This is a genomic window from Arthrobacter sp. 8AJ (genome assembly GCF_902506025.1).
Classification (GTDB): Bacteria; Actinomycetota; Actinomycetes; order Actinomycetales; family Micrococcaceae; genus Arthrobacter.
This window is the reverse complement of record NZ_LR733289.1, coordinates 531,436-869,921: the sequence shown is the minus strand read 5'-3', so window position 1 is coordinate 869,921 and position 338,486 is coordinate 531,436. Positions and strand designations below refer to the sequence as shown.

At 66.7% G+C, this 338,486-nt stretch carries 320 protein-coding genes, 2 tRNA genes, 6 pseudogenes and 5 riboswitches; of the genes and pseudogenes, 161 read left to right on the top strand and 167 right to left on the bottom strand.

Translation table 11 applies throughout. The features are described 5' to 3' along the window. Window positions 1–118 precede the first annotated feature (118 nt). The 4 genes from BACI349Y_RS04030 (at window position 119) to BACI349Y_RS04015 (ending at window position 4,986) form a co-directional block, all read left to right on the top strand. Entirely contained in the window at window positions 119–1,063 is a 945-nt protein-coding gene (locus tag BACI349Y_RS04030) for a metallophosphoesterase (protein WP_159630688.1), read from the top strand. A gap of 132 nt (window positions 1,064–1,195) precedes the next feature. Further along, a complete protein-coding gene (locus BACI349Y_RS04025; protein ID WP_159630686.1) occupies window positions 1,196–3,004 on the top strand; it encodes an ABC transporter ATP-binding protein in 1,809 nt (602 codons plus the stop codon). Next, a complete protein-coding gene (locus BACI349Y_RS04020) occupies window positions 3,001–4,827 on the top strand; it encodes an ABC transporter ATP-binding protein (protein WP_159630684.1) in 1,827 nt (608 codons plus the stop codon). The genes BACI349Y_RS04025 and BACI349Y_RS04020 overlap by 4 nt, the downstream gene beginning before the upstream one ends. 82 nt (window positions 4,828–4,909) lie before the next feature. After that, a tRNA-Pro gene (locus BACI349Y_RS04015) sits at window positions 4,910–4,986 on the top strand. A gap of 153 nt (window positions 4,987–5,139) precedes the next feature. Here the strand turns inward: BACI349Y_RS04015 and BACI349Y_RS04010 are convergent. Next, window positions 5,140–5,370 (bottom strand): hypothetical protein, encoded by a 231-nt coding sequence (locus BACI349Y_RS04010; RefSeq protein WP_159630682.1) that lies wholly within the window; start codon window positions 5,368–5,370, stop codon window positions 5,140–5,142. Window positions 5,371–5,497: 127 nt separating this feature from the next. Here BACI349Y_RS04010 and BACI349Y_RS04005 point away from each other — a divergent pair, with 127 nt between their 5' ends. Continuing rightward, a complete protein-coding gene (locus BACI349Y_RS04005) occupies window positions 5,498–6,763 on the top strand; it encodes a helix-turn-helix domain-containing protein (protein ID WP_159630680.1) in 1,266 nt (421 codons plus the stop codon). A gap of 103 nt (window positions 6,764–6,866) precedes the next feature. On the opposite strand, the gene BACI349Y_RS04000 is transcribed toward BACI349Y_RS04005, so the two are convergent. Beyond that, window positions 6,867–7,802 carry a phosphoribosylaminoimidazolesuccinocarboxamide synthase gene (locus BACI349Y_RS04000; protein WP_159630678.1) on the bottom strand — a complete coding sequence of 312 codons (936 nt, stop codon included), beginning with the start codon at window positions 7,800–7,802 and terminating at the stop codon, window positions 6,867–6,869. 1 nt (window position 7,803) lies between these two features. Next, a complete protein-coding gene (gene purD, locus BACI349Y_RS03995; RefSeq protein WP_159635163.1) occupies window positions 7,804–9,120 on the bottom strand; it encodes a phosphoribosylamine--glycine ligase in 1,317 nt (438 codons plus the stop codon). A gap of 95 nt (window positions 9,121–9,215) precedes the next feature. On the opposite strand from purD, the gene BACI349Y_RS03990 reads away from it, so the two are divergent. The 3 genes from BACI349Y_RS03990 to BACI349Y_RS03980 all read left to right on the top strand — a co-directional run bounded on the left by BACI349Y_RS03990 (window position 9,216) and on the right by BACI349Y_RS03980 (window position 12,326). Beyond that, window positions 9,216–10,802: a molybdopterin-dependent oxidoreductase gene (locus BACI349Y_RS03990; RefSeq protein WP_159630676.1), complete on the top strand. Its 1,587-nt coding sequence runs from the start codon at window positions 9,216–9,218 to the stop codon at window positions 10,800–10,802. Between the two features lie 91 nt (window positions 10,803–10,893). Next, window positions 10,894–11,910 (top strand): asparaginase, encoded by a 1,017-nt coding sequence (locus tag BACI349Y_RS03985; RefSeq protein WP_159630674.1) that lies wholly within the window; start codon window positions 10,894–10,896, stop codon window positions 11,908–11,910. Between the two features lie 38 nt (window positions 11,911–11,948). Further along, entirely contained in the window at window positions 11,949–12,326 is a 378-nt protein-coding gene (locus tag BACI349Y_RS03980) for a sterol carrier family protein (RefSeq protein WP_159630672.1), read from the top strand. An 18-nt stretch (window positions 12,327–12,344) separates the two neighbouring features. On the opposite strand, the gene BACI349Y_RS03975 is transcribed toward BACI349Y_RS03980, so the two are convergent. The 4 genes from BACI349Y_RS03975 to BACI349Y_RS03960 are packed head-to-tail and all read right to left on the bottom strand — an operon-like array spanning window position 12,345 to window position 16,176. Continuing rightward, entirely contained in the window at window positions 12,345–13,010 is a 666-nt protein-coding gene (locus BACI349Y_RS03975) for a Pr6Pr family membrane protein (protein WP_159630670.1), read from the bottom strand. 54 nt (window positions 13,011–13,064) lie between these two features. Beyond that, window positions 13,065–13,826 carry an SDR family oxidoreductase gene (locus tag BACI349Y_RS03970; protein ID WP_159630668.1) on the bottom strand — a complete coding sequence of 254 codons (762 nt, stop codon included), beginning with the start codon at window positions 13,824–13,826 and terminating at the stop codon, window positions 13,065–13,067. Window positions 13,827–13,840: 14 nt separating this feature from the next. Continuing rightward, window positions 13,841–14,584, bottom strand: coding sequence for an aspartate/glutamate racemase family protein (locus BACI349Y_RS03965; RefSeq protein ID WP_159630666.1), 744 nt, complete (start codon window positions 14,582–14,584; stop codon window positions 13,841–13,843). Window positions 14,585–14,607: 23 nt separating this feature from the next. Then, window positions 14,608–16,176, bottom strand: a complete 1,569-nt coding sequence (locus tag BACI349Y_RS03960; RefSeq protein ID WP_159630664.1) for an NCS1 family nucleobase:cation symporter-1 — start codon at window positions 16,174–16,176, stop codon at window positions 14,608–14,610. A gap of 437 nt (window positions 16,177–16,613) precedes the next feature. Here BACI349Y_RS03960 and aceE point away from each other — a divergent pair. The 3 genes and pseudogenes from aceE to nboR form a co-directional block, all read left to right on the top strand. Next, a pseudogene (aceE, locus tag BACI349Y_RS03955) lies at window positions 16,614–19,223 on the top strand (pyruvate dehydrogenase (acetyl-transferring), homodimeric type); the annotation flags it as partial. Next, window positions 19,222–19,494: pseudogene (locus tag BACI349Y_RS20510) on the top strand (hypothetical protein); the annotation flags it as partial. The pseudogenes aceE and BACI349Y_RS20510, both read left to right, overlap by 2 nt. Window positions 19,495–19,518: 24 nt before the next feature. Beyond that, window positions 19,519–20,160: a nicotine blue oxidoreductase gene (nboR, locus tag BACI349Y_RS03950; protein ID WP_236560715.1), complete on the top strand. Its 642-nt coding sequence runs from the start codon at window positions 19,519–19,521 to the stop codon at window positions 20,158–20,160. Window positions 20,161–20,179: 19 nt separating this feature from the next. Here nboR and BACI349Y_RS03945 read toward each other — a convergent pair whose 3' ends face one another. From BACI349Y_RS03945 to BACI349Y_RS03910, 8 genes are all read right to left on the bottom strand, one after another. Further along, window positions 20,180–21,670 (bottom strand): HNH endonuclease signature motif containing protein, encoded by a 1,491-nt coding sequence (locus BACI349Y_RS03945; RefSeq protein WP_159630662.1) that lies wholly within the window; start codon window positions 21,668–21,670, stop codon window positions 20,180–20,182. A 54-nt stretch (window positions 21,671–21,724) separates the two neighbouring features. Then, window positions 21,725–22,378: a uracil-DNA glycosylase gene (locus BACI349Y_RS03940; RefSeq protein ID WP_159630660.1), complete on the bottom strand. Its 654-nt coding sequence runs from the start codon at window positions 22,376–22,378 to the stop codon at window positions 21,725–21,727. A 23-nt stretch (window positions 22,379–22,401) separates the two neighbouring features. Continuing rightward, window positions 22,402–23,382 carry an aldo/keto reductase gene (locus BACI349Y_RS03935; RefSeq protein WP_159630658.1) on the bottom strand — a complete coding sequence of 327 codons (981 nt, stop codon included), beginning with the start codon at window positions 23,380–23,382 and terminating at the stop codon, window positions 22,402–22,404. A 90-nt stretch (window positions 23,383–23,472) separates the two neighbouring features. Then, on the bottom strand, window positions 23,473–26,304 hold the full coding sequence (locus tag BACI349Y_RS03930) for a molybdopterin-dependent oxidoreductase (protein WP_159630656.1): 2,832 nt from the start codon (window positions 26,302–26,304) through the stop codon (window positions 23,473–23,475). Between the two features lie 2 nt (window positions 26,305–26,306). Continuing rightward, complete coding sequence (locus BACI349Y_RS03925) at window positions 26,307–27,242, bottom strand: FAD binding domain-containing protein (protein WP_159630654.1); 936 nt, start codon at window positions 27,240–27,242, stop codon at window positions 26,307–26,309. Continuing rightward, window positions 27,233–28,456, bottom strand: a complete 1,224-nt coding sequence (locus BACI349Y_RS03920) for an XdhC family protein (RefSeq protein ID WP_159630652.1) — start codon at window positions 28,454–28,456, stop codon at window positions 27,233–27,235. Before BACI349Y_RS03920 ends, BACI349Y_RS03925 begins: the two co-directional genes overlap by 10 nt. Window positions 28,457–28,553: 97 nt before the next feature. Further along, entirely contained in the window at window positions 28,554–30,128 is a 1,575-nt protein-coding gene (locus BACI349Y_RS03915) for an NCS2 family permease (RefSeq protein WP_159630650.1), read from the bottom strand. Between the two features lie 6 nt (window positions 30,129–30,134). Continuing rightward, on the bottom strand, window positions 30,135–30,629 hold the full coding sequence (locus BACI349Y_RS03910; RefSeq protein ID WP_159630648.1) for a nucleoside deaminase: 495 nt from the start codon (window positions 30,627–30,629) through the stop codon (window positions 30,135–30,137). A 404-nt stretch (window positions 30,630–31,033) separates the two neighbouring features. On the opposite strand from BACI349Y_RS03910, the gene BACI349Y_RS03905 reads away from it, so the two are divergent. After that, complete coding sequence (locus BACI349Y_RS03905) at window positions 31,034–32,410, top strand: 8-oxoguanine deaminase (RefSeq protein WP_201302386.1); 1,377 nt, start codon at window positions 31,034–31,036, stop codon at window positions 32,408–32,410. A 39-nt stretch (window positions 32,411–32,449) separates the two neighbouring features. Beyond that, a complete protein-coding gene (gene ligD / locus BACI349Y_RS03900) occupies window positions 32,450–33,694 on the top strand; it encodes a non-homologous end-joining DNA ligase (RefSeq protein ID WP_159630646.1) in 1,245 nt (414 codons plus the stop codon). A 60-nt stretch (window positions 33,695–33,754) separates the two neighbouring features. On the opposite strand, the gene BACI349Y_RS03895 is transcribed toward ligD, so the two are convergent. Then, a complete protein-coding gene (locus BACI349Y_RS03895) occupies window positions 33,755–34,720 on the bottom strand; it encodes a glycoside hydrolase family 16 protein (RefSeq protein WP_159630644.1) in 966 nt (321 codons plus the stop codon). Window positions 34,721–34,892: 172 nt separating this feature from the next. After that, the gene (locus BACI349Y_RS03890) at window positions 34,893–35,093 is read right to left on the bottom strand and encodes a hypothetical protein (RefSeq protein WP_159630642.1); all 201 of its coding nucleotides are present in this window, start codon (window positions 35,091–35,093) and stop codon (window positions 34,893–34,895) included. Between the two features lie 348 nt (window positions 35,094–35,441). On the opposite strand from BACI349Y_RS03890, the gene pucL reads away from it, so the two are divergent. Then, window positions 35,442–36,350 carry a factor-independent urate hydroxylase gene (gene pucL, locus BACI349Y_RS03885; protein ID WP_159630640.1) on the top strand — a complete coding sequence of 303 codons (909 nt, stop codon included), beginning with the start codon at window positions 35,442–35,444 and terminating at the stop codon, window positions 36,348–36,350. Window positions 36,351–36,498: 148 nt separating this feature from the next. Further along, on the top strand, window positions 36,499–38,004 hold the full coding sequence (locus BACI349Y_RS03880) for a nucleobase:cation symporter-2 family protein (protein ID WP_159630638.1): 1,506 nt from the start codon (window positions 36,499–36,501) through the stop codon (window positions 38,002–38,004). Window positions 38,005–38,080: 76 nt separating this feature from the next. Here the strand turns inward: BACI349Y_RS03880 and BACI349Y_RS03875 are convergent, their stop codons facing one another. Then, window positions 38,081–38,836, bottom strand: a complete 756-nt coding sequence (locus BACI349Y_RS03875; RefSeq protein WP_159630636.1) for an IclR family transcriptional regulator — start codon at window positions 38,834–38,836, stop codon at window positions 38,081–38,083. Between the two features lie 221 nt (window positions 38,837–39,057). On the opposite strand from BACI349Y_RS03875, the gene BACI349Y_RS03870 reads away from it, so the two are divergent. From BACI349Y_RS03870 to BACI349Y_RS03855, 4 genes are read left to right on the top strand one after another with little or no spacing between them, the layout of a single operon-like run. Beyond that, window positions 39,058–40,503, top strand: a complete 1,446-nt coding sequence (locus BACI349Y_RS03870; RefSeq protein WP_159630634.1) for an NAD-dependent malic enzyme — start codon at window positions 39,058–39,060, stop codon at window positions 40,501–40,503. A gap of 34 nt (window positions 40,504–40,537) precedes the next feature. Continuing rightward, complete coding sequence (aceB, locus tag BACI349Y_RS03865) at window positions 40,538–42,136, top strand: malate synthase A (protein ID WP_159630632.1); 1,599 nt, start codon at window positions 40,538–40,540, stop codon at window positions 42,134–42,136. A 1-nt stretch (window position 42,137) separates the two neighbouring features. Beyond that, window positions 42,138–43,412, top strand: a complete 1,275-nt coding sequence (locus BACI349Y_RS03860) for a DUF6986 family protein (protein ID WP_159630630.1) — start codon at window positions 42,138–42,140, stop codon at window positions 43,410–43,412. Between the two features lie 16 nt (window positions 43,413–43,428). After that, complete coding sequence (locus BACI349Y_RS03855) at window positions 43,429–44,241, top strand: bifunctional allantoicase/(S)-ureidoglycine aminohydrolase (protein ID WP_159630628.1); 813 nt, start codon at window positions 43,429–43,431, stop codon at window positions 44,239–44,241. 80 nt (window positions 44,242–44,321) lie between these two features. On the opposite strand, the gene BACI349Y_RS03850 is transcribed toward BACI349Y_RS03855, so the two are convergent. Next, complete coding sequence (locus BACI349Y_RS03850) at window positions 44,322–45,503, bottom strand: zinc-dependent alcohol dehydrogenase (RefSeq protein ID WP_159630627.1); 1,182 nt, start codon at window positions 45,501–45,503, stop codon at window positions 44,322–44,324. 190 nt (window positions 45,504–45,693) lie between these two features. Between BACI349Y_RS03850 and BACI349Y_RS03845 the strand changes: the two genes are divergently transcribed. Next, window positions 45,694–45,942, top strand: a complete 249-nt coding sequence (locus tag BACI349Y_RS03845; RefSeq protein ID WP_159630625.1) for a hypothetical protein — start codon at window positions 45,694–45,696, stop codon at window positions 45,940–45,942. Window positions 45,943–45,956: 14 nt separating this feature from the next. Here BACI349Y_RS03845 and BACI349Y_RS03840 read toward each other — a convergent pair whose 3' ends face one another. The 3 genes from BACI349Y_RS03840 to BACI349Y_RS03830 all read right to left on the bottom strand — a co-directional run bounded on the left by BACI349Y_RS03840 (window position 45,957) and on the right by BACI349Y_RS03830 (window position 48,882). Then, entirely contained in the window at window positions 45,957–46,670 is a 714-nt protein-coding gene (locus tag BACI349Y_RS03840; protein WP_159630623.1) for an HAD family hydrolase, read from the bottom strand. Next, window positions 46,670–46,960, bottom strand: coding sequence for a ribosomal protein L7/L12 (locus BACI349Y_RS03835; RefSeq protein WP_141159327.1), 291 nt, complete (start codon window positions 46,958–46,960; stop codon window positions 46,670–46,672). The genes BACI349Y_RS03840 and BACI349Y_RS03835 overlap by 1 nt, the downstream gene beginning before the upstream one ends. Window positions 46,961–47,073: 113 nt before the next feature. After that, complete coding sequence (locus BACI349Y_RS03830; RefSeq protein WP_159630621.1) at window positions 47,074–48,882, bottom strand: glycoside hydrolase family 15 protein; 1,809 nt, start codon at window positions 48,880–48,882, stop codon at window positions 47,074–47,076. Between the two features lie 63 nt (window positions 48,883–48,945). Here BACI349Y_RS03830 and BACI349Y_RS03825 point away from each other — a divergent pair, with 63 nt between their 5' ends. Together BACI349Y_RS03825 and BACI349Y_RS03820 are read left to right on the top strand one after the other, a co-directional pair. Beyond that, on the top strand, window positions 48,946–49,677 hold the full coding sequence (locus BACI349Y_RS03825) for a DUF72 domain-containing protein (protein ID WP_159630619.1): 732 nt from the start codon (window positions 48,946–48,948) through the stop codon (window positions 49,675–49,677). Window positions 49,678–49,709: 32 nt separating this feature from the next. Next, window positions 49,710–50,822 carry an App1 family protein gene (locus tag BACI349Y_RS03820; RefSeq protein WP_236560714.1) on the top strand — a complete coding sequence of 371 codons (1,113 nt, stop codon included), beginning with the start codon at window positions 49,710–49,712 and terminating at the stop codon, window positions 50,820–50,822. Window positions 50,823–50,849: 27 nt separating this feature from the next. Here the strand turns inward: BACI349Y_RS03820 and BACI349Y_RS03815 are convergent, their stop codons facing one another. The 4 genes from BACI349Y_RS03815 to BACI349Y_RS03800 form a co-directional block, all read right to left on the bottom strand. Further along, window positions 50,850–52,484, bottom strand: coding sequence for a glycoside hydrolase family 1 protein (locus BACI349Y_RS03815; protein WP_159630617.1), 1,635 nt, complete (start codon window positions 52,482–52,484; stop codon window positions 50,850–50,852). 98 nt (window positions 52,485–52,582) lie between these two features. Beyond that, window positions 52,583–52,960 (bottom strand): hypothetical protein, encoded by a 378-nt coding sequence (locus BACI349Y_RS03810; protein ID WP_159630615.1) that lies wholly within the window; start codon window positions 52,958–52,960, stop codon window positions 52,583–52,585. 108 nt (window positions 52,961–53,068) lie between these two features. Further along, entirely contained in the window at window positions 53,069–53,446 is a 378-nt protein-coding gene (locus tag BACI349Y_RS03805; protein WP_159630613.1) for a J domain-containing protein, read from the bottom strand. Window positions 53,447–53,506: 60 nt separating this feature from the next. Then, entirely contained in the window at window positions 53,507–53,932 is a 426-nt protein-coding gene (locus BACI349Y_RS03800; protein WP_159635154.1) for an Hsp20/alpha crystallin family protein, read from the bottom strand. Window positions 53,933–54,074: 142 nt separating this feature from the next. Here BACI349Y_RS03800 and BACI349Y_RS03795 point away from each other — a divergent pair, with 142 nt between their 5' ends. Beyond that, window positions 54,075–54,392 carry a MerR family transcriptional regulator gene (locus BACI349Y_RS03795; protein WP_159630611.1) on the top strand — a complete coding sequence of 106 codons (318 nt, stop codon included), beginning with the start codon at window positions 54,075–54,077 and terminating at the stop codon, window positions 54,390–54,392. Window positions 54,393–54,493: 101 nt separating this feature from the next. Here BACI349Y_RS03795 and BACI349Y_RS03790 read toward each other — a convergent pair whose 3' ends face one another. The 4 genes from BACI349Y_RS03790 to BACI349Y_RS03775 form a co-directional block, all read right to left on the bottom strand. Beyond that, the gene (locus BACI349Y_RS03790; RefSeq protein WP_159630609.1) at window positions 54,494–55,291 is read right to left on the bottom strand and encodes a phosphatase PAP2 family protein; all 798 of its coding nucleotides are present in this window, start codon (window positions 55,289–55,291) and stop codon (window positions 54,494–54,496) included. 187 nt (window positions 55,292–55,478) lie between these two features. After that, window positions 55,479–57,323 (bottom strand): S8 family serine peptidase, encoded by a 1,845-nt coding sequence (locus BACI349Y_RS03785; RefSeq protein ID WP_236560713.1) that lies wholly within the window; start codon window positions 57,321–57,323, stop codon window positions 55,479–55,481. Between the two features lie 131 nt (window positions 57,324–57,454). Continuing rightward, window positions 57,455–58,333 carry an NAD-dependent epimerase/dehydratase family protein gene (locus tag BACI349Y_RS03780; RefSeq protein ID WP_159630607.1) on the bottom strand — a complete coding sequence of 293 codons (879 nt, stop codon included), beginning with the start codon at window positions 58,331–58,333 and terminating at the stop codon, window positions 57,455–57,457. Window positions 58,334–58,378: 45 nt separating this feature from the next. Beyond that, complete coding sequence (locus BACI349Y_RS03775; protein ID WP_159630605.1) at window positions 58,379–58,972, bottom strand: adenylate kinase; 594 nt, start codon at window positions 58,970–58,972, stop codon at window positions 58,379–58,381. 288 nt (window positions 58,973–59,260) lie between these two features. Here BACI349Y_RS03775 and BACI349Y_RS03770 point away from each other — a divergent pair, with 288 nt between their 5' ends. Both BACI349Y_RS03770 and BACI349Y_RS03765 read left to right on the top strand, forming a co-directional pair. After that, entirely contained in the window at window positions 59,261–60,004 is a 744-nt protein-coding gene (locus BACI349Y_RS03770) for a GAF and ANTAR domain-containing protein (protein ID WP_159630603.1), read from the top strand. 68 nt (window positions 60,005–60,072) lie between these two features. Then, window positions 60,073–60,483, top strand: coding sequence for a response regulator transcription factor (locus tag BACI349Y_RS03765; RefSeq protein WP_159630601.1), 411 nt, complete (start codon window positions 60,073–60,075; stop codon window positions 60,481–60,483). Between the two features lie 96 nt (window positions 60,484–60,579). Here BACI349Y_RS03765 and BACI349Y_RS03760 read toward each other — a convergent pair whose 3' ends face one another. Then, window positions 60,580–61,416: an alpha/beta fold hydrolase gene (locus BACI349Y_RS03760; RefSeq protein ID WP_159630599.1), complete on the bottom strand. Its 837-nt coding sequence runs from the start codon at window positions 61,414–61,416 to the stop codon at window positions 60,580–60,582. 158 nt (window positions 61,417–61,574) lie between these two features. On the opposite strand from BACI349Y_RS03760, the gene BACI349Y_RS03755 reads away from it, so the two are divergent. Then, the gene (locus BACI349Y_RS03755) at window positions 61,575–61,952 is read left to right on the top strand and encodes an ArsR/SmtB family transcription factor (RefSeq protein ID WP_159630597.1); all 378 of its coding nucleotides are present in this window, start codon (window positions 61,575–61,577) and stop codon (window positions 61,950–61,952) included. Then, window positions 61,949–63,058: a cation diffusion facilitator family transporter gene (locus BACI349Y_RS03750; RefSeq protein WP_236560712.1), complete on the top strand. Its 1,110-nt coding sequence runs from the start codon at window positions 61,949–61,951 to the stop codon at window positions 63,056–63,058. The genes BACI349Y_RS03755 and BACI349Y_RS03750 overlap by 4 nt, the downstream gene beginning before the upstream one ends. Before the next feature lie 65 nt (window positions 63,059–63,123). On the opposite strand, the gene BACI349Y_RS03745 is transcribed toward BACI349Y_RS03750, so the two are convergent. The 3 genes from BACI349Y_RS03745 to BACI349Y_RS03735 form a co-directional block, all read right to left on the bottom strand. Continuing rightward, window positions 63,124–64,293: a fatty acid desaturase family protein gene (locus BACI349Y_RS03745; protein WP_159630595.1), complete on the bottom strand. Its 1,170-nt coding sequence runs from the start codon at window positions 64,291–64,293 to the stop codon at window positions 63,124–63,126. 13 nt (window positions 64,294–64,306) lie between these two features. Further along, window positions 64,307–65,401: a ferredoxin reductase gene (locus tag BACI349Y_RS03740; RefSeq protein WP_159630593.1), complete on the bottom strand. Its 1,095-nt coding sequence runs from the start codon at window positions 65,399–65,401 to the stop codon at window positions 64,307–64,309. 125 nt (window positions 65,402–65,526) lie between these two features. Further along, on the bottom strand, window positions 65,527–66,573 hold the full coding sequence (locus BACI349Y_RS03735) for an LLM class flavin-dependent oxidoreductase (protein WP_159630591.1): 1,047 nt from the start codon (window positions 66,571–66,573) through the stop codon (window positions 65,527–65,529). Between the two features lie 53 nt (window positions 66,574–66,626). On the opposite strand from BACI349Y_RS03735, the gene BACI349Y_RS03730 reads away from it, so the two are divergent. The 4 genes from BACI349Y_RS03730 (at window position 66,627) to BACI349Y_RS03715 (ending at window position 69,016) form a co-directional block, all read left to right on the top strand. After that, complete coding sequence (locus tag BACI349Y_RS03730; protein WP_159630589.1) at window positions 66,627–66,986, top strand: YnfA family protein; 360 nt, start codon at window positions 66,627–66,629, stop codon at window positions 66,984–66,986. A 48-nt stretch (window positions 66,987–67,034) separates the two neighbouring features. After that, window positions 67,035–68,237: an L-2-hydroxyglutarate oxidase gene (lhgO, locus tag BACI349Y_RS03725; protein ID WP_159630587.1), complete on the top strand. Its 1,203-nt coding sequence runs from the start codon at window positions 67,035–67,037 to the stop codon at window positions 68,235–68,237. A 91-nt stretch (window positions 68,238–68,328) separates the two neighbouring features. Continuing rightward, window positions 68,329–68,679 carry a YidH family protein gene (locus BACI349Y_RS03720; protein WP_159635145.1) on the top strand — a complete coding sequence of 117 codons (351 nt, stop codon included), beginning with the start codon at window positions 68,329–68,331 and terminating at the stop codon, window positions 68,677–68,679. Window positions 68,680–68,683: 4 nt separating this feature from the next. Then, window positions 68,684–69,016 carry a DUF202 domain-containing protein gene (locus tag BACI349Y_RS03715; protein WP_159630585.1) on the top strand — a complete coding sequence of 111 codons (333 nt, stop codon included), beginning with the start codon at window positions 68,684–68,686 and terminating at the stop codon, window positions 69,014–69,016. Between the two features lie 34 nt (window positions 69,017–69,050). On the opposite strand, the gene BACI349Y_RS03710 is transcribed toward BACI349Y_RS03715, so the two are convergent. Next, window positions 69,051–69,449 carry a hypothetical protein gene (locus tag BACI349Y_RS03710; RefSeq protein WP_159630583.1) on the bottom strand — a complete coding sequence of 133 codons (399 nt, stop codon included), beginning with the start codon at window positions 69,447–69,449 and terminating at the stop codon, window positions 69,051–69,053. A gap of 85 nt (window positions 69,450–69,534) precedes the next feature. On the opposite strand from BACI349Y_RS03710, the gene BACI349Y_RS03705 reads away from it, so the two are divergent. From BACI349Y_RS03705 to BACI349Y_RS03695, 3 genes are all read left to right on the top strand, one after another. Next, window positions 69,535–69,771: a DUF2630 family protein gene (locus BACI349Y_RS03705; RefSeq protein ID WP_159630581.1), complete on the top strand. Its 237-nt coding sequence runs from the start codon at window positions 69,535–69,537 to the stop codon at window positions 69,769–69,771. A gap of 80 nt (window positions 69,772–69,851) precedes the next feature. Continuing rightward, window positions 69,852–70,646: a carbon-nitrogen hydrolase family protein gene (locus BACI349Y_RS03700; protein WP_159630579.1), complete on the top strand. Its 795-nt coding sequence runs from the start codon at window positions 69,852–69,854 to the stop codon at window positions 70,644–70,646. Window positions 70,647–70,971: 325 nt separating this feature from the next. Next, window positions 70,972–72,291, top strand: coding sequence for an ammonium transporter (locus BACI349Y_RS03695; RefSeq protein ID WP_201302385.1), 1,320 nt, complete (start codon window positions 70,972–70,974; stop codon window positions 72,289–72,291). A 9-nt stretch (window positions 72,292–72,300) separates the two neighbouring features. On the opposite strand, the gene BACI349Y_RS03690 is transcribed toward BACI349Y_RS03695, so the two are convergent. Then, entirely contained in the window at window positions 72,301–72,927 is a 627-nt protein-coding gene (locus tag BACI349Y_RS03690) for a PadR family transcriptional regulator (RefSeq protein WP_159630575.1), read from the bottom strand. A 175-nt stretch (window positions 72,928–73,102) separates the two neighbouring features. Here BACI349Y_RS03690 and BACI349Y_RS03685 point away from each other — a divergent pair, with 175 nt between their 5' ends. Continuing rightward, window positions 73,103–75,274, top strand: coding sequence for a transglycosylase domain-containing protein (locus tag BACI349Y_RS03685; RefSeq protein WP_159630573.1), 2,172 nt, complete (start codon window positions 73,103–73,105; stop codon window positions 75,272–75,274). A 135-nt stretch (window positions 75,275–75,409) separates the two neighbouring features. Here BACI349Y_RS03685 and BACI349Y_RS03680 read toward each other — a convergent pair whose 3' ends face one another. The 3 genes from BACI349Y_RS03680 to BACI349Y_RS03670 all read right to left on the bottom strand — a co-directional run bounded on the left by BACI349Y_RS03680 (window position 75,410) and on the right by BACI349Y_RS03670 (window position 76,999). After that, on the bottom strand, window positions 75,410–76,036 hold the full coding sequence (locus tag BACI349Y_RS03680; RefSeq protein WP_159630571.1) for a J-domain-containing protein: 627 nt from the start codon (window positions 76,034–76,036) through the stop codon (window positions 75,410–75,412). Between the two features lie 120 nt (window positions 76,037–76,156). Further along, window positions 76,157–76,654 carry an SRPBCC family protein gene (locus BACI349Y_RS03675; protein ID WP_159630569.1) on the bottom strand — a complete coding sequence of 166 codons (498 nt, stop codon included), beginning with the start codon at window positions 76,652–76,654 and terminating at the stop codon, window positions 76,157–76,159. Between the two features lie 12 nt (window positions 76,655–76,666). Further along, window positions 76,667–76,999 carry an ArsR/SmtB family transcription factor gene (locus BACI349Y_RS03670; protein WP_159630567.1) on the bottom strand — a complete coding sequence of 111 codons (333 nt, stop codon included), beginning with the start codon at window positions 76,997–76,999 and terminating at the stop codon, window positions 76,667–76,669. A gap of 90 nt (window positions 77,000–77,089) precedes the next feature. Here BACI349Y_RS03670 and BACI349Y_RS03665 point away from each other — a divergent pair, with 90 nt between their 5' ends. Further along, the gene (locus BACI349Y_RS03665) at window positions 77,090–77,818 is read left to right on the top strand and encodes a Type 1 glutamine amidotransferase-like domain-containing protein (RefSeq protein WP_159630565.1); all 729 of its coding nucleotides are present in this window, start codon (window positions 77,090–77,092) and stop codon (window positions 77,816–77,818) included. Between the two features lie 46 nt (window positions 77,819–77,864). Here the strand turns inward: BACI349Y_RS03665 and BACI349Y_RS03660 are convergent, their stop codons facing one another. Beyond that, window positions 77,865–78,599 (bottom strand): GAF and ANTAR domain-containing protein, encoded by a 735-nt coding sequence (locus tag BACI349Y_RS03660; RefSeq protein ID WP_159630563.1) that lies wholly within the window; start codon window positions 78,597–78,599, stop codon window positions 77,865–77,867. 214 nt (window positions 78,600–78,813) lie between these two features. Between BACI349Y_RS03660 and BACI349Y_RS20505 the strand changes: the two genes are divergently transcribed. The 14 genes from BACI349Y_RS20505 to BACI349Y_RS03590 all read left to right on the top strand — a co-directional run bounded on the left by BACI349Y_RS20505 (window position 78,814) and on the right by BACI349Y_RS03590 (window position 86,377). Next, the gene (locus BACI349Y_RS20505; protein ID WP_442858394.1) at window positions 78,814–79,278 is read left to right on the top strand and encodes a hypothetical protein; all 465 of its coding nucleotides are present in this window, start codon (window positions 78,814–78,816) and stop codon (window positions 79,276–79,278) included. A 237-nt stretch (window positions 79,279–79,515) separates the two neighbouring features. Continuing rightward, complete coding sequence (locus BACI349Y_RS03650; protein ID WP_159630561.1) at window positions 79,516–79,767, top strand: hypothetical protein; 252 nt, start codon at window positions 79,516–79,518, stop codon at window positions 79,765–79,767. Continuing rightward, window positions 79,764–80,531: a GAF and ANTAR domain-containing protein gene (locus BACI349Y_RS03645; RefSeq protein WP_159630559.1), complete on the top strand. Its 768-nt coding sequence runs from the start codon at window positions 79,764–79,766 to the stop codon at window positions 80,529–80,531. Before BACI349Y_RS03650 ends, BACI349Y_RS03645 begins: the two co-directional genes overlap by 4 nt. A gap of 226 nt (window positions 80,532–80,757) precedes the next feature. Further along, window positions 80,758–80,952 carry a hypothetical protein gene (locus BACI349Y_RS03640; RefSeq protein ID WP_159630557.1) on the top strand — a complete coding sequence of 65 codons (195 nt, stop codon included), beginning with the start codon at window positions 80,758–80,760 and terminating at the stop codon, window positions 80,950–80,952. A gap of 195 nt (window positions 80,953–81,147) precedes the next feature. Continuing rightward, window positions 81,148–81,627, top strand: a complete 480-nt coding sequence (locus BACI349Y_RS03635) for an Asp23/Gls24 family envelope stress response protein (RefSeq protein ID WP_159630555.1) — start codon at window positions 81,148–81,150, stop codon at window positions 81,625–81,627. After that, window positions 81,624–81,815 (top strand): DUF2273 domain-containing protein, encoded by a 192-nt coding sequence (locus BACI349Y_RS03630; RefSeq protein WP_159630553.1) that lies wholly within the window; start codon window positions 81,624–81,626, stop codon window positions 81,813–81,815. Before BACI349Y_RS03635 ends, BACI349Y_RS03630 begins: the two co-directional genes overlap by 4 nt. Then, window positions 81,812–82,234, top strand: coding sequence for a hypothetical protein (locus BACI349Y_RS03625; RefSeq protein WP_159630551.1), 423 nt, complete (start codon window positions 81,812–81,814; stop codon window positions 82,232–82,234). The genes BACI349Y_RS03630 and BACI349Y_RS03625 overlap by 4 nt, the downstream gene beginning before the upstream one ends. Then, complete coding sequence (locus BACI349Y_RS03620) at window positions 82,231–82,812, top strand: hypothetical protein (protein ID WP_159630549.1); 582 nt, start codon at window positions 82,231–82,233, stop codon at window positions 82,810–82,812. Before BACI349Y_RS03625 ends, BACI349Y_RS03620 begins: the two co-directional genes overlap by 4 nt. Then, entirely contained in the window at window positions 82,809–83,426 is a 618-nt protein-coding gene (locus BACI349Y_RS03615) for a hypothetical protein (RefSeq protein ID WP_159630547.1), read from the top strand. The genes BACI349Y_RS03620 and BACI349Y_RS03615 overlap by 4 nt, the downstream gene beginning before the upstream one ends. 27 nt (window positions 83,427–83,453) lie before the next feature. Beyond that, window positions 83,454–83,690: a CsbD family protein gene (locus BACI349Y_RS03610; protein WP_328699873.1), complete on the top strand. Its 237-nt coding sequence runs from the start codon at window positions 83,454–83,456 to the stop codon at window positions 83,688–83,690. Between the two features lie 113 nt (window positions 83,691–83,803). Further along, window positions 83,804–84,370: an RNA polymerase sigma factor gene (locus BACI349Y_RS03605; RefSeq protein WP_159635139.1), complete on the top strand. Its 567-nt coding sequence runs from the start codon at window positions 83,804–83,806 to the stop codon at window positions 84,368–84,370. After that, the gene (locus BACI349Y_RS03600; RefSeq protein ID WP_159630545.1) at window positions 84,367–84,948 is read left to right on the top strand and encodes an Asp23/Gls24 family envelope stress response protein; all 582 of its coding nucleotides are present in this window, start codon (window positions 84,367–84,369) and stop codon (window positions 84,946–84,948) included. The genes BACI349Y_RS03605 and BACI349Y_RS03600 overlap by 4 nt, the downstream gene beginning before the upstream one ends. Then, window positions 84,945–85,277, top strand: a complete 333-nt coding sequence (locus BACI349Y_RS03595) for a hypothetical protein (protein WP_159630543.1) — start codon at window positions 84,945–84,947, stop codon at window positions 85,275–85,277. The genes BACI349Y_RS03600 and BACI349Y_RS03595 overlap by 4 nt, the downstream gene beginning before the upstream one ends. A gap of 62 nt (window positions 85,278–85,339) precedes the next feature. Then, complete coding sequence (locus BACI349Y_RS03590) at window positions 85,340–86,377, top strand: nitronate monooxygenase (RefSeq protein WP_159630541.1); 1,038 nt, start codon at window positions 85,340–85,342, stop codon at window positions 86,375–86,377. 99 nt (window positions 86,378–86,476) lie between these two features. Here BACI349Y_RS03590 and BACI349Y_RS03585 read toward each other — a convergent pair whose 3' ends face one another. Next, window positions 86,477–87,517 (bottom strand): NAD(P)-dependent alcohol dehydrogenase, encoded by a 1,041-nt coding sequence (locus tag BACI349Y_RS03585; protein WP_159630539.1) that lies wholly within the window; start codon window positions 87,515–87,517, stop codon window positions 86,477–86,479. 111 nt (window positions 87,518–87,628) lie between these two features. Further along, on the bottom strand, window positions 87,629–88,687 hold the full coding sequence (locus tag BACI349Y_RS03580; RefSeq protein ID WP_159630537.1) for a zinc-dependent alcohol dehydrogenase family protein: 1,059 nt from the start codon (window positions 88,685–88,687) through the stop codon (window positions 87,629–87,631). 140 nt (window positions 88,688–88,827) lie between these two features. Between BACI349Y_RS03580 and BACI349Y_RS03575 the strand changes: the two genes are divergently transcribed. The 5 genes from BACI349Y_RS03575 (at window position 88,828) to BACI349Y_RS03555 (ending at window position 94,218) form a co-directional block, all read left to right on the top strand. After that, entirely contained in the window at window positions 88,828–89,721 is an 894-nt protein-coding gene (locus BACI349Y_RS03575; protein WP_159630535.1) for a helix-turn-helix transcriptional regulator, read from the top strand. A 388-nt stretch (window positions 89,722–90,109) separates the two neighbouring features. Continuing rightward, window positions 90,110–91,228: an ABC transporter substrate-binding protein gene (locus BACI349Y_RS03570; protein ID WP_159630533.1), complete on the top strand. Its 1,119-nt coding sequence runs from the start codon at window positions 90,110–90,112 to the stop codon at window positions 91,226–91,228. Next, a complete protein-coding gene (locus tag BACI349Y_RS03565) occupies window positions 91,225–92,079 on the top strand; it encodes an ABC transporter permease (protein ID WP_159630530.1) in 855 nt (284 codons plus the stop codon). Before BACI349Y_RS03570 ends, BACI349Y_RS03565 begins: the two co-directional genes overlap by 4 nt. Further along, the gene (locus BACI349Y_RS03560; RefSeq protein ID WP_159630528.1) at window positions 92,055–92,837 is read left to right on the top strand and encodes an ABC transporter ATP-binding protein; all 783 of its coding nucleotides are present in this window, start codon (window positions 92,055–92,057) and stop codon (window positions 92,835–92,837) included. Before BACI349Y_RS03565 ends, BACI349Y_RS03560 begins: the two co-directional genes overlap by 25 nt. 22 nt (window positions 92,838–92,859) lie before the next feature. Beyond that, on the top strand, window positions 92,860–94,218 hold the full coding sequence (locus BACI349Y_RS03555; RefSeq protein WP_159630526.1) for an LLM class flavin-dependent oxidoreductase: 1,359 nt from the start codon (window positions 92,860–92,862) through the stop codon (window positions 94,216–94,218). A 16-nt stretch (window positions 94,219–94,234) separates the two neighbouring features. Here BACI349Y_RS03555 and BACI349Y_RS03550 read toward each other — a convergent pair whose 3' ends face one another. After that, entirely contained in the window at window positions 94,235–94,897 is a 663-nt protein-coding gene (locus BACI349Y_RS03550; protein ID WP_159630524.1) for a hypothetical protein, read from the bottom strand. Window positions 94,898–95,100: 203 nt separating this feature from the next. On the opposite strand from BACI349Y_RS03550, the gene BACI349Y_RS03545 reads away from it, so the two are divergent. Further along, window positions 95,101–95,523, top strand: a complete 423-nt coding sequence (locus BACI349Y_RS03545) for a universal stress protein (RefSeq protein ID WP_159630522.1) — start codon at window positions 95,101–95,103, stop codon at window positions 95,521–95,523. Window positions 95,524–95,596: 73 nt separating this feature from the next. Here BACI349Y_RS03545 and BACI349Y_RS03540 read toward each other — a convergent pair whose 3' ends face one another. The 4 genes from BACI349Y_RS03540 to ilvD all read right to left on the bottom strand — a co-directional run bounded on the left by BACI349Y_RS03540 (window position 95,597) and on the right by ilvD (window position 100,139). Beyond that, complete coding sequence (locus BACI349Y_RS03540) at window positions 95,597–95,992, bottom strand: (R)-mandelonitrile lyase (protein WP_159630520.1); 396 nt, start codon at window positions 95,990–95,992, stop codon at window positions 95,597–95,599. 45 nt (window positions 95,993–96,037) lie between these two features. Continuing rightward, window positions 96,038–97,255, bottom strand: a complete 1,218-nt coding sequence (locus tag BACI349Y_RS03535) for an MFS transporter (protein WP_159630518.1) — start codon at window positions 97,253–97,255, stop codon at window positions 96,038–96,040. Between the two features lie 92 nt (window positions 97,256–97,347). Beyond that, a complete protein-coding gene (locus BACI349Y_RS03530; protein ID WP_159630516.1) occupies window positions 97,348–98,166 on the bottom strand; it encodes an oxygenase MpaB family protein in 819 nt (272 codons plus the stop codon). A 113-nt stretch (window positions 98,167–98,279) separates the two neighbouring features. Further along, on the bottom strand, window positions 98,280–100,139 hold the full coding sequence (gene ilvD / locus BACI349Y_RS03525) for a dihydroxy-acid dehydratase (protein WP_159630514.1): 1,860 nt from the start codon (window positions 100,137–100,139) through the stop codon (window positions 98,280–98,282). Between the two features lie 85 nt (window positions 100,140–100,224). Here ilvD and BACI349Y_RS03520 point away from each other — a divergent pair, with 85 nt between their 5' ends. After that, a complete protein-coding gene (locus BACI349Y_RS03520) occupies window positions 100,225–101,058 on the top strand; it encodes a helix-turn-helix transcriptional regulator (RefSeq protein ID WP_159630512.1) in 834 nt (277 codons plus the stop codon). On the opposite strand, the gene BACI349Y_RS03515 is transcribed toward BACI349Y_RS03520, so the two are convergent. From BACI349Y_RS03515 to BACI349Y_RS03505, 3 genes are all read right to left on the bottom strand, one after another. Further along, window positions 101,055–102,290: an amidohydrolase gene (locus tag BACI349Y_RS03515; RefSeq protein ID WP_159630510.1), complete on the bottom strand. Its 1,236-nt coding sequence runs from the start codon at window positions 102,288–102,290 to the stop codon at window positions 101,055–101,057. The genes BACI349Y_RS03520 and BACI349Y_RS03515 overlap by 4 nt on opposite strands. Before the next feature lie 135 nt (window positions 102,291–102,425). Continuing rightward, the gene (locus BACI349Y_RS03510; protein ID WP_159630508.1) at window positions 102,426–103,373 is read right to left on the bottom strand and encodes a polysaccharide deacetylase family protein; all 948 of its coding nucleotides are present in this window, start codon (window positions 103,371–103,373) and stop codon (window positions 102,426–102,428) included. Between the two features lie 57 nt (window positions 103,374–103,430). Continuing rightward, window positions 103,431–104,990 carry a purine-cytosine permease family protein gene (locus BACI349Y_RS03505; RefSeq protein ID WP_159630506.1) on the bottom strand — a complete coding sequence of 520 codons (1,560 nt, stop codon included), beginning with the start codon at window positions 104,988–104,990 and terminating at the stop codon, window positions 103,431–103,433. Between the two features lie 107 nt (window positions 104,991–105,097). Between BACI349Y_RS03505 and BACI349Y_RS03500 the strand changes: the two genes are divergently transcribed. Next, on the top strand, window positions 105,098–106,699 hold the full coding sequence (locus BACI349Y_RS03500) for a PucR family transcriptional regulator (RefSeq protein ID WP_159630504.1): 1,602 nt from the start codon (window positions 105,098–105,100) through the stop codon (window positions 106,697–106,699). A 123-nt stretch (window positions 106,700–106,822) separates the two neighbouring features. Next, window positions 106,823–107,575, top strand: coding sequence for a VOC family protein (locus tag BACI349Y_RS03495; RefSeq protein WP_236560710.1), 753 nt, complete (start codon window positions 106,823–106,825; stop codon window positions 107,573–107,575). 10 nt (window positions 107,576–107,585) lie between these two features. Here the strand turns inward: BACI349Y_RS03495 and BACI349Y_RS03490 are convergent, their stop codons facing one another. From BACI349Y_RS03490 to BACI349Y_RS03435, 12 genes are all read right to left on the bottom strand, one after another. Next, on the bottom strand, window positions 107,586–108,422 hold the full coding sequence (locus BACI349Y_RS03490) for an IclR family transcriptional regulator (RefSeq protein WP_159630500.1): 837 nt from the start codon (window positions 108,420–108,422) through the stop codon (window positions 107,586–107,588). Between the two features lie 73 nt (window positions 108,423–108,495). Then, window positions 108,496–109,752, bottom strand: a complete 1,257-nt coding sequence (locus BACI349Y_RS03485) for an aminopeptidase P family protein (RefSeq protein ID WP_159630498.1) — start codon at window positions 109,750–109,752, stop codon at window positions 108,496–108,498. 105 nt (window positions 109,753–109,857) lie between these two features. Continuing rightward, window positions 109,858–111,228 carry an MFS transporter gene (locus BACI349Y_RS03480; RefSeq protein WP_159630496.1) on the bottom strand — a complete coding sequence of 457 codons (1,371 nt, stop codon included), beginning with the start codon at window positions 111,226–111,228 and terminating at the stop codon, window positions 109,858–109,860. Window positions 111,229–111,509: 281 nt separating this feature from the next. Beyond that, entirely contained in the window at window positions 111,510–111,830 is a 321-nt protein-coding gene (fdxA, locus tag BACI349Y_RS03475) for a ferredoxin (RefSeq protein ID WP_159630494.1), read from the bottom strand. Window positions 111,831–111,835: 5 nt separating this feature from the next. After that, a complete protein-coding gene (locus tag BACI349Y_RS03470) occupies window positions 111,836–113,308 on the bottom strand; it encodes an aldehyde dehydrogenase family protein (RefSeq protein WP_159630492.1) in 1,473 nt (490 codons plus the stop codon). 27 nt (window positions 113,309–113,335) lie between these two features. Continuing rightward, entirely contained in the window at window positions 113,336–114,136 is an 801-nt protein-coding gene (locus BACI349Y_RS03465) for an SDR family oxidoreductase (protein WP_159630490.1), read from the bottom strand. After that, window positions 114,136–115,086 (bottom strand): dihydrodipicolinate synthase family protein, encoded by a 951-nt coding sequence (locus BACI349Y_RS03460; RefSeq protein WP_159630488.1) that lies wholly within the window; start codon window positions 115,084–115,086, stop codon window positions 114,136–114,138. The genes BACI349Y_RS03465 and BACI349Y_RS03460 overlap by 1 nt, the downstream gene beginning before the upstream one ends. A 44-nt stretch (window positions 115,087–115,130) precedes the next feature. After that, window positions 115,131–115,934, bottom strand: coding sequence for an enoyl-CoA hydratase-related protein (locus tag BACI349Y_RS03455; protein WP_159630486.1), 804 nt, complete (start codon window positions 115,932–115,934; stop codon window positions 115,131–115,133). Then, entirely contained in the window at window positions 115,931–117,184 is a 1,254-nt protein-coding gene (locus tag BACI349Y_RS03450; RefSeq protein ID WP_159630484.1) for a CaiB/BaiF CoA transferase family protein, read from the bottom strand. The genes BACI349Y_RS03455 and BACI349Y_RS03450 overlap by 4 nt, the downstream gene beginning before the upstream one ends. After that, window positions 117,181–118,578 carry an FAD-dependent oxidoreductase gene (locus BACI349Y_RS03445; RefSeq protein WP_159630482.1) on the bottom strand — a complete coding sequence of 466 codons (1,398 nt, stop codon included), beginning with the start codon at window positions 118,576–118,578 and terminating at the stop codon, window positions 117,181–117,183. The genes BACI349Y_RS03450 and BACI349Y_RS03445 overlap by 4 nt, the downstream gene beginning before the upstream one ends. 11 nt (window positions 118,579–118,589) lie before the next feature. Beyond that, window positions 118,590–119,921: an MFS transporter gene (locus tag BACI349Y_RS03440; protein ID WP_159630480.1), complete on the bottom strand. Its 1,332-nt coding sequence runs from the start codon at window positions 119,919–119,921 to the stop codon at window positions 118,590–118,592. A 163-nt stretch (window positions 119,922–120,084) separates the two neighbouring features. After that, window positions 120,085–120,690 (bottom strand): helix-turn-helix domain-containing protein, encoded by a 606-nt coding sequence (locus BACI349Y_RS03435; RefSeq protein WP_159630478.1) that lies wholly within the window; start codon window positions 120,688–120,690, stop codon window positions 120,085–120,087. Window positions 120,691–120,849: 159 nt separating this feature from the next. Between BACI349Y_RS03435 and BACI349Y_RS03430 the strand changes: the two genes are divergently transcribed. From BACI349Y_RS03430 to BACI349Y_RS03420, 3 genes are all read left to right on the top strand, one after another. Beyond that, window positions 120,850–121,332: a hypothetical protein gene (locus BACI349Y_RS03430; protein WP_159630476.1), complete on the top strand. Its 483-nt coding sequence runs from the start codon at window positions 120,850–120,852 to the stop codon at window positions 121,330–121,332. Continuing rightward, the gene (locus BACI349Y_RS03425) at window positions 121,329–123,095 is read left to right on the top strand and encodes a DUF5671 domain-containing protein (RefSeq protein WP_236560964.1); all 1,767 of its coding nucleotides are present in this window, start codon (window positions 121,329–121,331) and stop codon (window positions 123,093–123,095) included. The genes BACI349Y_RS03430 and BACI349Y_RS03425 overlap by 4 nt, the downstream gene beginning before the upstream one ends. Before the next feature lie 238 nt (window positions 123,096–123,333). Then, complete coding sequence (locus BACI349Y_RS03420) at window positions 123,334–124,599, top strand: hypothetical protein (RefSeq protein ID WP_236560706.1); 1,266 nt, start codon at window positions 123,334–123,336, stop codon at window positions 124,597–124,599. A gap of 427 nt (window positions 124,600–125,026) precedes the next feature. Here BACI349Y_RS03420 and BACI349Y_RS03415 read toward each other — a convergent pair whose 3' ends face one another. The 3 genes from BACI349Y_RS03415 to BACI349Y_RS03405 form a co-directional block, all read right to left on the bottom strand. Further along, complete coding sequence (locus BACI349Y_RS03415; RefSeq protein WP_159630474.1) at window positions 125,027–125,275, bottom strand: hypothetical protein; 249 nt, start codon at window positions 125,273–125,275, stop codon at window positions 125,027–125,029. A gap of 103 nt (window positions 125,276–125,378) precedes the next feature. Next, entirely contained in the window at window positions 125,379–125,786 is a 408-nt protein-coding gene (locus tag BACI349Y_RS03410) for an SRPBCC family protein (RefSeq protein ID WP_159630472.1), read from the bottom strand. After that, window positions 125,783–126,097 carry an ArsR/SmtB family transcription factor gene (locus tag BACI349Y_RS03405; protein ID WP_159630470.1) on the bottom strand — a complete coding sequence of 105 codons (315 nt, stop codon included), beginning with the start codon at window positions 126,095–126,097 and terminating at the stop codon, window positions 125,783–125,785. Before BACI349Y_RS03405 ends, BACI349Y_RS03410 begins: the two co-directional genes overlap by 4 nt. Before the next feature lie 159 nt (window positions 126,098–126,256). Here BACI349Y_RS03405 and BACI349Y_RS03400 point away from each other — a divergent pair, with 159 nt between their 5' ends. From BACI349Y_RS03400 to BACI349Y_RS03390, 3 genes are all read left to right on the top strand, one after another. Further along, entirely contained in the window at window positions 126,257–127,213 is a 957-nt protein-coding gene (locus tag BACI349Y_RS03400) for a zinc-binding dehydrogenase (RefSeq protein ID WP_159630468.1), read from the top strand. Between the two features lie 166 nt (window positions 127,214–127,379). Further along, window positions 127,380–128,426 (top strand): muramidase family protein, encoded by a 1,047-nt coding sequence (locus tag BACI349Y_RS03395; RefSeq protein ID WP_159630466.1) that lies wholly within the window; start codon window positions 127,380–127,382, stop codon window positions 128,424–128,426. 137 nt (window positions 128,427–128,563) lie between these two features. Further along, window positions 128,564–129,268: an EAL domain-containing protein gene (locus BACI349Y_RS03390; protein ID WP_159630464.1), complete on the top strand. Its 705-nt coding sequence runs from the start codon at window positions 128,564–128,566 to the stop codon at window positions 129,266–129,268. Window positions 129,269–129,278: 10 nt separating this feature from the next. On the opposite strand, the gene BACI349Y_RS03385 is transcribed toward BACI349Y_RS03390, so the two are convergent. Next, complete coding sequence (locus BACI349Y_RS03385; protein ID WP_159630462.1) at window positions 129,279–129,584, bottom strand: hypothetical protein; 306 nt, start codon at window positions 129,582–129,584, stop codon at window positions 129,279–129,281. A gap of 71 nt (window positions 129,585–129,655) precedes the next feature. Here BACI349Y_RS03385 and BACI349Y_RS03380 point away from each other — a divergent pair, with 71 nt between their 5' ends. Next, the gene (locus BACI349Y_RS03380) at window positions 129,656–130,015 is read left to right on the top strand and encodes a VOC family protein (RefSeq protein ID WP_159630460.1); all 360 of its coding nucleotides are present in this window, start codon (window positions 129,656–129,658) and stop codon (window positions 130,013–130,015) included. Between the two features lie 100 nt (window positions 130,016–130,115). Then, entirely contained in the window at window positions 130,116–130,400 is a 285-nt protein-coding gene (locus BACI349Y_RS03375) for a DUF427 domain-containing protein (protein ID WP_159630458.1), read from the top strand. A 94-nt stretch (window positions 130,401–130,494) separates the two neighbouring features. On the opposite strand, the gene BACI349Y_RS03370 is transcribed toward BACI349Y_RS03375, so the two are convergent. The 3 genes from BACI349Y_RS03370 to BACI349Y_RS03360 form a co-directional block, all read right to left on the bottom strand. Then, the gene (locus BACI349Y_RS03370; protein ID WP_159630456.1) at window positions 130,495–130,836 is read right to left on the bottom strand and encodes a hypothetical protein; all 342 of its coding nucleotides are present in this window, start codon (window positions 130,834–130,836) and stop codon (window positions 130,495–130,497) included. A 109-nt stretch (window positions 130,837–130,945) separates the two neighbouring features. Next, the gene (locus tag BACI349Y_RS03365; protein WP_159630455.1) at window positions 130,946–131,089 is read right to left on the bottom strand and encodes a hypothetical protein; all 144 of its coding nucleotides are present in this window, start codon (window positions 131,087–131,089) and stop codon (window positions 130,946–130,948) included. Between the two features lie 243 nt (window positions 131,090–131,332). Continuing rightward, complete coding sequence (locus BACI349Y_RS03360) at window positions 131,333–132,241, bottom strand: patatin-like phospholipase family protein (RefSeq protein ID WP_159630453.1); 909 nt, start codon at window positions 132,239–132,241, stop codon at window positions 131,333–131,335. A gap of 190 nt (window positions 132,242–132,431) precedes the next feature. On the opposite strand from BACI349Y_RS03360, the gene BACI349Y_RS03355 reads away from it, so the two are divergent. Continuing rightward, window positions 132,432–132,905, top strand: coding sequence for a GNAT family N-acetyltransferase (locus BACI349Y_RS03355; protein ID WP_159630451.1), 474 nt, complete (start codon window positions 132,432–132,434; stop codon window positions 132,903–132,905). 87 nt (window positions 132,906–132,992) lie between these two features. On the opposite strand, the gene eat is transcribed toward BACI349Y_RS03355, so the two are convergent. Together eat and BACI349Y_RS03345 are read right to left on the bottom strand one after the other, a co-directional pair. Next, a complete protein-coding gene (gene eat / locus BACI349Y_RS03350) occupies window positions 132,993–134,426 on the bottom strand; it encodes an ethanolamine permease (protein WP_159630449.1) in 1,434 nt (477 codons plus the stop codon). A 73-nt stretch (window positions 134,427–134,499) separates the two neighbouring features. Continuing rightward, the gene (locus tag BACI349Y_RS03345) at window positions 134,500–135,540 is read right to left on the bottom strand and encodes a phosphotransferase enzyme family protein (RefSeq protein WP_159630447.1); all 1,041 of its coding nucleotides are present in this window, start codon (window positions 135,538–135,540) and stop codon (window positions 134,500–134,502) included. A 278-nt stretch (window positions 135,541–135,818) separates the two neighbouring features. Here BACI349Y_RS03345 and BACI349Y_RS03340 point away from each other — a divergent pair, with 278 nt between their 5' ends. Together BACI349Y_RS03340 and BACI349Y_RS03335 are read left to right on the top strand one after the other, a co-directional pair. After that, on the top strand, window positions 135,819–137,177 hold the full coding sequence (locus BACI349Y_RS03340; RefSeq protein ID WP_159630445.1) for an aspartate aminotransferase family protein: 1,359 nt from the start codon (window positions 135,819–135,821) through the stop codon (window positions 137,175–137,177). Between the two features lie 16 nt (window positions 137,178–137,193). After that, complete coding sequence (locus tag BACI349Y_RS03335; RefSeq protein WP_159630443.1) at window positions 137,194–137,988, top strand: GntR family transcriptional regulator; 795 nt, start codon at window positions 137,194–137,196, stop codon at window positions 137,986–137,988. A gap of 112 nt (window positions 137,989–138,100) precedes the next feature. On the opposite strand, the gene BACI349Y_RS03330 is transcribed toward BACI349Y_RS03335, so the two are convergent. From BACI349Y_RS03330 to BACI349Y_RS03315, 4 genes are all read right to left on the bottom strand, one after another. Then, the gene (locus BACI349Y_RS03330; protein WP_159630441.1) at window positions 138,101–138,556 is read right to left on the bottom strand and encodes an SRPBCC family protein; all 456 of its coding nucleotides are present in this window, start codon (window positions 138,554–138,556) and stop codon (window positions 138,101–138,103) included. 175 nt (window positions 138,557–138,731) lie between these two features. Beyond that, entirely contained in the window at window positions 138,732–139,787 is a 1,056-nt protein-coding gene (locus BACI349Y_RS03325) for a hypothetical protein (RefSeq protein ID WP_159630439.1), read from the bottom strand. 36 nt (window positions 139,788–139,823) lie between these two features. Further along, window positions 139,824–140,690, bottom strand: a complete 867-nt coding sequence (locus tag BACI349Y_RS03320) for a phosphatidylinositol-specific phospholipase C/glycerophosphodiester phosphodiesterase family protein (RefSeq protein ID WP_159630437.1) — start codon at window positions 140,688–140,690, stop codon at window positions 139,824–139,826. A 217-nt stretch (window positions 140,691–140,907) separates the two neighbouring features. Continuing rightward, window positions 140,908–142,356 (bottom strand): HNH endonuclease signature motif containing protein, encoded by a 1,449-nt coding sequence (locus BACI349Y_RS03315; protein ID WP_159630435.1) that lies wholly within the window; start codon window positions 142,354–142,356, stop codon window positions 140,908–140,910. A gap of 322 nt (window positions 142,357–142,678) precedes the next feature. On the opposite strand from BACI349Y_RS03315, the gene BACI349Y_RS03310 reads away from it, so the two are divergent. After that, a complete protein-coding gene (locus BACI349Y_RS03310; RefSeq protein ID WP_159630433.1) occupies window positions 142,679–143,770 on the top strand; it encodes a type I restriction endonuclease in 1,092 nt (363 codons plus the stop codon). Window positions 143,771–143,987: 217 nt separating this feature from the next. Here the strand turns inward: BACI349Y_RS03310 and BACI349Y_RS03305 are convergent, their stop codons facing one another. Both BACI349Y_RS03305 and BACI349Y_RS03300 read right to left on the bottom strand, forming a co-directional pair. Next, on the bottom strand, window positions 143,988–146,015 hold the full coding sequence (locus BACI349Y_RS03305; RefSeq protein WP_159630432.1) for an ABC transporter ATP-binding protein: 2,028 nt from the start codon (window positions 146,013–146,015) through the stop codon (window positions 143,988–143,990). Continuing rightward, window positions 146,012–147,745 carry an ABC transporter ATP-binding protein gene (locus tag BACI349Y_RS03300; RefSeq protein ID WP_159630430.1) on the bottom strand — a complete coding sequence of 578 codons (1,734 nt, stop codon included), beginning with the start codon at window positions 147,743–147,745 and terminating at the stop codon, window positions 146,012–146,014. Before BACI349Y_RS03300 ends, BACI349Y_RS03305 begins: the two co-directional genes overlap by 4 nt. A gap of 225 nt (window positions 147,746–147,970) precedes the next feature. On the opposite strand from BACI349Y_RS03300, the gene BACI349Y_RS03295 reads away from it, so the two are divergent. After that, a complete protein-coding gene (locus BACI349Y_RS03295; RefSeq protein ID WP_159630428.1) occupies window positions 147,971–149,206 on the top strand; it encodes an MFS transporter in 1,236 nt (411 codons plus the stop codon). Here the strand turns inward: BACI349Y_RS03295 and BACI349Y_RS03290 are convergent. Beyond that, on the bottom strand, window positions 149,160–150,257 hold the full coding sequence (locus BACI349Y_RS03290; RefSeq protein ID WP_159630426.1) for an SDR family oxidoreductase: 1,098 nt from the start codon (window positions 150,255–150,257) through the stop codon (window positions 149,160–149,162). The genes BACI349Y_RS03295 and BACI349Y_RS03290 overlap by 47 nt on opposite strands. A gap of 327 nt (window positions 150,258–150,584) precedes the next feature. Here BACI349Y_RS03290 and katG point away from each other — a divergent pair, with 327 nt between their 5' ends. After that, complete coding sequence (gene katG / locus BACI349Y_RS03285) at window positions 150,585–152,879, top strand: catalase/peroxidase HPI (RefSeq protein WP_159630424.1); 2,295 nt, start codon at window positions 150,585–150,587, stop codon at window positions 152,877–152,879. A 64-nt stretch (window positions 152,880–152,943) separates the two neighbouring features. On the opposite strand, the gene BACI349Y_RS03280 is transcribed toward katG, so the two are convergent. After that, window positions 152,944–154,185 carry a GAF domain-containing sensor histidine kinase gene (locus BACI349Y_RS03280; protein ID WP_159630422.1) on the bottom strand — a complete coding sequence of 414 codons (1,242 nt, stop codon included), beginning with the start codon at window positions 154,183–154,185 and terminating at the stop codon, window positions 152,944–152,946. Between the two features lie 143 nt (window positions 154,186–154,328). Between BACI349Y_RS03280 and BACI349Y_RS03275 the strand changes: the two genes are divergently transcribed. Beyond that, complete coding sequence (locus BACI349Y_RS03275) at window positions 154,329–154,847, top strand: GNAT family N-acetyltransferase (RefSeq protein WP_159630420.1); 519 nt, start codon at window positions 154,329–154,331, stop codon at window positions 154,845–154,847. Window positions 154,848–154,874: 27 nt separating this feature from the next. Then, window positions 154,875–155,186, top strand: coding sequence for an antibiotic biosynthesis monooxygenase family protein (locus tag BACI349Y_RS03270; RefSeq protein WP_159630418.1), 312 nt, complete (start codon window positions 154,875–154,877; stop codon window positions 155,184–155,186). A 220-nt stretch (window positions 155,187–155,406) separates the two neighbouring features. Here BACI349Y_RS03270 and BACI349Y_RS03265 read toward each other — a convergent pair whose 3' ends face one another. The 4 genes from BACI349Y_RS03265 to BACI349Y_RS03250 form a co-directional block, all read right to left on the bottom strand. Further along, window positions 155,407–155,592, bottom strand: coding sequence for a hypothetical protein (locus BACI349Y_RS03265; RefSeq protein WP_141159249.1), 186 nt, complete (start codon window positions 155,590–155,592; stop codon window positions 155,407–155,409). Window positions 155,593–155,699: 107 nt separating this feature from the next. Then, window positions 155,700–157,313: an AMP-binding protein gene (locus tag BACI349Y_RS03260; RefSeq protein ID WP_159630416.1), complete on the bottom strand. Its 1,614-nt coding sequence runs from the start codon at window positions 157,311–157,313 to the stop codon at window positions 155,700–155,702. 116 nt (window positions 157,314–157,429) lie between these two features. Beyond that, on the bottom strand, window positions 157,430–158,089 hold the full coding sequence (locus BACI349Y_RS03255) for a response regulator (protein ID WP_159630414.1): 660 nt from the start codon (window positions 158,087–158,089) through the stop codon (window positions 157,430–157,432). Then, complete coding sequence (locus tag BACI349Y_RS03250) at window positions 158,086–159,396, bottom strand: sensor histidine kinase (RefSeq protein ID WP_159630412.1); 1,311 nt, start codon at window positions 159,394–159,396, stop codon at window positions 158,086–158,088. Before BACI349Y_RS03250 ends, BACI349Y_RS03255 begins: the two co-directional genes overlap by 4 nt. 166 nt (window positions 159,397–159,562) lie before the next feature. Here BACI349Y_RS03250 and BACI349Y_RS03245 point away from each other — a divergent pair, with 166 nt between their 5' ends. Further along, window positions 159,563–160,666, top strand: coding sequence for an FtsX-like permease family protein (locus BACI349Y_RS03245; protein ID WP_159630410.1), 1,104 nt, complete (start codon window positions 159,563–159,565; stop codon window positions 160,664–160,666). A gap of 31 nt (window positions 160,667–160,697) precedes the next feature. After that, window positions 160,698–161,411: an ABC transporter ATP-binding protein gene (locus BACI349Y_RS03240; protein ID WP_159630408.1), complete on the top strand. Its 714-nt coding sequence runs from the start codon at window positions 160,698–160,700 to the stop codon at window positions 161,409–161,411. Here the strand turns inward: BACI349Y_RS03240 and BACI349Y_RS03235 are convergent. Further along, entirely contained in the window at window positions 161,389–162,141 is a 753-nt protein-coding gene (locus BACI349Y_RS03235) for a ZIP family metal transporter (RefSeq protein WP_159630406.1), read from the bottom strand. The two genes, BACI349Y_RS03240 and BACI349Y_RS03235, sit on opposite strands and share 23 nt — an antisense overlap. 200 nt (window positions 162,142–162,341) lie before the next feature. Here BACI349Y_RS03235 and BACI349Y_RS03230 point away from each other — a divergent pair, with 200 nt between their 5' ends. Further along, the gene (locus BACI349Y_RS03230) at window positions 162,342–162,818 is read left to right on the top strand and encodes a sensor histidine kinase (RefSeq protein WP_159630404.1); all 477 of its coding nucleotides are present in this window, start codon (window positions 162,342–162,344) and stop codon (window positions 162,816–162,818) included. A 130-nt stretch (window positions 162,819–162,948) separates the two neighbouring features. On the opposite strand, the gene BACI349Y_RS03225 is transcribed toward BACI349Y_RS03230, so the two are convergent. Continuing rightward, on the bottom strand, window positions 162,949–163,560 hold the full coding sequence (locus BACI349Y_RS03225; RefSeq protein WP_159630402.1) for an NADPH-dependent FMN reductase: 612 nt from the start codon (window positions 163,558–163,560) through the stop codon (window positions 162,949–162,951). A 317-nt stretch (window positions 163,561–163,877) separates the two neighbouring features. On the opposite strand from BACI349Y_RS03225, the gene BACI349Y_RS03220 reads away from it, so the two are divergent. The 3 genes from BACI349Y_RS03220 (at window position 163,878) to BACI349Y_RS03210 (ending at window position 168,570) form a co-directional block, all read left to right on the top strand. Further along, complete coding sequence (locus tag BACI349Y_RS03220) at window positions 163,878–166,517, top strand: exo-rhamnogalacturonan lyase family protein (RefSeq protein ID WP_159630400.1); 2,640 nt, start codon at window positions 163,878–163,880, stop codon at window positions 166,515–166,517. A 227-nt stretch (window positions 166,518–166,744) separates the two neighbouring features. Next, window positions 166,745–167,473, top strand: coding sequence for a polysaccharide deacetylase family protein (locus BACI349Y_RS03215; protein ID WP_159630398.1), 729 nt, complete (start codon window positions 166,745–166,747; stop codon window positions 167,471–167,473). A gap of 137 nt (window positions 167,474–167,610) precedes the next feature. After that, complete coding sequence (locus tag BACI349Y_RS03210; RefSeq protein ID WP_159630396.1) at window positions 167,611–168,570, top strand: SRPBCC family protein; 960 nt, start codon at window positions 167,611–167,613, stop codon at window positions 168,568–168,570. Window positions 168,571–168,643: 73 nt separating this feature from the next. On the opposite strand, the gene BACI349Y_RS03205 is transcribed toward BACI349Y_RS03210, so the two are convergent. Together BACI349Y_RS03205 and BACI349Y_RS03200 are read right to left on the bottom strand one after the other, a co-directional pair. Further along, on the bottom strand, window positions 168,644–170,638 hold the full coding sequence (locus BACI349Y_RS03205) for a rhamnogalacturonan lyase (protein WP_159635133.1): 1,995 nt from the start codon (window positions 170,636–170,638) through the stop codon (window positions 168,644–168,646). Between the two features lie 215 nt (window positions 170,639–170,853). After that, window positions 170,854–171,366 carry an Lrp/AsnC family transcriptional regulator gene (locus BACI349Y_RS03200; RefSeq protein WP_201302383.1) on the bottom strand — a complete coding sequence of 171 codons (513 nt, stop codon included), beginning with the start codon at window positions 171,364–171,366 and terminating at the stop codon, window positions 170,854–170,856. Between the two features lie 83 nt (window positions 171,367–171,449). Here BACI349Y_RS03200 and hisC point away from each other — a divergent pair, with 83 nt between their 5' ends. The 3 genes from hisC (at window position 171,450) to BACI349Y_RS03185 (ending at window position 173,981) form a co-directional block, all read left to right on the top strand. Continuing rightward, complete coding sequence (gene hisC / locus BACI349Y_RS03195) at window positions 171,450–172,568, top strand: histidinol-phosphate transaminase (RefSeq protein WP_159630392.1); 1,119 nt, start codon at window positions 171,450–171,452, stop codon at window positions 172,566–172,568. After that, the gene (locus tag BACI349Y_RS03190; protein WP_442858393.1) at window positions 172,565–173,254 is read left to right on the top strand and encodes a YitT family protein; all 690 of its coding nucleotides are present in this window, start codon (window positions 172,565–172,567) and stop codon (window positions 173,252–173,254) included. Before hisC ends, BACI349Y_RS03190 begins: the two co-directional genes overlap by 4 nt. 85 nt (window positions 173,255–173,339) lie before the next feature. Then, on the top strand, window positions 173,340–173,981 hold the full coding sequence (locus BACI349Y_RS03185; RefSeq protein WP_159630390.1) for an NADPH-dependent F420 reductase: 642 nt from the start codon (window positions 173,340–173,342) through the stop codon (window positions 173,979–173,981). Window positions 173,982–174,075: 94 nt separating this feature from the next. On the opposite strand, the gene BACI349Y_RS03180 is transcribed toward BACI349Y_RS03185, so the two are convergent. After that, window positions 174,076–174,990: an SMP-30/gluconolactonase/LRE family protein gene (locus tag BACI349Y_RS03180; protein WP_159630388.1), complete on the bottom strand. Its 915-nt coding sequence runs from the start codon at window positions 174,988–174,990 to the stop codon at window positions 174,076–174,078. Between the two features lie 156 nt (window positions 174,991–175,146). Between BACI349Y_RS03180 and BACI349Y_RS03175 the strand changes: the two genes are divergently transcribed. Further along, window positions 175,147–175,497: a hypothetical protein gene (locus BACI349Y_RS03175; RefSeq protein ID WP_159630386.1), complete on the top strand. Its 351-nt coding sequence runs from the start codon at window positions 175,147–175,149 to the stop codon at window positions 175,495–175,497. 41 nt (window positions 175,498–175,538) lie between these two features. Here BACI349Y_RS03175 and BACI349Y_RS03170 read toward each other — a convergent pair whose 3' ends face one another. Then, complete coding sequence (locus BACI349Y_RS03170; RefSeq protein WP_159630384.1) at window positions 175,539–176,471, bottom strand: threonine/serine dehydratase; 933 nt, start codon at window positions 176,469–176,471, stop codon at window positions 175,539–175,541. Between the two features lie 2 nt (window positions 176,472–176,473). Further along, the gene (locus BACI349Y_RS03165) at window positions 176,474–176,752 is read right to left on the bottom strand and encodes a hypothetical protein (RefSeq protein ID WP_159630382.1); all 279 of its coding nucleotides are present in this window, start codon (window positions 176,750–176,752) and stop codon (window positions 176,474–176,476) included. 270 nt (window positions 176,753–177,022) lie between these two features. On the opposite strand from BACI349Y_RS03165, the gene BACI349Y_RS03160 reads away from it, so the two are divergent. Both BACI349Y_RS03160 and BACI349Y_RS03155 read left to right on the top strand, forming a co-directional pair. After that, window positions 177,023–178,279, top strand: a complete 1,257-nt coding sequence (locus tag BACI349Y_RS03160) for an SLC13 family permease (protein ID WP_159630380.1) — start codon at window positions 177,023–177,025, stop codon at window positions 178,277–178,279. Between the two features lie 98 nt (window positions 178,280–178,377). Next, window positions 178,378–178,926, top strand: a pseudogene (locus tag BACI349Y_RS03155) (AAA family ATPase); the annotation flags it as partial. Window positions 178,927–179,013: 87 nt separating this feature from the next. Here BACI349Y_RS03155 and BACI349Y_RS03150 read toward each other — a convergent pair. Then, window positions 179,014–179,889, bottom strand: coding sequence for a hypothetical protein (locus BACI349Y_RS03150; RefSeq protein ID WP_236560704.1), 876 nt, complete (start codon window positions 179,887–179,889; stop codon window positions 179,014–179,016). 174 nt (window positions 179,890–180,063) lie between these two features. Between BACI349Y_RS03150 and BACI349Y_RS03145 the strand changes: the two genes are divergently transcribed. Together BACI349Y_RS03145 and BACI349Y_RS03140 are read left to right on the top strand one after the other, a co-directional pair. Then, on the top strand, window positions 180,064–181,263 hold the full coding sequence (locus tag BACI349Y_RS03145; protein WP_159630376.1) for an N-acetylglucosamine-6-phosphate deacetylase: 1,200 nt from the start codon (window positions 180,064–180,066) through the stop codon (window positions 181,261–181,263). Window positions 181,264–181,525: 262 nt separating this feature from the next. Then, complete coding sequence (locus tag BACI349Y_RS03140) at window positions 181,526–182,818, top strand: HNH endonuclease signature motif containing protein (protein ID WP_159630374.1); 1,293 nt, start codon at window positions 181,526–181,528, stop codon at window positions 182,816–182,818. 70 nt (window positions 182,819–182,888) lie between these two features. On the opposite strand, the gene BACI349Y_RS03135 is transcribed toward BACI349Y_RS03140, so the two are convergent. The 4 genes from BACI349Y_RS03135 to BACI349Y_RS03120 all read right to left on the bottom strand — a co-directional run bounded on the left by BACI349Y_RS03135 (window position 182,889) and on the right by BACI349Y_RS03120 (window position 185,720). Next, window positions 182,889–183,650, bottom strand: a complete 762-nt coding sequence (locus BACI349Y_RS03135; RefSeq protein WP_442858423.1) for an MBL fold metallo-hydrolase — start codon at window positions 183,648–183,650, stop codon at window positions 182,889–182,891. Window positions 183,651–183,726: 76 nt separating this feature from the next. After that, on the bottom strand, window positions 183,727–184,362 hold the full coding sequence (locus tag BACI349Y_RS03130; protein WP_236560701.1) for a GyrI-like domain-containing protein: 636 nt from the start codon (window positions 184,360–184,362) through the stop codon (window positions 183,727–183,729). Window positions 184,363–184,457: 95 nt separating this feature from the next. After that, window positions 184,458–185,336, bottom strand: a complete 879-nt coding sequence (locus BACI349Y_RS03125) for a Rieske 2Fe-2S domain-containing protein (protein ID WP_159630368.1) — start codon at window positions 185,334–185,336, stop codon at window positions 184,458–184,460. An 84-nt stretch (window positions 185,337–185,420) separates the two neighbouring features. After that, window positions 185,421–185,720 carry a putative quinol monooxygenase gene (locus BACI349Y_RS03120; protein WP_159630366.1) on the bottom strand — a complete coding sequence of 100 codons (300 nt, stop codon included), beginning with the start codon at window positions 185,718–185,720 and terminating at the stop codon, window positions 185,421–185,423. A gap of 309 nt (window positions 185,721–186,029) precedes the next feature. Here BACI349Y_RS03120 and BACI349Y_RS03115 point away from each other — a divergent pair, with 309 nt between their 5' ends. Beyond that, on the top strand, window positions 186,030–186,518 hold the full coding sequence (locus tag BACI349Y_RS03115; protein ID WP_159630364.1) for a hypothetical protein: 489 nt from the start codon (window positions 186,030–186,032) through the stop codon (window positions 186,516–186,518). Between the two features lie 70 nt (window positions 186,519–186,588). Here the strand turns inward: BACI349Y_RS03115 and BACI349Y_RS03110 are convergent, their stop codons facing one another. Next, complete coding sequence (locus tag BACI349Y_RS03110; protein ID WP_159630362.1) at window positions 186,589–187,611, bottom strand: Lrp/AsnC family transcriptional regulator; 1,023 nt, start codon at window positions 187,609–187,611, stop codon at window positions 186,589–186,591. A gap of 135 nt (window positions 187,612–187,746) precedes the next feature. Here BACI349Y_RS03110 and BACI349Y_RS03105 point away from each other — a divergent pair, with 135 nt between their 5' ends. Further along, the gene (locus BACI349Y_RS03105; protein ID WP_159630360.1) at window positions 187,747–188,967 is read left to right on the top strand and encodes a M20 metallopeptidase family protein; all 1,221 of its coding nucleotides are present in this window, start codon (window positions 187,747–187,749) and stop codon (window positions 188,965–188,967) included. A gap of 106 nt (window positions 188,968–189,073) precedes the next feature. Then, the gene (locus tag BACI349Y_RS03100) at window positions 189,074–190,327 is read left to right on the top strand and encodes an MFS transporter (protein ID WP_370871798.1); all 1,254 of its coding nucleotides are present in this window, start codon (window positions 189,074–189,076) and stop codon (window positions 190,325–190,327) included. Window positions 190,328–190,470: 143 nt separating this feature from the next. Here the strand turns inward: BACI349Y_RS03100 and BACI349Y_RS03095 are convergent. The 6 genes and pseudogenes from BACI349Y_RS03095 to gcvP form a co-directional block, all read right to left on the bottom strand. Beyond that, window positions 190,471–191,101, bottom strand: a pseudogene (locus tag BACI349Y_RS03095) (hypothetical protein); the annotation flags it as partial. A gap of 1 nt (window position 191,102) precedes the next feature. Continuing rightward, window positions 191,103–191,843: serine dehydratase beta chain (locus tag BACI349Y_RS03090; protein WP_236560700.1), on the bottom strand; the 741-nt coding region annotated here is incomplete at its 3' end. A gap of 309 nt (window positions 191,844–192,152) precedes the next feature. Continuing rightward, entirely contained in the window at window positions 192,153–193,484 is a 1,332-nt protein-coding gene (gene glyA / locus BACI349Y_RS03085; protein ID WP_328699836.1) for a serine hydroxymethyltransferase, read from the bottom strand. Next, on the bottom strand, window positions 193,481–193,864 hold the full coding sequence (gcvH, locus tag BACI349Y_RS03080; RefSeq protein ID WP_159630354.1) for a glycine cleavage system protein GcvH: 384 nt from the start codon (window positions 193,862–193,864) through the stop codon (window positions 193,481–193,483). Before gcvH ends, glyA (BACI349Y_RS03085) begins: the two co-directional genes overlap by 4 nt. A gap of 47 nt (window positions 193,865–193,911) precedes the next feature. Then, the gene (gcvT, locus tag BACI349Y_RS03075; protein ID WP_159630352.1) at window positions 193,912–195,024 is read right to left on the bottom strand and encodes a glycine cleavage system aminomethyltransferase GcvT; all 1,113 of its coding nucleotides are present in this window, start codon (window positions 195,022–195,024) and stop codon (window positions 193,912–193,914) included. Between the two features lie 9 nt (window positions 195,025–195,033). After that, the gene (gene gcvP / locus BACI349Y_RS03070; protein ID WP_159630350.1) at window positions 195,034–197,886 is read right to left on the bottom strand and encodes an aminomethyl-transferring glycine dehydrogenase; all 2,853 of its coding nucleotides are present in this window, start codon (window positions 197,884–197,886) and stop codon (window positions 195,034–195,036) included. Window positions 197,887–198,038: 152 nt separating this feature from the next. Beyond that, window positions 198,039–198,138, bottom strand: a riboswitch (glycine riboswitch). Between the two features lie 313 nt (window positions 198,139–198,451). After that, window positions 198,452–198,549: riboswitch (glycine riboswitch) on the top strand. A gap of 154 nt (window positions 198,550–198,703) precedes the next feature. Here gcvP and cycA point away from each other — a divergent pair. The 5 genes from cycA (at window position 198,704) to BACI349Y_RS03045 (ending at window position 203,998) form a co-directional block, all read left to right on the top strand. After that, window positions 198,704–200,215: a D-serine/D-alanine/glycine transporter gene (gene cycA, locus BACI349Y_RS03065; RefSeq protein WP_159630348.1), complete on the top strand. Its 1,512-nt coding sequence runs from the start codon at window positions 198,704–198,706 to the stop codon at window positions 200,213–200,215. 65 nt (window positions 200,216–200,280) lie between these two features. After that, a complete protein-coding gene (gene purU / locus BACI349Y_RS03060) occupies window positions 200,281–201,156 on the top strand; it encodes a formyltetrahydrofolate deformylase (protein WP_159635121.1) in 876 nt (291 codons plus the stop codon). A gap of 94 nt (window positions 201,157–201,250) precedes the next feature. Continuing rightward, a riboswitch (glycine riboswitch) is annotated at window positions 201,251–201,350 on the top strand. A 152-nt stretch (window positions 201,351–201,502) separates the two neighbouring features. Beyond that, complete coding sequence (locus BACI349Y_RS03055) at window positions 201,503–202,339, top strand: methylenetetrahydrofolate reductase (RefSeq protein ID WP_159630346.1); 837 nt, start codon at window positions 201,503–201,505, stop codon at window positions 202,337–202,339. A gap of 122 nt (window positions 202,340–202,461) precedes the next feature. Next, a complete protein-coding gene (locus BACI349Y_RS03050) occupies window positions 202,462–203,265 on the top strand; it encodes a hypothetical protein (protein WP_159630344.1) in 804 nt (267 codons plus the stop codon). Beyond that, window positions 203,249–203,998, top strand: a complete 750-nt coding sequence (locus tag BACI349Y_RS03045) for a LamB/YcsF family protein (RefSeq protein WP_159630342.1) — start codon at window positions 203,249–203,251, stop codon at window positions 203,996–203,998. The genes BACI349Y_RS03050 and BACI349Y_RS03045 overlap by 17 nt, the downstream gene beginning before the upstream one ends. Before the next feature lie 59 nt (window positions 203,999–204,057). Here BACI349Y_RS03045 and BACI349Y_RS03040 read toward each other — a convergent pair whose 3' ends face one another. Then, window positions 204,058–205,674, bottom strand: a complete 1,617-nt coding sequence (locus BACI349Y_RS03040; protein WP_159630340.1) for an HNH endonuclease signature motif containing protein — start codon at window positions 205,672–205,674, stop codon at window positions 204,058–204,060. Window positions 205,675–205,746: 72 nt separating this feature from the next. Then, the gene (locus BACI349Y_RS03035) at window positions 205,747–207,108 is read right to left on the bottom strand and encodes a DUF445 domain-containing protein (protein WP_159630338.1); all 1,362 of its coding nucleotides are present in this window, start codon (window positions 207,106–207,108) and stop codon (window positions 205,747–205,749) included. A gap of 49 nt (window positions 207,109–207,157) precedes the next feature. Between BACI349Y_RS03035 and BACI349Y_RS03030 the strand changes: the two genes are divergently transcribed. The 7 genes from BACI349Y_RS03030 (at window position 207,158) to BACI349Y_RS03000 (ending at window position 212,222) form a co-directional block, all read left to right on the top strand. Beyond that, entirely contained in the window at window positions 207,158–208,057 is a 900-nt protein-coding gene (locus tag BACI349Y_RS03030; RefSeq protein ID WP_159630336.1) for a glycerophosphodiester phosphodiesterase, read from the top strand. Window positions 208,058–208,064: 7 nt separating this feature from the next. Beyond that, window positions 208,065–209,498: a CoA transferase gene (locus tag BACI349Y_RS03025; RefSeq protein ID WP_159630334.1), complete on the top strand. Its 1,434-nt coding sequence runs from the start codon at window positions 208,065–208,067 to the stop codon at window positions 209,496–209,498. 189 nt (window positions 209,499–209,687) lie between these two features. Beyond that, entirely contained in the window at window positions 209,688–210,242 is a 555-nt protein-coding gene (locus tag BACI349Y_RS20500; protein ID WP_442858422.1) for a DoxX family protein, read from the top strand. Continuing rightward, complete coding sequence (locus BACI349Y_RS03015) at window positions 210,239–211,042, top strand: AzlC family ABC transporter permease (RefSeq protein WP_236560699.1); 804 nt, start codon at window positions 210,239–210,241, stop codon at window positions 211,040–211,042. Before BACI349Y_RS20500 ends, BACI349Y_RS03015 begins: the two co-directional genes overlap by 4 nt. Further along, entirely contained in the window at window positions 211,039–211,350 is a 312-nt protein-coding gene (locus tag BACI349Y_RS03010) for an AzlD domain-containing protein (protein WP_159630330.1), read from the top strand. The genes BACI349Y_RS03015 and BACI349Y_RS03010 overlap by 4 nt, the downstream gene beginning before the upstream one ends. Before the next feature lie 114 nt (window positions 211,351–211,464). Beyond that, window positions 211,465–211,722 (top strand): hypothetical protein, encoded by a 258-nt coding sequence (locus tag BACI349Y_RS03005; RefSeq protein WP_159630328.1) that lies wholly within the window; start codon window positions 211,465–211,467, stop codon window positions 211,720–211,722. Window positions 211,723–211,805: 83 nt separating this feature from the next. Further along, window positions 211,806–212,222, top strand: coding sequence for a hypothetical protein (locus tag BACI349Y_RS03000; protein ID WP_159630326.1), 417 nt, complete (start codon window positions 211,806–211,808; stop codon window positions 212,220–212,222). 124 nt (window positions 212,223–212,346) lie between these two features. Here the strand turns inward: BACI349Y_RS03000 and BACI349Y_RS02995 are convergent, their stop codons facing one another. Beyond that, window positions 212,347–212,571, bottom strand: a complete 225-nt coding sequence (locus BACI349Y_RS02995) for a hypothetical protein (RefSeq protein WP_159630324.1) — start codon at window positions 212,569–212,571, stop codon at window positions 212,347–212,349. Window positions 212,572–212,781: 210 nt separating this feature from the next. Next, window positions 212,782–213,438: a TetR/AcrR family transcriptional regulator gene (locus tag BACI349Y_RS02990; RefSeq protein ID WP_159630322.1), complete on the bottom strand. Its 657-nt coding sequence runs from the start codon at window positions 213,436–213,438 to the stop codon at window positions 212,782–212,784. Window positions 213,439–213,561: 123 nt separating this feature from the next. Here BACI349Y_RS02990 and BACI349Y_RS02985 point away from each other — a divergent pair, with 123 nt between their 5' ends. From BACI349Y_RS02985 to BACI349Y_RS02965, 5 genes are all read left to right on the top strand, one after another. After that, window positions 213,562–213,885 (top strand): thiamine-binding protein, encoded by a 324-nt coding sequence (locus BACI349Y_RS02985; RefSeq protein ID WP_159630320.1) that lies wholly within the window; start codon window positions 213,562–213,564, stop codon window positions 213,883–213,885. A gap of 61 nt (window positions 213,886–213,946) precedes the next feature. Continuing rightward, on the top strand, window positions 213,947–214,639 hold the full coding sequence (locus BACI349Y_RS02980; protein ID WP_159630318.1) for an O-methyltransferase: 693 nt from the start codon (window positions 213,947–213,949) through the stop codon (window positions 214,637–214,639). Between the two features lie 9 nt (window positions 214,640–214,648). Beyond that, window positions 214,649–215,779 (top strand): hypothetical protein, encoded by a 1,131-nt coding sequence (locus tag BACI349Y_RS02975; RefSeq protein WP_159630316.1) that lies wholly within the window; start codon window positions 214,649–214,651, stop codon window positions 215,777–215,779. Then, window positions 215,773–217,149 carry a bifunctional PIG-L family deacetylase/class I SAM-dependent methyltransferase gene (locus BACI349Y_RS02970; protein WP_159630314.1) on the top strand — a complete coding sequence of 459 codons (1,377 nt, stop codon included), beginning with the start codon at window positions 215,773–215,775 and terminating at the stop codon, window positions 217,147–217,149. The genes BACI349Y_RS02975 and BACI349Y_RS02970 overlap by 7 nt, the downstream gene beginning before the upstream one ends. Next, window positions 217,146–217,937, top strand: coding sequence for a glycosyltransferase (locus BACI349Y_RS02965; RefSeq protein WP_236560698.1), 792 nt, complete (start codon window positions 217,146–217,148; stop codon window positions 217,935–217,937). The genes BACI349Y_RS02970 and BACI349Y_RS02965 overlap by 4 nt, the downstream gene beginning before the upstream one ends. 217 nt (window positions 217,938–218,154) lie before the next feature. On the opposite strand, the gene BACI349Y_RS02960 is transcribed toward BACI349Y_RS02965, so the two are convergent. The 3 genes and pseudogenes from BACI349Y_RS02960 to BACI349Y_RS20390 form a co-directional block, all read right to left on the bottom strand. Then, on the bottom strand, window positions 218,155–218,412 hold the full coding sequence (locus BACI349Y_RS02960; protein ID WP_159630312.1) for a hypothetical protein: 258 nt from the start codon (window positions 218,410–218,412) through the stop codon (window positions 218,155–218,157). A gap of 384 nt (window positions 218,413–218,796) precedes the next feature. Then, window positions 218,797–220,026, bottom strand: coding sequence for a YihY/virulence factor BrkB family protein (locus BACI349Y_RS02955; protein ID WP_159630310.1), 1,230 nt, complete (start codon window positions 220,024–220,026; stop codon window positions 218,797–218,799). A gap of 103 nt (window positions 220,027–220,129) precedes the next feature. After that, window positions 220,130–220,273: pseudogene (locus BACI349Y_RS20390) on the bottom strand (DUF3618 domain-containing protein); the annotation flags it as partial. Window positions 220,274–220,281: 8 nt separating this feature from the next. Here BACI349Y_RS20390 and BACI349Y_RS02950 point away from each other — a divergent pair. Continuing rightward, window positions 220,282–220,497, top strand: a pseudogene (locus BACI349Y_RS02950) (integrase core domain-containing protein); the annotation flags it as partial. 6 nt (window positions 220,498–220,503) lie between these two features. On the opposite strand, the gene BACI349Y_RS02945 reads toward BACI349Y_RS02950, so the two are convergent. Both BACI349Y_RS02945 and BACI349Y_RS02940 read right to left on the bottom strand, forming a co-directional pair. Further along, complete coding sequence (locus BACI349Y_RS02945; RefSeq protein WP_159630308.1) at window positions 220,504–221,178, bottom strand: anti-sigma factor family protein; 675 nt, start codon at window positions 221,176–221,178, stop codon at window positions 220,504–220,506. Continuing rightward, window positions 221,175–221,675 carry a sigma-70 family RNA polymerase sigma factor gene (locus tag BACI349Y_RS02940; protein ID WP_159630306.1) on the bottom strand — a complete coding sequence of 167 codons (501 nt, stop codon included), beginning with the start codon at window positions 221,673–221,675 and terminating at the stop codon, window positions 221,175–221,177. Before BACI349Y_RS02940 ends, BACI349Y_RS02945 begins: the two co-directional genes overlap by 4 nt. Window positions 221,676–221,912: 237 nt before the next feature. Here BACI349Y_RS02940 and BACI349Y_RS02935 point away from each other — a divergent pair, with 237 nt between their 5' ends. Further along, window positions 221,913–222,467 (top strand): COG4315 family predicted lipoprotein, encoded by a 555-nt coding sequence (locus tag BACI349Y_RS02935; protein ID WP_159630304.1) that lies wholly within the window; start codon window positions 221,913–221,915, stop codon window positions 222,465–222,467. A gap of 36 nt (window positions 222,468–222,503) precedes the next feature. On the opposite strand, the gene BACI349Y_RS02930 is transcribed toward BACI349Y_RS02935, so the two are convergent. From BACI349Y_RS02930 to BACI349Y_RS02915, 4 genes are all read right to left on the bottom strand, one after another. After that, the gene (locus BACI349Y_RS02930; protein WP_159630302.1) at window positions 222,504–223,361 is read right to left on the bottom strand and encodes a hypothetical protein; all 858 of its coding nucleotides are present in this window, start codon (window positions 223,359–223,361) and stop codon (window positions 222,504–222,506) included. Continuing rightward, on the bottom strand, window positions 223,354–223,932 hold the full coding sequence (locus tag BACI349Y_RS02925) for an RNA polymerase sigma factor (RefSeq protein ID WP_159630300.1): 579 nt from the start codon (window positions 223,930–223,932) through the stop codon (window positions 223,354–223,356). The genes BACI349Y_RS02930 and BACI349Y_RS02925 overlap by 8 nt, the downstream gene beginning before the upstream one ends. 171 nt (window positions 223,933–224,103) lie before the next feature. Further along, window positions 224,104–224,814: a protein tyrosine phosphatase gene (locus BACI349Y_RS02920; protein WP_159630298.1), complete on the bottom strand. Its 711-nt coding sequence runs from the start codon at window positions 224,812–224,814 to the stop codon at window positions 224,104–224,106. Window positions 224,815–224,981: 167 nt separating this feature from the next. Next, entirely contained in the window at window positions 224,982–225,593 is a 612-nt protein-coding gene (locus BACI349Y_RS02915; protein ID WP_159630296.1) for a DMP19 family protein, read from the bottom strand. A gap of 220 nt (window positions 225,594–225,813) precedes the next feature. Between BACI349Y_RS02915 and BACI349Y_RS02910 the strand changes: the two genes are divergently transcribed. After that, window positions 225,814–229,290 (top strand): DEAD/DEAH box helicase, encoded by a 3,477-nt coding sequence (locus BACI349Y_RS02910; protein ID WP_159630294.1) that lies wholly within the window; start codon window positions 225,814–225,816, stop codon window positions 229,288–229,290. A gap of 63 nt (window positions 229,291–229,353) precedes the next feature. Beyond that, on the top strand, window positions 229,354–230,385 hold the full coding sequence (locus BACI349Y_RS02905) for a family 43 glycosylhydrolase (protein WP_236560697.1): 1,032 nt from the start codon (window positions 229,354–229,356) through the stop codon (window positions 230,383–230,385). A 145-nt stretch (window positions 230,386–230,530) separates the two neighbouring features. Here the strand turns inward: BACI349Y_RS02905 and BACI349Y_RS02900 are convergent, their stop codons facing one another. The 8 genes from BACI349Y_RS02900 to glnT all read right to left on the bottom strand — a co-directional run bounded on the left by BACI349Y_RS02900 (window position 230,531) and on the right by glnT (window position 239,615). Then, window positions 230,531–231,823, bottom strand: a complete 1,293-nt coding sequence (locus BACI349Y_RS02900) for an ammonium transporter (RefSeq protein ID WP_159630292.1) — start codon at window positions 231,821–231,823, stop codon at window positions 230,531–230,533. A 229-nt stretch (window positions 231,824–232,052) separates the two neighbouring features. Continuing rightward, window positions 232,053–232,664 carry a helix-turn-helix domain-containing protein gene (locus BACI349Y_RS02895; protein WP_159630290.1) on the bottom strand — a complete coding sequence of 204 codons (612 nt, stop codon included), beginning with the start codon at window positions 232,662–232,664 and terminating at the stop codon, window positions 232,053–232,055. A 49-nt stretch (window positions 232,665–232,713) separates the two neighbouring features. Next, a complete protein-coding gene (locus BACI349Y_RS02890; RefSeq protein WP_159630288.1) occupies window positions 232,714–234,000 on the bottom strand; it encodes an allantoate amidohydrolase in 1,287 nt (428 codons plus the stop codon). Between the two features lie 11 nt (window positions 234,001–234,011). Next, entirely contained in the window at window positions 234,012–235,175 is a 1,164-nt protein-coding gene (locus tag BACI349Y_RS02885; protein WP_159630286.1) for an FAD-dependent oxidoreductase, read from the bottom strand. Further along, a complete protein-coding gene (locus BACI349Y_RS02880; protein WP_159630284.1) occupies window positions 235,175–236,551 on the bottom strand; it encodes an FMN-binding glutamate synthase family protein in 1,377 nt (458 codons plus the stop codon). The genes BACI349Y_RS02885 and BACI349Y_RS02880 overlap by 1 nt, the downstream gene beginning before the upstream one ends. Before the next feature lie 9 nt (window positions 236,552–236,560). Further along, window positions 236,561–237,289, bottom strand: coding sequence for a protein glxC (locus tag BACI349Y_RS02875; RefSeq protein ID WP_159630282.1), 729 nt, complete (start codon window positions 237,287–237,289; stop codon window positions 236,561–236,563). Continuing rightward, complete coding sequence (locus BACI349Y_RS02870; protein WP_159630280.1) at window positions 237,277–238,185, bottom strand: glutamine amidotransferase; 909 nt, start codon at window positions 238,183–238,185, stop codon at window positions 237,277–237,279. Before BACI349Y_RS02870 ends, BACI349Y_RS02875 begins: the two co-directional genes overlap by 13 nt. Before the next feature lie 26 nt (window positions 238,186–238,211). Then, window positions 238,212–239,615, bottom strand: a complete 1,404-nt coding sequence (gene glnT / locus BACI349Y_RS02865; protein ID WP_201302382.1) for a type III glutamate--ammonia ligase — start codon at window positions 239,613–239,615, stop codon at window positions 238,212–238,214. Window positions 239,616–239,993: 378 nt separating this feature from the next. On the opposite strand from glnT, the gene BACI349Y_RS02860 reads away from it, so the two are divergent. The 4 genes from BACI349Y_RS02860 to BACI349Y_RS02845 all read left to right on the top strand — a co-directional run bounded on the left by BACI349Y_RS02860 (window position 239,994) and on the right by BACI349Y_RS02845 (window position 243,449). Further along, entirely contained in the window at window positions 239,994–241,079 is a 1,086-nt protein-coding gene (locus BACI349Y_RS02860; RefSeq protein ID WP_159635109.1) for a Gfo/Idh/MocA family protein, read from the top strand. Next, window positions 241,079–241,837 (top strand): ThuA domain-containing protein, encoded by a 759-nt coding sequence (locus tag BACI349Y_RS02855; protein ID WP_201302381.1) that lies wholly within the window; start codon window positions 241,079–241,081, stop codon window positions 241,835–241,837. The genes BACI349Y_RS02860 and BACI349Y_RS02855 overlap by 1 nt, the downstream gene beginning before the upstream one ends. Before the next feature lie 148 nt (window positions 241,838–241,985). Further along, window positions 241,986–242,360: a cupin domain-containing protein gene (locus tag BACI349Y_RS02850; RefSeq protein ID WP_159630278.1), complete on the top strand. Its 375-nt coding sequence runs from the start codon at window positions 241,986–241,988 to the stop codon at window positions 242,358–242,360. Between the two features lie 102 nt (window positions 242,361–242,462). Further along, window positions 242,463–243,449: an NAD-dependent epimerase/dehydratase family protein gene (locus BACI349Y_RS02845; protein WP_159630276.1), complete on the top strand. Its 987-nt coding sequence runs from the start codon at window positions 242,463–242,465 to the stop codon at window positions 243,447–243,449. A gap of 11 nt (window positions 243,450–243,460) precedes the next feature. Here the strand turns inward: BACI349Y_RS02845 and BACI349Y_RS02840 are convergent, their stop codons facing one another. Then, the gene (locus BACI349Y_RS02840; RefSeq protein WP_159630274.1) at window positions 243,461–243,925 is read right to left on the bottom strand and encodes a hypothetical protein; all 465 of its coding nucleotides are present in this window, start codon (window positions 243,923–243,925) and stop codon (window positions 243,461–243,463) included. Further along, window positions 243,912–245,849, bottom strand: a complete 1,938-nt coding sequence (locus BACI349Y_RS02835) for a primary-amine oxidase (RefSeq protein ID WP_159630272.1) — start codon at window positions 245,847–245,849, stop codon at window positions 243,912–243,914. Before BACI349Y_RS02835 ends, BACI349Y_RS02840 begins: the two co-directional genes overlap by 14 nt. Before the next feature lie 121 nt (window positions 245,850–245,970). Here BACI349Y_RS02835 and BACI349Y_RS02830 point away from each other — a divergent pair, with 121 nt between their 5' ends. Together BACI349Y_RS02830 and BACI349Y_RS02825 are read left to right on the top strand one after the other, a co-directional pair. Continuing rightward, window positions 245,971–246,576, top strand: a complete 606-nt coding sequence (locus BACI349Y_RS02830) for a TetR/AcrR family transcriptional regulator (RefSeq protein ID WP_159630270.1) — start codon at window positions 245,971–245,973, stop codon at window positions 246,574–246,576. A gap of 85 nt (window positions 246,577–246,661) precedes the next feature. Beyond that, window positions 246,662–246,838 (top strand): CsbD family protein, encoded by a 177-nt coding sequence (locus tag BACI349Y_RS02825; protein ID WP_018770044.1) that lies wholly within the window; start codon window positions 246,662–246,664, stop codon window positions 246,836–246,838. Window positions 246,839–246,892: 54 nt separating this feature from the next. Here BACI349Y_RS02825 and BACI349Y_RS02820 read toward each other — a convergent pair whose 3' ends face one another. Both BACI349Y_RS02820 and BACI349Y_RS02815 read right to left on the bottom strand, forming a co-directional pair. Then, a complete protein-coding gene (locus BACI349Y_RS02820; RefSeq protein WP_159630266.1) occupies window positions 246,893–247,300 on the bottom strand; it encodes a DUF1003 domain-containing protein in 408 nt (135 codons plus the stop codon). A 19-nt stretch (window positions 247,301–247,319) separates the two neighbouring features. Next, on the bottom strand, window positions 247,320–247,994 hold the full coding sequence (locus BACI349Y_RS02815; protein ID WP_159630264.1) for a DUF1345 domain-containing protein: 675 nt from the start codon (window positions 247,992–247,994) through the stop codon (window positions 247,320–247,322). 162 nt (window positions 247,995–248,156) lie between these two features. Here BACI349Y_RS02815 and BACI349Y_RS02810 point away from each other — a divergent pair, with 162 nt between their 5' ends. Then, window positions 248,157–249,125 (top strand): helix-turn-helix domain-containing protein, encoded by a 969-nt coding sequence (locus tag BACI349Y_RS02810; RefSeq protein WP_159630262.1) that lies wholly within the window; start codon window positions 248,157–248,159, stop codon window positions 249,123–249,125. A 15-nt stretch (window positions 249,126–249,140) separates the two neighbouring features. Here the strand turns inward: BACI349Y_RS02810 and gdhA are convergent, their stop codons facing one another. Beyond that, a complete protein-coding gene (gene gdhA / locus BACI349Y_RS02805) occupies window positions 249,141–250,478 on the bottom strand; it encodes an NADP-specific glutamate dehydrogenase (protein WP_159630260.1) in 1,338 nt (445 codons plus the stop codon). 201 nt (window positions 250,479–250,679) lie between these two features. Here gdhA and BACI349Y_RS02800 point away from each other — a divergent pair, with 201 nt between their 5' ends. Next, on the top strand, window positions 250,680–251,309 hold the full coding sequence (locus BACI349Y_RS02800; RefSeq protein WP_159630258.1) for an AmiS/UreI family transporter: 630 nt from the start codon (window positions 250,680–250,682) through the stop codon (window positions 251,307–251,309). On the opposite strand, the gene BACI349Y_RS02795 is transcribed toward BACI349Y_RS02800, so the two are convergent. The 3 genes from BACI349Y_RS02795 to BACI349Y_RS02785 form a co-directional block, all read right to left on the bottom strand. After that, window positions 251,302–252,777, bottom strand: a complete 1,476-nt coding sequence (locus tag BACI349Y_RS02795) for an APC family permease (RefSeq protein WP_159630256.1) — start codon at window positions 252,775–252,777, stop codon at window positions 251,302–251,304. The genes BACI349Y_RS02800 and BACI349Y_RS02795 overlap by 8 nt on opposite strands. Before the next feature lie 103 nt (window positions 252,778–252,880). Beyond that, window positions 252,881–254,254: a flavin monoamine oxidase family protein gene (locus BACI349Y_RS02790; RefSeq protein ID WP_236560696.1), complete on the bottom strand. Its 1,374-nt coding sequence runs from the start codon at window positions 254,252–254,254 to the stop codon at window positions 252,881–252,883. 10 nt (window positions 254,255–254,264) lie between these two features. Continuing rightward, window positions 254,265–254,609 (bottom strand): cupin domain-containing protein, encoded by a 345-nt coding sequence (locus BACI349Y_RS02785; RefSeq protein WP_159630254.1) that lies wholly within the window; start codon window positions 254,607–254,609, stop codon window positions 254,265–254,267. A gap of 167 nt (window positions 254,610–254,776) precedes the next feature. On the opposite strand from BACI349Y_RS02785, the gene BACI349Y_RS02780 reads away from it, so the two are divergent. After that, complete coding sequence (locus BACI349Y_RS02780; protein ID WP_159630252.1) at window positions 254,777–255,367, top strand: TetR/AcrR family transcriptional regulator; 591 nt, start codon at window positions 254,777–254,779, stop codon at window positions 255,365–255,367. A 78-nt stretch (window positions 255,368–255,445) separates the two neighbouring features. On the opposite strand, the gene purU (BACI349Y_RS02775) is transcribed toward BACI349Y_RS02780, so the two are convergent. Genes purU (BACI349Y_RS02775) through glyA (BACI349Y_RS02745) form a run of 7 tightly spaced genes read right to left on the bottom strand, consistent with a single transcriptional unit; the run spans window position 255,446 to window position 264,334 of the window. Beyond that, on the bottom strand, window positions 255,446–256,342 hold the full coding sequence (gene purU / locus BACI349Y_RS02775; RefSeq protein WP_159630251.1) for a formyltetrahydrofolate deformylase: 897 nt from the start codon (window positions 256,340–256,342) through the stop codon (window positions 255,446–255,448). A 3-nt stretch (window positions 256,343–256,345) separates the two neighbouring features. Further along, the gene (locus BACI349Y_RS02770) at window positions 256,346–257,761 is read right to left on the bottom strand and encodes an L-serine ammonia-lyase (RefSeq protein WP_159630249.1); all 1,416 of its coding nucleotides are present in this window, start codon (window positions 257,759–257,761) and stop codon (window positions 256,346–256,348) included. Beyond that, entirely contained in the window at window positions 257,761–258,411 is a 651-nt protein-coding gene (locus tag BACI349Y_RS02765) for a sarcosine oxidase subunit gamma (protein WP_159630247.1), read from the bottom strand. The genes BACI349Y_RS02770 and BACI349Y_RS02765 overlap by 1 nt, the downstream gene beginning before the upstream one ends. Beyond that, window positions 258,404–261,346: a 2Fe-2S iron-sulfur cluster-binding protein gene (locus tag BACI349Y_RS02760; protein WP_159630245.1), complete on the bottom strand. Its 2,943-nt coding sequence runs from the start codon at window positions 261,344–261,346 to the stop codon at window positions 258,404–258,406. Before BACI349Y_RS02760 ends, BACI349Y_RS02765 begins: the two co-directional genes overlap by 8 nt. Beyond that, window positions 261,343–261,747 carry a sarcosine oxidase subunit delta gene (locus tag BACI349Y_RS02755; protein WP_159630243.1) on the bottom strand — a complete coding sequence of 135 codons (405 nt, stop codon included), beginning with the start codon at window positions 261,745–261,747 and terminating at the stop codon, window positions 261,343–261,345. The genes BACI349Y_RS02760 and BACI349Y_RS02755 overlap by 4 nt, the downstream gene beginning before the upstream one ends. A gap of 29 nt (window positions 261,748–261,776) precedes the next feature. After that, complete coding sequence (locus BACI349Y_RS02750; protein ID WP_159630241.1) at window positions 261,777–262,997, bottom strand: sarcosine oxidase subunit beta family protein; 1,221 nt, start codon at window positions 262,995–262,997, stop codon at window positions 261,777–261,779. Next, a complete protein-coding gene (glyA, locus tag BACI349Y_RS02745) occupies window positions 262,994–264,334 on the bottom strand; it encodes a serine hydroxymethyltransferase (RefSeq protein ID WP_159630239.1) in 1,341 nt (446 codons plus the stop codon). The genes BACI349Y_RS02750 and glyA (BACI349Y_RS02745) overlap by 4 nt, the downstream gene beginning before the upstream one ends. A gap of 125 nt (window positions 264,335–264,459) precedes the next feature. Between glyA (BACI349Y_RS02745) and BACI349Y_RS02740 the strand changes: the two genes are divergently transcribed. Next, window positions 264,460–265,128 carry a GntR family transcriptional regulator gene (locus BACI349Y_RS02740; RefSeq protein ID WP_159630237.1) on the top strand — a complete coding sequence of 223 codons (669 nt, stop codon included), beginning with the start codon at window positions 264,460–264,462 and terminating at the stop codon, window positions 265,126–265,128. Between the two features lie 19 nt (window positions 265,129–265,147). Here BACI349Y_RS02740 and BACI349Y_RS02735 read toward each other — a convergent pair whose 3' ends face one another. Beyond that, on the bottom strand, window positions 265,148–266,200 hold the full coding sequence (locus tag BACI349Y_RS02735) for a tartrate dehydrogenase (protein WP_159630236.1): 1,053 nt from the start codon (window positions 266,198–266,200) through the stop codon (window positions 265,148–265,150). Between the two features lie 209 nt (window positions 266,201–266,409). Here BACI349Y_RS02735 and BACI349Y_RS02730 point away from each other — a divergent pair, with 209 nt between their 5' ends. Then, window positions 266,410–268,323, top strand: a complete 1,914-nt coding sequence (locus BACI349Y_RS02730; protein ID WP_159630234.1) for an amylosucrase — start codon at window positions 266,410–266,412, stop codon at window positions 268,321–268,323. A gap of 100 nt (window positions 268,324–268,423) precedes the next feature. Further along, window positions 268,424–269,278 (top strand): prephenate dehydratase, encoded by an 855-nt coding sequence (locus tag BACI349Y_RS02725; protein WP_159630232.1) that lies wholly within the window; start codon window positions 268,424–268,426, stop codon window positions 269,276–269,278. On the opposite strand, the gene BACI349Y_RS02720 is transcribed toward BACI349Y_RS02725, so the two are convergent. Further along, window positions 269,251–271,173 carry an FAD-binding monooxygenase gene (locus BACI349Y_RS02720; RefSeq protein WP_159630230.1) on the bottom strand — a complete coding sequence of 641 codons (1,923 nt, stop codon included), beginning with the start codon at window positions 271,171–271,173 and terminating at the stop codon, window positions 269,251–269,253. The genes BACI349Y_RS02725 and BACI349Y_RS02720 overlap by 28 nt on opposite strands. Before the next feature lie 234 nt (window positions 271,174–271,407). Between BACI349Y_RS02720 and BACI349Y_RS02715 the strand changes: the two genes are divergently transcribed. The 8 genes from BACI349Y_RS02715 (at window position 271,408) to BACI349Y_RS02680 (ending at window position 280,948) form a co-directional block, all read left to right on the top strand. Continuing rightward, entirely contained in the window at window positions 271,408–272,868 is a 1,461-nt protein-coding gene (locus BACI349Y_RS02715) for a fumarylacetoacetate hydrolase family protein (RefSeq protein ID WP_159635100.1), read from the top strand. Continuing rightward, window positions 272,861–273,526: a GntR family transcriptional regulator gene (locus tag BACI349Y_RS02710; RefSeq protein ID WP_159630228.1), complete on the top strand. Its 666-nt coding sequence runs from the start codon at window positions 272,861–272,863 to the stop codon at window positions 273,524–273,526. The genes BACI349Y_RS02715 and BACI349Y_RS02710 overlap by 8 nt, the downstream gene beginning before the upstream one ends. Window positions 273,527–273,537: 11 nt before the next feature. Further along, the gene (gene hpaE, locus BACI349Y_RS02705; protein WP_159630226.1) at window positions 273,538–275,049 is read left to right on the top strand and encodes a 5-carboxymethyl-2-hydroxymuconate semialdehyde dehydrogenase; all 1,512 of its coding nucleotides are present in this window, start codon (window positions 273,538–273,540) and stop codon (window positions 275,047–275,049) included. A gap of 54 nt (window positions 275,050–275,103) precedes the next feature. Further along, on the top strand, window positions 275,104–276,189 hold the full coding sequence (gene hpaD / locus BACI349Y_RS02700; protein WP_159630224.1) for a 3,4-dihydroxyphenylacetate 2,3-dioxygenase: 1,086 nt from the start codon (window positions 275,104–275,106) through the stop codon (window positions 276,187–276,189). Between the two features lie 3 nt (window positions 276,190–276,192). Beyond that, on the top strand, window positions 276,193–276,978 hold the full coding sequence (gene hpaH, locus BACI349Y_RS02695; protein WP_159630222.1) for a 2-oxo-hept-4-ene-1,7-dioate hydratase: 786 nt from the start codon (window positions 276,193–276,195) through the stop codon (window positions 276,976–276,978). Beyond that, window positions 276,963–277,778 carry an HpcH/HpaI aldolase family protein gene (locus BACI349Y_RS02690; RefSeq protein WP_201302380.1) on the top strand — a complete coding sequence of 272 codons (816 nt, stop codon included), beginning with the start codon at window positions 276,963–276,965 and terminating at the stop codon, window positions 277,776–277,778. The genes hpaH and BACI349Y_RS02690 overlap by 16 nt, the downstream gene beginning before the upstream one ends. Before the next feature lie 23 nt (window positions 277,779–277,801). After that, window positions 277,802–279,310, top strand: a complete 1,509-nt coding sequence (locus tag BACI349Y_RS02685) for an NAD-dependent succinate-semialdehyde dehydrogenase (RefSeq protein ID WP_159630220.1) — start codon at window positions 277,802–277,804, stop codon at window positions 279,308–279,310. A gap of 228 nt (window positions 279,311–279,538) precedes the next feature. Beyond that, entirely contained in the window at window positions 279,539–280,948 is a 1,410-nt protein-coding gene (locus BACI349Y_RS02680) for an aldehyde dehydrogenase family protein (protein WP_159630218.1), read from the top strand. 72 nt (window positions 280,949–281,020) lie between these two features. On the opposite strand, the gene BACI349Y_RS02675 is transcribed toward BACI349Y_RS02680, so the two are convergent. The 6 genes from BACI349Y_RS02675 to BACI349Y_RS02650 form a co-directional block, all read right to left on the bottom strand. Further along, a complete protein-coding gene (locus tag BACI349Y_RS02675) occupies window positions 281,021–281,407 on the bottom strand; it encodes a hypothetical protein (protein ID WP_159635094.1) in 387 nt (128 codons plus the stop codon). 205 nt (window positions 281,408–281,612) lie between these two features. Further along, a complete protein-coding gene (locus BACI349Y_RS02670) occupies window positions 281,613–282,038 on the bottom strand; it encodes a heat shock protein transcriptional repressor HspR (protein ID WP_141159097.1) in 426 nt (141 codons plus the stop codon). 15 nt (window positions 282,039–282,053) lie between these two features. Next, window positions 282,054–283,025 carry a DnaJ C-terminal domain-containing protein gene (locus tag BACI349Y_RS02665; RefSeq protein ID WP_201302379.1) on the bottom strand — a complete coding sequence of 324 codons (972 nt, stop codon included), beginning with the start codon at window positions 283,023–283,025 and terminating at the stop codon, window positions 282,054–282,056. A gap of 82 nt (window positions 283,026–283,107) precedes the next feature. Continuing rightward, window positions 283,108–283,809 carry a nucleotide exchange factor GrpE gene (locus tag BACI349Y_RS02660; protein ID WP_159630216.1) on the bottom strand — a complete coding sequence of 234 codons (702 nt, stop codon included), beginning with the start codon at window positions 283,807–283,809 and terminating at the stop codon, window positions 283,108–283,110. Window positions 283,810–283,812: 3 nt separating this feature from the next. Then, window positions 283,813–285,681 (bottom strand): molecular chaperone DnaK, encoded by a 1,869-nt coding sequence (gene dnaK, locus BACI349Y_RS02655; RefSeq protein ID WP_159630214.1) that lies wholly within the window; start codon window positions 285,679–285,681, stop codon window positions 283,813–283,815. Between the two features lie 174 nt (window positions 285,682–285,855). Then, window positions 285,856–286,179, bottom strand: a complete 324-nt coding sequence (locus BACI349Y_RS02650; protein ID WP_043453649.1) for an ArsR/SmtB family transcription factor — start codon at window positions 286,177–286,179, stop codon at window positions 285,856–285,858. A gap of 97 nt (window positions 286,180–286,276) precedes the next feature. Between BACI349Y_RS02650 and BACI349Y_RS02645 the strand changes: the two genes are divergently transcribed. Beyond that, window positions 286,277–287,524, top strand: coding sequence for an MFS transporter (locus BACI349Y_RS02645; RefSeq protein ID WP_159630212.1), 1,248 nt, complete (start codon window positions 286,277–286,279; stop codon window positions 287,522–287,524). A gap of 18 nt (window positions 287,525–287,542) precedes the next feature. On the opposite strand, the gene BACI349Y_RS02640 is transcribed toward BACI349Y_RS02645, so the two are convergent. Together BACI349Y_RS02640 and BACI349Y_RS02635 are read right to left on the bottom strand one after the other, a co-directional pair. After that, a complete protein-coding gene (locus BACI349Y_RS02640; protein WP_159630210.1) occupies window positions 287,543–287,839 on the bottom strand; it encodes a hypothetical protein in 297 nt (98 codons plus the stop codon). Window positions 287,840–287,932: 93 nt separating this feature from the next. Beyond that, entirely contained in the window at window positions 287,933–288,679 is a 747-nt protein-coding gene (locus BACI349Y_RS02635; RefSeq protein WP_159630208.1) for a TetR/AcrR family transcriptional regulator, read from the bottom strand. Between the two features lie 134 nt (window positions 288,680–288,813). On the opposite strand from BACI349Y_RS02635, the gene BACI349Y_RS02630 reads away from it, so the two are divergent. After that, the gene (locus BACI349Y_RS02630; RefSeq protein ID WP_159635089.1) at window positions 288,814–289,734 is read left to right on the top strand and encodes an NAD-dependent epimerase/dehydratase family protein; all 921 of its coding nucleotides are present in this window, start codon (window positions 288,814–288,816) and stop codon (window positions 289,732–289,734) included. A gap of 18 nt (window positions 289,735–289,752) precedes the next feature. On the opposite strand, the gene BACI349Y_RS02625 is transcribed toward BACI349Y_RS02630, so the two are convergent. Continuing rightward, on the bottom strand, window positions 289,753–291,954 hold the full coding sequence (locus tag BACI349Y_RS02625; protein WP_159630206.1) for an MMPL family transporter: 2,202 nt from the start codon (window positions 291,952–291,954) through the stop codon (window positions 289,753–289,755). Between the two features lie 202 nt (window positions 291,955–292,156). On the opposite strand from BACI349Y_RS02625, the gene BACI349Y_RS02620 reads away from it, so the two are divergent. The 7 genes from BACI349Y_RS02620 (at window position 292,157) to BACI349Y_RS02590 (ending at window position 299,055) form a co-directional block, all read left to right on the top strand. Next, complete coding sequence (locus BACI349Y_RS02620) at window positions 292,157–292,657, top strand: MarR family winged helix-turn-helix transcriptional regulator (protein ID WP_159630204.1); 501 nt, start codon at window positions 292,157–292,159, stop codon at window positions 292,655–292,657. Between the two features lie 29 nt (window positions 292,658–292,686). Continuing rightward, entirely contained in the window at window positions 292,687–293,505 is an 819-nt protein-coding gene (locus BACI349Y_RS02615) for a methyltransferase domain-containing protein (protein WP_159630202.1), read from the top strand. Between the two features lie 81 nt (window positions 293,506–293,586). Then, window positions 293,587–294,210, top strand: a complete 624-nt coding sequence (locus BACI349Y_RS02610; protein ID WP_159630200.1) for a LysE family transporter — start codon at window positions 293,587–293,589, stop codon at window positions 294,208–294,210. A 138-nt stretch (window positions 294,211–294,348) separates the two neighbouring features. Further along, on the top strand, window positions 294,349–294,882 hold the full coding sequence (locus BACI349Y_RS02605) for a low molecular weight protein-tyrosine-phosphatase (protein WP_159630198.1): 534 nt from the start codon (window positions 294,349–294,351) through the stop codon (window positions 294,880–294,882). A 72-nt stretch (window positions 294,883–294,954) separates the two neighbouring features. Then, entirely contained in the window at window positions 294,955–295,506 is a 552-nt protein-coding gene (locus BACI349Y_RS02600) for a DUF2231 domain-containing protein (RefSeq protein ID WP_159630196.1), read from the top strand. Between the two features lie 34 nt (window positions 295,507–295,540). Beyond that, window positions 295,541–297,646, top strand: coding sequence for an aminodeoxychorismate synthase component I (pabB, locus tag BACI349Y_RS02595; RefSeq protein WP_159630194.1), 2,106 nt, complete (start codon window positions 295,541–295,543; stop codon window positions 297,644–297,646). 143 nt (window positions 297,647–297,789) lie between these two features. Further along, complete coding sequence (locus BACI349Y_RS02590) at window positions 297,790–299,055, top strand: multidrug effflux MFS transporter (RefSeq protein WP_159630192.1); 1,266 nt, start codon at window positions 297,790–297,792, stop codon at window positions 299,053–299,055. A 52-nt stretch (window positions 299,056–299,107) separates the two neighbouring features. Here BACI349Y_RS02590 and cls read toward each other — a convergent pair whose 3' ends face one another. Then, window positions 299,108–300,583, bottom strand: a complete 1,476-nt coding sequence (cls, locus tag BACI349Y_RS02585; protein ID WP_442858392.1) for a cardiolipin synthase — start codon at window positions 300,581–300,583, stop codon at window positions 299,108–299,110. Between the two features lie 94 nt (window positions 300,584–300,677). Here cls and BACI349Y_RS02580 point away from each other — a divergent pair, with 94 nt between their 5' ends. Together BACI349Y_RS02580 and BACI349Y_RS02575 are read left to right on the top strand one after the other, a co-directional pair. Continuing rightward, window positions 300,678–301,604 carry an aminodeoxychorismate lyase gene (locus BACI349Y_RS02580; RefSeq protein ID WP_159630190.1) on the top strand — a complete coding sequence of 309 codons (927 nt, stop codon included), beginning with the start codon at window positions 300,678–300,680 and terminating at the stop codon, window positions 301,602–301,604. A gap of 59 nt (window positions 301,605–301,663) precedes the next feature. Then, window positions 301,664–302,128 carry a pyridoxamine 5'-phosphate oxidase family protein gene (locus tag BACI349Y_RS02575; RefSeq protein ID WP_159630188.1) on the top strand — a complete coding sequence of 155 codons (465 nt, stop codon included), beginning with the start codon at window positions 301,664–301,666 and terminating at the stop codon, window positions 302,126–302,128. Window positions 302,129–302,166: 38 nt separating this feature from the next. Here the strand turns inward: BACI349Y_RS02575 and BACI349Y_RS02570 are convergent, their stop codons facing one another. Continuing rightward, window positions 302,167–302,871: a TetR/AcrR family transcriptional regulator C-terminal domain-containing protein gene (locus BACI349Y_RS02570; protein ID WP_159630186.1), complete on the bottom strand. Its 705-nt coding sequence runs from the start codon at window positions 302,869–302,871 to the stop codon at window positions 302,167–302,169. Between the two features lie 222 nt (window positions 302,872–303,093). Here BACI349Y_RS02570 and BACI349Y_RS02565 point away from each other — a divergent pair, with 222 nt between their 5' ends. Further along, window positions 303,094–303,348, top strand: a complete 255-nt coding sequence (locus tag BACI349Y_RS02565) for a hypothetical protein (RefSeq protein ID WP_159630184.1) — start codon at window positions 303,094–303,096, stop codon at window positions 303,346–303,348. Window positions 303,349–303,486: 138 nt separating this feature from the next. Here the strand turns inward: BACI349Y_RS02565 and opgC are convergent, their stop codons facing one another. Next, on the bottom strand, window positions 303,487–305,955 hold the full coding sequence (opgC, locus tag BACI349Y_RS02560; protein WP_159630182.1) for an OpgC domain-containing protein: 2,469 nt from the start codon (window positions 305,953–305,955) through the stop codon (window positions 303,487–303,489). A 168-nt stretch (window positions 305,956–306,123) separates the two neighbouring features. Beyond that, a riboswitch (SAM riboswitch) is annotated at window positions 306,124–306,239 on the top strand. Window positions 306,240–306,252: 13 nt separating this feature from the next. Here opgC and BACI349Y_RS02555 point away from each other — a divergent pair. From BACI349Y_RS02555 to BACI349Y_RS02540, 4 genes are all read left to right on the top strand, one after another. Continuing rightward, entirely contained in the window at window positions 306,253–306,528 is a 276-nt protein-coding gene (locus tag BACI349Y_RS02555; protein ID WP_159630180.1) for a DUF1737 domain-containing protein, read from the top strand. Beyond that, on the top strand, window positions 306,525–306,935 hold the full coding sequence (locus BACI349Y_RS02550) for a rhodanese-like domain-containing protein (RefSeq protein ID WP_159630178.1): 411 nt from the start codon (window positions 306,525–306,527) through the stop codon (window positions 306,933–306,935). The genes BACI349Y_RS02555 and BACI349Y_RS02550 overlap by 4 nt, the downstream gene beginning before the upstream one ends. Then, entirely contained in the window at window positions 306,936–308,144 is a 1,209-nt protein-coding gene (locus BACI349Y_RS02545; protein ID WP_159630176.1) for an O-succinylhomoserine sulfhydrylase, read from the top strand. It abuts the gene before it with no gap. A gap of 64 nt (window positions 308,145–308,208) precedes the next feature. Further along, window positions 308,209–309,648, top strand: a complete 1,440-nt coding sequence (locus BACI349Y_RS02540; RefSeq protein WP_201302377.1) for an HNH endonuclease signature motif containing protein — start codon at window positions 308,209–308,211, stop codon at window positions 309,646–309,648. A gap of 88 nt (window positions 309,649–309,736) precedes the next feature. On the opposite strand, the gene BACI349Y_RS02535 is transcribed toward BACI349Y_RS02540, so the two are convergent. From BACI349Y_RS02535 to BACI349Y_RS02515, 5 genes are all read right to left on the bottom strand, one after another. Beyond that, a complete protein-coding gene (locus BACI349Y_RS02535; protein ID WP_159630174.1) occupies window positions 309,737–310,963 on the bottom strand; it encodes a glutamate--cysteine ligase 2 in 1,227 nt (408 codons plus the stop codon). A gap of 69 nt (window positions 310,964–311,032) precedes the next feature. Beyond that, complete coding sequence (locus BACI349Y_RS02530; protein ID WP_159630172.1) at window positions 311,033–312,556, bottom strand: UDP-N-acetylglucosamine 1-carboxyvinyltransferase; 1,524 nt, start codon at window positions 312,554–312,556, stop codon at window positions 311,033–311,035. A 129-nt stretch (window positions 312,557–312,685) separates the two neighbouring features. Beyond that, window positions 312,686–313,486: an energy-coupling factor transporter transmembrane component T family protein gene (locus BACI349Y_RS02525; protein WP_159630170.1), complete on the bottom strand. Its 801-nt coding sequence runs from the start codon at window positions 313,484–313,486 to the stop codon at window positions 312,686–312,688. Next, on the bottom strand, window positions 313,483–315,030 hold the full coding sequence (locus BACI349Y_RS02520; protein ID WP_159630168.1) for an ABC transporter ATP-binding protein: 1,548 nt from the start codon (window positions 315,028–315,030) through the stop codon (window positions 313,483–313,485). The genes BACI349Y_RS02525 and BACI349Y_RS02520 overlap by 4 nt, the downstream gene beginning before the upstream one ends. Next, window positions 315,030–315,653, bottom strand: a complete 624-nt coding sequence (locus BACI349Y_RS02515; protein ID WP_018769981.1) for an ECF transporter S component — start codon at window positions 315,651–315,653, stop codon at window positions 315,030–315,032. Before BACI349Y_RS02515 ends, BACI349Y_RS02520 begins: the two co-directional genes overlap by 1 nt. A gap of 67 nt (window positions 315,654–315,720) precedes the next feature. Continuing rightward, a riboswitch (TPP riboswitch) is annotated at window positions 315,721–315,861 on the bottom strand. Window positions 315,862–315,946: 85 nt separating this feature from the next. Here BACI349Y_RS02515 and BACI349Y_RS02510 point away from each other — a divergent pair. The 4 genes from BACI349Y_RS02510 to BACI349Y_RS02495 all read left to right on the top strand — a co-directional run bounded on the left by BACI349Y_RS02510 (window position 315,947) and on the right by BACI349Y_RS02495 (window position 318,420). Then, on the top strand, window positions 315,947–316,489 hold the full coding sequence (locus BACI349Y_RS02510) for a heme-degrading domain-containing protein (protein ID WP_159630166.1): 543 nt from the start codon (window positions 315,947–315,949) through the stop codon (window positions 316,487–316,489). 189 nt (window positions 316,490–316,678) lie between these two features. Next, the gene (locus BACI349Y_RS02505; RefSeq protein ID WP_159630164.1) at window positions 316,679–317,734 is read left to right on the top strand and encodes an iron-containing redox enzyme family protein; all 1,056 of its coding nucleotides are present in this window, start codon (window positions 316,679–316,681) and stop codon (window positions 317,732–317,734) included. A 64-nt stretch (window positions 317,735–317,798) separates the two neighbouring features. Next, the gene (locus tag BACI349Y_RS02500) at window positions 317,799–318,059 is read left to right on the top strand and encodes a CDGSH iron-sulfur domain-containing protein (RefSeq protein WP_236560695.1); all 261 of its coding nucleotides are present in this window, start codon (window positions 317,799–317,801) and stop codon (window positions 318,057–318,059) included. A gap of 97 nt (window positions 318,060–318,156) precedes the next feature. Next, on the top strand, window positions 318,157–318,420 hold the full coding sequence (locus BACI349Y_RS02495; RefSeq protein ID WP_159630162.1) for a DUF4235 domain-containing protein: 264 nt from the start codon (window positions 318,157–318,159) through the stop codon (window positions 318,418–318,420). Between the two features lie 16 nt (window positions 318,421–318,436). Here the strand turns inward: BACI349Y_RS02495 and mnhG are convergent, their stop codons facing one another. From mnhG to BACI349Y_RS02465, 6 genes are read right to left on the bottom strand one after another with little or no spacing between them, the layout of a single operon-like run. Beyond that, on the bottom strand, window positions 318,437–318,847 hold the full coding sequence (mnhG, locus tag BACI349Y_RS02490) for a monovalent cation/H(+) antiporter subunit G (RefSeq protein WP_159630160.1): 411 nt from the start codon (window positions 318,845–318,847) through the stop codon (window positions 318,437–318,439). Continuing rightward, window positions 318,837–319,115, bottom strand: coding sequence for a monovalent cation/H+ antiporter complex subunit F (locus tag BACI349Y_RS02485; protein ID WP_159630158.1), 279 nt, complete (start codon window positions 319,113–319,115; stop codon window positions 318,837–318,839). Before BACI349Y_RS02485 ends, mnhG begins: the two co-directional genes overlap by 11 nt. Then, window positions 319,112–319,657, bottom strand: coding sequence for a Na+/H+ antiporter subunit E (locus BACI349Y_RS02480; RefSeq protein WP_159630156.1), 546 nt, complete (start codon window positions 319,655–319,657; stop codon window positions 319,112–319,114). The genes BACI349Y_RS02485 and BACI349Y_RS02480 overlap by 4 nt, the downstream gene beginning before the upstream one ends. Further along, window positions 319,654–321,261, bottom strand: coding sequence for a Na+/H+ antiporter subunit D (locus BACI349Y_RS02475; RefSeq protein WP_159630154.1), 1,608 nt, complete (start codon window positions 321,259–321,261; stop codon window positions 319,654–319,656). The genes BACI349Y_RS02480 and BACI349Y_RS02475 overlap by 4 nt, the downstream gene beginning before the upstream one ends. Then, entirely contained in the window at window positions 321,258–321,863 is a 606-nt protein-coding gene (locus BACI349Y_RS02470) for a Na(+)/H(+) antiporter subunit C (protein ID WP_159630152.1), read from the bottom strand. Before BACI349Y_RS02470 ends, BACI349Y_RS02475 begins: the two co-directional genes overlap by 4 nt. Continuing rightward, window positions 321,860–324,976 (bottom strand): Na+/H+ antiporter subunit A, encoded by a 3,117-nt coding sequence (locus tag BACI349Y_RS02465; protein WP_159630150.1) that lies wholly within the window; start codon window positions 324,974–324,976, stop codon window positions 321,860–321,862. Before BACI349Y_RS02465 ends, BACI349Y_RS02470 begins: the two co-directional genes overlap by 4 nt. Window positions 324,977–325,171: 195 nt before the next feature. Between BACI349Y_RS02465 and BACI349Y_RS02460 the strand changes: the two genes are divergently transcribed. The 3 genes from BACI349Y_RS02460 to BACI349Y_RS02450 all read left to right on the top strand — a co-directional run bounded on the left by BACI349Y_RS02460 (window position 325,172) and on the right by BACI349Y_RS02450 (window position 328,307). Beyond that, window positions 325,172–326,575, top strand: coding sequence for an MFS transporter (locus tag BACI349Y_RS02460; RefSeq protein WP_159630148.1), 1,404 nt, complete (start codon window positions 325,172–325,174; stop codon window positions 326,573–326,575). Window positions 326,576–326,637: 62 nt separating this feature from the next. Further along, entirely contained in the window at window positions 326,638–327,120 is a 483-nt protein-coding gene (locus BACI349Y_RS02455; RefSeq protein WP_159630146.1) for a cation:proton antiporter regulatory subunit, read from the top strand. 5 nt (window positions 327,121–327,125) lie between these two features. Next, window positions 327,126–328,307 (top strand): cation:proton antiporter, encoded by a 1,182-nt coding sequence (locus BACI349Y_RS02450; protein WP_159630144.1) that lies wholly within the window; start codon window positions 327,126–327,128, stop codon window positions 328,305–328,307. A 46-nt stretch (window positions 328,308–328,353) separates the two neighbouring features. Here the strand turns inward: BACI349Y_RS02450 and dcd are convergent, their stop codons facing one another. Continuing rightward, the gene (gene dcd / locus BACI349Y_RS02445; RefSeq protein ID WP_159630142.1) at window positions 328,354–328,929 is read right to left on the bottom strand and encodes a dCTP deaminase; all 576 of its coding nucleotides are present in this window, start codon (window positions 328,927–328,929) and stop codon (window positions 328,354–328,356) included. Between the two features lie 283 nt (window positions 328,930–329,212). On the opposite strand from dcd, the gene BACI349Y_RS02440 reads away from it, so the two are divergent. After that, the gene (locus BACI349Y_RS02440; protein ID WP_442858421.1) at window positions 329,213–330,781 is read left to right on the top strand and encodes a CAP domain-containing protein; all 1,569 of its coding nucleotides are present in this window, start codon (window positions 329,213–329,215) and stop codon (window positions 330,779–330,781) included. A gap of 12 nt (window positions 330,782–330,793) precedes the next feature. Here BACI349Y_RS02440 and BACI349Y_RS02435 read toward each other — a convergent pair whose 3' ends face one another. Beyond that, window positions 330,794–331,255: an SRPBCC family protein gene (locus BACI349Y_RS02435; protein ID WP_159635075.1), complete on the bottom strand. Its 462-nt coding sequence runs from the start codon at window positions 331,253–331,255 to the stop codon at window positions 330,794–330,796. A gap of 239 nt (window positions 331,256–331,494) precedes the next feature. On the opposite strand from BACI349Y_RS02435, the gene BACI349Y_RS02430 reads away from it, so the two are divergent. Both BACI349Y_RS02430 and BACI349Y_RS02425 read left to right on the top strand, forming a co-directional pair. Further along, a tRNA-Gly gene (locus BACI349Y_RS02430) sits at window positions 331,495–331,568 on the top strand. 92 nt (window positions 331,569–331,660) lie between these two features. Continuing rightward, complete coding sequence (locus BACI349Y_RS02425; RefSeq protein ID WP_201302376.1) at window positions 331,661–331,801, top strand: hypothetical protein; 141 nt, start codon at window positions 331,661–331,663, stop codon at window positions 331,799–331,801. A 99-nt stretch (window positions 331,802–331,900) separates the two neighbouring features. Here BACI349Y_RS02425 and BACI349Y_RS02420 read toward each other — a convergent pair whose 3' ends face one another. Further along, window positions 331,901–333,280: an MFS transporter gene (locus tag BACI349Y_RS02420; protein ID WP_159630140.1), complete on the bottom strand. Its 1,380-nt coding sequence runs from the start codon at window positions 333,278–333,280 to the stop codon at window positions 331,901–331,903. A 141-nt stretch (window positions 333,281–333,421) separates the two neighbouring features. On the opposite strand from BACI349Y_RS02420, the gene BACI349Y_RS02415 reads away from it, so the two are divergent. Both BACI349Y_RS02415 and BACI349Y_RS02410 read left to right on the top strand, forming a co-directional pair. Then, window positions 333,422–334,276, top strand: a complete 855-nt coding sequence (locus BACI349Y_RS02415) for a LysR substrate-binding domain-containing protein (protein WP_159630138.1) — start codon at window positions 333,422–333,424, stop codon at window positions 334,274–334,276. Between the two features lie 168 nt (window positions 334,277–334,444). Continuing rightward, window positions 334,445–334,759: a hypothetical protein gene (locus BACI349Y_RS02410; protein WP_159630136.1), complete on the top strand. Its 315-nt coding sequence runs from the start codon at window positions 334,445–334,447 to the stop codon at window positions 334,757–334,759. Window positions 334,760–334,835: 76 nt separating this feature from the next. Here the strand turns inward: BACI349Y_RS02410 and BACI349Y_RS02405 are convergent, their stop codons facing one another. Beyond that, window positions 334,836–338,342 (bottom strand): bifunctional proline dehydrogenase/L-glutamate gamma-semialdehyde dehydrogenase, encoded by a 3,507-nt coding sequence (locus tag BACI349Y_RS02405; protein ID WP_159630134.1) that lies wholly within the window; start codon window positions 338,340–338,342, stop codon window positions 334,836–334,838. Window positions 338,343–338,486: the final 144 nt, after the last annotated feature.

The window sequence follows — 338,486 nt, the reverse complement described above, 5'->3', positions numbered from 1 at the left end:
GGCCACCCAGGCCCCGGCCCCCTCAACGCAGGCACCCCAGGCTCCCGCCACCCAGGCGCCGGTACCTGCCCCCAGCAACAACGGCAACGGCAACGGCAAGGGAAACGGCTAAACACGCATGAATATCGATAGCCTGGCAAGCCGCGCCCGTTCAATCGGGCGCGGCTTTGCCGTCACTGCCGGAGCCGGGGCAGCGGCTGGAATGGCCGCTTTCGGGTATGGCCTGTGGGAGAAGAACCAGTTCGTCCTCCGCGAGGAAACCCTGGCCATCCTCCCGCCCGGCAGGGCTCCTTTCCGGATCCTGCACCTGAGCGACATCCACTTCGTGCCCGGGCAGAAGAAGAAGGCTGACTGGCTTGGTTCCCTGGCCGACCTCCGGCCGGACCTGGTGGTGAATACAGGCGACAACCTCAGCCACGTCAAGGCTGTGGACCCGCTGCTGGATGCCCTGAAGCCGCTGCTGCGGTTCCCCGGCGTCTTCGTCCCGGGTTCCAACGACTACTTCGCACCCAGCCCGAAGAATCCCGCGTCCTACCTGCTGGGACCGTCCAAGGTGAAGCCCAAGCCGGTTGCCCTGGACTGGCCGCGCCTGCGTTCGGGGTTCGGCATGAGTGGCTGGGTGGACCTGACCAACCGCCACCAGTCGGTTGTCCTCAACGGCATGCGCTTCGATTTCTCCGGCGTCGATGATCCGCACCTGAAGCGGGAAAGGTATGCCGGCTGGCCTCGGGGAACGGTCAACCAGGATTCGAATGACCACCTCCGGATTGCGGTCATCCATGCGCCGTACCAGCGGGTGCTGGACCACTTTACGGAAGACGGCGCAGACCTGCTGCTGGCCGGCCACACGCACGGCGGCCAGCTGTGCATCCCCGGTTACGGCGCCATCATCGCCAACTGCGACATTCCCACCTGGCGCGCCAAGGGCCTCAACGACTGGTCAAGCAACGGAAGCACGACGCCGGTCAACGTCTCGGGCGGGATCGGCACCTCACGTTTCGCCCCCGTCAGGATTGCCTGCAAGCCGGAAGCCGTCCTGCTGACCCTGACCTCCCCCAGCTGACCTTCGCATTACAGAGTGCAATAACTGGGGAAGCCGCCAGCGGGCCGCGGCATCCCTGTGAATCGTCTCACTCCATGGCTTAGGGTTGTTGCTAGAGGAAACTACATTCGTTTTAGAGCTTGAGAAGCGGGCATGGCCAAGCAGACTCCCTTTTTCCGATCCATCAGCCGTCTTTATCCGCACGTCCGGCCGATTATCCCCAGGCTTTTGCTCGGCCTCCTCTGCGCACTCCTGGCCAGCGTGGTGGCCTTGACCATCCCCCAGGTGCTGCGGGTCCTGGTCAACACTGCCCTGCAGCCCGGGGGTTCGGCGGAGGCAGTCTGGACCTCTGCAGGCGTCATCCTGGTGCTGGGCGTCGCCGAGGCGGGACTGGTGGCCCTGCGCCGGCAGTTCGTGATCAACCCCGCCACCACCGTGGAAACGCGGATGCGGGTGTCGCTCTATGACCATCTCCAGGAACTGACCGTCTCCTTCCACGACCGCTGGGGCTCCGGGCAGCTGCTGTCCCGGGCCATGACCGACCTGAACTTCCTCCGGCGGTGGATGGCCTTCGGTGCCATCATGCTGGTGGTCACCACCCTTACCGTGGTCATCGGCATCGTGGCCATGTTCGCAATGAGCTGGCAGCTGGCCCTGATCTTCCTTGCCGCCGCCGTTCCCATCATCATCAACAGCTTCCGGTTCCGCACCCGGTTCAGCAAGGTTGCCAGGCGCAGCCAGGACCAGGCCGGCGACCTTGCCACCACGGTGGAGGAATCCGTCCACGGCATCCGCGTGCTCAAGGCGTTTGGGCGGAGCCGCGAAGCCCTGGAAAACTTTAACGAGCAGGCTGAGGAACTGCGGCAGACAGAGATTGAGAAGGCACGCCACCAGGCAACGTTCACCCTGGTGGTCACCTTGCTTCCCGAGCTGGCGCTGGGTGCCGGCCTGGTGGTAGGTGTCATGCTGTGCGCCAGCGGCGAATTGAGCATCGGCTCCCTGGTGGCGTTCTTCGCCACTGCGGCAGTCATCGCCTCCCCCGTGGAGTTCTCCGGCATGCTGCTGGCCATGGCACTTACCGCCAAGACCGCCGTCGACCGACACTACGAAGTGATGGACACCCGGAACACCATCACCAGCCCCGCGGAGCCCCGGCGGCCAGGGGAACTGGCCGGTGCGCTTCAGTTCACCAACGCCACCTTCGCTTTCGAGGATGCCCCGGACAAGCCGATCCTCAAGGACATCAACCTCGACGTCAGGCCCGGGGAAACCATGGCCCTGGTTGGCATCACGGGCAGTGGCAAAAGTGCGCTGATCCAGCTGGTGCCGCGCCTGTACGACGTCACCAGCGGGGCCATCAGCATCGACGGCGTGGACATCAGGGACTTCGAGGTGGAGGAACTGCGCAGGATTGTGGGCGTGGCGTTCGAGGACACCACGCTCTTCTCCAACTCGGTGCGGGACAACGTCCTGCTCGGTGCGCCCGTCCGCTCCGAGGAGGTCCTGGACGAGGCCCTCGACGTGGCGCAGGCCCACTTCGCCTACTCCCTGCCCCAGGGCGTGGACACCCTGATCGGCGAGGAGGGCCTGAGCCTGTCCGGCGGCCAGCGGCAGCGCATCGCCCTGGCCCGGGCCATCGCCGCCCGTCCGCGCGTCCTGGTGCTGGATGATCCCCTGTCCGCCCTGGATGTCCACACTGAGGAACTGGTCGAGGCACGCCTCCGGGAGGTTTTGGCGGACACCACCACCCTCATCGTGGCCCACCGGCCGTCCACGGTGGCCCTCGCTGACCGTGTGGCGCTGCTGGAAAACGGGCGCATCGCCGCGGTGGGAACGCACACCGAACTGCTGGGCCGCAACCAGCACTACCGCTACGTCATCGCCAGCCTGGACCGGGAGCCGCGGGACCTGGACACCGAACTGTCGGCACTTGAGGACCAGGCTGAGGAAGTGACCCGATGACAACCGCATCGTTCGGCACAGCCAACGAAGACAACGCCCACCTCACCAAGGCGGAGAGCCGGGCAGTACGACGCCGGTCGCTCGCCTTGCTGGGGTCGCTCATCCGTCCCGTGCGGGTACGGTTCTGGCTGACGATTGCCATGGTGGTGCTTTCCCAGGCCGCGCGGGTGGCGGGTCCTGCCCTGATCGCCTTCGGCATCGACCATGCCCTCCCCGCCCTCCAGGCCGGCAACAACCTTCCCCTGGTGTTCACCGGAGTCGCTTACCTGCTGGCAGCGGTCGCGACGGCGGGACTCACCGCCCTGTACGTCACCTCCACCGCGCGGCTCAGCCAGGCCATGCTGCTGGACCTCCGGGTCCGCGTGTTCCGCCACACCCAGCGGCTCAGCCTGGAGTTCCACGAAAAGTACACCTCCGGCCGCATCATCGCACGCCAGACCTCTGACCTGGAGGCGCTGCGGGAGCTCCTTGACTCGGGCGTCAGCTCGCTGGCCTCCGGAATATTGTTCATGGCCTTCACCGCCGCCACCATCTTTGCGCTGGACTGGCGGAGCGGGCTGCTGGTGCTGGCCGCCGGCGTGCCCATGTTCTTCCTGTCGCGCTGGTACCAGAAGCACTCGCAGATCGCCTTCCGCGAATCACGCGTGGTCTCCGCCCGGCTGATCGTGCATTTCGTGGAAACCATGACCGGCATCCGCGCCGTGAAGGCCTTCCGCAAGGAGAAGGAGAACTCGGAGCGCTACGGGAAACTGGCAGAGGACTACCGGCTGGTGACCGTCCGCTCCATCAACCTCAACGGCATCTTCCAGCCCGGCCTGGTGCTGATCGGCAACGTCTGCGTCGCCGTCGTCCTGCTCTTCGGCGGGTTCCGCGTGCTGGACGGCGGCCTTGCCGTGGGCGTGCTCCTGGCCCTCATCCTGTCCACCAAGCGGTTCTTCCAGCCCGTAGACCAGATGGCCATGTTCTACAACTCGTTCCAGAGCGCGCAGGCAGCCCTGGAGAAGGTCTCCGGACTCCTCGAAGAGGTGCCAACGGTCCGGCCGCCCAAAAACCCGGTTGCCCTGCCCAGCGCCACCGGGCGTATCGACTTCAACGACGTCGAGTTCCGCTACGGCGACGGCCCCGTGGTGGTGCCCACCCTGGACCTGCACATCCCCGCCGGGCAGACCGTGGCGCTGGTGGGCCAGACGGGTGCCGGGAAATCGACCCTCGCCAAACTCATCGCCCGGTTCTATGACGTCACCTCCGGCACGCTCACCCTGGATGGTGTGGATCTCCGGGACCTGGCCACGTCCGACCTCCGCCGGAACATCGTCATGGTCACCCAGGAAGCGTTCCTCTTCAGCGGCTCCGTGGCGGACAACATCGCTTTGGGCAGGCCGGAGGCGTCACGCGGTGAAATCGAAGAGGCTGCCAAGGCAGTGGGAGCACACGAGTTCATCCTGGAACTTCCGGAAGGCTACGACACGGACGTCAACAAGCGCGGCGGCAGGGTCTCCTCCGGCCAGCGCCAGCTGATCAGCTTTGCCAGGGCCTTCCTGGCGCGGCCGGCGGTGCTGATCCTGGATGAAGCCACCTCCTCGCTGGACATCCCCTCCGAACGCCTGGTGCAGGCCGGACTGGCCAGGCTGCTTGCCGGCACGGAAGCAGCGCGGAGGACTGCGCTCATCATCGCCCACCGCCTTTCCACAGTTGAGACGGCGGACCGGGTCCTGGTGGTCCACGACGGCAGGATCGTGGAGGACGGTACGCCCGAAGAACTCATTGGCGGGGGCGGCCGGTTCGCTGACCTGCACGGGGCGTGGAAGGATTCGCTGGTTTAGGGTTCCCGCGGGTGCCCGGCGTCCGGATTTCGCATCGGGACCCTCGATCGGCTATCCTTGTAAAGTTGCTTTTGCAGCGGATCGGGATGTAGCGCAGCTTGGTAGCGCGCTTCGTTCGGGACGAAGAGGTCGCAGGTTCAAATCCTGTCATCCCGACCATAACGAAAAGAGGGTCTCCTTGCGGAGGCCCTCTTTTTTGTATCTCGATGTGGTTACGGCAAATCCCCCAGCGAGTGTCACCGGCAGTTAAAAGGAACGGCCCCGGAGCTGTCGCTCCGGGGCCGCCTTCGCCTCCTTTTGTGAGGAAGCTATTTAGACGGGGTCAGGCCAGTTGCCGGTGTAGGTGACGTAGCTTGTGTCGGTGGTGGTGGTGCTCTTCTTGTCTTTCTTCACCTTGCCGGAAACAGGATCAGGCCAGTTGCCGGTGGCTACAGCTACATGCTCGGAGTCGGCAAGGGAACCTGCCGCCAGAACGGCCGGGGCGGCCGCCGAAAATGCCAAGGCACCAGCCAGAACGGCTGCCGCTGCAATCTTCTTCAACATATAAGTTCCTCAATACGAGTCGGATTCGTTACAAAGCCAGCACTGTCCTTGTTGACACACATTGTAAAATGTTTTCCACAGGGGCTGTCAAGCCCCCGTGCACGAAGTCCGGAAGAGGAGGAGTCCCGTGGGCAATGGATTCGGGGAAAAGCTCAGGGCGGAGCGGCTCGAGCGGGGCATGACCCAGGCTGAGCTGGGCAAAGACCTTTATTCACCCAGCTACATCTCCCTACTCGAAACCGGGCGTCGTGAGCCAACGGCCGAGGTCATTGAGGAATTAGCCCGAAGGCTCGAATTGGCGCCGAAGGCCCTGGAAGCGTGGAGCCAACCCATCTCCGTCAGCGACGCTGAATATGTTCTCGCGGGCCTGTATGCCCGCCAGGCCTGGGACCTCAGGGACTACCCCTTGGCGGCCAGTCATGCTGCCTCCGCCGCCCAAATAGCACTCGAAGGCAGGAACACGAGCGCCTGGTGGAACATGAGCTACATGCAGGCGGAGTGCCTGCTGAAACATGGAGATCTGCTCGAGTGCCGGCAGTTGACCGAGAGGCTTCTGGAACACCCGATGGCACGGGAGTCCGCGGGGCTGGGGGCGCGTGCCCGCCAAATGCTGGCTGTGGTGTACCAGCGCCAGGGCCAGCTGACAACAGCCGTCGATCTCGCCACTGATGCCGTAGCGGTCGCGCAGCAATTGTCCAAGGGCTCAATAATCACTGTCGGCGCATACAGGGCACTGATTGGTGCCTTGGCCGAAAGTGGCCGCCTCGACGATGCCTGGAAGTACTGTCAGGATCTGCTTGGACAAGTCGATGAAGACGCGATGACGCAACTGGCCGGAGAAGTCGCTTGGGTGGTCGGCAATGTGGCGTTCATGCGCCACGACTACACCGAGGGCGTGAAGCACCACGAGCGGGCGGCCCGCCTGCTCTCCCCCGCCAATGACATCGAGTTGTGGGCGCGGTTCAACAAGGCGTCTGCGGCAGTCAGGCTTTCCTCAGGCATCGTCGAGCCGGAAACGCTGGCTGCGATCGAGCGCGCCGAGCTGGCGTTCTCCATTGTCAGCGGCACCAAGAGCGACGAGCTCGAAGTCGCCTTCATCCGCGCACGATGGCTCTATTTGACGGGGGACATTGTCGCCGCCGTCGAAAAACTCCGCGAAATCCACGCGGAGCGTGCAGAGCTCGCCAAACACACCGCGGGTGAAGTTTCGCTCCTCCTGGGCAAGTCACTCAAAGCATCCGGAGAACTCGATGAGGCACTCGTGCATCTGGAAGAAGCCCGGAAGGCCTTCGCTACAGCCGGTGCGCAGGACCGGGTGCAGCAGGCGCTGGACGCCATCCTTGAAATCAAGCTGGCGCAGAAACGCGCGGCCGCGTCCTCAAAAGCCAGCTGACCACAGGGCCCGCAAGCCAGAAAGCCAGTCAACCGAAACACTGACTAACCCAAAAGCCAGGCAAGCCCGCGGACGGCGGGCTCACCTGGCTTTTGGTTACGTCCTAGGAAAAGGTCTTTCCGGTGATCTTCTCGTACGCTTCGACGTACCGGCTGCGGGTACGGTCAACCACGTCTGCCGGAAGGGCCGGTGGCGGGGTGTCGGATGACTTGTCCCAGCCGGATTCGGCCGAGGTCAGCCAGTCACGCACGTACTGCTTGTCGTAGGACGGCTGGGCCTGTCCCGGCTTGTAGGTAGCTGCGTCCCAGAAGCGCGAGGAATCTGGGGTCAGCACCTCGTCACCCAGGGTGATCGAGCCCGAGACGGCGTCATACCCGAATTCCGCCTTGGTGTCCGCCAGGATGATGCCGCGCTCCCGGGCGATCTTTTCCGCCGTCGTGTAGATCTTCAGGGTCAGCTCGCTGAGGCGGCCGGCGATGTCGTCCCCCACCAGGGCCACCACGGCGTCGTAGGTGATGTTCTCGTCGTGCTCGCCGATCAGTGCCTTGGCCGACGGGGTGAAGATCGCATGCTCCAGCCGGGATCCGTCCACCAGCCCCTCCGGCAACGGGATGTTGCACACCGTTCCGGACGCCTTGTATTCCACAAGACCGGAACCGGTGAGGTAGCCGCGGGCGATGCACTCCACCGGGAACATGTCCAGCTTCTTGCAAATCATGGCCCGGCCTTCGACCTCGGCCGGAACACCGTCCTCAACGGTGGAGCCGAGCACGTGGTGTTCAACGCCCAGCTGGTCGAACCACCAGAGGCTGAGCTGGGTGAGGATGCGTCCCTTGTCGGGGATTTCGCTGGACAGCACGTGGTCGTAGGCGCTGATGCGGTCGCTGGCCACCACCAGCACGCAGTCCTGCCCAAACCGCTGAAGGACGGCTTCGTCGGCGGGCTCGTAGAGGTCGCGGACCTTGCCGGAATAGATGTGCTTCCAGCCGGGCAGGTCCAGGGTGTCAGTGGCGTAGCCGCGGTTCTCGGGAGTAGTCATGTCAGGCCTTTGCTTTCACGATGGGCATGGAGCCCGTGGCGCCGTAGGGCACCTTGATTTCGCCGCGGGCGGCCTTGCGGGCGATGTCGCTGCGGAACTGCGAGCCTTCCAGCTGAACCAGCTCCACGCCGTCGTACGCCCGTTCGCGCGCCTCCACCAGGTCGCTGCCCAGGGCGACGACCGCCAGGACGCGGCCGCCGGCCGAAACCACCTTGCCGTCCCCGTCCAGGGCGGTTCCGGCGTGGATGACATGCACGCCGTCCAGGGCCTCCACCTTCTTGAGCCCGCGGATGCGGTCGCCCGTGCGGGGCTTGTCCGGGTAGTTCTCGGAGGCAATGACGACGGCGACGGCGGTTTCCTTGGCCCACCGCAGCTCTTCTGCCTTGTCCAGTTCGCCCTTGGCCGCCGCCATCAGCAGCGCACCGAGGGGGGTCTTGAGCCGGGCGAGGACCGCCTGCGTCTCGGGGTCGCCGAAGCGGACGTTGAATTCGATGACGCGGGTACCACGGGAGGTGAGGGCCAGGCCGACGAACAGGACGCCAACGAAGGGGGTTCCGCGGCGGGCCATTTCGTTGACCGTGGGCTGGGCTACCCGTTCGAGGACTTCCTGCACCAGGCCCTCGGGCGCCCACTCGAGCGGGGTATAGGCACCCATGCCGCCGGTGTTGGGCCCTTCATCGTTGTCGAAGATTCGCTTGAAATCCTGGGCGGGCGAGAGCGCCACGGTGTTCTGGCCGTCGCAGAGGACAAAGAGGGAAACCTCGGGGCCGTCCAGGAATTCCTCGATGACCACGGAGCCGCCGGCGTCGAAGCAGGACTGGGCGTGGGCCAGGGCTTCGTCACGGTTCCTGGTGACCACTACGCCCTTGCCGGCAGCCAGGCCGTCGTCCTTCACCACGTACGGGGCCCCAAAGGTGTCCAGGGCGGACGCTGCTTCCTCGGCGTTGGTTGCTACAAGGGCCATGGCAGTGGGGACGCCGGCCTCCGCCATGACCTCTTTGGCGAAGGCCTTGGAGGCCTCCAGCTGGGCGGCGGCCTTGCTGGGTCCGAAGACGGGGATACCGGCTTCACGAACGGCGTCGGAGACACCCGCGGCCAGTGGAGCCTCGGGGCCCACCACCACCAGGTCCACGGCGAGCCGGGTGGCCAGTTCCGCAACCGCATCGGGATCGTTGCCGTTGATGTTGTATGTGGGGACCAGCTTGCTGATCCCGGCATTGCCGGGCGCCGCGTGGACTTCGGACACGTTGGGGTCGGCAAGCAGGGAGCGGACAATGGCGTGTTCGCGGCCTCCGGGGCCAATGACGAGTACCTTCACAGTGTCCAAGGGTACTTTGTGCACCCTTTCCGCTCCTAAGCTGTGTCCTTGCCCGCCCGGTCAATCCGTGCCGCCCGCCGCTCCGAACCATACACATGACAAAGCTTCGAAACCGGATTACGGGCCCCGCCCCCCTGGCCGCACTGGCAGGCGTGGTGGCGGCCGCCGTCGTACTTGCCGTTGCGGAGCTGATCGGCGCGTTCTTCACCGCCCGGGCAACGCCCCTGTTTGCCTTGGGCTCGACGTTCATCGACTTCACCCCGCCGTGGATGAAGGACTTTGCGATCGCCACCTTTGGGACGAATGACAAGGCCGCCCTGTTCGTGGGCATGGGCCTGACCATCGCTGTGCTGGCCTGCATCCTGGGCGTGGTGGCCTACCGGAAGTGGGCGCTGGGAGTCCTGGGGGTCCTGTTCATGGGGGCCGTGATCGTGGCCTGCGTGGTGACCCGCTCCGGCGTCAGCGGCGCGGACGCCATCCCGTCCATTCTGGGAACTGTTGCCGGCCTGGCGGTCCTGCGCCGGCTCATGGTGCCGCTGTGGGGGCTGAAGACGTGGCCTGAAGCGCCGGCGGACCAGGCGGACGACGACGACGCCCCGCAGCAGGGTGCGGGCACCAACCGCCGGCGCTTCTTTGCCACTGCCGGGGTTACCGCGGTGGCCGCCGGCATTGCCGCCACCGGCGGGAGGCTCCTGGGTGCGGCCCGCAGCAACGTCGCCAAGGCACGCGAAGCGCTCACGCTGCCGGCGCCGGCAAAGGCGGCGTCCCCCGTACCGGCCGGCGTCCAGTCCCCGGTCCCGGGCGTCACCCCGTGGCTGACACCCAACAACGACTTTTACCGCATCGATACGGCCCTGAGCGTCCCGGAAATCAACATTGATGACTGGCAACTGCGCGTGCACGGCCTCGTGGAGCAGGAGATCACGCTCACCTTTAAGGACCTGCTGGACGCACAGCTGATCGAATCCCATGTGACCCTCACCTGCGTGTCCAACCCGGTGGGCGGCAACCTCGCCGGCAACGCCAAATGGCTGGGACTTCCCATCCGCGAGGTCCTTGCCCGCGCCAAGCCCAAGGACGGTGCGGACATGGTGCTGTCAAAATCCATCGACGGTTTCAGCGCCTCCACTCCCCTGGAGGTCCTGCAGGATGACAGGGACGCCATGCTGGCTATCGGCATGAACGGCGAACCGCTGCCGCTGGAGCACGGCTACCCGGTGCGGATGGTGGTTCCCGGGCTCTACGGCTTCGTCTCCGCCACCAAGTGGGTGGTGGACCTGGAGGTCACCCGTTTCGCGGACAACAAGGCCTACTGGACCGAGCGTGGCTGGTCCGAGCGGGGTCCCATCAAGACCATGGCCCGCGTGGATGTGCCCAAGTCCTTCGCCAAAGTGCCTGCCGGGAAGGTGGCCGTGGGTGGTACCGCCTGGGCCCAGACGCGCGGCATCGCCAAGGTGGAAATCCAGATCGACAACGGTGACTGGGCGGAAGCCACGCTTTCCACCGAGGCTTCCACCGTCACCTGGCGCCAGTGGTCCTACGAGTGGGATGCCACGCCGGGCCCGCACTACATCAAGGTCCGCGCCACCGACGGCACCGGGGAGGTCCAGACGGACAAGCGTGCCGATCCGGTTCCCGATGGCGCCTCCGGCTGGCAGTCGGTAATGGTCACGGTTCAGTAGCCACGGTTCAGCAGAAGGTCACGGTTCAGTAGATGGCCACTCCCGCGTAGATGACCACGGCTCAGCAGGGGCTGGCCCATAGACTGGCCGTATGCCGCACAATCCGCACGCAACCTTTACCGTGGACTCCGCCGTCGAACTGGCTGTGATTGAACGCAGCGGCTTCGTGGAGTCGCGGCACATCGGCTCCGCCGTCCTCCTGTCCGCCGACGGCGCGGTGGTGACCGAGCTGGGCGACATCAATACGCCCATCTACGCCCGGTCCGCCCTGAAACCGTTCCAGGCGCTGGCATCCATGCAGTCCGGCGTTCCGCTGCGTGGCGCCCAGGTTGCCATCGCATGCGGAAGCCACACAGGATCCTTGGACCACATGGACGTCGTGGCTGGAATGCTCAAGGCGGCCGGTGTCCGCGAAGACCAGCTTCAATGCCCGGAAGCGTGGCCTCAGGACGAAACGGCCCGGAACTGGCTGGTGCGCTCCGAGAAGGGGAAGTCGCGGCTGGCCTACAACTGTTCCGGAAAGCACGCCGCTTTCCTTTGGGCCTGCACGGAGAACGGGTGGGATACCCACAGCTACCTGGAGCCCAACCACCCCCTGCAGCAGCGGGTCCGCAGCGTCATCGAGGAGTACACCGGCGGGAAGATCGCCCATCTTGGGATTGACGGCTGCGGCGCCCCCGTGGCGGCCGTTTCCCTCAAGGGCCTGGCCCAGGCATACTCACAGCTCGCCAAGGCCCCGGGCGACCACAGCTACAGCGCCAGGGCCGCAACGATCGCCACGTCGATGCTCGATTATCCGTGGGCCGTCCAGGGCCGCGGCGAAGCCAACACCGTGGTCATGGACGAGCTGGAGATCATCGCCAAGATCGGGGCCGAGGGTGTGCTCGCAATGGCCACGCCCCAGGGGGTCTCGGTCGCCGTGAAAATCCTGGACGGGAACATCCGGGCAACCTCGCTGGTGGCCCTGACCTTGCTTGCCGCTGCCGGCGCGGTCGAGATCCCGGGGGTTGCCAGCGCCTTGGAGAAGGTGGTGGAACCCGTGCTGGGCGGCGGCCGGCCGGTCGGCAAGATCCGGTTGGGGCCGGCGGTTTCGGCACTCCTGGATTGACACCCGTCTCCACCCGACGCGAAAGGAAGACTGAGAGCATGGCCGTAGCCCGCCGTCGTATTGACGTCCAGGAAGGCAAGGCAGCGCTGAAGGCATGGCTGGAAGCTGCGCAGCCGCCGTCGGGCACTCCCCTGCCTCGGACCGTCCTGGCCACTGCCGTGCGGTACTCCCTGGAGGAGTTGACGGCGCGGGCGCCGGGCAATTCGGTCGAAGTGCGGGTGCCACCGTTTGGCGTCACCCAGTGCGTGGAAGGCCCACGGCATACGCGCGGGACCCCGCCCAACGTCATTGAGTGCGACGCCGCCACCTGGCTTGCCATGGTCACCGGCCGGATGGCGTGGGCGGACGCGGTCGCTGCCCACAAAGTGGCGGCGTCCGGCCTGCGCGCGGACCTCTCGGCCCTGCTCCCCCTCTAACCTGGCCCCACCCGCGGGTCAGATGGAACGGGCAGCCGGATCCACCTCGGCCGGGCGCGCCGCTGCATGCGGGACCCGGTTCTGCAGCCGGGTGGACAGCGCCGCCACCACGGCAAAGGCAAAAGCGCCGAGCGCGATCAGGACCGACATCACGGCCACCGTGCCGTAGCCGGCAGCCCTCGGATCAAGGAATGGGTACGGGTACCAGTCCACGATGGGGCCCCTGACCAGGCTGTAGGCAAGGTAGAGGACCGGAAACGAGAGCCACACCAGGGAGGTCCGGACCGGGATCCGGGTCCGGGGCAGGTCCACCAGCCAGTCGATGACCATAACGGTGGGGATGGTGTAGTGCAGCACTACGTTGATCCACGGGATCGGTGTGTTCACGTCCACGTCACTGAGCAGCAGGCTGTACGTGATCCCGGTAATGGTCATGTAGACGGTGGCGGCGCCGCGGAGCAGTTCGAGCCACCGCGGGCTGCTGCCTTTCCAGGCGTACCAGCCCGCGGTCGCCAGGGTCACGAAGGCGATGATGTTGGACTCGATGGTGAAGTAGCTGAAGTAGTTTCCGGCTTTGGCCCCGGGCACGTTCTGGACCAGGTGCAGGAACTGGAACAGCACCGCCACGAAGCCCAGCAGTGCGAACCAGAAGCGGAAAAGGGCCAGTCCCCTGTTTGCGGTCATGGCCTGGTCCTAGGGCCTTCTTTATGGCCGGCCCCGCAGCACTGCCCGGGGTGGCTACCCGCGTCCGATAAAGGGCATGCCCGCGGCGGTGACCACTAGCGAGCCCACGCTGGCCGAGGCGGGCATGTTGGCCATCATCAGCACCGCGCGCGCCGCGTCCGCCACCGGGAACATGGGTTCCACCTTGCGGCTGCCGTCCGCCTGCAGCGCCCCGGAGCCGACGCCGATGGTGTCCATGATCTCCGTGGCCGTGTTGCCGATGTCGATCTGCCCGCAGGTGATGCCGTAGCCGCGGCCGTCCAGTTCAATGCTCTTGGTCAGGCCGGTCATGGCGTGCTTGGTGACGGTGTAGGCCACAGTCCTGGGGCGCGGCGAATGCGCGGAGATGGAGCCGTTATTGATGATCCGCCCGCCCTGCGGCTCCTGCGCCTTCATGGCCCGGACGGCTGCGGCGGCACACAGCAGGGATCCGGTGAGGTTCACGGCCAGCGTTGCGTTCCAGTCCGCCAGGCTGATTTCGTCCACACCGGCCGCCGGGCCAAAGACGCCGGCGTTGTTGAACAGCACGTCCACCCGTCCCCACTGTTGCCTGGCCGCCTCGAAAAGCCGTTCGACGTCGTCGGGCCGGGTGACGTCGCACGGCACCACCAGCGCGTCCGGGCTGCCATCCGCGGTTTCCTTCAGCTGCGCCTCCCTGCGGCCGGCAAGTGCCACGCGGTAGCCGTCGGCCAGCATTTGCCGGGCAACCTCCCTGCCGATGCCGGATCCGGCCCCGGTGACGACGGCTACTCTTCGGACCTGCTGGGGGGTGCTCACGGTGTTCTCCTGGCTCAGAGCTGTGCCGGCACGGCCGGCGTGTTCAGTGGCCAGCCTATGACGGTCTTGGGCCTTGGGGCAGCAAAGGTCCGCACCTTGGAGGTGGACAGGCGCATCCTGACCAGCGATTCAGCGATGGTCACCGCGGCGGCCACACCGTCCACCACGGGAACGCCGGCCCGCTGCCTGATCTGTTCGTCCAACCCGGCCATGCCGCCGCAGCCCAGGACAATGACCTCGGCCTTGTCCTGGGTGACCGCCAGCATGGCCTGGTTGATGATGGCTTCCACGGCGCGGTCCGGCTCCTCCTCAAGCTCCAGCACGGCCATGCCGCTGGCCCGGACTGAGGCGCACCTGGCGTCCAGCCCGGCCAGCTTCAGCCGGTCCTCAATGAGGGGAACCGTGCGGTCCAGGGTGGTGACCACGGAGTATTTGTGGCCCAGGAACATGGCCGTGCTGGCGGCGGCCTCCGTGATGTCCACCACCGGCACGTCCAGGAGCTCCTGCAGCCCTTCGCGGCCGTGTTCGCCATAGCCGGCCTGGATAACGGCGTCGAACGGTTCCGGGTAGGACGTGACGGCATCCATGACAGCGATGGCAGCCAGGTAGCTTTCGAAGTTTCCCTCGCAGGAGTCCGCGCCAAACCTCGGGGTGATGCCGACGATTTCCGTCCCGGCTGCGGCCACGCTGCGTGCAGAGGACGCAATCGAGTCGGTCATCGACGAGGTGGTGTTGACGTTTGCGACGAGTATGCGCATGGGAAGGTCCTTTGTCCTGCGGCTCAGTGGGTGCTGGCGACGGCGATGGCCTCGCCGTCGTGGTCCACGAGTCTTTGGTTGCGGTCGGCGATAAAGAGGTAGAGCGCCGCGGCGATACCGGCGGCAAAGAACCAGGCGAACGGCGCCGCGGCGGCCAGCCCCGGAACGAAGGCGATGAGGAGGGCCAGGACGGCAGCGGGAACCATGGCGATGATCGCCCTGGGGTTGACGCCCTTTTTGTAGAAGTACGCCCCGTCCGGGGACGCCGTATACAGTTCCGGCACATTGACCATGCCACGCCGGATCAGCCAGTAGTCAGCCATGACGACGCCGAACAGCGGGCCGAGCAGCGCACCGAGGCCGCCGAGGAAGTACACAATGACCAGTGGGTTGTTGTAGAGGTTCCAGGGCAGGATGAGAAGGCCGATCGTGGCCGAGACCATCGCCGCCTTGCGGAAGTTGAGCCGCTTGGGGAACAGGTTGGTCAGCGCATAGACGGGGGCTACGAAGTTGGCCATCAGGTTCACAGCGATGGTCAGGATCAGCAGGGCAAGGCAGGCCAGGACCAGGAACAGCGTGTTGGGGATGGTCTGGACGATGTCCGACGGGCTCTTGATGATGGTGCCGTTGATCTTGAACTGGCCGCCGGCCATCACCACCACAATGGCTCCGAAGAGCAGCATGTTGATGGGGATGCCCCAAAAATTGCCGCGCACTACAGCCTTCTTGGATACCGCGGAGCGGGTGAAGTCGCAGAAGTTCAGGACGAAGGTGCCGTAGATGGACACCCACAGGGCGCCGCCGGCGAAAATAGTGAGCCACATTTCCGGCCCTTCCAAGGCCTTGTCCGAGGACCAGGCAATGCTTCCTCCTGCTTCCACGAAGATCCAGACGGCCATCGCGGCCATGGTGGCAAGGATGACGGGGCCGGCGAAGGCCTCGTACTTGCGGATCATTTCCATCCCGAAGCTGACGATCACCAACTGGACCACCCAGAGGGTCACGAATGCCATCCAGCCCAGCGTGGACAGGCCCAGGATGGAGTCTTTGTCCAAGTCTGCCAACGCAGGAAACATGGCTACGAGCATCACGCGGAACACCACGGAAGCGAGGTACGTCTGGATGCCGAACCAGGCCACAGCCACGGCACCGCGGAGGAGGCTGGCAATCTGCGCTCCCCTGATACCAAAGCTGATGCGGCTCATGACCGGAAAGGGAACACCGGTTTTGACGCCCATGAATCCGGAAAGCGTCAGGAGTCCGAACAGCAGCGCCGCGCCAATGCCGAGCGCCATGAGGATCTGCCACCCACCCAGGCCCAAGGCAAACAGTCCAATGGCAAAGGCGTAGTTGCCCAGGCTGTGCACGTCATTCGCCCAAAGGGTGAAGATGCTGTAGCTGGTCCAGCTGCGGCCGGCGCGCTTGGTGGGGGCAAGATCGGAGTTGTACAGGGAAGGGCTGATGGCCGTGCCCGAGGCGGCGCTGGCTGATTCGCAGAGGGCTTCAACGCTGCCGGCGGGATGTGCTGCAGGAGCTGACGGCACTGTCACGCCCTGCTCAGCATCAACGCCCGCCGTGGGAGGGGTTTGCATAGGGGTCTCAATTCTTTGGAGTATTCCGTGTGGTGAGGCCGACCTGCGTCGTTTCTGTTATTCCACATTGCGGAAACGAGATATTGAATAGTGAAATAAGAGTATGACCCGGGTCACTGCGGGTCAAGTGCCGCAGGGTGCCCAGCCTGGTCACAATGCGTTCCTTCGGGGCCGCGCGCGGCAATCCCCGCGCTGGTGGCACCCATCACGTTGACCGGCCGACAGGCTGGCAGTAATCTCATCTAGCAATAATATTTTCTCGCAATACGAAAATATTGCCTACCGCATTCAATGACGAAAAGAGGCTGCCGTGGCTGCAGGAGAAGATACCTCCCATATCCTCAGCGGGTTGACTAACCAGCTGCCTGATCGTGATCCGGAAGAGACTGCCGAGTGGGTTGAGTCCCTGGACGCGTTGATCAGGGAACAGGGCACCCGTGGCTGCAGGAGAAGATACCTCCCATATCCTCAGCGGGTTGACTAACCAGCTGCCTGATCGTGATCCGGAAGAGACTGCCGAGTGGGTTGAGTCCCTGGACGCGTTGATCAGGGAACAGGGCACCGAGCGTGCCCAATACATCATGCGGAGCCTGCTGCAGCGCGCCGGCGCGCAGAGCGTGGGTGTGCCGATGGTGACCACCACCGATTACGTGAACACGATCCCGGTGGACCAGGAAGCTGCGTTCCCGGGCAACGAGGAGTTCGAGCGCCGGTACCGGGCGTACATGCGGTGGAACGCCGCGGTCATGGTGCACCGGGCGCAGCGGCCCGATATCGGGGTCGGCGGACACATCTCCACCTACGCCGGGGCCGCGACCCTGTACGAGGTCGGCTTCAACCACTTCTTCCGCGGCAAGGACCACCCCGGCGGCGGGGACCAGGTCTTCTTCCAGGGCCACGCCTCCCCCGGCATGTACGCCCGGGCATTCATGGAAGGACGCCTGTCCGAGGAAGACCTGGACGGGTTCCGGCAGGAAAAGTCCCGCGAGGGCCACGCCCTGTCCTCCTACCCGCACCCGCGCCTGATGCCACAGTTCTGGGAATTCCCCACCGTGTCCATGGGCATCGGGCCGATGAACGCGATCTACCAGGCCCAGAACAACCGCTACCTGCACAACCGGGGCCTGAAAGACACCTCGGACCAGCAGGTCTGGGCGTTCCTGGGCGACGGTGAAATGGACGAGCCCGAGTCCCGGGGCCTGCTGCAGCTGGCAGCGAACGAGAATCTGGACAACCTGAACTTCGTGATCAACTGCAACCTCCAGCGCCTGGACGGCCCGGTGCGCGGCAACGGCAAGATCATGCAGGAACTCGAAGCGTTCTTCCGCGGCGCGGGCTGGAACGTGATCAAGGTTGTCTGGGGCCGGGAGTGGGATGACCTGCTCACCCGCGACACCGACGGGTCCCTGGTAAAGATCATGAACGAAACCGTCGACGGCGACTACCAGACCTACAAGGCAGAGTCCGGCGGGTTCGTCCGCGAACACTTCTTCGGCAAGACCCCGCAGACCAAGGACCTCGTCGCGGACCTCACCGATGACCAGATCTGGAACCTCAAACGCGGCGGCCACGACTACCGCAAGGTCTACGCCGCATACAAGGCCGCCACCGAATTCAAGGGCAAACCCACCGTCATCCTCGCCCACACCGTCAAGGGCTACGGCCTGGGCCCCAGGTTTGAAGGCAGGAATGCCACACACCAAATGAAGAAACTGACGGTTGAGGATCTTAAGGACTTCAGGGATTACCTGCGCATTCCGATTTCGGATGAACAACTCGACGCCGACCCGTACCGGCCTCCCTACTACCACCCGGGATTCGATGCACCCGAGATTGCCTACCTCCTTGAACGGCGGAGCGCATTGGGCGGGCCGGTTCCCGAACGCCGCGGCGGACACCAGGCGGTTGATCTTCCGGACGCGAAGTCCTATGAGGTGGCAAAGCGCGGTTCAGGCAAGCAGATGGCCGCAACCACCATGTCGTTCGTGCGCCTGCTCAAGGATTTGCTCCGCGACAAGAAGTTCGGGAACCGGATTGTGCCCATCGTGCCGGACGAGTCCCGCACGTTTGGGATGGACGCGTTCTTCCCGACGGCGAAGATCTATAGCCCCGCCGGGCAGAACTACCTGTCGGTGGACCGGGACCTGGTCCTGGCCTACAAGGAATCCCCCGCCGGTCAGCTGATCCACCCCGGCATCAACGAAGCAGGCGCCGTGGCAGCCTTCACCGCCGCCGGAACCTCCTACGCCACCCACGGCGTACCCCTGGTCCCGGTCTACGTGTTCTACTCCATGTTCGGCTTCCAGCGCACCGGCGACGCCTTCTGGGCCGCCGGAGACCAGATGACCCGCGGCTTCATCATCGGCGCCACCGCAGGACGGACCACCCTCACCGGCGAAGGCCTCCAGCACGCCGACGGACACTCCCCCCTGCTGGCCTCCACCAACCCCGCCGTCCTCACCTACGACCCCGCCTACGGCTACGAAATCGGACACATCGTCCGCTCCGGCCTGGAACGGATGTACGGGGAAGAGTCCGAGGGACACAACGGCGACAAGAACGTCATGTACTACCTCACCGTCTACAACGAACCGATCGTGCAGCCGGCCGAGCCTCAGGACCTCGATGTGCAGGGTGTGCTGGGCGGCATCTACCGGGTGTCGGCGTCGAGTAGTGAAGGACCGAAGGCACAGATCCTTGCCTCCGGCGTCTCCGTGCCCTGGGCCATCGAAGCCCAGCGCGTGCTGGCCGATGACTGGAACGTCTCCGCCGACGTCTGGTCCGTGACCTCCTGGAACGAACTGCGCCGCGACGGCCTCGCCGCCGAAGAGGAAGCCTTCCTCAACCCCGGCCAACCCGCCCGCGTCCCGTTCGTCACCCAGCAACTCGAAGGAGCCACCGGCCCCATCGTCGCCGTCTCGGACTACATGAAAGCCGTCCCCGACCAGATCCGGCAATTCGTCCCCAACGAATACGCCACCCTCGGCGCCGACGGCTTCGGCTTCTCCGACACCCGCGCAGCAGCCCGCCGCTTCTTCAAGAACGACAGACTACATGAAAGCCGTCCCCGACCAGATCCGGCAATTCGTCCCCAACGAATACGCCACCCTCGGCGCCGACGGCTTCGGCTTCTCCGACACCCGCGCAGCAGCCCGCCGCTTCTTCAAGAACGACACCCACTCCATCGTGGTGAAAGTCCTGCAGATGCTCGCGGCGAGGGGCGACGTGGAGGAGGGCGCGCCGTCGTACGCCATGGACCGCTACAAACTCCTGGACGTCAACGCCGGCACCACCGGTGGGGCGGGTGGCGACGCCTGAGCGTTGCTCCCGTAGGGTGCAGCTATGGGTGACGGAAGCGGGACCGGTTCAGCGGGAATGATGACCACCGGGGTGGTGCTCGCCGCAGGGGCGGGCACACGCCTGGGGCTGGGCCCGAAGGCCCTGCTTCCGTACCGGGGACGCCCCTTGGTGGAGGCCATCGCCGGAACACTGCTCGACGGTGGCTGCCGGGAGGTGGTGGTGGTCCTCGGTGCAGGTGCGGCCCAGGTTGAGGCTGCCACCAGGCTGGACGGCTGCCGCGTGCAGACCAACCCGGAATGGGAATCAGGAATGGGCAGTTCCTTCCTGCTCGGCAACCAGGCCGCGGACCCGGCAGACCATCTCTTGGTCGCGCTGGTGGACCAGCCGGGCCTGACACTGGAAACAGTGCACCGCCTGTTGTCCTGCCACCGCCCTGGGCGGATCACCGCGGCCGCGTACGGCCGTCGTGATTCCAACGACGGCGGTGCGGCGGGGCTCCGCCGCGGGCATCCCCTGGTCATCGACGCCTCCCTGCGCGACGCCGTGTGTGCAACGGTGACGGGTGACGCCGGGGCCCGTGGCTTCCTGCGGAGCCACCCGGACCTTGTGGATGAGGTTGACTGCAGCGACCAGGACACGGGCGAGGACGTGGATACACCGGACCAGCTTGGCCTTCTCCAGTAGCACCAGCACCCGGAGACCGTCAGGCGTGAGCCCGCAGGAACCGCTCAAGGGCATCCTCCCAGGGGGACGCGCCATGGCGAACGAGGTCGACGCTGCCCGGCCACTTTCCGTCCGGCCACTTCCGATCCGGCCAGCGTGGTGGTTCCCAGTCCTGGTGTTCGCTTTGGTAGTGGCGGCCGGTGGGTGAGGTCCAGCCGGGTGGTTCGTTCTTGGTGGCGGGGGTGGGTTTCCATGCGGTGGTGTGGCGGAGTTTGTGGTGTTTTGGGCAGGGCTGTCCCAGGTTGCTGATTCCGGTGGTGCCGCCGTTGGCCCAGGCGAGGATGTGGTCGGCGTCGTTGTCCAGGGAGTTGTTGCTGCAGCCCGGGAACGGGCATTTGCCGTCCCGCAGCCGCAGCCAGGCCCGCATGGCTTTGGTGACCCGGTAGCTTGTCCGGCCGATTTCCAGTGGTGCCCCGTCCCGAGGGTCCACCAGCACCCGGTAGAACGAGCCAGCACCGCCAGCGACGAGCCGCCGGGCCATTGACGGCGGGATGGGACCGTACCCGTCCAGCATGGCCGGTTCGTCGGTCTGGCCCAGCAGGGAGAACGCCGGGACCGTGACCAGCACCTGCGCCCGGATCGGTGATTGCCCATGGTCCCGGGCGGCACCCGCGCCCTCGGTGACGCTACTGCTGCCGCGGGTTTCGGCGTCGTTCGTGGTGCCATTGGTGAGGATCGCCTCGGTGAAAGTGTCGGCCCGGAGCTGGGTCAGGGTCCTGCCCTCGCCGGGTCCCTGCCTGCCCCGGGCGGCCACGGTGAGCCGGTTCCACCCGGCCAGGGCCTGGTCCGCGGGCAGGTACGCGGACAGCCAGGCCATCCCGTCCTGGTCCGGCCGGAACTCCACCCGCCGCTCAGCCACGCCTTTGGCGTGGCGTTTTTCGATGGACCCGGCCTGGTGGCGTTCCCGCCAGGTACGGGCCTTGGCCTTGAACCGGTGCGCCGGCAACTGCCCCACCGGGCACCCCCGCGCTCGGTCCGGGGCGTCCGGGTCCAGGAAATGGGCTTCCAACGCCGCAGCCCCATCAGGATCGAGGCACGCTGTCTCATCGGCCATCACCACCGCGTGGCTCCAGGAGATCGCCCCGGCCTGCAACGCCTCCAACGTTCGCGGCAACGTCGCCGTGACCGCGTGCGAGGTGACCAGGAACGACGACGCCGCCCGCGGACCGAGAGCCAGCACACACCCGATCTCCGCCGCGACCGCCGTCTCCTGCGCCTGCACCGGAACATCCGGCCCCGCAACAGCAGCGGCGCTCTCCACATACCCAACGGCAGCTCTCGCCTTCAACCCAGCGATCCCGGCCTCCACCTCACGGGTCCCGGCCAGAATCTCCAGGCAACCATCCGCCAAACCAGCCAACGGGTCAGCCGCAGAAAAAGGCACCGCACCGGCCCCGTCCACCTCAGCATTCAGCACAGCAAGGGCAGCCTTGATCTCCTCGAACGCCCTCGCCACCGCCGCCTTCCCCATAAACCCATCATGACAAAGGGGTACGACATTCAAGACCGGACGCGGAGAATCAGCTCAGGCCGGCATCCCACGCTCCAGCAATTGCTCCAGCCCCAGTTTGAAACCGGACCTGCCACCGTGGGCGGGATGCCGGATCTTCGGTACGTCCAGGCCGCTGCGTTGCAGGCTGTGCTGGGCCACGTTGCCTACGGCCACGATGGTACTGATGCCGAACAGTTCCGCGAGCTCCTGCCAGAAAGGCGTGCCGAGCTTGGTCTCGGAGGGCCGGGGCGTGCGGTTGGACAAGGGATTTCCCGGTTGGTGCGGGTGCCAGGGAAAGGCACTCCACAGCAGTGGAAGGAACCCCACTTCTTCCAGGACCTGCCAGAGCACGGTGGCGGTGGGCTCCGCGGCAACTCCCGCAGCTTCGGGCGGCAGCACGTAGCCCTTGCCAGGGCCGAAAAGCCCAAAGCTGTTGGCGGCCCCTCCGAGGATGACCCTGTTGGTGAAGGGCACCCCGGTGATCCGCATGCCCCTGAAGCCGGGCGCCTCCCCCACCAGCAGTACCTTGGGCCGGCGTTCCAGCATCTCCTGCAGGTAGAGCTGCAGGTTGTGCCGCCGGAGCGCATTCTCCGGAACTGCGTGGTTGAAGAAATTGTTGGCCGCAGCACCCGTGTCGACCACTGCAAGCTGCTCAACGAATGCCGCGATGCCGGAAGCAGGCTCCACTCCAGCCACCTTGGACGCTGTAGTTACCAGCGCGGGTGGATGGCCTCGCGGAAGTAGTGGTCGTAGATCCAGCGGACGCCGTCGTCGAACTCTTTGCCGATGCTGACGCCAGCCGCGGCCGCGTTGGCACGGGCCTGTTCCACGTTGCGGGCGCCCGGAATCACGGTGCTGACCCCGTCCTGCGCAGCAATCCAGGCGATGGCAGCCTGGGCGGTGGTGGCGCCCTCCGGCACCAGCTGCTCGAACTCCTTCACAGCTTTCAGGCCCAGCTCGTAGTCCACGCCGGAGAAGGTTTCCCCGACGTCGAAGGCCTCACCCTTGCGGTTGTAGTTCCGGTGGTCGTTCTCCGCGAACGTGGTGTCCTTGGAATATTTGCCGGACAGCAGGCCCGATGCCAGCGGAACACGGGCAATGATGCCCACGCCTGCGGCTTTGGCGGCCGGCAGGACTTCGTCCAGCGGCTTGAGCCGGAAGGCGTTCAGGATGATCTGGACGGAAGCGGTTCCCTCGTGGCGGATCGCTTCCAGGGCCTCGTCCGTGCGTTCCACGGAGACGCCGTAGTTGCAGATGGCGCCCTCGGACACCAGGGTGTCCAGTGCGTCGTAGACCTCGTTGTTGCTGTAGACGGGAGTGGGCGGGCAGTGCAGCTGGACCAGGTCCAGCGTGTCCGTCCCCAGGTTCTTCCTGGAACGGTCCACCCACTGGCGGAAGTTGGCCAGGGTGTAGTTTTCGGGCTGTTGTTCCATCCGGCGGCCCATCTTGGTGGCCACGGTAATGCCGAGGCCCGGGTTCTCCTTCAGGAACTTCCCGATGGCCTGCTCGCTGCGTCCATCACCGTAGACGTCGGCGGTGTCAAAGAAGGTGACTCCCGCTTCCATGGAAGCCGCGAGGATCGCCTGTGCCTGCGCCGGGTCCACGTTGCCCCAGTCCGCGCCGAGCTGCCAGGTGCCGAGCCCCACAATGGACACATTCCGTCCGGTCTTGCCTAAAATCCGCTGTTCCATCCCCCGACTATATGCAACGATGCAAGCCGGGGTCAGATCCGCCCCGCCCGGGGCCCACCCCGGGAGCCGCATGTGGCCCCCGGCGTGGTCCTATGCAGGAACCTGTTCCAGCCCGGGCACCAGTCCCGCTTCCTTGAGCCCCAGGTAGATCCGGTCACGGGCAATGGGCAGGGACGTAAACCGCACTCCCGTCGCGTTCCGGATGGCGTTGGCAAGCGCCGGAGCCACCGGATTAAACGGGCTTTCGCTCATGGATTTCGCCCCCAGCGGACCCATCTTGTCGTTCGTGTCGGCGAAGTACACCTCGCTGCGCGGCACGTCCGCAAACGTAGGGATGTGGTACTGCCGCAGGATGTCCGTGGTGACCTTTCCGGCGTCGTCCACCACCACTTCCTCATACAGCGTGGCACCCAGGGCCTGGGCGATCCCGCCCTCGATCTGTCCGCGGCATTGGCGCGGGTTGACCACCACCCCGGCGTCCGCTGCCTGCACGCTTTGCAGGATCTTCAGTTCGCCGGTGCCGCGGTTTACCGCCACCCGGAAGCCGTGCACGTTAAAGGCGACCGAGCGCGGTGTACCGCCCCAGCGCCCCTCCGCGGCCAGTTCGACGCCGGCATCCGCGGCGGCCTGCGCCAGTTCAGCCAGTGCCACGGGGGTTCCGTCGACCACCACGGCGTCACCGTCGAGGACACACGCGGACGCCTGGGTCTGCCGGATCCCGGCGGCAAAGGCGCGGATCCGGACAGCCAGCTCTTCCGCGGCTGCCAGGGTCGCCTTGCCGGCCACCACGGTGCCGGCGGAGCCGAACGCACCCGTATCGTGCTCCACCAGGTCGGTGTCCGACTGCCGCACCGCCACCCTGGAGGCCTCCGTGGACAAGGCTGTAGCCGCCAGCTGGGCGTGCACGGTGGTGGTGCCGTTGCCGAACTCGGCGGTCCCGACGTCGGCCTGGTACGTCCCGTCCGGCAGCAGCCGGAGCCGGGAATGGGCAAAGTGGCCGCGCGGGGGCACGGTGTCGATCATGGACAGGGCGGCCCCTTCACCCACCATCCAGTCGGGTCCAAGGTCATCCAGGCCTGCGTCCCGGTACCTGGCCTTGCCGCGGTCCAGGGCATCCCGGACCAGGTCCAGGCACTGGTCCAGTCCGTAGCTGCCGTAGTGGACGTCTTCCTCCGGGTCCGGCTGGGTGGACAGCATGTGGTCGCCCTCGCGGACCATGTTGCGCCGGCGGAACTCCAGCGGGTCCATACCGATTCCGGCGGCGAGCTCGTCCATGGCGGACTCAATGGCGAAGATCATCTGGCTCAGCCCGTACCCGCGGAACGCACCGGACGGCACGGTGTTGGTGTAGACCGAATGCGCGTCCACTTTCTTGTTGGCGCAGTTGTACACGGCCAGGGATTCGCCGCAGCCGTGGAACATGACGCCGGGGCCGTGGTTGCCGTAGGCGCCGGTGTTGGTCACGACGTCCAGTTCGAGCGCGGTCAGCCGACCTTCCCTGCTGGCCCCGGCCTTCAGCTTGATGGTGAACGGGTGCCGGGTGGTTGTGGCGGTGAACTGCTCGGTGCGGGTCAGTTCCAGCTGGACCGGCCGCTGCAGCTTCAGGGCCGCGAGCGCCACGAGGTCCTCGGTAAGGACCTCCTGCTTGCCGCCAAATCCACCGCCGACGCGTCCGGCCACCACATGCACTTTGTCTTCCGGCAAACCGAATACCCGGCACAGGGTGCGGCGGACCAGGAACGGGACCTGGCTGGACGTGCGGACCTGGAGCCGCCCTTCGGCGTCCACCGACGCGATGGCAGCGTGGGTTTCCAGTGCCACGTGCTGCACCCGCTGGGTCTGGTAGGTCTGTTCGTGGATAAAATCGGCGGCGGCGAAGCCGTCAGCCACGCTCCCCAACTCCGAGTGCAGTTCCGCCACCACGTTGCCGTCCGGCCGCGAGATGCGGGAGCGGGCGGCATCCTTGTCCCCGTGGACCAACGGCGCGCCGGGACGCAGGGCGTCCTGCGGCGAGAAGACGGCGGGCAGTTCCTGGTATTCCACCTGGAGCGCCCGCACCCCGTCCTCCGCGGCGCCCACCGACTCGGCGACGACGGCGGCCACCCGCTGGCCAATGAAGCGCACCACGTCGTCCAACACCCGCGTATCGTCCGGGTCGTCGGTGAAGAGCTCGTGCTGGGCGGTGGAGAACAGCTGCTCCGGCGCGTCCTCGTGCGTGAAGACCGCCACCACCCCCGGAATCTTCAAGGCTGCTTCCGTATCAATGGACACCACCCGGGCGTGTGCGTGCGACGAACGCAGGATCTTGAGGTGCAGCAGTGCCCGTTGCTGGTCACCCGGGAGATCCAGGGTGTAACGGGCGGTCCCGGTGACCACCGCCCGGCTGGCAGGCGCGGGAACGTCGTCGCCCAAACGGCCCGGCTCCGGGTCAGGCTGCCCCTCCCCTGCGATCCCGGACCCCGGTCCCTGGGGATCGGGGTGGCCGGCGTTCCCGCAGACCGCGTCGGCGATGGCGCGGTAGCCGGTGCAGCGGCAAAGGTTGCCTTTGAGGTTCCGGGGCAGGTTCTCCTTTTGGTCGTCGTCGAACGTGGCGGCCGTCATCACCATGCCCGCCGTGCAGAAGCCGCATTGGAAGCCTTGGCGTTCCATGAACTGCTGCTGCACCGGGTGCAGCTCCCCCTCGGGACCACCGGCGGCGGCCAGCCCCTCGATCGTGGTGACCGCATGGCCCTCCGCGCGTACTGCCGGGTAGATGCAGCTGTGGACCGGCGTCCCGTCCACGTGCACGGTGCAGGCACCGCAGTCTCCGCCGTCGCACCCCTTCTTCACGCCGGTGTTGCCCTGCTCGCGCAGGAACGTCCGCAGGCATTGCCCCGGGCGCGGGTCCGCGTCGGCGGGGGTTCCGTTGATCTCGATGGCCATGCTCAGGCCCCTTTCGGCAATGTGGTAGTCCCGGCGGCCGGCCTGTCGCCGGCCCGGGGCGGCCAGAAGTCGCCGGAGACAGGAACATCGTGGGCACCGGCGGGTGCGGCGAGTTCTGCGCGGATTTCCTCGGCCAGCCGGGAGGTCATGTCCCGGCGCCAGGCAGGCAGGCCGTGGATGTCATCGTGGTAGAGCCCGGCAGGGATGTGGTCATCCAGCGCGGCGGCCAGCCGGCCTGCGTCCGGGAGCGTGTCGAAGCGCAGCTGCACCGGCCGCTTGGTGGCGGCGGTGACCGTCAGGGTTAGGGAGGAGTCGCCGTCGAGTCGTCCGATGAGCAGCGCCCCGGACCGGCCCAGGTTGCTGAGGGACAGGCGCCGGAAGGCCACGCGGGCGGAAAGGGCCGACGCCGGCAGGTGGACGCTGCGAAGCAGCTCGCCGGGTGCCAGGCAGTTTTTCGCATCCCCGGTGACGAACTCCGCCACGGGGACGGTACGGCTGGAACCGCCTGGCGCGAGGACGGTGGCCACGCCATCCAGTCCGGCGCACAGCGAGATGATGGGGCCTGCGGGCAGCGAGGTGCAGAGGTTGCCGCCCACCGTGGACATGTTCCACACCTTGAAGGACGCCACGAATGAATCGCAGCACGCACGGACCAGGTCCAGCCCTGGCCACGTGCGGCCGGTCACCTCCGGGGTACCGGGCACGGCGTACAGCTGCGCGATGGTGCAGGTGGCTGCCAGCTCAATCCCGTCTTCGTTGACGGTGATGGGCGTCCAGCCGGCGTCGCCGAGGTCCAGCAGCCGCTTGAGCGGCTGCGGGCCAAACGCATAGCTGCCGTAGGAGAAAAGGACCGTGCCGCCGGCAAGCCAGGCGTCGCCGTCGCGCCATTGTGCGGGGTCGGTGGTGCGGACCACCGCCTCGATGGTGTTCATGTCCATGCGATCTCCTGCGTATTAAGGTCTGTGGGCGCCGGGGCAGCCGGGTGGTGATGGATGGTGCCGGAGGTTTCCCGCAGCGGCTGGCAGCTGGCTGCGCGGGTGCGCGCGGCGATCAGTTCCGCGGTCACGGATACCGCCACTTCGGCGGGAGTGACCGCGCCGAGGTCAAGGCCGATGGGTGAGTGGAGCTGGGCGATCCGCTCCGGTGGAACTCCCGCGTCAAGGAGCTGCTCAACCCGTTGGAGGTGGCTCCGCCGGGACCCCATGGCGCCAACGTAGGCAAGGTCCATGGCCAACGCCGTTTCCAGCAGGGGGAGGTCGAATTTGGGGTCATGGGTGAGGACGGCGGCCACGGTGCGGCTGTCCGTCCGGCCCGCCGCCGCTTCCGCTGCCAGGTAGCGGTGCGGCCAGTCGGTGACCACCTGGTCGGCGGCCGCGAACCGGGGCTGGGACGCGAAGGCTGGCCGGGCATCAACGAGGGTCACGTGGTAGCCCAGCAGCTTGGCTGCAGGGACCAGTGCGGCACCGAAGTCGTTGGCGCCGAATACCAGCATCCGCGGCGGGGCCAGCCTGGACTCCACCAGGATGGCGGGTTCCGCGGCAGGTTGAGCGTCGCCGGACTTGGCCGGACCGCATTCGCCCGGCTGCGGGAGCCGGACCAGCCCGGCACCGCCGCTGCGCACCAGGGATTCCACCTGCAGGGCCGGTTCCCCGTGCAGCAGCGCTGCCAGCTCCGAAGATGCTGCCAGGCGGAAGGCGCCCGGATCGGAGAGGACGACGGCGGCACCTCCTGGAGTACCGAGCAGCCGTACCAGCGCCACGGGGTGGGCCGGACCCAGGCCGGCGAGCTGCAACAGGGCGGCCCGAAGCGGGTGCGGGATTTCGCCAGGCACGGCCGCGGGCACGGGCTGGATCTGGATGCCCAGTTCTCCCCCGCAGGTGAGTCCGGCCGCGAAGGCGTCTGCGGAACTGAAGCCAAAGGTCCCGTGGCGCGGGACGGCGTCGTCCATTGCCTCCTGGGCGAGCGCCACCACGGCGCCTTCCACGCAGCCGCCGGACAAGCTGCCCAGCACGTCACCGGAACCGGCGACCAGCATGGACGTTCCCACGGGCCGCGGCACAGACCCGGAGGCCGCCACGATGGTGGCCACGGCGAACTCCCGGGCTGCGAGCCGGGGCACCCAGGGGCCGAGCGAAGGGATCAGGTCAAGCATGGCGTCGCTCCTTCTTCCGCAGCGGTGGTGTCAATTGTCGGTCCTTCCGGGGGCCGGGCCAAGGGCTGGCACGGCCCCCGGAAGGAAAGGGCACTGCTTAGCCGCCCAGCAGGGCGTTGATCGGCCCGCGGGCGAAGTACACCAGGAACCCGGCGCTCACCACCCACATCAGCGGATGGATCTTCTTGGCCTTGCCGGATGCCGCCCCGATCACGGCCCAGCTCACAAAGCCCACGCCGATGCCGTTGGCGATCGAGTAGCTCAATGGCATGGTCACGATGGTGAGGAAAGCCGGCAGGGCCACGGTGAACTTGGTGAACTTGATCTCCCGGATCTGCGCCATCATCATGGCGCCCACCACCACCAGGGCGGCGGCGGCAACCTCGAGCGGCACCACGCTGGTGAGCGGGGTGAGGAACATCGAGCCGAGGAACAGGACGCCGGTGACCACAGACGCCAGGCCGGTGCGGGCACCTTCGCCGATGCCGGCTGCCGAGTCGATGTAGACGGTATTGGAGGAACCGGAGGTGGCCCCGCCCGCCACGGCGCCGAAGCCTTCCACGATGAAGGCGGACTTCAGCCGTGGGAAGGTGCCGTCCTTGTGGGCGACGCCGGCGCTCTTGGCCAGGCCGGTCATGGTGCCCATGGCGTCGAAGAAGTTGGTGAACACGAGCGTGAACACCAGCATGGTGGCTGCGAGTCCGCCGATCCTGGCGAAGGAGCCGAAGAGGTCGAAGTGGCCTACGAGGCCCAGGTCCGGGGCGGACACCAGCTGGCCGGACAGGACCGGGGTGTTCAGGTGCCAGCCGCCGGGGTTGGTGGCGCTGGCGGGGCCCAGTTTCATGACTGCTTCCACGACGGCGGCCAGCACGGTGGTGCCGACGATCCCGATCAGGAGTCCGCCCTGGACCTTGCGCGCCACGAGGATGCCCATGGCAAGGAGGCCGACGACGAACACCAGCGTGGGCACGGAGGTGATGGAGCCGCCGTCGCCCAGCTGGACGGGCGGGCCGCCCGCGGTGGGCCGGACGAAGCCGGAGTCCACGAAGCCGATGAAGGCGATGAACAGGCCGATGCCGACGGTGATGGCGGCCTTCAGTTCCTTGGGGACGGCCCGGAAGATGGCGGTCCGGGCGCCGGTGACGCCGAACAGGACGATCAGGATGCCGTTGATCACCACCAGGCCCATGGCCTCGGGCCAGGTGACTTCCTGGATCACCGAGACGGCAAGGAAGGAGTTGATGCCCAGTCCGGCGGCGAGCCCGAACGGCAGGTTGGCGATGAGGCCGAAGAGGATGGTCATGACGCCGGCGGTGAGGCCGGTGACGGCGCCCACCTGCGCGGCGGAGAGCCAGCCCCCGGCGACGTCGGTGGGGGCGTTGTCCGCGCTGAACCCGCCCAGGATGAGGGGGTTGAGGATGACGATGTACGCCATGGTGAAGAAGGTGACCAGGCCGCCACGGAATTCGCGGGCAAGGGTTGAGCCGCGCTGCGTGATGTGGAAGAACCGGTCCAGGAGGGAGTCCGGCGCCGGCGGGGTGCTTCCCAGCCGCGTCCGTCCGGTTGCCTTTTGCGTTTCGCGTGCCGCTGCGGGCTCTGCGCTGTTGTTCCCGTTGGGGAGCAGCGCAGCCTGCTTTTCAGCGGAATTGTCCAGGATTGTCATGTCAGCCACCGGGCCCTAGTAGTCAATCCTGGTTTCGAGCGTGTTCCAGGTGGTGAACGGTTCCAGCGGGGCCGGGGCCTGGGGATCGCCCAGCTCCAGCTTGGAAACCGGCATCAGGGAATCCCTGTCCTGGTTGTCGAAGTATTCGTAGAACACTGCGTCGTCGAAGCCGACCGAGGCGGCGTCGTGGCGGTCCGCCGCGTAGACAACGCGGCTGACCCGTGCCCAGAGTGCGGAGGCCAGGCACATGGGGCACGGCTCGCAGCTGGTGTAGAGGGTGGCGCCGCTGAGGTCGAAGGTCCCCAGCTCGCGGCAAGCGGTGCGGATGGCGGTGACTTCAGCGTGGGCGGTGGGATCGTTGTCCGCAGTGACGCGGTTGACGCCGTCGAACGTCTTGCCGTCCGCCGTGACGATCATGGCGCCGAACGGGCCTCCGCTGTTGAGGACGTTGGCCGTTGCCAGCCGGATGGAGCGGGCCAAAAACTGTTCGGCCGTGACGGTGGTACTCATGATGCGACTTCCTTTTGCCGGGAAGCCTGTTGCCGCGCAGGACCAGTAGAACCAGGTGCGAACGGTTACCAGGCTTCAGCATGTGCTGTGAAGGTTAAGTTGCGCCTGGTAGATAGCTTCCCGGGTTCGGGCGCCCGCCTTTGGCAGAATCGAGATTAGCACCGCTTTGTGGGCCGCGCCATAGTTTTCTGGAAATTTAATTTCGCGATGTGAAATCTATGTTTCGCGCTCTTCACCGGCCCGTCCGTCTCCGCGGTCACAAACAGAGGCATTGACGCAGGCCAGGCCGTTTCCCTACTCTGGTCGCACCCGCGCCGCCCGACGGCACGAGAACCTGGATCAGCAGACAGGGCCTCACTGAGCTGGATTTACTGCACCGCATCCCGCTCAGACAAGGACAGCCCATGACCACTTCCTCCCCTGCCCCCATCAGCCGGCTCTGGATCAGGAATCCGTTGGCCGCGTTTACCGCCAACTCCCTCGACGCTTCCGGCGGTATCGCGGTCAGCGGCGGCGTCATCACCGAAGTCCTCGCCGCGGGGCAGCAGCCGTCCGCCCCCTGTTCCGAAGTGTTCGACGCCGGCAACCACGTACTGCTGCCCGGCCTGGTCAACACGCACCACCACTTCTACCAGACCCTCACCCGCGCCTGGGGCCCGGTGGCCAACGCCCCACTGTTCCCCTGGCTGCAGAACCTCTATCCAGTGTGGGCGCGGCTCACTCCCAAGGACCTGGAACTGGCCGCAACGGCTGCCCTCGCCGAACTGCTGCTGTCCGGCTGCACCACCGCAGCGGACCACCACTACCTCTTCCCGGCAGGGCTCGAGGATGCCATTGACATCGAGGTGGAAGCAGTGCGCCGGCTGGGCATGCGGGCCACACTGACCCGCGGCTCCATGACCCTTGGAACCGACGACGGCGGCCTGCCGCCACAGTCCACGGTGCAGGATCCGGAGGTGGTGCTGGCGGACAGCGAGCGCCTGGTTTCCACGTACCACGAGCGCGGCGACGACGCCGTGATCCAGGTCGCCCTGGCCCCGTGCTCCCCGTTCTCGGTCACGAAGGACATCATGGCCGAAAGCGCTGCCCTCGCTGAACGGCTGGACGTCCGGCTGCACACGCACCTGGCAGAGACCCTTGACGAGGAGGACTTCTGCCGGGAGATGTTCGGGTTGCGCACGGTGGACTACCTGGACAGCGTGGGCTGGCTGACGGACCGCACCTGGCTGGGCCACGGCATCCACTTCAGCGACGCCGAGATCACCCGCCTCGGTGCGGCGGGGACCGGCGTCGCGCATTGCCCCACCTCCAACATGAGGCTTGCCTCCGGTACAGCCCGGGTCTTGGAACTGGAGGATGCCGGGGTACCGGTGGGGCTCGGCGTGGACGGTTCGGCGTCGAACGATGCCTCCAACATGATCCTGGAAGCACGCCAGGCGCTCTACCTGCAGCGGCTGCGCTACGGGGCCGACGTTCCGGTGGAGCGGGCGCTGGGCTGGGCCACCCGCGGCTCGGCTGCCGTGCTGGGCCGGCGGGGACTGGGTCAGCTGGCACCCGGGATGCAGGCCGACCTGGCGCTGTTCACCCTGGATGAGCTGCGCTTCTCCGGCAGCCACGACCCCGTCGCCGCCCTCCTCCTCTGCGCCGCCGACAGGGCCGACCGGGTGATGGTCGGCGGGAAGTGGCGGGTGGTGGACGGCCAGATCCCGGGGCTGGACATACCGGGGCTTATCGCGGAGCACTCAGCCGCGGCACGGCGCCTGGTCAACGGCGGCCGGTGAACGGCTGACAGCGGTCCGGGCCGCTGCTACCGTGGCGGCATGACCCCGTCAAAGACGCCGCCCGAGGTTCTCGACATCGATGGAATCGAAGTCCGCATCTCCAGCCCGGACAAGGTGGTATTCCCGGAGCCGGGGCTGACCAAGCTCGACCTGGTGCGCTATTACCTTGCAGTGGCGGAGGGCGCACTGCGGGGCGCGGGCGGCCGGCCCATGGTGCTCAAGCGGTTCCCGAAAGGCATTGACGCCGAGCCGTTCTTCCAAAAACGCGTGCCGGAAAACCACCCGCCCTTTATTGGTACCGCCACACTGCATTACGCGTCCGGGACCTCGGCCGAGGAAGCCGTGATCCGGGATGCCGCCGGCCTGGCCTGGGTCATCAACCTTGGCTGCCTGGACCTGAACCCGCATCCCGTGCGGGCAGAGGACCTGGAACACCCGGACGAACTGCGGGTGGACCTTGACCCCATGCCGGGCGTGGACTGGTCGCAGATCGTGGATACGGCGTACGTGGCCCAGGAGGTGCTCGATGACGTGGGTTTGGTGGGATGGCCCAAGACCAGCGGGTCGCGCGGACTTCACATCCTGGTCCGCATTGCCCCGGAGTGGTCCTACTCCGATGTCCGGCTGGCTGCCGAAACCCTGGCACGGGAAGTGGAAAACCGGGCTCCCGGCCTTGCGACGGCACGGTGGTGGAAGGAGGAGCGCGGCGAGAGCGTCTTCGTGGACTTCAACCAGAATGCCAAGGACCGTACGGTCGCGTCCGCCTACTCAGTCAGGCCACTGCCGGATGCCCGCGTTTCAGCGCCGCTGACGTGGGAGGAGATGCGCACGGCCCGGCCTGGACAGTTCACTGTTCCCACGATGCTGAAGCGGTTTGCAGAAACCGGCGATCCGCACGCAGGCATTGACGGGGCGGCCGGATCGTTGGATGGATTGCTGGCCCTGGCGAAGGAACTGGGTCCGGCGGAGAAGGCTCCGCGCAGCGGCAACGGCTCCGGCCGCCGCCAGTCGCTGATGCCGCTCATCGAAGTGGCCCGGACCAGGACCAAGCCGGAAGCGCTGGCTGCGCTCGACGAATGGAAGTCCCGGCACGCCGCCGTCGTGGATTCCCTGCAGCCTGCCGACATCCTGGTCGACGGGATGCGCGGGTCCAGCTCGCTCTGGTACCGGGTACGGGTCAACCTGCAGCACGTCCCCGACGGCGAGCGGCCGCCGCAGGAGGAGCTCATCGCCGACTACGACCCCTGGGCCGGCAAGCAGTGGCCGGGGCGGCCCGGCCACTGAGGAACGAGCACGCGGGGAACCGGCAACTGGGGTACTGGCAGCCGGAGGGCAAGTTCCGGGCTACTGCCAGGCCCGCACCCAGTCCACCTTGATGGCTCCGGTTTTGCCCAGGACCAGTTTGTCTGGGTTGATGCCGACATTCAGGAGTAGGTAGTGCGGGGCATTGCCGTCGCTGGTGGGGTAGGAAAACTCAAGCTTCCCGTCGAAGTAGACGTCGTTGACGCCGGCCTTCCGGTGCACCCCGTAGGTGTGGTAGCCGCCCGCCCAGCATCCAATGAACCATTTTGCGGGATCCCTGTCCGCAGAGTGATAGACCGTGGTCATGGTCCCGGCGAGGGGTTCTGCAATGTCGATCTCGCCGGTGGCGGGGAACTTTTGGCCGGTGGTCCACCAGGCCGGCCAGTTGTAGATACCGCCCGAGCAGGTTCCCGGGAAGTAGATCCGGGCCTCAACGTAGCCGGTGGTGTACTGGAACCCCACATGGCCCGGAACGCCGTCCTTGGGATTGGTGGACAGCAGCGCGCCCGATTCTGCGTCGGACAGCTGCAGGACCGCGTTTCCGTTCTCCACTTTGACATTGCTGGAACAGGTCTTGACCCCGTTCTTTGTCGATCCGGGATGGCAGTCACGGAACCAGTAGGGAGTCCAAAGACTGGTGTTGAGGGTGTCGAATTCCTCATCGAGCACCAGCTTCCACGCTCCCGGAGGGCCGAGCGGACCGCCCTCCTTGCTGGCCACAACGGGGGTGCCCTTGACCAGGGCTTCACTTACCGGGCCATCGGCGGGGGCTTCCTGGGCTTTGGCCGGTTCTTCCGCGCTGGGCTGCTCCGCCGCCGGCGGCTGGGCAGCGGACGCGTCAGGCCCGCCCGGAGCGGCCGGCTGTTCCGCACCAGTGCCACCGGTGGAATCCGAAAGCGCGGGCCCGGGGTCGGTACCGGCCACCGACGCCTCCTGTCCGGGCGGTGAGGCATCAGGCTGCCCCGCCTGCAGCATGGCACTGCCCGAGAGCCCTGCAACGACCAGCACACAGCACAGGACCTGCAGTAAGCGGGCTGTGGCTTGTGGCATCGCTGTCCTTCCCTCGCACGTAATGGCGATGGCCAGACCAAGGACGAAGCCTCCAAGCCCACGGTCGGCTGTCTATCGTGCAAGGCTAGAAGAATTTCCCACGCCAGTCCCGAGTAGCGGCTACTCAGCTTTAGGGACGGCTTTTACGCGCTTTCACGGCCGGGGTACGCAGCGACTGGATCCACCGGGACAGGCGCCCGGTGGAGTGGAGGCGCTCCTCCGGCACGTACAGATCAGGGTCGACTCCTCCGCCGAGGGGGAGGTAGAACTCCTGCGCACCGGGCCCTGCGGACGGTGCTGCCGGAACAGGATGGTTGTCTTGCTGGTACATCGGAACCTCCTTTTTCATATTATGGAAAGCAATTTCTGCTATGTGAAAAGAATAGGCGGGCACTGGGAGGCGGTCAAGAGGTCAGCCCTACACTCCCGGCGCCCGGACGGTCACAAACGGAATTTTCAGTCTGTGATGTACACCACCGGATTGCAGGGGTACGCTGGTATGCAACTCGTGGCGCAGGTCACGTAACCTGGGAGCAGCAGGCAGGGTCGTAATGAGCTGGCATCAACGGATGCCGGCTCTTTTTTTGTTGGGTCGGCTCCATCGGAAACGCGCATGAAACGCGCGCTTAATTTCAGTGATGGAACCTAGGTTCCACTTACCGGAAGTTGGGAAAAGACCATGAGCAGCAAGATCATCCTCGGCGAAAACCAGTACGGCAAGGCAGAAGTGCGGGTCGTCAAGATCACCCGCGACACGAACCGCCACGAGATTGAGGACCTGAATGTCACCTCGCAGCTGCGCGGCGACTTTGCAGCGGCCCACCTGGAGGGCGACAACGCCCACGTGGTGGCCACCGACACCCAGAAGAACACCATCTACGCCTTTGCCCGGGAAGGCATCGGCTCGCCGGAAGAGTTCCTCCTGCGCCTCGGGGAGCACTTCACCTCCAGCTTCGACTGGGTCACCGGCGGACGCTGGGAAGCCGAGTCCTACGCCTGGGACCGGATCCAGGCCCACGGCAGCGAACACGACCACTCGTTCGTCCGCAACGGCCAGGAAGTCCGGACCGCGGTCCTGGTCCGGGACGGCGCCACCAGCCACCTCATCTCCGGACTGAAGGACCTGACCGTCCTCAAGTCCACCCAGTCGGGCTTTGTTGGCTACCCCCGGGACCGCTACACCACCCTGCCCGAGACCACCGACCGCATCCTGGCAACGGACGTTTCAGCCCGCTGGCGCTTCAAGACCGGCACCGATTTCAGCGCGCTGGACTTCAACAAGAGCTACGACGACGTCAAGGGCCTCCTGCTCGAAGGCTTCACGGAGAAGTACTCCCACGCCCTGCAGCAGACATTGTTCGACATGGGGACCAAAGTGCTTGAGGCGCACAGCGAAATCGACGAGATCAAGTTCTCCATGCCCAACAAGCACCACTTCCTGGTTGACCTCTCGCCGTTCGGCCTGGACAACCCCAACGAGGTCTTCTTCGCGGCCGACCGTCCGTACGGCCTGATCGAGGCCACCGTCCAGCGGGACGACGCCACCGCGGCGCCCGCAGCCTGGTCTGGAATCGCCGGCTTCTGCTAAAGCACTCCACCAGGTGGTTGAGCCTGCCGGGTTTTCGCGACCCGCAGGCTCAACCGCCAAACCCTGAAGCACCTCCCACAGCCTTACCTGTTAGCCAGACACCAGTTAGCCAGACGATGACGTCTGCCATGAACCAAGAAAGTCTGCCATGAACATCAAGAAGAAACTGGCCCCTTCCGCCGCCCAGCGAGGCGCCCGGCCGGCCCGTCCGGAAGACCAGCGGCTCCCGATCGGAAGCATGTTTGCCTACGGCTTCCAGCACGTCCTCACCATGTACGGCGGCATCATCGCCCCGCCCCTGATCATCGGTGCCGCCGCGGGGATGAATTCCCAGGACATCGGACTGCTCATTGCTGCCTGCCTTTTCGTTGGCGGCCTGGCCACCATCCTGCAGACCGTCGGCGTCCCCTTCTTCGGTTCCCAGCTGCCCCTGGTGCAGGGCGTGTCCTTCGCAGGCGTTTCCACCATGGTGGCCATCGTCCACGGCGGCGGCGGAATCCAGGCTGTCTTCGGCTCTGTCATCGCAGCGTCCCTGATCGGGCTGCTGATCACACCGCTGTTCTCGAAGATCATCCGGTTCTTCCCACCGGTCGTCACCGGCACAGTGATCACCACCATCGGCCTGACGCTGATGCCGGTCGCAGCCAACTGGGCAATGGGCGGAAACAACAAGGCACCCAACTACGGCAGCGTGGCAAACATCGGCCTGGCCGCAGCCACCATGGGCATCGTCCTGCTCCTGAGCAAGGTGGGCAGCGCCGCCATTTCGCGGTTGTCGATCCTGCTGGCCATGGTGCTTGGCACGCTGATCGCCGTCGTTTTCGGCATGGCCGATTTTTCCAAGGTGGGCCAGGGCGAAATCGTCGCCTTCCCCACCCCCTTCGCCTTCGGCCCGCCCACGTTTGAGGTCGCCGCCATCATCTCCATGCTGATCGTCATCCTGGTCACCCTCACGGAGACCTCCGCGGACATCATCGCGGTGGGAGAGATCGTGGGCACCAAGGTGGACTCCAAGCGGATCGGCAACGGCCTGCGCGCGGACATGCTCTCCAGCGCCGTCTCCCCGCTCTTCAACTCCTTCACCCAGAGCGCCTTCGCCCAAAACGTGGGGCTGGTGGCCATCACGGGCGTCAAGAGCCGCTTCGTGGTCAGCGCCGGCGGCGTGATCCTGGTGGTCCTTGGCCTGCTTCCCGTCCTGGGCCGTGTGGTCGCAGCGGTGCCCACCCCCGTCCTGGGCGGCGCCGGCGTCGTTCTCTTCGGGACGGTCGCGGCCAGCGGCATCCGGACCCTGTCCAAGGTGGACTACAAGAACAACATGAACCTGATCGTGGTGGCGGCCTCCATCGGCTTCGGGATGATCCCCATCGCCGCCCCGACCTTCTACGACCAGTTCCCCACGTGGTTCGGCACCATCTTCCACTCCGGCATCAGCTCCGCCGCCGTGATGGCCATCCTGCTGAACCTGCTGTTCAACCACCTCCGGGCCGGCAATTCGGACAACCAGTCCGTGTTCGTGGCCGGCACCGAGCGCCTGGTGCGCGCCGAAGACCTCCACTGTCTGGCAGAAGGTGACCGGTTCGAGAACGGCAAGCTGATCGACTGCGACGGCAAGGAAGTCCCCGTCCAGTCAGCCGAAAAGGCACCAGAACATTAGCAAGGACCCCGCGAACGACGGCGGCCCGCACCTTCCAGCGAAGGTGCGGGCCGCCGTCGTCCGCTGTTGTGACGTGTCAGGTGCGGTTGAGCTCGCGGGAGATGGCCTCGGCCGCTTCCCGAAGGATCGGCACGGCCTTGTCAGCGAAGTCTTCATCCACCCGGGACACCGGGCCGGAGACCGAGATCGCGGTGGGTGTGGGGGCGTTGGGCACTGCCATGGCGAAGCAGCGGACGCCGAGCTCCTGCTCCTCCTCGTCGATCGAGTAGCCCCGCTCGCGGATGAGCTTGAGGTCGGCCAGGAGTTCCTCCACGTCGCCGATGCTCTTGGGGGTGGGGGTGGGCATTCCGGCGCGGGCAACGATGCCGCGGACGGTGTCGTCGTCGAGCTGGGCCAGGATGGCCTTCCCGACGCCGGTGGCGTGGGTGTGGGCACGCCGGCCCACTTCGGTGAACATGCGCATGGAGTGCAGCGAAGGCACCTGCGCCACGTAGATCACCATGTCGGAATCCAGCACGGCCATATTGGAGGTCTCCCCCAACCGGTCCACCAGGATCTTCAGCTGGGGCTGCGCCAGCGCACCGAGCTGCTTGTTGGCCCCCTCACCCAAACGGATGAGCCGGGGGCCCAGCGCGTAGCGCCGGTTGGGCAGCTGGCGGATGTAGCCCAGCGACACCAGGGTGCGGAGCAGGCGGTGGATTGTGGGCAGCGGCAGGTCGGTGGAGGACGAGAGCTCGCTGAGGGTGACGTCGCCGCCGGCATCAGTGATGAGCTCCAGCAGTTCGAAGACGCGCTCCACCGACTGCACCCCACCGGACGCTTTTTCTGCCATTCCGTTGTCTCCTGTGGCTCGGAATCCGACAACTCTTATCCGCATCGTGAAAAGAGTTGCTTAGAACACCCAAGATACAGCACGGCTGTCCTCACGGCGATGCGGGCGTACAGTCGCATTCGGAGGGGTTGTGTTTCCATAAAGTAGATAATAATATCCATAATACGAAAACATTCGGATCAGAGCAGAAGCCGGACCCGGCCCAATCAGGAGGACATTCAATGGCGAACCCCAGCCCCGGAAATTCGATCACCCTGCGCGTGGAAGCACCGTCAAGCTTCAGCGCCACCAGCGAGCTCGCCGCAGCCGTGGGAGCTGCCGGCGCCGCGATCACCGCCCTTGACGTCACCGAGTCCCACCACGAGACCCTGGTGGTTGACGTCACCTGCAATACCACCGATGACGCGCACGCCGCCCGCGTCAAGGACGCCCTCACCGCGCTCGACGGCGTCACGGTCCAGCACGTCTCGGACCGCACCTTCCTGATGCACCTGGGCGGCAAGCTCGAGGTGGTCCCCAAGGTCCCCCTGCGCAACCGTGACGACCTCTCCCGGGCCTACACCCCCGGCGTCGCCCGCGTCTGCCTGGCCATCGCCGAGGACCCCGCCGCCGCGCGGAACCTGACCGTCAAGCGCAACACGGTGGCCGTGGTCACCGACGGATCGGCGGTGCTGGGCCTGGGCAACATCGGCCCCGCCGCGGCCCTTCCGGTCATGGAGGGCAAAGCCGCCCTGTTCAAGCAGTTCGCCAACGTCGACGCCTGGCCCGTCTGCCTGGACACCCAGGACACGGAGGAAATCATCCGCACCGTCAAGCTCCTGGCACCGGTCTTCGGCGGCGTAAACCTGGAGGACATCGCCGCACCCCGCTGCTTCGAGATCGAGGCCCGCCTGCGCGAGGAACTGGACATCCCGGTGTTCCACGACGACCAGCACGGCACGGCAATCGTGACCCTCGCTGCCCTGGTCAACGCCCTGCGCGTGGTGGACAAGAAGATCGCGGACGTCAAGATCGTGGTCTCCGGGGTGGGCGCCGCCGGCTCTGCCATCATCCAGCTGCTGAAGGCCCAGGGTGCCCGGCACATTGTGGCCGCGGGCCGCTCCGGTGCCATCCACAAGAGTGAGGCGTACAACGATCCGCACCGCACCTGGATCGCGGAAAACACCAACCAGGAAGGCTTCTCCGGCAGCCTGCACGAGGCCCTGGTGGGCGCTGATGTCTTCATCGGCGTCTCCGCCCCGAACATCCTGGAGGAGGAGCACATCGCGTCCATGGCGAAAGACGCCATTGTGTTTGCCATGGCCAACCCCACTCCGGAGGTGGACCCGGCCATCGCCTCCCGGCACGCCGCCGTGGTGGCCACGGGCCGGAGCGACTTCCCCAACCAGATCAACAACGTCCTGGCCTTCCCCGGCCTGTTCCGCGGGCTCCTCGACGTGGGGGCGAGCGACATCACCCCGGACATGCTGGTGGCCGCTGCCGAGGCAATCGCCAACCGGGTGAATGATAATGAGCTCAATGCGAGCTACATCATCCCCAGCATCTTCGATCCGCACGTGACCGCCGACGTCGCGGCAGCAGTGGCCGCCGCGGCACACGCCTCAAACGTGGCAACGGATGCCGAACCGGCCGATTCCGCCGCGGAGCCTGCACTGGCCTCCGCCTGACCGCCCGACTTCCAGCCAAAGGAAAGGACCAGAAATGGCCATCACCGTCACCGATCCCCGTCCGATCAACCGCGCAGAGGAGATCCTCACGCCCAAGGCGCTGGCCTTCGTTGAGGAGCTCCACAACCGGTTCGCCGGCACCCGCAACGAGCTCCTGGCGGCCCGCGCCGTCAAGCGGCAGCGCGTGGCGGAAACGGGCAAGCTGGACTTCCTGCCGGAGACCAAGGACGTGCGCGACGGCGACTGGAAGGTTGCGCCCGCACCGGCAGCTTTGCAGGACCGCCGGGTGGAGATGACCGGACCCGCCTCGCCGGCGAAGATGGCCATCAATGCCCTGAACTCCGGCGCCAAGGTGTGGCTGGCGGACCTCGAGGACGCCAGCACCCCCACCTGGGCCAACGTCATTGACGCCATCCTGAACCTCCGCGACGCCGCCCAGGGCACGCTCAGCTACACCTCGGAGGAAGGCAAGGAATACCGGCTCCGCACCGACGCGCCGCTCGCCGTCGTGGTGGCCCGCCCGCGCGGCTGGCACATGCAGGAGAAGCACCTCCTGGTCAACGGCGAACCCGCCGTGGGCGCATTGGTGGACTTCGGCCTGCACTTCTTCCACATCGCCAAACAACTGGTCCTCAACGGGCAGGGCCCGTACTACTACCTGCCGAAGATGGAAAGCCACCTCGAAGCGCGGCTGTGGAACGACGTGTTCGTTTTCGCCCAGGACTTCCTGGGCCTGAACCAGGGCACCATCCGCGCCACGGTACTGATCGAGACCATCCCGGCGGCGTTCGAGATGGACGAGATCCTCTATGAACTGCGGGACCACGCCTCCGGCCTCAATGCCGGGCGCTGGGACTACCTGTTCAGCATCATCAAGTACTTCCGGGACGCCGGCGAGGAATTCGTCCTGCCGGACCGCGCGTCCGTGGCGATGACCGCCCCGTTCATGCGCGCCTACACCGAACTCCTGGTCAAGACCTGCCACCGGCGCGGCGCCTTCGCCATGGGCGGCATGGCCGCGGTCATCCCCAACCGGCGCCACCCCGAAGTCACCGAGGCCGCCTTCGAGAAGGTCCGCGCGGACAAGACCCGCGAGGCCAACGACGGCTTCGACGGCTCCTGGGTTGCCCACCCGGACCTGGTGCCCACCTGCCGCGAAGTCTTCGACTCCGTGCTCGGCGACAAGCCCAACCAGGTGGACAAGCAGCGGCCCGAGGTGTCGGTCACCGCGGAGCAGCTGCTGGACGTCCAGTCCGCCGGCGGCCAGGTCACCGAGGCCGGCCTGCGCCTGAACCTCTACGTGGCCGTTGCCTACACGGCCGTGTGGCTGTCCGGGAACGGCGCCGTGGCCATCCACAACCTCATGGAGGACGCCGCCACGGCCGAGATTTCCCGCTCGCAGGTGTGGCAGCAAATCCGCAACAAGTCCATCCTCGCGGACACCGGCAACACGGTCACCAGGGAGCTGGTGGAAAAGATCCTGGCGGAGGAAACCGAGCGGCTGCGCACCGAATTCGGGGACGAGGCGTTCCGCCGCTACTACCAGCCGGCCAGCGAACTGATCGCAGACATCTGCCTGTCGGATGATTACACCGACTTCCTCACCACGCCCGCCTACGAGCTGGTGGGCTGAAATGGCAGCACCCAAGTCCTCGCTCTCCGCGGGGGACCTCGCGCACATCGACGGGCAGCTTGCTGCCACGGACCGGCTGCTGGAACAGAACTACCCGGGCGACGACGGCTCCCGCCAGCCCGTGCACACGGTGTACGTCCCCGCGGACCGTTTCACGGCGTCGTTCGCGGCCGACTGGGGCGCCCAGGCAACCGCGACGGCCGAAGCACACGGCGGGTTCGGAAAACTCTGCGAACTGCTGGGCCAGGACGCCGCGCTGGCACAGGCTGTAGCCCCGCGGGTCGAAGCGAAGCTTTCCAGCGAGCCGATCGAAGACCTGCGCCTGGACTTCGAGGACGGGTTCGGGGACCGGGGCGACGACGCCGAGGACGCCGCAGCGGTTGCGGCAGCGTCCGTGGTGGCCCAGGCCGTGGCGGCGGGGTCCGCTCCCCCGTTCATCGGCATCCGCTTCAAGTGCTTTGAGGCTCCCACCCGGTCCCGTGGCCTGCGGACGCTCGACCTGTTCGTGTCCGGCCTGGCCGCAGCCGGCGAACTGCCGGACGGCCTGGTCCTCACCCTGCCCAAGGTCACCACGGTGGCCCAGGTCCAGGCCATGGACTATGCGGTCTCCCGGCTCGAGGAGATCCACGGGCTGGCCGCCGGCCAACTCCGGTTCGAGGTGCAGGTGGAAACGCCGCAGCTGATCCTGGGCCCGGACGGCACGTCACCGGTGGCGCAGCTCCCGCACGCCGTCCCCGGCAGGATCAGCGGCCTGCACTACGGCACCTACGACTACTCGGCGTCGCTGCAGATCTCCGCCGAATACCAGTCCATGGAGCACCCGGTTGCCGACTTCGCCAAGGAAGTCATGCAGCTCGCCGTGGCAGGCACCGGCATCCGGCTCTCCGACGGGTCCACCAACATCATCCCGGTGGGCGACAACGTGGAGAACGCCTGGCAGCTGCACGGGCGCCTGGTCCGAAGGTCGCTGGAACGGGGCTACTACCAGGGCTGGGACCTGCACCCGGCCCAGCTGCCCAGCCGCTTCGCAGCCACCTATGCCTTCTACCGCGAGGGCCTGCCGGCCGCCGCCGCCCGCCTGCGCAACTACGTGGAGCGGACCGAAGGCGGCGTGATGGACGAGCCCGCCACCGCCCGCGCCCTGGCCGCGTTCGTCCTGCGCGGCGTCCAGTGCGGCGCAGTGGGTGCGGAGGAAGTCCAGGCGCTTGCCGGCGTCGGACTTCCGCAGCTCACGGCGCTGGCCCATCCGCGGCTTGCCACTACTTCCAACTCCTAAGCAAAGGATTCCTTTCATGGGCAAGTACTACTCCCCCAGCGGCGGACTCCCGCCGCAGACCCACCTCACCACCGAACGGGCCATCGTCACCGAGGCCTACACGGTGATCCCCAAGGGCGTCATGACGGACATCGTCACGTCCAACCTGCCGGGTTTTTCGAACACCCGGTCGTGGATCATCGCCCGTCCCATCTCGGGTTTCGCCACCACCTTCTCCCAGCTGATCGTCGAGATCGGCCCGGGCGGCGGGGCCCCGAAGGCCGAATTCGAGGCCGGAGTGGAGGGCGTCATTTTCGTGACGCGGGGCAAGGTCAACCTCACCCTGGACGGCGAACTGCACCCGCTGGAGGAGGGCGGCTACGCCTACCTGGCTGCAGGTTCGGAATGGGGCCTGGAAAACGTCTCGGACGAGGTCGTGTCCTTCCACTGGATCCGCAAGGCCTACGAGCGGCTGGAAGGGTACGAGGCCAAGTCCTTCGTCACCAACGAAAAGGACGTGGAGCCCACGTCCATGCCGGACACCAATGACGTCTGGAAGACCACGCGGTTCACGGACTCGAACGACCTCGCCCATGACATGCAGGTGAACATCGTGACGTTCCAGCCAGGCGGGGTCATCCCGTTCCCCGAAACGCATGTGATGGAACACGGCCTGTACGTCCTGGAAGGCAAGGCCATGTACCTGCTGAACAACGACTGGGTGGAGGTGGAGGCGGGCGACTTCATGTGGCTGCGCGCCTTCTGCCCGCAGGCCTGCTATGCAGGTGGCCCCGGTGAATTCCGCTACCTGCTCTACAAGGACATGAACCGCCAGGTGAAGCTCACCTAAGCGCTCCTGACCCATCCGGGCCCAGACAGCAGAGGCCGTTATGGTGTGTCCATAACGGCCTCTGCTGTTGGTGCTGTTGGTCAGGCGCCGGGGTTCAGGACCACCTTGATGCAGCCGTCTTCCTTCTTCTGGAACTTCTCGTACAGGGCAGGCGCCCCGTCCAGGCCCGAACGGTGGGTGACCAGGTCCATGACACCGAGCGGATCGCCGTCGTCCTCCACGAGCGGAAGGATGTCATCGGTCCAGCGACGCACATTGCACTGGCCCATGCGCACCTGGAGCTGCTTGTCGAACATAGTGAGCATCGGCATGGGGCTGGCCTGTCCGCCGTACACGCCGCTCAGGGACAGCGTGCCGCCGCGGCGTACCGCGTCGATGGAGGCGTGCAGGGCCGCGAGTCGGTCCACGCCGCCGGTCTCCATCGCCTTCTGGGCCAGCTTGTCGGGCAGGAGGCCCAGCGCCTGGTGGGCGAATCCTGCCACCGGGGATCCATGGGCTTCCATGCCGACGGCGTCAACCACCGCGTCCGGGCCGCGCCCGGCGGTCATGTCCCGGAGTTCGTCTCCAATGGTCTTGCTGTAATCGAGCGTTTCCACGCCGTGCCGTGCCGCCATTTCCCGCCGTTCAGCGACGGGGTCGATGCCAATAACCCGGAAACCGCGGTGCACCCCGATGCGGCTGGCGAACTGGCCAACCGGCCCCAGGCCGAACACTGCGAGCGTGCCGCCCGCCGGGACGTCCGCGTATTCCACGGCCTGCCAGGCGGTGGGGAGGATGTCGGAAAGGAACAGGTAGCGTTCGTCCGGAAGCTCGCTGCCCACCTTCACGGGCCCGTAATCGGCGTGCGGCACGCGCAGGTACTCGGCCTGGCCGCCGGGGACTGACCCGTACAGCTCGGAGTAGCCGAAGAGGGCGGCACCGGATCCCTTTTCCTTGACCTGGGTGGTCTCACACTGGGACTGCAGGCCCTGCTTGCACATGTAACAGGAGCCGCAGGAAATATTGAACGGAACCACCACGCGGTCGCCCTTGTGGAGATTCGAAACGCCACTGCCTACTTCCTCCACGATGCCCATCGGCTCGTGGCCAATGACGTCGCCCTTGTGCATGTAGGGGCCCAGGACCTCGTAGAGGTGCAGGTCGGAGCCGCAGATCGCGGTGGAGGTGATCCGGACGATCGCGTCCGTGGGTTCCTGGATGACGGGATCGGGCACTTCTTCAACGCTTACCGACCGCTTTCCTTGCCACGTCAGTGCTTTCACAGTCTCCCTTTCGTCTGCTATGCCCCTGGGGTTCTCCCGGGGCGGGGCAGGGCACCCGCGGGCACCCTTTCTTCGACGCTATCTGTTTTGGGCGAAAAAAGTAAGCATGCTGATTAAAAGCTTGTGGCCGCCGTCGGCTGCTCATAGCGTAGGAAGGGACCAAGGGAAGACCACGCGAAAGAGGAACGCCATGTCGTTGTACCAGCCGGAACCGGTCGAGATCTCCACCCGCATGCGTCCGGGTGAATGGACGGAAGAAAGCCTGGCGGAACTGGTCAGCACCTACCGCACGCGCGTCGGGGAAATGGGGGCGCCGGCCACAGAGGTGGCCACCGACATCGAGCGGAACGACGACGGCTCGGTGAAGGTGGTGGTGTCGTGGACAAAGCCCGCCATCGCCGGCGACGAGGATTCCGTGCCGGGCGGGCAGCCACTGTAGGCCGGTCAGCCTTCCTAGCGGTGCGGCTGCAGCGCAAGCAGCCGGCCGATGGCGCTTGAGCCCAGGTTCTGCAGCAACTGGCGCGGCCCGTCGAAGACCTCAACGGCACCCGCTTCGCGGAGTTGTGCCGCCTGGATTCCACCGCAGGTAAGTCCGATGGCAGGAATGCCCAGCGCGCCCGCCGCCTTCATGTCCCATACAGCGTCGCCCACGTAAACGGCATTGGCAGCCTCGACACCCACGGCCTCCAGGGCGGCTTCCAGGATGTCCGGTGCAGGCTTGCTCTCATCCGCGTCGTTGGCGCTGGTGGCGGCATCAATGAAGGAGTCGGCGTCCAGCACGGAGCGCATGACCTGCAGGTCCCTTTCCCGCGCCGAGGACGCCAGGGCCACGGCCAGGCCTCCGGCATGGCACTGGCCCAGCAGGTCCTTGGCGCCATCAAGGGTGCGGAGCGAGGGCCAGTGCGAGGCATACAGCGCGCCATGGCTGGCCATGATGTCCTCATCCTCATCCCGGTTCCGGCCATCCGGAAGGAGGGTGTCCACCAGCCGGGCGCCGCCCATGCCCACGAGCTGGTGGATGGCTGCCATGGGGACGTCGTGGCCATACTGGCGGAAGGCATTCCACCAGGCGATGGTATGGATGTACGACGAGTCGATCAGCGTACCGTCGACGTCAAACAGGACCCCCCGGCGGGGGCCGCCAGGGGGTGTGGTGGATTCGGCCATCAGCCCACCGCTGCCCGTCGGGCGCCGGGGGCCTTTTTCAGCTTGGCCGCTTCCTCCTTGGGAGAACTGACCGGCCGGACGCGTTCCCGGATGACGGATCCGGCGCCGTCCAGGCTCTTGTCCCGGATCAGGCCCGTGCCGGCAATTTCCCGGGCCATCGCAACGCCCGCCACAGCGGCCCGCTTGGTGGGGAAGGTAACCGAGATGGCCATCAGGTTCCCGCTTCCGTCCATCATCCTGATCCGGTAACCGCCGTCAGGGGCATCCACGAGTTCAAAAAATCCGGCCATAACTATCACTCCTCCGTCAATCACGGCACTGTGCTTGGGAGCACTCCATGAGGTGTTAGTAAGTATACTTATCTATCCTGCGAAGGAGAAGTTCCAGCCCCGTCCGCGCCGCCTCAGCGCGTATCCGCCTGTGCAGACGGAAGGGGGGTGTCACTGCGCCGAACCGTATCCTGATGAAGCTCCAGGGCGCTAGTCACAAGGGCGAAGTGGCTGAATGCCTGCGGTGTGTTACCCAGTTGGCGCCCGGCTTTCACCGCCCACTCCTCGCTCAGGAGCCCCACGTCGTTGCGCAGTTCCAGCAGGCGTTCGAAGAGCTCGCGCGATTCCTCGTGGCGCCCCGCCCCCAGGAGCGCCTCCACCATCCAGAATGAGCACGCCAGGAAGACGCCCTCGTCACCCGGCAGGCCGTCGTCGCTCTCTTCCGGCTTGTACCGCAGCACGAAACCGTCCTGGGTCAGCTCCCGCTGAATGGCGTCGATGGTTCCTATGATCTTGGGGTCGTCGTTCGGCAGGAAACCCACCCTGGGAATCAGCAGCAGGCTGGCATCGAGCTCCGGCCGGCCGTAGGACTGCACAAACGTATTGCGCCTGGCATCGAACCCGTTGGCCATGATGTCCCCGCGGATCTGCTCCCGCAGCGCCTCCCAGCGCTCCACCGGGCCCGGCAGCCCGGACTCCCGCACGCCCTTCACCATCCGGTCCGCGGCCACCCACGCCATGACCTTGGAGTGGGTGAAGTGCCGGCGCGGCCCCCGCATCTCCCAGAGCCCGTTGTCCGGCTGGTCCCAGATGGTTTCCAGGTGCTCCATCAGGGCGATCTGCACGTCCCAGGCCTCATCCGTGTGCTTCAGCAGCGAGTTCCGGGTCAGCGCGAGGCAGTCAAGGACCTCGCCCCACACATCCAGCTGGAACTGTTCCGCAGCCGCGTTTCCGATCCGCACAGGTGACGAGTTTTCGTAGCCCTTCAGCCAGGGCAGCTCCATCTCGGGCAGCCGCCGCTCGCCATGGATTCCGTACATGATCTGCAGGTCGGCGGGGTCGCCGGCCACGGCCCGGAGCAGCCAGTCCCGCCAGGCGGCCGCCTCGGCGGTGTATCCGGCGGCCAGCAGGGCCTGCAGGGTCATGGCGGCATCCCGCAGCCAGCAGTAGCGGTAGTCCCAGTTCCGCTGGCCGCCCGGCTGCTCCGGAAGGGATGTGGTGACGGCGGCGACGATGCCCCCGGTGGGGGCATAGGTGAGCGCCTTGAGCGTCACCAGGGATCGGACCACCGCGTCCTGGTATTTTCCCTTGACGGTGCACTGCGAGGACCAGCCCCGCCAGAATGCGTAGGTGCTGTCAAGGACGTCCTCGGCATCAACACTGACCGGCCGGCCCACATGGCTTGGTGCCCAGGTGAGCACGAACGGCACCTTGTCGCCGGCGCTCACGGTGAAGTCGCTGATGGTGTGCATGTTCTCGCCGTGCAGGGGCGCAGGGGTGACCAGGTAGACGGCGTCCGGGCCGGCAATGGCGTGCAGCCCGCGCTTGTCCTTGCGGACCCATGGCACGATGTGGCCGTAGTCGAACCTCAGGACCAGCTCCCCGTGCATCTTGACTGTGCCGCTGATGCCCTCCACGATGCGGACAATGTCAGCAACGGAATCCCTGGGCGGCATGAAGTCCGTGACCCGCACCGTTCCGTCCGGCGTCTCCCACTCCGTATCCAGCACCAGGCTTCCGTCGCGGTAGCTCCGCCGGGTGCACTGTCCGCCGCCCTCCGGCGCCAGCAGCCAGCGCCCCGAGTCAGGGGTGTCCAGCAGCGCGTTGAAGCACGCCGGGGAATCGAACCGCGGGAGGCAGAGCCAGTCAATGGAGCCTTCCTTACTGACCAGCGCCCCTGTTTGAAGGTCGCCAACTACCGCATAGTCTTCGATTCGCGCCATGACATTACCCTGCCACACAGGGCTCCGAAGGGAAGGGGAATGTGCAGGTGTAGCCTGAGGCAAATGGCTATCCGCATCGGCACCTCCGGCTGGAGCTACGACCACTGGGAGAACGTCCTGTACCCGCCCGGGCTGCCCGTCCGGGACAGGCTCCAGTGCTACGTCGCCAGGTTCAGCACGGTTGAACTGAACGCCAGCTTCTACCGGTGGCCCAGGGACACCACCTTCGCAGGCTGGAACAGGCGCCTCCCGCCCGGATTCAGCATGTCCGTCAAGGCACCCCGCGGGCTGACCCACGCACGCAAGCTCTATTCACCGGAGGTGTGGATTGAGCGCATCACCAGGTGCTGGCATGAGCTGGGGGACAAACGGGCCGTGCTCTTGGTCCAGCTGCCGCCGCAGCTGGAGCGCGACGACGCCCGGCTGGATTATTTCCTGGCCGCGCTCCCCTCCTGGATCAGGGTGGCCGTGGAGTTCAGGCACCCCAGCTGGGATTGCCCCGAAGTGTTCGCCCTGCTGGAGCGGCACCAGGCGGCCTACTGCATCATGAGCGGCGCCAACCTCCCCTGCATCCTGCGCACCACCGCGCCGTTCGCCTACGTCCGGCTTCACGGGCCGGATCACGAGCACCTGTACGGCGGCTCCTACTCGGACGCCGACATGCACTGGTGGGCAGACCGGATCCGCGAGTGGGACGGCGCGGGCATCGACGTGTACGCCTACTTCAACAACGACGGCGGCGGGAACGCTGTGCGGAACGCCGAGACCCTGCGGGCTTTCCTGGGCGTCAGCTGATGCCTGCTGCCGCCCTGTGGCAGAGTTAGGGCATGGACACGGCTCCGCAGAACCCAGCCCCGGACACGGCACACACACCGCGGCAGAACAAAAAAGGCCAGTACGCACTGTCGGGAAGCCAGTTCTTCCGGCTGGCGCACAGGCTCTCTGATGCGGTCAACGATGTCCGGATCACCCTCGCCAAACGGTGGGACTTCGTGCCCCAAACCATCGCCTACCAGGGCTACGGTTCCACCACCCGGGTACGGGTGCTGGGGCGGGTGCTGCTGACCCAGAAGCCGTTGCCGGGGAGCAAAGCCGAGCACGAAGCGAAAAACGGGAACCAGAACATCCGGGGCTGGCGCGCCTTCACCGGGGTGCCGCTGCAGTTTACCGACGTCGAAATCACCGTCGGCGACGTGGTCACCCACGTCACGGCGGACCGGGGCGGACTCATCGACACCGAGGTGGATGTCCAGCTGTCCCCCGGCTGGCATACGGCAGTCCTGCGCGCCGAGGGAACCGAGCCGGCGGAAGCACTGATCCAGGTCATCGCGCCCGGGGTGCAATTCGGCATCGTCTCCGACATTGACGACACCGTCATGGTGACCGCCCTGCCCCGGCCGTTCCTGGCGCTGTGGAACACCTTCGTGCTCAGCGAACGGGCGCGCATGGCCACGCCGGGAATGGCCGTGCTGCTGGACCGGCTGACCATTGAGCACCCCGAGGCTCCGGTCATCTACCTGTCCACCGGCCCCTGGAACGCCGCCCCCACGCTGGGGCGCTTCCTGACCCGCAACATGTACCCCAAGGGCGCGCTGCTGTTGACGGACTGGGGCCTCACCCAGGACCGCTGGTTCCGCAGCGGCCAGGACCACAAGCACCGCAACCTGGAGCGGCTTGCCGAGGAATTCCCGGACATGCGGTGGCTCCTGATCGGCGACAACGGCCAGCATGATGAGGCCATCTACTCCGCCTTCGCCGCCGGGAACCCGGAAAAGGTTGCGGCCATCGCCATCCGGCAGCTGTCCGTCAGCGAATCGGTCTTCGCCGGCGGCCACTCCGAGGACGGCGACCACACCACCTCCCGGGTGCCGTGGATCTACTCCCCGGACGGCGCCGGCATCGCCAAGCAGCTCGCCATGCTGGACCTGCTCCGGGGCTGACCATTCCGGGGCCGGCCCCGTTGCGTCCTACGCCCCGGCACCCAGGGGTGCGCCGTCGTCGGGCGCTTCATTGCCCAACAGCTCCCCGTTGTCGAGCAAATCCCCACTGTCCAGCAAATCCCCGCTGTCCAGTAAATCCTCACGGTCCAGCACATCCCCACTGCCGAGCAGATCCGGAACCACGGCCTGGGCGATGGTGGCGTCAGCAGCGGCAGCCAGGTCACGTTCCTCGATGAGCTCCTGGTACCAGAAGTAGGATGCCTTGGGCGTGCGGTCCAGTGTTTCAAAGTCGACGTGCAGCAGGCCAAAGGGCTGCTTGTAGCCGGCGGACCACTCGAAGTTGTCCAGGAAGGACCACACGTAGTAGCCACGCAGGTCAACGGACTCTGCCACGCCGCCGGGGGCCGTGGCCCGCAGTGCGGTTTCAAGGTGGTCGGAGATGTACTTCAGCCGCCGCTCGTCCGGGATGAACCGGGTGTTGGTGGACTTGTCCCGGACGATGATGTCCTCGAAGCTGGCGCCGCCTTCGGTGATGATCACCGGCGGCAGGTTGGGATACCGATCCGCCATCTCCTTCAGGGCCACGGCCATGTACTCCGGCTTGACCGGCCACCCGTAGGCGGTGATGTCCGCTTCCGGCCAGGCTTCCACGTGGAATGGCGTGGCACCGCTGCCCGTGGCGTTGAGGTCGCTGCCCATAGCTTCCGCCATGCTTGACGGCACTGTACCGCTGCCTGGCCCCGCCGCCACCTTGGTGGGCATGTAGTAGTTGAGCCCGTAGAAGTCCAGGGGCTGGGAAATGATCTCCATGTCCTCGTCGGGGTGTTCAAAGGAGCTGAAGAACTTTGCGGCGCGGATCAGGTCGGGGTATTTGCCCGTCAGGACCGGGTCCGCGTAGAGCCGGTTCTGGCCCAGGTCCATAACCCCGGCGCTGATCTTGTCCAGCGGGTTGATCGAGTTCGGCACCATGGGCGAGTAGACGTTGGTCATCCCGATTTCGCCCGGCACCTTGGCAGCGCGCAGGGCCTGGACGGCGAGCCCGTGGCCCAGCAGCTGGTGGTGGACGGTGGGGAAGGCGCCCAGGGCCAGCTCCTTGCCGGGTGAGTGCAGGCCGAATGCATAGCCATTCGCGCTCACGGTGGCCGGTTCGTTGATGGTGACCCAGCGTGCCACCCGGTCCCCGAACGACTCAGCCACGATCGCGGCGTACTCCCCCAGCCGGTAGGCGGTGTCCCGGTTCATCCAGCCGCCTGCTTCATCCAGTTCCAGGGGCGTGTCCCAGTGGTAGATGGTGGCCATGGGCGAGATGCCGTTGGCCAGGAGATCGTCCAGGAGCCGGTCATAGAACGCCAGCCCTGCGCGGTTGGCCGGCCCGGTCCCGCCGGGCTGGATGCGCGGCCAGGAGAAGGAGAACCGGTAGGAATCGACGCCCAGCTGCTTCAGGAGGGCCACGTCCTGCGGCATCCGGTGGTAATGGTCCGTGGCCACGACGGGGCTGTGGTCCTCCACGATGGCGCCGGGCCTGGCCGCGAACCTGTCCCACCCCGAGGGCCCGCGGCCATCCTCATCCAGCGCCCCTTCAATCTGGAATGCTGCGGTTGCGACGCCAAGCGTGAACCCCGGGGGGATGAGCGCTGCGAGGTCCTTGGCGGTGATGTGCATTGGGGTCCAGCCTTTTGGTCACGGTGGTTTGGGTACGTCCCAGAATGTCACAGCGCAGGACGGCTGACGAGCAGCAACTCCGCGGCGGGCACCGGCGGCTACTGTGAACCGAAAAGGAACTCCTTGGCGTGCGCCACTGCCTTGCGGAAGGCGTCGTTGCGCAGGGTCACCAGGTGCTCGGAATCGCCGTCGGACGGTTCCAGGTAGCCGGTGTACCCGGGCCGCAGGACCCAGATGTCCCCCGCCGGGGGCAGGTAGAACACGCCGAAGGAACGCTGCTGCCTCTCTTCGGCCGTCCAGACCGGGACCACCGCCAAGGCCGCACCGGTGGCAGGGTTGATCCACTGCGCGCGCGGCAGCGGCTGTTCGTGCGCCTCGGGGTCCAGGAAGGGCGCGGTTCCCGGACCCCAGCGCTGCTCAAAGCGCTCATGGAATGCGGGAATGAGGTGTGAATCGTAGCGCCGCCAGTCGCTCATGCAGCTTTCCGCCTCCTTGGATGAATGGCACTGCGTTGGTTGGTTTTCCGGGGTTCAGGGCCCGCTTCAGGGCCGGATTCAGGACCAGCTTTAGGGCCGGGGCCGTTTTCAGGCCCAGGGCCCGCTCTCCCACCGCACGGGGGTGACACGGATGGGAGGCCCGGACGGGCCGCCGGTGCTGCGGACTTTGCGGACCGGAACGATGGTGGGCACCGCCGCCGTCAGCCTCCGGTCGTACTCGGCCCGGCGCCCGGGGTCACGCAGCACGTTGAACGCCTGCATGATCCTCAGGAGTTCGTCACGCTGCCCGGGGTTGCGCGCCACCGCCGGCTGGCTCCCCCCTGGCTGATTGTTCCCGTCCGCCTGCGCGCCGTCCATGTCCGGATGGTGGCTGCGCATGAGGGCCCGGTACGCATGGGATATTTCCTGCCGGGTGGCATCCCGGCCCACGCCGAGGATGGTGTAGTAATCGGGGACGTCATTCATGCCAGCCTCCTGCTCCGCCGGTGCCCCTGCCGGGCCGGCAGGGGCACGCGAAGGAAAGCCCTACGTGTTGATCTGCTGCATCCCGCCCTGCTGGGTCTGGATTTCGATCCTGCGCGGCTTGGCCTGTTCTGCAACCGGTATCCGCAGGGTCAGGACGCCCTGGTCGTAGCTGGCCTTGATCTTGTCGGTGTCCAGGGTGTCACCCAGGATCAGCTGGCGGCTGAACACGCCGCGGGGACGCTCAGAGGCCACCAGTTCCACATTGGGCTGCGTGGGGTCCTGGCGCTCGGCCCGCACAGTCAGGACGTTTCGCTCGACGTTCAGGTCCAGCGAATCCACCTTCACTCCGGGAAGGTCGAACGCCACCACGAACTCGCCGTCCTCCTGCCAGGCGTCCATGGGCATGGCGGCCGGACGGGCGGCAGTCCCAAAGACCTGCTGCGTGAGCCGGTCCAGCTCACGGAACGGGTCCGTACGCATCAACATCATTTCCCACTCCTTCAGCTTCCAAGTGTTGATCTGCGTCTGCTCCACCATCACCTAATCTATGGTGGTGGATATAGATTTTTTATAGCACTCGTGGGAAACTGAAGCAAGACACGGGCCGCAGCGATTTTTGGGAGTACACATGGCAGAACCTGATGCGGGACGGCCTGCGCGCTCCGCCGGCTCACGGGCCCTGTACGCCATCTCGGTGGCCGCGGAGCTCACGGGAACCGGGCAGCAGAACATCAGGCTGTACGAAACCAAGGGGCTGCTGACGCCATCGAGGACGGCAGGCGGCACCCGCCAATACAGCGATGACGACATTGCCGTACTGCAGCGGATCGGCGAGCTCCTCGAGGAGGGGCTGAACCTGGCAGGCGTTGCCAAGGTCCTGGAGCTGGAGGCGGCGAATGTGAAATTGCACAGGGCCCTGAAGCGCGCCAGGTCCCGGCCGCAGTGATGCAGCCGGGACCTGGCTGCAGCGAATCAGCCGAGCGACGCAACCGGAATCAAGCAGCCGCGGTGACGCAACTGCAGTGAATTAGCCTGCCGGGGAGGGCGTTACTCCCGGGCGGATTCTTCCTTCGACAGCTCTCCCGTGACCGGCTCCCCGGGGATTCGCGCTGTCCGCCAGGTGTCCAGCGCGATGACTCCGCCCAGGATGAGCAGCGAGAGGGAAAACGATGCAAGGGTGTCGGTGGGCCAGTGGTAGCCCAGGTAGAGCCGGCTGGCGATGGCGAGGATGATTCCGATTCCGGCCCCGATGAAACCGAACACCGCTGAGCGCGGGTTCCGGCGCCGGGAGAAGATCAGGTAGGCGCCCACCAGCAGGAAGTCGCAGGCTCCCAGGACGTGCCCGGACGGGTACGAGAAGGTCTGGTCCGCACCGAACAGCATCTGGTCAACGGGAGGCCGCGAGCGCTGGACGATGTGCAGGATGATCTGGGAGATGATCACCCCGGTCAGCATCGCGGACGCCAGCAGGATGGGGCGCCAGGCGTGTTTGGCCGCGAAGCCCCAGACGAGGATCACCACCAGCACGATGATGGGCAGGGCGATGGGGCCGAAGAACACGGCCAGGAAGATCATGAACGCGGTAAGTGCCCCTGAACGGGTTGTCAGCAGCCAGTCGTGCACCGGCTGGTCTGCAACGGTAAGGCCGACGCCCTGCACCACGCTGATCAGCGTGGCGATAAAGAGTGCCAGCCCCACCACCGCCAGGATGACCGATGCACGGTAAAGGCGGCGCCGGTCGGCAGGATCGATGTAGCGCTCCTCCACCACGAACTTCTCATGGAAGGTGTGCCACCTGCCCGAGTTTCTCTGCGTGACTGCGGAACCTGCTGATTTTTGTGCCAATGTGCTGCCCGTCCCTGCGCCCTGTTGAATGCACGCCATGTATACGTGTTGTTGAATGCCTAGGCTGAAGATTATCCCCATGATTGGCCATTCACTCCATCACCGGGTCACCGGCCATGGCGCCGGCCCCGGCCAGGTAAGGCGCCAGGGCAGTCGCCATGGCCGGCGGCAGGGCCGGTCCGGGCGACTAGTACGACCCGGTGGTGAACTGCCAGCTCCGGCCGGCCAGCGGATTGCCGGCGAGATCGCGGATCCCGGCGGCCCCTCCAATCAGGGTCACCGTATACCGGGCCTTGGCGGCCAGGGGTTCCTGGGGATCGAGGATCCACTGGTTGGTGGTGCCGTTCCGGTAGACGGCGGCTGCCACCAAGGCACCGGTGGAAGCGTTCTTCAAAGTGAAGGTGGTGGTGCCAGCGCCCTGGACGGCTTCGCTGAAGGTGGCGCTGACGTTGCTGTTCCTGCGGACCAGGAGCGCGTTGCTGCCCGGGGTGTAGCTGGTGAGGGTGGGCGCGGGGCCGGTGGTGAAACTCCAGCTGGTGGTGGCCAGTGGCGTGCCTGCCGTGTCGCGGATGGCAGAGGTTCCGCCGGCCAGGGTGGCCGTGTAGGTGGTGTCCGCGGCGAGGCTTGCGGCCGGGTCAAGGGTGGCGGTCCTGGTGGTGGCGTTGTACGTGACGGTGGCAGCAATGCTGGCCCCTGCGGCGTTTTTGAGCACGAAGGTCGTAGCGGACACGCCCTGGACGGCGGCGCTGAAGGTGGCCGCCACGTTCGTGCCCGCGGCCACGGCGGTGGCCTTGGCGGCCGGCGAAACCGAGGTGACGGTCGGGGCAGGAGCAGGGGCAGGAGCCGTGGCGTCCGCACCGGTAAACAGCAGGCGGTTCGGGGTACCCGCGGTGGCGCCGGTGACCATCCCGGAGGTGGCATTGGCTGCCAGTGCCGCGGCCACGTCCGCCGGTGCCAGGGCGGGGTTCTGCGAGAGCAGCAGGGCTGCGGCGCCGGCGGTGTGCGGAGCCGCCATGGACGTTCCGGACATGGACGCCGTGGCCGTGGTGGAGGTGTAGTAGTCGGAGGTGATGCCGACGCCGGGAGCATACAGGTCAACACAGGACCCAAAGTTGGAGAACGATGCCTGCTTGTCGGTTGCATCGCTGGCCGCCACGGTGACGGCGCCGGGCACGCGGGCAGGTGAGCCCGTGCAGGCGTCCACAGCGGAGTTGCCCGCGGCCACCACGGTGGTGACGCCGTCAGCCAGGACGGCCTGGACGGCGCTGTCCACCGTGCTGCTGGCCGCTCCACCCAGGCTGAGGTTGGCCACGGCCGGTGTTCCGGCTGCATGGTTTGCGGTGATCCAGTCCAGGCCGGCCACCACGTCCGAGTTGTAGCCCGACCCGCTGCAGTCCAGCACCCTGACCGGCACCAGGGTGGCGCTCTTGGCGACGCCGTACGTGGACCCTGCCACCGTTCCGGCTACGTGGGTGCCGTGGCCGTTGCAGTCAGTGGTGCCGTTGCCATCCGCCACGGCGGTCCAGCCCGCCGCCACCCGGCCGCCAAAGTCGCTGTGCGAGGCCAGGATGCCGGTGTCCACCACGTAGGCCGTCACACCGGCGCCGGACCCGGTCCACGAGTAGCTGCCGGAGAGCGGCAACGCCCGTTGGTCGGCACGGTCCAGGCCCCAGGGGGCCGGCTGCTCGTTCCCGGAAACCGTGAGGGGGGCGTCCGGTTCCACCGACAGCACCTTCCCCGACCTGGCAAGGGCTGCCGCCTGGGCGGGGGTTGCGGTGACAACGGCGCCATGGATTGCGTGCTCAAACGTGCGGCCGACGGCGAGGCCCTGGCCGCGCAGTCCGGCCGTCTCTGAGGCGACGTCCGCAGTGGGGGCGTACTGGACGATGTAGCGTCCGGTTGCGGCGGCGGTGGGTTGGACAGTGACAGCAGCCGCGACGGGAACGGCGGCGGCGGGCAGGGCTGCCGTGGAAAGGACGACGGCGGAGAGCATCGCCGTGAGCGCAGGCAGCACGAAGAAACGGGTACGCATGTGGGGGTCCTTGCGGTGGCGGTTGGCGGTACCAAAAGGATAGGAGCCGGAAGCGCACGGCTCCCGGCTCCTTGGATGATCCTGTGCCAACCTTCGGCGTTTCCTGCGGCCCGGTTACTGCAGGCCCGGCTTTAGCCCTGGGCTCCTCCAGCACCGGAGCCGGCTGCTGCATGGTTCCGCCAGCTGTGCTCGGGCTCGAAGCCCAGCAGCCGCCGTGCCTTGTCGATGGAAAGCATCGTTTCGTGTTCGCCCAGTTCCTTGGTGACCTTGACGCCGGGGAACACCTCAGCTGCGAGGCCGGCGCTTGACCGGCTCATGACGGTATCGGCATTGGCAATGATGAAGGCCTCGAATCCTGGCTTGGCGTTCTCCAGCGCCCGCGCCACGGCCTGCGCGCCGTCCCTGCCGTCGATGTAGCCCCACAGGTTCCACTTCCGCAGCATCGCGTCCCCATCGAAGGAGGGGAACTTTTCGTAGTCGGCCTCGTCCATCACGTTGGAGAACCGCAGCCCCGTAATGCTCAGCTCCGGGTCCCACCGCGTCATCTCCACGGCCATCTGCTCCTCCAGCGTCTTCACCAGGGAGTAGGTGCTTTCCGGCCGCGGCGGGTATTCCTCGTCCACCGGGATGTAGGGCGGGTCGATGTCGAACGGCAGCCCCAGCACGGTCTCGCTGGACGCGTACACCACCTTCTTGATGCCGGCGCGCCGCGCGGCCTGGAAGACGTTGTAGGTGGACAGCATGTTGTTCTCGAACGTGGCGGCGTCCGGAAGGATGCCCGGGGCGGGAATGGCTCCCAGGTGCACCACGGCGTCGAACCCGTCATGCCGGTCATCAACCCCCAGCAGCGCGTCCACCACCTGCCCGTAATTGCGCAGGTCCACTACCAGGAGCCCCGGGCTGCGCTCGCCAGCGCGGTCCAGGGTGAGGACCTGGTGGCCATCGTCGGTGAGCCGGCGCACCACGTGCCGCCCCAGTTTTCCGTTTCCGCCTGTAACGGCAATTCTCATCAGTGTTTCCTTCTGTTGGAGTGCGTTCACCGTGCGGTGTTTCGGTCAGGACGGGGGCCGCGGGGCTGCGAGGAACTGTTCGACGGCGGCGATTGCCACTGCGGTGATCCCGCCTTGATCGCCGCTGCCGTTGACGGACACCAGGATGCCCCGGCCCGCGTACACCGAGACTACTTCATGGGTCTGGCGGTGGTAGAGGTCCAGGCGGCGCCGGAAGACATCGATGGTGTCGTCCGTGCGGCCCTGTTCCGCAGCGCGGCGCTGCATCCGCTCCTCCAGTTCGGCGTCCGGCGCCTGCAGTTCGATGACGGCGTCCAGCGCATGGCCCTGGGCCGCGAGCATGGCATCCAGTTCGGCGGCCTGCGGCGCCGTGCGGGGGTAGCCGTCCAGCAGGAACCCGTGCCTCGCGTCGCCTTCAAGGAGCCGGTCCTTGACCAGTGCGTTGGTTAGGTGGTCAGGTACGAAGTGGCCGCCGTCCAAATACTGCGCAGCCTGGTTCCCCAGGTCTGTCTTCCGGCTTACGTTGCTCCGGAAGATGTCGCCGGTGGACACGGCAGGGACCTGGAAATGGCGCGCCAGGTGTTCGGCCTGGGTTCCCTTGCCGGAGCCCGGTGGGCCGATGATGAGAAGCCTGGTCATGTTCCTGTCCTTCCGCGGCGGGACCACAGTCAACGGGCCGGCAGAGGCAGCACCGGCTCCCGCTTCATTGTGCCGGTTGGTCCTTGCCCGGCGCCAGCAAGCGCTGTCGCGGCCCGGAAGCATATGGGCTTCGCCCCGGCCGGGGATGTATATACTCTGGTTATCGGTTTAGCAGCAGGCCGTTGGAAAGTTCGTCGATCCAGCGACCATCACCGGTTCCCCGCCCTGTTGCGGGGTGCTTGTGTGTTGCAGGCTCGTTTTGACCTGAACGAATGGCACCAGAAAACCGTGGCCAGCGAGTCAACAGCAAAAACCGATACATCCATCACAGAGCACCTGCATGAACTGGTCCTCAACAGCTCCGATGTTGAGGACTTCCTCAATGAACTGGCACAGGTGTCCGCGCGTAACCTCTCGGAGCCAGGCGATGAGATGCTATGCGCCATCACCCTGCTCCGGCAGCGGAAAACCGCCACCGTAGCCAGCAGCAGCCGGGAAGCAAAGTCCATCGGACGCCTTGAGCACAGCTTCGCCGAGACCCCCAGCCTGACGGCATTCACCGTCCAGGAGACAGTCCACGCTCCGGACCTCGAAGGGGACGGCCGCTGGCCGGAATACTCCACGGCAGTTGTGGCACGGGGAGTCAGGTCGGTCGCGGCTCTTCCCTTCCGGCTTGAAGGCGAAACCAAGGCAGCGCTGCTGCTGTACTCCGGCCGGGCCCACCGCTTTGAAGGCCGTGTGCTCAAGTTCGCCGAAGATTTCGTCAGCCAGACCTCGCTGGCACTCCGCCTTGCAGTGCGCTTTGCGCATTACAGCGAGACGGCGGCGAACCTCCGTGCCACGCTGGAGTCCCGCACGGTCATCGATATGGCGGTGGGCATCATCATGGCCCAGAACCGATGCAGCCAGCAGGACGCTTTTGCCATCCTGAAGACCGCGTCGAGCACCCGCAACACCAAGCTGCACGATGTTGCTGCTGCCGTGGTGAATGCCCTGGGCCAGGGCCCGGCGCGCACCCATTACGACGGCTAGGGCGCCGGTCTGCGCCAACGTGTCCTGCCACCAGTAGACTGGTGCCAACTTTTCGCCGGGGGGCTCAAATGGAACAGCAGCGTGTTTGCCTTGTCGTGGAGGATGACGACGACATCCGGGGCCTGATCTCGGTGGTCCTGTCCCGCGCGGGGTTCAAGGTCACCGCGGTGGGAACAGGGGCGGAGGGCATCGCCGCGGCGTCTGATCCCGCCATCGCCCTGGTCACCCTGGACCTTGGGCTTCCCGACATGGACGGGCACGTGGTGGCCCGCGCCATCCGCGTCCTCACCACCGCACCCTTGCTCTTCCTGACGGCCCGCTCCGAGGAAGACGACGTGCTGGCCGGCATGGCGTCAGGGGCTGCCGGCTACCTCACCAAACCTTTCCATCCGAAGGAACTGAAGGCCCTTGCCGGGCAGCTGTGCCCGGCGGCGGCTGTTTCACAGGAGCCCCAGATACCGGGCAAATCCCACTGCTGAGCCGGCCGCCGGGAATCGAGCCGTAACTCCCGGCAGCCCCCGGCAGCGGTGACGCGTCCGGCGGCGGCCCGTGCCGCCGTCGGACGCGCACTGGCGCTACTTCGACAGGAAGTCCAGCAGGGCCTCGTTGACCTCCGCGGCGTGCGTCCACAGCAGGCCGTGCGGGGCACCCTCGATCTCCACGTACTCAGCGCTGGGCAGCGCCTTGGCGAACAGGCGGCCGGTGGAGTCGATGGGCAGGATGTTGTCCGCGGTGCCGTGCACGATCAGGGCCGGGACATCGATCTTGGGGATGTCCTGGCGGAAGTCCGTGAGCCACGTGGGTTGGGCGGCAACGGAAGCCGTTGCACCCGAGCCGGCGGCAAGGTTCCAGCCCGCATTCATGACTTCCTGGCTCAGGCGGGGCGTGCCCAGGAAGGTGTCGGAGTTGTAGAAATTCTTGAAGAATTCGGTGAAGAAGGCGTAGCGGTCGGCCGTGACTGCTTCCAGAAGGCCGTCGAACACCTCCTGGGGGACGCCGTCGGGATTGTCGTCGGCCTTGAGCAGGTAGGGCTCCAGGGATCCGAGGAACGCTGCCCGGGCCACGCGTGCGGAGCCGTAGGTGCCCAGGTAGCGGCCGACTTCGCCGGTGCCCATGGAGAAGCCCACCAGCACCACGTCGTTCAGGTCCAGGGTAGTCAGCAGGGTGTTGAGGTCCGCCGCGAAGGTGTCGTAGTCGTAGCCCCCGGCGGGCTTGCTGGATTTGCCGAAACCGCGGCGGTCATAGGTGATGACCCGGTAGCCGGCACCCAGCAGGGCAGCGGTCTGCTTTTCCCAGGATGACCCGTCCAGGGGGTAGCCATGGATCAGCACCACGGGCTGTCCCGAGCCGTGGTCCTCGTAGTAGAGCTCGATATCAGTGCTGTTCTCAGTGCCAACGGTGATTAAAGCCATCGGGGATGAATTCCTTTCGAGACTGGCCAGACGGCAGGCAGAGCGCCGTGCCACGCATCTCCTACTCTAGGGCGGCCGGCTCCGGGCGGGGAGCGCTTTGCGGCGACGGCGGACGTTGCCAAAGTGCGTTGCGGCGGCAGCTGTGACAATATATGCGCATGAATGCAGATAAGAATGCTTGCTCGCTGGGCGCGGACAGCCAATACGTGGAGTTGGCGGTGGAGGTCTTCGCCATGCTGGCCGACGCTACCAGGGTGCGGATTATTTTGGCGCTCCGGGACGGCGAGATGGCGGTGGGCGCCCTGGCGGACGTCGTGGGCAAGTCCCCTGCCGCGGTTTCGCAGCACCTGGCGAAAATGCGCTTGGCCCGGATGGTGTCCACGCGGCAGGACGGGACGCGTGTGCTCTACCGGCTGGAAAACGAGCATGCACGGCAACTGGTGGCGGATGCGATCTTCCAGGCCGAACACGCCCTTGGCGGAGATCCGGCACACCACCGCATCACCAACCATTCTGCGCAAAGGAGTGCCTCATGAGCGGGCCCCACCAGGAGTCGACACACACGCACAGCCACCCCCATGAGGAGGGGCAAGGCGGACACGACCACGGTCATGACCACCCGCACGACCACGGTCATGAGCACCACCACGACCACGGTCACGACCACCCGCACGATCATGACCACGACGGGCACGGCCACCACCACCACTCCGGCTTCAAGGGCTGGCTGTTCGAACTGTTCGTTCCGCACACGCACGATGCCGCCGATTCCATTGACGACGCCATGGAGGCCAGCAGCGAGGGCATCCGGGCGCTGAAGATCAGCATGTTCGTCCTGCTGGCCACGACCGTGCTGCAATTCCTGGTGGTCCTGTTCAGCAGCTCAGTGGCCCTGCTGGCGGACACCATCCACAACTTTTCCGACGCCCTGACCGCGGTACCCCTGTGGGTTGCCTTCATCCTGGGGCGCAGGGCCGCCAACCGCCGGTACACGTACGGCTACGGAAGGGCGGAGGACCTGGCAGGCCTGTTCATCGTGGCCGTGGTGGCCCTTTCCGCCGTCGTTGCCGGCTGGCAGTCAGTGGACCGGCTGATCCATCCCCAGCCGCTGCAGAACCTGGGCTGGGTCATGGCCGCGGGCCTGATCGGCTTTGCAGGAAACGAAGCCGTGGCCATCTACCGCATCCGGGTGGGCCGCAGGATCGGTTCCGCCGCGCTGGTGGCAGACGGTGTGCACGCCCGGACGGACGGCTTCACCTCGCTGGCCGTGGTGATCGGCGCCGTCGGCGTCATGCTCGGTTTTCCGCTGGCGGACCCGATCGTTGGGCTGATCATCTCCGCAGCCATCATGGTGCTGCTGTGGGGCACCATTCGGAGTATCGGACGGCGGCTTATGGATGGCATCGAACCGGAGCTGGTGTCGCGTGCCCAGTCCGCGCTGGAGGGGACGACGGGCGTCCTCGGCGTCCAGCACCTGCAGCTGCGGTGGTCGGGCCACCGGCTGCAGGGCTCGGCACGCATCGAACTGGCAGACACGGAGCTGTCGCAGGCTGAGGAGGTCCTTGACCGCGCCGACCACAGGCTTCGGCAGGCACTGCCCAAGCTGGACCACATGCTCCTGGCTCCCGGCACCCGGCGGTAGCGGGCGCTTAACGCAGAAGTGACCCGGCCTGGCCGGGTCACTTCTGCGTTGCGGGGATTCCGGACCTAGGCCCGGGCAGTCTTTCCAGGCAATGCCAGCTTGAAGACCTTTGCCCAGGAGGAGCCGACCTGCTTCAGCAGCGGCCCGGTGGTGTACTTCAGGCCGTACCGCTGGCAGATCTCGCGGACCCTGGGCGCCACCTCGGCGTACCGGTTCGAGGGCAGGTCCGGGAAGAGGTGGTGCTCGATCTGGTGTGAGAGGTTGCCCGTCATGAGGTGCATGAACTTCGAGCCCGAAATGTTGGCTGAGCCGATCATCTGGCGGACGTACCAGTCACCGCGGGTTTCGCCGTCCACCATCTCTTCCGTGAAGGTGTCGGTCCCCTCCGGGAAGTGGCCGCAGAAGATCACCGCGTGGGCCCAGACGTTGCGGATGGCGTTGGCTGCGATCGTGCCGAAGAGGGCCTGCTTCGCGGACCCGGTGAGCATGGCGACCGCCGGGGTTGCTGCATAGTCCTTGGTGAACTGGGTGACAACCTTCTTGCCGAGCGCCTTGAGGTCCTTGTGCAGGGCCTCCTTGGACTTGGTGCCTTCCTTATACTCGGTCAGCTCAAGGTCGTAGATGGCAATGCCCCACTCGAAGACCGGGGCCAGGATGGCGTTGAACAGCGGGTTGGCCAGGTTAATGGGCTTCCACGGCTGCTGCTCATCCATGCGCAGGAGGTTGTATCCGACGTCGTTGTCCTTGCCCACCACGTTGGTCCAGCGGTGGTGCAGGTCGTTGTGGGTGTGCTGCCAGGACCGCGACGGCGTGACGAAGTCCCATTCCCAGGTGGTGGAGTGGATGTCCGGGTCCCGCATCCAGTCCCACTGGCCGTGCAGGATGTTGTGGCCCAGTTCCATGTTTTCCAGGATCTTGGCCAGGCTCAGCAAGGTGGTACCGGTGACCCAGGCAGCCTTGTTCTTACTGACCAGGAGGGCGGCCCGGCCGGAGATCTCGAGCCCGCGCTGGATCTTGATCATCCGGCGGATGTAGGCAGCATCCTCGGCGCCCCGCTTGGCCAGGACTTCATCCCGGATGGCGTCGAGCTCGCGGCCCAGCTCCGCTACCTGCTCGTCGCTGAGGTGCGCGGCCGCCGGCGGCCGGACGGTGGGGCTGCCCGATTCGGCGAGCTTCCCGGGGCGCGTTCTCGAGCTTCCCGCGGGGGTGACCTTGGTAGGTGTGATTACAGACATTCCGTGGTGCTCCTCAGATTTCGAGGTTTACGGGTCCGGCGGCTGCCGAGACACACGTTTGGATCAGTTGGCCGGGTTCGCCATGGATTTCCCCGGTACGCAGGTCCCGGACCTGCCCGGCAAGCAGCGGTGTGAGGCAGCTGTGGCAGATGCCCATCCGGCAGCCGCTGGGCATCAGCACCCCGGCGTCCTCGCCGACGTCCAGGATGGGGGTGTCGCCGTCGGCCTGCACCTCGCGGTCGGAGGCTTCGAAGGTGACCAGGCCGCCGTCGTGCCCTACGCCGGCGTTGAACGTGGTGTTGAAGCGCTCGATCATCAGGTTGCCGGGGTCGCCCGCCACGGCGACGTCGGAGCCGGGAGCCTTGGCGGTCAGTGCCCGCTTCCAGAGCGCCTCGGCGTCGTCCAGGAAGCTGTCCGGGCCGCAGGCGTAGGCTGCCCGTTCCTTCCAGTCGGGGCAGATCTCGTCCAGCTCCTTGGTGCTGGAGAAGTCCATGCGGCCCTGCTCGCCGGTGTACCAGTGCGCCAGCCGGAAGTTGGGGAACTGGTCCGCGAGCTCGGCCAGCTCCTCGCGGAACAGGCTGTCATCCGGCGTGCGGGCCGAGTGGACCAGGACGACGTCGGCATCCGGGCGGCGGGGAACGAGGGTACGGATCATGGACATCACCGGGGTGATGCCGCTGCCCGCTGTGACCATGAGCAGGGGGCGCGGGTGCTCAGGGAGCACGAAGTCGCCCTGGGGCGGGGCCAGGAACAGCACGTCCCCGGGCTTCGTGGTGCGCACCAGGGTGCCGGACACGGCACCGACATCGGTGACGGTGATGGCCGGGTCCTTGCCGGCGGGAGCGCTGAGGGAGTATGAGCGCCAGTGGCGAACGCCGTCGAGTTCGACGCCGATGCGGGCCCACTGGCCTGCCAGGTGCGCCTTCCAGCCACGGCCCGGGCGGAAGAAGATCGTGGCCGACTGGGCGGTCTCCTGGACCACCCGGGTGACCACGCCGCGCAATTGCCGGGCGGAGTAGACAGGGTTGAACAGCGCCAGGATATCTTCGGGCGCCAAAGGGGTAGTGAGCACTGAGGCCGCCTGGGCCAGCTGTCGTAGCCGGATCATACGGGTAAGCCTAGAGCGGTGCGAGCCATATTTCTCTCTCTCCGTCATATGACCGTTCCGCAGTCACACGCTAGTTGGTGGGCGCGAAGCCCCCACGCCGCACTCTTAAGAGTAACGGTTCGGTCTCACAAAAGGTTCCCGGCGTCCTTTCGGCTCCATCCCAGGGCAGGGGCCACGTATTTTGCGATGTTGCCCAAAAGCTTGGCGTTGAACTCCACGCCCAGCTGGTTGGGAACGGTCAGGAGGAGGGTGTCCGCAGCCTGCACCGCGGTATCGGCCGCGAGCTGCTCCGCCAGGAGGTCCGGCGCTCCCACGTAGCTCTTGCCGAACCTGGCCGTGAGGCCGTCGATGACTCCTACCTGGTCGCGGCCGTCCCGGAGCGCACTTCCGGCGAAGTAGTAGTTGTCCTCATCATCCACGATGGGCAGGACACTGCGGCTCACCGAAACCCGCGGCTGATGGGGGTGGCCTGCGGCCGCCCATGCGTCCCTGAACAGCTGGATCTGCTCGGCCTGGAGTTCATGGAACGGGACCCCGGTGTCCTCCGTGAGCAGGGTGGAGCTCATCAGGTTCATCCCGAGTTCCGCGGCCCATACGGCGGTCTTCCGGCTGCCGGCACCCCACCAGATCCGTTCCGCCAGCCCCGGGGACTGGGGCTGGACCGGGAGGAGGCCGGTGGCCCCGCCGGCGTAGCGTGGATCGGCCTGGGCAACCCCGGCGCCGGTAATGGCTTTGCGGAAGGCGTCGGTGTGGCGGCGGGCCATGTCGGCATCGGTCTCCCCCGGCTGGGGCCGGTAGCCGAACGCGGACGCGCCCTGCAGGGCGGACTCGGGTGAACCACGGCTGATGCCAAGCTGCAGCCTGCCGCCGCTGATCAGGTCTGCCGCGGCCGCTTCCTCTGCCATGTACAGCGGGTTTTCGTAGCGCATGTCGATCACACCCGTGCCAATTTCGATGCGGCTGGTGCGGGCCGCGATGGCTGACAGGAGGGGGAAGGGCGATGCCTGCTGCCGGGCGAAGTGGTGGACACGGAAGAACGCCCCGTCCACTCCGAGTTCTTCGGCGGCGACCGCCAGTTCGATGCCCTGGAGAAGGGCATCCGCCGCCGTCCTGGTTTGGGAACCCTGGCCGGGGCCCCAGTGGCCGAATGAAAGGAATCCGATGCGCTCCATACCTCCCCAACGGTGCTGCCGGCAGCTGCATTCCCGGCTGGGATGATGGCTGGGTGGGTACTCCGGGTGAAACTGTCGCTGTCTTCAAGACCATCGTGCTGTTCGTGCTGGCCGCGGCCGCTGAAATCGGGGGCGCCTGGCTGGTGTGGCAGGCCGTGCGCGAGGGCAGGGGCTGGTGGTGGGCGGGGCTCGGCGTGATCGCGCTGGGCGTCTATGGCTTCGTGGCCACGCTCCAGCCGGACGCCCATTTTGGGCGGATCCTGGCGGCCTACGGCGGAGTGTTCGTTGCCGGCTCCCTGGTGTGGGGCATGGCATTTGACGGCTTCCGCCCGGACCGGTGGGACGTCGCCGGATCCCTGGTCTGCCTGCTGGGCGTAGCCGTGATCATGTTTGCACCCCGCAGCGGCGGATAAAGCAGCGGGAGCGTGGCTAAAATCTAGCCACGACGAAAGGCGGGTCCTGTGGAGCGGGTGGACTACTGCGTTATTGGTGGCGGCATCGTAGGCCTTGCAACTGCCTACCAGTTGCTGCAGAGGCAACCGGGAGCCTCCCTGGTCCTGCTCGAGGCCGCGGGTTCCCTGGCTTCGCACCAGACGGGGCACAACAGCGGCGTCATCCATTCCGGGATCTACTACGCCCCGGACAGCCTCAAGGCCCGGTTCAGCAAGGCCGGAGCGCAACAAACCAAGGAGTTCTGCCGGGATCACGGGATCAGGTTCGCCGAGCCGGGGAAGCTGCTCGTGGCCACCTCGGCCGTGGAGTTGGACCGGCTAAACCGGCTGGAGGAACGCGCTGCCGTCCATGGGCTGGACTGCGAGCGCCTCGACCAGGCGGAACTCAATAGGCGTGAGCCCAACGTTTCGGGACTGGGCGCGCTGTTCATTCCGAGCACCGGCATCGTGGACTACGGGGAAGTGGCGCGGAAGCTGGCCGACCTCATCTCCGCTGCCGGCGGGCGGGTCATTACCGGAGCCACCGTGGGCTCGATCGTGGAGCATTCGGACCGCGTGGAGGTTGCCACGGGCCAGGCCGCCTACTCGTGCCGCCGCCTGGTGGCGTGTGCGGGCCTGCAGTCGGACCGCGTGGCGGAAATGGCCGGCATGAAGATTGATGTCCAGATCATTCCTTTCCGCGGGGAGTACTTCGAGCTCCCGGAATCCAAGTGGGACTATGTGACCCACCTGATCTACCCCGTACCGGATCCGGACCTGCCCTTCCTGGGGGTGCACCTCACTCCCACCATCAACGGCAGCATCACTGTGGGACCCAATGCGGTCCTGGGCCTGGCCCGGGAGGGCTACCCCAAATTCTCCGTGGACCTCAAGGACGTGGGCCGCTATCTGCGCTTTCCCGGGCTGTGGCACGTGGCAAGGTCCAACGCCGCCACCGCAGTGCGCGAAGTCCGGAACTCGCTGTTCAAGGGCAGCTACCTCCAGGAATGCCGCAAATACGCCCCCGGCCTGTCCAAGTCGGACCTGCTGCCGTACGAGGCAGGCATCCGGGCACAGGCGGTGCGCCGGGACGGAACGCTCCTGCACGATTTCCTGCTGGCGGAGACGGACAGGATGATCCACGTCCTGAACGCCCCCTCCCCGGCCGCAACCGCCGCCCTGCCCATCGGGGAACACCTGGCCGGCAAAGCCGTGCTGCACCCCGCGTCCTGACCGGCAGGGCGGCACCGGCCACGGCTAAACTGGCCCGGTGATCAACAGTGAGCAGCCGCCCCGGCCAAAGGTCCCGCCGTCGCGCGGGAGGATGGCGGAACGGCTGCTGCCCGGCGGCGAGGAACCGGACCCGCGCTTCACGCTGGCGAACGAACGCACCTTCCTGGCCTGGATCCGGACGTCGCTTGCGCTGCTGGCGGGTGGCATTGCCATCGAGGCCTTCACTTCGGGCCTTTTCATTGAGCCTGTCCGGAAAGGCCTGGCCGTCCTGCTGCTTCTGCTGGGCATGATGCTCAGTGGCGGCGCCGCCATGCGGTGGCTTCGGGTGGAGCGCAGCATGCGGAACAAGGCGCCGTTGCCGCTGCCGCTCTTTGTGCCCCTGCTGGCCGGGGCAGGCGCGCTGGCTGCCGCCGTCGTACTGGTCTTCATTCTCTGGCGCTGATTCCGTGGCATCCAGCGGCCCCAGCCCCCACGGCGATCCCGGCCTCCAGCCGGAGCGGACGGCCCTCGCCTGGGGCCGGACCATGCTGGCGCTGGTGACGGCGAGCGCCTTCTTCCTGCGCTGGCTTCCCACCTATGGGCCGCCCATCCTGATGCTGCCGGTGATTTCCGGCGGCGCCGCCCTGGCCATTTACCTCACGCAGCGCCGCCGCTACCAGGCGAGGTCGCACGGGCTGGCTGGCGAAAGCATCGAGGCCGACCTGCCCGCTGTGCTCTGGACCGCCTTCGCCGGGCTCGCCCTGGGGTGCCTGGGCATTGTGGTGGTGCTGGTCAGCTAGAACGGTTCCGGCCAGCTGGACCCGTACCGGCCAGCTAGAACATGGGCAGGACGAAGCCGGCCAGCAGGGCCACGGCGCCGATCGCGGTCAGGCACCGGCCCAGGACCGAGGCCGTTCTCCCGGCTTCCTCCGGCCTGGTGGTCTGCCACTGCGTTGGACGCTTGGGGTGGTAATAGATGGGCAGGGTGTCTCCCGCGGCCATGTCCTTGATGTCGTACGGGGACATCGGGGCGTTGTGCACCTGGTGCTTCCGGTCAAACCAGCGGAAGCCAACACCGGTGGAATCGGAGTACACCACGGCCTCGGCCATGTCCCACGGGTGCACGAAGCGGCGGAGGAATCCGGTGTAGAAGAGCAGTCCCAGCCCGGCGGGCAGGCACAACCAGGTGAGCACTTCCAGGATGGGACCTGCCATATCGAGCGCAGTGGGCATGAAGTTGATGGTACAGCTCAGGGGCTGGCTCCTTCAGCACCTGATACGTACGCTGAAGGAGACCGGACCGGAGTAAGGGGAAGCCATGAATGATCAGGACATTTTGACGCACATCCAGGCCCTCGTGGAGGAGGAGCACTCACTGCGTGAGGGCTCGGGGGGCGGGCAGGCCCCGGACCAGGCACGGCTCAAGTATGTGGAAGAAAGCCTGGACCAGTGCTGGGACCTGCTGCGCCAACGGCGGGCCAAGAAGGATTCGGGCGAGAACCCGAACGACGCCGAAGCCCGCCCCATCAGCGAGGTTGAAGGTTACAGGCAGTAGCCGTCGCCGGACCGCCTTGGGTGCCCGGGTCAACCTACCCGGGCACCCCTTTTCCGTTACCCACAGATTGAGTTTCTTCCATGCGTATCGCCGTAGCCCAGATCATCAGCAGTGCCGACACAGCAGCCAACCTTGAGCTGGTGTGGGAGTACGCTGCCCAGGCCAGCAACGCCGGCGCCCAGCTGGTGGTTTTCCCCGAAGCGACGATGCGCGCCTTCGGCCACTCCCTGAAGGACATTGCCGAGCCCGTTGACGGCCCGTGGGCCAGCGAAGTCCGCAGGATGGCGAAGGAGCTGGACCTTACGATCGTGGCCGGCATGTTCACTCCGGGAAAGGACGGCCGGGTCCGTAACACACTGCTGGTCACCGGGCCCGGGGTGGAGGCGTCCTATGACAAAGTCCACCTCTTTGACGCCTTTGGCTTTACGGAGTCCAAGACAGTGGACGCCGGGGAAGCGCCGGTGACGTTCGAGCTGGACGGGACGGTGTTCGGCCTGGCGACCTGCTACGACGTCCGTTTCCCGGGCCTGTTCACCGCCAACGCCAACGCGGGCGCCCAGGTGAACATCGTGTGTGCCTCCTGGGGTGCCGGTGAGGGCAAGGCGGAGCAGTGGGACCTGCTGGTGCGCGCCCGGGCGCTGGACAGCACCACTTTTGTGGTCGCCTGCGGCCAGGGCGACCCCGAAACAGTGGGCGCCGGCCCGGCGGGCACAGCACCCACCGGCATCGGGCACAGCGCCGTGATCACCCCCCTGGGCAAAACGGTGGTGGCGCTGGGCGGCAAGCCGGAACTCGCCGTCGTCGACATTGATCCCTCAACGGTGGACGACGTCCGGACCAAGCTGCCCGTCCTGGCCAACGCCCGCACGTTCTGATCGCGTGAGGCGCCGTTCATAGCTTCGAAACAGACGGCAAAAGAGCGGACGACGCCGGGTCTCACCTGGGGCGCCCCGCGGGCGCCCGTGGTGGCAGGCATCGGGTGGGTCCGGGGCGCCCGGAGGCCGGCGCCGGAAGAGGCGCCGTTTACATGCCCGAAACATAGCCGATACGTGAACTTCACGCACGGGCTATTTGTGTAACGTGGCCGCAACTTTAAGCGGCATTGGCTGAAACACACACCGCCAAAAATGGATCCCGGGGGAAATGCCACGGGGCCAATCGGGCCCCTGCACCACGTTCACGTTGCGAAGGGACCCACCGGTGGAAATCACTGCCCAACACGTCTGGCTGATGATCTCGGCAGCCATGGTCCTGCTGATGACCCCGGGCCTTGGCCTCTTCTACGGCGGCATGACCCGCGCCAAGGCCGCCCTCAACATGATCATGATGAGCTTCATCTCGGCAGGGATTGTTGGCGTTGTCTGGGTTCTGTGGGGCTACTCGATGACCACCGGCGACGGCGTGCTGGGCCTCTTCGGCAATCCCTTCACCAGCTTTGGCCTGCAGAACCTCATGGGTTCACCGGACCTCCTCAAGGCCGGGTACAGCGCAACATTCGCCATCATCACCGTTGCCCTGATCAGCGGCGCCATCGCCGACCGCGCCAAGTTCGGGGCCTGGGCCCTGTTCGTGCCGGTGTGGATCACGGTGATCTACTGCCCGCTCGCGTACATGATCTGGGGCGGCGGGCTGATGAGCGCAGGGGGTGCCGTCACGGAAATCTTCGGCCAGGTCATCGATTTCGCCGGCGGTGCCGTGGTGGAAATCAGTTCGGGAACGGCTGCCCTGGTGCTGGCCGTGATCGTTGGCCAGCGCCACGGGTTCGCGAAGGACCCCAACCACCGCCCCCACAACCTGCCTTTCATCATGCTCGGCGCCGCGATCCTGTGGTTCGGCTGGTTTGGCTTCAATGGGGGGGCCGCCACCAGCGTCGAACAGGCCGGCCTCATTTGGATCAACACCCTGGTGGCACCCGCGGCCGCCATGCTCAGCTGGCTGGTCACGGAGAAGGTCCGCCACGGACACCCCACATCCCTGGGCGCCGCCTCCGGCGTGGTTGCCGGCCTGGTGGCCATCACCCCTTCCTGCGCCAACATCAGCCCCGTGGCCGCTATCGGCCTGGGCCTGGTGGCCGGCGCGGCCTGCTGCGTATTCGTGGACCTCAAATACCGCTTTGGCCTCGACGACTCCCTGGACGTGGTGGGTGTCCACCTGGGCGCCGGCCTCATCGGCACCCTGTCCCTGGGCTTGATCGCCCTTCCCGTGAACGGCCAGGGCGGCGGCCTCTTCTACGGCGGCGGAGTCCAGCAGCTCATTGCCCAGACAGCCGCCGTCATCATCACCCTCCTGTTGTCCGGTGTTGGAACCGCGGTCATTGCCCGGATCATCAACAAGACGGTGGGCTTCCGGGTCAGCCACGAGGCCGAGACCGCCGGCGTGGACCTGTCCGAGCACGCAGAGACTGCCTACGCATTCGGTGAGATCGGAGCAGGATTCAATCCCCTGCGCCACGCCGCGGCCCACATCCCGACCGCAGCTGCCCCGGCTGAACGGCACGCCAAGGAAGACTCCTTCGCGTAGGTCTGCGTTCTAGTCCGCAAGGATCTTGTAGAGCGCGCGGCGCAATTCGTCCATCTTTTCGACGGCGGCAGCCCGCTGTTCCCCGGTCACTCCGGCGCGGAACTGGTGGATGGCACCCATGAGCTTGGCGATGCTCTGATGGAAGTCCCGGTCCGCGCTGTCCGGTTCAGCGTTCCACGCGTTCTCCATTTCCTCCGCGTGCTCCGCCACGTAGGCGCGGCCTGCATCGGTGAGGGCAAACTCAGTCCCGCGGCCTTCGCTGAGCGCCTCAATCAGGCCCTCGTCCACCAGCTGCTGGAGCGTGGGATAGATGGATCCCGGGCTGGGCCGCCACACGCCACCGGTCTTGGCGGCAATGGTCTTGATCAGTCCGTAACCATTGGACGGCGCCTCTGCCAGGAGTGACAGGATGGCCGCGCGCACATCACCGCGGCTGGCCCGCCGTCCGCCGCGTCCAAAGCCGGGGCCGAACCCCGGACCAAAACCCGGCCCGAATCCAGGGCCAAAACCAGGCCCGAACCCCGGACCAAAGCCTGGACCGCGGTGCCCATGGGGGCCGCGGTGGCCCCTCCCCCGCTCGAAGCGGCCCCTGCCGAACTCAGGGCCTGGTTGTTTGTCGTCGAATATGCCTTTCATGGTGGCATCGTCCTTTCATACTGTCGTTCGCTGTGGATTCAGCGATAGTTAACGATATGTCGGTAACTATCGCTGGTCAATGGTCTGGCGTGATCAAATCCTGACCTTTCCGGCTCTGGTTCGCTCCCCGGCGGGAGCGTATCCTGATCCCACCTTCGAGCGCGGGGGCTGAGGAATGGCAAGGAAGCGGAAGCGCAGGCCCGGTTTTGGGACAGTTCTGGGACGGATCCTGGGGTTCCTCGCAGCGAGTGTCATGTGCGGCGTGCTGGCGGCCAGCCTGGTGGTGCCGGCCGTGGCAGCCGCGGGCATGGGGGTCAGTTCCTCGATCGGATTCTTCGACAGCCTGCCCGCTGAACTGACCGTGCAGCCGCCATCGCAGGCCACCAAAGTCCTCACTTCCGACGGGCAGCAAATCGCCACCTTTTACGCGGAAAACCGCGTGAAGGTGCCGCTGGACCAGATGTCGCCCTTCATCAAGGAAGGCATTGTCGCCATCGAGGACAGCAGGTTCTACGAGCACGCCGGTGTGGACCCGCAGGGGATACTGCGGGCAGTGGTGTCCAACCTGACCAAGGGCGGCGAGCAGGGCGCGTCCACCATCACGCAGCAGTACGTCACCAACGTCCTGAACGAGGCGCAGCTTTCGCAGGACAGGCCGGACGCGGTGGTGCTGAACGGGCAGAAGAACCTGGGCGACAAACTGCGCGAAATGAAGCTGGCCGTCACGCTGGAGAAGAAGTACACCAAGGACCAAATCCTTGAGGGGTACCTCAATATTGTGTTCTTCAGCAGCAACGCGTACGGGATTGAAGCGGCGGCACGCTACTTCTTCAGCACCACCGCGAAGGACCTTACCCTCCCCCAGGCCGCCTTGCTGGCCGGGGTGGTCAACAGCCCCACCCTCTACAACCCGGCCACCAATCCTGATAAGTCGATCGTGCGCAGGAACCAGGTCCTGTCCGAGATGCTGCGCCTGCGCAAGATCACGCAGGCCCAGTACGATGCCGCCGTAGCCACCCCGATCCAGCTGAAGATCACGCCGCAGCAGCAGGGCTGCGCCAACGCTGCCATGGCGCCGTACTTCTGCGACTACATCTCCCATCTGATCCTGAACAATCCCGCCTACGGGCCCACCGAGGCTGACCGCGAACGGAAGCTTTACCGCGGCGGCCTCACCATCACCACCACCCTGGACAGCAGGCTCCAGGCAGCCGCCCAGGCCCAGGTGGACGAAACGGCGGGCGCGAACCCGGACCGGTGGGCGGCCTCGCTGCTGACCCTGCAACCGGGCAGCGGCAAGATCCTGGCCATGGCCCAGAACACGTTCTTCCTCCCGCAACCAGGCAAGTTCGACACCAACCTGAATTTCAACGTGGATGCCAAGGACGCCCAGGGCAACGACCTGAACGGCGCCGGCGGGTTCCAGCCCGGGTCCACCATGAAGCCCTTTACCTTTGCGGAGTGGCTGAACGAGGGAAAGTCGCTCACCGCCGAAGTGGACGCCTCACGGCGGGTCTATCCGCTGGGGTTCCCGTGGAAGGACAGCTGCGGGAAGGTGCTGGGAGCGTACAGCACGGCCCAGGCCAACCCTGCCCTCGGCGCTGCCGATGACCTGCAGAATGCGGAGGACGGCTATTACCGCCCAATGCCCGTCAATTACGGCCTGTACAACTCGATCAACACGGCCACCTTCGCTTCGGCATCCCAGCTCGACTTTTGCGGCATCCAGAAGATGGTGGACGCCGTAGGGCTGCACAGCGGCCTGGACAGCACCCCGGTCAACATGCATCAGCTGGGCAACCTCCTCGGCGGCACCGGCGTGGCACCCCTCACCCTGGCAAATGCCTTTGCCACCTTCGCCACGGAGGGCCGCTATTGTGCTCCCATCGCCCTGGTTGATGTCACTGATCCCGCCGGGGCAAAACTGCCCGCCCAGGCACCCGACTGCCACGACGCCGTCAAACCCGATGTGGCCCGCGGCGTCAACTCGGTACTGCAGGACGTGCTGAAGAAGGGTTCCGGCGTCTGGATCAACCCGAAGGTGCAGGACAAGGTTCCGACCGCCGCCAAGACCGGAACCTCGAACAACAACGGGTCCACCTGGGTGGTTGGCTACACCACCGGCCTGGTCACGGCGTCCTTCTTCGGCGATGCACTGGAAGGCCAAAAGCGGGCGGGGCAGAACGTCACCATCAACGGCACGTTCTACCCCCGCCTTGACGGGTACATGATTGCCGGGCCGCAGTGGGCCAATTACATGCTCAAGGTGGCACCCCTCTACCCGGCGGGTCCGTTCGCGCCGCCGCCCGCTTCGATGATTGGGCCCAATCCCAACTACAGGCCGTAGCCCGGCTGGCACTTCCATCCCGGCCAACGCCGCGTCGCAGCAGGTGTGCAGAAGGATTGGCCTGGCCCACCGGGGCCAGAGCGGCAAGTACTACAACGCCTTGTGCGAGCTGTTCGGGAGGGCAAACCCTTCCGCCTAGCCCGTGCCCTTCCAGAGGCGCTTCCACCAGGACCGCTCCGGCTCCGGCTCAGCAGGCGCCTCCACCGCGCGCGCGGTCCGGCGGCTGCGCCAGCGCTCCACTTCGTCCTCCACGTCCCGGGTCCTGGTGACCACCGGCGGGCCGCCCTGGAGCTGGCGGCGGGCGTCGATCACGCGCCGGTTGAAATCCTGCAGGATGTCGCGGACCTGCTGCTCGGTGTACTGGGCGTCCAGCCTGGCGTCGAGTTCGGCGTCCTCAGTGCGGAGCAGGATGGCCGCCGGGCCCAGGCCGCTGATGTTCTCCCGCTGGATCAGCCCCTTCACCCACCAGTCGGGATCGTACGATTCGCCCAGGCCCGGGATCGGCTTGCCCGCGTACTTCAGGTTGTCGAACTTGCCTTGCGCCATGGCGTCGCGGACCAGGTATTCCGCCCGGGCAGCATCGCTGACTTTTTTGCGCTTCTCCCGCTCCTGCGCGTCGAGGGCGTCCAGCGCGGCTTCCTCCTCGGCACTGATGCCGGCACCACGATATGACCGGACTTCGGCCGCACGCTCCAAGCGCTTGCGGAAATCCCCTGCGCCGCCGCTCGTTGCCACCACCGCCTCTCCTCGCTTGGCCCCCATCTTCCAGTATTCAACGGTGGGCTTGGGCGTTCAACGCCCAAGGTGGGCGGACGACGGCGGCCCGTCCCGCCGTCGTCCGCCCACCCGGCGCTGTGGCAAAGGGTGGTGATAGGTGCGTTGTCAGGCGTTGGCGTGCTCGGCGAGGATGCCGTCCATCTGGCCGACCGCCTCCTTGAGTCCTTCCTCCATCCCCATCTGCATCATCTGCTCCAGCTGTTCCTCGGACTCGAAGGTGGACAGCATGGTCATCCGGGTCCGCTCCCCCAGCGGCTCCAGGGTCACCGTGGCGTGGCTGATGCCGAACTCCCCCGTGGGGTTGCCGTCGCTGTCCGCGAACCCGTCGTCGAACTGCAGCTCCCGCGGGGACTCGATACTGGTGAACTCCCACCAGCCGTGCGCCTTGTCCCCGCCAGGTCCTGTCATGTAGTAGCTGGCCCGGCCGCCGGGAACAAAGTCATGCTTGTAGAAAGTGGCGGGATAGGTGGGCGGTCCCCACCAGCGCTCCAGCCGGCGCGGATCCTCGAAGAGCTGCCAGACCCGCTCCACGCCGGCGTCGAACTCGGCGACGAGGGTGAGGCTCAGGGCCTCCGGGTTCTTATCCGTACTGATGACTGTCATGGCAATGCCTTCCTAACCTTCAGCGAGAATGTCGGCCATCCGGGCGGCCCGCTGCCGCCAGATCTGTTCATAGTCATCGAGCAGCCGCCGGGCGTTGTGCAGTCCTTCATGGTTGCCCCGCACGATCTGCTCCCTTCCGCGCCTTTCCTTGGTGACCAGTGATGCGCGTTCCAGCACCGCCACATGTTTTTGGACGGCGGCGAAACTCATGGCGTAGAGGGCTGCCAGGCCGGACACGGAGTACTCGCCCACGGTGACCCGGCGGACGATGTCCCGCCGGGTGGAGTCGGCGAACGCCTGGAAGAGGCGGTCCAATTCGGCCTCGCTCAGTTTTTCTACAACCATTTGGTTGTACGTTAGTCCCGCCGTGACGGCAGGTCAAGCGTTTTTCCTTCCTCCGGCAGCACGGCAGCGCCGGCCGGTACCTTGGAGCCCATGAGCATTTTCCTTGCCGGGGCCGGCCCGGATCCGCTCGGCTTTCCGGACGTCTTTGACCGGTTCGTGGAGGATATCCGGCGGCATGCCGCGCCGGGCCGGCCTGCCCGGGTCGCCGTTGCCGTGCATCATCACGGCGGAAGCCTGCAGGATCTGGTGGAGGCCTGCGCAGGCCCGCTCCGGCCCAGGCTTGACTGCGAGGTGGTGGCGGTGCCGCTGGCAGAAGGCAGGACGGCGGATCCGGCCGGGTTCAGCAGTGTGGACGGCGTGGTGGTGGGCGGCGGATTGACGCCGGCGTACTGGAGTGGCCTCTTCCCGGCGGCCACGGCCATCTCCGGGCTGGTGGCAGGGGGCGCCCCCTATCTGGGGTTCTCCGCCGGAGCCATGGTGGCACCAGCCCGCGCGCTGATGGGTGGCTGCCGGATCAACGGGGTGGATGTGTGCGGGGAGGAGTGCTCGGAGGGCCTGGACGCAGTGGACGTTCGGGAGGGCCTGGGGCTGGTCCCGTTCGCGGTGGACGTCCACGCCGCCCAGGCCGGGACATTGAGCCGCGCGGCGGGCGCCGTGGCAGCAGGCCTGGTGGAATGGGCGGTTGCCATCGATGAGGGCACGGCAGTGGTGCTGGAATCAGTCGGAGCCAGGGACTACGAGGTCATTGGCAGCGGCAACTGCTGGGACATCCGCACGGCAGAAGGCGGGGCGGCGGTGTCCGTGCGGACCGCCCGTTGACCGGACGGGGACCGCTGGTGGACGGCAGGGAGCCAGGGGCGCCGGCCTAGGCCTCGAAGTGCGTCTGGATGCTGCTTCCGGACAGCTGTTCAATCAGTTCCTTGGCCACGTCCCGCAGCTTCCGGTTGCGGTTGCTGGAGACCTTGGTGAGGATCTCCATCGCTTCTTCCTGGGAACACCGGTTCTGCGCCATGATGACGCCGCAGGCCAGGTTGATGGCGGTCCTGCTCTCCAAGGCAGCTTCGAGGTCGTCTGCCCGGTTCTGCGCGGTGTGGATGCGGACCGAGAGGTGCAATGTGTTGTGGGCGGCGGCGGCGAATCCCGCCGCTTTGTCGTAGACGTCTGCCGTGAACACGCCCGGCTTGGTGGCGAAGAAGTTCAGGGCAGCACTGGCTTCGCTGCTGATTTCCAGTGGCACGCCCAGGGTGCTCTGTACGCCCCGGCCTGCCAGTTCCTGGTTGTACTTGGTCCACCGGGGGTCCCGCGCGACGTCGTCGATCAGCACAGGTGCCATCTCACGCAACGCACGGATACACGGACCGTCCCCCAGCGCCTGCTCGATGAGGTCCAGTTCCAGGGCCCGGGCACTGCTGCCGGCCGCAGTGGTGGGCCGGCGCCGGAGCTTCAGGGTCACCGCGCACTCAATGTCGTCACCGGCAGCCGCGGATACTGCCGCTGCCGCCATTCCCGAGAGTCCGGACAGGAACTCCACGGCATTTTCAGCACCCACCAGGACCTCCTGGAGGTTCTGGACGGTCACATCGTCGGCAGGATTCAGCATGGGGTTCATCTTACGGTCGCCCGGCCCCCGCGCGGCAGCGGAGCGGGCATTTACGGGGGCTTAAGCTGAAGTCTCAGGGATCCGCTTGGACTTACGCACGACGAAAGGCTTCAGCAACTTATGGGGAAGGCACGCCAAACGGGCAGCCCGCTGCAGTCCGCCAGCGCCTCGACGCCTGCCGGGTCGCCGGCAGGCCCGAACTAGGAACCAGCCTGTGGGCTTCGATCCAAACGAGCCGGAACAACGGCGCCGGCTCCGGGCGGCCATGAAAGCCGCCGACATCTCCATTTCGGCGTTGTGGCTGAAGTACTATGGCTTGTCCGGGGACGCGGGCGAATATGAAGTGGAGGCCTATCTGCAGGGGCTCCTCTCGTTGCCGGCAAGCCAGCGCGACCTCCTGGCACTGGCAGCGAACGAACTCATAGAGGACTTGCCGCGCCCCCGCGCCCCGTATTCCGATGACTTCTCCCGACAACCAGGTGGTTCCCCTGCCGGGCGGTCAGATACGGGCCTGCCAGCAAACACTGGCCAGTCATCAGACACAGGGCAGTCATCGGACACAGGCCAGTCAAAGGATGCCTCCGGCCGGGGAGATGGGGACGGCCGCAGCTTCCTGCCGGACGCAGAACACGACAGCGACGGCGGCGCGGGGCCTGGGACGACGACACCCGGCCCATAGGCGGCCGGGTCGCGCGAAGGCAACCGGCCGCTATACCAGAAGGACCCCCAAGGGCGTAGTGTCAAACGTAGGAGATTTCGGGATGGCACCAGGATCCGGAGGTTGAATGCACGGGCCGAACGCGCCAAGAGCGGGCGGCCGCCAGCCAGGAAAAGCAATATCTGGCGCAACTATGGATCGAGGCCAGATGGCCGGGAACAATGCGCTGACCACCACCGGGCCAATGGGACCGCAAGGATGAACGCCGACTGGACCGGGGACCCTGACCAACTGCTGGAAGCCGACGAGCAGCGAAGGGACGTGGCCCGGCGTTTCCGCGAGACGCAGCTACCGATGCTGAAACTGTGGACGTACTACTACGGCCTCGGCGGCGACGCTGACGAAATGTCATTCGACGCCTACCTCAACGAAGCGCTCCACCTTCCGGCCTCCCAGGTGGGATTGATTGCCACGGCCATGAGGGAACTGTCAGCGGGCGAGGACCAATGACCGGCAGTGACGGGCAGCCCTTCCCGGGCCCCGACGAACTGCCGCTGGAGGCAGCAGAGCTGTCCTTGCAGCAACTGGTGCTGGAAAGCCCGGACATCAAGGCGTTCCTGACTGAACTGGCAATCCTGGCAAGTACGCGGCTGTCCGGCCCCGGGAACACGATCCACAGCGGCGTCACGGTGCTGCGGCACAAGCGGCCCCAGGCCGTAGCGGCAAGTGACGCTGCGGCGCGGGCCCTTGACGAGCTGCAGAACGGATTCGGCCAGGGCCCCTGCCTTACCGCGCTCCGGCCGGGAACCACCCTCCTTGTGCCGGACCTGTCCGCCGAGGACCGCTGGGGACCCTATATCCGGACGGCTGCAGCGCACGGCGTGTCCTCCATCCTCGCCGTCCCGCTGGACCTGGCGGGGGAAGCAGAAGCGGTGCTGAACCTCTACTCGGGCCGCAGCAACCGGTTCTCCGGCGAGGACGTCGCCACCGTGGAGTCGTTCGCGGCCCAGGCGGCCAGTTCCCTGCGGCTGATCCTGCGGATTTCGCAGCTCAGGGAAGCCAGGAATGACCTCACCGCCGCAATGCAGTCACGCACCGTGATCGACATGGCCGTGGGCGCGATCATGGCCCAGAACCGCTGCGACCGGGATACAGCCTTCAGCATCCTCACGCGGGCCTCGAGCACCAGGAACATCAAGCTGCGGGAAGTGGCCGCCACGGTCATTACGTCGATTTCAGGGGAAGAGAGGATCACCGCCTACTTCGACGACTAGCTGTGGCGCCAGTCACACGTGATGAGATTCACTCGCAACAAATGCGTGATTTGGTTGAGCAGGCCCGTCCGCCATGGGCACTATGGATAGGCAGGGCCGGAATATCCGCCCTTGACATCCTGGTGACGCAACGAGGCCCACCGGTGAGCGCAGGCCACCGACCCTCCGAGCGCGGACAGGCCACTGCCGGGGACACAACCGGCTTGACACAGGAAAGTACTGAACAATGACGTTTAACACTGCCGAATCCGTGACGCTGAAGATCTGGGACCGGACCTCCCTCCACGAGACCCTCGATTCCGCGGTCTCCGACCTCTCCGCGCGCCACAACACCACCACCTGCCGCATCGCCGTCACCTGCAGCGGACCTAACACCTTCACCTTGAGCGTCCGCGGGAACGAGCCGGCACTGGCCCTCTAAGCGGCCCACCCGCACAGGGCGTTGACGACGGCGGGCCCCACCCGCCGTCGTCAACGCCCTTTTTGCTGCCCGGATCCTAAAGTGATGACGATCACACGAAAACCTGCGTGAAGTTTTCCGCTCCCGCTGCGTCTTACTTGTGAGGGCGCACGACGCGCCCTGGAATCCAGTTCCAGAACAAGAAGGAGCGACGCAATGACCACGCAGACGCAAACCCCCGCAACGGTCCAGCAGAAGAAGACGGCTGCCGCCCCTGCCCATGGACTTTCCTCCGCCGCCGGCCACGACGGCCGCGGACGCACCACGGTGGCGGACGGCGTGGTGGCCAAGATCGCCGGCATCGCCATCCAGGAGATTGACGGTGTGCACGCCCTGGGCGGCGGCGCAGCCCGGGCCCTGGGCAACCTTCGCGAAAAGGTTGGCCAGAAGGACCTGACCCAGGGCGTCAATGTCGAGGTGGGCCAGACCCAGGTTGCCGTTGATGTGACCCTCGTGGTGGAGTACCCGCACCCCCTCCAGCAGGTGGCGGACAACGCCCGCGACGCCGTCTACTCCGCCGTGGAGGACCTGGTGGGCATGGAGGTCACCGAAGTCAACATCACCATCACGGACATCCATGTTCCGTCCGATGGTGAGGACTCGGACGACGTCGACCGCGAACCGAGGGTTGCATGACCCCGGTGGTTGCCGGGACGGCCGCCGGAGCCGTCCTGGCGCTGGCCGCCCTGGCCTTCGGATTCTGGGGCTTCCTGCTGACGGCGCTCTTCATGGGAACGGGAGCCGTGCTGGGAAGGGCCGCTGAAGGCCGGCTGGACCTCGGCGCCGTGTTGGATGCCCTGCGCGGCCCCCGCTCGTCAACGTGACTACGCAGGCGCACACCCGCCAGGGCCACACCCGGATTGAGCAGGCAGCGCTGCGCCACGCCCTGGAAGCGGTGGGGGCCGGTGCCTTCAGGGTCCGGCCGGAGGACGTGTCAGCCACGCTGCAGGACGATGCGGGAAAGCTGGGTGTGGACCTCCTGGTGCGGCTCCCGCCGCCCCCGTTGCCCGGACCGTCCGCCCTGCAGGGACCGCCGGGACAGGGACAGCTCCCAGTGCTGGAGCGCGCAAGCATCGCCCGGCTGAGGATTTCCTCCCTGGGCCAGCAGATCACCGGCCTGCAGTGCGGCCGCATCAACATCCGCCTCGGAGCGGGAGGCCGGGCCGTCCGCGAGGACCGGGTGGACCAGCGGGAGGACCAGGCAGACCGTTCAGACCTCAGATTGGACAGGAGGAAACCGTGAACCAGGGACGCATCACCAACCGGATCATTCGCCGGGAAACGCATTCATCGCGCGCCGGATTATCCGTCCTTACCGCAGTCCTGCTGCTGGTGGCCTGCCTGTGGGTGGGAACCGAAAGCGTCCTGTCGCTGCTGGGGCAACCTGCGCTGCTGGCCTCCCCGGGCCATCTCGCATCGCTCGTGGCAGCTGTTCCAGGGGCCGTCCTGCCCGCGGGCCTGGTGGCCGGCGGAACCGTCGTTGCCCTGGCCGGTGCCGGCCTGCTGCTCGCGGCGGTCAAGGGCGGGCGCCGCGGCCGGCGTGCCATGCTCAGCGGCCGCAGCGCCCTGGTGGTGGACGACGAAACAATCGCTGCCGCCATCTCACGCAAGGTGCGGCTGGCCGCCAACCTGGCCCCCGGGCAGGTGGCCACCGCCGTGACCCGCAACCGCGCTCTGGTCCACGTCCACCCGACGTCGGGCATGACCCTGGACCCGGCCGTCCTCACGGCGGCGGCAGCCGAGGAAGTGGCATCCCTGCGCCTTCGCAAAACCATCCCGGCGCAGATCCGGGTTGCCACGAAAGGAGCGGTGGGACGATGAACAGCACCAACAGGGCCATGAACAGGCTCCTCCTGGCCACCGCCGGGCTGGTGCTGCTGGCGGCGGGCCTGCTGTCCGCTGGAGCGGGACTGGTTCCCGCGGTCCGGGAACAGTGGAATGCCGTTGCCACTGGCCTGCTGGAACGGTGGCAGGCCTTGCTTCCCACCGCACCGGCACCGGAGCCCCTGGGCAGTTGGTGGTCCCTCGCCCTGCCCGCGCTGTTGCTCCTGGGTGCGGCGGCAAGCATCTTCTGGTTGACGCGGCAGGGCGGCGGCCGCACCGGCACTGCCGCCAGCGAACAGGATCCGGAGTCCGGGGACACGGCAGTGGACGTCTCCTACCTGGCCACAGCGGTGGACGAGGCCCTGAAAGGCAACCGGGCCGTCGTCGGAAGCTCCCTGACGGCCTGGCGCCACCGCACCAAACGGAACACAGCCCCTGCCCTGCGGCTCACGCTGCAGGCCCGCAAGGGCGCCTCCCCCCGGGAGGTCGCGGACCTGGCGGAGGACCTGGTCGGCGCGATTGATGCGCTCCTGGGTCATCACCCCACTGTTCTGGTCCGAATAGGAAGTGGAGCCAGGACAAAGCTGGCCCGCGCACACCGCGCCGGCTGAGCAGCAACAGGAAACACAACGGAAGGAATCACCATCCGACTCGACGACAAGCTCAACAATGCAGCCACCAACCACCTCGGCGCAGCCAAGGAAGGTGCAGGGAAACTGACCGGCAACGAGGAACTGCAGCGGGAGGGCCAGCGGGACCAGGCCCAGGCCAAGCTGCCGGAGGCCGGCGAAAAGGTCAAGGACGCCGCCAAGGGCATCGGCAGCAACCTCAAGGACGCGGCGGCCAAGGTCAAAGAGGGCTTCAGCAAAGAGTAGGCAGTCCCCCTGCGGCAGGCCCGCTCCACCTCCGAGGTGGGCGGGCCGTCCTGCCGCCCGCCAGGCGCTCGCGCCGATAGTGAAAGCAGAAACCGGTGACAGGTTTACCCTTGGTGCGGGACCAGTTGGACGTGGTCCCCGATGCCATCCTGGCAGGCAGGGCAGCCGACGGCGACACGGCGGCTTTCGAGTCCCTGGCCCGCCGCTATGGTCCACACATGCGGGCAGCCGCCCGGCGCCTGACGGGTTCGTATGCGGACGCGGATGACGTGGTGCAGGAAGTGCTGGTCCAGGCGTGGCAGCAGCTGGACACACTGCGCGAACCCGCTGCGGTAAAGGGCTGGCTGCTGCGGCTCACCGGCAGCCGCAGCATCGACCTGCTGCGGAGGCGCCGGAACCACGCCAGCCTCACCACGGCGGACGGGGAGGCGCCGGCGGATACTGTGTCCCCGGGCGCAGGGCCGGAGACAGCGGCCGTGGCCAGTGCCGGCATTGACTCCCTGAAGGCTGCCCTGTCTGCGTTGCCCGAAGAGCAGCGGCGCTGCTGGATCCTGAAGGAAATCAACGGCCAAAGCTACGAAGAGATTGCCCGGACCCTGAACATCAGCCCAGCCAGTGTCCGGGGGCGGCTCGCCCGGGCCCGGATTACACTGGTCCGCGAAATGGAAGATTGGCGATGAGCATGCCCAACGACACGTTCGAGTGCGGCCACACGCTCGAGGAACTCAGCCTCTACCTGGACACCGGTGAATTCCCCGACCCACCCCACCTGGAATCCTGCCCGGAGTGCCGCAACGGCCTCGACTCCCTCCGGCGGCTCTCCGCGGCCGGCGACGAACTCTTCGCCAGTGACCTGGCAGCTGCCGGCAGCGGCACCGACGACTGGCTGAAGGACATCCTGGCAAACCTGGCGCTGGAACTGCGGCCGGGACGGAGCATCCCGCTGAGCTCCGACGATCCCGCGGACACCCTGTCCGAAACCGAGGGTTCCATCGTTGCCCTGGTCCGGTCCGTGGCGGACAGCCAGCCGGGAGCAGTGGCCGGCAAGGTCCGGCTGGAGGGAGACGTCACCGTTCCGGGCAGCCCTGTGGCGGTCCGGCTGGACCTTGCGGTCCTGTTCGGCCATGCGCTCATGGCCAGTGCGGCGTCGCTCCGGCAGGATCTGGCCGAGGCGCTGGCCCGCCACACCGAGCTGAACATTTCGGCCATCGACATCACCATTACCGACGTCATCGACGCACCACGGGAGGAATCGTGACCACCGCTCTGCAGCAGGCCATCATGGCGGTCGACGGCGTCACGGAAGTCTTTCCCGCCCGGACCCTGTGGCAGCGGCTTCCCGGCCGGGCGGCATCCCTGCTGCAGCGGAACAACGCCGACGCCCCTCCGCTGGTCGAGGTCCGGGAAGACGGCGGCCGCACCGAGGCAACTGTCCGGATCGGCGTCAGCCCGGATGCCCGGACGCCGGAGGTGGTCCGCGCCGTGGCTGCCGCCGTTCGGAGCCATTTGGCGCCGGGCAACGTCGCCGTCCAGGTCACGGTGGTACGCATCGCGGCCGGTCCGCCGCCCGTAGGCCGGGAGGGCTGAGCGCGTCCAGTCACCAACCGGCGTAGCATTCGTCAGGTACACCCAAACGACGGGAAGGGCATATGGCTGCGCACCGGAAAAGCACCAGGTTCAGGCTCGAGTCGCTGGCACTGCCCGTCATCCAGGCGCCCATGGCCGGGGGACCGTCCACCCCGCGGCTGGCAGCGGCCGTCAGCGGGGCGGGCGGCCTGGGCTTCGTTGCGGCTGGCTACAAGACTGCCGCGGCCATGCGCGCCGAGATCGAGTCCGTCAGGAGCCAAACGGACAAGCCGTTCGGCGTGAACCTCTTCGTACCCCAGGCGTCCGTCATCAGCCCGGCGTCCCTGCAGCAATACGCCGATTCGCTGGCCCCGGATGCTGAGCGCTTCGGCGTGAGCCTCGGCGAGCCCCGGCATGACGATGACGACTGGGACCAAAAGCTCGAGGCCTTGCTGGACCTGGCACCGGCGGTGGTTTCATTCACCTTCGATATTCCGGAAACCAGCGTGGTGGAAGCACTGCAGCACCGCGGGATGTACGTCATCGCTACGGTCACGGACCGTGAAGAAGCGCTGCAGGCGCTCGCGGCAGGCGCCGACGCCCTGTGCGTCCAAGGCCCCGAAGCCGGAGGCCACCGCGGAACGTTCAAACCTGACGCGCCTGCTCCCCTGGTTCCCCTCCACGGGATCCTGGGCGGGCTGTCTGATCTGGAGGTGCCCCTCATCGCGGCGGGTGGCATTGCCTCGTCGGAGCACACCCGGGCTGCGCTGGCCGTCGGAGGGGTTGCGGTCCAGGCCGGCACCGCGTTCCTCCGCGCTGATGAAGCGGGGACCAAGCCCACGCACCGGGCTGCCCTCTCGGCGTCGGACCATTTCACCACCACTGCCGTCACCCGTGCCTTTTCCGGCCGCAACGCGCGCGGCCTCTACAACGGGTTCATGCGCCGCCACGACGGCGACGCCCCGTACGGCTACCCCGAGATCCACCACCTCACCACTCCCCTGCGCGCCGCAGCCGCGGCAGCAGGGGAGCCGGAGTGGCTGAACCTGTGGGCCGGCATCAATTACCGGGACACGAGGGAAGGCTCCGCGGTTTCCATCCTGGAAAGCCTCGCGCCGTAAGGCTTGGGCCGCCGTCGTCCGCTGTTTAAAGCCCGACGGCGGCCCGGCCCCTTGTGGGAGCCGGCCCGCCGCGCGCGCCGTGAAAGCGGGGGTGGTGCTTTAGAAGGTGGCGGTGTCGATCACGAAGCGGTACCGGACATCCGATGCCAGCACGCGCTCGTAGGCGTCGTTGATCTTCTCAGCCGGGATGACTTCGATCTCGGCACCAAGCCCGTGCTCGGCGCAGAAGTTCAGCATCTCCTGGGTCTCGCGGATGCCGCCGATCATGGAACCGGCGAAGGAACGGCGTCCGCCGATCAGCGCGAAGGCGTTGACGGGAAGCGGTTCCGCGGGGGCGCCCACGTTGACCAGGGCGCCGTCGAGCTTCAGCAGGCCCAGGTAGGAGCTGATGTCGATCGAGGCGCTGACCGTGTTGATGATCAGGTCGAAGGAGCCGCCGAGTTCGGAGAAGGTGTTCTCGTCGCTCGTGGCGAAGTAGTGGTCGGCGCCCAGCTTCAGGCCGTCCTCCTGCTTCTTCAGCGACTGTGACAGGACGGTCACCTCGGCTCCCATGGCGTGGGCCAGCTTGACGGCCATGTGGCCCAGGCCGCCGAGGCCGACGACGGCAACGTTCTTGCCGGGACCGGCACCCCAGTGCCGCAGCGGCGAGTAGGTGGTGATGCCGGCGCACAGCAGCGGTGCGGCGACGTCGAGGTCGATGCCCTCGGGAATGGTGACGACGAAGTCTTCGGTGACCACAACGTGGGTGGAGTAGCCACCCTGCGTGATGGTGCCATCGCGGTCAACCACGCCGTAGGTGCCGGTGTTGCCCTTGAGACAGTACTGCTCCTCGCCCTTCTGGCAGTTGACGCATTCCCGGCAGGAGTTGACCATGCAGCCAACGCCAACGCGGTCGCCCACTTTGTGCTTGGTCACCTCGGCCCCCACCTCGGTGACGATGCCGGCAATCTCGTGGCCGGGCACCAGCGGGTACTGCTGCGGGCCCCAGTCACCGCGGACGGTGTGGATGTCCGAGTGGCAGATGCCGGCGAACTTAATGTCGATCAGGACGTCGTGAGGGCCTACTTCGCGGCGCTCAATGGTGGTAGCCACCAGGTCCTCCGTGGCGGACGGGGATGCATAAGCCTTGACGGTAGTCATGGTTCTCCTGTGATCTGTTGGGGGGACATATAAATGCTACCGGGGTTGTTCGGAGCAAACCCGGGAAAAGGGGGCACCAAGGTGGCCCTGTTGTGACTGGTCTTGAGAGTCCTACCCTTTGAGCCTGTGTGGCCCATCGGGGCAAGGATGCGCTAGGGGCCGCAGCAGCACCTTGATGGCGCGGCGTTGGTCCATGGCCTTGTACGCGTCGGCGGCTTGCTCGAGCGGGAGTTCCAGGTCAAACACTTTTCCGGGATTGATCGTGCCGCCGAGGATCAGGTCGATCAGCTCCGGCAGGTATTGCCGGACCGGAGCAGGGCCGCCGTGCAGGTGCACATGCGAGTAGAACAGGTCCCGCCCGGGCAGCGCCACATCGTGGGAGACTCCCACAAAGCCCACGTGGCCGCCTGCCCTGGTGGCGTGGATGGCCTGCAGCATCGATTCCTGCGTGCCCACGGCTTCGAGGACGGAGTGCGCGCCAAGGCCGCCGGTGAGTTCCTTGATCTTCTTCACGCCCTCGTCCCCGCGCTCCTCCACGATGTCCGTGGCGCCAAACTCGCGTGCCAGCGCCTGCCGGTCCGCGTGGCGGGACATGGCGATGATCCGTTCAGCGCCCATCTGCTGCGCTGCGAGGACCCCCAAAAGTCCCACGGCGCCGTCGCCCACTACTGCCACTGTCTTGCCCGGGCCCACCTCGGCCGCCTTCGCGGCGAACCATCCTGTCCCCAGGACGTCGGAGGCTGCAAGCAGCGACGGAACCTTGGCGGCGTCGGGCATGCCGGGTGTTGCCACCAGGGTGCCGTCTGCGAGCGGGACGCGCATGTATTCCGCCTGTGCACCGCCCACGCCCTGGCGGTGGACACACGCGCTCTGGTAGCCGGAGCGGCAGATGTCGCAGGTGTTGTCCGAGGCGAAAAATGACCCGACGACGAACTGTCCAGGGCGGACATTCCTGACCCCGGCACCGACTTCCTCGACGATTCCCACGTACTCGTGGCCCATCGGCGCGGGCTTGGAAATTTTGTCGGCGCCGCGGTAAGGCCACAGGTCCGACCCGCAGACGCAGGCGGCAACGAGTTTGATGACCGCATCCGTGGGCTGCCGGACGGCTGGTTTGTCACGATCCTCGACCCGGACGTCTCCGGGCGCGTGCATGATGGTTGCGCGCATGCTGGGTCCTCCACATGGTGAAACGGCTGAAAGGGACAGTCCCATCAAACCCGGCCCCGGCACCGTTGGCGAGGGCCCTGCTGTAACTGGTTCTGGCAGAACCTCCTTAGGGTCCTGCCATCCGTCGTAACGTGTTCCCTATGGATAACCGAGCCGAGGTACGGCAGTTCCTGTCTTCACGCCGTGGGCGGATTACCCCCGAGCAGGCCGGCATCGAACCCTATGGCGGCCGCCGCCGTGTACCGGGGCTCCGGCGCGAGGAAGTGGCGCGGCTGGCCGGAGTCAGCGTGGACTACTACACGCGGCTGGAACGGGGAAACCTGCACGGCGTTTCTGACAGCGTCCTTGATGCCATCGCCGGTGCCCTGGAACTGGACCGCGCCGAGCATGACCACCTCTATGACCTGGCCCGGGCAGCCAACACCTCGGGCCGCAAGCGGGCTGCGGGTACCGGCGGCTCCGCCCCGTCCAAGGTCCGGCCGGAGCTGCAGTACCTGCTGGATGCCATCACGGAGGCGCCGGCTTTCATCGGCAACAACCGCCTGGACATCGTGGCCGCCAACACCCTGGGCTATGCCCTGTATTCGGACATGTACCGCACTCCGTCACGGCCGGCCAACCACTCCCGGTTCATCTTCCTGGACCCCCGCGCGCACAACTTCTACACGGACTGGGACCGGGCGGCCAACACCAACGTGGCCATCCTGCGACGGGAGGCCGGCCGCAATCCCCATGACAAGGGCATTGCCGAACTCATTGGTGAACTCTCGATGCGCAGCGACGAATTCCGCACGCTGTGGGCAGCGCACAACGTCCGCCGCCACTACGCGGGCACCAAGTTCTTCCAGCATCCCGTGGTGGGGCTCCTCGAGCTGAACTACCAGGTGCTGGGCCTGGAAGAGGACCCGGGGCATACCCTCACCGTTTATCCCGCCACCCCCGGCAGCCCGTCCGAGGAAGCCCTCAAGCTCCTGGCCTCCTGGGCCGTCACCGAGAACATCGTGGAAACGGTGCAGGCGAAGGTGGGCGGCTAGAAGCCTGCCTGGGGCGGCACCCGCCGCACCATCCGGCGGCCCGGAATCCACGTCCAGTCACATGAACTGCCGTTGCGGTTCCCTTAACGCAGGTTTCGGTTCGTGGCGCAGCATTGCCTGTTTTGTCTCAAGGATGGCGCCATAAGTAGCGCCGTTTCGCCGCGTTTAGCCTGCGTTGCTTGACGCTGGCCAACACCCTCCGGGCCATGTTTAGGTGTTTGCACGGCACCGGCCAGGCCGAACGCAGCATTCAGGAACATCACCCAAACGCAGCTCTTCAAGCACCCTCATCCCGCCGCACGGGCGGACCCATCCACCCCTTTACGCCCGCCCGGGCACCCACCCCGGGCGCCGTCGTCGTACCCGGAAACTTCCCGAAAGGAACACCATGTCCTTCCCAGCATCACCACCCAATCCCGCCCTGGGCATCCCCGCCTTTTCCCGCCGCCGTGCCTTGGGCGCGCTCCTGGCGGTGCCCGCCGTCGGGCTGCTCTCAGCCTGCGGCGGAGCGGCAACGGCCGGCAGTGAGCGGATCAGCCAGGGCGCCCTGGAGCCACTGGCAGCCAGCGTCCCTGCCGGCACCACCATCAAGGTGGGCGACCCCAGCATCAAGGTGGCGCTGGAATTGTCCGGCCTGATCAAGGAACTGGACGGCTTCACCGTTGAGTTCGCCAACATCTCCGGCGGTCCGCAAACCACCGAGGCCTTCCGGGCCAATGCGCTGGACACCGGTTCCGTGGCGGACATCCCGCCCATCCACGCCACCTGGACCGGACTGGACGTCCGCATCATCGCCGCCGGGTACCGGCAGGACGCCGTGGGCCATCCCATCTATGAACTCGGCGTGGCCCCGGGAGCAGGCATCACCCGGCTCGAGGACCTCCGCGGCAGGAAGATTGCCTACAGCCCCGGCCAGGCCCAGGGCGCGTTGGTCCTGCGGATCCTGGACAAGGCCGGGCTCAAGCAGGAGGACGTCAAGCTCGTGGAACTGCCCAGCACCGGGGATGCCTATGCCACGGCGCTGGCCAGCAGGCAGGTGGACGCGGCTCCCCTGGGCGGTCTCCAGATCAAGCGGTACCTGGCCAAGTACAAGGCCGACGGCGGGACCACCATCCGCCACGGGCTGCGGGACGATCCCAGCCTCCTCTACTCCCCCGCCAAAGTCCTGGCGGATCCCGCGAAGGCCGCCGCACTGGCCACCTACGTGAAGGTCTGGGGCAAGGCCCAGCGCTGGATCGAAGACCACCCGGCCGAGTGGCTGGAGGGCTACTACGTCAAGGACCAGGGCCTGTCCCGCGAGGACGGCCAGTACCTTATCGACGCCACCGGCAAGCGGGACATCCCAACGTCCTGGACGGAAGCCATTGCCCGGCACCAGGAAACCATCGATCTCCTGGCCCGTGAACAGAAGAAGCCGCAGCTGACGGCGGCCGACCTCTACGACACCCCCTTCGAAGCCATCGCAGGCACTGCCTTCGCTTCCGCCGGAAAGGCGCGTGCCGCATGAGCGCCGTGCTGGAACGTCCCCTGGCGGCGGCACGCCAGAACCCGGCACTGGCTGAACAGCCCGACGTGCGGCCCACAGGGAAGAGGCTTGGGCCCGGACGACGCCGGCGGCTCGCCTGGGTGGGCCCGCTGGCTCTGCTCCTGCTCTGGACCGCCTCTTCCGCCACAGGGCTGCTTGACCCGCGGATCCTGTCCGAGCCGTGGACCGTGGTGGCCACGGCCGGTGAGCTCATCACGGACGGCCGCCTCCAGGAGAACCTCGCCATCTCGGCCCAGCGCGCAGGCCTGGGGCTGTTCTTCGGAATCGTGGTGGGCGCCGTGCTGGCGCTCCTGTCCGGACTGAGCCGGGTGGGCGAGGCGCTGATCGACGGCCCGGTGCAGATCAAGCGCGCCATACCGGGCCTGGCGTTGATCCCGCTGCTGATCCTCTGGTTCGGCATCGACGAGACCATGAAGGTCCTCACCATCACCCTTGGCGTCTTCGTTCCCGTCTACCTGCAGACACACGCAGGGCTGCGCGGCATCGACCTGCGCTTCGTGGAACTCGCCCAGACCGTAGGGCTAAGCCGGGCCGGCTTCATCCGCAAGGTGGTCCTCCCCGGCGCACTGCCCGGGTTCTTCCTGGGCCTGCGCTTCGCGGTCACCGGCGCCTGGGTGTCCCTGGTGGTGGTGGAGCAGATCAACGCCACCAGCGGCATCGGCTACATGATGGAGCTCGCGCGCACCTACGGCCAGACCAACATCATCGTCCTGGGCCTGGCCGTCTACGGCATCCTGGGCCTCCTCTCCGACGGGATTGTCCGCTTCATCGAACGAAAGGCCCTGTCATGGCAGCGCACCCTGGCGGCCTGACCGCCGCCGCATCTGCACCAGCAGCACCGTCCGCCGTTTCCGTGCGAAAGCTGGTCCGCAGCTTCGGCACCAAGAGTGTCCTGGACGGTGTGGACCTGGACATCGCGCCCGGCGAATTCGTGGCGCTGCTTGGCCCCAGCGGCTGCGGCAAAAGCACCCTGCTGCGGGCTTTGGCCGGCCTGGACCACGAGGTCCGCGGCGGCGGCGTGATCAGCGTTCCGGACCGCGTGTCCGTGGTCTTCCAGGATTCCCGGCTGCTGCCGTGGGACACGGTCCTGGGCAACGTTACCCTGGGCGTCCGGGAGCACGACGCCGATGCCCGGGCCCGCAAGGCCCTCGCCGAAGTGGGACTCGCCGGACGTGAAAAGGCGTGGCCGCACCAGCTTTCCGGCGGTGAGCAGCAACGCGTGGCGCTGGCCCGGTCGCTGGTCCGGGAACCGCAGCTGCTGCTGGCCGACGAGCCGTTCGGCGCGCTGGACGCCCTGACCCGGATCAGGATGCACGGGCTGCTCCAGGACCTGGTGGCGGCCCACCGGCCGGCCGTCCTGCTGGTCACCCACGACGTGGACGAGGCCATCGCGCTGGCGGACCGGATCGTGGTCCTGGACCGCGGGCGCATCGCCACCGTCCGCCCGGTGCCACCCGCAATCCGCTCTTCCGCCGATGCCGCGGGGCACGAATCCCTGCGCCGCGACCTCCTCACGGCGCTGGGCGTCGAGGCCGCGCGCACTACTGAACCGGCCGCCGTCGGCCGCTAACCCAACCTGCAAGGAGCACGTCATGACATCGAAGTACCCATCCCAGCGCCAACTCCACCTCAACGCCTTCCTCATGAGCACCGGCCACCACGAGGCGTCGTGGCGACTGCCGGAAAGCGATCCCCATGCGGGAACCAAGGTGGAGCATTACCAGCAGCTCGCCCGCAGCGCGGAGCGCGGCAAGCTGGACTCCATCTTCTTCGCCGACTCCCCTGTCCTGTTCGGCGAGGTGGGCCGCCGCCCCGCCGGCAAGCTGGAGCCCACGGTGCTGCTCACCGCCATCGCGGGCGCCACCGAGCGCATCGGGTTGATCGCCACGGCCTCCACAACCTACAACGAACCGTTCAACCTCGCCCGCCGCTTCGCCTCGGTGGACTGGGCCAGCGGCGGGCGCGCCGGTTGGAACGTGGTGACCACGGCAGGCCCGGACGCCGCGCGGAACTTCGGCGTCGACGACCAGCCCGCCCACGCCGTCCGCTACGAGCGCGCCGCGGAATTCATCGACGTGGCCCAGAAGCTGTGGGACAGCTGGCAGGACGACGCCGTCCTCGCGGACAAGGCCGGAGGCGTGTGGGGTGATGCGGACAGGATCCGGACCATTGACCACCAGGGCAGGCACTTCAAGGTCCGCGGCCCCCTCAATGTCCCCCGCTCCCCGCAGGGGCACCCGCTGATCGTCCAGGCAGGTTCTTCGGAGGACGGGAAGGACCTCGCCGCCCGGTACGCGGATGCCGTCTTCACCGCGCACCAGACCCTGGCCGACGCGCAGGAGTTCTACCGCGACCTGAAAGCCCGCACCGCGGCTGCCGGCCGGGATCCGGATACCATCAAGATCCTCCCGGGCATCGTCCCCGTGATCGGTGCCACCGAGGAAGAGGCGCTGGAGCTGGAGCGCGAACTGGACCGGCTGATCAAGCCCGAATACGCCCGGATCCAGCTGGCCCGGACCCTCCGCGTGGACCCCGTGGACCTGCCGCTGGACCGCCAACTGCCGGACAACCTGCCCAGCGAGGACGAAATCGAAGGCGCCAAGAGCCGCTACACCCTGATCGTGCAACTGGCCCGGCGCGAACAGCTCACCGTTCGCCAGCTGATCGGCAGGCTTGGCGGCGGCCGCGGGCACCGCACCTTCACCGGCACGCCCGTGCAGGTGGCGGATGCCATCCAGGAATGGTTCGACGGCGGGGCCGCGGACGGCTTCAACATCATGCCGCCGGTGCTCCCCTCCGGGCTGGAGGCGTTCGTGGACCAGGTGGTGCCCATCCTGCAGGAACGCGGACTGTTCCGCACCGAGTACACCGGACGGACCCTGCGGGAGCACTATGGGTTGGCGCGGCCCGAAACCCGGAACAGCAGGCAACTGGACGCCGCCTCGGTTTGACCGGCAGCGGTGATTGTCAGGGAAGGTTCGACGGCGGTGCGGGCGGCACGGCGTCCGCACGCCGTCGGCCTGCCAGTTCGCCGAACCGGTCGACGGCATCCTGGGCCGCACGGTACAGGGCCGGGTCGGACCAAGGTGCCCGCGCCCAGGCGTCCAGGGCCGCGAGTGCCTCGGCCAACAGCCTGGCGGGACGGTCCCCCGGGGACCCTTGGCGCAGGATGGTGTCCCGGCCTGCTTCCAAAGTGTCCGCCATGGTCCGGGTGCTGACCCGCTGCCAGACATCGGCGATGGCATCCACATCGGTCAGCCGCTCCCGGAGCGGCCAGTTACCAATGAAACGGGCCACCCATGCCTGGTGCCGCTGCTTATAGTCCTTGAGGAACTTCCGTCTCTTCCACGTCGGGTAGGCGCCCAGCACGAGGAGGCACGGGACGAGGACGGCCAGCGCTGTCAACACCCAGCCAGCTTGTCCGGCATCCCGGTCCTGGACCGCATCCTTGTAGAGTCCCAGCATCACTCCCGCGGTGATGCACCCCAGGATCCAGGTGGCGCGCACGACAGTGGTCCGGCGTTCTTGTTTCCTGGAAGGGTGGAGGGCCGGTGCCGGTTCCGCGGCCACGGTTGCCTCAGCCTCGGTCAGGCCGGTGTTCAGGAGTCTGCTGGTACTTGCACCGGGCATTCCTGATTTATCCGGCACGTCCACATAGACGGGTGGCAGGCCCGTCCGATCCTGTGCAGCCTGCTTGGAAAGCTCGTCCATGTTCCCCCATCAACCCAGTCATGACCCCCCCTGCAGAGTCTACGGTTAGGCGGGCTCCGGGCGGGTAGTCCTTAGACTGGCCAATGGACGTTGTATGCCGGGACTGACGAAGGAGCGAAACGATGAGTGGAGTAGTTGTAGTAGGTGTGGATGCCAGCCCGTCCGCACGGAAGGCCGCAGAAGTGGCGCTGGACCTGGCGGAGTCACTGGGAGCGTCCCTCCACGTAGTGACCGCCTTTGAGATCGAGAACGCCGAAACCTTTGGCGTGGGCTCGGACAAGGTGAGGATCTCCAACGCGGACAGCTCGGAGACGGTGGCAAAATCCTTGGGCGCATCGCGGCCGGGAGTGCAGATCACCCACTTCGCCGCCCGCGGCAAGCCGGCGGATTCGCTGATCAAGGAAGCCATCCGGCTGGATGCCCGGGTGATCGTGGTGGGCAACCGGAGGATGCGCGGCATCGGCCGGCTCCTGGGGAGCGTCGCCAACAGCGTGGCGCACAACGCCCCGTGCGACGTCTACATCGCGAACACCTACGAGGACTAAGCTGCCCCGCAAGGTAGTGGGCGGACGACGGCGGGACTTCCCGCCGTCGTCCGCCCACCGTCGTTAAGGGTTCTTAGGCCCCGTATTCCTCATCGGTGACATGCTGGAGCCAGGTGACCACCTGCCCGTCTTCGTCCGCTTCCTGCATGGCGACGTGGGCCATGAAGCGCTCCGGGGTCGCACCGTGCCAGTGCTCCTCCCCCGGCTCGATGAAGACCACGTCGCCGGGACGGATTTCCTGGACCTGCCCGCCGCGCCGCGCCACCAGCCCGATGCCGTCCGTGACATAGAGGGTCTGGCCCTTGGGGTGGTGGTGCCAGGCGGTGCGGGCCCCGGGGGCGAAACGGACATGGGCGCACCCGACCGCTGACTGTTCATCGGGGTTGCGGATGCCGTCAATCTGCACGGTGCCGGTGAACCATTCCTTCGGTCCGGCTCCTGTCTGGCCGCCGCTCTTGGTGTACTTCATGTTCTCCTCCTGTGAGTTCGGTTGACTGGAAAGTTTGTTGGCGGGTCAGGCGCTCCGGCGTGTGATCCGTGCCGTCACGAACGCCAGGACCGACGAGACCGCGAGGACAGCGGCGGCCACCAGGAAGGCGCCGCCGTGGCCGGCGGAGTCGAACAGGACGCCACCCAGCGTTGATCCGACGGCGATCGAGGTCTGGACGACGGCCACCATCAGGCCCCCACCGCCCTCGGCGTCGTGGGGCATGGCCTCTGCGATCCAGCTCCACCAGCCCACCGGGGCGGCCGTGGACAGCAGCCCCCAAACGCCCAGGAGGACCATGACGACGGCGAGCCAGCCGCCGGTGGGGACCAGGGCGGCGGCGATGAGCGCCATAAGGGCCGGGATGGTGACCAGTGTCCGGTACAGGCCCTTCCCCAGGAACCGGCCAATCAGCATGGTGCCGGCAAACCCTGCCACACCCATCACCAGCAGTACGAGCGAAACAGTGGCCACCTCCACGCCGGTCACCCGCTCCAGGAACGGACGGACGTAGGTGAACAGGACGAACTGGCCCATGAAGAAGGTGCCGCAGGCGGCCATCCCCCAGGCGACAGCCGGGCTCTTGAAGGCGGCGAAAATTCCGAGGATGTTTCCGGACGCCCGCTTTTCCACCGGCATGGAAGGAAGGCTGATCCACTGCCAGACCAGGGCGAGCACCGCCACGGGAACCAGGCAGAAGAACGCTCCACGCCACCCGATGAATGAGCCCAGGTAGCTGCCCAGCGGCGCAGCCAGCACGGTGGCCAGGGCGTTGCCGCCATTGAAGACCGCCAGGGCGCGCGGCACCTGGTGGGCCGGCACCAGCCGCATGGCGGTGGCTGCGGACATGGACCAGAAACCGCCGATGACCACGCCAATGAGGGCACGGCCCACCATGAAGAGCAGGTAGCCCGGGGCCATGGCGACCAGGGCACCGGAGACAGCCATCACCGTGGTCAGGCCCAGCAGCAGGGTCTTGCGGTTCATGCTGCCGGCCAGCGTGGACACCGACAGGCTGGTGGCGACGGCGAACAGGCCGGAGATCGCGATGCCCTGCCCCACCATCCCCTCGGAAACCCGGAGTTCGGCGGCCATTGGGGTGAGCAGGCTGACCGGCATGAATTCGGAGGCGATCAGGGCGAAGACGCACAGGGACATCGCGAAGACGCCTCCCCAGTGCGCGTGGTGCTGCACGCCTGGTTCTTGGGGCGCACGGGTGCTGGTGACAGTTGTTTCGGGGGCCATGCCTTCCATCAAACCGTGCTCCCGGAGCCCTAGCGAGGGCCCTGCTGAAACCGGTTTTGGCAGACCCCCTTTAGGGCAAGGCTGCCGTGGAACTATGCAGAGGTTCCTTGCCGCTGCATGTTGTGCGGGCTCTTCCGCAGGTCTTTTTCCAGTTCTGCCAGGCAGTAGTCCTTGAACCAGTGCCTGATGCGCAGCGGCAGCATGGGGTAGGCCACCGCAAGGACGCGCCATGTCCGGTCGAAGCGGTGCTGGTGGCGGTCGCTCCATGCGAGGCCGTAGTCCTTCCGCAGTTGCTCCGGGAGGAGCCCGGCGGTGAGGAACCTCGCGGACGGCATGATGGCGCGGTACCAGAGTGCGGTGTGCTTGGGGAACAGCAGGCCGCGCCCCACGCGCACGCCTTCCTCCTCGGCACGGAGGGTTGAAAGCTGCTCATCCCAGTAGCGTCTGAACGCCGCCCGGTCCTTCGGCCACATGTCCGGTGGAAGCTGCAGGGCGGTCCCAATCCGTGCGTAGTCACGGTACATTGCGTCGGCCGCCTCGTCGCCGAGCGGGCCGCGGATCTTCTCGACGATGGTCAACGCGGTGTCATAGAGCGTTGCTGCCACCCAGAGCTGCAGTGCCGGATCGAAGGCGTTGTAACCGGCGGACGGTTCGGCCGCCGTGCGGCGTACCGGAACGTGCGCGTGGTTCACCCTGCGCCGGACTTCCTTGGCCTGCTCCTCCGTTCCGTACACGATGCCGTAGACGTAGGTGAGAGTTCCCTTGAGACGGTTTACCGGGCGTTGGGTGAACGTGCTGTGCGCCGCCACGCCGCGGCCGATCGCGGGGTTGGCAAGCTGCAGCAGAATGGCCCGTCCTGCCCCGGCGAGCAGGATGCCTTCAGCCCGGAAATCGGCCTCTCCCTGCACCATGTGAACAGGGTACCGGAGGGGCAGGACATCAGGACGGGCCCTTTGGCCCGTTGTGCCTGGGCAGAGGAGGGCCGCAGGACCTGTCCTGCCTCCTCCCCTGCCCGGTGTGGGCGTTAGCGCTCCAGGAGGGACACGTCCCGGACGGCGCCCTTGTCCGCGGAGGTGGCCATGGCGGCGTAGGCGCGCAGGGCAGCAGATACCTGGCGGTCCCGGTCCTTGGGCTTGTACCCGCCGTTGACTTCCAGTTTCTCGCGGCGTTCGGCCAGGATTTCGTCAGAGACCTCCAGCTCCATGGAGCGCTGGGAGATGTTGATGCTGACGATGTCGCCGTCCTCCACCAGCGCGATGGTTCCCCCTGACGCAGCCTCCGGGGAGATGTGGCCGATCGACAGGCCGGAGGTACCGCCGGAGAAGCGGCCGTCCGTGATGAGCGCGCACTTCTTGCCCAGGCCGCGGCCCTTGAGGAAGGACGTGGGGTAGAGCATCTCCTGCATGCCCGGACCACCCTTGGGGCCTTCGTAGCGGATCACCACCACGTCGCCTTCCTTGATCTGCTTGTTCAGGATCTTCTCCACGGCTTCGTCCTGGGATTCGCAGACCACAGCCGGCCCGGAAAAGGTCCAGATGGATTCGTCCACGCCGGCGGTCTTCACCACGGCGCCGTCCACGGCAATGTTGCCGCGCAGCACGGCCAGGCCGCCGTCCTTGGAGTAGGCGTGCTCCACCGAGCGGATGCAGCCACCTTCAGCGTCGGTGTCCAGGGAGGTCCACTCGTTCGACTGCGAGAACGCGGTGGAGGACCGGACGCCGCCGGGAGCCGCGTGCCACAGGGCCTGCGCCTCGTCGGTGGCCTTGCCGCCGCGGATGTCCCAGTCGTCCAGCCAGCCGTCCAGGTCGGCGGAGTGCACGGAGTGGACGTCCTTGTGCAGGAGGCCGCCGCGGTTCAGCTCGCCCAGCAGGGCGGGGATGCCGCCGGCACGGTGCACGTCCTCCATGTAGTAGGTCTTGTCCTTGGCCACGTTCGGGGCCACCTTGGCCAGGCAGGGCACCTGGCGGGACTTGGCGTCCATCTCGGCCAGGCCGTAGTCCACGCCGGCCTCCTGGGCCGCGGCCAGCAGGTGCAGGATGGTGTTGGTGGAGCCGCCCATGGAGATGTCCAGCGCCATGGCGTTGTCGAAGGCCTTGGCGGTGGCGATGGAGCGGGGCAGGACGGAGTCGTCGTCGCCGTCGTAATAGCGCTTCACCAGCTCGACGACGGTGGCGCCGGCCTTTTCGTACAGCGCCTTGCGGGCGGTGTGGGTGGCCAGCACGGAGCCGTTGCCCGGCAGGGAGAGGCCGATGGCCTCGGTGAGGCAGTTCATGGAGTTGGCGGTGAACATGCCGGAGCAGGAACCGCAGGTGGGGCAGGCGTTCTCCTCGATGAGGTTGATGTCCGCGTCGGAGATGGACTCATCCACGGCGTCGGCGATCGCGTTGACCAGGTCCAGGGAGCGGACGGAGCCATCGGTCAGGGTCACGCGGCCGGCTTCCATGGGGCCGCCGGAGACGAAGACTACGGGGATGTTCAGGCGCAGGGCTGCCATGAGCATGCCCGGGGTGATCTTGTCGCAGTTGGAGATGCACACCAGGGCGTCGGCGCAGTGGGCGTTGACCATGTACTCCACAGAGTCGGCGATCAGGTCGCGGGACGGCAGCGAGTAGAGCATGCCGGAGTGGCCCATGGCGATGCCGTCATCCACGGCGATGGTGTTGAACTCCCGCGGCACGGCGCCGGCGGCGAGGATCGCATCGGAGACGATCCGGCCCACCGGAGCCAGGTGGGTGTGGCCGGGGACGAACTCGGTGAAGGAGTTGGCCACGGCAATGATGGGCTTGCCGATGTCCGAGTTGGCAACGCCGGAGGCGCGCAGCAGTGCGCGGGCTCCGGCCATGTTGCGGCCGTGGGTGACTGTTTTAGAGCGGAGTGCAGGCATGCTTACCATCCTCTTGCCTTGCAGGGCTGGGTGGAAGACAGCGCTGCTACTAGTAGTAGGAGTACCAGAGTAATAGTATTTTGAGGTGAACAATCCCGGCCGCCGCAAAGAACTGGGGCTCTTCCTCCGGGCCCGGCGCGACCAGGCGCTGCGGGCCGACTACGGCCTGCCGCCCGTGGGCCGCACCCGTGAGCGGGGGCTCCGCCGCGAGGAGGTGGCGTTCCTTTCCGGCGTCAGCGTCACCTGGTACACGTGGCTGGAGCAGGGCCGGGACATCAGCCCGTCCCGGCAGGTCCTGGAGGCCATCAGCCGCGCACTGCATCTGTCCAGTACCGGCCTGGGCTACGTCCTGTCGCTGGGCGGCTACGCCTCGGCAGCTCCCGCCGGGCCGGCAGCCGATACCGCCCCGCCCCACATCCAGCGCCTCTTGGATGCCCTGGACCCCAATCCGTCCTTCGCCCTGTTTCCGGACTGGGGCGTGGCCGGGTGGAACAGGGCCTACGCGGCGCTGTACCCCAACATCGCCACGGTGCCGGCGGCGGACCGGAACCTGCTGTGGCTGGTGTTCACGGACCCCTACGTCCGGAACCTGCTGCCGGACTGGGACACCACCAGCAAGCGGTTCCTTGCGGAGTTCCGGGCCGAAACCGGGCAGCGGCTGGGCGATCCGGACATCCAGTACCAGGTAGAACGGCTCAAGGAAGCAAGCCCGGAGTTCCGGCAGGGCTGGGACCTGTACGACATCCTGGGTTTCGAGTCCCGCGAGCGCCTCTTCCACCATCCGGCCGTGGGGGTGCTGCAACTGGAACACCACCAGGTGTCCCCGTCGGACCGGCCGGACCTGCACCTCGTGGTGTACACACCGGCCCCGGGCAGCGATGCCGCGGCGCAGATGAAGTCCCTGCTGGCGGGGGCCTAACCCGGCTGCGCCGCGAGGTAGGCGAGCGCGGCGGCCGCCTGGGCCCGGGTGGCCATGCGGAGGGTGGGGTCGACGGCGGGCAGGAACGACGGCGAGTGGTTGGCAGGGATGTCGGCGTCCACCGTGCCATTCGCCACGGCCCGCCGGTAGGTTTCCGGGGGCACGGAGCCGACGATCCAGTAGACGTACGGGATGCCGAAAGCGTCAGGGATGCGGCTGAAGTCCTCTGACGCCGTCTGCGGGGCGGTGCGGTACACAGCGTCCGCGCCGAAGGTCCTGGTGAAGGCTGCAGTGACCCGGGCGTTGGCCTCCGCATCGTTGCTGGTCAGCGGGTACTGGTCGTAATACTCAAACTCCGGTTCCTGCGGCGAGCCGGCGGCTGCGCACTCGCCCCGAACGATCCGCTCGATGGCGGCCACCATGGCGGCCCGGACGGCAAGGTCGTACGTGCGGAGGTTGAGCAGCAGCTCCGCCCGGTCCGGGATGATGTTGGCCGTGGCTCCGGCGCTCACCGAGCCAACGGTCAGCACTGCGAACTCCCCTGGAATCGTTTCGCGGGAAACCACAGTCTGCAGGCGGAGGACGATCGAGGCGGCGAGCACCACCGGGTCCACGGACTTGTGCGGCATGGAGCCGTGGGCGCCGCGGCCGTGGACGGTAATCCGTACAGAGTCGCCGGCCGAGAGGACCGGGCCCGGCGTGGTGCCGATGGTTCCCGCCTCGGTGGGCATGACGTGCTGGGCCAGCGCGATGTCCGGCCGCGGGATTCCGGCGGCCAGGCCGTCGTCGAGCATTGCCTGCGAGCCTGCGGCCGTCTCCTCTGCCGGCTGGAACAGGGCGGTGTAGGTTCCCCGCCAGGCATCCCGGCGGTCTGCCAGGTACTTTGCCGCGCCGAGCAGCGCCACGACGTGTATGTCGTGCGCGCACGCGTGCATCACCCCCGGGACGGCGGAGGCGTAGCGTGCCCCGGTTGCCTCGGTGACCGGGAGGGCGTCCATGTCGGCCCGGGCCAGGACACCCGGGCCGGGTCCGTTGGCCAGGACGCCCACCACGCCGGTGCCGCCAAAGTGCCGGACGTCGAACCCCCAGGCCGCCAGCTTCGCGGCAACAGCAGCGGAGGTCTGGTGTTCGGCGAGGCCGAGCTCCGGATTCCGGTGGAGCTGTTCGTAGAGCGGGACCTGCCAGTCCAGTTCCTGCTCGATCCCGTCCGCAGCGCTGTTCGCAAAATCCATCGAAGGCTCCTCCCGGCCGGTGGCGCCGGCCTTTCCGGCCACCATAGGCAGCACCAACGGATGGTGTCCATGGGCAACCAAAAAAGCGGCCGGCGGCGGGAAATCCCGCCGCTGGCCGCTTCTTGCCCACGGACGCTAGGCCAGCACCCCCTGCCGCACCACGGCCGGCTTGAACTGTGCACCCGCGCCCGGGAATACCGGCACCTCGATCCGCGCGTGGGTGTGGACCTCGGTGACCGTGGCCTTGGTGTGCCGGGCAATGTTCTCCATGGTGGTCACCCACATGCCGTCCATTGCCTTCACCCGCTCCATGAGCTGCTCCAGCGCCACGGCTTTGGATGGCCGGCCGGAGATGAACGGGTGGTTGGTGAGGACGAAGCAGCTGCCCTGGGAATGGTGGGCCTCGGCTTCAAGCGTCCACATTTCCAGGACCTTGGCCGGGCTCTCGATCACGCCACTGCCCGTAACGCCCGGGTAGAAGGCGTACTGCTCCCAGTCGTCCAGGGTCCAGTCCACCGGGATCTCAACGATGTCCCGGGGATCATCGGCGGCGACGGCGAAGCGGTAGGGGGCATCGCCGTCGAGCAGGCTGGAATCGTAGAGGAAGCCGCGGTCCGCCAGCAGGCCCGGGGAGTGCCAGTTCAGTTCCCACCACGGTGCGCGGTAGCCCACGGGTCGGACACCTGCGACTTTGGCCAGCGCCTCCAGGCCGCGGTCAATGTAGCTGGCCTCGGTGGCGGCGTCGATGCCCTGCATGGGTTCGTGCAGGTAGCCGTGGTGCGCCACTTCGTGGCCGCCGTCAACAATCTGCCGGACCACATCCGGGTAGGACTCGGCCGTGAAACCCGGGATGAAGAAGGTGGCCTGGATGTCCTGGCGGGCCAGGATGGCCAGGAGCCGGGGCACCGCGATCTTGGGGCCGTAGGACTGGTGGCTCATCAGCGACATGCGCCGGGTGCTGGTGGGATCGTGGGCGATGGTGCAGGATTCGGCGTCCACGTCGAAAGTGAAGGAAGCTGCAGCTTTGAAGCCTTCGGGCCAGGTGATGGGGTGCAGGGGGTCCGCGATGGCGGCGTTGTTCACGGGAAATCCTTTCGGTGGGCGCTGTGGGCGCCCGCCAGGTTCTACGGGATGGTGAGCTTAGAGGGCGGGAAGGGCGGGCGTGCTCTCCGCGCTGCCTGCTTCGGGGGCGGTCGCTCCAGGGGTGGCGTCCACCTTCTGTGCGGCGCGTGGCTCGAGGGCCAGGTAGCGGATGTGCTGGCGCGGGCCGAGGATGGCGTACACCCCGGCGCTGGTCAGTCCACCGGCCAGCCAGGACAGGTCCCAGCCGCCCAGGGCCACGGCGATGGGGCCCTGCATGATGGGGATCAGGCCGTACATGAACAGCCAGGTGGCGAAGATCCCGGCCAGGAGGGAGATGACGCCGGCGAAGTTGACCACCGGCAGCCGCTTGGTGCCCACGCCGTCGAACAGACGGTCGGTGCCGCCCGGCCAGCGCTTTTCCAGCCAGAAGTAGTGCACCAGCATGATTCCGCCCCAGGCGGCCACCCAGGCCACCAGGCCGATCAGCCAGGCGTCGAGTACCGCTGCGAAGTCCTCCTGGAAGATGAAGAAGACGACGGCGCCGAGCGAGAAGACGCCGACGAACAGGTTGAGTTTGCGGCGGCTGATGGAGATGTCCAGGGCCTGGGTGGCCACGGAGAAGGTGTAGATGTTCAGGATGTTGGTGGCGATGGGGCCGTGGAGCACCATGAGCAGTACGGGCAGCGCCATGGCGCCGAAGTTCAAGACGATGAGCTTGCCGGGATCGATCTCACCGCTGTTGGTGGCCAGGCTGGCGCCCAGGACGCCGAGCCACACCACGGGGATGAACTGGCCCAGTACCGAAGCGAGGTAGACCTTTTTCTTGGGGACGCTGGTGCTGACGAACCGGGAGTAGTCCGCGGCGTAGGTGAACCAGGTGATGCCCCAGCCGATGCCGATGGCGGTCATGACGGCGCTCATGGCTGCGATCCGCTCTGAGCCTTCCAGGACGGCGCCGGCGGGACCGGCGTAGCTCCAGTCGATGTCCATGCCAAACCAGGCCACCGCGGACATGACGGCCAGGATGAGGATGGTGGGCGGCACGGTCCATTTCTCGAAGGCGGCGATGGCCTTGTAGCCGAACCAGGCGATGGCAACCTGAAGGGCCATGATGAAGGTGGCGACGCCGATCTTCCAGCCGTAGTTGGGGGCTTCCGGGTCAACCCAGCCAAGGGTTCCGAAGAGCGCCATGACCAGGTCCAGGATGATCCAGGTGTTCACCGCGCACCAGCCGATGACCAGCAGGGCCTGGATGGCGGCCGGCAGGTAGTTGCCGCGCCGCCCGAATGCCGCCCGGGCCAGGACCATGCCGGTGGCTCCGGTCTTCTGGCCCAGGAGGACGAAGCAGCCAAAGAGCAGCATGCCGATCAGGTTGCCCAGCACCAGGACGGTGATGGTGTCCGCGAGTCCGAGTCCCAGCTGGATACCGAGTGCCCCCAGCACCCAGTTGATGGGTGCCAGGTTGGCGCCCGCCCAGATCCAGAACTGGCCGGATACCTTGCGTGTTCGTGCTGATTCGGGGATGGGCTGCAGCCAGGCTTCGTGGTCCACGGCGCTGTGGTCCTGCGTGGCCTGGTCAGGTTGGCCGTGCGTGGCTGTAGAAAGCTTTTCTTGCATGGGGGCCTCCGTGAGGTGGATAAGTACCAACTAGGCTATGTGGCCCCCATCACAAGCAACAAGATACAATGTGTCGAATAAATCCTCCTACTACGTTACGGACTGTCGTGTCAGTGTTTCTTGGCGAAATACTCGCCCACCCCGCGCTCGCCGCCGCCGATCCTGTGGTCCACCCCCAGGGCGTGGTGGCTGATGCGCAGCCGGTCCGCTGGGTCCACTCCAGTGAGGTGCTGGACATCGCTCCCCTGCTCCGTGGCGGTGAACTGCTGCTCTGCGGTGGGATCACGCTGGCCACCGCCACCCCGGCCAGACGCGGGGACTACGTCCGTGAGCTGGCGCAGCGCGGCGTCGCTGCGCTGGCCATCGAGACCGGCGGTGCACTGCCGGAAATTCCTGCGGACATGCTGCAGAAGGCTGAGGAATACGGCCTTCCCGTGGTGGAACTGCGCAAGGTGGTCCCGTTCGTCGGCGTCATGCAGGCCATCAACTCCATGCTGGTCAGCGAGTCGGTGGGGCACCTGCAGCAGGCGGATGCCGCCACGCGCGCCATGGCTGCCGAGCTGGCGCATGGCGCTTCACTGGACAAGATCCTGGGCGTGCTGGCAGGCATCACCGGCTCGGCCGTGAAGCTCACCTCCCCGTGGGGAGTGACCATGGGCAGCGCGGCGCCGGAGGGTTGGAGCAACGGGGTGGACGCGGAAGCCGGAGAAGGAACAGCGGACGACGACGGCACCGGGCCAGGCGGGCACGGCGGCTTTTACCCGGTGGCCGGCGGAACGGTCATCACCGTGGACATCCCCGTGCGCGGGGTCCTCATGGGGCGGCTCGAGGTGCACGTGCCGGATGTCGCGGACACGGCGCTGGCCCAGGTGGCGGGCGAGCGCGCAGTGGACATCCTGGGCCTTGCGCTGCTGCAGCACACGCCTCCGGGACTGCACGCCCTGGCCGGCGCTGAACTGATGCGCGCCGTGCTGAATTCCGCACCGGAGTGGCGCCTCGAGCAGCTGGCCCCCGGCGCCGGCTTCCCCACGGACTCCCCCGCCGTGGTGGCCGCGATCCACGCGGCGGCACCGCAGGAGCTGCGCGGCGCCGTCGAAAACTTCCTGAGCTCGCAGCGGATTCCCTGTGCCGCGTACCTGGATGACACCGAGCTGGTGGTGATGATCGGCCTGCCGTGCACCGAGACGGCCGGCGAGCGGCGGCAGCTCCTGGAATCCCTGCAGGGACTGGAGGGGGACCACGATGCCGTGATCGCCGTGGGGCCGCTGGCAGACGGGGTGGCGGAGGCAGCCTGGTCACTGGCGGAAGCCCGGCGCGCCCTGGAGGTACGGCAGATCCGCCGCCGGAATGCGTCCGCGCGCAGGCGGCCCCCGTCCCGGGGCCTGGTTGTGGTTGACGCCCAGGACACCGCCGTGGAAAGCCTCGCCCTGACCTGCCTGGATGCCTCGTCCAGGGAGGCGTTCGTGAGCCGGCAGTTGCGGGCGGTCCTGGAGCATGATGCGCAGCGGCAGTCCCAGCTGCTGGAGACGCTGCAGGTATGGCTGGACTCCGGCTGCAATACCGCGCAGTCGGCGCGCGAACTGCACCTGGAGCGGCAGTCGATGCACCACCGGCTGCAGCGGATTTTCGAGCTCTGCGGAGGGGATCCGCGCGGGACGGGGCGGCTCGCGGCGCTGCACCTGGCGGCGAGGATGGCCGGGCTGCCCTGACCTCCTGCGGGGCCCCTGCTTCCGGACGTATGCTTGCCTGGCATTGCCCCGTGGCCGGGCCCCCAGGTCCGGGCAGCTCGGATGGAAAGGGCGCGGCGGATGGCAAAGCGGAATACTTCCTTAGTGGGTGCGCCGTGCTGGGTCGACACCTGGCAACCGGACCCCCAGGGTGCCAAAGAGTTCTATGGCGGACTGTTCGGCTGGACGTTCGACGAGCCGATACAGGTGCCGGGATTCGAGGACGGGTACTGTCTGGCGCGCCTTGACGGCCGCTCCGTAGGCGGCGTGGGGCAGGCCCCGCCGGGGTCACCAGCGGGATGGCTGACCCATATCAGGGTGGGCGATGCCGGGAAGGCTTCAGCGCTGGCGGAACAGGCGGGCGGCCGGCAGCTCGGGGCCATCGGCGCCGGGACCCGTTCGCAACTGGTTGCCGATTCCTCCGGCGTGCTGTTCTGCCTGCGGCAGGCGGGCGTCAATGACGGCGTTGAGCTGGCAGACCAGCCCAATAGCTGGGCCATGAGTTCGCTGCACACCCCGGATCTTGGAAAGGCCCAGGAGTTCTACAGGGCGTTGTTCAACTGGGAACTGGCGTCGCCGCCGGACGCCCCGTTTTCACTGTGGCTCCTCGAAGACCAACTGGTGGCCGTGGCTACCCCCACCGACGGCGTGACTGTTCCTCCACATTGGAGTGTGAACTTCGGGGTCACCGATGCAGACAGGACCGCCGACCGGGCCGTTGCCCTGGGCGGCGGCATTGTCATGGCACCCATGGATACCCCCGGGTTCAGGAGTGCCGTGATCAGCGACCCCTGGGGCGGTGTGGTCGCGGTCAGCGCGGTCACGGAGCAAGCCGGCACCCCGCCGGCACGGGCCTGACCAGGCAGCGTCAGCTTCCCGGGCGGCCACCCAGCCGGGTGGTCACCTTGGCGGCGGCGGCGACGCAGGCCTCCCCCAGACTCTCGAACTGTTCCTTGGACACCCGGAACCGCGGCGCCGGAATCAGGACGGCCGCCACAACGTCGCCGCGGTGGTCGCGGACGGGCGCGGCCACGCCCACCTCGTCCATGGACGATTCGCCGTAGTTCCCCGCCCATCCCCGCTGCGCAACATCCTGGAGCCGGGCTTCGTACGCTGCCAGTCCGTCGTCGTCCAGTCCCGGAAAGGTGATGGTTCCGCTGCGCAACAGTTCACGCACCCGTTCGGCCGGCAGCGTGGACAGGAACACCTGGACCGAGGCGCTCATCGCATCACGGTAGCGGGCGCCCAGGGGCGTGGTGTGCTTGATCTGGTGGTGGCTCGCGATCTGCTCCACGCAGATGGCCTCGTCACCGTTCCACAGCATGAGGGCACTGGTTTCGCCGGTCTGCTCGGTCAGCTGCCGCAGGACGGGGTAGGCAACGCGCCGTTCCTCCATCTCGGCCAGCAGCGGTCCGGCGACGGCGATGAGCCCCAGGCCCAGCCGGAACCGCTTGGTCTCCGGGTCGCGTTCCACCAGGTTTTCCTGCTCGAAGGTAGCCAGGATCCGGGACACGCTGGATTTGTGCATGCCCACACGGTTGGCGATTTCCGTGACGCCCAGCAGGGGTTCGTCCGCGGTGAAGGTGCGCAGGACGGCGATCGCGTTGACGACGACGGAGGCTCCTTTGGCATCCGTCCCGCCGTTGGTGCCGGTTCCGCTGCCGTTGCTGTCTGGGGTTTTCGCAGGAGTCATGGTGGACACCATCTTTCCCTATGGTCGGGGCTGGACACCGAAAGCGGCGCCGTGGTGCACGGCGCCGCTTCGGCTGTTCAGATGGTTATCCCTGGACGATGTTGTGTTCCGGGCCGAACGGGAACTTGGTGATGTTTTCCACCGTGTTGTCCTCGCCGATCACCAGGATGTCGTGCTCGCGGTAGCCGCCGGCGCCCGGGAGGCCGTCCGCCACCGTGATCATGGGCTCCATGGAAACCACCATGCCGGGCTCCAGGACGGTGTCGATGTCCTCGCGCAGCTCCAGCCCGGCTTCCCGGCCGTAGTAGTGGCTCAGGACGCCGAAGGAGTGGCCATAACCGAAGGTGCGGTTGGCAAGCAGGCCGTGGCTGATGTAGATCTCGTTGAGCTCGGCGGCGATGTCCTTGCAGACGGCGCCGGGCTTGATCAGTTCCAGGCCGCGCTCGTGCACCTCGACGTTGATGTTCCACAGCTCCAGCGAGCGCTCGTCCGGCTGGCCCAGGAAGAGGGTCCGCTCCAGGGCGGTGTAGTAACCGGAGGTCATGGGGAAGCAGTTGAGCGAGAGGATGTCGCCCTGCTGCAGCTTGCGGGTGGTGGCCCAGTTGTGGGCGCCGTCGGTGTTGATGCCGGACTGGAACCACACCCAGGTGTCGCGGACCTCGCGGTCCGGGAAGGTCCTGGCGATCTCGTGCACCATGGCCTCGGTGCCAATGAGGGCCACCTCGTACTCGGAGATGCCTTCGCGGATGGCGTTGCGGATGGCTTCGCCGCCCAGGTCGCCGATGCGGGCGCCGTGCTTGATGACTTCGATTTCCTCGGCGGACTTGATCATGCGCTGGCGCATGGCGTCCTGGGAGACGTCCAGGAGCTGGGCGCCGGGGAACGCGGCGGCGATCTTTTCGCGGGTCAGACCCGGGAGGAAGTCGTCCTCGACGCCCAGCCGGGTGGCCTTGACGCCTCGCTGGCGCAGGGCTTCCTGGAGGCCGAAGTAGAAGTTGTCGCGGCGCCAGTCGGTGTAGACGATGTTCTCGCCGTAGGAGGTGCGCCACGGCATGCCGGCGTCGATGTTGGCGGTGACGGTGACGGAGTCGTTGGCGGTGACCACCAGGGCGTAGTTGCGGCCGAACGTGGTGTACAGGAAGTCGGAGTAGTACTTGATGCCGTGGTAGCTGGTGAGGATGACCGCGTCCAGCTCCTTGGCGGCCATGATCTTGCGGAGGCCGCCAAGGCGGCGCTCGAACTCTGCGTCGGAGAACGTGAGCTTGCCCTTGGTGCCGTTGTGCAGGACCTTGAGGCGCTCGAGTTCGGCGATGGAGGAGGCGTTGTCGGCAGTGATAGTCACGGGTGTTGCCTTTCTAGTGGGTGCCAGCTGCTGTTGGTGCAGTTGGTGTTGTTTGCGTAGTGAGGTTGGTCTGTGTACCCGGATGGGTCAGGGGCCTCTGGTTGGTCAGAGGTGCTTGAGGGGCTTCCGCGAGGTTTCGGTGGCGAACAGCACGGCCATGAGGGACACGGCGGATGCGGCCACGAGGTACCAGCCCGGCGCCAGCTTGCTTTGCGTCATGCCGATGAGCAGGGTGGCCATGAACGGGGCGGTGCCGCCGAACAGGGCATTGGAGAGGTTGAAGCTGACGGCGAAGCCGCTGTAGCGGACCTTGGTGGGGAACAGTTCGGCCAGGAAACTGGGGAGCGTTCCGTCGTTCAGCGTGAGCATGCCGCCCAGCAGGATCTGGACCAGGACGATCACCAGGAAGTTGCCGGTATCCAGCAGCATGAACGCGGGGACGGTCAGGAGCATGAACAGGACCGACGCGGTGATCAGCATGCGCTTGCGGCCGAACCGGTCCGAGGCGAGTCCTGTCAGGAAAATGAAGCCGATGTAGCTGGCCAGGGCGATGGTGGTGGCCAGGAAGGACTCGGTGGGGCCGAAGCCCAGTTCCTCGGACAGGTAGGTGGGCATGTAGCTGAGGATGACGTAGAAGCCGACGGCGTTGAGCAGCACTGCCCCGCAGGCGATGATGAGCTGCTTGCGGTAGGTGCGGAACATGTCCAGGGCCGGGGCTTTGGGGGCGGATTCCTCCTGGTCGGCCAGTGCGCGGAAGGCCGGGGTGTCCTCCAGCCTGGTGCGGATGTAGCGGCCGATCAGTCCCATGGGGGCGGCCAGCAGGAACGGCAGCCGCCATCCCCATTCGTGCAGCTGGTCAGTGCTGAGTACCGAGCTGAGGAGCGCCGCGATCAGTGACCCCAGGAGCAGGCCGGCGGCGGTACTGGCGGGAACGACGGCGGCATAGAGTCCGCGGCGGTTGGCCGGCGCGTATTCCACCAGGAAGGCTGATGCTCCGGCGTATTCGCCGGCCGCCGAGAAGCCCTGGACCACGCGGACCAGGAGCAGCAGGACCGGGGCCAGCATGCCGATGGTTCCGTAACCAGGGATGAGGGCGATGCAGAAGGTTGAGACGGACATGATGACGATGGACAGGGACAGCGCCTTGCGCCGGCCGAGCTTGTCGCCGATGTGACCCCAGAAGAAGCCACCCAGGGGACGGACGAAGAACGAGATGGCAAAGACGGCGAAGGTTGCCAGCAGGGCAGTCTGCCGATCGGCCTCAGGGAAGAACACTGAGGAAATTACTGCGGCCAGATAGCCGTACACCGCGTAGTCGAACCATTCGACAAAGTTGCCGATGAAGCTCGCAGTGACCACCCGGCGTCGAACGTCCTTGCTGGCAACGGCGTTGTCCATGCCGCCACCAGCCCCGGCAGGAGCGTTGGCGTCAGCGGCAACCATCCCTGCCTCGGGTGAGTTTTGTTGGGTACTCATGAAACCACCAATGAAAGTTAGAGTTGCATTGCTTGCAACGTGGTTGTTTCAAGATAGGCCGTGACGCGCAACACAGTCAAGAGGTTTCGCAATGATTAATCCCCGGGATCCGCACATCAATACGACAAGGCCGACGGCGCGGTATCCAATCAGGAACAAAAGCCTCTGTTGCAGCAAAAACAACAGAGTTGTAACACACGCGAATTCTGGCCGTTAACGCAATAGTGGCCGCCAAGCGGGAAGGCTTGGCGGCCACTATTGGGCAAAGGCATGAACGGCTGTTACCGCAACGGAACGGCTTCCCCTGCTATCACCGGATGGTCCCGGTGCAGGTTCCCAACGGCTGATGCACCCTGCGGTGACCCCAGCTCCGAGAAGAACTCCACGTTCGCCAGGACGTAGTCCGCCCATTCATCGGGGACGTCGTCGGAAAAGTAGATCGCCTCCACCGGGCACACGGGATCACAGGCACCGCAGTCCACGCATTCCGATGGGTGAATGTAGAGCGAACGTTCGCCCTCGTAGATGCAGTCCACCGGGCACTCCTGGATACAGGCCTTGTCCTTCACATCCACGCAGGGCTGGGCGATCACATAGGTCATGGCAGCTACACACCCGTGTACACGGTCTTGGCCCACGTGAAGAACTCCAGGGCGGACCTGCCCTGTTCGCGGAACGTGTTGGTTGAGGAGTCCTTGACGCCGCCGAACGGCACGTTCAGGTCCAGCCCGGCGGTGGGCCGGTTGACTTTGATCACGCCGGCCTGGGCCCTTGCGGAGAAGTCGGTGGCCAAGGCCAGCGAATCCGTGCAGATGCCGGCGGTCAGGCCGTAGCGGGAGTCATTGATGGCGGCCAGGCCTGCCTCGTAGTCAGCCACCTCCAGGACCGCCACCACGGGACCGAATATCTCCTCGGTCACGGCCTGATCGTCGAAGGCCAGGTCGGTGAGCACGGCGGCGGGGAAGAACAACGCTTCGGAGGAGTCGCCATCGTGCTTTCCGTGCAGGAGGGTTGCACCGCGTTCGACGGCACCGCGCACCGCTGCTTGGTCCTGCTCGAACTGCTGCGGGCTCACCACCGCACCCATGGCCGACTCCAGGCCGTCGCCCGGCGTGTACTTGGCGGCTTCCGCCACGAGGGCGTCGAGGAAGGCGGCGCGGATACCGGGGGTAACGTACACCCGGGACGTGGCGGTGCAGGCCTGCCCGGTGAGGCCGAAGGCCCCGGCAGCCACCACCTGGGCTGCCTTGCGCGGGTCCGCGTCATCCAGGACCAGGACGCCGTTCTTGCCGCCCATCTCCAGCTGCACGCGGGCGCGCCGGCCGTTGAGGATCTCCTGGAGGCCCAGGCCCACGTTGGTGGAACCGGTGAAGGAAATACCGGCAATACGGGGATCCCGGGCCAAAGCATCGCCCACCACGCGGCCCTTGCCGTGCACCACGTTGAATACGCCCGCCGGCAGTCCTGCGTCCTGGAGGGCGCGGGCCAGGTGCGTGGCGGACAACGGAGTGAGCTCCGCGGGCTTGATCACAACGGCATTGCCGCTGATCAGTGCCGGCGCGGCCTTCCAGGCCGGGATGGCGATGGGGAAGTTCCAGGGCGTGATCAAGCCGACGACGCCCAGCGGCTCGCGCCGCGTCGTGATGGTGGTGTCCGGCAGCCCGCTCGGCAGCACTTCGCCGCTGGCGGCCCAGCCGAGTGAACCGAAAAAGCGCAGCACGTCGGAGGCGCGTTTCACTTCGCCCTTGGCTTCGGCCAGGGTTTTGCCTTCCTCCCGGACAAGGTCCTCGGCGATGGTGCCCTGCCGTTCGACCAGCAGGTTTCCGGCGGTGATGAGGATGGCTCCGCGGGAGGGGGCGGGCAGTGCGGCCCAGGCCGGCTGCGCCGCTGCGGCGGCGGTAATGGCGGCGTCAACGTCCGCGGCGGTTCCGCTGGGTGACAGTGCCGCCAGCTCATCCGGCCGGGCGGGGTTCATGCGCCGGGTGTCCGCCTCACCAAGCCATTGGCCGTTGATGAGGTGCTGGGCGGTGAGGTGCGCGTGGGCGGTGGAAGTTTCGGCGGCAAGTGCGGTGGAGGTCATGGTGTTCCTTCAGGATGTTGGGTGTGGCTAGAGGCTGCGGATGAGGCCGCCGTCGCACCGCAGTGCCACGCCGGTGATGTACGACGCCGGGGCGCTGCACAGGAAGGCGGCAGCGGCGCCGAATTCGGCGGGTTCCCCATACCGCCGCGCGGGGATGGTTTTCCGGGACTCGAGCCGGATCTCTTCCAGCGTGGTGCCGCGGCGCTTGGCGGCGGCCTGGTCCAGCTCTGTGACGCGGTCCGTGGCGATCCTTCCCGGCAGGAGGAGGTTCACTGTCACCCCGTCCAGCGCCACCTCGGCGGCGAGCGTCTTGAGGTAGGCAGCAAGCGCGGCGCGCCCGGTGTTGGAGATGGCCAAATTGGGCAGCGGCGCTGCCACGCCGCTTGACCCGACGGCCAGGATCCTCCCCCAGCGCCGCTCGCGCATGCCGGGAAGTGTCAGGGCCACCAGTGCCTGGTGTGGCTTGACCAGGGTGTCGAATGCCGCGGCGATGTCCTCGGAGCCCAGGGTGGCAGCGGCGCCGGGCTTGGGGCCGGGCCCGTTGAGGACCAGGATGTCGATGGGACCCAGGCCGGATTCGGTCTGGGCTACTGCCGCCTCCACTCCGCCCTGAACGGTGAGGTCGGCTTCGACGGCGATGGCCGCGAAACCGGGAATGCCGCCGTATGCTGCCTGCAGCTCGCCCACGATCTCATCGGCCCGGTCCCGCCGCCGGCCCACGATGGCAACCTTGGCCCCTTCCGCAGCCAGCGCCCGAGCCACGGCGAGTCCCAGCCCTCCGGTGGAGGCGGCCACCAGCACTGTCCGTCCGACGATGCCCATGTCCATCAGAGGCTCCCGGCCGTAATGGGGGCACTGGTGAGCTTCAGTGCCGTGGCGGCTTCGCGGAGGTGAGCGGTCATGGCGTGGCGCAGGTTCTCGGGGAAGGCAGCCGCCGGGGCGCGGACGCCTGAGTCCTTGATCCAGCCCCGTTCCCGCAGGCATTCCTTGCGGATGGCCAGTGCCACCTTGGCCTGCTGCTCGAAGTTGATGAGCGGCAGGTAGGGCACCAGTTGGGCCGCGGCAGCCGCGTACCCTTCCCGCCGCCAGGCCCGGACGCAGGCGATGAGCGCCTCGGGGTAGGAGAATCCCGTCATGGCGCCCGCCGCCCCGGCCAGGAGCTCGTCCAGCAGTCCCTGGCCGCCGAGGCCACCGAACACTGAGATTCCTGTAGCAGCACCGAGCGTGCCGATGGCCACGCTGGTGGGCGGCGCCTCGGCCTTGATGGCAACAACGGACGGGCTTGCTTTGACCACTGTAATGAGCGCGTCGGTGGAGATGGTGACGCCGCTGGCGAGGGGATAATCCTGCAGCACCACCTTGACGCCGGTGGCACGGTGGATGGCGTCCAGATGGGCGGCCACCACCTCCGGTTTTGGCGAGTTGGCCTGCACCATGACAGCAGTAAGGCGGTGGCCGGCCACCTGTTGGGCTGCACGGATTTCCTCGATAGCCGGCCGGGTGGCCAGTGCCGTCACTCCCACCACCAGGGGCAGGCTGGTGCATTCGACGGCGATTTCCAGCACCTGCCGCCGCTCCTCCGCAATGAGGGCGGCAGCCTCGCCGAAAACGCCCAGGACGGTCAGGCCGGTGGCGCCGATGGTTTCGTAGCGTTCCACGAGGTCCGAGAGGCTGTCCAGGTCCAGGTCCAGGGTGCTGCCCTGGAACGGGGTGGCAACAACGCCCCACACGCCCGGGGCCAGGGATTCACGGTTTTCAGGCGCAGCGGATTGCGGCATGAGTGGTCCTTCTTTTGTTGGAACTCTTAGTGGGAAACGTGTATTCAGCGGCCCGGCCACACCGGCGGACGTTTTTCCTGGAACGCGCGGACGCCCTCGGCGGAGTCTTCGCTGTCCAGGGCGGCCATGAGGGCGGGCAGCCGGAGACCGCGTGCTTCGGCGGCCGTCAGGTGCGAAGTCCGGGCAGCCATCTGCTTGACCGCCCGGACGGAGGTGGGGGCGCAGGCGAGGATCTGGTCCACCCAGCGCTGCACTGCGTCGTCGAGTTCGTCAGCAGGAACCACTTCGTTGACCAGGCCCATGGCCTGCATTTCGGCGGCGTCGGCTTTCCGGCCGGTGAGCAGCATGCCCATGGCCTGGGTGTAGGGGACGCGGCGCAGCAACTGGTGGATGCCGCCGTCGAGCGCCAAGCGCCCCACCCGGGGCTCCGTCAGCCCGAACTTCGCGCTGTCCACGGCCACCACGATGTCCGCGCCCAGGACGATCTCCATCCCGCCGCCCAGCGCGTAGCCGTTGACCTTGGCGATCACGGGGACGTCCAGTGTGGTGCGCAGGCTCAATCCGCCGAAGCCGTTGGGGTCCAGGCCGGCCCAATACTCCAGGCCGGTCTTATCCACCGCGGACGCGGACATGTCCGCTCCGACGCAGAAGGCACGGGACCCGGCACCGGTGATGACCACGGTCCGCACTGACGGGTCCTGTTCCAGCTGGTCCCAAATCCGGTTGAGCCGGGCCTGCGCGGTACCGTCGACGGCGTTCAGGACATGCTGGCGGTCGATAGTGACGGTTGCGACGCCGTCATTGATCAAGAGGGTGACCTCATCAACCCGCTCTGCCACTGCCGTCACCGCAGGACTCCCAGCTGCTGAAGCCGGGCAATCGCCTCGGCGTCGAAGCCGTTCTCCAGCAGGACCTCCACGTTGTGCTCCCCCAGGCGGGGGGCGGCGCGGCGGATACTGGGCGGAGTGGCGGAGAGCCGGATGGGCGCGTTGAGCATCTTCACGGTCCCCACCCGCGGGTGTTCAGCCTCCACGATCATGCCGTTCGCCTCGGTCTGGGCATCAGCGAGCGCCTGTTCCAACGTGTGGACGGGAGCGTTGAGCAGTCCCTGTTCCTCCAGTTTCCCGGTCCAGTACTCGGTGGTGTTGGCGGCGAAGTGCTCCCGGAAGATGGCCTGCAGGGCGGGCTTGTTCTTGAACTGCTGCTCCAGGGTAGCGAACCCGGGGCGTTCGGTGAGGTCCTCGTCCAGGCCCAGGGCGTCGGAGATCCTCGCCAGCGGGTCAGGGGTAAAGCCGCCCACCATGCACACGGCACCGTCGGTGGTTTCGAAGACGCCGCTCAGTGGCATGGCGCCCCAGTTGACCTCATAGCCGCGGTTGAGCTGCATGCAGGCCTCCTGCATCTGCAGGTGCAGCATGGAGTCGTACATGGTCACCTCAACTTTCTGCCCCACGCCTGATGCCTGGCGCGTCCGCAGCGCCAGCAGGATGCCCTGCATGAGGTGCATGCCGGTGATGTAGTCGCAGAGCGTGGTGGGGTAGATCGCGGGCTTCTGGTCATCCGATTCGCGCCGCCACATCACACCGGAGTAGGCCTGGGCAATCGCATCCTGGCCGCCCTTGTGCGAGTACGGTCCCACCGGGCCGAAACCGGTGCCTGAGGCCCAGATGATGCCGGGGTTATTCGTCTTGAGCTCCTCGTAGCCGAAGCCCATCCGCTCCATGACGCCGGAGCGGAAGTTGCTGACCACCACGTCGGCGTCGGCCAGGAGCCGGTGCAGCACCTCGCGGCCTTCGTCGGTCCGCGTGTCCACGGAGACGCTGCGCTTGTTGCGGTTGATGGACAGGAAGATCGGGTTGTCCTGGCCGTCCTGGTCCGGGAACGAGTTACGGGAGATGTCACCCGCGCCGGGCCGCTCCACCTTGATGATGTCCGCGCCGTAGTCGCCCAGCAGCTGGGTGCAGGACGGGCCCATGAACACCTGGGTGAAGTCGACGATCCGGATGCCCTCCAGCGGAAGGGGCACCGGTGACGCAGCGGCCTTGGCGCCCGCCGCCGTCGTGCGTTCCTCCACCCGCTCTACCGTTGCCGCGCTCACGCCAGGACCGCCACTTCGGCGTCCAGGGTGGCGTTCGACGACGGGACGTCGCCGGGGTCCGCGCCGTGCCGGCGCATCCCCTGCTGGATGTCCGCTGCCGCCACGTCGCGGACCAGCACGCCGGATTCGACGGCGAGAGCGGCGGCGACGCCGACGGCCTGTCCCATGGCCATGCAGGGCGGGATCTCGCGGGACATCTTCTGCGCCTCCGGGGTGGCGGAGTAGTGGCGGCCGGCCACCAGCAACTGGTCCACTTCCTTGGGCAGCAGCGAGCGGTACGGGTAGTAGTAGTCCCGGCCGCGGGCCACGCTGTCCTGGAAGTGGCGGCGGGACGTGACGTCATCCTTGGTCATAACGTACTCGCCCTGCAGCAGGCGGGTCTGGCGGACGCCCATCTGGGAGGCGACGTCCAGCATGTAGCACTTTTCGAATCCGGGGAGGTTGGCCCGGACGTAGTCCACGGCCTCGGAGATCTTGTCCCGGGCGGAGAACTCGGCGGCGGTCATGCCTGCCGGATCCACACCATCAAAACCGGTCATGTGCGGCGCGTTGCACCACACGACGCCGTCGATGGGGGTCTTGAGCCACCACAGCTCCCAGGCCCCGCCCAAGAGGCGCTTGATCTTGCGGTTGATGGCGCGCGCTTCCTTGGGGTTGGCCTGCTCGAAGGCTTCTGCAGCGGCGGTGTCCACGTTGCCCAGCCGGAACACGAGGGTGGTGAGGTAGTTGTCCTTGGCGTAGCTGGCGCCGGCGCGGGAGGCCACGTCGATGTCGCCGGTGGTGTCGATGACCACGTCCGCCATGAAGGCCTGCGGGCCGAGCTTGGTTTCGCAGATGACGCCCTTGATGACGCCGTTGTCCACGATGGGGCGGGAGAACCAGGAGTGCAGCCGCAGGTCCACGCCGGCCTCGCGGACCAGGTCGTTCGAGACGCGCTTCCAGCCGTCAGGGTCGAACGCGGCGGCGTAGCAGATGGGCTTGGGATTGGTGTGGGAGTGGAAGTCGAAGGTGCCGTAGCGGCCCCACTTGTTCCAGAGTTCCTCGGAGGTGCGGCGGTCCTCGGCGGGCGGGACGATGGCCAGGCCCAGTTTCTGCAGGCGTTCCACGTATTCGGACACGATGCCGGTGACGGTGATGTCCTGGCCGTTAATCATGTCATCCAGGACCAGCACCATGCCGCCGGAGGCCAGGCCACCCAGGGAGGAGTAGCGCTCCAGGAGGGTCACCTTGGCGCCGGAGCGGGCGGCGGTGACGGCAGCGGCCACGCCTGCGGGGCCACCACCAACCACAAGGACGTTGGACCGGGAAATCACCGGGGCGGTGAGGTCCTCCGTGGTGGTGGAGAGCTCCAGGGAACCGGTTTTGGGCGCGGCGAAGCTGGGTGTGTTGTTCATGAGGGAAGTCCTTACTTTCCGACGAAGATGCCGTTGGTACGGCGTGCGGCGAGGTAGAAAACGATGCTGAGACTGGAGAGGACGGCTACGTAGACCGGGAAGACCCAGGTGAGGTCAAGGGACTGCAGCCAGACCAGGAGGTAGGAGGCCGTGCCGCCGAAGACGGCCACGCCGATGCCGTAACCCAGGGCCACGCCGGTGCCACGGATGTTCTTGGGCATCAGGGAGGAGCTGACCACGTTGTAGAGGGTCATGTTCAGGACCAGGACGATCGAGCCGCCCAACAGGACTGCTGCGAATCCGCCGATGCCGGGCTGGACGTACAGGAGCATGAGGAACACGGACGGGATGGCCAGGACGCGGGTCACCAGGAACCAGCGGGACATTGACCGGCCGTCGGCCAGCTTGCCGATGATCCAGCTGCCCACCACGAGGATGACGCCCAGGATGGTGGTTAGGGCGAAGACGGCGGTGGGGTCTTCCTTGAAGCCACTGCGGGCGGCGCTGGGCAAGCCCACGTTCCAGGCGTAGTTGTAGGCCTGGGCGGCGCCCACCACGAAGATGATGGCCAGGACGGAGAGCCAGTGCTTGCCCACACCGGACCACACGGTCTTGGCGGTGTTGGCGGCGCGCTCTTCTTCCTTGAGTGTTTCGGGCAGCGAGCGCCGCAGGTAGAGCACCACGAAGCCGAACAAGGCGCCGATGATGAACGGGATGCGCCAGCCCCACTCCCCCATGGCGGCGCCACCGATGGTAAGGCTGCAGACGAAGCTGACGAGGGAGGCCAGCAGGATGCCGATGTTGACGTAGAAAGACATGATGCCGGCCACGTAGCCTTCGCGGCCTTCTGGAGCCAGTTCAACGGCGTGGGAGGTGGAGAGCGGGGCTTCGATGCCGGTGGAGATGCCCTGCAGGACGCGGCATGCCACCAGGATGATGCCGGACCAGGCGCCGATGGTGGCGTAGCTGGGGGTTACGGCGATGACCAGGGTGGTGCCGGCCATCAGCATGATGGACAAAAGCATCACACGGCGGCGGCCGATGCGGTCCGCCAGCGTCCCGAGCAGGATGCCGCCCAGTGGCCTGAAAGCGAATCCGACGGCGAACACGGCCAGCGCGTTCAAGGTGGCGGAGAGAGGCTCGGTATTGGGAAAGAAATTCGGGCCGATGAAGGCGGACAGGAGGCCGAAGACCATCCAGTCATACCATTCCAGGGCGTTTCCCAGGCCGAGGCCCAGGAGTCCTTTACGCACTTCGGGGGAGAATTTGTCGCGGTTGCGGGGGGATGGAGTGGTCGAACGGGATGACGGTACGGCATTGTCCGTCGCTTGGATATCGAGCATGGAAGTGTCCTTACGCTGGCGCCGGGGAGGGCGCAGGAGGGTATGACGCAGCGGCGCCTGTTGGAGGAGGCGCAGGATGCGAAGGTGGCAAGGATTGTCCGGGGCCACGGGTTGGGTCCGGACAGCTAGGGGAAAACGCAGGGGCCGGCGGGGACCGGCTGGCCTACCACTTGTGTGGTGCGTTCACCCAGATGGCTACGCATACCTCTTCGTAGCTGTTCTTGTACCAGTGCGGGGTTTCTGCCGGATAGGTGATGGAGTCGCCTTCTTCCAGGCTGTAGCAGACGCCGTCCAAGTAGACGTCCTTGCGGCCCGAGATGATGTAGCAGAACTCTTCCCCGCTGTGGGTAAAGGGTGTTGCGCTGGTGTCGTGCCCGGGGGGCGTCATGATCCATTGCGCTTCGATGGTGCCGTCACGGTCCGGAGTGAGCAGTTCGTGAACTGCCTCGCCCACGGATTCGCGGGTGACGTTTTTCAGGTTCCGCCGTGCGGATCTGCGAACGACGGGTGACTTGGTTTGGTCCTGGCCGATGAAGAACCTTCCCACGGGAATGTCCAGTCCATGGGCCAGCTGGGCAAGGGTTGTGAAGGACGGGTTGGCCATTCCGCGTTCGATCTGGCTGACGATCGCCTGACTGAGCCCGGTGACATCCGAGAGCTTGGCCAGGGTCATGCCCTTTTCCTTGCGCATGGACCGCACCTTGTTACCAACCGTGGCCAGCAGTTCGCTGGTGGCTGGTGGTGCGGTGGTGCTACTCTCGGTGGTCATCGGTTGTCTTTCACTGGGTGAGCTTACTCACATAACTATAGTGAAGATTTTCACTCAAACAACCCTTTTTCCTAATTATCCTGAAGATTCGACGCGGGCACGGCAAAGACGGGCCAAAAGACACGCGTGGATCGCACGCCCCTGCCCCATACTGGCGCCATGGACGAGACTGCCGCCAGGGAGCACACTGCGCGAAGACCGGACCGGATCCTGCTCGCGCTGGTGGGGGTGGTGGTTCTGCTGGTGGTGGTTGCCCTCGCGGTGGTCTTCACCCGCGGCGAGCCGGCTCCCCTCGATGAGGCGAGCCCGGCCGGGGTGGTCCAGCGGTACAGCAAGGCAGTGATCGACGGCGACAGCACCACCGCCCAGTCGTACCTCACCGAGGGTGCCAAGAGCCGGTGCCGGGGCGCCTACGTCAGCGAGCCGGCCCCCGCCCGGGTTGTCTTGGTTTCGACGACGGAACGCACCAATTCAGCCACGGTGAAAGTTTCGATCGTCCGATCGTCCCAAGGTGGACCGTTTGGCCCGTCGGAGTACGAAATGGAGGACGCCTTCTCGCTCCTGAAGGTGAACGGCAAATGGCTGATCGACCAGCCGCCGTACCCACTGGTGGACTGCACCGTTGTGCCGGTGAAGCCATGACGGCGCCGGCAGCAACCACAGTCCCTGCCCCGGCGGGCGGGCTGGCAACCCTGCGCCGGCTGATCCTGTACGTCCTGCTGTTTGCCCTGGTGGTGATCTCGGCCTCAGGGCTCCAGGGACTGCTGGAGCGGCTTTTCCGGACGGCATCCACTCTGGTCTCCGGTGATGTGGCCGGCCTGGCGCTGTCCCTGGCCTTCACCCTGATCGGCGGGCCGCTGGCGCTGCTGCTGTGGTGGTTCGTGTGGAGGCGTCTTGACGACGAGTCGGAACGCCGGGCGCCCGGGTGGGGCCTCTACCTGACCGGGATGTACGCGGTTTCGCTGATCATCGCCACCACCTCACTGTTGAATCTGGCCACCTCCTTCATGGATACGCAGGAAAGCCAATGGCCGTCCCCGCTGGCCAACGGGATGGTGTGGTCGGCTATCTGGTGGTGGCACAGGTGGATGTGGAAGCACCCCCGCAAACCGTCGTCACACCTTGAGGACGTGCGGGCCGTCGTAGGCTCTGTTTTTGGGCTGCTGCTGGGCGCCGGCGCCGCCATTGCCGCGCTGGGCACCCTGCTGGACGTGGCGATCCGCGGTTTCACGGCAGCGGCCGCCTTTGAGCCATGGTGGTTCCCTGTCCTGCGGTCCCTGGTATGGGCTGCCGGCGGGGCTGTGGTCTGGTGGTGGCACTGGTTCCGGGAGGGCGGCCGGCGGTTCCAGACAGGGCTGGTGGACGTCACCATCATCGCCGTGGGTATCTTCGTCGCCGGCATCACCGCCCTGGGTGGCCTCGGGGTCATCCTGTTCGTCCTCCTGCGGCTGGCGTTCGACCGGAGCGACCCCCTCGGCGACCTGCTCGAGCCACTCGCCCCAGCCATCGCGTCCGCTGTCATCGGGGCCCTGGTCTGGCGCTACCACCGCACCACGTCCGTCACCCGTTCCATCAGGACCCGCCGCGCCAGCCTCCTGGTGACGTCCGCTGTAGCCCTCGCTGCGGCAGCTTCCGGCATCGGCGTTGTGGTCAATGCCCTGCTGACCGCCGCCGTCTCACCCTTGGCCGGCGGCGCCACCCGCACGCTGCTTCTGGGCGGCATCAGTTCGCTGGTGGTGGGGGCACCGGTCTGGTGGCTGGCCTGGAAGCCGAGGCACCAGCCGCGCACCGCTGGGGACATTCCGCCCGGGCGGCGCGTCTACCTGGTGGCATTCTTCGGCGTCAGTGCCGTGGTGGCCCTCATTACGCTGCTGGTCATCGGCTACCGGCTCTTCGAATTCCTGCTGGGCGATGTCACCGGCGGAAGCCTCCTGGACCGCATCCGCGCACCCCTCGGCCTCCTCGTGGCGGCAGGCCTCGTTGCGGGCTACCACTTCGCGCTCTGGCGGCATGACCGGGCACTGCTTGCCGCCGCGGCGCCCGCGCACAAGCGCGTCGTTGAGCGGGTCACCCTGGTCAGCGGATACCCAGCAGGTTCCGTGGATCCCGAGGCATTGGCCCGCGGCATCGCTGACGGCACCGGCGCCAAGGTGACCACCTGGCTGCGGGCGGACGACGGCGGCCCCGGACTTCCGCCGTCGACTGAGCCTTCACCCGCGGCCGACGATCTCATCCGGCAGGTGACGGCGGCACTGGAGGGCGCCACAACGCAGCAGATCCTGGTCGTTGCAGGCCCGGGGAACCGGCTGGAGGTCATCCCGTTGGTCGGCGTTGGTGGCGCTGCAGTCCTTGATGGCCCTGCCGCCCTTGGTGGCCACGCGCCTGGCCGGGTCCTACGGCCCTAGCTGGCGCGGAAGCCGGAGCCTAGCGTGATGGCAAAGGAGGCCGGCGATGGCTGTTCGTAGACCCGTGAAGCATGGTGGTGCCACCTCGGGACGGAACAGCAGGCGCGGCCTCGGATGCCTGGCGGCCGTCCTCCTCGCCTTGGCCGCGTGCACACCCGGCGGTACACCCCCGCCAAGCGGCCCATCCGGCAGTTCGGCCTCTCCCGCCTCCGCCTCCCCTTCCATCCCAGGGCCGGCAGTGTCACCGTCCAAGCCCTTCTCGGACGCGGAACTTGCAGCCATCATCAACGGCGTGGGACGGTCGCGCAACCTGCCGTATCCTACGGCCCAGGACTCAACCCGCCTGCGCTCGGGTGCGGCAAGCGGGTCCCTCCCGCAAACCCGGACGGAAACCACCCCGGGTGACTGCGCTGCCCTGGTTCCCCAGGACCCGTTTACCCGGTGGGCGGACAAGGACATCAATTTTGCCGAGGGCGCGATGCCGCCGGCCGGCGGTCAGTCCGGCCCCACCAGCACCATCATGATCGTGTTGCGGTCTGCGGACCAGGACGTCCTCGCCAAGGCCGATTTCGGTTACGGGGATGACCTTGCGGTCCGCTGCAGCCAGTTCGATCTGGCATACACCGAGTCGGGCCGGACCTCCACCTACGCTCTCCAGTTGCTGGCCGCTCCACGCATCGGCGACAAGCAGCATGCGTTCACGCAGGTCACCAAGCCGAAGGGGCAGGGAGACTTCGGCATGGCCGGATTGCGTGTCCTGGACGGCGCCCTGTCCATCACGCTTACGCTCTCTGTTGCCACCCTGAACTCTGAAGCCGACGCCAAACCGGCCGTGGATTCGATGGCGGAACTGGCGAAGGAGCTCATCAGCGAAGCGGGCAGGCCCCAAGCACCAGCGGAACCAAGCGCTCCAAACTCAATGACGCCTGAGCAGATGGTGGCGCTGTTCAAGGGCATGACCGCCCCCGGCGGGGAAACGGTGAGCCTGCCGCAGGCGGGGATCATTGGGCCTCCCCAAGGCTCCACGCCCACAGTCCTGACGCCGCCGGCCGACTCCCCCTGCACCTTCGATGACCAGGCGTACACCGCGTCGCTGGCTGGTTCCGTCTCCGGGCAGGGGCAGATCCAGGGTGCGACCAAGATGGACTACACCGACTTCACCGCCGTCAATATGCCGTCGACTGCGCAGCCGCCCTACCCGTTCGACGCCAGAGCGGAACGGCTCCGCAGCTGTACCTCTGTGCAGGAAATCCTGTTCGAGGGCACGGGCCGGACGTGGTCTCCTGTTGCCGCATTGGTCACCGCCATCACCGCTGATTCGAGCTACGCCGTGGCCTATCAGCTCAGCGACGGCACAGGCCAATGGCACGTGCGGTGCGGGGCGCGCCGGGGAACACTGTCCATCGAGGCGGCCAGCGGCACGGCTTCCCAGGCCGAGGCACAGTCCAGGGCCGACGCACTGGCATCTTTCTTCGACGCTGTTTTCTCCCGTGCAGGAAAGTGAATGTGCCGCCGGTCCATCTCCGCTGGCAGCCTTCCTCAAGATTTGCGCAGTTTATCCGGCTGGTGGATTAACCCTCTTCCCTTGGCATTCGGGGGTGCCTAGTGTGGGCACACACGCTTGCAAGGGGGATAAGTGAAAAGCTCAGTCGAAGGTCTTCAGGACGCCACGGACCAGGATGCGCAGCAGGTCGCTGTGGCGGATTCACTGGACGTACAGCAGAAGCTGGCGGAATGGACGTCTGACTGTCTCCTGACATTGCACAGCCCCGTCAGGTTCACCCGGGCAGACTGGCCCTAGCGTCCGCTTGCCGGGCTGACGGGACGGGCCACCTGGACCACCGGTATGACTCCTCAGAGCCATGCGCCCAACACGGCCAGCGCACTGGCCCAGGTCGTTACCCGCCGTTTCAGGCCCGCCCGGCTGATGTTCAGCTGGACGCGTCCCGCTCGATTTCCTCGGCGAGGTCATCCACTTCTTCGGGGCGTGCATCAATGCCCGCTTCCTCGAACCGTTCTTCAAGGACGTGGGCTACGTCGTCCTGGACCTGGCCCAGTTGGATGTCGTGGCGGACATCCTCGGCAATGCTCTCAGGCGTCTCGACGTGTCCGCTGCCGCCCACAATCCCGTCGTTGCCGTCAAAGGGATCGTTGGCTCCGCCCGCTCCGGAATCAGTCATACTCCATCGTTACCCTTCTCCGTCCGGCAGTAAACGGGCGGAAGGATCCCAGGGGAAGGGACGACGGCGGCCGCGTCCCGCCGTCGTCCCTTCCCCTGCAACGTCAGGCTGCTTCGGCGAGAAGCCCGTCGATGCGGGTCAGCAGCCCCGGCCAGCCGTTGCCCATGCCTTCGATGGCGTGGCGGCCCATGGGTGTGTCGAGCTGGAAGCCGGCGTGTTCAAAGTGGAGGACGGTGCCGTCCTCGACGGGCTCAAGGCGCCAGGTGATGGTGGTGTCCAGCTGGCCTTCGGAGAACAGGAAGCTGATGGACTTTCCGGGGTCTACGGCAAGGACCTCGCACTGCTGCTGGCCCCAGGCGTCCATGTCCATGGTGAAGCGGTGCCCTGCAACGGGTGCGATGTTGCCTGGCGCCCACCAGCGGGCCAGCAGTTCCGGGGTTGTCAGGGCGGCCCAGACGGCGGCGGCGGGGTGCGGGTAGCGGCGTTCCAGCCTGATCGCGTTGTCGGTCATGTCGGTTTCTCCTCGTCCAGAAGGTCTGCCAGCGCATCCAGCCGCTGGTTCCAGTAGTGCTCGAAGTGCTTCACCCAGGTGCCAACCTCGGCGAGGGGCGCCGGCTGGAGGTGGTACACCCTGTTCCGCCCCTGCCGTTCCTCCCGCACCAGCCCTGCATCCCGGAGCACGGCGAGGTGCTCCGACGCTGCCGGACGGCTGAGGTCCAGCAGGCCGGTGAGTTCACCAGCGGTCCTGGGTCCCTGGCGCAGCTCGTCCAGGATTTTCCGCCGCGCCGGGTTGGATACGGCGGCGAAGATATCGGGAAGCACATTTTCATTATACGTCGGAAATTTCCGACCTATCCGAAAAGGGCAGAAGGCGGCCATGTTCCCCGTATCGCATCAGGGCTACGCTGGGCCGAAACAGGCGTACGCTGTAATTACATGCAAATGCATGAACTTACCTAACGGACCGAAGGAGAATGCCCCATGAAGGCATGGCAGTTCACCGGCACTAACAACCCCCTCACCCTCAACGAAGTGGCTGAACCCAGTGCCGGTCCGGGCCAGGTAGTAGTCAGCGTCAGAGCCGCCGGGGTGTGCCACTCGGACGTGACCGCCCTCGACGACGCCGGCTGGATGCCGCTGTTCCCGGAACTCCCCCGCACCATGGGCCACGAAAATGCCGGCGTCATCACCGAAGTAGGCCCCGGCATGGAGCACTGGAAGGTGGGCGACCGGGTTGGCCTCTCCCCCGTCATGAAGGACGGCGACGCGTTGGGTTACGGCAAATGGGACGGCGGTTTCGGCCCCAAACTGCTCGCCACCGACGACAACCTGGTGAAACTGCCCGATGAGGTCTCCTTCGAGCTGGGTGCAATGGCCACCGATGCCGGACTTACCGCCTACCACGCCATCATGGCCGTGGGCGGGGCCAAGGCGGGCATGAAGGTAGGCGTGATCGGCCTGGGCGGGCTGGGCTACATCGGCGCCCGCGTCGCAGCACTGTCAGGCGCAGAAGTCTATGGGGCCGAGGTGAACCCCGAGACACAGAAGCTCGCAGACGAGATCGGCCTGGCCGGAGTGGCTGACTCCATCACCGAATTCAAGGACAAGAACCTGGACCTGATCGTTGATTACGCCGGGTTCGGCACCACCACCTCCGCGGCACTTGAGACCCTCGCCGAGTTCGGCACGCTGGTCCAGGTAGGCATGGGACGCCTCGAAGCGACCATCAACACCTACCCGCTGATCATCAACCAACTGTCCATCAAGGGATCCAAGTCGGGCACCAAGGAGGACCTCGAGAACCTCTACGACCTCATGAAGTCGGGCGAACTGAACCCGCCGATGAACCTCATCAAGCAGGAGGATATCCCCGGCGCCATCGACAAGCTGCGCAAGGGCGGCGTGGTGGGCCGCTTTATCGCGGTCTACGAGGACTAAATCAGCCACGCACTATGCTGAGCGGACGACGGCGGCCGGGTCGCGCCGTCGTCCGCTTGCTTTTTTGACGGCTGCTGCGGCACGCCCACGGTTCATCCACTAGGCTCACTTTTGGTCCGTTGTGGACCTTGACCCGGCTGCGCCGGACGTATTGGGGGACATATCCATGGTGGAAACTGGCACTACATCAAAGACGCCGTCCAAGCGCGTGGCCTGGCCGCATACCGCGGCAATTGTCCTGCTGCTGGCCGGGTTGGCGGGATGTACCTACTCTGATCACGCGGCAGAGCCGGCGGCCGCCGTCCAGTCCACACCCGCCCCCACCACGTCCTCCGCCGCGAAGCCCGCGTTGAGTGGAGAAACCGTGCGGGACTCGTTTGGCAACGTGGACTTTTACACCACGGCGGCGGGCGACACGCTCGCAGCAGTAGCGAAGGCATACAAGCTTTCCGAGGCAAAGGTCGCAGAGTTTAACGGACTCCAGCCCGGAACTCCCCTCACTCCGGGCACGAAGCTCCGGCTGCTGCCGTCCGGTCCAACGCGGGGCGCCATGGGCGCTGCCACGGGCGACGAAAACGGCATTCCAATGGATTACACAGTGGAACCCGACGACAGCCTGGCCGGCATCACCTACCGGTTCAACCTGACCGAGGAGCAGTTGGCGGAAGCGAATAAGGTTCCGTTCGCCTACGAAAAGGGGAACGTCTTCTTCATCCAGGCCGGAAGGGCCATCCGCCTGCAAAAAAACCCGGTGGACAGCCGCTCGGGGTCCGGCACAGAGGTCAACAACTCGTTCGGCCAGACGGTCTTCTACACCACGGTGGACGGCGACTCGTTCGACAGCCTTGGCTACAAGTTCCGCTCAACCACCGCACAGATCCTGCTGTACAACCCTTCCTTGGCGGCGGACCAGCCCATCCCTCCAGGCACGAAGGTTCGCCTGATTCCGGGCGCACTGAAGATTGAGGGCGCACAGGGAAGCTTCACCGCAGACGCCAACGGGATTCCGCTGACCTACACCACGGCGCCCGGGGACACGGAGCGTCAGATCGTCTTCCGCTTCGGCGCGACTGACCTGCGCGCGGCCAATCGCCCCAGCAAAGGAACAGGCGGGGCGTGGTACGAATTTACCGACCTGCCGGCCGGGGAACTGGCACCCGGGCAGACCATCAGTGTGGCGCTGGACAAGCCCATCAATAATCCCGAACGCTAACGTCAACACTCAGTGACCCGGCCCATTCACTGCGGGCAGAGACCTGGGGTGCCCTACTCTGGAGTAACCCGAGAGAGGACCCGACATTGGCGTGTGACGGCTGCACCACATCTTCGCGGCTGGACTTTGACTTCAGCATGGCCTTCCAGCCGATTTTCGACGCTGGGGCGCACCGCGTCTGGGGCTATGAGGCCCTGGTCAGGGGCTTGTCCGGCGACGGCGCCTACGAGGTCCTGGGAAAAGTGCTGCCGGAGCAGCGGTACCGTTTCGACCAGGACTGCCGGGTTAAGGCCATCGAGCTGGCATCACGGCTGTTCCCGTCGGATGAGGAGCTGATGCTGTCCATCAACTTCATGCCCAATGCGGTCTATGAGCCGGCGGCCTGCCTCCGCGCCACCCTCCATGCCGCGAAGCGCTGTGGCTTTCCGACATCGTCCATCATGTTTGAGTTCACGGAGAACGAAGAAGTCACCGACACCGCCCACCTGACCAGCATCATCACCGAGTACCGTAAACAGGGCTTCACCACAGCCATCGATGATTTCGGTGCCGGCCATGCGGGGCTGGGCCTGTTGGTGGACTTCCAGCCGGACTTGTTGAAGATCGACATGAAGCTGATCCGTGGCATTGACACCAGCCCGGCACGGCAGGCAGTGGTGGCCGGCATCGGCGGCATCGCAAAGGAGCTGGGAATCACGGTGCTTGCAGAGGGCGTGGAAACCGAGGAGGAGTTCCGGGTCCTGAAAGCCGGTGGAGTCCGCTTGTTCCAGGGCTACTGGTTCGCCAAACCGGAATTCGAGGCCCTGCCGGGAATCCGGGCGCTGGGCATCCCCGCCGCCTAGCCCCGACCCCTCACTCCTGGGCGGATCCTCCCTTGCGGCCCAGCCTGTACCCCGCCCAGAACGCGAGCACCAGCAGGCCGGCCACCATGACAGCCAAGCCGATCTGAGTGCCTTGCGTGACGAAGGCGGCCCCGTTGGCAACGAACGGCTTATTGCTGAGCGGCGCGTAGGCGAACCAGCCAGTGAAATCGCGGTTCAGGTATGCGATCAGGACGCCCGCCAGCACTGCCGCAATTCCCAGCACAGGCACCGCGGCGGCAGGAACTTTGGCGTGCTTTGACGGTCGGTGTTCTTCAGGTGTGTTGTCTTCCCCCATGCCCGCGAGTCTAGCCGTGCCCCGCTTCCCGGTACCTACCGGGCCAGGCGGATCGGGTCTAGGCTGGCCGGATGTTGACTATAGGAACCATTGTCCTCGGCGTCAACGACGTCGCCGCCGCCACCAAGTTCTGGAACGACGCCATCAGCTATGTCCCCCGGGAGGCCGGCGACGAGACGTGGGTGACCCTTGTACCGTCGTCGGGCCCGGGCACGGAACTGTCCCTCATGCTCAGCGAAACCCCGGTCCAGGACCACCCGCGGATCCACCTGGACCTGTATGCGGACGACCAGTCCGCGGAGGTGGAGCGCCTGGTCGCGCTCGGCGCACGGCGCGTGGACTGGGACTCGTACCCGGAGGACCCCGACTTCGTGGTCCTGGAGGATCCGGACGGGAACCGGTTCTGCGTCATCGACAAGAGTCCACGGTAGGACCGGGCCCCGGCATCCCGGGAACAAGCCCGGTGCGCGGCCCGTTGGCATCCGTACACGTACCGCATCCCGATGCGGTGGAACCGACGGAAGGGATCTCATGGTCAGGGCTGTCTGGAACGGAAAAGTCATCGCCGAATCCGCGGACACGGTGGTGGTGGAGGGAAACCACTATTTCCCGCGCGACGCCGTCAATCCCGCGTATTTGCGGGACAGCGACAAGAACACCTTCTGCCCGTGGAAGGGCACGGCCAGCTACCACACGCTGGACGTTGACGGCGAGCTGAACGAGGCCGCGGCCTGGTACTACCCGGAGCCCAGGCCGCGTGCGAAGCATATTGAGGATCGGGTTGCGTTCTGGCGAGGCGTCACCATCGAGGCCTGACAGGCCGCGTGAAGCGGACGACGGCGGATACTTGTCCGCCGTCGTCCGCCCCCCAACAATGTGGCCCGGCACGCATCATCGAGTGCCGGGCCGGCTAAGCGGCGAGCGGCAGGTCGAACAACTGCACAGCAAGCCTGATGAGGTGGCGGGGAGCGTCGCACTCTCCGTCCGACGGGCCGCGGCCCAGGAACAGGGCCGTCCCCTGGATGGTTCCGTCGAGATCGATTCCGGCCTCGCGGATGAGCACCTCAGCGCGGGGATTCGTGGCCAGCGTATGGGTGGGGCTGTCCAGATAGACGCGCCAATCCATGCCGGCGATGTGGCCGATGCCGCCGGAGGCGATCTTCTGGAAGGCCGTCTCATCAAAGTCGATCGGCCGGAGGTGGACTGGCTGGGTGAGTCGGGTGGGGACGACTAAAGCGTTGTGGGAGGTCATCACGGTGGTGTCCTTCGGCTGATCGCCCGGCTGTGGGCGCGGTGGAGCTTGCCGCTGTGGCGCGGGCGGCCGCGGGCTAGGAGTCCCGGGCGGCCGCCCGCTGGCATGGTCAGCGCTGGTTTTTGCGCGGTTTTATAAAATTCAGTTCGTTATTTTCGTTTTTCGCTCTTTTGTCGGCCCGTTTTTCCAGGATGGACTTGCCGGCTTTTTTCGCGGCGCCGCTTTTGGGGGATTTTCCGGACATCGGAATCACGCCTTTCTTTGCTTTGCGTTACCCGATACCATACCTACTTTTATTTTTTTATCCAGTCCTGCGAATGCCCGTCAGCAAGCGGCATGATGGCACACACTGCCGGGCGTGCAGGATGGGTTCGGAGCCGGGTGGGTTTTTTAAAATTTTGCCGGCCCGCAGGGATTTGCGTTTCTTTTGCTTTGCCTCAAGAAAGCAGCCGGAAACTCTGCGCGCACCAGGAAAACAACCTCAAATTCGCTTATTTCATTTCCTCCAGAATTCTGTGAGCATCGCGGCGCGGGCTTTTCCTTCGTTGTATCCGGACTGGGCTGCTGCGGGACGGAGTGACACATCCATTGCGTTGGCTCCGAACATGTGCCCGGCCCCGCTGTCCGGGAAGATGACTTCGACCCTGCTGCCCCCTGCCCGCAGCTCTTCCACCTGCGCCGCCAGCTGCATGCCCCATTCCAGTGGCATCCGCGTTCTGCCACCGAAAGGCGACAGAACCAGGACACACCCGCACCCGGCCGCCAGGTCGGCGTTCTCGTTGCGACGGTAGCCGCCGTCGATATAGCTCCTGTCCCCAATCCGGTACGCCGAGCCGCTGGAGCAACTGGCGGCGACGGCGTCAACCAGGTCGATGCCGCTGGTGCGGTCGAACACTGCCGGGTCCCCGGTAGCCGCACCGACGGCTGTGATCAGCAGTTCATGCTCCGGCCATTCCTCCGTGGGCAGCCGGGCCGCGACCGTGGCGCGCCACCGCTCCGAGGCGTCGTAGGCCGCCGCCAGGTCCAGTGCCGTTGCGCCCATCCTGCGGCGCATGTCCGGCGCATCCACGGAGGCGGCGATGATCCTGCCGGTCCGCTCCAGATAGTCGGGCACCGGGCCGCCGGACGTTCCCGCGGGACGCGTCCGCTGCGGAAGCGGAGCGTCAAGGACGGCGGCATAGAGTTCGGCGGCCCGGGCGCCGGCAATCTGCGCGGCTGCCGTGGACCCCGCCGATGTTCCTATGACCCGGTCGGCGCCGGTCACGTCCAGCCCGGCGTCTGCCAGCCCGGCGAGGACGCCGATCAGCCACGCGTTGCCGGTGGAGCCACCGCCTCCAAGGACCAGGGCGCGTTTGGATCTTCCCGTCGGAGCGGCGTGCGGGACGGAGGAAGGTGTTGTGTTCATGGGAGTCGCCTTTCGCGAATGTGCCTGTGCGGCGCTCCCGGTGGTGGCTGGGTCAGCCGCTGATCGTCGACTGCGGGGGAGCGCCCATTACGGATACAGCATTCATGGGTCTCACCTCCTGGAGCCGGGTCACGATCAGGGGAATCCTGCCACACGGGCGCTGATATTCGCAACGGGTAAATTTGAAGCGATGATTTCGATTGACCGGGACAGCCCCACGCGCGATGACGTCCACATGCTCCTGAGCGAACACCTGGCCGACATGTTCGCCACCTCGCCCGCCGAAAGCGTGCACGCCCTGGACCACTCCGCCCTGTCCACCCCGTCCATTACGTTCTGGACGGCCCGCGAGGACGGAGCCCTTTTGGGGTGCGGCGCGCTTAAGCTGCTGGACTCCCCCGCCGGCCCGGCGAGGCATGGCGAGATCAAGTCCATGCGCACTACAGCAACCGCCCGGGGACGCGGCGTGGCCACCCTCCTGCTCGGGCACATCCTTGATGCCGCCCGGACGCGGAACCTCGAGCGCGTCTGCCTGGAAACCGGAACGGAGGACTACTTTGCGCCCGCGCGGCGGCTCTACGCCCGGCACGGGTTCACGGAGTGCCCGCCGTTCGCCGACTACGTGCTGGACCCCCACAGCGTGTTTATGGAACTCCGCCTGTAGTCCCACACAAGGAAAGCGGACGACGGCGGGTGGGCCCCCGCCGTCGTCCGCTCCTGAAGCAGCGCTCGATTCAGCTTCCGCCTCCGGTCACCGAAGCTCTGCCTCCGACGCCCGAAGCCGGGCGAATTCCTCCTCCGGGGCACCGGCCACCAGGCGGTGGCGGCTGTAGAAGGCGAAGTAGAGCAGGCCGATGACGAATATTGCCGCAGTGATCGCGGCGGCCTGGACGTCCACGACGAAGGTGGCCACGACCGCGATGACTGCGAGGACGAGTCCGACGGCGGTGGTCAGTGTGCCGCCAGGGGTCCGGTAGTGGCGGTGCAGCTCCGGTTCACGCCTGCGGAGCACGATGTGGGAGAGGTTGAGCAGCACGTAGGACACGGCTGCGCCGAACACTGCGATGTTGATGAGTTTGTCTCCGTCGGCGACGGCGGCCGCGAGGATGAAGCCGATGGCGCCGGGGACGATCAGCGCCCAGGTGGGTGTTTTTCGTGAGCTGGTGCGGCTGAGCCAGGTGGGAAGGTAGCCTGCGCGGGACAGTGCGAAGAGCTGGCGGGAGTAGGCGTAGACGATGGAGAAGAAGCTGGCCACGAGTCCGGCGAGGCCTGCGTAGTTGACGAACACGGCCAGGCCGTCATTGCCGACAGCGCGCAGGGCGTCAGGGAGCGGGCTCGAGGACGTGCTCATCGCCGCCGCCCCGGCTCCGCCCGGAGCAAGAACCAGGACGGACAGCCCGGTGAACGCCAGCACGGCCATGGCGACGATGATGGCCCGGGGCATGTCCCGCTGCGGGTTTTCGGCCTCCTCGGCCGCCAGGGGCACGCCCTCAACAGCCAGGAAGAACCAGATGGCGAAGACCAGCGCGCCGAGGATGCCGCCGGCACCATTGGGCAGGAACGCGCTGGCACCGGCGGCGTCAGTGACCGGAATATCGAACAGCTTTGCGGGATCAAAGTGCGGCACCATGCCGATGACGAAGGCAATCAGGGCCACCACGGCGATTCCAGTAATGGCGAACATTGCCTTAAGCGCCTCGCCGACGCCAACCAGGTGGATACCGATGAACAGCGCGAAGCACACGAGGTACACGGGCCAGCCGTCCGTGATGCCGAACAGTCCCAGGCTTTCCACATAGCCGCCGATGAAGACAGCGATCGCCGCAGGCGCTATCGAATACTCGATGAGGATGGCGAGCCCGGTGGCGAATCCGCCCAAACGGCCGAGCGCGCGGCGGGCAAAGCCGTACCCGGCACCGGCCACGGGCAGCGCAGAGGACATTTCTGCAAGACCGAAGACCATGCAGGCGTACATGACGCCCATCAGGACGAAGGCGATCAGCAGGCCGCCCCATCCCCCGGCCTCCAGGCCGAAGTTCCAGCCCGAAAAATCGCCGGAAATCACGTACGAAATGCCAAGGCCGGCAAGGAGCAGCCAGCCTGCGGCGCCCCGCCTGAGGGACCGCAGTTCAAAATAGGCCTTGTCCACGGCCCGCTGGTCCGCGGCCGGAAGGGTTTGAGTCATGGGAGTCTCCAGGAAAGTAGAGGAAGAGGGTGGCTGCAGCCGGAAATGGCGCGAAACGGACGGCTTGGGCAGGTCAGTCGAACAGCCAGGTGGGCGACGCGAGGTAGCGCTCGGCGACAGCCACCGTGCCGGGGATCTGGGCGGCCCACAGGTCAGCAGGCAATGCATCGGAGCGGTGGGTAGTGGTCCAGCCGAGCATCGTCAGGCGGCGGATCATGCTGAGCGCCGCGGCGTGCTTCAGGTCGGACTCAGATAGGCTGCGGACGGTGCGATACCCCTCAACCCAGCTCTTGGCGATGTCCGGCGCATAGGCCTCGTGTTCGATGAAGGACAGTGCCGAGGCGAAGTCGTAGAGCAGCCAGGAGAAGCCGCAATCGTCGAAGTCGATCACGGTGAGCGCGCCGCCGTGGATCATAATGTTGGAGGGCCTCAGGTCGGCGTGCACCAGGCCCCAGGCGTCACCGGACACCGGAAGACCGTCGAGCGCCGCAACTGCGGCGAATTCTGCCTGCGCCAGAAGTGAGGCTTGTTCAGGGGTGAGGTTCGCACCCCGCCAGTCACCCCATCTGCTGGACGCGCCCAGCATGTCTGTCAGCTGCCAGGAAAAGCGGGTGAATCCATCCGGCAACTGCCAGCGCTTCACCTGCTGGTGCAGACGGGCTGTGGTGGCGCCGATTTCCGCGTAATAGGGCCTCGGGTCGGAGAAATCCTCCAGGATGTCCCCCGAAACGAAGGCAAACGCGACACAGTGCCATTGGGAGCCGCCCCCGTCCGTGAAGGTATGCAGGAGCTGGCCGTCGGCGGTAGGAACGACGTCGGGCACCCGCACTTCCGCTTCTTCGGCAAGGCGCCGGACCCAGGTCAGCTCACCGGCGATCTGGCGGGCATCCCCCACATGCCCGGGGCGGTGCACCCGCAGAACGGAGACGGGGACGCCGTCGACTGTTATCCGGAAGGTGGCGTTCTCGGATACGGCAATCAGGGTAATGACGGTGCGCTGGAGATCCAGGCCCCAGGCTGAAGTAACTTCACCGGCAATCCACTCAGGTGCCGGCTCCCCGCGTCGAAGATTATTGAAGACGGCGAGCGGGGAAGTATCTGTCATGGTGTTCATGGATGCTCCTCGGAGGGCGAGGAGGGTTGGGCTCCGGTAGCGAGTATGGCATGGGCGTCCGCCGCAGGCCGCCTCCGTCCGGAGGAATTTACGGTCCCGAAACAAACCCGCGACACGGAAACAAACCGTTCAAATTTGGCGGGCTTTTCGTAACGCCGGATTCACGTCCGGGCCGATCAGGCCAAGCGCGCCCAAACATACTTGAAGTACCGAAATTGATCCGAGGGTTGGGCCCGTCCGGACATCGTCGAAACGCCACAAACAGCAAGGAACCCACCATGGTCATCCGTTCCACCATCATGGACACCAACAGCTTTCGCGCAGAGCATGCCGATGGATTGGACCCTGAAACCCGCCGGCTGACCGAGCGCCGCGACACCGTGCTGGGAGCCTCCTACCGGCTCTTCTACCGGAACCCCGTCCACCTGGTCCGGGGCGAAGGACAGTACCTGTGGGACGCTGCCGGGCGGAAATACCTGGACGCGTACAACAATGTGGCCAGCCTGGGTCATTGCCATCCTGCTGTTACCGCGGCGGTGACGGCCCAGATGCAGCAGCTGAATACGCACACCCGGTACCTGCACGAGAACATCCTGAACTACACGGACGACCTCCTGTCCACCATGCCGGACGGGCTGAACAAGGCCATGTACATGTGCACGGGCTCCGAGGCGAACGACCTCGCCATCCGGGTGGCCAAGGCATACAGCGGAGGCGAAGGCATCATTGCCACCAGGGAGGCGTACCACGGCACCAGTGAACTGACCTCCGGGGTATCGCCGGCATTGGGCACCGGACAGCCGCTGGCACCCACCGCACGCCTGGTGGAGGCGCCCGACGCCTACAGGCTCGGCCCCGAAGCCGGCCCCGACGGCGCCGGCCTGGGCACCTGGTTCGCCAACCGGATCCGCGCGGCCATCGCGGACATGGAGGCGAACGGCATACGCTTCGCCGGCTTCATCGCGGACTCGATCTTCTCCTCCGACGGCGTCCTCCCGGGCCCCGCAGGGTACCTGCGCGAGGCTGCGGACGTCATCCACCGCGCCGGCGGCATCATCATTGCCGACGAGGTCCAGCCCGGTTTCGGCCGTACCGGCGAGGCGTTTTGGGGATTCCAGCGCCACGGGATCGTCCCCGACGTTGTCACCCTGGGCAAGCCGATGGGCAACGGAATTCCGGTGTCCGGGCTGGTGGCCAAGGCCGACGTCCTGGCCACCTTCAGTGACACCATCCCCTACTTCAACACCTTCGGCGGCAATCCCGTCTCCATGGCAGCGGCGCAGGCAGTGCTTTCCACCATCCGCGCGGAAGGCCTGCAGGAGCATAGCCGGCGTGTTGGGGCGGCGCTGCTTTCCGCCCTGTCCGGTCTTAGTGCCACGCACGGGTCGGTGGGCGATGTCCGCGGTGCAGGACTGTTCATCGGCTTCGAGCTCGTGAAGGACCGCGGCACCCGGGAACCGGATCGTGACCTCGCGCTCGCCGTGCTGGAGCAGCTGCGCGAACGCGGCGTGCTGACCTCGGTGGCGGGCCCGCACGGGAATGTCCTGAAACTGCGCCCGCCGCTGGCCTTCCAGGCGTCCGATATCGATTGGCTCGTGGGTGCCCTGGATGACTCACTGACAGCATTGGGCGCGTAATCCGTACATTTGATCCATGGCAACAGGAACAGACGGGGCAAAAGGAACGGACGGGCAGCCCTCGGCATCGACTCCGGCAGACGCCGCCCATGCCGCTCTCACCCGGTACGCCAGGATGGAGAGGTTCAACCCGGGCGAGCTGATGGGGAGCGAACGGGCGTTGGCCGAACGGCTGGGGATTGGCCGGGCGGTGCTGCGGCAGGCGATTGAGCGGATGGAGGCGGAGGGCACGGTCCGCCGTGTGCTGGGCCGTTCCGGGGGCGTGTTCTTCAATGACGGACGCATCCAGCGCCACCTGAACACGGTGGAGGGGGTTCCCCAAATGGTCCTCCACCAGGGGCGGGCCATCGCCACCCACGTCCTGCGCGCAGAGATGGGGCTCCCGCAGCCGGACGAGCGGCGCAACCTGCGCCTGGACGGCGGAGACGCGGTGCTGCGCATCCAAAGATTACGGCTTGTGGACGGCCTGTCTTGGTCCCTGGATTTGTCCGTGCTGCCTGCCGCCCGGTTCTCCGGCCTGCTGAACCATCCGCTGGAGGGTTCGCTGTACCACCTCCTGACCTCGGAGTACGGGCTCGAGCTGGACCGCGCCGACGAAACAGTGGAAGCCGTTCCCGCCTCCGCCGAGCAGGCGGACGTCCTCGGCGTTCCAGCCGCGGCGGCCCTCCTGGAGATCCGGCGGCTCGCTTGGGACGTGCAGGGCGCGCCCGTGGAGTATGCCCGTGACTTCTTCCGCGCCGACCGCACCCGGGTGCACATGCAAAAGTACGGGACCAACTGGAAGAGGACGGTCCGGCTGGGACGGGAGTGAAACGTCCGGGCAGCAGCACCGCCCGTAGCCCCACACAAGGAGAGCGGACGACGGCGGGTGGGCCCCCGCCGTCGTCCGCTCCTGTTTGTTCGTGAAGGACCGTGCCGCTGTCCTAAACCTCGCCGCGCCAGCCGCCGGTCTCGCTGCCGCGCGATTCGATGAAGTCCTTGAACTTCCGCATGTCGGCCTTGACCTGCATGTTGTCGATCTTCAGCGCGGCGCCGGCCTTTTCAGTTGCGGTTTCCGGTGCCCATTCGAAATGGACTTTGACCTTGGTGTGGGTGGCATCCAGGGGCGTGAACCTGATGATGCCGGCATGCGACTTGCCGTCGGTGCTGCGCCAGGCGATCCGGTCATCAGGCGCCTGGTCAACGATTTCGGTGTCGAACTCCCTTTGGACGCCCCCCACCTTGGTAACCCAGTGGTTGGTGGTGTCGGTCAGCTGCGTCACCGACTCGACGCCGGACATGAACTGCGGAAACGATTCGAACTGGGTCCACTGGTTGTACGCGGTCCGCACCGGAACAGCGACTTCCACCGTCTCTTCAACCTCTTCAACGTGTGCCATCTGCTTCCTCCTCATGACGGACGGCCGCAATGGCGGACTGGCAGCATGGGCCATCCTGCCAGTCGGGCAGCCGCCACCTTTGCACGATAAATCCGGCGACTACCCGTGTCCAGACCTAAAAAGAAAGCGGACGACGATGGGTGGGCGCCCGCCGTCGTCCGCTTCTTCTGCGCTGCTACTGGCTGAAGGGGACCTTTTCCCAGCTCAGCACGTCGGCGCCTTTGGCGCTGTTGCCGGCCACCGTGAAGCGGACGTAATCCACTGCGTTGTTGGCGCCGTCCACCGTGACCCGCTGCAGGTTGTCCGCGGCGGGTGAGCCGTAGATGTCCAGCCAGGGTGAGCCCGCGGCGAGGGGCTGGTTTGCGGCGAAGACGTGGCTGTCGCCGTTGACCAGGTAGACCGGGGCGTCGAAGTTGTTGGTTTCCTCGACGATGGCCTGGACGATCCCGCGGAAGCCGGAGACGGTCGCCGGGTTTGCGGTGGCGTCGGCCAGGAGCGACGGATCGAACATGTCGGCCTGCTGCATGAGCACCACGGCGCGGTCGTTACTGCGCCTGGCCTCGGCGAAGGTCTGGTGGATCTGGGCGATGACCGCGTCCGTGCGGTGTTCCACCTCGGCGAGCTGCTCGGGCGTGGCGGCCGTCTTGCCCAGTCCGGTCCACGGCAGGAGGGAGTTGTTGCTGCCCTGGACGTTCAGCACGGAGAAGGCCACCCGGTTCTTCTCGAAGCGGACGTCCTCCGGGAGGCCCAGGTTCTCCTGCGACTTCACCGGCATGGTGGCGCCCAGGGTCTTGCCGGGCTGGTTGAAGAAGACCTCCCGGATCTTGTCCAGGCGCTCCAGCGGGTTGTAGGCCCCGTTGTTGGTGCGGTGGCAGTCCACCCATTCGTTGTCGCCGGGCGTGTAGACCAGCGGGTGGGCGAAGGTGTCGAACTGGGTGCGGATGTAGGAGAAATACTCGTCCGAGCAGACGGACGAACCGTTCTTTATATCGCCCACGTGTGCTACAAACTTCAGTTCCTTGTCCGCGTTGAGATCCTGGATGTGGGACGGAAACTTGGCGATCTCGGCGGCGCCGTAGGGGATGTCGCCGATGGCGGCGAAGATGAAGGCCTGGTTGCCGTCGCTGGTGCTGTCCGCCTGGGCTGTTTCGGCGAAGGCGGGCTGGGACGCTAGGAGGCCGAATGCCAAGGTGAGCGCCGCCGTCGTGATTGTCAAAGTCTTTGAAGGCATGGGGGTCCTGCTTCTGTTGTGGGCTGGAGTGGGGGCTCAGGCGCCGCGGGCGGTGAGGAACTGCTGGAGGCCGGCGAGGTCGTCGGTGTTGATGTGGTCCACGCCGGCGTCGGCGAGTTCGGTCCAGACGGCGTCGCGGGCGGTACCGGGCTGGTCCGGGGTGGCCCAGAAGCGGACGCGGTAGCCGTTGGCGTGTGCGGTGGCGACGAAGGCGCGCAGCTTGGCGCGCTCGGCCTCCGGCATGGGGCCGACGCCCTGCCAGGTGAAGAGCTTGGTCCAGTTGTCGCTGACCAGCGGCATCAGGGCTGCGGGCAGGCCGGAGGCGAGGTCGGTGGAGCGGCCGTCGTAGAAGCTGAAGCGCTTGTCCTGGGCCAGCATGGTGGCCAGCGGGCGGTTGCCGCTGATGACGGCTGTGACCGGGCCGGTCTTGACGTTGCCGTTGGTGTAGCGGCTCATGATGTCGCGGTGTTCGGCCAATTCCTGCTCGATGGCGGCGTAGGTGGCCTCGCCCTCGCTCTTGATGTCGATCAGGAGCTGCAGGCTGCCGCCCCACTTGGGGTAGACGCTGTGGCCGGGCTGGCTGCGGACCAGGTCCTGGAGTGGGTCGAGGTAGAGGCTCTCGAGCGTGACGCCCTGTTTGGCGTCAGCGAGGTCGTGGGCCACGCGCAGTTCACCGTCGACCAGCCATACGTCCGCCTCGACGCTGGTGAAACCGTGCTCCAGTGCGTCGAACAGGGGGCGGTCATGCTCGTAGTCGTTGTGGGCATGGGTGCCGGCGAGGGGTTGGCCGACGACGACGGGCGCCGGATTGGGTGCCTCGGCCCCGGCTTGGGCGGGGGCAACGGCTGTCCCGGCCAGGGAGGCGAAGACAGCGACGGCGGCGAGGGTGCTTTTCACGAACACGGGAGTACTCCTGGTACCTCGGGGATGTCCGCCCGGTGATGGGGTGTTCCGGGCGTGAGGGTGCGTGAAAAGACTGCTTGGCCTGGCGAAACGGTTCAGGGCGTCTTGGTTGCATCGTGGTGAACGGCGGGGAACATCAACATCGGGGCTGGCGTGAGTTCCGCAGCCGTGGTGGAGCTGGGGCGTGTGTCCTGCGGGCAGCCCAACTAACCGCTGGTTAGGAGACCGCGAGATAATCCACAACCAATGCCTCCAGCACGCTGGCCTCTTCCGGAAGGCAGCCCGGCGGCCAGAGTGTGGGTGCCCGGTCCGGCTGCTCTGCGTTGTACTGACGACCACTTGGAGAAGTCCAGCCCGGCGGCTCATTCCTGGAAGCCGGACCAGGCCTCCAGCCGGTTCGGTGCTTGAGCCGGTGATGTTTGGGGCACAACTGTCCCAAGTTGCTGATTCCGGTGCTGCCTCCGCGCTCCCAGGCCGTGAGGTGGTCCGCCTCATTGTCCTGGCTGTGGTTGCTGCAGCCGGGAAAGGTACACTTTCCATCCCGCATCCGCAACCACCGCTTTAGCGATTCCGGGAGCCGGTAGCTGGTCCGGCCAAGTTCAAGCGGGGCTCCGTCGCGTGGGTCCACCAAAACCCGGTAGAACGAGTTGGCACCTTCCGCGACGAGTTTTCGCGCCATCGATGCGGGGATGGGTCCGTAATTGTCCAGGTCTGCGGGCTCGTCTGTGGCACCGAGGAGGGAACAGACCGGTACCGTGACCAGCACGTCAGCTTTGAGGGACGGCCCAGGCCCGGCAAGGTCCCCGGTGTCACCGAGCAGCAACTTTGCGGCCAGGTCTGCCCTGAGCTGGGTAAGGGTTCTCGGCTCCTCAGGTCCCTGCAACCCGCGGGCCAGGGCAGACGTCCTGTTCCAGACAGCACAGGCCTTGTCCGCAGCCATGTAAAGCGAAACCCAGGCCATACCGTCCCGGCCCGGCGAGTACTCCATCCGCCGATCCGCAACGGACTTCACATGCCTGATTGTCAGGGACTCGGGGTGATGGCGTTCCCGCCAGGCACGGACTTTCCGACGGAAACGGCCCGGGACCAGCTCTCCGGCAGATGCGCCCCGGGCCGCGTTAGGCGCCTCCGGGTCCAGGAAGTGAGCTTCCAAGGCTGTTGCAGCTGCAGCGTCCAGGCTGCTGGTTTCGTCGACCATGATTTGGGCATGCCGCCAGGAGACGGCGCCGGCCTCCATGGCGTTGAGCGTCGCCGGAAGAGAGGTGGTGAGCGCATGGGCGTCCTGCAGCAGCGCGGATGCGGCTCCTTCGCCGATGGTGAGCGCGCAGGCGACTTCGGCGACGACACTCATGTCCCGCGCCGATGATTCAGAGGCGCTTTCCGCCGGCGCTTCCATGGCAGCTGCGGTCCCCGAATACTCTGCGAGCAGCCGCACTTTCACGGCTGCAGTAGCAGCTTCGATTCGGGCCACGATGCCCAGGCCGTCCAGACAGGACGCGGTAACGTCCCGAAGCGGATCATGACTGTCGACGCCGTGAGCATTATCCGCAGCATCCGAAGAACCGCTCAGGACTCCTGTTAGTTCGTCCACCAGCCCGGTCAGGGATGCGACGGCACCGGCGAGTCCGGCCGTGCCTTTCGCATCCACAACCGCTCCGGTTTCCATAACCAAAGACTGTCACGGGGGTCTGACATTTTGAGCAGGGCGCCTTCGGTGGCCCGGGCTCAAGAACTGACGAACTCCCTGGCTGTGCCACCTGCAAACGACGGCGCGAGGCTAACAGCCACGCACCATATGCCCGTTTCGGTATGGGGAACTTCAATGCCCCCATGGTCAGTTAGTCGTTGAGGAAAAATGCAACATGACGGCAGCATCAGTCGGTTGCGTGTAAATGTCGCCGATCGGATGTAGGTTTTTGCTTCATCAGCTTGAAATTGCCACCGGACACGAGGCTGTATCCGGGTAGAGGCCTTACTGGGGGTAGGACATGGAATTTGCGGAAAAGCTTTCAGCGCTTGCAGCAAAGGTGCGCCAGCAGCGCGACGTGATTCAAACGGAAGAGGCAACGAAGAACGCGTTCGTGATGCCGTTCATTTCGACGATTCTGGGCTATGACGTATTCAATCCGCTGGAGGTTGTCCCAGAGTTCATTGCCGATGTGGGGCTGAAGAAGGGCGAGAAGATCGACTACGCCATCGTGAAGGACGGCGAAGTCCAAATTCTGATCGAGTGCAAGAAGTCTACTGAGCCCGTAAAAATTGAGCATGCCTCACAGCTTTTTCGGTACTTCGCAGTGACAAACGCGCGCATCGCAATCCTGACTAATGGCGAGGTCTACCAGTTCTTCACCGATCTGGACGCACCAAATCGTATGGATGCTAAGCCGTTTCTCGTGTTGGATCTGAACGATATCGATCAGTCACTGATCCCCGAACTGCAAAAACTGTCCAAGGATGTCTTCGACCTGGATTCGATCATCAGTGCCGCCGGTGAACTGAAGTACATCGGCGAACTGAAGCGAACACTCGCTGCACAGTTCAAAGAGCCTGAAGATGACTGGGTCAAGTTCCTGACAGCAAGGGTCTATTCCGGACCGTACACGCAGAAGGTCCGGGAGCAGTTCACCACACTGGTGGGGAAGGCCACGAAGCAATTCCTCAATGACCAAGTCAACGAACGGTTGAAGAAGGCCCTTGGCAACCCGGGTTTCCCGCAGACCGAGGACACCACCGTGCCGACAGCCGTCACCAGCGCACCAGTCGCGGAGGCGGATCTTGCCGAGGCTGACGGCCTGGAAACGACGCTTGAGGAAATCGAGGGCTACCAGATCGTGCGCGCAATTGTCTGCAGCGACGTCAAACCTGCACGCGTGGCCCAGCGCGATGCGAAGTCCTACTTTGCCGTTCTGCTCGACGACAACAACCGCAAGCCTATTGCGCGGCTGCACTTCAACCGCACGCAGAAGTACATCGGCATCTTTGACGACAACAAAGAAGAGACTCGGGTCCCTATCAACTCACTCGAGGAGATTTATGAGCACACGGAAGCACTGCGTGCAACGGTAAAAAGCTACTTATGAGCATATTGGCACTGGGTACGCATTCCCTTGCGACGACGATTCAATGGTGCCAGATATAGCGTCGAATAACGTCCATCAAAGTGGCACCCGCTTCAAGAGCTGGTCTAGCCGCAACGTTTGGGAAGCGCTCAGTGCATGTGCCATATGGAGGACCTGCTTGATACGCACGTGTCCGTGTTCGCAAGGCAGAAAAACGTCCGCTACGACGCCGCTGCCCTTAGACCTCCGCCACAGGCGCCGCGAACTGCGCCTCGTACAACCGTGCATAAGCCCCGCCGGCAGCGAGGAGTGACGCGTGTGTCCCCTGCTCCACGATCTGCCCGTTCTCCATCACCAGGATGAGGTCGGCATCGCGGATGGTGGACAGGCGGTGCGCAATCACAAAGGACGTCCGGTCGGACCGCAGCGCGCTCATCGCCTTCTGAACCAGCACCTCGGTCCGGGTGTCCACGGAGGACGTCGCCTCATCCAGGATCAGCACAGAAGGCGAAGCCAGGAACGCCCGCGCAATCGTCAGCAGCTGCTTCTCACCCGCGGAGACGTTGGACCCTTCGTCGTCCAGCATGGTGTCGTACCCCTCGGGCAAGGACTTTACGAACCGGTCCACGTACGTCGCCCGCGCCGCCTCAAGCACCTCCGAGGAAGACGCAGCAGGCCGCCCGTACGCAATGTTGTCCCGAATGGTCCCGCCGAACAACCACGTATCCTGCAGCACCATCCCCATCCGCGAGCGCAGGTCGTGCCGGCTCATGGTGGTGATGTCCACACCGTCCAAAGTGATCCGGCCGCCGTCGAGTTCGTAGAACCGCATCATCAGGTTCACCAGCGTGGTCTTGCCCGCCCCGGTCGGCCCCACAATCGCCACCGTCTGCCCCGGCTCTGCCACCAAGGACAGCCCACTGATCAGCGGCTTGTCCGGCGAATACGAGAAGGACACATCCTCAAACACCAGCCGCCCCCGGGCAGCACCGTCAGGGCTCTGCAGCGAAGCCCCAACAGGATCAGCCGACTGTTCCTCCGTATCCAGCAACTCGAACACACGCTCGGCAGAGGCCACCCCGGACTGCAGCAGGTTCGCCATGGACCCCAGCTGCGCCAGCGGCTGGGTGAACTGCCGCGAGTACTGGATGAACGCCTGCACATCGCCCAGCTGCATCGCACCGGAGGCCACCTGCAGGCCACCCACCACGGCGATGCCCACGTACACCAGGTTCCCGATGAACGTCATGGCCGGCATGATCAGCCCGGAAATGAATTGCGCCCCGAAGCTCGCCTCATACAGCTCCGCGTTCTTCTGCCGGAACCGCTCCCCCACCTCGCGCTGCCGGCCGAACACCTTCACGAGTGCGTGCCCGGTGTAGGTCTCCTCGATCTGCCCGTTCAGCTCGCCGGTGTTCTTCCACTGCTGCACGAACAGCTTCTGCGAGCGCTTGGCGATCAGTGTGGTGATCCCCAGCGTCAGCGGAATGGTCACCAGCGCGATCAGCGCCAGCGTGGGCGACAGGATGAACATCATCATCAGTACGCCCAGCACGGTCAGCACGGACGTCACGGCCTGGCTGATGGACTGCTGCAGGCTCTGCGAAATGTTGTCCACATCGTTGGTCACCCGGCTGAGCAGCTCACCGCGCTGGATTGAATCGAAGTACCGCAGCGGCAGCCGGTTGATCTTCGCCTCAATCTGGTCGCGCAGCCCGAACACGGTCCGCTGCACCACGCCGTTGAGCACATACGCCTGCCCCCACATGAATGCCGAGCCCAGCACGTACAGCACCAGCGCCCACGTCAGCACACTGGCCAGCGCAGAAAAGTCGATCCCCGCGCCCGGCGTCAGCGTCATGGCGCTGAGCATGTCCGCCTTCTGGTTCTCCCCCGATGCCCGCAGCATCGCAATCAACTGCGCCTGCGTCATCCCCGGCGGCAGCTGTTTGGACACCACGCCGGAAAAAATCAGGTTGGTGCCCTCGCCCAGCAGCCGCGGCCCAATCACCTGCAGCACCACGCCCGCCACAGCCATGGCCAGCACCAGCATCAGCCAGAACCGCTCCGGCCGCAGCGTGCCCAGCAGGCGTTTGGCGGAGCCGCCGAAGTTCATGGCCTTCTCCGCCGGGACGTTCATTCCGGCAAAGGGGCCGCCATGCCCGGGGCCGCCGCGCGGCCTTGGGATGCGTACGACGTCGGCGTGGCCGCCTGCGGAGGCGGGCGCGGCTTTGGTGCCGCGTGCGGGAGTGGGACCGTGGCTCATACCGTCTCCTCCGCTGCCAGCTGGGACGACACAATCTCGCGGTACGCCTCCGATGTCTCCAGCAACTCGTGGTGCGTGCCCTGCGCAACGATCCTGCCGTCGTCGAGCACCAGGATCTGGTCCGCATCCACGATGCTGGACACCCGCTGGGCGATGATCACCATGGTGGCGCCGGCGATGTTGCGCTTGAGTGCCTGGCGCAGCCGGGCATCGGTGCCGGTATCAAGGGAGGAGAACGAATCGTCAAAAATGTAGAGCTCGGGCCGCTTCACCAGAGCCCGGGCGATGGCCAGCCGCTGCCGCTGCCCGCCGGAGACGTTGGTGCCGCCCTGGGAGATGGTCGCATCCAGCCCCTCCTCCATCTGCTCCACGAAATCCCGGGCCTGCGCAATCTCCAGCGCGCTCCACAGCTCATCCTCGGTGGCATCCGGGTTGCCGTACAGCAGGTTGCTGCGAACGGTGCCGGAGAACAGGTAGGGCCGCTGGGGCACCAGGCCGATGTGCCCCCACAGCAGGTCCGGGTCCAGGTCGCGGATGTCCACGCCGTCCATCAGTACCGCCCCCGAGGTGACGTCGAAGAGCCGCGGCATCAGGTTCACCAGGGTGGTCTTGCCGGAGCCGGTGCTGCCGATGATCGCCGTGGTCTGCCCCGCGCGGGCGGTGAAGCTGATCCCGGACAGGACGGGCTGGTCGGCACCAGGGTAAGCGAATCCGACGTCGCGCATTTCCAGCTCACCGCGCCGGACCGCGCTGGTGACCGGCTGCTTCGGCGGCAGGACGCTGGAACTGGTGCCCAGCACCTCGCCGATCCGGTCCGCGGACACCGACGCCCGCGGGATCATCACCGCCATGAACGTGGCCATCATGACGGACATCAGGATCTGCATCAGGTAGCTCAGGAACGCGATCAGGGTTCCCACCTGCATGGACCCGTCCTCGATCCGGAACGCGCCGAACCAGATCACGGCCACGCTGGAGACGTTCAGGATCAGCATGACGGTGGGGAACATCAGGGCCATCAGCCGGCCTGCCCGGAGCGCAACATCGGTAACGTCCGTGTTGGCGCCCGCGAACCGTTCCGTCTCCATGTCCTCCCGCACGAAGGCCCGCACCACCCGGATGCCGGTGAGCTGCTCGCGCAGCACCCGATTGACGGTGTCGATCCGGGCCTGCATCTTGCGGAACAGTGGCACCATGCGCGTGACAATAAGGCCGACGGCGATCAGCAGCACCGGGACGCACACGGCAATGAGCCAGGACAGCTGGGCGTCCTGCCGGATAGCCATGATCACCCCGCCGATGCTGAGCATGGGCGCGGCCACCATGAGCGTGGCGGACATCAGCACCAGCTGCTGGACCTGCTGGACGTCATTGGTGGAGCGGGTGATCAGGCTGGGCGCGCCGAACCTGGTGACCTCCTGCTCGGAAAACTGCCCCACCCGCTCGAAAATGGCCCCGCGCAGGGCCCGGCCCAGGCCCATGGCGGCCTTGGCTCCGAAGTAGACGGCCACCACGGCACACGCGATCTGCGCCAGGGTGATGAGCAGCATGATGCTGCCGGTGGACAGGATGTAGCCGGTATCGCCCCGGGCCACGCCCTGGTCGATGATGTCCGCGTTCAGCGTGGGCAGGTACAGCGACGCAATGGACTGCGCCAGCTGGAAAACCACGACGGCGACCAGCAGCGGCCGGTGCGGCCGCAGGTATTCGACAAGCAACTTCCAGAGCAAGGCGGCTCCAAACCTGACGGAATGTCCACAAACGTGGTGCGAGCGTCAGTTTACGTCCAGCAGCTGGGACTTGACCGGGCCATCAAGCCAGAACTTTGCAGGTTCTCCCACGGCGTACTCGGGGGACTCGCCGGGGATCCAGCCGGGCCGGTGGGTACATGGGTGTGAGAGAACTGGATGGGCGCCAAGAACGCGCCGCCCCACCGAAGGATGGAAGAAGCAACGATGTTTGCCGGCACACGGAACCCCTCCCAGCATACGGCCAGGTTCGGAGTCGCCTTCATCGGCGTCCTGCTCATCGCAGTCAACCTTCGGGTGTCTTTTGTCAGCGTCGGACCGGTCCTGGTCAACGTCAGCACCGACCTGGGATTGTCCAGTGCCGCAGCGGGATTCCTCACCGGACTCCCGCTCATCGCGTTCGCTGCCTTCTCACCCCTTGCGCCCGGCTTTGCTGCCCGGTTGGGCCTGGACCGGGCACTGTGGATGTCACTGCTGATCCTTGCCTCGGGCATCGTGCTCCGCTCCCTGCCTGTGCCCGGCTTCATCTGGGCCGGGACGGTCCTTATCGGCGTGGCCATAGCGTTCCTCAACGTCCTGGTCCCCTCCCTCGTCAAGCGGGACTTTCCGTTGCGGGTCAGCCAGGTTACCGGCAGCTATACCGCTGCCCAGGCCGCGTTCGCAGCGGTGGGGGCCGCCGTCGTCGTTCCCGTGGCCCAAACGTCGCCGGCAGGATGGCGGCTCGCCCTCGGCGCCTGGGTGGGGCTTGCCCTCATCGCCATGGCCGTGCTGCTCCCCTGGCTGCGCCGGCACGGAACAAGCGCCGTGCACACCGCACCACAGGAACGGGCACACCGATCGCCCTGGGGCTCGGCGCTGGGCTGGCAGGTGACGGCGTTCATGGGGCTGCAATCGATCGCCTTCTACGTCCTGATGGCCTGGCTGCCCACCATCGAGCAAAGCCGCGGGATCCCCGCCACCACTGCCGGCGTACACCTGTCCGTCTTCCTGCTGATCAGCGTGTTCGCCAGCCTGGGGACGGGCGCGGTCCTGCACCGGGGACCCGACCAGCGGTTGGTGTCCTTCGCCAGCGGGGCGTTGGTGTTCGTGACCTTCCTGGGCCTGGCACTCGCGCCGGACCTCATGCTCCTGTGGGTCCTGCTGGGCGCCGTCGGATGCGGAAGCCTCATTGTCATTGCCCTGTCGCTGTTCAGCCTCCGGACGGTGAACCACCCACAGGCAGCATCCCTGTCCGGCATGGCACAGTCCGTGGGCTACGGGCTGGCCGCGGTGGGCCCGGTGGCCTTCGGTGCCCTCAAGGATGCCAGCGGGGACTGGACGCTTCCACTGCTCGGCACCGCCGGTGCCATGGCCATCCTGGCAGTGACCGGGTTGTTCGCCGGCCGCGACCGTGTCATCAGGGAATCAGCTTCTCGGCGCGGTAGCGGTCAAACAGCGACGTAAAGGCGTCCAGCGTCCGCCGGTACCCGGTAAAGCCGGCGTCACGGCTCTTCCCCATGTCCGTCACCACCTCGATGCCGCGCCCCAGGTCTCCGTCCGTATGCCACCAGCTCGCCACCCGGTCCAGGTCCGGTTCGCTGAGGTTGTGTTCCGCGGCGATCCGCCGCCACTGCTCCTCCCGGCCCGCCATGGACTGCTCAAGGGGACGGGGCTTTGCCTGGTATCCCTCCCACTCCAGGCCGAAGTAGGCGGCGAGTTTCGGCCACATCCAGCGCCAGCGGAACACGTCGCCGTTGACGATGTTGAAGGCCTCGTCAGCGGCCGCGGGGGTGGTTGAAGCCCAGAGCATGTGCTCGGCGAGCAGGCCGGCATCCGTCATGTCCGTGAGCCCGTTCCACTGCGTTTCCGACCCCGGGAAGATGAACGGCTGCCCGCTGTCCCGGCACAGGGTGGCCTGCGCGGCGAGTGTGAGTCCCATGTTCATGGCGTTGCCCACCGCATGCCCGATTACCGTGTGGGCGCGGTGGACGGACCAGGTGAACCCCTGCCGGGCCGCGGCCGCCCAGAGCTCGTCCTCCTGGGCGTAATAGAAGTTCGGCACCGGAAGGCGCGGTTCCTCCTCGTGGAAGGGGGTGTCCGGCATTTCTCCGGCGGCGTATGCCTCGAACGGTCCCAGGTAATGCTTGAGTCCGGTCATCAGGGCAACGTGGGCCACGTCCTTGCCCTGCAGTGCTGAGAGGAGATCACGAACCATGCCCGCATTGACGGCGATGTTCTCTTCCTCGGTGGCGCGGCGCGACCATGCGGTGAAGAAGACATGTGACGGGTTCTCCGGACCCAGCACAGCGGCAAGGGATTCGGCCGAGGTCAGGTCCGCGGAGAGCCACCTGACGCCGGCGCGTCCGGGACCTGGCCGGCGGGACAAGGCCAGGACTGTCCAGCCTTCGCCCACCAGGGTATCCACCAGTGCGGACCCTGCGATGCCGGTGGCCCCTGCCACCAGCGCTGTCCGTCCGGTGCCCGCTGCTGTTCCTGATCCTGATCCGATGGTCATAGTGCTCCTCTTCGTAGGTGCTTGGTTGCATCCGCGCGTCAGCGCCGCCTCATGCCTGGGCGGAGGCCCGCGCGCTGCGTTACGCCGGGACAGTGGGCCACCATGGACCCTCTGGCGACAAGTCGGAGCGTCAGCCAGATATTCCAGCGCCGGCAAGTGGCGGACAGGAGGTTCCGGACAAATTGCAGGGTGCGGGGCGGTGACAGGCCGGGTTTCACCCATGGCGTAGGAGGGTCTCTCCCTGTCACCCGTCCATGGTCAAATAGGAGGGTTGCACCGGCTGCCCGAGTCCAACCGCGGCCTCGGCCCAACGGAAGGAATAAGCACATGACCGATCCCCAAGACCATCCCCCGGTCCCCACTCCTGGGAGCGCACAGGGCCTGGACCAGAAGGTTGAGGGCGGGTGCCCGGTGGCCCATGGCAGTGCCACCGCCCAGGGCAGTGAAAGCGAAAACCCTGCGATCGATTCGCCGACACCCAAGGGGCACCGGCCACGGACCAACCAGGACTGGTGGCCCAACCAGCTGGACCTCTCCGTGCTGCACACGCACGGCCAGGCGAGCAACCCGCTTGGCCCGTCCTTCAGCTACCGCGAGGAATTCCAGAAGCTCGACGTCGAAGCCCTCAAGCAGGACATCAGCCAGGTGCTGACCACTTCCCAGGACTGGTGGCCGGCGGACTTCGGCCACTACGGCGGACTGATGATCCGCCTGAGCTGGCACGCCGCCGGAACCTACCGCGTCCACGACGGCCGCGGCGGAGCGGGCGACGGCAGCCAGCGGTTCGCGCCGCTGAACAGCTGGCCGGACAACGCCAACCTGGACAAGGCCCGCCGCCTGCTGTGGCCCGTCAAGCAGAAGTACGGCCAGAAGCTTTCCTGGGCGGACCTGCTGGTCCTCGCCGGCAACGTTGCCCTCGAGTCCATGGGCTTCAAGACGTTCGGTTTCGCCTTTGGCCGCGAGGACGTGTGGGAGCCCGAGCAAATCTTCTGGGGCCCCGAGGACGCCTGGCTCGGTGACGAGCGGTACACCGGTGAGGGCACCATGGCGGACAACGTCGGTTCCACCGAAATGGGCCTCATCTACGTCAACCCCGAAGGCCCCATGGGCAACCCGGATCCCGTGGCTGCTGCTGCGTTCATCCGTGAGACGTTCAAGCGCATGGCGATGAACGACGAAGAGACCTTCGCGCTGATCGCCGGCGGCCACACGTTCGGCAAGACCCACGGCGCCGGCCCCGCAGACGCACACGTCGGCCCCGAACCGGAGGGGGCGGACCTTGAGGCGCAGGGCCTGGGCTGGCTCAGCACCTACGGCAGCGGCAAGGGCGGCGACACCATCACCTCCGGGCTGGAGGTCACGTGGACGGACAAGCCCACGCAGTGGAGCAACCGCTTCCTGGAGATCCTCTTCGAATACGAATGGGAACTGGTCAAGAGCCCCGGCGGCGCCCACCAGTGGGTCGCCAAGGACTCCCCCGAGATCATCCCGGACGCGCACGACCCCAACAAGAAGCACCGGCCCACCATGCTGACCACGGACCTGTCGCTGCGTTTCGACCCGGAGTACGAGAAGATCGGCCGGCGTTTCCTGGAGAACCCGGACCAGTTCGCCCTGGCCTTCGCCAAGGCCTGGTACAAGCTGCTGCACCGCGACCTGGGACCGGTGGGCCCGCACATGCTGGGGCCCTGGGTTCCGGAGGCACAGCTGTGGCAGGATCCGGTCCCCGCCGTCGACCACGAACTGATCGGCGAACAGGACATTGCCGAGCTCAAGGCCAAGCTCCTTGACTCCGGACTGACCATCCCGCAGCTGGCCAGCACAGCCTGGGCATCGGCTGCAACCTACCGCAAGACGGACCGCCGCGGCGGGGCCAACGGCGCCCGGATCAGGCTGGAGCCGCAGCGCAGCTGGGAGGCCCACGAACCGGAGCAGCTGGCTGCCGTGCTTCCCGTACTTGAGCGCGTGCAGGAGGAGTTCAACTCGGCACAGTCCGGCGGCAAGAAGGTCTCACTCGCGGACCTTATCGTCCTGGGCGGCGCTGCTGCCGTGGAAAAGGCAGCAGCCGACGCCGGGTTCCCCGTCACGGTGCCGTTCCGTCCGGGCCGCACGGACGCCACGCAGGAACAGACCGACGTCGAATCCTTCCAGTACCTGGAGCCGCGGGCCGACGGGTTCCGCAACTATCTGCGCCCCGGTGCGAAGGTCCAGCCGGAGACCCTCCTGCTGGACAAGGCGTACATGCTGGACCTCTCCGCGCCCGAGATGACGGCGCTGGTGGGCGGCATGCGTGCCCTGGGCACCAACGTGGCCGGCTCCAGCCACGGTGTGCTGACGGACAAGCCGCAGGTCCTGACGAACGACTTCTTCGTCAACCTGCTCTCGCCCGGCACCAAATGGAAGGCGTCGGAGTCGGAGGAGAACTCCTACGAGATCACCGATGTTGCCACCGGTGAACTCAAGTGGACGGCCACCCCGGTGGACCTGGTCTTCGGTTCCAACTCCCAGCTGCGGGCACTGGCCGAGGTCTACGCCAGCGATGACGCCAAGGAGAAGTTCGTGAACGACTTCGTGGCCGCCTGGGCAAAGGTCATGGAACTGGACCGGTTCGACCTGAACTAGCCTCCACAATCCAGGCTCCGGGCCGGCTGCATTCCGCAGCCGGCCCGGACCTGCTGAGGCGGCTTTATTGGTCGGCCGGGAAGCTGATGACCGCCGTGGTCCCGCCGCCGGGTGATTCCTTCAAGCTCAATTCCCCACCGTGCGCCTCAACAATGCGGCGGCAGATGGCCAACCCAAGGCCGGAGCCGTGCCCGTCCCCGTCGCGGTGCAGCCGGACCAGTGGTTCCAACACGCGCTGCCGGTCCACCGGCGCAATGCCCTTGCCGTTGTCCGCCACCAGCACAGTGGTTCCGTGGTAATTCGAAATGCCGCTGATGCGCACGCTGAGGTCCCGGTCCGGGCTCCGGTAGTTCATGGCGTTGGCCACCAGGTTCTGCAGCAGGGTGCGCAACTGCCCGGGGTCCACGTGGAGCTTCATCTCCCCGCTGTCCAGGACGGCGCCGGGCCCGAAGGACAGGCCCAAATCCCTGGCCACTTCGGCCGCCACGTCCTGAAGGGATACGTGCTGCCGCTGGAGGACACCGCCCATCCGTGAGTAGGTCAGGACGTCCTCAAGCATGGTCAGCATGCGGTGGCCGCTGGCGCCGATGATCTGCAGATACTCGGCCGCCGGGTGGTCCCCGTCCACTTCATCCTCTGCCATCTCCACGTAGCCCAGCATGGTGGTGAGTGGTCCGCGCAGGTCATGGCTGACGCGTCCTGCAAACTCCGCCAGCTTGGCGTTGCTTTCCCGCACCTCGTCGAGGGCACTGTTCAACTGCAGCGTGCGCCGCTGGAGCTCAAGCAGCTGCACTGCCTGGCGGGCCAGGATCTCCAGCATGTCCAGCTGGTCCTTATCGGGTGTGCCCGCAGAATTGGAAAAGACGCACAGCGACCCCAGCACGAACCCGGACGACGTCTCCAACGGAACCGAAGCATAGAACCGGACGGCGGCAATTTCCCCTGTCACAAACGGATTCGATGCGAGGCGGGGGTCCAGGGATGCGTCCGGGACAACTGTTGTCTTCCCCGAGAGGAAGACTTGTGCGCACATGGAGTCCTCCCGGGCGCAGACGGCGGCCTCAACGCCGACGGCGGCCACCTGCTGTTGCTCATCGGACGTGACAACGTTAATCACGCCGTAGGGGACGCCGCAGAGCTTTGCGGCAAGCTGGACAAGGTTTTCGAGGGGTTCCGTTGAAAGCGCCTGATCAACGCTCCGCTGGCGTCCCCCGCCGTTGGCGAAGGTGAATCCGTACTCCTGCAGTAATTCGTCCCGTCCGAGTGGATCGCTGAGCGCTGCTGTCATCGAGTGCGTGCCAACCATGAACGTCCCTTCCCAGACCGCAAAGGGGTCCCCGGGGAGATAGTACAGGCCACCACCCGTGTCCCGGGAATACGTTTCCCCGCTCCTCTGCCGCGGGCCGGGATTCAGAGGCATTGCTCCGGCAGGCGGCATAGGATCCAGTTATGGCCCAACTCATCGTCCCGGACCCAGCCCTCCACTCTCCCTGGCTGGAAGGAACTGCGGAGTTCCAAGGTGCCCACCTGGACGGCGCAGGCGCCGAGGGCTGGTCCCCGGACGATCTCCAGGACCCCGCCGTCTTTGGCCGCTTCGTCGATGCCCTTATCAAAGACGCGCAGCCGGAAACCGTGCGGAAGCCGGGCTACGTGCCCTGCACCTATCTATGGATTGCCGACGGCGGCACCTTCCTTGGGTCCCTGGCCATCAGGCACGGGCTGAACGACCACCTCCTCAACGAAGGGGGGCACATCGGCTACAGCGTCCGGCCCTCCGCCAGGCGCCGCGGCCATGCCGCGAAAGCACTTGCCGATGCGCTGCCCCTGGCACGGGCATTGGGAATCACGCAGGTTCTTCTGACGTGCGACGAGGACAACGCCGGCTCGCGGGCAACCATCGAAAAGAACGGCGGCCAATACGAGGACACGCGCAACGGCAAGCGCCGCTACTGGATCGACACCGAATAGCCGGCGAACGCGTGCCAGACTTGGCGGGTGATCACAGAACACGCGCTGCTTCCGGTCATACCCGGCCGGGAAGAGGACTTCGAGGCAGCTTTCGCCCAGGCCCGGCACATCATCGCTTCAATGCCGGGCTTCCTCGCCATGTCTTTGTCGCGCTCGATTGAATCTCCCCAAACGTACCTGCTGCTCGTTGAATGGGAGTCGCTGGAAGACCATACAGTGGGCTTCAGGGGATCCCCGGGGTACCAGCAGTGGCGTTCTACGCTGCACCGCTTCTATGAGCCGTTTCCGGTGGTGGAGCACTTCGAAACCGTTAGCGCCGCGCCGAAAGCCGCGTCATAAGCCGCGCCGCGGACGTTGGGGGAAGCCCCCGCGCGAGTCTCGCTCCAGCGCGGGGGCTCCTTGCTTCCTGCCGGGGAACTGGCGTTGGAAACAGTTATAAATTACCGGCCGGTAGCTTGCGGAAATCACAGATTGCAGCGGCTTTGGCCAATCTTGATGGAACTTTGAGGGTAGCCCCGGGTCCCTTCAATCTGCGGGGCCCTCTAGTCCGCGAGGCCCTTTAGTCTGCCGGGCCCGCCGAGGCGTCGGGGTCCTCCTCCGGCTCAAAAGTGTTGGGCTCGGCCCCATCGGAGATCCCGACGCCGTCTTTCCCGCCGGGGATCCCGCCGTCGGGGTTGCCTTTCCTGGCGGCCGTGTCCTCCTGCGGCTCGTCCTCAGGCAGTGAATCAGGTGAATTGATGGACATCGCTCCTCCTTCTGTGGCTGGGCCTCAACGCTAACAGCCGGTGCCGGAAAAGGCTCCGGAACAGCTTGAGGTTTTCTGCCCGTCCCCCAAAAACCGCGCCCGCTAGCCTAGCTGTCGGGGGCCGCTGCCCGCTGCTGCCTCAGGATGTAGCGCTGGAGCTTTCCCGACGGCGTCTTGGGCAGGTCCGCAACGAAGTGGATGCGGCGCGGATAGGCATGGGCGGCGAACTGCGTCTTGACCATGGTCTGGAGTTCAACCACCAGGGCATCACTGGCGGCGGTGCCGTCCGCCAGGACCACGTAGGCCTCCAGGACTTCACCGCGCAGTTCGTCGGGAGCGCCCACCACGGCACTTTCCAGGACCGCCGGATGCGTGGCCAGGACGCTTTCCACGTCGAACGGGCCAATCCGGTATCCGGCCATGATGATCACGTCATCATCGCGGGAGGAGAAGTAGTAGTAACCGTCCTCGTCCACCATGCCCGCGTCGCCGGTCAGGTACCACTTGCCGTCCGCGCTGAACCTTTCGGCAGTCTTCTTCGGCGCATCCTGGTAGCCCTTGAACCACATCATGGGACTTTCCGCCACGTTGACGGCGACGCGGCCCAGCTCGCCGGGCGCGGCCGGCTCGTCGGCATTGTCCTTGAGGACCGCGCAGCTCCACCCCGGCAGGGGCCGGCCCATGGAACCCGGCCTCAGTTCCGTCCTCACATCGTCATGCCAGGCGTTGATGATCATCATTCCGTGTTCGGTCTGCCCGTAGTGGTCCCGCACCGGAACGCCCAGCACCTCCCGGGCCCAGCTGATCACTTCAGGGGTCAGCGGTTCGCCGGCGGATGAAGCGCGCCGAAGCTGGAACGGCCCGGTTCCGGCGCCGGCCTTGGCCCGCATGGTGCGGTACACGGTAGGCGCGGCGGCGAAGTTGGTCACCGAGAACGCCTCCAGCACCTTGAAGCTGAGTTCCGGGGAGAACCCGGGGCGCAGCAGGATGTTCCGCCGTCCCGCCGCCATGGGACCGAGGATCCCGTAGTACAGGCCGTACGCCCAGCCGGGGTCTGCGGCATTCCAGAAGACATCCCCTTCACTGACGTCCAGGCCCAGTTCGATGTACTGGCGGAACGCTGCCAACGCCCGGACCGGCACCGGCACGCCCTTGGGGGCGCCCGTGGTGCCGGACGTAAAGATGAGGACCAGGCCGCCGTCCCCTCCCACAGCTTCGGAGGCGATCCCCGGCCGCTGCCTGGCCAGGAGCGGCGTGAGCGCCAGGTCCGGCGCGGAGGCTTCTTCGCCGGCAACCACCACGGCGGCGCCGGTTTCCTGGATCTTCGCCCGCTGGTCGGGGTCGGTGATCACCACCTTGGCACGGGAAGCGGTAAGGCGGAGTTCGATGGCGGGCCACGCGAAGGCCGTGAACAAGGGCACATGGACGGCCCCGCGCCGCCAAATGGCCAGGAGCATAACCGCCAGGTCTGCCGACTTTCCCATCAGGGTGGCCACCGCGTCCCCGGGGCCGACCCCCAGTTCCGCCAGGGCGGCGGCTCCCCGTTCCGACCGCTCCCGCAGCTGGCCGTAGGTAATGTCCTCCGCCGAAAAGTCAGCTGCGACCACTGTGAAGGCAACGGCATCGGGATCGTGGCTGTCACACAGGAGCTCGGCCGCGCAGGCGTCCGGCGCACCGTAGGTGGCGAGAAGGGCATCGACGGCTGGAACCGGACGGGACATTCATTCTCCTTTGAACAACAGCACCTTGAAGCACCGGCATGTGTAACACGGTGGAATCAACCTACTGCACTGAGATCGCCGTCACATGCCGCGCCCTGCTGTCATGCGCCGACAGGTCACCCCTTGGCGCCGGGCGGCCGGATGATCCGCCGCTGCGTGGCGGCAGCGATGGCGGCCGTGCGGTTGTCCACGCCGAGCTTGCCGTAGATGTGCACCAGGTGGGTCTTCACGGTCGCCTCCGAAATGAAGACCTGCCTGGCAATGGCGCGGTTGGACAGGCCCGTGGCCAGCAGTTCCAGCAGCTGCACTTCCCGCGGGGTCAGCGACGTGCCGGGGTTGCTGATCCGGTTCATCAGCAGCGCGGCCGCCCGCGGTGCCAGGACCGTGCCGCCGGCGGCAGCCTGCAGCACCGCTTGCCGCAGCTGCTCCGGCGGGGCGTCCTTCAACATGTAGCCACTGGCCCCTGCCTCCACGGCGGCGAGGATGTCCGCGTCGGTGTCATAGGTGGTGAGGATGAGCACCGGCGGCGGAGCATCGAGCTTCCGGATCTCGGCCGTGGCCGTGACGCCGTCCATGTCGTCCCCCATCTGCAGGTCCATGAGGACCACATCCGGCGCTTCACCCAGGGCGGTCAACCGGGCCAGTTCCTTCAGCGCTGCCCTGCCGTCAGGGGCCTCCGCGGCGATCGAAATGCCTTCAAAGCCGGTGAGCATGGCACGCAGCCCGGCGCGGACCACAGGGTGGTCGTCCACCAGCAATACCCGTATGTCGCTCACGGTTCCTCCACCGGGAGCCTGATGGCCACCACTGTGCCCTCGCCCGGCGCCGACTCCACCGCCAGCGTGCCGTTCAAGGCGGCGACCCGTTCCCGCAGCGAGCGCAGCCCAAAGCCGCTGCCGTCCGCTGCGCCCGCGGCACTTTCCCGATCTGGCGGGTCAAAGCCCGTGCCGTCGTCGTACACGTCCATGGTCACTTCACTGCCCAGGAAGGCAAGGCTGACGACGGCGGTGCTTGCCCGGGCGTGTTCGCGGACGTTTGCGAGACTCGCCTGCGCCGCCCGCAGCAGGGCAACGCGGACAGGCTGGGGCAGGTCCTGTGGCTCCCCGTCCACCTCCAGGCGGCAGCGCAGGGGCACCCCCGCGGCCTCGGAGTCTGTCCCGGTCCTCTCGCACAGCCGTCCCAGGGCCTCCACCAGGGTGGTGCCCTCCAGCTGGGGTGAGGACAGGCCGCGGACAAAACTGCGGGCCTCGGCCAAGTTGTCCGCCGCGGTCTGCTGCACCAGCGCCAGCCGCCCTGAAGCCGTGGCGGCATCTCCGTCGGCGAGGGACTGCCCGGCGGCCCGGCCCAGCAGCACGATGCTGGACAGGCCCTGCGCCAGCGTGTCGTGGATTTCCCGGGCCAGCCGCTCCCGCTCGGACAGTACGCCCGCCTGGTGCTGGGACCGGGCCAGCTCCTCCCGTGTCCGCCGCAGCTCGTCCGCCGCGCGCCGTTGGTTGTCCGCCTCGCGGTACAGGGCCGCGTAGGCCAGGCCGGTGATGACGGAAAAGATCGCGCCCAGGACAGGCCCGACGACGGCCGCAGCGTGCGGGACAGGAGCGCCGCTGGCCGCCCATTGGGAAGCGATGACCGCCAGCGTCATCAGCGCGATGGTCAGGAGCGCGGGCCGCCGTGGCAGCAGATGAAGGTGCAGGAAAAAGATGGGGAACGCCAGCCAGGCGAAATCGGCGCTGCCGGCCAGCAGGAAAACCCACAGGGCCGTGACCAGGCCCAGCCAGAGCAAACCGTAGCGGCGGGGATCCACGCCGGTCCGGCCCTCGGCATGGCGCTTTTCCAGGACCGTGCCGGCCAGGTAGACAGCAGCGAGGACCACGGCGGCGCCGGCCCACACCCAGCGCAGGGAACCTTCCGCCATCAGCATCCGGACCAGGCCGACGGCCAGCAGCAGCGCGAACCCGGTGTGCAGCGTGACGCGCAGGACGCGGAGGATGGCTCCGGATGATGCGTTTTCCAGGGCGTTCAGCCGCCCCCGCGCGGAAACACCTGCGGCCTTCTCCGGTGGGGGCGGCAGGGGCGTGGCAGGCATTTCATCAGCTTATGCCGGGACCACGGGGAGGGGATCAACAGAAAGGTTGACTCCGGGCTCAACCGTTCCATGCCCGCGGATCAACCCTCCCCGCGATGTCCGTGGAGGCTCCGGCCGGGATGGTGGAACTACAGAACAATCCACCCCTGCTGAGAGAAGAAACAACGTGTTCCTGGCAATCCGCGATATCCGCTTCGCCAAAGGCCGGTTCGCCATGATGGGCGGCGTCGTAGCCCTGATCACCCTGCTGCTGGTCATGCTGTCCGGCCTGACCGCGGGCCTTGCCGAGCAATCCACGTCCGCCATCGCCAGGCTCGGGGCAGCCGCGGCCACGCCCGTGGACACCATCGTCTTCGGCGCCCCCGGCTCCGGCTCCCCCAAGGCGTCCTTCACCGAAAGCTCGGTGACCGCCGCCCAGGTGGACAGTTGGAAGGACCGGCCCGGGGTCCGGTCCGCCGAACCGCTGGGCATCATCCAGACCCGGGCGCAGACGGCGGAGGGTTCGGGGACAGCGAATGTTGCCCTGTTCGGCGTCGCGCAGGGCAGTCCGCTGCCACCTGTGGAGGTCTCCACCGGCACGGCCGTGGTGGGCTCCTCGGTGGCGGAAGCCCTGTCCGTGGGCCAGGGCGGAAAGGTGTCTTTGGGCGGCGTGGAACTTTCGGTCGCGGCCGTGGTGCCGGACCAGTGGTACGCGCACACCAGCGTGGTGTGGACCGCGCTGCCCGCATGGGCCAAGGCGGCACACGTGTCCGACGGCGGACAGCTGGCCACGGTCGTCGCCGTCACCTATGCGGACGGGGCAACAGTGGATGAGGCGGCGGCGAACGCTGCAGCCCACACCGTCAGCGCGTCGCGCACCGGATCCTTCCAGGCCCTGGGCTCCTTCAAAAGCGAAAACGGGTCGCTGGCCCTGATGCAGGCGTTCCTGTACGGAATTTCGGCACTGGTGATCGTGGCCTTCCTGAGCGTCTGGACCATCCAGCGCACCAGGGACATCGCCGTCCTCAAAGCCATGGGCGCGCCCAGTACCTACATCCTGCGCGACGCCATGACCCAGGCCGCCATTGTGCTGCTGGCGGGCGCCGGAGCGGGCGGGTCCGTGGGTGTTGCTGCGGGGGCGTTGGCGGCCCAGGCCGCCCCCTTCCAGCTGAGCCTGGGCACCACGGTGGTTCCCGTCGTCGGGATCGTTGCCCTGGGCCTGGCCGGTGCCGCGCTGGCTGTCCGCCGCGTCACCAAAGTCGATGCGCTCCTCGCGCTCGGCGGCAACTAACCCCTCTTCCCTCCCCCGAAAGGAACCCACCATGGCCACAACCGCTCCCTTGAGCCTGGTCAACGTCACCCTCGAATACCCGGACGGCGGCGGGACCACCACCGCCCTGGACCAGGTCAGCCTCACCGCAAGCGCGGGCCAGCTGGTCTCCCTCGTGGGCCCCTCAGGATCCGGCAAATCCAGCCTCCTGGCCACCGCCGCCACCCTGGTCCGGCCGACCCGCGGGCAGGTCCTCATTGATGGCACCGATACGGCGGGCCTCAAGGACAAGGAGCTCACCGCGCTGCGGCGCGAAAAAGTGGGCATCATCTTCCAGCAGCCCAACCTGCTGCCGTCACTCACCGCCGTCGAACAGCTCGTCATCAGCGCCCACCTGCGGGGAAAAACCGCCAAAGCAGCCCGTGCGAGGGCAGCGGGGCTGCTGGACGTGGTGGGTCTTTCCGCGAGCGCGGACAAGCTGCCCCACCAGCTCTCCGGCGGCCAGCGCCAGCGCGTGAACATTGCCCGGGCGCTCATGGGAAGTCCCAAGGTACTGCTGGTGGATGAGCCGACGGCGGCGCTGGACCATGAACGGAGCGCGGCCATCGTGGGACTGCTGCGGCAAGTGGCCACCGAGTTTGGCGTGGCCACGGTAATGGTCACGCATGACACCGAGTTCGTGCCCCTGACGGACGCGGTGGCCACCATGCGGGACGGCAGGCTCACGGCGCCGGTCCTGGCCCTCAGCCCAAGTGGTGCACCGTAAACGCTGTCAGGAACCCCACGGATGCTGTCAGCCCGGTGAGGTTGTGATGCTCCTCGAAGGCCTCCGGGATCATGGTGTCCGCCAGCATGGCCAGGATGCCGCCGGCCGCCACGGACGTAATGAACGCGACCAACTCGTCCGGCGCATCCTCCAGCGCCACGTACCCCAGCAGCGCGGCCACCCCGCTCAGGATCGCGATCCCGCCCCACAGTCCGAACACGTAGCCCCTGCTCCGGCCGGCCTTCTTCATGCCGGCTGTCCCGGAAAGCCCTTCGGGCACGTTGGAGATGAAGACGGCCGCAAGCATGGCAGGACTCACCGCTCCCCCGGCCAGCAGGCCGACGCCAAGGACCACGGATTCCGGGACGCCGTCCAGCAGCGCCCCGACGGCGATTGCCGTGCCGCTGCCGGGATCGTCTTTTTCGGAGGGCTGCTGGTCTCCGGACCGCTTGCGGTGCTTGGCGCCGGCCTTGGCCAGGAGCATATTGGCGCCGACGTACACCACCGCACCGGCCAGGAACCCTGCAACGGTGGGCCACAGGCCGCCACCCTTGACGGCTTCGTCCACCAGCTCAAAGGCCAGGGCAGAGATCAGTACGCCCGCGCCGAACGACATGATGGTGGACACCACCTTGGAGGGTATGGACCACCGCCAGGACACGGCTGCTCCCAGGACCAGCGCGGCACCGGCACCGGTGCCCCATACAAGTGACATCAACCAAGTAGGCATACGTGTCCCGTCCCCAGCTGCGCAGAACTGAAACAGAGGGATATCCAGGGAGGCTCGCTGGGCGGCCAGCCGGCCCTACCCGGCCCGTGGGGCGCCGCGCGCAGAATTGATGGGATCTTGAGCCAAACCTTACGATCCCCATACCTTGCGGGTCCACGCTGGAGAGATCAGACCAACCAGCTTGTGGGGAGCAGGAAGTCATGGGAAGCAGAACAGCGTTGGACAGCGACGTCACAACAGTGGGCGGTGTGCTGACAGACCGGCAGCCGCTGGATTTCCACACGTTGGGGCTCGCCGGCTGCATCGACCGGCTCACGGCGCCCTTGCGGCAGCGCGGGACCGTGGTCCACTGGGATACACCACACTGGGGCATCGAGATCCCGGCGGACTCCGCGTCCCTCCTGTACCAGTCCGCCCGCGAGGCACTCAGCAACGCCTTCAAGTACTCCGCTGCGCACACGCTCACCATCCAGCTGGCAGCCGTTGACCACGGCATCCGCCTGGTGGTGGCCGACGACGGCACGGGCTTTGACAGCGACCTCGCCACGTGCGGGCGGCACCACGGCTATGGCCTGCGGCTCATGGCTGTCGCTGTGCAGGAAGCGGGCGGGGCCGTGGATATCAACGCCACCCCGGGGATGGGCACCAGCGTGACGGTGACGCTTCCGCTGGACTGACCCGCACACCCGGATCGCAGGCGCCAGACGCGCCTGCCCATAAACTCGGATGCCCGCCGTTGCTGGGACGGCGGGCATCCGTATGCTTGGTTGAACCGCCTGATGGAAAACTGCCTGGTGGAGAACCGAACTACCGGGAAAGCTTGGCGGCATCCGGTTCCAGGTCGCCAATGTGGCCCGGTGCGTTGGCAGCCAGGACCCTCGCCACGAAGGCCGCATACTCGTCCATGTAATGCCCCAGGAACTTGGCGGTGGACGCATCCTTGACCTCGCCGTCGTTCCCAAAGGCTTCTGCCTTGTAGGTGATGTAGGCCTCCGGCGCGTTCAGCTGCGGCGCGTCGAGGAAGCTCAGGACGCTGCGCATGGAGGACTGCATCACCGCCGTGCCGATGCTGCCCGGCGAGGCGCCAATGATGCCGGTGGGCTTGCGGGCAAAAGAGTTGGTTCCCCACGGGCGGGAACCCCAGTCGATGGCGTTTTTTAGGGCGCCGGGGATGGAGCGGTTGTATTCGGGCGAGACGAACAGGATCCCGTCGGCGGCCTCGATGGCTTCCTTGAGGGCACGGCCCTCGGGCGGGAAGTCGGCGTCATAGTCGTAGCTGTACAGCGGGAGGTCCTTGATGGGGATCTCGGTGAATTCCAATTCCTCCGGAGCGAGCTTGATCAAGGCCTTGGCCAGGACCCTGTTGATGGAGCCGCTTGCCAGGCTGCCCACGAAATATCCGATCTTGTACGTTGCCATGAGGGATCCTTTCCAACAGCCGGTCCGCGCCGGCTGGCTGAGTGTGGCTGGAAATGGTGCCGTCCCCGGCACGGGCCGGAAGCGGCGGTTGGTGCCCAGTGCTTCATCAGTCCAGCACACCAGGGCGGCTGCGGCCAGAGGGTGAACGGTCCCGGCCTCCGGCGGAGCGGAAACGCCCATGGCATTGCGGCCGTCCCGCCTAGCAATAACCCCTTGCATGCACGCCCCCCGGTCTACTACGTTGTAGTCCAATCAAGAAAGCGCTTTCCCATCTGGGTTGGGTCTTCTGCGCGCGGCAACCAGCGGAATTGGATGACATGGCGGACAGCACCCTCATCAGGTGGATCGACGGACAAGCTCCTGCGGAAATCAGTGGCGGAAGCACGTGGGGCATGCCGTTCCCACGCGGCACAGTGCCTGGGGTGGAGGCCCTGGCAGTTGCGGACGCCACCGGCGCCCGCGTCCCCAGCCAGGCGTGGCCCCTGGCCACCTGGCCGGACGGATCCCTGAAGTGGGCGGGGGTCGCGCTCCCGGCGACCTGCTCGCCGTCGGACACCTACCACGTGACGTCCGACGCCGGCACACCCGCCGGGGCCAGCCAGCCGTCGTCGGGCTCCGCCTCAGTCACTGTCACCGAAAGTGCCGACACCTTCACCGTGGATACCGGCGTCCTGCAGATGGTCATCAACCGCGGCGGTTCCACCCTGTTCAGCAGCCTTTCCCGGAACGGCAGGACCGTTGCCCGGGACGCCCGGCTGGTCAGCCTGGTGCAGGATGGCATCCCCGAAGGGGCAGGGACGGCCCGGCGGGAGGCCTTCACCGGAGAGGTCACCGCAGCGGCCGTCGAACAAAACGGCCCGGTCCGCGCGGTGGTGCGGCTGGAAGGGCGGCACCGCCAGGACGGCCCCGGCAACGGGCCGTCCTGGCTGCCCTTTGTGGTGCGCTTCTACTTCCACGCCAACGCCCGCAGCGTGCGGATGGTGCACTCCTTCATCTGGGACGGCGACCCGGATCGCGACTTCCTGGCCGGACTCGGCGCACGGTTCACCGTGCCGCTGGAGGCGGAACTGCACAACCGGCATATCCGCATTGCAGGAGCCGACGGCGGTTTCCTCGCCGAGGCAGTCCGCGGCCTGACCGGGCTCCGCCGGGATCCGGGGGCGGAGGTGCGGGAGGCGCAGATCGCTGGACGGGCCACTCCCCCGGAACAGACCTGGAACCCGGAGGTCTCAGGCCGGCTGCACCTGATCCCCACGTGGAGTGACTACACGCTCAGCCAGATCAACGCGGACGGGTTCGAACTGCGCAAGCGCACGGCTGCCGGCCACGGCTGGGTGGGCATCTCCGGTGGAACCCGTGCCGCCGGTTTCTGTTCCCTGAGCGATACCCGCGGCGGCCTGGGAATCGGCATCAAGGACTTCTGGCAATCCCACCCGGGACAACTGGAGATCCGCGGCGCGGCCGCCAGCGAAGCCGACCTGACAGCATGGTTGTACTCCCCCGAAGCGCAGCCCATGGACCTGCGGTTCTACCACGACGGCCTGGGGCAGGACACGTTCGAAGAACAGCTCGAAGGCCTGGAAATCACTTATGAGGACTACGAGCCGGGGTTCGGCAACCCCACGGGCATTGCCCGCACACATGAGATAACTCTGTTCGCCTACGAGGCCACCCCGCCAACCGAAAGCCTGGCCGCCGACGCCTCCGCCGCCTCCACGCCCGCCCTGCTGCAGGCCACACCGGAGTACTTGCATTCCGCGGGCGTTTTCGGCGACTGGGCCCCGGTGGACCGGAGCACGCCGGCACGGGCACGGCTGGAAGACCGACTGGACTTCCTCTTCGATTTCTATGCCGGCCAGGTGGAGCAGCGCCGCTGGTACGGCTTCTGGAACTACGGCGACGTCATGCACACGTACGATTTCGACCGGCACGTGTGGCGGTACGACGTGGGCGGCTATGCGTGGGACAACTCCGAACTCTCCCCCGACCTCTGGCTCTGGTACTCCTACCTGCGCTCCGGCCGGGCGGACATCTTCCGCTTCGCCGAGGCCATGACCCGCCACACCGGCGAGGTGGACGTCTACCACCTGGGCCCATGGAAAGGCCTCGGCTCCCGGCACAACGTCCAGCACTGGGGCTGCAGCGCCAAGCAGCTGCGGATCAGCACCCCCGCCTACCGCCGCTTCTACTACTACCTGACGGCGGACGAGCGCACCGGCGACCTCCTGACCGAACTGGTGGACAGCGACCAAAACTTCCTGGGCCTGGACCCCGTCCGCAAAGTCCGCGCGGATGCCGCCACCTACCGCCCCAACCGCGGTGCCCTGGGCGTGGGTCTCGGGACAGACTGGGGCTCGCTCGCCGCCACCTGGCTCACCGACTGGGAGCGCACCGGCAATCCCCGCTCCCGCGACCGGCTGCTGGGCACCATGGCCGACATCGGCGCGCTCAAGTACGGCTTCCTCACCGGCGAGGCGCTGTATGACCTGGACAAGGGACGGTTCGACACCGGCCGGGAGCAGATCTCGGTGTCGCACCTCAGCGCCGTGTTCGGGCTGGTGGAGATCTGCAGTGAGCTGGTGGACCTGGCCCCTGATCCGCAGTTCGAGCAGGCCTGGCTGCAGTACTGCCGGCTGTTCCTGGCCACGAAGGAGGAGCAGGTGGAGGCGGTAGGACAGGCGCTGGAGGGCATCCATCTGACCCAGGCACACAGCCGCCTGACGGCCTACGCGGCGGCAAGGTTGCAGGATCTTGACCTGGCAGCCCGGGCCTGGGAGAGTTTTGCCGAGGGCGGGGAACACCTGAACCATGGATCAGCGTTCTCGCTGCGGCGGATCAGGCCCCCATTCGTGCTGCAGCCGGTGGATGAGGCGCCCACCGTCTCCACAAATGACACCGCGCAGTTTGGGCTTGCTGTCATCCAGAACCTTGCATTGGTAGGCCAGTACCTGGACTGACTCAACCGGCCCGGCCAAAACCGCAGCGGCGGCACCCGGCCTGGCGCCGCCGTCGTCCGCTTTTCCCTTCCAGGCAACGCTTAGGTAACGCCCGGAATTGCACCAGTTTCGGAGGCAGGAGAAGTTACGCAGTCGACGCCTGCCACCTGTTTACACCCCCTTTAAGGCGGTCATAGGGTGCTCACCTAAACAAGGTTGAAAGCAGCCTTGGGAAGGGAAAGAGCACCATGAAAAGCAAGATTGCGGTCATGGCCCTGGCTGCCCTGAGCTTGATTCTGGCCTTAGTCGCCGGGGCCCCCGCATCAGCCCATGCCGCCGACAAGCCGCTGATCGGCCTGACCTTTGACGACGGGCCATCCGCCGAGCGCACCGCCTTTGTCCTCGACGTCCTCAAGGAAAAGAACGTCAAGGCAACATTCTTCATTCAGGGCTCCCACGCCCAGCAGTACCCGGACCTTGTCCGCCGGATCAGGGACGAGGGGCACGTGATTGGCAACCACTCCTGGGACCACGCTAACTTCCCCGAGCTCTCCCAGGCGAACCAGAAGCAGGAAGTTGACCGCACCAACGCCACGCTCAAAACCATCACCGGCACAACACCCGTGCTGATGCGCTTCCCGTTCGGCAACAGCACCCCGTACGCGCTCAAATACATCAGGAGCCTCGGCATGAGCGGCGGCATCCAGTGGCACTGGGAGGTCGGCGAGCCCGGCGACTTCGAGTGCCCCGGCGCAGCTGGAGTCCAGAAGTACGTGCTGGATGAGGTGGCCCCAGGTGCAATCATCCTGCTCCACGACGGCAACGACGTCCTGTCCTGCCCCGCCTCCCAGTGGGACTACCTGTCCAGGACCATCGACGCCATCCGGGCCAAGGGCTACGAGTTCGGCGTGGTGGCTCCTTCGAACAAACCAAGCGCGCTCAACGAAGGGTCCTATGGCGTTGTGGTGGGGCCCTGAGTAAGGCCGCCTTTCGGACGTTTCACCTTTTCGTTGCCCACCGCTCTGGAATCCGAAGCACCTAATAGGTATGTTGGTAAGCATGCTGATGATTTTTCCTGGTCGTCAGCCCCCGGTAACAAAGCGAAGGAGACGTTATGAGCACGAAGGTGGAAAAACGCATTCTGGTGAACGTACCGGTGAGCACCGCATACAACCAGTGGACCCAGTTCGAGGAGTTCCCGCACTTCATGGGCGGCGTCAAGAGCGTCACGCAGCTCAGTGACGACCGGCTGGAATGGGTGGCCGAGATCGGCGGCGTCCGCAGGCAATGGGAAGCCAAAATCCTGGAGCAGGTCCCGGACCGGCGCGTTGCCTGGGCCGCCACCGAAGGCGCCACGAACGCCGGCGCCGTGGACTTCGAGGACGTTGGTGGCGGCCAGACCTCCCTCCGGCTGACCCTCGAATACGAGCCCGAAGGCCTGGTGGAGAAGGTGGGCGACAAACTGAACGTCGTTGACCGGCAGGCGGAATCGGACCTGCAAAAGTTCAAGGAATTCATCGAGGATGAAGGCTACGCCAGCGGCGCCTGGCGCGGATCGGTCAACGCCGGCTCCGCGGTTGGCACGCCCGGTGTTGAACACGCGGGCGCATCCCGCGGCGATTCCGGCAAGGCCGGGGTTTCGGGCAAGGTTGCCGCCGGCGTCGGCATTGCCGCAGCCGCCGGTGCAGCAGCGGCGATGGCAGCCAGTGGCAACAAGGACAAGACGGAAACGCATGACGTGACGGTCGCGGAGACCACCCCGGTGGTTCCGGCAGAGCCGGTTGTTCCCGCCGAGCCCCTGACCACCGGATCCACCACAGGCTCGGCCGACGCAGGCGTCGGGATTCCGGCAGCGGGCACGACGGCGGCGGCCGGCTCCACCGGTTCAGTCGCCGATCTGGGCGATGACAGGATCGGGCACGCTTTCGACCAGACCAACGGCCTGGTGGACACCACCGGGGAGTCCGACGAGACGCTCGAAGGCGAGAACCTCAGCGCCGGCGAACGGCGCGGGGACGACCGCGGTACCGAGGGCGGCCTTCCGCCGGTGGGTGGCAACCTCGGCGGCCACTGACCCGCGCTGACCCGCAAGCAAGCGCCGCCCGCCTTCCCCCAAGGCGGACGGCGCTTTCGCGTCTTCGGCCGGCCTATTTGGCCTTTCCGGCGTAGAAGACGGCCGGCATGGCCGGTGCCTGCATACCCTCGCCGATGAAGAAGCTCGGGTGCGGCGGCTGGTTGTAGCCCACCGTTTCGCGGGCCACGCCGGTCCGGTACATCGGGTCATGCATCAGGGTGCGCAGCCGGACGTCGGTGGGCGAGGTGCTGGTGTAGATGCGCAGCTCGGTGCTGTCCGCTGAAGGGAACACCAGCTCTTCCCGCCAGTCGCCCAGCAGGTCCGCCTGCAGCGACGGGTTGCCCTTGGTGTAGTTGTTGGTGCGGGCGCCGGTGGCCGTCAACAAACGGTCGCTGGATTCGGTTTCCCAGTTCCACTTGGAGATGGTGGGCACGCCGTACCCGGCCACGGCATCGAAGTCGTGGTCCACGATCTCCCGCAGCAGGTCGCCGTCCCACCAGGCCATGAAGTTGGCTGCAGGGATCTTGTCCGAGATCCGCTCGCCCTTGGCGGACATGAGGAACCCCACCGGGGAGTTCCACGCGGCGTCGCCGCCTACGGCCCAGCTTTCAGAACCCGGGAATCGGGGGTCGATGTCGCCGGTGGCGCCGCGGCCGGTGTCCTTGACGGCGGGGATGCTCCACAACACTTCGCCGGTGGCGGCATCGCGGAACGTGGCGCCGCGGTTGCCGCTCTGGCTCATGCTTTCGTGCACTGCGAAGGTTTCGAGCCCCGGCCGGGAAGGATCAAGATCGCCCGTGTGGATGGCGTCGCCGTGGCCCAGCCTGGTGTTGTAGAGCGGGGTGCCGTCGTCGTCGATGGTCATGGAACCAAAGACGAATTCGTCCTTGCCGTCGGAGTCCACGTCCGCCACCGACAGGTTGTGGTTGCCCTGGCCCTTGTACTCGGCTCCGGCCACATCGGAATCGAACTTCCAGCGCTTCACCAGCTTGCCGTTCACAAGGTCGTAGGTGACCAGCACCGTGCGGGTGTAGTAGCCGCGGCTGAACATCATGGACGGGTGTTCACCGTCCAAATAGGCAACTCCGGCGAGGAACCTGTCCACGCGGTTGCCGTAGTTGTCGCCCCACGCGGATACGGCGCCGCGCGGCGGATCGTAGGGAACGGTGTCCATGATGGTGCCGCTGGCGCCGTTGAACACCGTGAGGAATTCCGGTCCGGACAGGACATAGCCGGCACTGGTGCGGTAATCGGCCGCGGCATCACCGATGACGGTTCCCGCCGCATCGGTGGTTCCGTCCGCCGTCTTGAACGCCACCTCGGCCTTGCCGTCACCGTCAAAGTCGTAGGCCAGCATCTGCGTATAGTGGGCGCCCGCCCGGATGTTGCGGCCCAGGTCGATGCGCCACAGCTTGGTGCCGTCCATCCTGTAGGCGTCCACGTAGACGTTGCCGGTGTACCCGGACTTGGAGTTGTCCTGCGCGTTGGATGGGTTCCACAGCTGGATGATCTCGTAGGCGCCGTCACCATCAAGGTCGGCGACGCTGGAATCGTTGGCGCTGTAGGAGTATGGCTTTCCGTCCTTACTGACGCCGTCAGCCGGCTTGTCCAGCTTGATGGGGAGATAGTTCTGTGCCAGCGGGCTGAACTCGGCGCTGAGTTTGTCCTGCCCGTTGCCGTTGCCCACGGTCTTGATGACGTACTTGGAGTCCTTCGTGCCATCCGGGTCCAGATACGTGGTGGTGTCCCGGATGGGTTCGTCGGTGATAATGGCGCCGTCGCGAATGACCTGGAATCCAATGCTGTCCTTGTCCAGGCCCAGCATGCGCCAGCCCAGGCTGACCCCCTGGTCCGTCAGGACGGCAACCGGGGCGCGGTCCAGGTTCTCCACCTGGCGCGTCAGGCCGGAGTGTGCGCGGGCCGCCGGAGCGGCAGGACCTCCCGGGCCGGGATCAGCGGCAGCAAACGGGACACCGGCCAAGGCCATGGCTGCTGCAGCGAGCGTGGCCGCCGCGGCAGCCGGCACAGCCTTCCGCGCCCTGCCCGCCGGGAATTTCGGGGAACACATTGAGGGGTTTGCCAAAAGAACATCTCCTTTGATGCGGCGGCAGCTGAGTCTGCCGCACAACAGTTTGGAACGTTTCATTCGATGCGGCGCATCCTTCTCACGAGTGATTTTGAGGAGGTGCAAGCACCGAGGAAAGCGCTTTCTGCCTTTTAGGTTTATCAGTGCCTTACAAGAATGGTCAAGAGTTTGACCGTGAGGAAATGGGAGAATTTGTTCTAGGTCGATTGCTTCTGTGCCTCTAACGCCTGTTGCTTCTTTGCGGCCGCCTGCAGCAGGGGCACCGTGCGGGTGGGCATCACTTCCACCAGGGACATGGCGGTGCTGGTCCGGACGACGCCGTCAATCGCCAGCATCGCGTTGGTGATCCGGTGCAGGTCGGCCGGGTCCCTCGCGGCCACCTTGGCCAGTAGGTCGGCATCGCCGGTGGTGGCATGCATTTCGATGATCTCCGGGATGGTCTGCAGCGCTGCCACGGCAATGTCGCTGGAGGACTGGCTGATGGAAATCGAGATGAAGGCGATGAGCGGCAGGCCAAGAGCCTCGGTCCGCACCCGCTGGCTGAAGGGTGCCAGGCTGCCGTCATTTGCGAGGCGGCGGAGCCGGGCATGCACCGTATTGCGGGCCACGCCCAGCGTGCGGGAGAGGGACAGGACAGTAGCCTGCGGGTCCCGGTCGAGTGTGAGGAGGATCTCTGCGTCAAGGGCATCAATGAGGTGCATAGTGAGCATTTTGCCACTTCTGGAGATAACATCTGCTGGATCTGTCCTGCTCGATCCTCCTCTGTTGCGCAGACGTCCTGATTTCACCCATCATGCCTTCCATGACCAGCACCCTTCCAGAAGCCGCGGCACCAGAGGTCCGCGCCGCCGTCGCCCAGCTTCCCGCCTACGTGGCCGGCAAGAGCGCCCAGTCAGCCCTGACCGCGGCCCTTGCCTCGAACGAAAGCCACTTCACTCCCCTGCCGTCCGTCGTCGACGCGATTGCCGCAGAGGGCGGCAGGATCCACCGGTACCCGAGCATGGGCGCGGTGGAAGCACGGGAGGCTATTGCCGGGCACTTCGGTGTCAGCGCCGATGAGGTTGCCGCCGGACCGGGAAGCTCCGGAGTGCTGCAGCAGATCATCTCCGCCGTCTGCTCGCACGGGGACGAGGTGGTGTACGCCTGGCGGTCCTTTGAGGCATATCCCATCCTTGTGGCGGTGGCGGGCGCGGTTTCGGTCCCCGTGCCGCTGCTGGCGGATGAGCACCACGATCTCACGGCCATGGCTGCGGCCATTACGGAGCGCACCCGGCTGGTGATCCTGTGCTCGCCGAACAACCCCACCGGGGTGTCCATCAGCGCGGAGGCGCTGGAGGAGTTTCTCCGGTCCGTTCCCCCGCGGGTGCTGGTGGTCTTGGACGAGGCGTATGTCGAGTTCCAGCGCGGCCCGGGCGTCGACTCCCTGGACTTCTACCGCCGCTACCCCAACCTCTGCATCCTGCGGACCTTCTCCAAGGCGTACGGACTGGCTGGGCTGAGGATCGGTTACGCCATTGCCCGGCCGGAGATCGCCGAAGGCCTTCGGCGCACGGCCGTTCCGTTTGGCGTCAACAGGATGGCGCAGGCTGCCGCGGTCGCTTCGCTTGCTGCGGAGGACGAGATCCTTGAGCGCACCGAGGCGGTGGCGCAGGAACGGACCCGCGTGATCGGGGCACTTCGGGGCCTGGGCTGGGACGTCCCGGACAGCCAGGCGAACTTCTACTGGCTGCGGGCTTCGGACGAGCTGCGCGTGCAACTTCTTGACGCGCTGGCCCAGGCCGACATCCTGGCACGCGGCTACGCGGTGGACGGCGTGCGCATCACCCTGGCCGATGCCGCCACTAATGACCGCGTGTTGGCAGTCCTGGCAGACCGCGGGCGGTTCCTGCCTGGGGCGGGCGCCGCCCAGTGAGCACCTCCACGGAAACACGCACTGACGCAACCACTGCTGCCCCGGCCACGCACCCTGAAGAGCCGACGGCGGGACGTCCCGTGCCGCCGTCGGCCGTCCGCCATTCGGTGGTAGAGGACGTCCTGGGCATCCTCACTGGCACCTTTGCGGCGTCACTGGGCCTGTTCCTCCTCAAGTCCAGCGGCGCGGTCACCGGCGGCACCGCGGGCCTGGCGCTGCTGCTCAGCTACTCCGTTGCACTGCCGTTTGGTGTCATCTTCTTCGCCGTAAACCTGCCGTTCTTCGCGCTGGCGGTCTGGAAGAAGGGCTGGAATTTCGCCCTCCGCACCGGGGCGGCCATCGCCCTCGTGTCAGTGATGGCAAGCCTGCACCCTGCCGCGATGGGGTCACTGCACCTCGACCCGGTGTACGGCGTGGTGGGCGGAAACCTGCTCGCCGGCGTCGGCCTCCTGATCCTGTTCCGGCACCAGTCCAGCCTGGGCGGCTTCAACATCCTTGCCCTGCTGTTGCAGGAGAAGCTGAACTGGCGCGCCGGGTATGTGCAGATGGTGCTGGACGTTGCCATCGTGCTGGCATCGCTTGTTTTGGTGCCTCCGCTGCTGGTGCTGCTGTCCGCCGCCGGTGCCACGCTGCTGAACCTCATCCTTGCGCTGAACCACCGCCCGGGCCGCTACCTGGGCAAATAGGTGGCCGGAAAGTAGCCAGAGCCCAGCCCTTTTATTCCCGGGCACCGGCTGAAATATCTGCAGGGGGACCGCTGTTGCCGCCACTATGACAACAATCGGAATCATCGGTGCAGGACATATTGGCAGCCAGGTCGCACGGAAGGCCGTGGAACTGGGCTACGACGTAGTCATCAGCAACTCGCGCGGGCCGGAGACGCTCCAGGACCTGGTGGCTGAGCTTGGCCCGAAGGCCCGGGCGGCCACCGCAGCCGAAGCGGCAGCCGCGGGCGACTTCGCAGTGGTGACAGTGCCCCTCAAGAACTACAAGGACGTCCCGTCGGAGCCCCTGGCCGGCAAGGTTGTGATCGATACGAACAACTACTACTGGGAGCGGGACGGCAGGATCCCCGCCCTGGACAACGGCGAGGCCACCACCTCCGGGCTGCTGCAGGAACACCTCCCACAGTCGAAGGTGGCCAAGGGCTTCAACCACATCATGGCCAAGGACATCACCACCGACGGATCGCCCGCCGGCACCGCCGACCGGCGGGCCCTGGCCACCGCCAGCGACTATCCGGAAGCAGCCGAACTGGTGACCCGCCTCTACGACGAGTTCGGTTTCGACACCGTCAATGTCGGCCCGCTCTCAGAGAGCTGGCGTGTGGAGCGGGACCGTCCGGCCTACGTGAAGCGGCAGACCGCCACCCAGCTGAAGGACAACCTGGCCAAGGCTCCGCGCACCATCTGATCCGTCCTTCCGGATCCCGCAGGTCCGTCCTTCCGGATCCCGCAGGCCAAACTGGCCGGCAGCCCCTGCTGCCGGCCAGTTTCTTGTCACGGCACTACTTCCGGGCCGGAACCAACACCACTTCGAACGGGCTGGGCGGCTGGTTGAACTGCGCGTTCACGGCGGCCAGCGTATTTCCGAACAGGGCCACGGTGGTGGGGACATTGAACGAGCCGCTCTTGATGGTGCCTTCCACGACGCCGGAGGACAGGTCCCCGGACAGATCAATGCGGGCTATCTGGTTCAGCTGGTTCTGGACCGCCCACAGGGTGCCGCCGCGCACCAGGATGCCGTCCACGAAGGGGACGCTGACGCCCTCAATGGCTGCACTCTCCCCCGTTTCAGGGTTGACCGTGTACACCGCACTGTCGGCTGTATGCGCCACCAGCAGGACCCTGCCGTCGTCAGCCGAGGCGATGCCGTTGAGGTTGAAGTCCGGCGTGAGGTCCGCGGCCGGCCCGCTCAGCTTAAGGGTCTTCACCGTTCCCAGTTCACCGTCTTCTCCCACCGGCAGGAAGTAGAGTTCCGCCGCGGCCGAATTGGTGAACCAGGCGCCCTCGCTGGTCAGGGTGACGTCGTTGATGAACCCCTTGGCCAGGTCAAAATCGGCCACAGGTTTTCCGGTGACGGTGTCGTAGACGAAAGCCTTGCCGGTGGTGGCGCCCGCCACGAACAACAGGTTGTGGCAGGGATCGGCCTTCATTCCGGCGGCTGCGCGCCCCTCGGGGGCGTGGATGAAGCGGGTGGCGGTGCTTTGGCGGAGGTTACCGCGGAAAATGTCACCCGTGGTGAGTTCCCCTGCGTAAAAAGTCCTCCCCTCCCCCGCCGCAATGCCCTCCGCGGAGGTGGCGCCGTCGAGCACGATCTCCCCTGATCGGGGCGCGGCCGACGCCGGAATGGCTGTGGGGAGGAGCAGTGAAAGCAGGGCGACAAGTCCCGCGGCGGCACGGCGGCGTACTGTTCGGCGCATGCTGGTTCCTTAGTCTGGTCTGATGCGCGCGGGGCCCATCTGCGGAAGCTCCGCACGATTGGTACTGCCAGTTTAAGCGCCGGTATTGGGCTTGCGAAGGCATGGGGGTACCCAATCTGCTTACAATCGAAACCTCTGACCACTACCGAGGGACCCATGAAGAAATTCGCCACAGCCCTGTTTGCCGCCGGCCTCGTTGCTTCTGCTACGGCCTGCACCGCCACACACCAACTGACCACCGCTGAGACCTGCGAGCGGATCCAGGCCGTTGTGTCGAACCCCGCCAACAACGCCGGCAAGACGGGCATGAACAACCTCGCCAACCAGATCCGTCCCATCCACGCCGTGGCCTCGGACGACCTCAAGCCTGCCCTGGCACAGATCCTGGCGTACACGGACGAACAGGCCAAGGAGAACCCGGACAAGGACAAGCTTGCCGATTTGCAGTCCGGCTACCAGGAGGCCGGCAGCACCTACAGCAAGTTCTGCGGCCAGGGCGCCCAGTAGTCAGCTGATCCAGCCCGGGCGTCCAATTCGCCCGGGCTGCGTCACAGCGTGGCCGGATCCGTGTTGGCACCGCAGAGGATGACGGCAACGCGCTCGTTCGTCCCCGGTACATACGCGCCGGAGGTCAACGCAGCGTAGGCTGCTGCAGCGCCGTGTTCCACCACGATCCGGTAGTCGTTCCAGAGTGCCGAGCGTGCGGCAATGATGTCAGCGTCGCTGACAAGGACGCTTTCGACGCCGCAGCGGACCGCCACTGAGAAGCCGATGTCGCCTGCGCGGCGGGCACCCAGGGAGTCGGCCGCGATACCCGATACGGCGACGTCCACCGGCTCACCGGCTGCCAGGGCGGCGTGCAGGGTCGGCGCTGTTTCCGGTTCGACGGCCACCACTTTGGCTGAGCCCTCGACGGCGGCGGCTACCCCAGCCATCAGCCCGCCTCCGCCCACTGCCACCAGGACGGTGTCCACGTCCGGTACCTGCTCCAGCAGCTCGGAGCCCACTGTTCCGGCACCGGCAGCGATTTCGGGCTGGTCATAGGCGTGGCAGTAAACCGCGCCGGTTTCCTCGGCGTGGGCCACGGCGGCCTGGTAGGCGGCCGCGTACTCCGCACCACCCTGCACCACGGTGGCACCGATGGCCTTCAGCTTGGCGACCTTGACGGCGGGCGCGGCTTCCGGGACGAAGACGGTGGCCGGAACCCCCAGCTGCTTGGCGGCATAGGCATTGGCCAGCCCCGCGTTTCCGCCGGACGCCACCACGACGCCGACGCCGCCCCTGAGTTCCCCGCGCTCCTTGGCTGCCAGGATGCGGTTGAGCGCGCCGCGGGCCTTGAATGTGCCCGTGTGCTGCATGAACTCGCATTTGAGCCATACCTGGCCGTCGGGCAGGTCGCGGTCCGCCTCCATCACGGGCGTCCTGCGGATAAGGCCGGCGGTCCGGCGCGCGGCCTGGTCAATGTCGGTGCGGGAGATCATGCCTAGACTTCGCCGTCCCAGGTACCCGGCTCCTCCAGCGCCTCTTCCGGCTTGCTTTCCTCCGGCTTGTCGCCGCCGGCCGCGTCCCCGCCCCCAACATAGGACGCGGGAACGGTTCCGGCGGCGTGGACCTGCTGTTCCTCACGGATGTTCGACGCGCCCGGCTGTTCGGGGTGCTGCCCGGACTGGGGTTCCTTTTTGGCGGCCTCCCTGGCTTCGTCCGGATCGCCCGGGCCCCGGAGGTCTGCGGTGTTCTGGGGATCGTCGCTGGAAACGGTCATGGTCCTGCCTTTCACCTGGGAACTGCTTTGCCCGGCCGGGGATACCCCCTTCCGGGCCTCCAGCCTACGGTCTCGAGGCAGCCGTCGGCCCCTTCCGGCGCGCAATTTCCGGCAACCCGGCGCACAATTCCCGCCAGCCCGGCGCGCGACTCCCGGCAGCGGCAAATGGAATGTCATGATGCTTTCCATGGGCAAGCCGCACCCCGAGTGCTTGCCCCCGTGACCGGTGGCATGTTCAACCAGGCAGCCGCCATGAGACCGGAGCCTGCCATGACCGCTGTCCAGATCATCCCGCTGGTGATCCTCGTGGCGATGTTCGTCATCGCCACCAAATGGCCGCTGAACATCGGGGTGATGGGGCTGGTAGCCTCCTTCGGCGTCGGCTATTTCATGCTGGGAATGTCCGACCGGGAGATCCTGGCGGAGTTCCCCGCCAGCATCGTCTTGACCATCATTGGCGTCACTTACTTCTTCAGCATGGCCCAGCGGAACGGCACCATCGACATCATCGTCAAGGGCTGCGTGCGGATGGTCCGCGGAAAGACCCTGCTGCTGCCGTGGGTGTTCTTCCTGATCGCCGCCGCGCTGACCTCGCTCGGCACGTTCTCGCCCGCCGCCGTCGCGCTGCTCGCTCCCGCGGCCATCGGATTCGCCTACGAATCGAGGATCCACCCCGTCCTCATGGGCGCGTTCATCATCAACGGCGCCCACGCCGGCGGCTTCTCCCCGCTGTCCGTTGCTGGTGTGCTGGTGCATGACATCGCCCTGAAGAACAACTTCCCCATCTCCCAGGGCGGCCTGTTCACTGCCAGTTTCGCCCTGAACCTGATCCTCTCCGTGCTCACCATCGTCCTGTTCGCCCTGATCGGCAGGCTGCGTGACGGCACCGCGGGCCAGCACGCGGACATCGACACCTCTGCCACCGGACGCCCGCACGGCCAGCAGGTCCTGACCCTCGTCCTGATCGCCGTGATGCTGGCAGCCACGCTCGGTTTCCACCTGCCCATCGGCTTTGTGGCCCTCTCCGCAGGCCTGCTCCTGGCATTCATCAACATTAAGGAGCACAGGACCTTCATCGGCGGCATTTCCTGGTCCACGGTCCTGCTGGTTGCCGGGATGATCACGTATGTCTCCCTACTGGAGCACGTGGGCGTCATCGATACCCTGGCCGGGCAGGCCCTGGCCCTGGGTACGCCACTGCTCATCGCACTGGTCCTGTGCTACGTGATCGGTGTCGGCTCGGCCTTCGCTTCCTCCACCGCTCTCCTCACCGCGTTCATACCCCTGGCCGGACCCCTCCTGGCCACGAGCTCCCTCAGCGCCTCCGGAACTGTTGCCGCGCTGGCCATCGCGGCCACCGTCGTCGACGTCTCCCCCTTCTCAACTGATGGCGCACTGGTGGTGGCCAATGCCCGGGATCACGACCGGCAACGGGTCTACAAGCAGCTGACGTTCTATGCCGGCGGCGTGGTGATGGTGGCTCCGGCCCTGGCCTGGGCGCTGCTGGTACCCACCAACATCATGTAGCACTGCACTTCACCCCGCCGCTGGCGCCTGTGAATTCCAGCTCATTCGGGACATTGCGCCCGTCCCCGGCGTTAAACGGAGCGGCGGGAGGAGGCCGGATGATCATTGTGCTGACGGGCATCGACGGATCGGGAAAGTCGACGGCGGCCCGCGCCTTGGTGTCGATGGTGCGGGCCCGCGGCGGACGGGCCTTGCTGGTGAGCAACCATGCGGGCCGGCGGGTCATGTCCCTGGCCGCGGCCAGGCTGGGAGTGCGGCTGCCGGACAGGGTGGCAGACGGCGTCGAAACCCTTCTGCGGGTGGGCAACGTGCTGGTATCGCACCTGCGCGCCAGCCGGTTCGACGGCCTGGTGGTGATGGACCGCCACCTTCACTGCCAACTGGCACTGCGGCACGCAAAAGGGCTGCCCCGCGGACGCTTCCTCCCCTGGCTGCTGGCCCGGCTGCCGCAACCGGACGCCATCTTCCACCTGGACATCGACCACACCGAAGCCCACCGCCGCATCATTGCCCGTGGGACGGATTCGGAGAGCCTCGCTGACCTCGCCGCGTTCCACCACGGGTACCGGGAGCTACCGGAGTACGCGGGCTTTTTGCGGATAGACGCGTCCGCACCGGCGGGCGAGGTCGCGGCAGAGCTCAATTCCCGGCTGGAGTTCGCGCAGGCCTGCGGGGCGCGCAGGACGGGCCAGGACTTTGCAATCCTGGCCCGCCTCCGCGCTGTAGGGTTGCGGCTACCGCGACGCAGTCGGGGAGGCCGACGACGAGGCGCCACTGCCCGATGACATCGTCGCCGAAGAGGTGGACGAGGCGGTCGACGAAGCCGAGCCACTCGGCGAGGACGTGCCCATGGAACCCGACGAACTGGTGGAGGACGGGCTGGAAGTGGCGCCCGCGCCGTCGGCCTTCTTCAACACGTCATTGATGAGGCCTTCAAGTTCCTTCTGGTCCTTGTCGCCCAGGTCGGTGCCGCTCTTCGTGGCTACCACCAGCAGGCGCCCCTGCGCGGCGGAAACCTGCATCAGCTTCTGCTGGTTGTCACCGCTGCGGGTGCTGACGGTGGCGAAGGTCTTGTCCGCGTCGGTGTCCGCCTTCAGTTCCTTGCTGGACACGTCGTATTTCTGCCCCAGTGCGGAGACCGAGAACTTGGCGCACTGGTCCATCTTGCCGCTGATGTCGTTCAGGGTCTTTACGGCGTCGGGGCCGTCGCTGCCGGACTGGGCCGACAGGCTGCGCGGCTGGTTACCGTCCGAAAGTGCTACGGCAACGTCACCGTTTTCCACCTTGTCCAACAGGCCGGCCGTGGCAATGTCCTTGCAGTCCTTGGGGTCGATGGTTGCCGTGCTCATGAGCAGGTTGGCGATATTTCCGCCCTGGTCAACCTGCTCCTTGGAGTACAGCTTGAGCTCATTGCCGTCGGCGTCCTTCATGCCCGAGATCAGGTCACGGAGCTGATCCTCCGAGTACACCTTGGCGTCCGCGGTCGGGCTGGCGGACGGCGACGCGGTCGCCGAACTGGACGGGGTGGCCGTACCGCCGCCCCCGCCCGAGCAGCCGGCCAATGCCAGCATCGCCGCAGCCATTACTCCAAGCGCAGAAACTTTTCGCATCAGGTTCACCCTCCAAAATAGACAGCATGCTTATCACTTTCACTGTAGAGGTTCCCATTGGCACGGGGAAATAACGGCACGGGGGAAGTTTGCCGGATAGTGCCGCTCGCAGGATTTGTGCCGGATGCCCGCGGGGCCGTTGTGGAATAATCCGTGGCGGGAGGCGAGTGGACCGTGAACAGTGAGCTCATCCTCCGCGGGCACATTGTTTCGGCGACCCTGGATGTGCCGGACGGCGTTGTAGCGGTCGACGGCGGCGTGGTCACCTTTGCTGGGCCGGCGGCGGAATTTCCCGGGGTTCTTCCGGATCAGGCCGCGGCACCGGGGTTTCTCCTGCCGGGCCTGGTCGACCTGCACTGTCACGGGGCACATGGCTCTGACTTCTCGGAGGGCAACGCTGACGGTGCCCGCCACGCCGCCCGCTATCTTCACAGCCGCGGCACAACTACGCTTCTGGCCAGCATCGTCACGGGGCAGCCCGGACAGCTTGTCCGCAACCTTTCCGCTCTTCGGGGGCTGGCTGGTGAGGGCCTCATTGCCGGTTCGCATCTCGAGGGTCCATTCCTTTCAACGGAGCAGTGCGGCGCCCATGACACTGCGCTGCTGTTGGATCCCGATCCGGGCCTGGTGTCCGGATTCCTTGGTGCTGCCGGGGAATCAATGGTTTCCATGACCCTGGCGGCCGAGCTTTCCGGAGCGTTCGAACTTGTGGATCTCCTCGCGGCGCGCGGCATCATCCCGTCCTTGGGACACACGGCTGCGGATCATCCGACGGCGGCGGCTTTCCTTAAGCGCGCAGCGGGCGGTTTAGTCGCTGGCGGGCATTCCATGGGGCGGCGGCGGCCGACGGTTACCCACCTGTTCAACGCCATGCCTCCACTGCACCATCGCTCCCCCGGACCCGTCGCGGCATGCCTCAGCGCGGCACGGGCAGGAGAAGCGGTGGTGGAACTGATAGCCGACGGTGTACATGTGGCGCCCGAAACGGTGCAGTTGGTCTTTGCTCTTGTTGGTGCGGACAATATCGCCCTCGTTACCGACTCGATGGCTGCAACCGGCTTGGACGACGGCCAGTACCGGCTGGGGTCCCTTTCCGTCACGGTGGACCAAGGCGTGGCACGGGTGGATGCCACTGGTGCCATTGCGGGTGGCACCAGCACGCTGCTGGAGGTCCTCCGGACTACTGTGGCCGCGGGTGTTTCCCTGCGCGACGCCGTAACCTCGGCGTCGGCTGTTCCGGCGTCCGTGCTGGGGCTCTCGGCGCAGGCCGGGGATCTCCGACCCGGGATGCCTGCGGACGTGTTGGTGCTTGACCAGGATTTGAAGCTGGCCCGCGTGCTGCGGAAAGGCGCGTGGGTAACCTCCTCGGGTTGACCGCTACCGCCTGCAGTGCCGGCCTGACTTCGGGTGCCCTTTGAATGTCGGACCCCCGTTGAATGATGTCCTTATGGGAATCGGCGGTGGTGCTGGGTTGGCTTTGAAGGGTGTTCATGCCTCCGTGGCCGCCCTTGATGCGCTGAACCGTGAGGACTCTTTCCTTGCTGCCGGGGCTCATGCTGGTGCCGGTGTGGATATTGGTGCCGGTACGGATGTTTTGCGGCGGCGGTATGAGATCCGGTTGGAGCGGCCGGAGCTTATGGCTCGGCTGGAGGCGCAGATCGCTGCGACGAAAGCACGCGACGCCGCTGAGGCAGTGGAGTTCCAGCACGCGATGACCCCGCCGGACGCCTCGATCCAGGACCGCACTTACGCTGACATGTCGGTGGTGGAGGAGATCGCCGGAGTCCTGACCATCAGCTCCACAGCCGCGGGCGCTTTGGTGGAGCAGTCACGCCGGATCTGCTCCCTGCCGCACGCCATGAACGCCCTGGCCGCGGGCGCGATGTCCTGGCAGCACGCCCGGATTGTCGCCGACGAAACCGAGGGCCTCACCACTGACGGCGCGGCGTCGCTGGTGGCGCATTTCTTCGACCCTGACGCACCCCGCCCCGCCCGCGGCGCCACCCCCGGAGACCTCGTACCGTCACGGTTCCGGGCCAAGGTCCGTGGCTGGCGGGAACGCCACCATCCGGAATCGATCGAGAAACGCCATGTAAAAGGGGTAGCCGACCGGCGGATGGAATACACCCCCGACAAGGACGGCATGGCCTGGGTCTCCCTCTACCTCCCCGGGGACACCGCCTGCGCCATCTGGAACCGCACCACGGCCACCGCGCGCGGACTCCAGGGACCAGACGAACCCCGCACCCTCACCCAACTCCGCCCCGACATCGCCGCATCGCTGCTGCTGGGGGCTGGGAACACCACACAGACCGGGAAATCCACGAAGGTCGGGAAGGTCCCCACCCCGCGGGCCGACGTCCTGGTCACCGTGCCCGTGTTCGCCCTCCTCGGAGCGACCGACGAACCCGCCGTACTGGATGGTTTCGGCCCGATCCCGGCGTCCATGGCCCGCAAACTCGTCGCCGACGGGGCGGACTCGTTCTACCGGGTCCTGATCGACCCCCGCGACGGGGCACCACTGGAGATCGGCCGGAAAAACTACCGGCTCACCGAAACCATCAAACGCTGGATAAGGCTGCGCGATGCCAAATGCACCTTCCCCGGCTGCACCAACCGCACCCCCGACAACGAAACCGACCACCTACAAGCGTGGCAACACGGCGGCACCACCAACGTCAGCAACCTGGCCCAACTCTGCCCCAAACACCACCGGCTCAAACACCACACCAGATGGACACCAGACCCGGCCACGAGCAAGGAACCACCCGGCTGGACCTCACCCACAGGCAGGCACTACAACCCAGAACACCCCGACCCCGAACCAACCCACTGGCCACCAGGAAACTGGCCGCAAGGGCGGCAAAGGCTCATGCCAACGGAGCGAAGCCTCTTGGAGGAAGCCCTGTTGGAGCGCCTTGCCGTGTAGGAACCGGGTGAGGAACCGCAGGGCGCGCCTGATGCCTCCCTTGGCACATCCCGGACAGCCAGCGAACCGGCTAGGCAGCCTCGGGGGATCCCGCAGCGCGGCCACGGAGCCTCATCCGTTGCGTGCGCTCCTTCATAGTGAGGGCCCGCAGCCGCGGAACGGCCCCAAGAGCAAGCGGCTGCCCATGGCCCGGCGCCAGCAACCGGGGACCCAGACCTGCGAGGCGTGTGATGGAGTCCATGGATTGCTCCCAGTTCCAGGTGGTGTACCTGGGTGGCCCGGACAGGTCCGGTACGCCTGAGAGGATGCCGCGGATGGAATTCAAACCCACCGTCACCACCGCATCCCCGGTGAGCAGGACGCCGTCGCCGGCGCGCCAATAGGCAACATGTCCCGGGGTATGGCCGGGCGTGGGGATGGCCGCCCACCCTGGCAGCCCTGGTATTCCTCCATCGCGGGGCAGGCTGCGGGCGACGTCAGTGATGTCACCGGACGCTTCGATCCTGCGGCGGGTGCGGGCGGGCAACGACCACAGGAGCGGGGCGATGATCCAGCGGTCCAGCGGCATTGAAAACTCGGGGATGTATTTCCCGGCGGCCATGGGCAGCTCTGCTTGGTGAACGTACACCGGCACCTCCCACGTCCGGGCCAGGGCACCGGCAGCGCCGGAGTGGTCCGGATGGATGTGGGTCAGCAGGATGGCATCGGGCGTGATGCTATTCCCCAACTCTTGCTCCACAGCGCGCCGGACCGGCTCCGCGCTGCCGGCCCAGCCACAGTCCACCATCGCCCAGGTGGTACCCGAGCGCACAAGGTAGAGGTTTGCGGCCATTGGACCTGCACCGGAGGTCATCAACAGCACGCCGGAAGCAATCTCCCGCGGTTCGGTTACACGCGTCATCAGTCTTTTACACCACCGGGTGGCGAATCAGCGTTCGCAGCTTGTCAGGTGCGCTGCGGCGGGGATCGCCGAGGTAGATTTCGTGGTGCCTGCCGCGGACCTTCAGCCCGGCCTCCACCACCGCTGCGTCGAGGCGGGCGATTGTGGCGCCTTCGTCGGCGTAAGGACCGACATGGAGGGTCTGGGCGCAGCGGCCCTCTTCCCAACGCTCGAACTGGAGCAGGTCCAGTGCCGGAAGTTCCTTGGCCCGGGACTCCTCCCTGGCCCGCTCCAGCAGGGCTTCGTCGATTGGTTCGGGCTGAACCATCATGGCCTGCCATCGCCATGATTCCCGGTCGACTCCTGAAAGGCCGCCGAAGCCTGCTGTTACGGGCTCGTCGGGGTCAGCGTGCCCAGGCTCGTCGAACCACCACAGTGCTTCCAGCGGCATTACTTTCGTGATCAAACCAGCCCGCTTCTTGAGCCCGAAGTGCGCGGCGTAGCTGATGGTAAAGAGCGCCTGGACTGCTTCCGCGAATGCAGGTCCGTCGGGGTCCCCCTGGCCCCGGACCATGGCGAAGAGCAGCGGAGGAACGTCAACGAAATCGACGGATCCCTTCCGCCCCTTGTAGAGGACTGCGATGTCCTCGCGAAGATCGCTCACCGCCCCTGGACTCACCTCGCCTGGATTCTCCTTGACGTCGCCATGCACCCAGTTTTTCGCCGCCCTTGCCAACCCAACAGGGCCTAACGGCCTTTCTAGCCGTCAGCCCCGGGCAGGCGCACCTCCACGAGTTCCCCGGTCACCCGCGTTTCGAAAAGTGGCTGCCGCGAAGTTGCCGGGCCGGCTTTCACTTCACCGGTGCGCAATGAGAATGTGCTCCGGTGCCAGGGGCAGACGACGCACGGGTCGCCGTCGTGGTCTTTGATCTTGCCCTCGTGAAGCGGACCGGAGAGGTGGCTGCAGACGTCGGAGAGTACGTTGACCGTTCCGCCCTCACGGTGTACCAGCAACGGGATGCCGGCCACTTCGCGCTTGTGCAGGCCGCCCTCGGGCAGCTCCGCCAACGGCGCCAACGGCTGCCAGCCGGACGGGAAGCGGTGCGGGATTTCCTCGCTGTGGTTCACGCCCGCAGCCTGGCGGTACGAAAGGTGGCCGCCCAGGAAGCCGCCGGCGCTGACGGTGGCCAGTCCAAGATATGCAAGCACCTTGCCGCTTCCCTGGCTGCCAGTTGACCGCTGCACCAGCGACGCGATGTAGAGGCCTGTGGCGGTGACGTTGGCCGCGGCGTGCACCAGGCCCACCCTCTGCTGCTGCGGATGAAGCTGGGACCAATCGGTGAATCCGGCCAGCGCAGACGGAATCACGCTGGCAGTGCCCACCCCTATAAGCAGCCGGGCAGCTTTTTCTCCGCCCGGGACCGCGTCGAGTACTCCTGCGGAGAGCCAGGCACCGATGGGCACCTGGACAGCAAGGGGATGCACCGGGTGGCCGATGGGAACGCCGTGGAGGACATCACGGGCCCAGCGCGGTTTGATGACCTTCAGGACGATTTTCCGGACGCTCTTGGCCAGTGGGTCAAGGCACTCGGCATCCTCGAAACGGGTGACAAGCTCAAGTGCGGGCAACGGTTTCATGTGTCCTCCCTTACCCCGATTACCGCAATCCACTCGCCGCTGAATACCCGTCCTGGGAAGGAGGTATTTCGCTTTTGGCGGCAGCTACCGAAGCGGGGACCCCAGCACCGTGAACCGGTGGCCTCCCATTTCACCGGACAGCAGCGGCTTCGCCTCGGCGATCGCGGCCTGCGTGCTGTCCAACTGCAGCGATGCCTGGTGCGCTTCGGCAGACTCCCACAGTTCCGAGACGAACACGGTGTCCGGCATATCGGCATTAATTCCCACCTCATACAGCAGGCACCCGGCTTCCTTCATCCCGGGTTTCGGCCGGAGCAGGATGGCCACCAGGGCATCGCGCTGGCCGGGCTTGGTTCCCAGCATTCCCACATTCGCAAAAGTCATAGGGACAGTCTGCCGCCTGCGGCGAACGCCGGGAAGGAGCACAAAGGCCAGCCCCGGCACAAGCGGCGCCCAGCTCCAAGCAGGGTGCGGTTGCCCCTAGCGCAGCTGCGCAGAGGGGAGGATATTTTTAAACACCGGATCAGCGAACAGAAGGATCCGGAGTCGAAGCCACCCGCACTGCGGGGCGCGCTGTTTGAAACGGGACGGGCAGGCTCCTGCCACCACAACGGTTTATTGAAAATGTGCTCAATTCCGGCGGCTTAAGGCTGCCCGCAAAGGTGAATCGCATCCTTTGAGGAGCAACAAGATATGTCCAACACTCGAATTAAGAGGCCAACCCGGGCAAGGCTGGCCATGGTTCCGGTCCTCTCACTGGGCCTGTTCGGAGGTTTCCTCGCGTTGGCCGCACCCGCCAACGCGGAAACAAGCCGCAACGGCTGTACCGTCGACCCAAAGGATCCCAAGGATCTCCGGGGCAACAAGGTCGATTTCAGGATCAAAGTGGACTGCAACGGCGAAAAGACCGTCGAGATCCGCCAGTTGCGCTACGAAGACGACCCCGGTCCGCGCAGCAGTGACGACTTCCTCGGCCGCACAGTCTTCACCGAGCAGTTTGATCGCCACGACGGCGCGAGGATCCTTTCCAGCATTGACCGTGTGCCTAACCTCGACCGCAGGGGCGCAGAAGAGGTCTACCAGCTGGTCTCGTTCCGCGTGCAGAACCACGGCGGACACTGGTCCGACTGGACCCCATGGGAGAAGAGCGCCGTAGTGGAAGTCCACCGCGACGGGAAGTAGAACTCTTCTTCCCCTTAGCGGGGAGCCAGGGGCAGCGTCCCTGGCTCCTCCCCGTTACGATCTGTCCGTTTCAGTCTGCGGCGCCCAGGTTTCCGGCATGGACGACGGCGCCACTCGCCGTCGTATCTTCCTTCAGCATCCAGCCCACCCGCTTGACCGTCCGCAGCATCACCGCGCTCTCCACAATGTCGATGCCGGGCACCTTCTGCTGCAGCGCCAGTTCAGCGGACATGACGTCTGCCAGCGTGTGCAGCCACATGATGATCACGAAGTTGGTGGGTCCGGTGGTGGAGGCGCTCAGCCGCACGTTGCTGATGGTGCGGATCTCTGCTGCGGCTGCCTCGTGCTGGCCGGCCGGTACGTTCACGAACCATTGGCAGGTCACCGGGAACGATGAGTAGCGCTGCGCGATTTCGCAGCGGAACGACAGGATGCCGCTGGCCAGCACACGGTTCAGCTGGCGCTGCACGGTGGCGGGATGGCGGCCAAGGGCGCGGGCAATCTGGGCAGCTGTGGCACGGCCATCCCGGGCCAGGAACGGCAGCAGGTCAAGGTGGCTTTGCGGAAGCTGCCCGGCCACCTGCGCCGGCTCCGGGCTTGCCTGCGGTGCGAGGGTCCGCAGGGTGGCCAGCTGGGAACGGCTCAGGACATTCAACCGCCAGTCGTCGCCGCTGCTGTGCAGCCGTGTGCACAGGGCCACCTGGTACTTGGTCAGCCCGTCGATGGTTTTCAGGTGCGAGACCACCCGGTCGCTGAATTCCTCCAGCGAGCGGGTAATGACAGTCAGCATCAGGTCCCGGTTGCTGGCCGCTTCCTCCACCGTCACGATCTCCGGCACAGCGGCCAGCTGCGCCGTGACGCTGTCCCGCCGGTTCATTTCGCAGTCAACGGCCACATACGCCAGGAGCATCTGCTTGGGGTCACCCGCCAGGTGCGCCGTCGTCCACGCAGCGCCCTGCGAAGCCAGCCTGTCCCAGCGGGCCGCGAGGGTAGTCGCATGGACGTCCAGCACCTTGGCGGCGTCAGCCCAGCCAAGCCTCGGCGCAGCCTGCAGCACTTGGATCAGGGCAAGGTCATCCTCGCTGAGCTCCACCCACGCCTCCTTCACCTTGCATGAATCCTGACGCCATCAGGCACTTGCAGAATAATTCCAGCGCTTTCCTTGATTGTGAACCACGCCACTTCAGAATAGTCCCCAAGCCCTGATGCCCATGCCAAGGAGTAACACGTGACCATAACCGCCGACGCCAAGGACCTGCAGGATGACCTGGTCCGCCTGCGCCACGACCTGCACCGGCAGCCGGAAATCGGGCTCCACCTTCCGCGCACCCAGGAGAAGGTTTTGGAGGCGCTGGACGGCCTCCCCTTCGAGATCACCCTGGGCAAGGAGACGACGTCGGTCACCGCAGTCCTGCGTGGCGGCAACTCTGATCCCGCCGGGCAGCGTCCCGCGGTCCTCCTCCGTGCAGACATGGACGGGCTGCCCGTCCAGGAGAAGACCGGGGTCCACTTCACATCCCAGGCTGACGGCGCCATGCACGCCTGCGGCCACGACCTGCACACCTCCATGCTCGCCGGAGCCGCCACCCTCCTGGCCGAGAAGAGGCACCAACTCCAGGGCGACGTCGTCCTCATGTTCCAGCCTGGCGAGGAAGGCTGCGACGGGGCCAGCTACATGATCCGGGAGGGCGTCCTGGACGCCGCTGGTCCACGCGTCCAGGCAGCGTACGGCATGCACGTGTTTTCCTCGCTGGAGCCGCACGGCACCTTTTGCACCAAGCCCGGCGTCATGCTCAGCGCGTCGGACGGCCTGGAAGTCACGGTGCTCGGCGCCGGCGGCCATGGTTCGGCACCGCATTCCGCGAAGGATCCGGTCACCGTGGCAGCAGAAATGGTGACAGCCCTGCAGGTCATGGTCACCCGCCAGTTCAACATGTTCGATCCCGTAGTCCTGTCCGTGGGCGTGCTGCACGCGGGGACCAAGCGGAACATCATCCCGGAATCTGCGCGCATCGAAGCAACCATCCGGACCTTCTCGGAAGCATCCCGCCTGAAGATGATGGACGCCGTGCCACGCCTGCTCAAGGGGATCGCCGCCGCACACGGGGTGGCGGTCGCTGTCGACTACCTGCAGGAATACCCGCTCACCATCACCAACGAAGACGAAACACACACCGCCGAAAAAGTGATCACCGAGCTTTTCGGCGAGCGCCGCCTCTCGCGCTGGGCCACCCCGCTCAGCGGCTCGGAGGACTTCTCCCGCGTACTGGCCGAGGTACCCGGCACGTTTGTGGGCCTCAGCGCCGTGTCCCCGGGGGGCGACCCCGACGCGTCGCCGTTCAACCACTCCCCGTATGCCACGTTCGATGATGCCGTGCTGGCGGACGGGGCCGCACTCTACGCGGAACTCGCCATTTCGCGGCTGGCCACGCTCTCGCGGACCGCCTAAGTTTCCCCTCCCGTACCCGGCAGCAGCGCCGCTGCCCTTTCCCGCAGACCAACCGACCAGGAAGAAGACCATGTCCGTTGCAGTAACCAAGCCCCAGACTGGACGCATGTCCACCGCCAAGACCATCGTCGGCACCGGCATCGGCAATGCCGTTGAGTGGTACGACTGGGCCATCTACGCCACGTTTACTCCCTTCATCGCCAGCCAGCTGTTCAGCAAGGAGGACCCGGCGTCGGCGGTGCTGTCCACCCTGGCGATCTTTGCGGTCGGCTTCGTAGCCCGGCCCTTCGGCGGCTTCCTCTTCGGCTGGATCGGCGACCGGGTGGGCCGGAAGACCTCGATGACGTTCGCCGTCGGCCTCGCCTCGCTGGGCAGCCTGCTGATCGGCATCGCCCCCACGTTCGCCAGCGTCGGTGCTTTCGCTTCGCTCATGCTGCTGGTGGCCCGCCTGGTGCAGGGCCTGGCACACGGCGGCGAGCTGCCGTCCTCGCAGACGTACCTGTCCGAGATGGCACCCAAGGAACACCGCGGCTTCTGGGCCACCCTCATCTACACCTCAGGTACTGTGGGCATCCTCTTCGGAACGCTGCTGGGCGCCGTCCTGAACATGGCGCTGAGCACCGAGGCGATGAATGCCTGGGGCTGGCGGATCCCTTTCCTGATCGGTGCCGCCATGGGCCTGTACGCGTTGATCATGCGGTCACGCCTGCACGAGACCGAGGCATTCCAGGACGAGGCCGTCACCGCCAAGCGCGCTCCCATCTGGCCGCAGATTGTCCGCTACCGCAAGCAGGCCATGCAGGTCATCGGCCTGACCGTGGGCCTGACGGTGATCTACTACATCTGGGGCGTGGTGGCGCCCAGCTACGCCACCACCGCACTGAAGATCGACCGCGGCGAGGCGCTGTGGGCGGGCGTGATCGCCAACATCGTCTTCATCGCCGCCCTGCCCGTGTGGGGAAAGCTCTCGGACCGCATCGGCCGCAAGAAGGTCCTGTGGGCCGGCGCAATCGGCTCCGCGGTGCTGCACTTCCCCATGACCTGGCTGCTGAAAGACTCCGCCTGGCAGCTGGCCGTGAGCATGTCCGTGATGCTGGTCTTCGTGGCTGCGAGCGCCGCCATTGTTCCGGCCGTGTACGCCGAGCTGTTCCCCACCTCCATCCGCACGGTGGGCGTGGGCGTGCCCTACTCCATCTGCGTGGCGGTGTTCGGCGGCACCGCCCCCTACCTGCAGCAGTGGCTGGGCTCCTCGCTCGGGGCGCCACAGGTGTTCAACATCTACGCAGTGCTGCTCCTGGCGGTCAGCGCAGCGTTCGTGTTCACGATTCCCGAAACCAAGGGCAAGGACCTGACCCACTAGTCCCCGGCTTTACTGCAAACATCCCCGGCGCGGTTTTCCGTGCCGGGGATGTTTTGGCGTTTCCAGGGTTTCGCGGCAGCCGGGTTGGATGGCGGCCGGGGTGGATGGCAGCCGGGCTGGATGGCAGGTTGGATGCGGCCCGGCTACGCGGCAGTGGGAAGCACCAGGAGGTAGCCGGCGGCCAGGCCGCTGCTCCAGCGCCTCGGCTCGCGGACTACGAACTGCGTGGCCAACTGCTCCGGCGTCAGCAGGGCATTGGGCGCCGGCGACGGGCCCCACTGGCCACTGCCGTAGGGGTAGAGCGGATCGAGGACGCGGATGCCGGTCACTGAAAAATCGGGGAACTGGCGCGGATCGCCCACCGATTCGAATCCGCTCATCACCCAGGCATGGCGGCCACTCCACATCACCAGGCCCACCGGCCTGCCCGTCTCCGTGATGGCACGCGCCGCCGTCCGCACCGCTTCTTCATAGCCCGGAACGCTCACGACGGCGTACGGCCCCATCCCCGCCTCCGTCAGCACCTGCGCCCAGCCAAAGGGATTGGCACCGTTGAACGAGTCCGAAGAGTGGGCGCGGGCCCTCTCCCACAGTTCGTTCTGCTGCGCGCGGTCAGCCCAGGTGCCGCCGCCGGTGTCGTCAATCAGGTTGTGCGCCATCTGGATGCTCGCGGCCACGCACCAATCGAAGGTGTACTGCGGAACGAAGTCCCCCTCCCGGTACAGGTTGAGGGCAAACGGCTGGGGCACCGGGGCGGGAGCGGGAGCACTGGCGNGTCCGGGGCGCGGCGGCGGACCTTCAACCCGCCCGGCAGCACCCCTTCACGCTTGAGCGAGGTGGCCACGCAGTTCTCCATCACCGACCAGATATGCCCCAGCCCGGCCCGGATCTCCTCCTCGGACCGGGAGGCCTTCTCGTTCACGAACATCACGTCCGCGATGCCCAGCCCGGTCACCGCGCAGTGCTCCAGCAGCTCCGCCGCGGTCCGGAACGGCAGCGGCAGCACCTCCTTGGACGCGTCCAGTTCCTGCTGCGCGGCGTCCTCTTCACCCTCGCGGACGATGAACCCGCCACCGACCGAGAAGAACGTCGCCGCGTGCACCACATCCCCGGCCGCGTCGGTGACGGTGAACGTCATCCCGTTCGTGTGCCGCGGCAGCACCGTCAACGGCCGCAACACCATGTCGCCCACCCCGTAGGGCAGCGCCACCGCACCGGCCAGGTTCAGGATCCCGGTCTCCGCGATCGAAGCCAGCCGCTCCTCCACCTCCTCGGGCAGGATCAGTTCCGGATGGAACCCCTCCAACCCCAACAGGATCGCGGTCATCGTCCCATGCCCATGCCCCGTCGCGGCCAGCGACCCATACAAATCCACCCGCAGCGAGGAGACGTCCGCCAGCTTCCCCGAGGCCTTCAACTCCTCAGCAAACACGGCAGCAGCCCGCATCGGCCCCACAGTATGAGAAGACGAAGGGCCAATACCGATCGAAAAAAGGTCAAAGACACCAACAGCCATGTGCGTGGTTCCTAACTAATACAAGTGGTCGGGATGGAGCGGGCAGGACATCCTCTGCGGGCTCGGTCGCGAAGACGCCCGCTGAGCGGACGTGACGCTCCCTTAGACGCACGCTGCCGGATGCCCCACCCACTCCGCGGGCACGTCACCAGGAGACATGCGCACGAGGGGCCGGCGGAGCCGGACTTTTCGAAAGCCTGCTCCCCACCGTCTCCCTAGCCTCGCAAGGTCGGCCAGGGAACCCTGACGGCGTGGGCCCAACGCAGGCGTGAAAATGTCCGGTCCGCCGGTCCCGGTAGCAACCGGAGATCAGGACAGTGGTGCCACGCCCGGGTAGAGCGGGTGGGCTGCGGCGAGTGCCTCGACGCGGTGACGCAGCCCGGAAAGGTCCGCGCCGGCGTCGGCAATCAATGCCTCGGCGATGATGTCCGCAACCTCGCGGAAGGCGTCCTCGCCGAAGCCACGGGTGGCCAGGGCCGGGGTGCCGATGCGCAGGCCGGACGTGACCATTGGCGGACGCGGGTCGAAGGGGACCGCGTTGCGGTTGACGGTGATGTCGATTGCAGCCAGTCGGTCTTCTCCCTGCTGGCCATCGAGTTCGCAGTTGCGCAGGTCCACCAGGACCAGGTGCACGTCGGTGCCGCCGGACACCACGCTGATGCCCCTGGCGGTGACGTCCGGCTGGACCAGGCGCTCGGCCAGGATACGGGCGCCGGCCAGGACGCGCTCCTGCCGCTCCCTAAATTCCTCGGACGCCGCGATCTTGAAAGCCACGGCCTTGCCGGCGATGACGTGCTCCAGCGGCCCGCCCTGCTGGCCCGGGAAGACGGCGGAGTTGATCTTTTTCGCGACGTCGGGGTCGTTGGAGAGGATGATGCCGCCGCGCGGGCCGGCGAGGGTCTTGTGCGTGGTGGAGGTGACCACGTGGGCGTGCGGGACCGGCGAGGGGTGCAGGCCGGCGGCCACCAGCCCGGCGAAGTGTGCCATGTCCACCATGAGGTAGGCGCCCACGGAATCGGCGATGCGGCGGAACTCGGCGAAGTCCAGCTGGCGCGCGTAGGCTGACCAGCCGGCCACGATGAGCTGCGGCTTGTGCTCCTGGGCCAGCCGCTCCACCTCTGCCATGTCGATGGTGTGGGTGTCTTCGCGGACCTGGTACGGGACCACGTTGTAGAGCTTGCCGGAGAAGTTGATCCGCATGCCGTGGGTCAGGTGGCCGCCGTGGGCCAGGTTCAGTCCCATGATGGTGTCGCCGGGCTTGATGAGCGCGTGCATCACCGAGGCGTTGGCCTGGGCGCCGGAGTGCGGCTGGACGTTGGCGAACCCGGCGCCGAACAGGGCCTTGACCCGGTCGATGGCCAGCTGCTCGATGACGTCCACGTGCTCGCAGCCACCGTAGTACCGCTTGCCCGGGTAGCCCTCGGCGTACTTATTGGTCAGCACCGAGCCCTGCGCCTGCATGACCGCTGCGGCTGTGTGGTTCTCGGAAGCGATCATTTCCAGGCCGTCGCGCTGGCGGCCCAGTTCGTCGTCGATCTTTGCTGCAATCTCGGGGTCCAGGGCAGCGAGGTCTGCGTTCAGGCTGGGGGAGACCACCTGTTCAAAGGCCACGGTGCCCGCGGCGGATGAAGCGCCGCTCACAGTTCGCCGCCGTTTGCTTCGGCGTATTCCTGTGCGGACAGCAGCGGGCCCTCTTCGGTGACGGTGACCTTGAAGAGCCAGCCGGCGCCGTAGGGGTCGTTGTTGATCACGGCGGGGTCGCTGACGACTTCGTCGTTGACTTCCGTGACCTGGCCCGTCACGGGGGAGTACAGGTCGGAGACGGACTTGGTGGACTCGATCTCGCCACAGGTCTCGCCTGCGGTCACCGTGGCGCCAACCTCGGGCAGGTCCACGTAGACGATGTCGCCCAGTGCCTCGGCGGCAACGGCGGACACGCCCACCACGGACGGGCCGGAGCCGTCGGCGGCGATCCATTCGTGTTCGGCGGAGTACTTCAGTTCAGCGGCAACTTTAGCCATGGTGTGTTTCCTTAAGTTTGGGGTTCAAAAATCCGGGAGCGCCGGTGCTATTTCTGACGCTTGTAAAAGGGCAGTGCGACGACTTCGAAGGGCTCGGCCTTGCCGCGCAGGTCCACGTCCAGTGCGGTGCCCAGCTCAGCGTGCTCGACGTCGACGTAGGCCAGTGCCACGGGGTAGCCAAGGGTGGGGCTCGGCTGGCCCGAGGTCACCTCGCCCACCACGTTTCCGTCTTTCAGGACGGGGTAGCCGCCACGGCCGGCACGGCGGCCGTGCCCTTTCAGGCCAACGAGTTTGCGCTTGGGGCCGGCTTCCTTGGCTGCCTCGAGTGCGGCCCGTCCCACGAAGTCGCCTTCCTTGGACTTGAGGGCAACTACGGGGCCAAGGCCGGCGTCGAACGGCGAACGCTCCAGCGAGAGCTCGTTGCCGTACAGCGGCATGCCCGCTTCAAGGCGAAGCGAATCGCGGGATGCGAGGCCGCAGGGGACAATGCCGAACTCTTCTCCGGCCTGGGCCACGGACTCCCACAGGGAAGCGGCGCCTTCGTTCGGGAGGAAGAGTTCAAAGCCGTCTTCACCGGTGTAGCCGGTGCGGGCCAGGATGACATCGTGGCCGGCCACGGTGACTTCGTTGAACGCGTAGTACTTCAGGTCGGTGACCAAGGCGTGCTGGGACTCGTCCGAGAGCTTGAGCAGGATGGCCTCGGCCTTGGGTCCCTGGACTGCGACGAGCGAGGTTGCCGCCGAAGCGTCCTCCACCGTCACGTCGAAGGCGGCAGCGCGTTCGGCGAGTGCGGCCGCCACGGTGGGGGCGTTGCCGGCGTTGGGAACCACCAGGTACTTCTCATCGCCGAAACGGTACGTGATGAGGTCGTCGATGATGCCGCCGTCTTCATTGCAGATCAGCGAGTACTTGGCCTTGCCGTCCGCGATGGCGGACAGTTTGCCCACCAGGGCGTAGTCCAGGAAGGCGCCGGCCTGCGGTCCGGTGACCCACACTTCGCCCATGTGGGAGAGGTCGAACAGGCCGGCAGCGTTGCGGACGGCGTGGTGCTCGGCCAGTTCGGAGCTGTATTTGAGCGGCATCTGCCAGCCACCAAAGTCGGTGAAGGAGGCGCCAAGCTTCTTGTGCTCTTCGTAAAGAGCCGTGTAGTTCTCAGTCATGGGGGATCCTTAGTTTTCGAACTCGGACAGCGGCGGGCAGGAGCAGATCAGGTTCCGGTCTCCACCGGCGCCGTCGATCCGGCCCACCGGCGGGAAGTACTTGTCCTGCTTGAGGTGGTGGACGGGGAAGACGGCCTGCTCGCGGCTGTACTGGCGGGTCCATTCGGAGTTCGCGACGGCGGACGCTGTGTGGGGTGCGTTGCGCAGCGGGGAGTCCTGGACAGAGAAGTCCCCGTTGGCCACCTGGTCGATTTCCTTGCGGATGGTGATCATGGCTTCGATGAAGCGGTCGATCTCGGCCAGGTCCTCGGACTCGGTGGGCTCCACCATCAGGGTGCCTGCCACCGGGAACGCCAGGGTCGGGGCGTGGAAGCCGAAGTCGATGAGGCGCTTGGCCACATCCTCGGCCGTGACGCCGGTCCTGGCGGTCAGGTCGCGCAGGTCCAGGATGCATTCGTGCGCCACGAGCCCGCCTTCACCGGTGTACAGCACCGGGAAGTACTCGTTCAGGCGCACGGCAACATAGTTCGCTGCGAGCAGGGCTGCCTTGGTGGCCTCGGTCAGGCCCTCGCCACCCATGAGCTTCACGTACGCCCAGGAGATCGGCAGGACACCGGCGGAACCGAAGTTCGAGGCGCTGATGGCCACGCCGTGGCCTTCCTCATGCGCTGCCTTGTTGGCGTCGCCGGGCATGAACGGCGCCAGATGGGCCTTGGCCGCAACAGGTCCGACGCCGGGTCCGCCGCCGCCGTGCGGGATGCAGAAGGTCTTGTGCAGGTTCAGGTGGGAGACGTCGCCGCCGAACTTGCCGGGCTGGGCCAGTCCCACCAGGGCGTTCAGGTTGGCACCGTCAACGTAGACCTGGCCACCGGCAGCGTGCACAGCCTCGCAGATCTCGGTCACGTCCGCGTCGTACACGCCGTGGGTGGACGGGTAGGTGATCATGATCGCCGAGAGGACGTCCTTGTTCGCCTCGATTTTCGCGTACAGGTCCTCGTGGTCGATCGTGCCGTCCGCGGCCGTGGCAACGACGACGACCTTCATGCCGGCCAGGACAGCAGAGGCGGCGTTGGTGCCGTGGGCGGAAGCGGGGATCAGGCACACGTTGCGCTGGGTATCGCCGTTGGCGCGGTGGTAGCCGCGGATGGCCAGCAGGCCGGCGAGCTCGCCCTGGGAACCGGCGTTCGGCTGCAGCGACACCTGGTCGTAGCCGGTGATTTCCGCAAGGTCGGCTTCCAGGCCGCTGATCAGTTCACGCCAGCCTTCGGTCTGGGAGTCCGGGGCGAAGGGGTGGATGGAGGCGAACTCCGGCCAGGAGATGGCCTCCATCTCGGCGGTGGCGTTCAGCTTCATGGTGCACGAGCCCAGCGGGATCATGGTGCGGTCCAGCGCCAGGTCCCGGTCCGACAGCCTGCGGATGTAGCGCAGCAGCTGGGTTTCGGACCGGTGGGTGTTGAACACCGGGTGCTGCATGTACTCGGAGGTGCGGAGCACCTCTGCGGGCAGGTCGAAGCCCTCAGCGTCCACTACCGGGCCGGCTCCAAAGGCGACGGCGATCGCGGACAGGATTTCCGGCGTCGTGGTTTCATCCACGGACACGCCGATGGTGTCGGCGTCGATGTGGCGCAGGTTGATGCCGCGTGCTTCAGCAGCGGTGATGACCTTGGCGGCCTTGCCCGGGACGGAGACCGTGACCGTATCGAAGAACGCCTCGGCGGCCAGTTCCCGGCCTGCGATCTGGAGCGTGGTGGCGAGGGCGCGGGCGTTGTTGTGGACGCGCTCGGCGATGGCCTTCAGCCCGTCGGGGCCGTGGTAAACGGCGTAGAAGGAGGAGACGATGGCCAGCAGGGCCTGCGCGGTGCAGATGTTGGATGTCGCCTTTTCGCGGCGGATGTGCTGCTCGCGGGTCTGCAGCGCCAGGCGGTACGCCGGGAGGCCGGCGTCGTCCTTGGATACGCCCACCAGGCGGCCCGGCATGGAACGCTCCAGGCCCTTGGCCACGGCCATGTAGGCGGCGTGCGGGCCGCCGAAGAACAGCGGGACACCGAAGCGCTGGGTGGAGCCGACGGCGATGTCGGCACCCTGTTCGCCCGGAGGGGTGATCAGGGTCAATGCCAGCAGGTCAGCGGCGACCGTGACCAGCGCGCCGCGCTCCTTGGCCTCGGCAATGACGCCGGCGTGGTTGAAGACGCGGCCGGAGACGCCGGGCTGCTGGAGCACGATCCCGTTGATCGCGCCTTCAGGGAGTCCCTGGGACAGGTCGGCGACCTCAACCTCGAAGCCGAGCGCCTCGGCGCGGCCCTTGACGATGGCGATGGTCTGCGGCAGGACGTCTGCGTCCAGGACGGTCTTGCCGTCGCGGGCGTCCTTGCTCTTGTTGGCGCGGCGCATCATCAGCACGGCCTCGGCCACGGCCGTGGCTTCATCCAGCAGCGAGGCGTTGGCGATCGGCAGGCCCACCAGGTCCTGGACCATGGTCTGGAAATTCAGCAGTGCCTCGAGCCGGCCCTGGGAAATCTCGGGCTGGTACGGGGTGTAGGCGGTGTACCAGGCCGGGGCCTCCAGGACATTCCGGCGGATGACGGCGGGCGTAATGGTGTCGTAGTAGCCCTGGCCGATCATCTGCACGGCGGTCTTGTTCTTGGCGGCGAGCCTGCGCAGCTCCGCAAGGACCTCAACCTCGCTCAGCGCGTCTTTGAGCGCAAGGGGCTTGGACTGGCGGATTGAGTTGGGAACGGCGATGTCCACCAGTCCATCAACGCTGTCGTAGCCAACGGCCTTGAGCATTGTGTCCACGTCAGCCTGGCGGCGTGCACCGATATGCCGGTCTGCAAAGGCAGACGGAAGGGATTGAATCGTCATGAGGAACTCCAGGTTTGGCCGGCCACGGGTGGCGCGGCATGGATCGGGTCCCTCCCCGCTCTGTATTGGACCTGAGAGATTCCGCAAACCCATCAGGGCCTGCTTGCACCGTCGGTGAGTGCTGCCGGAGCAGCACTGCTTTCCAGAGTCGCCTCGCCGTGACGGTACATGGGCCTGAGAGATTCCTGGGGAGGATTTGCTCCTACGGCGCCTGCCCGGTGATGGCCGGGAGAACTCTCCCGCCACAGCTCGAAAGGCTTATTGAAATGTGGGTGATTCGGCTCACAGGTTACAGGCAAAGCGAAGCGGGGAGCAAATCGGTCCGTCATGACTTGGAGCTCAAGAGCGTTACGTGGATGGCGTAACGCCGGGCTTGACTTTTGTTCGTGACGAACGCCACACTGAACCCCGTGATCCGGCCGGACAGCGGAACTGGCCCAAAGACGCTGGGCGCTCCGTTCGCCGGCCGGGATCACCGGAGGCCCCACTGTCCATTCTGCGCATTACCGCGCCTGGGATGGATGCCCTCTGACAACTGAACACTGATTTACCAAGCAAACGCTTTTGACCTGCGGCGGGAGAGCCCTGCCGGTACGTTCAGCAGGCGCCGTAGGAGCAAACCCTCCCCAGGAAACTCTCAGGCCCACGTACCGCCGCGGTGAGGCAACTCTGGAAAGCAGCCGGGCCCTGTCCTGGCTCACCGACGGTGCAAGCACGCCCATGCCGGCATGTGGAAACTCTCAGGTCCCAGACAGAGCGGGGAGGAAATCCAATCTTTGCGACACCCCGGGTGCCGCTCGAACGATGGAGTTCCTCAATGACGACCCATTCCCCGACGTCCCCCGGCGGCGGAGCCCCGCACTTGGAGCGGCAGCTCAGCAACCGCCACATCCAACTGATCGCCATCGGCGGCGCAATCGGCACCGGCCTGTTCATGGGCTCCGGCAAGACCATATCGGCGGCCGGCCCCTCAGTGATCTTCGTGTACATGATCATCGGCTTCATGCTGTTCTTCGTCATGCGTGCCATGGGTGAACTGCTGCTCAGCAACCTCAACTACAAGTCCTTCAGCGACTTTGCCGCCGACCTGCTGGGTCCGTGGGCCGGCTTCTTTACGGGCTGGACCTACTGGTTCTGCTGGGTCATCACCGGCATCGCGGATGTCATCGCCATCGCCGGCTACTCCCGTGAACTGTGGCCCGGGGTGCCCCTGTGGATTCCCGGCCTGGCCACCGTGGCCATCCTGCTTTTTCTGAACCTCACCACGGTGAAGGCGTTCGGCGAGACGGAGTTCTGGTTCGCACTCATCAAGATCGTTGCCATTGCCGCACTGATCATCGTTGGCCTGTTCATGATCTTCACCGGTTTCCAGTCCGACGCCGGCCCTGCCACCTTCACCAACCTGTGGAGCCATGGCGGATTCTTCCCGAACGAGTTCATGGGCTTCGTGGCCGGCTTCCAGATCGCCGTCTTCGCCTTCGTTGGCATCGAGCTGGTGGGCACCACGGCGGCCGAGGCCAAGAACCCGGAGCGGAACCTGCCCAAGGCCATCAACTCCATTCCCATCCGCGTGCTCCTCTTCTACGTAGGGGCCCTCATCATCCTGATGGCCGTCACCCCCTGGACCGAGTTCAGGGCCGGCCACAGCCCCTTCATCGCCATGTTCTCCCTGGCAGGCCTGGGCGCCGCGGCCACCGTGGTCAACCTCGTGGTGCTGAGCTCCGCGATGTCCTCCGCGAACTCCGGCATCTACTCGACCTCCCGCATGGTCTTCGGCCTTGCCCAGGAAGGCGACGCCCCCGACGTCTTTGGCAAACTGTCCCGGCGCAAGGTGCCCCAGAACGCACTGTTCCTCTCCTGCGTGCTGCTGCTGTCCGGCGTCGTCCTCATGTACGCGGGCCAGGACGTGGGCAAGGCCTTTGATATGGTCACCACCGTCTCCGCCGTCTGCTTCGTCTTTGTCTGGTCCATCATCCTGGCCAGCTACATCGCCTTCCGCCGCCGCCGGCCGCACCTGCATGAAGCATCGAAGTTCAAGATGCCCGGCGGTGTTGCCATGGTCTGGGTGGTCTTCGCCTTCTTCGCCTTCGTGATCTGGACCCTCACCACCCAGCCGGACACCCTGGTGGCCCTGCTGGTCACCCCGGTGTGGTTCATCCTGCTGGGCGCAGCATGGTTCGTCCTCCGCCGCCGCCCCGCACACCAGGCCCGTTTCGCTACGTTCCAGGCTGAACTGCAGGCGGACCAGGACTTCACCGACGCCGCAGCCGGCAAGGCTGTCCGTACGGGTGCCGCCGCAGAAGCGGGGGAAGAGCGGGTCAACCGGTGATCGCTGAGGAGCTCCGCGCTTCCGGGCTGCGCGCATCCGAACCTGGGACTTCTGAAGCCGGGCAGCTGCAGGCAGTGGCAGATCCGGAAACGGGCCGGGAATTCGTGCTGACGTTCCACTGCCCGGATGCCCTTGGCATTGTCCAGGCGGTGGCGGCATACCTGCTGGAACAGGAATGCTACATCGTGGACATCAAGCAGTTCGGCGACAGGGCGAGCGGGCGGTTCTTCATGCGCATCCACGTCACCTCGCAGGTTGAGCTGGACCTTGGCCGCCTCCGGGCCGGTTTCGGTCAGGTGGCCCAGGAGTGGCAGATGGACTGGCGGCTGGAACGCCACGGACGCAAGCAGCCCATCCTGGTGATGGTCTCCAAGTATGAGCATTGCCTCAACGACCTCCTGTTCCGCGCCCGCAATGGTGAATTGCCCGTGGAGATCGCCGCCGTGGTGTCCAACCATCCGGACCTGGAACCGCTTGCGGCGTGGCACGGTGTTCCGTTCCACCACATCCCCGTGACGCCGGAAACCAAGGCCGATGCCGAGGAGCGGCTGCTGGCCCTGGTGGACGACTACGCCGTGGAGTTGGTGGTGCTGGCCCGCTACATGCAGGTGCTCAGCGACGAGGCCACCACCCGCCTGAGCGGGAAGGCCATCAACATCCACCACTCGTTCCTGCCCAGCTTCAAGGGGGCAAAGCCCTACCACCAGGCCTACGAGCGCGGCGTCAAAACGGTGGGTGCCACCGCCCACTACGTCAACTCGGAGCTGGACGAAGGGCCCATCATCTCGCAGCAGGTCATCGAGGTGGACCACACGTACTCCGCCTCGGACCTGGTCACGGTTGGCCGCGACGCCGAATGCAAGGCGCTCACGAATGCCGTCCGCTGGCACGCTGAAGGGCGGATAGTCCTCTCCGGCAACCGGACGGTCATCCTCCGCTAGTTTGCGGGCCCGTCCACGCGGCCGGTGCCCGCACTCCCTCCAAACGGAGGGGCAGGCGCCGGCCGCCGTGGCACCACTACTGAATACAGCCTTTCGAGCTGTGGCGGGAGAGTTCTCCCGGCCATCACCGGGCAGGCGCCGTAGGAGCAAATCCTCCCCAGGAATCTCTCAGGCCCATGTACCGTCACGGCGAGGCGACTCTGGAAAGCAGTGCTGCTCCGGCAGCACTCACCGACGGTGCAAGCAGGCCCTGATGGGTTTGCGGAATCTCTCAGGTCCAATACAGAGCGGGGAGGGACCCGATCCATGCCGTGCCACCCGTGGCCGGCCAAACCTGGAGTTCCTCATGACGATTCAATCCCTCCTGGCACCAGCCGCAGCACCGACTCCCGCGGAAGGACAGGCCGGCAAGTACGGTACGGTACTGCCTGTCCGGATGCAGATCATTCCCTCGGAGGGTATTGCCGCCCGCATCCAGGCCGCCGTGCCCCCTGGGGCGCAGCTGACGGTGACGTGCCTGCCCCGCCAGGGTGTGGGACCCACCATCCGGACGGCCATTGAGCTTGCCTACCTTGGCTTCGAGGTTGTTCCGCACCTGGCAGCACGAAGCATCGAAAGCCGTGAGCAACTGGCCGGCGTGGTCCGGAACTGCCACGACGCCGGCATCACCGAAGTGTTCGCCGTCGGCGGTGACGCGGGGGAGCCGGCCGGTCCCTATGACAGCAGCCTTCCGTTGCTGGAGGACCTCGCGGAGGTCTCTGGCGGCACCATCCGGGCCGGCGTGGCGGGCTACCCCGAAGGGCACCCGGGCCACAGCGAACTGCACATGCTTGATGCCCTGCTGGAAAAGCAGCACCTGGCATCGTCAGTGGTGACGCAACTGTGCCTTTCGGCCCCCCGGATCCAGTGGTACGCCCAAACCCTGCGCCGGGAAGGGGTGCGCCTGCCTGTCTGGGCCGGAGTGCCCGGCGCCGTTCCGCGGGCGCAGCTCATTCGCGCCGCGCTGAAAATCGGTGTAGGCCCATCCCTCACACTGCTGAACCGCAGGGGACCCCTTGGCCGGCGCCTGCTCCAAGATGGCCGCTACTCCTCCGAGGCCATCGTCGCGGAACTGCAGCGCGGCGAAGCAGTGGAAGGTATCCACCTTTACACGTTCAACAACCTGGCCGGCCCCGCCAACTAGAGGCCGGCGGCGGGGGTAGCCGTGACGCGGAGCGGAAAGTTCAGCATGCTTAGTGTTTGTCCACATAGGATGGATAAGCACGGCAGCCTACCCGCTGCAGGTCGATTTGAATGAAGGTGACCATGGCCAGGCGCAGCAATCCCGCAGTACGAATCGCACAGGAAACCGCCCACAACGCAATGTTCGATGCCGACGGCAAACCCAAGCCCGGTGTCCACAACATGCTCCTGAAGGCAGTGCAGATCCAGCGGCCCCTGGTGGTGGCCTACATCCGCCGGCTCCAGAAGAAGCATCCACGGGCCACCGCCGCCCAGTTGGCGGCCATCGCAGAGCGTGACTACCTGCGCGCAGTGACCGGTGGGGGTGCCCTGGTGGGTGCCACCGCCGTCGTCCCTGGTGTTGGAACCGTGGCGTCGCTGGGACTTTCCGCAGCCGCAACCGTCGGCTTCCTGGAGGCGACGGCCCTCTACGCGACGTCGCTGGCAGAGCTCCACGGCATCCGCCTCACCAATCCCGAGAAGGCCGGCACCATGGTTATGGCCATCATGCTTGGTGAGGAAGGGACCGCCCTGCTGGGAACGCTCAGCGGCCAGGCAGCCGGCGGCGCCAAGCCCGCCGACGTCTGGGGGAACATGCTGTCCAAGTCCTCGATCCCAGGATTCGGGAGTGTGCGGAAGAAGATCCAGCACGCCTTCCTGAAGAACCTGCTCAAACGGCAGGGCACTGCGCTGTTCGGCCGGGCCCTCCCCTTCGGCATAGGGGCAGTTGTGGGCGGAGCCGGTAACCTCGTGATGGGCCGTGCCGTGGCGCAGAACGCCAGGGAGGCGTTCGGACCCATGCCGGACACCATTCCCGGGGAGCTGACCGCAGCTGCCGGGCCGGACAACCTGACCCTGGAAGGCAACACCCTTGGATCTAAACGCTGATGTAGGCCAATCATTCGGCTCCTGGACCGCGGGAGGCGATCCGGCGATGTTCCAGCTGGCCACCAGTGTCAACGTAGCGTGCGGCCTCCACGCAGGCGATCCCGTCACCATGCTGGACAGCTGCCGGGCGGCTTACGAACTTGACGTCACCGTGGGTGCGCACCTTGGGTACCGCGATATGGCCGGTTTTGGCCAGCGCTCGCTGGACATGAGCTTTGATGAGCTATTTGGCGACGTGCTGTACCAGCTGGGCGCGCTCGACGGCGTCGCACATGCCGTGGGTGCCTCGGTGGACTTCGTGAAGCCACACGGTGCGCTGTATGACACCCTGATCCATGATGCTGAGCAGGCCTCCGCACTCGTGGCGGCCGTGAACGCCTACGATCCTGGACTTCCCATCCTGGGCTTCCCGGGGTCGGAGCTGCTGAAGCAGGCCAAGGAGGCCGGCCACCCCGTGTTCACCGAGGCCTTCCCCGACCGCGCCTACTACGCCGACGGCACCCTGGTGCCGCTGTCCAGGGAAGACGCCGTGCTGCACGACGTCGACACGATCGTTGAGCGCGCCGTTCGCCTGGCCACAAAAGGCGAAGTGATGGCCATCGACGGGTCCATCGTCACCGTCCAGCCGGACTCCCTGCGACTGCAGGGCGGTAGCCCCGGCGCCGTGGAGACGGCGGCAAAAATTCGGGCAGGACTTGAGGCCGCGGGCGTGGAACTGGAGGCCTTCGCCTAGAAAGCGGCGGCGTGCTCCGGACTCAAGGACTACTGAACCTTGGACTGTCCAAGGCACCGTCATCCCGACGGTACTAATGGCGTGGCGAGGAGTTCGGCCCAGAGGGGATCGTCAGCCGGCAGGTCGTCGAGGTCCACATATCTGTCGTCGTCTGGTTCCCACTGCGGAAGGTTTTCGAGGCTGGCCTCCAGGCAGTGGCAGACGGCGGGCGCGTCCCATTGGAGCAATGGTGACCAGGTTCCTGGTGGCCAGTGGGTTGGTTCGGGGTCGGGGTGTTCTGGGTTGTAGTGCCTGCCTGTGGGTGAGGTCCAGCCGGGTGGTTCATTCTTGTTGGCCGGGTCCGGTGTCCATCTGGTGTGGTGTTTGAGCCGGTGGTGTTTGGGGCAGAGTTGGGCCAGGTTGCTGACGTTGGTGGTGCCGCCGTGTTGCCACGCTTGTAGGTGGTCGGTTTCGTTGTCGGGGGTGCGGTTGGTGCAGCCGGGGAAGGTGCATTTGGTGTCGCGCATCCTGATCCAGCGTTTGATGGCCCCGCTAAGCCGGTAGTTTTTGCGGCCGATTTCCAGTGGTGCCCCGTCGCGTGGGTCGACCAGGACCCGGTAGAACGAGTCCGCCCCGTCGGTGACGAGCCTCCGCGCCATGGACGCCGGGATTGGTCCGAAGCCGTCCAGTACGGCGGGTTCGTCGGTGGCTCCGAGGAGGGCGAACACGGGCACGGTGACCAGGACGTCGGCCCGCGGCGCAGGGACCTTCCCGATCCCGGTGACACCCTGCGTGCCCTGAACGCCGGGGCCGGGACCGTCTTCCTCGGCGTGGACGGCGGTGTTCCGGGCTCCGTGGTTCACACCAGCCCCCAGCAGCAGCGATGCGGCGATGTCGGGGCGGAGTTGGGTGAGGGTGCGGGGTTCGGCGGGTCCCTGGAGTCCGCGGGCGATGGCGGTGGTCCGGTTCCAGATCGCGCACGCGGTATCGCCGGGCAGGTAGAGCGAGACCCAGGCCATGCCGTCCCGGTCGGGGGTGTATTCCAACCGCCGGTCAGCGGCACTTTTGGCGTGGCGCTTCTCGATCGATTCCGGGTGGTGGCGTTCCCGCCAACTACGCACCTTCGCCCGGAACCGGGACGGGACAAGCTCGCCGGGGGCCGCGCCGCGGGCGGGCTGGGGTGCGTCAGGGTCGAAGAAATGCGCCACCAAGGCCAGGGCGCCCTCGGTGGTGAGGCCTTCAGTCTCATCGGCGACAATCCGGGCGTGCTGCCAGGACATGTCCCCGGCGGACAGTGCATCGAACACCAGCGGCAGGGAGCAGATCCGGCGTGAGTGCTCCACCAACGCCCCCGCAGCCGCGGAGCTGATGGTCAGCACCCCGGCGATCTCCTCCACGACAGACATGTCACCATAAGTGCGGTCCTCGACCGAGGCGTCCGGCGGCGTCATCGCCTGCTGCAGTTCAACGGCTCGGCCGGCCTGCCGGGACTTTAGCGCCGCGAGTTGAGCTTCCAGCCGGGCCGTCAGCTCCAACCCTTCCAGGCACAACTCGTACCGGCGCTGGAACACATCCATACCGACGCCAGCATGAGCTCCGGAAGCCAGGAAAGCGTCCTCTTTCTCCAGCGCATCAAGGGCGGCAATGGAGGCATGGACCCCCTCCAAAGCCACCCCAGCACCACCGCCGATTCCCATACCGACATCATCCATCGAGGCACTGACATTTGAAGCCGCCCCGTGGCTAACCGCCAGGCCGCCGCGAGCGCGTCACCCAAAAATCAGCTGCGCCACCGTGAAGATCGCCAGCCCGGCGAGGGACCCCACCACGGTGCCGTTGATGCGGATGAACTGCAGGTCCTTGCCTACCTGAAGCTCAATCTTTTGCGAAGTTTCCTCGGCATCCCAGCGCGCAACCGTGTCCGTGATGACTCCGGCGATGTCCGAACGGTAGGTCCGGACCAGATACCCGGCGGCGTCGCCGATCCAGGCGTTGACCTTGCCGGCCAGTTCCGGATCCTGCACCAGGCGCGAGCCAAAATCGCGCACCGCGGCCTTGAACTTGATGGTGAGCTCGCTGTCCGGATCGTCAACGGCACCCAGCAGCGCGTTCTTGACCGTGCCCCAGGTCCGGGATGCGAGCTCGCGCACCTCGGGATCGCCCAGCACCTGCGCCTTGATGTCCTCCGCGCGGGCAATCATCGCCGGATCATGCTGCAGGTCCTGCGCGAGGTCGTTGAGGTACTTGTCGATTGACTGGCGCACCTGGTGGCGGGGGTCGGCCTGGACCGCGCGCACGAACTTGAGGATTTCGAGGTAGACCTTGTCGCCCACCAGGCCATCCACGAACTGCGGAACCCAGGTGGGGGAGCGGTCGGACACCAGGCGGGTGACGGTCTCGTGGTTGTCATCCACCCAGTCCGCAGCACGGTCCACCAGCAGGTCCACCAGCGTGTGGTGGTGCCCGTCGTGGAAGACCCGCTCCGCCAGCCTGCCCACCGGGGGTCCCCACGGCGGAGCAAGCAGGTGCTTGCGGACCATGCCCTCGATGACGGCCTGGACGTCGTCGTCATTCAAAACCTTAAAAGCGCCGCGGATCACCGCAGCACCTTCCTTGGCCACACGGTCGGCACCACCGGGGGCTGCCAGCCATTCACCGGCCCGGCGGGCGATGTTGACGCTGGCCAGCTTGTCCTGCACCACCTGTTCGGAGAGGAAATTGGTCTCCACGAACTCACCGAGGGAGGCGCCGATCTGGTCCTTGCGCCGCGGAATGATGGCTGTGTGCGGAATCTTGATGCCCATGGGGTACTTGAACAGCGCCGTCACGGCGAACCAGTCGGCCAGCGCGCCCACCATGCCACCCTCAGCGGCCGCGCGTACGTACTGCAGCCATGGATAGTCCTTCTGCAGCGCGAACGCGAAGACAAAGACCACGGCCATGGCGATCAGCAGGCTCAGCGCCAGCAGCTTCATTTTCCGCAGCGCTGCCGCCTTTTCGGCGTCGCCGGCACCAAGCTGGCGGCTTACGACGGCGGCAGCCGCCTTGGTGCCCGGCGGCACCTCCCGCGCGGCCTCCGCGGGCGCTTCCTGCGTGGTTGGCCCAGTAGTTGCCTCAGAGTTCACCTGCATGTGCCAAGCCTAGCCCCGAAGGCGGGGGCGGGTCGGCTACCGTGTGTCCATGACAATTGACGAGTCAGTGCCGCAGCGGCCGCTGGTCTTTGCCCACCGCGGGTCCAGCGGAGCGTATGCCGAACACACCCGCGCCGCCTACCTGCAGGCCCTGGCTGACGGGGCCGACGGGGTGGAGTGCGATGTCCACCTGACCCGGGACCAGCACGTGGTCCTGCTCCACGACGCCAACCTGGACCGCACGTCCGACGGAACGGGCCCGGTGGCTGAGCGGACGCTGGAGGAGTTGCGCCAGCTGGACTTCTCGTCCTGGAAAGGCGTCCGGATTCCCGAAACCTACGGGGCGCGCTCCGAGCAGCTCCTGACCCTCCCGGAGCTGCTGGACGTCCTGCGCGGGGCGGGCCGTCCGGTGAAACTCGCCATTGAGCTCAAGCATCCCAGCCCCTACCAGCTCAAGCTGGAGGACCGGGTCCTGGAAGTACTCCGCAGCGAGGGCTGGGACCCGCAAAGCTCCACAGTGGACAACATCGCCGTGACATTCATGAGTTTCAGCCCCGATTCCGTCCGGCACCTGCTCCTGTCCATCCCGCCTCAGTACATCTGCCAACTCGTGGACGACGTCACCATCCATGAGATCCGTGGCGGGCTGGGGGTGGGGCCGATTACGGGCGGCGCCATCGCAAACCTGATGAAGGCCACCCAGCTGGAGGGCGAACGGATCCTGGATGACCGGGAGGTGGGGATGGCCGGGCCGGGTATTGATTACGTCCGTGAGCGCCCCGGCACCGTCCGGCGCTGGCTGGACTCCGGCCGCCGCTTCAGGGTGTGGACTGTGGACTCACCGGAGGACGTGGCCCTTTGCCAGGAGTTGGGCATCCAGGAGATCACCACCAACGTGCCGGCCCGCGTCCTGGAACAGCTGCACATGGCCGCGCCGCAGGGAAAGTAGCGCTGACATGGCCGCCCCCGGCACACCGCCCGTGCCGCGCTGGTGGGCCGGGCCGCTCGACGTCGAAGGCCTGGCGCTGCAGTCCGTGGAAGCAGCCGCGGAAGCCCTGAACCTGTACACGGGGAGCCCTGGCCGGTACAGCACAACTGCTGTGCTCACGGCAGCTGCCTTCGATTCCTTCGGGCACCTGCGGATTGCGGGGCGCAAGCCGCAGGGTTTCGCGCCCCTGTCCGGCTTCCGGAAGACCGCCGACGGCTGGATCCGGCTGCACGCAAACTACCCGCACCATGAGCAACGGCTTTTGCAGGCGCTGGGTGCCACCTCCGCGGAAGGGGTGGAAAGGGAACTCCAGTCCATGGCCGCTCTGGAGGCTGAGGCCGCCATCCAGCGGCACGGCGGAATTGGCGCGGCTGTCCGGACTCGCGGTGAATGGCTTGCGACCGACATGGGCCGAGGGGCCGGTTCAGGACCTTGGGTCGCTGTGGAGCAGGCCGACGGCACAACCAGTGGCTTCGGACTGCAGGATATCGGGGCGGCCACAGAGGCCAGCACCAGCCCCAGCACCGTGTCCGGTACCGGCGCCGGGCACGGTGCGGACGGCCTGCCCCTGGCCGGGGTGCGGGTCCTGGACCTGACGCGGGTCATCGCAGGGCCGGTCGCCACCCGGCTGCTGGCCGCGCTCGGAGCAGACGTCCTGCGGATCGACCCGCCCGCCTTTCCCGAGATCGAAGACCAGTTCGTGGACACGGCCTTTGGCAAGCGCAGCGCAGTACTCGACCTGGGACCCGCGGCAAACCGGCAGGACTTCCAGCAGCTCCTGGCCGGCGCAGATGCCGTGGTCACCGGTTACCGGCACGGCGCGTTGGACCGCTTTGGGCTCAATCCGCGGGAACTGCTGGCGGCACACCCGGGACTGGTGGTGGTCACGTTGGACAGCTGGGGCGGCAGTGGGCCGTGGAGCGGGCTGCGCGGCTTCGACAGCATTGTCCAGGCCGCCAGTGGAATCGCACACCTCTACGGCAGAGAGGACGACGACGGCAGGTGGCGCCCGGGTGCCCTTCCGGTGCAGGCGCTGGACCATGCCACCGGCTACGGGGTGGCTGCGGCTGCAGTCGGTCTTCTGGCCGCGCGGCGCCGGACGGGTTTGGGCGGCGCGGCACACCTGTCTCTGGCCCGCACCGCAGAGGAACTGTTTTCCTTGACCGGCATGGAAAACCAGGCCGGCAGGGAACACGGGGCTGGCACCGAAAGCCAGGCTGGCACCGAAAACCAGGCCACCACAGCAAGCCCTGCGGAACTCCCATCGCCCGAATCCCGGTCCGTGGACAGCAGCTTTGGCGATTTGCGGTACGTCGGGCCGCCACTGCTCGACGCAGGCCGGCCGCTGGACTATCGGTCCCCGCCACCAGCATATGGAAGCTCGCCGGCCGCCTGGCTGTGACGCTTGCAGCCCCGGGCTGAGTAGCTGTGCAGCCCTGCTGTCCTGCCGGATGCCGGGTTTCTGGGGGTGCTTAGGCTGTGATTGAGTGGTTCCATGTCTTCTCCCAGGTCCGGCCCCGCTGCTAAGGGCCTGTCCGCTCTGTCCCCATCCATTCCCGGCGCGGCCGTGCAGCACCTGTCCGCGGCTGCCATGGGGGCGCTTCTGCTGGCCAGTGCCGGCAAGCATTTCAGGGATCCCGGCTTCTACCGTGACGTCGTTCCGGGATACCTCTGCCGGCAGGATCCCTCGCCTGGGGCGACCCCAAGCGATACCACCCAGGGCAGTTCAACCCAAGACAGTCCAACCCAAGGCAGTCCAACCCAAGGCATTTCAACCGAGGGCAGTCCAACCCAAAGCAGCCTGCCCCCGAGAAGCACGGGCACAGCCGCCGCAGCCCAGCATCCATGGGCCGTCCTGTCCCGGGACGAGTGGATCGCCGTGAGCGGCCTGCTGGAACTCGCAGCCGCCGTCGGAATTCTCCTGCCACCCACCCGGAAGCTGACAGCCACTGCCATCACCGCGATGTTCACGGCGTTCCTGGGCGGGCACGTCGATGCCCTCGTGAGGGCGTACGGACCGCAGGGCACACCCCGCCGACGGAAGATCCACGCCGTGCGGCTTCCGCTCCAGGCGCCCCTGATCCTGTGGGCCTGGAGCCTGCGGACACGTGCACTGCCTGCCCGTAAACCCGGAGGCCGCGGGTGAAGCTGCTGGCATCGCCGGCAGTCAGGGTGGGTATCTCCATCAGTATTGCCACCGGGCTGTACGGCGTGTCCTTCGGGGCGCTCGCGGTGACGTCCGGGCTCAACTTCTGGCAGACCATGGTGTTGAGCCTGCTCCTCTTCAGCGGCGGCTCGCAGTTCGCGTTCATCGGGGTGGTGGCAGGCGGCGGCTCAGGCCTGGCGGCCATGAGCGCAGCCACCCTCCTGGGCATGCGCAACGGCATCTACGGCATGCAGCTGAACGCGCTGCTCCGCCCCACGGGCTGGCGCAAGTACGTCGGGGCGCAGCTCACCATCGACGAATCCACTGCCACGAGCACGGGCCAGACAGACCCGGCCGAACAGCAGCGCGGATTCTGGACCGCCGGAATCGGCGTCTACGTGCTCTGGAACCTCTTCACCGCTGTGGGGGCGCTGGCCGGAAGCGGGCTGGGCGATCCCAAGCAATGGGGGCTGGACGGGGCTGCCGTCGCCGCCTTCCTGGCGCTGCTCTGGCCCCGGCTCAAGGGCCGGGAGCCAATCGCCATCGCGGTGGTGTGTGCCGTGGCGACCGTAGTTGCTGTTCCCTTCGTTCCGCCAGGCGTCCCCATCCTGGTGGCCGCGGTAGTTGCCGCGCTGGTGGGTTGGTTCAGCCATGGCCGCCGCGACGAAGGCCTCGAACCCGACGTCGAGCCCTACGGCACGCACGGCCACGGCGATCACCAGGACCGCCACGGCGATCACCAGGACCGTCTTGGCGGACCGGAGCGCAGAAGCGGCACCGACCCGGAGGCACGCGCATGACTCTGTGGATCTGGCTGCTTATTGCCTGCGTCCTTGCCTACGCATGGAAGCTGGTGGGCTACTTTGTTCCCGCCAAGTTCCTCGAGGACCCCCGCACCTCACGCGTCGCGGGAACCATGACCATCGGCCTGCTGGCCTCGCTCACAGTGGTGAATGCGGTGGTGTCGGGCCAGGCGCTCGCCGCAGACGCCAGGCTGGGAGCGCTGGCCGCCGCCGCGGTCGCCCTTGTACTCCGGGCGCCGTTCCTTGTGGTGGTAATCGCCGGAGCCGGCACGGCGGCACTGTTGCGGATCCTGGGCTGGAACTGATCCCCTAATTCGTGCCCAAAGTGGTGATCCAGGTCACTTTGCTGGGCCTGTGGCGGTTGTACTATGAGATCGGCTTATGCAGTTGGCCATGGAATTTCCTATTGAACGGCACCCATGGAAAATCAGCTGCACCCTGCGGGCGGCTTAGCAGGCAGGCTTCGCCATAAGAACGCCCGACGCCGGGCGGGCCTTCCTGCCAAACGCTTCTTCAAGCGCTTTTCCGGACTTTCGGACGTCCCGGAAGAGGACCTGGAACTTCTCTCCCAAAGACTTCGGGAGGCACTCGACCTGGATCCGTCGTCGTCCGTGCCTGCCCTTCAGGCCCTGGTACGAGGGGAGATCCGCAAGCGGGCGGACACAGGCAGCGCGTAGCGGCCCACCATTCCGGGTGCCATCTGTGATGGACTGGAAGAGAGGCAGCCCACACCCAGGCGGCCACCAAAGGAGGAATCGAGATGGACGACGAGTCACGGCCTGTTGAGCCGCAGGACGGCCACGGCACCGATGAGACCGGCAAGGACGCCAGGGGAGAACACGGCACCGGGGTGCCGGCCGCGGAACAGTCTGCAAAGCCGCGGGCCGCCTATCTTGACCCGCGAGGTTCGGAGTCGACCCGCGAGCTGCGCGACACCGCCAGAAGGCGCCGGGACGCGGAAGAAAAACTCCAACAGCACCTGATGGAAGCGAAGGACCACGTTCCCAACGAATTCCATGAACATCCCGGACATGGCTACGTGGGACACGCCGGACATGAGCACCTGGCCCATGAGCCGTCCGGTCATGAGACGCCAGACCAGGAAAAGCCCGGCCAGGAACAGCCCGGCCAGGAGCAGGACAGCCGCACCGGCGAAAAGGGCGCGGACAAGCCCTGATCAGCAGTGGAGTCCCTGGCCGGCTGGCCCCCTGCCTGCGGCGGCCGCCACAGACTTTCGGCCGCCGGACCCCTGGCTGCCGGTCGGCGTTGACCGGCAGCCAGGAGCTGGAACAAGCGGTGGTTTAAGCTACGCCGTGGGCAGCGCCGTCAGGTGACACGGACCTGCGGCACGTTTCCTCCACGCCCATCTCGTACCAGGCCTGCGCGCCAAACTCGGGTTCGGGGGTATCCAGGTTCTGGTACAGGGCATCAAGCAGTTCGACCAGCTCGCCGGCGGTCAGTGCAGGCAGGACTTCCTCCGGCCCGCGGGGATCGGTCAGGTAGTGGAGAAGCTTTGAGTGGTTCATTGCAGTGCGGCCGTTGTGTGGGGGACAGGCGCGAAGTGCATGGGGTTGCTCCAACGTGGAAGTGCCGAGGCTGACTGCCTAACCCCAATTCAGAGTGTATTGCACGTACTTACTGGTAACAATGGAGTTGGCCCACAACGCATCTGCCATCAGGAAATTGCCGTCATCGAACAGCCGTCAACGAATTACGGCAGCCGGCGGCGGCACGGCTTACTCCGGCAGCGGTCCGGGCTGGCCGGGCACTGTGGTGATGCCCGGGGCCGGCGGCACGGGCACGAACACGGGGAGCGGGCGCGACGGCCGGACCGTGCGGATGGCGTCCTCCACCAGCGCCAGCGGGCGGCGCCATGCATCAGAACCGGGTTCCATGGTGTCCACCACGCCGATCAGCATGGCCAGGAGCCGGAACATGTCCGTCATGGAAATGTCAGTGCGCAGGCTTCCCTGGCCTTGGCCGCGCGCCAGCAGGATGCTCATGGATTCCATCAGGGAACCGGTGATTCCGGTGAGGAGTTCCCGCCGGCCGGCCACCGCACACAGCAGGTTGGCGTCGTCGCTCGCGGCCCCCATCAGGGCTTCAAGGACGCGCAACAGGCCTGCGGCGGCGTCGATATCGGCAAGGGCGCCGTCCATGACGGGGTCAACCGTGAGCCGGAGCTGCCGGTTGAGTGCGGCAAGCACCAGTTCTTCCTTGTCCGCGAAGTTGCGGAAGAGGGTTGCCGGGCCCACGCCGGCGGTGGTTGCGATGGTCTGGAGCGGTACTTCCGGGCCGAACTCCCGGAAGCATTGGCGTGCAGCCGTGATGATCTTGTCCACGTTCCGCGCTGCGTCGGCACGGAGGGGCTTTCGGGCGACTGCGAGGCTCATGCCCAAAAGGGTAGCAACGGAGCCTCCGGCCAACACGGTTACTGCGGGGTAGGCGCTTATGTGACGGCGGTCCGCTGTTGTCACCCCCGCCGGTGTCCGGAGACGCATGGGAGACTGGGGAGCATGTTGCTTGCATTTTCTGTTGCTCCGTCAGGCGTTCCCAGCGAAGGTTCCAGGCCCAACGATGCGTCGGTGCACGACGCCGTTGCAGCCGCAGTGAAGATCGTCCGGGAGTCCGGGCTGCCCAACCAGACGGATTCCATGTTCACCACCATTGAAGGTGAGTGGGACGAAGTGTTCGACGTCGTAAAACGCGCCACCGAGGCCGTGGGGCGGTACGGCAGCCGTGTTTCGCTGGTGATCAAAGCAGACATCAGGCCCGGCTACAGCGGCGAGCTGACGGCGAAGGTTGACCGCCTGGAGAATGCCCTGGTGCAGGAGCCCTAAGCGTCTTACAAGGGGGCCGCATTGTCTGGACCCCCGGCACGCCGCGTGCCAAACTGTGGCAATGTTCGAGCACAAACCCCGGCCGGAATGGATTGCCACCGAGGAGTTCCTGTCGGAAACCGTGGTGCATCCGGACAGTGCCGTCCAACAGGCCATCCACGCCGCGGCGGAGGCCGGGATGCCCGCGATCGAGGTGGCGCCGAACGCGGGGAAGCTCCTGAAGCTCCTGGTCCAGCTGTCCGGTGCCCGGCGCATCCTGGAGATAGGGACGCTCGCTGGCTACAGCACCATCTGGATGGGCCGCGGCCTGCCCCCTAACGGCACCCTGGTCACCTGCGAGTACCTGCCCCAGCATGCGGAAGTGGCGTGGGCCAATATTGATGCGGCCGGCCTGGGGGAACGGGTGGAGATCCGGCTGGGCCCTGCGCTGGAGACCTTGGCGGCCCTCGAGGAAGAGGAACGGGAGCCGTTCGACTTCATCTTCATTGACGCCGACAAGCAGAACAACAGCCGCTACCTGGACTGGGCCGTCAGGCTTGGCAGGCCCGGTGCCGCGGTGGTCCTGGACAACACCATCTGGGAAGGCGCGGTGCTGGACCCGGACATGGACCCCGTCAACGCGCCGGGGATCATCGATGCACTCAAGCTGCTGGGCGACCACCCCCGGCTGGACGCCACCGTGATCCAGACCGTCGGCTCCAAAGGCTGGGACGGGTTCGCCCTGGCGCGCATCCTCCCGCAAAACAGTAAGTAAGCTGTGGAGATGCGTCCGGTGCCCGCCGGACATCTCTCCTGGAGGACGTATTTGCAAGCGCCACTTACTCCTGTGCTCCTCAGTTCCGCCCCCGCTGAGCTCTCTCCGTGGGGTTCCCTTCTTGAGTCGTTCGCTGGAGCTGCGGGCGATGTGCCGGCCCTGCTGGCCTTCGCGGTCGAGGCCGGACGGACGTGGCCGCGGCCCGGTGAAGGACGCACCGCGGTGTTGTGGGAGCTCCTGGCCTCCGTGGCTGCCACCGACGTTGCCGCTGCCCGGGTGCTTGAGCCCCACCTCGACGCCGTCGCTATCCTTGCCCAGGCCGGCCAGGCGTTTCCGGCCTTTCATCCTGCGCCGGATGGTGCCGCGGAAGCTGCGTGGGGCGTGTTCGCCGCAGAGGCACCCAACGCCAGGCTTGAGGCGCGCTCCGGAAGTACCGGCATTGTGCTCACCGGAACCAAGCCTTGGTGTTCACTTGCCGGCCGGCTGGACTGCGCCGTCATCACCGCGCATACGGACGACGGCGGCAGGGCGGCTTTTGCCGTCAGCCTTCGCCACCCGGGCGTGGCATGTGAGGAACCGGAGTGGATTGCGCGCGGGCTCCGGGAGATTCCCAGCGGAAGCGTGCGCTTCGACCACGTGCCGGCGACGCCGGTTGGCGATACCGGCTGGTACCACAGCCGGCCCGGCTTTGCATGGGGCGGGATGGGCGTCGCCGCCTGCTGGCTGGGTGGAGCAGTGGGGGTGGCACGGGATTTCCGTGCCGGCCTGCTGGCGGGTGCGGATAACGGGCGGGAGCCGGACCAGCTGGCGCTAGCGGCATTGGGCGAGGTGGACCGGACCATCGCCGCCGTCCTGCAGTACCTTGCCCGGACGGCAGCCCGCATCGACGACGGCACCCTCGGTGCCGACGGGAACCAAAGCACCTGGAGCGAGGCCCAGCGCGTGCGCGGAACCGTTGCGGCCGCCGTCGAACGTGTCCTTCACCTGGTGGGCTCCCACCGGGGGCCCGGGCCACTCGCCTTCGATGAACCGTATGCCAAAAGGATGGCGGACCTGGCGCTGTATGTCCGGCAGCATCATGGGGCACGTGATGATGCCCAACTGGGCCGGCTGGCGCTCAAGGGGGACTGCCCGTGGTGACCTTTTCGCATACTGACCAGGGGACCGCCGAGGAAGCCTGGGCCCGGAGCGGACTGGCTGCTGTGCCGGAGCTGCCGCTCGACGCGGCCGAACTGGCGGCCATGCGCTTCGTGGTCCTGGCGGCCCATCCTGACGATGAAACACTTGGCGCCGGGGGGCTCATGGCTTCGCTGGCGGCGCTGGGAGCCGAGGTCGAAGTCCTGCTGTGCACCGCGGGGGAGGGGTCGCACCCAAATTCGCCCACCACTACTGCCGGGCAGCTGGCCGCCGTCCGGCTGGCCGAGTTTTCCGCGGCCCTGGCCGCCCTGGGCCTGGCGGACCGGTGGACGTTCCTCGGATTGCCGGACCGTGGACTGGGCGGCCATGCGGAAGCGATCGCCACTGCTGTCCGGGACGCTGTACAGCGGCTGGCCGGCACCCCGGACCGGCTGGTCCTGGTGGCGCCGTACCGGGCCGACGGTCACGGTGACCATGACGCCCTCGGTGCGGCAGCGGCAGAAGTGGCCCGGCGCGACGGCCACGCCCTCCTGGAGTACCCCATCTGGTTTTGGCACTGGGCCACCCCCCAGGACCAGGACTGGCAGCAATGGGTCCGCTTCCATCTGGACGACGCCGCGCGCAAGGCCAAGAAGCACGCCATGGAGGAGCACGCAACCCAGGTGCAGCCGCTGTCGCCTCTTCCCGGTGATGAAACGTTGCTCAGCGGGGCATTTCTGGAGCACTTCTCGCGTGGCTACGAGGTTTTCGCCTGGACGCCCGCCCCCACTTCGTCCGGACGGCCGCATTCCAGCAGTGACGCCGAACTGGTCTTCGACGGCGTCCATGGCGGTTCGGAGGATCCCTGGAACTACGGCACAAGCTGGTACGAGCGGCGCAAACGCGCGCTCACCCTTGCAGCTCTGCCGGCTGAATCGTACGAGCGCGGCCTGGAAGTGGGCTGTTCCATCGGGACGCTGACGGCGGAACTGGCAACGCGTTGCCGCACCCTGCTGGCGGTGGACGCCAGCGGGACCGCAGTGCGCAGGGCCGGCCAACGGCTGGAAGGCATACCCGGGGTGCAGGTGGAGCAGCGGGTCCTGCCCGGATCCTGGCCCGTAGGAACATTCGACCTGGTAGTGGTTTCCGAAGTGGGTTACTACCTTGCCCCTGAAGAGCTGGCCCAGCTGTGGGACCGCGTGGAGGCCACCCTGGAACCGGGCGGAACCCTTCTCGTGTGCCACTGGCGGCATCCCATCACCGGCTGGGAGCTCGATGGGGACACCGTCCACACGCTGGCCCGGCAAAGGCTGGGATGGCGGACGGCCGGGCTTTACCAGGAACGCGACTTCCTGCTGGAAGTCCTGGTCGCTCCGGGCGGGGCGACGGAATGATGCCGGCCGGTCCGGGGGACGATGCTTCAAGCCCGCCTGTCCAAAGCGCCAACGGCATCCAGCACGTTGCGGTGGTCATTCCGGCCCACAACGAGGAGCAGCACCTGGAACGGGCGCTCACTGCGGTCAGTTGCGCGGCCGACCGGGTCGAAGCGGAACTGCCGGACGTTGCTGTGCGGGTTGTGGTTGTCCTGGACGGCTGCACCGACCGGTCGCCAGCGGTTGCCGCGCGGGTGGCGGCCGGGGATCCGCGGTTCCTGCTCCTTCCCGTGAGCTTCGGAAGCGTGGGAAGAAGCCGGCAGGCCGGCGTCAGGGCCGCACTGGAGAACTCAAGCAGTCGCACCCAGGATGGCCGGGCGGCGGGGCGTTCCCCGCGGGGGACCTGGCTGGCCAACACGGATGCCGATTCCTGCGTGCCGCCACACTGGCTGGTGCGGCAACTGGAACTGGCTGCACTCGGTTTCGATGTTGTCCTTGGCACCGTGCAGCCGGACCCCCACGACATGCACCACGACCTGTTGGCCCGCTGGCATGCGCGGCACGCCGGCACCGAGGACCACACCCATGTGTACGGTGCCAACCTTGGAGTCCGTGCCTCTTCCTACCTTGCTGCAGGGGGCTTCCCCGGCGTCGATTTCGATGAAGACCAGGCGCTGGTCCGAAGGCTTCGAAGCAGCGACGCGGGCATCGTTGCCACCGACACCACGAGGGTCCTCACGTCAGGACGGACGGCGGGACGGGCGCCGCACGGGTTCGCCGCGTACCTCATGGCCCTGGCGCAGCCATAGGGCACTGCGCAGCCGTAGGGCGGGGCGGAGCCATGGGGCACTGCGCAGCCATAGGGTGGGGCGGAGTCTTAGCAGCGGCATCTGACCCAAGAGCTGCCCCGGCATGGAAAAGGGCTGCTGCCGTACGGCAACAGCCCTTCGTTCCGGGACTTAATCTCGCGTGACTGCGTCAGTGACCTTCCCGGGCGCAGGCTTCAGCCGGTGCTTCCGCTTCGTGTCAGACCAGGTCCGGAGCGCTGGCAACGATGTAGTCCGCCGCAGCTGGTCCGGTCATGGAGAGGTTATTGCTGTCCGGGTTGATTCCGGCATCGTGCAGGGCCTCCCAAAGAGCTTCCGGCGGCTGGAGTTCTGCCTTGTGCAGGAGGCACCAACTTGTGTAAAGGCCGTAGAGCTCGTCGCGCCTGAGGCCCAGCCCGGGCTCCCTGTCCGCGACAACTGCTTCGGCAAGAAACTGTTCAAAATGGGTAGCAGGCATGTCCGCTCATTAAGGGTCGACACTGATTCCGCCGTCTGCTTCAGCGGCCTTGCCCGGTTTCCAGGGGATCCCGGCGAGGTAATCAAGAAACTATTGCAGTTCTGTGTGCTTGTCCAGTTGGACCCGGCCGGGTTGCACCCTGGCGGGGCACACCCTGTACAGTTGCGCGGCGAACAGCGGTGGGAGGGTTCCGGACGGGTTTGAGGGGGCCGACGGCGACTGGGGGGACTGGCCTCGGTCTCAGAAGAGGCCATCTCACCGCCGACCCCGTATTACCCCGGAGTTACTTCATCCCGGGAAAACCAAACAGGACCTTCAAGATGAATTTTCCTCCATCTCGAAGGTCCTGCCTAGTCCCCCTGGGCAGCGGCTGGGCCTGCCTGCCTAAGCGCTGCCGCCTGGCCGGCCGCCGCCGTCGGGCTCCCCGTTGCCGGCCCGGTGCTGCACCTTTTCGCGGACCCTGTCGCGGTGCCGCTCGCCTGGCCTCACTTCGTTCTGTTCATTCCCGGCAGGCTGCCCGTCGGGGGTATCGCCGGAATCATCCTGCCCGTTTTCCGAGGCATACTGCTCCCGAAGTTCACGGCCGTGCTTGATGTCCTCTTCGATCTGCTTCTGCAGCTTCTCGCTCTTCTTGGTGTCCCGCGGCGGCAGCTGGATGGTTTCCTCTGCCTTGATACCGGCCTGGAGTTCACGGCCGCGCTCCACCTCGGCGTCGAACTCAGCGCCGAAAAGAAGGGACATGTTCAGGATCCACAGCCACAGCAGCATGATGATCACGCTGCCCAGTGCACCATAGGTCTTGTTGTAGTTGCCGAAGTTGCCGACGTAGAAGCCAAAGCCCAGCGAAGCGATCAGGAAGACAAACAGGGCAATCCCGGAACCCATGCTCATCCAGCGGAATTTGGGCTGCTTGACGTTGGGGGTGGCGTAGTACAGCACGGCAATGATGGCGATGATCAACGCGATCATGACCGGCCACTTGGCAATGTTCCAGACCATGAGGAAGGGCCCGCTGAGGCCGATAAGCCCGCCCACTGCCTCGGAAACCGGGCCGCTGAGGACCAGCATGCCGGCCAGCAGAGCCACGATAACCACGGCCAGGAGCGTAACGCCAAGCATGGTGCCGCGGAGCTTCACGAACGCGCGCCCCTCGTCCACCTCATAAACCCGGTTCATGGCCCGGCCGAAGGCTCCGACGTATCCGGACGCCGACCACAGGGCGGTTACAAGCCCGATCACCAGGGTGAACCCGGCCGCCGGGGCGCTGGTCAGTTCAGCTACCGGTCCGCTGATGGTGTTGACGGTCTCCGCCGGGGCGAAGCCGCGCACGATTTCCAGCAAGGCGTTGGTGGTCTTCTGCGGATCCCCAAAAAGGCCAAGGAGCGAAACCAGTGCCAGCAACGCTGGGAACAGCGAGAGGACGGCGTAATAGGTCAGGGCCGCCGCCAGGTCAGGGCATTGGTCCTTGGTGAACTCCCGGAGCGTCTTCTTGGTGATGTATTTCCAGGAAGGCTTATCCAGGTCCCTCGGGCTGGAGGGTTTCCTTGAGTCGTTTGGATCCGGAGCCTGGCCCGCCTTGGCGGTGCTGGTCTCGGAATCGTCGTGAGTGGCCATGGGGAAGTCCTCTCAATCAGGGGCCAAGCGGACAGGCCGGCCCGCGGATGGCGGTGCCGGCCTGCCGATCAAACTCATGCCTTACGGTGCCGCGATGGGCTGATCAGGTGTTTTGGATGTTGTCTTTGGCGTCGGTTGCGCGGTCTTTGACGTCGGTGGCTGCGTATTGGCCTTCGGTTTTGACGTTTTGGGCGGCGTCGGTGGCGGTGGCCTTGACGTTTTCCATGGCTTCCTGGGCGGGTTCCTTCCAAACACATCCTGATCAAACCCCGCCACCCCTGGCAAAACGGCAAAGCAGAACGCTTCAACCGCACCCTCCAAGAAGGCTGGGCCTACCGCCAACCCTTCACATCCAACCAAGCCCGCGTCGACGCCCTGCAGTCCTGGCTAAACTTCTACAACAACCACCGGCCACACGGCAGCCTCGGAGGCAAACCACCTATCAGCAGGTGCAACCAACCTACTGGCTGAGTACACCTAGGGAACGGTGATGACCGCCACGGCCCGCTGGGCGCCGTCGCGCAGTTCGACGCTCGAGATGCTGCCCAGCTGGATGGGCGTCGCCCCGGTGACCTTGACCTTTCCGCTGGGGGTAGCGGTCCAGGCGCAGGCCCGGTCCTCCGTGCCCGCCCGGTCCCGCACCCACAGCGAAAGGGTCCCTTCCGCCGGCAGGCTGCTGCCGCTGACTGCAAGTTCGGTCCCCCAGGTCTTCCGGGCCATGTCGATGTTCACCTGGAGCCCTCCGCCGGACGCCACGGAATAAGTGGCATCCGGCTGCGGCGGCCTGACAAGCAGGGGCCCCACGGCCAGGCCCACAGCCAGGCACGCGGCGGCAACAGCCCCCGCTATAGCCACCCACCGCCGTCGTATGGTCCGACGCCGGCGCGCCAGTTCGTTGAACAGGCGCGCCGGGGCGTTGGCATCAGTTCCCTCGCTGCCGCCGGGCACGGCGCTGCTGCCCGGAACGCCGCTGAGCGCCACGGCGTCAGGAACGGGAAGGGAATCCAGGAGAATGGGCACTTTTTCCAGTACGGCCAGTTCCTTGCGGCAGGCGGCGCAGTCCTGGAGATGCGCCTCGAACAGGGTGAGGTCGGCGGCGTCAAGGCCGCCCAGGACGTAGGCGCCCAGCAGGTGGTGCGGGTTGGTGTTCACCGTTCCACTCCCATCTCGTCCAGGATGGTGCGCAGGGCCCGCAGGGCGTAATAGGCCCGGGACTTGACGGTGCCGCTGGGGATGTTGAGCTGGACCGCCGCCTCGTTGACGGTAAACCGGCGGTAATGCAGGGCCACCAGGACGTCCCGGTGTTCCTTGCTCAGCCGCAGCAGCGCTTCCTCCATCAGGACCCGGTTGAGCAGCTCGTCAACGCGGCCCATCACCTCGGCGGGGTCGGTAAGGCTGCTTTCCAGCGCCTCGTGCGGGCGGCGCTGGCTCCGGCGGTAGTTGTCGATCATGATGTTCCTGGCTGTGCGGTACAAGTAACTGCGGAAGCTGCCGTTGATGTCCGGGGCATGCTGCCAGACGCGGAGCACTGTTTCCTGGACCACGTCCTCCGCGAGCTGCGGATCCCGGGTAGCGCTGAGCACGAACCGGCGCAGGGCGCTGCCATGTTCACGGTAGATGGCCTCCACCACGTTGTCGTCGAGCGGCATCCCGCTCCTCCCGTCACTGTCCTGGACACATCACTGCCCGCGGGGAACGCCACGGCATCTGCGCTCCCGGCTGTTACCACGACAAGGAGCAGGAATCGGTTCAATCGGACAGCGCCACAGCGTACCTGTGAACCATTCTTTACCCGGAGGCGTCGTAGGGGTTAGCGCCCCATGATCCAGAGCCGGGCGCGGCCGAAGAGGCACCAGCCACGAAAGCACACAGCCAAGGAGCACACCATGAAACAGCATCTCGGGGCAGGACTTGCCATCCTGGCCCTGGCGGCAGCCCTCACCGGTTGCGGCAGCAACGCCGGCACCACCCCGTCGGCCACGGCCCCGGCCACCACTGGCGCGTCATCTTCCGGTGCCGTATCCACCGCACCGTCATCGGGCTCTGCGCAGTCATCGAAGGCGAGTGCCGCCGTCGAGCTTAAGACAGGCTCCTCTCCGGAAGGCAGCATCGTGGTGGACGCGAAGGGCATGAGCCTCTACTTCTTCACCAAGGACACCAAGGACTCCGGCAGCAGCGCCTGCACCGGCTCCTGCCTGGTCCAGTGGCCGCCGCTGACCACCACGTCGGGAGCCCCCACCGCAGAGGGAGTGACCGGGAAGCTGGGCACCATCACCACGCCTGACGGCAAGAAACAGGTTACCTTGAACGGCATGCCCCTCTACTACTTCGCAAAGGACACCAAGCCGGGCGACGTCCTGGGCCAGGGCGTGGGCGGAGTCTGGTACCTGTCCGACCCGTCGGGCGCCATGGTCAAGGCAGCGCCGGCCCAGGGCTACTAACAACGCTGGCCTGGCAGGGACTGCCAGGCGCCTGTCCTACTTCAGGGAAACGTCCGGGGTTTTGCCCGGGAGCGGGATCTCAGTGGGCAACGGAACGGGCAGCTTGGGGCCCTGTTCCAGGCCCTTCCTGACGTCCCCTGACACGTCGGTGGGCAGGGCAGGCTCCGCGGGAACCTGGGCAGGCTTCTGCGTAGCCGTCCCGTGAGTGGGGATGTTTCCCTGCCGCGCCGGAACGCCCGACGGCGCCGCGGCGGCAGGGGCAGAAGCGGGCGCGGGTGCCGGTGGGACGGCATCCGCGCTGCTGGTTGCCGACGGCCGGGGTCCTGCCGGAACGGGCACCGGAGCCTGTTTGGTGTCGTTGCCGGCAGGTGCCGCCGCGGAACCAGTCACGAACGAGGTGACGGCCTGGTTCAGCTGGGAGATGGAGTCGCGGAAGCCCTGATCGGAGGCGGCAGCCACTGCACCTCCGGCAGCGAGCGAGGCAGCCACCGAGAGCGTGGTGAGGGTGATGCGGCGCTTGGCCCTGCGGCGGGCCGCGAGTTCATCAGCCGGTTTCACTGGCCTGAATTGAGCTGCGCTGGGTTGGGCTGTGCCGGGTTGAGCTGCCCCACCCTCAGCGGTGGCCCCGGTGGTGGGAAGCACTGTGGTGGCGACCGGCACACCAACGGGAAGCACTGTGGTGGCGACCGGCACACCAACGGGAAGCACTGTGGTGGCGGCAGTTGGCGTGCCTGCCATCAGCGCTGCGATTTCGGCGGAGGGTGCCGGGGCCTCTGCCGCCAGGGCACGCAGGTTGAGCAGGGCGTCACGGAGCTGGCCGTCGTCGTCCACGCCTGCCTCCAGCAGAAGCTGGTCAACAGCCCTCTGGTTGCGGGATCCTGCGGTGTCACTCATGATGTGCCTGGTTTCTCTTGAGCGTTTGTGCCTTGAGGTTTTGCAGGGCCCGGCGCTGGAGCTGCTTGATGGCTCCGGCGCTCTTGCCCATGATGGCGGCCACCTGGTCGATGGACAGGTCCGCCACGACGCGAAGGGCCAGGACCTCCTGGTGTTCTTCGCTGAGCCCGTCCAGCATGGCTTCGGCTCCGGCCGTCAGTTCCACGGCGTGGTCTTCCGCGGACGGCGTGGTCCGGCCGTCGTGCTGGGGGTCGTACGGTGTCAGCTGCGGCCTGCGCTCCACCCGCCGGTAGTGGTCCACCATGCGCGCGTGGGCAATTGAGAAGATCAGCGATTTTGCGCCCTGCAGGCCGCCCGTGAGCGTGCCGATCCTGGAGTAGAAGGCCAGGAAGACGTCCTGGGTAACGGCCTCGGGGTCATCGAGTCCGCGCGCTTTGAGGTACCCGTGGACCGGGCCCGCGAAGGTTCGATAGGCAGCAGCGAACAACACGGCCGGATCAGTTCCGGCTGCGTTGTCGAATATGTCGATCTCTTCTTGGGCCAAAGTGTCCAGCACCAGCGGCTCCTCCATCCCGGGGCCCGGGCTTGCGCCTGGTCCCGGTTTCCGGTTCGGACTGCCAGTCCCCGTGGTATTCCGGCTGCCTTTTTGCGGGTTTGCCAGGGGCGCTTTTCCAAAGGTGCGCGCCCCCGCCCGGCTTCCCGGACTGCGGCCGCAGCCGCAGTCCAGACTAGCCAATGAGCCTTAGCGGGCCGAAACTGACGGGGCGTGGACGGTGTTGCCGCCCACGGCGGGAACAGCAGGAACAGCGGGAACGGTGTCCGCGCCGTCGACACCCGGCACGGCCGGGACGGCGGGTACTGCGGGAGCGGACGGAACGGCGCGGACCTCAGGCTTGGTGGCGTCAACGGACGCGGAAACCTTGCCCTCGGCACCGGCCTTGGCTGCGGCGTCGGCCTTGGCCACGACGTCGGTGCAGTAGCTCTTGATGTTGGCGTCGCCCTTGGCAGCGATGGACAGCGAGGAGAATGCCTTGGAGGAAGCGTCCAGGCCGCCGTGGGTGAAGGCGGTGCAGAGACCCAGGGCTGCAGGGCCGGCCGCGTCAACGGCGGTGTTGGCCGTGGCGGAACCGCTTACGTCAGCGCCTGCCTTTTCGTCAGATGCCTCAGCGGACGCGGAAGCCTTGGCAGTGGCCTCTGCGGTGGCGTCGGCGCTCTTCAGGGCGTCGGAGACGGCCGCGGTGGCGGTAGGGGCCGGGGTGGCCTGGGCGTCAGCTGCTGCTTCGGCTGCAAGCTTGGGGGCCGGTGCACCGAAAAGTTCGTGGGCGGTCTGCTGGGCCTGGGTGGGGAGGGCACCGGAGACGGCGGCGGCGCCGGTTCCTCCTACTGCCAGGGTTCCGGCGGCCAGGACTCCGGCGGCGACTTTGCTGGTGGCGAGAACGGTGAATACAGACATTTACTTCTCCAAAACCTAGACAACACATCGGACTGGGCCCGCCGGGCGGACCCATCACTGACTACATCGCCTGCGGTTGCGGAAAGGTTACGGGTGTTTGGAAATTTCTTTTTCGGCCTCCCCATCGCTGGAAGCGCGTTTCGGAGCGCCGGTCCGCTCCGGCTGTTTCACGGCGCTCCCGCGATCCGCAGAGCTGAGGCACCGGCTGCTTTACGTTCGGCCAAGTCAGGAACCATGGCAGCGAGCCGCTGGATGTAAGGGCCCACTTCCTCATCGTCCAGCACCAGCAGGTCCGGCTGGCCGCGCAGCCACCGGGCATTCAGGGCAGTGATGTTCTCGCGCTCCAGCAGTTCCTCGAACTCGCCGTCAAGCTCCCCGACCCGGAGGAGGGCGCCGGCAACGGCCCCGCTGTCACCGGCACCACCGGCCAGGTAGGACGCTTCGGTTCCGGCGGTCAGCACGCGGTAAGCCTCCGCGGCCCGGTTGAACAGGTCCAGGTGCGCGGTGGCGCCCATCCCTGCCATGCCTTCGCGGACCAGCGGGTCGGTGGAGATCCGGCCACCCGCCATGACGGCGTACTGCGCGAAGCCGCCCTCCAGCGCCTGCGACAGGTAGAAGTCCACCAGGCAGCTTCGGACGGCCACCGGAGACATGTCCTCCAGCCGCAGCGTGGCCTTGCGCATCGCATCGATGATGGCCGCGTTGGCCTCCACCACCTCCTCGTCCCTGCCTCCGATACTGCTGCTGGTCAGGACGACGGGCTGGGGCGTGATGGTCATGGCAATCCTTGCTGGGCGGTGGTGGTGCTCCGGACGCTTTCACGCTACGACGGCCGGTTCACGGCAGCATCGGGAAGGAAATGAACGTCAAGCGAAGTTTTCGGGACCACCAGGGCAGGCACCCGTCGGGCATGGGGGTGCCGCCCGGCGAACTAAGATGGATCAGATAACCACCCACCGGACCCGGCTCCGCCGTGGCCTGCCGAAAGTAGCGCTCACCATGCCATCCCAACCGGACGAAAGTGCGGACCTGGCAATACAGACACCCGCCATCAACGACCGCTCGCTCGCGGCCGGGCTGGCGTATGCCATGGCAAGCAGGGTCTCCGGCATATCGTTCGACGGCGGCACGGGGCTCATGCTGGGAAAGGTCCGGGGCGGCGCGGAAGTTCCCTACTCCACCACGGCCAAGCTGGTCCGGAAGTCCGGCGGCTGGAGCTGCACTGTGGGCGTCTGCAGCTGCCCCGTCCGCAAGGACTGCAAGCACGTCGCGGCCCTGCTGTTCGCGGCCGAGGACAACCCCTCCATCCGGATGCAGCTGCTGGCGCCGTCCACCTCCACGCAGGTGTCCCGCGCACCGTCAGCGGCCCTCCCGGACTGGGAGCAGGCCCTCAGTCCGCTGATCTCCCAGCCAGGTTCTGCCCCCTCCACAGCCGGGGTTCCCCTGGCCCTGCAGTTCGAGGTGGAGGAACCACCGCCGCACTTTTCCTACACGGGCCGCCGGGACCCGGTCCGCGGCGTCCGGCAGCTCAAGGTCCGCCCCGTCATCATGGGCGCCAAAGGCAAGTGGATCCGCGGTGACGTTTCCTGGAACACCCTGAGCTACCTGAACTTCCGGCGCGAATCGAACCAGGCGCACGTGGAATGGCTGCAGGAGTTCCTGGCCGGCCATTCCTCCTCCGCCAGCCGGATGCACAACTCCGCCGGCCTGTGGCTGGGCCTGAACTCCTACGCCGGCAAGAACCTGTGGAGCCTGCTGTCCGATGCCCGGAAGATCGGGCTCGCCCTGGTCCACTCGCGCGGCACCGAGCCGGTACGGGTGGCAGAGTCCCCTGCCGCCGTCGGACTTTCCCTCAGCCGGTACGGGACCCCCGTGGCTGAGCCGGCCGCGGAAGCAGGCGGGGCAAAAGCGGACACGTCCGACGGCGGCCTGGAGCTTTCGCCCACCATCACCGTTGACGGGGCCGAGGTTGATCCGGCGGCGGTGGGCACCATCGGCAGGCCCGCGCACGGCCTCTTCTTCACGGCCGGGGAAGCCGCCCTGCCCGGCGTCCCCGACCCCGACGGCGTCATTACGCTGGCGCCGCTGGAAAACGGGCTGAGCGAGGAGCTGCTGGCGTTCGTCACCGCGGGGAGCATGCTGCACATCCCGGCCCGGGACGAGTCGCGGTTCCTGACCGGCTTCTACCCCAAGCTCAAGCAGACCGCCCGGGTGACAACCCGCGACGAGTCCGTGGAACTGCCCGAACTGGCCGTCCCCACCCTCTCTCTGCTGGCAAACTACGGCGCGGACCACCGGGTGCGGCTGCACTGGGAGTGGCACTACAAAACCGGCAAGCTGGTCACCGCGCAGCCCCTGTGGCGGCACCCCGGCGACCACGGCTACCGCGACGACACCGCCGAGGCCCGCGTCCTGGAAGGGATCGGCCACCCCTGGGATGTGGTGGCCGCCCTGGGCGAATCGGCGACGGGCGGCTGGGGCACTCCCCGGCTGGCGGCGTCCGCCGAGCTGACCGGCCTGGACACGCTGGCCTTCACCGAGGAAGTGCTGCCGCGGCTGCGGGAGGCCCCGGACGTGGACGTGGAGACAGTGGGCGACATCGCCGACTACCGCGAGGCCGAGGAAGCGCCGGTGGTGTCCATCTCCACCAAGGCCACCGAACAGCGTGACTGGTTCGACCTGGGCATCCAGATATCCCTCGAAGGCCAGCCCGTGTCCTTCGCGGCTGTCTTCTCCGCGCTGGCGGCCGGCCAGACCAAGATGCTACTGCCCAGCGGCGCCTACTTCTCCCTGGACCTGCCGGAGCTGCACCAGCTGCGGGCTTTGATCGAGGAAGCCAGGTCGCTGCAGGACAACAAGGATGCGCCGCTCCAGATCAGCAGGTTCCAGGCCGGGCTGTGGGATGAACTGGCGCAACTGGGGATTGTTGACGAACAGGCCGCGGCCTGGCGGTCCGCGGTGGGCGGGCTCCTGGAGGGCGGCACGGACGGGCTGCCGCTGCCGTCGTCCCTGAACGCCGAGCTGCGCCCGTACCAGCTGGAGGGCTACAACTGGCTCAGCTTCCTGTACAAGCACGGACTGGGCGGCATCCTGGCCGACGACATGGGCCTGGGCAAGACCGTGCAGGCGCTGGCCCTGATGTGCGCGGCGAAGGAGCTGGCCGTCGCGGTTGCTGCGTCCCTGGAGACGCCCGACGCCGGTGCTGCCGCGGACCCTGGAAACAGGCCCGCCGCCGACGCGCCCTTCCTGGTGGTGGCCCCCACCAGCGTGGTGGGCAACTGGGCCCTCGAAGCCGCCCGCTTTGCGCCCGGGCTGACCGTGCGGACGGTCGGCGAGACCTTTGCCAAGAGCGGCCAGGACGTGGCGGCGGCCCTGGGCGGGGCAGATATCGTGATCACGTCCTACGCCCTGTTCCGGATCGACTACGACGCCTACGCCTCGCGTACCTGGAACGGGCTGGTGCTGGATGAGGCGCAGTTCGTGAAGAACCACCAGTCCAAGGCCTACCAGTGCGCGCGCAAGCTGCCGGCCGCGTTCAAGCTGGCCATCACGGGCACCCCGCTGGAGAACAACCTGATGGAGTTCTGGGCGCTGACGTCCATTGTGGCGCCGGGCCTGTTCTCCAGTCCCAAGCGCTTCGCCGAGTACTACCAGAAGCCTGTGGAGAAGAACGGCGACAAGGGGCAGCTGGAGAAGCTCCGGCGCCGCGTCCGGCCGCTGATGATGCGCCGCACCAAGGACCAGGTGATCAAGGACCTCCCGCCCAAACAGGAGCAGATCCTCGAGGTAGTGCTGAATCCGCGGCACCAGAAGGTGTACCAGACGCACCTGCAGCGCGAACGGCAGAAGATCCTCGGGCTGATCGAGGACGTCAACAAAAACCGGTTCACCATTTTCCAGTCGCTGACCCTGCTGCGGCAGCTCAGCCTGGACGTGTCGCTGGTGGACCCTTCCCTGTCCGCGGTTCGGTCCTCCAAACTGGATGTTTTGTTCGAGCAGCTCGAAGACCTGGTGGCCGAGGGGCACCGGGCGCTGATCTTCAGCCAGTTCACCGGGTTCCTGGGCAAGGTGCGGGAGCGGCTGGACGAGGAAGAGACCGAGTACTGCTACCTCGACGGCGGCACCAGGAACCGCGCCGACGTTGTCAGCGAGTTCAAGAACGGCAGCGCGCCCGTGTTCCTGATTTCACTCAAGGCCGGCGGGTTCGGCCTGAACCTCACCGAGGCCGACTATGTCTTCCTGCTGGATCCCTGGTGGAACCCGGCGTCCGAAGCCCAGGCCGTGGACCGGACACACCGCATTGGGCAGGCGCGGAACGTGATGGTGTACCGGCTCGTGGCCAAGGACACCATCGAGGAAAAGGTCATGGCGCTGAAGACCCGGAAGTCGCAGCTGTTCGCCGACGTCATGGAAGGCGACGCCCTGGCCGGCGGGGCCATTACGGCGGAGGACCTGGCGGGGCTTTTCAAGGAGTAGGGCCCCCGGGGACTCCAACGTCTAAGCTGGTGCCCAACGCAAAACTACAACGTTGGAGAAACTTTGCCGCACCAGCTGCCTGTCACGGAAAACCCTGCAGCACCGCCCCTGGTGCCGCTGCGTCCGGACGCATTCGCCACCCCGTTCCGGGACCCCGTATGGGACGGGCCCACCGACCCCATCCTGGTGGCTGACCACCTCACAGGGGGGTGGGTGCTCTTCTACACCCAGCGCCGCGCCACTGCTCCGGGGCTGACGGGGGTGGAATGGGTGCACGGGACCGGTATCGGCGTCGCAAAATCGTCCGACGGCGGCACCACCTGGCGCTACCACGGCACCGTGGAGGGACTTGTCCCGCCCGGAACGGAACTCCCGGCAACCCTCTGGGCGCCCGACGTCGTCCGCATTGGCGACCGTTGGATTATGTATGTGACTGTCCTCGGCGGCAGGCGCACGGACTGGACCGGGACGGCGGAAATCGTCCAGTTTGCCAGCACGGACCTGGAAAAGTGGGAGTACCTGGGCCGGATCGACCTGGGCTCCCCCCGGGTGATCGACGCCGCTGTGGCCCGGTGCGGTGACGGCCGGTACCGCCTCTGGTACAAGGACGAGGCCCGCGGCTCCACCACCTACAGCGCGGTGAGCGCCACTCCGGAAGACCCGTCGTCATGGAAGCGCGAAGGTGTGGCAATCCCCGGGCGCCCGCACGAAGGACCCAAGGTCTTCCGGCTGGGCGGCAGCTACTGGATGATCGTGGACGAGTGGCGGGGCCAGGCGGTCTACCGTTCCGAAGACGCAACGGGCCATTGGGTCCGGCAGGAGCACCGTGGCGGCCTGATCCTCACGGCGCCGGAATCGGTGGACGGAAGGCCCGTCGTCGGACGCCATGCCGACGTGGTGCCCCTGGCGGAACGGGCACCCGGGGAAACGTCCGACGGCGGCGCGCAGCGTGCGCTGCTGGTGTACTTCACGCACCCTTACTGGGGCGGCGAGGACATCGACACGATGGCACCAGACCCGCGCAGCCGCCTCAGCCACGTCCGGGCGGCAGTTCTGGAAGTGCGGGACGGCGTCCTGGTGTGCACGGAAAACTGATTACAGAAGCTGCCGCACCACGAAGGGCCAAACCCTGGAACTATAAGCCGGCGGCTGCCGGCACCGGTCCAAGGTTTGGCCCTGACTCGTGCATTCGGGGCGGACCCGGCGTGTGCCGGGGCCGCGGGAAGTGGACCTGCCGGAGCTAGACCCGCTGCGGCGACCCCAGCTCCACGGGATCTTCATCCATCAGGTAGGCCAGCTCCGAGTGGGCCGCGAGGTCGATGCCGCGCAGTTCGTCCTCGGGCTTGATGCGCAGGCCGCCCATGGTCTTGTCCAGGATCTTCGCCAGGATCCAGGTGACGCCGAAGGAGTAGGCCAGCACCGTGACGGTGGCGAGGGCCTGGACGCCCAGCAGTTCGAAGCCGCCGCCGTAGAAGAGGCCGCTGACGCCGTTCGGGGCCTTGTCCGTGGCGAAGAGACCGATCAGCAGCGTGCCCAGGATGCCGCCCACCAGGTGGACGCCGACGACGTCGAGGGAATCGTCGAAGCCCAGGCGGAACTTCCATTCGATGGCCAGCGAGCAGACGGCCCCGGCGATGGCGCCGATGGCCAGTGCGCCGAGCGGGCTGACGGCGCCACAGGCGGGAGTGATGGCTACCAGCGCGGCGATGAGGCCTGAGGCGGCGCCCATGCTGGTGGCCGCACCGTGCCGGACCCGCTCAACGAGGGCCCAGGCAAGCAGCCCGGTGGAGGCGGCTACGGCGGTGTTCAGGAAAACCACCGACGCCGACTGGCCGGCGGAGAGGGCGGAGCCGGCGTTGAAGCCGAACCAGCCAACCCACAGCAGGCCCGCGCCCACCAGCACCAGTGGCCGGCTGTGCGGCTTGGCGTGTTCCACCTTGGGCCAGCCGGAGCTCTTGCCCAGGACCAGTGCCAGTGCCAGTGCTGCGGCGCCGGCGTTCATGTGGACCGCGGTGCCGCCGGCGAAGTCGATGGCCTTGATGCCGTTGGCGATCCAGCCGCCAACGGTGCTGCCGTCAGCGGAGTCGAACGCGAACACCCAGTGCGCGATGGGGAAGTAGACCACCGTGGCCCAGATGCCGGCGAACAGCATCCAGGCGCCAAACTTCATCCGGCCTGCGGCGGCACCGGCAACGAGTGCGGTGGTGACGCAGGCGAAGAACAGCTGGAACGCTGCGAACAGGATGACCGGGATGGACGCGGAATCGTCCTTGGCCAGCAGCTGCCCCATGCCCGGGAACTCGGTGACGTCACCGATGAGTCCCAGTCCGCCCACGGAGTTTCCGAAGGCCATCGAGTAACCGAACAGTGCCCAGAGCACGGCCACCAGGCTGGCGCCGCCGAAGCACATCATCATCATGTTCAGGATCCGGCGGGACCCCACCATGCCCCCGTAAAATAGGGCCAGGGCGGGAATCATCATGCATACCAGCGCCGAGCTGGCCAAAATCCAAGCGACATTTCCCGAGTCCATGGGAAAACCCCTTTCAAGATGCGAAAAGAACGGTAAGTTGCCGTCAGAGCCGTTCCGACAAGTGGGACGCGGGTGGAGAAACCGCGGCCGGCGGAGGGGCGGCTTTTGCCGTCTGATACCAATGTATGGCGGCTATTTTTGGGTAGGTTTCGGCTGTGTTAAATGGTGGTTTCAGCCAATTGCACGTGAGTTTCAGCTGTCACCCGGCGCGCAGCAGTACCGGGGGCAACTACTTGGCGGAAATGGCCAGGAACCTGATGGGCAGGTCCAGCAGTTCCAGGGGGCCGTGCGGGCCTTCGCCGTCGAGCAGCAGGGAGTCCCCCGGCTCCATGGCGTACTCGTAGGAGCCATGCCCGTACACCATTTTCCCGGAGAGCATGTAGATGAACTCCGTGCCCGGGTGCTGGAACAGTGGGAAAACGTCACTGGCGTCCGTGAGGGTCACCAGGGTGGGTTCCAACGCATCGGTACGGCCTTTGAGGGTGCCCAGCACGCGGTATTCGTGGCCGTGCTGGGTGCCGCTGCGGACTGTCAGGCTCCCCTGGCCGCTCTTGGTGAAGGTGGCGTCCCGGTCCGTGTCCGCGCCGCGGAACAGTGCGGTGACGGGAACGTTCAGTCCGTCGGCCAGCCGCTGCAGGGTGGTGAGTGAGCAGGAGGTGGTAGCGGTTTCCACCCGCGAGATCATGGCTTTGGACATGCCGGTCCGGGCTGCCAGTTCGGCGGAGGACAGGCCCTGCGTGGTGCGGTAGTGCCGCACCTGGGCCGCGATGACCTGCTCCAGCCGGCCGGCCACCTGGTCGCCGTCATGGTCTGCTCCGCGGTCCCCGGCCTGTTCGGTCATGGTTGCCATCTTAGGCGGGCCGCGGGACAGCCGGCGTACGGCGGCGGCCCTAGCCAAGGACGCGGGCCCCGCCCAGGAGCCCGGCCAGGGAGTCCGCCAGGGCCTGTGCGCCGGCTTCGGCGTCGGTGTCCTCCACGAGTTCGTCGGGCGAATGCGAGATGCCGGTGGGGTTCCGGACGAACAGCATGGCGGTGGGCAGGTGTGCGGCCAGCACGCCGGCGTCGTGGCCTGCCCCGGTGTCCAGCACCGGCGCACCGGGCAGCAGTTCCTGCAGCCAGTCCCGCAGGCCGCCGTCGAAATGCACGGTGGGGCTCAGCGATTCCGTGGTGAGGGTCGCCGAGCAGCCTTCCTCCGCGGCCAGGACCTGGGCGTTCAGCCCGATGGCCTCCACCAGCGCCGCAGTCACTGAGTCTTCGGGGTGGCGGACGTCGATCCACAGGTCCACCCGAGAGGCGATCACGTTGGTACCGCCGGGGACGGGCTGGACCCGGCCCACCGTGGCGCGGGCATCCTTGTACTTCCGGGCGGTGTTCCGGATGGACACCACCACCTTGGCCGCCGCGACCATGGGGTCATGCCGGTCCTTCATGAGCGTGGTGCCGGCGTGGTTTCCTTCGCCCGTGATGCTGAGTTTCCAGCGGCCGTGGCCCAGGATCGATGAGCCGACCGCCACCGGCCGGTCCAGGTCGATGAGCCCCCGCCCCTGCTCCACGTGCAGCTCCACGAACATCCCCAGCTGCTGCAGGGCCTTGTAGTCGGGGCCGATGAACCGCGGGTCCTGTCTGTTCGCGGCGGCGACGTCGGCGTAGGTGTTGCCGTCCGGGTCGCGGAGGTTGCGGGCCTTGTCCGGGTCCAGGCCGCCGGTGAGGAGCCGCGAGCCAAGGCAGGCCACGCCGAACCGGGAGCCTTCCTCCTCCGGAAAGACGGCGAGCGCCAGGGGCCGCCGCGGCCGGAAGTTCCGGGCTTTGAGGAGGTCGATGGCGACCAGCGCCGAGGCGACCCCCAGCGGGCCGTCGTACTCGCCGCCGCCGGGGACGGAATCGAGGTGGCTGCCGGTGGCCACGGCGTCCTTCCGCACGCCCGTCGCAGTGTCCCACCAGGCCCACATGATCCCGTTGGCGTCGGTATGGACATCCAGTCCGCGCCGGCCGGCCTGCTCAATGAACCAGGCGCGGAGGTCCGATTCGGCGGTGGAGAACACCGGGCGTGAGTAGCCGCCGCGGGCACTGTCACGTCCGACGTCGGAGATTTCCTTGAGGAGGCCTGCGACAGTAGGTGCGCCGGCAGTTTCGGCGGGTACCGCGTGCGGCGCGGGTGCTGTCTGGGGAAGGGTCACGGTAATCCGTTCTACGTGGTCAGTGCCGATGAGGCGGTGCTGCGGAACCTGTCAGGCACGGCACCGGTTCCGGTTGCCAGGTCCGCGGCCCACTGTCCGATCAGCGGCGCGAATTTGGCCCCGTGGCCTGAGCAGGGCGAGACGACGGTGAGGTTGTCCGCCCTGTCGATCAGGAAGTCCTCGGTGGGCGTGTTCGTGAAGAGGCAAGTGGTTTCGGCGTAGGGTTCCGGGTCCAGTCCGGGCAGGTAGCGGCGGACGTACTCCACCACGCGGGCGCGGTTGGCTGGGTCCACTACTCCGGTCTGTTCGGCGGCCGACGGGATGCCCGGGCCGCCGTTGTATTCGGCCACCTTCTGGCCCGCGAAGCCGGCGTCCCGGCCGCCGGGGAGCCCGTAGGTTTGGATGTCGCCGGCCTTGTGGATGAAGGTGGGCCAGTTGGTGCCGGAAAAGCCGGAATCTTCCCGGTACCGGAAGTGGAAGGCCTGTTCCTGCCGGACGGTGAAGTCGGGCAGGCCGGCCAGGAAGCCCGCCGGCAGCGGGAGGGACTCCAGCAGCCGTGGCAGCCAGCCGCCCGCGCTGATGACGACGTTGCCGGCGTCGAGCGTTTCCCCTGTGGAGGAGTGCAGCCGGTAGCCGCCGCCCAGCCGTTCCACCCGGTCCAGGCTCCAGCCGGTCAGGACTTTTGCACCGTACCGGACCGCGAGCGCCACCATGGCGTTGACTGACGTTTCAGCGTCGATCACGCCGGCGCCGGGGTGCCAGAGGACCTCGGTGTCGAACGCGATCTGCGGCCAGCGGCCCCGGGCTTCGGCGGCGGACACCAGCTCGTGGTCGATGCCGGCGGCCGCAAGCACCTCAGCGAGGAGGGCCGGATTGCGCTTTGGACCGTAGTCCACCGCGCCGAACGGCGTGATCAGCTCAGCGCCGGCTTCCGTTGCGAGCCCGTCCCAGAGCGCTTTGGAGTCGAGCACCGCCCGCGTGTAGAACGGGTCCGGGTAGGCGTAGCGGAAGATCCGGGCGGAGCCGTGGGAGCTGCCGTCGTGGGCGGCGGGCACGTCGCGTTCCAGCAGGGTGACCTGGTGGCCGCGGGCTGCGAGCTGCCACGCGGTGGCGGCGCCGGCCAGGCCGGCGCCCACCACCACATAATCCGACGCGTCGGAAGAAGGTCCAGCCATCAGAAGCTTCCCTGCACGCCGGGGATCCAGCTGGTGCCGGCCAGCGGCACGCGGGCCATGGCGGAGGCCTCGATAGTCAGCGCCACGAGGTCCTCAGGTTCCAGGTTGTGCAGGTGCGATTTTCCGCAGGCCCGGGCGATGGTCTGGGCTTCCATGGTGAGGACGCGGAGGTAGTTGGCCAGGCGGCGGCCGGCGGCCACCGGGTCCAGGCGGGAGGAGAGCTCCGGGTCCTGGGTGGTGATGCCGGCGGGGTCGCGGCCGTCCTGGAAGTCGTCGTAGAACCCGGCGGCCGAGCCCAGGGCGGAGTATTCGGCGGCGTAGCGGGGGTCGTTGTCGCCCAGTGCGATCAGCGCCGCGGTGCCGATGGCGACGGCGTCGGCCCCCAGGGCCATGGCCTTGGCGACGTCGGCGCCGGTGCGGATGCCGCCGGAAACGATGAGCTGGACCTTGCGGTGCATGCCGAGTTCCTGCAGTGCCTGGACGGCCTGCGGGATGGCGGCGAGGGTGGGGATGCCGACGTTTTCAATGAACACCTGCTGCGTGGCAGCGGTGCCGCCCTGCATGCCGTCCAGCACCACCACGTCGGCACCGGACTTCACGGCGAGCGCGGTGTCGTAGTAGGGCCGGGAGGCGCCCACCTTGATGTAAATGGGCGTCTTCCAGTCGGTGATTTCGCGGAGTTCGCCGATCTTGATTTCAAGGTCGTCCGGGCCGGTCCAGTCGGGGTGGCGGCTGGCGGAGCGCTGGTCGATGCCCACCGGCAGGGTGCGCATCCCGGCGACGCGTTCGGTGATTTTCTGGCCCAGCAACATGCCGCCGCCGCCGGGCTTGGCGCCCTGGCCCAGGACGATCTCGATGGCGTCGGCCTTGCGGAGGTCGTCCGGGTTCATGCCGTAGCGGGACGGCAGGTACTGGTACACCAGGTGCTTGGACTGGCCGCGCTCCTCAGGCGTCATGCCGCCGTCGCCCGTGGTGGTGGAGGTGCCCACCTCGGACGCGCCGCGGCCCAGCGCTTCCTTGGCGTTGGCGGAGAGTGCACCGAAGCTCATGCCGGCGATGGTCACCGGGGTGGCCAGGTGCAGCGGCCGGGAGGCGTGGCGGTCGCCGAGGACGACGTCGGTATCGCACTTTTCGCGGTAGCCCTCCAGCGGGTAGCGGGACATGGAGGCGCCGAGGAAGAGCAGGTCGTCGAAGTGCGGGACCTTGCGCTTGGCGCCCCAGCCGCGGATGTCGTAGACGCCGGTGGCGGCGGCGCGCTGGATGTCGGCGATGGTGGCGCGGTCGAACGTGGCGGACTCGCGGAGGCCCAGTTCGTCAATGTTTGCTGGTGCTGCGGCGGGTGCCTGGGCGGGAACCGGAAGGGAGGTGATGGTCATGGGGGCCTCCTAGTAGGCAGTCGAGTTGTCGACGTGGAAGTGGTAGAGGTTCCGGGCGGAGCCGTAGCGCTTGAAGTCAGCGGGGTTGTCGGTGCGGCCGGCGGCGGAGAGCAGTTCGGCGAGTTCGGCCAGGTGCTCGGCCTTCAGCGGCTTTTCGATGCAGTCAGCGCCCAGGGAGGCCACGGTGCCCTTGACGTAGATGCGAGCCTCGTAGATGGAGTCACCCAGGGCGTCACCGGCGTCACCGCAGACCACCAGCCGGCCGGCCTGCGCCATGAACCCGGACATGTGGCCGATGTTGCCGCCCACCACGATGTCCACGCCCTTCATGGAGATCCCGCAGCGGGCGCCGGCGTTGCCGTCGATGACCACAAGGCCGCCGTGGCCGGTGGCGGCCGCGGACTGCGAGGCGTCGCCCTTGACATGCACGGTGCCGGACATGATGTTCTCGGCCACTCCGACGCCGGCGTTGCCGGTGACGGTCACGGTTCCCTTTTGGTGCATCCCGGCGGCGTAGTAGCCGGCGTGGCCTTCGATGGTTACGGTGACGTCGGCGTTAATGCCGACGGCGAGGCTGTGCTTGCCGCCGGGGTTGGTCACAGTCCAGGACTGGCCGTCGGCCGCGTTGTGGAGTGCCTGGTTCAGGTCGCGGACCGGGGCGCCGGACAGGTCGACGACGGCGTGTGCCTCAGCAGTAGCTGCAGGTTCCAGGGTTTCGGGGGCTGTCAGAGTGACCATGTGTAGACCTTTCCGGGTTCCGGTTCAAAGATGCGGGCGTTCTCGATGCCGGGCAGGGACGCCAGGGCGCGGTATTCGGAGGCCATGGCCACGTAGTCGTCCGTTTCGGCGATGATGGCGGGCTTGCAGGCGATGGGGTCGCGGACCACGGCCATGCTGTCCGCGGTGGTGACCACCAGGGTGTAGAAGCCGTCCAGGACTTTGCCCAGGTTCACCAGGGCTTCCTCGAGGGTGTCCCCCTGCTGCAGCCGGGAGGCGACGTAGCGTGCGCCCACCTCGGTGTCGTTCTCGGAATCGAACACCACGCCTTCGCGCTTGAGATCGCGCCGTACGGTGGCGTGGTTGGAGAAGGACCCGTTGTGCACCAGGCAGAGGTCGTCGGCCACGGAGAAGGGGTGCGAGCCGCCGGCGGTGACGGCCGATTCGGTGGCCATCCGGGTGTGGGACAGGCCCTGGCTGCCCGCCATGGCTTCCAGCCCGTGGTCGGCGGCGATCTCCATGGGGTGGCCCACGCTCTTCATCACGGCCACGTGTTCGCCGCGGCCGATGATGGTGGAGCCGGGCACGGTTTCGGTGACGGCCTTGGCCAGCAGGTCGGTCCCGACGGCGGCGCTCACCAGGGTCGTGTCACCCACCACCTGCACGGCGGGTACTGCGTCAGACGAGAGGAGAGCCTCCAAGCCCGAGGTGAGTGCCGCCGTCGTGATTCCCTGGTCCCTGCCGAGCAGGCTCAGGGTGGACGTGCCCGGGGAGACCAGGCCGGGGGTGTTGTAGACGGCGAGGCCGGCGGAGTCAGGGCCGCGGTCCACGATCTGGCAGAGCATGGAGGACAGCAGGCTGCCCATCCGGGGGTGCAGCGAGGGATTGCGCAGCTGCAGCGCGGCGATTCCGCACATGGTGGGATTCCTTTACTTCGTAGGGATTAGATCGAGGTGAGGTAGGTCCGGATTTCCCAGTCGCTGACTTGGTTGTGCCAGCTGAGGAACTCCTCTTCCTTGGCGTTTGCGTAGTAAGTTCCGATCTCCGGATCTCCGCTCAGGCCGGCGAGGATCACGGGGTCCCTCCGGAGCGCTTCCACGGCGTGGAGCAGGGTGGCGGGCAGCAAATGGGCGTCCGCCTTGGACTCCCCCGGCCCGGATGGCGTGCCCGGGTCGAGGGACTTCTCCACGCCGTCCAGCCCTGCGGCGATGGCGGTGGCGACGGCGAGGTACGGGTTGGCGGAACCGTCCCCGGAGCGGAGTTCGATCCTTTTGTTGTCCGGCACGCGGATCATGTGGGTCCGGTCGTTGCCGCCGTAGGAGGCCTTCCGCGGGGACCAGGTGGCGCCGGAGGAACTGGTGGTGGCGCCGGTGCGCTTGTAGGAGTTGACCGTGGGGGCGAGGAAGGCCTGCAGCGCGGGGGCGTGGTCCAGGATGCCGGCGATGAAGGAATACGCGAGGCCGGACAGCCCAAGGCCGCGTCCGCCGTCGTCCGCGTTTCCGTCGTCCCCCGGGAACAGCGCCTCCGCACCCGACCACAGCGAGAGGTGGAAGTGCAGGCCGGTCCCGGTGCGGTCCGTGAACGGCTTGGGCATGAACGTGGCGGTCATGCCGCGCTGCTCCGCCAGGATGTTCAGGATGTAGCGGAGGGAGACCACCCGGTCGGCGGTGGTGAGGGCATCGGCGTAGGTGAAGTTCTGCTCGAACTGCCCGGCGGCATCCTCGTGGTCGTTGGCGTAGTTACCCCAGCCGAGCGAGTTCATCGCGTCGCTGATGGACGTGAGGTGCTCGTACATCCGGGTCACGCCGCGGGCGTCGTAGCAGGGGCGGGGCGAATCGTCGCGGGCGTCGGCGGTGCTCAGCGTCCCGTCGTCGTTCCTGTTCACCAGGAAGTACTCCACCTCGGCGCCCACCTTGGCCTGCATGCCCCGGTCAGCCAGGCGGGCCAGGGCGTTCTTGAGGATGACGCGCGGGGCGTAGGGCCAGGGCTTGCCGTCGACATGCGGGTCGCAGTGGATGATGGCCAGCCCTTCCTTGATGAAGGGGACGGGGGTGAAGGAGGCAAGGTCCGGGACGGCGATGAGGTCCCCGTCCTGGGGTTTCTGGCCGATGAGGCCGGCCGCGTAGCCGGCGAAACCCATAGCACCCGCTTCGAGTTCGTCAGCGGCTTCCACCGGGACGAGCTTGGCGCAGGGCTTGCCGGTCATGTCCACGAACGTGGCCAGGAGGAAGCGGACGTCATGGGCGCGGGCAATGTCCGCCAGGGAAATGCGTTCCGCCAGGGCTGGCGGAACCTGGCCGGGGAGGCCGGCAGCGGGGGTTACAGCAGGGGTTGCGACACTGGTCATCGAAACATTCCTGTCAGGGTTGGCGTTAGCTATCAGTAAACCTGGTTGCACCAGAGTATCCAAACCCGTATTTCGGGCGTCGGACCGGAAGGTTAAATGCATGTTTCGATGGGCCAGCCCGTCGGCGCCCGTCACGCAGGGCACGCTTTTGGCCAGGGCACGACGGCGGCGGCCCGGGTTTGCGGGGAACACGGCACCCGGGCGCGCCAAAAGCGGGCGCTGCGTGACGCCGTCGTATACCTCCGGGGCGAAAGCGGCCGGGGCCAGACGGGGCCCCGGCACCAGCTCCGGGGCAGGCTGCGGTACTAGGCTGAGGGGAACCGGGCAGCAAGCCACCCCCGAAGGAGCCAGCCCTTGAACAGCACGCATCCCTCCCCCATGCCGCCGACGGATTTACGAGTGGGGGTGGTGGGCATTGGCTGGGCCGGCCAGCAGCACCTCAAGGCCTACTCGGCGCTGGACGGAGTAAGGATCGTCTCGGTGGCAGGGATGGAGCAGGACCTCCGGGACTCCCTGCAGGCCGAATACGCCATTCCGAACGCCTTCGCCGACTGGCAGGACATGCTGGACCACGGCGGCCTGGACGCAGTCAGCGTGGCAGTACCCACCTTCCTGCACGCCCCGATCTCCATCGCCGCCCTGGAACGGGGTATCCACGTCCTGAGCGAAAAGCCCATCGCCCGCAACGCCGCGGAAGGCCAGGCCATGGTGGACGCCGCCCGCAAGGCCGGCCGCGTCCTGGACGTCGCCTTCAACCACCGCCGGCGCGGCGACATCAAGGCGCTCAAGGAGGTCATCGACCACGGCGGCCTGGGCAGGCCCTACTACGCGAAGGCGTCATGGCTGCGGCGCGCGGGCATTCCCACGCTGGGCAGCTGGTTCACCAACCCGGAGCTCGCCGGCGGCGGGCCCTTGGCGGACATCGGCGTCCATGTGCTCGACTTCGCCCTGTACCTCCTCGGCGAGCCCAAGGTGGTGGCGGTCTCCGCGGCCACCCATGCCGAACTGGGGCCGCAGGGCCGGGGCGGCGGCAGCCGGTTCTCCGCCCACGCCACCAGCCACGCCTTCGAAGTGGAGGACTTCGCGACGGCGTTCCTCCGGCTGGAGGGCGGCGCGACCCTGCTGGTCGAGGCCAGCTGGGCAGCCTACCGGGAAACCGATGACCAGCTGGACTTCACGGTGTACGGGACCGACGGCGGCGCCGAGCTCAGGGTGCACGGGGCGCCGTTCCCGCCGGTGGGCCGGCTGCGGGTGTTCACGGACAAGGACGGCGGGTCCGCGGACTACCTGCCCCCGGTCCTGCCGGGCCGCGCGCACGATGCTGTGGTGGAGGATTTCGTCACCGCCGTGCGGGGCGGCGGGCACGTATGGGCCAACCATGACGGATCCCTGGCGCTGTACCGCGCCCAGGTCATCGACGCGTGCTACCAGTCCGCACGCGAGCAGAGGGAGGTTCGGCTCTGATGGACGGCAAACTCCGGATCCTGGTGTGGAACGAAGGCGTCCACGAAGCCAACAACGAGCCGTCCCACATCGGGGAGATCTACCCGGACGGCATCCACGGAGCCATCGCCGCGGGCCTGCGCTCCCACCTTCCGGAGGCGGACATCACGACGGCGGTCCTGGCCACGGATCCCGACCACGGCCTTGCCGAGGAGGTGCTCGCGGAGACGGACGTCCTGTTGTGGTGGGGCCACATCGCGCACGCCGGGGTGGGGGACGCCGTCGTCGAACGCGTCCACCGGCATGTGCTGGGCGGTATGGGGCTGATCGTGCTCCACTCGGGGCACTTCGCGAAGATCTTCACCAAACTGCTCGGCACCAGCTGTTCGCTGGCCTGGCGGAATGACGGCCAGCGGGAGCTGGTGTGGACCGTCAAGCCCTCCCATCCCATCGCGGAGGGCGTGGAGAGTCCCATCGTCATTCCGGAGCAGGAGATGTACGGCGAATTGTTCGACATCCCGGACCCGGACGACCTGATCTTCATCAGCTCCTTTGCCGGCGGCGAGGTGTTCCGCTCCGGCGTGACCTTCACCCGCGGCAAGGGCCGCATCTTCTACTTCAGCCCCGGCGACCAGGAGTACCCGGTGTACCACCATCCGCAGGTCCAGCGGGTCCTGGCCAACGGGGTGCGGTGGGCTGCACAGCCCGGGATTGACCGTTCCGCCCCCTCGGTGACCAACCCCGGGCGGGAGTGGTTCCAGGCGGAAAACCGTCATTGACACGGGCTGCGCGCAGGAGCAGATTGAGAGCGTTGATCCATGGGACCGGCAGGCTCTGGACGGGGCACATCCCGCCCTGCCGGCCCCGATCCCGGCCGCGCACAGCCCCGGACGAACTCAATAACCACTCCTTACGAAGGAGCCAGCAATGCCCGCAGTAACGGTGAAGGACCTGGAGTCCAAATCATTTGACCAACCGGACGAAAAGCGCCGTCCGCCCAAGACGCAAGTAGACGTGGTGAACATTGGTGGCGCCACCCTGGGCCGGTTCACGTTTGAGCCCGGCTGGCGCTGGTCAGAAACCGTCAAGACGGTTGTCCATACGGACAGCTGCCAGAACAATCACCTTGGTTTTTGCACCTCCGGCACCCTGACCGTCCAGCTGGACAACGGAACCGGCATGACCATCCAGTCCGGTGACGCCTACTCCATCCCGGCCGGCCACGACGCCTGGGTGGAGGGCGATGAGACGTTTGTTGGCTACGAGGTCATGAGCGCGGCAGAGTACGCCAAGCCTGCCTGACCCTTGGGTCCACCCCTATCGCCAGGAAAGGGAGGTCCGGCAGGGCCTCCCTTTCCTGGTGCCGCGGCCCTACCGTGGAGGGAACGCAACGATCGGAGAGCAATGAAAGTCACCGTCATCGGCGGCAGCGGCCACATCGGTTCGTTCCTGGTCCCCCGGCTGGTCCAAGCCGGCCACGAGGTCACCAACATCAGCCGCGGCACCAGCAAGCCGTACACAGAGGCACCGGAGTGGCAGCAGGTGCAGCACGTCACCGCGGACCGGCAGGCAGAGGACCAGGACGGAACCTTCCCTGACCGGGTGGCCGCCCTCAAGCCGGACGTCGTGGTGGACCTGGTCTGCTTCACCCTCGAATCGGCGGCTGCGCTGGTGCAGCGGCTGCGGGGCGAGGTGGGGCACCTGCTGCACTGCGGCTCCGTCTGGCGGTACGGGCAGAGCCTGAAGCTGCCCATCAGGGAGGGATCGGATTCAGCCGCACCGCCTTTTGGCGAATACGGCGTCCAGAAAAACAGGATTGCCCTGATGCTGCAGGAGGAAACCGCCAGCGGCGGGCTGGCCACCACGTCACTGCACCCCGGCCACATTGTCGGGCCGGGGTGGCAGCCGGTTGGTCCGCTGGGAAACCTTGATCCCGCCGTCTGGCAGACGATCTCTGCAGGCCAGCCCCTCCGGATTCCCGGCAGCGGCACGGAGCTGATGCACCATGTGCACGCCGATGACGTGGCTCAGGCGTTCGAGAAGGCGATGGCCCGGCGGGAGGCAGCCACCGGTGAGGACTTCAATATCGTTGCCCCCACGGCGCTGACGGTCCGCGGTTATGCGGACATCGCCGCCGCCTGGTTCGGGCACGCGGCTGTACTGGAGACGGTTCCCTGGGACCGCTTCCGGGAGAACACCTCCCGCGAGCACGCGGATGCGAGCTGGAACCACCTTTACCGCAGCCAGTGCTTCAGCATCGAAAAAGCGGCCTCCGTGCTCGGCTACGCGCCGCGGTACGAACCGGAGCAGGCCATCTTCGAATCCATCCAGTGGCTCGTTGACCACGAACAGCTGCACGTCGCCCGCCCGCTCGGCGTCCCGGCCGGCTGAGCCCCGAAACCCTACCGGCGCAGGCGCCGCAGCCGGGCCACCAGGGTTGCAGCGAGGAGCGCCGTCCCCAGTTCCAGGGCAACAACCAGCAGCAGGTCCGTGCTGCCCGAACCACCAACAGCGGACGACGACGGCTGGCGGCCATGGGCGTGCCCGGCACCACCGGCGGCCAGCAGCAGGACGGCGTGCAGGGCGGCCATCGCCACGGCCGCAGCGGTGACCTGGTGCAGTGCGGCCACCCGGCTGTGCCGCCAGATATGGACCGTGCAGGGAACGCAGACGGCGGCGAGTGCCAGCATCAGGACGCTGAGCCATGCGCCGTGGTGTCCCGACGCCGCCAGTCCCACGTGGGCAACGCAGGAACCGGCGGTGGCCACGGCGACGACGCGGGGATGCAGGACGGGACCGTTGGCACGCAGCCGCCCCGCCGCCGTCGGACGCCCTGCCGTGGCGGGGACGAGGCTAGTGGCAGCCACCGCTGCCGCCCTCGGTGTGGCAGGAGGACGCCTGCTGGTTCGGGTTGGCGGGAACGTCCAGAACGGGGCTGCGGTCGAAAAAGCCCTCGGGACGCAGCTTGAAGCCGACGGTGTCCACGGGCATGATGGGCCAGTCCTCCACCCGGGGGAAGTGGGTCAGGCCGAAGGTGTGCCAGACGACGATGTCCTGGCCGTCGATGTCCCGGTCCTGCGCAACGTAGGCCGGCAGGCCCGCGCCGCCGGCGTGCTGGTTCACGAAGTCGCCCGTGGGGTACTTCTCGTCCTCGGCGTACCGGGTGACCCACAGGTCCTTGGTGGCAAAGGCGGCGCGGCGGGCGATGGAGGAGTCCGGGTCCGCGAGCAGCGTGGGCTGGTTGTGGGAGTGCAGTTTGTAGCCCACGGGCTCCCCCAGCCGGTTGCGGGATTCCGGGTTGGAGATGATCCAGGTCCGGCCGGCGCGGGCGTCGGCCTCCCGGACGCCTTCGGATTCGCGGGCCAGGAGGGTGCGCTTGCGGGAGAAGGCGTTGCCGCGTTCGTTGCCCGGCCCCATCGCCTGGCGGACCACGTCCTCTTCCTCCACCCGGTTGGTGAAACCGTCGATGGCCATGTCCAGCCGGGCGCTGAAGAGGTGCTGGTGGAAGGGTGCGCCCAGGCCGGGCGCCAGCTGGGAGATGTTGTCCGAGCCGCCTTCCGGGAATGCGGAGGTGAAGACGATGCCGGTGGCTTTGGCCTCGAATTCGATGGTGCCGTCCAGGTAGAGGTACCAGTAGAAGCCGTAGTCGTAGTTGCCGATGGTGGTGAAGAAGGAGATGACCAGGCGGCGGTTGCGGCGGGTGTAGGTGACGCCGCTCCAGAGGTCGGAGTGCTTGGAGAGGATGCTCCAGTCCTCCTCGTGCATGCAGATGCCGTTGCGGATTTCCCGCGGGTTGCCGAACGCGTCGCTGATGACCGGGCTGAGGTAGGTGATCTCGCCCAGGCAGTCGCAGCCAAGTTCCAGCGAGTTGGCGTACTGGCCCACCAGGTATTCGCCGGTGTCGAAATAGTTCTGCCAGGACCGGATGGGCGAGGGGTCGCCGTAGGGCACCACCATTTCGGCAATGGACGCACGGTTGATGATCTGCCGCTTCCGGCCGCCGTCCTGGAAGGCCAGGTTGTGCAGGACCACCCCTTCCCGGACATCGAAGCCGACGTCAACGCTCCACTTCTCCCATTCCACATGGTTGCCGCCGGTGACGGTGAAGCTGGGCCCTTCCGGCTGGGTGATGCTGATGGGCTTCTGGGTGGCGCGGACAGGCCCGGTCAGTTCCGGATCGGTGTAGTTGCCGTGCTCTGCCGGGATGGGCATCACGCCGAGGTCGATGACCTGGGTGACTTCCTTGCTGACCACGTCCACATAGGCCACCAGCCCGTCCACCGGGTGCGCCCAGGCGGTGTCCTCCGGGAATTCCTGCACGAACGCCAGGCCGCGGAGGATGCGGCGGCCTTTCTCCTCGCCGTATTCGAAGACGCCGGCCGAGAGCGGCGCAACGCGGACCTTTTCGACCTCGAGGCCCCTGTCGGCGAGCGCCTTCAGCCAGCGGTCATCGGCGGCCAGGAGCGCTTCCACCACGTCGAATTCCTCCTCCAGGACCGGCAGTTCGCCGGTCACCGCGGTGTCGAGTTCGACGGCGGAGAGCACCTTTTGCTGGGTAATGGAGACCACGACGTCCCGCGGCGCAGCCCCTGAGACGTCGTGGATGAAGACCCGGAAGCGCCGGTCCGCCTGTGGTTCCGTTCCCCGGGCCGGATCCAGCAGGCCAAGGTAGGCGATGCGGTGCCGCGGGTCCAGGTGGCCTTCAGACTGCAGGATGGCGCGGACATCGAGGATTTCCTCCGCCGTTGCCAGGCGGAAGGCCGATGCGGTTTCGGTTGGTGCAAGAGTCATGGGAAGAGCCTTTGTCCGGGCCGTCGCCGGCCACTGGTTTATTTTCTATAGTTGTAGAGAATAAACGTCCGTAACATGGCTCACAAGAGTCTTAGCGAAATATTTCCGGGGAGTGGCCGCGGTGCCGAAGATAGTTGACCATGATGAGCGCCGCCTGGAACTCGTGGATGCCACCTGGCGGATCATTGCCCGTCAGGGCCTGGAGAGCGCCACCATGCGGGAGATCGCCACGGAGGCAGGCTTCGCCAACGGCGCCCTGAAACCCTACTTCCCCACCAAGGACACCCTGCTCGAATTCGCCTTCAGCCATGTGTTCAACAGGACCAACCTGCGCATCGCGGAGGTCACGGCCGGGCGGACGGGCCTGGACGCGCTGAGGGCCTTTTGCCTTGAGGTCCTCCCCCTCGATGAAGAGCGCGTCAATGAGGCGCGCATCGTGGTCCCGTTCTGGCAAAGGGCCATCAATGACCCCCGGAAGGCGGTGATCCACCAGCAGTCGATGAATGAGTGGCTGGTGGCAATCCGCCGTTTCCTGTCAGAGGCGAGGGACAGCGGCGACGTCCGTGCCGCCGTCGACGATCCCATCCTTGCCGGGCAGCTGCTGAACATGCTGCTGGGGGCCCAGATCGAGGCAGCCCTTGCACCGGACGGCCAAACAGACTTTGGCCACGCGGCCCAACTCGAGGGGTACCTTTCCCTCCTGGGCAAAATTCCCGACCGGAAATGAGCGCCAAACTCGAAAGTATGCTTACTATTGAGGGGTCAGGTTCTGGCGGATGCCGGAGCGAGCACGAACTGTAAGGAGCATCTCCATGGGTTTGGATGACAAGATCGGCAACGCTGCAGAGAAGCTCGGCGGCAAGGGCAAGGAAGCTGCCGGAAACGCCACGGGCGACGAGAGCCTGAAGGCTGAAGGCCAGACGGACCAGGCAAAGTCGGACCTCAAGCAGGCCGGCGAGCACGTCAAGGATGCCTTCAAGAAGGACTAGCGGACACTCGCATAATGGGTGCAACTCCAGCCGGAGTTGCACCCATTGGCGTTTTCAGGGCCGGTCCCGCATGTCCCGCAGTTCCTGCAGCAGCTTCAACTGCTCGGCGTTCATGTTCATGAGCATCTCGATCTGCGCCGCGGCCCGGACGTCAGTTTCGTAATCATGCTGCGCCATGGCCGAGGCAATAGCGTCCTGGCGCTTGGCTGCAATGAGCAGGATGGCGCCCTGCAGTCCGGCCAGCATGGACAGGAAAAGGTTCAGCAGGATGTAGGGGTAAGGGTCCCAAGCGTCGGTGGCGAGGACATAGGAATTCACCAGGGCCCACAGCCCCATGAAACCCAGGAACATCCCCACAAAAGGCCAGCTGCCCATGCCGTTCCGAAGGGCGTCAGCAGCTTTGTCGCCCGTACTGAGGCCTTCTTTGTGCCGCCGGTGCCAGTTAACTCTTATCTCAGCCATGGGCCCAGAATAGGCCCGCTTAGTGGATCAGCCCCGACACCAGGTTGATGGTGGTGGCCAGGACGATGGCACCCAGCAGGTAGGACAGCAGCGCCTGGCGCAGGACCGTGGAACGGATGGCCGTGGTCTTCAGGTCGGTGTCCGATACCTGGAATGTCATGCCCACAGTGAAGGCCAGGTAGGCAAAATCCGAGTATTTGGGCTGGCTTTCCTCATTGAAATCCACTCCCGTTCCGTCGCGGTAGTAGATGGCTGCATAGCGGAGGGTGAACAGGGTGTGGACCAGGAACCATGACAGGGCAATGCTGCCCAGCGCCATGGCCACGGTGGCGTCCTTGGCTCCGCCCTGCTCACTGGAGGCATCGAGCAAAATCAGGGCGACGCCCGCAAAGCTGGCCACGGTGGCGCCCAGGACCAGCGCGTCCGAGAAGACCCTGCCCGGATCCTCCCGCCGCGCATGCGCAGCGGTGGCTGCAGGGCCCAGGCGTCCGATCACGCTCCAGACCCAGACGAGGTAGGTGGCCGAGGCGGCGGCCCAGCCGAGGGCCGGGGCATACGTCCAGGTGCCAAACGTGCCAACCGCAAGCGCCGCCACCAGGCCGACGGCGAGCATCACCAGCAGGCGGAGCCGGGAATGGTGGGCACGGGAATTGAAGTTGCGGTGGTGGTCGCCGGTAGCCGTCATGGACTTCATGGCCCGATCATGGCACGCGAGGCTGGGCTGCGGCTGGAAAGGCAATTCTTCTTATTTTCGCCAACCGTTGAAAAAAGACCGGTGCGCCGCTAACCTGAAGGGACTGTGTCGCAGGACACAACCCGGGGGAACGTGAAGTGGCCATCCGTCGCGAGGAACATCATGCCAGCAGCTGCAGCAACCGGGGCAACTGCCCGGACCCCACGCCAGGACCTCAACTCCAGCGTTGCCACGTCGTTCGACCACTGGAAACACCTGGTGGCCGAATCCTTCGTGCCCCTCACCGCGCGGACGGCGGACGTGGAGGGCTTCCAGGGCCGCATGCGCTCCCGGGTGTTGGACCGGATGTCCATCGTGGAAGTGACCGCCACCTCCCACGAGGTCCACCGCACCCCCGCGCTGATCGCCCAGGCCCATGAGCGCTATTTCAAGCTGAACCTGCAGCTGGAAGGCACGGGCCTGCTGATCCAGGACAACCGCGAAGCCGTCCTGCAGCCCGGCGACCTGGCAATCTATGACACCAACCGGCCCTACACCCTTGCCTTCGAGGACAGCACCAGGATCATGGTCCTGATGTTTCCCTGCGACGCCCTCTCCCTGCCCGTGGACTACGTGGGGCAGCTCGCCGCGGTGCGCATGGGCAGCGGTGGCCTCAGCGGAATCGTGGGCCAGTTCATTCGCGAACTGTCGGCGAACCTGGACGTCCTGAACGGCCCCAGCGGAGCGCGGCTCGCCACCAACGCTTTGGACCTGGTGTCCACCATGCTGCACGCGGAAATGGACATCACGCCGGACCGCATGAAGCCGCAGGCACTGCTGGCGGTCTCGGTCCGCGAGTACATCGAGGCCAACCTGGCCGATCCCCTGATGTCACCGGCAAGCATCGCCGCCGCGCACTTCATCTCCACCCGGCACCTGCACAACGTCTTCCACGAGTCGGGGACCACCGTAGCCAGCTGGATCCGGACGCAGCGGCTCGAAGGCGCACGCCGCGACCTCCGCGACCCGCTGCACGCCGGGCAATCCGTTGGCACGGTGGCTGCCCGCTGGGGCTTCCTGGATGCCGCCCATTTCAGCCGCACGTTCCGGGATGCCTTTGGTGTTTCACCCACCGAATGGCGCCGGGGCTGAACCCGGCTGCGTTTCCTAGATCAGCCCCTGGGCCAGCATGGCATCGGCCACCTTGACGAACCCGCCGATGTTGGCGCCGAGCACGTAGTTGCCGGGTTCGCCGTACTCCTCGGCGGTGGCGGCGCAGCGGTCGTGGATGCCAACCATGATCTCCGTGAGCCGCTCCTCCGTGTGCTCGAAGGACCACGAATCACGACTGGCGTTCTGCTGCATTTCCAGGGCCGAGGTTGCCACGCCGCCGGCGTTGGCGGCCTTGCCCGGCCCGAAGAGGACGCCCGCCTCCTGGAACACCGCAACAGCGTCACGCGTGGAGGGCATGTTGGCGCCCTCTCCGACGGCAACCAGGCCGTTGCGGATCAGGCGGGCGGCAGCGGCGCCGTCGAGCTCGTTCTGCGTGGCGCAGGGAAGTGCCACCGTGGCGTCGACGTCCCACACCGAACCGCCGTCCACGTAGGTAACGCCGCCCCGGCGTTCGGCGTAATCCTTCAGGCGGCCGCGCTGCACTTCCTTCACCTCACGGAGGAGCGCGACGTCGATGCCTGCCTCGTCCACCACGTAGCCTGACGAGTCGGAACAGGCCACCACCGCTGCACCGAGGGCCTGGGCTTTGGCGATGGCGTTGATGGCCACGTTGCCGGAGCCCGACACCACCACGCGCTGGCCGTCAAAGGACGTGCCCCTGGTTTTCAGCATTTCCTGGGTGAAGATGACGGTGCCGAATCCGGTAGCCTCGGGCCGGACGAGGGAGCCGCCCCAGGAGATGCCCTTGCCGGTGAGCACGCCGGATTCGTAGCGGTTGGTGATGCGCTTGTACTGGCCGAAGAGGTAGCCGATCTCGCGGCCGCCCACGCCGATGTCGCCGGCCGGGACGTCCGTGTATTCGCCGATGTGGCGGTAGAGCTCGGTCATGAAGGACTGGCAGAACCGCATGACTTCGGCATCGCTGCGGCCGCGGGGATCGAAGTCGGAACCGCCCTTGCCGCCGCCGATGGGCATGCCGGTCAGGGCATTCTTGAAGATCTGCTCGAAGCCGAGGAATTTGACGATGCCCAGGTAGACGGACGGGTGGAAGCGCAGTCCGCCCTTGTACGGGCCCAGCGCGGAGTTGAACTCCACCCGGAAGCCGCGGTTGATTTGGACGCGTCCGGAGTCGTCCGTCCACGGCACACGGAAGATGATCTGGCGTTCGGGCTCGCAAAGGCGTTCCAGGATGGCAGCCTCGAGGAATTCCGGGTGCCTGTCGTGGACCGGGCCAAGGCTTTCGAAAACCTCCACCACTGCCTGGTGGAACTCCGCTTCACCGGGATTCCGCGCGAGGACGGTGTCCTTGATGGCTTCGAGCCGTGCGTCCATGAACTGTTCCTTACCTCTGAGCCGAAACGAGGGACAGCGCAAAAGCAACGTCGCCCCATAGGTTTACTCTTCAACTTATCGGATTACGACCGGGGAGCAGTAGGCGGGTGGGTCAGGTTCGGCTAATCTCCGTAATGTGACACAGATATTCCACATTGCGATAGTTTTGGCGCATCCCTCCTGCACACCGGAGACGCGCTGATGCCCTTCATTTGCCTGCTTCTCTCCGGTGCCGCGCTGCTGGTCAATGGGCTGGCGACGCTGGGGCGTCTCCCCCGCCGCGACGCCGCCACCTTCAGCCTGCTGCTCGGCGGCACCCAGCTGGTGCTCGGCGTCGTCCATCTTTCCACCGGCAATACCGGCACTGAACACCTCTTGACGGCCGCCGGCATGTTCCTGTTCGGGCTGACGTACGCCTATGCCGGACTGGATGTTTTGTTGGCCCTGGGTTCGAAGGGCCTGGGCTGGTTCTGCGGCATGGTGGCGTTTTTCGGCTTGCTGCTGGCGGGCGCGTGGATCGGGACGGATCCGCTGCTCGCGGTGCTCTGGGTGTGCTGGTCAGTTCTGTGGGGGCTGTTGTTCGCCTCGGCCGCATTCGGCGCGGTGCGGTTGGAGCCGTTCACCGGCTGGGCCCTGGTCCTGGCCAGCCAGGTCACGGCAACCTTTCCGGCGTTCCTGGGCCTGTCCGGCGTGTGGCCCCGCAGCGACTGGGCGGCATGGCTGGCAGCCGCCTTCCTGGCCGGGGTTTTCGTTGCAGCACGCGTCCTGGCCCGGCGCGGACATTGCGGTCCGCGCCGGGCCAGTATGGGGGAAGCCGTCAGCCCTAGGTAAGCGCGTGTCCCAGGGTGGCGGCGTGGTGGCGGCGCTCGATGGCGGATTCCACCAGCACCCCGGCCAGGAAGACCACGGGGACCGCGGCGAGCAGGGCGGTTGCTGTTTCCGCGCTGCCGCCAATGAGGGCCGTGAAATTGCTGACCACAAGGAACAGGACCCAGGCGAGCAGCACCGTTGCCAGGACGGGGGCGATCCGGGTCTGCCACAGCTGCGCCCCCGCACGTTCGCGGCGGAAGAAGCTGACCACCGCCACCGAGCACAGCATGTAGAGCACCAGCAGTGCCGCCACGGCCAGGCCGCTGAACCAGGAGAAGAGGGTCAGGACCGGGTCCAGGGCCAGGATGGCGAAGGGAAGCACCAGGACGACGGCGGTGGCGGTCTGGATCCAGGCGGCAAAGGCAGGGGCGCGGTGGCGGTTGGTCCGGGCCAGCACGGCGGGCATGGAACCGCGCAGGGCCAGGGAGTGCAGGTAGCGGTTGATGCCGTTATGGAAGGCGATGATGCCGGCGAGCAACGAGGTGACCAGCAGGATGCCTGCCACCACGCCCGCCCATGGGCCGAACAGCTCCACCATGGGACCGAGCACGAAGGACGTGGCGTCGCCGGATTCGAGGGCTGCCCCGGCCGCGTCCATGACCCGGGACGGGCCGTAGTAACTGACCAGCATCCAGGAGATGAAGGAGAAGAAGACTGAGATGACGCCCACGGACAGGTAGGTGGCCCGGGCCACCGTGCGGTGCGGGTCCTTGGCCTCGGCCGAATAGATGGCCGTGGATTCGAAACCGAACATGGAAGCCACGGCGAACATGATGGCCACGCCCGGCGCTCCGGCCCCTATGGCCTCGGGCGAGAAGGACGCGGCTACGCTGATGCCTTCCGGGCCGCCGCCGTGGAGCAGGACGGTGAAGCCGAACAGCAGCAGGATGGCCACCTCGAGTCCCACCAGCAGGGCCAGCACGCGGGCACCGAGTTCGATGTTCAGGGAGCCCAGCACCTGGACGCCGGCCATGGTGGCCAGGGCAAGCAGCCACCACGGAACCTCCAGCCCAATCGAGGCGAGCAGGCCCGAGAACGCAGCACCATAGAGCCCGTACATTGCGGCTTGGACGGTGTTGTAGGCCAGGAGGGCCAGCCAGGCGGCGCCGGCGCCGGTTTTCCTGCCGAACGCTGCGGTGACGTAGGCGTAGAAGGCGCCGTTGGCCTGGATTTTGCGGCTCATCGCCACAAATCCGACGGCGAAGATCACGATGACAATGCCCACGATCAGGTACGCGCCGGGTGCGCCGGCACCGTTGCCGAGCGCTGCGGCCAGCGGCGAGGCGCCCACGATCCCGGTGAGGGGTGCCTGTGCCGACAGGACGAAGAAGAGGATGCCCAGGACGCCGATGCTGCCGGCGCGCAGTGCCGTTGAATGCTCCTTGGCCGGAGCGTCAGTGGTCCGGGGCTCGGAATTCGAAATACTCATTTGATCCTTCTTAACGGTCATGAGTTCGGGAAAATTGCTGTGGAATCCAGCTTGGCAGCGGGGCACCGAACCCCTTTGTCCACCAGCGACGAGTTGTTGTTTGTCAGCGCAGTGCAGGGTTTTGCGGGACTGGTTCCTGGGCGGCCGGGCGGGCGGCGGAGCGGGGGCCAAGCAGCGACGCGGCGGCCTGCGCCGCTTCCATGCCGCTCTCAATGGCACCGTCGATGAAGCCGCCCCAGCCGTTGGCAATATCGGAGCCGGCAAAAAGCACGTTGCCGTGCCCGGACTGCATCGCGGCCAGGTGGTTGCCGAGGAAACCCGTCCGGTGCATCGGCCAGGTCTCTCCCGCCAGCGGGTCCGCCACCCAGTCATGGGTAGCCACGTCCAGCACGTCAACGCCGGGCACCAGCCGGGCCAGCTGCTCCTGGACTGCCGCTGCGTCTGACGCATCGATTCTTGTTGCGTCGGGGCCGAAGCCGACGACGATCGTGTCGCCGTCGAGCGTGTACTCCACCTGGAAGAAGTTCAACGGCCAGTCCGCCTTGCCCAACGCCACGAACGGCGCGTGCTCACCCCGCAGCCGGATCCACACCTTCACGCCACTGGACACCTGTCCGCGCTTCGCGGCTTCCGTCTTGACCGGCGGCAGCGGCGGCTGGAAGTCGATGGTTCCCAGGACGGGAAGGGGGACCGTGACAATGGCGGCCCTGGCGCTGATGGCCCGGCCGTCCGCGCTCCGCAGGGTGACGCTCCCGCCGTCGTCCGTCATGCCTGCGACAGTAAAGCCGTAGTCGACGACGGCACGGGAGTCCTCAAGGATGGCCCCGGCGAGCGCGGCGGTTCCGCCCTGGATCTTGTACGTGGCGCAGGCTTCGAAGTTGACGGCCCAGTCACCGTTGGTCAGGGCCACCCAGCGCAGCGCCTGGGTCAGTGCCGCGTCCTCCAGGGGGCCGTTGAAGTTCAAGGTCCAGAAGGATTCGAGGATGTCCCGGGCGTCGCCGGCGGGAAACTGTTCCCGGATCCGGTCCTGCACCGAGATGTGGTCGATGCCCTTGAAGGCATCCGTCGCCAACGGCCTGAACGGTTCGGGGAAGTAGGTCCGGGACTCCTTGGTGAATTCGCCGTTGTGCCGGCCGATCGCGTCAAGCAAGGCTCCGGGGTCGCCTTCCCGGCGGCCGCCGTCGGCCCACCAAAAAGCCCGCTGGGGCTCCGGGCTGGCGACGGTTCCGATGCCGTACCGCTTCAACTCCGCCCAAATGTACGGCTGGGTCCAGTGGACCCATGTGCCGCCGATCTCCAGGTCGCGGCCCAGCCGGTGGTCCAGCCAGGTCCGGCCGCCGACGCGGTCCCGCGCTTCAACGAGGCGGACCGCCAGTCCACGACGGGCGAGTTCGCGGGCGGCGGTGAGGCCGGCAAACCCGGCACCCACGATGACGACGCCCAGGTCCTGCTCCATGGCGCTGTTGTGCTGTGCCATCCCCGGGCCCCTAGGAGTAGACGAAGAATTCGACGGTGGGGGCCAGCACAGCCCACCTGGTACGGGCGCCCTTATTGAAGGAGGCGGCGCCACCGGCGGTGAGGTCATAGCTGACGCCGCCCTCCACCTCGATCCGGAGGTGGCCTTCGATGATGTGGATGGTCTCATCGGCTTCCATGACGAGATTGAAGGGTTCGGGGGCTTCTGTGGGATTGACGTGCCAGTAGCCGCAGGCCAACGCAGGCCTGTCACCTTCGCCGAAGCGGCGCACCCACTGTACTTTGCCGAGTTCGAAGGGCTCATTCCTGCCGGGGTCAAGGGAAGCGGACGCGGTGAAGGACGGGGTGGTGGTCATGGGTACTCCAGAGGGGAAGGCGCGGCAGGGGAACGGTCACGCCGCGGGATGTGTGAAATGGCGGCGGTCCTGTGACGGGCATCACCGCGTGGAAGCAATCTAAGCAATTGCTTAGTTTTAAGTCAAGGGCTGCTTTTTGCCTGTCGGCGGCTGGCTAGAATCGGGCTATGACCGCTTCCGCCGCCCGCACCGCCACGCCCAAATATGGCAAGGGCCGCGAAGCCCTGCTTCGGGCGGCGGTGGACGTAGTGGCGCAGAAGGGTTTGCGCGGGCTGACGTACCGGGCGGTCGCCGAGGCGGCGGGCGTCAACAACAGCCTGGTCGCCCACCATTTCGGGACCCGGGACACCCTGATCGAGGCAGCGCTCCTGTGGTCATCGGAGCAGTCCATCGGCGCGTCACGGCTGCGGGAAGCAGCCGAAAACGGCGGGACTTTCACGGAGGCGCTGCTGGAGCTGCTGCTTGAAGATCCGGGGCTGCAGGTGTTCCAGTACGAGATGATCCTCGAGGCCCGGCGCCGGCCGGAGCTGGCGGGACCGGTGGCCGCGCTGTATGAAAGCTATGTTGGTGCGCTGTCGGAGGGGCTTGAGGCTTTCGGCTTCCAGGGTGACGTCCGCGTGGTGGCCCGCTCGCTGTTCGCCGCGCTGGATGGACTGGTGCTGCAGTACCTGGCGGGCGTGGGGCGGGAGGAGATCGCTGCCGCCCTGGAGGAGGTGCACCAGGCGGTTCTCCTGCGGAGGGGAGCACAGAGCGGCTAGAAACCTCCGGGAACAACAAAGCGCGGCCGGCCACCCTGGGGGCAGTCGGCCGCGCTGACAGTATTCAGTTGGGTCGGCTTACCGGAGCACCACAGTGCGGTTGCCCTGCAGGATGACCCGGCCTTCGCAGTGCCACTTCACCGCGTTGGAGAGGGCCTTGCATTCTGTGTCGCGGCCTGCGGCCACCAGGTCCTCGGGCCCGTACGTGTGGTCCACGTCCACCACCTGCTGGGAGATGATGGGTCCCTCGTCCAGTTCTGCGTTGACGTAGTGCGCGGTGGCGCCCACGGTCTTGACGCCGCGGGCGTAGGCCTGGTGGTACGGCTTGGCACCCTTGAAGCTGGGCAGGAACGAGTGGTGGATGTTGATGGCCCGGCCGTCCAGCTTGCGGGTCAGGTCGTCGCTGAGCACCTGCATGTAGCGGGCCAGCACCACCAGTTCGACGTCGAGCTCGTCCACGAGTGCCATCAGCGCGGCTTCCGCTGCGGGTTTGGTGTCGGCAGTGACCGGGATGTGGTGGAACGGGATGCCGTGCCACTGCACCAGTGCCTCGTGGTCACGGTGGTTGGATACCACCGCAACGATTTCCACCGGCAGTTCTCCGATCCGGGCCCGGAACAGCAGGTCGTTGAGGCAGTGCCCAAACTTGGACACCATGATCAGCACCTTGCGCTTGGAGCCGTGGCGTTCCAGCTGCCAGCGCATGCCGAATTTTTCGGCTACCGGGGCGAACGAAGACCGCAGGACGTCAAGCGTGGACTCATCGCCGTCGGAGACGAAGTGCACGCGCATGAAGAAGTGGCCTTCGGAGCGCTCACCGAACTGCTTGTTGTCAATGATGTCGCAGCCGTGCTCCAGCAGGAATCCGGACACGGCGTGCACAATGCCGGGCCCCTCGGGACAGTCCAGGGTCAGGACGTGTTCCACGGTGGTGGGCGTTTTCGACGCGGGGATATGGGTTTCAGTAACAGTCATGGCTCAGCACTCGATCACATTCACGGCGAGGCCTCCTCGGGAGGTTTCCTTGTACTTGGTTTTCATGTCGGCTCCGGTGTCACGCATGGTCTTGATCGCCTTGTCCAGCGAGACCTTGTGGCTGCCGTCCCCGTGCAGGGCCAGCCGGGCCGCGTTGATCGCCTTCACGCTGGCGATCGCATTCCGCTCGATGCACGGGATCTGCACCAGGCCGCCCACGGGGTCGCAGGTCAGGCCCAGGTTGTGCTCGATCCCTACCTCGGCGGCGTTTTCCACCTGCGCCGGCGTTCCGCCAAGCACTTCGCAGAGCCCGGCCGCAGCCATCGAGCAGGCGGAGCCCACCTCGCCCTGGCAGCCCACTTCGGCGCCGGAGATGGAGGCGTTGGTTTTGAACAGGATTCCGACGGCGGCCGCCGCCAGCAGGAAGCGGACCACACCGTCGTCGTTAGCCCCTGGAACAAACTTCACGTAGTAGTGCAGGACGGCCGGGACGATGCCCGCGGCCCCGTTGGTGGGGGCGGTGACGATCCGGCCGCCGGCGGCGTTCTCCTCGTTCACGGCCAGCGCGAAGAGGTTCACCCATTCCATGGCGAGCAGCGGATCCGCCGGTGCCTGGACGGGCGACGGCGACGCTGCCGCGGCTTCGGCGGTGGCGGCCGAGGCCGTCAGGGTGCGGAACAGGGCCGGCGCCCGCCGGGTGACGTTCAGGCCTCCCGGCAGGATGCCTTCGGCGTTGCAGCCGTTCTCCACGCATTCGCGCATGACGGCCCACAGCCCCAGCAGCTGCTCGCGGAGTTCCGCTTCGCTGCGCCAGGTGAGCTCGTTGGCCAGCATGACGTCGGAGATGGACATGCCTTCGCGGCTGCAGATCTGCAGGAGTTCGTCGGCCGTGGAGAACGGGTAGGGCAGCACGGTGTCATCCGGCACCACCTTGTCCCCGCCTTCGGCATCGCCGTCCACCACGAAGCCGCCGCCGATCGAGTAGAAGCTCCGCTCGCTCAGGACGGCACCTGTGTGGTCCAGGGCCCGGAAGGTCATGCCGTTGGGGTGTGCGGGAAGGGACTTGCGCCGGTGGAGCACCACGTCCTCTTCCCAGTTGAAGTCCACCCGGTGCGCCCCGGCGATGTGGAGTTCGGCGTCCAGCGCGGCGGCTGCCACCTGGTCGTCGGCGGTGGTGGTGTCCACGGTTTCCGGGTCCAGGCCCTTCAGCCCCAGGACCACTGCCTTGTCCGAGCCGTGGCCGCGGCCGGTGGCGCCGAGGGAGCCGAACAGTTCGGTCTGGACCCGGGCGGTGGCGGCCAGCTGGCCGTCACCCTTCAGTCCGTCGGCGAACAGCTTGGCCGCCCGCATCGGGCCCACCGTGTGTGACGACGAGGGCCCGATGCCGACGGAAAAGAGGTCAAGGACGCTGAGCGCCATCAGGGGACCTCTGGCGAGGCGTACTCCCGCATGGCGTCCAGCAGCCACCGGCCCAGGAACTCGGCGAAGGAAGCACGGGGGAAGATCCGGAAGGACTCATCACCGGTCTTCCACAGGATGGCTGGAATGTTCGCGATTTCCGTGGAAAAGGCGGTGCCGGCCTTGAAGACCCGCGGGTGCAGGTCCAGCGAGCAGCCCTTTTCCAGGACGGCGCGGGCCCGGGGGCCCGTCAGTTCGAACGTGGTCCGGTTGGCGGACAGGTCCACCACCTGGCCCGCGTCGCCGCCCAGCGCGTCCCGGAGCGCGGGGATGAGGTCCCCGCCCAGTGATTCGTGCGCCTCGGTGGGTGCAACCACCAGGAACTCGGCGGGGCCGAGCCACAGGACGGACACGTCGCCGTTTCCGGCCACGGCACCGGAGCCGGCGGGGAGGCCGCCGGTGACACCGGCCAGGCGCTCCGCCGCGGCGGATCCTGCGAGGGCCCGGAGGCCCACCATGGTCAGGAAGGGCACCTCGGAGATTTCAACGGTGCCGGCCAGTGAGCCGGCCGCGAAGTCTTCCGCCAGCTGGCGCGCCGGGCTGACGCGGGCGGCGAGGTTCTTCTCGGCGTTGGTTTTTGCGGAGGTCGCGGATGCTGCTGTTTCAGCCATCTTTACGGGTCCCTTCAGAGTCAAAAAGCACTGTTTCTGCGACAACCACGTCCACCAGCTGGTCGCCGGCGGCTGCCACCAGCGTTTCGCCGATGCGGTTGCGTCCGTTCTTGATCAGGGCCAGGCCGAACGACCGGCCCAGCGCTGCGCTGTGGTAGCTGGAGGTAACGAACCCTTCCATCGGCACGGGGCCGTAGGCGGGGTTGGTGGAGCGTCCCTTCTCCACCAGCTGGGTGCCTTCCGGCAGGCGCAGCGTGCCGTCCACGGGAAGGACGCTGACCAGGTGCTTGCGGTCCTCACGCTGCGCGTCGGACCGGGTGTAGGAACGCTTGCCGATGAAGTCCTTGGCCTTGGAGACGATCCACTCCATGCCCGCGTCCTGCGGGGTGACGGTGCCGTCGGTGTCCTGCCCGACGATCGGGTAGCCCTTTTCGGCGCGCAGCACGTGCATGGTTTCGGTGCCGTAGGGGGTGATGTTGAACTCGGCCCCGGCGGCCGCCACGGATTCCCACGTGTTCAGCCCGTACCAGGCTGGCACATTGATCTCGTAGGCGAGTTCACCGGAGAACGAGATCCGGCAGATCCGGGCGCGGACGCCGGAGGCGAGGGTGGTTTCGCGGAAGGTCATGAACGGGAAGTTCTCCGCGTCCAGTCCGCCGTTGGCCGCGAGTTCCGGGGCCACCTTGGCGATGACCTCACGGGACTTGGGCCCGACGACGGCAATGGTGCTCCACTGTTCCGTCACGGAGGTGCACTGCACGTCCAGTTCCGGCCACTCGGTCTGCAGCCATTCCTCCAGCCAGTCCAGTACCTTGGCGGCGCCGCCGGTGGTGGTGGTCATGAAGTAGGTGTCGTCGTCGACGCGGAGGGTCACGCCGTCGTCGAAGATCATGCCGTCCGGGGTGCACATGACGCCGTAGCGTGCCGAGCCCGGGGCGAGCTTCTTGAACGCGTTAGTGTACATCCGGTTCAGGAACTCCCCCGCGTCCTTGCCGCGGATTTCGATCTTGCCCAGGGTGGTGGCGTCCATGAAGCCAACGGATTCGCGGACGGCGGCGCATTCGCGCAGCACGGCAGCGTCCATGTCCTCCCCGGCCTGCGGGTAGTACCAGGGCCGCTTCCACTGTCCAACGTCCTCGAACAGCGCGCCCTTGGCTACGTGCCAGGGGTGGATGGACGTAACGCGGGCGGGGTCGAACAGTTCCCCGCGCTGGCGTCCGGCCAGGGCCGCGAAAGCCACCGGGGTGAAGGGGGCGCGGTAGGTGGTGGTGCCGATGTCTCCGATGCCGCGGGAGGCTTCGCCGGCGGTGCGCAGGGCCGCGGCGATGACGCCGATGGCGTTGACGCCGGAGGTCTTGCCCTGGTCGTTGGCCGTGCTGATGGAGGTGTACCGCTTGATGTGTTCCACCGAGCGCATGCCGGCACCGGTGGAGCGGAGGACGTCCGCCACGGACTGGTCGCGCTGGAAGTCCACGAAGTGGTGGTGCCAGTCATCCGGGGTGCCGTTCTCGCCCGGTACCAGCCACAGCTGGCGGGTGGGGGCGGAGGCCTTCGGGTCGCCGAACACGGAGGGTTCGACGGCGGATTCGAAGCCCGCGGCGATGGCCGCCCTGGCGCCGGCGGAGATGCCCTCCGCGACGCAGTCTTCGGTGGCGAAGGAGCCGCGGCCGGCGCCAATGGTCTGCTGGGCGGGGACCTCGGTGCTGGGCACGAAGGCTGCCAGCTCCTCGTCCCAGCGCAGCTTGCCCTGGCGCTGGGAGTGCAGGTGGACCAGCGGGCTCCAGCCGCCGGACATAGCCAGCAGGTCTGCCGCGATCTGCTCGACGCCGGAGGTGAGCTCGCCGTCGTCGTTAATGCTGCGGACGGTCACGCCGTCCAGCCGGCCGTCGGCACCGGCGGAGGTGTTGGCCACCGCGCTGCCGATCAGCACCCGGATCCCGGATTCGACGGCGGCAGTCGCTGCTGCGGTCAGGGCCGGACGGGCGTCCACCACGGCGGCGACCTTGACGCCTGCGGCGGCGAGGTCGGCGGCGACGGCGTAGGCGCTGTCATTGGTGGTGCTGATGACCACGCGCTTGCCGGCGGCCACGCCGTAGCGGTTCAGGTAGCTGCGCACGGCGGAGGCGAGCATGATGCCGGGGCGGTCGTTGTTCTCGAACACCAGGGGGCGTTCGTGGGCACCCGGGGCGACGACCACCTGGCTGGCACGGATGTGCCAAATCCGCTGGCGGGACACCCCTGCGGCTGCGGGGCTGGTGAGGTGGTCGGTGCGGTTCTGGACGGCGATGACGTAGTTGGCGTCGTAGGCGCCGAACGCGGTGGTGCGGTTCAGGACCGTGGACTCGGCGCCGGATACCAGCTCGGCTTCGACGTCGGCCACCCATTCCAGGGCGGGCTTTCCTTCGATGGTCTCGGCAAGGCCGGGAGCGGTGGAACCGGAGAGCAGCGAGCCGCCGAGTTCGGGCTGGTCATCGAGTAGCATGACCCTGGCGCCGGTGCGGACAGCCTCACGGGCCGCGGCGAGCCCGGCGGGGCCGCCACCGATGACCAGGACGTCGGTGTGGACGTACTTCTTGTCGTATTCGGCGCGGTCGTCCTCCGGGTCCAGCTTGCCCAGGCCGTTGAGCAGGGTGGCCTGGAGTCCGTCCACCAGGGAGACGGTGGTGGCGGGGAGCATGGATTCGGCCACGTGGCCGGGGAAGCGGGCTTCCACGCGGACCAGGGCGTTGGCCTCCTCCACCCCGGCGGACATGATGCCGCGGGGGCGGTCCTCGTAGAGGGAGTTGCCGGCGGCAATGCGGCCGTTGGCCAGCAGCGCGGAGGCCAGGGTGTCACCGGGGTGGCCGGTGAACTCCTCGCCGTCCACGGTGAAGCGCCAGGAGATGGTGCGGTCGATGCGGCCGCCGGTAGCCAGGCGGGCGGTCTGGGAAGTCACTTGGTCGCTCCTTCCGGGGCGGTGGTGCTGAGGATGCTCGTGGTGGAGGTGCTGGGTGCGGCACTTCCCGTGGTGGTGCTGTCAGGGCCGGTGCTGGCGGTCCCGGTTTCGGGTGCGCCGTCCGTGGAGCGGTCAGGCCGCTTCGCCCCCATCGGGTAGATGGCCTTGATGTCGTAGCTCACGGTGTCGCGGAGCATGTTGAACCATTGGCGGCAGCCGGTGCTGTGGACCCAGCGCTCGGCGAAGATGCCTTTGGGGTTCTCGCGGTAGAAGAGGTAGCGGGACCACTCCGTGTCGCTCAGCTCGTTGGGGTTCTCGGGGTACGGGACGTGGGCCTGTCCCCCGTAGTGGAATTCGGTTTCGTCCCGCGGGCCGCAGTTGGGGCATGGGATCAGCAGCATGTGCGTTAGTCCTTTTCTGGTGGCGGCGGCTAGTGGGCCACGGCGGCGGCGCCGTGTTCGTCGATGAGGGCGCCGGTTTCGAAGCGTTCCAGCGAGAACGGCGCATTCAGCTTGTGCGGGGCGCCGGTGGCGATGGTGTGCGCGAAGGTCATGCCGGCAGCAGGGGTGCCCTTGAATCCGCCGGTTCCCCAGCCGCAGTTCACGAACATGTTCTCCACGGGAGTGGTGCCCACGATCGGCGAGGCGTCGAGGGTGGTGTCGACGATGCCGCCCCAGGTCCGGAGCACGTGGGCCCTGGCGAAGATGGGGAAGAGTTCGACGGCGGCCGCCATCTGCTGCTCGATCACGTGGAAGGAGCCGCGCTGGCCGTAGCCGTTGTAGGAGTCCACGCCGGCACCCATGACAAGTTCGCCCTTGTGCGCCTGGGAGACGTAAACGTGCACGTGGTTGGACATGACCACCGTGGGGTGGACGGGCTCGTGCAGTTCGGAGACCAGGGCCTGCAGGGGGTGGGACTGGATGGGAAGCTGGAAGCCGGCCATTTCGGCCAGGACGGAGCTGTGGCCTGCGGCGCAGAGGCCCACCTTCTCCGTGTTGATGGTGCCGCGGTTGGTCTTGACGCCCACCACGCGGTCGCCGTCCTTCAGGAAGCCGGTCACCTCGCAGTTCTGGATGATGTCAACGCCCATTTCGTCGCACTTGCGGGCGAAGGCCCAGGCCACGTGGTCGTGCTTGGCGATGCCGGCGCGGGGCTGGTAGGTGGCGCCCATGACGGGATAGCGGATGTTGTCGCGGATGTTAAGGATGGGGCAGAGTTCCTTGACCTGCTGCGGGTCCAGCCATTCGGCGTCCACGCCGTTGAGCTTGTTGGCACCGACGCGGCGCATGCTTTCGCGCACATCGCCCAGGGTGTGGGCCAGGTTCATCACTCCGCGCTGGCTGAACAGGAAGTCGTACTCGAGTTCCTCGGGCAGGATTTCCCAGAGTTTGAGGGCCTGCTCATAGATGGCCGCGCTCTCGTCCCAGAGGTAGTTGGAGCGGATGATGGTGGTGTTGCGGGCCATGTTGCCACCGGCGAGCCAGCCCTTTTCCAGGACGGCGATGTTGGTCATCCCGTGGTTCTTGGCCAGGAAGTAGGCAGTGGCCAGGCCGTGTCCGCCGCCGCCGACGATCACGGCGTCGTAGGAGGACTTGGGTTCCGGGTTCCGCCAGAGGAAGTCCGGGTGCTCCGGAAGGTGCTGGGTGCTCACTGGGCGGCTCCAATCAGGTCTGCCTCGATGCCGGCCAGGTTGGCGTCGGCGGAGAGGTGCGGGTAGAGGGGGAACTTGCCGGCCAGGGCCGCTACGCGTTCCCGGAGTTCGACGGCGGTGTCCCCGGGGAGGATGCCGGTGTCGGCGGAGGCAATCAGGGCCGTGGCGATGATGTCCGCAACCTCGGTGAACTCGGCGGCGCCGAAGCCGCGGGCAGCCAGGGCGGGGGTGCCGATCCGGAGGCCGGAGGAGACCATCGGCGGGCGGGGGTCGAAGGGGACCGCGTTGCGGTTGACCGTGATGCCGATCTGGTGGAGTGCGTCCTCACCCTGCTGGCCGTCGAGTTCGGAGTTGCGGAGGTCAACCAGGACCAGGTGGACGTCGGTGCCGCCGTTGACTACGGAAATGCCTGCGGCTGCGACGTCTTCCTGGAGGAGTCGCTCGGCCAGCAGCTTGGCGCCCTGCAGCACCCGCTCCTGGCGTTCCTTGAATTCGGGGGCGGCAGCGAGCTTGAACGCCACGGCCTTGGCTGCCACAACGTGCTCCAGCGGACCACCCTGCTGGCCCGGGAACACCGCGCTGTTGATCTTCTTGGCGTATTCCTCCTTGGCCAGGATGACGCCGCCGCGCGGACCGCCCAGGGTCTTGTGCGTGGTGGTGGTGACCACATCCGCGTACGGGACGGGGTTCGGGTGCAGGCCGGCGGCGACGAGTCCGGCGAAGTGCGCCATGTCCACCATGAGGTAGGCACCCACGAGGTCGGCGATGCGGCGGAATTCGGCGAAGTCCAGCTGGCGGGAGTAGGCGGACCAGCCGGCCACGATCAGCTTGGGCTTGTGTTCCAGGGCCAGGGCTTCCACCTCGGCCATATCGATCCGGAGGTCTTCCTCGCGGACGTGGTAGGGAACCACGTTGTAGAGCTTGCCGGAGAAGTTGATCTTCATGCCGTGAGTGAGGTGTCCGCCGTGCGCCAGGGAGAGCCCCAGGATGGTGTCGCCCGGGTTCAGCAGGGCGAACATGGCGGCGGCGTTGGCCTGGGCACCGGAGTGCGGCTGCACGTTGGCGAACTCGGCGCCGAAGAGTGCCTTCACGCGGTCGATGGCGAGCTGCTCGATGACGTCCACGTGCTCGCAGCCGCCGTAGTAGCGCTTGCCCGGGTAGCCTTCGGCGTACTTGTTGGTGAGCACCGAGCCCTGGGCCTCCATGACGGAGGTCGGAGCGAAATTCTCCGACGCAATCATTTCCAGGGTGGACTGCTGGCGGTGCAGTTCCTGTGCCACAGCGGCGGCGACGTCGGCGTCGACCGTGGCGAGCGAGGCGTTCAGTACGTCCTGCATTGTTCTCCTTCTGAGCCCTTCGGAGTTACTGACCTATAACTGATCTGTAACTGATATATTAGAACTGTCGTAATAGTATGTTCCAGATCACTTGGACGTCAATAGCACTCCTGGGAAGGCTCGAAATGAGCGTCACATTAGAGAACCACCTGGCCGGCGACGGGGACCTCTCACTCTCCGAACAGGCCTACCGGCACCTCCGCGACCGGCTCATCATGCTGGACATCCGGCCGGGCGAGGCGATCAACGACGGCAAGCTGGCCGCCGAACTCGGGATCGGCCGCACGCCGGTCCGGGAAGCCCTCAAGCGGCTGGAAAGTGACCACCTGGTCGTGTCCTATCCCCGCCGCGGAACGTTCGCCACCATCGTCGACATCACCGAACTCGCTGACGTTTCGGAGCTGCGCGAATCCTTGGAACCTTTGGCCGCACGCCGGGCCGCGAAGCTGGCAACGCCGGCGCTGCGGGCGGAAATCCGGGAAACCGCGGCCGCGATCTCCACCATGGGCGACGACGACGATCCCTACGACCTCATGCGGTACGACATCAAGGTCCACCGGCTGATCTACCGGGCCGCCGCCAACGCGCACCTCGAGGACGTCCTGATCCGCTACGACAACCTGGCCACGCGCATCTGGTGCATGGTGCTGGAAAAGGTACCGTCCGTCGCGTCCCACATTGCCGAACACGTTGAGCTGCTGGAGGCAGTGGCCGACGGCGACGCGGACCGGGCGGGCAAGCTCGCCCTGGAGCACGTCACCAGTTTCGAGCAGGCCATCAGGAACGTGCTCTAGCCGTCGTCTCCGGGCGCGGCTACCGCAGCCGGGCCCGTACCTCCTGCGCGAATTCCAGCGTGGTGGCCGAGCCTCCCAGGTCCGGTGTGGTGATGCCGTCTGCCAGCGCCGATTCGAAAGCCCCGGTGAGGGACTGCGCGGCCGCCGCCTCGCCCAGATGGTCCAGCATCATGGCCGCAGCCCAGAGGGCGCCGACAGGGTTGGCGATGCCCTTGCCGGCGATGTCCGGGGCGGAACCGTGGACTGGCTCGAACATCGACGGGTGCCGGCGCTCGGGGTTCAGGTTGGCACTCGGGGCGATGCCGATGGAACCGGCCACTCCGGCCACGAGGTCGGACAGGATATCCCCGAACAGGTTGGATGCGACGATGGTGCGGACGCTGGTGGGCTTCATGACCAGCCGGGCCGCGAGCGCATCGATGAGCACCTTGTCCACCGTGACGCCGGGGAACTGTTCCACCGTCCGGGCCACCACTTCGTCCCAGAACGGCATGGTGTGGATGATGCCGTTGGATTTGGTGGCCGAGACAAGGGTGCCGCCGCGTTTCGTTGCGGCCTCTGCCGCGTAGCGGGCCACCCTGCTGATGCCGGCTTTGGTGAAGACGCTCTCCTGGACGGCGAATTCAGCGTCCGTCCCCGCACCGAAGCGGCCGCCGATCTGCGAGTACTCGCCTTCAACGTTTTCCCGGACCACCACGATGTCCAGGTCCTCGAGGCCCGGCATCGCTCCCTTGACCCCGGGCAGCAGCTTCATGGGGCGAAGGTTGACGTACTGGTCGAACTCCCGGCGGATGGGAATCAGCAGTCCCCACAACGTCACGTCGTCGGGGACGTCGGGGGTGCCCACCGCTCCCAGGTAGATCCCGTCGCCGCTGCCGAGCTGCTCAATGCCGTCAACGGGCATCATCCGGCCGGTTTTGACGTAGAGGTCGCTGTTCCAGTCACGGACACGCCAGTTGACGGTGAAGCCATGCAGCCCGGCCACAGCATCCACGCACCCCATGGCTACCTCGGTGACGTCCACGCCGATGCCATCACCGGGAATCGAATCGATGGTGTAGGTGCGGGTCATGCCTGTCCAATCATTCGTTGGTTGGTGCGGTGCATAGAGCTTAAAGATAGTGGTTGGGTTCCGGGAGGAACCGTACCGGACCATCGGCCTCCCCACTCCGGGGAAGCAACGGGCGCGCCGCCGTCGAACGCCCTGGGCATGTGACGTGGAATACTTCCGTACAAGCGCGCCGGACGTTCCGGTGGGACGTTCTGAAGGGGCAGGTGGCCATGCAGGAATTCGTCAACGAGGACGAAGAGTCCCGGCGGCATGTCCTGGCAGTGCTGGCGGCTGAGCGCAGCCGGGGGCTGCGCCCCGATGCGGACTTCGACCGCCGCTTCACCCGGCACTTTCCCACCCTCCGCAGCCTCTTCCATTCCCTGTACGGTGACCGGACGGACTGGCTGGAGCAGCTCTCCGCGCTGGTGGTGCAGAGCGCAGCCTCCTGGCAGGAACGCCCGCAGGAGCTGAAAACCCTGGACGCCGAACGGGAGGCGGACCCGGACTGGTTCCAGTCCAACCGGATGCTGGGCGGCGTCTGCTACGTGGACCGCTACGCCGAAAGCCTCGAAGGGGTCCGCGCCCGCATTCCGTACTTCAAGGAACTTGGCCTCACCTACCTGCACCTCATGCCGTTGTTCCTGGCGCCGGAACCACATTCGGATGGCGGGTATGCGGTCTCAAGCTACCGTGAGGTCAACCCAAAGCTGGGCACCATGGAGCAGCTGCGCTCCCTGGCAGCGGAACTGAGGGACAACGGCATCAGCCTGGTGGTGGACTTCATCTTCAACCACACCTCGGACGAGCACGACTGGGCCCGGAAGGCAGCCGCCGGGGACCCGGAATACAGCGGCTACTACTGGATCTTCCCGGACCGGACCATGCCGGACGCCTTCGAGGCGGATGTCCGCGAGATCTTCCCGGAAAACCACCCCGGATCCTTCATCCAGATGGCGGACGGCCGGTGGGTCTGGGCTACGTTCCACACCTACCAATGGGACCTGAACTACTCCAACCCGGAGGTCTTCCGGGCCATGGCGGCCGAGATGCTGTTCCTCGCCAACCAGGGCGTGGACATCCTGCGGATGGACGCGGTGGCGTTCATCTGGAAGCAGCTGGGCACCCCTTGCGAGAACCTGCCGCAGGCGCACACGCTGCTCCGCGCGTTCAACGCGGTGTGCCGGCTGGCGGCTCCGGCGCTGCTGTTCAAATCCGAGGCCATCGTGCACCCGGACGAGGTAGCGCTCTACATCGACCGCAGGGAATGCCAGCTTTCCTACAACCCGCTGCAGATGGCCCTCATCTGGGAATCGCTGGCCACCAGGGATGTCTCGCTCCTGGCCCAGGCACTGCACCGGCGGCACAACATCCCGCAGGGCACGGCGTGGGTGAACTACGTCCGCAGCCATGACGACATCGGCTGGACCTTCGCCGATGAGGACGCCGCCGAACTGGGCATCAACGGCTTCGACCACCGCCGCTTCCTGAACTCCTTCTACGTCAACCGTTTCCCGGGCAGCTTTGCCCGCGGCGTCCCGTTCCAGGACAACCCCAAGACCGGCGACTGCCGGATTTCAGGCACGACGGCGTCCCTGTGCGGCATGGAGGTGGACCCGGCTGAGGCGGTGGAACGGATCCTCCTGGCCCATTCGGTGCCCTTCAGCACCGGCGGTGTCCCGCTGCTGTACCTGGGCGACGAGGTGGGGCAGGTCAACGACTATGGGTACGCGTCCGAGCCCGGCCACGAGGAGGACAGCCGCTGGGTGCACCGCCCGCATTTCCCCGCGGAGCAGTACGCCCGCCGCCTGGACCCGGCCACGCCGGAAGGAGCCGTATACGCCGGGCTGAAGCGGATGATCGAGGTCCGGACCAGCACCCCCGGACTGGCGGGGACCACGCTGATCGATTTCGGCACCAACAACCGCGCAGTGCTCGGCTACCAGCGGCCGGGCGCGACGGAGGACGGTCCCACCGTCCTGGCCCTGGCCAACTTCAGCGACTCCGCCCAGACCCTCCCGGCTGAAACATTCGGCGGCTTCTCCCCTGCCGCCGTCGACCTTCTCTCCGAAGCAGCCATGCAACTGGACGACGGCGTCACCCTCCTCCCCCGGCAATACCTCTGGCTGCGCGTCACGCCCCTCTAGCCCCAACTGGGTAGCGCGAAGTGTCGTTTTCGCGCCCCAAAGCGACACTTGGCGCTACTCAGTTGGGCGGGCGGGGGCGCCGCGTGAAACCATACGGATCATGGCCTCCAAGATTGCGTACCAGGGTGAGCCCGGCGCCAACTCCAATATCGCGTGTCAGCAGATGTTCCCGGACATGGAAAGCGTGCCGTGCGCCAGTTTTGAGGATGCCTTTGAGCTGGTGACCAGCGGCGAGGCGGAGCTGGCCATGATCCCCATCGAGAACTCGATCGCAGGCCGGGTGGCGGACATCCACATCCTGCTGCCGCAGTCGAACCTGCAGATCGTGGGTGAGTACTTCCTGCCCATCCATTTCGACCTGCTGGGCATCCCGGGAAGCACCATTGAAGGCGCCACGGAGGTCCACAGCCACATCCACGCGCTGGGCCAGTGCCGGAAGCTGATCCGCGAGCACGGCCTCAAGCCCGTCATCGCCGGCGACACTGCCGGGTCCGCCCGCGAGGTGGCAGAGTGGAACGATCCCCGCAAGCTCTCCCTGGCTCCCCCGCTGGCCGCCGACATCTACGGCCTCGAAGTCCTGGCCTCGCGCGTGGAGGACGACCCCTCCAACACCACCCGCTTCGTGGTCCTGGCGCGCGAAAAGGCACTGCCGGCCCGGGACGAACTTCCCGGACCGGCAGTCACCAGCTTTGTGTTCCGCGTGCGCAACGTCCCGTCCGCCCTGTACAAGGCACTGGGCGGCTTCGCCACCAACGGCGTGAACATGACGCGGCTGGAAAGCTACATGGTGGGCAACGAGTTCGCCGCCACCATGTTCATGGCTGACGTCGAAGGCCACCCCGAGGACCTGCCGCTGAAGCTGGCCCTCGAGGAACTGGACTTCTTCACCACCGAGGTGCGGATCCTCGGCGTGTACGCCGCGGCCGACTACCGGGCGGCGGCCGCCACGGCTTGACGCGGCGCCGCGGGGGCGGCCTTCAGCAGCGGCGTGAAGAACGCACCCAGCTCCGCCGTTGCCGTCAGCGGCAGGACATTGGCCACGTACTGGTCCGGGCGGACCACCACCACCACACCGTTGCGGTCCAGGCCGCGGAGGTCGAAAATGTCCGCCTTGGGATCCGTGGCGTACACCTTCTCGTAGTCGGTCAGCTTGAACGGGCCCACCAGCGGCTTGAAGACGGCGGGTACGGCATTGATGTCGACGGCGGTGTGCGGCTGCTGGTAGATGACCTTCAGGTCGAACCACGCGTCCGGGTCGGCGCCGGCGGGGGTGGCAGCCAGCGGGGACTCCGGCGAGTTCGCGAACCACTCGGCGAGCATGTCCGTTGCCGAGTTGGTGCCCGGCAGGGCGGGGTCGGCGAAGACATAGATCCGCCAACGGCCGTCGGCGGTGGCGTGGTGGCCAAGATGGAGGGGGTTGGTGTCCCCCACCCTGACTACGGGTGCCGATTTGAAGCGCTTGCCCACCGGGAATCCGGTGGCCAGGTCCTGGTGGTCGGTGCTGCCAACGATCAGGGACGGCGTGTACTGCGTCATGAAGCCGGCAGGGAATTCGGCGGTCTGCACGTAGAAGTCTTCAAGGTCGGAGGGGTGTTCGAACTCCTCCGGCTTCTTGGCCATCATGGTGGACCATTCCTTGTCGAAGTCGATGAGGTTCTTCGCCACTACCTGGCGCTCCTCGGAGTAGGTGCTGAGCAGGCTTTCCGGGCTGCGGCCCTCCAGGACATGCCCCAGCTTCCAGGCGATGTTGAAGCCGTCCTGCATGGAGACGTTCATGCCCTGGCCGGCCTTGGCGCTGTGGGTGTGGCAAGCGTCCCCGGTGATGAACACCCGCGGGGTGCGGGTGCCGCGCTCGGCCGGCAGGACGTCGTCGAACCTGTCCGTTAGCCGGTGGCCCACCTCGTAGACGCTGTGCCACGCGACGTTCCGGACGTCCAGCGTGTAGGGGTGCAGGATCGCGTTGGCCTTGGCGATGATCTCCTCGATGGTGGTGTTGCGGACCGAGTGCTGGCTGTTCGGGTCCACTTCGCCCAGGTCGACATACATGCGGAACAGGTGGCCGCCTTCGCGCGGGATCAGCAGGATGCTGCCCTCGGCACCTTGGATGGCGCACTTGGTCCGGATGTCCGGGAAGTCGGTGACGGCCAGCGTGTCCATGACACCCCAGGCGTGGTTGGCCTGGTCGCCGGCAAGGGTGCAGCCGATGGCCTGGCGCACCTTGCTGCGCGCACCATCCGCCCCCACGACATATTTGGCGCGGACCATGCGTTCCTGGCCTTCGTTGGGTCCGGCGGTGTGGCGGAGGGTCACGGTGACGGGGTAGGCGCCATCACCGGTCACCGTAAGGCCCTCGAAGTCGTAGCCGTAGTCAGGCTTCATCCGGGTGGGGGCATTGGCCATGTACTCCGCGAAGTAGTCCAGCACGCGGGCCTGGTTGACGATCAGGTGGGGGAACTCGCTGATGCCCATCTCGTCATCCACGGCCCGGGCAGTCCGGATGATGTTCGCGTGGTTGGCGGGGTCCGGCTTCCAGAATGCCATTTCGGTGATGCGGTACGCCTCGGCGATGATCCGCTCCGCGAAACCGAAGGCCTGGAACGTCTCCACGCTGCGCGCCTGGATGCCGTCAGCCTGCCCGATGGCGAGCCTGCCGGGCCGGCGTTCGATGATGCGGGTGGTCACGTTGGGGAACATGGACAGCTGGGCGGCGGCGAGCATGCCGGCTGGTCCGGTGCCCACGATGAGGACATCCACTTCGTCGGGAAGTTCCTCGGGGCGGTTAAGGCCGACGCCGGCCGCCGGCTGGACACGCGGGTCACCGGATACGTATCCGTGGTGGTGGAACTGCACGGGCTTTCCTCACTTCGTTGTGGATGACTACCTACTGGGAAGGGTGTTCTATATCAGAACACCCTATTCGATAATCGAAATTGTAGTTCTGGCTTCCACTGTACGCCCGATGTGATCCGGGCGACAAGTGCCGCCAGCCCACTCGTCAAAAGCCCGGGAAATCAGGGGTTGACGGGTAGCGCCGGATGGGTGATAGTGATCGTATACGATTTCGTACCTGATGAGGAGAAGGCTTTGGAGCAGGTCAACGGCGACACCCTGGCGGCAGCACGCAAGGTGATCGCAGTGCACATCAACTACCCCAGCCGGGCCGCCCAGCGCGGCCGCACCCCGGCCCAGCCGTCCTACTTCCTCAAGCCTTCCAGCTCGCTGGCCCTGGGCGGAAGCCCCGTTGAGCGTCCGGCCGGCTGCGAACTGCTCGGATACGAGGGCGAGATCGCCCTGGTGATCGGCAAGGCCGCCCGCCGCGTTTCGATCGAGGACGCCTGGAACCACGTCGCGGCCGTCACCGCCAGCAACGACCTCGGCGTGTACGACCTCCGCTACGCGGACAAGGGCTCCAACCTCCGGTCCAAGGGCGGCGACGGGTTCACCCCCGTGGGACCGGCACTGATCCCGGCAGACACCGTCGACCCCGCCAAGCTGCGGATCCGCACCTGGCACAACGGGGACCTGGTCCAGGACGACACCACCGAAGACCTGCTCTTCCCGTTCGCCCGGCTCGTCGCGGACCTGTCCCAGCTGCTCACCCTCGAGGAGGGCGACATCATCCTCACCGGCACCCCGGCCGGTGCCTCGGTCGCGAAGCCGGGCGACGTATTGGAAGTGGAAGTGGAGACGGTGGACGGCGGCCTGTCCACCGGGCGGCTGGTCACCACCGTGGAGGAAGGCACGACGGCGTTCGCTGACTTTGGTGCCCGGCCCAAGGTCGATGACCTGCAGCGGGAGGAAGCCTACGGTTCCCGCGAAGCCGCGGGGCTTGCCGCCGTCGGGCCTGTCCTCACCCCGGAGCTGAAAGCCAAGCTGGAGTCCGTCGCCACCGCCACCCTGTCCTCCCAGATGCGCAAGCGGGGCCTTAACAACGTCAGCATCGACGGGCTGCAGGCCACCCGCCCGGACCGCCGCGTGGTGGGCCTGGCCCGCACCCTCCGCTACGTCCCCAACCGCGAGGACCTGTTCAAGACCCACGGCGGCGGCTTCAACGCCCAGAAGAAGGCCATCGACTCCGTGAACGAAGGCGAAATCCTGGTCATGGAAGCCCGCGGTGAAAAGGGAACCGGCACCGTGGGCGACATCCTGGCCCTCCGTGCCCAGGTCCGCGGCGCCGCGGCCATCATCACCGACGGCGGCGTCCGCGACTACTCCGCCGTGGCGGGGCTGGACATGCCCACCTACTTCGCCAATCCCCACCCGGCCGTGCTGGGCCGCCGCCACATCCCCTGGGACACGGACATCACCATCGCCTGCGGCGGTGCCACGGTCCAGCCCGGCGACATCATCGTGGCCGATTCCGACGGCATCCTGGTGATCCCCCCGGCCATCGCCGAAGAACTGGTGGACGACTGCATCCAGCAGGAGAAGGAAGAAACCTTCATCTTCGAGATGGTCAAGCAGGGCAACAGCGTGGACGGCCTCTACCCCATGAACTCGGACTGGCAGGCAAAGTACAAGGAATGGGCAGGCAACAATGAGTGAGGCCACCATGGTTGCCGGCAGCAAGTCCGAACAGGCCTACCAGGCCGTCAAGGCCCGGATCGTGGAAGGCACCTACACCCCCGGCTACCGGCTGGTCCTGGGCACCATCGCCAAGGACCTGGGGTTCAGCGTGGTCCCCGTCCGCGAAGCCATCCGCCGGCTGGAAGCCGAAGGCCTGGTGACGTTCGAACGCAACGTGGGCGCCACCGTGGCCGGCATCGACCCCACCGAATACCTCTACACCATGCAGACCCTCAGCATCGTGGAAGGCGCCGCCACAGCGCTGTCCGCCCCGCTGATCGATCCCGCAGCCGTGGCCAGGGCCCGCGCCGTGAACGAAGAGATGCGCGAGTGCCTGGACCACTTCGACCCCGTCCGTTTCACGCAGCTCAACCAGGACTTCCACAGCGTCCTGTTCGAGCACTGCCCCAACCCGCACATCCTGGACCTGGTGCACCGCGGCTGGAACCGGCTCGCAGCCATCCGGTCCTCCACGTTCCGCTTCGTCCCGGGCCGCGCCCGCGATTCCGTGGATGAACACGAAAACCTGCTGAAGCTCATAGAAACCGGAGCCGACGCAGAGCAGATCGAAAAAGCCGCCAGGCTGCACCGCTCAGCAACCCTTGACGCATATCTCGCCCAAGCAAAGCACCAGTAAGGACTTCAACGATGACGACCTCAGTAGAAACCGCCAAGCACTACGTCCCTGAGGACCTGCCCACCCATATCCAGCACTACATCAACGGCCAGTTCGTCGACTCCGTGGGCGGCAAGACCTTCGACGTCCTGGACCCGGTGTCCAACCGGAACTACGCCACCGCTGCCGCCGGTCAGAAGGAGGATATCGACCTCGCCGTCGCCGCAGCCCGCGAAGCGTTCGTGAACGGCCCCTGGCCGAAGATGAAGCCCCGCGAGCGCGCCCGGATCCTGAACAGGATCGCCGACGCCGTCGAATCCCAGGAAGCGCGCCTCGCCGAACTCGAGACCTTCGATACCGGCCTGCCGATCACCCAGGCCAAGGGCCAGGCCCTCCGCGCTGCCGAGAACTTCCGCTTCTTCGCTGACCTGATCGTGGCCCAGTTCGACGACGCCATGAAGGTCCCCGGCTCGCAGATCAACTACGTCAACCGCAAGCCGATCGGCGTCGCCGGCCTCATCACGCCGTGGAACACCCCGTTCATGCTCGAGTCCTGGAAGCTGGCCCCGGCCCTGGCCACCGGCAACACCGTGGTCCTCAAACCGGCCGAGTTCACGCCGCTTTCCGCGTCGCTGTGGGCCACCATCTTCAAGGACGCCGGCCTGCCCGATGGCGTCTTCAACCTGGTCAACGGCCTGGGCGAGGAAGCAGGCGACGCCCTGGTCAAGCACCCGAACGTCCCGCTGATCTCCTTCACCGGCGAGACCACCACCGGCCAGACGATCTTCCGCAACGCCGCCGCCAACCTCAAGGGCCTCTCCATGGAACTCGGCGGCAAGTCCCCCTGCGTCGTGTTTGCCGACGCGGACCTGGACGCCGCCATCGATTCCGCCCTGTTCGGCGTATTCTCCCTCAACGGCGAACGCTGCACCGCCGGCTCCCGCATCCTCGTTGAGCGCGCCATCTACGACGAATTCTGCGAAAAGTACGCCGCCCGGGCCAAGAACATCGTGGTGGGCGATCCCCACGACCCCAAGACCCAGGTGGGCGCCCTGGTCCACCCCGAGCACTACGAGAAGGTGGCCTCCTACGTGGAGATCGGCAAGTCCGAAGGCCGGCTCCTTGCCGGCGGCGGCCGCCCCGGCCACCTGCCCGAAGGCAACTACATCGCACCCACGGTGTTTGCCGACGTCGCCCCCGACGCCCGGATCTTCCAGGAAGAGATCTTCGGACCGGTCGTAGCCATCACCCCGTTCGAGAACGACGACGAGGCCCTCACCCTGGCGAACAACACCAAATACGGCCTGGCTGCCTACATCTGGACCCAGAACCTGACCCGCGCCCACAACTTCTCCCAGAACGTCGAGGCCGGCATGGTGTGGCTGAACAGCCACAACGTCCGCGACCTGCGCACCCCGTTCGGCGGCGTCAAGGCCTCGGGCCTGGGCCACGAGGGCGGTTACCGCTCCATCGACTTCTACACCGACCAGCAGGCCGTGCACATCACGCTCGGCACCGTCCACACCCCCAAATTCGGCGCTTAGCCAACCGGCCGCCGTCGTACTTTCCACGCCCCCTTTCAAAGAAGAGAGACTCCAATGACCAACTTCGTCCCCACCCCCACCGTCCCGGCACCGGACATCGTCCGCTGCGCGTACATGGAAATCGTGGTCACGGACCTCGCCAAGTCCCGCGAGTTCTACGTGGACGTCCTCGGCCTGCATGTCACCGAAGAGGACGATAACAACATCTACCTGCGCTCCCTTGAGGAGTTCATCCACCACAACCTGGTGCTGCGCAAGGGACCGGTCGCCGCCGTCGCCGCCTTCGCTTATCGCGTGAAGTCCCCCGCCGAGGTGGATGCCGCCGAGGCCTACTACAAGGAACTCGGCTGCCGGGTGGAACGCCGCAAGGAAGGCTTCACCAAGGGCGTCGGCGACTCGGTCCGCGTGGAGGACCCGCTGGGCTTCCCCTACGAGTTCTTCTACGAGGTGGAGCACGTGGAACGCCTCACCCAGCGCTACGACCTCTACTCCGCCGGTGAGCTGGTGCGCCTGGACCACTTCAACCAGGTGACCCCGGACGTCCCCAAGGGCCGCAAGTACCTGGAGGACCTTGGCTTCCGCGTCTCCGAGGACATCAAGGATTCCGACGGCGTCACCTACGCCGCGTGGATGCACCGCAAGCAGACCGTGCACGATACCGCCCTGACCGGCGGCAATGGTCCGCGCATGCACCACGTCGCGTTCGCCACCCATGAGAAGCACAACATCATCCAGATCTGCGACAAGATGGGCGCCCTGCGCATCAGCGACAGGATCGAACGCGGCCCCGGGCGGCACGGCGTGTCCAACGCCTTCTACCTCTACATCCTGGACCCGGACGGCCACCGCATCGAGATCTACACCCAGGACTACTACACCGGCGACCCCGACAACCCCACCATCACCTGGGACGTCCACGACAACCAGCGCCGCGACTGGTGGGGCAACCCCGTGGTCCCGTCCTGGTACACCGAGGCCTCCCTGGTGCTGGACCTGGACGGCAACCCGCAGCCGGTCATCGTCCGCGAGGAAAAGTCCGAGATGGCCGTCACTGTGGGCGCCGACGGCTTCTCCTACACCCGCAAGGACGGTGCGCCGGAAGGCGACCGGACGGGATTCAAGCTGGGAGTGCAGGTCTGACCCATGCTGGAGCCAACGACGATTGAGGCCATCGCGGACGAGCTGGTGGAAGCCGGCCGGACCCGCACCCCTGTTCCCCGCCTGACCGCCCGCTACCCGCAGATGACGGTGGAGGACTCCTACGCGGTGCAGCAGCTGTGGCGCCGCCGGAATGAGGACGCCGGCCGGACCCTGGTGGGGCGCAAGATCGGCCTCACGTCCAAGGCCATGCAGGCGGCCACCGGCATCACCGAACCGGACTACGGCGCCATCTTCGATGACATGGTGCTGGAGACCGGCTGCTCCGTGGAGTGGGACCGGTACACACATCCGCGGGTGGAGGTGGAGCTGGCGTTCGTCCTGAAGGACGGGCTGAAGGGCCCGGGAGTGACCATCTTTGATGTCCTGAAGGCCACCGACTACGTGGTTCCGGCCCTCGAGATCCTGGACTCCAGGATCGAGATGGAGGGCCGGACCATCGTGGACACCATCTCGGACAACGCCGCGATGGGCGCCATGGTGATCGGCGGCAACCCGGTCAAGCCCGACGCGGTGGACCTCCGCTGGGTCTCCGCCATCCTGTACAAGAACCAGACGGTGGAGGAGACCGGCGTGGCCGCCGGCGTCCTGGACCACCCTGCCAACGGAGTCCACTGGCTGGCCAACAAGATCGCCGCCCATGGCGACGCGCTGAAGGCCGGGGATATCATCCTGGCCGGGTCCTTCACCCGTCCCCTGTGGGTGTACAAGGGCGACACCGTCCACGCCGACTACGGCCCCCTGGGGAGCGTGACATGCCGATTCGAGTAGAGGACACTTTCCGGGACGCCCTGGCTGCGCAAAAGGGTGCAGCAGGCCGGCCGCTGGCCGGGATGTGGGTCTGCTCCGGCAGCCCGCTGATCGCAGAGCTGTGCGCCGGGGCCGGCCTGGACTGGCTGCTGGTGGACGCCGAACACAGCCCCAACGGGCTCGAGTCCATCCTCGCCCAGCTCCAGGCAATCCACGGCTACCCGGTCCACACCATGGTCCGGCCGCCGGTCAATGACACCGTGGTGATCAAGCAGTACCTGGACCTCGGCGTGCAGAACCTGCTGATCCCCATGGTCAACTCCGTGGCTGAAGCCGCGGCCGCGGTGGCCGCCACCCGCTACCCGCCCCAGGGCGTCCGCGGCGTGGGTTCGGCCCTGGCCCGTGCCGCCCGCTGGAACCGGGTCCCCGACTACCTCGCCCGCGCCAACGAGACCATCAGCGTCACCGTCCAGATCGAATCCACCGCCGCCGTGGCGGCGGTGAAGGACATCCTCAAGGTGGACGGCGTGGATGCTGTCTTCATCGGCCCGTCAGACCTCGCCGCCTCCATGGGCCTGCTGGGACAGCAGGAACACCCCGAGGTGCGCGCCGCCGTCGACCATTGCCTGTCAGCTGCCGCAGCGGCCGGGAAGCCCGCCGGGGTGAACGCCTTCCACCCGGACACCGCCAAGCACTACCTCGCGAACGGCGCCGGCTTCATCCTGGTGGGCGCCGACGTCGCCATCCTGGCCCGCGGCTCCGAAGCCCTCGCCGCAAAGTACATCAAACCCGCTGGCGGCGGCACCCCCGCCAGCTACTGACCTTCCCTTCCTAAGGACTTCCCATGACAGTTACTTCCGAGCTGCCCCCTGCCCTCACACCGGAGCGCGAAGCCACGCTCCTTGCCTCCGTGCCCACTGGTCTTTTGATCGATGGTGAGTGGGTGGACGCGTCCGACGGCGGCACGTTCGACGTGCACGATCCGGCCACCGGGGAGGTGCTCGCCACCCTCGCCTCCGCCACCAGCGCCGATGCAGTCGCGGCTTTGGACGCGGCCGACGCGGCCCAGGCGTCGTGGGCACGGACTGCGCCGCGGGTGCGGTCGGAGATCCTGCGCCGCGCCTTCGACCTGGTCACCGAACGGTCGGAGGACTTCGCCCTGCTGATGACCCTGGAGATGGGTAAACCCCTGGCCGAGGCCCGCGGGGAAGTGACCTACGGGGCGGAGTTCCTGCGCTGGTTCGCCGAGGAAACCGTCCGCGACTACGGCCGCTACCTCACCACGCCCGAGGGCAAGAACAAGATCCTGGTCCAGCACAAGCCCGTCGGACCCTGCCTGCTCATCACCCCCTGGAACTTCCCGCTCGCGATGGCCACCCGCAAGGTCGCCCCGGCCGTCGCCGCCGGCTGCACCATGGTCCTCAAACCCGCCAAACTCACCCCGCTCACGGCGCAGTACTTCGCGCAGACCATGCTCGACGCCAGCCTCCCCGCCGGAGTGCTAAATGTGGTTTCGTCCTCCTCTGCGTCCGGGATCTCCGGGCCGCTGTTGGCCGACCCGCGGCTGCGGAAGGTCTCCTTCACCGGCTCCACCCCGGTCGGCAAACGCCTCATGGCCGACGCCGCCCAGAACGTCCTCCGCACCTCCATGGAACTCGGCGGGAACGCCCCCTTCATCGTCTTCGAGGACGCCGACCTCGACGCCGCGGTCGACGGGGCGATGGCGGCGAAGATGCGGAACATGGGCGAGGCCTGCACCGCCGCCAACCGCTTCCTGGTCCACGAAACCGTCGCGCAGGAATTCACCCGCAAGTTCGCCGCAGCCATGGGCGCCCTGACCACCGGCCGCGGCACCGACCCGGACAGTAAAGTCGGGCCGCTGATCGACGCCGGTGCCCGCGACGACGTCCACACCCTGGTATCAGCGGCCGTGGAGGCCGGGGCGGTGGCCGTCACCGGCGGCGCGCCCGTGGACGGGCCCGGCTACTTCTACCAGCCCACCGTCCTGGCCAACGTCCCCAACGACGCCGCGATCCTGGGCCAGGAAATCTTCGGCCCCGTCGCCCCCATCACCACCTTTAAAACCGAGCAAGAAGCCATCGAACTCGCCAATAACACCGAGTACGGCCTGGCTTCCTACCTCTACAGCAAGGACTTCAACCGGCTCCTCCACGTCGCCGAACAGATCGAGTTCGGCATGGTCGGGTTCAACGCCGGCGTCATCTCCAACGCCGCAGCACCCTTCGGCGGCGTCAAACAATCAGGCCTCGGCCGCGAAGGCGGCTCCGAAGGCATCGCCGAATACACCACCACCCAATACATCGGCATCGCCGACCCCCACGCGGGCCAATAAGACCGCCCAAACTGGCCCAGTTATCACTGCGGGACCCCGGAAACCCGGGGTCCCGCAGTCGTTAACCGTTCAAAAGTGGGCCAGCGTGACACACACCCCCCGGCGTTCGCTCCAGCACAACAGTCCTGCGCACAAAGACAAGAGCCTGGAGCACGGTCCAGCCCACACTGGGAGTAACCCGCTACGCCGACCGGCTGGCGTCCTTGCCTACTCGAAGTGGAGTATCCCTTGGAAACCTATGATGCGCTTCTCGCGTCCATTGCCCCCGCCGCCGGCACCGGCCGGACCATCTTTGACCCTGCCACCGGTGAAGCCGTGGGCGAAGCCCCCATCCACGATCTCGACTACCTGGAAGGCGCCGTGTCCGCCGCCGTCGCCGCCCAGCCCGCCTGGGCTGCCCTGGGCCACGACGCAAGGTCCGCCGCGCTCCTGAAGGCAGCCGACGCCGTCGAACGCTCCGCCGAGGAACTCGCCCAACTGCTCTCCCGCGAGCAGGGCAAACCGCTGAACGGCCCCAACGCCCGCTTCGAAGTCGGCGCCTGCGTCGCGTGGCTCCACGCCACCGCCAGCCTGCCGCTGGAGCCGGAAACCATCGTGGACGACGGCGAAACCCGCGCCGAGCTGCACTACCGGCCCATCGGCGTCGTCGGCGCGATCGGCCCCTGGAACTGGCCCATGATGATCGCCGTCTGGCAGCTCGCCCCCGCCCTGCGGATGGGCAACGCCGTGGTGGTCAAGCCCTCGGGCAACACGCCGCTGTCCGTCCTGGCCCTGGTCAAGGTCCTCAACGAGGAACTCCCTGACGGCATCCTCTCGGTGGTTTCCTGCGGCCGCGAAGTGGGCGCCCGGCTCACCGACCACCCCGCCATCGGCAAGATCATGTTCACCGGTTCCACCGCCGGCGGCCGCGCCATCATCAAGTCCTCCGCTGACACCGTCAAACGTCTCACCCTGGAACTGGGCGGCAACGACGCCGGCATCGTCCTGCCCGACGCCGACCCCAAGGCCATCGCCCAGGACGTCTTCTGGGGCGCGTTCCTCAACACTGGCCAGACCTGCGCCGCGCTCAAGCGCCTCTACGTCCACGACAGCATCTACAACGCCATGTGCGAAGAACTTGTAGCGGTTGCGAAGGCGATGCCAATGGGCAACGGCCTGGACGAGAACAACGTGCTGGGCCCGCTGCAGAACAAAGCCCAATACGACGTCGTCGCGAACCTCGTGGAGGCAGCGAAGGCTTCCGGAGCACGCGTCCTACTCGGCGGTGACCCGGACACCAGCCAGCCCGGCTACTTCTACCCCACCACCCTGGTAGCGGACATCGACAACGACAACCCGCTGGTGGCTGAGGAACAGTTTGGCCCGGCCCTGCCGATCATCCGCTACAGCACCATCGACGAAGCAGTGGAAAAGGCAAACGGACTCGACGTCGGACTCGGCGCCTCCGTCTGGTCCCCGGACCTGAAGACCGCCCGCGAGGTCGCAGCCCGGATCCAGGCCGGCACGGTGTGGATCAACCGGCACGGCGCCGTTGACCCCCGCATCCCGTTCGGCGGAGCCAAGCAGTCCGGTTACGGCGTGGAGTTCGGCGTCGAAGGCCTCAAAGCGCTCGGCGTCCCCCAGGTCATCAACGGCTGATCGGGACTTCAACGGCGGGGGTCCCGCATGCAACCCGCATGCAGGACCCCGCTGTACTGTTTGCCGGTGTTGCTAGCCCATGGCCGGTGCGGTGGACGTCCGGCCGGCGAACTGCCGGCGGGCCCAGCGGGCGAGCTTCTTGCCCTTGCCCTTCCACCAGTTGTCCTCGTCCTTGTTGTGGTGGAAGCGGAAGACGATGGCCACCAGCACGAACATGCCCATCACCACATCGATCCAGGACGACCTCACCAGGGCCATGAAGACGGTCAGGGCGTTGGCCATGACCGAGGGAATGGCCAAGGTCCGGAAGACGGTGCTGGCCACGAAGCGCCGGTGCGACCTCGGGACGGACAACTCGCGGACCATGTCGAAGCAGACGCAGACCACCACGATGGTTTGGCCGATGGCCAGCAGGACCTGGCCCGGCATGGAGCCGCTGAAGGCAGCCACGGCTTCCATTCCCGGGCTCACGGCCGGGCCTTGCTGTTAAGAGCTTTGCTGAGAACTTCAAACACGGAAAACCCCCAGAACTTGCGGAACCATCGCCGCTGATCCGGCGATGGTTCCATTCAAGTTTCAGGGGGCTTTTCCGTCACGAGTAGTGGGTACTCTAATTTCGCGGAACGCCGGAAGGCGGTACCTGCCGGGCCCTGCTGGCCGGCTTCTACTGCCCGATGGCCCGCGGCCGCCAGACCACCATGGCCTGGGACCTCGGCCGGGGCCGCTGCCCCCGCGCCAGGCTCACCACGTCACCGGCGGCGCCGGCGGCGAAGATCCGTGAATCCACCGCCCGCGGACGGCGGCCCAGTTCCTCGGTGAGTTCCGAGATCCGGCTTTGCAGCGCGGCCACCTGGTTTTCGAGTTCCAGGATGCGCTTGATCCCCTCCAGCGACACACCCTCGTGGGACAGCCGCTGCACTTCGCGCAGCATGTTCACGTCCCGCTGCGAGTAGCGTCGGGACTTGCCCGGGGCACGGCTGGGCTTGACGATCCCGAGCCTGTCGTACTGCCGCAGGGTCTGCGGGTGCATGTCCGCCAGCTCGGCAGCCACGGAGATCACGAAGATCGGCTGGTCAGCACTGATGTCCACGGCTCACCTCCGCTCCTAGAGCCGGGCCTTGGCTGCCAGGCCCTCACGGACATCCGCCGACGACGTGGCCTCGGCGAACGCCTTGACCGCAGCTTCGGCATCCTTGTTGAGATTCTTGGGAACCGCGACGTCGATGGTCACCAGGAGGTCGCCCGTGGCCTTGGACGTCTTCACGCCTTTGCCCTTGACCCGCAGGGTACGGCCCGACGGCGTGCCCGCCGGAACGCGCACCTTGACCTTCTCGCCGTCGATGGTGGGAACCTCGATGTCCGCTCCCAACGCAGCCTCCGGGAAGGTGACGGGTACGTGGATGCGGAGGTTGTCGCCGTCGCGCGTGTAAAAGGCGTGGGGCTGGACGGAAACGGACACCACCAGATCGCCGTTGCCGGCCGCACCGGGCTGGCCCTTGCCGCGGACACGGACCTTCTGCCCGTCCTTGATGCCTGCCGGGACACGGACGTCGATGACCTCCCCGCTGGGCTCGCGCAGGCCAATGGTGGTGCCGCGGATGGACCCGGCGAAGGAAATGCTGGTGGAGGCCGTACGGTCGGCACCCTTTTGCGGGGTGCGCTGGAAGCCGGGTGCGCCGCCGAAGCCGCCGAAGAGGTCAGCGAACTCGGGCGGGATCCCGCCGCCTGCGGGGTTGAATCCGCCCGCATGGCGTCCGGTGTTGCCGGTGAACAGGCCGCCGAACATGTCCTCGAACCCGCCGTTGCCGCCCGCGGCACCGCCCGGAGCAAAGCGGGCACCGCTGCCCATGGCCCGGATGGCGTCGTACTGCTGGCGTTCGTCGGGATCCGAGAGCACCGAATAAGCCTCGGAGATGTCCTTGAACTTCTTCTCGGAAGCAGCGTTCCCCGCATTCGTATCAGGGTGGTGCTGCCGCGCAAGCTTCCGGTAGGCCTTCTTGATATCGGCTTCGGAAGCGTCCTTGGCAACACCAAGGATCTTGTAAAAGTCCTTGTCCACCCAATCCTGGCTAGCCAATGGCGTTTCCTTTCAAAAGTTAGGGGCGGTGGTTGAGCTTGTCGAAACCTGGGTTCCAACAAGCTCAACCACCGGGGTAATGCTACGCAGGGACAGCGACGATGACCTGGGCTGCGCGGAGGACGCGTTCTCCTGATTTGTAGCCTGAGCGGAGGACCTGGCTGACGGTGTCAACCTCGATGTCCTCGCCGGGCTGCTGGATCAGGGCCTCGTGGATCGTGGGATCGAACTCCACGCCGGTCTCGTTGATGCGGACCAGGCCGTAGGTCTTCAGCGCGTTCTCCAGTTTGTTGGCGATCGCGGCGAAGGGACCATCGGTGAGGTCACCGTGCTGCCGGGCGGCGTCGACGTCGTCCAGGACCGGAAGCAGGGAGTTCAGGACGCCGATGACGGCCATTTCCCCTGCCACGGCGCGGTCGCGTTCAACCCGCTTGCGGTAGTTGACGTACTCAGCCTGGAGGCGGAGCAGGTCGTTGCGCAGTTCGGCTGCCTCGGCGTTGCCGGTGGACCCTGCCGGAGCCCCCTGGGCCACGGATTCCTCGGCCGGCACGTCCACGCCGTTGAGAATCTCCTCGGCCTGGGCCAGCGCGTCGCCGTCGGAATCCGCTGCTCCGGGCTGGGCCCCGGCCCCGGGGTCGGACTGGCCGCCCTCGGGGTGCCGGGCCTGCCCGGTCACCGGGTCAACCTTGCGGTGGTCCCGGATGACCGGCTCCTGGCCGTTGCCGTGCGCGTTGTGCTGGCCGGCGGATGCGTTGTGCTCTTCCTCGTTACCGTGGTGCGGCATGGGTTACTTCTTCGCTTCGTCTTCGTCGATGATCTCGGCGTCGACGATGTCCTCGTCCGAGGAACCTGCCGAAGCTCCGGCGGCACCCTCAGCGCCGGGAGCGCCTGCGCCGTCCGGGGAACCTGCCTGGGCGTAGATGGCCTCGCCGAGCTTGGTCTGGGAAGCCTGCAGCTTCTCGAACGCGGTCTTCACGGCGGCATCGTCGGTGCCTTCGAGGGCCTTCTTGAGGCTGTCGACGTCGGCCTGGACCTCGGTCTTGACCTCTTCGGGCAGCTTGTCCGCGTTGTCGGCGATCAGCTTGTCCACGGAGTAGGCCAGCTGCTCGGCGGTGTTGCGGGTGTCGGTCGCCTCGCGGCGGGCCTTGTCCTCGGCTGCGTGCTCCTCGGCGTCACGGACCATGCGGTCGATGTCTTCCTTGGAGAGGCTGGAGCCGCCGGTGATGGTCATGGACTGTTCCTTGCCGGTGCCCTTGTCCTTCGCGGAGACGTGGACGATGCCGTTGGCGTCGATGTCGAACGTGACCTCAACCTGGGGAACGCCGCGCGGCGCCGGCGCGATGCCGGTCAGCTCGAACGTGCCCAGCGGCTTGTTGTCCCGGGTGAACTCGCGCTCGCCCTGGAAGACCTGGATGGCCACGGACGGCTGGTTGTCGTCGGCCGTGGTGAAGGTCTCGGACCGCTTGGTGGGGATGGCGGTGTTGCGCTCGATCAGGTGCGTCATCACGCCACCCTTGGTCTCGATGCCGAGGGACAGCGGGGTGACGTCGATCAGGAGGACGTCCTTGCGCTCACCCTTCAGCACACCGGCCTGCAGGGCTGCGCCGACTGCCACGACCTCGTCCGGGTTGACGCCCTTGTTGGGCTCCTTGCCGCCGGCCAATTCCTTCACCAGCTCGGACACGGCGGGCATACGGGTTGAACCACCCACCAGCACGATGTGGTTGATGTCGGAAAGCTTGATGCCGGCTTCCTTGATGACGTCGTGGAACGGCTTCTTGGTGCGCTCCAGCAGGTCCTTGGTGAGGTCCTGGAACTTGGCGCGGGTCAGCTGCTCGTCCAGGTGGACCGGGCCGTCGGGGGTGACGGACAGGTACTGGAGGGAGACGTTGGTGCTGGACGAGGAGGAGAGTTCCTTCTTGGCCTGCTCGGCTGCTTCACGGAGGCGCTGCAGGGCGATCTTGTCCTTGGACAGGTCGATACCCTTGACCTTGAGCTGGTTCAGCAGGTAGTCAACGACGCGCTGGTCCCAGTCGTCGCCGCCCAGGCGGTTGTCACCGGCGGTGGCGCGGACCTGGATGGTGGAGAAGTTGTCTTCGTCCTTGCCGACTTCCAGCAGGGAGACGTCGAAGGTACCGCCACCGAGGTCGAACACCAGGATGAGTTCGTCTTCCTTGCCCTTGTCCAGGCCGTAGGCCAGTGCTGCGGCGGTGGGCTCGTTGACGATGCGCAGGACGTTCAGGCCTGCGATCTCGCCGGCTTCCTTGGTGGCCTGGCGCTCGGCGTCGTTGAAGTAGGCCGGGACGGTGATGACGGCGTCGGTGACCTTTTCACCCAGGTAGGACTCGGCGTCGTTCTTCAGCTTCATGAGGATACGGGCGGAGATTTCCTGCGGGGTGTACTTCTTGCCGTCGATGTCCACCTTCCAGTCGGTGCCCATGTGGCGCTTGACCGAAGCGATGGTGCGCTCGATGTTGTTGACGGCCTGGCGCTTGGCGATCTCGCCAACCAGGACCTCGCCGGACTTGGAGAATGCAACGACCGACGGCGTGGTGCGGCCACCCTCGGCGTTGGCAATAACGGTGGGCTCGCCACCTTCGAGAACGGAGACGACGGAGTTGGTGGTTCCGAGGTCGATACCTACTGCACGTGACATGTGTTGCTTCCTTCTTTCCTTGGAAACTGGTTGGCGCCCTAAGCATTGAGCGTTCTGCACTCAACTCTACTCAGCCGCCAAAGGATGTCAACACAAGTTGAGTGAACTAGGCTCAACTTTGCTCAGGGCGTACAACAGCGCACGACGGCGGCACGCGCCGGCGGGGCGGAGGCGTCAGTCCGCGCCGGGCGCATCCAGGACTGCGGCGAGCAATCCGGGGAACCGGGCATCAAGGTCCTCGGCGCGCAGGGTCAGCCTGCGGCCGCGCCCGTTGGCCTCGTTCCGGATGATGCCTGCCTCGCGGAGCACCTTCATCAGGTGGGACTTGGTGGACTTGGGCATCTCCGGATTGCCGAGGGTGCATTCGGCCATATCGAGGGGGCCGGCACGGAGCTGGCGCGCGATTTCCAGCCGGTCGGGATCGCTCAGGGCGAAGAGCACACTGGGCAAGTGGAGGTCCGCGCGTTCGGGATGGGTGAGGTTCGCCGGTGTAGCCACGGTTCGACTTTAGTTGAACCATCGTGGACATGCCAGTAGTCTGAGGTTTCGATTATTTTCGAACCAACCACACCCCCAATGCAGAAGGCGGCATGTTGTGACGCACCCACCCGCAGTCCGGCCCAGAGAGTCGCACCGGCGGCTGGGTTTCGTCCTCATTGCTGCCGCCACGGCAGCCATGATGGCCGGAGCCAGCGCGCCGTCCCCGTTCTACCCCACCCTGCAGGAGCAGCTGCACCTGCTGCCGGTGGCCACCACCGGGATCTTCGCCGTCTACGCCGTGGCCCTCCTGGCGGCCCTGCTGGTCTTCGGTTCCATCTCCGACCACCTCGGCCGCCGCCCGGTCATCAGCGCGGCATTCCTCCTGCTGGCCGGCAGCGTCGTGACCTTCCTGGCAGCCGATTCGCTGGCGATGCTGCTGGCGGCCCGCGTCCTCCAGGGGGTGGCCAGCGGCATCCTCCTCACCACGCTCTCCGCGGCCATCGCCGATCTGGAACCGGAGGATGACCCGGGCTCCAGCGCCGCCTGGAACACGGTGGCACCCCTGGGCGGCCTGGCCCTGGGCGCGCTGGCATCGGGCCTGCTGCTGGACCTCCTCGCGGAGCCCCGCGTGCTGGTGTTCGTCTCGCTCTCGGTCCTGTACGTGGTGTTCGCCGCACTGGTGTGGGCCTGCCCGGAAACCTCACCCCGCACGTCCGGGGCGGCGGCTTCACTCAAGCCGCACCTGACCCTGCCGCCGGCCGCACGCCGCGCATTCCTCACCGGCGCCCCGGCCGTTTTTGCCGGCTGGGCCACGGGCGGGCTGTACCTCTCCCTTGGCGCCGCGATCGTGCACACCACCTTCGGCATCCGGGAGCATCTGTGGCAGGGCATGGTAATCACCATCCTGGCGGGGACAGGAGCCGCGTCGGCGGCCTTCCTGCACCGCTTTGGAGCCCGCACCATCACCATTTTCGGCACCACGGCGCTGGCCGTGGGGACCGCACTGTCGCTGCTGGCCCTCGGCCTGGATTCGTTTGGCCTGTTCCTGGCCGCTGTGGTGGTGGCAGGCGCCGGTTTCGGCACTGCCTTCATGGGCGTCATCCGGTCCATCAGCCCCCTGGTGGAGGATCATGAACGCGCCGGGACTTTTGCCTCGCTCTTCGTCGTGGCCTACACGGCCTTCGGCGTTCCGGCGGTGCTGGCAGGCCTGCTGGCCCCCATCCTGTCCCTCCCGGTCACCACCTACGCCTATGGCGGCCTGGTGACGGTCCTGGCTGCGGTGGCAGCCATCAGCCGCGCCCGCAGCAAGGACGCCCAACCCGCCAAGGAGGACAGCCTGGTGGCGGCGGACGCCGTCGGGTAAGGGGATCCCTGCGGGTGCCTACCGGCCGGAGTCGGGGCGCCCATGCAGCGGTCCGCGCTCCTCATCGGTCGCCTGCACCTGACCGTCGGTAAGGCCCTCGCGGACGGCACGCTCCGTCCGGGCGCCTCCGGTGGTGCCGGCGTCGCCGTAGTCGCCTTCCTCGTATTCGCCATCCGAAACGTCCCGGTCGGGCTCGTTGAGGGTCCCGGCGTCGCCGTAATCCCCGTCGACGTACTGGCCGCCTTCCCCCTCCAGGCCGGGTGCGCTGCTGCCCTTGCGGGGCTCCTCGGCTGCAACTTCAGGATTCTCAGTCATGGTGCATCTCTCCTTTGAGGCTCCGCGTCCGTCCGGGCGCACTGGCAGTCTATCGACGGGGCGGGCGCACCAACAGGGCCCGCGCGGGCTGCGTCAGGAGGGCTGCGCCGGCAGGCCCGCGGTCCCCGCCAGGACGGCGAGGTGATGGCCGAAGAGTTCATGCGGCGCCCGGAAGGTGTCCGGCCCGTACTGGTTGAACACTTCGAAGCTGACGGCACCGAAAAGGGAGCTCCACACCAAAACGCCCCGCGCCACCAGCTCGTCCGGGATAGCCAGCCCGAATTCCCGGCGGATGGCCTCCAGGTCGGCGGCCAGCGTGGGCGGAAGCTGCGGGGATGGTCCCACAACCGCCAATTGCCCCGCCCGGGCGGCGGCGTCCAGGATGCCGATGAGGCTGACGATGACGCGCGTGCCGGGACCCGTGGTGCGTTCGGCCGGGGCGTTGTAGCCGGGAACCGGACTGCCGAACAGGAGCGCATAGCTGGCAGGCTCGCGCAGGGCCCACGTCCTGACGGCTCCGCCCAGGGCCAGGAACCGGCCAAGATGGTCACCCTCCGGGGCAGCCGCAACGGCCCCGTCGACCTCGTCCCCCAGTTCACCGAAGGCATCGATAAGCAACAAGGTGAGCAGCTCGTCCCGGCTCTCCACATAGCGGTAGACGGCGGAGGACACCACTCCCAGATCCCTTGCCACGGCCCTCAGGGAGAGGGCGGCCGCACCGTCGGTGGCCAGGTGCTGCCGGCCCAGCCGGACAATGTCCGCCACCGTCTGCGACCGTGCGCGCTGCCGGGGCGTCAGGGGCCGGGGCTGGTCGGCGGCTGCTCCGCGGGCATCATCCATGACCCCAGCATGCCATAAACGAGAGCGTGGGAAGCTAAAGAGAGCACTGCTCTTGACTCTGCCAGCCTGGGCGCGCATCCTTGTTTTCGAGAGCACTGCTCTCAACTACTGAAAGGGAGACGGAAGTGCCTGACATATATGTGGTGACCGGGGCAGGACCGGTGGGGTGGACGGTAGCGGAACAATTGGCGGACCGGGGACGGCAGGTGCGCATCCTGACCCGGTCGGGCAGCGGACCGGACCACCCGCTCATCGAGCGCATCAGCGGGGACGCGAAGGACCCGGCGGTTCTTCGCACTGCCCTTGCCGGCGCCAAAGCCGTCTTCCACTGCATCCACGGCTCGGCATACACCGCGGCCGCGTGGCGGGCAGAGCTGCCTGCCGCCGAACAGGCAGTCCTCAGCGCCGCGCAGGAGGTGGGCGCCGTCGTCGTCTTCCCTGAAAGCCTCTATTCCTACAGCGAGGCGGACCGCGTGGTCACTGAGGCCGGCCCGCGCAGGGCCACCGGAGGCAAGCGCGGTGTGCGGACGGACCTGCTGCAGGCGCGCGAGGCCTCGGCCACGCCCACGGTAAGCGTGGTGGCCGGCGACTTCTTTGGGCCGCGCGTCCGGATGGCGCACGCCGGCGAGCGCATGGTGGCCCCGGCCCTTGCGGGAAAGAACGTCAGCGTGATGGGAAGCGCCCGCCAGCCGCACTCGTTCACCTACGTACCCGACCTGGCCGGCGCCATGATCGCGGCCGCGGACCAGCCGTCCGCCTGGAATGCCGTGTGGCATGCCCCGACGGGGCCGGCGCGCACGCAGAAGGAACTTGCAGCGGCCTTCGCTGCGGCGGCGGGACGGCCCACCCCGAAGGTGCGCGTCCTTCCCGGCTGGACCATCCGGACGGCGGCACTGGTTTCAGCCGGCGCCCGCGAGCTGGCGGAGATGCTGTACCAGTTTGAGCGGCCCTTCGTCATGGACTCCGCAGCTTCCGAGGCAGCGCTTGGAGTCAGCCACACGCCGCTGGATACGGCTGCTGCCGCCACCGTGGAATGGTGGCGGCAGCAGCGGTAGGCCGGCGGAACGCAGGGGCTAACGGGCGGGAACCTCTTCCCGGGGCTCGACGCCGGGCTCCCGCGGCTGCACGGCATGCCGGCCATCCGTCCGTCCCAGCTTGCTGGGCCACCAGATCTTCGGCCCGATGTCGTAGGCCAGGGCCGGCACCAGCAGCGAGCGCACCAGCACGGTATCGAGCAGGACGCCGAATGCCACGATGAAGGCCAGCTGCACCAGGAACATGATGGGGATGACGCCGAGGGCGGCGAAGGTCGCGGCCAGCACCACGCCGGCCGAGGTAATGACGCCGCCGGTCACCACCAGGCCACGCAGGATGCCGGGCCTGGTGCCGTGCTTAAGCGATTCCTCGCGGACCCGGCTCATCAGGAAGATGTTGTAGTCCACGCCCAGGGCCACCAGGAAGACGAAGCCGAACAGCGGAACGGTGGCGTCGGCTCCCGGGAAACCAAAGAGGTTGTTGAACACGAAGGCCGAGACTCCCAGTGCGGCCGCGTAGGAGAGCACCACGGAGAGCACCAGCAGGACCGGGGCCACGATGGAGCGCAGCAGCAGCATCAGGATGAAGAGGATCACCACCAGGACCACCGGGATGATGACCAGCAGGTCGCGCTGGGCGGTGGTGTTGGTATCCAGGGCGGTGGCAGTCACGCCACCCACCAGGGCGCCGGGATCAACGGCCTTCACCTCGGTGCGCAGGGCCTTGATGGTCTCCTCCGCTTCCAGCGAGTCCGCGGCGTTCTTCAGCGTGGCGTTGATGAGGACCTTCCCGTCCCGGACGTCCGGTGCGGTGGGAGCGCCCGGGGCTCCGGTGATGGGCACGCTGCCGCGGCCCAGCAGGTACGCCTCGCCCACGCCGTCGTCGGCTTTCACTTTGTCCAGCACCTCCGCGGCTTTGCGCTGGTCGGCAACCACGACGGCGGGGCTGCCGCTGCCGGCGTCGAAGTGTCGGGCCAGCGCATCCTGGCCGTCCACGGCGTTGGATGCGGTGAGGATGACGTCCGTCTGCGGCACACCGTTGGCTTTCAGCTGGAACAGGCCGCCCGCGGCCACGAGGAGCAGGAGGACCGAGGCGACCCAGACGGTCCTTGGCCGCCGCGAGACGAGCGAGCCGGTGGCCCGCCACAGGCCCTTCTGGCCCTCCAGTCCGGTGACCAGTTCGGGTTCGCGCTGGTCCGCGGGGAGGAGCTTGGGGCGGAAAGGCCAGAACGCGGCGCGGCCGAGCAGTGCCATGAGGGCGGGCAGCAGGGTCAGCGCGGCGAACAGGGCGCACAGGATGCCTGCGGCGGCCACCGGGCCCAGGGCCTTGTTGGAGTTCAGGTCGGAGAAGAGCAGGCACAGGAGCGCGATGATCACGGTGGCGCCGGACGCCAGGATGGGCTCAAAGGATGCTTTCCAGGCGGTCAGGACGGCAGCCGTGCGGTTGGTGGTGTGGGTAAGGGCCTCGCGGAAGCGGGCCACGAAGAGCAGGGCGTAGTCCGTGGCGGCACCGATCACCAGGATGGAGAGGATGCCCTGGCTTTGTCCGTTGAGCTGGATCCAGCCGGCCTTGGCCATGCCGAACACCAGCAGGATGGCCGCACAGAGCGCGAACACCGAGGTGAGCAGGACCATGACGGGCAGCAGCAGGGACCGGTAGACGACCAGGAGGATCACGAACACGGCGGAGAGGGCCACGAGCAGGAGGATGCCGTCAATGCCGCCGAACGCGGCGGTGAGGTCAGCCGCCAGCCCGGCGGGACCGGTCACGAAGGTCCGGGCACCGTCCGGCGCCGCCTCTTCCACCGCGGCCCGGAGTTCCTTGACCGCGTCCTTCAGTTCTGCGGAGGATCCGATGGGGACCACGAACTGGACGGCCTTGGCGTCCTTGGACGGAATCGGGCCAATCACGGTGCTGCCCAGCTTGAGGCTCTCCAGGCCGGACTTCAGGGTGGCCAGTCCGCCCAGCTGCTGCGGCGTGAAGGCCTGGTCCTGCTCGATGACGACAATGCCGGGAACCTCATCGGAGTCCCGGAACTTCGCCTGCCAGTCCTGGGCCTCGGTGGCCTCGGCGCTGGCGGGCAGGAAGGATGCCTGGTCGTTGGAGGAGACCTCTTCCAGGCGGCCAAAGGTGGGGCCGCCTACCCCGGCCAGCCCCAGCCATGTCAGCACCAGGACAACGGGGACCAGCCAGCGCAGCCAGAACGGAACGCGTTCCCTGCCAACTTTTGAGCGTTTCATGATGCCTTCTATGGTGAGCGTGGGGAGTACTATTTGTTCCAGCATAGATTATCTCCATAACAGAGATAAATGCCAGTCAAGCTTTTTCGGGTTCGCCCCCTACCCGACAGCGGCGGCAGCCGGCGATGCCCGGCGCTGGAGTAATATCCGTCAGGACGCCGGCGCAGGAAATGGGCCGGGAACAAAGACAAGGGAGGTGGAGATGGCAGAGACGAATGCTCCCCAGCCATCCCCCTTCGAGCAGGCGGGGCCGCAGTTCGGCCATCCGCTGCTCCGGATCCTGCAGGAGTTCACCATCGAGGCGAACCAGTACGTGGATGCCGCCGGGGACCGCAAGGACATGCACCGCACGGACATGAACGCACTCGCCGTGATCATGCGCCACACCGCCAGGGGCAACGTGGTGACGCCCGGGCTGCTGCGGAAGGAACTGAACCTTAGCTCCCCCGCCACCACGGCACTGATCGACCGGCTGGACAACTCCGGGCACGTGGTCAGGGAGCGGCACAGCACGGACCGGCGGCAGGTCCAGCTGAAGATGACCCCCAAGGCCTTCCAGGAGGGCGGCGCCATCTTCGCCCCGCTGGCGCGGCACATGGGCAGTGCCATGGCCGGGTTCACGGAGGAGGAACTGGATACCGTCACCCGCTTCATGACGGCGATGATCGACGCCACCGTGGCGGCAAGGACAGAATCCGGGTAGCTCCCGTTCCCAAGGGGTAGCGTTTGGTTATGAGCGACCAGCAGCCTGAAGACGACGTCTACACGCATGGCCACCACGAGTCCGTAGTCCGCGCCCACGCCGCCAGGACTGCCGAAAATTCGGCCGCGTTCGTCCTCCCCTACCTCACACCGGGATCCACCCTGCTCGACGTCGGGTGCGGGCCGGGCACCATCACCTGCGACTTCGCTGCCCTGGTCAACCCCGGCAAGGTCACCGGCCTGGACCGCTCGCCGGACATCGTGGCACAGGCCCAGGCACTCGCCGTCGAGCGGGAAGTGCCCAACATCGAATTTGTGGCAGGCAACATCTACGACCTGGACTTCGCCGATGAAACGTTCGACGTCGTCCACGCCCACCAGGTGCTCCAGCACCTGACCGACCCCGTCGAGGCACTGCGCGAGATGCGCCGCGTCGCCAAGCCCGGCGGCATCGTGGCCGTCCGGGACGCAGACTTCCACGGCATGAGCTGGTACCCGGAGATCCCGGAGCTGGACGAGTGGATGGACCTTTACCAGCGGATTGCCCGGCGCAACGGAGCAGAGCCCGACGCCGGGCGGCGGCTGGTCAGCTGGGCCCAGTCTGCGGGATTCACCGACGTCGCCCCCACCAGCAGCAACTGGCTTTACGCCACGGCGCAGCAGCGCCGCTGGCAGGCACGTGTCTGGGGTGAGCGGGTGCTGCATTCCGCCTTCGCCGAGCAGGCACTGGAGTACGGATTCGCCAATGCGGCCGACCTCGCCCGGATCTCGGCGGGCTGGCACCGCTGGGGCTCCACGGACGACGGCTGGTTCCTGATCCCGAACGGTGAGGTCATCGCGCGGGCCTAGGTTGCGGTGTACGCCCAGCCCCGGTCCGTTGTCCCCGGCGGCTGACGGAAAGACGGGCTTTTGGCCCCGTAAGATTGTGTAGTGCAATTTTCCCTGTGGCTGGCCCTTGCGGGTGCCGGCGCCCTGATCAGCTTTACCCCGGGCGCCGGGGCCATCAACACCATGAGCAACTCGCTCAACGCCGGGTTCCGCCGGTCAATGTGGGGAATTCTGGGCCAGCAGGCGGCGCTGGTGGTGCACGTCCTGATTGTCGCCCTCGGCGTTGGCGTGCTGGTGGCCAGCTCACCCGTTGCCTTCAACGTCATCCGCTACGCGGGCGCGGCCTACCTGGTGTACCTGGGCATCCGCCAGTTCCTCAGCAAGCCAGCGGTGGCCCAGGAGCAGGCCGCCACCCTCCGGAACGAACCCGCCTGGTCAATCTTCAGGCGCGGCTTCTGGGTCAACCTGCTGAACCCGAAGGCCATCGTGTTCTTCCTGGCCTTCACCCCCCAGTTCATCCGCCCGGAACAGCCCTTGTTCACCCAGTACGCCGTGCTGACGGCCACCATTGTGGTCATCGATATTTTGGTGATGTGGTTCTTCTTTGCCGCCGCCGCCAGGTCATTCCAGCGCTTCACCAGCACGGAACGGGGCCAACTGGTCCTCAGCAGGGTGTTCGGCGCCCTGTTCGTTGGGGTGGGCATCCTGCTGGCCCTGATCCACTGACGGGCTGGTTCATGACAGGGCTTTCCGCCACAGGTGCAGGTACCCTTTTCACGCCCGGTAATGCTTCTTTACAAGCCCGTAAAACTTTGTGAACAGGCGGCTAGCCAAAGGTGATGGGAAGCGCGCATGCTTAGTTCCATGACCTCAACGTCGAGCGCATACCGCGTCATCACCGTCTGCACGGGCAACATCTGCCGGTCCCCGATGGCCGAGCTCATGCTCCAGGCAGCCCTCGAACGCGAGGGCCTGGACGGGCTGGTGGAAGTGGATTCCGCAGGCACCACCGGGTACGAGGCCGGCCGGCCCATCGATCCCCGTGCCGCACGCCGCCTCGCAGTGACGCAACTGGCATCGGAACACCACGTGGCCCGGGAGTGGGAGCCGGAGTGGTTCCGCGAGCGCGACCTGATCCTGGCCCTGGACATTGACCACTACGCGTGGCTCAGCGAAGCCGCCCCGGACCAGGAGTCCCTGGACAAGATCCGGATGCTCCGCAGCTTCGATCCCGCCATGGCCGGGAGGGACCGGCTGGAGCAGGGCATCGAGGACCCCTGGTACGGCGGGCATGCGGATTTCGACGCCGTCTGGCACCAGATCCACACGGCGCTGCCGGGCCTGGTCCAGCACATCAGGGCAGCGGTCCTGCAGAACACGCAGCTTCAGCCGCATTAGCAGTGTCCGGGCGCAATAACGGCGCAGGAAAACATGGTGCAATCCGGCAGCAGCTGGAGTATTTTGTGCTGCATGCACGCCGCACCAAGCACCGGCAGGTACACCCGTCTCCTTGGCAGCCTTGAGGAGGCGAAACCCCTGGACGCTGCCGTCAAGGCCGCAGAACCGCTGGCGTCCCGCCTCATGGCGCAGCCCAACGTCCGCAGCCTGGTCCGCGGCGACACCACGGGCATTCCGCTGCACACCATCCTTACCGACGCACCCTTTGGCGCCTGGTGGTCGGCGGTGTTCCTTGACTTCTTTGACGACCAGGCTTCCCGCCGCTCCGCCCAGCGGCTGGTGGCCCTCGGCGTCATCACCGCCGTTCCCACCGCGCTATCCGGCTGGGCAACCTGGTCCGGCAAGGACCGCGGCCTGAAGCGCGTGGGGATTGTGCACGCCGCCGCCAACGCCGCAGCCACCCTGGTGTACCTCGCCTCCTGGCGGGCCCGGTCCCGCGGAAACCACCGGCTGGGCGCGCGGCTGGCGCGGGCGGGGGCCGTCCTGCTGCTGGTAAGCGGGTTCCTGGGCGGCCACCTCAGCAGCGGCCGCCATGCCTCACGGCACGGTGTCATTCATGGATGAAAGCGGCCAACGGAAAAACGGTACGCTCTAGTCCATGATCCCAGCCCCCGTCATCATCGCCGTCGACGGGCGCTCCGGCGCAGGAAAGACAACCCTCGCCGTCGAACTCGCGGCCCGGCTACGCGCCCACCACAAGGTGTCCCTGTTCCACCTTGAGGACATCTACCCGGGGTGGGATGGGCTGGCGGCAGGCGTGGAGCGCTATGTCAGCACGGTCCTCGCGCCGCTGAGCCGCGGCGAGGCGGCCACCTGGACCAGCTGGGACTGGGAGAACCATTACGACGGCGAGTCCCGGGTCACGCTGCCCGCGGAGATCGTCATCGTGGAGGGAGTGGGGGCCGCCGCCGAGGCAGCCCGGCCGATGCTTGGCGCCGTCATCTGGGCCGAGTCTCCGGACGACGTCCGCCGGACGCGGGCTCTGGGCCGCGACGGCGAAACCTATGAGCCGTACTGGGACCAGTGGGCCGCACAGGAAGAAGAGTGGCTGGGCCGCGACGACGTCCCCGCCCACGCCGATCTTCGCGTCCAGAACCTCGCTGACGGATCAGCCCCGGCGGACCTCCTGAAGCTCCTCCCCTGCCTGCCGGCCCTGGCGCCTGTCCTGGCCCCGGAACTGTCCGCACGACGCGGACTTCGGCTCCATGCCGAGCGCCTGGATGCCCTCCCGGACGCACCGGCACTGTTCCAGTCGCTGTACGGACGGTCGGCCAATGCCGTCTGGCTCGATTCCTCCAACGCTGACGCCGTCCCGGGCAGCGCCGGAGAAGACAGCGCAGACCCGGCGGCCCGGACTGCTGCGGAGCGCAGCAGGTTCAGCATCATGGCGGACGACGCCGGCACCTTCGGACAGTTCGTGACGCACCGTTCGGGAGTGAGCCTGATCAGCACGGGCTCCTCCACTGCCAGGGTCCCCGGCCCCTTCTTCCGCTGGCTGGACACCGTCTGGGGCCGCCGGGCCGTACGCACCCCGGACGGCTATCCCTGCGATTTCACCCTGGGCTGGCTCGGCTGCCTGGGCTACGAGCTGAAGCGCGAAACGGGCGGCAGTGACCTGTCCGCGCCCACCCCGGACGCTGCCCTGATCTTCGCCGGCCGGGCCGTGGTCCTGGACCATGCCGAAGGCGCCGCCTGGCTCCTGGCCCTTGACGCCCCCGACGCCGGCGAGTGGCTGGCGCAGGCCAGGGCAGCAGTGGAAGCCGCCGGCGGCGGCGCACGGCCGCCGTCGGATGGCCCGGCAGCGCAGGCCGGCGGCAGCACCGGCGTCGCGCCTTCCACAGCGCCGGCCTTCCGCAGCCGGGACACGGGTGCGCGGTACCGGGAGAAGATCACCGCCGCCCAGCACCAGATCGCCCAGGGAAACACGTATGAGGTTTGCCTGACCACCACGCTCGAAGCCAGGGTGCAGGCAGCGTCGCTGGATGCGTGGACCACCTACCTGGCGCTGCGCCGGAGGAACCCGGCCCCGTTCGCCAGCTACCTCCGGCTGGGAAACCTTGCCGTGGCCAGTACCTCGCCCGAGCGGTTCCTGAGGATCGCGTCCGACGGCGGCATGCGCGCCGAACCGATCAAGGGCACCCGGCGCCGGGCTGCGGACCCGCAGGAGGACAGCCGGCTGCGCGCGGACCTGGCCACATCCCTGAAGGACAGGGCCGAGAACATCATGATCGTGGACCTGCTGCGCAACGACCTCAGCCATTTCGCGGAGCCCGGTTCCGTGACGGTCAGCCGGCTCTGCGCGATCGAGAGCTATGCCACGGTCCACCAGATGGTCAGCACCATTGACGCCCGCCTCCTCCCGGGCGCACCGCGGGCCGAGGCAGTCGCTGCGTGCTTCCCTGCGGGCTCCATGACCGGCGCCCCCAAGATCAGCACCATGGCCATCCTGGACCACCTGGAGGCAGGTCCGCGCGGACTGTACTCGGGGGCCATCGGCTACTTCTCACTCAACGCGGCGGCCGACCTCGCCGTCGCCATCAGGACACTGGTGATCAGCACGGCCGGCGACGGGACGGCTGAACTCTCGCTCGGCGTCGGCGGTGCCATCACCTCGGACTCCGTCCCGGACGACGAATACGACGAAATACGCACCAAGGCCTACGGGGTCCTCTCCACCCTTGGCGCCGCATTCCCCGGCGACTGACGCCATCGGCTCCCCGGGGCATCCACTCCGCGGACGCCCGTTTAGGAAGACGCCCCCGGGGGTACGCCCCTGACCTAGCTGAACCGCCCAAGCCAGGCGGCGGACCCATCCCCGGGTGCTTCCACACAAGTTAGGTATGCCGCGTGACGGAACCGTCCCCTCCCCAGACCAGCAAGGCACCGCGCAGCGTCAAGTACGTTCTCATGCTTGGCGCCCTGGCCGCGCTCCCCGCCCTCACCACGGACATGTACCTGCCCTCACTGCCCGCCGTCGAGGCCGACCTCCACACCACCCAGACCGCTGTCCAGCTGACGTTGTCCGGAACCCTGGTGGGCGGCGGAATCGGGCAACTGGTGATCGGTCCGTTCTCGGACCGGTTCGGCCGGCGGCTTCCGCTGCTCATCGGCATCTCGCTGCACGTAGCCATCTCGCTGCTGTGTTCCCTGACGCCCAACATCGAAACGCTGACAGGGCTGCGCGTCCTGCAGGGCTTCTTCAACGCCGCCGCTGCCGTGGTGGCACTCGCGGTGATCCGCGACCGCTTCGTCGGCTCCGACGCCGCCCAGCTGCTGTCGCGGCTGATGCTGGTCATCGGCGTGGCTCCGCTCCTGGCCCCCACCGTGGGCCAGGGCATCGCCGGGCTCTGGAACTGGCGCGCCGTCTTCTATGCACTGGCACTCATCGGGCTGGTCCTGGTGGCAATTGTCTGGAAGTTCATGCCGGAAACGCTGCCGGGGGACAGCCGGAGCCCGGGCCACCCCCGGCACGTGGCGGGCGCCTACTGGGTGCTGCTGCGGGACAGGCACTTCATGGCGCTGGCCGTCATCCCCGGACTGGGGCTGGCCCTGATCATGAGTTACGTGGTGGGTTCGCCCTTCGTCTTCCAGAACGAATACGGCCTCACCGCCCAGCAGTTCGCCCTCGTCTTCGCCCTCAACGGCGCCGCACTTGTCCTCTCGGCCCAGCTCAACGCCGCCCTGGTCCGGAAGTTCCCGCCCGTCCGCATCCTGCGCACCGCCCTCCTGGTCCAGTTGAGCCTGGCCCTGGTGCTGCTCGGTGTGGTGGCCACGGGTGCCGGCGGCGCGGCCGGCCTGGTGGCCGGCCTGTGGCTGGTCCTGTCAGCCCAGGGCATGATCCCGGCGAACGCCTCCGTGCTCGCGCTGCACAACTACGGCCACATGGCGGGAACGGCGGCGGCTGTCATCGGGGCCCTGCAGTCCGGGGTCGCCGGACTGGTGAGCCCCATGGTTGGGCTCCTGGGCGGGAATTCCCTGTCGATGGCCAGCGTCATGATCGGCAGCTGCACCGTGGCGGTGCTGGTGCTTGCCCTGGGAACCCCCGCCTACCGCAACGGCGGCTGGCCTGAGCACGCCGGGCACGGCGACGGGCAACGGGTCAGTGCCGACTGACTGCTTACTGGACGGGGTCTTACTGGACAGGGTCTTACTGGACAGTGTCGTCTTACTGGACAGTGGCCGTCAGCCGGGCCACGTTGTCCACGTACCGGGCGGCGAGCGGCCGGTTGAGCCAGTCCGCGAGCTTGAGCTCGTGGGAGATGTCCCGGTAGGTATCCTCCACTGCCCGCATCTTGTTCACGATGTCCTCACCCAGCAGCATCACTGACACCTCCAGGTTCAGCGAGAAGGACCGCATGTCCATGTTGCTGGACCCCAGGACCGCTACCTCGTCATCGATGGTGAAGTGCTTGGCATGCAGCACGAACGGGGCTTTATAGAGGTAGATCCGTACCCCGGCTTCGAGGAGTGCCTCGTAATAGGACCGCTGGGCGTGGTGGACCAGGAACTGGTCCCCCTTCTCCGAGACGAACAGTTCAACATCCACGCCGCGCTGGGCCGCGGTGGTGATGGCGTAGAGCAGCGAGTCGTCCGGCACGAAGTAGGGGCTGCAGATGGAGATCCGGTGCTGGGCCGAATAGATGAGGGTGTTGAAGAGCCGGAGGTTGTTCTCCGTAATGAACCCCGGACCGCTGGGAACCACCTGGGCCGTGACGGTGCCGGGTTCCGGGTTCGCCGGGAGCTGCAGCTGGTGTTCCAGCGACTCGTCAGTCTCGCTCAGCCAGTCGGTGGCGAAGACGACGTTCAGGGTGGTCACGATGGGGCCGCGCAGGCACGCCATCAGTTCCACCCATTCACGGCCGGCCTTGCGGTGCCGCGGGTTGTTGTAGGAGGGCTCGATCAGGTTCTGCGAACCCGTGAAGGCGATCTCGCCGTCGATCACCATGATCTTGCGGTGGTTCCGCAGGTCAGGGCGGCGCCACTGTCCGTGGATGGGCAGGAGGGGCAGCATCCGCTTCCACTGGATCTTGCCCGCGCGGAGGCGGTTGAGCAGCTTCCGGTACCCCTTGATGCGCAGCGTTCCGATGTGGTCGAACAGGAGCCGCACCTCCACGCCCCGTTCGGCGGCTTCCTCCATGGCGGTGAGCAGGTCGTTGGTGACGTGGTCCGAACTCATGATGTAGAACTCGGCGTTGACGAACTTCTTCGCCTTCCGCACAGCCTGGGTCATTTCCAGGATGGAATCCGGATAGCCGGGGATCAGGTCCACCGAGTTTCCGTCCACCATGGGCAGCGAGCCCAGGGTGCGGTTGAGCTCAGCAGCGGACTTCACCCACTCCGGGCCGGGGTAGTCGCTTTCCGCATCCGAAAGCGCGGTGATGCCCGCCTGCACGCGTTCGTTGACCAGCTGCTGCTGTGCCCGCCGGCGGCTGGACAAGCGGAAATTGCCGAACAGCAGGAACAGGACGATGCCCACGAACGGAATGAAGAAGATACCCAGCAGCCAGGCCATGGCGGTGGTGGGGCGCCGGTTGCCGGGAATAATGCCCAGCGCCAGGATCCTGATGGCCAGGTCGGCGAAGCCCAGGAGCACCACCACCCATGTGGGCGCGGTGCCGGCAAGCGAAAAAGGCCACAACACGTCTAAAACCCCCGGGGAGATTGGGCCCCGGAGGACGGCTTCCGGCCGGTGCACTCTGCCCAGCTTATCCGCGGTACAGCACTAAGCTGGTGCCATGACCTCTCCAGCCCCCGTGGTTCTTGCCTTCCTCGATCCTGCTTACCCCGACGGCAGGGTGGCCGATGCCACCAAACCCCAGCTGCTGGTCACGGACCTGGGGGTCACCCGCGGCGACGGCGTCTTCGAAACCATGCTGGCCGTGGGTGGAACGGTGCGGAAGATGCAGGCGCACCTGGACCGGCTTGGGGGCTCCGCCGCAGCACTGGACCTGGCCATCCCGGACCAGGACGCGTGGCGGCGCGTTATTGCGGCTGCGGTGGCCCGGCACCGGTCCGAGAACCCGCCGGCAGACCCCGCCGCCGATGAACTGGTGGTCAAACTGGTGGTAACCCGCGGCGTCGAAGGCGAGGCACCCACGGCCTGGGTGCAGGCGTCGCCGGCCGGGGCTGCCGGCCGCAGGCAGCGCGAAACGGGCATCGACGTCATCCTCCTTGACCGGGGCTACGACAGTGATGTGGCCGAACGGGCGCCCTGGCTGCTCCTCGGCGCCAAAACCCTTTCCTACGCCGTCAACATGGCAGCGCTTCGCCATGCCCACAAACAGGGTGCCGATGACGTCATCTTCCTGTCCTCCGATGGCCGCGTGCTGGAAGGCCCCACGTCCACGGTGCTGCTTGCGCATGTGGAGAAGTCCGACGACGGCACAACAGTGAAGCGCCTCATCACGCCCCAGCTGGACAGCGGCATCCTGGCCGGGACCTCCCAGGGTGCCCTCTTCACTGCCGCCAAGGCGGCAGGCTGGGAACTGGGCTACGGTCCCCTGGAGCCCCGGGACCTCATGGACGCGGATGCGGTCTGGCTGATCTCCAGCGTCCGCCTGCTGGCGCCCGTAAACCGGATCGACGGCAAGGAAATCGGCACCCCGTCCGCCCAGAAGGAACTGACCGCCGAGTTGAGCGAACTTTTCGCCGGCATCCACTAGGCCGCAACAAGCGGCACAATCCCTTTTCCCACTCCCGCATCACCCGTAAGGTGTGGACCATGGACTCGCGAAACCTGCCGATTGAAAACCTGTCCTTCGACGACTGCTGGGAACTCCTCGACAATGACGCGGTGGGCAGGCTGGCCATCGTGGTGGACGAGCATCCCGAGATCTTCCCCGTGAACTACGCCGTCCACCTGCGCAGCATCGTCTTCCGCACCGCACCCGGGTCAAAGCTTTGGGGCGCCAGGATGGAACGGCCGGCAGCACTGGAAATAGACGGCTACGACCCCGCCTCGGAACAGGCCTGGAGCGTAGTGGTTCGCGGCGAAACGGAAATCATCGAGGACCAGGGCGTTAAGGATGCGGTGGACGCACTCGGCCTGGAACCGTGGCAGCCGGGCGAAAAGGCCCACTACGTGCGGCTGAACGCCAAAGCACTGACGGGGCGCCGGTTCCGCGTGAACCGGCCGGACATCTGGAACACCCGCCTGCAGGACCGGCGCCGCGCGTCCTTCGAATAGCGCCGCCCGGGCAATCCGCCGTCAGCAGGGCCCCGGGGTCAGGCGGCGGGGCCTGCCGCCTGCCGTGACAGCTGTGCTTCCAGCCCCGACAGCAGGATGCCAAGTCCCTGGTCAAGTTCCGCCTCGCCGTCGTACTCTGCCAGGGCGGGAGCAAGGGCACGCAGCTTGGGGAATTCCTTCGCCGGCAAACGGTGGAGCCCCAGGCGCAACAGCACCTCGTTCTCTTCCGGATCCACCACGTACTCCTGCAGCTCGTTCAGGATGTGCCCGTAGAGGAAGCCGTAGTAGGCGCGGTAGACGTGGAGGGCATCGGCCGGCGCGAATCCTGCCGAGCCCAGCAGGGACAGGATCTGTTCCAGCGGCCGCAGCGTGCCCAGGGGGCGAAGGCCCAGGGGCGTGGAAAGGGGCCGCGTGACCAACAGGGGAACCACATTGGGATGCTGCAGGGCGAGCGCCCGCAAGCTGTGGGCGATCTTCCGCAGCTGGGCTTTCCAGTCCGGGTCCGATGGATGGATGCTTAGCTGGTTGAGTACCAGCTCGGTAACCCCGTCCAGCAGTGCGGCGCGGTTCTCGGCGTAGCGGTAGAGGCTCATCGGATCCCGGCCGAGTTCCTGCCCCAGCCGGCGCATGGTCAGGGCCTCCAGGCTTTCGGCGTCCACCAACTCCAGGGCCTTGGCCAGCACAATGTCCCTGCTCAGCCTCGTTTTGGCCTGCCCGGGCTGGGAAGTGTTGGCGGAAGTCATCACAAAGGTCCTCACTGGCGGCCCTCGTCCCGAAGTAACTGGGACGGTTGCCTCATATCTGGTCTACAGGTAAAGTCTACATCGTAGACAAGATGAACTCTTGAGCTTTTCGGGACCTCTCAAGGAAAGCGGCTACACAATCCTTTGCCACCTTGTGCAGGGCATCGAGGTTCGCCGCTGGAGCCTACCGGCGGCACCACGCACCGAGCGAAGGGACGCCTCATGGCCAATTCGCAGTTTGATCTTTTCCTCCACGAAGCCACCTACGCAGACCATGCCTCGGAATCCAGCCTGGACCGCGACCGCCTCTACGGGCTGTACACCAGCTGGTGCTTCGTCAACGAGCAGCCCACCGGCACCGAGTCCAGTTTCTGGGCTGCCATGAAACACAAAGTCTCGGTTCGCCGCAACGGACTGCGCATGAAGGGGCCGGCCGCTGCGGACTACATCCTCAGCAGCTACCCGCGGCTTGTTTAAGGCCCCCCGGGCTGCCAACGGGCCGCAGGGTAACCAGCGGCGCACGATGACATGCTGTGGCACTTTTGTGCCGCAGCATTTTCATGCCCGGATGCACCCTGGAACCAGGCAAAGGAGCCGTCCCCCAGGCGGGAATCCCTAGGTGGGAATGATCCGGAAAAGGAACCTGGTGCGGACCATCACCCACAACAGGCCCAGGACCACGGCGTAGGCCGCGGTGTTGAGGAAGATGCTCTGCTGCTGGAGCGCCGGGATGTTTGTGACGACGGCGATCAGCACCACATGCATGATGAAGACATACAGCGTGGCGCGGCCCAGCGGAATCAGGAACCAGCCCAGGGCACGCTCCACCGGCTTCCAGTAAGCACTGAGGAACGCATAGGCGGCCACCACCAGGACCAGGACGTTGAACAGCCGGCCGGGCGCCAGGTAGGTCCGGCCGAAGAGTGCGTCATACATGGCCCGGTAGGAGGCGTCCGGCATGAGCGCCAGGCGGACGTCGTAGTTGTTGGCCAGGTACGGATTCCCCCAGGACAGGAAAGCCAGCGCAAACGCTGCCGCAGTGCAGGCCGCCACCACCCACGTGTGCGCCGACAACCACGCCACGATGCTGCGGCGGTAGTAGCCAACAACCAGGCCGAGGACGAAAAGCACCTGCCACACCAGCAGGGGAAACGAGTCCTCAAACTGGGATGGCAGGATCCTGAACCGGGTCACGGCGCCCACTGCGTACACGGCGAACGTCGCCAGCAAAACCCAGACGGCCTTGCCGCGGTTCAGCGCCGCAAGGATCAGCGGGCTGGCCAGCAGGAGCACCACATACAGGCCCATGACGTTGAACTGCCATGGACCGAACTGCAGCAGCACGATGGCCGGCAGCACCTGCGGCGGCACGGGGAACTGGAACAGCGACGACATGCCGGCGTAGAGGTCGTAGGTCCGGCCGGCACCGCCGTGGCCCGCGCCGCCGGTCCCCTGGTCCACGAACGTGGTCAGGGCCTCAGTGTGGAAGAACGGGAGCAGGGAAAGAAGGAAGACGCCGATCAGCACGGCCAGTGCGGTCACGTACAACTTCCCGGCCCGGCGGGACGTCAGGTCCACCACCCGGCCGAAGTCCTCCTTGGCCTTGGGCCCGTACACCATGCCCACCACCAGCCCGGAGAACAGGACGAACAGCTCCGCGCCTGACACGAAGCCCACCGCCTCCTGGGTGAGCAGCTGGAACAGTGAGGCCATGCCCAGGTGATTGACCACCACAAAGACAATGGCCAGTCCGCGCAGCAGGTCCACCCGCGAATCCCTGGTGGAAGGGTCCTGGTAGCTCCAGGACGTGGCGGTGTTGATCCGGCGGGGAACCTGCCACAGGGCCACCAGGAGGATGACCATGGCGGCACCAACGGTCCAGGGGGCGGCGCCGGAAAGCGTGTTGGCCCGCACGAAGGTACCTGTGGACGCCACATCCGTGACAGGTCCGGTGACCATCGGCGATGCCTTCAGCCTGTCCAGGGCGGCCTTGGCAATATCCGGGCTTCCGGTGAGCAGCCAGCTGATGCTTGCCACGCCGGTATCCCGCGTGCTGGTCCGTTCGTCCCACACCACGGCGGCCGTCCCGGCGAAAGCGGGTGACGTGGCAGTGGCCACCACCTGGTCCCACCAGCCCGTCTTGATGTCCGCCTCGGGCGCCCCACCGGACGCAGGGCTGTAGAAGGCCGAAGTCTGGAGGAGGAAAGGCTTTTTGCGTCCCTCCACGTAGGTGCCGTAGAAGTTTTCGCCGCCGGAGGCCGTCAGCATCTCCTGGAGTTCGCCCGGACGCGGCGTCGTGTTGACGGCGGCCCCGCCGGCAGTGTCGTCGTGATAGGCGGTCAGGCCCACCCAGTCCACGGCGTCATCGCCCGGGTAGTAGGGGGCATAGGCGCTGTCGCTTCCGTTCCAGGTCCCGTCCCCGTTCGTATCCAGGAGGGAAAACCCGTCGCTTCCCGGCTCCGGGGCATTCCGGTTCCGTTCAAAGGGGTAGTCCTTGCCCAGGTAAGGCGCCCACACCATGGCGGCCCGGCCGCCGTCGTCCTTCTTGAAGGCTGCCGCCACGGCCTGGAAAGCCTGCCGGTACGTGGCCGGCTGCTGGCCCCAGGCCACCCAGCTGGCATTCATATCGGGGGCGAACCGGACCAGCAGTTGGCCCTTGAACCCCGATGTCAGGTCGCGGACCTGGGCTGCGAACGCTTCCGCCTCCGCGGGGCCGAGCTGGTCCAGGGGCACCGACGGCTTCACCGTGAGCAGGGCGTGGGCGCCTTTGGCTGCAGTTTGCTGCAGGAAGCCGTCGATGTCATTCCGCTCCGATTCGCGGTACGGAATGGTGATGTCGTGGCCGAAGACGGCGGGGCCGGCGCCCAGCCTGTCGCTGAAGCCCGCGGCCGTATCCTCACCCCACTCGAGGACCGCCCCCAGCCACGGCTTGCCCTTGTCCGGTGCAGCAGGCGCCGCGTGTGCCGGGCCTGCCGGGACCACCAGGGCCAGTAGGACGATGAACACCGCGGCGAAAAAGGCTGCGATGGAACGCGGACGGTTCCGCGGGATGGCGGCGTGGTGGTGCCATACGTGTGCCCGCATGCTGACAAGGACCCCCCGGTACTCATTGCTCTGGATACGGGGCGGCGCCCCCGGTAAGAACTTTATCGGCCCATGGGCATAACCCGTGCCGTGACGCGGACGGCTCAATTACGGAACATGACGACGGCGGCGATGCGGCCGGGCGCGGCAGGTGTTACGTTTTTGGGGAGTAATGAGTACCGGCGCCAAGCCCTGACTTGCCGGTCGGCAACCCTCCCTTTCGCGGCGGGGTGCCTCAGGTGAATACTCGGCATATCGACCGATTCGAGCTGCAAGCGTGAGAGAAGGAGATCCGTCGTGTCCGACGCACCCGCCCTTGACGAAAGACTGTCCTACCGCCTGATTACGGGCGCGGACAACCGTGAATTCTGTGAGCGGATCTCCGCTGCACTCGCCGATGGCTACGTCCTGCACGGCAGCCCGGCGGCAACCTTCAACGGCACCACCGTCATCGTGGCGCAGGCAATCGTCCTTCCGGCCGCGATCGCTTCCGCCGACGCCGCCGTGGCCACCGCCGTGGACCAGCTCGATGCCGAATTTGAGGGCGAGTTCGACGGCGAGGGCCACGCATGAGCTACGCGGGAGACCTGACGCCGCAGGAAGCCTGGGCCAAGCTGGAGCAGGGCGCCATCCTGGTGGACGTCCGCACCGAGGGCGAATGGGCCCACATCGGCATCCCGGACACCAAGGCCACGGACAACGATCCCCTGTTCATCCAGTGGACCTTCCCCGGCGGCATCCCCAACCCGGACTTCGTCAAGGACCTCCAGGAGCAGGCGCCGGAGGATCCCCACGCGGAACTGCTGTTCCTGTGCCGGTCCGGCCAACGGTCCATCGCGGCCGCAACTGCCGCCACCCAGGCTGGCTTCACCGCCTACAGCGTGCTGGAGGGCTTCGAAGGCGAGCCCGACCGCTACGGCGAGCGGACCATCAATGGCTGGAAGAACCGCGGCCTCCCCACCAACCTCGGAAAGAACTAAGTGACCTTCAACCCAGACGCCCCCGGCTGGAACCCCGACACCCAGGCAGTCCGCGGAGGCCTGGACCGCTCCAACTTCCAGGAAACATCTGAGGCCATCTTCCTGAACTCAGGGTTCGTCTACGAATCCGCCGCGGCAGCTGAACGGGCCTTCACCGGCGAGGACGAGCGCTTTGTCTACTCCCGCTACGGCAACCCGTCCGTGGCCACCTTCCAGGAACGGCTCAGGCTGCTCGAAGGCACCGAAGCATGCTTCGCGACGGCGTCGGGCATGTCCGCCGTGTTCACCGCGCTGGGTGCCCTGCTGGCTGCGGGCGACCGGGTTGTGGCCGCCCGGTCACTGTTCGGTTCGTGCTTTGTGATCCTGAACGAGATCCTGCCACGTTGGGGTGTGGAGACGGTCTTCGTGGACGGCCCGGACCTGGACCAGTGGCGCGAAGCCCTGTCCCAGCCCACCACCGCCGTCTTCTTCGAGTCCCCGTCGAACCCCATGCAGGAGATCGTGGACATCGCCGCGGTCAGTGAACTGGCCCATGCGGCCGGGGCCACCGTAGTGGCGGACAACGTGTTCGCCACTCCCCTGCTGCAGCGCTGCGGGGACCTTGGCGCCGACGTGATCGTCTACTCCGGCACCAAGCACATCGACGGGCAGGGCAGGGTGATGGGCGGCGCCATCCTGGGCACCAAGGAATTCATCGACGGACCGGTGAAGCAGCTGATGCGCCACACCGGCCCCGCGCTTTCCGCTTTCAACGCCTGGGTCCTGACCAAGGGCCTGGAGACCATGGGCCTGCGCGTCAACCACTCCTCGGCGACCGCACTCCGGCTCGCAGAATGGCTGGAGGAACAGCCGGCGGTGAGCTGGGTGAAGTACCCGCTCCTGAAGTCGCACCCGCAGTACGGGCTGGCGGCAAAGCAGATGAGTGCAGGCGGCACTGTCCTTACCTTCGAGCTCGCTCCTTCCGGCGGACGCACGGGCAAGGAAGCGGCGTTCGCGCTGCTGGACGGGCTGCGGATCATCGATATCTCCAATAACCTCGGTGATGCAAAGTCCCTGATCACGCACCCCGCCACCACTACCCACCGCGCCATGGGCCCGGAGGGGCGGGCCGCCATCGGCCTGAGTGACGGCGTGGTCCGGCTCTCGGTGGGACTCGAGGACCCGGAGGACCTCCTCCGCGACCTGGAACAGGCGCTGAAGCAGATCTAGCGGGGGCGGGACCAGGTCCGCCTGGCCAAATACAGATGTCAGTGCCTCGTTGGATGATGTCGGTATGGGAACCAGCGGTGGTGTCGGGGTGGTGCTGGCGTCACTCGATGCCTCTGTTGCCGCCCTTGATTCGCTGAACCGTGAGGACTCTTTCCTTGCTGCCGGGGCGGGTGCTGGTGCCGGTGTGGATGTGCTGCAGCGGCGGCACGAGATCCGGCTGGAACGGCTGGAACTTATGGCGCGGCTGGAGGCGCAGCTCGCCGCGATGAAGGCGCTGGATACTGCCGAAGCCGTTGCCTTCCAGCAGGCGATGACGCCGCCGGACGCCTCGATCCAGGACCGTACTTACGCTGACCTGTCGGTGGTGGAGGAAATCGCCGGTGTCCTGACCATCAGCTCCGGCGCAGCAGGGGCGTTGGTGGAGCACTCACGCCGGATCTGCTCCCTGCCGCCCGTCATGAACGCCCTGTCCGCGGGCGCGATGTCGTGGCAGCACGCCCGGATTGTCGCCGATGAGACTGAAGGCCTCACCGCTGAGGACGCGGCGTCTCTGGTGGCGCATTTCTTCGACCCTGCCGCACCCCAGCCCGCCCGCGGCGCGGCCCCCGGCGGCCTCGTCCCGTCAAGGTTCCGGGCCAAGGTCCGTGGGTGGCGGGAACGCCACCATCCGGAATCGATCGAGAAGCGCCATGTGAAGGGGGTGGCGGATCGTCGGATGGAATACACGCCTGACCGGGATGGCATGGCCTGGGTCTCCCTCTACCTGCCCGGGGATACCGCCTGTGCCATCTGGAACCGGACCACCGCCACCGCCCGCGGACTCCAAGGCCCCGACGAAGAGCGCACCCTCACCCAACTCCGCCCCGACATCGCCGCCTCCCTGCTTCTCGGCGCCGGGAACACCACACAGACCGGGAAACCCTCCAAGGCCGGGAAGGTGCCCACCCCGCGGGCCGACGTCCTGGTCACTGTGCCGGTGTTCTCCCTCCTCGGAGCGACCGACGAACCGGCAATGCTGGACGGCTTCGGACCAATCCCGGCGTCCATGGCCCGCAACCTTGTCGCCGACGGGGCGGAATCGTTCTACCGGATCCTGATCGACCCCCGCGACGGCGCACCACTGGAGATCGGCCGGAAAAACTACCGGCTCACCGAAACCATCAAACGCTGGATCAGGCTGCGCGATACCAAGTGCACCTTCCGGGGCTGCACCAACCGCACCCCCGACAACGAAACCGACCACCTACAAGCCTGGCAACACGGCGGCACCACGGGAACCAGTAACTTGGCCCAGCTCTGCCCCAAACACCACCGGCTCAAACACCACACCAGATGGACACCGGACCCGGCCAACAAGAATGAACCACCCGGCTGGACCTCACCCACGGGCAGGCACTACAACCCAGAACACCAGGATGCCGAACCAACCCACTGGCCCCCGGGCATCCTGCCAACACACCGAAGCCCGCTGGAACAGGTCCTTCTACAGCGCCTCGCTACCTAGCACCTGCTTCGCTGCGGGTCTCTACACCTGCCGTTCTACAAGACACCTGAGGTTCTACAAGTCTGCGCGCCTGGCGGCTCTTGCCCCGTCAGGCCTGCCGGACACGCAGCAGCTCGGGCGTAGCCGCCACGTCCGCAAGGTCCAGCGCATCACGCATGGTCAGGTGGACGGCCTGCCGGACCACCGCGCCGAACCCCATGTCCTCCGGCGGTTGCCCCGCCAGGGCCTTGTCGCGGGCGCGGCGCTGTTCAGCGGACCCTGTCCCGCGGGCGATGATGTCCTCCACCCCCTGGCGGGCCAGTGCGAGCTCGCCCTGTTCGTCAAGGACGGGGGCCAGGTAATCCACCAGGGAACGCACCACATCCGCAGCCGGCGCCGGCCGGAAGTTGCCAAAGTCCAGCAGTTCGCCGCTCAACCCGGCACTGCTGGCCTGCCAGGACGCCATCCGCAGCAGGACGGTGGGAACGGGCGCAGGGTCCACGTCGTCCCGCCACTCCCGGCTGGCGGATTCCACAAGTGCCCGGACCAGCACGGCGATGAGTGCGGCGTCCCCGGCCCGGAGGCATACGTCCGCCACCCGCACCTCCACCGTGGGGTGGTTGCGGGAGAGCCGCGCGTCGAAATAGAGCATGCCCTCGTCGAGCATGACGCCGCTGTCCAGCAGCCGGGTCACCACCCGGCGGTAGGCAGGGTACGTTCCGTAGATGCCTGCCGGGCCGGCTGTGGGCCAGCGGTTCCAGGCCTGGGTGCGGTAGCTTTCGAAGCCGGTGGGGACGCCGTTCCAGAACGGCGAGTTCGCGCTCAGCGCCGTGAGGACAGCCAGCTTGTCGCGGATGCGGTCCAGGACCGCCACCCCTTCCTCCGGCGATTCGATGAAGGTGTGGACGTGGAAACCGCAGGTGAGCTGTTCCTGGGCGGTGAGGCCGAAGCGCTCCAGCATCCTGGCATAGCGCGGGTCAGGTGTGGTGTGGCTGGGCGATGCCACGGGTGAGGTGGCCAGCGCCGCCACCCTGGCTCCGTGCTTCCGGGCTGCCTGGTCGGCCAGCGCCCGGCCTGCCCGGATCTGCTCCAGCAGGCCGCCGTACTCCCGGCACGGCCGGGTCTGCGTCTCGATCTGCTCAAGCTTGAGCTCGGCACTCAGGCCCATCTCGTCGTCGTAATCCGCCTGGTTGCCGGCATGGCGGCCATCCAGGTCCACGGGAAGATCGTCTGCTGCGACGCGGTGGCTGGCGAGGAGGGCGTCGGCCAGGGCAAGCGGCTCCCCGGACTCCGGATCAACGATCAGGAGTTCTTCCTCTACGCCAAATGTACGCATACGAATATTCTGCGGCAGCGGGCGGCCATTGGAACCGTGGCCCGCCGTTCATGACGAAGCGTGAATGGGTCAGTCCTGGAAGTACTCCACCTTGGCGCCGATGGTGTTCAGCCGCTCCGCCAGGTCCTCGTAACCACGCTCGATCACATAGATGTTCCGCAGCTCGGACACACCCCGCGCTGCGAGCATGGCCAGCAGGAGGCAGGCGGCAGGCCGGAGCGCGGGCGGGCAGCCCACCTCGGCGGCGCGCCACTTGGTGGGTCCGTTGACGTAGATCCGGTGCGGGTCCAGGAGCTGCACCTGCGCGCCGAGCCGGTTCAGCTCCGTCAGGTAGATGGCGCGGTTCTCGTATACCCAGTCGTGGATCATGGTCTGGCCGTGGGCGTTCGCAGCAATGACGGCGAAGAACGGCAGGTTGTCGATATTCAGCCCGGGGAAAGGCATGGGGTGGATCTTGTCCTCCGGGGCACGCAGCTCGGAGGGTTTGGTGGTCACGTCCACCAGGCGGGTGCGGCCGTTGCGGGCCATGTACTCGCCCGAGATCTCCAGCTTCTGCCCCATCTGTCCCAGGGTGGCCAGTTCGATCTCCATGAATTCGATGGGCACCCGGCGCACGGTGACCTCGGAGTTGGTGACGATGCCGGCCGTGATGAGGCTCATGGCCTCGATGGGATCCTCGGAGGGGAAGTATTCAATCTCGGCATCGATTTCCGGCTGCCCGGTGATCTTCAACGTGGTGGTGCCAACGCCTTCAATGATGACGCCCAGCATCTGCAGGTAGAAGCACAGGTCCTGCACCATGTAGTTGGGGCTGGCGTTGCGGATCACAGTTGTTCCGGCTCGGTGCGCAGCGGCCATGATCGCATTTTCGGTGACGGTGTCCCCGCGTTCGGTGAGGACGAAGGAGCGGTCCCGGGTATCGGCGGGCGGCGCCTGCACGGTGTAGAAACCTGCGGTGGCCTCCACTGACAGGTCGAACTCGCGCAGTGCCTGCATGTGGGGCTCCACGGTCCGGGTGCCCAGGTCGCAGCCTCCCGCGTAGGGAAGCCGGTACTCACGGGACTCATCCAGCAGGGGGCCCAGAAGCATGATGACGCTGCGGGTCCGGCGTGCCGCGTCCACGTCCATGGCGTCCAGGTCCAGGACGGCAGGCCGGCGCAGGCGGAGATCCGTGTCATTGAGCCAGGTGCACTCGACGCCGATGCTGGTCAGGACCTCGACGATGCGGTTGACTTCCTCGATCCGGGCCAGGCGCCGGAGCACGGTGGTGCCCCTGTTGATCAGGCTGGCGCACAGCAGGGCGACGCCGGCGTTCTTGCTGCTGTTGACGTCGACGGCTCCGGACAGGGTGCGGCCGCCTTCCACCCGCAGGTGGGTCATCTGCGGCTTGGCCACGTTCACGATGCTGCGGTCAAAGATGTTTTCCAGCCGCTGGATCATTTTCAGGCTCAGGTTCTGCTTGCCCTGTTCCATCCGGGCCACGGCGCTCTGGCTGGTGCCAAGTTCGGCAGCCAACTGTCCCTGGGTCCACCCTTTCTCGCTCCGGGCGTCCCTCAGCATGGCGGCAACGTGTTCAGCGGTCTCCTGGGTCATACCGCGAATATATCATAAATGAGTTATCCAGCCTTTGCGGCAGCTACCCACGGGCGCGGAAGGGGGCTCCAGGATGGCGGTACCCATTCGGTGCGATAGGGAGCCCTGCCTGTCCCCCGGGCGGGTGGCTTAACTCCCCAGCCACACCATATTCCAGGTACCGGCCGTAACAGCTGCGAAAAGGGCGAGTCCGGCCACCAGGACGCCGCCTGCCACCACCCAGAGGTCCAGCGGGCTGAAGGTGGACACCCGGGCCCAGGTCCGCCGGCCGCCGCCGAAACCCCTCGCCTCCATGGTGACGGCGAGCCTCGATGCACGGCGGATGGCCTGGACCAGGAGCCCGAAACTTTGCCCGAGTGTCGCCTTCACCCGCTGCCCCAGGCTGCCCCGCGCACCTACGCCGCGGGCACGCCGCGCCATCCCGATGGTCTGCCACTCCTCGGCCATGAGCCCCACCAAACGCATCGCAGCCAGGGTTCCCAGGACGAACCGGTGCGGCAGGCGTGCCTTCTGCGCGAGCGCGTCGGCGAGGTCGGTGGGATCGGTGCAGCTCATCAGGAGCACCGCCGGGAGGGCGATCGCAAAACCGCGCAGCAGGAATCCTATGCCGAGCTGGAGGGAACCCTCGCTCATGGTCCAGATGCCGGCGTCGAGCAGGATCCTGCCGCTGTCCGGCGCCAGGATGGAGGTGCTCCAGCCTCCCACGGCAGCGGCGAGGATCAGCGGCCAGCCGCGCTGCCACAGCAGGGACAAGGTGAGGCCTGCCAGGGGAAACAGCAGAAGTTCGAACACCAGGGCCACGGACGCGGACACCCAGTCGATGGACAGCGCCAGGACGGCCGTGATGAGCAGGACGGCCGCGAACTTGCTCAAGGGGTTGGCGCGGGCCAGGAGGGCGTGGTTGCCGCTCAAGGTGAGTTGCTGCCTCATGGCGCCACCGCTTCCGCCACGGCCATCCGCAGTTCCGCCCCGCCCAGCGCCTCCGTGAATTCGGCATCATGGGTCACGGCTACCACCGCGGTGCCGGCATCAAGGAGCTCGGACAGGAACGATGCCAGCTCGGCCCAGGTATTGGCATCCTGGCCGAACGTGGGCTCGTCCAGGATCAGCACCTGGGGGCTGGCGGCAAGGACGGTGGCCACGGACAACCGCCGCTTCTCACCGCCGGAGAGCGTATAGGGGTTGGCGTCCACCAGCTGGGTAAGGCGCAGCCGCTCCAGCAGTTCCTCAACGCGGTCCTCGCCGTGCCCCAGGTGCCGGGGGCCGAAGAGCAGCTCGTCAAGGACCTTTCCGGTGACGAACTGGTGCTCCGGCTCCTGGAACACCGTGCCCACCCGCGAAATCAGCTGCTCGGCCTTCCACTTGTACGGATCGACGCCGGCACCGCGGCTGAGGTCCAGCGTCGCGGACACTTTTCCGGACACCGGCTCAAGCAGCCCTGCGAGGGTCAGCGCGAACGTGGACTTGCCGGCACCGTTGGCGCCGGTGATGGCAAGGGCCTGCCCGGCACGGACCTGCGCGGCCACGCCTTCCTGGACCGGGACCGGCGGGATCTTCCGGAAGCCTTTGCGGCGGGGGCGTTCGCGGGAGACGCCCAGCTGCTCTGCGGCCAGCAGGAGGCTGCCTGCACCGGGAGCCGGGAGGGCGGCGCGGGCGCGTGTGGCCGGCACATACCCGGGCACCCAGACGCCGGCAGCGGCCAGCATGGTCCGCGCCTCCGTAAGGACGCGGTCCGGCGGCCCGTCCAGGAGCACTGCAGGATCCGCGGCGGAGCCGGGCTGCAGGACCACGATCCGGTCCACGAGGTCCTTCCAGACGGACACCCGGTGCTCCACCACCACCAGCGTCGCCCCGGTTTTGTCCAGGGAGCGGGCCACGGCGTCGCGGACCTCCAGCACGCCGTCCGGGTCCAGGTTGGCGGTGGGCTCGTCCAGCAGGATCAGTCCGGGACGCATTGCCAGGATGCCCGCCAGCGCCAGGCGCTGCTTTTGGCCGCCGGAGAGGGCCGACGTCGGGTGGTCCAGCGGGAGGTGGGCGAGCCCGACGTCGGCAAGTGCCTCGTGAACGCGCGGCCAGATGGCGTCGCGGGGCACCGCAAGGTTTTCGGCGCCGAAGGCGACGTCGTCCCCCACCCGCGACAGGACCACCTGGGTCTCCGGGTCCTGCTGCATGAGGCCGGCGCGGCCGCGCCGTGCCCGTGGCGGGGCTCCGTCCACCAGCAGCGAACCGGACTCGTCGGCGTCGCCTGCCTCGCCGTCGTCGTTGATGTCGCCCAGGACGCCGGCAAGGGCGTGCAGCAGCGTGGACTTCCCGGCGCCGGAAGGCCCCAGCAGGAGCACCCGCTCCCCGGGGGCGATGTCCAGGTCAAGGCCGTGGACGGCGGGCTTGGCCCGTCCGGCGTGCCGCCATCCCCAGCCGCGGGCGGCGATGGCGGCAGGCCGGACCGTGCCGGAGGCATCCTGGGAGGGTGCCATCAGGAGAAGACGGGCTCCGTGGCAGCCTTGCGGGACGCGAAGGAGCTCAGCACGCCGGTGCGGGCCAGGCCGCGGGTGGCAAGCCAGGACAAAGCGCCCGCCAGGATGGCCCCGGAAAGGGTGGTCAGCACGATGTAGGCGAGCTTGTCCGCGCCGGAGTAGGCAATGTTCCAGCCCCACGGGGCAAACGAGTCATTCAGGCCGCAGAAGAACCCTGCCGCGGCGCCGGCCAGCAGCGATACAGGCAGGTTGAACTTGCGGTAGACGAAGATCGCGAAAATGATTTCCGCGCCCAGGCCCTGGATGAAACCCGAAAACAGGACCGAGGCGCCGTACTGGGAACCCATCAGCAGTTCGCCGGTGGCGGCTACGGTCTCGCAGAACAGGGCAGCCCCGGGCTTGCGGATGATGAGCATGCCCAGCACCCCGGGAATCATCCAGCCGCCGGCGAGCAGTCCGGTCAGGGGCGGGTAGGCGGCGTTCATGGGGGCGGACAGTGCGGCGGCCCCCTGGTCCCATGCCCAGAAAATGACGCCGCCCGCGATGGCCACCAGGGCGGCGACGACGATGTCCACGACGCGCCAGGACTTACTGGTGGTCTTCTTGATTGCTGCAGTACTCATGTGATCCTCCTGGGAAACAGGAGGGGAAAGTGGACCCGGCTGCGGGCCTGTGGCCGTGCATCCGCGACACTTTGAGAACTCGACTCCCTTGCGCCGGTACTAACCGGATCAGGTTCGAGGGTCTGCGGCTGTCCGCACTCTCAGCGCCCACCTGCGGTGCCCGGCCTGTGCCAGGATGCCCGACGGCGGCGCTCCCCTGTCGTTTTTAGTGTTGCTTTGTGGTTGGGTAACGCTGTTATTTCGCCCAGTTGGGCGTGGTCAAGTTTACACCTGGCAGGAGTAGATTGAGGGCCATGACCGCCAATCCACCGGATGTGACCGGGTTCGATCCTGATTCCAGCGACGCCCAGCCGGAGGGCTCACTGGAGGCTCAGATTGCCCGTATTGAGGCGGAGGTCCGGGAGCTCCAGTTCCCCGGCTTCTCGCTGGACGATGCGTTGAACCTTGGCCTCCTCCTCGTTGAGCTGGGCAAGGAGCGGTCATTGCCCATCGCCATAGACATCGCCAAGGGTGAGCAGGTGCTGTTCCATGTCGCACTTCCTGGCGCCACGCCTGACAACGGCCACTGGATCCGGGCCAAGCAGCGCACTGCCCTCCGGCACGAGGCGCCCTCCCTCCTGGTGGGACTGCGTGGCCGGCTGGGAGGCGGCCGGATCGAGGACAACGCCTGGTTCGACCAGTCCCGCTATGCGGCACACGGGGGCGCGTTTCCGATCCACGTCACGGGCGTTGGGGTGGTGGCTTCCGTGGCGGTGTCCGGACTGCCGCAGCTGCAGGACCACGAACTGGTGGTTGAGGCACTGCGCGACATCCTGGGGTCGGCGCTGGACGAGTAGCGCCGGCCAACCAGCCCTGGCTGACCAGGCGCAGCGGGACAAGCACCCGTACATGCCAGGCGGCACCAGGCCGCTTAGCTTTCATTAGTAATCATGCTTACTATGTTGTCCCCGGGGTACAACCACCACAGGGCATGGGAGCACCATCGGCGTCCCTTCCCGGAACCGGCGCGGCAACCAAGGAGCACCATGAGAATCCCGGACACCAGAGGCCCCATCAGCAGCGCCGTCTTTGCGGCCCTGTCCAAGGCCCCTGATGCAGCCACGTCCGAGCTGGACGGGCTGTACCGGCTGGTAGCGGGACAGGTGGCCGGAACCGGTGACATCATCGCCGACGAAGACATCCAGCTGTCCCTCTTTTGCCTCTACGAACTGCATTATTCAGGCCTGGACGGGGTCAGCGACGCCTGGGAGTGGGAACCGGCCCTGATCAGGGTCCGGCGCCTGATCGAGGAACCCTTCGAAGCCGCCCTTCGTGCCGCCGCACGCCAGGCCGCCGGTGACGCCGACCTGCCCGCCGGGATTGCCATGACCAGCGATGCCGTTGCCGACGTCCTTTTTGGCCTCGCCTCTATGGACACCGGTCCCAGCGTTTCCCGCTTTGTCGCACGGAAGGCAAGCCTGGAGCAGCTCAAAGAGTTCCTGATCCACAAGTCCGTGTACCAGTTGAAGGAAGCGGATCCGCACACCTGGGCCATTCCGCGGCTCACCGGCCGGGCGAAGGCTGCCCTCGTGGAAATCCAGGCGGACGAATACGGCGGCGGCAGGCCGGAACGGATGCACAGCGCGCTGTTTGCCCGGACCATGCGCGGGCTGGGCCTGGACGACAGGTACGGCGCCTACGTCGACACCATCCCGGCCGTCTCCCTCGCATCCGTGAACCTCATGTCGCTGTGCGGCCTGAACCGGCGGCTCCGCGGGGCCATCACCGGCCACCTGGCCATCTACGAAATGACCTCATCCCAGCCCAACCGTTTCTACGGCAACGGATTCCGCCGGCACGGTTTCGCCGCGGACGTCACCCACTACTTCGATGAGCATGTGGAGGCCGACGCCGTGCATGAACAGATTGCCGGGCGGGACCTCGCCGGCGGCCTGGTTGAAGCAGAGCCAAAGCTCCTTGCGGACGTCCTGTTCGGTGCCACCGCCGTCATGGCCATCGACCGCCGCGTCTCCGCCCACCTCCTGTCATCCTGGGAAGCCGGGGAAACGTCGCTCCGGGCGGCCGTGCCGGCGGCAGCGTGACAGGCTGGTCCCCCGTGGAGGCGCCGCCGAGGAAACCGGAAACAACAATGAATGTGGTGCAGGCATGAACCCAGAACAGCATGGAACACGGCCGGACGTGGAGCAGGAACCCGCCCCCGGCTCGATCGTGGTGTGCCCCGATGGTCCCCTCATTGTCAGGGGCGACTTCGAGATCGTTACCCCTTCCGGCGACGCCGTGCCCAGGGAACGGAGGACCGTCGCCCTGTGCCGGTGCGGGGCGTCCGCCATCAAGCCCTATTGCGACGGCACCCACAAGATGATCAAGTTCCGCACCGAACCCAAGGCCGGCCAGCCCCCGGCCTGACCACAGAGCCGCCCGCCGGCCACGCCCTGCCCGGACCAGCCCGGGTGTGAGGCTAGGCTGGGACCAGTCCGTTTTCCGCCCGCAAGGAGTACCAGCAATGAACCTTCTCATCAAACTGCTCGGGACCGCCGTGAGCCTCGGCGCAGGCCTGGCCGGCACCAAGCTGGTCAACACCATCTGGGAAAAGACCACGGGGCAGAAAGCACCCACCGGCAAGAACGAGGACGTCCCCACCAGCCTCCGGTCTGCTTTGACCTTCGCGCTGATCTCGGCGTCTGTCAGTGCCATCATCCAGGTCCTGGCCAACCGCGGCACCCAGCGCGCCATCACCCGTTTCGCCAAGACGCAAGACATCGTCTAGCTGCCCAAAGCGTCGCTTAGCGCTGCCGGCCGTCGTCGGAACTGTCCTCCAGGGCGGTCTCGGCGGCGGCTTTTTGCACCACGGCTTCCAGCTCGTCGGCTGTGAGCAGCTCCCGGTGCAGGTGCTTGGTGCGGTAGCCGGCCCGGCCCACCATGTGGGCGGACACGGGCACCGTGAGCAGCTGGAAGATCCATGCCACAGCCAGGACCGGCCAGACCCACCAGGTCCGCATCTGCAGCCCAATGGCGGCCAGCAGCAGGAACAGGCCCAGGACCTGGGGCTTGGTGGCGGCATGCATGCGGCTCAGCAGGTCGGGGAAGCGCAGCAGGCCAATCGCCGCGCCCAGGGACATGAGCGCGCCCACCACCATGAACACGGCCGAGACAGCGTCGATCCAGGCATCCGGCCCGGAAAAGTCAGGATTCATTGGGCTTCACCCTCCGGTCCGCCACGAACCGGGCCACCGTCACGGACCCGATGAACCCGATGATGGAGATGGCCACCACCAGCATCAGGTTGTTCAAGTGCCGGTTCACTGCCATATCGATGCACAGCGCCCCGCCCAGGATGGCGAGCAGGACGTCGGCGGCCAGGACCCGGTCCAGCAGCGACGGGCCGCGGGCGATCCGGAGGATGGCACCCGCCGCGGCCAGCGAGAAAATGACGGCCGTGACGGCCAGGACAACGTTCATCATGCGGTGGCCTCCATTCGCACTTCTTCGAGTTCCTCGCGGCTGCCCATGATGCGGATCAGGCCGGCTTCGATGGAACGGACTTCGTTCCGCAGGCCCTCCACGTCCTGTCTTGAGGTGATGTTGAGGGCGTGCAGGTAGAGGGTGGACGTGGAACGGTCCACCTCCACCACCAGCGAGCCCGGGATCAGGGAGATCACATGGCCGGTGGCGGTGACGATCAGGTCCTGGTGGCTCCTCAGCTTCACCGCGACGACGGCGTTGGTCACCTTGGGTCCGCGGGCCGTTGCCAGGTACAGCACCTGGGCGCTGGCCACCACCACCTTGCCCACGAAGGCCAGCGCGAAGGGCACGGCGTAGAGGATATTGAAGCGGCCGCTGAGCTCCACCGGCGGAAGGTAGAAGAGCCGGGCCACGCCCACGGCCAGAAGGGCACCGAACAACAGGTTTCCGGGGCTGAAATCCTGCCACAGGGCGCCCCAGACGATCACCAGCCAGACCAGCAGGGGCAGTTCCTGGCGCAGCGAAATGCGTTTGCGGCTCATCGCCCTCCTCCCCCGGCGGTTGTGCCCGGGACGGAAGTACCGTCGCCCAGCACCGCCTCGATGTACGGCGTCCGGTCAAGCATGTCCCGGGCGGCCCGGTCCGAGAGAGCGAACAGCGGTCCGGCAAAGACGGTCAGGGCAATGCCGAGCACCACCAGGCCCGCTGTCGAACCCACCATGGTGCGCGGCAGGAGCGTCACGGTGTTGTTGACCTTGGCGCCTGGACCGGAGAGCCTCGCCACGGGAGGGGCCAGGAGCACCGGGTCCGGATGTTCGGCATCGGTGGGGCGGCGCCAGAACGCGCGGTTCCAAACCCTGGCGATGGCCAGCAGCGTCAGGAGGCTGGTCACCACACCGCCGATCACCAGCGCATAGGCCAGTGGTGTGCCCAGCTGGACACCGGCCTGCAGCAGCCCTACCTTGCCCAGGAACCCGGAGAACGGCGGGATGCCGGCCAGGTTCATTCCGGGAATGAAGAACAGCAGGGCCAGCATGGGCGAGAGCTTTGCGAGGCCGCCCAGCCGGTCCACGGACGAGCTGCCGCCGCGGCGCTCGATCAGGCCGGTCACCATGAAAAGGCTGGTTTGGATGGTGATGTGGTGCGCCACGTAGAAGACCGCCGCTGCCAGTCCCACTGCGGAGGACATGGCCAGCCCGAACACCATGTAGCCGATGTGGCTGACCAGGGTGAACGAGAGGAGCCTCTTGATGTCGCTTTGGGCCAGCGCACCCAGGATGCCCACCACCATCGTCAGCAGCGCCACCACCATCAGGGGCGTGTTCAACGTGTCGCCGGGGAACAGCAGCGTCTCGGTCCGGACCATCGCGTAGACGCCCACCTTGGTCAGCAGGCCGGCGAACACGGCGGTGACCGGCGCGGGCGCCGTGGGGTAGGAGTCGGGGAGCCAGAAGGAGAGGGGGAAAACGGCGGCCTTGATGCCGAAGGCCACCAGGAGCATCACATGCAGCAGGGTTTTGGTGCCCTGGTCCAGTTCGCCCAGCTTGATGGCCAGGTCAGCCATGTTCACCGTTCCCGTGGCTCCGTAGACCATGGCGATGGCAATCAGGAACAGCACCGAGGACACCACGGACACCACCACGTAGGTGACGCCGGCGCGGATGCGCGGCCCGGTGCCGCCCAGGGTCATCAGCACGTAGCTTGCGGTCAGCAGGATCTCGAAGCCGACGTAGAGGTTGAACAGGTCGCCGGACAGGAAAGCGTTGGACACCCCGGCCACCAGGATCAGGTACGTGGGGTGGAAGATCGAGACCGGTGCGTCGTGGTCGCCGTCGGCCATGCCCTGCCCTGTGGCGTAGACCAGCACGGCCAGGCTCACGGCGGAGGACACCACCAGCATCAGGGAGGAGAACTGGTCCACCACCATGACGATGCCAAACGGAGGGATCCAGCCTCCGATGGTCACCGCGGCGGTGCCGTCATTCCACGCGGAGGCCAGCAGGAGGCATTCGAGCGCCAGGGTCAGCGACAGCAGGGCGATGCTCACCGCGCGCTGGGCCCTGGAGTGCCGGATCAGCAGGAAGGTCAGGGCGGCGCCCAGGATGGGAAGTACGACGGCGAGCGGGGCAAAGCTTGCGATGTTCACTTTCCGCCTCCTTCCGGGCTGGGGTCAACGTTGAGTGAGCCGGGCTTTTCCTCCGCGGCAGCGTGTTCTGCGGGCATCTCCCGGCCGCCGGCCACCAGCGTGGCCACCGGCTGGTCCGTTTCCTGGCCGGCATCCGCTCCGGACGGTCCGTGGTCTGACACAGTCCGGCCGTCGGAACCGAGCATGGTGAGCGGGAATTCGGACGTTTCCGCGGGCACCTCGGCGTCGTCCTCCGCATCGAAGCTGGGGGTCTCCGCCACCCTGAGGTCCTCCACGTCATCCTGGATGTCGTCCTGGCGGGCCAGCACCCACGTGCGGTAGATGATGCCCAGCATGAATGCCGTGACGGCGAAGGAAATCACGATCGACGTCAGGATCAGGGCCTGCGGCAGTGGATCGTTGTAGTCCTGGGCAGGTATGTCCTTGGAGAACAGCGGCGCCAGGCCTGCGTATCCCCCGGTGGCCAGGATCAGGAGGTTGGTGGCGTTGGCCAGCAGCATCAGCCCCAGCAGCACCCGCGTCAGGCTGCGTTCCAGGATCAGGTAGATGCCGCAGGCGTACAGCGCTCCCATGACAATCAGCAGGGTCAGGTTGACGCTCATGCGTGGCCCTTTGCGGTGGTTTCGGCAGGAACCCCGTCCGGTTCCTGGTCCAGGCGGCCGGATCCTTGCTCTTCCCCGGCCCGGTCCGGCTCCCGGCCCTGGCCGTGGTCCGGTTCCTGGTGCGGCTCCTGGTCCTGTTCCTGGTCCTCGCTCTCGCTCCCGGGCGCGGACTGGTCCTCCAGATGTTCATCGATCTCGGCTCCGAGGCTGCGCAGCACGTCAAGCACCAGGCCCACCACCACGATGTAGACGCCGATATCGAAGATGGTGGAGGTGACGAACTTGATGTCCCCGAAAACGGGCAGCCACACCTGGATGATGGCGGACTGGAAGACCTGGCCGCCCAGCAGCAGGGGCATCACTCCGGAGGCGGCCGCCAGGGCCAGGCCAATGCCCAGCAGCGCGCCGGCACTCAGGGGCGCCGCCTCCCGCAGCTCGAACCGGCCACCCGCCAGGTAGCGGATGGTCAGGGCCAGTCCCGCGGTGAGGCCGCCGGCGAATCCTCCGCCGGGCAGGTTGTGGCCGGCCAACAACAGGTACAGCGAGAAGATGATCATGGAGTGGAAGATCAGCCGGGTGACCACCTCGAAGATGATGGAGCGGCGTTCCGGAGCCAGGGTCCGCCCTGCCACAATCCAAACGTCCCGGGTGGAGGCGGCAAACTTCCGGCTGATGGCCAGCGCCGCAGCGTCGCGGGAGCCGGGGTCGACACCGGGGTGGCGTCCCACCGTGCCCGCTGCAACGGTGGCGGATGCCTGCAGCCTGTCGCCCCGGCCGCGGACGAAGATCAGGCTTGCCACGCCGGTGGCGGCCAGCGCCAGGACGCTGATCTCGCCGAAGGTGTCCCAAGCGCGGATGTCCACCAGGGTCACGTTGACCACGTTCAGGCCCCCGCCGCCTTCATAGGCGAGCTGCGGAAACTGCAGGGACACGGGGATGGCGGTCCGGGCGCCCATGGCGAAAATCGCGGCGAACACCATGGTCACGCCGAAGCCCAGCCCGATGATCACCCGCAGGACCCGGTATTTCCCGCCGGTGCGGTCCCGCAGTTCGGGCGGCAGCCTGCGCATGGCCAGGACAAAGGCCACCAGGATGATGGTTTCCACCAGCATCTGGGTCAGGGCCAGATCCGGGGCACCCTGCAGGGCGAACACCAGCGCGATGCCGTACCCCGTGACGGACACCATGAGCACGGCAAGGAAACGTTTGTTGGCCTTGACGGCAGCCAGGGCGCCGATGACGATGCCCACCCCGGCCACCAGCTGCAGCGGCGAGTTGGGGTCCACGAGGTAGATGTCCTGCGGCAGGGCGTTGCCGCCAAGCAGGATCGCGGCCAGCGGCAGGACGAACGCCACGCTCAGGATGACCGCGAGGTAGAAGTACAGTGAACCGCGCTGGGTCCGGCCGGTGATCCAGACGGCCGCGTCGTCCAGCGCGCCGATGGTCAGTTGGTAGGCGCGGTCGGCGTCCACCCAGGCCGGGACCAGGGACTGGGCCCGGGCCACTGCGCTGCGGCCAAAGTACATGGCCAGGCCCAGTGCGAAGGTGACGGCCGTCAGCCCCAGTGCTGGTGTGACGCCGTGCCACAGCGCAAGGTGGCCCGCCTGCGCTGCCGCGGTGCCGGCGTCGGGCGCTTTGGAAGCGAACAGCGCGGCGTACGGCTGGATCCAGGCGTCCACCGGCACCGGCCAAAGCCCGTAGGCGATCGTCAGGAGGCTGAGGACCGCGGGGGCGGCCAGGAAGGAGGGCCTGATGGCCTTGAACGGGGTGGGGTCCACGCCGGGCTTGACGGCGAACGCGCCCCACATGAAGCGGGCGCTGTAGGCGAAAGTGAGGATCGAGCCCACCACTATTCCCACCAGCACCACCATGCCCCACGGCCCGGCGTGCGGGTCCGTGGCGTGGTGCACGAATGCTTCCAGCACCGATTCCTTGGCCACAAAGCCGGCCAGCAGCGGAACGCCCGCCATGGACGCAGCCCCGATGCCGGCCACGATGCCGAGGGCCCGGGAGGAGCGGAAGACGCCGGACAGTTTACGGACGTCGCGGGTCCCGGACTGGTGGTCGATGATGCCCACCACCAGGAACAGCGTGGCCTTGAACAGGCCGTGCGCCAGCAGCATGGCCAGGCCCGCCAGGGCGGCGTCGGGCGTTCCCAGGCCCACCACCATGGTGAGGAAGCCCAGCTGGCTGACGGTGCCGTAGGCCAGAATCAGCTTAATGTCGGTCTGCCGCAGCGCCCGGTAGCCGCCCACCAGCATGGTGGCCAGGCCCAGCCCCAGGACCACGGGCTGCCAGAACGCCGTCTCCGAGAATCCCGGGGCAAGCCGCGCCACCAGGTAGATGCCCGCCTTCACCATCGCCGCGGCGTGCAGGTAGGCGCTCACGGGGGTGGGGGCCGCCATCGCGCCCGGCAGCCAGAAGTGGAACGGAACCAGTGCGGATTTGGTGATGGCACCCACCAGGATGAGGACGACGGCGGCGCTCACCATGGTGCCGGCCGTCCCGCCGGCCAGCGCCGGGGCCTGCTCCAGGATGGCGGAGATGCTGTAGGTTCCGGCGGCATTGCCCAGCATGATCAGGCCCACCAGCATGGCAAGGCCGCCGGCGGTGGTGACCATCAGCGCCTGCAGTGCGGAGCGGCGGGCCGCAAGCCGGGTCCGGGCAAAGCCGATCAGCAGGTAGGACAGGATGGTGGTCAGTTCCCAGAAGATGAACAGCAGCAGGAGGTCGTCCGCGGTGACCAGGCCGAACATGGCACCGGCGAACGCCAGCAGCTGGGCACCAAAGGCGCCCAGGTCCTGGTCCTTCCGCTTGAAGTAGCGCGCGCAGTAGACCAGCACCAGGGACCCGACGCCGAGCACCAGCAGGGACATCACCCAGGCCAGCGCGTCCATGCGGAACGACAGCGAAAGGTGGAGGCTGGGGATCCATTCGAGGACCTCAGTGACGGCACCGGGTCCGGAGTAGACGGGGTTGTGCTGGAACATCAGCCAGCCAAAGGAAACCGCCGGGACGGCAGCCAACGCGTAGAAGGCGTTGCGGCCCCAGACCCTGAAGAGGAAGGGCGCGAGGACAGCCACCGAAAAGTGCACGGCAAGGACTGTGATCACTGTATTCTCCGCAACGTCAGGGATTCGATTGTCAAAAGTTGGAGCAGGCGGCAAAAAGTAAGGTTCGGGAGGGTTCAGTTTACCAAGGCCGGTCCGGTAACCTTGGCGGTTTTAACTGCACCCAAAGCCGGAATCCCCGGCGACAAGGGGCCGCGCTCCCGTGGGTGTTCGCCACGGGCGGATACGATGCATCCTATGAACAGCGCCAGCGCTCCAGGGGCGATGCAGCCCGCCTCGGATCTTGTTGCCGGAACCGGGTCCTCCACCAAAGGGCAGGTCCTGGCCTGGGCCTCCTGGGACTGGGGCTCGGCGGCCTTCAACGCCGTCATGACCACCTTCGTCTTCACCGTCTACCTGACGTCCAACGCCTTCGGTGGCGAGGACAGTGCCTCCGCAGTGCTGGGCGGCGCATTGGCGGTTGCCGGGTTCGCCATCGCGCTGCTGGCACCGGTCACCGGCCAGCGCTCGGACGCAGGGGGCCGGCGCAAGCTGTGGCTGGGAGTCAACTCGGCCGTCGTCGCCGTCCTTACTGCCCTGTGCTTCTTCGTGTTCCCGCACCCGGAATTCCTGCTCCTCGGCGTATCCCTGATCGCGCTGGGCAATGTCTTCTTCGAATTCGCCGGCGTCAACTACAACGCCATGCTCGCGCAGGTGTCCACCCCAAGGAACATCGGAAAGGTCAGCGGTTTCGGCTGGGGCGCCGGCTACCTGGGCGGCATCGTGGCACTCCTGATCGTCCTGCAGCTGTTCGTCCAGCCTGCTTTCGCATGGTTCGGCGCCTCCACGCAGGACAGCCTCAACATCAGGCTGGTGGCGGCTTTCTCCGCCCTGTGGTTCTTCGTCTTCGCGCTCCCCGTCCTGTTTGCCGTCCCTGAACTGCCCCGCTCCGGGCAGGCGGCGCGCCTGGGGTTCCTGGCCAGCTATGGGCTGCTGTTCCGGCGTATCAAGGCCATCTACGCCACCAGCCCGCATACCATCTACTTCCTCCTGGCCAGCGCCGTGTTCCGGGACGGCCTCGCCGCCGTCTTCACTTTCGGCGGCATCATCGCTGCCGGCACCTTCGGCTTCGCCCTCTCCCAGGTCATCTTCTTCGCCATCTTCGGGAACGTCGTGGCAGCCATCGGCGCGGTGATCGGCGGGTTCCTGGACGACAAGGTGGGACCCAAGACCGTCATCACCGGCTCCCTGGTGGGCCTCCTGGTTGCCGGGAGCGCAATCCTGGTCCTGGGAAACGGCAACTATTCCGTCTTCGGCATGGAGTGGGCGGGCAGCACCACGTTCTGGGTCTTCGGGCTCTTCCTCTGCCTGTTCGTCGGTCCCGCCCAGTCCTCCTCCCGCGCCTACCTGGCACGGCTGGCACCGCATGGCGAATCCGGTGAGCTGTTCGGCCTCTACGCCACCACCGGACGGGCCGTCAGCTTCCTGGCGCCCGCTCTCTTCACCCTCTGCATCACCGTGGCCACCCCGCTGGTGCCCGCCGGGCAGGCACAGCGGTGGGGCATCCTGGGCATCATGGTGGTCCTGCTCGCCGGACTCCTGGTCCTGCTGCCGGTAAAGGCGCCGGAACGGGCACCCATCGCCGTGGTCCCCGCCAGCTGAACCACCGTCCGGCCCTGTTCCGGACCCCGGCAGGATGTTGCCAGGCAGACTAGGCTGGAGTCATGAACGTGGATGAAACGAACCTCCCCGGGCTGGGCCGCCGGAAGGATTTCATGACCGCCTCCGGACGCCGCATCGGCGTGGTGGAACTCCGGGAAGGCCAGACGGAACTCATCGTTTCCACCTGGGACGACCCCGATACCTGCCAGGCTTCGATTCCGCTCACCAGCGATGAAGCAGCCACCCTCGGCAACCTCCTGGGCGGCATGCACCTGGCCATGAAGCTCGCCGAGGAGCACAAGGACGTCCCGGGCATCGTCACCCGGCAGTTCTCCATTGCAGCGGACTCCCCGTTCCAGAACCAGCCCATGGGCAAGGCGTCCATCCGCACCCGGTGCGGCGTGTCGATCGTGGCCATCATGCGCGAGGGTGAGGTGCTGCCTTCGCCCGGACCCGACGTCGTCCTCCACCCCGGCGACCTGCTGGTGGCAGTGGGCACCCAGGAAGGCCTCGACTCAGCGGCCGACATCCTGCGCCACGGCTAGTTCCCATGGACCCGTTGGCCCAGACCCTCGTTGAACTGGGGGCCGTTGTGTTCTGCCTCGGCCTCCTGGCCAGGCTGGCCGGACGGATCGGCATGTCCCCTATACCCTTTTACCTGCTGGGCGGGCTGGCGTTTGGTGCCGGCGGCATCATCAAGCTTGAAGGCATGCACGAGTTCGCACATCTCTCCGGGGAGATCGGCGTCATCCTCCTGCTGCTTATGCTCGGGCTGGAATATACGGCCGCAGAGCTCTTCACCGGCCTGCGCCGCTCCTGGCAGGCCGGCGTCCTCGACCTCGTCCTGAACTTCCTGCCCGGCGCCGCGCTTGCCCTGCTCCTGGGGTGGGGTGGCGTGGGGGCCATGGTCATGGGCGGCGTCACCTATATTTCCTCATCGGGCATCGCCGCCAAGGTCATCACGGACCTCGGCCGGCTGGGCAACCGGGAAACCCCCGTGGTGCTGTCCATCCTGGTCTTCGAGGACCTGGCCATGGCCGTGTACCTGCCCATCCTCACGGCCACGCTGGCGGGCGTGAGTTTCCTCGGCGGCCTCACCACGGTGGGGATCGCCCTGGCCGTGGTCAGCGTGGTCCTCATGGTGGCCCTGCGGCACGGGCACCATGTCTCCAAGGCAGTGCACAGCGAGAACTCCGAGGTCTTCCTGCTGAATGTCCTCGGGGCAGCCCTGCTGGTGGCGGGCGCAGCGTCCGCCATGCAGGTTTCCGCCGCGGTGGGTGCCTTCATGCTGGGGATTGCCATCTCGGGTTCCACCGCCCACAACGCCACCCGCATCCTCGAACCGCTCCGGGACCTGTTCGCCGCCATCTTTTTTGTGGCGTTCGGGCTCAACACGGACCCCTCATCCATCCCGCCGGTCCTGGGGTGGGCCCTGGTCCTGGCTGTCGCCACCGCGGCAACCAAGATGCTGACCGGGATCTGGGCGGCCAAGCAGGCCGGGATTGCCCGGCCCGGGCGCTTCCGCGCCGGAGCTGCCCTGGTGGCCCGCGGCGAATTTTCCATCGTGATTGCGGGGCTGGCTGTCGCGTCGGGAGCGGTCCCGCATCAGCTCGCTGCCCTCGCCACCGCCTACGTGCTGCTGATGGCGGTGTTGGGGCCGCTGGCCGCACGCTACGTGGAACCGCTGGCCAAGCCGTTCATCCGGAGGCCGGCGGTCGCACCACAGCTCTAGCGTTCCTGCGGCCGGGCTGGTGGCCGGCGGCCGGCCACAGGTGCTGCTAGATACTGGTGCGGTGGAAATTCAGGTGGCTGCGGCTGGCGGTGGGACCGCGCTGGCCCTGGTACCGGTTGCCGTACTCCCCCTGGCCGTACGGGAACTCCGCGGCCGAGCTCAGCCGGAAGAAGCAGAGCTGGCCGATCTTCATGCCCGGCCACAGCTTGATGGGCAGGGTGGCCATGTTGGACAGTTCGAGGGTGACGTGGCCGGAAAAACCGGGGTCGATGAAGCCTGCGGTGGAGTGCGTCAGCAGGCCAAGCCGGCCCAGGGATGACTTGCCTTCCAGCCGGGCCGCAATGTCATCGGGCAGGGTCACGGTCTCGTAGGTCGACCCCAGGACGAACTCACCCGGGTGCAGGATAAAGGCCTCGTCCTGCTCCACTTCCACCAGCCGGGTCAGCTCGGGCTGCTCCTGCGCGGGATCGATGTGCGCGTACTTGTGGTTGTCGAACAACCGGAAGAACTTGTCGATCCGGACATCCACGGACGACGGCTGGACCATCGCCGGATCGAACGGTTCCAGCACGATCCGCTGGGAATCAATTTCGGCACGAATGTCGCGGTCAGAGATCAGCACCGTCCCAAATTACCGTATCGGTTATCCACACCAGCACTTTCCCGTTGTTGCTGTGGCCTCGTGGGGCTAATGTTGCGAATGAAAGCCGCCGGAATGGTCTCCCGGATGGCATAACAGAGCTGGGGATGTTGTGAATAAATTAGTGGCACCGTCTTTTCTTGGCGTGCTCTGTGCGTTGGCGCTGGTCTCGTCGTCCGCGTCCGCACCTCCTGCGCCCGTGCCCCTTCACCAGGCGGGAGCAGCGAGCATCTCACTGGCAGCGCCCCTGGTGCGCGGCGCCGGCATGACCAGTAAGGACGACGGCTCCGCCGGCAGCCTCACCCCTGCCGTCGACCCGGATATCCGGGCTGCCTCGCCCGTGCCGGAGGCCACCCCTGCACTCGCCTCCACGCCCACACCCGCGGCAGCTCCTTCCACAGTGACTGTCCAACCCGCAACGGAAACGGCGCCACCACCGGCCCCGGCTTCACCATCCCCTGAAGCCGCACCCCAGACCGTTTCCATCCCGCCGCTCTGGGCACCGGACCAGGAACTGGCATCGCCGTCCACCCCACCCGCGGCGGCCGACCCTGCCGCCACACGTACGTCCACACAAGCCCTGGTCCCGGACAGCAACTCCTCCGCCATCCTTACCCTCTTCACCAAGATCAACGAGTACCGCGTGGCCAACGGCCTGAACAAGGTGAAGTACCACCCCACCGTGGCCGGGTTGTCGCAGGAATGGTCGGACAACATTGCCACCCGTGAGGTGATCGAGCACCGGGCCAGTTTCTGGACTGACCCCCGCGCAATGAGCCCCAACAACGGCGCCGGTGAGATCATCGCCATCCGCACCGACCGGGACGCAGCCCAGCTCGTGGAATGGTGGAAGGGATCACCCGGCCACAACGCCATGCTCCTGGACCCGCGCTTCAACGTGATGGGCGCGGGGGTCTCCTACACCAACTCCACCTACCAGATCTGGGGTGTGGTGAACTTCTTCGGCTACACCACACTGCCGGCGGGCACCCTCGATTCACCCGGCGGTGCCTCATCGGGAGGATCGCTCCCGGCACCGCCGCCAAGCCTGTGCGACGCACCCGTCAAGCACATGCCGCCCACCCTCAACCTCGCCGCTGCGGCAATCACCGGTCCGGCCGACCTCGTGTCCGTCGACTCCGCGGGACAGCTGCTGGACCGCGCCTCCACCGGGCCCCGCACCTACGCCGCGGCCAGGGTAATCGGCGCAGGCTTCAGCGGAGCCAAGGAAGTCTTCGTCACCGACTGGGACCGCGATGGCACTTTCGACGTCCTGACCCAGTGGGCCAGTGGCAACCTGACCCTGCACCGGGGCATCGCCAGCGGCGGGTTCCAGGCGCCCATCACCCTCGGCGTGGGCGGTTGGGACACCTTGACCCTGGCGGTGGGAGGCTGGTGCGTCCACAACCGGATGCCGCAGATCCTGGCCTTGGACGGTGCCGGAAACCTGTACCTATACGGCAACAAGGGCACCGGTGATATTGCTGAGCGCGTCACGGTTGCCACGGGTGTCTACGCATCCAGGCTGTCCATGGTGGACTACGACGGTGACGGCTTCCAGGACATCCTGGGGCTGAGGGCCGACGGCACCGTGCAGCTCTACCGCGGACTGGGCAGCACCGCGCTCCGCGCAGAAACGCGGGCCACCGTCGCCACCGGCTGGACGGACGTCACGGGAATCCGGGCGCTGCTGAACGCCACCGGGCTGAACTCCAGGGGTGTTGCGATCCGCCGGGCCAACGACACCGTGCAGTACTGGGACCTGGGCTCCGGAAGCCTCGCGTCGCCGTCGACCATCGCCGGACCATGGACCGGGCAGCGGCTGGCGCAGTGATCCGGAACTGATTCAGAGGGCCGGCTGGAGCTCCAGCACGTTTTTCAGCCGGTCCAGCTGGGCCACGTCGGAACTGACCCGGCGCTGGAGCATCCCGTTAAAGAAGGTCCACCTGCTGAGGAATCCAAACCGTCCCTCGCGTTTGGCTTCCACGGCAAACCGGACCCTGGTGCCGGCGTCTTCGCTGCTGAGGTAATAGCCGCCCCAGCGGGTGGCAGGGCCGGACACCACATGGAACTGGATTTCGGCTCCGGGCCGCACATTGGTGATCTCCAGCTCCGCGGGGATGCTCAGTCCGGAGCGTCCGGCGACCATCTTCCGGTACACGGCGCCCTTGGCTTCTGCCGGCCCTTGCACGAGCTTCACGCTGCGGACGTCGCTGCGCCAGGCGGGAAGATTGGTGGCATCAAGGAGGTACTGGTACACGGCCATGGCGTCGCGTTCTATGAGGACCTCGTGCTCTGCGATTGCCATGAAGAAATTCCTGTGGTTGACGTCGGCTGCCGCAATAGCTGCCTCCCCCAAAGCGGCCGCTACCCGGATCAGGTTAGCCACCGCCCGGCACCCGGACCTAGCCGGCACCGCCGACGTTATTGAAGAGTTACTGGATGACGTCCACGGTTGCAGGACACGCAGCGGCCGCCGGCCCGGGTGGGCGGGGAGCCCGCCGATCTGCGCTAAGCTAAGTTCTGCCCCGCGCGAGCGGCGGCACTGCGGCTGTAGCTCAATGGTAGAGCGCTAGCTTCCCAAGCTTGATACGCGGGTTCGATTCCCGTCAGCCGCTCCAATTTCCCCGCCCGCTACGGGCGCTCCGAGGCATCCCCCAAGGTGTATGGTCTGCAGTAAGGAACCTTTTGCGGTTCCGCTACAGGAGCAATCATGGCTGATAAGTCCCCGCGTCAAACGGCATCAAAGAAGTCCGGAAAGTCCATCAAGGAAAAGCGCGCAGACAAGAGGGCCGCATCCGCCCCTGCCGGCTCCCTGGACGTCACGCCCACCAAAGCAGCGAAGAAGAAGTAAACCAGCACCAACCTGCTGGGCCAAAGCACAAGACCCCGTCATCGACACAGATGGCGGGGTCTTGTTTTGCGCCCGGGAGGAGCCCAGCGGGCACGCTTCCTAGGCTCCTGCCTGCCTGCTGACGATTCTCAACGGCAGGCGGTCCTTCATGTCCATCCTGACCGTCAGGCCACCTTTCCGTGCCAGGATGGCGGCCACGGTCAGGGCCGCCAGTGCCGGGACTCCCCCGGATACCAGGAGGGCCACATGCGGATCGGCGTGTTCGGCGATCCACCCCAGCATGGGCCCGCCCAGCGCCTGGCCGCCGATGAGCACCATGATGTACAGGCTCATCACACGGCCGCGGATCCCCATGTTGGAGCTGACCTGCACCAGCTGGTTGGACCCGGTGAGGAACATGAGGCACCAGAAGCCGGACAGCACTATGACCACCCCAAACCAGACCATGGAGGGGGCGAGGACGGCCAGGCAGAGCATCAGGCCATACATTCCGGCGCAGAACACCACTGACCGCAGCCGCAGTTGCCGGCGGCGGGTGGACGCCACGGCGCCGGACAACGCTCCCAGTGCCACCAGCGCGTTCAGGAGCCCGTAGCCGCCGGCGCCTACCTTGAATACGTGGTCCGCGAAGGCGGCCAGGAGCACCGGCAGGCTCATGGCAAAAACAGAGATGAAGCCGGCCATCAGCCACGGCCAATAGATGGTGGGCTTACTCAAGGCATAGCGGAGCCCTTCCCGGAGCATTCCCTTGGTCTTGGGGGTGGGAGCGTTGACGTACAGCTGGTCTTTCCGGAGGATCAGCAGCATCACCACCGTGGAGCAGCAGGCAACGGCGTTGGCCGCGAAAGCCCAGCCGGCACCGACGGCTGTCAGGAGCAGGCCGGCAATGGCGGGACCGATCAGGCCGCCCAACTGGAACGTCGTGGAGTTCACGCTGATGGCGTTCCGCAGGTACCGGGGACCAACAAGCTCATTGACGAACACCTGGCGTGCTGGCTGGTCAAGGACCGTCACCAGGCCCAGGACCAGGGCGATGGCGTAGACGTGCCACACCATGATGACGCCGGTGAGGGCAAGCGTGGCCAGCGTTGCAGCCAGGACCGCAGCCATGCTTTGGCACAGGATGAGGATCTTCCGCTTGGCGAACCTGTCGGCGATCATGCCGCCCCAGGGACCCAGCAGCAGGGACGGCAGGAACTGCAGGGCCACGGTCACGCCGACGGCCGTCACGGAACCGGAGAGCTGGAGTACCAGCCAGTCCTGCGCAATCCGCTGCATCCAGATGGCAATAACCGCGATGAAGTGGCCGGCCGCGAAGATCCGGAAGTTGGGCACCTTCAGCGAGATGAAGGTGTGCTTCCAGGGGAGCCGCTCCGCCACGACGGGCAGCGGCTGGGTCTGGTTGTCCGGCGGCGCTGAACCCGCCGCGTCGATGACTGGTTGGGAGACGGAAGCCGACGAAGGCGGAGGCGGTGCCACAGGAGTGTCCTCAAAATTGCGGGCGGTCTGGGATGTCCTTAACGCTAGGCTGGCCGAGGAGATTATGGAGGGGTATGGTCCCTATAACTCGTATTGCAAAACGCAATAAGCAACCCAGCCGGAAGGACACCGGGTTCCCTCATGTTCGAACCAGCACAGTTGCGCTCCTTCCTGGCGGTGGCGGACACCCTGAGCTTCACCAAGGCCGCTGAACGCCTGGGGCTGGCCCAGCCCACCATCAGCCAGCACATCCGCAAACTGGAGGCAGCCGCCAAGCGCACCCTGATCACCAGGGACACCCGCGACGTCAGGCTCACGGACAACGGCGATGCGATGGCCGGTTTCGCACGGAGCATCCTGTCCGCGCACGACGCGGCTGCCCGCTATTTCTCGGGGTCGGCCATGCGCGGACGGCTGCGGTTCGGCACCGCTGACGACCTCGCCATCACCGGGCTCCCCCGGATCCTGCGCGAGTTCCGGCAGATCTATCCGCAGATCAACCTCGAACTCACGGTGGGCCAAAGCGACCAGCTGTACCGAAAGCTCAACGCCGGCCAACTGGACCTGGTCTTCGTGAAATGGGTGGCAGGGGCCAAAGACGGCACCGTGGTCCAGCACGACTCCTTTTCCTGGGTGGGCCTGGAACAGACGGTGATGGAACCGGGAACCCCCGTGCCGCTGATCGCCTATCCGGCCCCCAGCCTCAGCCGAAAGTTGGCCATTGATGCGCTGGAGGCCAACGGCAGGACGTGGCGGATCACCTGCACCACCCGGCAGATCAGCGGTGTCCTGGCCGCGGTCAGGGCGGGCATCGGGGTGGCCGTCATGCCCACGTCGCTGGTGCCCGAAGACCTGAAAATCATCACCCGCCGCTTCGACCTTCCCGCCGTGGGGGACGTGGACTTCACCCTGATCCGCAATCCGCTGGCCAATACTGAAGTGATCGACGCCCTTACCCAGTCGATTGTCGGCAGGACCATTAACCGCCAAACTTAACTCTCCTGCGGCCCAATTTCCAGCATTTCGGCGAGTTAGGGGGGCCGTGTCCATTGATAGGGGAAGTGGCTTCCCCTATGCTGGTTTTCCAAGGTCAAGCAGCAGGCCAGTTCACCGAAACAAGCGCGTATCCGCATGCCGGAAACCACCGCTTGGGACAGGCAGCCAATGACGACAGCCAGGAACATCCACCCAGGTTCTGCGCACGCACGCCCGTACTCCAACGCACGGCCGTCCACCCGCCAGAACACCCTCGGAACCGGACACGCCTCCGTTGACTCCGGATACGTGGGGAAACCCACCTGCGACAAATGCCGTACGGACGAGTTCGTCTACCTCGAGTCGTACATTCCGCCCACCTACCGGCGTGACGGAACGGTGGCCACCCTTGGCGAGGTGGCCTACACCTGCACCCGCTGCGAGGATTTCTCCGCCCACAGCGTCCCGGCCACCTGGACGCCGCCGGGCTGGTACCTGGGCTAGCGAACATACAGGAAAGTCCGGCGGTTGGGCTTGTGAGAACAAACCCAACCGCCGGACTTTTTTGTGCCCGCAGGCGCTAGATCAGGGCATCCGACAGATGGTTCGGGGTGCCGAACCGGTGGGCGGTGATGCTGACGGCCTGCTCGTGCAGGAACGGCAGCAGCTCCACGCGGCCGGCCTCCGTGACGGGGTGGGCGTAGATGGCAAGGTCCGGCCTGCCGCCGGTGGCTTCGGCGAGCGCGGAGGCGTCGCCGCCGATCAGGCGGATGCGGGCGCCGGACAGCTTGCCCGCGGCGGCGAGGTGGCCGGCGGAAGCCAGCCAGCCGGCGTCGGACTCCAACGTCACGTCGACGTCCTGTGCGGTGAGCACGGAGCGCAGCTGGGCGGGAAGTTCGACGGCGGTGGACACCGTGAGTGCCGAACCGGCCAGCACACCGGCAGCCACAGTCCGGACCAGGTGCGCCAGCGGCGCACCTTCGGAAAGGCGGATGGTGACCGGCAGGCTGCGGTAGCGGAAGATGTTCCGCTCCGCGCCCAGCCCGGAGACGTCCTTGGCGGTGCCGAACTCGTCAGCCCATGCTTCGGCGTCGGATGCCAGGGCCCGCTGGACGGACTCAAGGCCTGCCGGTTCCAGGGCGGGGCCGGCTGCGTTGAGGATGCGGCGGATGGCCGCGTTGGCTACGGGAGCCGTGGCGGATGCCTCCGCGGGGAGCCAGTCGCCCAGGCCGGCCAGGTAGTTGGGGCCGCCGGCCTTGGTGCCGGCGCCGACCGCCGACTTCTTCCAGCCGCCGAACGGCTGGCGCTGGACGATGGCGCCGGTGATGCCGCGGTTGATGTAGAGGTTGCCGGCCTGGATGGTGTCCAGCCAGATGCCCAGTTCCTCGGAGTTGAGGGAGTGCAGGCCTGCCGTGAGGCCGTATTCGATCTGGTTCTGGATGGCGATGGCTTCTTCCAGGGTGTCGGCGGTCATCACGCCCAGGACCGGGCCGAAGAACTCAGTCAGGTGGAAGTAGGAGCCGCGCTTGACGCCGTAGCGCACGCCCGGGCTCCACAGCCGGCCGGTCTCGTCCAGCTTCGCGGGCTCGACGGCCCAGCTCTCGCCCTCGCCCAGAGTGGTGAGGGCGTTGAGGAGCTTGCCGTTGGCGGGTTCGATGATGGGACCCATCTGGCTGGTGGGATCCTGCGGGTAGCCCACCTTCAGGGAGGTGACGGCGTCGATCAGCTGGTTGTGGAACCGCTTGGACGTTGCCACGGAGCCTACCAGGATCACCAGCGAGGCAGCGGAGCACTTCTGGCCGGCGTGGCCGAACGCGGAGTAGGCCACGTCCTTGGCAGCGAGGTCCAGGTCGGCGCTGGGGGTGACGATGATGGCGTTCTTGCCGCTGGTTTCGGCCAGCAGCGGCAGGTCCTTGCGGAAGGACCGGAACAGCTCGGCGGTTTCGTAGCCGCCGGTGAGGATCACGCGGTCCACGGCAGGGTGGCTGATGAGCTGGGTGCCGAGTTCCCGCTCCCCCAGCTGGACCATGGTCAGGACACCCTTGGGCACGCCGGCCTCCCACAGGGCCTCGACCATGACGGCGCCGCTGCGGGCGGCCTGCTTGGCGGGCTTGATGACGACGGCGGAGCCGGCGGCGAGTGCCGCAAGCGTGGACCCTGCCGGGATGGCGACCGGGAAGTTCCAGGGCGGGGTGACAACGGTGAGCTTGGCTGGGACGAATGTGGCGCCGTCGACCGTGTCCAGCTTGCGGGCGGACTCGGCGTAGTAGTGGGCGAAGTCCACGGCCTCGCTGACCTCGGGGTCGCCCTGGTCGATGGTCTTGCCGGTCTCGTTGGCCATGACCTCGAGGAGGTCGGCGCGGCGGGCTTCCAGGATCTCCCCGGCGCGGTGCAGGATGTCTGCGCGCTCGTTGCCGGACAGCTGGCCCCAGGCCTTGCCCTTGTCCACGGCGTTGGCAATGGCCGAGTTGAGGGTGTCCTCGTCGTTGATGAAGGCAGCCTTCACCGATGCGTCGCCCAGCGTGGAGGAGGGGACGCGGCCAAGGATGGCCCGGCCCCAGGTGCGGTTGGCCGGCAGCGCGGGATCGGTGTCCGGGGTGTTCCGGAACCCGGTGTGCGGCATGGCCTCCGGGGGAAGGTTCCGGTCCTGCCGCCGGTTGGGCAGGGGAACGGTGTTGTCCAGTGCCTCCAGCGAGGAGAGGAAACGCTGCTTCTCGCGCTCGAACAGCCCTTCGTTTTCACTGAGCTCGAAGACCGCCGACATGAAGTTTTCCTGGCTGGCACCTTCTTCCAGGCGGCGGATCAGGTAGGCGATGGCGACGTCGAACTCGGACGGGTGCACCACCGGTGTGTAGAGCAGCAGGGAGCCGACGTCCTTCTTGACGGCCTCGGCCTGGCCCTGCGCCATGCCCAGCAGCATCTCGAATTCGATGCCGGATTCAACACCGCGCTGCTTGGCCAGGAGCCAGGCGAAGGCAATGTCGAACAGGTTGTGGCCTGCGACGCCGATGCGGATGTTCTTGATGCGTTCGGGGTGCAGCGCGTAGTTGATGACGCTCTTGTAGCTGGTGTCGGAATCCTGCTTTGAACCCCAGGTGGCCAGCGGCCAGTCGTGCAGCGAGGCTTCCACCTGCTCCATGGGCAGGTTGGCGCCCTTGACCACGCGGACCTTGATCCCGGCACCGCCGTTGGCGCGGCGTTCGGCAGCCCAGTCCTGCAGACGGATCATGGCGGACAGGGCGTCCGGGAGGTAGGCCTGGAGGACGATGCCAGCCTCAAGGTTCTTGAACTCGGGCTTGTCCAGGATCCGGGTGAACACGGCGATGGTCATGTCCAGGTCCTTGTATTCCTCCATGTCCAGGTTGATGAACTTGTTCTTCTGCCCGCTGGCGGAATAGGAAGCGGCACGCTGGAAGAGCGGCGTGAGCTTTTCGACGACGTGTTCCACGGCTTCATCGAAGGCCCAGGCGGAGTGCGGGGCCACGGTGGAGGAGACCTTGATGGAAACATAGTCGACGTCGGGGCGGGCCAGCAGCGTGTGCGTGCCTTCGAGGCGGCGGGAGGCCTCGTGCTCGCCGAGGACTGCCTCGCCCAGGAGGTTGACGTTGAGCTTAATGCCGTCCTTCTTGATCTTGGCGATGGCCGGGCCCAGCTTGGCGTCGGTGGCATCAACGATCAGGTGGCCCACCATTTCGCGCAGGACCTTGCGGGCCACGGGGATGACCACCTGCGGCAGGACGGGGGCCACGGTGCCGCCCAGTGCCACGGCGCTGCGCATGTACCAGGGCAGGAAGGCAGGAACCTTGGGGGCCAGTTTCGCGAGGTTGCGGGCGGCGACGTTGAGGTCCTCGGGACGGACCACGCCGTCCACGAAGCCCACCGTGAAGTCCAGGCCGTTGGGGTCCTTGAGGACGCCGGCCAACTGCTCCGCGGAGGCGTCCACCGGAACCTTGGCGGCCTCGGTGAGCCAGCGCCGGACCAGGGCGACCGCTTCATTGGCGAGGGCCTTGGCCTGGGGGACGTCGACGTCGACGGTCTGCGGGGTGGCCGCCTTGGCGACTGCCGGTTCCATTGCAACGTGGGTCATTGTTTTCCCGATCTTTCTGGTGTTCTGGGAGGTCTTTCCACCAGTATGAGCTTCAACTCACATAAGATAAAGCGATCTTTTCCAACCAGTACAGGTTAGGAAAACCAATGTTTTACCCCCCTCCCAACGCCCCATCACCTCCCG

Excerpts from the sequence above, each read along its gene's own strand:
- BACI349Y_RS03140 (WP_159630374.1), top strand. The coding sequence starts at position 181,526 with ATGGCTCGGCTGGAGGCGCAGATCGCTGCGACGAAAGCACGCGACGCC.
- BACI349Y_RS03040 (WP_159630340.1), bottom strand. The coding sequence starts at position 205,674 with ATGGGAATCGGCGGTGGTGCTGGGGTGGCTTTGGAGGGGGTCCATGCC.
- glyA (WP_159630239.1), bottom strand. The coding sequence starts at position 264,334 with ATGCAGGACGTACTGAACGCCTCGCTCGCCACGGTCGACGCCGACGTC.
- BACI349Y_RS03030 (WP_159630336.1), top strand. The coding sequence starts at position 207,158 with ATGACAATTGACGAGTCAGTGCCGCAGCGGCCGCTGGTCTTTGCCCAC.
- BACI349Y_RS03550 (WP_159630524.1), bottom strand. The coding sequence starts at position 94,897 with ATGCCCGGTGCAAGTACCAGCAGACTCCTGAACACCGGCCTGACCGAG.
- BACI349Y_RS02780 (WP_159630252.1), top strand. The coding sequence starts at position 254,777 with ATGACCGCTTCCGCCGCCCGCACCGCCACGCCCAAATATGGCAAGGGC.
- BACI349Y_RS03120 (WP_159630366.1), bottom strand. The coding sequence starts at position 185,720 with ATGACTTTTGCGAATGTGGGAATGCTGGGAACCAAGCCCGGCCAGCGC.
- BACI349Y_RS02910 (WP_159630294.1), top strand. The coding sequence starts at position 225,814 with ATGCCATCCCAACCGGACGAAAGTGCGGACCTGGCAATACAGACACCC.
- BACI349Y_RS03765 (WP_159630601.1), top strand. The coding sequence starts at position 60,073 with ATGGAACAGCAGCGTGTTTGCCTTGTCGTGGAGGATGACGACGACATC.
- BACI349Y_RS03785 (WP_236560713.1), bottom strand. The coding sequence starts at position 57,323 with ATGCGTACCCGTTTCTTCGTGCTGCCTGCGCTCACGGCGATGCTCTCC.
- BACI349Y_RS03460 (WP_159630488.1), bottom strand. The coding sequence starts at position 115,086 with ATGCCGCAATCCGCTGCGCCTGAAAACCGTGAATCCCTGGCCCCGGGC.
- BACI349Y_RS02410 (WP_159630136.1), top strand. The coding sequence starts at position 334,445 with ATGACGACAGCCAGGAACATCCACCCAGGTTCTGCGCACGCACGCCCG.
- gcvP (WP_159630350.1), bottom strand. The coding sequence starts at position 197,886 with ATGACGATTCAATCCCTTCCGTCTGCCTTTGCAGACCGGCATATCGGT.
- BACI349Y_RS03380 (WP_159630460.1), top strand. The coding sequence starts at position 129,656 with ATGTTGACTATAGGAACCATTGTCCTCGGCGTCAACGACGTCGCCGCC.
- BACI349Y_RS03670 (WP_159630567.1), bottom strand. The coding sequence starts at position 76,999 with ATGGTTGTAGAAAAACTGAGCGAGGCCGAATTGGACCGCCTCTTCCAG.
- BACI349Y_RS03960 (WP_159630664.1), bottom strand. The coding sequence starts at position 16,176 with ATGCAAACCCCTCCCACGGCGGGCGTTGATGCTGAGCAGGGCGTGACA.
- BACI349Y_RS03975 (WP_159630670.1), bottom strand. The coding sequence starts at position 13,010 with ATGACCGCAAACAGGGGACTGGCCCTTTTCCGCTTCTGGTTCGCACTG.
- BACI349Y_RS03325 (WP_159630439.1), bottom strand. The coding sequence starts at position 139,787 with ATGCCTTCAAAGACTTTGACAATCACGACGGCGGCGCTCACCTTGGCA.
- BACI349Y_RS03820 (WP_236560714.1), top strand. The coding sequence starts at position 49,710 with ATGGACACGGCTCCGCAGAACCCAGCCCCGGACACGGCACACACACCG.
- hpaE (WP_159630226.1), top strand. The coding sequence starts at position 273,538 with ATGACGACCTCAGTAGAAACCGCCAAGCACTACGTCCCTGAGGACCTG.
- BACI349Y_RS03815 (WP_159630617.1), bottom strand. The coding sequence starts at position 52,484 with ATGCACATCACCGCCAAGGACCTCGCAGCGCTCATCCCCCCGGGGTTC.
- BACI349Y_RS03780 (WP_159630607.1), bottom strand. The coding sequence starts at position 58,333 with ATGAGAATTGCCGTTACAGGCGGAAACGGAAAACTGGGGCGGCACGTG.
- BACI349Y_RS02540 (WP_201302377.1), top strand. The coding sequence starts at position 308,209 with ATGGGAACCAGCGGTGGTGTCGGGGTGGTGCTGGCGTCACTCGATGCC.
- BACI349Y_RS03910 (WP_159630648.1), bottom strand. The coding sequence starts at position 30,629 with ATGAGTACCACCGTCACGGCCGAACAGTTTTTGGCCCGCTCCATCCGG.
- BACI349Y_RS03750 (WP_236560712.1), top strand. The coding sequence starts at position 61,949 with ATGAGCGGGCCCCACCAGGAGTCGACACACACGCACAGCCACCCCCAT.
- BACI349Y_RS03375 (WP_159630458.1), top strand. The coding sequence starts at position 130,116 with ATGGTCAGGGCTGTCTGGAACGGAAAAGTCATCGCCGAATCCGCGGAC.
- BACI349Y_RS03490 (WP_159630500.1), bottom strand. The coding sequence starts at position 108,422 with ATGGTGTCCACCATGACTCCTGCGAAAACCCCAGACAGCAACGGCAGC.
- BACI349Y_RS03445 (WP_159630482.1), bottom strand. The coding sequence starts at position 118,578 with ATGAACAACACACCCAGCTTCGCCGCGCCCAAAACCGGTTCCCTGGAG.
- BACI349Y_RS03295 (WP_159630428.1), top strand. The coding sequence starts at position 147,971 with ATGTTTGCCGGCACACGGAACCCCTCCCAGCATACGGCCAGGTTCGGA.
- BACI349Y_RS03845 (WP_159630625.1), top strand. The coding sequence starts at position 45,694 with ATGTCGTTGTACCAGCCGGAACCGGTCGAGATCTCCACCCGCATGCGT.
- BACI349Y_RS04020 (WP_159630684.1), top strand. The coding sequence starts at position 3,001 with ATGACAACCGCATCGTTCGGCACAGCCAACGAAGACAACGCCCACCTC.
- BACI349Y_RS02810 (WP_159630262.1), top strand. The coding sequence starts at position 248,157 with ATGCCAGCAGCTGCAGCAACCGGGGCAACTGCCCGGACCCCACGCCAG.
- BACI349Y_RS02880 (WP_159630284.1), bottom strand. The coding sequence starts at position 236,551 with ATGACCATCACCTCCCTTCCGGTTCCCGCCCAGGCACCCGCCGCAGCA.
- BACI349Y_RS03310 (WP_159630433.1), top strand. The coding sequence starts at position 142,679 with ATGGAATTTGCGGAAAAGCTTTCAGCGCTTGCAGCAAAGGTGCGCCAG.
- BACI349Y_RS03600 (WP_159630545.1), top strand. The coding sequence starts at position 84,367 with ATGAGCATGCCCAACGACACGTTCGAGTGCGGCCACACGCTCGAGGAA.
- BACI349Y_RS02600 (WP_159630196.1), top strand. The coding sequence starts at position 294,955 with ATGCACGCCGCACCAAGCACCGGCAGGTACACCCGTCTCCTTGGCAGC.
- BACI349Y_RS02415 (WP_159630138.1), top strand. The coding sequence starts at position 333,422 with ATGTTCGAACCAGCACAGTTGCGCTCCTTCCTGGCGGTGGCGGACACC.
- BACI349Y_RS02730 (WP_159630234.1), top strand. The coding sequence starts at position 266,410 with ATGCAGGAATTCGTCAACGAGGACGAAGAGTCCCGGCGGCATGTCCTG.
- BACI349Y_RS02615 (WP_159630202.1), top strand. The coding sequence starts at position 292,687 with ATGAGCGACCAGCAGCCTGAAGACGACGTCTACACGCATGGCCACCAC.
- BACI349Y_RS03410 (WP_159630472.1), bottom strand. The coding sequence starts at position 125,786 with ATGACCGACAACGCGATCAGGCTGGAACGCCGCTACCCGCACCCCGCC.
- BACI349Y_RS03225 (WP_159630402.1), bottom strand. The coding sequence starts at position 163,560 with ATGGCAACGTACAAGATCGGATATTTCGTGGGCAGCCTGGCAAGCGGC.
- BACI349Y_RS02660 (WP_159630216.1), bottom strand. The coding sequence starts at position 283,809 with ATGCCGCACCACGGTAACGAGGAAGAGCACAACGCATCCGCCGGCCAG.
- BACI349Y_RS03985 (WP_159630674.1), top strand. The coding sequence starts at position 10,894 with ATGCCGCACAATCCGCACGCAACCTTTACCGTGGACTCCGCCGTCGAA.
- BACI349Y_RS03215 (WP_159630398.1), top strand. The coding sequence starts at position 166,745 with ATGAAAAGCAAGATTGCGGTCATGGCCCTGGCTGCCCTGAGCTTGATT.
- fdxA (WP_159630494.1), bottom strand. The coding sequence starts at position 111,830 with ATGACCTATGTGATCGCCCAGCCCTGCGTGGATGTGAAGGACAAGGCC.
- BACI349Y_RS02460 (WP_159630148.1), top strand. The coding sequence starts at position 325,172 with ATGAACAGCGCCAGCGCTCCAGGGGCGATGCAGCCCGCCTCGGATCTT.
- BACI349Y_RS02985 (WP_159630320.1), top strand. The coding sequence starts at position 213,562 with ATGTTGCTTGCATTTTCTGTTGCTCCGTCAGGCGTTCCCAGCGAAGGT.
- BACI349Y_RS03400 (WP_159630468.1), top strand. The coding sequence starts at position 126,257 with ATGAAGGCATGGCAGTTCACCGGCACTAACAACCCCCTCACCCTCAAC.
- BACI349Y_RS03265 (WP_141159249.1), bottom strand. The coding sequence starts at position 155,592 with ATGTCCATCAATTCACCTGATTCACTGCCTGAGGACGAGCCGCAGGAG.
- BACI349Y_RS02575 (WP_159630188.1), top strand. The coding sequence starts at position 301,664 with ATGGACTCGCGAAACCTGCCGATTGAAAACCTGTCCTTCGACGACTGC.
- BACI349Y_RS03530 (WP_159630516.1), bottom strand. The coding sequence starts at position 98,166 with ATGGTGCAGGGAGAGGCCGATTTCCGGGCTGAAGGCATCCTGCTCGCC.
- BACI349Y_RS02735 (WP_159630236.1), bottom strand. The coding sequence starts at position 266,200 with ATGACCCGCACCTACACCATCGATTCGATTCCCGGTGATGGCATCGGC.
- BACI349Y_RS03890 (WP_159630642.1), bottom strand. The coding sequence starts at position 35,093 with ATGTACCAGCAAGACAACCATCCTGTTCCGGCAGCACCGTCCGCAGGG.
- BACI349Y_RS02495 (WP_159630162.1), top strand. The coding sequence starts at position 318,157 with ATGAACCTTCTCATCAAACTGCTCGGGACCGCCGTGAGCCTCGGCGCA.
- BACI349Y_RS02580 (WP_159630190.1), top strand. The coding sequence starts at position 300,678 with ATGACCTCTCCAGCCCCCGTGGTTCTTGCCTTCCTCGATCCTGCTTAC.
- BACI349Y_RS02740 (WP_159630237.1), top strand. The coding sequence starts at position 264,460 with ATGAGCGTCACATTAGAGAACCACCTGGCCGGCGACGGGGACCTCTCA.
- BACI349Y_RS02935 (WP_159630304.1), top strand. The coding sequence starts at position 221,913 with ATGAAACAGCATCTCGGGGCAGGACTTGCCATCCTGGCCCTGGCGGCA.
- BACI349Y_RS02440 (WP_442858421.1), top strand. The coding sequence starts at position 329,213 with ATGACCAGTAAGGACGACGGCTCCGCCGGCAGCCTCACCCCTGCCGTC.
- cycA (WP_159630348.1), top strand. The coding sequence starts at position 198,704 with ATGACGACCCATTCCCCGACGTCCCCCGGCGGCGGAGCCCCGCACTTG.
- BACI349Y_RS04010 (WP_159630682.1), bottom strand. The coding sequence starts at position 5,370 with ATGTTGAAGAAGATTGCAGCGGCAGCCGTTCTGGCTGGTGCCTTGGCA.
- BACI349Y_RS03150 (WP_236560704.1), bottom strand. The coding sequence starts at position 179,889 with ATGCGAAAAGTTTCTGCGCTTGGAGTAATGGCTGCGGCGATGCTGGCA.
- BACI349Y_RS03540 (WP_159630520.1), bottom strand. The coding sequence starts at position 95,992 with ATGAAGTACACCAAGAGCGGCGGCCAGACAGGAGCCGGACCGAAGGAA.
- BACI349Y_RS02980 (WP_159630318.1), top strand. The coding sequence starts at position 213,947 with ATGTTCGAGCACAAACCCCGGCCGGAATGGATTGCCACCGAGGAGTTC.
- BACI349Y_RS03675 (WP_159630569.1), bottom strand. The coding sequence starts at position 76,654 with ATGACAGTCATCAGTACGGATAAGAACCCGGAGGCCCTGAGCCTCACC.
- BACI349Y_RS02815 (WP_159630264.1), bottom strand. The coding sequence starts at position 247,994 with ATGAAGTCCATGACGGCTACCGGCGACCACCACCGCAACTTCAATTCC.
- BACI349Y_RS03875 (WP_159630636.1), bottom strand. The coding sequence starts at position 38,836 with ATGGCAGAAAAAGCGTCCGGTGGGGTGCAGTCGGTGGAGCGCGTCTTC.
- BACI349Y_RS02960 (WP_159630312.1), bottom strand. The coding sequence starts at position 218,412 with ATGCCTGCTACCCATTTTGAACAGTTTCTTGCCGAAGCAGTTGTCGCG.
- BACI349Y_RS03205 (WP_159635133.1), bottom strand. The coding sequence starts at position 170,638 with ATGTGTTCCCCGAAATTCCCGGCGGGCAGGGCGCGGAAGGCTGTGCCG.
- BACI349Y_RS02895 (WP_159630290.1), bottom strand. The coding sequence starts at position 232,664 with ATGACCGAACAGGCCGGGGACCGCGGAGCAGACCATGACGGCGACCAG.
- BACI349Y_RS03470 (WP_159630492.1), bottom strand. The coding sequence starts at position 113,308 with ATGACCTCCACCGCACTTGCCGCCGAAACTTCCACCGCCCACGCGCAC.
- aceB (WP_159630632.1), top strand. The coding sequence starts at position 40,538 with ATGGCCATCACCGTCACCGATCCCCGTCCGATCAACCGCGCAGAGGAG.
- BACI349Y_RS02625 (WP_159630206.1), bottom strand. The coding sequence starts at position 291,954 with ATGAAACGCTCAAAAGTTGGCAGGGAACGCGTTCCGTTCTGGCTGCGC.
- gcvH (WP_159630354.1), bottom strand. The coding sequence starts at position 193,864 with ATGGCTAAAGTTGCCGCTGAACTGAAGTACTCCGCCGAACACGAATGG.
- eat (WP_159630449.1), bottom strand. The coding sequence starts at position 134,426 with ATGACTCAAACCCTTCCGGCCGCGGACCAGCGGGCCGTGGACAAGGCC.
- BACI349Y_RS03385 (WP_159630462.1), bottom strand. The coding sequence starts at position 129,584 with ATGGGGGAAGACAACACACCTGAAGAACACCGACCGTCAAAGCACGCC.
- BACI349Y_RS03515 (WP_159630510.1), bottom strand. The coding sequence starts at position 102,290 with ATGGATTTTGCGAACAGCGCTGCGGACGGGATCGAGCAGGAACTGGAC.
- ligD (WP_159630646.1), top strand. The coding sequence starts at position 32,450 with ATGACCCCGTCAAAGACGCCGCCCGAGGTTCTCGACATCGATGGAATC.
- BACI349Y_RS03160 (WP_159630380.1), top strand. The coding sequence starts at position 177,023 with ATGACCGCTGTCCAGATCATCCCGCTGGTGATCCTCGTGGCGATGTTC.
- BACI349Y_RS02955 (WP_159630310.1), bottom strand. The coding sequence starts at position 220,026 with ATGGCCACTCACGACGATTCCGAGACCAGCACCGCCAAGGCGGGCCAG.
- BACI349Y_RS03010 (WP_159630330.1), top strand. The coding sequence starts at position 211,039 with ATGACTCTGTGGATCTGGCTGCTTATTGCCTGCGTCCTTGCCTACGCA.
- BACI349Y_RS03990 (WP_159630676.1), top strand. The coding sequence starts at position 9,216 with ATGACAAAGCTTCGAAACCGGATTACGGGCCCCGCCCCCCTGGCCGCA.
- BACI349Y_RS03220 (WP_159630400.1), top strand. The coding sequence starts at position 163,878 with ATGGCGGACAGCACCCTCATCAGGTGGATCGACGGACAAGCTCCTGCG.
- BACI349Y_RS02920 (WP_159630298.1), bottom strand. The coding sequence starts at position 224,814 with ATGTCTGTATTCACCGTTCTCGCCACCAGCAAAGTCGCCGCCGGAGTC.
- BACI349Y_RS02845 (WP_159630276.1), top strand. The coding sequence starts at position 242,463 with ATGAAAGTCACCGTCATCGGCGGCAGCGGCCACATCGGTTCGTTCCTG.
- BACI349Y_RS03775 (WP_159630605.1), bottom strand. The coding sequence starts at position 58,972 with ATGACCAGGCTTCTCATCATCGGCCCACCGGGCTCCGGCAAGGGAACC.
- BACI349Y_RS03635 (WP_159630555.1), top strand. The coding sequence starts at position 81,148 with ATGACCACGCAGACGCAAACCCCCGCAACGGTCCAGCAGAAGAAGACG.
- BACI349Y_RS03615 (WP_159630547.1), top strand. The coding sequence starts at position 82,809 with ATGAACAGCACCAACAGGGCCATGAACAGGCTCCTCCTGGCCACCGCC.
- BACI349Y_RS03925 (WP_159630654.1), bottom strand. The coding sequence starts at position 27,242 with ATGGACATGAACACCATCGAGGCGGTGGTCCGCACCACCGACCCCGCA.
- BACI349Y_RS03185 (WP_159630390.1), top strand. The coding sequence starts at position 173,340 with ATGACAACAATCGGAATCATCGGTGCAGGACATATTGGCAGCCAGGTC.
- BACI349Y_RS03945 (WP_159630662.1), bottom strand. The coding sequence starts at position 21,670 with ATGGGGAAGGCGGCGGTGGCGAGGGCGTTCGAGGAGATCAAGGCTGCC.
- BACI349Y_RS03855 (WP_159630628.1), top strand. The coding sequence starts at position 43,429 with ATGGGCAAGTACTACTCCCCCAGCGGCGGACTCCCGCCGCAGACCCAC.
- BACI349Y_RS03165 (WP_159630382.1), bottom strand. The coding sequence starts at position 176,752 with ATGACCGTTTCCAGCGACGATCCCCAGAACACCGCAGACCTCCGGGGC.
- BACI349Y_RS03935 (WP_159630658.1), bottom strand. The coding sequence starts at position 23,382 with ATGGAACAGCGGATTTTAGGCAAGACCGGACGGAATGTGTCCATTGTG.
- pabB (WP_159630194.1), top strand. The coding sequence starts at position 295,541 with ATGATCCCAGCCCCCGTCATCATCGCCGTCGACGGGCGCTCCGGCGCA.
- glnT (WP_201302382.1), bottom strand. The coding sequence starts at position 239,615 with ATGACCAGTGTCGCAACCCCTGCTGTAACCCCCGCTGCCGGCCTCCCC.
- BACI349Y_RS02685 (WP_159630220.1), top strand. The coding sequence starts at position 277,802 with ATGACAGTTACTTCCGAGCTGCCCCCTGCCCTCACACCGGAGCGCGAA.
- BACI349Y_RS03565 (WP_159630530.1), top strand. The coding sequence starts at position 91,225 with ATGAGCGCCGTGCTGGAACGTCCCCTGGCGGCGGCACGCCAGAACCCG.
- BACI349Y_RS03755 (WP_159630597.1), top strand. The coding sequence starts at position 61,575 with ATGAATGCAGATAAGAATGCTTGCTCGCTGGGCGCGGACAGCCAATAC.
- BACI349Y_RS02870 (WP_159630280.1), bottom strand. The coding sequence starts at position 238,185 with ATGTGCGGAATCGCCGCGCTGCAGCTGCGCAATCCCTCGCTGCACCCC.
- BACI349Y_RS03760 (WP_159630599.1), bottom strand. The coding sequence starts at position 61,416 with ATGGCTTTAATCACCGTTGGCACTGAGAACAGCACTGATATCGAGCTC.
- BACI349Y_RS03345 (WP_159630447.1), bottom strand. The coding sequence starts at position 135,540 with ATGAACACCATGACAGATACTTCCCCGCTCGCCGTCTTCAATAATCTT.
- BACI349Y_RS03280 (WP_159630422.1), bottom strand. The coding sequence starts at position 154,185 with ATGGTTGGCACGCACTCGATGACAGCAGCGCTCAGCGATCCACTCGGA.
- pucL (WP_159630640.1), top strand. The coding sequence starts at position 35,442 with ATGAGCAGCAAGATCATCCTCGGCGAAAACCAGTACGGCAAGGCAGAA.
- BACI349Y_RS03340 (WP_159630445.1), top strand. The coding sequence starts at position 135,819 with ATGGTCATCCGTTCCACCATCATGGACACCAACAGCTTTCGCGCAGAG.
- BACI349Y_RS02915 (WP_159630296.1), bottom strand. The coding sequence starts at position 225,593 with ATGACCATCACGCCCCAGCCCGTCGTCCTGACCAGCAGCAGTATCGGA.
- BACI349Y_RS03440 (WP_159630480.1), bottom strand. The coding sequence starts at position 119,921 with ATGCTCGATATCCAAGCGACGGACAATGCCGTACCGTCATCCCGTTCG.
- BACI349Y_RS02965 (WP_236560698.1), top strand. The coding sequence starts at position 217,146 with ATGATGCCGGCCGGTCCGGGGGACGATGCTTCAAGCCCGCCTGTCCAA.
- BACI349Y_RS03575 (WP_159630535.1), top strand. The coding sequence starts at position 88,828 with ATGGATAACCGAGCCGAGGTACGGCAGTTCCTGTCTTCACGCCGTGGG.
- BACI349Y_RS02725 (WP_159630232.1), top strand. The coding sequence starts at position 268,424 with ATGGCCTCCAAGATTGCGTACCAGGGTGAGCCCGGCGCCAACTCCAAT.
- BACI349Y_RS02930 (WP_159630302.1), bottom strand. The coding sequence starts at position 223,361 with ATGAGTGACACCGCAGGATCCCGCAACCAGAGGGCTGTTGACCAGCTT.
- BACI349Y_RS03640 (WP_159630557.1), top strand. The coding sequence starts at position 80,758 with ATGACGTTTAACACTGCCGAATCCGTGACGCTGAAGATCTGGGACCGG.
- BACI349Y_RS02765 (WP_159630247.1), bottom strand. The coding sequence starts at position 258,411 with ATGGCTGAAACAGCAGCATCCGCGACCTCCGCAAAAACCAACGCCGAG.
- BACI349Y_RS03465 (WP_159630490.1), bottom strand. The coding sequence starts at position 114,136 with ATGGACATGGGCATCGTCGGACGGACAGTGCTGGTGGCCGCCTCCACC.
- BACI349Y_RS02455 (WP_159630146.1), top strand. The coding sequence starts at position 326,638 with ATGAACGTGGATGAAACGAACCTCCCCGGGCTGGGCCGCCGGAAGGAT.
- BACI349Y_RS02885 (WP_159630286.1), bottom strand. The coding sequence starts at position 235,175 with ATGGCTGGACCTTCTTCCGACGCGTCGGATTATGTGGTGGTGGGCGCC.
- BACI349Y_RS03545 (WP_159630522.1), top strand. The coding sequence starts at position 95,101 with ATGAGTGGAGTAGTTGTAGTAGGTGTGGATGCCAGCCCGTCCGCACGG.
- BACI349Y_RS02525 (WP_159630170.1), bottom strand. The coding sequence starts at position 313,486 with ATGAGGCAGCAACTCACCTTGAGCGGCAACCACGCCCTCCTGGCCCGC.
- BACI349Y_RS03170 (WP_159630384.1), bottom strand. The coding sequence starts at position 176,471 with ATGATCTCCCGCACCGACATTGACCAGGCCGCGCGCCGGACCGCCGGC.
- BACI349Y_RS03260 (WP_159630416.1), bottom strand. The coding sequence starts at position 157,313 with ATGTCCCGTCCGGTTCCAGCCGTCGATGCCCTTCTCGCCACCTACGGT.
- BACI349Y_RS03965 (WP_159630666.1), bottom strand. The coding sequence starts at position 14,584 with ATGCGCATACTCGTCGCAAACGTCAACACCACCTCGTCGATGACCGAC.
- BACI349Y_RS03920 (WP_159630652.1), bottom strand. The coding sequence starts at position 28,456 with ATGCTTGACCTGATCCCTTCGCTCGGCCCCTGGGTGCCCCGGCTCGCA.
- BACI349Y_RS02675 (WP_159635094.1), bottom strand. The coding sequence starts at position 281,407 with ATGGAAGCCGTGGCTGCCTTCAGCGGCTCCATGCCGGGCCAGGTCCTG.
- BACI349Y_RS03560 (WP_159630528.1), top strand. The coding sequence starts at position 92,055 with ATGGCAGCGCACCCTGGCGGCCTGACCGCCGCCGCATCTGCACCAGCA.
- BACI349Y_RS03690 (WP_159630575.1), bottom strand. The coding sequence starts at position 72,927 with ATGAAAGGCATATTCGACGACAAACAACCAGGCCCTGAGTTCGGCAGG.
- BACI349Y_RS02900 (WP_159630292.1), bottom strand. The coding sequence starts at position 231,823 with ATGGACTCGGGAAATGTCGCTTGGATTTTGGCCAGCTCGGCGCTGGTA.
- BACI349Y_RS03720 (WP_159635145.1), top strand. The coding sequence starts at position 68,329 with ATGGCGGAACGGCTGCTGCCCGGCGGCGAGGAACCGGACCCGCGCTTC.
- BACI349Y_RS03840 (WP_159630623.1), bottom strand. The coding sequence starts at position 46,670 with ATGGCCGAATCCACCACACCCCCTGGCGGCCCCCGCCGGGGGGTCCTG.
- BACI349Y_RS03175 (WP_159630386.1), top strand. The coding sequence starts at position 175,147 with ATGAAGAAATTCGCCACAGCCCTGTTTGCCGCCGGCCTCGTTGCTTCT.
- BACI349Y_RS02800 (WP_159630258.1), top strand. The coding sequence starts at position 250,680 with ATGCCCTTCATTTGCCTGCTTCTCTCCGGTGCCGCGCTGCTGGTCAAT.
- BACI349Y_RS03250 (WP_159630412.1), bottom strand. The coding sequence starts at position 159,396 with ATGCCTGCCACGCCCCTGCCGCCCCCACCGGAGAAGGCCGCAGGTGTT.
- BACI349Y_RS03480 (WP_159630496.1), bottom strand. The coding sequence starts at position 111,228 with ATGAGTACCCAACAAAACTCACCCGAGGCAGGGATGGTTGCCGCTGAC.
- BACI349Y_RS03710 (WP_159630583.1), bottom strand. The coding sequence starts at position 69,449 with ATGCCCACTGCGCTCGATATGGCAGGTCCCATCCTGGAAGTGCTCACC.
- BACI349Y_RS03360 (WP_159630453.1), bottom strand. The coding sequence starts at position 132,241 with ATGAACACAACACCTTCCTCCGTCCCGCACGCCGCTCCGACGGGAAGA.
- BACI349Y_RS03005 (WP_159630328.1), top strand. The coding sequence starts at position 211,465 with ATGGAAAATCAGCTGCACCCTGCGGGCGGCTTAGCAGGCAGGCTTCGC.
- BACI349Y_RS02925 (WP_159630300.1), bottom strand. The coding sequence starts at position 223,932 with ATGGAGGAGCCGCTGGTGCTGGACACTTTGGCCCAAGAAGAGATCGAC.
- BACI349Y_RS02640 (WP_159630210.1), bottom strand. The coding sequence starts at position 287,839 with ATGACTGAGAATCCTGAAGTTGCAGCCGAGGAGCCCCGCAAGGGCAGC.
- BACI349Y_RS03555 (WP_159630526.1), top strand. The coding sequence starts at position 92,860 with ATGACATCGAAGTACCCATCCCAGCGCCAACTCCACCTCAACGCCTTC.
- hisC (WP_159630392.1), top strand. The coding sequence starts at position 171,450 with ATGCCTTCCATGACCAGCACCCTTCCAGAAGCCGCGGCACCAGAGGTC.
- BACI349Y_RS03290 (WP_159630426.1), bottom strand. The coding sequence starts at position 150,257 with ATGACCATCGGATCAGGATCAGGAACAGCAGCGGGCACCGGACGGACA.
- BACI349Y_RS03355 (WP_159630451.1), top strand. The coding sequence starts at position 132,432 with ATGATTTCGATTGACCGGGACAGCCCCACGCGCGATGACGTCCACATG.
- BACI349Y_RS03275 (WP_159630420.1), top strand. The coding sequence starts at position 154,329 with ATGGCCCAACTCATCGTCCCGGACCCAGCCCTCCACTCTCCCTGGCTG.
- BACI349Y_RS03200 (WP_201302383.1), bottom strand. The coding sequence starts at position 171,366 with ATGCTCACTATGCACCTCATTGATGCCCTTGACGCAGAGATCCTCCTC.
- BACI349Y_RS03740 (WP_159630593.1), bottom strand. The coding sequence starts at position 65,401 with ATGATCCGGCTACGACAGCTGGCCCAGGCGGCCTCAGTGCTCACTACC.
- BACI349Y_RS03745 (WP_159630595.1), bottom strand. The coding sequence starts at position 64,293 with ATGTCTGTAATCACACCTACCAAGGTCACCCCCGCGGGAAGCTCGAGA.
- BACI349Y_RS02635 (WP_159630208.1), bottom strand. The coding sequence starts at position 288,679 with ATGGATGATGCCCGCGGAGCAGCCGCCGACCAGCCCCGGCCCCTGACG.
- BACI349Y_RS02995 (WP_159630324.1), bottom strand. The coding sequence starts at position 212,571 with ATGAACCACTCAAAGCTTCTCCACTACCTGACCGATCCCCGCGGGCCG.
- BACI349Y_RS02505 (WP_159630164.1), top strand. The coding sequence starts at position 316,679 with ATGAGAATCCCGGACACCAGAGGCCCCATCAGCAGCGCCGTCTTTGCG.
- BACI349Y_RS03590 (WP_159630541.1), top strand. The coding sequence starts at position 85,340 with ATGGCTGCGCACCGGAAAAGCACCAGGTTCAGGCTCGAGTCGCTGGCA.
- BACI349Y_RS04030 (WP_159630688.1), top strand. The coding sequence starts at position 119 with ATGAATATCGATAGCCTGGCAAGCCGCGCCCGTTCAATCGGGCGCGGC.
- BACI349Y_RS03135 (WP_442858423.1), bottom strand. The coding sequence starts at position 183,650 with ATGGCCGCAAACCTCTACCTTGTGCGCTCGGGTACCACCTGGGCGATG.
- BACI349Y_RS03535 (WP_159630518.1), bottom strand. The coding sequence starts at position 97,255 with ATGGCCCCCGAAACAACTGTCACCAGCACCCGTGCGCCCCAAGAACCA.
- BACI349Y_RS04000 (WP_159630678.1), bottom strand. The coding sequence starts at position 7,802 with ATGACTACTCCCGAGAACCGCGGCTACGCCACTGACACCCTGGACCTG.
- BACI349Y_RS02875 (WP_159630282.1), bottom strand. The coding sequence starts at position 237,289 with ATGGTCACTCTGACAGCCCCCGAAACCCTGGAACCTGCAGCTACTGCT.
- BACI349Y_RS20500 (WP_442858422.1), top strand. The coding sequence starts at position 209,688 with ATGGGGGCGCTTCTGCTGGCCAGTGCCGGCAAGCATTTCAGGGATCCC.
- BACI349Y_RS03390 (WP_159630464.1), top strand. The coding sequence starts at position 128,564 with ATGGCCTTCCAGCCGATTTTCGACGCTGGGGCGCACCGCGTCTGGGGC.
- BACI349Y_RS02405 (WP_159630134.1), bottom strand. The coding sequence starts at position 338,342 with ATGACCCACGTTGCAATGGAACCGGCAGTCGCCAAGGCGGCCACCCCG.
- katG (WP_159630424.1), top strand. The coding sequence starts at position 150,585 with ATGACCGATCCCCAAGACCATCCCCCGGTCCCCACTCCTGGGAGCGCA.
- BACI349Y_RS02850 (WP_159630278.1), top strand. The coding sequence starts at position 241,986 with ATGCCCGCAGTAACGGTGAAGGACCTGGAGTCCAAATCATTTGACCAA.
- BACI349Y_RS03930 (WP_159630656.1), bottom strand. The coding sequence starts at position 26,304 with ATGGCCATCGAGATCAACGGAACCCCCGCCGACGCGGACCCGCGCCCG.
- gdhA (WP_159630260.1), bottom strand. The coding sequence starts at position 250,478 with ATGGACGCACGGCTCGAAGCCATCAAGGACACCGTCCTCGCGCGGAAT.
- BACI349Y_RS03415 (WP_159630474.1), bottom strand. The coding sequence starts at position 125,275 with ATGACTGATTCCGGAGCGGGCGGAGCCAACGATCCCTTTGACGGCAAC.
- BACI349Y_RS03800 (WP_159635154.1), bottom strand. The coding sequence starts at position 53,932 with ATGTTGATGCGTACGGACCCGTTCCGTGAGCTGGACCGGCTCACGCAG.
- BACI349Y_RS03580 (WP_159630537.1), bottom strand. The coding sequence starts at position 88,687 with ATGCGCGCAACCATCATGCACGCGCCCGGAGACGTCCGGGTCGAGGAT.
- opgC (WP_159630182.1), bottom strand. The coding sequence starts at position 305,955 with ATGCGGGCACACGTATGGCACCACCACGCCGCCATCCCGCGGAACCGT.
- BACI349Y_RS03180 (WP_159630388.1), bottom strand. The coding sequence starts at position 174,990 with ATGCGCCGAACAGTACGCCGCCGTGCCGCCGCGGGACTTGTCGCCCTG.
- gcvT (WP_159630352.1), bottom strand. The coding sequence starts at position 195,024 with ATGACTGAGAACTACACGGCTCTTTACGAAGAGCACAAGAAGCTTGGC.
- BACI349Y_RS02770 (WP_159630249.1), bottom strand. The coding sequence starts at position 257,761 with ATGGCGCTCAGCGTCCTTGACCTCTTTTCCGTCGGCATCGGGCCCTCG.
- BACI349Y_RS03330 (WP_159630441.1), bottom strand. The coding sequence starts at position 138,556 with ATGGCACACGTTGAAGAGGTTGAAGAGACGGTGGAAGTCGCTGTTCCG.
- dnaK (WP_159630214.1), bottom strand. The coding sequence starts at position 285,681 with ATGTCACGTGCAGTAGGTATCGACCTCGGAACCACCAACTCCGTCGTC.
- BACI349Y_RS02450 (WP_159630144.1), top strand. The coding sequence starts at position 327,126 with ATGGACCCGTTGGCCCAGACCCTCGTTGAACTGGGGGCCGTTGTGTTC.
- BACI349Y_RS03035 (WP_159630338.1), bottom strand. The coding sequence starts at position 207,108 with ATGCAGGTGAACTCTGAGGCAACTACTGGGCCAACCACGCAGGAAGCG.
- BACI349Y_RS03660 (WP_159630563.1), bottom strand. The coding sequence starts at position 78,599 with ATGCTGAATCCTGCCGACGATGTGACCGTCCAGAACCTCCAGGAGGTC.
- BACI349Y_RS03825 (WP_159630619.1), top strand. The coding sequence starts at position 48,946 with ATGGCTATCCGCATCGGCACCTCCGGCTGGAGCTACGACCACTGGGAG.
- hpaH (WP_159630222.1), top strand. The coding sequence starts at position 276,193 with ATGCTGGAGCCAACGACGATTGAGGCCATCGCGGACGAGCTGGTGGAA.
- BACI349Y_RS02710 (WP_159630228.1), top strand. The coding sequence starts at position 272,861 with ATGAGTGAGGCCACCATGGTTGCCGGCAGCAAGTCCGAACAGGCCTAC.
- BACI349Y_RS03805 (WP_159630613.1), bottom strand. The coding sequence starts at position 53,446 with ATGAATGACGTCCCCGATTACTACACCATCCTCGGCGTGGGCCGGGAT.
- BACI349Y_RS03795 (WP_159630611.1), top strand. The coding sequence starts at position 54,075 with ATGGCAGAACCTGATGCGGGACGGCCTGCGCGCTCCGCCGGCTCACGG.
- BACI349Y_RS02520 (WP_159630168.1), bottom strand. The coding sequence starts at position 315,030 with ATGGCACCCTCCCAGGATGCCTCCGGCACGGTCCGGCCTGCCGCCATC.
- BACI349Y_RS02835 (WP_159630272.1), bottom strand. The coding sequence starts at position 245,849 with ATGACTCTTGCACCAACCGAAACCGCATCGGCCTTCCGCCTGGCAACG.
- purU (WP_159630251.1), bottom strand. The coding sequence starts at position 256,342 with ATGACTGTTACTGAAACCCATATCCCCGCGTCGAAAACGCCCACCACC.
- hpaD (WP_159630224.1), top strand. The coding sequence starts at position 275,104 with ATGACCAACTTCGTCCCCACCCCCACCGTCCCGGCACCGGACATCGTC.
- BACI349Y_RS03665 (WP_159630565.1), top strand. The coding sequence starts at position 77,090 with ATGAGCATTTTCCTTGCCGGGGCCGGCCCGGATCCGCTCGGCTTTCCG.
- BACI349Y_RS02975 (WP_159630316.1), top strand. The coding sequence starts at position 214,649 with ATGCGTCCGGTGCCCGCCGGACATCTCTCCTGGAGGACGTATTTGCAA.
- BACI349Y_RS03645 (WP_159630559.1), top strand. The coding sequence starts at position 79,764 with ATGACCGGCAGTGACGGGCAGCCCTTCCCGGGCCCCGACGAACTGCCG.
- BACI349Y_RS02605 (WP_159630198.1), top strand. The coding sequence starts at position 294,349 with ATGACCTCAACGTCGAGCGCATACCGCGTCATCACCGTCTGCACGGGC.
- BACI349Y_RS03650 (WP_159630561.1), top strand. The coding sequence starts at position 79,516 with ATGAACGCCGACTGGACCGGGGACCCTGACCAACTGCTGGAAGCCGAC.
- BACI349Y_RS02515 (WP_018769981.1), bottom strand. The coding sequence starts at position 315,653 with ATGAGTACTGCAGCAATCAAGAAGACCACCAGTAAGTCCTGGCGCGTC.
- BACI349Y_RS03235 (WP_159630406.1), bottom strand. The coding sequence starts at position 162,141 with ATGCCTACTTGGTTGATGTCACTTGTATGGGGCACCGGTGCCGGTGCC.
- BACI349Y_RS03000 (WP_159630326.1), top strand. The coding sequence starts at position 211,806 with ATGGACGACGAGTCACGGCCTGTTGAGCCGCAGGACGGCCACGGCACC.
- BACI349Y_RS03830 (WP_159630621.1), bottom strand. The coding sequence starts at position 48,882 with ATGGCGCGAATCGAAGACTATGCGGTAGTTGGCGACCTTCAAACAGGG.
- BACI349Y_RS03880 (WP_159630638.1), top strand. The coding sequence starts at position 36,499 with ATGAACATCAAGAAGAAACTGGCCCCTTCCGCCGCCCAGCGAGGCGCC.
- BACI349Y_RS03705 (WP_159630581.1), top strand. The coding sequence starts at position 69,535 with ATGAATGATCAGGACATTTTGACGCACATCCAGGCCCTCGTGGAGGAG.
- BACI349Y_RS03100 (WP_370871798.1), top strand. The coding sequence starts at position 189,074 with ATGTCCACCGCCAAGACCATCGTCGGCACCGGCATCGGCAATGCCGTT.
- BACI349Y_RS02755 (WP_159630243.1), bottom strand. The coding sequence starts at position 261,747 with ATGCTGCTGATCCCATGCCCCAACTGCGGCCCGCGGGACGAAACCGAA.
- BACI349Y_RS04025 (WP_159630686.1), top strand. The coding sequence starts at position 1,196 with ATGGCCAAGCAGACTCCCTTTTTCCGATCCATCAGCCGTCTTTATCCG.
- BACI349Y_RS03050 (WP_159630344.1), top strand. The coding sequence starts at position 202,462 with ATGGCCAGGCGCAGCAATCCCGCAGTACGAATCGCACAGGAAACCGCC.
- BACI349Y_RS02620 (WP_159630204.1), top strand. The coding sequence starts at position 292,157 with ATGGCAGAGACGAATGCTCCCCAGCCATCCCCCTTCGAGCAGGCGGGG.
- BACI349Y_RS02795 (WP_159630256.1), bottom strand. The coding sequence starts at position 252,777 with ATGAGTATTTCGAATTCCGAGCCCCGGACCACTGACGCTCCGGCCAAG.
- BACI349Y_RS02990 (WP_159630322.1), bottom strand. The coding sequence starts at position 213,438 with ATGAGCCTCGCAGTCGCCCGAAAGCCCCTCCGTGCCGACGCAGCGCGG.
- BACI349Y_RS03430 (WP_159630476.1), top strand. The coding sequence starts at position 120,850 with ATGGACGAGACTGCCGCCAGGGAGCACACTGCGCGAAGACCGGACCGG.
- BACI349Y_RS02470 (WP_159630152.1), bottom strand. The coding sequence starts at position 321,863 with ATGAGCGTCAACCTGACCCTGCTGATTGTCATGGGAGCGCTGTACGCC.
- BACI349Y_RS03240 (WP_159630408.1), top strand. The coding sequence starts at position 160,698 with ATGGCCACAACCGCTCCCTTGAGCCTGGTCAACGTCACCCTCGAATAC.
- BACI349Y_RS03860 (WP_159630630.1), top strand. The coding sequence starts at position 42,138 with ATGGCAGCACCCAAGTCCTCGCTCTCCGCGGGGGACCTCGCGCACATC.
- BACI349Y_RS02530 (WP_159630172.1), bottom strand. The coding sequence starts at position 312,556 with ATGACCCAGGAGACCGCTGAACACGTTGCCGCCATGCTGAGGGACGCC.
- BACI349Y_RS02480 (WP_159630156.1), bottom strand. The coding sequence starts at position 319,657 with ATGAGCCGCAAACGCATTTCGCTGCGCCAGGAACTGCCCCTGCTGGTC.
- BACI349Y_RS02940 (WP_159630306.1), bottom strand. The coding sequence starts at position 221,675 with ATGCCGCTCGACGACAACGTGGTGGAGGCCATCTACCGTGAACATGGC.
- BACI349Y_RS02485 (WP_159630158.1), bottom strand. The coding sequence starts at position 319,115 with ATGATGAACGTTGTCCTGGCCGTCACGGCCGTCATTTTCTCGCTGGCC.
- BACI349Y_RS02535 (WP_159630174.1), bottom strand. The coding sequence starts at position 310,963 with ATGCGTACATTTGGCGTAGAGGAAGAACTCCTGATCGTTGATCCGGAG.
- BACI349Y_RS03735 (WP_159630591.1), bottom strand. The coding sequence starts at position 66,573 with ATGGAGCGCATCGGATTCCTTTCATTCGGCCACTGGGGCCCCGGCCAG.
- BACI349Y_RS03115 (WP_159630364.1), top strand. The coding sequence starts at position 186,030 with ATGTCCAACACTCGAATTAAGAGGCCAACCCGGGCAAGGCTGGCCATG.
- BACI349Y_RS02820 (WP_159630266.1), bottom strand. The coding sequence starts at position 247,300 with ATGGCTGAGATAAGAGTTAACTGGCACCGGCGGCACAAAGAAGGCCTC.
- BACI349Y_RS03680 (WP_159630571.1), bottom strand. The coding sequence starts at position 76,036 with ATGGGGGCCAAGCGAGGAGAGGCGGTGGTGGCAACGAGCGGCGGCGCA.
- BACI349Y_RS03125 (WP_159630368.1), bottom strand. The coding sequence starts at position 185,336 with ATGAAACCGTTGCCCGCACTTGAGCTTGTCACCCGTTTCGAGGATGCC.
- BACI349Y_RS03395 (WP_159630466.1), top strand. The coding sequence starts at position 127,380 with ATGGTGGAAACTGGCACTACATCAAAGACGCCGTCCAAGCGCGTGGCC.
- nboR (WP_236560715.1), top strand. The coding sequence starts at position 19,519 with ATGGGTGACGGAAGCGGGACCGGTTCAGCGGGAATGATGACCACCGGG.
- BACI349Y_RS02855 (WP_201302381.1), top strand. The coding sequence starts at position 241,079 with ATGGACGGCAAACTCCGGATCCTGGTGTGGAACGAAGGCGTCCACGAA.
- BACI349Y_RS03230 (WP_159630404.1), top strand. The coding sequence starts at position 162,342 with ATGGGAAGCAGAACAGCGTTGGACAGCGACGTCACAACAGTGGGCGGT.
- BACI349Y_RS03370 (WP_159630456.1), bottom strand. The coding sequence starts at position 130,836 with ATGACCTCCCACAACGCTTTAGTCGTCCCCACCCGACTCACCCAGCCA.
- BACI349Y_RS03055 (WP_159630346.1), top strand. The coding sequence starts at position 201,503 with ATGACGATTCAATCCCTCCTGGCACCAGCCGCAGCACCGACTCCCGCG.
- BACI349Y_RS02500 (WP_236560695.1), top strand. The coding sequence starts at position 317,799 with ATGAACCCAGAACAGCATGGAACACGGCCGGACGTGGAGCAGGAACCC.
- BACI349Y_RS02785 (WP_159630254.1), bottom strand. The coding sequence starts at position 254,609 with ATGACCACCACCCCGTCCTTCACCGCGTCCGCTTCCCTTGACCCCGGC.
- BACI349Y_RS02690 (WP_201302380.1), top strand. The coding sequence starts at position 276,963 with ATGCCGATTCGAGTAGAGGACACTTTCCGGGACGCCCTGGCTGCGCAA.
- BACI349Y_RS02550 (WP_159630178.1), top strand. The coding sequence starts at position 306,525 with ATGAGCTACGCGGGAGACCTGACGCCGCAGGAAGCCTGGGCCAAGCTG.
- BACI349Y_RS02510 (WP_159630166.1), top strand. The coding sequence starts at position 315,947 with ATGACCGCCAATCCACCGGATGTGACCGGGTTCGATCCTGATTCCAGC.
- BACI349Y_RS02860 (WP_159635109.1), top strand. The coding sequence starts at position 239,994 with ATGCCGCCGACGGATTTACGAGTGGGGGTGGTGGGCATTGGCTGGGCC.
- BACI349Y_RS02565 (WP_159630184.1), top strand. The coding sequence starts at position 303,094 with ATGGCCAATTCGCAGTTTGATCTTTTCCTCCACGAAGCCACCTACGCA.
- BACI349Y_RS03435 (WP_159630478.1), bottom strand. The coding sequence starts at position 120,690 with ATGACCACCGAGAGTAGCACCACCGCACCACCAGCCACCAGCGAACTG.
- BACI349Y_RS03585 (WP_159630539.1), bottom strand. The coding sequence starts at position 87,517 with ATGACTACCGTCAAGGCTTATGCATCCCCGTCCGCCACGGAGGACCTG.
- BACI349Y_RS03810 (WP_159630615.1), bottom strand. The coding sequence starts at position 52,960 with ATGAGCGACTGGCGGCGCTACGATTCACACCTCATTCCCGCATTCCAT.
- BACI349Y_RS03700 (WP_159630579.1), top strand. The coding sequence starts at position 69,852 with ATGCGTATCGCCGTAGCCCAGATCATCAGCAGTGCCGACACAGCAGCC.
- BACI349Y_RS03905 (WP_201302386.1), top strand. The coding sequence starts at position 31,034 with ATGACCACTTCCTCCCCTGCCCCCATCAGCCGGCTCTGGATCAGGAAT.
- BACI349Y_RS03210 (WP_159630396.1), top strand. The coding sequence starts at position 167,611 with ATGAGCACGAAGGTGGAAAAACGCATTCTGGTGAACGTACCGGTGAGC.
- BACI349Y_RS03630 (WP_159630553.1), top strand. The coding sequence starts at position 81,624 with ATGACCCCGGTGGTTGCCGGGACGGCCGCCGGAGCCGTCCTGGCGCTG.
- BACI349Y_RS03980 (WP_159630672.1), top strand. The coding sequence starts at position 11,949 with ATGGCCGTAGCCCGCCGTCGTATTGACGTCCAGGAAGGCAAGGCAGCG.
- BACI349Y_RS02825 (WP_018770044.1), top strand. The coding sequence starts at position 246,662 with ATGGGTTTGGATGACAAGATCGGCAACGCTGCAGAGAAGCTCGGCGGC.
- BACI349Y_RS03425 (WP_236560964.1), top strand. The coding sequence starts at position 121,329 with ATGACGGCGCCGGCAGCAACCACAGTCCCTGCCCCGGCGGGCGGGCTG.
- BACI349Y_RS03305 (WP_159630432.1), bottom strand. The coding sequence starts at position 146,015 with ATGAGCCACGGTCCCACTCCCGCACGCGGCACCAAAGCCGCGCCCGCC.
- BACI349Y_RS02425 (WP_201302376.1), top strand. The coding sequence starts at position 331,661 with ATGGCTGATAAGTCCCCGCGTCAAACGGCATCAAAGAAGTCCGGAAAG.
- BACI349Y_RS03570 (WP_159630533.1), top strand. The coding sequence starts at position 90,110 with ATGTCCTTCCCAGCATCACCACCCAATCCCGCCCTGGGCATCCCCGCC.
- BACI349Y_RS03505 (WP_159630506.1), bottom strand. The coding sequence starts at position 104,990 with ATGCAAGAAAAGCTTTCTACAGCCACGCACGGCCAACCTGACCAGGCC.
- BACI349Y_RS03685 (WP_159630573.1), top strand. The coding sequence starts at position 73,103 with ATGGCAAGGAAGCGGAAGCGCAGGCCCGGTTTTGGGACAGTTCTGGGA.
- BACI349Y_RS03870 (WP_159630634.1), top strand. The coding sequence starts at position 39,058 with ATGGCGAACCCCAGCCCCGGAAATTCGATCACCCTGCGCGTGGAAGCA.
- BACI349Y_RS02570 (WP_159630186.1), bottom strand. The coding sequence starts at position 302,871 with ATGACTTCCGCCAACACTTCCCAGCCCGGGCAGGCCAAAACGAGGCTG.
- BACI349Y_RS03335 (WP_159630443.1), top strand. The coding sequence starts at position 137,194 with ATGGCAACAGGAACAGACGGGGCAAAAGGAACGGACGGGCAGCCCTCG.
- BACI349Y_RS03315 (WP_159630435.1), bottom strand. The coding sequence starts at position 142,356 with ATGGAAACCGGAGCGGTTGTGGATGCGAAAGGCACGGCCGGACTCGCC.
- ilvD (WP_159630514.1), bottom strand. The coding sequence starts at position 100,139 with ATGCCTGCACTCCGCTCTAAAACAGTCACCCACGGCCGCAACATGGCC.
- BACI349Y_RS03835 (WP_141159327.1), bottom strand. The coding sequence starts at position 46,960 with ATGGCCGGATTTTTTGAACTCGTGGATGCCCCTGACGGCGGTTACCGG.
- BACI349Y_RS02790 (WP_236560696.1), bottom strand. The coding sequence starts at position 254,254 with ATGGCACAGCACAACAGCGCCATGGAGCAGGACCTGGGCGTCGTCATC.
- BACI349Y_RS02435 (WP_159635075.1), bottom strand. The coding sequence starts at position 331,255 with ATGGCAATCGCAGAGCACGAGGTCCTCATAGAACGCGACGCCATGGCC.
- mnhG (WP_159630160.1), bottom strand. The coding sequence starts at position 318,847 with ATGAATCCTGACTTTTCCGGGCCGGATGCCTGGATCGACGCTGTCTCG.
- BACI349Y_RS03025 (WP_159630334.1), top strand. The coding sequence starts at position 208,065 with ATGGCCGCCCCCGGCACACCGCCCGTGCCGCGCTGGTGGGCCGGGCCG.